The organism is Bacillus sp. FSL R5-0434, from assembly GCF_038004745.1.
Lineage (GTDB): Bacteria > Bacillota > Bacilli > Bacillales > Bacillaceae > Bacillus > Bacillus halotolerans.
In genome coordinates, this window is record NZ_JBBORV010000001.1 from 2,593,502 (window position 1) to 3,054,874 (window position 461,373).

Consider the following 461,373-nt stretch of genomic DNA (forward strand, 5'->3'; position numbering starts at 1 on the left):
CTCCCCTCCCGCTCCTGATCACTTTTTTTAAAAAAATAATATCTGCGCAAACTATTTTTCAAACTGCCCCGTCTATCCTAGGTAACATCCTACGATATACGTATATTCAAAAAGGAGCCCTTTATTGCAATGAAGAAAAAACAAACAATAAAAGCGTTGCTTGTCACGTGTATAACTGACCATAAGCAAGATTTCTACAGATTAGCCTTCAGTTATGTGAAAAATCAAGATGACGCATTAGATATTATTCAGGAATCTATAAAAAAAGCGCTCAGCTCAGTTGAAACGGTCAGAAACCCTGAGACGATAAAAAGCTGGTTTTATAAAATCTTAGTACGTACAGCTATTGATTTTTTGCGAAAACAAAAAAAGTTAAAGGTGATGGATGACGAAACGATTGAGTTTTTAAGCTCAGGAAAGGAAGATCACTATAAGGACACTGATCTTCATGAAGCGCTCGACGAATTGCCGTCCCACTATAAAACAATTATTATTTTGCGTTTTTTTGAAGACCTCAAACTAGAAGAAATTGCGGAAATTACAGGGGAAAATTTGAATACCGTCAAAACGCGCCTTTACAGAGCATTGAAGCTGATGCGCATTCAGTTGACGAAGGAGGATTCTTAATGGATAAGAGATTACAGCAATTAAAAGAAGAATATAAAAATGTCCAGATTCCTAAAGAACTGGATATCATTGTCGAAAAAGCCCTTCAGCAAAAACCAAAAAAGAAAAGAATCGTCATGTGGCCGACATCAGCAGCTGTCGCGGCAGCTATTTTATTCACTGCACTTGTCAACATCAACCCAGATGCAGCTCAAGCTATGTCAAAAATCCCTGTCATCGGCAAGATCGTCAAAGCCATCACTTTTATTGAGATCAAAGAAGAGAAAGATGAATCAAGCATTGATGTCAAAACGCCTGCTCTGTCGGGACTTTCTAATAAAGAGCTTGAAAACAGCATCAACCAGAAATATTTGAAAGAAAGCAAGCAGATGTATAAAGAATTTATACAGTCCACATCCAAAAATAAAAAAGGACATCTCAGCATCTACAGTGATTACGAGACAGTAACAGACACGCCAGATTTAATTTCTATTCGGCGTGATATTGAAAAAACACAAGCATCATCTTACACACAAAGCCGTTATATCACAATTGACAAAAAGAATGATATCTTACTTACATTAAAAAGCTTATTTAAAGATGACCGCTATATCAAAGTCATCAGCCAAAACATCAAAGAACAAATGAAACAGCAAATGAAGGAAGATCCAAATAAAATCTATTGGGTCACTGACGAGGATGCAGAACCATTCAAACACATTCAGCCTGATCAAACGTTTTATATTACAGAAGACCATAAACTTGTGATTTCATTTGATGAATATGAAGTTGCCCCCGGCTATATGGGCGTTACAGAGTTTAAAATTCCAACCAGCGTCATCTCAAATCTGCTCATGGGAGAACGTTATGTTCGATAACAGAAAAACATCCATGTCATCATCTGTCATGGGTGTTTTCCCTTTCGCAAAGGGACCTGACAAATATCAAAAAGGCGTAACCTTGCAGCCAAAACAACGAGAATATCTGCACATTATTGGAGGAATACCATGTATCACAAAACACAGCATCACCGCTACATCACTGGACTCGATGGCCTTCGGGCTTTTGCCGTCCTGGCAGTTATCGCCTATCACCTAAACTTCAATTGGGCTAACGGTGGTTTCATTGGAGTTGATATCTTTTTTGTATTATCAGGCTATTTAATTACATCTATTATACTGCCGGCACATGGAAATGATATCAGCCTTGATTTTCGGGACTTTTGGGTGCGCCGAATTCGGCGGCTTCTGCCAGCGGCTTACCTTATGATCATTTCCGCTGTTATTTGGGTCGTCGTATGCAACCGGGAACTTTTGCACACTGTGCGCGGAGATGCCATCTCTTCTCTCTTTTACATGAGTAATTGGTGGTTTATTTTTCATAAACTCTCGTATTTTGATAGCTTCGGATCCCCGTCACCGCTTAAAAACCTTTGGTCATTGGCAATTGAAGAGCAATTTTATATTGTATGGCCGATGTTCTTGGTTGCTGGAATGTACATATTTAAAAACCGTGCGAAACTGGCGGCAGCGGTGTCGTTGCTTGCGCTCTGTTCAGCCGTGATGATGAGCGTACTGTATGAACCCGGCGGAGATCCGAGTCGCGTGTACTACGGCACAGATACTCGTTCGTTTGAACTTCTCATAGGATGTGCTCTGGCTCTGATATGGCCGATGAAAAGGCTGTCTTCCAACAGGCTGCCATGCAAACTGAAGCGCCTTTTGCATGGCACAGAACTATCGGCGTTTTGTATTTTAGTTTTGTGTGTCTATTTTACAGATGAATACGAACCTTTTCTTTACAGAGGCGGAATGTTTTTAATAAGCATTACCGCAGCGGTCCTTATTGCATGTGTATCCCATCCGAGCAGCTTTTTGGGCATTCTGCTTTCATGGAGGCCTCTTCGTTGGCTTGGAACGAGGTCTTACGGTATTTATCTTTGGCACTACCCTGTTATTGTGTTAAGCACGCCGGTTCAAGAAATCGGAAACCCTGTTTTTTGGCATATCGCGCTAAAGATCATCGTTACATTTATACTCGCCGAGCTTTCCTATCATTTCATTGAAAAGCCGATACGGACAGAGGGGTTTAAGTCATTTTTCCGCCGGGCTTTTATTCATAGAATTCGAGAATGGAAAACGACATCTGTCATCAGCAAAATGTCAATTGGCTTCGTCATTCTCGCTATACTTATTTTTGCAGGGGGACTGTCAGGGGTAGCCGGAGAGAAAAAACATCCGCAATGGACGTATAGCTCACAAGAAACAAGCGCTGACACAAACCAGACGTCAGAGCATAGAAAGATGGCAGCATCCGATAAAGACGGAGAAAACAAATCCAAACAAAAAACAACAGCCTCAACTAAAGATCAAGAGGAAACGAGCGCAAAAGGACAGGAGACTAAGAAAAAAAAGGACGAAAAATCTCAGAAAGAACCGGCAGCTGCTGATAAAGAAGTATTAGCTATAGGGGATTCCGTTATGCTTGATAGCGCCTCCAGCCTCCGTCAGTCTCTTTCACATGTCACAATTGATGGGAAGGTGGGAAGACAAATGTCTCAAGCTTTAGAACTGACACAGGAATACAAGTCTTTTAATCAGCCGAATAAAGCTGTCATCATTGAGCTGGGAACCAATGGCTACTTTACAAACAGCCAAATCGATCAATTGCTTACATCTTTCTCAAAAGCTCATATCTATCTTGTCAATACGCGGGTTCCCCGGCAATGGGAAAGCAAGGTGAATGAATCTTTGCGGCAGCAGGCTAACACGCATAACAATATTACGTTGGTTGACTGGCATACAGAAGCTCTCCAGCATCCGGAGTATTTCACCCCTGACGGCGTACACTTGGTTCCCCAAGGGGCTGAAGCTTTAACCGCTCTTATCGTTCGGGCAATAAAATAGATTAGCAAAAAAGAGGTCCTGCTTAGACCTCTTTTTTTTGCGATGGATCAATTCCAGCTGCGTGCAGCAAATTGCTTTTAAAAAAGAATTGCCGTTCACATTGATGACATGGACCAGGCATAAAACCTAATCTATTGGAAATTTATATTCTGCATTCTAAAATTATTCCTTCCGCTTCGTTCTCAAATTCACCTAATACGATAATAACCTTCGATTCTTTATTCATATTGCCACCCCCTTCGTTTATGATCCATTTATATTACAACATTTTTAAATTTATGTTAATAAATAGGTATAAGAAAACTCACAAACTACCGCCCTTCCTAACTTGAGAAATGGCTGACCTATATATGGTCCTCATCATTTTTATATCTAGCTGTGAAGCTCTTATGTTTACCTATCGTTTACGTGAGGGTAAGCAAATATAGAATGGAGGGATCATCGTGGAAGCTAATGCAGAAAAAGAGATGAAAAAGCAAATAAATCGATACGAGCTTTTTTTCAAAAAACGATATAAAGTTCTCTATACAGTAAACGATTTTATCATTGGCTTTTTATTTTTCATCGGCAGCTTTTTCTTCTTTTACGATGAATTAATGTCTGCAGGGATATGGCTGTTTGCGGTTGGCAGCTTCCTGCTTTTAATCAGACCGACGATTCGTTTGGTTCATGATTTTCATTACAGAAAACATCTTGAGCGTCTATATCATCATGGAACATCCTCTGACTAGCATGAAGTGTGAGGAAGCGAACAGACTGAAACCTGCGGGGCATTCAAATGCATAGTCTCAAATCGGACAGTCTAACTCAAACGGCATGATGAGATGCAAGAATAAAAAGGAAAAAACGCTTGATTAAGTTTCTAGAAAATTAAACTCCAAGATACAAATATATAACTTTATAACTATTTATTTATAAAAAACCAGAAAAAAACCTAAAGTTTTATATCTTTCGGACGATAATAATAACAAGGCCGGCGCGATACTCCCTATAACATCCTTTTCAGTAGATTTCAATATCGTGCCGGTTTTTCACATGCTAAAGCAATCCCGCCATCTCTGGCGGGATTTATTTTTACTTACATTCCAGTCCATACATCTTTTACATAACGTTTTTGATCTTGCAGCTTCTTCAGCCATTCTGCTGACGCTTCCTGACTTGCTCCTTTGTCAGCTTCATAAGCCGCACGCAGTGTGTTCTCTACTTCAGGAGCCATTTGTGCACCATCGCCGCATATATAAACGTGCGCACCTTTTTCGATCAGTGAAATTAATTTCTGTGCATCTTGTTTTAGTAAGTGCTGAACATATACTTTTGGTTCGTCTTCCATTCGTGAATAGCATCGATGGACTGTTACCAAACCGGCTTTTTCCGCCTGGTCAAGCTCTTCTTTATAAAGATCGTCATGATCAGGACGCCGGCATCCGAAGTATAAATGAGCTTCGCCAAGCGCACTTCCTTCCTTCTTCAGAACGGATCTGGCCTGGATGAAACCTCTGAATGGCGCAATTCCTGTACCCGGTCCCACCATAATCAGCGGAGTTTGGAGATCATCAGGCAGCTGGAATCCAGATTGCGGTGTCCGAATGAAACAGGCAACCGTATCACCTTGACGGAGTCCGGCTAAGTAATTGGATGCAACGCCCTTATATTCCCCGCGTCCGCTCCAAGCTGAGGCCTTTACAACTCCCACCGTCATACTGACCCTATTTGCTTTGACCTTCGGTGAGCTTGAAATTGAATAATATCTTGGCTTTAGTGATGGCAAAAGCTCTAAAAACCGTTCAAACGGCATTTCACAGGCCGGATAGTCCTCTAACAGATCCAGCATTGTCACACGTTTTCTCAGAACATGTTCCTTGTACATTTCATCACTCGATATAAGTAATTCCAGCTCTTTTTTATGAGGCGGGCATACTGTATATGAAGCCAGCTCACGAAGCTGAAGCCTTGAAGCAGAATCCTGCAGCTCTACGTAAGATGATAATAACTCCATCACTCTGATCGGCCGATCCAGCGGAAGGTGAGCCATATGCGGGCTGCCGTTCATTTTTATCACATCTTGCGGCTGCAAATCGAATCGGTTGAGAACCCGTTGAACCAGCTCTTGGCTGTTTTTCGGCAATATTCCGATGTGGTCGCCTTCTTTATACGTTTTTGAGTCAGGGAGCTCCAATTCTATATGACGCGTCGAACGCAAACTGCTTGCTGTCTGAAGCTCATGATTTTCAAGAACGATACCTTCAAACGCGCCATACGCTTTAGCAAGCGGTGTCTCAGTTGCTTCACTGAGGAATGTAATGGATAGTGACGGCTTCGTTTCTTTCTCGGTTATTTCATTCACGTGAAAGGCTTCCATTGTTTCCTTCCAAAAGCGGTTCTCCCAAGACTCGCGATGGCTTTCAAAGTCATCGGCCGCATCGCCTTCCCCAATGGATGTCAATCGTGATGCTCCTTTTGATGCCATCATGTCATCGATAAGGCGAGGAATTCGCTGATACGTGCTGGCCCAGCTCCGGTTTCCGCAGCCGAATACCGCATAGGAAACACCCTTTAATTGACCTTCCTCCAACTCTCCCAGCCACTCGACAAAGCCAGCAGCATTATCAGGCGGCGCCCCGTTATATGAGGCAGTCACAATGACAACAGCGCCTTGGTCGGGGAGTTTTCCAATGTAATCATCAAGAGGTGCAGTTTCCGCTGTAAAGCCGAGCCGGCGCCCGTAAGCTGCCAATTCACCTGCCATGCCTTCTGCGGTGCCGAGGTTTGAACCGTAAAGAACGAGTAAAGGTGTGCCGTGTTTAGGTTTTGTCTCGTTTTCCTTCGTTTCGTGCACGGTGCCAGTCTGTTCTTTTTTCTGAACATTCATTTGGACCGTTTTCCTTGGTTTCACTGTAATTTTAAAATCATCCGGTTTAATTGTTAATGCCTCTTTGATTTTGAGCTCGTAACCAGTGTGATTCATCAATTCAAAGTGCTTTAATACAAGTCCGAGAACCATTGTCGCTTCTTGAAGCGCAAACTGCATCCCGATACATGCCCGCTGGCCGTTTCCAAACGGTTTATACGCATGGTGAGGAATACTCTCAGGGTTCTCAAACCGTTCCGGACGAAAATCTTCTGCATCTTCACCCCAAGCGTTTTGATCTCTGTGAAGTTTTGGGATCAAGACGGAGACGGGCTGTCCTTTACTGATAGGGTATTCGCCGCCTAAAACTGTATCCTCCTTGGCATAAAGAGAAAAAGCGGGCGCTGTCGGATACAGCCTAAGCGTTTCATTGAGAACCATCCGAACATATTTCAGCTGCTGAATGTGTTTATATTCAGGCGTGTCTTCCGTTAACACGCGATCGGCTTCCACTTGAGCTTTTTTAAGTTTTTCCGGATGTTTAAGCAGACAGTAAATCGCAAAGGAAAGCAAGCCGCTCGTTGTTTCATGGCCTGCGATTAAAAACGTGATGATTTGATATCTGATGTTTTCATCATCCAGTGTCTCACCCGTTACAGGATCTTTCGCATAAAGCATGAGCGATAACAGATCCTTAATGTTTTGGTCCGGGTTTGCTTTTCGTTCTGCTATAATTCTGTCAACCAGCGAATTCATCACTTCGATATCCTTTTGGAACTGCTGTCTCGTTTTGACCATCATCTTATCCTGCAGGCCCAGCCTTTTTGTTTGGTTCATTCCCTCTTTTAAAGCCCGGAGCATGCTGGTGATAAACGGATGCTGCGTATCACGGTAAAAGCTGTTAAACCGATAGTTAAATCCGCATAACCCGATGGTATCAAGCGTCAGGCGGGTCATATCGTCCGCCACGTCAATTTCTTCATTCGGATTCAGCCGGCTCCATTTTTGAATCAGCTGTGTCGCGATATCCAGCATCATAGAATGATAGCCTTTCATTGCTTTTTGACTGAAGCTCGGCAGCAGAATACGATGGGCTTTCTGCCAATTCGGCTCGTGCGTCCAGCTTGTAAACAATCCGTCTCCTCCGAACTCACGCACTTTCAGCAAGCCTTTTCCAAGGTTTTTGTCAAATCGGCTCTCGTCACACACTTCAGCAACGAGTTCATGGCCTGATACGAAAACGCCGGATACACCAGGAAAATCGAAACGGAAAATCGGCCCTAACTCATCAGCAATCCGCCATAAGGATTGGGAAAGCTGTTCCTTTTCCAAATGCGGGAGGTTTTTTAAAGGTCCGTATGTTTTCGGCTGAGGTATTGCACTTGCCTGTTTCATAAACATCTTCCTTTCTTTATTCTTCTGAAGTCAATGAATGAAGTTTAATCGCGTCCCAGCAGCACTGCTCCAATTCAGAAATCAAATCAGCATTCATCTCTATATCACCTTGTTGCACAAGCTGATACAACTTGAGAAATGCGCCTAATACAATCGCAATTAATACATTGGAGGGCAAGGAGCGGATCACTCCTTCTGTTTTTCCCTTGTTAAAGAAATCGTCAAGCATTTGAGTCAGGTTTTCTATCATTTTTTTGCTTGTTTCATTTAAATAGTGAGCATCCTTTTTCGTTTCAAGAAAAAACAGCGCGTAGTCGCTCTCCTTCGTAAATTGAACGAGACAGCAAAATATGTGGCGAAAGCCCTCTCTGACAGGCATTTCAGAATAATTTCGCTTTACCTTTTCTGAAAAACGCTGAATGCTTTCTTGAAACAAAACATTGACGAGTGTTTCTTTGCTGTCAAAGTAGCGATAAATCGTGCCTGTACCAACTTCAGCTCTTTTTGCTATCATTGGGATGGTGGTGGCATCAAATCCTCTTTCCGTAAAAAGCGAGAGCGATGCCTTCATGATCAAATCGTATTTACTGATAAGTGCGGATGCCATGTAAACTTAAAACCTCCGATTCATTTAGGAATGAACATTCATTCCGTTTGTTCATAAATGATATCCACTCTGTCTCGAATCACCTCTTACCCATTCTTATGTTTATAGTTTATATGAAAAAAACTTTTTTTAATATAAATGCTATGCAAAAAATATAAAATTAAGAAAATATACCCAAATCCCTGAATGTCAGAAGTCTGGATATATTTCCCGAGAAATTTTTTATTTAACAGCGACAATACAAAGGCACGAATCGCGTCTGATGACAGAAATGTCTCTAAAATGCTGATCTTGCAGCAATTGAATATATTTTTTCTCGTTTTTTTCTGCATTATTATCAATACTGATGTAAAATCGGCCGTCAATTTGAAGCACTCGATAAATCTCTCTTAATGCGAGCCTGACATCAGTACAAGCCTGAACCGTATGTAAAGAAAATACTTTATTGAAGGTACGGTCTTCAAAGGGGATCCTTTCCGGATGACCATGGAAAATTCCCCCTTGATCTGTTTTCTTTTGCTTTTGGATTGCACGAGATACCTGTCTTACTTTTCGCTTAGAAGAGTCGATGCTTTTTATGCTTCCCTTTTCTAGTTTTTCCGTTATTGTCTTAAAGACAGAGCCGTTTCCGGTTCCAATTTCTAAAATTCTGTCATTTTCTTGTATGTCTATAGAATCAATCATCATATGCTCAATTATTTTAGTTTTCTTATATTTCCCAGAAAATAATTTCAATAGGTTCGCTCGTTTATAAAGTTTGTTTTCTAGCATTTTAAACACCTGCTTTTGGTTTCCTGTGCTTATTTATTATATTGAAAAAATAAACATCGCTTCATTTCTTATACAGAATGAAGATATCAACTAGACGGCAATGTGTTTAGAAATGTTTCAACAGAACTGAACATTTTCATTTTTTCCCGCAAAAAAAGGCAGAAAACAAAATGTTTTCCGCCCGCTTTTTAATGCCAATGATATGGGAACATATACATCCTTTGCTGCTGCATCGCCGCCAGTCTCTGCTGACGGAATGGATTGCCATAGCCGTGTTTGAAGGAATGCGGCATGGATGCATAACCATGACCTATCGACGGCAGCCTTTTTTGTTGAAAGTTCATCATGCCATCACCTGCCCTTACATAAAGTGCTGCTTTTTTTATGATATGCAGGACGGCATTTCCTTGACAGCTTCATTCGCTAAACTTGGTCCTTCTCCATCGTATAATGCATCAATAGTTCCATTTTAAGCATTTGTCATCTCTCCCTTCTGTATTTTGTTTCCTTTTATTAGCGCCAGTTTGTCAAATAAAGATGTTTCAGCTGAGATTCTTTCATTTCATCATAAATCTGCTCGATCTGCTGTTCTTGTTCGAACTCTTCCGGGCTTTTAAACCGCTTGTTAATCGTTAAAGTCAAAAAGAATAGGTTAATCGTCATATCGCTCACCCCCTTTCAAAGTCCGCCCCAAGCGAAATAACCCGCGGCATCTCCCTGCTGCGGGCACATAAAAACCGCAGACAAAAGAAGACACCCATGTCTCTACTGCCTGCGGGGAGTTGCGTATGTCCGACGATTCCGAATTTAATGCGTGCGATAAGCATCGGTTAAGGAAGGACACGGACTCTTCCACAGGCTGAATAAACCATTACAAATTCTTTGTACATTGCGTGAGCCATTAACTGGTCTGCGTCGTTGTCGCATTGTCATTTTGATTCAGCCTCCTTTGCTTTTTTTCTTACTTTGTAAGTATATCCACAAAATTCCATTTTGTAAACATCTTTTTCTAAAAATGGACGTAAATTGTGTGATTCATCGAGGTCTTTGTCCCTTGTTTATGATACCTGTTTCATTTCTTTTCTGGAGCAGTCTTTCTTATGATATGCGATAAAATAGATGAATCCGACAAACACTGCTCCTCCAATAACATTGCCGATAAAAGCCGGAATGAGGTTTCCGATAAACTGCCCCCACGTAAACGAGCCTGCAAAAATGGCAGCCGGAATCACAAACATGTTGGCGACAACGTGCTGAAATCCGATTGCCACAAAGGCCATGACAGGGAACCAGATGCCAAAAATTTTCCCTGCGCCATCTTGAGCACCGAAGGAAAGCCAAACTGCAAGACACACCAGCCAGTTACAGCCGATGCCGGAAACGAGAACCTTGCCAAAGCTCATATCAAGCTTGCCTTGTGCAACAGCGATCGTCTTATCCAAATATGGCCCCGTTTCGGTTAAGCCGACAAGATGGCCGAAAAAGTAAGCAACAAACAAAGCGCCGATCAGATTCATAATGGTGACGATCACCCAATTAACCGCCAATTCCTTTAGTGATATTTTTCTCGAAAATAACGCCATTGCCACTGACATCATATTTCCTGTAATCAGCTCAGCCCCTGCAAGAACCACAAGTATCAGTCCTACAGGAAATACCGCAGCCCCGATAAAACTGGACATGCTTCCCCATTCTTTCGGAAGATCGCCGATCACCCTGATATCAAGCAAATAACCGAGTGCGATAAAGGCACCGCCTAAAAACCCCAGCACCAAGAGAGACAGCAGCGGAAGCTTTACCTTTTTCATCCCTGCTTCAATTGCTGCTTCTGCTATTTCATCCGGTTTCCGAAAACCCATACTAAATACGCCCCCATTGTTTCTCCATTTTTACAGTTATAAAAGAAAAGCATCAAAAAAGGCAGCACTCAAATAACCTGTATCAATCAGGTGTTTGAATGCTGCCTAACTTGTGTGCATACCCATACAACAACATCAAGCAGAATTAAGATATTGATAGAGAATATATACAGTTCGTGCATACATTCCATTGCTTTTGTCCTTCTATAACTGCAGTAAAAACATCATATCAAATGTGACAATTTTGTGTCAATGGCAAATATGCTAGTTAAAAAGGACTTCTTTTTGGTCGTCAATTTTTCGGTCAAAGACAAAAACAGATACGGCGATATTTTCTTCAATTTTGATATCAGAAAACAAATGAACAAGCTTAGCCCCGATCAGCTCCTCCATTCCTTCCGGCGTTTTTTTAGAGTAAAGGTCTTGAATCAGGCTTGTCCGGGCCGCATGTACCATTTCTCTTCCCTCAGGCGTGCGGGCGATAAACTGCTCGCTCGCGCTCAGGTTGCCGTAGAGCGTCGACACAGCCATATTATCTACAAATACCGTGTGAATCCGTTCAGGTCCTTTGCCGAACAATTCCTTGCGAAGTTTTCGAATAATATCATTGAACTCATGAATTTTCTTTGACATGCTGATTACCCCTTCCGATTTTGCCTTAAAAAAGGCCGTTCCCGGTTCCCCTCAGGACATTTCACTTGGTTAAAATTTTCCTGTCATATTGTATTATAATAAATATCACTTTATAATAAAAGCAGTGTTGATGGATTTGTAATAGGATCTTGTTATGAGTCTATCGGTTTATAAAAATCCAGGATTGGTCTGTTAGTAAGACTTGCTAGTGAACTATTCCGCCATGTGTGTTTACACCTTCTGTGAATGAAAGACAGGTGTATCTATACATGGCTTTTTTGACTTCTTGAAAGAAAGATGGAGGGGAATATGAATATGATGGACGATAAGTCGATCAGTGTCCGCGTTGACGGAACAGAAATTCAAGCACGAGCAGGGGCCACAATTTTAGATATTTTAAATGAAAATGGGATTGAGTATCCGCAAATCTGCCACGTCCCAGAGGTTGATCCGATTCAAACATGCGATACATGCATTGTAGAGGCAGACGGCAAGCTGGTTCGTTCATGCTCTACGGTCGCTGAAAACGGAATGTCAATTGATCTTTCGGGAAATCGGGTGAAAGAGGCACAAACCGAAGCAATGGACCGCCTTCTTGAAAATCATTTGCTGTATTGTACAGTTTGCGATAATAACAATGGGAACTGTACACTGCATAATACAGCGGAAATGATGGGGATCGAGCATCAAAAATACCCTTATACGCCAAAAGAAGATCCTTCTTGTGCGGTTGATATGTCTCACCCGTTTTACCGATATGATCCAAACCAATGCATCGCCTGCGGCCAGTGTGTTGAGGTGTGTCAGAACCTTCAAGTCAATGAAACACTCTCTATCGACTGGGAACGCGAACGTCCGCGGGTTATTTGGGATGAAGGAGTTTCAATCAATGAATCTTCTTGTGTCAGCTGCGGCCAATGTGTCACGGTTTGTCCGTGTAATGCACTGATGGAAAAATCAATGCTTGGCCAGGCTGGCTTTATGACGGGCATCAAGCAGGATGTCATGGAACCAATGATTGACCTTGTCAAAAATGTTGAACCGGGGTACAGCAGCATTTTTGCCATTTCTGAAGTTGAAGCGGCAATGCGTGAAACAAGAACGAAAAAAACAAAAACGGTATGTACGTTCTGCGGTGTCGGCTGTTCCTTTGAAGTATGGACAAAAGGACGGGATATTTTAAAAATCCAGCCTGTTTCCGACGCTCCTGTTAACGCGATTTCTACATGTGTCAAAGGGAAATTCGGCTGGGATTTCGTCAATTCTGAAGAGCGGATCACAAAGCCTTTAATCCGTAAAAACGGGGCTTTTGTTGAATCATCTTGGGAAGAAGCCCTCGATTTAGTCGCAAGCAGATTAGGTGCAATTAAAGAAACATACGGCAAAGGCTCTGTCGGATTCATTTCTTCTTCTAAAATTACGAATGAAGAAAACTATGTCATCCAAAAATTAGCGCGTCAGGTATTTGAAACAAATAACGTCGATAACTGCTCTCGCTACTGTCAGTCTCCTGCTACAGACGGGTTGTTCCGTACGGTCGGCATGGGCGGTGACGCCGGCACGATTAAAGATATTGCCAAGGCCGGACTCGTCATCATCGTCGGCGCCAATCCGGCTGAAGGACATCCGGTGCTTGCAACACGGGTCAAACGTGCACACAAGCTCCATGGACAAAAATTAATCGTTGCCGACCTGCGGAAAAATGAGATGGCTGAGCGGTCTGATCTGTTCATCAGTCCTAAACAAGGTACAGACCAAGTATGGCTGATGGCCGTTACGAAATATATGATCGACCAAGGCTGGCATGATCAAGCGTTTATTGATGAGAACGTGAATTACTTTGAAGATTATAAAGAAACGCTTAAAACCTATACGCTTGATTATGCGGAACGCATCACAGGCCTTTCTAAAGAAAACATCATTCGAATTGCCGAAATGATTCGTGACGCTGACGGCACTTGTGTTCTTTGGGGAATGGGTGTTACTCAAAATACGGGCGGCTCTGATACGTCAGCAGCGATTTCGAACCTGCTTCTGGCAACAGGCAACTACCGCCGTCCGGGTGCCGGCGCTTATCCACTGCGCGGCCACAATAACGTTCAAGGCGCTTGCGATATGGGGACATTGCCAGGCTGGCTTCCGGGATATCAGCATATTACAGATGACGAAGCACGCGCCAAATTTGAAAAGGCTTATGGTGTGGAGATTGAAGGAAAACCAGGTTTAGACAATATTCAAATGCTTCATTCCATTGAAGAAGGCAAGATGAAGGCCATGTACCTTGTTGGTGAAGATATGGCACTGGTCGATTCGAATGCGAACCATGTGCATGATATTTTATCAAGCCTTGATTTCTTCGTGGTTCAGGACATTTTCCTGTCGAGAACGGCTCAATATGCCGATGTCGTCTTGCCTGCCACTCCATCTCTTGAGAAAGATGGAACGTTTACCAATACAGAGCGCCGTGTGCAGCGATTGTATCAAGCGCTTCCGACACTTGGAGACGCGAAACCGGATTGGTGGATTATTCAAGAGGTGGCAAACCGCTTAGGAGCCGGATGGAGCTACAGCCATCCAAGCGACATTTTCTCTGAAATGGCGAGTCTTTCTCCTCTATTTGGAAAAGCCAGCTATGAGGTGCTTGAAGGCTGGAACACCTTCCTATGGGGCAGCTTCACAGGTGAAAGCACGCCGCTTCTGTATGAAGACGGATTTAATTTCCCAGACAAGAAAGCCCGTTTTGCACTGTCTGATTGGACTGAACCTGCCGCTTTCCCTGAGGAATATGATCTTCACATCAATAACGGCCGGATGCTTGAGCATTTCCATGAAGGAAATATGACAAATAAATCGAAAGGCATTCAATCCAAAGTGCCGAATGTATTCGTCGAAGTATCACCGGAGCTTGCACAGGAGCGCGGCATTTGTGACGGTTCACTGGTTCGCCTCGTTTCTCCGTTCGGAGCTGTTAAATTAAATGCGCTCATTACTGACCGTGTGCGAAAAAATGAACTCTACCTGCCGATGAACTCGACAGACAAGGATTCAGCGATTAACTTCCTGACAGGGCCTGCGGCTGATAAACGCACGAACACGCCTGCTTACAAACAGACGAAGGTTCGCATGGAGGTGCTTGGAGGCTGCGAAAGCGCACCGCTTCCTAAAACAAATCCGCGTAACAAGAAACGGAATCCGCAAAACGGCGTCGAGGCAGAAAGAAAATGGAAACGCCCGGGTTATGTCCATTTGACTGATTAAATGAAAGGGGGAAACGAAAATGGCCACTCCGATTACAACGATCAAAAAAGAAACAAAAACAGCGGAGCAAATCAAGCTTGAGAAAATCGAGGAGCTGAAGGAGCTGCTGACGGAAAATGAGGATGCCGTCTCGAAAACCATGACGTTAATGAGTGAACTTAATGAGCTTGGCATCTTTGATGCAGCAGCAAGCATGCTGAGGGCGAAAGAAGACATCGCCAATATCGCGCTTGGCCAGGTATCTCGCGAGCCTGTCACAAACCTCATCAACACGATGATGGCGGCTGGAGGCGCTTTGACAAAGGCTGATCCTGCGTTTACAGGCAAGCTTTTAGAAAGCGTAATGGCGGGAACCGAACAGGCGCAAAGCTTTTTAAAAGAAGACAAGAAAGTCGGCATTCTCGATCTTTTAAAAGCGATGAACGACCCTGATATTAACAGAGCAGTCGGCTTCGGCCTTCAGTTTTTAAAAGGCATGGGAAAAGAGCTGCGGGAAGAATAACAAAAAACAGCCATCAGTTGATGGCTGTTTTTTTATTCGTCGGCTTCTTCCAAGCGCTTCTTATATACAAGTGAACGGTCGGCGCAAAAGAAAGCGCCAGCTAAAAACACGCAATCCGTCATAAACATAACTGATTTCTGGCCTAACGTTAAGCCCTGATCAGGAAGAACCGCGCCTATATATAAAAAAGTGCTGACTGCAAGCAAGGTAAAAGCGAAATGCTTGTAGTCTTCTTTTAATGATTTCATTCTATTCTTCTTCATAAAAGAATCACCTGCCAGATTCATAGTATACGACTATTATAATATACTCTGGCAGCTTACAGAGAAAGTAAATCTATCCATTTGTTATAAAATGTTAAGAGCCTGCTCGATATCTTCCAGCAAATCCTCCCCATCCTCTATTCCCACAGAGATTCTGATCAAGCCGTCCGTAATGCCGAGTTCAAGCCGGCGCTCTCTCGGAATAGAAGCATGTGTCATTCTAGCCGGAACAGAAATTAAGCTTTCTACAGCGCCCAGGCTTTCTGCAATTGTAAACAGCTTAAGTTTGCCTAAAAAGGCATCCACTCGCTCTTCACTGCCAATATCAAAGGAGATCATGCCTCCAAAGCCTGATCCTTGAGATTTCGCAAGCTCATGTCCCGGATGGTTTGGAGAACCAGGGTAATATAACGTTTGAACAGCAGGATGCTGCTCAAGAAAGCTTGCGATTTTCCGCGCGTTTTGATCGATTGCTTCCATTCTGAGCCCCAGTGTTTTGATCCCTCTCATTAACAGCCATGAATCCTGAGGGCCGAGCACGCCGCCTGTTGAATTTTGCACAAAATGCAGCTCTTCTCCAAGCTCTTTCGAAGCTGTAATAACTAAACCGCCGACAACATCACTGTGCCCGCCGAGATATTTAGTCGCACTGTGAAGTACGATATCAGCGCCTAAAGTAAGCGGCTGCTGAAAATATGGTGTATTAAAGGTGTTGTCTACGATTAGAAGAACCCCCGCTTTTTTCGCAATATCTGCCATCAGTGATAAATCGGTGATTTTGAGAAGCGGATTTGTCGGTGTCTCAATATAAATTGCCTTTGTATTGGGACGAATCGCTTTTTCGACTTCTTCTCTGCTGCTTGTATCCACAAAAGTTGATTCAATGCCGAGACGGTTAAGCACCTTTGTCATCACTCGATATGTCCCGCCGTACACGTCATCAGTCAAAACCACATGGTCTCCGCTGTTAAACAGCATCATAACAGCTGTAATTGCAGCCATTCCTGAGCTGAACGCATAACCTGCTTCCCCGGCTTCGAGCTCTGTCACAAGCGTTTCCAGTGCAGTTCTTGTCGGGTTGGCCGTTCTTGAATATTCATAGCCGGTATGCTGGCCTGCTTTTGGCTGCTTGTACGTGCTCACTTGATATATCGGAACGGAAACAGCTCCTGTTTTCTCATCACCTGTGATCCCGCCATGTACCATCAATGTTTTTTTCTTCATATCAGATGCCTCCTTCGTATATATGTTTGCTGATATACCGATCACTGCTGTCTGGGAATACTGTGACAATATTTGTTCCGGCAGACGATTTTTTCGCTTCCTCCAATGCCGCATAAAGCGCTGCACCTGAAGAGCTTCCGATCAGCAGGCCCTCTTTTTCAGCCGCTTCTTTAACAAGTCTAAAAGCATTCTCATCTGTTACCGTATATATTGCATCAAAATGGCTTTCATCCATATAGTCAGGGATAAACTCCATGCCGATCCCTTCTGTTTTATGAGCATGAGGCTCTCCGCCGTTTAATATGGAGCCTTCCGGTTCGACAATCACTGTTTTGACTGCGGGATGTTTTTCTTTTAAGAAGGATGCTGTTCCCGCGAATGTGCCTCCTGATCCTGCCCCCGCGACAAACGTATGAATATTCCCGTCAAGCGCTTTCCATATTTCAGGCCCAAGAGTCTTATAGTAAGTCGATGGATTTACTCGGTTTTTAAATTGCAAAACACAATAGGAATTATCAATTTCCCTCTCCAGCTGTATCGCTTTTCGAATGGCTCCCTGCATTCCGTCTTTACGCGGCGTATGCACGATTGACGCTCCTAGCGCCTGCATAATTTGCTGCTTTTCTTTGCTGAAATGTTCCGGAACACAGAAAATGGCTTTTAAACCATGTTTTCTGGCGTTAAGGGCAAGCCCGATACCTGTATTTCCGGCCGTTGCCTCTATAATGACTCCCCCGGGCTTCACTTTGCCTGAATCCAGGGCGTCACGAATCAGCATATCTCCCAGTCTGTCTTTTATGCTTCCGCCAGGGTTCATCATTTCCAGCTTGGCATATACAGCCACTCCTTCAGGAATATCAAAATTCTTCAAGCGGAGAAGCGGTGTATTCCCAATCAGCTCCGTAATGTCCGTAATAACTGTCATATATGTCCTCCTCCTTGATAGAGGTTGTTTTAGGGAAAACGGAGGAGAACACTCCCCCGTTTTAATGAATTCGTTTGATCACTTTTAACACAAGCTCTGTTGAGTGAACAGCGGCCTGCTCTAAAAATTGGTCAAATGATACATGTGATTCTTTTCCTGCGATATCAGATAATGCTCTGATCACAACAAACGGCGTTTTAAACTGGTGGCACACTTGAGCGACTGCCGCTGCCTCCATTTCAACCGCATACAGATCAGAAAATCTCGCACGCACCTCTTCGACCCGCTTCGGATCATTCATAAAAGAATCACCTGTTGCGATCGTTCCTTTTGCAACTTGAATGCCGTCAAGCTCAGAAATCGCTTCTTCAGTAATGCTGATCAGCTTTTCATCTGCGGCGTAAGCAGCCGGAAGGCCTGGCACCTGTCCGTATTCATAATCAAAGGCCGTTACATCTACATCATGATGGCGAACGTCAGTAGAAATGACGACGTCTCCCACATTCAGTGTATGATGAAATCCGCCCGCTGAGCCTGTGTTAATCACATAATCAGGCTTGTAGCGATCAAGCAGAAGTGTCGTGCTGATCGCAGCATTCACTTTTCCGATTCCTGATTTTAAAAGAATGACTTCAGTTCCTTCATATTGGCCTGTTGTAAATTCACAGTGCGCGATCGTTTCTGTTTTTGCATTTTCCAGTTTGTTTCTTAGGATGGTTACTTCCTCTTCCATTGCTCCGATGACTGCTAGTTTCATCTATACACATTCCCTTCACTTTACCGTTTGATCGCCTCCATTATCCACACGAAGTCGTTTTGCTGAATGAATTGGACTGCAAAACCTTCAGCTGTAAACATCTCTTTCATCGTTTCCAATGTGGGATAATGCTCTGTCTTTAAATCATTCGCCAGCTGATAGAAGCCCTGAGAACGTGCTTTATCAATGGCTTGATTATACGCTTCCTCGTGTTCAAAGACAGTATCGGCAAACACTATTTTATCATGCATGTGAAGGTATTTGCCATATTGCTTTATTGCGGCTCGTTTTTCTTCGTCAGTCAAATGATGAAAAGCATATGAACTGACAATCGTGTCAGCCTGAAATGGCGGTTCAGGGAATGTCAGGAAGTCTCCGTCAACAATTTCCGCCCTGCCGCGAAGCTTGTCAGATGCTAACTTGCGCATCGCCGGAGACGGCTCGACTCCAAATACAGATTTCCCCGCTTCAAGCAGTTTCGCTGTCAAGTTGCCGGTCCCTGGCCCAAATTCTAATACACGAATCCCTGACCGGCTGACAATGGCATTCAAAATATCATCATAGCCTCTGAACGCCTCTTTATACTGAATATCAAAACCTTGAACTGTTTGATCGTAAGTTGCGGCCCAATCCTCAAAAAGAGGGATAAATTCACGTCCCATAGTTGTCACACTCCATATTTTATAATTCCTATAAGCATACTATGAATTAATGATGGAACAGTTCCTATCTTACCATATCTTCTTGAAAGTAGGTACTAAAACACTTTGTGTTTTTTATCCAGTCATATATTGCGCGTACAGCGTAAAAAGGCTTATACTTCATATGACTTGTAAAGGCGGAGGGGTCGAAAGATGAATTTTCAATTGGATCTGATTAAAGACAAAGTAGAATTTTTCGAAGCGGCATCATTGCAGGAGCTTGAAAAGAAAATCAACACACAAATTGAAAACAATAAAGCAATCATGCTGCGTGTGAAATCTGTCTCGCATCAAACTGCTGTGGCAGACGGAAAATTTTTTTACAGCGCCGTTGTTCATTTTGCGGCTGAGGTGTAAAACAAAAGCAGCCGAAAGATTCGGCTGCTTTTGTTTATTTTAATTTTTCTACTTTTGTCGGCTTCCAGCCTTTTTCATCAACCCATGTAATCGTTACTTGATATTTCTCTCCGCTCGTTTTATCTAAAATCTTACCTTTGGCATCCTGAGGGCTGCCGTTATTTCCGAGCCAGAGCACGGTCATGTTATCTGTTGAAACACCGGTTGCATATGATATGGCTTTCAGCATCTCAGCCCAGTCTTGTGAGCTTGAGTCATAAGTGGCAGCATGCTCGCCCTTCTGCTCAGTTCCGACTGCTTTCCAGTCAGGATTTTCATACGTTTTTTCCACATCACTTGATGAGCCGCCTTCTGTGACTTTTGCGTCTTTAAGCGGGTCATCTGAATTTGAGTCTGAATCAGAATCAGAGTCATCACTTTTAGAAGAATCATCTTTTTTGGAATCTGAATCTGAGTCAGAAGATTTCTCAGAATCCTTTTCGCTGTCAGATGTATCTTTCTTACTGTCTTTTATATCCTCATCCGATTTCTTTTCCGTCTTTCCTGAAGCCGGAGATTCCTGTTTTTGCGCCGTTTCAGAATCCTTGCTGACATCTTTGCTAGAAGGACTGTTAATGAAGAGATTGGCTGCTACTACAACAATTAGAATAGATACGATTGCGATTAAGATGTTAAGCACTAAATTAGCTTTCCTGCGCTTATCACGGTTTTCATAACGAGATTGATTATTGCTCAATAATTCTGCACTCCTTTATCCCTCTTGGCTCAGCATATATTTTACCATGTGCTGAGAAGTTGTTCTATTTCTGATTGATTTCAATTTCGTGTACTTTTTTAACAATATCATAAAACACCGAATTTGTCAGAGCCTTATCCCCCGGCGTATCCATGTGCAATACGACAAGCGCGTATTTCGGCTTATCCGCGGGAAAATACCCGGCAAACCATTTTTCATAAAGCGTTTCTTTATCTTTTGAAAGCTTGCCTGTCTGGGCGGTGCCTGACTTCCCTGCTACAGTATACGAGAGATCCTGAAACCTTCTGCCCGTTCCGGAAGGAGATTCCACCACCCGCCGCAGCATTTTTTGAAGCTGCTGTGCCGTATATTTGTCTATTGTTTCTCCTTTAAGCTTCTGATCTTTAAACTTGACGAGCGTTGTGCCGTTTTTGTATTCAATCTGCTCTGCGATTTTCACCTGCCGCTTTTCACCGCCGCGGGCGATTGTCGCCATCATATTAGCTACCTCAAGCGGCGTTACCTTTACATTTTTCTGCCCGATCGCTGTTTGCGCAATTGCTTTTTTGACTGATTTGTCTTTTTCATCCCCCCAAATCACACCGCTTTTTTCATTATAGAATTGGCGGAAATCTGACTCGTGGTACAGTTTTCCTTCCCAGCCTGCCCGATCTGTAAGGGACAGCTTTTCTGACATGTCTTCAATGACGGAATGGTCTTTCTTCATTAATTGTTCGGCAAGACTTGTAAACGTGTAATTGCAGCTTTGTGCGAAACTTTCTTCAAAGGACAGGGTTCCTTTGTCGTCTCCCGGTTCGCCGTACAGGTTTAAATTACAATTAAAGGTTTGACTCGGCTTTACCGCGTTATGCTCAATCGCAGCTGCCGCTATCACAGTTTTAAAAACGGAGCCGGGATAGATTGGCGTCAGCATATAATTTTGAAGCGTGTTTTGTCTGGACACATCGGCATCCGGTTTGCTTACGATGCCCAACACACTGCTCTTTTCGATGTCCAGCAGCACCGCTCCTCCTTTTTTCAGCCCCTGATCATCTAGTATGCCTTCTATCGCTTTTTGAATGCTTTGATCAATCGTTGTTTTGACTTGGAGCGGATAAAATGAGTTGGCCTCAGCTGTATATTTGACGTCCATGCCGAACAAAGGGTTTCCTTTTCCGTCCACATGATACAAAAGCTTCGTGTCCTGTTCCGGGAGCAAAAACTCATCAAATGTCCGTTCTAAACCAGTTGTGCCGATTTTCGTTTTAATCGGCAGGTTTTCCTTTTCTGGATACTTATTGCGGAGAAGCGCCGGATCTTGATTGGTTGTGCCTATCGTATGCGAGGCAAGACTGGGCTTGTCTTCATTCTCCATATATACGCCGTAAATGCCAGGATATTTCAAAGAATTGATTTTTGTGATAGATTCCTTCGAAAGTGTTTTGATTTTCTTTTGATGTAAAATAACTGGTTTTTTCGATTTTGCAAGAGTCTGATGCAAATCATCTTCAGACATGCCGAGAATCTCTGCGACTTTTTTAATCGGCCAGTCCTGCGTTAACAGAAAAGGGAACAAGACAACCGCAGGCTCGCTTGTACCCGTCAGCGCTTGGCCGTTTCGATCTAAAAACGATCCTCTGCCGTCAGAAATGAGCACTTCCTCCGTCCGCTGATTAACACTTTCCTGTATTAAATTAATTTTCTTTTTCGAAAATGATTCTGTGAAAAACAGCTGGATTTCCGCGAGCCTCAGCAAAAGCAGAAAAAACACGATTAAAAAAGCCAGGACAGCCAGCTTCATTCGTTTCGATAACTTCATAAAAAAACACCTCACCCACATTGTGGACGAGGTGTTTCTTTGCTAAACGGATATTATGAAATTTTCACAATTTTCACGAGCATTTCTCCGCCCGGCGTCTGAACTGTGACTTCATCATCTACTTTTTTGCCAAGCAGGCTTTTAGCGATCGGCGAGTCGTTTGAAATTTTCCCTTCAAACGGATCAGCTTCAGCGCTTCCGACGATTGTATAAGATTCTTCATCACCATCAGGCAGTTCGACGAAAGTGACGGTTTTACCTAAACCGACAACGTTAGAGCCGCCGTCATCTTCAATGATTTTCGCATTGCGGATCATATTCTCAAGAGTCGTTACACGGCCCTCTACGAATGCCTGCTCTTCTTTCGCTGAGTCGTATTCAGAGTTTTCGGAAAGATCCCCGAAACTTCTCGCGATTTTGATGCGCTCTACTACTTCTTTTCGTTTAACCGTTTTCAAATATTCTAATTCTTGTTCAAGTTTTTGTTTTCCTTCTACAGTCATAGGAAAAACTTTCTCTTGTGCCATGTCCCTTCACTCCTTCTGGTTGTCCCTCAACATCTTCGATTATGTATGAGAGCATAAACTAAAATACAAGAATGAGAACACAGGGCAGTCCTCGTTCTTCTCTCCCATATTGGTACTGTTTATCTTAAACTGAATCTTGTGGTTCTGCAAATATTTCGCGTTTATAAACAGGGAAAGAAGGGAATTTACACATCCCCTTCCTGCCTATACATAATATGGTCAGAGTTATTTATGTCTATGCTATGGTATTACAAAATCGCGTTTTGTTCAAGAATGGTTTGAATTTTTGTGACCATCAGATCAATTGCAACGTGATTTTGTCCGCCTTCCGGGATAATAATATCAGCGTATCGCTTTGTCGGCTCAACGAATTGATTGTGCATCGGGCGGACAACAGACACATATTGTTCAATGACAGAATCAATAGAGCGTCCGCGCTCATTAATATCTCTCATAATCCGTCTGATGATGCGCAAGTCAGCGTCTGTGTCAACGTAAAGCTTGATATCCATCAGGTCGCGCAGCCTTTTATCTTCAAGAACAAGAATGCCTTCAAGAATAATCACGTCTTTCGGCTCTACGTGAACCGTTTCTTCTGACCGTGTGTGAAGCTTATAATCGTAAATCGGCTTTTCAATCGGACGGTAATTCAATAGGTCTTGAATATGCTCGATTAAATAGTCATTATCAAACGCAAGCGGATGATCATAGTTTGTATTCAGCCTTTCTTCAAATGGAAGATGGCTTTGGTCTTTATAATAGAGGTCTTGCTGGATCATTAAAATCGAGTGCCCTTTGAATTGTTCATAAATTGAACGTGTTACACTCGTTTTTCCTGAACCGGAACCTCCTGCGATTCCAATGACTACTGGACTCTTACCCATGGGTGATTACTTCCCCTTTCTCATCATGTTGCTCGGATAAATCTTTTTGTCTAATTTGAATTTGACAATTTGCAGGGGATGGCGGGCAGCGTCTAGCTCATTTCCGTCTTCGTCCCAAATGGTTTCAATCGTATGTGTAAAGTTTTCGATTTCCGGACCGAAAAATTCTACTTCGTCGCCTTTTTTGAAGAAATTGCGCTGCTGAAGAGTGACCATTTGTGTATCCTCATCATAATTCAGCACTAAGCCGACAAAATCAAATGTTGTTTTTTTGCCGTGTTCGCCAAACATTTGCTCTTCATAGCCTGGTGTTCCTTCGAAGAAAGCTGTCGCAGTGTCACGGTTGGCGCATTTATCAAGCTCTTCCAGCCATTCTTTTTGAATCACAAAGTTATCGGGATCAGCGCAATAAGCGTCAATCACTTTACGATATACGCTGACAACTGTCGCTACGTAGTGAATGGATTTCATCCGTCCTTCAATCTTTAAGCTGTCGATGCCCATTTCAATCATTTTCGGAATCGACTCAATCAGCTTCAAGTCTTTCGGACTCATTGCAAACGGAGCGTCTTCTTCACTGTATAAAGCAACGGCATTGGCACCGTCGGTTTGATATAAATCATAATCCCAGCGGCATGACTGGCAGCAGCCTCCACGGTTGGAATCGCGGGCTGTCATGTGATTGCTCAAGACACAGCGGCCGGAGTATGCAATACACATCGCACCGTGAATAAAGGATTCAATTTCGATATCTACTTTTTCTTTCATTTCTCTGATTTCGAGCGCGCTTGTCTCACGGGCTAACACCACACGGTCAAGCCCTTCTTCCTTCCAGAACTGAACAGCCTTCCAGTTGGAGAGAGATTGCTGCGTGCTCAAGTGAACCTCAACATGAGGAGCTACTCTGCGGCAGGTTTCGATAATAAGCGGATCTGCCACAATGATGCCGGCAACATTGGCGTCACCGAGAGCTTTTAAATAATCTTCAAGCCCGTCAATATTCTCATTGTGGGCAAAAATATTTGTCGTGACGTAAATTTTCGCGCCGTATTTTTTCGCAAATTCCACGCCCTCTGCGATTTCTTCAATCGTAAAGTTATCCGCATTCGAACGAAGCCCGTATTCCTGCCCTCCGATAAAGACGGCATCCGCTCCGTAATGCACAGCAATTTTCAGCTTTTCAAGATTCCCCGCAGGCGCGAGAAGCTCTGGCTTTTTCGTAATCACACGCTTACCATCAACTATTTTAGAAATCTTATCATTTACGGCAGTCATAACGTAACCTCCTTTTCATTAATAAACCGTTTCTTTAAAGAAGAAGCCGGTATCTATTTTTCTGTTTACTGGCTGAATGTTTTCAATACGTTCGATCCAGTCTTCTTTTTTCGCTTCGTAATCGTCACGGTTTTCCGCACACAGATCAATCGCTTCTCTGTACATGCTGGTGACTTCCACTAAGTATTCAGATGATTTCAGAACACCGTCGATTTTGAACGAATCGACTCCCGCATCTATTAGATCTTCAAGTTCATCAATGATACACACATCGTTCGGGCTCATGATATGTGTGCCGTTCTCATCTTCGAAAATCGGATATTTATTATGGCGTTCCTTATCATGCAGGAACATGCCGGATTCTTTTTTCTTTCTTTCAATGTCCATGACTTTGCCTTGGTATTCGAAATAGTTTCCGATCAAGGAACGTTTCGACTGGAACATGCAGGTCATTCCATGCACCTGAACTTCAATTTCAACTTCTGCGTTTTCTTTGATCTCAACAATGCTGTCCATATTTAATTCTCTGGCAAGCACAGATCGAGCTGCGCCTTTACGTCCCCAGTAGTTGCATGTATAATAGTTGGTTCCTGTCGTTTCTGTGCTCCAATGAAGCTTCAGCTCCGGCGCTGATTCACGTGCAGCCATAAGAACCGCAGGATCGCCGAATACAGCCGCATCAACGCCCGTTTCCGCTAAGAAAGCGAGATAATCGCCAAGTTCTCCCACTTTATCGTTATGAAAAATTCCATTTACGGCAACGTATACTTTTGCACCTTCGTTATGGGCAATGTCTACCGCTTTCGTTACATCCTCACGGGAAAATTCCCCCGCTAATCTCAGACCGTATCTCTGTTCCCCAACTAAAAACGCAGTTGCCCCCGCCTGAATCAGCGGCAAAATGTCTGCCGTACTTGTCGGTGTGACTAAGAGCTCTGGCTTTTTCATGACGTTCACCTCTTCTTTTTACTGATCGCAAGCCCGTCCCCAACAGGGATAATCGCAGTTTGATAATCCGGATGATTCATCAGCCAATGATTATACTCATCGATTTTTGATACCAGCCTGCGCCTTCTTTTTGGTTCTATTTTGCTGTAATCCTCTGCCACCAGACCTTTAAACAGCACGTTGTCTGTTAAAATCACCCCGTCTGGCGAAAGCATCGGTTCATATAAGTGAAAAAAGTTTTGATATTGACCTTTAGCAGCATCAATGAAAATCACATCATATGGCGCTGTGACATGAACGGCTTCTGCTAATTCGAGCGCGTCCCCGTAAAACACATGGATTCGGTCATCAAGCTGAAAATCCTTTATGTTGTTAACAGCTTCCTCATGGCGTGTCTCATTGCGTTCAATCGTATATATTTCTGCAGACGGCAGTGCCAGCGCCATTCGAATGGCCGAGTAACCGATAGCCGTTCCGATCTCCAGTATTTTCTTCGCCTGTTTGACAGACAAAATTTGGAGCAACACTTCTATGCCCGCTTTTTCCATAATCGGAACATGATGTTCTTCCGCATATGCTTCCAGTTTCCTCACGTTATCCGGCTGAGGCTTCAATAATGCTTCTATATAGTCATTTATTTGTTCATAGCGGTCTGTCACAATAAACAGCCTCCCGTTCTAAAAAGGAGTGCCCCAGTCTTTGACACAGGACACTCTCTGAGCACAACTTGTATACGTTAGTAAACAACCCGATATATTTTATCATAAAACCTTGCGGAATGCGAATAAAAGGAGAGCTTTTGCTCTCCTTTTATTTCTGATTTTTTGCCGAAATATATTTTTCTTTTGCTTTATTATGTTCTTTTAATGTTTTCGTAAATACGACCTCACCGTTTGATTTTGCTAAAAAGTACAGATAGTCCGTTTTATCCGGATGAAGCGCCGCTTCCCATGACGACATTCCGGCATTGGCAATCGGTCCTGGCGGCAGACCGGTGTTTTTATACGTATTGTACGGCGAATCGATTTCAAGGTCTTTATAAAGCACCCGGTCTTTATGTTTGCCAGCCGCGTACAAGACGGTCGGATCGGTCTGAAGCGGCATCTTCTTTTTCAGCCTGTTATAAAAGACGCTGGAAATTTTATGGCGATCCGCTTTTTCAGTCGCTTCCTCTTCGATCAAAGAAGCCATCGTCAGCAGCTTATGCACAGAAAGCTTTTCTTTCTTCATTTCTGTTTTGTATGTTTTCACATAAGAATCTGTCTGTTTCATCATCTCAGTTATGATGTTCTCAAGCGACGTATCCGGATCGTGGAATGGATATGTAGCCGGGAATAGGTATCCTTCCAGCGGATGCTTTATATTTTTCTGAAAAACATCGTTTGTAACGGTGTCCGGAAATTCCTTTTTCAGCTGATTGATAAACGTTTTATCGTCCAGCTTTGCCATGACCTGTTTTGTTGAGTATTTCGTTTCCTCCGCAATGGCGTCGGCGATCTGTGTCAGCTGTTTCCCCTCAGGGACCGTGATTTGAAAGGCGTAGTTTGTTGCTCCGCTTGTCAGCTTCTTGATAATGGCATCCAGATCCATTCCTTTGTTCAGATGGTAGTACCCGGCTTGGAATCCGGAAGCTTTTTTATATTTCACATAGTACTGAAATGCCTTTTCACTTTTTATGACATTGTTTTCCTTCAAAATCGATGCGATCGCAGATACAGACGATCCGCTCGGAATGTTAATATTAACTGTCGTTTTATTGTTTTTTTCAACAGGTTCCAGCAGTGATTTCCCATATAAAAATGCTCCGCCTATGATGAGAAGCAGCACAATAATGGAAGACAGTACAATTCTTTTTTTATTTAAAAATGATTTTTTTTGCTGATTAATATACATAAGGTCTCCTCCCATCAGCTTTTATACTACATGATTCATGCTGTTTCGGCAATTTATTACAAAAAAAGTCTCTTTATAAGCAGAAAAAAAGCCGGAGCAGTATAGGCTCCGGCTTTTGGCGCGGTTTTTACTCTTCGTCTTCTTCCGCTAAAAACGTGTTTAATGTCTCTTCGATCATATCCCATTCTTCATCGGTTTCGATCGGGAATAGTTCGCCGTCTTCACCATCTTCGTTTGGCGTAAAGCTGGAAGCAAGAATTTCTACTTCTTCGTCATTCTTTGTTTCAATTGGGTAGTACAACACATAAGATTTGCCAAACTCTTCGTTTTCAAATGTAAACAGCACTTCGCAAAGCTGTTCATTTCCTTGATCGTCAACAATTGTAATATTTTTTTCGCCGTGTTCCATTATATTCACCTCTGGCTTTAATTTAAGCTGTCAAGATATCCTTGCAGAATCATAACAGCCGCCATTTTATCAATGACTTTTTTTCGTTTCTGCCTGCTGACATCAGCGGCAATCAGCATTTTTTCAGCCGCCATTGTGGTAAGACGCTCGTCCCACAGCACAACAGGAACATTGTACGTGGTTTCAAGCACTTTCGCAAATGTTTGGCTGGCTTCACCTCTCGGGCCGACTGTTCCATTCATGTTTTTAGGAAAGCCGAGCACGATCTTATCTATAGTATAGTCTTTTGTCAGTTCAGATAAACGGGGTAATCCGTAATCGCCCTCTGCTTCATTTATCTTTATGGTCTCAATGCCTTGAGCAGTCCAGCCCATTTCATCGCTCAGAGCAACACCGAGTGTTTTGGTTCCTAAATCGAGCCCTAATATTCTCATTGTTTATTTACGCCTCTTTATGCTGTTCTAAATAAGACTTCACCAATTCCTCGATTAATTCGTCTCTTTCAAGTTTGCGAATTAAATTGCGAGCGTCACGATGCCTAGGAATATAAGCGGGATCACCTGACAGCAAGTATCCGACAATCTGATTGATTGGATTGTAGCCCTTTTCCTGAAGCGCGTCATACACAGTAATCAGCACCTCATTTACGTTAGTCTCGGCAGAATCATCGGAGAAATTAAATTTCATCGTTTTATCAAACGAGCTCACCGTTTTGCACCTCTTTCCCAAATTCGCAGGCAAAGTTCAGCCTGGGGTCCTAATCTTACCATCATTCTACACTACATGGGCAAATTATAAAACGGATTTCACCCAATCTTCTACAGAAGCCAATGCTTCTTCTAATTTTTCCGGCTGTTTGCCGCCCGCCTGTGCCATGTCAGGACGGCCTCCGCCGCCGCCGCCGCAAACTTCCGCGGCTTGTTTGACAAGCTTGCCGGCATGAAGGCCTTTCTCAATCAGATCCTTTGTAACACCGGCAGAAATATTGACTTTATCATTTTGCACAGCGCCAAGCACGATGACCGCAGAGCCGATTTTTGCTTTCAGTTCATCAACCATTGTGCGGAGATGGTTCATGTCTTTGGCGTTTACCTTTTCCGCAAGCACGCTGACACCATCAACTTCTTTTACTTTTGATAGAATCGCGCCTGCTTCAACGTTGCCAAGTTTCGCCAGAAGAGATTCATTTTCTCTTTGTGCTTCCTTCAGCTCAGCCTGCAGCGCAGCAACGCGCTTCGGCACTTCTTTGATATTTGTTTTCAGTTCGTCGGCAGTCTGCTTCAAAACTGAGATCTGGCTGTTCATTTCCACGTAAGCGCCTTGTCCTGTTACAGCTTCAATCCGTCTAGTGCCCGCTCCGATTCCAGACTCAGATACGATTTTAAATAAGCCGATTTCCGCTGTGTTGCTGACATGGCATCCGCCGCAAAGCTCAAGGCTGTAATCTCCGACTTGAACAACCCTTACAATATCACCGTATTTTTCTCCGAACAGAGCCATAGCTCCCATTTCTTTTGCTTCAGCGATCGGTTTCAGATCAATGCTGACCGGGATGCTTGCCCAAATCTTTTCGTTTACAATGACTTCAATTCGTTCGAGTTCTTCTTTTGTCACTTGCCCGAAGTGTGAGAAGTCAAAACGAAGGCGGTTTTCATTCACAAGGGAGCCCGCCTGATTGACGTGCGTTCCAAGAACATCCTTCAAGGCCTGGTGCAATAAGTGCGTTGCCGTATGGTTTTTAATCACGCCGCTTCTCATATGATCTTCAACCTCAGCTGTTACATGCATGCCTTTTTGAACGGTTCCGCTCTCGACAACGCCTTCATGCACATGCTGGCCGTTCGGCGCTTTTTGCACATCTTTCACTTTTACCACTGCCTGCTCGCTGCGCAAAAAGCCTTTGTCGCCGATTTGACCGCCGCTTTCCGCATAGAAAGGTGTTTCGTCAAGAATGATCTGTACAGTTTCGCCTTCATGTGCTTCTTCAATTAACTGGCCGTCCTGCAGAAGCACAATCACATTGGCATCAGCCTTTGTTTGGGAGTAGCCGACAAATGTGCTTTCTTCTGTTACGTCGCGTAATGCGCCGCCCTGCACCTGCATGCTGCCGACATCCTGACGTGCATTTCTGGCCCGCTCGCGCTGCTGGTTCATTTCTTCTTCGAAGCCTTTATGGTCAACTGTCATGTTCTCGTCTTCTGCATATTCTTCAGTCAGTTCAACCGGGAATCCGTACGTGTCGTAAAGTTTAAAGACATCCGCACCTGAAATGACGCTGCTGCCCTTATCTTTTTCCTTTTTGATCATTTCTGATAAGATGGCAAGTCCTTCATTCAGTGTTTCGTGGAAGCGTTCTTCCTCCGTTTTTATGACCTTTGAGATGAATTCTTCCTTCTCTTTTACTTCAGGGTAGAAAGCAGCCATGATCTCAGCAACAACCGGCACAAGATCGTACATGAACGGACGGTTGATATTAATCGTTTTGGCATAACGCACAGCGCGTCGCAATAAACGTCTTAATACATAGCCGCGTCCTTCATTTGACGGAAGCGCCCCGTCACTGACAGCAAAAGCAACCGTTCTGATGTGGTCGGCGATGACTTTAAATGCAGTGTCTTTTACATGATCTTGGCCGTATGCTTCACCGGAAATCGTTTCTGTCGCTTTGATGATTGGGACAAACAAATCAGTATCAAAGTTTGTCGGGACATTTTGAATGACAGATACCATTCTTTCAAGCCCCATCCCTGTATCGATGTTTTTCTTCGGAAGCGGCGTATACGTGCCGTCCGGATTATGGTTGAACTCAGAGAATACAAGGTTCCATACTTCAAGATAGCGGTCATTTTCTCCCCCAGGATAAAGCTCCGGATCGTCAGGATCGTTCCCGTACGCTTCACCGCGGTCGTAGAAAATTTCTGTGTTCGGTCCGCTCGGCCCTTCGCCGATGTCCCAGAAGTTCCCTTCCAGGCGAATAATTCTTTCTTCCGGAACACCGATTTTTTTCGCCCAAAACTCATACGCTTCTTCATCTTCCGGATGAACTGTAACAGAAAGAAGCTCTTCGTCAAAACCAATCCACTTGTCACTCGTTAAAAATTCCCAAGCCCATGTGATCGCTTCTTCTTTAAAATAATCACCGATGGAAAAGTTTCCGAGCATTTCAAAGAATGTGTGATGGCGCGCGGTTTTACCCACATTTTCAATATCGTTTGTTCTGATTGCTTTTTGAGCGTTTACGATTCTTGGATTTTCCGGCACAACGCGGCCGTCAAAATATTTTTTCAGCGTCGCAACACCGCTGTTGATCCAAAGCAGTGAAGGATCTTCATGAGGTACTAATGACGCGCTCGGCTCTACAGCATGTCCTTTTTCTTTAAAGAAATCCAAAAACATTTGACGCACTTCAGCAGAAGTTAAGTGTTTCATTGTATTTCCTCCTCTATAAAAATCGAAATTCTCTTCAGTGACAGCAAAAAAGCCCTCCCCCTATGCAAACACACGTTTACACAGGGACGAGAGCTGTCTCGCGGTACCACCCTGATTACAGGCCTTATAATTCGCCCGTCACCTTTCATCCAATAACGCAGGATGTGCGGCAGCGATTAACTGCACTCAGGATTAGCTTCCTCCGATCTTCTGATAAAGCTCCTTTCAGCTTACGGAGCTTCTCTCTTTAACAGGGCTTCGGCGTACTCAGATCCGTCACTCGAGATTCGTATGTATTCTACGAGAAATTATAGACAAGCGGCACGCCAATGTCAATGCTCCGTCCGCATCCGCAGAAAATGGATCATCATTACTTTTAAAACAGCCGCAGCAGGCACTGCCAGTATCATGCCGACAATCCCCGCCAGCTCACCTCCAGCAAGAAGCGCAAGCATGATCACTACCGGGTGCATCTTGAGACTTCTGCCGACAATAAACGGACTGAGGACATTTCCTTCCAAAAATTGAAGTACAAACACCGTAATGACAACGACAAGAACGGCCTTCACAGAAATCGTCATTGCAATCAAAAGCGCAGGAACAGCGCCGATAAAGGGACCGAAGTACGGGATGACATTCGTAATACCCGAGATAAGACCCAGTATCAGCGGATACGGAAGGCCAAATATCCAAAATGTAATACCGGCTACGGCTCCGAGAATCAAGCAGACGAGCAGCTGGCCGCGAATGTAATCACCGAGAGAATCATCTACATCAAGCAAAAAAGCGCTGCCCCGCTTCCTCCACGACTTCGGCGTCAAATACCACACCGTTTTTTTCATCAATTCGATGTCCTTGACCATATAAAATACGAGAAAAGGAATCGTTGCCGCAATTAAGAAATAGTCGAGCACTTTACGGATTCCGCTAATTGCCCCTTCGATTGTGCCGGCGAAAAACGCCTCTGTCTGCCTAATCATTTTGTCTATGCGCTGATGCATGCCGTCCGGCCAGTCATCTGTATGGTTATGCACATGGAGAAGGAGCCCATTGTACGTCTCGGCAAACATAGGTATATTTTCTGACAGATCCGTCAGCTGCACGATTAGAACAGGCACACCTTTATATAATGCCCAGCCCAGTCCGCCAAAAAAAAGGACGTAAATCACCAAAATGCTTAAAGTCCTTGGCAGACCTTTGTCATGAAGCCACTCAGTGACCGGAAGTAATAAATAAGAAATAAAAATAGAAATGATCAAGGGAATAAAGATCGATTTTATGACGAGCCACAGGGGAGACCATAACATATCTAGCATACAAAAGACATAGACTGTTAACAGGACCAATAAACAAATGGCCACCCATAACAAAAGCTGCACCGGTTTCTGGAGCATCTGCTTTCACCTCTTCTATATCTTTTGAGGATTATAGGGAATTATTCTCTTATGTTTTCTTTACACCTACAAATGGATTGGATATTTTCCCACGCTGAATTTTCAGAAAAGTTTGACCCTTTCTCACTAAGGTATGCATCATATCGTGTTGTTACTATCCTCAACCTTGTAAGTTAGTTACATTTACACATAATTATTGAAGTTTCTGTTAGGAGGATTGCGATGATCTCATTTCAAAATGTAAACAAGCATTACGGAGATTTTCATGTGCTAAAGCAGATTAACCTGCAAATCGAAAAAGGTGAAGTCGTCGTCATTATCGGCCCATCAGGTTCCGGAAAAAGCACTTTGCTCAGATGCATCAACAGGCTGGAGACGATTAACGAAGGAACACTTACCGTAAACGGCACAGTTATTAATGACAGAAAAACTGACATTAATAACGTACGGCGAAATATCGGAATGGTGTTTCAGCACTTTCATTTATATCCTCATAAAACCGTGCTGCAAAATATTATGCTGGCGCCCGTAAAAGTACTCGGACAATCCGCTGAACAAGCGAAGGAAACTGCGCTGTATTACCTTGAAAAAGTCGGAATCCCTGAGAAAGCAAACGCCTACCCTTCCCAGCTTTCCGGCGGGCAGCAGCAGCGTGTGGCTATTGCCCGGGGACTGGCGATGAAGCCGGAGGTCATGCTGTTTGACGAGCCGACATCGGCGCTCGATCCGGAAATGATCGGTGAAGTGCTTGATGTGATGAAGAACCTCGCCAAAGAAGGCATGACAATGGTTGTCGTGACGCATGAAATGGGGTTTGCGAGAGAAGTGGCGGATCGTATTGTCTTTATTGATGAAGGAAATATTCTGGAGGAAGCAGCACCGGCTGAGTTTTACGCAAACCCGAAGGAAGAACGGGCACGCCTATTCTTGAGCCGTATTTTAAATCATTAAAAAGAGAAATGGGGGAGTTTGTATGAAAAAGATTTTATCGTTAGCATTGATTTCTTTAATCGCTGTTGTCATGCTTGCTGCATGCGGAAGCAAGGGGTCAAACGGAGAAAGCGCAAAGGATAGCAAAAAAGATACATTAGCTGCCATTAAAGATCAAGACAAAATTGTTTTCGGTGTTAAAACCGACACCAGGCTGTTCGGCCTGAAAAACCCAAGCTCAGGTGATATCGAGGGATTTGACATCGACATTGCCAAACAAATCGCTAAAGATATTTTAGGCGACGAAAACAAAGCTGAATTTAAAGAAGTCACATCAAAAACAAGGATCCCGATGCTTCAAAACGGAGATATCGACGCCATTGTCGCAACGATGACGATCACTGATGAACGAAAAAAGGAAGTTGACTTTTCCGATGTCTATTTTGAAGCAGGCCAATCACTTCTCGTGAAAAAAGGCAGCAAGATCAAAAGTATTGAGGACCTTGGCAAAGGCTCGAAAGTTCTCGCTGTAAAAGGCTCCACTTCCTCTCAAAACATACGCGAAAAGGCGCCTGATGCGAGTGTATTAGAGTTCGAAAACTACACCGAAGCCTTTACAGCGCTGAAATCCGGTCAAGGCGATGCTCTCACAACGGATAATGCCATTTTATACGGAATGGCTGACGAGAATAAAAATTATCAATTAACAGGAGAACCATTCACGGATGAGCCATATGGAATTGCCGTAAAAAAAGGACAATCGGCTCTCGCAAAAGAAATTAACGCTTCTCTCGAAAAGATGAAATCGGACGGTAGATATGACGAGATTTATAAAAAATGGATTAAAGAAGAACCAGCTGAATAACGAACATCCCGGGGTGAGCAGGCGATGCTCATCCCGATTTTATAAGGAGAGTGAATAAAGCATATGAATGTGTCTATTCTATTCGATAACTTCGACATGTATATGGACGGTTTTTACCACACGCTGCTCGCAAGCCTGATCGCGCTGGCCGGCAGCTTTGCGCTTGGCGTTCTTGTCGCGGTGATGAGAATAACAGTATTTAAGCCCTTGCAATGGCTCGGGACGGCTTATGTCGAATTTATCCGCAATATCCCCTTGCTTTTGATTACATTTGTCTTTTACTTTGGACTTCCAAATGCGGGTCTGAGGCTGGATGGATTCCAAGCGGGTACCGTTGCGCTCACAATTTATACGTCTGCTTTTATCGCAGAAGCCATCAGAGCCGGCATCCAGTCTGTTTCAAAAGGGCAAATGGAAGCAGCAAGATCGTCAGGCTTTACCTACAGCCAGGCAATGATATATATCATTTTGCCCCAGGCGATCAAAATTGTGATCCCCCCCTTGGGCAATCAATTTTTAAACTTGGTCAAAAACTCGTCTATTCTCGGGGTTGTTGCCGGATTGGATCTCATGTATCAGGCGGATTTGGTGTCATCAAGCACGCTCGTCGTTTTTGATGTCTATATCTTTGTGGCACTCTTTTACTTAGTGCTGACGATACCGCTTAGTATCGGTGTTAACTATTTGGAAAAACGGCTGGAAAGAAGCTATTGATAAGGAGTGAAAAACATTGGATTTCATCGGAGCTTATTCATCTGAACATTTAGCTTTTTTATGGGACGGCTTTCTCGTCACACTGTACGTTGCATTTATTTCTATCATTCTGAGCTTTATTTTTGGGTTGATCGCAGGTACTCTCCGCTATGCGAAAATCCCAATTCTTTCTCAACTGATTGCCGTTCTCGTTGAAACGATCAGAAATCTCCCCTTATTATTAATTATTTTCTTTACGTTTTTCGCCCTGCCGGAAATCGGGATCAAACTTGAAATTACAGCTGCCGCTATTACAGCCTTAACAATCTTTGAATCCGCCATGCTTTCTGAAATCATACGGAGCGGCCTGAATTCAGTTGACAAAGGGCAGATTGAAGCGGCGCGTTCCTCCGGTCTTAGCTATACACAGACACTTTTCTCTATTGTGATGCCTCAGGCGCTTCGCCGGATGGTTCCGCCGATCGTAAGCCAGTTTATTTCTTTATTAAAGGATACATCGCTAGCTGTTGTGATTGCCCTGCCTGAGCTTATTCATAACGCGCAGATTTTAAACGGGCAAAGCGCTGACGGCAGTTATTTTTTCCCGATTTTTCTGCTGGCGGCATTGATGTATTTTGCAGTCAATTACAGTCTTTCACTTGCAGCCAGACGCCTAGAGGCACGGCAGACATAAAAAGGATACTCTAAAGAGAGTATCCTTCATTCCTTAAAACATCTTCATCATTCTTTTTCTCATCCGCTTCATGCTTCGATTATTCAGCATGTCAGATTGAGTTGCCATTCGGTACACGAGAGCCCCGGCTCCCAGCGCCAAAAGAGAAGTCATTGTCCGATTCATCCTGCGCATCTCCTTTCGTTATTAAAAATTGATGCTGCGTTCATCCTCAGAAAACAAATCATCCAGGCTGCTTAGCGTTCCGTCTTCTTCCACTTGATGAGTTTCAATCTTCCCTTTGACCACTGTCAGCTCAATGAAACAGCCCCAGCAATAATATTGGTTCACGCCGATTTTCCCGATATCCTTACTTTTGCAGTTCGGGCATATAAGCATATCTCACACCTCTATCCGTTCAGAACGATCTCGTCTTTCCGCACCTCTACAAGCGAATCCGCTCTTTGGATCTGGCGTTTGCACCCCGCCAAGTCAGAAAAGAAACCGTCCGAGAGTTCATATGCTACGATTATGCCCTTGTCCAAACAAAAGTATACATCTTCCAGCATCCCCAAAATATCACCCTCTTGCGATTTCACGAGCTTCATTTTCATCTGCTCATATGTGAAGCATGATTTCGGAAGAGGCAAAAGCTGTTCTGAATTGACTGCGGCCAATATCCGGTCATGAAGAATGCAACTGATATCACATGCTCGTAAAAGCGCATGATGGTTATGAAAAAGACGTTTTTGTTCAAGAATAAATCCGAGACAATTTCCTTCAAGAGAAAAACAAATATCAGAAATCGTCCCAAGATAAAAAGAAGTTTGTTCTGAATATACAGGAAATCCTTCTACCTCATGGCATGTTCTCAAAGTGTGATCAACCACCTTTTGTTGAACAGGCTTAGGTTTTGCTTTTCGCCTTTGACACATACGATGAAATCACTTCCACCCCCAATGAAAAAAGCTCCCGCAAACACGGGAGCCCTTTTTACAGCTGTTCTTCTTTCATAAAATCGAATGGCGTAATGCCTTCCATTCCGATATTTGCGTCGTGCACGCTGAACGGGAGCTCTTTTTGCAAAGCCGCAAGCTCAGCATCCATTTCAGCCGCCTGCGCTGACAGCCTGTTTTTTAATGAGGTCTGTCTGACAGTCGCGTCATTATTTTTCACGCCCCACTCCAGCGCTTCCTCTTCCCCGCATAAAATGAGAAATTTCTTCGCCCTCGTGATGGCGGTATATAGAAGGTTTCTTCTGAGCATTCTATAGTAGCCCTTCACTACTGGAAGAACCACGATCGGAAATTCACTGCCCTGCGATTTATGAATAGAGCAGCAATACGCATGAGTAAACTGACTGAAGTCTTTTTTCGTAAACGTCATTTCATTGCCGTCAAAAGAGACAACAGCCATGTCTTCTTTTTCTGTATTTTCCTTCGCGTAGAAAATGGAAGTGATTTCTCCAATATCGCCGTTAAACACATTGTTTTCCGGCTGATTGACAAGCTGCAAAATTTTATCCCCGGTTCTATAGACAACGTCACCGAACTTAATTTCTCTCCGCTTTTCTTTTGGAGGGTTTAAAATATCCTGCAGCATCACATTCAGCTCATTGATTCCGGCTTTCCCTCTGTACATTGGGGCGAGGACCTGTATATCTTTTGCCGTATATCCTTTTTTCAATGCATTCGCGACAACCTTCTCAACCACTTCTTTAATTTGCGAACCACCGCAGCGAATAAAGGAACGATCCTTTGTCGGGGCCGTCAGGTTGTTCGGAAGCAGCCCGTTTTTCATCTCGTGGGCAAGCTCGACAATCGACGATCCTTCCGCTTGCCGGTAGATGTCGGTCAGTCTTACGGTCGGAATCACCTGGGATGCCAAAAGGTCTCTGAGCACTTGACCGGGTCCGACGGAAGGCAGCTGGTCTTCGTCTCCGACAATGATGATTTGAATATGGTCAGGGATCGCTTTGAATAAATGATTCGCAAGCCATATATCAAGCATACTCGCTTCATCGATAATCAAAAGCTTCCCTTCAATCGGCTGGTCCTCTGTATGAGTAAATCCTTCCGCGCCGTTCCAGCCGAGCAGCCGGTGTATCGTAACCGCCGGAAGCCCCGTTGACTCACTCATTCGTTTCGCCGCTCTACCTGTAGGCGCGGCCAGCACAATCGGAAAGGCTTCATCTTTTTTATAATCCGACGGATCAAGCGAAGCACCGTGGAGTTCTCCATACAATTCCACAATGCCTCTGATGACCGTTGTTTTACCGGTACCCGGTCCTCCCGTTAAAAGAAGCATCGGTGACGACAGCGCTTTTTGTATCGCTTCCTTCTGACTCGGCGCGTACTGAACATTCATACGCTCTTCCAATTCCCCTAAAGCCAGAAGGAATTCTGATTCAGGAAACTGGTCGTCATATTCGGTTTGGCTTGCGATCTGTTTCACACGCTTTGCAACATTTTGTTCAGCGAAAAACAGCGACGGAAAGTAACATCGTTCATCTTCAATGACAATATCCTTATTCTCTCCAAGCGCAATCATTGCATTAGCGGCATCCATTTCTGTAATGCGCTGTCCATCTGCCGCTGACTGATTTAACAGCGTTTGGGTTTCGATAATCAGCTGCTTCGTTTCTATGTACGTATGCCCTTCTGAAAGGCATGTCGTTTCAAGCGTGTACAAAATAGCCGCTTTTATCCGCTCAGGATGATTCCCTGAGAGCCCCATTCTTCCGCCAAGCTCATCTGCTTTTCCAAAGCCGATGCCTTCCACGTCTCTCACAAGCTGATAAGGGTTTTCCTGAATTTTCTCCAGCGTCTCGGATTCATAGGCCTGATAGATTTTCATAGACAGCTGAGGGCCGAACCCAAATTGATTCAGCGAAATCATAATTTGCTCCAGTCCCTGATGCCGCTGCAAAGCACCGGCAAGGGTGTCAGCTTTCTTTTTTGACAGTCTCGGAACATCATAAAGGACTGAAGAATCAGCCAAAATTTTATTAATCGCACTGTCACCCAGTTTTTTCACAATCTCTTCAGCGGTTTTTTTACCGATTCCTTCAAACAGATCGCTCGACAAATACTGAATGACGCCTTCTTTTGTTGTCGGGATCTCCTTTTTGAAATGCTCAGCTTGAAATTGCAGTCCGAACTTTGGGTGAGTAACGGTTTTTCCGTAAAACGTGTAGGTCTCTTCTTCTTGAAGCGCAGGGAAGTAGCCCGTCACGGATACGACTTTATCTTCAATAGCTTCGGAGGTCTCTGTGACTTTCACTTTCAGAACCGTATATAAATTGGCGTCATTGTGATAAATGACGGTGTTTACTGTCCCTTTTAAAAAGGGCTCCTCCTCCATTTTCAGCTGATCCGGGTGCTGCTGCACGAGCCGTCCCTCCTCCTGAGCTTTTTATGATGGGTCGATCAGTTTTTTTGCATGAAGCGCCAGCATATGATCGGGCTGGATTTCGATAGCCTTGTCCAGCATTTCAAGCGCTTTTTCACGATTTTCTTTATAAGCATAAGCGACACCGGAGTTATAAAACGCATCCGCGTGCCCCGGGTCTTGCTCTGTTACAGCTTCGAATTGGCTGAGTGCTTCGTCCAGCATGCCTTCGTTCGCTAAGCACATCCCGAATTGGAAACGCGCTTCTGCATCGTTTTCATTCAGCTCGACGGCTCTTTGTAAATATGGCAGAGCGAGCTTAGGCTGCTCAAGCTTTACGAGAACGGTTCCAAGCATGTAGAAAAGATCACCGTTCTCCATTCCGGCACGCAGCGCTTTTTCAAACATGTCTTTCGCTTCTTTGTACATTTCTTTTACAACATAGACATTTCCTGCTCCATAATAAGCAGTGGCTGCCCCACTGTCTAAGTCAAGCGCTTTTTCATAAAACGCAAGCGCCCGTTCCAGTTCATTTACTGATGAAAGCAGGTTAGCAAAGTTAATATACGGAATTGCGTCTTCTTTGTTCTCTTCAATCGCTTTTGTAAAAGCCTCTGCCGCTTTTTCGTAATCGCCTTCCTGCATTGCCTCTATACCGGCTTGATTGTAGTCCACAGACATCTTCCTTTCATTAAAAAACCCCAACTCGCTGTTGAGGTTTTTTTCATTTTATACATACCACAATTTTGTTCCGTCTTTATATACGTCATCGATGGTTCCGCCGCCAAGGCATTCTTCGCCATCATAGAAGACAACGGCTTGTCCCGGTGTGACAGCACGGACCCGTTCGTCGAAGATAACCTCCGCTTCGCCTTCCCCAGTCATTCGAACCGTGACTTTATGGTCTTCTTGACGGTAACGGAATTTAGCCGTGCAGGAAATCTCTTCGCCCTTCATGATATCCGAACGAACCCAGCTGATATTGGTTGCTGTGATTTTATCGGAGTAAAGGAGCGGGTTGTGGAACCCTTGATCCACGTAAAGGATGTTCTTTTCAAGATCTTTACCGACCGCAAACCACGGCTCGCCGCTTCCGCCGATGCCAAGGCCGTGACGCTGTCCGATCGTGTAGTACATTAACCCGTCATGGCGTCCTTTTACTTCGCCGTCCATCGTCATCATATCGCCCGGCTGTGCAGGGAGATATTGGCTAAGAAACGTTTTGAAGTTGCGTTCGCCGATAAAACAGATGCCTGTGCTGTCTTTTTTCGTTGCCGTTGCAAGTTCTGATTCTTTGGCAATTTCACGCACACGGCTTTTTTGAAGCTCGCCGATCGGGAACATGACTTTGCTTAGCGTATCTTCTGTCAGCTGATTCAAGAAGTACGTTTGATCTTTGTTTTCATCAATGCCGCGCAGCATTCTTACTTTGCCGCCGCTTCTGTCGACCCTTGCATAGTGGCCAGTCGCTAAATAGTCGGCGCCAAGTGACAGTGCATGCTCCAAAAATGCCTTGAATTTAATTTCTTTGTTGCACAGCACATCCGGGTTTGGTGTTCTGCCTGCTTTATATTCATCGAGGAAGTATTGAAATACCTTCTCGTAATATTGCTTTTCAAAATTAACGGCATAGTACGGAATTCCGATTTGATTGCAGACGCGGATCACATCTTCATAATCCTCTGTCGCCGTGCAAAAACCGTTTTCGTCCGTATCATCCCAGTTTTTCATAAAGATTCCGATCACGTCATAGCCCTGTTCTTTTAACAGCAGAGCCGCCACAGATGAGTCTACTCCGCCGGACATGCCGACAACGACTCTTGTATCCTCCGGCCGTTTTTCCATTTCATTCACTCCAATAATTAAGTCCGCCTTATTGTGTCAGCCGCTTTACAACAGCAGCCACATGTTCGGCAGCGGTTTTCACTTGCTCAGCCGTATTGCCGAGACCGAAGCTGATTCGAATTGAGGACGTCAGCCGGTCGCTCTCTTCACCGAACATGGCAGTCAGAACGTGTGACGGCAGGACTGAACCAGCGGTGCACGCTGATCCGCTGGAGACCGCAACTCCCGCCATATCAAGATTTACCAGCAGTGCCTCCACAGATGCACCGGGAAAATAAAGGTTCATGACATGCGGAAGGCTATGCTCTTGATCTCCATTGATCTCGAATGCCACATCGGCATCCTTAAGCGTACCGGCAATGATTGTTTTAAACGATTGATACTTCTCGTTTTTTTCGTCCCGTTCTTCGCCCGACAGCTTGACCGCTTCTTTCAGCCCGACAATTCCCGGAACATTTTCTGTTCCGGCACGGCGTTTTCTTTCTTGCTCTCCTCCGAATAACAGCGGAGAAAGCTTTACATCCTTACTTGCATATAAAAAGCCTGTCCCTTTTGGCCCGTTGAGCTTGTGCCCAGAAACAGACAGAAGGTCAATATGGCTGCTTTTCACATCAATTGGAAAAAACCCGAATGCCTGAACAGCATCGGTATGAAAATAAGCCGTGTGTTCCTTCAGCAGCTGGCCGATTTCATCGATCGGCTGCACAGTTCCGACTTCGTTATTTCCATACATCACTGTCACAAGGATTGTATCATCACGTAGTGCTTCTTTCACCTGATTTGCACTGACTCTGCCGTTTTCATCAACATCCAGATACGTCACTTCAAATCCGTCTTCCTCCAGTTTTTCGCAAGTGTGAAGCACGGCGTGATGCTCAATTTTTGTCGTGATGATATGTTTTCCCTGATCTTTTCTGGCAAGCGCAGTTCCCATTATCGCTAAGTTATCGGCTTCCGTTCCCCCGCTAGTGAAAATAATTTCCTGTTCTGCCGCACCAATTTCAGCTGCAATCTGCGCTCTTGCTTCGTCCACCCATTTGCGTGATTCTCTTCCAAATGAATGAATGCTGGATGGATTGCCGAAATTTCCGGAGAAATGCGGTATCATTTTCTCCAGCACGCGATCATCCATCGGAGACGTTGCGGCGTGATCCAAATAAATCCGTTCCATTTTGTTTTACACCTCTGATTTAAATATAGAACATATAAGCTTCTTGCTCCCCATCTGTATAGCTGGCAAGGTCCTCTAATGTTGTGCTGTCTAACACTTCTTTAACGGCATCCCGTATGCGGATCCACAGCTCCCGCTTGGCAGGCTCCTCGTCTTCGAGCACTTCCACAGGGCTGATCGGACCTTCAAGCACGCGGATGATGTCTCCAGCTGTAATGGCATCCGGCTCACTGCCTAATACGTATCCGCCGTATGCGCCTCTGATGCTTTTGACTAAGCCGGCATTTCTGAGCGGTGAGACCAGCTGCTCTAAATAATGCTCTGACAAATTATTTGTCTGTGCGATGCTTTTTAATGAAGTCGGGCCTTCACCATGCTTTTTCGCGAGCTCGATCATAATGGTGAGACCGTATCTTCCTTTAGTTGATATTTTCAACATGAACACCTCTGTTATTTCATGATTTTCCACATATATAATGGTAATTTCTATATAATTCGTCCGTTTATTAAATAATAGACCAACTGCTATTATAGCATACCTTCTGCGAATTTTCATGGAAGCTGGCGGAAACGGGGCTTCCCCCTTTTCTAATTTCCGGTTTTCCGTTACCCTGTAATTAAGTAAGGAGAGATGATGATGAAGCCATTGGCATATCGGATGCGTCCGACGAAAATAGAGGATATTATCGGCCAGCAGCATCTGGTGGCTGAAGATAAAATTATCGGCAGAATGGTTCAGGCAAAACATTTGTCATCCATGATTTTGTACGGGCCGCCCGGAATTGGAAAAACCTCAATCGCAACAGCAATCGCCGGTTCAACAAGTATTGCTTTCCGCAAGCTGAATGCCGTTATTAACAATAAAAAGGATATGGAGATCGTAGCCCAAGAAGCCAAAATGTCCGGCCAGGTCATTTTGATTTTGGATGAAGTCCACAGACTCGATAAAGGAAAACAGGATTTTCTTTTGCCTTATTTAGAAAATGGCATGATTATTTTAATCGGCGCCACTACAGCTAACCCATATCACGCCATAAATCCGGCCATCAGAAGCCGAACGCAGATTTTTGAGCTAGAGCCATTAACACCTGAATTGATTAAACAGGCATTAGAGCGAGCTCTTCATGATGAGCATCGGGGGCTTGGCACATATTCCGTTTCAATTGATGACCAGGCGATGGAGCATTTTGCCCACGGATGCGGAGGAGATGTCCGTTCCGCTTTAAATGCGCTTGAGCTTGCCGTATTGTCAACGAAGGAGTCTGCGGACGGCGTGATTCACATCACGTTAGAGTCTGCGGAAGAATGCCTGCAGAAAAAGAGTTTTTCTCACGATAAAGACGGTGATGCGCATTATGACGTCTTGTCCGCTTTTCAAAAATCGATCCGCGGCTCTGATGCCAACGCCGCTCTTCACTATTTGGCCAGATTAATTGAAGCGGGTGACTTGGAAAGCATCGCGAGAAGACTGTTGGTTATCGCCTATGAGGATATCGGCTTAGCCAGCCCGCAGGCCGGGCCGAGAGTGCTGCATGCAGTTCAGACCGCCGAACGTATCGGCTTCCCTGAAGCGCGCATACCGCTGGCCAATGCGGTCATTGAGCTCTGTCTCTCGCCGAAATCCAATTCAGCTATTTTAGCAATCGATGAAGCGCTCGCGGACATCAGAGCAGGAAAAATCGGCGATGTCCCAAAACATTTAAAAGACGCGCATTATAAAGGAGCACAGGAACTTGGAAGAGGAATCGACTATAAATACCCTCATAATTACGAAAATGGATGGGTTGAACAGCAGTACCTCCCTGATCCTTTAAAGAACAAGCAATATTACAAACCGAAGCAAACTGGTAAATTTGAATCTGCGTTAAAGCAAGTGTACGATAAATTAATAAAAAGAAAATAAAAAAACAGCCTTGAATATGCTTCAAGGCTGTTTTTTATTCATTATTTATCCTTCACGCGTTTGATTTCAATATCTTTCAAAAGATCCATGACAACATGACCGCCCATAATCAATCCCGCAACTGACGGCACAAAAGCATTAGAGGACGGCGGCATTTTGGCTTTGCGGATTTTCGCATCGTCATTTCCGACTTCTTTTCTGACGTCTTCCCGGATTACAATCGGGCTTTCATCGGAGAAAATCACTTGAACGCCCTTTTTGATGCCTTCTTTACGGAGTCTCGTACGAACTACCTTTGCAATTGGGTCAGTATGTGTTTTAGAAATATCTGCAATTTGGAAACGTGCCGGGTCTGTCTTATTCGCCGCACCCATGCTGGAGATCAGCGGAATATCCCGTTTCAGACATTCTTTCATTAAATGGATTTTATAATGAATGGTGTCTGACGCATCAATCACATAGTCAAGGTTATACTCAAAGAATTGCTCATACGTTTCTTCCGTATAAAACATTTTTAACGAAATCACTTCACACTCGGGGTTAATGTCTGCAATACGCGCTTTCATTAAATCCACTTTCGGCTGACCGACAGTTGAAAGAAGAGCGTGAAGCTGACGGTTTACGTTTGTGATGTCCACATCATCCTTATCAACAAGCAGGATGCGTCCAACGCCTGAACGTGCAAGCGCCTCCGCTGCGAACGATCCGACGCCTCCAACTCCAAGCACAGCAACCGTGCTGTTTTTCAGCGTTTCAAGGCCTTCTTTTCCGATAGCTAATTCATTGCGTGAAAACTGGTGTAACAAGAACCTCACTCCACATTCGTAATCTGGTTTTCCTATGATAAATGGCTGTTACAGAAACAGCCGTTTTTTCTGCGCATAAAAAATAAAGTCCCAATTGTGCCGTTGCAGCTTTCCTTTGTTTTGAACCCGCTCTCAGCAGGTGGGTGCCCTCTTTTAAATCTTGTAAGTCCTCTTTACCGAATGAAAAGAGGCATGTACGCCATTTAAAAATGCGGGCTCCCAAATCAAAAAAATGTTCGGTCAAAACTAGGTGTACAACTAACACATCAGGACTTTATTTAACTTGTCAAAATCATATCACAGACGATTTTGATTTTCAAGAATCGAACTGCACATTCAGTTCTTTACTTTTGATTTAATAGAAAGGTGAAGTTCATCAAGCTGCGCGTCGCTTACTTCTCCCGGCGCATCTGTCATCAGACAGCTTGCACTTGCCGTTTTCGGGAAAGCGATCGTATCTCTCAGATTCGTACGGCCGGCAAGAAGCATCACGAGACGGTCTAAGCCAAGCGCGATTCCGCCGTGCGGAGGAGCGCCGTATTCAAATGCCTCAAGAAGGAATCCAAACTGTTCTGCTGCTTCTTCTTTTGTGAAACCAAGCAGTGCAAACATTTTTTCCTGAATATCCTTTTCGAAAATACGGATCGAACCGCCGCCAAGCTCATAGCCGTTTAAGACGAGGTCATAGGCTTGTGCTTTCATGTCCTCAGGCGCTGTTTCAATCAGCTCAAGGTCTTCACGGACAGGCATTGTAAACGGATGGTGCGCTGCGTAAAAACGGCCTTCCTCCGAATCATGCTCTAAGAGCGGCCAGTCAATAACCCATAAGAAGTTGAAGAGGTTTTCATCAATGAGTCCCCGTTCTTTCCCAAGCTTTAAGCGCAGGGCTCCGAGTGATGCGGCAACAACTTCGAATTTATCCGCTCCGAACAGCAGCAAGTCACCCTCAGCGGCATTAAGTGCTTCAATCAGCTTAGACTGCTTTTCATCATCAAAGAATTTGGCGATCGGGCCTTTCACTCCGTCCGCTTCGACCTTCACCCAAGCAAGTCCTTTCGCTCCGTAATTTGCGGCAAACGCGCCTAGAGCATCGATGTCTTTTCTTGAGTAATCGCCTGCCCCGCCTTTTACGTTGATGGCTTTGACTACACCGCCGTTTGCCACAGCTGATGAGAACACCTTAAATTCAGTATCTTTTACAATGTCAGATACATCTGTCAAAAGCATGTCAAAGCGAGTATCCGGTTTATCAGAACCGTATTTGTTCATCGCCTCGTCATACGTCATTCGAGGCAGAGGAAGCTTGAGTTCCACACCTTTCGTTTCACGCATAATCTTTGCCATCATATCCTCAGCCAATGACATAATGTCTTCCTGGCTCATAAAGGACATTTCAATATCGATTTGCGTAAACTCAGGCTGGCGGTCCGCACGCAAGTCCTCATCACGGAAACAGCGGGCAATCTGATAATAGCGTTCAACGCCTGAGACCATCAGAAGCTGTTTAAATAGCTGCGGAGATTGAGGCAGCGCATAGAATTCACCTTCGTGCACACGGCTCGGCACCAAGTAGTCACGTGCCCCCTCAGGTGTGCTTCCTGTTAAAATCGGCGTTTCAATATCAAGAAACCCTTTTTCATCTAAAAAGCCCCGAGCAGCTCTCGTCACGTTATGGCGCAGCTGGATCGTTTGAAACATAGCCGGTCTGCGCAAATCTAAGTAACGGTATTTTAAACGCACGTCCTCTGATACATCATCCGCTTGATCAGAAATGGCAAACGGAGGCGTCTTCGCAGCACTCAATACAGTCACTGCATCAGCGTGAATTTCAATCGCGCCTGTTTTCAAATTCTTATTCACTGTACCTTCTTCGCGCGCAACCACTTTTCCTTGAATATCAAGTACATATTCGTTTCTGATGCCTTCCGCAATAGCAAGCGCTTCTTTTGATACATCAGGGTTAAAAACGACTTGAACAATTCCCGTACGGTCACGCAAGTCAATAAAAATCAATCCGCCGAGGTCCCGTCTTTTTTGGACCCAGCCTTTCAGCGTTACAGATTCGCCAATTGCTTTTTCAGTCATTTCGCCGCAATAATATGTTCTTCCAAACAATGCGTTCCACTCCTTATCCCTTTTGGTTTGCTTTCATCACATGTATCAATTCATCAAGAGCCACTTCAATCTGTTCGCCTGTTTTTGCATCCTTTACATTGATTTTGTTTTGAGCAAGCTCATCCTCTCCCAAAATCGCAATAAATCTGGCGTTGAGGCGGTCAGCTGTTTTAAACTGCCCTTTCATTTTCTTATTTTCGTAATCAATTTCACTGGAAATGCCGGCTTCTCTCAGTTTGTACACCAACGAAACGGAATAATCCTTCGCTTTTTCGCCAAGCGTCACGATATAGCAGTCAATCCCCTGATCAACAGGCAGTTCTCTTTTTTCAGCATCAATTGCGGCAAGCAGGCGTTCAATGCTCATCGCAAATCCGATGCCGGGCGCTTCTGGTCCGCCGATTTGCTCGACCAATCCGTCATAGCGGCCGCCGCCGGCAAGCGTTGTAATCGCGCCAAAGCCTTCCGCATTGCTCATGATTTCGAATGCGGTATGATTATAATAATCCAGCCCTCTCACAAGGTTAGGATCAATTTCATAAGAAATGCCGAGATCGTTTAAATATTGCTTCACTTTTTCAAAATAAGCGGCTGATTCTTCATTTAAGTAAGTAAGAATAGAAGGTGCCGATTTCATCAGCTCATGATCCCGGTCCTTTTTGCAATCCAAAATTCTGAGCGGATTGGTGTGCAGACGTGACTGACAGTCTGAACAAAATTCCTCGATGCGCGGCTCAAAGTGTTTCACGAGCGCTTCTCTGTAGCTTTTGCGGCTGTCCCGATCGCCAAGACTGTTTATCACAAGCTTGACGTTTTTCAATCCGGCCTTCTGATAAATACCCATCGCCAGCGCCATTACTTCAGCATCTATTGCAGGGTCTTTCGATCCAATCGCTTCGATTCCAAACTGATAAAACTGGCGGTAACGGCCTGTCTGCGGACGTTCGTAACGGAACATCGGCCCGACATAATACAGCTTTGTCGGCTGAACAGGATTCGCAAATAATTTATTTTCATTAAAAGCGCGAACTGCTGCAGCAGTTCCCTCGGGGCGAAGCGTCAGGCTTCTGCCTTTGCGGTCCTGGAAGGTGTACATTTCTTTTTGTACAATATCCGTAGACTCCCCGACGCCTCTGGCGAACAATTCTGTATGCTCAAAAATCGGCGTGCGGATTTCTTTATATTGATAAGTTCGGCAAGTGTCTCTCATGATTTGTTCAACATACTGCCAGCGCTCTGATTCTCCGGGCAGAATATCTTGTGTTCCTCTTGGAATGTTATATCCCATGTGTAGACCTCCTTATGTATCCCTTATAAAATATACATTTATCGTCAATGATGAAAAATAAAAAAACTCCCGCCCCTACTATACACATATAGTAGGGACGAGAGTTATACCCGTGGTGCCACCCTAGTTGGAATATTTTCGTATTCCCGCTCGATCCTTTAACGCAGGTTCACGTTCACTGCCTAATGACGGTATCACGCGTTCAGCAGGAAACCTCCGGAGTGTTGTTTCGAGAAAGACGCAATGGGAGCCGCTTTCAGCCTGGGGCGGTTCCTCTCTAGCCATGCAATCTGACCTACTCTTCTCCATTATTGGTTCAGTTTAATTATTATTTATTATGTACTCGATTTCTATTATAATAATGGCATTGCTGTACTCTGTCAAGCTTTATTCCGGTTGTTTTTCTGCTGTGATGCTTCTTTGGACATAAGACCAAATTCCGTTGCCGTTTCAGTGAGATAACCGATTGTATCAGGATCGGCATGATCACTGAAATGCAGGTTTCCTTCGCCGTCGTGAAATGCACGGCCCATTTTTGGATGATATTTCATGATTTGCACACCTTTTTCATTGGATTTATGCCTAGTATAAACAAATCATTTTATTTTTATTTAAAAATCAGAAAGGACTTTACGATATTAAGAAAGAATGCTTTTTTTTATGATCATTAGAAAGGAGGACACAATGAGCAAGAAACACTTTGTCCTTATTGTATGTATTATCGTCGCCGGGGCGCTTTTCCCGCCTTTTTCTGCCGTTACAGCCGCTCAGGGAGAAGCGGTCATCGCAACAGATGAAATGAACGTCAGAAGCGGCCCGGGGCTTAGCTACGGCATCATGGCGGAGGTGAAAAAAGGAGAACGCTACCCCATCTTGAAAGAAGACGGAGACTGGGTGCAAATACAGCTTGGTTCCGGAGATAAAGGGTGGGTTGTCTCCTGGCTTATTACTAAGGAAAAACAGTCAGGCACAAGCTCTACAGACAGCAGTGAAACTGTAACATCAACAGATCCCGATTTACGGATGAGAACAGGCCCTGGTACTTCATACGAAGTCATCGGCAAATTCCCGCAGGGCAGCCAAGCCGCAGTGATTGACAAGGATTCCGGCTGGATCAAAATATCATATCGAAATTCCACCGGATGGGTATCTTCCGAATACGTCACTTCAGGCAGCGGCAGTTCAGCGTCTGAGGAAAGTGATCAGACAGAATCATCTGGTTCAACAACGGGCACGGTTGGCGTTTCTTCACTGAATGTCAGAGGGTCCGCCTCACATGATGCAGCGATTATAACAAAACTCTCGCGAGGAACGAAACTTACAATCCTCGAAGAGAAAAACGGCTGGCTCCATATTGAAGTGAATGGGCTAAAAGGCTGGGTCGCAAGCCATTACATTGTGACCAGTTCTGACCCAGCTGAAGATTCAGCTGATGTCAGAAGTTCAGACAGTACAAAAAAAGCCTATATCGTATACGGAGGAACGAATTTAAGAAGCGATGCTTCAACATCAGCTTCTATCGTTAAACGCGCAGCCAAAGGCGATGCGTACTCCATTACCGGATCAAAGGGCAGCTGGTATGAAGTAAAACTTGACAATGGGCAGACCGCTTATGTCGCCAACTGGGTGGTACAGACGTCTAAAAGCGCTGAAGAATCCGGAGAGCCGCCTGTCGCTGATTCCGCTTCCGGAAGCGGGTCGCTGAAAAACAAAGCGATTGTTGTCGATCCGGGGCATGGAGGAAAAGACAGCGGAACAATCGGCTATTCAGGCCAATTCGAGAAAAAACTGACGATCAAAACGGCGAAACTGCTGGCCAGCAAACTTAGATCAGCAGGAGCAGACGTGTATGTGACACGGCAGGATGATACATTTGTCAGCTTACAGTCACGAGTCTCGACGTCTCACTACCGCAATGCAGACGCCTTCATCAGCATTCATTACGACAGCTTTGCGGATACTTCTACAAGGGGAAGCACAGCTTATTACTACAGTCCTGCAAAGGATCAGGAACTGGCATCAGATGTACACTCTGAAGTGGTTAAGCGATCTTCAATTCCTGACCGCGGCGTACTGTTCGGAGATTATTATGTGCTCCGTGAAAACAAACAGCCCGCTATGCTGTACGAGCTAGGATATGTAAGCCATCCGCAGGAAGAAGCCATTGTACATAGCAATTCATATCAAGAAAAAGTAACAGACGGAATTGAGAGCGGATTGGAGAAATATTTTCAATAAAAAAAGCTGCCTTTTGGCAGCTTTTTTATTTTGAATCCATAATCAAAGTAACCGGTCCGGAGTTAGTGAGCTTTACATCCATCATGGCGCCGAATTTACCGGTTTCTACTTTGATTCCTTTTTCACGAAGCAGATCATTCCATTTTTCATAAAGGCCCAAAGCCTTATCAGGTTTTGCGGCGTTCATGTAGTTCGGGCGCCGTCCTTTTCTTGTATCTCCGTAAAGCGTAAACTGTGAAACAGACAAAACCTCTCCGCCTGTATCCAGAAGCGACAAATTCATTTTTCCATCACTGTCATCGAAAATGCGAAGATTCACCACTTTATCCGCTAAGTAAGCGGCGTCCTCTTCTGTATCATCGTGAGTGATGCCGACCAGGACCATAATGCCTTGTCCAATTTGGCCGATCACATCTCCATCAACGGTTACGCTTGCTTCTGTTACTCGCTGAACGACTAATTTCATTTTCTGACTCCTTTAATTCATGACGCGGCGCACAGAATATATATCCCTTATTTGCTTAATGCGCTCGACGACTTTATGCAGATGATTGATGTTCTGGATAAAAATAGCCATATGAATGGTTGCCACTTTGTTGCGATCCGATTTGCCAGAGACAGAAGAAATATTTGTTTTCGTTTCATTCACTGCCTGAAGCACCTCGTTAAGCAATCCGCGGCGGTCATACCCAAGAATCTCGATCTCAACATTGTATTCCTTGCGTTTTTGCACCTGTGACTCATGTTCCCACTCTACGGGGATCAGCCGCTCCTGCGCTTCATTCGTTTTGACATTCGGGCAGTCGTCACGATGGACGGAAACCCCTCTGCCTTTTGTAATGAAACCGACAATATGGTCACCAGGCACAGGATTACAGCATTTCGATAAACGCACAAGGAGATTGTCGATCCCCTTGACGCGAACGCCAGCTTCCCGCTTTCTTCCTTGCGGATACGGTTTAGGCTCCGCAGCGACATCCTGAACAATTTTTTCTTGTTCTTCCTGATCGCGCTGTTTTCTTTCTTTTTCCGTCAGCCGGTTCGCCACCTGCAGGGCTGTGATGCCATTGTAGCCGACCGCTGCGTACATGTCTTCTTCATTTGAGAAATTAAATTTATCTGCAACTTTTTGGATGTTCTCCGGTGTCAGGACGTCCTTCACTTCAAAGTCCAGATTTTTAATTTCTTTTTCAACCAATTCACGGCCTTTTTCGACATTTTCTTCGCGCCGCTGTTTCTTAAAGAATTGACGGATCTTATGCTTCGCCTGTGAGGTTTGAGCAAGCTTCACCCAATCCTGACTCGGACCATAGGAATGCTTGGAGGTGAGAATTTCAACGATATCACCTGTCCGAAGCTTATGGTCAAGGGTCACCATTTTTCCGTTGACCTTCGCACCGATTGTTTTATTGCCGATTTCAGAGTGAATCCGGTAAGAGAAATCAATCGGGACAGAACCGGACGGAAGCTCGATGACATCTCCTTTTGGCGTAAAGACGTACACCATATCCGAGAACAAATCGATTTTGAGCGATTCCATAAATTCTTCGGCATCTGTTGATTCATTTTGGAATTCCAAAATTTCGCGAAACCATGAAAGCTTTTTCTCAAATGTTGCGCTTTCACTCGCTGCTTTTCCTTCTTTATAAGCCCAGTGAGCCGCAACCCCATATTCCGCGATTTCATGCATTTCAAAGGTGCGGATCTGCACTTCCAGCGGGTCGCCTTTAGGCCCTATAACTGTTGTATGAAGCGATTGATACATGTTCGGCTTCGGCATTGCGATATAATCTTTGAACCTGCCGGGCATCGGCTTCCAGCATGTATGAATAATGCCGAGCACCGCGTAGCAGTCCTTTATACTGTTCACGAGAATCCGGACAGCAAGCAGATCATATATTTCATTGAATTGCTTATTTTGCAGCACCATTTTTCTATAGATACTGTAAATATGTTTCGGCCGGCCTGAGAAGTCAGCCTTGATGTTGACTTCTTCGACACGTTTTTTCACCTCATTGACAACCTCGTCGACATAAAGCTCGCGTTCTGCGCGTTTTTTCTTCATGAGGTTGACAATTCTGTAATATTGCTGAGGATTCAAATAACGGAGCGCCGTATCTTCCAGTTCCCATTTAATTTTTGAAATCCCGAGGCGATGAGCCAAAGGAGCAAAAATTTCCAGCGTTTCATTAGAAATTCTACGCTGTTTTTCTTGGGGAAGATGTTTCAGCGTCCGCATATTGTGAAGACGATCCGCCAGCTTGATCAGTATGACCCGGATATCTTGAGCCATAGCGACAAACATTTTGCGATGATTTTCCGCCTGCTGTTCCTCTTGAGATTTATATTTAATTTTACCGAGCTTCGTTACACCGTCCACAAGCATTGCCACTTCCTCGGAGAATGCTTCCTTCAGGTCATCAAGCGTCACATCAGTATCCTCCACTACATCATGCAGAAATCCGCCCGCGATTGTGGATGGATCCATTTCAAGATCAACGAGAATTCCCGCAACCTGAATCGGATGAATGATGTAAGGCTCACCTGATTTGCGGTATTGCTCGCGATGAGCATCTTCAGCGTACAGGTATGCTTTTTCGACAAATGCGATATGCTCATCGGATAGATAACTGCGCGCTTTATCAATAACTTGCTCGGCAGTCAATACTTGTTCGTTCGCCATGGAATCACCTTTTTTAAAATGTAAACTGTATTGTAGTTTATTATCAAGAAAAAAACGATAGATGTAAAGAGCAGAAGTTCAAATCACCAAATAATATATCAAATAAATGCAAAACAATAGGAAAAAAGCACCCTGTATCGAGTGCTTTTTCCTTTATGAGGTTATCTTTAGTATTTCATTAATGTTAAGATGTCATAATTATCAAGTTTATTTCTGCCATCAAGGTAAGAAAGCTCGATTAAGAAAGCGATACCAGCTACAATGCCGCCAAGCTCCTCAACTAGTTTGATTGTTGCTTCAATTGTGCCGCCTGTTGCAAGCAGGTCATCTGTAATAAGCACACGCTGGCCTGGTAAAATCGCATCTTTGTGGATCGTTAATACGTCTTTGCCATACTCCAAACCGTAATCCACTTTGATGACCTCACGCGGCAATTTGCCTTCTTTGCGCACCGGTGCAAAACCGACGCCAAGCGCGTAGGCAACCGGACAGCCGATAATAAAGCCGCGTGCCTCTGGACCGACAACCAAATCAATTTGTTTTTCTTTCGCATATTCCACAATTTGATCTGTTGCATAGCGATAGACATCGCCTTTATCCATCAGTGTCGTAATATCTTTAAATTGCACGCCCTCTTTCGGGTAATCCGGTACAATTGTTACGTATTGTTTTAAATCCATCTGTTTTATGTCCTCCTCGTACTTTCATAAGCCTCTGAATCTTGTTTCATCAGCTTATTCAGCCATTCCTTCAGCTCTTCAGCCGCAGAATAATTCAGCTTTTGATCCAGCTCCATCAGCTGCTGTTTTGCTTGATATGTTTGCGAGTCTGTTAAATCGCGTTTTTTCGCTCCGCTTATTACAGACAGCACACCATTCTCTATTTTAACAAAACCGAGATCAAAAAACACCTTTGTCATGAAATTGATTGTTTCAACGGACCAGCCTTTATGCCTCGCAAGCTCTGAGCCGTGTTTATTCAAGTCAAAAGTGCCTCTTTTCAGCAAGAATGCATAATACCATTTAAAGTGGTCTCTTGCCGGAAAAGATGATAAAAAGTGTTCCTCATGGTTGAGAAAGATGAAGTAAATCCGCTCAGGCGCTTTGCCTTCCAGCAAACGTGCGAGCATGTCCAGCGAAGGCGGAGAATCCAGTAATACAATATATGCATTGTCAAATTCATATGCCTTCGCTTGGTCCTCAGAACTGATAACGTGCACGTCATGGCGAAAATCTTCAGACTGAAGAAGCACTTTGGTTTCTTCTTTGAAGGAGACAATGACTCGTTTATCAGACGGAAGGGCGGAAACCGTATCTTTCCACGTGCGTTTTCCTCTTAAGTCAAACAGCTGCCATTCAGCAACAGCCGCATCCTTGATCATCAGCTGCGGTTTTTTTCTGTTATTCCATTCGTTGATCGACATTTCACCAACAATCGAAATTTTTGAACCGGGCACAATATTTTCCTCAAGCTCGCCTTTATTGAAACCGACGCAGTCAAGCTGGGAGGAATCGTTTCTAATCGTCATTTTGACATGATTTTTATTCGCCCCGATTTTGCGGACATCTTCCAGCACTGCGTTTTCTACCATCACATGCGGTTTCGGATTCAGCATGCCGAAGGGGGAAAGCAGATTCATCTCTGTGATGCTTTCAACCGTAATGTCCTCCACGCTGCATACGAGGTCTACTTCCTGTACAGGAATAAAATCTTCTTCTGTAAGCGTATTGTCAGCTATCTCATTCAGCCTGTTCCGCAATTCCGGCACATCTTCGGCATTCAGCGTCATGCCAGCCGCCATTGGATGGCCTCCAAAGTGCGGAAGAATATCTCTGCATTCAGAAAGGCTTTCAAACAAATTAAATCCCCTGATGCTTCGTGCCGAACCTTTGGCGATCCCTTTTTCTTCATCAATTCCAAGGACAATGGCCGGGCGGTAAAAACGGTCTACAAGCTTTGAAGCTACAATTCCGACGACTCCGGGATTCCACCCTGCTTTTGCCACGACAATCGCAGTTTGATTAAGCCCTTCTTGTTCAACCATTTCAATCGCTTCATCCGTCATTTTGCTAACCATCTTTTGCCGTTCTTTATTAAGCTGATCGATTTCAGCGGCAAGCTCTTCCGCTTCAAACGGGTCCTCTGACATCAGCAAATGAACAGCAGGATCGGCCTGTTCAATTCTTCCGACTGCATTCAGTCTCGGTGCGAGCTGAAATCCGACGGTTTCTTCGTTCGCTTCTCCGATTTCTCCGCCTGAGAGCTTAATCAGTTCTTTTAAGCCAAGCCGGTTCGTCCGCCGGAGCTTTTCGAGACCTAATGTTGCAATTAATCTGTTTTCATCATGCAACGGAACTAGATCGGCAATGGTGCCGATTGCCGCCAGGTCAAGAAGTTCATCTGGCAATTCGCCCAATAATGCGTGGGCAAGCTTAAACGCCACGCCCACTCCTGCAAGCTCCTTAAAAGGATAGGTGCAGCCAGGCTGCTTCGGGTGAACGATCGCATGGACATCCGGAAGCTCCGGTCCAGGCTCATGGTGGTCGGTAATGATGACATCTAAGCCAAGTTCCTTTGCTACCTTCGCTTCATGGACAGCGGCAATCCCCGTATCAACCGTAATAATGAGTGAGAAGCCTCGTTCTTTAATCGAGCGAAATGCCTGTTCATTAGGGCCGTAGCCTTCTTTAAACCGGTCAGGTATATAAAAATCAACTTGCGCCGACAGCTTTTGCAAAGTGTGCAGCATCACTGACGTACTGGTAACTCCATCGGCGTCATAATCGCCATATATCATAATCTGTTCTTGTTGTGAAATCGCCTGTTTTATTCGTTCTACCGCTTCTTTCATCCCCTTCATCTCATAGGGATCATAGAATTCGGCATCCTTTGTATGTAAAAACAGCCTCGCGTTTTCTGCCGTATCAAAGCCTCTTTTTACAAGCAGCGACGCAACAAGAGGTGTTATGTCCAATTGTTCTGTGAGTGATTTGACCTTTTCCTGATCTGGTCGCTGGATTTCCCATCGCATTTTTGACGCTAACATAAATTCACCCCTCAACCACCCTATTATACTAGAGCATGCTGAGGGGTTTCAAATATAATTCGAAAACTAGTCTTTTTTCTCAATAATGGCGGATGCATCCTGTGTGTCGGCTTGAACATCATTCAAATGAGCATCCTCTTGGTTATGTATCACATCCTGTGCGGTTTTGGTTTCTTTCCGCAACGCTTTTATTTCTCTCTTTAATTTCATGACTTGAAAAATTCCGGCAGAAAAAACGATCAGCGCCCCCATCAGTACTGAACCTAAAATGACTAGAATAAGCGGCCACTCTGATCTGCCAAACAGGTAATCAACTTCTACGGATCTTACATTAATGACTGCGAAAACAGCGACAAGCAACGTAAAAATAAGTGCAAATATAATCGTCCATTGTTTGTTCATTCGATTACCCCCAAACTTCACTTATTGAGGTTAGTTTCCCTATTCACATTGGTTTTAAACATGGCTTGACGCGAGTCAAGCCCCCAGTGCGGTTAATTTTTCACGGATCAGCCTCTTCAGTCCGTCTCTCTCTCCAGAGATGACGAGTGTATCTCCTTCTTCTATCACTGTTTCAGACCCTGGATTCAATTGCTTTTTCTGATTCTTCTTTAATATAGCGATGACTGTCGCTTGATATTCCTGCCGCACGTCCAAATCCCCGATTGTCTTGTGAACGGCTGGTGCTCCTGCTTCTGCTTTAAACCATTCTATGATCAAATCGTCAAGAGCCACTTCCACGGTTTCTAACGCTTTCGGTTTATATGCCATCCCGCCCAGAATCGCAGAAATCTGCCTCGCTTCCGCATCATCAAACTGTACGGATGTCACACATTCTTCATGATCATTTTCGTCAAAATAATACAGCTCTCTTCTGCCGTCGTCATGAATGATAATTGATATTTTATCTTGGTTTCTGGTGACAATCTCAACTTTTTGCCCGATACCCGGCAGCTCCGACTCGCGAACCTTCATACCCAAACCCTCCCACATAAATGAAAACCTGTCACAAATCCTCTTCACACCATTTATATGTTTAATTGTAAGCGTATGTCATTATAGCAAATGTCTATTTTAAGATCAATCAAACGCCAAAAAATCAGGCTGCCCATAATGGACAGCCTGACAGTTACTCTATAGTTCCGTACCTTTTTTTAATTCTTTCCCTTTCCAAACAAGCCAAATTTGCGCGGCAATGTAGAGAGATGAATAAACACCTGTTAACAGCCCAACCAATAGAGCGATTGAGAAGTTTGTAATAGAAGATGCCCCAAAGATCAGCAGTGTTATGACAACAATCACTACAGTTAATACAGTATTAATGGATCTTGTAAAGGTTTGCTGCAAGCTTAGGTTTACGATATGGCTCAAATCGGCAAACGTTTTCGGCTTGCGCTTTTTCATATGCTCGCGAACCCTGTCAAATGTAACGATTGTATCGTTAATCGAATAACCGACAATCGTCAGGACGGCCGCAATAAAGGTAACATCTACCTCCAGCCTTGTAATGCTGAAAAATGTGACGATAAAGAAAGCATCATAAAGCAGTGAAACAATCGCAGCAATCGCCATTTTGTACTCGAATCGGATGGAAACGTAAATAATGATTCCGATTGAAGCAATGGCTACTGCGTACAATGCATTTCTCGCCAGTTCTTTACCAACAGTAGGTGACACCGTGCTGACATTCGGCTCGGATCCGTACTTGTCTTTAAAGTAATCTTTCACTTTTGCAATGGTTTCTTTATCAGGCACTCCTACAAAGCGGGCAACACCAATATTGCTCTTTTCGCCTGACAAGACAACCGTGTCAGGTTCCATGCCAAGTGATGCAAAGTCCTTCTCCACCTGCTCTGTCGTGAGCTTATGGTCACTTTGCACTTCAATCCGTGCGCCGCTCGCAAAGTCAATGCCCAGATTCAGTTTAAATACAAGCAGAATAATAATCCCGGCAACGGTAACTGCACTTGAGAAAATAAAGAAAAAGTTTCGCTTGCTCGTAAAATCCCATTTTTGGAACGGCGTATACGGTTCTGTATTTTCATCTGTGTCCTGGATGTCCACAATATGTTTCTTTTTGACGCCAAACCAGCCTTTTTTCCGGTCTAACCATCTGCTTTCCACAAGAAGCGAGAGCAGAAATCTTGATAAGAAGACTGCGGTAATAAAGCTTGTCAGAATCGACAGAATCAGCATTGTCGCAAACCCTTTAACAGAGCTTGTCCCAAAGACAAAGAGCACAACCGCTGCAATAATGGTTGTAATATTCGCGTCAAAAATCGTCGCAAATGACCGTCTGTTTCCTGAGCGGAAGGCAGAACGGACGGATTTTCCTAGCTTAAGCTCTTCCTTAATCCGCTCATAGGTGATGATGTTGGCATCTACAGCCATCCCGACCCCTAAAATGAGTGCGGCTATTCCCGGAAGAGTGAGAACAGCGTTCATCCAGTCAAAAATCTGGAGCGTAATGTATACATAAACTGATAGCGTAATCACCGCAATCAATCCTGGCAGGCGGTAATAGAAAAGCATGAATAGGAAAATAATAGCTATTCCGACAATACCTGCAAACACCGTATCGTGCAGCGCCTGCTGTCCAAATTGTGCGCCTACTGATGTTGAGTATTTTTCAGTCAGTTTAACAGGCAGCGCCCCGGCATTTAAAATGCTGGCTAAATCTTTCGCTTCCTGGACTTTAAAATGCCCTTCAATTGTAACGTCTTTTGTGTTTAATTCCTGGCTTACATTCGGAGCGGAAACATACTTAGGGTGCTCTTTTTGAACTTCTTTCTTAAAAGAGTCTCCTTTTTCGTAATCCATCCAAATGACAAGCTGGTTGTTTGGCGCCATTTTCATGACCTTTTTTGTCACTTCACCGAATTTATCAGCATCTTTCAGTTTAATACTGACAATCGGTTCATTTGTTTTGGCGTCGTATGTTTGTTTTGCCCCGTTTTCAACGAGATCAGAACCGTTCAGCAATTCTTTGTCATTTGTATCTCTGAAAGAAAGCTGAGCCTCAGTCGCTAAAATTTCCCGCGCTCTGTTTTGGTTTGTCACACCAGCGAGCTGAACACGAATCCGGTTATTTCCTTCAATTTGGATGTTCGGTTCACTGACACCGAGGACATTCGCCCTGCGGTTCAAAGCCTCTACTGTGCTGACCAGAACGTCTTTTGTGATTTTGTCACCTTTTTTTACGGGCTGTACGTCATACAGCACCTCAAATCCGCCTTGCAAATCCAATCCTAACGTAATATTGTTTGCAGCAGGCTTTGTAAAGTAGCCCAGCCCCGTGCCAATCAATAGAACGAAAAGGAAAAACGCAATCAAGCGTCCTTTTTTCATTATGTATATCCTCCCTTAAACCTATGCAGATCAACTGCTACCTCAGTAGTTCTTCCAATGCTTCCTGACCTTCTTCACTGCCCAGCCAATTAGACGTTTTAAATGACTCAACAGTTGCATAGTTCATAAATTCTCCAATTTTCACTGATAAAATATCCCTTGTCAGTTCATAGATGTGCAGCTCCGATTTCTTTTTCCACTTCTTGTTTTTTAAGTATGACCACAAGCTTTCGAGTTCAACATCATCATATCCCAGAATCTTAAACTCTTCCAGTTTGCTGTAAAGAAACGGCCTTACGTGGTCTTTATACAGATCGGCTGGATGCTTATCCACGAATTCCACGCTCCTTTTTTATTGTTTTTCAAGAAGACTTGTCATGCTTGGACGATATATACGCATATCTTTATTGTATATGATTCCAGGTAGTTTGAGAAGGCAGGGGGTAAAAATGGCGAAACAGACGTTTTTAAAGGGCACTCTTATCCTTATCGCAGCAGGGATGGTCACAAGAATGCTCGGCTTTGTCAACCGGGTGGTCATCGCCCGATTTATCGGTGAAGAAGGGGTCGGGCTCTATATGATGGCGGCTCCTACCTTTTTCTTAGCCACTACATTAACTCAATTCGGTCTTCCCGTCGCGATCAGTAAGCTTGTCGCTGAAGCCAGCGCACGCGGAGATCATCAAAAAACGAAAAATATTTTAGTCATGTCTCTTACCATCACTGGGATTCTCAGCCTGATTTTCACACCGCTGTTTTTATTTTTCGCCCCGGTAATGGCGGAAACCATGCTGACAGATCAGAGGACGCTGTACCCCCTCTTGGCCATTACTCCGGTCGTGCCGATTATCGCCATATCCAGTGTGCTGAGAGGGTATTTTCAAGGAAAACAAAACATGAACCCGCTTGCCGTTTCACAAGTCCTGGAACAGGTCGTCCGCATTTCTCTCGTGGCTGTATGTACGACGATTTTTCTCCCTTACGGAATTGAATATGCCGCAGCGGGAGCCATGCTTTCTTCAGTTGCAGGAGAGCTGGCATCACTTGTTTATTTATTCATTTGTTTCAAATTCAAAAAGACAATGAAAATCAGAAAACATTTTTTTCAATCGATTAAAAATGGAAAAGAAACTTTTTCTCAATTAATGAGCGTCTCACTTCCTACAACCGGCAGCCGTTTTATCGGCAACCTGTCTTGGTTTTTTGAACCCATTGTTGTCGCGCAAAGCCTTGCAATTGCCGGAGTGGCGACAGTTGCGGCTACAAAGCAATACGGGGAACTGACCGGCTTTGCCATGACGCTGCTGACTCTGCCCAGCTTTATTACATATTCTTTGTCGACCGCGCTTGTTCCTGCGATAAGTGAAGGAATGGAACAGAAAAAACTTCAGGTGGTTGAATACCGATTGGAGCAGGCCATGCGGCTGTGCCTGCTTAGCGGGGGCATTTCAGTAGTGATTTTATATGTGTTTGCGGATGAGCTGATGAGCGTGATGTATGGGTCCTCAGGTGCAGCCGTGTTTATAAAAGTCATGGCTCCGTTTTTTCTGCTTTATTATTTCCAGGGTCCGCTTCAGGCTGTGCTGCAGGCGCTCAATTTAGCAGGAGCTGCAATGATGAACAGCTTGATCGGAGCCCTTGTAAAAACAGGCCTTATTTTCGTCCTTGCCACGAGACCGTCTCTCGGCATCATGGGTGCTGCATTAGCGATTGTAACGGGCATGGTGCTCGTCACCCTTTTGCATGCAGCGACAGTGAGCAAAGTGCTGCCGATCAGCATCAAAATAAAAGAGTACGTGCTCTGCTTTGCGGTTATTTTTATATGCGGGTTCCTCAGCTCTGCTGTCAAACAATATGTGCGGTTCGGAGAGTCGGAGGCTGTGAATGTTGCCGGATGGATTGCGATAAGCGCTGTTTTCTATATCATCTTGCTGCTCGTTTTCCGTTTAATCAAAAAAGATGAGCTTCGCCGCATCCCTATTATCGGACGCCTGATCGTCCGATGAAAATCAAGTGCGGTGCCCATCTTTTTCATCAATAAAAAATTCGCCGTCAGTAAACGAACAAAATGATATAGCTGAAGGATTCGTATATCCCTGTTTCAATAAATTCTCCTCAAGCCACTGGTTATCTTTGCCGATCCGAGCCAGGTTCTCAGTTTGAATGTCACCGTCAATGATAAGCGGCATCTCCAGCTGTCTATGTTCATCATTGTTTTGTTTTTTTACGACAGTCAGTTTGCCTGACGGCTCTAATATAGCAAATGATACATCAGCCACTCTGTCGATATTATTTTCTCTTAGCTGAACCATCAAATCATCAAAATTATAACGCTGTGATTTCATGGCGTTTTCGTCAATTTTTCCGTATTTAATGATAATGGTGGGCTTGCCGTCAAGAAGCTGACGTACGTTCCGATTTTTTAAGGATATGTATGCAAACGTCACTTGGATCATCATTAGCACAAGCATTGGCAAAATGGTATGAAACAGATGGTCCTCTACGTTTTCTATGGCCAGGACAGCAATTTCTGCCATCATGATAAAGACAACGAGATCTAATATACTAAGCTCTCCGATCTCCCGCTTGCCCATGAAACGAAAAATAATCAGGATCACAAAATATAATACGACTGTGCGAAACGTTATAGTAAGAAGCTCTTCCATCATGCACCTCCAACTCATCATAGCATGCAACAAAACAAACGATTTATGTAAGAAAAAGTGATCGTATTTCATAAAGCTTTTACGTCTAATTCACGGAACGAGGGAATACATTTTTACAAAGACGAGCCATCAGCATGTCTGAGGCTTTGTTTAAAAAGAACAGAAGCCTTTATAGATAGGCAGGGAGGAGAAATTCATGGAGGAAACGAAACAAGTTGGAAAAGGCATACTCTACGGCTTAATCGCTATTTTTTCAGCCATGCTCCTAACGAGTTTAGCCGTTTCACTTTTACTGACAGCAACCTCGCTTGAAGAATCATCATTTAACTGGCTGATCACCGCCGTATCATTTCTTTCTTTATTTATCGGCGGATTCATATCTGGCGGGAAAGGGAAGGAAAGAGGATGGCTGATTGGGGCATTGACTGCTTTAAGCTTTTCCTTGATTATTTTACTGTTTCAATATCTGGGATTCGGAAAAACATTTACAGCAGAACAGCTGCTCTTCCATCTTGGCTTTTTAGGCGTATGTATGCTTGGCGGCATTTTCGGAGTGAATTTGAGAGGAAGCAGATCTTCCTAATAAAAAAAGAGCGGGGGTTACCCGCTCTTTTTTGTTTGCTATGTATGAACTCCTGCTGTTATTCAGCAGCAGAAGTTTCTCTGATCGCGCGGCGGTCGAAAGTAAGACGTGTGTTATCACCAGTCTTAATGACGACTTTGCTTTCGTCGATAGAGTCAACTGTACCGTGCAATCCACCGATTGTCACGACTGAATCGCCTTTTTTCAGTTCCTCCTGCATTCGACGCACAGCTTTTTGCTGCTTCTGCTGCGGACGGATCAGCAAGAAATAAAGAACCGCAAACATTAAAATAATAGGAACTAATGTACCTAAAGTACCTGTCATCTTTTTCCCCCCTTTCTGAAACAAACTTGCCATTATGGCTTTTTATATTAGAAGCTTTTCGCATTTGGCTTGTTATAGCCGTAACGCTCAAAGAACTCTTCTCTGAAATCACCCAGACGATCCTCGCGAATAGCCTGTCTTACCTGCTCCATTAAGTGTAACAGAAAATGAAGGTTATGGTAAGTTGTTAATCGGAGTCCAAACGTTTCATTGCAGCGAATCAAGTGTCTGATATACGCCCGTGTGTAATTTTTACATGTGTAGCAATCACACTCTTCATCAATCGGACGGAAGTCTCTCTCAAATTTTGCGTTTTTCATATTGAGCCGTCCTTCAGCAGTAAACACCGTGCCGTTCCGTGCAATACGGGTAGGCAGCACACAGTCAAACATGTCTACTCCGCGGATCGCTCCGTCAATCAGAGCATCCGGAGAACCGACTCCCATCAGATACCTCGGCTTATCCTTCGGTAAAAGCGGTGTCGTAAATTCAAGCACCCGGTTCATAACGTCTTTCGGTTCACCAACGGACAATCCACCTATAGCATATCCCGGAAAATCAAGGGAAATCAAGTCTTTCGCGCTTTGTGTACGCAAATCTTCGTATTCTCCCCCCTGAACAATACCAAACAGGCCTTGCTCGTCCTGCCGGGCATGGGCATTCAGACATCGTTCAGCCCAGCGGCTTGTCCGCTCAACTGACCGTTTCATGTAATCGTATTCTGCCGGATATGGCGGGCATTCGTCAAATGCCATCATAATATCAGAGCCGAGTGCGTTTTGGATCTCCATCGCTTTTTCCGGAGATAAAAACAGCTTATCTCCATTTAAGTGATTGCGGAAGTGAACGCCCTCTTCCTCTATATTACGAAACTTGCTTAATGAAAAGACCTGAAAACCGCCGGAATCTGTTAAAATTGCGCGGTCCCAGTTCATAAATTTATGGAGTCCGCCCGCTTCTTTTACAATATCCTGTCCCGGGCGAAGCCATAGGTGATATGTGTTGCTTAATATGATGCCCGCGTCCATTGCCTTCAGCTCTTCAGGCGCCATTGTTTTAACTGTCGCCAGTGTGCCGACCGGCATAAAAACAGGCGTTTCAAAGGAGCCGTGGGGAGTATGCACTCTGCCCAGGCGCGCCCCTGTTTGTTTGCATTCTTTTATAAATTCATAGCGTATTGGTTGTTCAGCCACTTTTTATGAGGCCTCCTGTTCTCAATTTATATAATCAGCATTGCGTCGCCGAAGCTGAAGAAACGGTATTCTTCTTCAACCGCATGGTTATACGCACGCAGAACGTTTTCTCTGCCTGCAAGCGCACTGACCAGCATAATCAATGATGATTTCGGCAAGTGAAAGTTTGTAATCATTCCGTCAATGGCTTTGAATTCATAGCCCGGATAAATAAAAATAGATGTCCATCCGCTTGATGCTTTAAATCGCCCATCATGTTCACCGGCAATCGTTTCAAGCGTGCGGGTTGAGGTCGTGCCGACAGAAATAATCCGTCCGCCCTTTTCCCTTACGCTGTTTAAAGCCGCGGCCGTTTCTTCTGACATTTGATAGAACTCTGCATGCATATTATGCTCTTCCACTTCATCGGCACTGACCGGACGAAACGTTCCGAGACCGACATGCAGTGTGATGAACTCAATCTGAACACCTTTGTCCTTCAGCTGCTGTAAAATGTCTTCCGTGAAATGAAGTCCGGCTGTAGGCGCAGCGGCAGATCCGATTTCTTTTGAAAACACAGTTTGGTAGCGCTCTCTGTCATCAAGCTGTTCCTTAATATATGGCGGAAGCGGCATTTCTCCGAGTGATTCCAGCACCTCGTAAAAAATACCGTCGTATTGGAACTCAACTTTTCTGCCGCCATGCTCCAGCTCTTCCGTGCAGACAGCTTTTAATCTGCCGTCCCCAAATGTTACAACGGTTCCTTTTTTTACCCGTTTTGCCGGTTTGACGAGCGTTTCCCACCTGTCACCGGCTTCCTGTTTCAGCAAAAGCAGTTCTACTTTTGCCCCCGTATCCTCTTTTGTTCCAAATAACCGGGCAGGCAAAACGCGGGTATTGTTCAGCACGAGACAATCCCCTTCTTTAAAGAAACTGATGATCTGTTTAAACGAGCTGTCTGTCAGCTCTCCTGTATGTTTATCAAGCACCATCAGCCTTGAAGCGTCACGCTGTTCCAATGGCACCTGTGCAATTAAACGTTCCGGAAGTTCAAAATCAAATAAATCAACTTTCATAATTTCACCTTTATTCTAGTCTTTTGTTATTTCATTCTGCCGAAAAGATTAAGCAAGATTGATAATACCACACTTATGATAATACAAGTGACAGCCGGGAAGAAAAACGTCACATTTCCTTTTTTCACAAAAATATCTCCCGGCATCTTGCCGACAAAATGCAAAACCGCTCCGATAATAAGCAAAACAGCACCAAGAATCATAATGATCTTCGGAAATTCAGTCATATCGGGGAGCCTCCATTTGAAAATGATGATAAACGGCCGGTGTGACGATCCTTCCCCGCGGCGTTCTCTGGATAAAACCGATTTGCAGAAGATACGGTTCGTATACATCTTCAATCGTATGCGCTTCTTCGCCGATTGTGGCTGAAATCGTATCAAGCCCCACCGGACCGCCGTTAAATTTTTCGATCATTCCCATCAGCAGCTTGTGATCAATGTGATCCAAGCCGAGACGGTCGACTTGAAGCCGCTCCAAAGCGTCCTGAGAAACCTCTTCTGTAATCCGGCTGTCGCCTAACACCTGTGCAAAATCCCGGACCCTTCTCAGCAGGCGGTTGGCCACCCGCGGCGTTCCTCTTGATCTTCTGGCAATCTCAAGCGCTGACGGCTGATCAATTTCAACCTCAAACACATCAGCCGTTCTCGTAACAATATCAGCAAGCTCTTCTTGTGTATAATACTCAAGCCGCGACATGACGCCGAATCGATCTCTTAACGGCGCCGTCAAAAGCCCTACTCTTGTCGTGGCGCCGACCAGTGTAAAAGGCGGAAGATCAAGACGGACTGAACGGGCAGAAGGCCCTTTTCCAATGACAATATCAAGACAAAAATCTTCCATTGCCGGATAAAGCACCTCTTCAATCGATCTGTGCAGCCTATGTATCTCATCGATAAATAATACATCCCCCGGCTCGAGCGCCGTTAAGATCGCAGCCAAATCACCCGGCCTTTCAATCGCAGGTCCCGAAGTCGTCCGCAACTCCACTCCCATTTCGTTGGCAACGATGGAAGCAAGCGTCGTTTTTCCAAGCCCTGGCGGACCGTATAAAAGAACATGATCAAGCGTTTCCTGTCTCATTTTTGCGGCATCTATAAAAACACGCAAATTCTCTTTTACCTTATGCTGCCCGATGTATTGAACCAGGCGCTGAGGCCTCAGGCTTTGCTCTATCACTGATTCATGGTTGTCTGCTTCACTTGAGACGAGCCGTTCATCCATGAACATCACCTTACTTCAATAGTTTTTGTAATGCTTTTTTTACGTACTGGTCTGTTGTCAGACCAATATCCTCTTTTAAGTGAGGAAGTACCTTTTTGATTTCTTTTTCGGCATAACCAAGTACCCTGAGGGCCTCGAGTGCTTCTTCAAGCGCCGTTTCTGCCGTTTGTTTTTCAAGTCTTTCTTCATGATTGAACAGATTTTCAATCATTTCAGGCACGACGTCAGCCAGCTTTCCTTTTAAATCAAGGATAATCTGGCGGGCAGTTTTTTTGCCGACACCCGGAAACTTGACTAAAAAGGCTTCATCTTCATTTTCAATTGCTTGAATGACCGCTCCCGGGTCACCTGATCCCAAAATGGCGAGTGCCCCTTTTGGACCGATTCCGGTCACATTTAACAGCTTTGTAAAGAGCGCTTTTTCCTCCCTTGTTGAAAAGCCGTATAGTAAAAACGCATCTTCTCTTACATGATGGTACGTAAAAATGGTTTCTTGACTTCTCTCCTTATATATAAACGGATTTGGCGTAAAAATCTGATAGCCGATGCCGCCGTTTTCTATCACAATATATTGGGGAGATACATAATCAATCGTCCCTTTAACAAATTCGATCACGAAAATTCACCTCTTTGACTGTTCTTCATTGTACCATAAAAACAGCCAAAGGCTTAAAGAAAAGTTAACATATGTTCGCTTCTCATTCATTGTTCCACGAAAAAAAAGACATGAGCACATGTCTTCAATCAGCAGTGGTCACCCGCTGTACGTCTTGATATGTTCTATGACATCTTCAAACTCCGCTTTCGTCCGAAACGGAATGCCTTTTTCGAGATTTTTTTGCATATGGCTCTCCAGTCTTTCTAAGTCAATTTGAAAAAAAGATTGAATCGGTTCAGAATCCGACTCCGGCCGTCCATGAAAGGTGGAAATTACTCCGCTGTCAGAAACGCCGATATACCCATTCACCTTGCTGAGCGGAGAAATATCGTCCACCTGCTTCCGAAATAGAACGTACCCATTTTTATGTTCGACAAGCGTCCATCCCGCATAATCCGCCCAAAAGTCATCCATGGAAAGCACCTTTTCACGCTTATGCTCGATGCTGACCTCTCCATCCAAATACACTTTTTCAAGCTGCACATGCACTTGCAGCGGTTCATAGTGTTCCACTTCCGCCCCTGACGCGCGGGGAGCACCCATTAGAAAAGCTGCGGCTGAGCATAAAATCCCCAGCAACAGATACGCAGTGCTAAATCGTTTCACCCTTTACACCTCTTTGCACACGTTTATGACTAGTCTGACCAAAGAGGCTACTGCTTAACCGTTTCCTCAAAATTTGTTTGCACATTTTTCCTGACAAACCGTTCCTCTGGATACATATCGGCGTGCCGTTCTGAAATCGTCAGAAATTGTGTCAGGAAAGCACTGAGAAAATATAATGCTGCAAAAATCCATATCACGCCGCCTGCGCCGAGCGGGCCGATAAAAAGGCTCACGATGCCGGGAGCAATAAAAGCGCACAGACCCGACCCCAGATTTAACACAGACATGGCAGCACCTTTGTTATCAGGCGCAAGCGTCGGCAAAAGCGCGCTTAATGGAACATATCCGGCCAGTGCCGCACCGTAGCAGCAGGCAATGATCATCAGCACCCAGTACTGATGCCCGATCAATTGCGGCGTGTAATAGAGCGCCAGTGTAAAAATGCCGCAGCCGACTCCGCCAAACCACATGACAGTATTGCGCCAGCCCAGTTTATCTCCGACCGCGCCGAAAATGATGTTAAATACAATGTTGACAAAAAACAGCGTCCCCCAAATTTGCAGCCATTCTGAAACAGAATAGCCGTAACGCGCCAAATAGGTCGGAAGAAATATCGCAAATCCGAATTGTCCGATAGCATTTATTGTCTTGACTACGCCGCCGATGCCGACTTTAGGATTTTCAAACATAATTGTAAACGCCTTCGACAGCTCTTTCCATTTCGGCTGATCTTGTTTTTGTACAGGCATAAATTTATCTTTATTAAAAAACAGTGCGAGAACTCCGCCTGCTGCCACAAATAGTAAAGCGCTCCAAAGCGTATTGATTTCTCCAATCGCCGGAACCGCATAGCTCGAATAAAACGGTCCAAGCACGTTCAGGCCGCACGTAAACATAAACCAAAACCAGCCGACGGCTTTACCAAGGATTTGCTGAGAGGTGCTGTATGATACCCATACAAGAAACGAGTATGCAAACAGCGGGTATCCCAAGCCCCTGAGCGCGTAGCTGCCCAAGAGAGCCGGATAGTACATATGAGGAATCGCCCAGCCGATAAAAGCAACCGAACCGAGGATAAAAGCAAGTAAACCGACCGTCATCGTCTTTCTTGGCCCCCAAGTCTGGACAAAGGTTCCTGATAGCCAAGCCGAAATCGTGACAGCAATGCCATACACCGTAAACAGCGAAGCAGATTGCTGCATACTGAGACCGTGATCAACAAGAAAAGGAGACAGCCATCCTTGCTCAAGTCCGTCTCCAACCATAAAGATGACCACACCAATATAACCCCAAATCATGTGAGAAGGAATACCGATTTTGTTTAAAGCATTTCCTTTAGCATGTGCTGTATTCATGATTTCCACCGCCTACTTTTTATAAAGTATCAATGGAATGTATATACCCAAGCTTGCTGTATTGTAATCCCTTTATCTGAATATTAAAAAACAATTTTTTCAGTATGTTCAATGCTGACAGGCATGCCTAAAGCGAGCGACTGCTGAGCCGCCCTTGCTATTCGTTCCGCCTGAAAGCCGTCCTCGCCGGTGGAGGCAGTCTCCCGATTGGTTTTGATCGCATCTGCAAACTGAAGAATCTCTTCTGTGTAGGCTTCCTTATAGCGTTCAAGAAAAAAGAAATGCGGTTTATCCTTCATGACAAAGTCAGCCGTTGACACTTCTACCGTCGTCGGCCTGCTGTTATCCGCTGCTGCCGAGCCTTTCGTGCCGAAAACCTCGACCCGCTGGTCATATCCGTACACAGCTTGACGGCTGTTGTCTATCACACCCATGGCACCGTTTGCAAATGTCAAGGTAATGACAGCCGTATCAATGTCCCCCAGCTCTGCAAAGGACGGATTCACCAAAGCCGCTCCTTTTGCATACACTTCCGTCACTTCACTTCCCATGATGTATCTCGCCATATCAAAATCGTGAATCGACATATCGATAAATAAGCCGCCTGATGTGCGGACATAATCAACATTCGGGGGTTCAGGGTCCCGTGACGTAATTTTTAATAAATGAGGCGGGCCGATTTCACCATTTGAGACAATGGTTTTGATTTTCTTAAAATGAGGGTCGAAACGGCGGTTAAATCCGACTTGCAGCTTAACCCCATGTTTCCGCACGGCCGCAAGTGCCTCCTTCGTTTCATCAGGAGAAAAACTGATTGGTTTTTCACAAAAAATATGTTTTTTCGCCTCGGCTGCTTCTCTGATGATTTGCGCATGTGTGTTTGTTGGCGAACAGATAAAAACAGCGTCAATATCAGGATCAAGCAATAAATCTCTATAGTCAGCGGTTATGTATTCAATGTGGTGACTGGCGGCCCAATCCTGTAAACAGCTTGCAGAAATATCAGAAACCGCTTTTATTTTCATATGAGGAATCCGATGTATATTTTGAACATGAAGTTTGCCGATGCGCCCTGCACCGATAATTCCTGTCACCATCTGTTTCGTCATAGCGTGTTCCCCCTTGATAGTTTACGAAAGCGCTTTATTTCAAATTAATAGTATCCCATTTGTAAGCGCTTTTCAAGGAGTGGAATAAACGTTTTCATGTCTCTTTTATCACAATCAAAGCTTATAGGTAGCCTTCTTTCCCAAGACCAGATACACTATATTTAGGCTCTTTTTCCTGAACAGTTTTGGATTTTCCTATAAACAACTGCATAAAATAGAGCAAAGAAGGTGAATGAAATGCTGACAAAAGCAGAGGCACTGGCCCATTCAGTCATATACCGCCAAAACAGCAGATTTGATAAAGTCAAAGAGAAACCCGAGGAATTAACATTGATCGGCAAGGGACGAAGCGCCTATGTGTTTGCCATAACAGAAGGTGACCGGAAAATGGCGCTGAAGGTATTTTTTCCGGAGTATCAAGCGACAGCCGTCAAAGAAGCAGCGATTTATGAAAAATTAGCCGGATCCGCATTCTACCCTGACATTTATGAAACTGGTGATTCATTTATTTTAATGGAATATATTAAAGGCGATACCTTTTACAACTGCCTGAAAAAAGGCATCGCAATCAGCGACGATATGATTCAGCAGGTAGAGGACGCACTTTCTGACGCCCGTGCAGCTGGCCTCAACCCGTCAGACATTCATTTGCGCAATCTGATTCTGACAGAATCCGGAGCAGTGCGGGTCATTGATGTTGCGAGATTTGAACAGACGAAAACGTGCACGCAGTGGGACGATTTAAAAACGGCGTATCATACGCTTTATAAAAAGCCGATTTTCCCGAAAAAAATCCCGGGCTTTTGGCTTGAGGTTATTGCTTTTTTATATAAAAAAGATTGGTTTCAGAAGCACTTTGCACAACGGAAAAGAAAATATTCTTCATAGAAAAGGCAGCCGCATAAGCGGCTGCCTTTATCATTTTATTTTTACTTTCTGACAGCAGAAATCAATTTCATTTGTTCAGGCGACAGCTTGATGCGATATCCTCTCACACTCAAATAAACCGCGTCTGAGTTCTTTTCGCTGGAATGACAATATGTGTTTTCCATTTCTGTCTCCCCCACCCTTTATCTATTTTCCTTTATCATACCTTCACTTTATTGAGGAAATTTTAAAGAAATGTAAAGATCGTATAAAATCCGCGATATGATAAAATGAGAGAAAAAAAGGGAGAGAGTCACATCAAAACACGCAGTAAAGTCCCTCTTATTATATTCTCATGTCTTCTGTTCTTCGGCGGTGCCGTTTATTGGATGTTTTTTTCACTCAAAAACGTTCCGAAAGGCAGCCTCGTACAATCAGTGGAATCACCGGACGGAAGCTATACGCTAAACACTTATGTATCCAAAAATACCTTAGGCTCAGATGCCGCCAGAGGCGAACTCGTGAATGAAAAAACACTTGTCAAAAAAACAATCTACTGGAATTATCCTGACAGCAGACCAGCTGTTAAATGGTTGAACAACAATACAGTAAAAATCGGCGGCCAGACTTTACATCTTGATATCGATGAAACTTATGATTGGCGAAAGGATGATCATTGGATTCGTGAGGAACCGCCGCAAGCATCAGTGAGATGAGATAATGAAATATCCTTCTCGTTTTGCTTTTTATATACGCAATCAGCTTGGCTATTTATTTCTCAAAGACTGTTTCACAATTGGTGTCCACATGCCTTTATAAACAGAAGCGCGGCGTACTTCATACGCTGCGCTTTTTTTCACCCCATTCTCCCCTCTCATGATCATTACACGTTATATAATGTGACAGAATAATTGTAAAAATAGTTCAATTAACCCAAAATCCTCTTTATAAAGCAATCGAAACAACGTGAGGAGGAAGCTTGATGGCAGATTTTGTTGCTAGTTTAAACGCGGTCTTATGGAGTACACCCGTCATTTATATTTTATTAGGAATTGGATTGATCTTTTCTATTGTGACCCGTTTTTTACAAGTCAGACACATCAAGGAAATGATTGTGCTGATGTTTCAAGGCAAGAGCTCAGAGGCAGGGGTATCTTCGTTTCAAGCATTATCAATCGCTCTGTCCGGCAGGGTGGGGACCGGAAACATTGCAGGTGTGGCAACAGCAATTGCGTTCGGCGGACCCGGGGCGGTGTTCTGGATGTGGGCCATTGCTTTTATCGGTGCTTCGAGCGCCTTTGTTGAATCTACTCTTGCCCAAATTTATAAAGTGAAACAAGGCGGCCAATATCGAGGCGGACCCGCTTATTATATAGAAAAAGGATTAGGCATTAAGTGGTTTGCTGTTTTATTTGCGGCTGCGGCCCTTATTGCAATGGCTCTCCTTATGCCAGGGGTCCAGTCCAACTCCATTGCAGCGGGCGTCCAAAATGCATTCGGCATCTCTCCTGCCATTACTGGCTGTTTTCTTGTTCTCTTATTAGGTTTTATCATTTTCGGAGGTGTAAAACGTATCGCCAGTGCCGCACAAATGATTGTCCCGTTTATGGCAGTCGGATACATTCTGCTCTCTCTGATCATCATTGTGATGAATATTTCTGAACTGCCTGCTGTCATTTCTTTGATTTTCAGAAGCGCTTTTGCATTAGATTCCGCATTCGGCGGTCTCATCGGCATGGCCATTTCATGGGGCGTCAAACGAGGCATTTATTCAAACGAAGCCGGACAAGGAACAGGCCCTCATCCTGCTGCCGCCGCAGAGGTATCTCATCCGGTAAAGCAAGGATTGGTTCAGGCATTTTCTGTTTATATCGACACTTTATTTGTATGTTCCGCTACAGCATTCATGATTTTATTTACCGGTATGTACAATACACAGGCTGCCGACGGTTCATTTATTGTCAATCACCTGAAAGGTGTAGAAGCTGGACCGGGCTTCACTCAGGCCGCCATTGACAGTGTGCTGCCCGGCTTTGGTGCAGGCTTTGTCGCTATCGCTTTGTTCTTCTTCGCTTTTACAACCATTATGGCTTATTACTACATCGCTGAAACAAATATCGCATATTTAGCGAGAGGCAGAGAAAGCAAGTGGGCAATGCTGGGCTTAAAACTGATCATTTTAGCCGCGACATTCTACGGTGCTGTCAAAACCGCTACACTTGCTTGGGCATTAGGTGACGCGGGACTTGGCATTATGGTTTGGCTGAACGTCATTGCCATTGTTTTGCTCGCCAAGCCGGCGCTTATTGCGTTAAAGGATTATGAGCAACAGAAGAAACAAGGCTTAGACCCAGTCTTTGATCCTAAAGCTCTCGGCATCAAAAACGCTGATTTCTGGGAGAAAGAATACACACACGAAAATGAGCGCGTCTCTTAAGATGAAAAAAGACCGGCCTGAGATCACTTCGCGCCGGTCATTTTTATCTTACTGGTAATTTGTATACACTGCCTGAACATCATCATCGTCTTCAAGCGCATCGATCAATTTTTCCAGTTTTTCAACAGCCTCATCATCAGCCTCTGCATATGTTTTCGGAATCATGGTTACTTCAGCTGAATCAACTGGATAATTTGCTTCAAGTGCTGTTTTTACCTCTTCAAAACGTTCAGGCGCGTTAATACCTCAAAGAATTCATCCTCTGTCTGCAGCTCTTCGCCGCCCGCTTCTATGACATCAAGCATCAAGTCATCCTCTTCTATTTGCCGATGTGTGCGGTCAATTGCAATGTACCCCTTCCGTTCAAACAAAAATGCTACACATCCGCTTTCTCCGAGACTTCCGCCGTTTTTATTGAAAGCTGTCCGCACATTTGTCGCCGTACGGTTTTTATTATCAGTTAAGCACTCCACCATGACGGCAACCCCTGAGGGACCGTAGCCTTCATAGGTGATTTCCTCGTAGCTGCTGCCGTCCTGGCTTCCTGCGGCTTTTTTTAGGGCACGGTCTATATTATCATTTGGCATATTGGCGCCTTTTGCTTTTTCAATCACAAGCCGCAATGCTGAATTTGCTTCAGGATCGGCTCCGCCTTGCTTTGCTGCCACATAGATTTCTTTAGCAAGCTTCATAAATACTTTTTCGCGCTTTGCGTCTTGCGCATTTTTTCTTTTTTGGATGTTTTTCCACTTAGAATGGCCAGCCATGCTTTCACCTTCCTTGATATTTCTATGTACACTTTAATGGGTATTGCAAGCCGTTGTAAAGAAAAAGACCGCCGGGAATCACTCTCCGGCAGCCTTCTTAGTCCTAGCGTCTGTTCATTTTATGAAGTCTTGTGAACAGTCCTTTATCTGTAGATACTTGAACGTCACGGCCATCCGCATAGTTTCGTGCGGCTTTTTTGACATTTTGCCTGTCAGACTGTGTAAAATCAGCGTGGCTTCTGACTGCGATGACTACTTTGTCATCCGTTACCATCACTTGTGTGTCGTTGACGTTTTTGACTTGTTTCACACGATTGGCGATTTTTGCGGCAAGTCTTCTGTTCTCTTGGTTGTCATACCCGTTGTTGTTCGTCCCATTTCGGTTCATGTTTCTGTTATTTGTGTTGTTATATGTTCCGTCAGTTGCCAATGGGACGCGATCATCTGCAGTAACACGGTCGTTTACATTGGTTGTGTTTCGGTCACGGCCGTTCTGGCCGTTCTGGTCCTCCATCAATTCAGAGACCGGACCGTCGTGATCCATCCCGTCTCCCTGTCTGTCAGCATCATTCTCATTTGTATAATATCCGATTGGACGGGTATTGCCGTTATTACCGTTATTACGCGTATCATTAAGGGCATCATTATTTGCGCCGCATGCTGTTAATCCGGCTGTCATCAAAATGAGGCCTGCAATTGTTAACTTTCTACCCAATGGAAAAACCCCCCGAGGACTGATTGAGCATGTTGTGCTCGTTTTTATCATGTGCATCAGGGAGATATGTTAAGCGTGTCAGTTATGACCATTCGACGATTGTAAGACAATATAAAAAAAGGAACGATTTACATCGTCCCGAACAATCATTCACTTTCTTCTTCCGGGCGTCCAAACATCTGGTTTGTTGAAGGCTGATTTGGCATGGAAGTTCCGGCTGCATACGGATTCGGATTTGCTCCTCCGTAAGGCATATAAGGAGTTCCATATGCTCCTCCCTGATATCCAGGTGCTGAGAAGTATGGCTGCTGATCATCGTCACACCCGCAATCATCATGATCCTTAAATGGCGGCATATAACCATGCGCCATATTTGGCTGATAAGCACCCATCACTTGAGGAGCGCCATAATAAGGACCATATGGCATATGCCCATAAGGAGATCCATAAGCCGGCGATGCATATTGAGGCGCGCCGTGCGAAGGCTGATATCCGTAATGCCCGTGATGGCTGTTTTCATGATGCTGGTTATCATATTCACCCGGATCATATTGCGAAGGTGATACAAAACCTGGCTGGTAGCCATAAGGCTGATGCATCGGAAATGCATGTGCAGGATAGTATGGGTAGCACAGGCCGGATCCAGGGAGAATCGGTGAGATAGGAACCGGACATGGCACAAAATGGGCTGGATACGGATAGTATGGCTGAACTGCCGGCATATTCGGAACAGTGTGGTGGATGTTTTCTTCTTCCATACCGCCTACATCTGGCGCTTTAGGCGTATTAGGCATATTCGGATAATTTGCATTCTCCATATTACTCATTGCCTCCTGTTGTGGAAATTGATCTTGCATGTCATACATATGATCTATATTTCCGTCATGATGCTTTTTAGGCTCCTCCGGTTTAGGAGGCGACCAAGGCTGAAAAAGCTGATTCATATCATAATAATCGTTCACATCAGCTTCAGGATACACATTATCATGCAAATTCGGCATCGGCGGGACAAAAGGAACAGACTGCTTTTCTTTCGGTTTTGTGTCTTCTACGTCGACAACGGATTTAGGCTTCTCCTTAGAAAATGGGTGTTCTTGCTTCTCATCCCCGACTGCCGCCGGACTTTTGCCCGCTTTTATCTCTTTTCTGACTGGAACACCTCCAGACGGCACTTTTATTTTCATCCCAGGCATGATTAAATCTGGATTGCTGAGCTGCGTATTGAGTTTTTTTACTTCCTCAACATCAACTCCGTATTTTTCAGCTATTTTCCAGAGTGAATCGCCTTTTTGAACGATATGGATTTTCAACGTTTTCCCCTCCTATGCAAAACGTGAACAGTTCAGTTGTGATTACAATATGTTTCTTCACAACATATGCCTGATCGAAAGAAATTATGAGTACAGGAGGGGAAATATTTCTGGTTTACGTGATGGAAAGCATTCGATTCAGCGCAAGAAGGGCATCGTCCTGAATGACTTTCGGCACTTTGATCACGCCTGCTGGTTCTCCTTTTTCTATTTGTTCTAAAGACCAGAGCAAGTGCGGGAGGTCAATTCGATTCATCGTCAGACATGGACACATATCCGGATTGAGTGATTCGATCTGTTTGTCGGAATGCTCTTGAATCAGTCGCTGAACAAGATTCATTTCTGTACCGATTGCCCATTTGCTTCCCGGCTGAGCGTGGCTGATTGTATCAATAATATATTTCGTTGATCCGCTGTCGTCGCTTTGCATTACGACTTCATGGGAGCATTCAGGATGAACAATGATCCGGATGTCAGAATCTCGTTCTCTCAAATCATTTATGTTTTTGACGGTGAATTTTTCATGTACAGAGCAGTGGCCTTTCCAAAGAATAACCTTGATATCGTTTTGTTCTGCCTCGTTCTCTAATTGCTCTTGAATCGGGTCCCAGACAGCCATGTCCTCAAGCGGTATACCCAGTTCATAAGCGGTGTTCCTTCCTAAATGCTGATCAGGCAGAAATAAAATGCGTTTTTTCTGTGTAAACGCCCATTCAAGCACTTTTTTGGCATTGGATGAGGTTACAGTCGCTCCGCCGTGCTTTCCGACAAATGCCTTGATCTCCGCTGTAGAATTCACATAGGTTAATGGTATGATCGTGTCGCCGAATATATGCTGAAGTTTCTCCCACGCCCTGTTCGTCTGCTGCATGTCAGCCATATCAGCCATAGAACAGCCCGCTCTCATATCTGGCAGGATGACCGTTTGGTCCGTACCTGTCAGCATATCAGCGGTCTCTGCCATAAAATGTACGCCGCAAAATACAATATATTCCGCATCCTTATTTTTTTCCGCCATTTGGGCAAGCTGGAGTGAATCGCCCGTTTGGTCAGCAAATTGAATTACTTCATCCTTTTGGTAATGATGGCCTGGAATAAACAACCTGCTCCCGAACTTTTCCTTAATCGCTGCAACACGTCTCTCCATCTCTTTCATTGACAGCCCTTTATAATGATCAGGCATCATTTCAAATTGTTTGATTGCATCAAGAATTGACATAACCGCATTCCTCCACTGACTGATTTGTTAACGCTACATCCATGCTGATATCTAAGCTTCTGACCGAATGAGTCAGAAATCCTAAGGAAATATAATTCACACCCGTCCCTCTAAAAGCGGGCAGAGATTCTAATGTAATTCCTCCGGAAGCTTCGGTTTTAATGTGATCCGGTGTGATATTTGCAAAATGGCGGACAGTGTCAGGCGGGCAATTGTCAAACATAATGACATCAGCTTCAGCAAGAATGGCTTCTCTGAGCTGCTCCTCAGATTCAATTTCCACTTCAATATTCACCATGTGCCCTGCTGCCTGCCGCGCTTTTTCACACGCCTTTACAATGGAACCGCAAGCTGCAATATGATTATCTTTGATCATGATTCCGTCGTACAGGCCGAATCGATGGTTATATCCTCCTCCGACCCTGACCGCATATTTTTCGAGCATTCTTAACCCCGGCGTCGTTTTCCTTGTGTCACAAACCTTAATCTGTTCATCATCAAGCCGTTCAACAGCCTGCCTTGTCATCGTCGCAATACCCGACAGCCTTTGAATAAGATTTAATACTACCCTCTCTCCAGAAAGAAGAGCAGCGGCCGGCCCGCGTAAGACGGCAATCACATCACCCTTTCGCAAATGATCTCCATCTTTTTTGTGTAAAAACGTCTGAACCTTTTCATCTAATAAAGCAAAGCCTTCCTTAATCACCGCAGCTCCGGCGAAAATGCCGTCTGACTTTGCAACAATTGAGGCCTCACAGTTCTGTCCTTCAAAGATGGACTGTGATGTAAGATCTCCCGTTCCTATATCCTCATGAAAAAAGTGATTCAGCAATTTTTTCAGCTGCAAATGATTCATTTTTCCAAATCCCTTCGTTTTTTCTCATTTTGGTTCCCTTTTTTGTATGGACAATTTGTCTGCCTTGCCAGCCTGCATCAGCCTGAGGAACATCAACTCGAAAATGCGCCCCCCTGCTTTCTTCCCGCAATAGAGCAGACGAAGTCATCAGCTTTGCGACCTGCCACAAGTGAGAAAGCTCCAGCTGCGGAATTGTGATATCCTTCACATTTATCTTCTGAGATGGGAGCCCATAAAGCCAATTGCTCATCTCAATCAGTCTGTCTTTTTCTCTTACTATGGACATGTCGCTTGTCATTCTGTTTTGCAGTTCAGAAAGCTTAATATTCGGCACCTCATAAACACCGCTGGTTTCACCGTTGAATTGACTATACCTGTTATCAACCGGTTTTCTCATGATATGTTCTGCTGCTCTTTTACCAAATACAAGTGCCTCCAGCAAGGAATTGCTCGCAAGACGATTGGCTCCGTGTAAGCCGGTGCATGCAGTTTCCCCTATCGCGTAAAGCCCGGGCACAGTTGTTTCTCCCCACCGATTGACTGAAACGCCTCCCATTAAGAAATGCATTCCCGGCGCAACAGGTATTTTTCTTTTACGAATATCAACCCCTGCCTTTTCGCAAATAGAGGTGATTGTGGGAAAACGCACTTCGAAGTCAGAAATAGCGCTGCAATCAATATACACACGTTTTCCTTTTGCTATTTCTTCATGAATCACCCGCGAGACGACGTCCCGTGGTGCTAAATCCTCCAGCGGATGCCGTCCGGCCATAATACGGCGGCCGTTTTGGTCTGTTATAAAACCGCCCTCACCTCTGACTGCCTCTGAAACAAGCCCACACGAGACGCCATTTTTGACGAGAAGTGTAGGATGAAACTGGGTAAACTCTAAATCAGTTAATTCCGCTCCGGCCCGGTAAGCAAGTGAAAGACCATCACCCGTGACAGATGGATCGTTCGTATGGTGCTGAAACAAGCTTCCGCATCCGCCAGCTGCCAGCACAACCTCATCCGCATGCCGCAAATTGATCCGGCCGCGGCCGTCTTTCGTCACTACACCGGCACAGCGCCCATTCTTCATCAGCAATTCAACCGCTGTTTCATTCTCGATGACTTCGATTTGGCTATTGATTTGTTTCAGCAAGTAATCAATGAGCATGCTGCCTGTAGCGTCTCCGCCCGCATGAAAAATGCGGTTGCGCGTATGGGCTCCTTCCCTGCCGAGGCTGACTTTGCCTTGTTTATCCCGGTCAAATGGAAAGTCATTCTCCAGAAAGTTCTCAATGATGGTTTTTCCATCAAGTAAAACGTCTGATACGATGTTTTGATCGTTATGTCCGCAGCCTGCATATAACGTATCCTCCATATGAGACGCAATCGAGTCATCTTTTGCATAAGCCGCCGCAATTCCGCCCTGTGCATGTCTTGAATTGCTGTTTTTTGTGCTTTTTTTCGTGATGACAGTCACCTGGTATGATGGCGGAAGTGCAGAAGCCAGGGCAAGTGCCGCCGCTCCTGAACCAATAACCGCAATCGCCTTTATAGACATATGCCACCTCCTGTTGTTTACACCTGTCTTGACACCTATATTTACACAACGATAAAATAAACTCAAGAGTTTTTTATGAAGAACATATGGAGGAAAGACCGGATGATTTATTTAGATTATGCAGCAACCACACCAATTTGCGAGGAAGCACTGGACGTATTTCAGAAGCTCAGCATTGATATGTACGGGAATGCCAGCAGCTTGCATGACGCTGGGGGAAAAGCAAAGCATATACTGGAGTACTGCCGGGGGAAAATAGCTGACATAATCGGCGGAGAAACAGGCGGTATATATTTTACAAGCGGCGGCACTGAATCCAATTTTCTTGCCATTCAATCATTGTTAAACGGCCTGCCAAAAACAAAAAGACATTTTATTACGACTGCCATGGAACATCAATCAATCCATAACTGTGCTGCTTTACTGCAGAATCTTGGCTTTGACGTGACAATCATTAAGCCTAATGAGTACGGACTTATTACCGAGGAAATATTGGCAGCTCATATTCGCCCGGACACAGGCCTGGTTTCTATTCAGCATGCCAATTCAGAAACAGGAATTATTCAGCCCATTAAACACCTGTCATCGTATCTTCACAACAGGCAAATTCTTCTTCATTGTGATGCGGTACAAACATTCGGCAAACTGCCCATCCATACTGAAGAAATGGGGGTGGATGCTCTCTCTATTTCCAGTCATAAAATTCACGGCCCTAAAGGAGTCGGAGCTGTCTATATTCGGCCGGACGTCAATTGGAAACCGGTGTACCCTGACACCGTTCATGAGAATGGGTTTCGAGCAGGCACGATAAACGTACCGGGTATCGGAGCCTTTACAGCGGCAGCGGAGCTGATCGTAAGTGAAATGGAAAGTCAGATATCCCATAATCAAATGTTAAGACAATACTTTTTAGAACAAATCCGTATTCGGTCTCTCCCTGTAACCCTTGCGGCAGATGGTGCAAACACAGAATGTCTGCCCCATATTATCGGGTGTTTTTTTGGCTCATTTGAAGGACAATATGTTATGTTAGAATGTAATCGGAATAATATTTGCATTTCAACGGGCAGCGCTTGTTCTGCAGGTTATCACGGGCCGTCTGAAACGATGAAAGCGTTAAGAAAAACAGAACAGGAAGCCCTGCAATTTATCCGCATCTCTTTCGGAAAAAACACAACAACTGAACAGCTGGATATGTTATTACATACGTTTACAGCGCTTTTGGAACAAAGGAAAGGAGAATATCATATTGACCGAAGAATTAAAGCTCTTGGGCGCCAATAGGCGTGAGCAGCTTCTTTTGTGGCTGAAGGAATCCACATCGCCGCTGACAGGAGGAGAGCTCGCAAAAAAAGCAAATGTTTCGAGACAGGTGATCGTTCAGGATATCTCGCTTTTAAAAGCGAGAAACGAGCCGATTATCGCCACAAGCCAAGGCTATGTCTATCTGGACGCCGCCGCTCAGAAGCATCAGCAGGCAGAAAGAATCATAGCGTGTCTGCACGGGCCTGAACGGACAGAAGAAGAATTGCAGCTCATCGTGGATGAAGGGGTAACTGTAAAAGACGTAAAAATTGAGCACCCTGTATACGGAGATTTAACTGCAGCGATCCAAGTCGGCACGCGAAAAGAAGTCGAACATTTCATCAAAAAGATCAATTCCACAAATGCCGCCTATTTATCACAGCTGACAGATGGTGTGCATCTTCATACACTGACAGCACCCGATGAACATCGCATCGATCAAGCCTGTCAAGCACTCGAAGAAGCCGGTATTTTGATTGAAGACTAAAAAAAGCCCTAATAGGGCTTTTTATAATTGATAAGATTGATATGTACCAAGCAGCTTTACTTTGCATCCGAGCGCTTCAAGCTCCTGCATAGCCCCAGGGATTAATACTTCATCAAACGCCTGTTCAATATCAATAATAAAGAAATAATTCCCTAACCCGGTTTTGGTCGGACGGGATTCGATTTTTGACAGGTTTAAGTTTCTCCAAGAAAAAGCAGACAGCACTCTATGCAGCGCTCCGGACTGATCATCCTGCGGAAGCATCACCATCAGTGTTGTTTTTGGTCTTGAATTCAATTTTGAATTCACTTCAAAGGTTATATTTTCATCAGGAGACAGAATGACAAATCGCGTATGATTGTCTCTATAATCCTGTATATCCCGTTTTACGATTTTTAATTCGTATGTAGAAGCCGCCATTTCATTGGCAATCACCCCGATATTCAGCTCGGGATGGTCACTGACAAACTTTGCCGCCGCTCCGGTTGAATTGGCATATTCATACGGCACGGAAGAAAAATGCCGATGGAGAAATTTATGGCACTGCGCAATCGCATGTGAGTGAGAATAAATTTTGTCTAGATCTTTCCACGCATTTTCTCTGGAAGGATGAACGAGTAAGTGCTGATGAATCGGTAATGTCATTTCACCTACGATGGGCAGAGGCTGTTCATGTATTAAATAGTCTATTGTTAAATTTACTGATCCTTCTAATGCGTTCTCTAAAGGAACAAAAGCAAAATCAACCTCACCTGCGACTGCCGCATCTATACATTCCGGTATCGTGCGGTAAGCAACATGCTCGGCGCCATTTTGGAAACAAGAACTGACTGCTAGATGTGTGAATGTAGCTGCTGGACCTAAATAACCGACTTTCATGACAATATTCTCTCCCCTTACGCTCCTGAACCTAATATTTCAACCTTTTCTACAAAGTCAAACTTTCTCATCTTGTTCATTAATGTATGAATATCCTCTTCCATTGCAGATGTACTGATAGACAGCGTTACGTTTGCTCTCCCTTGAAGCGGGATGGTCTGGTGAATGGAAAGAACGTTGCTTCCAGAGTCAGCCACCGCCTGAAGGAGCTGAGATAACGCCCCGGAGCGATCCTCTAAATGAAAGAAAAGTGTGATAATTTGCTCTTTAACCATTGTATAAAAAGGAAAAACGGCATCTCTGTATTTATAAAATGCACTTCTGCTTAAATCCACCTTTTGAACGGCATCTGCCACTGATTCTGCTTTTTTTCGATCCAGCAGTTTTTTGACTTCCAATGTTTTTCTCATCGCATCAGGCAACACATCTTCACGGACAAGATAAAACGTCTCCTCTTTCACTTGCATCCCCCCTTTTGAAAATAGAGAGCCTGATATCCAGGCTCTCACCCATCATTAATCAATAAATTCAAATTCGAATTCAAGAAGTCTGATAATGTCTCCGTCTTTGGCCCCGCGTTCTCTGAGTGCTTCATCAACACCCATTCCCCGCATCTGTCTTGCAAATCGTTTAACAGATTCATCACGTGAGAAATCAGTCATCTTGAATAACCGCTCAAGACTGTCTCCTGAAAGCACAAAGACTCCGTCAGGATCTCGCGTAATGCTGAATGGCACTTCTTCATTCTCCATCGTGTACATAACACGGTTTTGCGTAAGCTCTTCCTCGTCATACAGCGGGAATTCCGGAGTGTTTTCCAGCTGATTGGCAACTTCATACAGAAGCTCGCGAAGACCTTCTCTTGTCACTGCACTGACCGGGAACACCGGATAATCATCCGTCAGCTTTTCTTTAAACCCTTCAAGATTTTCCGCCGCCTGCGGCATGTCCATTTTATTTGCGACAATAATTTGCGGGCGCTCAGTGAGACGCAAATTGTACTCGCTCAATTCCTGATTAATTGTCACATAATCCTCATACGGATCGCGGCCTTCCAAGCCGGACATATCAATGACATGAACGATAACACGGGTCCGCTCAATATGGCGCAAAAATTGGTGGCCAAGCCCGACGCCTTGATGAGCCCCTTCAATCAGTCCAGGCAAATCGGCTATAACGAAGCTCCGTCCATCATCTGTTTCGACCATGCCAAGATTCGGAACAAGTGTCGTAAAATGATAATCCGCAATTTTCGGTTTTGCAGATGAAACGACGGACAACAAAGTCGATTTCCCTACACTTGGGAACCCGACAAGCCCGACGTCTGCAAGCACTTTTAATTCAAGAACAACATAGCGTTCTTTTCCCGGTTCACCGTTTTCTGAGAGCTGAGGTGCGGGGTTCGCCGGTGTGGCAAAGCGTGAGTTCCCTCTTCCGCCTCTTCCGCCCCTTGCGATGACAGCCTGCTGTCCATGTTCGGTTAAATCGGCAATGACCTGTTTTGTATCATCGTCTGTCACAACAGTGCCAGGCGGAACTTTAATGACCATATCATCAGCATTTCGTCCGTGCTGGTTTTTTGACATGCCATGCTCGCCGCGAATCGCTTTAAAGTGTTTTTTATATCTAAAATCCATAAGAGTACGGAGACCTTCGTCCACTTCAAAAACGACGTCTCCTCCTTTTCCGCCGTCGCCGCCGGCAGGGCCGCCTTTCGGCACATATTTTTCACGGCGAAACGCAACCATCCCGTTGCCTCCGTCGCCGCCTTTTACATACACTTTCACCTGATCTACAAACATAATGTCCTCCGTTCTAAACCGTTAAAAAACTCCGCTAGTTCAACCCAATTTCAATCAGACATTCGTGACTTGTGATCTCAAAACGCATGATATCAAAGTCCTCATATCCATTTTGCCGAAAATCGTCAAAGGCAGATATATTGGCAAAAGTGCCGTGAAAATCAAGGTACAGAATCAGCTGTCTGTCAGGATGATCGGTTTGAAGCGAAACGGTTAAATGATTTTCACTGCCTCTAGTGACTGCTTGTTCAAACAGATCAAACAGCTTTCTCATCAGTTTCGCCAATTTTTGATCATAAGCTGACAAATCCTTAATTTCCCCGAGAACTTCATATTCAAGTGTCATACATTGGGCTTTCCAATTAAACGTAAGAAAATCAAACGCTAAATGCGGTGTTTTCAGGTTTGAGAGCTTTGATTCGTGCTTAGCGTCTATCACCATTTCTTCAATGATTTCAAAGACGCGGTCATACTTCTGCAAGCTTAAGTTTCCTTTAATTAGCTGCAGCTTATTCATCCAATCATGCCGGGAATGGCCAAGAAGATGAATCAGTTCATTTGTTAAAGCCGTATCGCTTATATTTTCTTCTTGATTTTTTGAAACATCCTTCATTTTCGCACTCCCAATCATTTGATTTCTTATTTAGGAGTCTGTATAAGTGTGTATTATGAATTATAACAGAGAAGGCTTTGATAGAAAAACAATTGTTTTTCCCAGAAATATCATGTTCCTTTTTTCTGGCTTCGGTTGATTTTCAGCCAGGCAGAACATTTTATGTATTACTGCTTGGGGAACATATCCAGTGGGTTTGAGACATTCGTTCTCATTCTTGGCGGGGTCTGCTCGCACATACTCTGCATAACATTCTTGATGCTTACTCCGCATATTGCAAAAAAAACTCCAGTCATCATCGACCGGAGTTTTTGAATCATTATTGAGCTACAGGATATACGCTCACTTTTTTGCGGTCACGGCCGAAACGTTCGAATTTAACAGTTCCGTCGATTTTCGCAAAAAGAGTGTCATCTCCGCCGCGGCCCACGTTTTCACCTGGGTAAATTTTTGTTCCGCGTTGACGGTAAAGGATAGAACCGCCTGTTACGAATTGACCGTCAGCACGTTTAGCACCTAAACGTTTAGCCTCAGAGTCACGTCCGTTCTTTGTAGAACCTACTCCTTTTTTAGAAGCGAAAAACTGAAGATCTAATCTAAGCATGTAGCTCACCTCCTATATTATGTTTGTGGTCACACGCAAGTGATCTTTATAATCCCGCTCAATTGTCTCTAACGAAACAATCATGCCTTCGATCAGCAACTGAGCTTTTTGGCGCGCCTCCGGATCAAGAGATTCAGGGAATTCAAAGTAGAAATAACCCCCGTCTTCTCCTATATCAAGAAGCGGCTCGAAGCCCGCCAGCGCGATGACCGCGTTAACGGATCCAAACACAACGGCTGTTACTCCGGCACAAACGAGATCTTGTCCATGTTCAGCAAAGTCGGCGTGGCCCGTCATTTCAAAAGACAATAAGCTTTTGTCAGTACGGGACCGTCTGATTGTTGCCTGAATCATGCTTACGCGTTGATTTTTTCGATCGTCACTTTAGTGTAAGGCTGACGATGACCTTGTTTTTTATGAACGTTTTTCTTTGCTTTGTATCTGAAAACAGTGATTTTTTTCGCGCGGCCTTGTTTTTCAACTTTAGCCGTTACTGTTGCGCCTTCAACTGTAGGGTTGCCGACTTTCACATTGTCTCCGCCAACAAACAAAACGTCTTCAAAAGTAACTGTTTCACCTGCTTCAGCAGCAAGTTTCTCGATGTAAACAGTTTGGCCTTCTTCAACTTTAATTTGTTTACCGCCTGTTTTAATGATTGCGTACATTCTCTGCACCTCCTATTAGACTAAGACTCGCCAGATACCAGGGGGCTGTAAAACAACTCTTAACACCTGTACTGAGCGGTTGTAGCATTGGTGCTACATCCATAACATTAAAAAATATATCAGAATACAAGGCGTTTGTCAATCGATTTTAATAAGGGAGCAGCAGCTCTTCCATGGAGGAATTTGTCCGTTTATCAGCAAAGTAGGCATGCAGCACTTCATTCTCATCCAGCTGGCTTAGCTTCTCGCCGGATTTTTCTATAATAATGGGATGCTTGCAGCCTCGTTTGAATTCCGCCATGACATGATAGACTTTGTCCTCAGCATTAACGGTAAGCGGTAGCAATTTTTCAAGCTCACGGTTTTTCCCATAATATCTTTCCAGGAGAAACCTCACATGGATGTAGTGTCTTTGCCTGTACTCCTCAAACAGAGAAACAGCCAGAAAGACAAACAAAACCCATGCGCTGATTTGCAGAGGAACCGCAAATAAAACCCAGCATGCGAGAAGCAGGCAGCACACAAGTGAAGTCTTCAGATTCAGCCGGTGCGCTTTTTGAAAAGACAGATGCTTTGAAAAAATTAAAAATAACAGCTTGCCGCCATCAAGCGGCCAAATCGGCAGCAGATTCACAAATAAAATAGATAGATTATAAAATGTAAACAGTTCAAAGGTCTGCTGATCAATTATTGAGAGGCCTGCAATCATCCAAGCCGCAAGCTGAAGCCAAATGTGCTGAAGAGGTCCGGCAATAATAACCGCAAACTCTTCCTTTAACGGCCGATTTCCGTGCTCTTCCACTTCAACTGTTCCTCCAAATGGCAGCAAAAAAACACGCTTGATTCTCCAAGAAAAAAACACGGCCAGAGCGGCATGCCCCAGCTCATGGATCAGAACAATCACAAGCAAACACAGCAATGCTTTCATATGCCCTGTAATCAGCCCCAGCGCCACGATAATCCAAAGAAAAGGATGAACATGAATTTTCAAGATGAGGTCAAGCCATTTATTCAAATGAGATCACCTGAATCGGATCAATAAATTTGTCGCCGTCTTTCATGGCAAAATAATAGAGCCCTTTGTTATGATCATCGAGTTTAATCGAACCGAGCTTTTTTCCTTTATCTACAAAATCATATAAAGCGACATCCACGTCTTTCAGTTCGCCATAAATGCTGTAGGTATTGTCAGCATGCTGCACTTTCACTGTCAGCCCCGTCTCACCGTCTTTACTGACTTCAACAACATAGCCTTCTTTTATACAATCGATTGTATCACTGCTTGTTTCGACTTTAATGCCTTCCCCGTTGTCCTGAAAATCCTGCTGAACTTTACCAGATGCGGGTGCGACGAGATCCTGACCCACTTCAACCTGCTGTTCCTTATTTTTCTTTTCAGGAGCGAGAAATGCAAGCGGGCTGCCAAATTTCGTTTCAAACCAATGGCTTGCTGAAGCAAATTGAAATTCTGTTTCGAAGGTTTGTGCAACGACCGGCTTGATCTGGCTGACGGGTCCAATATTTGTTTTATAGGCTATGGCAGAAACAAGAACAAGGCAGGCCGATAGAAGACATTTCAGAATAATTGAGTCTGTTTTCACCAAAGGGTGTCTTCCGCTGAAATTCGAATTGCCATCCTCATACACCGGGAGGGTTCCATGTTTTTCCTGATCAGACATCATGACCCAGGACGGCGTTTTTTGCTTTTCGGAACCTGTCTGAGTAGGGAAACGTTTTGAGCCGGAAACCTGTTTCCTTCTTTTCTCTAATCGTTTTCTGATTTCATCTGCTCTGTGACTCATTGCCATCATCCTTTGCATTCGTTGGGTTTGTACATCATATGTCTTGTCCACGGCAATTATTCGATTTACCTTCAGCACAGAGCAGTCAGAAACAAAAAAACCTGACACAGCATTTGCTTTGTCAGATTCTTCTCTTTTATTCTATGAAATTATGATCTTACTCCGAAAAATGACTTAATCTTAGCCATCATTCCCTTGTTTTGCTCTTCAAGCACCTGCAAAGGAACAGATTCGCCTAAAATGCGGCGGGCAATATTGCGATATGCGATGGAGGCGCGATTTTTAGGGTCCATTGCAATCGGTTCGCCATGGTTAGATGCCTTAATCACTTCATCATCATCGGCAACGATACCGAGCAAATCAATCGACAAATGCTGAACGATTTCATCGATATCCATCGTGTCACCGTTTTTCATCAGGTGATTTCTGATTCTGTTTACGATGAGCCGCGGCGGTTCAATATTTTCTTCTTGTTCCAAAAGCCCTATAATGCGATCAGCATCTCGCACAGCTGAAATTTCAGGCGTTGTGACCACTACCGCCTTGTCAGCCCCGGAAACGGCGTTTTTGTATCCTTGCTCAATTCCTGCGGGGCAGTCTATGATGACATAATCAAATTCCTGCTTGAGCTCTTGGACCATAGTTTTAATTTGTTCAGGAGCAACAGCCGTTTTATCGCTCGTTTGAGCAGCGGGCATTAAATAGAGCAAATCATCAAAACGTTTATCCTTTACGAGCGCCTGATGCATTTTACATCTGCCCTCTACAACGTCTACGAGATCATAAATAATTCTATTTTCAAGACCCATTACTACATCCAGGTTGCGCAGTCCTATATCAGTATCTACTAAACATACACGCTTCCCTAAAATGGCTAAGGCGGTACCGAGGTTAGCAGATGTTGTTGTTTTACCTACTCCGCCTTTTCCCGAAGTTATTACGATAGCCTCACCCAATTCACATTCCTCCCTCAAGCCTTGTTAGATCAGGTCTTAAATGAGCCAAATGTTGAAGGCGTTCAATGACCATATTTCCGTCTGTATCTAAATAAGCACATTCCATTTCGTTCCCTTTTTGAATGTGGTCTGGGGAGCGATTTAACACGTGATTGATTCTTAACTGTGTCGGCAGCATTTCAGAGGCAGCAATGACCGCATGATTATTTCCGTTAAATCCGGCGTGGGCAATCCCTTTCAGCGAACCCAGAACAAAAATGTTTCCGCCGGCTCTGACTGTCCCGCCCGGGTTCACATCTCCGATTAGAAGCAAATCGCCCTTCACCTCGAGCACTTGGCCTGAACGGACAATTTTTGAAACAGAAATAATTTCAGCTTCCTCTTTCATACGCTGTGCTTCTTTTTTAGTAATGACTTCACTCTCAATAGAATGAACAAACAAATCTTTCTTTGACGCAATTAATTCGGTCAGCTGTTCCTCTTGCTCCTGATATAAGCAGCGATTACCCAGCTTAATGTGAACGCTGATTTTCTGGCCTTTTCCATCTGTATATTGTTCAATTGACAGCATATTCTGAAGACCATCGAGAAGCTCATCAAAAGAACATGCATCATCAAGATGCAATGTCAAACCATTCTTTGTTCCTTTTATCGTTACATATTGCTGCTTTTTGGTCTTCACAATATTCACCTCAACAACATACTCATTTCGTCAAAAAAAGATAAAATCCTTTTTACTCATCTCTCAATTCTTTCTTTAGACTCATAAAAAATAATCTAAATGGGAGAACCAGGATGAGTGCGCTTATCATATTTAATAAAACTGTCGGTATAAACCGGTCTAGCACAAAGCCATTAAACGTCATAATGTCTTTGTGAATCAGCGACTGAATGCCGAATACATAAAATTCAAGCAGGCAAACTGCGAGAACAGCAATCAGGATGACGACAAAAGCGTTTGTGTGCAGCACTTTAAACGCTTTTGACGCCAAATAGCTTAGCCCCGCAAAGCCAAACATATAAACACCTAATAGACTTGTATAATTCATATCATATAGAAAGCCGAAAATAAAACCGTAGATCACCGCGTGTTTTTGATTGATAAAAGCCGACATAAAAATCAGCACAAGCATCAGAAAACGCGGGACGAGCACCTGGTCATCCGTGACGAACGGGAAATGCACCAGATCAGTAAAGATGCTTTCCGCCGAAAAAACCAACATCATAACGAAAGGGAGAAGGAAACGTTTCACGATCCTTCCTCCTCTGTATCGACAGTCGGCACATCACGATTAACAACGATCACATTATTTAAATCAGAAAGATCAGCCGCAGGTTTTACATAGGCAACTTTCGTTAATCCATAAGAATCAGACTCGATCTCAGTCACTTCACCGATTGTCAGCCCTTCTGGAAATACGCCTCCTGTGCCCGACGTTTCGATCAGATCGCCTTTTTTCACATCTTGTTTATCCTTGCGTTCGATTATGGTCATCTTAAGCCGTTTTTTGTCTTTATCATAGCCTTCGATTAAACCGTAGCCTTTGCTGCCTTTTTTCCCGGAAATGGTTGTTGCGACTCTGTTATTCCGGTCAGTATCGCTTAAAAGCTGGACCGTAGACGTAAAGTTATTAAGGCCGGAGCTTTTAATCTTCCCGATTAATGCGCCTTTTTCGTTCGTTACAGCCATATCTTTCGCTACGTTTTGCTGAGTCCCTTTGTTAAGGGTCACTTGCTTCGCCCAGTTATCAGGACTTCTGGCAATGACTGTCGCCAAAATCGGCTTGTAATCTTTTATTGATTTCACATGGCCGAGTTCGTCACGCAAGGATTTGTTTTCGTCTTCAAGTTCTTGGAGCTTGGCTTCATATTTTGTCTGTCCGTCAAGCTTTTCTCTCAGACGCTCGTTTTCTTCGTATGTGTTTTTTAAATCACTAATGTTCTCAAATATCCCTGCAAAAAATTCGGCAGGCGTATGAAAAATGTTTTGAAATACTCCCGTCGTATCACCGATCAGTTTCTCAGGCCAGGTGGTATTACGGCCGTCCTTCAGCGAAAATCCAATCATAGCCACCAATATGATAATACACAGAAGTAATAGCATTAACCGTTTATTCGGCATCGTGTTACACCTCTTCTATTGAACTCCCGATTATCTTGTTTTTCCTTTGAAAAGATGGATGTGCTCCAGTGCTTTTCCTGTACCGATCGCTACACAATCAAGCGGGTCTTCAGCGATAAGGACCGGCATTTTTGTTTCTTCGCTGATGACTTTGTCCAAATTACGAAGAAGCGCTCCGCCGCCGGTTAACACAATACCTCTGTCCATGATATCTGCGGCAAGCTCAGGCGGTGTTTTTTCAAGTGTGCTTTTCACTGCCTCTACAATAGTTGACACAGTGTCACGCAAAGCATTAGAAATTTCTTTTCCAGTAATTTCGATCGTTTTCGGCAGACCTGTCAGCAAGTCACGGCCGCGGATTTCCATTTTATCGGATTCTTCTGCGGATTCAGCAGAGCCGATATCCATTTTAATCGCTTCAGCAGTGCGGTCCCCGATCATCAGGTTGTATGTTTTTCTGATGTAGTTGATAATCGCATCGTCCATTTCATCACCGGCAACGCGGATGGATTGAGATGTTACAATACCTCCGAGGGAAATAATCGCAACTTCTGTCGTTCCGCCACCGATATCAACAACCATGCTTCCAGTCGGTTCCCAAACCGGCAGATTGGCGCCGATAGCCGCAGCAAACGGTTCTTCGATCGGATACGCGTCACGCGCTCCGGCTTGTCTTGTCGCATCGATAACAGCACGCTCTTCAACCGCAGTAATGCCGGATGGCACACAAACCATCACATAAGGTTTTCTGGCAAACATGCCTTTATTTTTAATGGCCTGATTGATGTAATATTTCATCATGGTAGCCGTCGTTTCATAATCAGCGATAACGCCGTCTTTCATCGGGCGAAGAGCTACTACGTTTCCAGGAGTCCGTCCGATCATATTTTTCGCATCATTTCCGACAGCAACAATCGATTTCGTATCCGTTTGCAGAGCAACGACTGACGGCTCTCTCACAACAATTCCTTTACCTTTCACAAAAACAAGCGTATTCGCAGTTCCAAGATCTATACCAAGGTCTCTTGTACCAATTCCAAACATATGTATGTATCTTCCTTTCTTAAAGCAAAAATACCCTAAAGGGAAAAACTCATAAACTCTATTATAGCTTAATTCGACGAAAAAAAAAGTGTTACAAATATCCTTTTTCCTTTAAACTCACAAATTTTTTGTCGCCAATCACCAAATGGTCAAGCAGCTCGATGCCAATCAGGTTTCCGCATTCAAACAGCCGTCTTGTCACTTCAATATCTTCCCTGCTCGGCGTCGGATCCCCCGATGGATGATTGTGGATACAAATAAAGGAAGCGGCAGATCGTTTAAACGCTTCTTTAAATACCTCCCGGGGGTGGACAATAGATGAATTCAGACTTCCGATAAAAACAGTGCGTTTATGGATGACTTGGTTTTTTGTATTTAAATATAAACAGACAAAATGCTCCTGGGTTAAAAAGCGCATATCCTCCATGACCAGGTTTGCGCCGTCTTCCGGGGAGCGGATTACAAAATGTTCTTCATTGGCTAGTTTATGAATACGGCTTCCCAGTTCAACTGCTGCCAGTATTTGCACAGCCTTCACCAGACCGATTCCCGGGATGCTGGACAGCTCCTCAACGGAAGCTTCTTTCAGCAGACGCAGCCCGTCAAACGAGCGCAGAAGCCTGTTTGAAAGGTTCATAACAGATTCGTTCTTTGTGCCTGTCCGCAATAAAATAGCCAAAAGTTCGTTGTTTGCTAAGTTCTCGGCTCCGACTTTCAGCAGCCGTTCTCTAGGTTTTTCTTTCTTTGGGAAATCTCTGAGTTTTAATGGCAGATCGTGTATGATCAAGCCCTCCTTTTCTTTCCCTTCCCGTTTATAAAAATCGTCAGGCTTCTACATCAAAATCCTTCAGAACTCTCATTGTTTTTGATATAGGGAGCCCTACGACTGAATAATAATCTCCGTCTATTTTTTTTACAAAAAGTGCGCCTTTTCCTTGGATGCCGTAAGCACCTGCTTTATCCATCGGTTCTTTCGTTTCAATATAAGTCCAAATATCTTCTTCACTGAGGGGCCAAAACACAACCTCAGTCTTATCATAGAACGTTTCGCTGTGATTTGCAGCTTGAATACTGACAGCGGTTATCACTGAATGACTACGGCCGGAAAGCCTGCGGAGCATAGCAGCGGCTTCTTCTTGATCTTGCGGTTTGCCTAGGCACTCACCGTCAAGACATACCATTGTATCAGCACCGATTACGATTGCGCCCGGATTGAGATCGGCCACAGCCTTAGCTTTTTGTTTTGCCAACCATTGGACGTTTTCTTCAGGTGAAAAGTTTCGATTTAATTTTTCCTCTACTTCACTGACAGTAATGGTGTAGGGGATCTGAAGCAGATCGAGGAGTTCTTTTCTTCGCGGAGATTGTGATGCAAGTATAAGCGGCTTAGCCATGTTCGTCATCCTTTCAGGGTTTGCTTAAGAAAAAAAGATACTCATTTATCCTACCAAATCATGAGGCTCGCCACAATTTCAGAAAAATAACTTTTTCATGACAAAATAAAAAAAGCCTGTCACTAAGGACGAAGGCTCAGGCACTTTCTATTATTTAATTACGGCTAAAAGCTGCTGCTGAGCCTTCCATCCGGCTTCAGCACTTGGGTCCTCTAATTCCTTTAACGCCTGCAAAACTGCTTTTTTCTCTCCCGTTTCAGCCGCTTCTGATTCACCGAGCGACTTTTCTATTTTTTTAACACTTGCTTTTGTGATATCTTCTCCGAGAATCGCCTTCGCAGAGAGCTCTGCTGTTTTCTTGAAAGAATCTGTCATATCCGACTCTATTGATAAGGATAATTCCTTGCCTCCCCAAGCTTCAAAATCGCTGTCGATCAAAAGCTGCCCTAACTGCTGTGATACAGCCTTATCATTTGCCAGACCCGCGATGACATACGTGTACCCGTCATCCTTTGACAGGGAGACGGCGGAATATCCTTTTTCAGTCAGCTGTTCAGTTAACGTCTCAGCACCCTTTTCATTTGAAAACTTTCCTGCTTGAACTGCATATGTTTTATATGTACCTTCCGTTTGTGCCGCTTGTTTTTCACCGCCGGTGCTTTGTTTCTCCGCAGATGTATCTCCTGCTTTTGCCGTCTGGCTGCCTAAAGAATCGTCTAAGGAGGCTGGCGCCGACGCTTCTTTATTGCCTGATATATTCAATGCGAATAGCCCTAAGCCTGTGCCTAAAACCGCAGCAAAGGCAATTGTCGCCGCCACTCTTTTTACCGGCTTGGCCGACCCTGACTTTCCTTTTGAATAGAGCTTCGATTTCTTCTTTTGATAAGGCGGAACAACTTTGGGGTCATCTTTAAACACCTTATCCTCGTCTGAATCCCAGTTGAATTCATCTTCATCAGGATGTTCATGGGACGCCGCAACCTCCTGCTCCGCCTTTCTCTTTTCCTCCCAATTTGAAAACGTCATGTTTTTTTCTTGCTCTGTCTCCGGTGTCTCTTGTTCATAAACTGTTTCTTCTTTTCCATTAATCGTCACCTTAAGGGCTTTTTCTTCCGCTTTACTGATTTTTTTTTGCTTCCTTTTTTTCAATTCTGCTTCCTCCCTTCATTTGTGTGACCGTTCTTGTGGCTTTTCATGCTACACACTTTAGCACAGGCGAAAAAAAAAAGAACAAGACTTTTGTCGTCTTGTCCAAAAAACGTTCGTCAAATTTTTCATCAGTCAGCCTAACGCCGTTTTGACATAAAAGGAAATGATAGAGTCACCGTATAAATAAGCGAAAATGCTTCCTGCCGCAATTGCCGGGGCAAAGGGAATCGGCTGTTTTCTGGCCAGCCTTCCGAACAGTACAGCGGCAGCTCCGTACAATGCGCCTATAAAAACTGAAAAGAAAAAGGCGGCAGCAAGCATTTTTACACCAAGCACAAGGCCAATAACGGCAAATAATTTAACATCCCCTCCCCCTATTCCTCCATGAGTGATGACGGCAATAAAGGCCAGTAAAAGAAAACCGGCAGCCGCGCCTATAAAGCCTTCATACCAAGAAAGAAGCGGAGAAATGATTCTGCCAGCCGCCAGAAAGGGAAGAAAGAATAGCAATATGCGATTTGGAATCAGCATAAAGTGAATATCTGTCACAGAAACAATAATTAGAAGAGATAGAAACACCAACGCAACAATCAGTTCCCAAGACAAACCGAAACGAAATCCCGCGGCTGCAAATAAACTCGCTGTCGAGAGCTCTGCCGCCGGGTACATAAGAGAGAGCTTTTGGCCGCAGCTTTTGCAATTGCCTTTTTGCAGAATAAAAGATAAAACAGGGATTAATTCCGTCGGGGTTAGGGTTCGACGGCAAAAGGAACATGCCGAACGCGGACTTATGATGGATATGTGCAAGGGGATACGGCATCCAACCGTATAATAAAATGAACCGAGGATAAGGCCGAGGACAAAAAGAATCGGAATCATAGACAACACACCTTTACTCTCTTTAGATTATGCTATGGATTGTAGCACAGCAAGCATATTGATCTATAATAAGCAATTTTAGATTTTGACAGAAAAAATCCCGGCAGAATATCATTATTGATTCTGCCGGGCCAAAGTCATTACAGCATTCTTTTTCGAATGTCAGAAATAAAATAAAGTGATCCCGTAATGAGCACGATATCATTTGAGCCTTTTTTGCTTTCTATTAATTTGATCACATGCTCCGGATCTTCATTCCAGCTTTTGCTGCTGATTTCACTAGCATCATACAGATCTTTCGCAAGAGAAGCACGCGGAAAATCAAAAGAAGCAAAATGAATCGAGTGCGCGATCGTTTCCAGTTTCTTAATCATGTCATGATACGGCTTATCCTTTAACGCACTGAACACCACACAAATATCGGAATCCGGAAAACGCTGCTTCATCGTTTCAGTCAGCTTATCGATCCCTTCTTCATTATGGGCGCCGTCTAAATATACCGGCGGATGTTCCTGAACCAACTCTAATCTGCCCGGCCAAGCAGCCTTTACGAGCCCGCTTCTTAACGCAGCACCACTAATTTCAGCAATGTTTTCCCTGTTAAGCCATTCGGCAGCCAAAATGGACAATGCCGCATTTTGTCTTTGATGCGTACCGATGAGAGATGTTCGAATATCTTCATAACACGTTTCTCCGGTTTTTAAAGAAAACTGTTCTCCTGCAGAGAGAGCCTTTTCATTATAAATCCTGCTTGTATCATGCAATGACTGAAAAGGAGCAGATTTTCGTTCAGCTTCATGCCGGATTACCTGTAAGGCTTCCGGCTGGGTAACGGCTGTCACGATCGGAATGCCTTCTTTTATAATCCCGGCTTTTTCGCCTGCGATTTCTTCAATGGTGTTTCCTAAAATGTTCATATGGTCGTGTCCGATACTTGTGATGACAGTTAAAAGCGGCTCGACAACATTAGTAGAATCGTACCTTCCGCCCAGACCTGTTTCAAAAATAACAAAATCGACCTGATGATACGCAGCAAAATATAAAAATGCACAAGCCGTCATAATTTCAAATTCTGTCGGCTGACCGTGTTCAGTTTGATCAAGCGCTTCAACGATCGGTTTCACCTGATTAACGAGTGTGACCCACTCCTCATCTGTAATAGGTGTGCCGTTTACGCTGATGCGCTCATTAAATGTGATGATATAAGGCGATGTAAACGTACCGACAGTGTATCCCGCTTCTTGCAGCATAGAACGGATAAAAGCGACAGTTGATCCTTTGCCGTTTGTTCCCGCCACGTGGAGCGCGCGGATTTTCTTTTCAGGATGGTCCAATCGCGCCATCAGCTGCTTCATTCGATCAAGACCGGGCTTCACTCCGAATTTTAGACGGCTGTGAATCCAGCTGCGCGCTTCTTCATATGCAGTAAACAATGATAATCCCCTCTTTTATAAGACAAGGCGGTTTCTCAAGAAACCGCCTCGGCTTTTCATTAGCCCTTCAGCTCAGCCATTCGTTTTTGAACAGCGTCACGCTTTGCCACATAATCTTTCTCTTTCTCACGTTCTTCATCAATTACGTGTGCAGGCGCTTTTTTTATAAATCCTTCGTTTCCAAGTTTCTTTTGGACTCGCTCGACTTCTTTCGTCAGCTTATCGAATTCTTTTTGCAGACGGGCGATTTCTTCATCGATATTAATTAAACCTTCAAGCGGAAGTATGACCTCTGCTCCTGTGACAACTGCCGTCATTGCTTTATCAACAGCTTCGATATCTGTACCGATTTTCAGCGCGCTCGGATTTGTAAAGCGTTCCACATAAGAACGGTTTGCTTCGAGACGGGCTGCGACCTCGTCCGTGCTCGCTTTAATGTACAATTCAACTTGCTTGCTCATCGGTGTGTTTACTTCGCTGCGGATATTACGCACAGAACGGATCAGTTCAACGAGAAGCTTCATGTCAGCAGCAGCTTCAGTGTCTGTATGCTCAGGCACAACAGCAGGCCATGTGCTTACAGTAATGGATTCTCCTTGGTGAGGCAGGTGCTGCCAAATTTCCTCCGTTAAGAATGGCATAAACGGATGGAGCAGGCGCATCGTTTGATCCAGAACATAAGCAAGGATGGAACGGGTTGTTTTCTTAGCCGCTTCGTCTTCTCCGTATAGAGGAAGCTTCGCCATTTCAATATACCAATCACAGAAATCGTCCCAAATAAAGTTATATAAATGGCGGCCGACTTCACCAAATTCATATTTATCAGCTAGCTGTGTCACACTTTCGATCGTTTCGTTTAAACGCGTTAAAATCCACTTGTCAGCTACTGATTTCTCACCTGAAAGATCAAGCTCATCATATGTCATGCCATCCATGTTCATTAATGCGAAACGAGAAGCGTTCCAAATTTTATTGGCAAAATTCCAAGTCGATTCCACTTTTTCATAGCTGAAGCGAAGATCTTGGCCAGGAGAGCTTCCAGTCGCCAGGAAATAGCGAAGGGAATCGGCTCCGTACTTGTCAATCACTTCCATCGGATCGACACCGTTGCCAAGAGATTTACTCATTTTTCTGCCTTGCTCATCACGGATTAAGCCATGGATTAAAACATCTTTAAACGGACGTTCGCCAGTAAATTCAATCCCTTGGAAAATCATGCGTGACACCCAGAAGAAAATGATGTCGTAGCCTGTAACGAGAACGTCAGTCGGATAATAGCGTTTAAAGTCTTCAGCTGTCAAATCAGGCCAGCCCATAGTGGAGAAAGGCCAGAGCGCAGAACTGAACCATGTATCCAGCACGTCTGTATCCTGCTCCCAATTTTCGCTGTCCTCCGGCGCTTCAAGACCGACATATAACTCGCCTGTTTCTTTATGATACCAGGCAGGAATGCGGTGGCCCCACCATAATTGACGGGAAATACACCAGTCGCGAATATTTTCCATCCAATGCAAATACGTTTTTTCGAAGCGGTCAGGAACAAAGTTGACTTTTTCTTCTTTCTCCTGCAATTCAATTGCTGCATCAGCAAGCGGCTGCATACGCACAAACCATTGGGTAGAAAGATATGGTTCAACAACCGCTCCGCTCCGTTCACTATGTCCGACAGAGTGCAGATGGTCCTCGATTTTGAAGAGAACGCCTGCCTCCTGTAAATCTTTAACGAGCTTTTTACGGCATTCAAAGCGATCCATGCCTTGATATTGCAGCGCATTTTCATTCATCGTGCCGTCTTCATTCATGACCAGAATACGCTCTAAGTTATGACGGTTGCCAAGTTCGAAGTCGTTCGGATCGTGGGCAGGCGTAATTTTCACCGCACCTGAACCAAATTCCATATCAACATAGTCATCGCCGACAATCGGTATTTCACGATTTGTGATAGGCAGAATAACCGTTTTTCCGATAAGGTGCTTGTAGCGCTCATCTTCAGGGTGAACCGCAACGGCCGAATCACCAAGCATCGTTTCTGGACGTGTCGTCGCGATTTCAATTGAACCTGATCCGTCAGCAAGCGGATAGCTCATGTGATAAAACGCGCCTTGAACATCCTTGTAAATGACCTCAATGTCTGATAAAGCTGTTTTTGTTGCAGGGTCCCAATTTATGATGTATTCGCCTCTGTAGATCAAGCCTTTTTCATAAAGTTTGACGAACACTTCGCGAACCGCTCTGTTTAAGCCTTCATCAAGCGTAAAGCGTTCACGGGAATAATCAAGGCCAAGCCCTAATTTCGCCCACTGACTGCGGATGAAATCAGCATACTCTTCCTTCCACTTCCACGTTTCTTCAAGGAATTTCTCACGGCCTAAATCGTAACGGCTTGTGCCTTCTTCACGAAGTTTCGCTTCAACTTTAGCCTGTGTCGCGATACCGGCGTGGTCCATACCCGGAAGCCACAGTACATCATACCCCTGCATGCGTTTCATTCTTGTTACAATGTCTTGCAGCGTGGTATCCCAAGCGTGGCCAAGGTGAAGCCTTCCTGTTACGTTTGGCGGCGGAATAACGACAGAGTACGGCTCTTTTGTCTGATCGCTGCCTGCTTCAAAAAACTTACCTTTTAGCCAAAAATCATATCGGTCTTTTTCAACCGCAGCCGGATCGTATTTCGTCGGCATTGTTTGTTCATTCGTTTCCATCATAACCCTCCAGCATGTTTAAAATGGCTGAGAACGAAAAAAGAGCCCTTCATCCTTGGGAAAAGGACGAAAAAGCTCTTTCGCGGTACCACCTTTTTTCATGAACTTTGTCAGTTCATGCGCTTCAACGGATAACGGGGGTTTCCCGAATTTCTCTACTCTTCTTTCAAGAAATTATGCTCCCGGGCGACCTTCCAATCAGACAACATAAGAAGCCTTTCAGCAAGCGGCTTCTCTCTCTGCATGCGTCTTTCTTGTACTCTTCCCGTTCTAAGCAGGTGTATCTATCAGCTCATTATATACTTTATTTATGTTCTTTATTATAGTAAAAGTGTTTTTGATTCGTCAATCATCTTTTCCAAAAATACTGCGTCCTATACAAGATGGGCAGGCACCTATTGACCAAGTATACATATGATGCTTGTAAATGCGTTGAGGAGGATGCACCGTGAAGAAACGTTTCAGCTCTTATTCCCTGCCGCCGTGGGTCAGGCAAATTCGGCTTGTATCCGCGCAAGTGATTATCCCGATTACGATTTTTCAAGGTATCAGAACCATTTTCTTTCCGACAACCTTTGATGTCTTGCTGCTCGCAATATTGATTCTGTTAGCCTGTGCGCTTCATTTGGAATGGATATAAACAAACAAGTCCGCGCCAATTAAGACGTGGACTCGTTTTCCGCCTGAAATTTTTTCTCTTGTTCAATTTGATGGATTTTCATCACAAACGGCTCAATATTTTTCATTTGCCAGTATGCCTTTAATAAGTGTGTACATTCATCTTTTTCACGCCGTCTTTTCCCGGTCTGATAGCGGTTCAGCACTTTGTACACCGTTGCCGGATAAGCCATGTAACTGAGAAAAAGACTGATTTCAGCCTCATGCAGAGGAAATGCTTTCGTATATGCATAAAACCAATCGACACACTCCGGACAAGCTTTTGGAAAACCGCTGAACATTCGTGTGTAAAAGCCGAGCAAGTCGTTATGCGGCGGCCCCACAGACGCTCTCTCAAAATTCGTAAAGTATCCGGTCCCTGCATCATTATACAGAAAATGGTGAATAGACAGGCTGCCGTGGGTAATGACAACCCTTGAGGAGCCTTTTTCTTTTGCCGCTTCATACCAGTCCTTAATCCGCTCAAGCGCAAAGTTTACGGCGGAAATGGTTTCTGAATAATAGGTTACAGCCTGCAATTCAAAGGGGGAAAGGTACCATTCTTTCTCAGCTCTGTCTACAAACTGTTCATAAATGACCTTTTCATTTTCCCACTTTTTTCTCGTTTGTTCATAGTGGCGTTCAATGTCTTCACGCCTGACCTTGATTTCCTGCGCAGTTCTCTCGTGAAGGCGGGCTGTTTCTCTAAATAGATAGGCATGTTTCTGATCCCGCTCTTCCTCTTGGTCAAATTGGAGCCAAGGCATTAAGTAATAGGAGTCTCCAGTTTGTACGCCCCCGGAGAAAAACTCTCCCCCATTTGTTCTGTAAATGGGAACAAAGGAATGAAAGCCTTTTTCCTCAATTGCCACCATTTGATCTGTAAAATGTTTGCCGCGAACCGATTTCATTTTTTTCAGCGCAAATACCCCATAATCTGAATACACTTTCCACACACGAGAACTGACTGGCTCAATAAATTGAGCCGTCAGTCCGTATTCCTGAAGAACCGATTGGACATCTTCCATTCCATTCACCACATTTTCCGATCGCTTACGGCTTACGCATGGCTGCTGTTGTATTGAGGGATATAAAGAATCTGCCCTGCTTTCAATTCATCATCCAGCGCCAAAGAATTCATCCTGATCAGCTGCTGGGAGGTAATGTCGTACCGTTCGCATAAACGTTCAATGGTATCTTCCTGCTGAACAATACAGATTTTCATTCTAGAAAACTCATCTTCTTCTCTCGTAAAGAGTTTTGTTAAATAAAGAGAATTATGATTTTCCTTTGTTTCAGTTCCCTTTGTTTGAGCAGCAGGAACAGCCCCAGCAATAGCATCTGTTTCCTTCCTTTCAGGTTCGGAAGTGTCTGGCAGCTGGTAAGAATGAAAAGACGCCTCTTCCTCAGATTCTTCAGGTGTAGGTGTTTTTCTCACTTCAATTTCAAAGCTTTCTTTCTTCTGCTCTTCTTCCTCCAGCAGCTTAGGCGCTGAATAAAAGGAATGCTCTTCTGAATCTTGTTCCGGCAGGAAGGTACGGTAGGCCGGCGTAAGCTCTTCTTCCTGAGATTCCCCTTCAGCACTTATCTTTTGATTAAAATGCAGGGTTGGAGCTGCTGCTTCTTCCTTTAAAAGTGCAGCTGGCGCTTCTTCCTGCTCTCTGCTTCCTTCTAAAGAAACAACGTCTTCATGTATAGTTTCCTGGACTTCCTTCAGTTGTTCTGCATCCTGTCGAGGTGCAGGCTCTATGTGATCCGATAGCTCCGATTCTGTTTTTTGGGATTCTTGACGCAGAGCATGCTCAAGAATAGAAGAATCTGGTTTTTCTGTTTTTTCTTCACCACGCTCAGCCTCTTGCTGAAGCTCAGCTTCTACAGCAGGTGATATTTCCGCCGCCGAAACAAGCGGTTCTGACAGTTCCGCATGCTCTTCTTCCGTCTCTGCTTTTTCGCGGATCTCTATTCCTGAAGCAGCCTTTGGGGAATCTGCTTCTACTGTTTCCGCTTCCTCACGAAGCCCTGCCTCTGAAAGAATGAGCTCCGGCGGCTTCGCTTCTTCTGCATTTATATCTTTGCTGCCCTCTGCTTTTAAAGCAGCTGATTCTGATCGCTCAGCTTCTTTCTTTTCATTTTCCTGTTCTTCACGAAGCCTCGCTTCCGAGACAACAAGCTCTGGCGGATCAACTGACGCTTCTTCTGCTTTTATACCGCCGCTGTCCTCTGCTTTTAAAGCCAATGGCTCTGACCGCTCAGCTTCTTCCTCTTCATTTTCCTGCTCTTCACGAAGCCCCGCTTCCGAGACAACAAGCTCCGGCGGCTCAGCTGACGCTTCTTCTTCCGCTTTTATATCTTCGCTGTCCTCTGCTTTTAAAGCCAATGGCTCTGACCGCTCAGCTTCTTCCTCTTCATTTTCCTGTTCTTCACGAAACCCCGCTTCCGAGACAACAAGCTCCGGCGGCTCAGCTGGCGCTTCTTCCGCCTTTATACCTTCGCTGTCCTCTGCTTTTAAAGTCAATGGCTCTGACCGCTCAGCTTCTTCCTCTTCATTTTCCTGCTCTTCACGAAGCCCCGCTTCCGAGACAACAAGCTCCGGCGGCTCAGCTGGCGCTTCTTCCGCCTTTATATCTTCGCTGTCCTCTGATTTCAAAGCCAATGGCTCTGACCGCTCAGCTTCTTCCTCTTCATTTTCCTGCTCTTCACGAAGCCTCGCTTCCGAGACAACAAGCTCTGGCGGCTCAGCTGGCGCTTCTTCCGCCTTTATACCTTCGCTGTCCTCTGATTTCAAAGCCAATGGCTCTGACCGCTCAGCTTCTTCCTCTTCATTTTCCTGCTCTTCACGAAGCCCTGCTTCCGAGACTAGAAGCTCCGGCGGCTCGGCTGGCGCTTCTTCTTCGCTGTCCTCTGCTTCTAAAGCAAATAGCTCTGGCGGCTCAGAAAAACCTTCATCAGGAGCTTCATAGAGAGGAATGTCTTGCTCTCTGTCTGCTGTGTCATCAAGAAGGCCTTCTATTGCTAAATCAGCCTGGATCGTCAGGATGCGCGAGTCTGTTAGTTGATAGTCAAATGCATCAATAAACACAAAAACTTCATGTAAATGACTGACTTTATTTTTCGGGATGGTTATATCGACAGGGAAACAATGAGTCAGTTCCGCAGTTCCATCCTCTCTCGTTCTGACCTCTTCGACAAACCGCTTATCGGTATCAAACTCTTCAGTATTTTTGCTCTGATCTATGTTGTACTCACCTGTAAGTTCAAGCGATCCTCTGATTGAAACGTAATCATTTACTTCCTGAACCCTAATATCAGGATCTAATGAAATGGAAAGCAGTTCAGAAACTTCCTGTCCTTTTTGGAAACAGATCGATTCTTCTACAGAAAATTGCAATCGATGATTTTGCGGCAAGTTCATATCCTCCTTTCATCTAATCCTTAAAATTAGATGTCACTAAAGGTGTATGTATGAAATGGAGAAAATATGAATGGGGAAGCATAGAAAAACCGGTACAAGGATGTCCTTGATACCGGTTTTTATCGTACTTATCCGCGGCTGATCTCAGCGAATACGTTCTCAGCTGCCTGAATTGTTTTTTCAATATCTTCATCAGTATGAGCCGTCGAGAGGAAAAGCCCTTCAAATTGAGACGGCGGAAGGAACACACCTTCGTTTGCCATTCCTTTATAATACTTGGCAAACAGCTTCAAATCCGATGCTTTGGCTGTTTCATAATTGATGACAGGTTCATTTGTAAAGAAGAAACCGATCATTGAACCTGCGCGGTTAAAGGTATGCGGAATACCGTGCGCCTCTGCCGCTTTTGAAATGCCTTCTTCCAGCCTGTCACCTTTTTTCATAAAGATCTTGTATGATTCAGGCGTGAGCTGCATTAATGTTTCGAGTCCAGCCGTCATCGCAAGCGGGTTGCCTGACAGCGTACCTGCCTGATAAATCGGACCGCTCGGAGCAATCCGCTCCATAATTTCGGCTTTACCGCCATAAGCGCCGACAGGCAGTCCGCCCCCGATCACTTTTCCTAAGCAAGTCAGATCAGGCGTTACGCCGAAATAGCCTTGAGCGCATTTGTAATCGACCCGGAAGCCAGTCATGACTTCATCAAAAATCAGCAGCGTGCCGTACTGTTCAGTAATATCACGCAATCCTTGCAGGAAGCCTTCTTGCGGCGGAACTACTCCCATGTTTCCGGCAACCGGTTCTACGATGACGCCTGCAATATCTTCACCGAACTGTTGGAATGCAAGCTTTACACTTTCTAAATCATTGTACGGAACGGTGATGGTGTTTTTCGCTATTCCTTCAGGTACGCCCGGGCTGTCAGGCAGACCGAGTGTTGCCACTCCTGAACCCGCTTTAATCAGCAGAGAATCTCCGTGTCCATGGTAGCAGCCCTCAAATTTTAAAATCTTATTGCGGCCTGTATATCCTCTTGCCAAACGAAGCGCGCTCATGGTCGCCTCGGTTCCTGAGCTGACCATCCGTACAATTTCTACTGACGGCACTCGGTCAATGACGAGCTTCGCCAATTCATTTTCCACCTCAGTCGGAGCCCCGAAGCTTGTCCCGTATTCAGCCACTTTTTTGAGGCTCTCTACAACGCGGTCATTTGTGTGTCCTAAAATTAAAGGCCCCCATGACAATACGTAATCAATATACTCATTTCCATCAATATCATAGATTTTAGAGCCATTTCCGCGCTCCATAAAAATCGGGTCCATGTCTACCGATTTAAAGGCGCGAACGGGGCTGTTTACACCGCCCGGCATGAGTTTTTGCGCTTCTTTAAAAGCCGCTTTTGATTTTTCATAGCTTCTCATCTGCCTCAACTCCTGTCAACTGAATAAAATTACTCCGCAAGCCATTTTGCTGCGTCTTTTGCATGATACGTAATAATCAGGTCGGCACCCGCACGCTTCATGCTTGTCAAAATTTCTAAGACAATCTCTTTTTCCTTGATCCAGCCGTTCTGAGCTGCAGCCTTCACCATAGAATACTCTCCGCTTACATTATAAGCCACAAGCGGCAATGTAAACTCATTTTTTACATCCCGCATGATATCCATATAAGAAAGTGAAGGTTTCACAATCAGGAAGTCCGCGCCTTCCTCAACATCTGATTGGGCTTCACGGAGTGCTTCCAGACGGTTGGCAGGGTCCATTTGATACGTTTTGCGGTCGCCAAATTGAGGCGTGCTGTTTGCTGCATCACGGAACGGACCGTAAAACTCACTTGAATATTTCACGGCGTAAGACATGATCGGAATATTGATGAAGCCTTCTTTATCTAATGCTTCTCTGATAACCGTCACAAATCCGTCCATCATGTTAGAAGGCGCAATGATATCCGCTCCGGCTTTTGCTTGGCTGACAGCTGTCTGTGCCAATAGCTCCAAGGATTCATCATTCAGGATCTGTCCGTCTTTGACGAGACCGCAATGTCCGTGATCTGTATATTCACATAGGCATGTATCAGCAACGACAACCATCTCAGGGAAGTGCTTTTTAATTTCGGCAATTGCTTCTTGCACAATCCCGTGGTCATGGTAAGCTTGCGTTCCGCAATCATCTTTTTCTTCAGGTATGCCGAAAACAATGACGGATTGAATTCCGAGACTGACCAGCTCAGCCACTTCATCCTTTAATAGATCTAAAGATACATGATAAACATCAGGCATTGAAGGAACAGCTTTTTTTCCTTCTAAACCTTCAACGACAAAGATCGGATAAATAAAATCAGATGGATGCAGACGAGTTTCTTTCACCATCTCTCTCATTGCTTTTGATGACCGCAAACGGCGGTGTCTGTTAAATGATTGACTCATATTCTATCTTCCTTTCTAGACATGCGGCACATTAAATCAAGCATGCCGTCAATTGTAAATGTATCAGGCATATACGACGTGATTCCGTACGACAGCAGAGCGTCCCTCGTTAGCGGTCCGATGCTGATGCAGTCCGTCTGGTGCGCCGGCCATTTTTTTACTCCTTCTCCCAGAACATGCATAAATGTATGTACGGTTGATGAGCTTGTAAATGTCACATAATCAAATGAATACTGATTCGCGGCATTTTTTAATTCCTCGATGCCATCTTCATCAGGAACAGTTTCATATACGACCCATTCCTTCACCTCAAAGCCAAGAGGCGTAAGCTCTTTTTTTATCACATCGCGAGATAAATTGCCTTTTATGACTGAAATCCGTTCTGACGGTTCGGCATGCTGCTTAAGAGCGTCCGCCAATTGTTCTGCAATATAGTCATGAGGCATTACATCAACCGATACGTTGTACGATTCTAAACGGCGTGCGGTTTTTTCACCAACAGCCGCAATTTTTTTATGACCGGGAACAATAAGCTGATTTTCTTTCAGATAAGAAAAAAAGAAATCCGCTCCATTTACACTCGTAAACACAAGCCAGCCGGGTATGGTTAGATCTAGTCGCACCTGTTCCGCCAGATCATTCGGCAGAGTTCGGCGAAACGTGATCAATGAGGCCAATACCGCTTTTCCGCCAAGCTGCTCCACTTTCTGCCGAAACGATTTTGCCTGCGTCTTATTTCGGGTGACAAGCACTGTTTTTCCTTTCAAAGGAAAATCATTTACCATCCTCATCAAGCTCCCGTTTTACGCGATCGATTAAATCTTTAGCGCCTTTATCAGTCATGAGAGCCGCACAGCGCTTACCGACTTCCTCCGGATTGTTTCCGGTGACGGTTTCTTTGAAAATGATTTTTCCATCAGGCGAAGCCACAAGCCCTGTCAGTTCAATTTCATCCTGGCCGTTTATCACCGAGTAGCCGGCGATCGGCACCTGACAGCCGCCCTCCATCGCGTTTAAGTAGGCACGTTCTGCCAGTACAGTCCGTTTTGTATACTCATCCGTAAACTGAGAAAATAACGTTAAAAGCTCTCGATCGGATTCGCGGCACTCAATTGCAAGAGCGCCTTGGCCAACAGCCGGAAGACAGCGCTCAGGCTCAAGAAATTCAGTTACGACATCCTGCTTCCAGCCCATTCTGGAAAGCCCTGCCGCAGCTAAAATAATTGCATCGTAATCTTCGTTTTCCAGCTTTTGAAGTCTCGTATCTATATTACCTCTAATCCATTTAATTGTAATGTCAGGGCGCTCAATCAAAAGCTGTGCGCTTCTTCTTAAACTGCTTGTGCCGATGACAGCACCTTCCTTCAATTCAGAAAGCTTTACACGATTCTTTGAAATAAGAGCGTCACGAGGATCTTCCCGTTCAGGAATACAGCCGATCACAAGGCCTTCAGGCAAAACGGCAGGCATATCCTTCATGCTGTGAACCGCCATATCAATGTCTTCGTTTAAAAGCGCTTGTTCGATTTCTTTGACAAACAGCCCTTTCCCTCCCACTTTTGACAGGGTAACATCAACGATCCGGTCACCCTTTGTGACGATTTCTTTTATGTCAAAAGCAAAAGAAGGATTGATTTCCTTCAGTTTGCGAATCACCCATTTTGTTTGGGTCATAGCGAGTTTGCTCCGTCTGGAACCTACTTTTATCGTTCTCATTTTTTCTTTCCTCCCGAATCTGCTTGGGCACATTATTTAACTGAACCAATGGAATTGAGACAGGCTTCCGAGCAGGAAATAATTGATCATCAGCACGAGAAAACAAGCCGTATTCCACAGTGCGGCGACCTTCCCCTGAAGCTCTTTAATCAGCCTGATATAAAGATAATAGCTGTACAGAAGCAGGACGACAAACGAACCAAGCACTTTGGCGTCGAACCAATACAGCGTTTCTAGAGACACATACGCCCAAATGACGCCAAGAATTAAACTCAGCAAAAGCATCGGAACTCCGATGACATTCAGAACATACGCCATATAATCAAGCTTAGACAAATCTTCTATTCTCAACAGCCACTTTCCCCATTTTTTCTTTTTTAACAGATGATATTGAAACAAATAGAGCACAGAAAATACAAAAGAAAGGGAAAAAGCACCGTAAGAAAGAATCGCCATTGTAATATGAATCACTAACAGCTCCGATACGAGCTGACCCGAAAAAGCCGCTGACTGCTGCTCCGTCGGTGAAAATGTATGAATGGCGATCATAGCAAACCCTATTACATTTGTAAAAAACACAATAAAATCAACACGCAGCAGCTTTGTCAGTACAAGTGACAGTGTGACAAGCACCCAAGCATAAAAATAAAGGGCCTCCGTCACATTTAATACCGGAAACCGCCCCGTCACCCACATAAAGTAGGCTAAATACACGGTTTGCAGAGTCCAGACAATAGAAAGCAACCAGAAGGCCATTTTCCCAGCCTTCCGGTTGTGTTGAAGAAAATCTATAAAATAAAAGAGTACACTTAATGCGTAAATGACGATTGTCCCTTCATTAAGTCTTGCCATTGCAGTATCAATCATTCAGCTTTCACTCACTTACAAGTGGGGCAAACCCCGCTCTTGATTCAGCCTTGTTATAAGAATGGACCTTTTGGCTGCCTTCAACGCTTTTGATCATTTGCCGGCCCGCAGCTTCTTCTATATCAAAAATCTGCTTAAACAAAGCCAGCTTTTCTTCAGAATCAGCCTCTGCCGCAAGTTCTTTCACCTTTAATATCGGGTCGCGGAGCATTTGATTAATGATACTTTTCGTATGTTTATTCAAAAGTTTTTTCTCTCTTGTCGTCAAATGAGGCAGCTTCCGTTCAATGCTGTCCATCGTTTCAGACTGGATTGCCAGCGCTTTTTCACGCAATGCGGAAATGACGGGCACTACACCGAGTGTATTCAGCCATTGTTTAAACTCCACAATGGTTTCTTCGATTAACAGTTCAACCTTCTCAGCGGTTTCTCTCCGCTCTTTCAGGTTCGCTTCTACGATCCCTTCAAGATCGTCTATATCATAAAGGAAGACGCCTTCTAGATCGTTTAAAGCGGGATCCAAGTCTCTTGGCACGGCGATGTCCACCATAAATAAAGGACGGCCCTTGCGAAGCTTATTCGCGTTTTCCATCATTTCTTTAGACACAACAAAATCACTCGCACCGGTAGAGCTGATTAAAATATCGGCTTCTGCAAGCGCGCTTTCAAGCTGATTTAAGCTTCGCGCTTCACCGGAGAAACGGTCTGCAAGTTCTTTCGCTTTCAAGTATGTTCTGTTAATGACTGTCACTTTTCCGATTCCCTGTCCATGCAGATTTTCGGCTGCAAGCTCGCCCATCTTTCCTGCACCAAGGATCAATATATGCTTGCTTGAAAGGTTTCCGAAGATTTTTTTCGCAAGCTCAACGGCCGCATAGCTAACAGACACTGCATTAGAGCCAATGTCTGTTTCGGCATGAGTCCGTTTACCCACTGTAACCGCCTGCTTAAACAACTCATTAAAAATCGTGCCGATCGTTTTTTCTTGCTGAGCTGTTTTGAAGCTGTCGCGCACCTGACCGAGAATTTGCGTTTCACCGATCACCATAGAATCCAATCCGCAGGCTACACGGAACAAATGCTCAACAGCCGCATCGCTTTCATAAAATCTTAAAAACGGCGACAGGTCTTCTTTGCTTAAGTGAAACCAGTCAGCTAAAAATTTTTTTATATAATAACGGCCGGTATGGAGCTGGTCGACTACCGCATAAATTTCAGTGCGGTTGCAGGTAGATACGATGATATTTTCGAGAATGCTTTTCTCTGCTTTTAGCTGCACCATCGCTTCTGCAAGCTCATTCGGCTGAAAACTTACTTTTTCACGTATCTCAATAGGGGCGGATTTATAATCTACTCCCACAACAAGTATATGCATAGCTTTCCTTACACCCCCAACACCCAAACTTTAATTTATAATCATTCTAACATAGAATTCATTATTTATAATAATTATAACATAGTTTCTTTCGCAAATTGTGAACAGATTTCAAAAATCTTGTGCTATATTAGAAAAAGCTTCACGAACAAAATATGTTCCTATTGACAATACCAAAAACAGCAGAAAATTACTCAAAATCAGCTCTAGAAAACAAGAAGGTGATATGCATGAAACAAAAATCAATTTTATTTCCTTGTCTGCTGCTCGCCGCATCCGTTTACGCATGGCTTGAAAGCGGCCAAGCCGAACTGTTTTCAGGACAGGATCAATGGCCTGTTCTTCTTATGCTGTTAGGCGCATCCTTTATATACCAAGGAAAAAAAGAAGCTGTCTCCCCCCATTTCTTTATCGGCTTGCTTCTCTTCGGAATCGGTTTGCACTTTTTCGCTAAGCCAAAGTGGACATGGTGGCCGGATGATTTTGAAATGCTACTCTTCATGGTCGGCTTCTCACTGCTCGTTTCAACCGTTCAGAAAAAAGAATATGTATATGAAGCTGTTTCGATGATTTGTTTTTCCCTGTTTCTTTACTTTTTCAAACAGATTATGGCATGGCTCGAGTCTGCGCATGTTCCCACGGCCCTGCTGAAAAAGTATTGGCCATTTGTATTTATCGGAATCAGTTTATTGTTATTATTGATAAAACGAAAAAAATCTATACGATAAATAAAACCGGCAGAGAGTATTCTCTACCGGTTTATCATTTTTTTGATCACTCCCCAAGCTTCATCTTTCCCCTTTTTCGTTTCTGAGGAGAAGAGAATCAGCTCGTCTTCCGGATCAATATTTAATGTCTGTCTTACAACCTTCGCGTGTTTGTCCCATTTTCCTTTCGGGATCTTATCGGCTTTTGTAGCGATAATAATAACAGGAATGCCGTAATACTTTAAGAATTCATACATCTGCACATCATCATTAGACGGTGCATGCCGCAAATCAACGATCTGCACCACTGCTTTCAATTCCTCGCGTGTCGTGATGTAGGTTTCAATCATTCTGCCCCAAGCTTCACGCTCGGATTTTGACACTTTGGCAAAACCGTAACCCGGTACATCAACAAAATGCAATTCGTCATTAATAATGTAGAAATTTAATGTTTGTGTTTTTCCCGGTTTTGATGATGTTCTCGCAAGATTTTTACGATTAATCAATGAATTGATAAAAGATGACTTTCCAACGTTCGATCTTCCGGCCAGTGCAATCTCCGGAAGCCCCCCTTCAGGGTACTGTTCAGGTTTAACTGCACTGATTACGATTTCTGACTTTGTGACTTTCATTTCTTCTCTCCTACTAAGGCATGTTCCAAAACTTCGTCTAAGTGGGATGCCAATATAAAGGTGAGCCCCTCTCTGACGCTTTCTGGAATATCCTCTATATCTTTTTCATTATCTTTAGGCGCAATAATGGTCGTCAATCCCGCTCTATGTGCCCCGAGTGCTTTTTCTTTCAGTCCGCCGATCGGAAGCACGCGTCCGCGAAGCGTAATTTCGCCAGTCATTCCGACTTTACGCGATACAGCCCGTCCTGTTAAAGCAGAAACAAGCGCAGTCGCCATTGTGATACCGGCAGACGGACCATCTTTAGGCACCGCACCCTCAGGAACATGTATATGAATATCATACTTCTCATGAAAGTCAGGTTCAATGCCAAGTTCTTCTGTTTTTGAACGCACGTAGCTGAAAGCCGCCTGAGCAGACTCTCTCATGACATCGCCAAGCTTACCCGTCAGGATCAATTTTCCTTTCCCTGGAGAAAGCGATACTTCGATCGACAGCGTATCTCCGCCGACAGTTGTATAAGCCAGCCCCGTGACGACGCCCACCTGATCTTCCGTTTCTGCTTGTCCATATCTGAAAATTCGTTTTCCGATAAAGTCATGAAGATTTTTCTCCGTAACTGTAATCCGTTTTCTATCTTCAGAAACAATGGCTTTTGCGGCCTTGCGGCAGATGGCAGCAAGCTGGCGTTCGAGGTTTCTCACACCTGCTTCTCTCGTATAATAGCGAATAATATCAAGAATGGCCTGATCACGCAGCTGCAGGTTGCTCTTTTTGAGCCCATGCTCCTTGATCTGCTTCGGAAGAAGGTGATCTTTCACAATTTCAAGTTTTTCCACTTCCGTGTAGCCCGCAATATTAATGATTTCCATTCTGTCTCTAAGCGGTCCCGGGATTGTCGCTAAATTGTTAGCCGTAGCGATAAAGAGCACTTTTGACAGATCAAAAGTCTCCTCAATGTAGTGGTCGCTGAAGGTACTGTTTTGCTCCGGATCAAGCACTTCAAGCATTGCGGATGACGGATCGCCTCTGAAATCAGAAGACATTTTGTCAATTTCGTCTAGTAAGAAGACCGGATTCAGCTTGCCGGCTTTTTTCATGCCTTGAATAATACGTCCCGGCATTGCCCCGACATATGTCCGTCTGTGCCCGCGAATTTCTGATTCGTCGCGCACCCCGCCAAGTGAAATTCTGACAAATTTCCGATCCATACTTTTAGCAATCGATTTGGCCAAGGACGTTTTTCCGACCCCTGGAGGTCCAGCCAAACAGAGAATCGGACCTTTTAAGGATTTTGTCAGCTTCTGAACAGCCAAATACTCTAAAATACGCTCTTTCACTTTTTCAAGTCCGTGATGTTCTTTGTCCAAAAGATGTTCAGCCTCTTTTAAATCAAGCTTATCTTCTGTCTCATCCGTCCATGGGAGAGCGACCAGCCAGTCAATATAATTGCGGATAACAGAACTTTCGGCAGAACTGGACGGAATTTTTTCATATCTGTTTAATTCCTTAAGAGCCGTTTCCTTCACATGGTCAGGCATGCCCGCTTCTTCGATTTTTTCGGTCAGCGTTTGAACTTCACCTGTTTTGCCTTCTTTATCGCCAAGCTCTTTTTGGATCGCCTTCATCTGTTCGCGCAAATAGTATTCCTTTTGCGTACGCTCCATTGAACGTTTGACGCGCTGGCCGATTTTTTTCTCGATCTCAAGCACTTCTTTTTCATTGTTGATAAAATCAATGACCTTGTTCAGTCTGTCTTTGACATCAGCCGTTTCTAATATATCCTGCTTATCCTTTAGTTTAAGAGGCAGGTGAGAAGCAACAATGTCTGCCATTCTGCCCGGCTCTTCGATATCAGTAACCGCGGCGTACGTTTCGGCTGAGATTTTTTTAGAAATTTTTATGTACTGATCAAAGTGGTCCAACAAAGTCCGCATCAGCGCTTCGTCTTCTGTATCTTTTGAATCATCTTCATGGATCAGCTGAATGTCTACTGATGTATAATCTTCATGCTCATTGTATTCAATGATCTGGGCGCGCTGTATACCCTCCACCAGCACACGAATCGTACCGTTCGGAAGCTTCAGCATTTGTTTAATTTTCGTATAGGTGCCGACAGTAAAAATTTCGTCTTCACCCGGTTCGTCTATCGAAATATCCTGCTGAGTAGCTAAAAATATCATATGATCATGCATCATTGCCTGTTCAAGGGCCTGAACCGACTTGTCACGTCCTACATCTAAGTGCAAAACCATTGTCGGGTACACTAATAAACCTCTTAAAGGGAGGAGCGGGATGCTGCGTTTTAATTCTTCTGCCATGTGACTGACACCTCCGTGACTTTAGTATGAACCATTATAATACAACTTTTTCATCCTTGTACAATAAACGGCATGGTTTCATTTTCTATAACACAGTCTCCTCGTAGTATACCCTTTCTTTCTGATCTGAAAAAGGAAAAGATGTCCTTCATGAAAAAAACCCTATTTTTAAAATAGGGTCAGACCGATTCTTTATTCATTTGCATGTTAAACGGTTTTTGTTCAGTAGGCGGGTTCACTAAAATTTCATCAAGCACTTCCTGGAACGTTTTCACCGCCACAATTTTGATCCCTTCAATCTGTTTTAAGATCGATTGCTGATTTTCATGCGGGATAATAACTTTTTTGGCACCGGACTGTTTTGCCGCTTTAATTTTCGGGATCACGCCTCCAATCGGTTTTACAAGTCCGTTTAGGCTGATCTCGCCTGTCATGGCAACCGTGTTATCGATGGGAATTTTATGAACGGCTGAAAAAATTCCCGCCGCCATGGCAATACCAGCCGACGGCCCATCAATCGGAATGCCGCCGGGAAAATTAATGTGGATATCATAGTCTGAAGGCTTCATTCCCATTGTACGCAGTACGGTTAGCACATTCTCAACCGAGCCCTTTGCCATGCTTTTCCGGCGAATTGATTTTGATTGGCTGCCGATGCTTTCTTCTTCTGCTATTCCGGTAATGTTAATTGAACCTTTATCCTGAGCCGGTGTTACGTTCACTTCGATTTCCAGCAGCGAACCGCTGTTAGGGCCATACACTGCGAGTCCGTTTACAATGCCGATTTGCGGTGCAGTGCCGATTTTCTGCTCGTGCTTAGGGGTAAGCTGGCTGGAATGAATCACCCATTCTATATCCTCAATGGTGATGTCCTTCCGATCTTCGGTCACCGCCATTCCCGCCGCGATTTGAATCATATTGACGGCTTCCCGGCCGTTCCGCGTATAGCTGGTCAGCAAATCAAGCCCCTCTTCAGAAATATTCTTTTCAATCTTATCCACTGCTGTTTTGGCAACTGATTTCAGCTCATCTTTCTCAAGCTCGCGGAAAAATACCTCTAAACAGCGGGATCGGATTGCCGGAGGGATTTCATTAGGCATTCTCGTTGTCGCACCGATCAAACGAAAATCAGCTGGAAGCCCATTTTGAAAAATGTCGTGAATATGGTTCGGTATTTGTGTATTTTCTTCGCTGTAATAAGCGCTGTCTAAAAAGACTTTCCGGTCCTCAAGCACCTTCAGCATTTTATTCATTTGAATAGGGTGTAGCTCCCCAATTTCATCAATAAACAATACACCGCCGTGGGCATGCGTGACAGCCCCCTGCTTCGGCTGCGGAATACCCGCCTGTCCCATCGCTCCGGCCCCTTGGTATATCGGATCATGTACAGAACCAATGAGCGGATCGGCAATTCCTCTTTCATCAAATCGAGCCGTTGTCGCATCGAGTTCCACAAAAACAGCCTGCTCTTTAAAAGGTGATTGCTTATGTTTTTTGGCTTCCTCTAACACAAGCCTTGCAGCAGCTGTTTTTCCGACTCCCGGCGGTCCATAGACAATGACGTGCTGGGGATTCGGTCCGCACAACGCAGCTTTTAACGCTTTAATCCCGTCTTCCTGACCGACGATATCTTGAAAGCTTTTAGGGCGCACCTTTTCAGATAACGGTTCGGACAGGCTGATAGCCCGCATTTTGCGAAGCTGCTCCATTTCCTTCTTTGATTCCTTATCTATCGTGACTTTTTGTGTCCTTTGATTTTTAAGCAAATTCCAAAAATACAAACCAATGATAATCCCAAAAAACAGCTGAATAAATAATGCGATCCCTGTCCAACTCATGGTGGTCCCTCCTGAAAAACAATTTATGTATCCAATTCATTCCTCTGATTGCTAGTATCTCCCACAAAAGAGGGGAATAAACGTTTTCCGGAAGAGTTTACACAACAAAAAAACCTCCTGAATGTTACCACTCAGGAGGTTCATTTTCATTTTTAAGCAGACGTTTTATCTTGGCTAACCTCAGTACCGTCCTTTAACAAAAGGCGAGGCGGTTCTCCATGCGTTACAGTCGCCCCAGTAATCACACATTTTTCAATGTCATCACGGGAAGGCAGGTCAAACATCACATCAAGCATAATGCCTTCAATGATGGAACGGAGTCCGCGTGCTCCTGTCTTACGCTCAATTGCTTTTTTAGCAATTTCAGACAGCGCTTCTTCTTCAAACTCAAGCTCAACATTATCAAGCTCAAGCATTTTCTTGAATTGCTTCACAAGAGCGTTTTTCGGTTTCGTTAAGATCGCAACCAACGCTTCTTCGTCAAGCTTTTCAAGGCTTGCAATAACCGGAAGACGTCCGATGAATTCCGGAATTAATCCGAAACGGAGCAAGTCTTCTGGAAGCACTTTTGAAAGAAGGTCTTCTTTCTCCAGATCTGCAGCCTTATTATCTGAACCGAAGCCAATCACTTTTTGTCCTAAACGGCGTTTGATGATTTGTTCGATACCATCGAAGGCACCGCCGCAAATGAACAAAATGTTTGTTGTATCAATTTGAATAAACTCTTGATGAGGGTGCTTACGTCCACCTTGAGGCGGCACGCTCGCCACAGTTCCTTCAAGAATTTTTAGCAATGCCTGCTGCACGCCTTCACCTGACACATCACGTGTAATAGACGGGTTTTCAGACTTTCTTGCCACTTTATCGATTTCATCAATATAAATAATGCCTTTTTCCGCTTTTTCCACGTCGTAGTCAGCAGCTTGGATGAGTTTCAAGAGAATATTCTCTACATCTTCACCTACATATCCAGCTTCTGTCAGGGACGTAGCGTCAGCAATCGCAAACGGCACATTTAAAATACGGGCTAAAGTTTGCGCAAGAAGGGTTTTACCGCTTCCTGTCGGGCCGATTAATGAAATGTTACTTTTCGAAAGCTCGACATCGTCCACTTTGCTGTTGGAGTTGATGCGTTTGTAGTGGTTATACACCGCAACAGCTAGTGATTTCTTCGCCTGATCCTGACCGATTACATATTCATTCAGAATTTCACGAATTTCCTGCGGCTTCGGCACATCTTTAAATTCTACTTCTTCTTCTGTTCCGAGTTCTTCCTCCACAATTTCAGTGCAGAGTTCGATACATTCGTCACATATATATACACCAGGTCCAGCTACAAGCTTACGAACCTGATCTTGTGTTTTTCCACAGAACGAGCATTTTAATTGTCCTTTTTCCTCGTTGAATTTAAACATTCTTTCACCCCTTAATCTTGTCTCACTTTTTCTTTTACCGGCAGAGCAAAAGAAAATGATTCTTGAAACGAAACGAGTATGTATTGCATTTTACCATACTTTCCAAAAAGACGGTAACATTGTGTTTCTGACTTGCACATTCTATATGTATGACAAAAAACAGCCTGCATTAACTATATTGCCCCAAGAAAAAGAGATATATCATAATTGTACAAAACAAGGCACGAATCATTCGCGCCCTGTTTTATTATTACTATTATTATGCACCATATTAACGGTTTTCTACAAGAAAATCAATTGCTTTGCGAACTTTTAAATCTTCTTTCATCGCGTCAGTAGAACCGATGGCTTGTTTGATATTTTCAACAGGCATGTTGTATGCTTCAGCCATTTTAGAAAGCTCAGCATCAACTTCCTCATCTGTTACTTCAAGGTTTTCCGCTTTCGCAATCGCCTCAAGAGTCAGGTTAGATTTTACGCGTTTTGCAGCATCTTCTTTCATTTGCTCTTTTAACGCAGCTTCGTCTTGGCCTGAGAATTGAGTGTAAAGCTCAAGGTTCATGCCTTGCATTTGAAGACGCTGTTCGAATTCTTTCAGCATGCGGTCAAGCTCAGTGTCGATCATCGCTTGAGGAACATCGATTTCAGCGTTTTCAGAAGCTTTCAGAACAAGCTCTTCACGCAATTTAGCGTCAGCTTCGTTTTCTTTTGCTTCTTCTAAACGTTTCTTCGTTTTTTCAGTCAATTCAGCAAGTGTTTCCACTTCTTCATCGATATCTTTTGCGAATTCATCATCAAGCTCAGGAAGCTCTTTCGCTTTGATTTCGTGAATTTTCACTTTGAAGACAGCTGGTTTGCCGGCAAGATCTTCAGCGTGGTACTCTTCAGGGAATGTTACTTCAACATCCTTCTCAGCACCTGCTTCAAGGCCAACTAACTGATCTTCGAAGCCAGGGATGAATGAACCTGAACCCACTTCAAGTGAATAGTTTTCAGCTTTTCCGCCTTCGAATGCTTCGCCGTCAACGAATCCTTCGAAGTCAAGAACAACTGTGTTTCCTTCTTCAACAGCGCCTTCTTCTTTTACAACAAGCTCAGCTTGACGCTCTTGAAGCCCTTTTAGTTCGTTTTGAACATCTTCGTCAGTTACAGCTGTGTCGTCTTTTTCGACGCCTAAGCCTTTGTATTCGCCAAGCTTCACTTCAGGTTTCACTGTTACTTTTGCAGTGAAGATTAAGCTTTCGCCTTTTTCGATTTTTTCAACATCGATTTCAGGACGGTCTACAGGCTCGATTCCAGCTTCTTCAACCGCTTTAGGGTATTCTACAGGAAGAAGAATATCCAAAGCATCTTGGTAAAGAGCTTCTACGCCAAAGCGCTGTTCGAATAAACCGCGAGGAATTTTCCCTTTACGGAATCCAGGAATTGAAACTTGCTTAACTACTTTTTTAAATGCATCATCAAGTGCCGTTTTAAATGTTTCAGCATCAACTTCAACCGTTAAAACGCCTTCGTTGCCTTCTTGTTTTTCCCATTTTACAGACATGTGTTTCCCTCCAAAAATCTATTCAGGTTGTGTCGGTCTTCCATTCTAAAGCAATCATTCGGCTTCGTCCATCAAAAACGAAGCTGCCAAAGATCAGAATCATTATGTATACATTTTAATAATGAACTGCAAAGCCTGTCCAACCGTATTTCTTATAACCCGTTATACACAAATACAACCATTATATTATAACATAACACATACCGCTTTCAACTATATGGCGTGATTTACAAATAAGAAATTTCTTCAATATCTTTAATCATTGTGCACGCTTCATCAAGTTCTCTGTCGGTAAACTCATACATCATATGCAGCTCTTCTCTTTCAATCTCAATCCCATGCATTTCATAGCCGACTTTATGCAGGGCCGCCGCCCAAAGATCGGCAGACAGCAATTTAGGCTGAAAAGGATATAAAACATACAAATGTCTTCTCCACAGTTCTTCTACCGCTGCATACAGGGTTGGATTTTCATTCCCAAGCGTTTCATCCAGCACACGGAGAACGCGGTGCAAAATCGGGGAGGCGTCAGGCGGGACAGTCTCGCTCGGCTCGATTGTCATGGAGTCGCCGAATTTTGTAATGTGGACCGGTTTGCTGTAATCGTGTTCCGCCATTAACATCACGATCATCGTCTTGATAATCGGGTGAGCAGCGGGATCTTCAAGAATTGTTTTTAACAGCCCCGTATACTTCGCTACATTGCGGTCTTTCAATGAATGGATCAAATTCATTTGTTCCTCTGGGCTGGCTAACACTTTCTCCGTGTCGATCACATCTTCATACTCTTCGGCCCAAGCCTCGTCTTCTCGCTCAGGATCGGTCATTTTGCGGCTGAAATCAAGCAGTTTATAAAATTGCTCGGCGCTTTCCGCAGGCAGCTGATTTTCCTCCAGGACGGCCTCAATCGTGCTTTTGACTTCTTCGTATTTCTTAAGCTGAATTAAGATCGTCATGTATACTTGTAAAACTGTAAAATACTGGCCGTATCCTTCTTTCAGCATCTTTTCGCATACACGTTTTGCCTCTTCCAATTCGCCCAGCTCCAAAAAGCAAATGGCCATGCCCAAGTGAAGATCTGATTCAGTATCATCATATTTCATTGCTTCTGAAAACAGTTCCAGCGCCTCTTGATACTTTTTCTCCTTCAGCGAGGACATTCCTTTTTCCACCAGACGGTCTTTCAAATGAGGAAAAGGAATAATTTTTGCGTTTTTCTTGTCATGCGTCATACCTATATTCCTTTCAGGCATTTATTTTGTTCAAGTGTATCAACACCCGTACACAAAAACAAGAAAGGAAAGGTTCTGCCAGGCAAAAAAAGCTGCCGGACAAATTGCCGGGCAGCTTTTTTAAGCTTGAAGCCAAGAGCTTCTCTGCAACTCAAATTGCTTAATTTCATCTTCAAGTAAAAGCGTTAATGAAATTTCATCATAGCCGTTGATCAGCATTTCTTTCCAATGCGGATCGACTTCGAATGAGATCTGATTGCTTTCGCTGTCGTGAATAAGCTGATTTTCAAGATCGACTGTCATTTGCAGTGACTGATTTTCGTATTGTCCGACAAGCTTTTTCCAATTGTCATACGGCATGCGAATCGGCAGCATACCGTTTTTAAAGCAGTTTTGGTGGAAAATATCGGCAAATGACGGTGCGATAATGATTTTAAAGCCGTAGTCATCAAGCGCCCACGGAGCGTGTTCACGCGATGACCCGCAGCCGAAGTTTTCTCCCGCTATTAAAATGGACGCCCCTTCATAAGCCGGCTGGTTCAGTTCAAATTCCGGGTTCGGTTCACCATTCGCATCGTATCTCCAGTCAAAGAATGCAAAACGGCCGTAGCCCGTTCTTTCAATTCTCTTCAGAAATTGTTTCGGAATGATCTGGTCTGTATCGACATTAATACGATTTAATACGGCCGCTTTCCCCGTATGTGTTTTCAAAGGTTCCATCTCGTGCACTCCTTACACAACTGTTTTTTCCTGATAAAACTTTCTGACATCCACGAAATGGCCGTGAATGGCGGCCATCGCAGCCATCGCAGGGCTGACGAGATGTGTTTTCGCGCCTTTTCCTTGTCTGCCCTCAAAGTTGCGGTTAGAGGTTGACGCACAGCGCTCTCCTTCAGGAACAACGTCATTATTCATGCTCAAACACATGCTGCAGCCTGATTCTCTCCACTCAAATCCAGCGTCTAAGAAGATCTGATGAAGCCCTTCCTTTTCAGCCTGAAGTTTTACGCTCTGAGATCCAGGCACGACGATTGCTCTAACACTTTCAGCCACCTTTTTTCCTTTGATCATATCGGCAGCCTGGCGGAGGTCAGTCATGCGTGAATTTGTACAGGAACCGATAAATACGTGCTCCACTTTGATGTCTTCAATTTTCTGATGAGGAGTCAGCCCCATATATTCATAAGCGCGAATCGCTTCTTTTTTGTCATCTTCCGCTGAAAAGCTTTCCGGCGCCGGAACTTCAGAATCGACAGGAAGAACCATTCCCGGGTTGATCCCCCATGTCACCATAGGAGAAATGTCATTGCCGTCAAGCACAATTGATTTATCGTAAACAGCGCCTGGATCAGTGCGAAGTGCTTTCCATTCTGCTACGGCTTTATCAAATTCTTCTCCTTTTGGCGTATACTTGCGGTTTTTGCAATATTCAAATGTCACTTCGTCAGGCGCAATCAAACCTGCTCTTGCTCCGGCTTCAATTGACATGTTGCAAACGGTCATCCGCTCATCCATCGTCATGTTTCTGAATACTTCCCCAGTGTATTCAATAACGTAACCGGTGCCGAATTTCACGCCGTATTTACCGATAACAGCAAGAATGACATCCTTTGCCGTTACCCCTTTTTGCAGTGTCCCGTCTACACGCACCTCAAGCGTTTTCGGACGCTGCTGCCAGAGTGTCTGTGTAGAAAGAACATGCTCAACCTCACTCGTTCCGATTCCAAATGCCAGGGCGCCGAATGCACCGTGAGTGGAAGTATGGCTGTCGCCGCATACGATCGTTTTTCCCGGAAGCGTTAAGCCAAGCTCGGGCCCGACTACATGGACAATCCCCTGATCTACGCTGTGAAGATCGGCAAGGCGTACGCCAAACTCTTCGCAGTTCCGCTCAAGCGCTGTCACTTGGCGTTTCGCAACTTCATCCGTTATCTCAAAGCGATTGACGGTTGGAATGTTGTGATCCATCGTTGCGAATGTATTTTGCGGTCTTCTGACCTTTCTTCCCTTTTGTCTCAACCCTTCAAATGCCTGAGGGGATGTCACTTCATGGATGAGATGCAAATCAATATAGAGAAGATCCGGTTTTCCCTCACCATGTTTTACAATATGCTGATCCCAAATCTTTTCGATGATCGTTCGAGGCATCATCTTTATTTCCTCCCTCTACCTATGAACTAAGACCGCTTACACCATAAGCTGTCACACGTTAGAAATTGTATTTTCACTCATCAATGCCGTCTTTACTTCCTCTGTAATGGCCTGAGTGCTGCTGTATTCTTCGCCTCTTGCCAAGTCTCTTGTTCTTTTTCCGGAAGTAAGAACCTGATTGACTGCATCTTCTACAGCTTTCGCTTCTTCTTCAAGCCCGAAAGATGTTCTCAAAAGCATTGCCGCTGATAATATAGCCGCGAATGGATTTGCCATCCCTTTCCCTGCTATGTCAGGTGCTGAGCCGTGTACAGGCTCGAACAGATGGAGTCCTGAGCTTGATAAGCTGGCTGACGGAAGCATTCCGAGAGAACCTGTTAGCATGGACGCTTCGTCACTTAAAATGTCACCAAACATATTTTCAGTCACCACGACATCAAATTGATTCGGTGCATAAATCAGCTGCATAGCCGCGTTATCAACGAGCATATGCTCAAGTTTCACATCAGGATAGTCTTTTGCGACGTCTTCAGCCACTTCCCGCCACAGCCTGCTTGATTCAAGAACGTTCGCTTTATCAACAGAGGTAACCTTGCCTTTTCTGGCAGCCGCCATTTTAAAGCCCTCTCTGATCACGCGTTCAATTTCTTCCCTCTTATAAAACAGTGTGTCTACCGCTTCTTGCTCACCTTCACTGTTTACATAGCGTTTGCTCGGCTGGCCGAAATACAAACCGCCTGTCAGTTCACGAACGATAACGAAATCAACGTTATCAATATATTCTTTTTTCAAAGGCGAAGCGTCAGAAAGGCTTTCAAACACTTTCACAGGCCGTAAATTCGCAAACAGGTCAAGCTGTTTTCTAATGCTGAGCAGACCTTTTTCGGGTCTCAGCTCCGAAGGGTTTTGATCCCATTTCGGGCCGCCGACAGCACCAAGCAAAATAGCATCAGCCTTTTTACAAATCGCAATGGTTTCCTCTGGGAGAGGGTCGTTGTGTTCGTCAATTGCCGCTCCTCCAATAAGGCCGTATTCAAATTCAAATTCATGGCTGAAGCGTTCGGCAACACTTTTCAGCACGTCTGTCGCTGATTCTAATACTTCGGGGCCGATCCCGTCTCCGGGCAATAGAGCAATCCGTTTCTTCAAATTAACCGTTCTCCTTTCTTTTATGATCCGACAGCTGTATGGTTTTGCAGTCCGTTCATATTAGACTGGAAAACCAATTGACGGTTGACAGCGTTCAGATAGGCTTTCGCCGAAGCTTCTAATACGTCTTGCGCTATGCCCCGCCCTGCTGATTCTTTTCCGTTTACTACTACTCTTACATAAACCTGGGCAAATGCGTCTTCGCCTTTTCTATTGGACTGAATGCGGTAGTCTAAGAGCTCCACATCTTTATCAATACAGCGTTCAAGGGTATTGTATATCGCTTCCACGCTTCCGGCTCCTGTTGCCGCTTCCTGAATAAGCTGGGCGTTTTCTTGATTTTTCAAAGAAACCGTAGCCGTAGGGACCTGAGATGTTCCATAATGGACTTGCAGAGAAAGAAATTCATACCCAATCTTGCGGTCTGTTACTTTTTCTTCTAAAATAAGAGAGACAAGATCCTCATCAGTGATTTCTTTTTTCTTCTCAGTTAACTCTTTAAACATCGTAAAGAACTTATTAATCTCTTCACTATCAAATTGGAATCCCAATGCAGTCAGCCGGTCTTTAAATGCATGGCGTCCTGAATGCTTGCCTAGGACAAGCGCATCTGCCGTTACACCGACAAGCTCTGGTGAAATAATTTCGTATGTTGATTTTTCTTTTAAGAAGCCGTCCTGGTGGATGCCTGATTCATGAGCAAATGCATTGTCGCCCACTACCGCTTTATTTCGCGGAACAGCCATACCTGTGAACTTGCTTACTAAATCACTAGTGCGTTTTATTTCATTTAGCGTAATGCCTGTTTCGACTTGATAGAAATCTTTTCTGATATGAAGGGCAACTGCAATTTCCTCTAATGCAGCATTTCCGGCTCTTTCACCAATTCCGTTAATCGCACATTCAATTTGATCGGCGCCATTTTCGATCGCTGAGAGAGAATTGGCGACTGCCATTCCCAAATCATCGTGGCAGTGAGCTGACAGCTTTGCTTGATGAATGTTTGGAACGTTCTCTTTCATATATTTAAAGATATTCCCGTATTCTGCCGGAGCCAAATAGCCGACTGTATCCGGAAGGTTGATGACACTAGCCCCTGCGTCAATCACTTTTTCTACGATTTCCGCTAAAAACGGCAGTTCAGTTCGGCAGGCATCTTCAGCAGACCATTGAACAATCGGGAATCGCTCTTTTGCGTATTTCACCATTTCAACCGCTCTTTCGATGACCTGTTCACGCGTCATTTTCAGCTTGTGTTTTAAATGAATGTCCGATGTGGCAATGAATACGTGAATTCTTGGCTGAGCACCGTCTTTTAACGCTTCCCATGCAGCATCAATATCACCTTTTACACAGCGGGCAAGACCTGTCACAGAACAATTTTTTATGGTTCTTGCGATTTCCTGCACAGCTAAAAAGTCACCTCGGGACGAAGCGGGAAATCCCGCTTCAATGATATCTGCCCCGAGTCTTTCGAGCTGCTTTGCTATGGCAAGTTTCTCCTGTGTATTTAAGTTTACTCCAGGGGATTGTTCACCATCACGAAGCGTCGTATCGAAAAAATTAATTTTGCGCAACGGAGACCACCGCTTCCTTCTTCTTGCCTTGTTTGACAAACGGCATCATTTCACGAAGCTTTCTTCCCACCACTTCGATTTGATGTTCGTTTTCGCTCGTATTGATTGCGTTGAAACGAGGACGGTTTACTTGGTTTTCTACGATCCATTCTTTTGCAAATGCTCCGTCTTGGATGTCTTTTAAGACTTCTTTCATTGATTCTTTTACTTTTGCGTCTACAACACGCGGCCCGGATACGAAATCTCCCCATTGAGCAGTATCAGAAATAGAGTATCTCATGCCTTCCAAGCCTTCTTCATACATAAGGTCAACGATCAATTTCAGCTCATGAAGACATTCAAAGTATGCAAGTTCCGGCTGATAACCAGCTTCAGTTAATGTTTCAAATCCAGCTTTTACAAGGGAAGTTAATCCTCCGCAAAGTACAGCTTGCTCACCGAACAGATCCGTTTCTGTTTCTTCTTTAAATGTCGTTTCCAAAACGCCTGCTCTTGCTCCGCCGATTCCTTTTGCGTATGCCAAAGCTTTATCTTTCGCTTCACCTGTCACATCTTGATAGATCGCGAACAACGCCGGTACGCCTGCTCCTTGCTCATATGTTCTTCTAACCAAATGTCCAGGACCTTTAGGCGCTACCAAAAATACGTCAACATCTGCCGGTGGAACAATTTGGTGGAAATGAACGTTAAATCCGTGAGCGAAGACCAATGATTTGCCTGCAGTCAGCTCATCTTTGATTTCAGCTTCATATACTTTTTGCTGCTGTTCATCCGGAAGAAGAACCATAATGATCTCAGCTTGAGCCGCAGCTTCTTTTACTGAAAATACTCGATGTCCGTCTTCTTGCGCCTGAGTGAAAGATTTTCCTTGTCTGACACCGACAATCACGTCAATTCCGCTTTCTTTCAGGTTCAGCGCGTGTGCATGCCCTTGTGAGCCATAACCGATAATCGCTACTGTTTTTCCAGCCAATACGTTCTCTTTGATATCACCGTTATAATATACTTTTACCATTTCAATCTCTCCCTTGTTTTGTTTTATACAATAGATATTGTTTTATTGGATGACGACTTTTGCTGAGTGCCCCTCGCAAAAGCCGTTGTACCTGTTCTCGCAATTTCTTTGATTCCATACGGTTTTAGTAATTCAATCAGCGCTTCAATTTTGTTAGATTCGCCAGTCACCTGTACAACGATGCTGTCTCTGCTGACATCAACGACAGAAGCTCTGAACGGCTCTATCATTCCGTGAATCTCTGTCCTCGTTGACGGTGCGGAAACGACCTTGATTAAGGCCAGCTCCCTTTGGACAATTGATTGATTTGTGATGTCAGTGACTTTCAGTACATCAATTTGTTTGTTAAGCTGTTTTGTCAGCTGTTCAACATCATTTTCTCCTTCAACGTGAACGACAAAGGTAATTCTGGAAACACCGCTTGTTTCTGTGTGTCCAACTGTAATGCTTTCAATGTTGTAGTGTCTTTTTGTAAATAGACCGGTGATCCGATTTAACACGCCGGAGCGGTTCACCACAGTCAATGTGATAATTCTTTTCAAGGTTTCACCCCCACCATTTCATGCAGCCCTTTCCCCGGAGCCACCATCGGGAATACTTTTTCTTCGCTGGCGACCCGAACGTCAATGACAACCGGTTCTTTTGATGTCAATGCCTCTTCCAGCTTTTCCTTCGCTTCTGCATCAGAGGAGATTCTGATGCCTTTAATGCCGTATGCTTCTGACAATTTGACAAAGTCCGGCTGTGAAGCGAATTTAGACTCTGAATAACGCTCTTCATAGAAAATCTCCTGCCACTGTCTTACCATTCCGAGACAAGCGTTATTTAAGATCACAACTTTAACCGGCAGATTCAATTCGCGAATAACATCAAGTTCCTGTAGCGTCATTTGAAAACCGCCGTCTCCAAGCACCGCCACCACGGTTGCATCTTTATCGGCCAGCTGTGCGCCGATCGCTGCCGGAAGGCCGAAACCCATTGTTCCAAGACCGCCTGATGTCACCCATTTATCTGCCTTTTGGAACGGATAAAATTGCGCTGACCACATTTGATGCTGGCCGACATCCGTTGCGACAATGGCTTCCCCTTTTGTAAATTGATGAATGTATTCAATCAGTTTTTGAGGTTTAAAGCCTTCTTCTTCATTGTCTACATACCAGAGCGGATACTCTTCTTTCCACTCGGCAAGCTGTTTTTTCCATTCGCTTGAATCGCCTTGTTTGCCGTTTTGTTTGATCAGCTCTTGCAGGACAACTTTGCTGTCGCCGACAACCGGAATCTGTGTTTTCATGATTTTTCCGATTTCAGCCGGATCAATATCAATGTGGGCAATCTTTGCGTTTCTCGCAAAATGTTTCAGGTTTCCTGTGACGCGGTCATCAAAACGGGCGCCGATACTGATTAAAAGATCACAGTCATGAAGGGCCATGTTCGCTGTATAAGTGCCGTGCATACCCGCCATCCCCAAGAAAAGCGGATGGTCTGCCGGGAAACCCCCAAGTCCTAAAAGCGTGTGCACAACTGGAATTTGCTGCTGCTCGGCATAATTTTTTAATTCTTCTGACGCTTTTCCGTGCAATACGCCCGCACCCGCTAGGATAACCGGTTTCTTTGCGCTGCTTACGGCTTCCACAAGCTTGCGGATCTGCAAATAATTCGGCTCCGTTGTCGGCTGATATCCCGGGAGATTCATCTCGTGATCATAACTGAATTCTCCTTCAATTGTTGCAACATCTTTCGGAATATCGATTAGTACAGGTCCCGGTCTTCCCGTTGTCGCAATATGGAATGCTTCTTTAATGATGCGCGGCAGATCTTCCGGCTGGCGGACCTGATAGCTGTGTTTTGTAACCGGCATTGTAATTCCCAAAATGTCCGCTTCCTGAAAAGCATCGCTGCCGATAACGGAGGTTGCCACCTGCCCTGTAAAGACGACTAAAGGCAGTGAATCAATCATGGCATCCGCAAGTCCAGTAACAAGGTTTGTCGCTCCCGGGCCTGATGTCGCAATAACGACCCCTGGTTTTCCAGAAACTCTCGCGTATCCTTCTGCTGCATGAATGGCGCCTTGCTCGTGCCGGGGAAGGATATGTACCATTCCCGAATTGTACAGCTTATCGTAGATCGGAAGTACAGCTCCGCCCGGATAGCCGAATATCATTTCTACTTTTTCTTTCTTTAATGATTCAATCAGCATTAACGCTCCGCTCATCGTCTGTGTACATTTGGCAGATGCTGAATCCACCTGTACATTAGTCCCCATTTTTAGTTCCTCCTTTTGGATTTTCATCCTCTAAAGATCATCATTTATTAGCTTTATAGCTGATTATTCAATAAAAAAAGCCCTTCCGCCCACAATCAGCCGCGCATTGAATGCGATAGCCAAAAGGGGCGAAAAGGCTCTTCTTTCCGCGGTACCACCCTTGTTTACGGCCTTTCATGCGGCCGTCTCATGGATATTCCTATCCGTTTTAATAACGAGTAAACATCATCGTTCACCCGGCCAAGTCCTACTGTGATTTCAGACTGGCACTCTGAGGCGAGTTCACCTTGTAAAGCTTCGCCGGTTCTCAGCTAATCCGGTTCTCTGTGGAAAGCTTTTTCAAGGCTACTTATCCTCATCTGCGCTTTTCATATTCAGTCTCTTGAACATCTATTCTGCCGTCCAAGAAGATCGTTTGTTTTTTATTTTTCAGAATCATATTGCAATCATTTGTGCTTGTGAAACTTGCGTTTATCTTTTGTTGAACTCATATTACGCCGCTTTGGACGCAGTGTCAACAGCATTTTTTAAAATTATTAGACAATTTAGATTAATCAAACTATACTGTATACGCTTTCATTATTGGTATATAAGGAATTTCAAAAGATAAAAGTTTTTGTAATTTTTTTATTAATCTATCAAGTTTACACTCGAATTTTTCAATTTCATATAAATATGTCACATAATATGACGTGTTATTGTTTCGATGAAACGTCTATATGAAAGATCTTCTCGCAAAAAAACGATTTCAGTTCGGATAGGCTCTTTCATTATTTTTCGTCATACACTGGTGTTATCTTGCAAAGAAAAGGTGATACGATGAATAAATCATTTGCAGACATCCAAGGATTTCCCGGGGGTTTTCCAAACTTTCCCCAGCCATTTTATCCGGCAGCTCCCAGCTTTTATCAGCAAGGCCATCAGCCATTTGGAGGCTTTGGATACGGACAGCCGTACAGCCAGGCATACAGCCCGCTAAGCACCCCCTCTGCTATGTACTCCTCATTTCCATATGCTTCAGGATTTTACGGGCAGCAATTTTCAGGTGCCGGCTATAGCGGCCATGGCGGCGGTTTCAGTATTCCCGCAACGCACGCCGGAGGATTCGGCGGAGCATCTGGAGTACACGGAGGATTTCGATATTAAAATATCATGAGGTGCCGAACATCTATGTTCGGCACTTGTTAATTTATTCATCTTTAATAAAGTTAATAGACTGTGAGGTTTCCTATCTTACTATTTGGAAGCAAAAAGGATATATTTTAAGATAAATGATAAGTCTGTTCAGAGTGACGGTTTTTGAGGAGGAATTCATTTTGCATATTAAAGTAGATGATTTGACCGAACATCAAGTGATCGAATTAGTGAGTGAGCATTTACATAGCATGACTCTCATGTCTCCGGCTGAAAGTATTCATGCCCTGGACATAGAAAGGCTGAAAAAACCTGAGATTACATTTTGGAGCGCTTGGGACGGCAATGAATTAGCCGGCTGCGGAGCACTTAAGGAACTGGACAGCCGGCATGGAGAAATTAAGTCGATGCGAACCTCTTCTTCCCATTTAAGAAAGGGCGTTGCCAGCAAGGTTCTTCAGCACCTTATAGTAGAAGCCAAGCGGCGCGGCTATCAGCGATTGAGTTTGGAAACGGGGTCAATGACTTCTTTCGAGCCGGCAAGAAAACTTTATGAAAGCTTCGGTTTTCGGTATTGCCAGCCGTTTGCAGACTATATAGAAGATCCGAACAGCGTGTTTATGACAAAGGAATTGTGAAATATAAAGGATAGATAAGTGCGGGATTATGTTTCTGTCTTATCTATCTTTTTTTGTGGTTACAATTCACCTTCTGCTATCTAGGCAGCATTTTACATTAGCAATCTGCTACGTTTTTTCCTTCTGCAGACAACTTTCTCGATTGCTTATCACACAAAAAAACCATCCAGCATTGTACTGGATGATTGAATTATTATTTATATTTATTCACTTCATACATCAAAATATTTTTAAACACAACATAATCCTTTTTACTTTCAAAAGGCCCTTTGTTGTTGTCATGCTCATCAATTTCATAAAAGCCCGGTCCCTCTCCAGCATCACGCTGCTTATACCATTTGAGGAAACCGTTCACTTCTTTCATGGACAGCTGGTACTCTTTTTGCAAACCGTTTACCATTGTAATAACAAGAAGGGCGTCTCCGTCTTCTGCTGAATTATCCTCAGAAGGGGTTGTTGATCCATTATCCTTATCTCCTGGATTCTCAGCCCCATCGGTTGGTATGTTTAAATCCTTTAATGAAATTGACATAACTGATTTAAATTTAGAGAATGCACTTCCAGTAAAACTGGATGTTTCCTCTCTTCCACCGATTACGTAGAGAGTATCATCAATAATGGCAGAAGAATGAGCCATTCTGTAGGGGACTTTAGGGTTTGTCACAGCTGTAACTGATTGACTTTTGGGATCGTACACCTTTATTCGGTTTACACCTCCAGTCATCAGAATTTTTCCTTTATAAGGAAGAGCAGAATAATATCCTGCTGTGAATCCTTTACCATTTTCTGCCCATGTGTCTTTTTCTGGATCATAAACATAAACGATTTGGGGTATATAATGAGTTCCGCCAAGAATATATAGTTTATTATCAATTACTGCTGTAGAAGCTCCGGTTACTGCTCCGGTTACTTCATAATTTAATTTTTGTTTTTCCTCCCATTTCTTCGTTTCTAGATCATAACTGTAAGTCGTTGCATACGAGTTACTTGCAGAACCTACAACATAAATTTTCTTTCCAATAGCTTCTGCATAAATCTTATAGGCTGGAACCATTTTTTCAAAGGGTAAGTCAACCAATTTTTCCCACGTGTCTTTTTTTGGATCATATACTTCTACTGTCTTGACAACTCCATCGTTTGACCTTCCACCCATGACATAAATTTTACCGTCAACTGTAACAGTCGCAGCTCCTCCCCTCTCCGTGGGCATGTCCGCTTTTTTTGTCCATTCATTTGTTTTAGGATCGTAGACAAACGTTTGATTCCCATAAGTACCTGATTTTACTGTCCCGCCACCTATCACATATATCTTTCCATCTACTACACCGCTGCTTGCGCCGACACGCGGCTCAGGCAAATCTGCTCTTTCTTTCCATTCAACTGTTTCCGCGCTAACTGTTTGGAGCGATTGAAACAGCGTAATCACGAATAAGAAAAAAACAATGAACCATTTTTTCAAAAGATAACACTCCTTTATTTGTTTTTCCACATAACAAATATCGGCATGACTATAAATTTTTCCATATCTGTATCCAAATATTTATTTTTCAGGAAATTCATATAATAAAAAGCTTATTCTTTTAAAAAGAAATAATATAAATTAATCTTTATGCGATTGTCGAAAACTGTGAGTGTTTTCTATTTTGTTTATTTTAAAACGTAACGGGAATTAAAGACGACAAGAACGATAAAATTTTATTTTTACAGAGGAGGAGATTAATATGACAAAAAGTGTAGTTGGTGTATACGAAACTCCGCAAGAGACCATTGCAGTGATTGAAGGCTTACTAACAAAGGGGTATGATTCTGACGATATTTCTGTTGTCACAAATCGCCGGGATACCGATTATCTCGAATCTCGTACAGGGACAGAAGTAAATCAAGCCCTTGAAGCAAATGATAGTGATTCTGAATCCTTTTTCGATAAACTGAAAGATTATTTCACAATGGATGATACAGGCGCACACAGCAAAGCATTATCAGATCTGGATATCTCAAATGACGAAATAGACAAGTACCAAGAGGACCTGGATGACGGAAAGCTTCTCGTAGCCGTTGATACAGACGCAGACTTAGATACGCCTATTGATAACGGCAATGCCCTTTCAGGCGGCTTTGCAAATGCAAATGAGACAGTGGATTATACAACAAAAGAAGAAAAGACCCTGCCGCTTCGAGAAGAACAGCTGAAAGTGGATAAAGAAGATATCCAAACCGGTGAAGTGGAAATCGGAAAAGAAGTCAAAACAGAACAAAGAGATATAGACATTCCGGTAAGACATGATGAAATTTACGTTGAACGCCGTCCGGTGGATGAAAACACGGCAGACGCTTCTCCCGTAAATGACTCAGAAACGGTCAGAGTTCCTATCGTTGAGGAAAAGCTCGAAGTGACAAAAAAACCCGTTGTTACGGATGAAGTGGTTGTCGGAAAACGGACTGTCGAAGAAAACGAACATATTTCCGAAACTGTGAAAAAAGAAAAACCGCGTCTGAATAAAGAAGGAAATGTCCGCGATCTGGATGATGATACGTTAAATAACAAATAAAAATCATCATAAACAAAAACCTCAAATCCTTTAAGATTTGAGGTTTTTTCTTGGTACGTCCCAGGAGAGATTCGAACTCCCGACCGACGGCTTAGAAGGCCGTTGCTCTATCCAGCTGAGCTACTGGGACACGTTTTGTTTTTTTGTTTTCGCTTTAACTATCAGCGACAAGATTTATTATATATGGGTTGCAATGATAAGTCAACGGTTTTTTAGAATTTTTTTCATGAGGAAGAAAATTTTCTTCCTCATGTGATATTTCATAGGGTTACCCGGTGTTGCAAATCAATGATTTCATCGCCTGCTTGGTTATAAAAACGCACTGTTGCTGTATCATTTTCTAAAGACAGTATAGCATAGCTTTCTGTGCTGCGCACTCTTGGAAGGCGGATGCTGCCGGGATTAATCAGCAGTTTTCCGCGCAGCATTTCGCTTCCTGCGATGTGTGAATGCCCGAAGCAAATGATATCCGCTCCGAGCTCCTCTGCACGATAGTATACGTTTAATAAGGTCTGTTTAATACCATGAAGGTGTCCGTGCGTTACCAATATTTTTTTGGAACCGGCCGTCAGCAGGAGCTCGTCCTTAAAATCGCCGATAAAATCACAATTGCCTTTTACAACGGAATAAGGCTCTAACGCCGGATGGCCGGTTTCAAGCTCAGAGTCTCCGCAATGAATCATGAGATCAACATCCGCTTCATGACGTTTCGCTATGGTTTGAAGCTCCTCTTCAAGCCCATGGCTGTCACTGATAATCAGCACGTTCATATATAAGTTCCCCCTTATGCCTCCAACAGCTTCGACAGCTTTTTAAGTGCGTCAGCCCTGTGGCTGATTTTATTTTTTTCATCACTTGTCAGCTCGGCCATAGTTTTATCTTTATCTTTGACGATAAAGATCGGGTCATAGCCAAATCCGTATTCTCCTCTCGGCTCTTCGGCAATATACCCTTCAACATGACCTTCGACTGTTTTTGTTTCCTCTCCCGGAATACTTACGGCAAGCGCGCAGCGAAAACGTGCCGTACGCTGTTCCTTTTCGATGCCTCTCAGCTCGCTCAGCACTTTATCGATATTCGCCTGGTCATCTTTCTGTTCCCCTGCATAACGTGCTGAATAGACGCCGGGACGGCCTCCTAAATTATCAACGGACAAGCCGGAGTCGTCTGCAATCACCATTTTGTTCACTGCTTTCGCCACCGCTTCCGCTTTTAGAATCGCATTTTCTTCAAACGTATGGCCTGTCTCTTCAATTTCATCTGTAAACCCGATTTCAGCTAATGATTTTACCTCGTACCCTTTCGGCTCAAGGATTTCTTTAAATTCCTTCACTTTTCCCGGATTGTGAGTTGCAATAATTGCTTCTTTCATGATGATCAAGCCTTTCTGTCATTATTTCAGTTCTGGAAGAGAATCGCCCAGTACTTCTTTTTGCTTGTCAATCAGTTCCTGAATGCCTTTTTCTGCAAGACCGAGAAGCCCATTCAGATCCTCACGTGAAAAGGTTGCCTCTTCCCCTGTTCCCTGAAGCTCCACAAAGCGGCCGCTGCCTGTCATGATGACATTCATATCAACTTCAGCAGCAGAATCTTCTTCATAATTTAAATCTAACAAAATTCCCCGCTCTTTATCAATTCCGACAGAGATCGCTGCCAGGTAATCAGTGAGCGGGTTTGTTTTAATCGTTCCTGCTTTGAGAAGCTTGCCAACCGCAATCGCCATGGCAAGAAATGCTCCGGTAATGGAAGCCGTTCTCGTTCCTCCGTCCGCCTGAATGACATCACAGTCAATCCAAATCGTACGTTCGCCCAGTTTCTCTAAATCAACGACTGCCCGAAGCGCGCGGCCGATCAAACGCTGAATTTCCATCGTTCTGCCGGAAATTTTTCCTTTGGAAGATTCTCTGATCGTTCTTTGATTTGTAGCCCGCGGCAGCATGCTGTATTCAGCTGTAATCCAGCCTTTGCCTCCGCCCCGCAAAAACGGCGGTACGCGATCCTCTACAGATGCGTTGCAGATTACTTTTGTATTCCCCGCTGTTATTAGAACAGACCCTTCCGGATGGCTGATAAAGTCCAAATCAAATGTAATTGGACGCAGCTCATCATGTTGTCTTCCATCATGTCTCATGTTTTACCTCCGATTGTATGTACATAAACCATTTTTGTCCCGGAATTGAATAAAGAAAGAGGCAGCCGGAACGCTAACCTCTTTCTTTCTAGTATATCAAAAATCCCAATTTAAAAACTACCTGTATTCACTTGAGACGGTCTGGATACCGCTTCTGAAAGTTTTTCGCCTTTTTCGTTCACGAGCTCGGCTTTCCCGTTCACTTTAACAGATACGCTTTTTACATCCGGCTGCTCTGTTAAAGTCAGCACAATGCTGTTGAGCACTTCTGAAGAAATCATTTTCGTTTTTTCATCGGCGCTTCCGAAAATCGATTGATTAAAATCTAACGTTACACGTCCATCTTTGATTTTCGGCTTACTGACCAGCTTCACATCTTCGCTGAAATCCGTCAACAGGCCGCTCGCCTTGCTCGGGCCCTCAGCCAGTTCATTAATAGCCGCTGTAATGTCGTCTGTTTTGGAATTGTCAATTCGTTTCGTTACCGGCACGTAATACTCACTGTCATCGGTTTCCGCCAAATAGTAGACTGTCAGCGGATGTGTAGCAGTGAGATCATTGACGCCTGCTGTTTCCAAATTAATCCCGTCCTTACGGCTTAAATCGTCTGAGATCGGCGTGCCGCCTACAGGCATCTCCTTCAGTTCATGGCCGTTGATTCTCAGCTTTACTTTATCAATTGAACTGAATTGAGTCAGCGTCCACGTCACCGATTGAACGATTTTCTGTTCATCTTCCTTCTTATAGTTTTTAAATTCTTTCGAGAAGTCCGCTATAGCAGTGCCATCTTTTTTGATGTCTACGTTAACAGTTGTGTCAGCCGGCAAAACGGCTCTGAAGCCATTCGGCAGAATCTCTGACACAGGCCCGCCCTGCACAAGGTATTCAAGCGCCTGCTTAGCCGTTCCTTCACTTTTCGGAAGAGGCATCGTTTGCGCAACGACATAACCGCTTTTATCAATGAGATAAAGCTCCCTCATCACTGTAGAAGAGTCCTGATTCGCTTTTTCGGTATCACTTTTTTCATTTTTTGTTTTTTCGGCTGCTGTTGTATTTGAATCGGTCCCCGCTTCATCATTTACGTATGTAACGTCTTGAGGCGGATCGATTTCCTCAGCTGTCTTATCGGATTGAAATAAACCGCACCCGGATAAAAGCAAGGCAGAGGTGAGACAAGTGGCACCAATGACTGCAGGTCCTTTTTTCAGCATACTTTTCCCTCCTAAGGCTGTTTGTACTACTATGTATACGAGCCTCTGCGGGAAATAGACCGATGAATTCCATTAAAAACAGAAAAAACCCGCAACACGCCGTTGCGGGGCAAAACTATCTTCTAATTGGTTCTCGCAAAGAGATGCATTCTACGTGACCTACTTCATGGCCAAACCAGTCATCTGCTATTTTCGCAAACTGATCCCGTTCTCCTGTAGTCAGGAATTGATGATCTGGGGTAAACGGAGATTGATTCAGCAGTCCTTTATACGATAGAATCGTACTCACTTCCCGGGCTGTTTCATCGCCTGACGAAATAATATTCACATGCTCTCCCATATATCTTTGAATTGCGTCTTTTAAAATAGGATAATGGGTGCAGCCTAAAATCAGCGAGTCAATCGATGTATCTTTTAATGGAGATAATGATGTTTTGACAATCTCGTCTGCTGTTTTGTCCAGAAACTTTCCGCTTTCCACAAACGGCACAAGCAGCGGACAGGCAAGATTTTCGACCTTCAGTTCGGCATTTAATGCCAGAAGGGCTTCTTCATAAGCATTGCTCTTAATGGTGTTTTCTGTGCCGATTACACCGATATGCTGATTTTCTGTCACTTTTATCGCTGCCCGCGCACCAGGCTGGATCACCCCGACCACCGGAATATCAACGTCGCGCTGGATGTCTTCCAGTGCAATTGCTGTCGCGGTGTTGCAGGCGATCACCAGCATCTTAATGTGGTGGTTTTTCAACAAATAATTTGTCAGCTCCCGCGTGTATTGAAGCACTTCTTCTTCAGGACGCGGCCCGTACGGACACCGTTTTGTATCTCCTACGTAGATTATATTTTCTTTTGGTAGCTGTCTCATGATTTCCTTTGCAACGGTTAACCCGCCAACCCCGGAATCAATGACTCCTATTGGTTGTTCCAACAAAATCGCCTCATTTTCTCTTCATTTCATGCTGCAGTTTCATCAATGATTTTTCGAAGATGGCTATTTCTTCATCTGTAAACGTTTCGAACATATCACGCAGGTATTCCTGCCTTTTTGTAATGACCTCTTGGATAATGCGTTCTCCTTCAGGCAGAAGGTGTATCCTGACGACACGTCTGTCCGCCGGATCCTTTACCCGCTCGACAAGCTCATTTTTTTGCATACGGTCGATGAGATCCGTCGTCGTGCTGCATGCCAGATACATTTTCCCCGATAGTTCGCCGATTGTCATGTCTCCTAATTCATAAAGCCATTGCAGACCGACAAATTGCGGCGGCGTGATCGCGTATTGGTTTAGGATTTCTCTTCCTTTTTGTTTAATGATCGCGGCGATGTGGCGGAGCGACTTTTCAATGTCCGCAACATGCTCCAAAGGTTTTGATGTCATTTGTCCATCCCTCACTCAAGGATCTCTTACGCACAAAAGCGTTCCGTGTCTATTTTCCTTCTTTTTTAGAGAAAATGCAAGACTCGCGGGACGAGAAATAGAGGGACATTAGGCAAATGAAAGCAAATTGAAAATCTCGTTTTATATCGTATCATCCAAGTTTAATATAGGAATTTGGAACTTTTCAAACAAACAGCAATAACCGGCTCCCTCCTGAAAAGAAGGAATACCGGCAAGGATTAAAGCTCTAGCTCACCCATTCTAAGAAGCTCAACAACGGCTTGCGAACGCCCTTTCACACCTAATTTCTGCATGGCATTTGATATGCATATCTATCGCAAACTAAAACAATAACAATCACTTGAATTTATAATGGAAATCGACTGTTCCATCCTCATATACTACAAGCTTATCAATAAGCGCTGAAAATGCTTCGAATAAATCCTGATCAGTTCTTTCCAGCTGTGCGAATGCATTCTTTATATTTGATATGTCGATTGTTTCTTCTTCCTCACGCTCAAGCATGAACAGCTTATCATTCAGTTTTTCAATTTGTTCTTCAAGCTCTTTTCGCTTCACCTGGAATTCCGCCTTAGTGATCAGCTGATCTTCCAAGTACAATTCGATTAGACGTTTTTTCTTGTTTTCTGCGTTTTCAATTTCTATTTTCGTTCGCTTGATCCGGTTTTTCTTTTGCTCTTCAAAATCAGATTTAACATCCAGTTTTAACTTTTTGCCCTTTTGTTTCAGTGTTTTTATAACAAAAGCCCGCAAGTCCTTATATTGCATCGGAGCATGGTTCACACAAAGAGCTGTTCCGCCTCGTCTATAGGCGCTGCACTTCAAATAATTAAACTCTTTCTTCTCACGTTTCTGATTGTATTTGTACGACGGCAGCACAACCATATTGCAACCGCACACACCGCATTTCATCATTCCTCGCAGCTCATTCCGAGGGTTAAAACGCTTTTTACGCATCTTGTGTTCTTTGTTATTAGCTTTCTCATACTCTTCTTCTGATATGATCTTAGGGCACCAGTCTTTGTAAACAGTCCATTTTTCTTTTGGGTTGCGGATGAATTTTTTCCGTCCGCCTATTTTGACTTGAGTATGTCTATTGGCAATAAACACGCCACAATAAATAGGATTTTTTAAAATTGTTTGTACTGTGGACAGCTGCCAAAACTCGGTCTTTTTAGGCTTTACAATATTTCCGAGTGCCAATTCTTCGTTAAGTTTGAGAACAATCCTTTTATGTCCATATCCATGATTATTATGAAGATCGAAAATAAAACGAACAACTTTTGCTTCTTCTTCATTGATAGCTAGGAATTTACCTTCTTTCTTAAATCCAAAAGGTACACGGCCAGAATGTTCACCGCGGCGGGCTTTGGCTGCTAGTGCCCCGCTGGCTGCCACAGAAATTGTTTGAGGGTATTGGGCTGCAAACATTGAAAACATTTCAAATTTCATTGAGTTTTTGCCTTCATATAGGCTATCGTAGCCCTCTTCGAGCGTCACAACCCTTACACCGTGGGCCAATAAAACCTCACGAATTTCAAGGGCATCTTTAAGATCACGTGCAAGCCGGCTGATTGATTTAAAAACAACCATCTTCAGCTTTCTTTTTTGCGCCTTATCTAAAATGAGTTGCATCGCTTTACGATCAAGCAGCACTGTTCCGCTTATACCATCATCTAATTGTATAGCTTCGTCTTTCCATTCATAATTATTTTTTTCTATCCAGTGATGGCAAATATCAATTTGGTTGGCTATTGATGTCACCTGTTCATCTTTCTCTGACGAAACCCTTGCGTAAACTGCATAAGGGTATTCCTCATAGCTGATGATCTCCTGTGTTTCATTTTCTTGGAAGAACACTAAACCACCTCATTTGCATTTGGTACATTTTAGCATGATTATAGCATAATGATTACGAACCTCCTATACTTTTCCGGTTGATTTTCGAACATTTGTTCCTATATAATTTATTCAAGGAGTTGATCAGAATGAATGAAGGTATTTACGATAAAAGATGGGAACAAAAATTTATTTTGCCGGAGCAAAGGACTGCCCTATTAAATAGGAAAGAACAAGTCCGAAAAATTGAAAAACCCATTCTTGATGAATACCAACTGGAAGATATGGCCCGTGTTATTTGCGAGGCGATGGAATTCAACTCGGTTCTGGTCATTAGTGTATACAGAGACGGTTTTATTGAAGAAGTCACAGGACATGTTCATTACATAGATGAAGTTAAACAAAGGCTGCATGTGAAGGATTTAAAAGGTGATACATGTTTTATTGCATTTGATTCTCTTTTAACTGTTCGGGTAGCTTAAGCAAGGAGTTGATCCAAAAAGGCGAACTTTATTGGGATAAAGAAAATATGGATTATTTAAAGTCCTACTCAGACAGTAGGGCTTTTTATATACACTAGCAATTTCTTCTTAGTCAATATGTCAATTTTGAGTTCATAAGAACACAACTTAAGAAGTCCTTTCACTTTATGTTCATGATACCTTACTACCAACTTTATTATAACTATGGAAAATTATGTTATGAAATGTTAGACTCTAATTGCTTCAAATTTAAAGGGAAGGAGAACCAAAAATGAATAGTGTAATCAGTTGTTTTAAAGCTAAGTTTGCGATTGTTTTGGGGTTGGTTTTAGCTTTGGGTTTTGCATCTATCTTTGGCACTCCACAAGCTCAAGCTGCACAGGCAAATAATGATTATCAAGATAAAAAAGCAGCTGAACAGTTGGCATTAGCTTTTTATGAAGCGTCTACATTTGAAAAAGAGACAAGTAAGTACAGTTTCGATGTTGAAAAAGCTATTGCATCCGGAATCAAATTGGCTGATGCTGTCCAAATGAAAAATTATTTAGAATCGTTGTCACCTGATCAAGCTAAAGAAACATATGATCAACAAGTAAGCGCAATAAAAGAAATAAAAAATAACCCAACAATTGCTCCTATTATTTGGTGGGCTGTGAAAGTTCTTGCTGGTGCTGGCTTAGCTTGGTTAGGCAAAAAACTATTAGATATGGGTGGATATGAGTTCTGTAAAAGATATGAGGATTATAACGACGTTACAAAGTATGTATGTAAATTTATCGGATAACATCTAGGAGTGATCAATATTGAAAGCATGGTTTGTATATGTCTTCATTGCGACGTTAGTGTCAATGCTGATTCAATCAGGATTAGATAAGGCTGGTATGTTAAACTTGAACAACATATGGGCTGATTTTATCAGTTGGATTATCATTTTCTTTGTCGTTTATATTCTGATTGACTTGGCAGGAAGATTCCTCTTACGCTCGAAAAGCAATAGTTAAAAAATCCCCTCCTAGAAGGAAGGGATTTTCTTTTTCACTTCAATTTCTCTTCAATTTTCGCTTTCGTTTTCGGTCCATAAATGCCGTCAGCAGTCAGACCGCTTACTGACTGAAAACGTTTGACTGCATTTGCTGTTTTTGGACCATACACGCCGTCAATGCCGTTATTATTCGCCCCTTTGTCCGGGTAGAAATAAAGAGACGCCAGAGCATTTTGAATCCGCCTTACGTCATCCCCTTTTCGCATAGGGCTTGTTACTCTAATGACACCAGAGGGCAGCGCATATGACGTTTTTTTGCTGCTTGGTTTAGGGCTCGAAGTGCTTGAGCCTGTGAGCTTTAATACTTGGCCGACCTTGATCAAGTTCGGGTTTTTGATACCGTTCAAACTTTGCAGGGTTGCCACACTCACCCCGTGCTCTTTTGCAATTGCAGAAAGAGTATCGTCTTTTTTGACTGTGTAAGTGCCCCCAGAAGCTTTAGGCGCAGATGATGACGGTTTAGAAGTTGTCTTTCCTCCCAGCGCCTTCAATTCTGCTTCAATGGAAGATTTAACCTCGTCCCACCTTCCCTCTGACAAAATACGGTGCGGGCAATACTTTCCGCTCCAATCTTGATGCTTCCTCACTCGATCAATACCCCAGGCGCGTTCTTTAAGCAGTTGCGCCACAAACTTGATTGCCAACTTTTCAGCAGCGTAGTATTTAGCGCCTCCCGACTTACTGTAGCAGATTTCAACGCCGATAGACTTACGGTTACCGGGGCCGTTTGTGCCGTCTCCTGTATGCCATGCATTGCGATTTAACGGCAGTCCTTGAATAACCTCTTTGTCATCAACAGCAAAATGAAAACTCGTTGAACTGGTGTTTCCGGTCATGTAGCTGACCTCGTTAGCAGCAGATGCATCATTGTAAGTATTATGAATGGTGATGTATTCAGCATCCAAGTAATTCGGGCACTTTAAAGCGTATTTTGCTTCTGATACAAGGTTCTTTTTCACTGCAATTGTCATGAAAATCTCTCCTATTCTGTTTTTGAAATAGAAAGAGCCGCCAGCTGGCAGCTCATTTGGTTAGATCGTGATTTTTCAGGACGGCTTTTTGCTTGTGTCCTTTTGCCGTCACGTAGTTGTTTTTAAACCATGCAGCAAGTGTTGTTCCGATAGTGAAGATCAGAGAGCCGGCAGTGTATAGCGCATCCGCCAGTTGGTTCACTTGTGCATCAGAAATATCCAAGGGTGATTTACCGAACATCAGCATTGTTTGGTTGATAAGCGCAATTAAAAGAAGCGCAGTCCGAACAACTGTGCCTTTGTCAAAGTTTTTCATATGTCATTTTCCTCCTTAATGTTGCAACACGTTATAAAAAATAGCGATCAATCCCCCTATAACTCCGGTGGAAATCGCTGTGATAATTGCACCCGTTATGGTGCGCTTGATCCAAGTTGTGTTCTCTTCAATTTTGTTGAGCTTTTCATTAAGTGACATGATTTGCTGGTCTTGCCTATCCGAGGATCGTTCAAGAGAGCTTACCCGTCTTTCTAGCGATTTTTGTTCTAGTTTGAACTCTGCCATCTCTTTTTGTATTACATTCACATCCGGTACCTCCGTCAATTGTGACATTAGTACGCCCCCCTTTTATCTATTTCATGCGATTTCACCTCCTTTGAGGCAAAATAAAAACACCTATGCGTTTACAGGTGTACTTTCTGGTTCGCTTACATTGTCTTGGTCTGATTGCACTTCATTTAGTTGCTGTGCCAACTCATCTCGTTTCTTTGCTGTAAAGGTATACAGAGCTTTATATTCAGCAAGCTCTCTATTCTTTTGATCCAATTCTTGTTGTAAAGAGACAGATTTATAGGTTTCAATCTGCAATTGTTCCTGAAGTTGCTCTTTCGTCATTTCTTGCATTCTAATCACACTCCTTTATACTTGATCAGGATACGCGTCGCCGCGTTCCATCGCAGTAATTTGATCGTATTCTGATTGAGTTATTCTTTTATCTATGACAGCTTGTTTCATTTCGATAGTTAAGACAGTCCCGTTTCTCCAACAATCCTCAAAAAACCCGTAAAGTGTACTTCGACTTTCCATAGGGCTCCCCTCCGATTATTGCGATTGATTCGCCATTAAGACATTACATACTCTTTGAAGATCCAATATTTGCTCTTTTAGTTGCTCTACTGTTGTCTTTTCATCGTTTTGAATTGGTTTAGGATTCTGGACGATTGGTTCAAGCTTCATTTTCATTCTCCTTTTTTTCACAAATCAACATACTCCCACTTCTTTCACCTGTAGGAGAAACTGTAATGGACATAACAGTGTGAATTAATCGTTCATCTCCCTCATAGTTGCAAAATGATTCCCCATCTAAATATGCTTTGTGTAGTTGATAGGATGCTGTATTCAATTCGGAGTTTAACAATAAATATAGATCGTATTGAACGTTATAGTTAGTGTCGGGTGTTAAGTCAAACGAGATAGCTTCTAATGGGTATACATCTTCCCCGTGTCTCAATACTCCCTCTGAAATTTCAATTCCCGTTTCCGTTTGAGTAATGGTAACTGCATGAAACCATGAATAATCGCCAGTTGTTATTTCTATCATTTTACTCTCCTTTTAAACTCGTTCATGTATGATTAAAACTCGAGCCGAAATAGTTCGCCCTCCTATTCCTGATGATGTACCTTTCCCCCTTAAGTATAGATTAAAGCCACTAGATGATTGGTTTGTAACCCCTAATGTCACATGATCTGAATGACTACCATATGGCTGACCAATAACAGCGAATACATTTTCATAATAACTTGGAAGCGTTACAGTTCTTGATACTACCGCTGTACTTGAAGCCCCTTCCGGAAAAGTAAAGTCATAGTTAACCACTATTCCCAAAGCATTTGTTTGTAACGCTCCGTGTATGTCAGAAATAGTGTAATCAATAACACAAGCCATTAATTTTTCTTCTCCGCCAGAGTCTCCCATTCGCATTTTCGTACTTTTGGGTAAGCTAACTGGACCACCTACAAAGGTTGTACCTTGAGAGCTTTCAATTCGAGTAGAATTATCAGTAAAAATATTCAGAGATTTTGATTGTATTTGAGTGAAGTCAGCGCCTTTTGTATATAGATCAAAATATTTCCCTGAGGTTCTCGGAAATATAGACATTCTCGCAACGTCAGTGCCATTCATTTTCATTCTCAAGTATGCGGAGGCATCAGTATTTCCAATGTTATCTAAATCATTACAGTACATTTCTATACCCGCGTATGTTGATTGTGTCTGATCACCAGTTAAAATCACTTTACCATCACTTAATTTTAAATAACGGAGTATTCCCACGTCATTATCACTAGTATCCATTTCACCCGTTACCATTTCTATAGATCCGCTTTTTATATTCAATTGGTCATATCTTCTTGTAGGGTAACTCGATGTTTTATAGTTATAACGTTGAAAAATTTCATCAGCTTCTATATAAGATTTGTAGGCAGCTGATTGACTTACAGGTTCAAAGCGACCTCCTCGTATAAGAGAACCGACAATATCAATGGCGTTTATTGTTCCGGATGTGATTTTGTCTGCTGACAAACTCCCAACCTTTGCATTGGTGATTGCCCCATCAATAATATGCGCAGAGTCAATAATCGCTGTCTTTAAATGTGCTTTTGTTATCGCTGCATTTTGAATTGCCGCTGTACCTACAGCCGCCTCAGCGATTTTAGCTGATGTAATTGCAGCATCAGCGATATTTGCTGAATTGATGGCAGCATTTTGTATATGAACCGATCCGATAGCAGCACTAGCAATAAAATCGGATGTAACTGAACCATCGGTCAACAGCACATCAAAAGGGCTGAAGGTGTATTCTCTCTTTACAATACCTCTTCTGATTTGAAGTTTCCGTATAGAAAAAGATCCTGATGCAGTTACGTCTTTAACGCTCCCACCTAACAGCAAATGAATAGTGTCGCTTGATAATGGTGATTCAAAGGACAAATCAACACGAACAAATTGATCCGGAGGATGATTTGTCAGATCCGAAATGCTCGATGTATTAATCGGATTATTTTCAGAGCTTGTATTGGTGGATCTTAAATTCAAATAAGATATGCCAGGTATATCACCCCGTTTTAACTCAAATGAGATGGTATAAGTCTGGCCCTTTACTAAAGAAAGTGTTTTTCTTGGTGATGTACTTATTCCGAATAAGGCGTTATCTGTTTTCGTTTTTGTTGCTGTCAGTTCATTGTATTCACCGTTTTTCACAACAGATATACTGGCACTATTAAGACCGTTAATGTCGCTTGCTCTCAGCAATGAACCGGGCAGAATATTAGCCTCTGAAAAATCACGCGAAAGCTTATCAGCTGTTACCGCCAAGTCCGCCAATCGGTCTGCTGTAACTGCACCAAATAAAATATCATCAGTCAGTATTCTTTGAGTAGTGGCCGAGAACTCATCTGTAAAATCACTTGCTGTGCCTCTTGTATTGATTGCTCGAAGACGGTAATACCAAACTTCATTAACGCCTGTAAAATGCTCATATCCGCTTGTTTTCCCTCGAAAAATCCTGTTTTCTGTTAGAGGTGTGAACCCCTTGATCTGAGAAGCATAAATTTCATAGGCAGCAATATAACTAGATGGATCATAGTCCCATGTTAAAGCGATATTCTGAAACAAAGACTTTACTTCAACGTTTGACGGAACCGGTGGTTTTTTATCCGGGAAACTGCCGTCAGTGACTTCACCAGCGTCTGGTTTCCTTTCCCATGTACCACGATTCTTGTCGAGTATATTTTCTATCTGATCAATCCGATCATCACCTTGGAGCACTGATAAAAACTGCCCTATTTCCACTACGCAGGTATTGTCCGGGTCTGTGATGTCATATTCCATGGAAATGATGCGCTGCGACGTTTCTATCGGAATAGCAAAATTTCGGTCTATGGCAATTGTCGTATCGCCCAGCTCAACATGCTCATGCTCATAACCTGGTACATTCTGAAGCAATTGAACTGACAGCTCATAATTCACCTCAGTTTTTGATGCAGTCGTAATGAGATGGTTGTATGTTTCTTTTAAAAGCTCCGCTGGATCAGTTATATCTTCATTGTTGTATTGCCCTTCTCTATGGATCAATTCACCGTTTTTAAGGCGTCCCAGCCTTTTTAATAGGTCCGGATCGCCAACCCATTCCTGACCCAGTGGTTTATCAACAGGATCACCTTTTGATTTCTTCCACTCTATTTCTGAGAAGTCAATAAACCGCGAATAACCGCCCGTCTCCTCCCCGTCTTCGTCTGTTGAGGCAATAGAAGCACCATATCCCCAAAGAGCTGTCAATGGGTAGCTGATGACTGTCCTTTTGATATTCTCTGTATCTTTATCTATCTCAAAGCGTTTCCCGCTGTCTTTTCCTCGTCGTGGCAATATCTTGATAATTCTCTTTGTAATCTTGTTTCCATCAAACTCGATAGAGTCTTGAAGCTCGCCGCCCCAGATGTTTATCACTTCAGCAATACATTCCAAAGCTGTTTTCTTATAAAAAGTTGTGGAGTTTGTACCGAGTTCAGCGCTTACCTCTGCCACCCACCGAGAACGAGCGAGTACATTGTCCAGAACATATTGTGCTGTTTTGTCAGTTGGCCGGAAGTCTTTCACAAAGGTTTCTGCCAGCTCCATCATGGCAGCTTCACATGTTACGAGTGTATTAACCTCTGAGTTTTCGTCCGTATCGTCAAGCTCCTTGATCACAAACAATCGGAGAATGCCGTCTTTATCTCTAAAAACAACCTGATTCTCTTCAAACAAATAGCGTGCATCAGGATGGGAAGCATCAGCTACAAAAGAAAAAGAAGAACCTTTATTCAGCTCTTCTTTGTATTTGGCATCCCAAAATCTGCACGCTTCTTGTCCGTCGCTGGACAGCACTGTCAGCACTTGATCATCTGGTGAAAGAATATACATGTCAGCCATTAACGGACCTCCTTACAAATAAGCCTCATCGAATTTGATGCGGCTAGCGTGGCTTAACTTCAATTTAGTTGGAACTTTTGGTGGCAGCGTGAACCACTCAGACTGTATTTGCAGAGCAGTCATGATCAATTTACCGCTGCATGTCACTTTTCTCTTTGATGAATCAATAATGAGAGTGTCACCGGCGATGAAGTTATACACGACTTTTATTGTCTTTAAAACAGATCCATCACCATTTAAAATAGCCACCTCATATGAAGTGGCTGCCTCTTTAAAAACACATTCGATTTTTGGTTCAATCTCCGCATAACCCGGATTTGTGAAAACCTGCACCCCGGCATTCAGTTCTGATTCTTCAGCTGCTCCATACTTTTTAGGATCAGGACAGACAAAAGTCAATGTAGCCTGCTGAAAGCCACCCTGCTCTTCGCCATCAGATACACTCTCAAATATTGCATAATAGGTTCTGTCTGGCTCATCATGGAAAACGAGTGGTTTCGGCTCGTCTGTATGCAGAATATAAGTCAGTTCTTCTTGTTTCTTCTTCAATTCTTCTTCACTGCTGAATGCAAAAAGAACATCTATCGTTATCGTTCTAATTGGTAGTCTAGTGCCACGATAGAAACCGCCTGGACGGTTCCCGATCGTGGCTGTATTTACCTCTCGGCTCATTACTCCCCGCCCAGTGGTTGATTTCACATAAAAGAAGGGTGAAATATCGATCCCATTGAATGTGATTTTCCATTGGTTAGGCAAAATCTCCTGATAGTTGATCAATTAATTCTCACCCTCCTTGCGTTTGATCTTCTTTGTGCGTCAGTCACAGACTTTTCTACGCCCTGACCGACTTTCTTGCTGTCCATCTCGATAATGATAGTTCTTTCAGGCAACTCAAGGTTTTTGACATCTGCACTCAGTTCTTTTCTGACAGTGCCCAGGTCGCTTCTAGATATGGATGTATCGTAAGCAAGATTCATATCTTTCTGCTCGATATACATGGCATCGCTGACAGCAGTCATCGCCCGCTGAACCGTTCCAATACCATTCTGGATACCAACTGCGATTCCCGCTGGCACCATCACACCGACTTGATCCCTCATTAATCGTGAAGGAGAATGGATCTTCAGCTTTTTCTTGATTGTCTTCTCGATTGTGGAGGCAATAGTGTTGGCTTCCTTCGCAAGCTCGCCCTTCATATTTCTCATTCCGGAAATTATGCCGGCCATCGTGTTATAGCCGATTGCCTTCCCGCTGTTTTTCAGGGAGCCTAACTGCTTCACATTGACAGTAAGCTCGCCAATTTTTCTCATGTAGTCGCTCTTCAGGAGACTCAGTTCTTTATTGGCAGCTGATCGAAGCTCATTAATTTTCTTGGCAGTCTCATTCTTCAGGCCAGTCAATTCCTGAGCCGCCTGTGTGCTTGCGAGTTTATGCTTTTCTGTCCAGAGTCTTACGTACTCATCTAATTCAGACGAAGTCATGCGGGCAATTGCATTGATCTGATCTGCTGAACCGACTCCCATTTCTTTCAGTTCATCAGCGAATGCCTTTGGTGCCCTGCCTGCGATGCTTGCGATATCGCTGTCAAATTGCTTTAATTTTGCCAGCTGATTTTTAAGGTTTGATGTCAGCTTTGAGCCGTTAACCTTCTCGCTTGAAACATCGTCAAATAGACCGATTGCGTTGTAAATCGCATTTGTTCGGTCTTGGAGCTCCTTCTTATAGGCATCGTTTGCCGCTTTTATATCTGAGGTTAGTTTGTCATTGATGCTTTTGAATTTGGACAGATATGTGTTATTGGCTGAGAGAATACCTTTGTTGATTTTATCTGCCGCTTTTCTCTCATTCTCTTTTTGCTTCCTTGCCTTATCAGCCATTGCTTTTTGAGTCTGATAAATCTCACGCTGTACCTTGATTTGCTGATCAGAAGTCAGTTTGTTTTTCTTACTGATCTTCTGGAGAGTCTTAACGTATGTGTTACCGCTGATTTTCCCTGTATCGTACTTGGCCTCAGCTCGTTTAATCTGATCAGACACCTTTTTGGTGTACGCAAGCTTTGCTTTTGCTTCCTTGCGTTGCTGCTCTTTCAAAAGCTTTTTCTGTTTGTCAGAAGCATTTTTAGCAGCTTGATAGATTTCACGTTGGATTTTTCGGCTTTGCTCGCTAGTCAGCTTGTTTTGCTTCTGGATTTTCTGCAACGTCTTAATATAAGTGTCAGCGCCCATTTTCTTGGTGTCATATTTTACTTCAGCGTTTTTAATTTTGTTGGTCACTTTCACTTCAGCCGCTTTCTGAGCAGCTTTAGCAGCTCTCTGCGCAGCCGCTTTTACTTTGGCCTGTGACTTATCAATACCGGCTGCCATACCGGTGCCGACGTGATAACCAACCTGATCGCGCATAACCCTTGATGGAGAATGAATTCCAAGAAGTTTTTTCATGCCGTTAGGGATTGCATTTGCCATTGATTTAATTTTGCTGGCTAATGCCCCCGCCATGCCGCTGATACCATTTATCAGACCTTGAATAATGTTACGGCCAATGGTTTTCAGATTGATTCCTTTGAAAAACTTCATCACACTATTCCAGATACTCACTATCTTTTCTCTGGTCGCAATGATGCGATTTGCGATCTGATTTTTCATATAGAGGAACGCATTAGAGGCAGCACTTTTTATTCCGTTCCATATGGATTGAACCTTACTTTTGATTGCATTCCATGTACTGAGAATTTTTTCACGAGTCGCCAAAATCCGGTTTGCTATTTGATTTTTCATGTACAAAAAGGCTGCGGATGCGGCTGACTTCAACCCATTCCATATCGCAGACACTTTGCTCTTTATAGCATTCCATACACTGAGTATCTTTTCTCTAGTTGCTAGGATTCTGTTTGCAATCTGGTTTTTCATATAGAGAAACGCTGCAGATGCGGCGCTTTTCAAACCGTTCCAAACTTTAGTAACTGAGTTTTTAATCCCATTCCAGACTTTTGAGGCGAATGATTTAACGGCATTCCAAACCGTCATAATTACCTTTTTTTGCAGCTCAAAATTTGCCTTTAAAAGTGTGACGAGAGCCGACCATACTTTAGACGCTGCATTCTTAATCCCTGTCCAAGCAGATGAAAGCCACTTAGAAACAGCGCCCCAGACTTTGACTGTATAAGCCTTGATCTTATCCCAGTTCGCAATGATGAGGACAACCAAACCCACTACAGCCGCTGTGATCCATCCAATAGGACCCATAGCAATGACCCAAGATGCCGCCATTCTCGCCGCGTTTGCCGCCGCTTGAGCCGCTAATACAACCAAACGCGCTCCGAAAGCAATCATCTGTTTGATTCCAGCTGCCAACATAGATGCAAATGAGCTTATTTGAGCCGCTGTCCACGCTGCGGCCATTCTCGCTGCCTGCGCAACAGATTGAGCAGCCATGACAACCATCTGTTTGATCCAAAGGCCCATCTGAACTATTCCAGCTTTAAGCGAAGAGACAAAAGAACTTATCTTCATAATTGTCCATGCCGTTGCCGTTCGGGTTGCCTGTGCAATGGATTGTGCCGCCATCACAGTCATATTCTTGATCCACAGACCCATTTGAACTATGCCGCTCCTTAAGGAAGATACAAGAGCAGATATTTTCATCGCTGTCCAAGAAGCAGCCATTTTTACACCATTTGCCGTAGCTTGAGCTGCCATGACTGTGTATTTTGCAATGAAGCGACCAATAGCTGCAGTGGCTCCTTTTAATTGAGTTATCAGCCCGGCCAACTTAATTCCGGCAGCTGTATCTTTGAACCCACGCAAGTATTGAGCAGCATCTTTAAAATCTTTAAATCCATTTGTTACTGCACTGACAGCAGCCATCGCAGGAACCAGCGCCCTTAATGCACCCAGCAATGAAATGCCTACTGCAATGAATTGCCCGATAGCAGGGTTAGCTTGCATTGCTGCATTTGTGAATTTTAAAAATCCGTTTACCGTTTGTAAGATGGATTGCCCTAACGGCGCCATACCAACGAGCAAATTGATAATTGTTTTGGCGATTTCTCCGATCGTACTCCAAACAGTTGGACCGTTCGTTTTGATGTAGTCAATAAACGACTGGAATTCTTTTGTTTTCGTGACGCTGCCGGCCCATTCATTAAACTTCTGAGTCATGTTGACAAGGGATGTCATCATGTCCTGAGACATCGGGGCAAAACCGGTAAACAACTTTGTTAGACCGCCTGATAAGTTCCCGATGATCTGCAGCAACTTAGGACCGTTTGTTTTGACATATTCTATAAACGTTTGGAACTTTTTAGATGAACCTAAATTAGCTGACCACTTCACCCATGAAGCCGTGGCCTTTTCCAAACTGGCCGACATGTCGTTCCCAAGAGGGCCAAAAGCAACAATCAGATTCATAACTGTTCTGAGGACGTTTCCGGCTATTTTCCCAAACGTCACAAAAGCCTGGCCTGCATTTTTATTCATGAAACCAATAAAACGTTTCATGTCTGCATCTTTAAATGCTGCATTCATACTTTTAGCCAGTGTAACGCCGCCATTCGCCACGCTTTTGAACATAGGTCTTAAACTATTCAGAACACCTTTGAACGTTGTCAGCGAGCTTGTGAACGTTTTTAGGATAGGCTTCTGAACAGATTCGGAAATGCTCTTCCAGTTCGCTTTGAAATCTTCTAATGTGGCAAGCGCCTTTTTCTCTTCTTTTCCAAGAGACTGCTGAATGCCCTTGATCTTCTCCATGATTTTAGCGCGCTCTTTGGCGTCAGTGGTTTCATCCAGTTTTTCCTGAAGCTTTTTCAAGTCTTCAGAAGCTTTGAAAACACCACCTAGTGAAGATACCGCCAGTGCCCCAAATGCAGCAGCTCCTGTCCCTGCTGTCGCAAACGCACTACCAAGCCCCATAACGCCACCAGCTGCCACACCAAGCATCGGGCCCAGTGATCCTATTGCTCCAGTAATACTGGCAAGAACCGGAGAAATTGCTGGCAATGCGGATGTGAAGGCTCCCGCAAGCGAATGACCTATGACGGTTGAAACAGAGTTAGTGATTTTCGCCAGACGATTCATAGAGTTTTCGAAGCGATCAGTACGGGCTTCTATGAAGATCCATACTCTGTTTGGTAAGGATCTCGTCTCAGTTTGAGCTGCAGCCACTGACCTCGTTAAATCTGATGAATCGCCGTTGATATTGGTTGTAACCCGGTTGGGCAACGAGGCAATCTCAGCCCTTGCCGCTGAAACGGCCCTTTGTACGGGGTCAGCGTCTGCGTCTAAATCGACTCGGGTTCTTTCGTGTCGATGAATAAAGTTGTCGATCTGCTGTTCTGCCTGTCTAACTCTTGCTTGAAAGCTTGCGATTTCCGCTTCAACTTCAACAGTATGGGTATCAGCCATTCGCCGCATCATGTCATTAACTCGATCCATACTTCTGTTGAATCTCTGCGTCTGAGCTTCTACAACAGCAGTAAGCCTCTCGATCATGCCCTCACCCCTTTTCTTTGTATTGTTTTCCGAAATAAGACCGCACAGCGTCATTTAACATCTGCACGTCTTTAGCTCTCGAACCAAGCTTGTTTATGTCTGATTCACGCCATTTGTTTTCCTCGCTTGTCAGAGAACGCTCAAGCTCTCTGCGCGCTTTTCTGGCGTCAAACATCTTTGACTCTTTTGGTCTCTTTTCGTTTAGAGCATAGCGATGAAACATAGCATTTCTCGCCAGCTTTTCCATCTCGTCAATTTCACGGAGTTTTGCTGCTTTTAGCTTTCGTTTATACTCGTTTGGAGTCCATGACATAATGACATCGTTGTCATAGACTCCCATCCAACGAGCCGCATTTTCAATTACTTGGAGATAGTCGATCCCGTCTTCTCTTTGTACGCTTCCTCCATCGTCTCCAGCATGTCCTTGTTCATTTCGTCTTCCTCTAGACGCTTCGCTTCCATTTCCGGTGTCTCGTTCGGGCTGACCTTTTTCGGTTTCGCCAGCTTGCTCATCATCTTCCATTGCTGACGGATCTTTCCTTTGAAAAAACCCGCTGAATCCAGTGTGTTAAAAGCTTCTTTCACCATCTCATCAACGGCGTTGCCAGTTTCATCTTCTTCAATGATCTTGGCAATTGCATCTTCAATCTGTTCAACAGATGGTTTGCCTTTTTTCAAGTGAGCCAGCGCGCAATCCCAAAATGCAGAAAGATAAACAGCATCATCGTTCAGTAAGCTGTTGTAAATCGTTAATGTACCGCCTGATTTATCACCGTTTTTATCTTCTTTCGCATATTTCTCGTTTGCTGTTCTATCAAATGCAAAATCACAACGTGCAGCATAATCTTTTCCGTCAATTGTTAAGTGAGCCATATATAAAACCTCCAAAATTTTGTATTAAAAAGAGCCCTGGCAACAGCCGGGCTCCTATGCTTCTTCTTTATTTGTGCGAATCGTAAATTTCTCTGACCACACCGACTCCCCTGCGGCGTTTACTGCGGACACATTGAAAATATATGAAGTATCGGGTTTAAGAGTCGGATTGGACAGATATGAGTTTGTTGTGACAGTTGCTATCTTTGCATAGTATCTGTAAATGTTGTACGAGGTCGCCCCTTTCACCGCGTCCCACTTAAATCCCACTTGATTAGAAGTGACACTTGTTGTGGTTATATTACGGGGTATATCAGGGCGCAGTCGCTTGAGTTCTCGTGATGATCTCGGTCATCGGTGATTCCCCAGCGTCATTAACTGCTGAGACGTTGACCGTCAGCTGGGTATCTGCCGCAATGCCTGTCAGTGTGTGGGATGTGCCTGTGACAGTAGCATCAAGTTGCTTGTTGGCTCCTCTATACACTTTGTATGACGTTGCCCCATCTACCTCATCCCAATTCACGGTCACGCTGTCAGTAGTAGCCGTGAACGATAGATTTTGGGGCGCATTAGGGTGTAGTCGTTGTTTTGGCATTCTCGCCAAACTGCATGAACTTTTTAGCACCCGCAGATGATCTGATCAAATCAATTAATTCTTGAGGCAGTGGGTCAAGTTCTCCTTTACGAGTCTTACCGAGAACAGGCATAGTTGTTGATACCTCAATAAATCCATCTTGTGGTGCACTTTTCTCTAAGCTTTCAATGATTGCATGGCCATATTCTGAATCATGCTTTTGGTTTGCGTTCTTATTCAGGTTTACTTTCCATACCTGGAGTGTCTCTTCATTATCGTAGGCATCTTCAATTGCAGATTGCCCAGGATCATTGGTAGCAGCATAATAAGTCAGTTCAAAATTCTCTGATTTAGGACCGTAACCAACGATTCGGCCAGACTTTGTTGATTCATCTTTTGTATCTTGCTCTTTTGTATGACTGCCTTCTGTTTGGAAAGCAATAAACAGGCCTTCATTTGAAGTAGCATTCATCGGTTGAACAAAGTAAACCTCATCAATACCATTCAATAAATCTGACATTTTGTTCATCCTCTCAATTGTTTATTGTGTATCGCATCCTGAGAATGCCGTGTCTGGTGTATCCGTCAATGTCGGTGATTACCTGCATGCCACGCATCTCAGAACGACATAAAGAAAAGCCCTCTAAATTTAGGGGCTCTCTCGTTATTGCTTGCAGCATCAAATCAAGGATCTGCATCGCTTCTTTTTTGCCGTTGTAATCGCTCCAGCAATGGAGAACAACATTGATGATTTCACCTTTAGACGTTTTTGTTTCAAAAGGCGAAACGTCATCATCGCCTGTTGTCACATATGGCTTTTTCTGATCTTTTGAGACTGCATCAAGCACACCAGTGACTCGTGCATTCAGCTCTTCATCAGTTGATAGCCTTTGAAATATAGCCATTTGCAACGGCCACATGGCTGACCGCATAAAGACAGCCCCTTTCTATTACATTTGACTGGCGAAGTACCGCATACCTTCCTCAATAGACGGATTCCAAAACGGCTGGGCTCGCATCCCCCGCGTCATAACCCATTGGTTAAGCTTGGTGTCATAATAGACCCAAGGAGTCTGCCGGCCGCCTCCGTCCTCCGCATAAATTCCGGTACCGTATTCGACATATATTGCATAATCAGCACCAACAGAAATAACGGCCGTTAAGCCGCCGTCACGATAATCGATTTCTATTGAATTTTTCAAGTTCCCGCCGTCGATCATGGCTGTTGGAGCATTTAAAACGGCGTTACTATAAATCAGCTCGGCCGTGTCAGTTACAATCCGTTTGGCTTCTTCAATCACATTGTTCCTGAACTCTTCAGTGGCTCTGCGCATTTGCCTGACCCATCTGCCGCTAACTCTTGCCATCAGACTCCAGCACCCCCGTCACTTGGCATTTCAAATTCAAGACCTCATGCATACCGCCTTGGTCAATGGGCTCTGATTTGAGAATGAGAATTTTGTTTTCGTAAATGATCCTCATTGTCTTCTCAATATCAGTCCGATAAGGGAAATACACGTTGCATTCAACCGGGTTTTGCAGCTGCTGAGCCTGATAAAACTCCCGGGAACTGACGCCACTGACTAAAGCTTCTGTTGTGATGTAGTCAACGTAACCTTCTTCATAACCACCGCCGCCGTCTGGCACCTTGCCCATCCGCTGAAACGTGATTTCGTGGGGGAATTCTTCATAGATCATTTAACTCTCAGCCTTCGATATGGCGTAAGGTGTTTTGTGATGTACCGAGGAAATTCTGTATTGTACGAATACGACACATCCCCCATGCTTCTTCCCGAGAGTCCAGAAGGAGTCATGTTATATTCTGCAGCCTTCGCAACAAAAAGCTTCACGCCAGCTGGCAAAGCCTCCGGATCGAAACTGTTATTACAAAAGTCACTCGCATACTCGATCAAATTAGGGACTATTTCAGACAAATATTCGTCATGCCTATCTGTCTTAATCCCTGTCATTCGCTTTACTTGTGCGATGTCCACTGAATCACCTACTCTTCACCTAAGACAATCTTGATCAGTTCGTCTTTAGGCGCTTTAGGGTCAAAATCATATTCATTCTCTTTCAAGAAAGCAATAATCTCATCTTTGTTTACTTTCTGCAGTTGAGCCTCAGTCATATCAAAAAGATCAGCAGTTGGCTTCTTGCCCTCATCCACTCTCTTAAACCCAATATGTGAGTAAACCACCTCAAAAGCCTTTTCAGTGCATTCAATTGTTTTGGAACCGTTAGATGCTTTCATATTACGCGCTTCCTCCTTCCAGTGCTTTCAGGCGGTTTTCAATATCAGTGAGTTTGGCAGTTACATCATCACCAAGCTTGGCTAACGTAACAGCCTTCGCACCGATATTGGCATTTTGTACACTGCCAGTTCCGATATTTCGACTTTGAACAGAACCATCACCAATATTGATGTTTTTCACTTCTCCGTCGCCAATCATTTCAGAAGTGATGCTTTTAGCAACAGGGGTTGAACCGGGCAAGCCGGTCACTTTTGCGCCTGATTTAATTTCTAATTCGCCGCCGATCACCAATTTGTCGCCGTTATTAGTTTTATAGTTTTTAGATGTGTATCCCATCAACTTACGCCCCCGTTGCTGGTGTAATAGCTGCAAACGCATCATCAGTCAATGTCATGAAACCGACTTGCTGAGTCACACGAAGAGCAACCATGTCACGCTCATATAAGTTGATAGGATCGCCATTTTCGTCGACAACAGTAGTTAACGTTGCATCCTCAGAGATTTTATACTCCATTCCTTGCGGGATACCGTACCGAGTATAATTCCAATCTGCCGCAAGCAATGCCGCTTTATCGTAATCCCATGACTTGGAATTAACGTAGCCGATCGGAAGTCCAAGAGCCTGCGATGTTGCGCCGCCTGTCGCATCGTTAAAGATTGGAAGCCCGTTACCGTCCTTAGTGCCGCGGAGTTTTTGACGGAATCGGCGTGTAGTAGTAAAGCCATTTACATCCTTATCAGCATCCTCAACTAACGCCATTACTCCATTAAGCTCGTCATATAGGTTGCCAAGTGAGTTTAAAGCAACAGTGTTACCAGATGCCTTAATTTTTTCAAATACCGAAACGCCTTCACCGAATGGCGAATTGATACCAAATAAAGCTGCTTGGTCAAATTGAATTGCAAAGGCTTCAGCAACTGAATCACGCATTTGTGTAAAGAAATCAGTGACAGAGTAGCGCAAGAATTCTTTAGAAACAGGGATGATAACACCCAATTTCTTAGAAACCATTTTTGCAGTTAACCATTGTGCCTTAGAAGTTTGGATTCTCTCGCCTTCTCCAACCCAGTAAGCCCCTGGTCCAGAAGCCAAATACGTGAATTCTTTCACCGGTTTATTCATTTCTTCAAATTTTGCTAGTTGTGTAACCGCCGATTGCGTCATAAACTTCCTTAAAACTAGGGTTCCTTGTTCAGTTGGGACCTTCCCGTTTACTGCGTCTTGCATCAATACATTGTTTGGATCGAATGTTGGCATAAAGATAGCCCTCCTTATTTTCTAATACTTGCTTCAGCTGCAAGCGAGCTAATATCTAAACTTTGATTTGTCGTTTCATTGCTGCCGGACTGAACATCACGGCCGTTCTCTTGAAACTTGGATTCAATCGCCTTTTGAAGTGCAGTATTGTACTTCTCTTCGAATGCTCCGAGGTTCTTCATCGTTGATTCTTCATCCTCACCGATAAAGAATTCCACTACATCTGTTGGCAGTTGCTTTTCAGAAGCATAAGAGACAGCTTTGTTTAAAAGCTTTTCACGTTGTGCTGCTGTCTTTTGATCTTTCAGCTCCTTTTCCAGCTTCCTGATGCGCTTTTGTTCCTCTGTTTCCTCCGGATAAAGCTCTTTTACCTTTGCATCAACCAGAGCATCGAGGTTGTTCGACTTCCATGTATCAAGGCCTTTCGTAAAATGGGAATCCAATCGAGGCTGAATGAGACGCTTACCTTCTTCTGTATCTAAAAACCCATTCACCTTGTCAGCTGACACGGCAGAAAGTTCATTCAGATACGACTTTACTTCTTCATTCTCTTTATTTTCTTCGAGAAATTTTTTCACTTCGTCTAATGTTGGCATTACAGTTCTTCCTCCTTTGCCCTCTACAGTGCGCGCCTGTTATGAGTGCATGAAAAATAAGCCTTTTAACGTCATGCTCAGGACGGGGATAATTGATTTACTCTTTAACTTCTTTGAAATCAGCATCAAATTCGTGTTTATTCCAATTCTTGATTTTCACATATTCATTTTGCTTTAACTCCCACTGCCATATATCTATTTCAGCAGGTGGATACTCTCCATTTGACAACTCAGTTGCTTTCTCCATAGCTTTTTCGAACGTAGGGTAAATCCCTACCTGATGAGGATAACAGTCATAATAATCGTCACTTGTGTACTCAACTTCAAAGAACATCACTGCTGTTCAAACCTCGTTTGTTTTTCTTCACTTTGACTATTTTCTTTATGAATCATTTGCAACGATGCGAGAGTTTCAGCATCTATGTCGATATGTTCTGTCGTAAATCTAATAGTGCATTCATTAAATGTTTCCGTTGACATATGCAGCGATAAATCAGTTATTAAGCTAGGTTCTTGGCCATCAATCAATATGTCATAATCACTAAACCTTAATGGATGCATGTGAGGTGATTCAAGCTTTTTTCTCCCCTCTTCATTTAGCTTGATTTCTAGTTTAGCCATCATCATTTCCCCTTTTCCTCAATGGATTTGTACCATTCTTCGTAGGTTTGGTATGGAATAGTCTCTCCAGCGCCATTGCCGCGCTTACGGGCTCTTCTAGTATCCGGCAGCACCCCGTTTACTTTGAAAGCAATCGTACAACGGCAGTTAATATCATCCTTGGCATTATTCATGTGCCCCGGAGCCGGTCCGACGCCGCCATATATTGATTTGAATAGCCCATTTCGTTCTATTGTCTTCCCGTCCAGCTTCCTGTGCCCGCCTCGTGTTTTAAGATCAAGGGTAGCATTCCACATCTTTTCGAGTTTGCTCTTTTTAGAAGCCTGCTCAGCGCTTTTCATCCTCGCCGAGACTTGTACCCTATGAGTCTCTGTTCTCGCCACGTCACGAGCCTTTCTGCGGGCAAATTCGGTCGTTTGCTCAATGCGCCGGGCAATTTTGGAGTAATCTTCACCAGCTTGAATCCCTTGAGCAATTGAAATCTGTATTTGCCGGACGTAGTCATCTCTGTGGCGCTTATATAAGGCTGAGAGAGTTAATTCGGCTATCGGGTTTAATATGGCCTGCTTGATTACTTCGACTGTAGGGATGCTGAAGCCTAAATCAACTGCAGCTTCCATCTCGTACAAATAGGCAGAGCGCATGTAACTCTCAAGGAATTGCTTAGCAGCCAAAGCCTCAACGATTGTGAGGATAGTTTTGAATGCCTTACTGGATTCCTCAGTCATGCGCTCCATTTCTTTTTTGAACCTGTTGTATTTATTCATATCAGCCATGGATAGTTGACCGTCTCTGCTGTATTTTGCATAAAGAGCCGCGATTTGTTGATTAATCTCTTTCAGCCGTTGAGCAAAAACGACATCAATCTTTTTCGCGTCCTCTGTGATCATGTCATCCAGGTACTTATCAATATCATTCTGGTTCATCTTCATCACCGCCCGTATCCGTTGGGATTTCTCTCAACGGCGGCATACTTTTCCTGTACTCCTCTTCTTCATCTTTCATCTTCTGAAGCTCATACTGAACATCATCGACAAACGACAGGAGAGATAGACGGGTTTCTTCGCTGATGTTTCCTTTAAGCTGAGCTGTGGTCTGTGCCTCTTCAAGTACGTTGGCTGGCAGATTGCGTTTGAATCCGAACCATACTTTCAAATAATCTTCTGCTTTTGCTTTATTTTTCGTTGCCCAAGCTGAAAAGATCAACTTGTACTGATAACGGAGAGCAGCAGTCATTTTCCGTTCCATCGTGATGCACTTATTCTCAAGGGCCATCAATTTATATTTCATTGCAACGCCAGTGATATTTCCCCCAAATGATTCATCAGAGAAATTTACCGACTTTGCAAAACGGAGAATGTTTTCTTCCAGACGGTTCAAATGGTTTTCAATGATCGCGTCGTTTATATCCTTTGTCAGGTAGCTGACATCGTCTTTTTCATCGTATAGCTCAAGAATTCCAGTCTTTTTAAGTTGCTGGAGTGTGTCCTCATCGGCTCCCAATCCCTTTAGGATCAAGTACGCCAGTCTGTACTGTTCAATTTCGTTTGAGGCGTCTGACAGTGTCCGATCATAGGCATCAATAAGAGACAATACCTTTTCGGCATCGCCTTTGAGCTCTTTATTGTTTGCCAGCCCGAATAAAGGGCAGCCATCAAACATATGGGGCTTTTTGTCGTCCAAGGTAAAAGCTGAACTATCCTTCGTACTGAAATAATAAATCGTTTTGCTATCATAAAATTCCGCTTTTTGCTGCCCGTTATATGTCTCGTAATAACGCAAAGCATATTCCGGTTCATGAATATTCCCATCACTGAGGAAAACCGCTTCCCATGGTTCAATGTTTTTGACTCTTTCATTACCGTTCCGGTCGATATATGCAAGCCGCGCTCCGTAGCCGCAAATGGTAGCCATCTTTCCCCATTCACTATCTTCGTCAGCAATATTATTCAGAGTGTTGAAATCATCAATCATTTGCTTTCTGGTTGAAGTAGTGCCAGTCTCTCGCTTATCGTCAAACTCGTAAGTAATCGGATGCCCGAAGAGATAGCCCACCTTCGTATCAACAATGTCTGAATCAAATGAGTTATTAAGCTTGTTATTAACCTTATGATCTATCCGCTTAACATGGCCGGTCTCGAAATCCTCATACTCAATGGCTTCTCTGGTTAAGATCGGTACACCCTGAACCTCTGCCTTGTATCGATCATATAAGTTTTTCATTCTATCATGATCGTTTTTATGCGCTTCGATGATGTCTGCAATCAATTCAGGTGTAATGCCTGAAGCTCTGATCTTATCTATCAAATGATTCACATGATCACCCCTTCCCTTTTCGTCTCATTGGTTTGTTGTTTGTGTAAAGGGCATAACGTATGGAGTCCAGAACATCGTCCCATTCCTTAACCGGTTCGCCTGTCTTCTGATTCCAGACATACATAAAGATTTCTTTTTTAAACCGGTCAACTTTGTCTTCAACGACCAAAAGCTGTTCTTGTTTGAACAGCCGCGCCACTTCTTCTATGCCGGATACGACAGCTTTATCAGCATTGATAGCCCGAAGTTTTTCACGTCGGAAACGAACAACGTGTTCTGGCCGTGCAGTATCACAATAGAAATTAATGTTGCCGTATCGCTCTTTGATGTCCTTTGCTACCTTCACCCAGTAGTCAATCTCTTCATGCTGCTTGGAATGTTCCTCAAGCAAATAAAAACACCCTTGGTCATCTTGTCCGATTACGACAATAGAACCCGGGTGTTCATATCCCCAATCAACGCCAGCGAAGTATTTTGTAAACCTGCCCTGTTTCTCTTGTAACTGGTCTGAACTGATATAGTGCTTGTCTTTGTTGAAGTCCTTGTATATTACGCCTTCCGGAGCAACCCAATAGCCGTAAATGTCCCTGTCCGTAAACATGCCGCTCGGTGTTGAAGCAACAATACTTTCGACATACTCAGGATCAAGAAAGTTGTTATCGAATAACGAGAAGTGAAAAGACCGGATATTCAGCCGGCCATTTTTCAGCCGCTGCCCGTCTTTGTCGATATAATCCGTTTTGACGGTGTGCATCGGATTTTCAGGGTTTGTATCCATCATGACCATTGCGCCTTTATAGGAGCAACGAGAAATGACTTCCTTCACGAATGAGTCATGCAGGGCAGTCGCTTCGTTTAAGAATGCGCCAGCTGATGTGAAACCCCGTGCCTTTTTCCATGAGTCTGCATTTGCGCCGTCAAAGCAATAAACACGGTTGCCGAATATCTCAACGGCATTCGCTTTATCAAGGCGCAATTCTTTCCCCAGGATCAGCTCTAAATCATTTAGGATATTCCGCTTTATAGAAGCCTGAGTTGCCCCGCCAATGATAAAGGAAAGCCCCATGTTTTGATATTTGCTGATATGCCCGAGGAACGTCAAAAGGAGCACGAATGTTTTTCCTGCCCTTTTCGCCCCGCTGCATATTAAGATTTTCGGCTGCTCTTCAATAAAGCTATTCCATACTTCTTGTTGCTTGGAGTTAAGTTCCATGAGGCTTCACCATCTTCCGCAGCATGGCAGCAACTTCATTTTCTTTAGAGTTTCCGTTATCGCCGTTAATGTCTTTCTTGGTTTTTTCGATGTCCATTCTGATTTTCTCTTCTTGCAATCGTTTTTTATCGTTTTCAGAGAGTAAATCATAATATTTAGTGAGCATTTCAAGAGCTTTCATCTTATCAGCAAGCTTTATGGATACCCCGTCTTTTCCTTTCTTAACTTCAGTGACAAGAGTTCCATCAACTTCCTCCGACTCTTTGAAATCAACATAATTAACTTCAATCATCACTGGGTTACCATCATCATCTTCTATTGGGCCAAATGCACCTGTAGCCTGTATTTCCTTTTTGCCGAAAACTGCATAATCGGTTATATCAGCAAAGGCGATATCAATGTACTTCTGAAGAATATCTTTTGCATCCAAAAAGATGCCTTGCTGTTGTTCAGCCTTCAATCTCTCAACCTCTGTAGCAATCTTAGGATTTCTTAGATGTCGGTGTCCTTCAACCATTGCAGTAGAATAAGCGCACCCATAAGCCTTCTGATAAGCCTTCGTGGCATTGAAATACTTGATATAGTAAAGACAGAATAACTCTTGCTTATCGGTTAAATTACTTGATTCTATAACGGGTTCTAGGGTTGCAACCTTTTTGTTTTTGGTTGCATCCTTTTTCGCTAGATCCCTCGACCAACCTTCTCGGCTCTTCCTGCTCTTTAAAGTGCCAATTTTAATATCATACTTTTCGGCAAGTGCCTTTAATGTAATATTGGATGTTTCAAATTCATTTCTGATGTCCTTCCAATTTGCCATCTACATTCACCGCCGCCCCCTTTTGAATTGAGTTGTTTTGGAGATTATTTTCTCGGGATGAACTCGTCATCGTGTGCAAGCTGATGAATCGAATCCTTCCCAATGTCCACAAGTCCAACAGCCTGAACGTATGATTCTGCGTCGTATACAGTCATCGTGGTGCCATCTTTCATATTGAAAGTAGCAACATAGCCATCTATCTCATGAAAGTTCTGTTCCATCCAATTAATCAGTCCGTTTGTGGGACCAGGAAAGACTCTTTCCACTTGGCTCATCGAATCATCTCCTTCATATTCTCTCTAAACTACCACCGCGCTCAAGCCGTTAACCGCCAATTGTCTATCCTGAGACTTACCGGAAGCAGTTTACAGAGAATATAAAAAACGCCTTCTAAACGAAAGCGTCTACCATTTCTTTTCCCCATATTTTTTTATAATTGTTTTAAGTGCGTCCTGAGAATAATCACCTATTTCATATAAATCGAATTCATCACCATTTTCCCTAGACTTATGAAAATACTGTCTTGCTTCTTCATAATAGTCTACGTGTAATCTTCTTATAATTTCGTCAAATTTAACTAGATCTAAATTATATCTATGTTTTATTGTTAATAATTCAGAAAGTCCCCCAGGACCAGTATACCAGTGTAAATGCCCATCTGATAAGTTAGCATCATTGTTTCTTGGCTGACATTGTTTGACGGCCCTATTATGAACTATTCTAAAGTTTTCAGCATTTAATGCAGTATCATCTCGCTCTAAAAAAGAATCCCATTCAAGCATTCCATCTCTATCACTTTCAATTATCTCCCCACAAAAATCACAGTACCATTGTTCTTTTTTCTTTAACTTTAAACTTAAAAGTCTTTCTTCTATTTCTTGATCCATTTTAAATCCCTCCCACCTTATTATCGGGTAAGGAATGTAACAATGGAACCATTTGCAAAATTTGTCGAACGAAAGCACCCTTCATAAATAGGTGGCAGTCGTAAGACAAAAAAAGCACCCTTTAGCTGCGGGTGCAATCAACGTTTCTTTTTATAGCCTTCAATGTCTTTTCTCAAGAATAGACGATCCCTATTTGTTGTTTTAATCGGAATCAATGTTTTGTAATCCACCAGCTGCTTGAGGTTCTGCCGGCTGCATCCAATAATCTCAATGGCTTCAGATGTCGTTATGACTTCTTTGTCCATGAACTCTCTCAACTCATCAATACTTTCAAAAACAAACCTAGTCATTCCGCGTGTTCCTCCATCTAAGGATAATATTAATAATAGTGATTACCAACCAGCCAAGAGCCAAAACCATTGTAATGATATCCAAAGTACCAAGATGATCATAGTCAAAGTTTGCAAACACTGTCACGAACAGAACAAAGAATATTACCGTTGACCCGTCTACTAATTTTTTCATTTGTTTGAGCATGGAACTCAAAGTGTTATAATATGGTGAGGGGGAAGTGATTCCCCCCATTGGGTTATTTGCGACGTTTCTTCTTGGCGGGAGAACGTCGTTTTTTGTTTTTATTACCCTTCATTTCCTTGATGTTCTTGACCATCGTTGTAATTCCAGTAAGGATTGCAACCAGCCAAGCCAAGTCCCGAAGGATAATTTCAACCATTTCCATGCTCTTTCAACACCTCCTTTCGATACTTTAATTATATCAGTTATATTTACCACCGTCAATATAAATACAGAGAAAATTTAGGTTTTTTACCAAAAAATATTGTTTTTAGACAAAAAAAACAACCTATTCATGCTAAACAGAATAGGCTGTGTTCTGCTCTATTTTTCATTTTCAATCGGGAACGCTCAATGTTTTTCTGCACTGTTCCTTTTTTAATGTTCAGCAGCTGGGCGATTTCTTCGAAAGACATGTTTTGCACAGTGTGCATGATGAAAATGTCCTTTTCTCTTTCAGTAAGGACCGAAAGGGCATCAGCAATTCTTTCTTTGTCCCAATCACTTACCTCTCCTTCTGGCTCCTGATTGATCTCATACTCTTCTGGCATTGCATCAATGATACGAGGATCAGCAAGAATCGTTCTTTGATAAACGTCTCTTCTGTCAGCTCCCCGGCGTGCTCCCGGTTGTCTCCCGTTCTGCAGCCATTCGAGAGTAAATTCAATATCACTGATCATACTGCCAATGATCTTCTTGTCGTTCTTTTGTTCGGCTGTCATTTCATTTTCTGGCGTTTCCGAGAATGCCCGGTACATCTTTCTCGCTTCTTTTAACGCTCTTTTGTATTCAATGATTAAATCCTGCATGTTTATCCCCCTCTTACTTACGCTTAAAAGCGCCGCCTTTGCCTCTTTTCAATGTTTGCCTATCTTGACCCATCATTTGCCGCCAAAACCGCTCAGAACGCTCCTGTGCGTTTTTATTGGGCTTTTTCTTTTCCTGTTTCATGTCATCCCTCCGCTCAAATAAAAAACGGACACCAAACAAACAGCGCTAATGCTGTAAGTTCAGTGTCCGCAGGCTTTCCGTCTTGGACTTATTTAGTTAAAGCAGCACGTATGTAGCAATAGTGCCGATAATTGATGTGATACATATTGCTGTTAAGTGATTCCGCAGCTGTGAATCCTTATCCTCTCCTATAACTCCCATAAGAGAGATAACCAGAACCAACAAGAGAACTATTTTCAAGGCTATTATCACTTGTCTTCCCTCTTCTCTATATACTTATCAATATCTTTAAAGTAAGCCGCAGCCGTGAATGAAATGATTGCCCCGATCAAAGCGAGGTTCGCTTTCATGTCCGGCCTGTAATCATGTTGGAAATATATCCAGAATCCACACCCCATCAGCAGAAACAGTATCCTGAGAATCATAGGTTGCTCTCCATCACTCCGCACCCTCCTTCACAGGCATAAACAGATCAACGATAAACAAGTTAGGGTTATAGGCTCCGCCTGATGCCGAAAATTGATACACCTCTATCATGAATCCCAGATTATACGCCTCTTGTATCCTTTCACACACTTCTTTTACACTTGCGGCTCTGACTGATTTCACAGGTTTTTTATTCATCATTCCGCGTCCTCCAATAACTTAGGAGTTTCATAAGCGTTGCCGATAACCTTCAAGTTTTTTATAAAGCCTTCAGGGACATTGTGCCGCCCCTTTGCTATGAAAATAATGCGCTTCTTCCTAATGAAATCAGGTCCATCACAGCCAGCAAAAGCCTGTGCTAAGTTCCTTTCTTCAAATTCAACTCCATCACCTGGATAGATCATTTTTCCATTTTCATCTTTCTGACCTGTTCCCCACATGAGAGCCGTTCCTTCTTCGTGACTTTCTGCGATACTAACCCTGCAACCGTCACCAAAATCCCGCCATAAAACCCATTCGTTACCCATTAGTTCAAGGCTCAACCCTTCATCATCCCAATAATGCATCTGCTCGCCGTCCCAAACTCTGTATGCTGTGTTCATAGTAGGGAACCGTCCATAATAAGGGTCTCGCTTTCCGGTTTGTTGAACGTTTCCATGATAAATTTTGTGGATTCAAGATTTCCCTCTCCGTCCCCCGCTTTCGTAAATTCGATAAGAGCATAATCACGGCTTACCACGTTGATTTCCTCTTCTTGAAAATTTTCGTATTCGTCTGTGTCAGCGACGGTTTCATTGAAGATTTTCTCGGCTTCCGCCTTGTCTTCCGCTTTGATCAGTGCGTAATATGGTTCAGTGATTTCATAGAAATTCATTGTTCTTCCTCCTTCAATTGTTTGTAAGGCTGAAATGATCGGGTTGTCAGTGTGGTTCATCAATACCCCTCCTGCTGCCGCTGATGATTGACGGCGTTTTTTAATGAAAATCAACTGCTCCGTTTTCAGATGCCATTTCAAAAGCTTTTTTCCAATCATCATACAAGTAGAGCCAGACTTCCCCTGCATCGTCTAATGTTTTGGCGAATTCACGGGCTGCATCGGCATGTGCGTTGAAGTCTTTTGCCAACTTTTTAGAGACAATCGGGCCTATCGTACCCTCGTTATCTGCGAAATGGATCAGCTCCTGAAATGCGGTGTCTCCCTTGAATTCTTCTAATTTCCGACGCCACCAGCCGTATCCGCTGTAACTCCCTGCACGGAAGCTGAAGCTCTCTTCCCATGTATAAAATTTGTCAGGATCAACACCTTCGCCACGACCGGGAAAGTGCTCTTCCGACCATTTCATACTTTCCCCCGGTGTCCACTCTGTTCTCCAATTTTTAATGTCGCCGTATTCGTCCAACTCAGGATTTTCAACAACCTTCAAATTTTTATACGCCGTAATATCTAATCCCATTTATATCTCTCCCTTTTCCGCCCACTGACGGTATTTTTTAAATACACGAGCATGACACATCAGCAGATTGCCGCAGTTTCACGCTATTTCCTCCTCAACGCCCATGCTGCAACCGCATTTCGGGCAGCAGGCTTCTGGGCGGATTTTTATATCTAATTTGCTGTAATCACATTCAGGGCATCTGTATTCGATCATGATGCCGCCTCCTGATCCATAATCGCTTTGAATATCGGGTAAATCTGCTGAGGCACAACCGCGTTGCCTAATCCTTTAATTCTGTCCACCCGGTTGGGAACCCCATGAGCCACTCGACCCACGTCGGGTTCAGCTGGCCAGCGTTGCCTGCTGTCATCTGTTTCCGTTCCTGTTCTGTAATAACTCCCTTTTCCTGTAGATCCATCATTGTCTGAAATGATCCGGTGCCGCCGCACATCCCTTTTGTTCTCGGAGTCGGCCAGAGAACTGCATCGGGTAACGTCTGATGATTCCAGTTCGGGCCGGTTCGCCCTTTCCAATCCCTTGCTGTCGGTGTGGGAAATAGCTTCACTTTTTCCGGCAGACCCTGCTGTTTGCTGTTTGGTCCCCGTCCTTTGTAATCGCTCGCTGTCGGTGTCGGCCATAACACCGAATCGACTAATGAACGCCCCCCCTGACGATTTTTCGCATCCCCCGGTCTGCTGTCTCTTGTGGTCGGAGTAGGCAACAACGAAAGTTCGATCTCTTCGATGTTTGGCGTCGACGGCGCAAGCCGGTATAATAAACGATTGCCCTTTGTAACCTGCGCTTTCCAAGTCAAATAGCGTGCGGTCGAGCTCCGTGTTTGCGAAGTTAGCAACGTTTTCACCAACAACCCAAGTGGGTCTAAGTTCTTTGATGATCCTAAACATTTCCGGCCAGAGGTCGCGGTCATCTTCCGTGCCTCTTCGCTTCCCGGCAATACTGTAAGGCTGGCAAGGGAATCCTCCTGAAATAATGTCAATTGTTCCACCTGGCTCAATCACTCCTTTTTCCTCTAAAAGCTGTCTATTCAAGGTGCGTACATCATCGAAGATGGGAACGCCCGGGAAGTTCTTATTCAATACTTTCTGGCAGAAGGGTTCACGCTCACAGAATGCGACTGTTTCAATCCCAGCCCATTCAGCAGCAAGAGCAATCCCTCCTATTCCTGCGAATAACTCGATACTTTTCATGGTCGTGTTCTCCTAATCAAATAAACTAAGCTGAGTGATTTTATAATTGAAGAGCAACATTTCTTCGGCCCCTCGGTCTTTTCCGGATCCGCCAACTACCTGCTTGTACGCTGAAAAGGTTTCTGTCGCCCAATTTGGGTAGATCTCGAGTATTAACGGATCATCGTAGTAAGAGAGGATCACTTTACCTTTGACCTGATTTAACAGCCGGGCCAGTTCCCGGTGATCATCTTCCGTGAAGCCGCCAGCGTAAAACTTCTCACGACCAACATATGGAGGATCAACATAAAACAAAGTATCAGGGCTATCGTATTTCTCAATGATGTTGCGAAAATCCTTACATTCGATCATGACGCCCTTCATTCGGTTAGCAAAGGACTGGAAGGCAGTACAGGCGCTTATGTATCCGCCCGCTGGGTTCTGGCCGCTTTGCGTGCTGTGTCTCCATCCAGTCTGTGGTACATTCTCCGCGTTCCCCTTACTTATGCCGGAACGATTCATGTAAAACCACCTGACAGCACGATCAAAGTCATTTGACGGGTAGTCCTCAGTTTTCCATTTCTCATAGAGCGCCCGACTGTATGGAATAGATTCGCATGCCTTTTGCATCGCTTTTGGATCCTTCCTGACTTGCATCAAGAAATTAACTACATGACCGTCGATATCGTTATATACCTCATGTCCCATTTTCGGTTTATTAGCAATTACATGGGCTGCCCCGCCAAAAGGCTCAACGTACACCTTATGGGCAGGCATTTTATTTATGATGTGTTCGGCATATTTGGCTTTTCCACCGAACCAGATTAAAGGTGATCTCGCCATGCCTTAACCCCCTATCCCCGGCAGAACCGCGATTGCAAAGAATAAAACCAAAACCATCGCCCCAATGAGCCAGCCATTTGTCTTATCACGCTTCACAATGATTGTTTCATCACCGATCATTTTCAGATCGTCTGACTTTGCCACAAGCACCGGTATGTAATCTGGATGCACTTTCAAATATTCCGCCGCCTGCTCAACTGTCATTGCTTCGTCTTTCGTGGCTTTGACTGCCCGCTGCAGCTCAACTTGTAAAGGGATCATTCTTCTTCCCCCTCGCAAAAGCATTCGCTTTCTTCATGTCCGCACTCTTCGCAAATTCTTTCAACTTGCCACCCCTCAAAATGATAGTGAGGCAATGAAAAGTATTCCTTATGGCAACTCGTGCATGTTACAATTCCGTCACTGTCTGAATCCCAATTAGAGTAGGAATCTTCTTCTGTGTAATCGCAGTACGGGCAAGTTTGTTTATCTGATAACTCATTCATTCCGCATCACCCTCCAATTCATTTTGGGCAACTGTTATCGCGAAATTGAGATTGGTAATGATCTTCTCCAATGCCTGTTTGTATCGGCTACTTTGCCCGCTTAGATGCTGAATGTCCTTTTGAGCCTGCCGGAATTGATGTACCGTTACTTCCTGCTGACGTTTGTTTTCCTCGATGATTTCCTGCTGCTTAACAGACAGTTCAGCTTGCTCAATAAGCCAAGCAATTTCATTCTGCGGAATGTATGTCAGTTTTTTAAGACGTTCAATTCTCTCTTTCATGTCCGTTCCTCCCCCGCAGGGGAAAGCCCCTGCTATTTGAATTTGTGGCCGATCTTATAATCTAAACGAGACAGACCACCCTTAATTGTTTGAATGATTGTTTCTCCATGTTCTGGGGCATCAAGGACATGTGCAGTGCCCTCGTTCCCATCTAAAATAAGAATCTGTATTTTGCCCGGCTTAATTGCCTGTTCAATTGTTATATCTTTGCTTAAATTAATTTCTTGTGGTTTGTTCACCTAGCGCGCCCCCTGTGCATGTGCTATGATAGAAGTACCAGTTCATATCAGAGCATCGGGGCTAACGCTTCGGTGCTTTTTTTGTGTTTAATAGTGATCCGGTTTCCATCCGGCCATTGTGAATGTTGGCGATGGTTTCAATTCCTCCCGGTAAACGATCGGATGTTTTTTCACGTATTCCGCCAGCTGTTCCGGCGTCATATTCCATTCTTCAACCGGTCCTGGCTTGTAAGGATTGATGCTTTGCTGTTCCATGGTATCTGCCTCCTGAATTGATTTTGGGAATTTCCGTGCCGCCGAGCTTCTTGCAATCAGAACCCATTCGGCTGGCGCATGCCTTAAACTGAGAGCAACGTGTCATACAGGCCATGAGCTTATCTTCTTCCTGCACCCACAACGGCCGATCGTCTGCGATTACCACGTTTAACAGTGGACTTTCCCGCCTTTCTTTTGAGTTTTTTCAGCTCGTCCAGCTCGATGAAGCCGAGTGACTTATCCAGAGCCAGCACCTTGAGTGGTGTATCGTAAAGCCGCTCATACAACTTGCGCTTGATGGCAAATTCCTTTGTTTCCACGCCCTTGATGTCAATGATCTCGATGCTGCCGTCCAAATTATGAACCTCAAAGTCTGCAATATATTCAATCTTCCGAAAAGTTTTGCTGTTCTTTTTGAATGCCTCTTGTAGCAGGAACCGTGGCTGCAGCTTAAAATCTTTGATCTGCTTGCTCACCTTGAGCCATTTCAGGTGCTCATAGTATTTGGCTTCAGCCCGGCTGTCGAACGTGATGCCGTCCATCTGTGTTTTTCTGGCACCGTACTTATTTGCTGGCATGTGATGTCTCCGTCCATTCATCAAAACTGTAGGCGTAATCAATGCTTTCAATGAAACCGATCTCCTTCGCTTTCTGACGGATTTTCATACATCCTTCATAGCTGTAAGCCCATATTTCTTTATAATCCCTCAGTTCGCCGCATTTCCCTGTTATGATGAACTTTCTAAAGCTGTTGACCAGTTGCCACATATTGCCCCCATGCGAAAAGCCGTTTGGACTCCCGTATCCCATTTCATACGGATAAACGTCATCACCCGTGTAATCATCAACGAAGAACAGTTTTTTCTTAAACCTGAAATACGCTATACGATCCTTTGACTTGCGGTAGAATGTACGATGATCAATGCTTGCAATAAGCTTTATCAGATCATTAATATTGTTCATGCGTTTTATTTGCTCTGCACTTGGCATTATTCTCCTTACCTCCCGTCATTCTCTTCCCATTGCTGAATTTGCTTTTCTTTCGCTGGCGCCGTCAGTATGATGGCTGGCAGCAGGATCACCGCTTTAAGCACTGCGCATCAGCTCCATTTGTCTGATCTTTTCCTCAAGCACCCGGATAGCCGGTGTGAGGTCCTTGCCGCCCTTTTGTTCAGCAGGCCCGAACAAATACATTCCCTTGGATCCATTAACGTTCGTTTTCTCATTCAATCCCAATCACCCAATCTATGATTTAATTCCATCCGATCTCCCTGAATGATCACCGTGTAGTATTTGCACATCTGGTGAATCCGAGAGCCCAGCGCCTCGTCAACGTCAAGTAGTTCGTCCGTTGTGAGCTCAGAAGAGATCAGCAGAGGCTTATGGTTCAGGTAGCGATAATTCACAACTGACTGGATCTGTTCGACTTGCCATTCAGTTGCCCGGGGCTTCCCGCTTACTGGCTTGAATAAGTCATCAATGAACAACACATCCACTTTCCGCATGGCGTCAAGCTTTGTTTCCAGCTGGTCAAAGTCATTTTTCAGATCACTCATGCCCTCAACGTAAGGGAAGTACATGCAATGAATCGATTTCTTCTTAATGAGGTTGTTCATGATGGCCGTTAACAGATGCGTTTTGCCGCTGCCCGGTTGTCCCAGCAGAGCAATGCTGTTGGCACGCTCTCCCTTGATCTTTTCAAAGTCTTTGAAGTATTCGACCGCGCATTCATAGGCATCTTTGATCATTTGAGGCTTGCCGTCTAATTTGAAGTTGCCGAATAGCAGCTTTTCAAATTCCTCAGTAATGCCGCTGGCTGCCATGAGCCGCGCTATTTTCTTTCGTTTCACACACTCACATTGCTTGGAATACGTTGTTTTCCATTCCCTGGCCTTATCCGGCGTGCAAACCTTGCCAGAAAGAAAGTCATCTTCCGGTACCATGCTCTCAGGCACTAATAGATCAAGCTGTTTGTCTAAATTCCATTTTGTATCCTTGTGAACCCGGTAAATCACAACGCCGCGATCCTTACACTCGGAGCATTCATACTCAACCTTTTCTTCTGATCCGGCCTGTTGCGTTTCCCAAGAACGCGATTTTGCTTGAAGACCCTTCATCATTGCTTGGAACGCTGTGTCTATGCTGACTGCTTTGTTTATAGCCATTCTGTTGTTTCTCCTTTCTCTTTTGGCTGAACGGGTTGGACAGGATCGCCTCAATGTAGTTCAGGCCAACGTTGCTGCCTTTATTTCTGAAAGCTAGTTTCATTGCTTCCATGACCTTCTCTTCGCCGTAATCATCCACCATGTAGCCGATTCTTTGTGCCTCAATGGAGCCGATAGAACGAGCGACCTTATTTTCAAATAGCTCAAAAGCGTTTTTCATTTTGGGATCAACCTCCTGCGTTTCTTTTGATGCTGGTGCAGGTTCCGGAACAGGCTTTTCAGATGGTTCCTGCTCCGATACAGGCGTTTCAAAAGAGATCATCCTGTATTGCCCTGCCTTCCTACCCTGCGGCTTATATTCAATTCTTTTAAGATCAATCAGCATTTTTCGGTGTTTGATCAACGTGTTTTCGGAAATCTCAATCTTTGCTTGCAAAGTGGTATTTGAAGTGGTGAACCACTCCCGCCACCCCGCTTTATTGTTGATGTGCAAAAGATGAAACCATAATGCTTGAGTTGTAGCAGACAACGGATTCGTTTCTAGCCAATTCATGAAGCCATTCATTTCTTTCAGGTAGTTCATGGCTCACCTACTTCCTTTCGCACAGTGCTGTCAAAGCTTTGAAGTCTATTTCAACTAATCTCAAAGTCGGTTCATTTCTCTTGAGATAGTCAGTAACATATCGGGTGTACAAGTCTTTTCGCATATCTCGTCGGACCGTCTTCACAAGCCAGAAATAACAATGAGGGATAGGGACTTTGATCACTGCCCTTTCCATCAACTAACCAACTCCGAAAAATGTATAATGCTGTTCAGTTGATTAGTGGCACGGCAATACTTGCACTTTTCGCACCGTTCTGGCTTCTCCCCGCCGTATTTAACCTGAATAATGCGTTCCATTCTCTTTTCAATTTCTTCGAGCTCTACTTCCATTCGGCCCTCGTCTATATTGATAACCGCTTTGTCCGGTGGGTCTTCTTTCGACACTCCAACGATCAGGGGTTCAAGCCATTCGCTACGTCCGGTCATCCGTTTTTCAATTTCTGCGTAAAGCGCCATCTGAGCGATGTATCCGTATGCCTCAACAAAAGAGCAATATCCTATTTCCGGGTCCCAAACCCTTTCACGTAATGACCGTGCTGTTTTCAAATCGGAGAAACGTCCGCCAGCTGGGTTGTATACGTCCAGCTTTCCTTTCCACGGAACACCGAACAATTCAGCAGTTACGATGACTTCCTTGTCACCTTGTAGAACGAACATACAGAGATCGTCTTGTTGAATTGCCTCAATCATCAGATCAGCTAACTGATACTGCTTGTACAGCTGGCCTTTTTGAGTAAATAGCGAAGGTGTATTCCTCTTGAATTCATCAAAGGCCTGTTCTCCCTCAAGCCAGGCATGAACGTATTGGCCGAAGAGAAGGGCCTCCGACGTGGGGGGCGTCCACTCTCCGTTAATCTTTGCCATCGTTGCTGCCTCACATTGCAGAAAGCTTTTATATTGAGAGTTTGACATGTAGTGTCTATCAATCTCGTTAGAGTAATAGTTCTCCTTGTTCAGCGCCGGTATCCGCATTAGCAGGATCACCCGCCTTTTCTTTGCTATCAGCAAGCTTGTCAGCTTGTTCTTTTTGCTTTTTGAATTCTTCCTCAGCCTTTGATTTAGTTGGGCCTGTCGTCTTGATATTGAAGTAATCTTCTTTCTTCGCCATACCATCACGTAAAGATGTATAAATGCGGCCAATCTTTAAAAAGTCTTGTTCTGTAAAGGCATCGACGTTACTGCCGATGTATTCTTCAATCATTTCTTTGGTGATCCCGAATTCTTTTTTGAATGTTGATAAAGCATTTCTGAGCCGATCTTCCAATGGTTCTTTATGGCCGTTTATTAACGTTTTCTGGCACATATCAACTGCAGCGTCAACGATATCGCCAGGAATCACTCCAAGTATGCAGGAACGTAGTCGACGGGCTCCTTGATTGGCAACCATTTCGTAAATATCCCTAGCGTCATTAAGCTTTGTAACTGTACCTTTTGCCTTTTTCTCATGCTTCACAGTGAATATTTTGGTTTGCCGTGTATTCGTTTCGAGGTCCCAAGCATACGCCATGACAGAGGATTCTCCGGCTTTTTGCTCGAGCTCCATAATTCCGTAATCAATGTTGCCCCAATTCTGCGCCAATGCCTCAGCCAATCGGATTGACGGACCAGATACCTTTGTCCCGCCGCGGGGATATTCATACACCGCATTCTCAGCTAACAATCTTCGTTCGCATGCTTTTTTTATCCGATCAAACGCCGCATATACGTCCCGCGGGAATTTCTTTGCAATAACCATAGCCGCCTGTACTTCTTGCGCTTGACGGCTTACCATTGCTTCTGTAGTCACACTGGATGCCTGCTGAGGGGCCGGCATGTAATCTGAGTAATCTACCTGTGATAATCCATTCATTGTGCTTCTGCCACCTTTCTTTTGTATGCTTCCGCGCCAAGACGTTGCCATTCCTGATAGTGGTCCATAGAAGGGAAACTAAACTGCGCTTTACCGTTTTTAGCGAATACAATTGAACCGCCAACCTGTCTTAAACGTTGCTGATCCTCCGCACGCTCACTGAATGCCACTTTAACTGCTTTAGGCATCGACAGAACCCCCTTTTATTTCCCGGATCTCAAAATTGACTACCTCTGATGATCTGAACCACCAAATACCGCCCTTGTGACCTAAAAATGTATTATTTGATAAATCAGTTTGAACTAATGCTGCAACCTCTTCAGTTGAAGATCCTTTATATTCCCTTTGATAAGCATCAGCTTCTTCTCCTAATACAACTGATGTATAAAATGTCACCAAGTATTTTTTATCCATGTCTAATACCTCCATTGATTTTTATGGGGCGTTTTGGTATAATTAAGTAATCAATAAATTGCAAAACGCCTTACTGAGTCCACTTGCCAGAGTGGGCTTTTTTATTGCTCATTTTTAAATTTGAAGCCAAGCTGCTGCTTTAAGTAACGATCAAGATTCTCTCTCAAAATCAAAGTGCCGCAGTCAATCACATAGTCATCAACTGGTGTTACTTCATCCCCGAAAAAATCCTTTTTTGTTTCTGGCTCAGTCAGTCTGTCGTGCCAGTTGTTTAGAATCATTGGGTTCTCGACTTCCATTTTCCTCAGCTCCTTCTTTTGCTTTAGCAAGTTCAGCAAGACTGTCGATTGCATTTTCTAAAGAGTAAAATTCCTTATGCAGAATGCTCACAGCTCCTTTGATATCTTCCTCTGAATATGCCGCCTTTTGGGCATGTCGCAAGAAGCTTGCCGCGAGCTCAAATTTTCTGAGATTCATCCCAAACACCTACTTATCACTGCCAAATTGATGCCCCGCTGTTGCATTTTCATAGCTGTTTCATACAACCGCCCTTTATTAGCCAGTCGGCTGATATCCTCAGTAAGAACTTTGATACTCCCGGCGAGACTGATTGCCTCTTCATAATCACCATCACGTAATGCCTCTGAAAGCATAATAGAGAGCTCTTCCGCTGATTCGATTTTTCTTTTAGCTGAATCTACATCTGTCTTTAAAAATTGATTGGTTTTCATACTAATACCGCCTTCCTTTCTTCTTGTTTTGCCATTGCAACCCGATCCATTAATGCTTTGCGAGTCCACCTGTCAGCCAGTTCTTGCATATTCAGTCCATGACTCCGCACTAACGAATAAATCAGCGTTTTATTTGCTGGAATCAGATCAAATATTTGTTTGATGTCCCCCATAGGTATGTCATCTGACCTTCCGGGCCGATCATTTGCCAGCCAACGCGCCAGATGTTTTGTGGCTTGCAATGCTTCTTCGAGCTGATGAATCATATTAATAACCGCGCTGCTTGCGCTCTCATTTAATGCCGGATCAATAGGCGCCGCTGCTGTCGGATGAAGCTTAAACAAGAAATGTACGAGATCAATATGTTCATAGGCCCCGCAAGCTTCAAACCACTTGATACACAGATCAGGCGTTAGAGGAAAAATACCGTTTTCGACATTGGAGACATACGATTGATCTCTATTACCGATCACCTTGCCAATTTGATACTGCGACAATCCCGCCCTTTTGCGTTCTCGCCTGAGAATGCTTGGTAAATTGTCCATATTGTATGGATTGTTCGACATATGTTTGCCCCCTGATATATTTAGTTTTAACTGGTAAAATTTAAGTAATGAAGGAACTAGCTGGCTTGCTGTTTTTTCAGCTTATTGATGATGAAGGCTTGTCCCTTCGGAGTGATGCGCATTGTCAGCCAGGATTTCGGCGTCCCGTTTACTTGGCGCACCCCCTGTGCGATCTCAAAGAAACCTCGCTCGATGTATTCCTGGTATGGCTCATTCTTGTTGGCCATGATCATCTTCCATTCGCGCAGCTTCTGGAACAATCGCTTTTCACCAATCATGATGCCGTTTTTCGAAGCAAGCTTTGCCAGTTCTCTCACAAGCAATGATTTTTCAGCTGCCATGCAACTCTGTGCAAAGTTGACCAATGGTTCTTGAATTTTCAATGTTTGTTCAAGTCTCTGCCGTTCTTCCTGTTCGCTAATCCATCGCTTTGCCCGGCTGACTGGATCTTCGATCATGTAGGACGGTTCATTTAATTGTTGAATGTAATCTTTCATTCTCTTGAACTCGTTAATAAATCGTATTTTCATTTTCATGGCTTCTGGCGTTACATAAGCCATGACAACCAATGTGAATGCATCTTCCGTCAAATTGTATTTGCGATATTCTCGGCCGCGTCCATTCTCATAAGTTGACTCCGCAAAGTTGTGGAGTGAGAATTCCTTTTCGCCGGCTTGTTGAATTTTTTCAATTTGAACTTCGATGTCTCGCAGAACTGTGTCGTGACGTTTTCCGAATACCTCAGCCACTGTCAGGCTGTCTGTTACGGCTTGGTTGCCTTCAATAAAAACAATTTGTTTCATGCTGTTACCTCCTTGCTTGTCCACCAAAAAAGGTGAAGCAGAATATTAAGCGTGAAGCCTTAATTCTTTTTTAGAAGTGAAGTACGGCTCAAGAGCTTTACGGAAGCATTCTTCTCTGTCCATCGTTCCGTAATATTCTTTGCCCATCTTGATGTTTGTTGTTTTTTTCTTAGTTTGTTTCGCCATGTGATCACCTCACGTCAGTGTATTCGTGTTGGACGGTTGGACTAACCAAGAAATTAAGCAGAATGTGCACTTTGTCGCTTTTCGCTACATTCACTATCAAAAAAAAGAGCCCAATCAAACTCCAAAACTTCGGAGATTTTTTTTGCCACTTGAACGCTAGGTCTCCTCACCCCAGATTCAATTTGGCTGTAGTAAGGTCTTTTTATATCTGCCCGATTAGCAACCTCTTCTTGGGTCATTTCTGCTTTGGTTCGAATATGGAGCAACCAAGTACGTTGTTTCACTTCCGCACCTCCTTTGTAGCGTTTCGCTACGTGTTGGTTTCATTATACTGTAGCTTTACGCTACAAATCAACACCTTTTTGTACTTTTTTGCAACATTTTTTCATTGTAGCATTTTGCTACGTTATAATACTCAATGTACCTGAATGTCCCTAAATGTCCCTGAGTGGGCCTTTATGCGCCTGAGTGTGCCTGAATAGGAATAAAGCGCACTCTGTAGGAAGATAAGGAATCATTTAAAATCTTTTACATAGAAAGTGGGAGGGAAAATGCTAGGCGATCGCTTAAAAGAGCTTAGAGAATCCAGGAAACTCACTCAAGATAAATTGGCTGAAATTCTAGGGATTTCACGAGGCACTTACGCTCATTACGAGATAAATAAAAGAAAACCTGATTATGACATGCTAATAAAGCTTGCTGACTATTATGGAGTAACAACTGATTTTCTCTTAAGGGGAGAAAGTCAGGAGGCTCAAGATAAAATCTTCAACGAAGAAGCAAGAAGGATTCTTGAAGATCCTGATACTCTGGTAGCTGCTGCTGATGGAAAGATAACAGCTTCAATTTTAGAAGCAGCTCAAAGAATAATCGCTGAGCAATTAAAATCAGGTAGACAACCCGGAGATATAAAAAACGGGAACAAAAAATAATTACATAACGATCTCTTTATCTTTATTTATTATTATTGTTTAGTTTAGTTTAATTAATGCTGAACACTTCGCCTCAAAATTTGAGGTAAACTATTCAGTTAAAACCATTTCAACCTCAATTTTTGAGGTGATCCTTGAGGTCACTTTTGCATTCAACCGCAAATTTTGAGGTGATCTGTTAAGTGAATTCACCATCTTATCCCCGTTAATTTTATGAATGTATTAACATATTTGGCAAAATCCTCTTGAATTTTTGACAGTTTTAGCCGATTATTAATAGGTATTCTAATTTATGAACTGGGGGAATTAGGTTGAAAAAGTGGTTCGTTTTATTCATGTCTTTGGGACTGGCACTTGCGTTAGCAGCATGTAGCTCGACAGATGATGTCTCTACAGGGAGTAGTGATTCAAAAGACAAAAAAACTGAAGAGACTAAAGATGACGGTTCTAAAAAAGTCGATGCGAGCAAACAATCTGCTGAAGCTCTGGGAATGAAAGTTAACCTGGGCGATGTAAAGATCATGAAAGACAAGATAAATGTTGGTATAAATATTGAAAACACTACTGACAAGGTTCTGACTTTCTATCCAGACCAAGGAAATGCAGTAATTGGTAGCATGCAATTATCAGCAAACATGTTCTTGACTGATGGAGAAGTTGGCGGTGAAGTTCAAGGTGGCGTTAAACAAGAAGGAGTTCTTGAGTTTACAGCTCCTGATGGAAAAGAAATTGGTGTAGATAGCGTTAAAGAAATCAAATTGAACTTCGGTGATGTTACAACTGATGACTTCATGAATACTAAAGCAGTAACAATCAAAGTACCAGTTAAGTAAGGAGAATTGAAATGAAAAGAACAACTGAATTTGTTTTAGGTCTGATTGGTGGAATTTTTGGATTTATTGGAGCCTTTTTGGCGTTAATCGTTGGTGGACTTGATGCCTCTTTTAACTCATCTGGCACAAGCGATATTATCGGTTTAGGTTGGGGCGCTATCTTCCTCTCCATTCTTGGTATTATTGCTTCTGTAATTGTTAGAAAGAAAGGAAAACTAGGTGGAATTTTACTCATCATTTCCGGTGTCGGTGGCATAATTTGTATTTCTTTATTCTACTTACTGCCTGCTGTACTTCTTATTATCCCTGGTATCATGGGACTCGTTAGAAAAGACAAATCTCAGACAACAGCAGCGTAACGAAGAGCCCTTTGAAGGGCTTTTCTTTCACACTAAAACAGAACATACGTTTGTTTACCTTCAATAAAATAGCTGGTAAGATACAATAAAGCCCATGATAAAAGTCACATCTTTGGTTATTTAAGGGAGGTTTCATCTTTGAGATATACTAACAGCCATTTAGAAGATTGGATTGAACAGCTTTACAGGGAGATCAATATTACAAAGCCACATGAGATTAATTTCGATAGGATTGCTCAGGCCTTGGACATCTTAATTGTTTACAATCCAGATACGAGCTTTGCTTTGCGATTCAATGGTATGTATACAATTATTTTAGATTCACGAAAGACACGACAGGAACAGTGGCTGGATTTTGCTCATGAAGTTTGCCATGATTTTAGACACATGAACGATGATAAGATCATGCCCCCTTCGTGGAAACGTTATTTAGAGTACCAGGCCAATTATTTTGCTTATCACTTTTGTATACCTACTTTCATGCTCCGAGCAATGGGCATCCCCCATAATCAATACGACGCAGCTCAAGTCATTGCCGATGCCTTCAAGGTTCCAGCAACATTTGCAATGACCCGCATCAATATGTACTTCAATAAAAAACGACTCATCATATAAAAAAAGAGCCTATAAAGGGCTCTTAGTTTGCGACCGATATGCATACCATTTGAAATATGGTTTCGAACGGTTTTCTCACTGATAAATAGCTCGCTTGCAATCTCCTTTGTTGTCTTATCTTGAACGAGCAATTCGAACACTTCTCTTTCTCTTTTCGTTAGCAGCGGCTTCGATTGAAATTCTTTCTCCTTCAAGTATTGTAACCCTCCTTGCTAAGGTGAGAGCGAATCTGAAACGAATGGGTTTTGATATAGTCAAGATATCATATGTCAGGAGGGCGCAGGAGGTGACGTTTACAGAAGAATTAGTTTATGGTGTATGGAGAAGCTTTTCTTTCTCCTCATTCGTCCAGCTGACAGCCTTTCCGCTTTCCTTTGACACTTGAACCATGACAACGGCTCCGGTGAAGCAAGGCTCCCCTACGCTGTTTTCTCCGAGGTAATGCAAGGTGAGGGATGAACTGCCGACAGCGCTTGTTTTTACATAAATACGCAAGTCTTCATAAGGCATAACTTGGCGCAGATAATCACATTGCTGACTGGCGACGACTGTCATGGTTTGCTTATGTTGTTTCATCATATTCAGATTTTTAAAATAAGATATCCTCGCTTCTTCAAAATAGATGAAAGGGATTACATTATTCATATGCCCAAACATATCTGTTTCAGAAAATCGTACAGATACTTCATTAAAAAAAGAAAAGGATTCTTTCCATTTTTGAAACGGCATGTCAATGTAAGCAGGAAGCTTCATTTCACTCATCTCCTTATTGTTAAAAAAACCTCTCCCATGCGGAAGAGGTTTTTTCATCCTTATACTCTGTCGCTTCCGAAGAAATTGCGGAATGCTTGTAAGTTTGTATCCCTGTTTAGAGCAGCGATAGAAGTGGTAAGCGGAATGCCTTTCGGACAGGATTGAACGCAGTTTTGCGAGTTGCCGCAATCTGCAAGGCCTCCTTCATCCATCAGCGCTTCCAGCCGATCGGATTTGTTCATGGCTCCTGTCGGATGGGCGTTAAACAGACGGACCTGAGACATCGGAGCAGGCCCCATGAATTTCGATTTGCTGTTTACATTCGGGCAGGCTTCCAGGCAGACACCGCACGTCATGCATTTTGATAATTCATATGCCCACTGGCGGCGTTTTTCCGGCATTCTCGGTCCCGGTCCTAAATCGTACGTGCCGTCGATCGGTATCCACGCTTTTACTTTTTTCAGAGAATTAAACATTCTGCTGCGGTCAACCTGCAGATCACGCACGACCGGGAATGTTTTCATCGGTTTTAAGCGGATCGGCTGTTCAAGCTGGTCAACAAGCGCCGTACAAGACTGGCGGGGCTTTCCGTTTATAACCATTGAACATGCGCCGCATACTTCTTCAAGACAGTTCATATCCCATGTGACAGGAGTTGTCTTTTCACCTTTCACGTTAACCGGATTCCGGCGGATTTCCATTAAAGCCGAAATGACGTTCAGGTTCGGGCGGTATGGTATTTCAAATTCTTCATCGTAAGGCGTGCTGTCGGGTGTATCTTGACGTGTGATAATAAATCGTATGGTCTTTTTCTCACTCATGATTATTTCGCCACCTTCTTCTTCGAGTAATCCCGTTTCCGAGGCGTTATCAGTGATACATCGACATCCTGATACTCAAACTCAGGCGCTTCATACGGGCTTACATGTTTAGCCATTGTTGTTTTGAGCCATTCATCATCATTACGCTCAGGGAAATCCGGTTTATAATGGGCGCCCCTGCTTTCATTACGGTTGTAAGCACCCAGTGTAATCACCCTGGCAAGCTGAAGCATGTTTGAAAGCTGGCGTGTAAACATAGCTCCCTGGTTGCTCCATTTTGTCGTGTCATTGATGTTAATCTTTTTATACCGCTCCATTAACTCCTGAATTTTGTCATCTGTTTTCAACAGCTTGTCGTTATGGCGGACAACCGTCACATTCGCCGTCATCCATTCCCCGAGCTCTCTATGGAGGACGTATGCATTTTCGTTTCCGTCCATATTCATGATCTCAGCCCATTTTTCTTCTTCTTTTTTCACGTGGGCATCGAATATCGATGAAGACATATCCTCTGCGGAAGATTCTAAGCCGTTTACATATTTAACCGCATTCGGTCCGGCTACCATTCCTCCGTAAATCGCGGAGAGCAGGGAGTTTGCTCCCAAGCGGTTGCCGCCGTGCATGGAGTAATCACATTCTCCAGCGGCAAACAGTCCCGGAATATTTGTCATTTGATCGTAGTCCACCCATAAGCCGCCCATTGAATAATGAACCGCAGGGAAGATTTTCATCGGAAGTTTGCGCGGGTCGTCTCCCATAAACTTCTCATAAATTTCAATGATGCCGCCGAGCTTAATATCAAGCTCTTTTGGATCTTTATGAGACAGATCGAGATACACCATGTTCTCGCCGTTGATGCCGAGTTTCTGATTCACACACACATCAAATATTTCGCGTGTCGCAATATCACGCGGCACCAAGTTTCCATATGCAGGATATTTCTCCTCAAGGAAATACCACGGTTTACCGTCTTTGTATGTCCACACACGTCCGCCTTCACCGCGCGCCGATTCACTCATCAGCCTTAATTTATCATCCCCCGGTATGGCTGTCGGGTGGATCTGAATGAATTCTCCATTTGCATAATACGCTCCCTGCTGATAAACGATCGATGCAGCAGACCCTGTATTAATCATGGAGTTTGTGGATTTACCGAAAATGATTCCCGGTCCGCCTGTCGCCATAATGACAGCGTCAGAACGGAAGGATTCAATTTGCATGTTTGTCAGGTTTTGCGCGACAATACCGCGGCAGGTTCTGTCATCATCTAATATAGCGCCAAGGAATTCCCAGCCTTCGTATTTTGTGACCAGACCGGCAACCTCGTATCTGCGCACTTGCTCGTCCAAAGCGTAAAGCAGCTGCTGGCCAGTCGTCGCACCTGCATAAGCTGTTCTGTGGTGCTGTGTACCCCCAAATCGGCGGAAATCAAGCAGCCCCTCAGGCGTCCGGTTAAACATGACGCCCATCCGGTCTAATAAGTGGATGATTGATGGCGCCGCTTCACACATCGCCTTAACCGGCGGCTGATTGGCAAGAAAGTCTCCCCCGTATACAGTATCGTCAAAATGTTCCCACGGAGAGTCGCCTTCCCCTTTTGTATTGACTGCTCCGTTGATGCCGCCTTGGGCACAAACCGAATGAGAACGTTTCACAGGAACGATGGAAAACAGCTTAACCGCCATTCCTGATTCCGCTGCTTTGATTGTCGCCATGAGGCCGGCAAGACCCCCGCCGACTACAATAATGCTTGTTTGACTCATGATAGCCCCTCTCCCTCTAGTAATCTAGTACTCTTATACAAATGCAAAAATCGCTTTTAAGCCTACGTATGACAGTGCAACAAAGATAATCAGCGTAACGTACGTCGAAATTCTTTGAGAACGTGGCGTTACAGTGATGCCCCACGTGACAGCAAAAGACCATAAACCGTTCGAGAAGTGGAAAATTGTCGATAAAACACCTACAATGTAAAAGCCCAGCATAGCCGGCGAGCTCAAGATATTCGCCATCATGTCGAAATTGACCTCAGCGCCCATCTGTGCAGCAATGCGGGTTTCCCACACATGCCAGCTCACAAAAATGAGAGTGATGATACCGGTTACACGCTGCAGGACGAAGAGCCAGTTTCGCATATAGCTATATTGTCCTGCGTTATTTTTCGCAGTAAACGCTATGTACACACCATAAACTGCATGATAAATTAAAGGTAAGAAGATAATAAAGATTTCCAGAGCATACCTGAAAGGCAGACTATCCATAAAATGAGCAGCATTATTGAATGCTTCCGCGCCCCTTGCGGCAAACTGGTTGACGACCAAATGCTGAATCAAAAAGATGCCGACCGGTATGACGCCAAGCAAGGAATGCAATCTTCGAAAATAAAACTCTCTGTTCCCAGACATTACTTTACCCCCTGTTTGATAAGTGCGAAATGTGCTAAATCTCTTCCCCCACTTCTTTCAATTGTAAGCACTTTATTAAGATTTATTGACAATTTCATTTTACTCCTACCACAAAAGGGCGTCAAGAAAACGCGTACATAAATTCTAATTTTCCGAATTGATTAGTTGATTCAAAAATTTTATTTTATCAATATATAATTCTTTCTTAATTTTTCATGAGAATTACAGGATCATTCTGTAATCCTCCCCCCTGTTTGGGCTATAATATACGAAGGAGAGAGGGGAGACAGATATGAAGTCTAAATATGAAGCATCAATACATAATCTAAAAGAAATTGAAATGAACGCCTATGCCTATGAACTGATACGAGAGATTGTTCTCCCAGACATGCTTGGCCAAGATTACTCTTCCATGATGTATTGGGCAGGGAAACATCTCGCCCGAAAGTTTCCTCTTGAATCATGGGAAGAATTTCCGGCTTTCTTTGAAGAAGCAGGCTGGGGAACCCTCACAAACGTTAGCGCAAAGAAACAGGAGCTAGAATTCGAGCTTGAAGGACAGATCATTTCCAATCGGCTAAAATATCAGAAAGAACCTTGCTTTCAGCTGGAAGCTGGCTTCATCGCCGAGCAAATTCAATTGATGAATGATCAGATTGCCGAATCATACGAACAAGTAAAAAAGAGAGCCGATAAAGTGGTTCTGACTGTTAAATGGGATATGAAAGACCCTGTTTAATGAAAAAGGCGGTGACTGCATGAGTCCCGCCTTTTTGGTTGTCATGACACAGCTGAAGGATGTTTCGAGAGCTCGAATGCATCGTGCAGTGCTTCCACCGCTTTTACCATGTCATTTTCGCTCACTACTGTTGAAACTTTGATTTCAGATGTGCTGACCATTTTGATTAATATGTTTTTTTCCGCCAGTACAGCAAACATTTCAGCCGCTACACCAGGGTTTGATACCATGCCTGATCCGACAATGGATACTTTGGCCAATTTGCTTTCTGTCTCGATTTTTTCGAATTCCAGCGCGTCTTTGTACTCTTCAAGTACGGCAACAGCCTGATCCGCGTCTTCGGATTTAACAGAGAAGGAAATTCCGGTCTCATGGTCTCCCGCCTGCGTTTGAATAATGATATCCACGTTAATGTTTCTTTTTGCAAGAGTTGTAAAAATAGTAGACAAAGTGGTCAGGCCGCTTGTCAGCCCGTAGATGGTTACCCTTGTGATTTGATCTTCGAACGCGATGCCTCTGACGATAAGATTCTGCTCCATGGACGATTCCTCCTCAATTAATGTTCCCGCTTCTGTTTCTGTACTTGAACGCACTTCTAACGGCACTTGGTGATTTTTCGCGAATTCAACCGCTCTCGGATGTAGAACACCGGCGCCTAAATTGGCAAGCTCCAGCATTTCATCGTAAGAGATGCCGGCAAGCTTTCTCGCTGATTTCACGTAGCGCGGATCGGTTGTAAACACGCCGGGCACGTCCGTATAAATATCACATTTATCCGCTTTTAATGCGGCAGCCAAAGCCACTGCTGTTGTGTCTGAACCGCCTCTGCCCAATGTCGTGATTTCACTGTCGTCTGTCATGCCTTGAAACCCTGCCACAACAACGACTTTTCCTTCCTGAAGCTGGCCTTCTAACACGGATGTGTTCATCTCCGTAATTCTGGCGTTGCCATGGACGGCCTCCGTGCGGATCCCCGCCTGCCATCCTGTATAGGAAACGGCGTCATAGCCTTTTTCCTGCAGCGCCATGGAAAGCAAGGAAATGGTGACCTGCTCGCCTGTTGCCAGCAGCATATCCATTTCACGTTTGCTCGGCTGATCAGTGATGTCTTTTGCAAGGCTGACCAATGCGTCAGTGGATTTCCCCATAGCTGATACGACAACAACGACTTGATGGCCTTTCTGTTTTTCCGCAATGACACGGTTTGCTGCATTTTGAATTTTTTCGACTGAGCCGACGGAAGTACCACCGAATTTTTGTACAATGAGACCCATGTATAACCACCCTTTACATTTTGGTTCGTGCGGGTGAGGAGAAAGAGCGCTTTGTCCACAATAAAAAAAGCAATGAGAGGAATTGCTCTCATTGCTTATCAATTAATCATCAAGATGATTATGAACAACGAGATAGCCCTCCAAGAAAATGATTTCTTGACAGCCTTACATTTATTCAATGCACGGCCAGCAAATAATACCGATGGGGTTTTATTTGCTTCGGCGACGCTCCCCTTTCAGCCTTTTTCTCAGAATCCATCTTTCTCCAAAGGCTTACTCTTGAAGTTCGCACCTCTATCTTCACCATATTACACGATCTAATTATGAAATTAGTTCACATTTTATCAGAACTTTTTCAAAAGGACAACATTATTTTTGCAATTTATCATAAAGCAGCTGTGCCGCCGCTGCGGGTACACCCGCTTTTTTGATGTCCTCGAGGCTTGCTTCCTTCATTTTTTTGACGGAACCGAAATGCTTTAACAGCATTTTCTTTCTTTTTTCTCCGATTCCGGGTATATCGTCTAGCACAGACTGGAACGCGCTTTTCCCGCGGATTTGCCTGTGGAAGCTGATCGCAAACCGGTGCACCTCATCCTGAATGCGCTGAAGCAGGTAAAATTCCTGGCTGTTTCGTTCAAGATAAACCGTCTCCAGCGGATCGCCGATTAATAAATTGGAGGTTCTGTGTTTATCATCCTTCGCCAAGCCTGCAATCGGGATATCCAAGCCCAGTTCGTTTTCTATGACGTCACGGGCCGCGTTGATCTGGCCTTTCCCTCCGTCTATAATGATCAGGTCAGGGAGCGGCAGGTTTTCGCGAAGCACTCTTGTATATCTTCGTCTGACAACCTCTCTCATTGAGCCGTAATCATCAGGCCCTGTGACAGTTTTGATTTTGTATTTGCGGTATTCCTTTTTGTATGGTTTGCCGTCGATGAACACAATCATCGCCGAAACCGGGTTTGTCCCTTGTATATTCGAGTTATCGAACGCTTCGATTCTGTGCGGGGTATAAATATTTAAGGCGTCTCCGAGTTTCTGCACAGCACCGATTGAACGCTCCTCGTCACGTTCGATTAAAGAGAATTTTTCTTTAAGCGCGATTTTTGCGTTTTTATGTGCCAGCATAAGCAATTCTTTCTTCGACCCTTTTTTCGGCTGATGGACGTTTGTTTCCAACAGCTGCTCAATCATCGATTGATCGACGCTGTCCGGCACTAAAATCTCCTTCGGCAGAAAATGGTTGTTTTTTGAATAAAACTGCCCGATGAAGGTAAGGAACTCTTCATCTGCTTCCTGATAAAGCGGAAACATGCTGACGTCACGTTCGATGAGCTTTCCTTGCCGTACAAAAAAGACCTGTACGCACATCCAGCCTTTATCATAAGCGTAAGCGAATACGTCACGGTCGACTAAGTCGTTCATCGTCATTTTTTGTTTTTCCATCGTTGATTCGATATGGGCAATTTGGTCACGAAGCTCCTTTGCCCGTTCAAATTCAAGGTTCTCAGCCGCCTCAAGCATTTTCTCTTCAAGCTCTTTTTTAACGTCGTTATAGCCGCCCTTTAAGAAACGGGTAATATTCTCAACCAGCTCTCTGTTTGTCTCTTCAGAAATGTCCTTTACACACGGAGCAAGACATTGTCCGAGGTGATAATAAAGACACACTCTGTCGGGGAGCTTTGAGCATTTTCTGAGAGGATAGAGACGGTCGAGCAGCTTTTTCGTCTCCCTTGCGGCCTGCACATTCGGATACGGTCCGAAATAGCGCCCTTTGTCTTTTTTGACATTGCGGGTGACAATCAGCCTTGGGTGGCGTTCATGGGTGAGTTTTATAAAAGGATAGGTTTTATCATCTTTCAGCATGACGTTATATTTCGGATCATGCTTTTTGATCAAGTTCATTTCTAAAATAAGCGCTTCAAGATTGGAGGACGTCACGATATATTCAAAATCCTCGATTTCCGTCACAAGCCTCTGTGTTTTTGCGTCATGAGACCCGGTAAAGTAGGAGCGCACTCTGTTTTTCAGCACTTTTGCTTTTCCTACGTAGATCACTGTCTGCTGACGGTCCTTCATTAAATAACACCCGGGCTGATCGGGAAGGAGGGCGAGTTTTTCTTTCAGTTGTTTGTTCATATGCTACCCTTCCTTATAGTTAGTCCTTTGTTTCCAGTTTAACACGAACAGGTGTTTTTCTCCATGGTTCACGATTGGCGAATAAAAAAAGCGATCCCTCAATTGGAATCGCTCTGGCATGTAAGCAGCCGAACATTAAAGATGTTTGTTTACAAGCTCTTGAAGCGCTTCTTTCGGTTTGAAGCCTACAGATGTTTCAACAACTTCTCCATCTTTTAAGACAAGAAGTGTCGGGATGCTCATAACGCCGTATTTGCCTGCTGTTTCTTGGTTCTCATCTACATCGATTTTTACGATTTTCAGTTTGTCGCCCATTTCTTGATCCAATTCTTCAAGAACAGGTGCAATCATTTTACAAGGTCCGCACCAAGGGGCCCAGAAATCAGCCAGTACGACGCCTTCGCTTGTTTCAGCTGAGAAAGATTGATCAGTTGCTTTTACGATAGCCATTATTGAATTCCTCCAATTGTGAAATGATGATTTTTAGTATAGCATCTCCCATTCGTTCACGCTATTTAAATGCTTATAAATTATTTTTTCCTGATCACAATCGGTTTACTCATAGAATGGGGCATTAAAACACGAATCTGATAATCGCTCCGATCACCACGATTGCGCCGATGATCATTAAAATTGTACGAAGCATAGGACAACATCCCTTCTATAACCGTCATATACTTTACCATGCCCTTTTGGAGCTGTTTCAAAACAAAAAAGAGCGCTGTCCTCTAGTGGATCGGCGCTCCTATTTTTGGTTAAGAATCAGTCCGTAATGTGAGTAAGACAACTGCCATTGGCGGCAGCTTTGCTTTCAATTTGTTTTTATTTACAGAATAACGGCTGAACGATTCAGGTTTTACGTGCTCCGGATCATCAAACGTGTTATGGGCGTTCATCTTTTCAGCAGTCAGGATAACGCCGGAATGATCCACAGTCTTGTCAAGACCTCTCAGCTCGATCTCCACCTCTGCTTTATTTTGATGATCAATGTTACAGATGCTGACGTTTATATCGCCCTCAGCATTTCTTGATGCTGACACACTGATTTGAGGCAGCGTTTCTCCCTTCCATTCATAGTCAGCGGACGTTGTTTCAGTATCTAAAAGAGAGGCATCCTGATGTACCTTAAACATATCAAACACATGGTATGTCGGCGTTAATAGCATCCGTTCTCCATCAGTCAGAATCATAGCTTGAAGCACGTTTACCGTCTGTGCGATGTTGGTCATTTGCACCCGGCGGCAATGCTGATGGAAAATGTGAAAGTGAGAAGCTGCGACCAGCGCGTCACGAATCGTGTTTTGCTGATATAAAAAGCCTGGGTTTGTTCCTGGCTCAGGGTCAAACCATGTGCCCCATTCGTCAATAATCAGTCCGACCCGCTGTTCCGGATCATACCGGTCCATAATTGTGCCGTGTTTTTCAATCAATTCATCAATGTATTTGGCCTTTTTCATCGTGATGAACCATTCGTCCTCTGTAAATTCTGTGGCCGATCCTTTGCCCTTCCAGAAATCTCCCGGAATCGTGTAGTAATGAAGGCTTAGCCCATCCATCAGGCCAGCGGCTTTTTTCATGAGCACGTCCGTCCAATTAAAATCATCGACGTTTGCACCGCCGGCAATTTTATAAATTTCATTGCCGCTGTAATTGCGGACATACGTTTGAAAACGGCGGTATAGATCGGCATAGTACTCAGGGTGCATGTTGCCGCCGCAGCCCCAATTTTCATTGCCCACCCCAAAGTATTTCAGCTTCCAAGGCTCTTCTTTTCCGTTTTGTTTTCTCCAATCCGACATTGGCGTGCCTTCTTTAAAGGTCATATATTCGATCCATTCCGCCATTTCCTGAACTGTTCCGCTTCCTACATTGCCGCAAATGTAAGGTTCGCACTCAAGCAGCTCGCACAGCATCATAAATTCATGTGTACCGAATTCATTCGATTCAACTGTACCGCCCCAGTGAGTATTGAGCATCGTCTTGCGGTCACCCACACCATTAGCCCAATGATATTCATCCGCAAAGCAGCCTCCCGGCCATCGGAGGACAGGAATACGCAGCTGTTTCAGCGCTTCTAACACATCTTTTCTTATACCGTTTATATGAGGAATGCTTGATTCCGTTCCGACCCAAATCCCTTCATAAATCCCTCTTCCTAAATGCTCAGCAAAATGACCGTATATATTTTTGTTGATCGTTCCTTTTACAATATCCGTTTGAATCACTGCTGTATGTTCAGACATGCTTGATCATTCCTTTCATAAATATGAAAAGCACCACAGTCAAATATAGGATCTGTGTTTTGTCTGAGGAGCCAGCATGAATGTAAGCGCTTTTAAAGTAACCTTATTATATATGTCCGTACATGTCAACGACTTTTTTTATTGCTAAATATTTGTACGTATGTATTCAAAAACCCCGAACTTTTGCAGTCCGGGGCTTCCCTTTATGAGTGAATATTCAGCTGTTTGAATTCTTCAGTCAGTAATGGGACGACTTCAAATAAATCTCCTACAATACCGTAATCAGCTATTTTAAAAATATCGGCTTCAGGATCTTTATTGATGGCGACAATTACCTTGCTGTTGGACATCCCCGCCAAATGCTGAATGGCACCGGAAATTCCGCAGGCGATATACAAATCAGGAGTCACAACTTTTCCGGTCTGTCCGATTTGAAGAGCATAGTCACAATAATCAGCGTCACACGCCCCGCGTGAAGCGCCGACTGCTGCGCCCAGCACCTCGGCAAGCTCCTGCAGCGGCTGAAAGCCTTCCTTGCTTTTTACACCGCGGCCGCCCGCAACAATGATTTTCGCTTCAGAGAGATCAACGCCGTCCGCTGTTTTTTTGACGATCTCTTGTATGACGGTACGGAGATCCGTAAGGGAAACTTCGATGCTTTCAATGCTGCCTGCCCGGCTGGCGTCTTTTTCTAACGCTTGAATGTTGTTTGGACGAATCGTCACAAGCGTCATCGGATCCGTTGAAATGACACGTTCAAATGCCTTCCCTGAGTAAATCGGTCTTGTGAAAACAACGTTCTCTCCGGTAACGCTTACATCTGTAGCGTCAGAAATCAATCCCGTTTGGAGCCGGGCTGCAAGCTTCGGCGACAGATCCTTCCCCATTGCAGTGTGTCCGCATACGACCGCATCAGGTTTCTCCTTTTCAATAATGGTTCGCATCACTTGGCTGTATCCGTCTGCCGTATATGCCTTGAGCTTTGGGTCCTCAGCTGTGAGAACTTTGTCTGCACCGTAGTGGATAAGCTCCTCTGCATGCTGTGATACGTTTTCTCCTATAAGAACACCGATCACTTCTCCATCACCTGAAATGGTTCTTCCAGCGGAGATCGCTTCAAAGGTGACATTTCGCAGTTCTCCGTCACGAATTTCTCCGAGTACGATCACTTTTTTTCCCATCCTAACATCCCCCTGTTTCTTTGAATGTGCAAGCGCTAAATGACTTTCGCCTCGCTGCGGAGCAATGATACGAGCTCTTTTGCCTGTTCGGCAGGCTCACCTTGCAGAAGCTTTCCGGCTTCTTTTTTCGGAGGCAGAAAACGTTCAATTGTTTTCATTTTTGGTTCAGCATCTTCTTCATCCAAGTCCAGATCATCCAGCTCAAGCTCTTCAAGCGGTTTTTTCTTGGCTTTCATGATCCCCGGAAGCGATGGGTAGCGCGGTTCATTTAAGCCTTGCTGAGCTGTGACCAGCAAAGGAAGAGTCGTTTTGATTTTTTCAACATCCCCTTCAACGTCCCTTTCCGCTTCTGCGTCACTTCCATTGATGTCAAGTTTGGTGATCGTCGTGATGCACGGAATGTCCAAAAGCTCTGCCAGGCGAGGCGCCACTTGTCCTGAGCCTCCATCGATCGCGACATTTCCTCCGAGAATAAGGTCAAACTCCTGATCCTTCATATAGTGGTATAAAACTTGAGAAATGGAATACTGGTCGGGTTCTTCGAGATCATCTTCTATGTTGATTAAAACGGCTTGGTCACATCCCATGGCAAGCGCTGTACGCAGCTCCTTTTCCGCTTCTTCGCCGCCGACAGTAACAACGGTGATGGTGCCGCCGTGTTTTTCCTTCAGCTGAATAGCTTCTTCAATCGCGTATTCATCGTACGGATTGATAATCCATTCAGCCCCGTCATCCTGAATCTTCCCTGCGTCAATGACGATTTTTTCTTCTGTGTCAAACGTCCGTTTCATCAGTACAAATAGATTCATGATCATATCCCCTTTTATTCGCCTTTGAACTGAGGCTTTCTTTTTTCGAGAAATGCCTGAATGCCTTCCTTGGCGTCCTCCGACTCAAACGCTTCTCCAAACCGCTTTGCTTCAAGCTTTAAGCTGCCTTCATAGGAATACACCTTGTTTGTATAGAGAAGCTCAAGCAGAGACGCCATCGTTTGCGGGCTTTTTTCTGCAAATTTACCAGCAAGCGTTTTCGCTTTTTCAAGCACTTCTGCTTCATCTTTTGCTCCGATTGTCACAAGTCCGAGGTCAAGCGCTTCTTTCCCCGATATCGGTTCTCCTGATCCAATGAGCTCCAATGCTTTTGCTGTACCAACGTATCGCGGGAGCCGCTGTGTACCTGCAAAACCGGGAATAATACCGAGGTTAAGCTCAGGAAGCCCCAGTTTGGCATCTTCTGCCGCAATTCTGATATGGCAGGCCATTGCAAGCTCCAGCCCGCCGCCGAGGGCAGCTCCGTAAATCGCTGCGATAATCGGTTTTGGAAAGCTCTCCATTCTCTCCATCAGCTGCTGGCCGCGTTCAGCCAGCATTGAGGAATCCTCACTGTTTCTCAGTGATGTAAATTCTTTGATATCAGCGCCTGCGGAGAAGAACCTTCCTTCCCCGTGTATAATAATGCACCGCACGCCGGCATCTGTCTCACACTGATCAAGACAGGAGGACAGCTCTTCTAATATCCGGCTGGAAAGCGCGTTTGCCGGCGGATTGTGAATCGTCATAACTGCAACAAATTGATCAACTGCGAGTGATATTGCATTCATAGGACAGAACTCCTTTACTTATTGTGAATTCCGGATACCAGTAATTCTAAAACACTGTCTGACAAAGCAGCCAGATCATACTTTTGATCATTCATCACCCAGGTCGTCACGGTTTCGTCAATCGTTCCAAAAATCATTTGCCGGGCGAGGCGGACATCGAGGCCTTCTTTTAACTCGCCTGATTGTATTCCTTCCGTCAGAATGCCGTCTAAAATATTTAAGTAGCCCTTTAATATTTCATTAATTTTCTGCCGCAGCTCCAAATTGGATTGGCGGAGCTCAAGCTGAGTGACAATGGCGAGGTTATGGTCGCCCGCCAAAAGTGAGAAATGCTTTGAAATCACGAGCGCCAATTTTTCTTTTGCTGTTGCCTTTTCTTTTATGTCCTCTTCCATCCGCTCAATGAATTGGCCCATTTTTTCTTTAAACAGAGAAATTAAAATGTCTTCTTTATTTTTAAAATAAAGATAGATGGTGCCGTCCGCTACTCCGGCTTGTTTGGCGATTTTAGATACCTGTGACTGGTGGTAGCCGTTTTCCGCAATTACTTCAACTGCTGCATCAATAATCTGCATATACTTTGGCCGTTTTTGCTTCAATTTTCATCGTTCCTTCCTATAGAAATGAATGACTATTCATTCATAATTTTATGATAAGAAGGATTTTCCGGTTTGTCAAGTTTATTCATAAATGTTCTCTTTTTCTGGCTCTATTTGTTACTTGATATGATGATTTTCGGTTTCTTCTTCAAGTAAACGCCTTCTTAAAATTTTCCCAACCGCTGTTTTCGGAAGCTCTTTTCTGAATTCATAGGCTTTCGGCACTTTATAGGGTGCGAGACGGGCTCTGGCGAAAGCGTCCAGTTCTGCTGCGTCGGCTTGTGCGCCTTTCTTTAACACGACAAACGCTTTTACCGTTTCCCCTCTGTACGAATCAGGCACGCCTGCAACGACAATTTCCTGAATCGCTTCATGTTCGTACAGCGCTTCTTCAACTTCCCGCGGGTAAATATTATAGCCGCCTGCGATAATGATGTCCTTCTTCCGGTCGGCAATATAGAAAAATCCATCTTCATCCATATAGCCCATGTCTCCGGTAAAAAGCCACCCGTCCCTTAAGACAGCAGCCGTTTCCTCCGGCTTGTTCCAGTACCCCTTCATGACCTGCGGGCCTTTTACGACGATCTCACCATGCTCATACGGAGCGGCAAAATGGCCAGTCTCTTCAGAGTAAATGGCTGCGTCTGTATTAGGCCAGGGACAGCCGATACTGCCGGGTTTGTTTTTTCCCCAAATAAAATTAGCGTGTGTCACCGGAGATGCCTCGGATAAACCATATCCCTCCACAAGCTTTCCGCCAGTCAGCTTTTCAAATTGCTGCTTCACCTCGACAGGAAGAGCGGCTGAGCCGCTGAGGCAGCTTTTAATGGATGACAGATCGTATTGCTGTAATTGGGGATGATGCAAGAGGCCAATGTAAATCGTCGGCGCGCCGGGAAACAGTGTCGGTTTTTGTTTATCGATGATTTTGAGCGTTTGCAGCGGATCGAACTTGGGAAGCAGGATCATTTCAAATCCTAGTTTAATCGTATAATTCATCACTGCCGTCAGCCCATAGACGTGAAAAAATGGGACAATGCCAAGCACTTTTTCATCGCCTTCCTTTACGTTGTACATCCAAGCCGCACACATTTCGGTATTGGCTAAAATATTTCTGTGCGTGAGCATGACTCCTTTGGGCGCTCCCGTCGTACCCCCAGTGTATTGCAGAACGGCAATATCATGTTCAGGGTCAATGTCCGGAATTGTGATCAGTTCTGTTTTTTCCCGCTTCATGCTTGAAACAAAGGTATGAATATTGTCGTTTTCATCATAATCAATGTGCACTTTTTGTTTTTGCGTAAGCGGATAGAGAATATTTTTTGGAAATGGCAAATAGTCTTTTATACTCGTTACCAATATCTGATCCACGATTGATAACGTTTTCATTTTTATTGCCTTCGGGAAAAGCAAATCCAAGGTGATGATCACACTGGCCTCTGCGTCTCTCAGCTGATATTCGAGCTCATGCTCGGTGTAGAGCGGGTTTGTCTGCACCACGATACCGCCGGCAAACAGCACCCCATAATAGGAAATGATGGATTGCGGACAGTTGGGCAGCATGACAGCCACTCTGTCTCCTTTTTGCAGGCCATGTTGCTGCAGAAAAGCTGCGAGTTTAAGAGCATCTGTCAAAATGTCATGAAAGGTGAGTTTCTTTCCGAAAAAAGATACGGCTGTATTGTCAGGGAATCTTGCGGCGGAGTCTGTCAGGATGGATTGCAGGGTTTGGTTCGGCAACGGAAGCTCATGCGGGATTTCGTCGGGATACTCAGCAAGCCACGGCTTTTGAGACTGCATAAAACCTCCCCTTTCGATTTTAGAGTTCACCCTATTATTATAGCAGATGGACGGCAAAAAAAAGAAAAAGAAAGGAAAATCTTTCTTTTTCTCATCTTACGAACAGATAAATAAGACCAATCAACAAAAAGATTCCCGCCGCGGCGAGCAGTATTTTTGCAAGCTTTTCCATCTATTCTCCGTCCCCTTATATTCCGGCTGCCACAACAAATGAGAGCCCGACAGAAATGACAAATGAAATAAAGCCGACAGCCCGGTTATCATTTTCAATTTCTTGATCAATTTTAAACCGCGGTGTCAAAAACTCAAAAATGAAGTAGCTGATCAAAAGCATAACAAATCCGTACACACCCCAGCCGATCATTTGCAGCAGAGAATTGTGCTGAGAGATGGAGTGCTGGAACACATTTGCTATCCCTAAAATTTTCCCGCCTGTTGCCATTGCCACAGCGAGATTTCCATTTTGAATCTCTTCCCAGTTTTTATAAGCTGTCACCAGCTCAAACACAGTCAAAAAGAGGACGAGGCAGAGAACCGCGACACTGTAATACGCCGCGATTTCCACAAGCTCGTTTTCCCAAAAATCACTCATGGCCATACTCCCTTTTATTTTAGTTCAACAATTGTAACGCCTGATCCTCCCTCACCAGCTTCACCGAAACGGGAGTTTTTAACGCTGCGGTGATTTTTCAGGAGATCCTGCACGCCTTTTCTTAAAGCGCCGGTACCTTTGCCGTGAATAATGGACACTCTTGGATATCCCGCTAACACCGCGTCATCCAAGTATTTTTCAACACGGCTGAGGGCATTTTCATAGCGCTCGCCGCGAAGATCAAGTTCAAGCGATACGTGGTAATCTTTGCCCTTAACCGCCGTAATGAGTTTTTCTTTTTTTGGTTCCGGAGCCGATTTGATAAATTCAAGGTCTTTTTCTTTCACTTTCATTTTTAAAATGCCGATTTGAACATTCCATTCATTGCCGCCGGTTTTTTCAAGCAATGTTCCTTTCTGCCCGAAAGTAAGGACTTTTACTTCATCCCCCGGCTTCAAGACGCGTTTTTGCGTTTTCGGTTTTTCCGGTTTTTTGGACTTTTCAAAGGTCGGCATAGCGCCTTCTAACCGTTTCTTCGCGTTAATCAGCTCGTGATCCTTGAAGGACTTGTGTTCTTTTTTAATCGAGCGTAATTCGTGAATGATGTCTTCAGCTTCTTTTGTGGCCGCTTTAACTTTTTCAGCCGCCTGCTGTTCGGCCTCTTCCATCAATTTGTCTTTTTTGCTGTTGAGTTCGATGATTTGCTGCTGCAGCTCTTTATGCAGCTTTTCGGCTTCTTTTCTGAACGCCTCTGTTTCAGAAAGCTCTTCTTCCGCCCGTTTTTTGCTTCGTTCAAGAGACGCAATCATCGTATCGACCTCATTATGCTCGGCCGTCATTTCTGATTTCGCCTGCCCGATAATATGGTCCGGAAGCCCGAGCCGTTTAGAAATTTCAAAGGCGTTGCTTCGTCCCGGCACACCGATTAAGAGCTTATAGGTTGGTGAAAGGGTCTCAATGTCAAATTCGACACTGGCGTTCATGACGCCTTCTCTGTTATAGCCATACGCCTTTAACTCAGGATAATGCGTCGTCGCTAATACTCTGGCATTGGTGCGGTGGACTTCATCCAAGATGCTCATGGCGAGTGCCGCGCCTTCTTGCGGGTCTGTACCCGCGCCCAGTTCATCAAAGAGCACAAGGCTGTTTTCGTTGACTTGTTTTAAAATGCCGACAATGTTCACCATATGGGAAGAAAATGTACTTAAGCTTTGCTCGATCGACTGTTCATCGCCGATATCAGCGAACACATGCTCAAATACAGCGGCTTCCGATCCTTCATCTGCCGGAATATGAAGACCCGATTGCGCCATTAAGGTCAACAGCCCCAGTGTTTTTAAAGTAACTGTTTTCCCCCCGGTATTCGGTCCTGTAATCACGATGGTTGAAAAATCGCCGCCCAGCTCGATGTCATTGGCGACCACCTGATCAGGCGGAAGCAATGGATGGCGCGCTTTTTTCAGACGGACAAATCCGCTGTCATTCATGGTCGGTTTTGTAGCTTTGACCGCTTTTGCGTATTTCGCTTTTGCAAAAATGAAGTCAAGCGTCTGCAGGACTTGCAAATCTTGAAAAAGCTCCTCTGTGTGCTCCGCCGTATGCTCTGTCAGCACGCGTAAAATCCGTTCAATTTCTTGCTTTTCTTTCACTTTCGCCTGCTGAAGCGAGTTGTTCATATCTACAATCGCCTGCGGTTCAATGAACAGAGTCGCGCCAGAAGAAGAGGTGTCATGCACAATGCCTCCGTAGCTTGATCTGTACTCTTGTTTGACCGGGATAACAAAGCGGTCATTTCGGATTGTAACAATCGTATCAGACAGCATTTTCGAAGCAGAGGAGGAACGCAGAATGGACTCTAACCGGTCTCTGATTCTCGATTCGAGCGTTCTGAGCTGCGTGCGGATTCCTCTTAACGTTTCTGACGCGTGATCAAGCACTTCGCCGTGATCATCTATGCAGGAATTAATTTCTCGTTCTAAATCGGGCAGTGTAATGAGCTGTTCAGTATATTGCTGCATCAGCGGAATGTCGACTCCGTCTTCAGCCATTTGTCCGAGAAAGTGTTTCATTTGTTTGACTGCGTAAAGCAGTCCTGATATTTCAGTGAATTCCGAGGGACTGAGAACGCTGCCGATTTCCGCCCGTCTTAATGCCCCTCTGATATCGGTAAGGCCGCCAAACGGTGCCTGGCCTCGCAGCCGGATGATCGCAGAGGCTTCATCTACCTCATCCAGCTGTTTTTTGATGTCATCAATCGAAGCAGAAGGCTTTAGCTGGAGAAGCATTTCTTTTCCGAGCGATGAAGCGGCGTGCTCGATTACCTGTTCTTTCACTTTATGGAATTCAAGAGATGATAATACTTTTTGCTGCACGGTTGTGTGAGCCTCCTTACTTAATCGTTGCGCTTCAGGAATGCCTGTACGTCTTCAAGCGACCGGGCATTCAGGACGTTTTTCGTTTCCGTCCAGCCTTTGCGCGCGGCAGTGACGCCGGTTTTCATATCGTTTAACATCTCGATGTTATGGGCATCGGTATTAATGACCAATGTAACCCCTTGTTCATTTGCTTTGATTAAATGCTCTGTCCGCAGGTCGAGACGCGCAGGGTTAGAGTTGAGTTCAAGCGCCGTATTTGTTTTCTTCGCGAGCTCAATCAGTTTGTCGATATCGATTTCGTAACCGGCACGTCTGCCGATGAGGCGTCCGGTCGGATGGGCGATAATGTCAACATGCTTGTTGGTCAGTGCCGTCTCAAGCCGCTTCATAATGACGTGCTCCGGCTGATTAAAGCTTGAATGGATGGATGCAATGACCAGATCCATTTCCGCCAGCACATCGTCATCATAATCAAGTGTGCCGTCAGGAAGAATATCCATCTCAACGCCTTTAAAAATACGGAAGCTCTCAAACTCAGCATTCAGCGCGTCAATTTCTTTCGCCTGCTGCTTGAGCCTTTCAGCAGTCAGCCCGTTGGCGACCTTTAAATATTGCGAGTGATCAGTGATGGCCATGTACTGATAGCCTTTTTTCATGCATGCTTCAGCCATTTCCCTGATCGAAAAGGCGCCATCGCTCCATGTGGAGTGCATGTGAAGGTCGCCTTTGATTTGATCGTGCTCTATGAGTTCAATTCTGTCGTTGTAGGTTTCCACCTCTTGCCCGCTTTCACGGAGTTCCGGCGGGATCAGCGGCAAGCCGAAGTGTGCGTAAAATTCCCGTTCGCTCGGGAAGGTTTTGATTTCTCCTGTTTCAACCGTCTCGACGCCGTACTCACTGATCCGTTCGCCGCGTTCTTTTGCAATTTGCCGCATTTTGATATTGTGGTCCTTCGATCCCGTAAAATGATGAAGAGTTGTCGGGAATTGTTCTTCCGTCACGAGACGGAAATCGACACTTGTTTCATATTCAAAGGAAAGAATGACCGATACCTTCGTGTCCCCGCTGGCAATGACGCTTTTGATGTTTGGCAGCGCAAGCAGCTGCTCTCTTACTTCAGCGGGATGATCCGTCGCAATAATATAATCCAGATCTTTGACGGTTTCGCGTGCTCTGCGGAGACTTCCGGCACGGGAATATTTGATGATGTCTGTCAATTGAGAAAGATGCTCTTCAATTTCCCGCGCGACCCGGAGCGCATAGCCGATCGGAAAACGTTCAGGCTGTTTTCCGGCTTCTCCGAGCGCCTGTAATATTTTTTCTTCGGATTTCTTGCCGAATCCCGCAAGCCCTTGGACTTTCTGCTGTTCGCAAGCTTCCTTCAATGATTCTGCATCATGTACGCCAAGCTCTTTATACAGCTTTGCGATTTTTTTGCCGCCGAGCCCCGGGAGCTTCAATAAAGGCACCAGCCCTTCCGGCACCTCCTGCTGCAGTGATTCGAGCGTACTTGACTTTCCTTCATCTATATATTCTTTTATGACGCTGTACGTGCCTTTTCCGATACCGGACAGTGACATCATGTCGTCCATTTCTGATAAACTGCGGTCATCCTGTTCCAGGGCTGCCGCTGCTTTTCGGAATGCGGAAACTTTAAACGGGTTGTCCCCTTTCAGTTCCATGTAGACTGCAATGGTTTCCAGCAGCCGGATAATATCTTTTTTATGCATAGAATAACCCCCAGACGTTCACATATGTTTCCATCATACTTGAAAAAAACTTCTCCGGACAAGAGAAGTTTTTTATCCTCCGTATTGCGTCCAAAGCTCCTGTAAAAGCCCTGACAAATACGGTGTATGGTTGATCATGACATTTGCGAGAGACGATTGCCCCATCATTTGCTGTAAGCCGTCTATCGGAAGTACGGAAGCAACATACAGCAGCACAAATGTAAATAAATAGACTTCCATAAAACCGAGAACGGCACCGAGCATTTGGTTGATTTGTTTAATCACAGGAATGCCCGCTACAATACTTAGGAATGAGCCGATGATTCTCAGTAAGATTTTAGCGATAATAAATAGAACGACAAACGCAATCGCATTATAGTAGGCTGCTTCCAGATTTCCCGAGAAAAAAGAAAACGCCGGCTGTCCCGCTGAAAAATCGGGCGCGGGAATCCACTTCAAATGCGGTGCGACATTTTTATAGAATAAAGACGCAAACGCGATCGAAAGAATAAAGCTCGTCAAGCGGATAAACTGGAGGATAAAACCGCGTTTTAATCCCAGTAAAGTCCCCATCAGGAGCAAGATTAAGATGATGATATCTAGCATAGTTGTTCAATCCTTTTCTTTAAGCTGACGCTCCAGTTTTTCATATTGCTCTTTTAATTTCACATAGTCATGCACCACATTTACCGCTGTCAGCACTGCAAGTTTATTTATATCAAGATATGGATTTTTTTGATTAATTTCTCTCATTTTATCATCAACAATTCCAGCCACATATCTCATATGGGCTCTGCTTTCTTCACCGATCATAGTGAAGTGCTGGCCGTAAATGTCAACGGTTGTTTTCGTTTTTTTGCCGTCAGACAACGTTTCTCCTCCATTCCGTGAGAATCCTAGTTCCTATCATAACACGTTTATTAAATGAATGGAAAGACGAGCCTCCCGCTGTTATGATACACTGGTAGATACAGTGAATCGTGTAAAAAAAGGAGATTATTACGTGTCCCATTCTGTGATAAAAGTACCAATGTCTGCTATTGACCAAATGAAAACAGCGTATAACAGTTCACTTACTGCATCTGTGCCGCAGGGTGCCATTTTCCAGGCAAAACCGGCAGGCTGTACCATTACAGCTTATAAGTCAGGGAAGGTATTGTTTCAGGGCAAAAACGCAGAGGCAGAATCTGCCCGCTGGGGAACTGCTGAGCCGCAGGAAAAGAAAAAAACGGCAAAAAAGCCGGCTGATTCACGCTACGCCCCTCCAACAGACATCGCAGGCATGTCTGTCATCGGCTCTGATGAGGTTGGAACCGGAGATTACTTTGGCCCAATGACGGTTGTCTGCGCATACGTTGACAAAACAAAGCTTTCTTTAATGAAGGAACTCGGTGTGAAGGATTCTAAACACCTAAAGGACCCGCAAATCATTGAGATCGCCCGAAGCCTGATCAAAACCATTCCGTACAGCCTGCTCGTTTTAAAAAACGAAAAGTACAACAGCATGCAGGAACGAGGCATGAGTCAGGGAAAAATGAAAGCTCTCTTGCATAATCAGGCCATAACCCATCTTTTGCGAAAAATGGACGGAGTAAAACCTGAGGCGATTCTGATCGACCAATTCGCCGAGCCCGGCGTCTACTACAACCATTTAAAGGGAAGAGACATTGTACAGGAGCGCACCTATTTCAGCACAAAAGCCGAAGGCATTCACCTGTCAGTGGCTGCTGCATCGATTATTGCGAGATATTCCTTTTTAATGGAAATGGATAAGCTTTCGCGCGAGGCGGGAATGACACTGCCGAAAGGGGCCGGCCCTCATGTAGATGAAGCGGCCGCCAAACTGATTCTCAAAAAAGGGTTATCCGCTCTCCGAACCTTTACAAAACTCCATTTTGCCAATACGCAGAAAGCGCAGCGCCTGGCGGATAAAAAACGTTCATAGAAAAAAGCTTGCAGAGAATATCTGCAAGCTTTTTTATTAGCCTCTCAATACGGCCTGATAAGTGTTTTCCAACGCTTTCAGCACTTTGTCGTGCGCTTTTGCCACTTCTTCTTCAGTCAGCGTTTGCTCCGGGTTTACATATTGGAGTGAGAAAGCGACTGACTTTTTGCCTTCCTCCATATGCTCTCCTTCGTAGACGTCAAAGACGGTTACTTCTTTCAGAAACTTGCCGCCCGCCTCTTTGATGACGCTCTCGAGCTGGCCGCTTGTCACTGATTTATCCGTCACCAGCGCGATATCACGTGTCACAGACGGATATTTCGGAATCGCCGTGTACACGAGCGGCGCCGTGTCTGCTGTAAGCAGCGTGTGAAGATCAAGTTCGAACACGTACGTTTCTTTAATATCCAGTTCTTTTTCCAGTGAAGGATGGACTTGGCCAATAAAGCCGATAAGAGAACCGTTTAAAAGAATGTTCGCAGTTCTGCCCGGGTGCAGCTGTTTTCTTTCTGATTGCACAAATTCAATGCTACCCAGGACGTTCAGTTTATCTAACAGCCCTTCAACAATTCCTTTTGCGACAAAGAAATCGACCGGTTTTTTCTCGCCCTGCCACAGATGCTTGCGCCATAAACCGGTTACCGCTCCTGCCACGCGCTCCGTTTCAACAGGTTTTGTATCCTCTTCCTTCGTCAGGAAAACGGAACCGACTTCGTACAATGCAACCGAATCAGTTTGTCTTGCCAGGTTGTAAGAAACGGATTCAAGCAGATTCGGAACAAGGCTGTGTCTGAGAATGCTTTTTTCTTCACTCATCGGAAGCGCAAGGACAGTGTTAAATGATTTTTCAATCGCAAATGCCGCCGCTTTTTTCTCGTTTGTTAATGAGTAGGTAATCGCTTGTGACAAGCCGGCTCCTTCAAGGAAACGTCTGACTTTACGGCGTTTTGCCTGGTAAGGCGTCAATCCGCCTGTTGTTCCCGCTGTTTCAGGAAGTGTGGACGGAATGTTGTCGTAGCCGTACAATCTTGCCGCTTCTTCAATCAAATCCTCTTCGATGCGAATGTCACCGCGGCGTGACGGAACAGTCACAACGAGCAAGTCATTTGCTTCTCCGACAGTAAAGCCAAGACGCTTATAAATGCTGATCAGTTCTTCTTTGCTGATCGTCATGCCGAGAACGCTGTTCACCTTTTCAGCCGATACATGAACGTTGTTCGCTTCGATTGTGAGATGGTCTTCTTCAACAGTTCCGGCAAGCACTTCACCGCCGGCATACAGGTGGATCAGCTGTGCGGCTCGTTCTGCCGCAAGACGAACACGCGCAGGATCAATGCCTTTTTCGAATCTTGCACTCGATTCACTTCTCAAACCAAGATCTTTTGAAGCCTTGCGAACCGTCTGCCCGTTGAAGAACGCAGCTTCAAGCAAAATCGTTGTTGTGTCTTCCCGAACTTCTGATTCTGCTCCTCCCATAACACCAGCAACGGCTTGTGCTTTCGACCCGTTTGTAATGACAAGGTGATCAGCAGACAGTTTTCGTTCCTGATCGTCGAGTGTTAAGATTGTTTCATTTTCAACAGCTTTTCTGACTACGACTTCCTTAGAGCCAAATCTGTCATAATCAAACGCGTGAAGCGGCTGTCCGTACTCCAATAAAACAAAGTTTGTGATATCCACGACGTTGTTATGCGGTCGAATGCCTGCATTCATCAGTTTCGTCTGCATCCAAAGCGGTGACGGAGCAATTTTTACGTTTTTAATGATTTTTGCTGCATACAGCGGATTTGCTTCCTGGTCTTCAACTTTGACAGAAATGTAGTCTGACGCTTGTTCTGAAGCGACTGGGTAATCCGCTTGCGGAAGCTTTACCTCTGTGTCTAAAATCGCTGCAACCTCATAAGCAACACCAAGCATGTTCATCGCATCGGCGCGGTTCGGTGTTAAACCGAGCTCTAAGACAGCATCGTCAAGCTGTAAAGCAGCTAACGCATCACTTCCTGCTTCAACATCATTTGGGAAAACGAAAATGCCTTCCGCATATTCCTTCGCCACAAGCTTGCTCTCAATACCGAGCTCTTGTAAAGAACAAATCATGCCGTTTGATTCTTCACCGCGAAGCTTAGCTTTTTTGATTTTGAAATTGCCCGGCAGCACCGCTCCGACTGTAGCGACTGCAACTTTTTGCCCTTTATCCACGTTTGGCGCGCCGCAAATGATTTGGACGGGTGCCTCAGCTCCGATATCTACAAGGCACTTATTCAGCTTATCGGCGTTTGGATGCTGTTCGCGCTCCAGCACATGGCCGATGACAACGCCTTTAATGCCTTCTCCTTTATACTCAATTCCTTCAACTTCAATACCGGCTCTTGTTATTTTCTCAGCAAGAACAGCCGGATCCATGCCTTTTAAATCAACATAATCCTCTAACCATTTATAAGAAACAAACATTCTAGCATCCTCCTCTTACGCCTGTTTAAACTGCGAAATAAATCTGACATCGTTTGTATAGAAGTGGCGGATATCATCGATGCCGTATTTCAGCATCGCGATGCGCTCAACACCCATTCCGAACGCAAAGCCCTGATATTCCTTCGGATCAAAACCGGCCATTTCCAGCACATTCGGGTGAACCATGCCGGCGCCGAGGATTTCAATCCAGCCTGTTCCTTTACATACAGAGCAGCCGTTTCCTCCGCACTTAAAGCACGTTACGTCTACTTCTACTGAAGGCTCGGTAAACGGGAAGAAGCTTGGGCGAAGTCTGATTTCGCGGTCTTGCCCGAACATTTTTTTCGCAACCAGTTCAAGAGTTCCTTTTAAATCACTCATGCTGATGTTTTTATCAACAACAAGCCCTTCAATCTGCATAAATTGGTGAGAGTGCGTCGCGTCATCATTATCGCGGCGGTATACTTTTCCAGGACAAATGATTTTAACAGGCCCTTTGCCTTTGTGCTTTTCCATCGTTCGCGTCTGAACAGGAGAGGTTTGCGTTCTCATCAGCATTTCCTCTGTGATGTAAAAGCTGTCCTGCATATCGCGGGCAGGGTGTTCTTTCGGCAGGTTGAGCGCTTCGAAGTTGTAGTAGTCCGTCTCGACCTCAGGGCCTTCTTCAACGGTATAGCCCATGCCGATAAATAGATCTTCAATTTCTTCAATGACAACAGTGAGCGGATGGCGTCCGCCGATTGCGACAGGATTACCCGGGAGTGTAACGTCAATTGTCTGTCCCGCAAGCTTCTGTTTCATTTCTTCTTCCTCAAGCTTTTCGTTTTTAGCTGCAATCGCATTGGCGATTCGTTCTCTTACCTCATTGGCAAGAGCGCCCATTTTCGGACGCTCCTCCGCAGAAAGCTTGCCCATTCCGCGCAGCACTTCTGTGATCGGCCCTTTTTTTCCGAGATATTGAACCCGAATATCATTGACAACCTTCAATGAGCTTGCCGCTTCTACTTGATCTAAAGCTTCTTGTTCCAGCTGTTTTAGCTTTTCTTCCATTTTGCATCCTCCTTTTATGTAAACAAACCGTTATATGTCTTTAAAAAACAAAAAAACCCGCCCCTTATAGGACAAGGGACGAGTTGTGGCCGCGGTACCACCCTTATTTCAGACAGACTGATGCTGTCGTCAGCTTCATTGACATAACGGAATCAGATTCCGGTTCACCTTTACGCGCAAGGTGCGCGGTCCCGGTGACAACTCGAGAGGTGAAACCAATTTCTGGCTGCTTTAAAAATGCTCTCAGTCTGCGGCATTTTCTCCCTGGAAGGCAGTTGATCAGAAATCGAGATCCTCTGTCACGGTTTTTCAAATATTATGTTCTATTATAGTGAAATACTCCGCTCGGCGCAACACTATCCTCGCAAGTGGTACATCAGGATAGCCGCCGCAATTGCAACGTTCAGTGATTCAGCCTGCCCGTACAGCGGGACGTACAGGTTTAAATCTGTTTTTTCCAGCAATCCGGTATCCACCCCTGCCCCTTCATTTCCGACGATTAAAGCAAATGAACCGGATGGTGAGATATCCTGGTAAGGCGCCCCGTTTTGCAGTGCTGTGCCGTACACTTTTACGCCCTCTGCTTTTAATTCATCCACGTATGATTGTAAATTTCTTCTCACAACAGGAATGTGAAAATGGGAGCCTTGCGCGGATCGCAGCGTTTTTCCGTTAAACGCATCCACCGTGCCGTCACCGAGCACAACCGCATCCAAACCGGCTGCGTCCGCCGTGCGAATCATCGTGCCGAGATTCCCCGGATCTTGAACAGCGTCAATCAGCAGCACACGTTTAGGCGGCGCGAGATGTTCTTCCGGCATATTGCAAACAGCGGCGATCCGCTGCGGTGTTTCCGTTTCTGTAACAGCTGAAAACGCGTCTTCGCTCAGCACGTAGCACTGGATGCCCATATCAAGATTCGGCGGGATGTCCGCTTCATCCTTGACAAGAATTTCTTTCACCGCGCCCGGGCTCTTTAAGGCTTCTTCAACAAGATGTTCTCCTTCAATCAAATAGGTATTCGTTTTTGTTCGTTCTTTTTTTGTGTGAAGTTTTTTCCAATCCTTCACTTTTTGGTTTTTTGCCGATTCTATTTGTTTCACTGTCTGTGTGGCTCTCCTTTTTTTAACATGATGTTATTATATCGCAAGAACAGCACATAATAAACCGGGTGCAGGGTTAGAATATACGTATTACATTTTTAGAAAAAAGGAGCGCTTCATATGGATCTTAATTTACGTCATGCCGTCATTGCCAATGTAACCGGCAATGATCAGGAGCAGCTTGAACACACAATTGTGGACGCGATTCAAAGCGGTGAAGAAAAAATGCTTCCGGGACTCGGCGTTTTGTTTGAAGTCATTTGGCAGCACGCATCTGAGAGTGAGAAACAAGAAATGTTAAAGACGCTGGAAGGCGGATTAAAACCTGCCCAATAGCACATCAAAACCGGGTGACAGCGCCCGGTTTTTTTCTTATATAATAAAAACATGAGGGGGATCGCCGCCATGTTTTTACAACCGCTGTTAGCGAAAAAAATCATTGCCGAAGTGAAAAAAATGTACGAACGTGAAGTCATTATTGTCAGCACAGACGGCCTCATTATCGCAAGCACAAATGATGAGCGAGTCGGGCTATTTCATGAAGGAGCGCTCATCTGCGCGAAAGAGAAACGCAATGTGATCATTACAAAAGAAGATGAAAAGAGACTCGAAGGGGTAAAGGCGGGGTTAAACCTCCCCGTATTTTCTGAGCGTGATGTCATCGCCGTGTTCGGACTGACGGGAGAACCTGCTGAGATTCAGCCGTACGGGGAGCTGCTCAGGAAAATGACAGAGCTGTTCATTAAAGAATCGTGGCATCTGGAGCAGACCCAGTGGCGCGAGAGAATGCTGGAATCCTTTATGATCGACTGGCTGCAATTAAAAGAATGGTCTCCGGGTTTTCTCGAAAAGGCGCAGATTCTTGGCGTTGACCTTACCTCCCTCCGCCAGATGATCCTCATTCAAGGGCACGAATGGTCTCCCGGCGATATTGATCAAATGGCACGCGCCTGGAAATCAGTGTTTCCATCCGATCTATTCATCAGATGGGGAAATGAACGTATTCTGATTAATCACGAAGTGCCGAACCATGAACAAAAGGAGCAGCTTTTGCGGCAAATTCAGCTTATTTGTTCATTGGCTGAACGCCTCGGAAACAGCCGCGCAGCTGCCGGCGTTGGGAGGGCTGTCAGCGGCTCCGGCCTGCCGCAGTCATATGAACAGGCTGAAAAAGCGCTGGCCGTCAGCCTTAAACGCAAAACCGCAGTATGTGAGGAAGATCTTAAGCTTGACATGTGCCTGACTGAGATCAGCCCGGGCACACGACATGAATTTCCGCAAAGAGTGCTCCAGGAAGCGCTCCGAAACGAAGAGCTTATGAATACGATACGAACTCTCTTCCATCACGATTTGTCCCTGAAAAAAACGGCTGAAGAGATGCATATACATATCAACACGCTCCGCTATCGCCTGTCAAAGGCTGAACAGCTGACGGGTTTAAGTTTTCAGCGTACAGAGGACATCGTCACGATGTATGTCGCGCTTTACTTTTTAGGTCAAGATACAAAATAGAGAGAGTTTCAGTTTCATTTTTTGTATGTCCCTACATGGAAAGCTTTGCTTTTTTTCTTTTACAATAGATTGAAAGCGTTTTTTGATAGGGGGATGGGTGAACATGATCACCAAAGATGTAAAAGAACAGCTGATCCAAATCGTCGGACCGGAAAACTATGATGACTCGAAAGCCGGCCGTCTCGTGTATTCATATGACGCGACACCGCAATTTCAGTCTATGCCGGATGCAGTGATTGCGCCGAGAGATACACATGAAGTATCACGTATTTTAAACATTTGCAGTGAGCACCGTGTACCGATTGTTCCGAGAGGATCGGGGACAAACCTGTGCGGGGGCACGTGCCCTACTGAAGGCGGGCTTGTTCTTCTCTTTAAGCATATGAATCAGATTCTTGAGATTGATGAAGAAAATTTGACGGCCACAGTCCAGCCTGGCGTTATTACCTTAGATATAATCCGTGCGGTTGAAAGCAAGGGATTGTTCTATCCGCCTGATCCGAGTTCTATGAAAATATCAACCATCGGAGGAAACATCAATGAAAATTCCGGCGGTCTCCGCGGCTTAAAATACGGCGTCACCCGTGACTACGTCATCGGGCTGGAGGTTGTTTTGGCAAACGGAGATATGATCCGCACTGGTGGAAAACTTGCAAAGGATGTAGCCGGGTATGATCTCACGCGCCTTTTTGTCGGCTCAGAAGGGACACTCGGCATTGTGACAGAAGCGATTCTGAAACTCGTGCCGAAGCCAGAAACAAAGAAGACGCTGCTCGCCCTTTATGAAAATATTGATGCCGCTGCTCAAACAGTGTCAGCCATTATTGCCGAAAAAATTATACCGGCTACACTTGAATTTCTCGATCAGCCTACCCTTTTGGTGATTGAGGATTATGCCAAGATCGGCCTTCCGACAAATGCGAAAGCGGTTCTTTTGATCGAACAGGACGGGACAGCTGAGACCGTGGCTCGTGACATGGAGAACATTGAGGCAATTTGCAAAAAAGGCGCTGCCGTCTCCGTTCAAACTGCACAAACAGATGAGGAAGCATTCGCCCTCACTGAAGCCCGGCGTTCAGCGCTTTCTGCACTTGCCCGTTTAAAGCCGACCACCATTTTGGAGGATGCGACTGTACCGCGGTCAGAAATCGCAAATATGGTAAAAGCCATTAATGACATTGCCGCGAAATACGATATTTCGATCTGCACCTTTGGCCATGCCGGGGATGGAAACCTTCATCCGACATGCACGACAGACATAAGAAATAAAGATGAAATGGAGCGAGTCGAACAGGCTTTTGCCGAGATTTTTGAAAAAGCGATTGAGCTTGGCGGCACGATTACCGGGGAGCACGGAGTCGGTGCCATGAAAGCGCCTTACTTGGAAATGAAGCTGAAAAAAGAAGGCATCGCCGCAATGAAAGCAATGAAAGCGGCATTTGATCCAAAAAATATCTTAAACCCGGGCAAAGTGTTTGCGAAAGATGCCAGAAAACGTGTGGTGACGGAAAGATGACAACAGAAAAAGAAATGAAACAGATCCAACATGAGTTTAAAGAGCGTATGGATGAAAGCGAACTTTTGAATTGTATGCGCTGCGGTTTCTGTCTGCCTTCTTGCCCAACCTATATCGAATCCGGTTTTCAGGAATCTCACTCGCCGCGCGGGCGAATCGCCTTAATGAAAGCAGTCGCCGACGGTGTGATTGAACCGGATGAAGATGTCGAGCGTTCACTGTCTCTTTGCCTCGGCTGCCGCGCGTGTGAACCGGTATGCCCATCAGGCGTTAAATACGGACAGCTGCTGGAGGAAGCAAGAGATATTATCCACCAAAATAAAAAGCACTCGCTCAGCGCGCGTGTTATGAGAAAAGCGGCTTTTCAGGAGCTCTTTCCGCATCAAAACCGCATGCGTTCGGCTGTGAGTCTCATTGGGTTGTACCAGCGGTCAGGGCTGCAGACGGCTGTGCGAAAAACCGGCATGCTCCGCATTCTGCCTGAGCATTTGCGCACGATGGAAGCCGTTCTTCCGGATGTGCCTAAACGTGAAGAAATGAAGCATCGGCCGCGTTTACTGCCGGCGGTCGGCCCAGCTAAAAAAAGGGTTGCCTTTTTTTCAGGCTGTTTAATGGATACGATGTTTTTGCCGACAAACAATGCCACGCTGAAACTGCTGCAGCTGGCAGGCTGTGAAATTGTCATTCCGCCTGAGCAGGCATGCTGCGGCGCACTGCATGGACACAGCGGCGAAAAAAATGCGGGAAAAGAGCTTGCGAAACAAAACATCGCCGCGTTTGAAGCGCTAGACGCAGATGTTGTCATTACAAACGCGGGCGGATGCGGAGCCTTTCTCACTGAATACGGCCATTTGCTGAAGGATGATCCCGAGTGGTCGGAGCGGGCTGTTTCATTTGTGCAGAAGCTAAAAGATTTTTCATCGGTTTTGATTGAGCTTGATTTTCACCAAAAAGACTTGGAGCTTGAAACACCTAAACTGATTACCTATCAAGATTCATGCCACTTGAGAAATGTAATGCATACATCTTCGGAGCCCAGAAAGCTTCTTCAAAGCATCAAGGGAGCTGAATTCAGAGAAATGGATAAAGCGGACAGCTGCTGCGGATCAGCGGGAATTTACAATATTGTTGAAGCAGACATGTCAATGAAAATACTGGACAGTAAAATGGCTGCTGTCAAAGCAACTGAAGCAGCGGTCATTGTAACCGCCAATCCAGGATGTCTTTTGCAGATGAAGCTCGGCATTGAACGAGAGGGATTAAACGACAGGGTCCGAGCTGTTCACCTTGCTGATTTGCTATTAGAAGCCGCCGGATCGCTAACATCATAAGAAAGCCCAAAACAATTTCTGTTTTGGGCTTTGTGCTTTATTCCATCGGACTGCAAATTTCAATATAATGTCCATCAGGATCGGCGATATAAGCGACCGTCTGTCCCCATGGCTTCACTTTAGGCTCCCCGATAATGGTTATGCCGTGTTCTCTTACTTTTTTGATGACCGCTTCTACACTTTCAGTGACAAACCCGATTTCAAATGTTTGTGAAGAAACGGGTGTTTCCGGTATATCTAACGGCGTCATTTCCTTGACACTTTCTCGTGTATTGAGCGCCAAAATGGTGGAGCCGGTATCAAACTCTACATATGTGCCGTGTTCCGCGCGGATCGGCAGCCCCAAAATATGCTGATAAAAATGAATCGAGCGCTGGCTGTCCGATACATACAGGATGATATACTTCATTGATAAATTCATTTCTTTTCCTCCTTAAGGTTTCCATTTTTCCTTTTATCCCGGTATAGAGGCTTCCATTCTTAAGCTGGGATCTCTCCACATCTGCGCCCATTTTTTCACTGCCGCCACGATAATGATGAATCCTAACAGCAGCATGATGATAGACAAAACGCCATTCAGGACACTGTAACCCGCAGCGTCTGGATTGAGATACACATAGCGCACCATCCAATAGCCCGCGTAATTCACAGTCACATATAAATAGGCGAGCGGAATGAGGCAGGTGAGGATGTAACGGCGTTTGTCGGCGATTTTCAGCACAATGGTTGCTCCGATAATCAGACCCACTGAAGCCATCAGCTGATTGGAAACGCCAAACAGCGCCCAAATGGATCCGATATCACCTGAGTAAAGCAAATAGCCCCACATAAAGCAGGCAAGCGCACTGGCAAATACAGATCCGGGAATCCAGTCCGTTTTCTTCAGCGGCTTATACGCCTCTCCGAAGAAGTCCTGAATCAAATAGCGTGCCACACGCGTGCCGGCGTCGATCGCCGTTAAAATAAACACCGCTTCAAACATAATGACAAATTGGAAAAAGTATGAGGCCAGATGGCTGAAAAACGGAATTCCGGTAAAAATATAAGTCATTCCTACCGCAAGCGTGACGGCTCCCCCTGTTCTGCCTTCTAAGTCCAAACCGATTTCCCTGCTCAGTTCAAGCAAATGCACAACATCCATGCCGAGCGTACGGAAAACCTCAGGCGTGCTGTTGATCGCAAAGTAATCTGCAGGCTGCAAAGCAGTCGCCGCAATCAGCGCCATAATGCCGACAAGGCACTCAACAAGCATTGCACCGAAAGCAACCGGCTTCATATCACTCCATTTATTAAGCATTTTCGGCGTGGTGCCGGAACCGACAAAGGCATGGAACCCCGAGATCGCGCCGCAGGCTATCGTAATCGAGATGAATGGCCAGACAGGACCCGCAAGCACAGGCCCGCCGCCTTTTATAAACTCCGTAAAAGCCGGAAATGGAATGGACGGATTAACGACAAACACACCCGCAATTAAAGCGATAAACACACCGATTTTCATAAAACTGCTTAAATAATCGCGCGGTGCGAGCAGCAGCCAGACCGGCAGTGCCGCTGCAAAAAAAGCGTAAATCGGCAACGCGATTGCAAGCGTTTTCGTATCAAGGGTTAACAGATCACCAAATGCGGTAGTCTGCACCCAAGGGCCGATAAACACTCCAGCCATTAAAAATAGAAAACCGATAGAAGACGCCAGCTTTAAATTCCCTGTTTTCTTATAAAACAAGCCGACACCCATCGCAATCGGAATCGTAATCCCTACAGCAAATGTCCCCCACGGATTCCGTTCAAGCGCGTGCAGCACAACCATCGACAGGCCTGCCATCGTAATGGTAATAATAAACAGCATGGACAGTCCCGTACAAAAGCCGGCAACAGGACCAAGCTCATCCTTCGCCACTTCCGACAGCGACTTTCCGTTTTGACGCATTGACGCGAACAGCACAACAATATCATGGACGGCTCCCCCTATCACCGCCCCGATTAACAGCCATAATAATCCCGGCAAATAACCGAACTGCGCCGCGAGAATCGGTCCGACCAGCGGCCCGGCCGCCGCAATGGCCGCGAAATGATGACCGAATGAGACCCATTTATTTGTAGGCACATAGTCTTTTCCATCCTCAAGCGCATGTGCAGGCGTTGGCTTATCATCATTCACTTTGAGAACCTTCACCATCATAAATGTTCCGTATAAACGATAGGCGATAGCCAATATACACATTGACGCTATCACAATTGTAACCGCATTCATTTCTCCCCAACCCCTTTGCTGTTTTTCATAAATATATCATAATTTCAGAGCAAAAAGCGGTCATTTTTTCCTATTCAAAAAAGCCGGCTGGAATGGGCCGGCTTGAGGCAGTTAGTTTAGTTCAATGTCTCCAGAGGTTGTACGAACTTTTAAACGGTTAGAGGGGCGATCACCTACATAACCTACAACACGGTGCTCTGTCTTTTCTTTATACAGGATGTGGTCGAGATTGACCGCAGTATCACCTGAGTCAGCCTGAAAATCCACTGCCAAAGATGCAGGTTCTTTCTGATACCCTACTGACACACTTCCGCTCGTAGTGACGATGTCGACCTCTTCGTTCTGATGATCCTGAAGAAGATCAATATCCCCGGAAGTTGTCTTATAGTTCACCTTTTCAGCTGTTGTGCGGCTGCTTTTTATTGATCCGCTTGTTGTCTTTACCTCACCTTGGCCGAATGAATTTTGATCAGCTTGAACATCTCCGCTCGTTGTTTTTAGCGTCAGCTCGTTTTCGATGCGTGTATGCTTCAGCTCAATATTTCCTGATGTAGAGTCAGCAGCTGATTGATCCGTTTGCGCATTTTCTATCAGAATATCGCCAGAGGTTGTCGTTACGGTTATCTCATCATACTTCTTTTTCGGAATCGTGATTGTGATTTTCATATCCTTTTCGCTGCCCCACGGTATAAAAGAGATGATATTCTCGCGTGCTATTTGATTGATTGTTAATGATTTTCCATCTTGGGTCACATCGAACAGCTTTTTGCTTTTATCACTGACTTGTCCTTCAGCAGCTACCTGAATATCATCCGTTTGCCCGCTTTTGACCTCTGCATTCATCGAGCTCGTTGCTACCTCAATTTTTTTAATATCTGCAGGATCATAAGTTTCGGCAGCTTTCACCTCTTCTTTTGTAAAATCCGAGGCAGCTGCAGAGATGACAGCTCCGATTACCCCGACTGCAAGTACTGCGATCAATCCTATTATGATTTTTTTCATGTCTGCGCCCCCGTCACCAGCTTTAAATTATATCTGATATATCGTAAACTCACGCTATACAGCAGCTTTCCTATATGCCACAGCCCTATACAAGATAGCAGTCCCAGACTGCCAAACATGAGTGATAAAAAGAACTCCAGCATCATGTGCGTATTCATTTGAAACATCACCATGCCGACAAACATAATTGGTGATACAGAGAGTGCAAGCGCTGCCCCGCAGAAACCTACGTACACTCCAAAAATGCCAATAGCTGGTCCCAGCACAAAAATCAAATTCAAGATGCTTATCGCTGCTGCTGAACATGCCATCTGGAAGAGGTTCTTCTTAGGGCGCTGCACTGCTGGAGCAGTTTCCGTCACATCTGGCACCAATTCCTTTGCAATTTGTTTTGGGGAGCCGAGTTCCCTGATAATGTTCGCTTCCGGCCTGCCTTCTTTCATCCCTTCGGTAATATGTTCCTCAAAATCAAATAAGATCTCATTCCGCTCTTCTTCAGAAAGCGGCTGTAACGCTTTGCTTAACTCCTGTAAAAACTGTTCTTGATTCATCGTTCTCCTCCCCTTGCCGCATCAATGATTTGGTTGACGGATGCTGTGAACTGATCCCATTCTGCCAGCAGCAATTTCATTCGCATGACACCAAGCTTTGACAACGTGTAATATTTTCTGGCAGGCCCTTCAGAAGACGGAGCCATATATGTTTCTAAATACTCCTCTTTCGTCAGTCTTCTTAGAAGAGGATATAAGGTGCCTTCAGCAATAGCCATATACCGGGAAATGTTTTGAGACAGCTCATATCCGTATTGGTCTTTTTCAGCAATACATACAAGCACACATAACTCTAATGCTCCCTTTTTAAATTGAGCATTCATGATCAAATCCTCCCTGCGGCCCGTAATTTTGTTTATATTTTCCACCATCCCTCACATGGTAACATCCGCTACTGAACATTACAAGGTACTGAATCATATTTACTAAGAAAAAATAAAAAACCGGAGACAGATCTCCGGCTCATGTTGCTATTATGATTGTTTTTGCAGACGGATCACATTCCATGAAAGCGGCGTGAAATGTGCGGTTAAGCCGTTTTCACTGACAGACGATGTTCCGTTGGAATGCGGGACGACATTTTTTCTGTTATGCTGGTTTGTCGCTTTAATATCCGGATGCTCAAGTACGATATGCTCTGCGATTTGATACGATTCAAAGCCTCTGAGCGAAATTTCAGTTTCCATTTGATCTTCAGCTTTGTTCACCGCAAAAATCGTCAGTGTTTCTTCCTCTTCAGAATATACGACTGCGGCGTCAACATACGGCACATCAGTAAAATCAGAGCAGTCATACTTCGGTGAAGTAATAAGCGGTTGCAGCGACTCTCCTCTGCCGTAGACAGAAGCATGCATGTACGGATAAAAAATCGGCTGTCTCCATGCTTCTCCGCCTTTTTCCGTCATGATTGGCGCGATGACATTTACAAGCTGTGCAAGACACGCGATTTTCACACGGTCTGCGTGCTGCAGCATCGTAATGAGCAATGAGCCCACCAATAAGGCATCTTCAAAATTATAAATATCTTCTAAAATAGGCCGCGCAGTAATCCACGGTTCTACTTTTTTATCAGCTTCATTTGAGTGATACCATACATTCCATTCGTCCAGAGAGAGATTGATCGTTTTCTTGCTGCGTGTTTTTGCTTTTACATAGTCACAGGTTGCAGCAACAGATTTAATAAAATGATCGAGATCCATTGAACGAGCCAGATAGTTTGGCAGATTGTTATCCCGGTTTCCGTAATACGTATGGAGAGAAATATAGTCGACATGCTCGTACGTATGCTCCAGCACCTTTGCTTCCCAATCGATAAAGGTCGGCATGCCGCTGTTTGAGCTGCCGCAGGCAACAAGTTCAATTGATGGGTCAACCCATTTCATGACCTTTGCCGTCTCCGCGGCAAGCCGTCCGTATTCGTCAGCTGTTTTGTGGCCGATCTGCCACGGGCCATCCATTTCGTTACCCAGGCACCACGTTTTGATACCGTACGGCTGTTCATAGCCATGCGATCTTCTCAAATCACTCCAGTAAGAGCCTTTCGGATGATTGCAGTATTCTACGAGATTGCGGGCAGCATCTATCCCTCTCGTGCCAAGGTTAACAGCCATATTGACTTCTGTGTTCACCTTTTTTGCCCAAGTTAAAAATTCATTCGTTCCCACTTCATTGGTTTCTGTCGTTTGCCATGCCAAGTCAAGGCGTCTCGGGCGGTTCTCGACAGGTCCGACGCCGTCCTCCCAATTATACCCTGATAAAAAGTTTCCGCCCGGATAGCGGATGATCGGAACCTGCAATTCCTTGATTAACGCCTGAACATCCTTGCGAAACCCGTTTTCATCAGCCTGAGGATGATCAGGTTCATATATGCCTTCGTATACAGCACGCCCCATGTGCTCGATGAACGACCCGTAAATCCGTTTGTCGACTTCACCAATTTTATATTCTTTGTCCACAATCACTCTCGCTTTTTTCATTACACGTTTCCTCCTTCATTATCCTTTGACTCCGCCTACTGTCAGGCCGGAGATAAAGTATTTTTGGAAAAACAAGAAAATGATAATCACCGGCAAAATGGCAAATACTGAGCCGGATATGAGCATGTCATAGTTGTTTCCGTAAGGGCTAAGCAAGCTGGACAGCCCGATTGGAAGCGTAAACATTTCTTTCGACCGAAGCACAATCAAGGGCCATAAGAAGTTGTTCCAGCTGTTTAAAGACTGGAGAATAATCATCGCTCCGAATGCCGGTTTCATCAGAGGCGCCATAATCCTGAAAAAAATGCCGAATTCCGTACATCCGTCCATCCTTGCTGAATCCAGCAGGTCTTTCGGAAGGCCAAGTGCATATTGCCGGAAAAAGAAAACAGCTACCGGCGAAACGATAAACGGCAAAATGACACCCGTATACGAATCGATCAAATGCAGTCCGACTGTAAGCTTAAACAACGGGAGCATCATCACTTCCAGCGGAACCATCATAATAATCAGCACAAGAACAAAAATGATATTTCTGCCTTTAAATTCATAAACCGCTAGCCCGTATCCGATCATCGACGAGAAAAACAGAGTAAGCACTGTCGTTAATAGACCGAGCACAAGGCTGTTAAAAAACCATTTAAAATAAATGCTGCCGCCGTTAAACAAAAATGTATAGTTATCAAGACTCATCACTTTTGGATCAATGTCAACATTCAGCCCCACCCGCAAAAGCTCAGATGACGGCTTTAATGATCCTAAAAGCAGACAGAAAATCGGGAAAATATACAACAGGCTCAGCATGATAAAAAATAGAGTAAGCGCGATTCTGTACACCCGAAACTGAGGACTGTGCTGCAACATTTACCCCTCCCCCTTAAACGAGCCTGACAGTTTTAATGAAATCAGGCTGACAACAAGTATGACAATCAAAAGGACAATGCCGATGGCCGCCCCGTATCCCATTTCATTGTAAGCAAGGCCCTGCTGATATAAATATCCGACAAGCGTCAGGCCGATATTACCCGGGGAATTATTTTGCCAAAGGACGTAGCTTTCCTCAAACATCCTGAACCCGCCAATGATGCTGATGGTTAAAACGTAGACGGATACAGGCTTCAGAAACGGCAGCGTAATGTGCATAAATTTTTTCAACGTATTTGCTCCGTCAATATCAGCGGCTTCGTACAGCTCTTTCGGCACATTTTGCAGTCCGGCCAAAAAGTAAAGGATGTTAATTCCCATCCATCTCCACGAAGCAAGCAGCACCATCAAAAACATGCCGGTATGTTCATTGTTCATCCAGTTCTGCGGTGAAAAGCCGAGTTTCAATAAAATCGAATTGGCTAAAGATGTTTCCATCTCTCCAAAGATCAGCCTGAAAATGATACCAGCCACAATGGTAGAAGTCAGTGCAGGTATAAATAACGCTGATTTGAAAATGTTTCTGAATTTGACCAGTTTCGAATTCAAGAATATGGCCAACAGCAATGGAACTGGAATCAGCACAATCAGCGTCCAAAACGTATATTCCAGCGTATTAAAAAGGGCGGTATAAAACGTCGGGTTGTTAAGAGCGGTGTAATTGGATAACCCGACAAACGTCACCTCTCCAGGCAATATTCTTTGAAAGCTCATGATGAAGACACTAATGATGGGATATAGAAAAAAAACAAGAAAGGATAAAACAAATGGCGCTGTAAACAGATAAGGCGCCGCTTTTTTCGAATAAAAAATACCTCGCCAGCCTGATTCTTTCGCAGCCGAAGGAACGGGATGAGCCGTTCCCGTTTTCACAGGTTTCATGAGAACCTCCCCGCTTTCACTTTTTGAATGGGATTCTATTTCTGTTTCAGTTCACCTGCCGCTCTGTCCAAGGCTTGTTTTGGCGTCTTTTGCTGAGATTTGAGCGCGTCGAATAATACGCTTCTGTTGACAAGGTCTGAAGCCTTGGCAAAATCCTCATGTAAATAAATCGGATTGATTTCATCCTTGATATCGAGCAGCACAGAAAAAATGCCTGTTCCGTTTTGGAAGTAATCCGTGTATTGGTTTTTCTCTTTCAATTCCTTGGAGCTCCAGACATCCCAGCGAAGCGGATCGAACCCGAGCACACTCCAAAGCTTTTTGTTTCCTTCTTCAGAACCCTTCGCAAAGGCGAGAAACTCTTTCGCTAATTCGACATGTTTGGCCTGCTTTGGCACAACGGTGGCTGTGCCGCCCAAACCCGCTGAACGGTCGCCTCCTTCTTTCCATGCCGGAAGCGGCCGAATGGCAATCTTCCCTTTCAGATCAGGCATATAATCTATGAATCTTCCCATATACCAAATCGGCATCAGAACAGAAGCCGCTCCGCCTTGGTTCATAAAACCGTAATATTCTTCACTGTGATGCCCGCCGCCTGGTGCAGCGATCATTGTTTTATCATTAATCATGTCTTTTAAATACTGAAGCGTTTTTACGTTGGTGTCATTATTCAGGATCAGCTTTCCATTTTTATCAAAATACCCTGAGTTTTGCTGTGAAATCATTGATAAAAATGTTGCTGAATCATTTGTTTCCACCGTTCCCATTGGCTTTCCGGTCGCTTTGCGCACTTTCTGTCCGGCTTTGCGGTAATCATCCCATGTTTTAATATCATCCGGGTTGATGCCGGCTTTTTTCATAATATCCATGTTATAGAACATAACTGTCGTTCCTACATGAGTATCCAGCCCGTATAGCTTGCCGTTTTTGCTGTACAACGTAAGACGCGCCTCTACGAATTTATCCCGGTCCTTTTCAATAAGCGGGGACAAATCGGCAAGCGGCACATCGGTGCCCTTCAGAAAGTTTGAAAACCGGGCCAATTCTACATCTGCAATGTCAGGCACGCCTTCCCCGGCGATTAAGGAAATCGACAGATTATCGTGCATTTGGCCATACGGATAGACGACCGTATTCAGTTTAATTTGACGGTCAGGATATTTCTTGTTCCACTCTTTCACCATTTCCACATAAAACTGCTCATGAAGTCCGTTAAATGTCCAAAAAGTCAGCTCCGTTTCACCCGGTTTACCGGATGACCGTTCCGCTGAACACCCAGCGATAAATAATGTCAAAACCATCATGAGCGCAAGAAAACAGACAGTCATCTTTTTCATCTATGTTACCCCTTCCATTCGAGGTGCGGGCTATTCATAAAGACCATGATTGACAAGCGTTTTGTTTTCATTGATGAGCCTTAATCCGGTGCAGCGGTCTCTTAAGGTGTGTGCGTGTCTGAAGGCATTTTTGACGGAATCATGCCCGACACCGATTTCGTCAAAATACGCAGGGCCTCCGGCAGATTTCAGCCAGCCGGCCAGCTTTTTTCCTTCCGGCAGCGTTTCATAAGCCGATTGAATGACTTCCCGCTGACGCGGAGAAAATTCGTTCAGCCCTTCGGCTTGGATCAGCTTTCTGTACGTGTCAGTCAATAAAACGGCCGCACAGCCCACTTTTGCCCCATGGAGAATCTGAGGCCGTTTTTTCTCCATTAATTCCATCTCAATCCAATGGGAAATATGATGCTCCCCTCCTGAAGCAGGACGGGAATGATCCAAAGCCAGCATGACAAGTCCTGATACAATCAAGGACTCCATCAGGACCCGGATGCCCGTTTCCGTTTTCATCGCAATGTCTTCAGCGTTTTCGATACAGGCATCAAGTGCTTCTTGTACGAGCTTTGCGCCTGTTGATGAATATGGCTCACCAGCGAGCTGATGAGAAATGTTCCAATCAGCCAGAGACGTCATTTTGCCTAGCATATCCCCAAATCCAGCCGCCACCATAGGCTGCGGCGCCGATTTTAAGATGTCAAGATCAGCAAACAGCGCGGACGGGGCCTTCGTTTGGATGGTGGTTTTCGTACCGTATAAAATAATGGGCGCACCGGCTGATGTAAATCCGTCAACGGATGGGGCGGTCGGATAAGAAATAAACGGCAGCCCCCTCTGGAAGGCGGCAAAACGCACAATATCATGGATAGTCCCCGAACCGACTGCGATCATGATATCTGTTGATTTTTTCGTATGGACCAGCACATGAATGAGTGACCGTTCATCTGCCGCCACATCTCCCGCTTCATTTTCCGGAATGATCAGACACTCCGCCTGAAGCCCTTCCTTTATCAAGCGATCTTCTAACTCGATCCCCGCTATACGGTGCGTATTCCGATCACAGACAAGGACGATACGCTGATCATTCTTTCTTTTTACATAATCCAACAACCGATCGGCTGCTTGTTTTTCTAGAACAATTTCTTCTACTTCTACAGGAAATGTCATCTCCCCCGCGTGTTCAAAAGCACGCTGAACGTCAGCTGCGATATGATTCATAGCAGAATCCCCTCCTCAGCCAGTTTGGTTACATCCTTAATCGACTCCAGTACATAATCCGGCGTATACAAACGCTGTTCACCCGGTTTCGCTGAACCAGTCAGCACTAAAGCGCTCTTCATGCCATACAGCTTTCCCGTTGCGATATCAGATTCAATGCTGTCCCCTATAATCATACATTCATGTGCAGAAAGCCCCAGCGCAGTACAGGCAGCCTCCGCCATCAGCCACGACGGCTTTCCGACGACAAGCTCCGTCTTCGCCTGAGCAGAAGCTTCTATCGCCCCAATCATTCCAGCGACGTCGATGGCATTCCCGTCCTCATTAGGAAAATAGCGGTCTTTGTTCGTGGCAATTATACGAGCGCCTGCGGCGGCCGCTTTAAAGGCTTGATTCAAGTCTTCGTAGGTGAGTGTTTCATGAAGCGAGATGACAAGCCAATCCGCCTCCTTCGGTTCATCTGCTGTCTGGACGCCTGCCAGCCTCAGTTCGTCAATCAAGCCCTGTTCTCCAAGCACCCATACCTTTGAAAAACGATAGTTCCTTTTTAAAAAGGCTGCTGTCACACTTGATGACAGGACAATTTCGTTTACATCTGCATCTATTCCGGCACCAAGCAGTTTTTTTCTGCACATGGCACGGGAGATATTTCCCCGGTTGCTCAAAAAGACGATTTTCTTTCCCATATTTCGAAGTGTACTGATGGCTTCTCTTGCTCCATCGATCAGTTCGTTTCCTCTGAATACGGTACCGTCCAAGTCAATCAGAAAACCGGCCGGTGATACTGCGGGATTATGACTGGCCATAATACGCATTTGCTCCGTGTTTTCGATAAAAGTGCTTTTCGTGGAGAACAGTATTGATCGGGTTGACATTCTTGTTCAGCATCATAGAGTGATACGCCATTTCCGCAACCGTTTCTAACACCACCGCGTTATGAATGGCGTTTAAGGCATCTGTGCCCCAGCAGAACGGGCCGTGGTTATTAACGAGCACGCCCGGCACCTGCTCGTATTTATGATGCTGAAAGGTCTCCGCGATCACTTTGCCTGTATTCAGTTCGTAGTCATGAATGATTTCTTCATCGTACATTTCACGTGTACACGGAATCGCACTGTCGAAATAATCGGCATGTGTCGTGCCTAAAGGGGGTATGTCCCTTCCGGCTTGCGCCCAGCTTGTCGCCCATTGAGAATGGGTATGGACAATCCCGCCGATATTTGGAAACGCGTTATACAAATAAACATGAGTGGGTGTATCAGAAGAAGGTTTGAGCGAGCCTTCTACGACCTCACCTTCCAAATTCAAAACAACCAAGTCATCGGCTGTCAGCTCGCTGTATTCGACTCCGCTCGGTTTAATGACGATTAACTCTTTTTCACGGTCAATACCGCTCACATTTCCCCACGTAAAGGTCACCAGCTGATGCTCTTGAAGCTTCAGGTTGGCAGCCAGCACCTCTTTTTTTAACGTTTCAAGCATGCTCATCACCCTTTATGAATTCTTTTGTGCGGCAGATGAAAATTGAAGATTTTTTATCGTTTTCAGACGCTTCATGACATGATTCTCTTTTCCGAAATATTGAACCAGCTCTTTATATTCAGCGTATAGCTTTTCATATACGGAGGCATGCTCAGCATTTGGCGTATATGAAATATCTTTCAGTTTCCCCATGTGCGCCGCTGCCTCTGTGACGTCATCATAGCCGCCGTTTTCTTTACCGGCCGCAAGCGCGCCGAAAATGGCAGATCCTAAGGCAGGGGCTTGCGGTGAACCTGAGATTTTAATATCCATGTTTGTGACATCCGCATAAATCTGCATGACAAACGGGTTTTTCTCAGCAATACCGCCAGCTGCGTAAAGTTCTTCAATTGGCACTCCGCTTTCTCTAAATGTTTCAATAATCATCCTTGTGCCGTATGCTGTTGCTTCAACTAACGCACGGTAAAGCTCTTCGGGTTTCGTCAGCAGCGTCATGCCAAGCAGCATCCCCGTTAGATCAGCATCAACAAGAGTTGAACGGTTTCCATTCCACCAATCCAGGGCAAGGAGGCCGCTCTCACCCGGTGCCTGCATGTTTGCCTTCTCGCTCAGTAGCTCGTGAATGCTGACATTTTTTTTCTCCGCTTCGTCTTTATAGGCTTGCGGGACACACGTTTTCACGAACCATTCAAAATGATCGCCCACACAGGACTGTCCGGCTTCATACCCCGCAAATCCCGGAAGGATGCCGTTGTCCACAACCCCGCACATGCCGGGCACAATGTTTACCTCGTCTCCTAAGAGTACGTGGCATGTTGAGGTTCCCATAATCATCAGCATTTTTCCTGGTTCTGTGATACCGACAGCCGGAACAGAAACATGAGCGTCAACATTCGCAACAGCAACTGCTGTGCCCGGAAGGAGACCGGTCAGCTGTGCCATTTTTTCCGTCAGCCCGCCTGCTTTTTCCCCTACTGAGTGAATCGATCCCGCTAACTTATCTTTTGTAATCGTTTTCATTGCAGGGTGAAGTTTTTCAAAGAAATTCTCTGAAGGATATCCCGCTTTTTCACTCCAAATCGCTTTATAACCAGCTGTGCAGTTGCTTCGCTTCAGCGAGCCGCACAGCTGATACACGATCCAGTCAGCTGCTTCGATCATCCGATCAGCTGCTTCATAAATGTGCGGCGCTTCTTCGGCAATCTGCATCACCTTCGGAATCATCCATTCTGATGAAATCTTTCCTCCGTAGCGCTGTAAAAAAGCTTCTCCTTCTTCTTCGGCGATTTGATTGAGCCGATCAGCATGCTTTTGGGCGGCATGATGCTTCCAAAGCTTCACATAGCTGTGCGGCTCCTCTTCAAATTCCGGCAGCATACATAATGGCTGTCCTTCACTGTCGACAGGCAAGATCGTACATGCCGTAAAATCAATTCCGATCCCGATGATCTCTTTTGGATCAACACCAGTCTGTTCAAGTAATGATGGAATCGTTGTTTCCAAGACTTCCAGATAATCTGCCGGATGCTGAAGCGCCCAGTCCCGCGGCAGCTTTTGACCCGTTTTGGGAAGGACGGTATCAATGACGGCGTGTGGATATTCTTTGACAGCCGCCGCCAGCTCTTCTCCAGTTTTGACGTGAACGAGCACCGCTCTTCCTGATAATGTTCCGAAATCAACACCTATTGTGTAAGCCAAGTGACATCCTCCTCTCTACTTTTGAAGCCTGTAAAGCGCCTCGTTCCATTTCAATTCATGTTTCAGCTTGTGAATCGATGTATCGCGAGAAATCAAGATACTTTCAACCCCCGCCATTTCCGCCCAATCCATCAATTGCTCCGCTGTCAATTCGTAAGACAAGCAGGTATGGTGTGCGCCGCCGGCTAAAATCCATGCCTCTGCCGCTGTTTTTAATGAAGGCTCAGGCTTCCAGAGAACGCGGGCGACAGGCAGATTCGGCATATCTTTCTCGATTTCCTGTCCGTTTACCTCATTGAGCACGAGACGGAAACGCCCTCCGATATCAACCAGACTCGCTTGAATGGCTGATCCGCTGATGCCATTGAATACAAACCGCGCCGGGTCATCCTTGCCTCCGATAGACAGCGGATGTACTTCAATTTTCGGCTGATCCAAAGCAACTGTCGGGCACACCTCAAGCATGTGTGAGCCAAGAATCATTTCATTTCCAGGTTCAAAATGGTACGTATAGTCTTCCATGAAGGACGTTCTTTTACCTTCAGCCATGATTTTCATCATCCGGACGAGAGCAGCCGTCTTCCAATCACCTTCTCCGGCGAACCCGTAGCCTTTTTCCATCAGCCTCTGAACGGCCAGCCCAGGCAGCTGTTTCATTCCGTGCAGCACTTCAAATGAAGTCGTAAAAGCCGTGTATCCGCCTTGTTCAAGAAAAGCGGTTAGACCAAGTTCAATTTTCGCCTGTTCTTTAATGGACGCTATCTTTGCTACGTCTCGTTTCGTTTCCTCGCTGATGACATAAAGCTTGTCATACTCTGCATAAAGTGTTTCGACCTCATCGTCAGAAATTCCATTCATCACTTCGACAAGATCCCCGATGCCATAGCCGTCAACCTGCCAGCCGAACTGGATATGCGCTCCCACCTTGTCTCCGTCCGTTACTGCAACATGGCGCATGTTATCTCCGAATCTGGCAACCTTGATATGTCTGCTTTCATTTAACGCAGCCGCCGTATTCATCCACTGAGAAATTTCTTTCTTTACCTCTTCATCATCCCAATAGCCCGCGACAACTTTACGGCTCAGCCCCATACGAGAATTGATGTACCCGTACTCGCGGTCGCCATGTGCGGATTGGTTGCTGTTCATAAAATCCATGTCAATCGTACCCCATGGAATATCGCGATTATATTGAGTATGCAGATGCATAAGCGGTTTTTGATAAGAGGAAAGGCCTTCTATCCACATTTTTGCAGGAGAAAATGTGTGCATCCATGTAATAATACCGGCGCATGTCTCACTGTACTCCGCTTCTCTTAACAGCTGTCTGATGGTTTCCGAGGAAGTTACAACAGGTTTATGCTTAATTTTATATCTGGAAGAAATGCCGCTAAGCCCCTCACAAATGCTTTTTGCATGCTGGTCTACCAGCTGCAGCGTTTCTTCTCCGTATAGATGCTGGCTTCCTGTTACAAACCAGAATTCATAATCTCTTGTCTGAAGCATGTTAACTGCCCCTTTCTTATAAAATAAAACGCTTCCAATTCTAAATTGATAGATACGTACTAATAAACAAAAACTAGTGAATTATCATTAATTTGTACGAACAACTTCATTATAGTAATTCAGTAGGATACTGTCAATCTTTTCTTTTAAAAAAAGCCAGGTGTTCACCCGGCTTATCAGTTTAATAGGACGGCCAGCCCGAACTCCAATTCAAATCATTGATTAGTAGCTTGGGAATGCCGTTATCTTTCGCGTCATAGGCATGGCGCACAAGTATGTTTCCATTTACAATATCCTGACCTCCAGGCCCTTTCCATTGATCATTGCCGGAATCTAAGATGGTGCCCCCTCCTTCCAGCATGCTTTTTCCGCTTTTATCAAGATAAGGCCCTGTTATGCTTTTAGATCTCCCATAAGCAATTTTGTACGTACTATTTACCCCGTCACAGCATTTATCAAATGAAACCATTAAATAGTAGTAACCATTTTGATACGTGAGGGTAGGAGCCTCCAGCGCTCCGCTATTACTCGGTCTCGACGCAATGGAATAAAGCGATCCGGTAGGCTTCATCGTATTCTTATCCAGCTTGGTCAGCTTGATTCCGCTCCAAAATGAGCCGAACGCAAGCCACGGATTGCCATCCTTGTCAAAGGTGAGTTCCGGGTCGATGGCGTTATAATTATCGGAGCTCGTCGACCGGATCACCAGGCCTTCGTCTTTCCAGCTTCCCGAGCTGATGCTTGTTGAAGAAGCAAGGCCTATGGCAGAGACATTTTTTCCGAAAGAAGAAACTGAATAATACAGCCAGTACTTTCCGTTATAATATTGAATGTCCGGTGCCCACTGGTTTTGGCCGTAATTCGGCACATAAGTGGACCACCATGATAAAGGTGTGCTGAAAATCGATTTTTGCACGGTCCAATTTTTAGCATCCGACGATTTGAGAACCCGCAGCCCCCTTTCTTCCGTAAGGCCTGTTCCAAACGCGTACCACGAGCTTCCCTCTTTGATCATCGTTGGATCATGAAGCAGTTCATTAGATGCTCCCCAAAATGCAGCGGATGCCGGAGAAGCGGAAGTCAATAACAAACCCGCCGTCAGAGCAGCACTCGAAAAGTGAAAGAACCGTTTCCATGCTTTTTTCTTTTTCAATTTTTTCAAACCTCCCTTATTTTAGAAAGCGCTTACAAATTGTGAAATTGAATCCTCCTTTCCTTACAAATGAGCTGCATCTCGTACGTGATCAGGTTCAGGAATTTTTCGGTATCTCCTTTATTGTAGTCACTCCACCAAAATTTGTACAGACAAAAAAATAGAATCCGCCTCACAAGGCGGATTCTTCCGTATCTTTATTGGTACGTAATATCGTCAACCGTTTGCCGATCTAACTTCTTAATGACTTCGGTGATTAATTTTACCGCATTTTCATAATCGTCACGATGCAGCATGGCAGCGTGCGTATGAATGTATCGTGTTGCAATGGTAATGGACAGCGCCGGAACACCGTTTGCCGTCAAATGAATGGACCCGGAATCAGTTCCTCCGCCGGCGATCGCATCAAATTGATATGGAATGCCTGCTTCTTCTGCTGTATTGACAACTAAGTCACGAAGTCCTTTGTGGGAGACCATAGATGCATCGTACAGAATAATCTGCGGCCCTTCTCCCATTTTGCTTTGCGCTTCCTTCTCAGAAATCCCTGGCGTATCTCCGGCTATTCCTACATCAACACCGAAAGCAATATCAGGCTGTATCGTGTGCGCAGAGGTCTTCGCTCCTCTTAGGCCAACTTCTTCTTGGACAGTTCCAACGCCATACACAACGTTTGGATGATCTGTGTCTTTTAAATTCCTCAAAACATCAATGGCGATCGCACAGCCTATACGGTTGTCCCACGCCTTTGCTAAAAGAAATTTTTCATTGTTCATGACCGTGAATTCAAAATGCGGAACGATCATATCACCTGGGAGTACGCCCCATTCCAATGCTTCCTCACGGCTTGAAGCCCCAATATCAACGAACATCTCTTTGATATCGACCGGTTTTTTTCTCGCTTCAGCAGATAAAATGTGCGGTGGCTTAGATCCGATAACACCTGTGACCTCTCCCTTTTTCGTCACGATGGTGACACGCTGAGCCAGCATGACTTGAGACCACCAGCCGCCGACAGTTTGAAAACGGATAAAGCCTTTATCGGTGATTTGTGTCACCATAAAGCCGACTTCGTCCAAATGCCCGGCAATCATAATTTTCGGACCGTTTTCTGCACCTGTTTTTTTCGCAATTAAACTGCCAAGCCGGTCAGTTGTCACTTCATCAGCAAATGGTTCTATGTATGATTTCATCACTTGCCTGACTTCTCTTTCATTTCCCGGAATGCCTTTTGCATCAGTTAATTCCTTCAGCATGGTTAACGTTTCATCCAATTTTGCCATGATTCCAAAAACCTCCTTCATCTGTCCTGCATTATTATTATACAAAACCTGACGGCAACCATACGACTATTTCACTTAAAAAGCGGGTATATCTTTTTTAACAAACTTCTTTTAGAAAAAGTGAAACCTTTTTCTATGCTCTACGTATTACATCAGATCATCACAATGAGGGAGGTGCCTTCACACAATGTTTATCATGGTTCTCCGGATTTTATTGCTTGCTCTATTTGCTTACTGTATTTATGCCTTGGTCAAATATGTCGCAAATCCAAAGAGAAGACTGAAGCTGGCCCAATCAAAAGAACTTTTTTATATTATCGATGAACAGAACAATACCCGAAAGAACTTTCAATTGACGTATAAAGGCGTGCTTTTTGAAGGAGAAAAGCATATTCCTTCCAAGGATCATCCATTGTTCATCCACACCATCTTTGTATGGACGGAGTCTCCTGAGAAGCTAAAAAACTTTTCCGCAAAAGATTTTGAGAATATTGAAGAAAAAGTACTGGAACGATATCCGGATTGTAAAATTGACTGGGATCTGCCCATTAAACTTGCAAAAAAAGCAGAAGAGCGGTAAACGCTTTTCTGCTTTTTTATAAATCAAACGGACTGTAATAGATGCCGATCAACACCGCTTCAATCACCAAAAGAAACGGCACACCGTATTGAAATGATGCGTGCTTCGTTTTATGTCTGAAGGTCTGCATGCCGAGCCAGACACCAAGCGCTCCAAACACGATGGCGATCAGCCACAGCCGGTTTTCAGAAATTCTCCATTTGTGGCGCTGCGCTCTTCGTTTATCTGCGCCCATCACCCAAAAACCGCACAGATTGATCAGAACTAGATATACAGCAATTATCATGTTGCCTCATCCTTTATATAAAAAAGCCGCTCTCTAAGAGCGGCTCTATATCATTATTTGTTTAATTGAGCTTTAGCAGCATCAGCAAGCTGATTGAATGCAGTAAGATCGTTTACAGCAAGATCAGCAAGCATTTTACGGTTTACTTCGATACCAGAAAGCTTAAGACCGTGCATTAAACGGCTGTAAGAAAGACCGTTCATGCGAGCAGCTGCGTTGATACGAGTGATCCAAAGCTTACGGAAATCACGTTTTTTCTGACGACGGTCACGGAAAGCATAGTTTCCAGATTTCATGACCTGCTGGTTAGCTACTTTGTATAATGTATGTTTTGAACCGAAATAACCTTTTGCTAATTTAAGAACCTTTTTACGACGCTTACGTGTAACAGTTCCGCCTTTTACTCTTGGCATTAAATTTCCCTCCTAATTGTTCCTTGTCCGATTACTTGATGTTAGCAAGCATTTGTTTGATACGTTTGAAGTCTCCTGCACTTACAACAGCACTCTTGCGAAGCTTACGCTTTTGCTTTTGAGATTTGTTGGCGAATAAGTGACTTGTGTATGCATGAGAACGTTTTAACTTCCCAGAACCTGTCTTTTTAAAACGTTTAGCAGATCCGCGGTGAGTTTTCATTTTTGGCATGGGATTTCCTCCTTATTGCTTTTCGTTTTTCGGCGCGAGCATTAAGAACATGCTGCGGCCGTCCATTTTTGGTTTTGTTTCGACTGTCGCAACCTCAGCACATGCTTCAGAAAAACGGTCTAGTACACGCTGGCCGATTTCTTTATGAGTGATTGCGCGTCCTTTAAAGCGGATAGAAGCTTTCACTTTATCGCCTTTTTCAAGGAATTTAATCGCATTGCGCAACTTCGTGTTAAAGTCGTGCTCATCGATTGTCGGGCTTAATCTAACTTCTTTTAAGTTAATGATTTTTTGATTTTTGCGTGCTTCTTTGTCCTTTTTCTGCTGCTCGAATCTGAACTTTCCGTAGTCCATGATGCGGCAGACAGGCGGTTTTGCATTTGCTGCAACTAACACAAGGTCAAGATTTGCGCGGCCGGCTATTTCAAGTGCTTCCTGACGGGACTTGATTCCAAGCTGGTCGCCATTTTGTCCGATTAAGCGGACCTCACGTGCACGGATACCCTCATTAACCAATTGATCTTTGCTAATAATGAGCCACCTCCATAGTTTCTTCGAATTGATTCACAACTCTTTTGACTGCATTCTGCAGGCAAACAAAAAGTGCGGGCATTATAAAACACCCACACTACGAACATCTGTATCAATAAAAATGTACGGTCAACCTGCCAACTACATGAATGTGTCAATCAGGTGAGAAGCGGGTGCTTCTGCTTGTGATTTATATTCAATTCAATAACTATTCTACACAATGCCGGATGTTTAGTCAAGGATGACTTATCCGGAACAACTTTCTCATTGTAACATGGGTTATTTATGAGTGCAAGAGAGAAAAAGAAAATCTTTTATTCTTATCCAGAATGCAGTGTTCTGAACCCTCCTGCCAATCATGAAGAATTTTGTTAAACAGCATCGGCTGAGCCAGCGGCGCTCCATGGCAGTTCCCTGGAAACATAGCGTTCTCGAATTTTCATTCATCTTTGCGATTTCAGCTGCGATGCTTACATCACTTTTCTTTCTTTTTCCCCGACTGTCACCAGCAGGCTGGCACTGGTTTGTCTGAGCGAATCGGGTATCGTACATGTCATATTAGTATTTGATAAAGCGTACCTGCGCTCATTTGACTGCTTACTTTATAGTATGTTTCGAATCGGCTGGCATGAAGATAAAGCATTTTTGTCTGAGTCTGGAAAAGATCAAAACGGCGCCACAAATGTTGAAAATAGCTGATTTGATCTTCCCGCATCCAGCCGCTGACACCCCCGCCATAAATAAAAATCAGAAGTTGCGGATGCTCTGCACCAGATTCTGTTATATGAAGATCAATATACTACCCCATCCTTCTCCTTATTTCGCAGTTTATCAAAAACCACATATAGGAAAAAACGCTAAACAAAGTGAACCTCATACTAAAAAAGCCGATATAAGAACCAGAAGGGAGTCCGACACATGAACAAACCGATTCAGCTTACTCTATTTTTGACATTGATAGTAACCGGCTGCTCCAATAGCAACAGCATATCTTCAGAGCCAAAAGAAGAGACTGTTATCACAGCCGCAGCGTTTCATGAAAACAAGCTGGAGAAAGAGCTGAAAAACCTAAAACCCGTTTCATTGAAAATGGTGAATCCGCTCGCAACTGAATTAGGAAAGGTGAAGGCGAAGGAAGAAGCAGAGAAACAAAGGCAAATCGCTGCAGCGAAAAAACGTGAAAAAGAGCAGAGAGCGAAACGAAAGAAACAACAGGAGGAAGAAGCGGAACGGCAACGATTGGCACGGGCTGCAGCAGAGAGACAGCGAGCAGAAAGACAAGCTGAGCTTGAAAGGCAGCGTCAGGCAGCACTCCAAAAACAGCAGGAAGCGAACGCCGAAAAAAAACGGCAAGCCCAGGCACAGCGTCAGCAGAATGAGGCATCCTCATCTAACAGCCAAAATGCGCCATCTTCACCGAGCCAGACAGATGATGCCATTCAACAGCCGGCTTCAGAGCTTCCTGATGACGACGGCTATGGTTATGAAGAACGAAAAAAGTGGCATGACGATCAAGTGGAATGGGGCATTAAACAGGGATATATCGATCCGGAAGACGCACCATAAAATAGAAAAAGCCAAGGGTTCAACCTTGGCTTAACCTCCGATCAGCTGCACGAACACAGGAATGACCAGAACCGTTACGACCCCGACAACGACAACAGCGATACTTGCCATCGCGGCTTCGACTTCACCCATCTCGATCCCGACAGCTACACCGAGTGCGTGTCCGGACGTTCCGAGAGCCAACCCTTTCGAAATGGGATTCTTCACTTTAAATACTTTTAAGAACAAAGCGCCGAGCGCATACACAATGACGGCGTTAAAGATAACAGCAAAAGCTGTGATATCGCTGATGCCGCCAATATCTTTTGATAAAGGAAGCGCAATCGCCGTTGTTGCCGCCTGCGGAAGCATACTTTTCATAACAGCCTCATCAAGGTGAATCCCTTTTGCAAGCAAATAGACAATCGTGACAGAGCAGATAGAGCCTACGATAATGGAGGACATAATTTGCCACCAGTATTTTTTCAGTTTATCTCTTTGTTTGTACAATGGAATGGCAAAGGCAATCGTCGCGGGTTCCAAGAAAAACTTAATGATTTCTCCCCCGTTATTATAGTCAGCGTAAGAGAAACCGCCGATTTTCAAAAATGCAATCCCTAGCACCATCGCAACAAACAATGGAGTGAAAAGGAAGAACCCTTTTGTTTTTTTAAATAAAAAGGTGCCAATGCCGAAAGCGGCCAGTGATACGACAATTCCGAAATATGGACTCATTGTGCTTTCCATTTCATGAACCTCCTGCTTCTCTTAATGATGAACAAGTTCGTTTTTCTTCTGCGGGGACTGTACTGTTTTTGCTTTTATGTCATCAGCAGTCTTGCGTTTTCCGCTCAGTGTAAGAATAAGCTGAGAAAACAATCCTGTTGCCCCCAATAAAATAATCGTTGCGAGAAGAATGACAAGGACGATTTGCAGGCCGTATTGCTGCATCACACCAAGAGAATTCATAACAGATATACCTGATGGAACAAATAAAAATCCAATCAATGAGGTTAAAGACGCTCCGAGCGTTTCTACTTGTTCCAGTTTAATCACTTTCAAACATAATAGGAGAAATAATAAGACCAAACCTACAACCGACGCCGGTATAGGAATTGGGACAAAAGCGGCAATCATATTGGAAACCAGCATAATGACGGCAAAAATAAATGCTTGTGTTAAAAATCCGTACACTTTTTTAGCACTCATTTTCTTCACCTCTTTCTCTTTTGTACCCTCATTATAAATAAGAATCCCTCTCTATTAAGCGCTTACATGATAACTTGCCGAATATTAAAGATGAGTTGCAGCATAAAAAGGATGAAATACAAAAAGCCGCCCCATCAAATATGGAGCAGCTTTTTTAATTCCTTGGCATATGTCCGGCTGACCGGTATTTTCGATCCGTCTTTCATGATCAGATTATAGGTGGAATTAAACCATGGCTGTATCTCTTTGATGTACTCAGTATTAACGACAAAGCTTCGATGGACGCGGAGAAAATCAGTTTCCGGCAGCTTTTTTTCAATGACAACGAGCGTATCATTGACTGAATAAGATACATCAAAGGTTTTTACATGGACATGGCCGTCTTCGGTTCCCGCAAAGATTATATCCTTCGTATCCACAATCACAATCGATTCACCGACAGATAAGGCTAATTTATGCTGGCTGGCATGGCTGATCTGTTCTGGTTCATCAATCTCCCGCTTTACCTTTTTATACTTTTTCATTGTTTGCCGAACCCTTTCTTCATCGAAAGGTTTGGTTAAGTAATCAAGAGCGTCCACTTCAAAAGCTTTAAGTGCATACTGGTCATAGGCCGTCGCAAACACAATAGCCGGGGGGTTCTTCATATTCTTTAATCGTTTTGCGATATCAAAACCATTCTCTCCGGATAAGTCAACGTCTAAAAACAGCAAATCAGGCTTTTGATCCATCATTTGGTCAAACGCTGATTCAATATTTTCCGCTTCATTGATTTCTAATTCCTCATTTGTCCTTTTGAGTAAATAAGCCAGTTCATCTCTTGCCAGAATCTCATCATCAACTATTAACACCCTGAGCATGTTCTTCTCCCTCTTTCATTTGTTGCATAGGTACATGAAAGGAAACCTCTGTCCCTTTTTGTACCTCACTCTTGATATGTAATGCAGCCTGCTGCCCGAATAAACCGATCAGCCGCTGATTCAGATTATAAAGCGCAGTCCCTGTTCCTTCCTTAGAAGGCAGCGGTTTATTCCCCAATTCCGGCAAGACGTCCGGCGGAATTCCGCGCCCATTGTCCGTGACCTTCATATAGACGGATGACTCGTCAGATAAGACACAAACCGTTACCTTGCACATGTCTTGTTTTTTTGGAAATGCGTGCCGTAATGCGTTTTCAACAAGCACCTGCAAGACAAACGGAGGAATCTCAATTTGTTCCAGCCTGCTGTCAATATCAAGCTCAATCTTATATTTCCCGGGAAAACGCGCCTGTTCTAATGACAGATAGGCTTGAAGATGGTTCAGCTCCTTTGAAAGCGGGATCAGCAGCTGTCTTGCTCCCTGGAGATTAGAACGAAAGTACACGCTAAGCTGCAGCAAAAGCTTACGGGTTTTTTCAACATCTGTCCGGCATAAAGCAGAAATCGTATTGATGGCATTAAATAAAAAATGCGGGTTAACCTGTGCTTGAAGCGCTTTGATTTCCGCATCCTTCAGAAGCTTGCTTTGCAGTTCGGCTTCACCGAGCTCAAGCTGTGTCGAAAACAGCATGGCCAGCCCCTCGGCAAGCTCCTCCTCTACCTGACTGAGGCCGGCCGGGCTTTTAAAATACATTTTTAACGTTCCGATTGTGTTGCCGTTTGATGTCAAAGGCAGTACAATCGCCGCGTGCAAAGGGCATTCCGAATGGGTGCATTCAATCTCTTCCTGTGAAGTAGCCTTCATGATACGCCCTGTTTTAATTACCTTTTTAGACAGGCCTGTGATCAGGCTTTTAGATGGGATATGATGGTCCATTCCCGCGCCGACATGCGCAAGTATTTTCTCATTGTCCGTCAGAGATACCGCATCCGTTCCGGTCATCTTATGGATGATGGCCGCTACACTTTTACAAGAGCTTTCATTTAACCCTTGACGGAAAAAAGGAAGCGTCTGATCGGCAATGGTCAGCACCCTGTGCGTTTCAAGCGCCCTTGCCTGTTCTTCCTTGCGAATAATGGCTTGAATAATCGACAGGAAAATAAAGCTGCCTGTTCCGTTAATGAGGATCATCGGAATCCCGATCATGCTGACAAGCTCCCAAGCATCATTGAACGGCTTTGCCATCAGCAAAATAATGACCATTTGCAAGGTCTCCATACCGATCCCGACGAGGGCTGCGATACGCGGTGTCGGCATTCGATAGCGCTTCGTAAAATACCTGCCGATCCACCCCGCAAGAAACCCTGCTAAAACGGATGAGACCGCACAGCTTAAAGCCGTGCTGCCGCCGAGCGAAAAACGGTGAAGGCCTGCTAATAAACCGATTCCCGCTCCTACAAACGGCCCGCCCAAAAGCCCGCCTATTTCCACGCCCAAAATACGGGTATTTGCAATAGAGCCCGACGGATCTATTGTAAACACCCAATCATTATTCACAATCATATGTTTTTGAATTTCGATGCCGGTATAATTGCTGATGATGCTGAAAAGAGAAAAAATAGAAATCAATACAGCTTTTCCTTTGTAGCCCTCCGGATTTTGAAGTGCCTGTCTGAAAAGTTTAGTGTGGGCCAGAATAAATCCCAATATAACGATAATCCCTACCCTTTCCAGCATCATGATCATTAATTGAATCATCTGTGTCACCTGTTCTTTCCCATTTCATTTTATCATTTTTTCGGCAAACCGTTTCATGGCTGACTGTTTTTTTAAAATCGTCTGAAAACATATTTCACAAGACTTTTATCTATTGTAGAATAAACATGAGCCTTTTGGCAGAAAGAATTGAATCTGAAGCAGAGGAGAAGATCATGAAAGCCGTATTTTTTGATTTAGACGATACACTACTTTGGGATGAGAAAAGCGTCAGAACAACATTTGCAGAAACATGTTTACAGGCCGAGAAAAAATATGGTCTTGACCCTGAGGAATTCGAAGCAGCTGTTCGGGAAGCGGCGAGAGAATTGTACATGTCTTACGAGACATACCCTTATACGGTGATGATCGGCATTAACCCGTTTGAAGGGCTGTGGTCAAATTTCTCCGAGCCGATCAGTGAAGGATTTCAGAAGCTGAATAAGATTGTGCCGGAGTACAGACGAAACGCATGGACAAACGGCCTGAAAGCGCTTGGTGTCGACGATCCGGCATATGGTGAATATTTGGGAGAGTTTTTTGCAGCGGAACGCCGAAAACGCCCGTTTGTTTACGATGAAACATTTGATGTGCTTGATCAATTAAAAGGAAAGTACGAGTTGTTGCTTTTGACTAACGGCGATCCGAGTCTGCAAAAGGAGAAGCTCGCCGGCGTGCCTGAGCTCGCCCCTTATTTCAATGAAATTGTCATCTCAGGCGCTTTTGGCAAAGGGAAACCTGATGCTTCTATTTTCGAGCATTGCCTGCAGCTGATGAAGATCCAGAAAGAGGATGCCATCATGATCGGCGATAACCTGAATACAGACATTTTAGGCGCTTCCAGAGCCGGTATCAAAACCGTATGGATCAACCGGACGGATAAGAAAAATGAAACAGAAGTGACGCCTGATCACATCATCAGCAGCCTTCATGATTTGTTTCCTATTTTAGAACATAAATAAAAAAGCATGATCTCTTACATGAGATCATGCTTTTTTGTATTATTTCTTCGCTTCAGCTACAGCCTTTTTCACAAAATCATCAAGTGAAATGGTTTCAGACTTCTGCTCTCCGTATTTACGGACGTTTACCGCACCGTTTTCTGCTTCTTGGTCACCGACCACAAGCATGTACGGAATTTTTTGCATTTGCGCTTCGCGGATTTTGTAGCCGATTTTTTCATCACGGCTGTCGACTTCTACACGCAGGCCTTCACGCTGCAGGCGTTCTTGTACTTGCTTCGCATAATCCAAATGCACAGCCGGAGAAACCGGGATGACTTGGAACTGAACCGGTGCAAGCCATGTTGGAAGTGCGCCTTTATGCTCTTCGATTAGGAATGCAACAAAGCGTTCCATTGTTGATACCACACCTCTGTGAATAACAACCGGACGATGCTGCTTGCCGTCTTCACCGATATATGTCAGATCAAAGCGTTCAGGCAGCAAGAAGTCCAGCTGAACAGTAGACAATGTTTCTTCCTTGCCGATCGCTGTTTTCACCTGAACATCAAGTTTAGGGCCGTAGAATGCAGCTTCGCCTTCTGCTTCGTAATAGTCATGGCCAATTTCGTCCATTGCCGCTTTCAGCATAGATTGCGCTTTGTTCCACATTTCATCGTCATCAAAGTATTTCTCTGTGTCTTCCGGATCACGATAAGACAGACGGAATGTGTAATCGTGCAAGCCGAAATCTTCATATACGTCCTGAATCAAACGAACTGTCCGGATAAACTCATCCTTAATCTGATCCGGGCGGACAAAGATGTGGGCATCATTCAGTGTCATGCCGCGCACCCGCTGAAGACCTGACAGCGCACCTGACATTTCGTAGCGGTGCATTGTGCCGAGTTCAGCGATACGAATCGGAAGCTCACGGTAGCTGTGAATATCGTTTTTATAAATCATCATATGGTGCGGGCAGTTCATCGGACGGAGCACAAGTGTTTCATTATCCATTTCCATCGGAGGGAACATGCCTTCTTGATAATGATCCCAGTGTCCTGATGTTTCATACAGCTCTTTGCTTCCAAGCACTGGTGTATAGACGTGTTCATAGCCGAGGCTGATTTCTTTATCGACAATATAGCGCTCGATCGTGCGGCGGATTGTCGCGCCTTTTGGCAGCCAAAGCGGCAGACCTTGTCCGACTTTTTGAGAATTCGCAAACAGCTTTAATTCTTTGCCAAGTTTTCTGTGGTCACGCTCTTTTGCTTCTTCAAGCATGCGAAGATGCTCGTCAAGATCAGCTTTTTTGAAGAAAGCTGTTCCGTATACACGCTGAAGCATTTGATTATTGCTGTCACCGCGCCAATATGCACCTGCAAGGCTTAACAGCTTAAACTCTTTAATTTTTCCTGTTGATGGAACGTGTACGCCGCGGCACAGGTCAAAGAATTCGCCCTGCTCGTAAATCGATACGGTTTCTCCCTCAGGAATCGCATCCAGCAGTTCAAGCTTCAGGTCATCGCCGATTTCTGCAAAGCGGGCTTTCGCTTCTTCACGGCTGACTTCTTTTCGAACGATCGGAAGGTTCGCATTGACGATTTTTTTCATTTCTTTCTCGATTTTCGGCAGATCCTCCGGCGTAATCGCTTCTTTCATTTCTACATCATAGTAAAAACCGTTTTCGATAACCGGACCGACACCGAATTTCACGTCTTTGTAAATGCGTTTAATCGCTTGTGCCAGCAAGTGAGCCGTACTGTGGCGCATAATCTCAAGACCCTCTTCTGATCCTTCAGTAATGATTTCCACAGTGCCGTCTTCGTTGATCGGCGTTTTCAAATCGATTTCTTTTCCGTTCAGTTTTCCGGCTAATGATTTCTTTTTTAATCCCGGACTGATGGATGCCGCGATATCTTCTGTTGTTGTTCCTTTCGCAAACTCCTTGACTGCTCCATCAGGAAATGTGATTTTTACCATATCTGACATCATTGTCACTCCTTTTTTTGCATATAAAAACCCCGCCCCCTATGAAAGGGACGAGGTTGAATAAACGGAATCGTGGTTCCACCCTTTTTTCCGCAAGCCAATACACCGGCATCTGCGGCTCTAAACTCTGTAACGGGAGTTCCCGTCAGCTATTACTGTTCCTTATAAAGGGGGTTCACAGCTGAGGTTCAAAGGCGGTAAAGCGAATGGTCCTTAGCTGGGAAGCTTGCAGCCGTGACTTCCCTCTCTTTAAGCCGGTATCATTCCTTCATGTCCTTATCAGTACGTGTGTCAATCTTAATCTCCTATGTATTATAAATTGTTCGTTCCAAAAAATCAACACGATTGTATTTCCTTTTTTTCAAGCGGCAGCCTTAAGTTTACAGGCTGCCGGCACTTATCCCTCTGAGTGCTTGACCGGTGTTTCAGCGTTTGAAAACGCGTGAAGCGGAAGCATTTGCACACGCTCTTGAAATACGTTTTGAATCGTCCTTACCATCATATGCTCGGGCTGGTCTGTATAGAGAATCACCTCATCAGGCGCGATGGAGATCAGCGGTGCAAGCAAATGGGAGTCAATGTACATGGGATGATCCCGGACAAATCGCCTGTCTATGTATTTCATTTTTTCCCGTTCCGGCACATAGCGCATCTCCCACAGTGTAAATGAACCATCATGGACAATGTGCACCTTTTTAATTCGCGGCGGTTTAGCCATTACATAATCTCTGAGTGTCTGAATAAAGTTTTGGTACTCCTGCTCCATCTTATATTCGTCTATTGCCGCTTCCACAGTTTCTCTAAGCTGTTCGTAGTACTTTCCGAGGCGAAAGGTTTGAAAGGAACGAATTGAAAATACCCCGTTCTCTAAACAAATCGTTTGGAGCTCATCTAAAATACACTGCTTACGCGGCGGCTTCATCGGTTCAAACGGAAGAACATCAGCTTCTCCTTCTATAATACTGTGTGCGAGCTGAAGGATTTGCTGCTGCTCATCCTGGTCCGTGAAACAATACGTCTCTTCAATCAACGACAGCATATGCTCGTCTTCTTTGCAATCTAAAAAAAACTTGACCAGAATCGGCTCCATAAAACCCTGAATAGAGAAAGCCGGCTCAGCTTTTTCAATCCCGATTTTTCGTATGCCTTCACGGACAATGATGTTTTTCCGATCGTCCGAATGCTGAATGAGATGTAAAAAAGCGGCTGTATCATGGTCATCTTCAAAGATTATTTCAAGCATGTTTGTCCCCCCTTACGGCATCTGTTACAAGTATATGGGGGATGTTTTTAAAATAGACGTAAAGGTCACCGGCAAATCTTAATTTGATTCTTGAAACAAGCTTTGCATTTTCTTTCTGAAGATAAATGGCAGCGCCATAAAAATGATATAAAATCCGAGGACGAGAAAGAAGGCGGGCAAATTGCCCGTGAAAAAGCTTGCTCCCAGCACGTTCAGCGCAACGGTCCCAGGGATGATTCCCCCAGCCGTCGCCGCAAAATATGGGAGCGGCTTGACATTAGAAAGCCCTGCCGCATAGCTGACGAAGTCAAAATTAATCGGAAGGATCCGCAGAAGAAAGATATAGAAAAAACCGTTTTCCTCCATCTGTTTCTGGATGTTTTCCAGCCTTTCGTGATGGCTGTTGGTTTTTGCCGCAAACAGACCGGCTGCAAAAAATGAGACAGCCGAAGCGCACATCGACCCAAATAGTGTGTAGAGCGTGCCGAGAATCGGGCCAAAGGCCAGACCGCCCGCAATAGAAATAACTGATACCGGAAATAATACAAGCGGCCTGACGATCGATATCCCGATAAAGATAAGCGGCGCAAAGATGCCGAATGATAAAACCCATATCCGGATTTCTTTCGGAGATAGATTTAAATACCTTTTATTTGCCCAAAAAATCAAGCCTGCTCCCGCAAGCACTGCCAGCCATTTAACAGCCGTTTTAAGTTTCATACCCTCAGTTCCTTCCCCTTTGAACCGCAGCGGTTATTAATGGCGGCGGTTTTCTCCGTCAAGACGGATAGGAGCAGCCAGATATAAAATCCGCTCCATTAATCTTGCCGCTTTCACTTCTTCCTTTTCTCCCCTTTGCGAATACGTAAAATGATGTTTCAGCTCATCAGGCGAGAAATTAGAAGAGAAGAAAGTCGGCAGCTGCTGGGACATTCTGTGCTGAAGCACTGTCCCGATAACTTCATCCCTGACCCAGCTCGTCATCGATTCTGCTCCGATGTCGTCGAGCATCAATACAGGCGTGGTTTTTACCATGTTCAGCTTTTCTTCCAACGAATGATCTTGAAGCGAATTTTTCAGCTCTCTGACAAATTCGGGCACATAGACGATCATGGAGGAATACTCTTTTTCCGCCAGCTCATTGGCAATAGCGGCGAGCATAAAGGTTTTTCCTACACCGAACTTGCCGTACAAATATAATCCTTTCCCTTTTCCCGTCTCATTATAGCTTTTCAGAAAATCTGTGACATGCTGGAACATTGCAAGTCTGCTCGGATCATTAATATCAACCTGCTGGAACGTCGCTCCGAGAAGATCCTGCTGAATATACATGCTTTTCATGAGAGACTTCTGTTTTTTCTGCTGATCGAGCTTTCGTTTGACCGGACATTCGTAATACTCGATATCAATAGAGCGGCCGGTCATCACAAGCTTCGGATGGTAGCCCTCCAACAGATTATTGCTGTTTTCGTCTTCTGAACAATAAGAGCAGTGCTTGCTCTGTCCAATATATTCATAAAGCTTATTTAAGCTTCTTTCAATCATTTTTTGATCGATGACGTCTTCATTTTCCTTTAGAAATGCCTGAACGTCTTGATCCTTCATCACTTTTTCCTTCATTTGTTCAAGACGCTTTTGGAAATCCGGTCTGCCGGTTACGCCCTGCAGGGAACGGCTGATTGGTTCCATGTATTACTTCACCCCGCATCTCTGCTCTTAATAGGCAGAGTATTTTTTCAGTTTTTTCATTTCTTCCATCATCTTTTTCTTCTGTTCTTCCAAGTCCTGTTCATGCAGCATTTGCTGTCCGGTTTCAGAATCGGAAGCCGTTTTCTTTTCTTTCATCCAGTCAGGAAGTTTTTCTTCGCGAATCACTTTTTGATTTCGTTTAGAAGATTGGCTCGTTTTCCCTTCAGCCCATTCGAGATACTGGCGGTTTTCTTCTATGGCAAGCTTCATCGCTTCTCTGACCGTTTTGACTTTTTTGCGCGCCCAATGGGAGGCAATTTTTTGTATATAATTTTTCGACAGCTTCATGTCGGTTTTCAGCATGACGTAATAAATCAATACATTTGTGACGCCTGGCTCCAGCTTCTGTTCAAACATAATTTCTTCTATAATTTTCAGATCTGCTTTTGACGGTTCGGTTCCGTCCGCGATATCCTGAAGAAGCTTTTTCGGTGAGATGACCTCCAGCAATGCGATCAGCTCACTATCCAGCGAATCCTCTTCTGCCGCTTTTCCGCCTTCACGCAGATGTACCGGCTGTGTTTTCTCCACTAAGTCCGGCAGCTGTCCGTTCCTCTCGATTTGGTACCAGTCACTTGCTGCTTTTCTTAAAGCTTCGGTGGTAATCACTTCATGCTCATCGATCGCGCTCATGACGACATTTTGCATCTGCAAAGGATCAATGCCGTACAAATAAGAAAGCTTTTTAATCGTTTCCCGCACCTGCTGTGTCATTGCTTTTCTTGGAATCATCGTCTCCGAAAGCCCCGCTAAAAACAAATCAAAATCGAACACATCCTCTGTAACGGTATAGGACGGAGCCTGTCCGACAGTTGTATACTCCCTTCCCGTCGCAAGTCTCACCGTTTCCTCCATATCGGATGTGAGCTTCCATTCACTCGGCTGCAGTGATTCAAACGCATGATTAAACGGCCTTGTAATGTCTTTGGCGTCTTCTGAAATCGCCGGATGCGTAAAAAATTGTTTTAACTGCTGATATTTTGTTTTTCCGACTCTGTTATACAGGAAAACGTTCAGCATGCCGTCTTCGAAAAATTCATTCGGCCGCAGCGGCGGCAGCAGTTCATATATAAAGAGGCGCTCCTGCCGCTCGGATTCTTTCATATATACTTTTAGCAATCCGATGCCCTCGAGCTTCCCCTGTTCCTGATGGATCGTTTTCAAATTGGACTGGGTCATTCCCATCAGCTGTCTATGTGTGGATTCTCCGCCCCACAGACGGTTTTGTTCAAGTTCTCCCCACAATGTCATATAAAGAGAGAATGCAACAGGGCCGATTAAGGGCTGGTACAGTTGTGTAATAATTTGTCTGTCAATATCCTGCAGCATTGATTTGCTCTTCACCACATAAGGGTCTACAGGCAGTACATCTTTCCAATAGTCAGCCATACATTCTCAAACCTTCCGATTATGTTTCTACCTCTCATTTTACACCGTTTCGAATATCTATCAAATGCCAATTTTGCACATGAGAAAAGAGCTAGAAGAATCCTTTTAGCTCTTTAACGCTCTTTCTTTATTAAATCTTTTAATTCATCGATAAAGACATTAATATCTTTAAACTGCCTATAGACGGACGCGAACCGCACGTATGCGACTTCATCAACCTTAGCCAGGCGATCCATGACCATTTCTCCGACGAACTCGCTTTTCACTTCGGAACAGCCTTGATTGCGCAGTTCTTTTTCAATGTCAAAACACATATCTTCCAGCGTTTTGAGTGAAACAGGCCTTTTTTCACATGCTTTAATAAGGCCGCGCAGCATTTTTTCCCTGCTGAATTCCTCTCGCACGCCTTCTTTTTTGACAACGATGAGCGGGGTTTCCTCCACTTTCTCAAAGGTAGTAAAACGGTAATGGCAGGCTTCGCATTCCCGTCTTCTGCGAATGGATTTTCCGTCATCCACAGGCCGTGAATCGAGGACTCGCGTTCCGTTATGCTGGCATGAAGGACATTTCAATAAAATCAGCTCCCAACTATTTCGTTCCCTGCAATGTATATTCGGCAGCCTCCGGCTATAAGTGATGTGACAGGCATCTGTCGGGAGAGCCGTTGTTTAGGCTGTGTCTAACAGCATCAGGCGGTTTATGACATATCTCTTTCTTATTTTACAAAAAAAACGGAAAAAGAAAAAGCTAGCCGCCCCTGTTTGTTCATAAAAATAAAAGGAGCATAAGCTAAAAAGCGCGTAACGCTTTCTAGCTCCAGCTCCCTTTGTGTTCGTGTTTGCTCTATAGTACTTTCGCTTGCGCCTGTTTAATCTGCACAGGCCCCATTCCTCTTGGTATTTCAATGTTTTCTCTTGTATCAGCATGTAATGCCTCTGCAATGTAGTCAGCAGCGACATTAGGATCTAAGTCTCCACAAGTATAAACATCAATGCTTGCATATCCGTGCTCAGGAAAACTGTGAATCGTTAAATGTGATTCGGAAATAATAACGACTCCGCTTACGCCTTGCGGTGCAAATTTGTGAAATGCAACCTCGCGCACCTCAGCTCCTGATTTTAAAGCAGCATTTACAAACGTTTTTTCAATAAAATCCATGTCATTCAGCTTATCAAAATCGCATCCCCATAGCTCGGAGATAACGTGACGCCCCATTGTTTCCATAGTCATGGACCCCCCTTAACAAGAATTAAAAAGTGAAGTTCCAACAACTGGGTCGGCTATTTACCACGGGGGAAAGTTAGTCCGGAGAGGTCCTAACCCTTTAAGTAATCCCGAAACAGTCTCAAGCAAGAAGTTCACGAAAAATAGTATACTGTGTTTAAGTCTAATTTGCAAGAAGCGTTTTTTCAGAAATATGCTGTTAAGGGTTTTTTCTTAAATTGTGTCCATGACCTTATTCTATACAGCAGATGGATGTTTCATTCGTGCCGCCACATGGCGGATGAGATCAACTACTCTGCATGAGTAGCCCCATTCATTGTCATACCATGCGAGAACCTTTACTTTCCTGTCTTCCATCACCATTGTCGTAAGCCCGTCAATAACCGCTGAATTCGGATTCGTATTATAATCTGTCGACACGAGCGGTTCATCCGAATAATCAAGCACTCCGTACATTGACGTTTTGGCAGCCTGTTTGAATGCTTCGTTTACCTCTTCTGCCGTTACATCCGTTTTCAAGTCGACAACAAGATCAACTAATGAGACGTTCGGTACAGGCACACGCAATGCGAGACCGTGAAGCTTTCCTTTCAGGTGAGGCAGAACAAGCGAAAGCGCCTTTGCCGCTCCTGTTGTCGTCGGAATGATGGATTCACCGCATGCCCGGGCGCGGCGCAAATCTTTGTGCGGATTATCAATATTTTTTTGATCGTTCGTATAAGCGTGCACTGTCGTCATTAGACCGCTCTCAATGCCAAATTCATCATCAAGCACTTTCACAACCGGTGCAAGGCAATTTGTCGTGCATGACGCGTTTGAAATAATGACGTGGCGTTCAGCATCAAATTGGTCTTCATTAACACCCATCACAATGGTAACGTCTTCATTTTTCCCCGGAGCGGTCAGAATGACTTTTTTCGCGCCCGCTTCAATATGTCCCATCGCTTTTTCTTTTGAATTAAACTTCCCTGTTGCTTCAACGACAATGTCAATATCATATTCCCGCCAAGGCAGCTGTTGCGGATCACGGCTATTTAACAAGAGTACTTTTTTTCCATTCACAATCAGACTGTCTTCTCCAGCCTCAACCTCTTTGTCGTACCGTCCGTGATTTGTGTCATACTTTATTAAATGAGCCAGCGTTTCAGCCGAATAGCTGGCGTTAATAGCCACTACTTGAATTTGATCGTCTAACATTGCTTTTCTAAAGACCATTCTTCCGATTCTTCCAAACCCGTTTATCGCTACTTTTACCTTCACGTTGGTCACCCCTCATCAATTATGTCATTCTAAATTGTTGTCATCTGAAATTAGTATAACACATTAAAAAGAATTCGCCAGTACATATTGATAAAAATCAACGATTATAACGCTAATTTATGATGTATCATACGTTTTCTCGCACACAATATGAGGATAAAGAATCAAAAAAGCAGCCAGCGCTGCGCACTGCCTGCTTTATTTTCTTATGATTCCTGTTTCAATTTATCATTGAGCACACTTTCTTCTAATACAGAGAAAGTATCGCCGTATACCTTGTTGATATGATTTGCTCCCCAATCGCAGAGCATATCTAAAATGCCTTCTAAGCTGCGGCCGTATTCACTCAGTTCGTATTCCACTTTAGGAGGAACCTGATTGTACACGATACGGTTAATGACACCGTCAGCTTCCAGCTCACGCAGCTGCTGGGTCAGCATTTTTTGAGTGATATTCGGCATTAAACGCTTTAACTCACTTGTTCGTTTTTTTCCGTGTGTCAGGTGGCATAAAATCACGCATTTCCATTTCCCTCCTATTACTTCAAGAGTCGCTTCAACTGAAATGTTATATTTTTTCTTCTCCATGCGGTTCACTCTCCTTACAGGCACCAAAAAGTGACTATAGCACTTAAAAGTACGTACTTTTCTTTTTTGATGATATCTTTCATAATCACATTTGCCGGCTGAATTGAATCTGCTCTTTTATTTATATAGCTTGTTCGGCAGAATTTCAATCATACAACACATAACAGAAAAGGAGGAACTTGAATGACTTCAGCCAATAAAAGCAGCATTCCTGCACTTCTGGCTCTCGCCATTAGTGCATTCGCGATAGGGACAACCGAATTTATCAGCGTCGGCCTTTTGCCGTTAATATCTGATGATTTACACATTCCTGTAACAACAGCGGGATTGACCGTTTCGCTATACGCACTGGGTGTTACGTTCGGCGCGCCTATTTTAACGTCATTAACCTCAAGCATGTCACGAAAGACGCTATTGCTTTGGATCATGATCATTTTTATCGCCGGGAATACGATGGCCGCGTCGGCCTCAAGCATCGGGATTCTTTTAGCAGCACGTGTGATATCCGCTTTTTCACACGGTGTGTTTATGTCGATCGGCTCGACGATCGCAGCTGATCTTGTCCCTGAAAATAAAAGGGCGAGTGCGATTTCCATTATGTTTACAGGACTCACCGTCGCAACAGTAACCGGAGTTCCTTTCGGCACGTTTATCGGCCAGCAGCTCGGCTGGCGTTTTGCCTTTATGGTTATTATCGCCGTCGGCATTATCGCTGTCATTGCAAATGGCATTCTTGTCCCTTCCAATTTACGAAAAGGGACGAAAACAACGATGCGGGATCAATTGAAGCTTGTGACAAACGGCCGTTTACTGCTTTTATTTGTCATAACAGCTTTAGGATACGGAGGAACATTTGTTGTGTTCACTTACCTGTCTCCCCTGCTTCAGGAAGTGACGGGCTTTAAGGCCGGCACTGTAGCCATTATCCTGCTCGTATACGGAATTGCCATTGCTATCGGAAATATGATTGGCGGAAAACTGTCCAATCGAAATCCGATCGCCGCGCTGTTTTATATGTTTATCGTACAGGCGCTCGTCCTGTTTACGTTAACATTTACGGCTCCTTATAAAATTGCTGGCCTCATTACGATTCTCTTTATGGGCTTGCTGGCCTTTATGAATGTGCCCGGCCTGCAAGTATATGTCGTCATGCTGGCTGAACGTTTTGTACCGAGCGCAGTAGATGTAGCATCCGCGATTAATATTGCAGCATTTAACGCAGGAATTGCCCTAGGATCTTTTTTGGGAGGCGTGATTACCGATTCCATCGGACTGATTCATACCGCGTGGATTGGAGCTTTAATGGTAGCAGGAGCCGTCATCTTAACAGGCTGGAGCCGTCTTCTGGAAAAACAGGATCGGCAGGCAGCCTAACATTTCAATAAGGAGGAAACAAATATGACAACACATTTACAAGCAGCAGCAACACTTCATAACGGGGTGAAAATGCCGTGGTTCGGCCTCGGTGTATTCCAAGTGGAAGAAGGATCAGAACTCGTCAATGCGGTGAAAACCGCCATTGTTCAAGGTTACCGCAGTATTGATACTGCCGCAATCTACGGAAATGAAGCGGGAGTTGGGGAAGGCTTGCGGCAAGGAATTGAAGAAGCCGGCATCTCCAGAGAGGATCTATTTGTCACATCAAAAGTGTGGAATGCGGATTTAGGGTATGAGGAAACATTGGCGGCATTTGAAACAAGCCTGTCAAAACTCGGTTTGGAATATTTAGATCTATACCTCATTCACTGGCCTGTGGAAGGCAAATATAAAGAAGCTTGGAGAGCACTTGAAACACTGTATAAAGAAGGCCGTGTCAAAGCGATCGGAGTGAGCAATTTCCAAATCCACCACCTGGAGGATCTGCTGAAGGATGCTGAAATGAAGCCTATGATCAACCAAGTGGAATTCCACCCGCGCCTCACGCAAAAAGAGCTGATGGCTTATTGCGAGAAGCAAGGCATTCAAATGGAAGCATGGTCACCTTTAATGCAGGGACAATTGCTTGATCATCCCGAACTGACAGACATTGCAAAATCATATCACAAATCCGTCGCGCAAATCATTTTACGCTGGGATTTACAGCACGGTGTCATCACTATTCCTAAATCAACAAAGGAACATCGAATTAAAGCGAACGCGAACATATTTGATTTTGAATTATCACAGGATGACATGAACCGAATTGATGCGTTAAATGAAAATCTGCGCGTCGGTCCTGATCCGGACAATTTTGATTTTTAATCACAAAAACACCGTTCATAATGAACGGTGTTTTGTTATGCCCAGCAGCTGAGAATTTCCTCAAGCTGCTGTTTTGTCTCTTCGAGTGTGCCGCTATTGTCTATTACGTTATCCGCTCTTGACACTTTTTCCTCTAATGGAATTTGGGAGCGGATCCGGCTAAGCGCTTCTTCCTCCGTTAATTGGTTGCGCTTGGTCAGACGTTCAAGCTGAAGCTCTTTTGTCACACTGACCACAATAATTTTATCCACTAAAGACTCCAATTTGCTTTCGAACAAAAGCGGGATATCTAATACTACAAATGTCTCCTGATTTGCAATGGACTCATTACGCCGCTTGAGCATTTCCTCTCTGACCGCAGGATGAACAATTGAATTCAAAGCAAGACGCTTCTGTTCATTTGTAAAGACCAGCGCCCCAAGCTTTCTTCTGTCTATATCACCATTTTCGAGCAGAATGTCTTCACCAAATTCGTCAATGATCTGCCGGTAGGCCGGCATCCCTTTTTCTACCGCTTGTTTTGCAATGATATCCGCATCTATGACAGTGATTCCTTTATCTATCAGCATATTGGCAACCGTACTTTTGCCGCTTGCTATTCCTCCCGTTAAACCAATGACTAAGGTCAAGAGATCCACTCCTTTTTACAATTTCCAGAGCCCGATCGTGATTAGCAGAAGCCCCGGCAAAAACGCCATTTTATCGATCCATCTCCATTTAGACAGAATATGGCCGGCATTGATGCCGACTGACACAAACAGCGAACTCATAATCGCGACGGTTATGCTCATCGCAATGGGAGAAAAACCGAGAATGGCTGCTCCCATACCTGCTCCGAAGGCATCAATCGACAGGGCGAATCCCAATAACACCGCTTCAATCCCATTAATCACACCAGATTTGTCGATATCCGCACTCATTGGTTTTCTCAAAATATGGATCACAATGCCCAATGACCGAACCTCTAAATTAAGCAGCGTTTTTTCATGCAATAAGTAGTCTTTGTCTTTTGCCGGCCTGAAAAATTGATATAAAACCCATATGCCGATTCCAACCAATATTAGCCCGCCGAGCTTCTCAGTCACATACACGGGAAAAAACTTTGTGAGAAAGCTTCCGATCAGCATGGATATAAACATAACAGTGCCGGAACAGAAGGCAATGACAATAATGGCTTTTAGCGGTATCTTCATTTTTCGCAATCCATACGTAAATCCGACTGAAAAACTGTCCAAGCTGACAGCTAACGCCAGCAGCAGTATAGAAACCATTTGCATATCCGTTTCTTCCTTTCTGTTGGTGCTCTTGTATCAGATGTTAAATGCCCGGAGATTCATCACAATCATGTATATGGAAAAGTGAAAAATCCGTGTTTCCGAAAAACGGCACTTCCTCTATTACAGAGTTACTGATATATGCACCGACAGCTTGGACGATGAAGCATTCCTCTATTTTTTCTGGCACTTGGCGCAAAAATGTGTGCCTCTGCCTCCGACGACAATTTTGGTAATCATGGTGCCGCAATTTTTGCAGGGCTCATCTTTTTTCCCGTACACAAAATGCTGCAGCTGAAACATTCCGATTTCTCCTTGGGAATTGATATACGACCGGACAGTGCTTCCACCGGCATCAATCGCTTCCTGAAGGGTATTTTTAATTTCAGCATGAAGTTTTTTGATTTTTTTATCTGATAGCTGGTTTGCCTTTGTCTCGGGATGGACGCCCGCTCTGAACAGAGCCTCGTCCACATAAATGTTCCCAAGTCCGACGACCGTTTTCTGATCCAGAAGAGCGGTTTTGACAGCTCGGTTTGTTTTCGCGAGCCGTGCTTTCAAATACGCACTCGTAAATTCTTCTGCATCCGGTTCGGGTCCGAGCTGAGAAAGCGGCAGCTCTCCTGCTTCCTCTCCCGGTTTAAATAAATGCATGGTTCCGAATTTCCGAACGTCCCTGTAACGCAGCTGGGTTCCGTCCGTCATCGTAAATATGACATGCACGTGTTTATCGTCCGGCTCCTCCTCTTGGTGAAGCCCGTACTTTCCTTCCATACGAAGGTGGGAGACCATGACATAATGATCCAAGTTAAACAGTAAAAACTTTCCCCGTCTTCCGATGGACTGGATGGTTTCTCCTGCTAAGTTTCGCGCAAATTCCTCCGGTTCGGCAGGCCGTTTGATGATATTCGGCCATCTGATCTCTACCGATTTGATTGTTTTTCCTCTTACAAGCCCGGTCAGAGTGCGCCGGACGGTTTCAACCTCTGGTAATTCCGGCACATCCATCACTTCCTTTTTCTCTGTTTATTTCGCATCGTACCAGGATGGGCCTGAAGCAAAGTCCACTTTTAACGGCACATCTAATGCAAGCGCATGCTCCATCACTTCTGGAACAAGCTTTTCAAGTATTTCAATTTCTTCCTTCGGTGCTTCAAAAATCAATTCATCGTGTACTTGCAGCAGCAATCTTGTCTTCAGCTGCTTTTCTTTCAGCTTGGCTGCCATTTCAATCATGGCTTTTTTAATAATATCCGCGGCACTTCCTTGAATCGGCGTATTCATTGCCGTCCGCTCCGCAAAGCTGCGGATATTAAAGTTTCGGCTCGTCAATTCAGGGATGTAGCGGCGGCGATGCAGCAGCGTGGTTACGTAGCCTTTTTGCTTCGCGTCCTGCACCGAGTCCTCCATATACGCTTTGACGCCCTGGAAGCTTTCCAAATATCGGTCGATGAATGCCCCGGCTTCTTTCCGCGTAATGCCGAGATTCTGTGAAAGCCCGTAATCACTGATGCCGTATACGATTCCGAAGTTGACCGCTTTCGCCTGGCGTCTCATCGCCGATGTCACTTCATCCTCAGCGACATGGAACACATCCATTGCTGTTTTTGTATGAATATCCATGTCGTTTGTAAAGGCTTCGATCAAATTTTCATCCTTTGAAATGTGAGCAAGCACCCGCAGCTCGATTTGCGAGTAATCAGCCGCAAAAATGAGCCAGTCTTTTTCAGACGGAACAAAGGCCTGGCGGATCTTGCGCCCTTCCTCAAGCCTGATCGGTATGTTTTGCAGGTTCGGATCGGTCGAGCTGAGGCGCCCTGTTTGCGTTAAGGCTTGGTTAAAGCGCGTATGCACCTTGTGTGTATCTTTTCTTGTCACCTTTAAAAGCCCTTCGATGTATGTCGATTGCAGCTTGCCGATTTGTCTGTACTGCAAAATATAGTCAACAATATCATGTTTGTCAGCCAGCTTTTCAAGCACATCAGCAGACGTTGAATAGCCTGTTTTCGTTTTCTTCACAACTGGCAGGCCGATCTTTTCAAACAGGATGACGCCGAGCTGTTTAGGAGAATTGATATTAAACGACTCTCCCGCAATATCATGAATTTTTTCTTCATATTCCTTCAGCTTGGCGCTCAGTTCTTCTCCCATTCGTTTTAAGCGGTCAACATCAACCTTTACGCCTGTTGACTCCATTTCTCCGAGAATAAGCGCCAGCGGCATTTCCAGCTCCTCAAACAATTCAAGCTGATCGTTGTTCTCCAGCTCCTGAACGAGCTTTTCCCGGAGGCTTTGAATGGCTAAAGCCTTTCTGACGAGATGCTCAGACAGTTCGCCTTCTGCCGGCACTGCGCGTTTTGCTCCCTTGCCGTAAACTGATTCATCGCTTGAAACGATATGCAAGCCGTAATCCTTAGCCACACTGGCAACGTCGTCATACGAATTGCCCGGATTAATGATATAAGCGGCAAGAAGCGTATCAAACTCCGCACCTTTCAGCTCAATGCCCTGCCAGCGCAAAGCCACGACAGCCCGCTTGCTGTCAAAGACCCATTTTTTCTGATCGTCATTTTCCACCCATTCTTTAAACACAGCAGACTCGACAGCAGCGTCTTTTGGAATAAAGTAGGCTCCCGTTTCGTTTACTATCGAAAAACCGAGAATCGGCACTTCATGATAATTATCACCAATCTGTTCAACGACAAATGCAGATGGAGAAACCAATATATCGCTAGTCACGTCGGTGACTGTTTTGACATCAATTTCTTCTAACGACTGATCCTGCTCCGCCTCTACACCGTCTTCCCCGAGCCGTTCAAGAAGCGTATTGAACCCAAGGTCCTTAAAGATGGCAATGACCTGTTCACGATTAAAGCCTTGATATTCCAGACCCGAAACGGACACATCAATCGGCGCATCGGTCATAATCGTCGCCAATTCCTTGCTCATCAAGGCCTGATCCTTAAATTCTTCCAGCTTTTCCTTGAGTTTTTTTCCGCTTACCTCATCAATTGATTCGAGCAGCTTTTCAACAGAATGGAATTGTTTTAACAGCTTAATCGCGGTTTTTTCCCCGACACCAGGCACACCCGGGATGTTGTCAGAAGAATCCCCCATTAAACCCTTCATATCAATAATTTGGTCGGGCGTGAGTCCGTATTTCTCCTGGACGTGCTCTGGTGTGTAAAACTCAACATCGGTAATTCCTTTTCTCGTAATGGCAACCGTCGTCTGATCTGTTGCAAGCTGTGTTAAATCCTTATCGCCCGAGAAAACCTTTACCTCAAAGCCGTCTTTTTCAGCCGATTTGGCGAGTGTGCCGATAATGTCGTCAGCTTCGTATTGTTCCAGTTCGTAACGGCTGATTTGATAGGCATCAAGCAGCTCGCGGATAAACGGCATTTGTTCTGAAAGCTCAGGCGGGGTTTTCTGTCTTCCGCCTTTATACTCTTTAAATGTGCCGTGACGAAACGTCGTTTTCCCGGCATCAAACGCAACCAGCATATGCGTCGGCTTTTCATCCTCAAGCATTTTCATCAAAATCATCGCAAAACCGTAAACCGCATTTGTATGAATTCCTTTATCATTGCTTAACAGCGGCAATGCGAAAAACGCCCGGTAAGCCAGACTGTTTCCGTCTACAAGCACTAATTTTTTTCGTTCCGTCATTCAATATCCTCCTAAGAAGCAGCAGCTTCCATTCATCTCATAATAATAGTCTTTAGCTTCTCTTATTTTAACAAAGTTCAATTTGAAAGGAAAATACGCGAACCGATGAGAACACACAAAAAAGGACGGGAACACAAAAAGGTTCCCGCCGTCAAAATTGGCTCCTTGGATGAAGGGGTTCTACTACATCCTACCAGCATAGGTTTAACAGTGCATGAAGATATTGTTAAAGCTTTGTAAACATTAAACAGGCTTTTCAGCAGCCCGCTTCAGCGTCACTGTAAACACAGTGCCTCTGCCCGGCTCGCTTGTCACATCGATTTTGCCTTCATGAGCCTCTATTAAATGCTTTACAATCGCAAGACCGAGACCGGTCCCGCCTGAGTTTCTGCTTCTGTCTTTATCAACGCGGTAAAACCGTTCAAAGATGCGGGGAATTTCTTCTTTCTGGATGCCAATCCCGGTATCGGAAACTTCGATTTGAATCTCTGTTTCTCCCGGTTTGACATTGATAGCTACCGAACCCTTCTCCGGTGTATAGGTTAATGCATTGTTTACGAGATTCAAAAACACCTGTTTCAGCCGGTGCGGGTCGCCCGCTACATAGAGAGGGTCTTTCGGAACGTTCAGCTGTAAAGAGATACCTCTCTCCGTCGCTTTATGCTTAAGTAGCGTTTCAATATCAGCCAGCATTTTCGCTGCATCGAACGTTTCGATGCTGAGCGTAAAGTTTTGCTGCTCAATCTTAGAAAGATCAAGCAAATCCTGCACCAATGACTGAAGCCTTTTGCTTTCCTTTAAAATAATCGAGAGAAATTCTGAAAGCGCCTCTTTATCCTCCATTGCCCCGTCTAATAGCGTTTCCGTAAACCCTTTGATCGATGTAATCGGCGTTTTCAGCTCGTGGGAAACATTGGCCACAAAATCTTTTCTCATCTGCTCTAATTTTTTCGTTTCTGTCATGTCATGAAAAACGAGCACAATCCCTTTCCATTCATCATCCGGCCCCATAATAGGAACGCCGTCCACTTCAAAATAACGCCTTTCAATTTTGATCGGAAGTCTTAATAGCTTGCATTTCTTCGTCTCAGTCATAAAAATCTCTTCGACAAGCTGGATCACTTCTTCATGTTCAAATGCATCATGATAAAGACGGCGCAGCATCTGATTCGGATTGACATGAAACTGCTTCGCGTAAGACCTGTTGACGAGATTGATAAAACCTCTTCCATCAATCATAATCAGCCCGGAGCCGATGTTTTCAATGACAGTCAGCAGGCGGTCGCGCTGCATTTCCTGCGTCCTCGTCATTTCCATCAGATCAACGGCAAGGCTGTTCATGGCCCGGCCAAGCTTGTCAGAACGTCTGATATAACCGCCGTATGTACGGGCATCGTAATTCCCCTTGGACAGCTCTGTTGCCATGTTTGTGGCTGCTTCAATAGATCTTTTGTAGCGAGAGGTCATATTAGAATAAAAGAAAACAATAATAATAAAAGCGGTACAAAGACTGGCTGTCAGCATGCCCCACATCTCGCCATTCAGACCCGAGCTTTCTTCACGGGAAGTAAGCAGCACATACCCTGTTTTTTCGCCTTTGCTCCTAAGCGAAAGCCCATAGTAAAGCATGTTCTCCTCTTTCGCGAGAACTCCCTCATGACCGGAGACAAGCGCCTGAATCTGTGAAGAATCCGCCGCGCTGCCGTCAGACCCGTACAGCACCTTTCCTTCTGTATCGATCACGGACGCTTCTACATCAAGCGCACTTCCTGCATCTTTAATGACTTTCTCATTTGCCTGGTCATTCAGATTGCCGGCATCAAGCAGCGAAGCCATGTATTTGGCTTCCTTTTCAATGTGTTCCTCCGATTTTTTTTGATCAGAAGATTCAAAGAGCTGCTGTAAAAACAGCCCGAGTACACTAAACACCACAATCATACAGACAACAAGCACAGAAAAAAGGCGCACACGATATTTAATCATTCATTTTTGGCTCCTCCAATTTATACCCCAATCCCCTAATGGTTTTAATATAGATCGGTTTTTTTGTATTCGTTTCAATTTTGTCTCGAAGATGACTGATATGCACATCAACAATTCTCGTATCTCCGGCAAAATCGTAGTTCCAGACAGCACTTAAAAGCAAATCTCTCGTCAGCACTCTGCCTTTATGTCTGCCTAAATACAAAAGCAGCTCAAATTCTTTCGGTGTCAGCTCAAGCTGATTTTCTTTAAAATAAGCTTCATAATGATCGGGCAGAATCTTCAAATCGCCGATAACAATTTGTCCTTCTGTTTCCTCGTTTTTCATATCATTAGAGGGCGCAGCCATTTCAGAACGCCTTAAAATAGCTTTTACTCTTGCATTGACTTCTCGAGGGCTGAACGGCTTGGTCATATAATCATCAGCACCAAGCTCAAGCCCTAATACTTTGTCAAATTCTTCATCCTTCGCTGTCAGCATCAAAATAGGAAACATGAGTTTTTGCTGTCTCAGCTGCTTGCATACTTCAATTCCATCCAGCTTTGGAAGCATCACATCAAGCACAATTAAATCAGGATTTTCTGTTTCCGCCCTTTTGAGTGCTTCTTCTCCATCCGAAGCAGTAATAACCTCATAGCCTGATCGCTCCAAATTGTACTGCAAAAGTGTAACGATAGATTCTTCATCATCCACAACTAAAATTTTCTTGTTCATGCTGTGCCTCCAGTATCTTAATTCCCCGACATCCTATTTCTCTATTTTATGTCATCTTACCATGTTTCATGATTTTATTTTAACGAAAGCCGGACATTCCGACAATTCGCCTTTTACATCATTTTAAAAGAAAAATACAAGAGGCAGCTGAGGAATATGAGGAAGCGCTTTCATTTTGTAACAAAAAGAGAAAGGCTTCGATTAAACCAGCCTTTCTCTTTTTATTTTAGGATAATACTTTCATCACATTTTTGACAGATTCAACTGATTTATTCAGCTGTTCTTTCTCGTATTCTGTCAATTCAAGCTCAATGATTTGTTCAAGCCCGTTTCCGCCGACAATTGTAGGAACACCAAGGTAGACGCCTTCATAGCCGTATTCTCCTTCAAGATAAGCAATTGTAGGAAGGACGCGGCGCTGATCTTTTAAGATTGCTTCGATCATTTCTGTCAGTGAAGCCGCAGGCGCATAATACGCGCTTCCGTTTCCTAAGAGATTCACGATCTCGCCGCCGCCTTTTCTTGTGCGCTCCACAATCGCGTCAATCCGGTCTTTTGGAATGAGGGTTTCAAGCGGGATACCGCCAGCATAAGAATAACGTACAAGCGGCACCATATCGTCACCGTGTCCGCCGAGAACAAAACCAGTCACATCTTTCACTGACAAGTTTAATTCCTCCGCCACAAACGTTCTGAATCTTGCCGTATCAAGCACACCTGATTGGCCGATCACGCGCTCTTTCGGGAAGCCAGATTCTTTATATACTGCGTATGTCATTGCATCAACAGGGTTTGTCAAAACCACAATGATAGAGTCAGGAGAATATTTCACGATTTCTCGTGTGACGCTTCTCATAATTTTTTCGTTTGTAGAGACTAGATCATCCCTGCTCATACCAGGTTTTCTTGCAATACCGGCTGTAATGACAACAATGTCAGAACCAGCCGTATCCTCATAATTAGATGTACCCGTAATTTTCGCGTCAAAGCCTTGAACCGGGCTGGCTTCCAGCATATCAAGGGCTTTTCCTTTCGTAGGGTTCTCCAATTGCGGGATATCAACGAGAACAACGTCCGCCAGCTCTTTTTGAGCGGTTAAGAAAGCTGTTGTCGCTCCGGTAAAACCTGCTCCGATAACAGAAACTTTTTTACGAGTATTTCCCATGTCTCTCTTCTCCTTTATGGCTAATTTTAGGCTGTTTCCTTGCTTAGTCCATGTTTTTAATCAGTTCTTCTCCGAACTCTGAACATTTAACTTCAGTCGCGCCGTCCATTAATCTGGCAAAATCGTAAGTTACAACTTTTGAAGCGATTGTTTTTTCCATAGATTTAATGATTAAATCAGCCGCTTCATTCCATCCTAAATGCTCAAGCAGCAGCACACCTGAAAGAATAACTGAAGATGGGTTTACTTTATCAAGTCCGGCGTATTTAGGAGCCGTTCCGTGTGTCGCCTCGAAAATCGCATGTCCTGTTTCGTAGTTGATGTTCGCCCCAGGAGCAATACCGATTCCGCCTACTTGCGCCGCAAGAGCGTCAGAAATATAGTCTCCGTTAAGGTTCATTGTTGCAACAACATCAAATTCGCTTGGACGTGTCAGAATCTGCTGAAGGAAAATATCAGCAATGCTGTCTTTGATAATGATTTTGCCTGCTGCTTCTGCTTCGCTTTGCGCTTTATTAGCGGCGTCTTTTCCGTCTTTTTCAGCAATGCGGTCATATTCAGCCCATGTGAAGACTTTTTCGCCGTATTCTCTCTCTGCAAGCTCATAGCCCCAGTTTTTGAAGGCGCCTTCCGTGAACTTCATGATGTTTCCTTTGTGTACAAGCGTTACAGACTTGCGGCCGTGCTCAATCGCATATTCAATTGCCGCTCTGACCAGACGGCTTGTTCCTTCTTCAGAAACAGGCTTAATGCCGATACCTGATGTTTCAGGGAAACGGATTTTGTTGACATTCAATTCATTTTGCAGGAAGCTGATAAGCTTTTGCACTTCTTCAGAGCCTTTTGCGTACTCGATGCCTGCGTAAATATCTTCTGTATTTTCACGGAAGATGACCATGTCAGTATCCTCAGGGCGTTTTACCGGTGACGGCACTCCAGTAAAATATCTTACCGGTCTCAAGCAAACGAATAGGTCAAGCTCTTGTCTGAGCGCTACGTTCAAAGAACGAATACCGCCGCCGACAGGTGTCGTTAACGGGCCTTTAATCGCGATGAAATATTCGCGGATGACATCTAATGTTTCAGCAGGAAGCCACTCACCTGTTTTATTATAAGCCTTTTCTCCGGCATAAACTTCTTTCCACGTAATTTTCTTTTCACCTTTATATGCTTTTTCTACTGCGGCTTCCAAAACTTTTGAAGCCGCATTCCAAATATCAGGACCGGTTCCGTCTCCTTCAATAAAAGGGATAATCGGGTTGTTTGGTACGTTTAATACTCCGTTAGAGACTGTAATTTTTTCACCTTGTGCCACAATAAAAACCTCCCAGTATGTAATTCATATTTAGAAAACATTTTATTTTTCTTATATAGAAAACAAAATGATTTTTCTTAACATTCTAAAGTGTAAACCATCTTTGATGTTCTGAACAAGAGGCTAACTTCATTAACATAAGCCAGCCTCCCATGGTTCTTTAGGCTCTTTCTTCAATCGGAACAAAAGTTTGTTTGTCAGGGCCTGTGTAATCTGCACGCGGGCGGATCAGGCGGTTATTGTCATACTGCTCAAGGATATGAGCGAGCCAGCCGGACATTCTGCTTACAGCAAAAATCGGTGTGAACAGGTCATGGTCTATTCCGAGGCTGTGATAAACAGAAGCGGAATAGAAATCAACGTTAGGCGGAAGCTTTTTTTCTGATGTCACGATTTCTTCGATGCGAATCGACATGTCATACCATTTGCTTTCGCCGGTCAGGTTGGTCAGACGTTTGCTCATTTCTTTTAAATGTTTAGCGCGCGGATCGCCATGCTTATAAACGCGATGGCCGAATCCCATTATTTTTTCTTTCTTTTCCATCTTGGCGCGAACGAAAGGCTCGACATTCTCCACTTCGCCGATCTCTGTCAGCATTTTCATGACGCCTTCGTTTGCACCGCCGTGAAGCGGGCCCTTCAGTGCGCCGATCGCTGCAGTGATTCCTGAGTAGATATCCGAAAGTGTTGCCACACAGACCCTTGCTGTAAACGTTGACGCGTTCAGCTCGTGATCGGCATGTAAAATCAGTGCTTTATTGAAGGCTTCAACCTCAATCGGCGAAGGCTCTTCTCCATTTAATGTGTAGAGAAAATTCTCGGCAATGCCGTAGTCTTCTCTTGGCTCAACGGGTTCAAGACCCTTGCGGATTCTGGAAAACGCTGCAACCAGACCAGGCACCTTTGCCTGAAGGCGGATCGCCTTTCTGTAGTTGGCTTCCGGGTTCATGGTATCAGCCTCGCTGTCAAGCAGGCCTAGTAAAGAAATCGCTGTCCGAAGAGCAGCCATGGGATGAACATTTTCGAGGGAATAAGATTTGAAGTGCTCAATAATTTCTTGCGGAACGGCAGCTTCTTTTGCTAACTGCTGTTTTAACTCATCAAGCTCTTTTTTGTTTGGCAGCCTTAAGTGCCAAAGCAAGTAAATGATTTCTTCAAAGCTCGCATTCTCTGTCAAATCATCGATATCATACCCCACATATGTAAGGGTATCATCAATAATCGAACTAACAGATGATGTTGTTGCTACAACCCCTTCAAGACCGCGTGTCGCTGTCATATATAACATCTCCTTTTCAATAAATTTCCCCTTTAAGAGTGTTGTAAAAACATGAGGCTAACTTAAAAAGCATGTTGTAAGTATTTCTCCCCCCAAAAGAAAATGCTTACATTTTACTGCCTGCTGGTGCTGAAACCCTTTGCTTATGAAAGAACATAACAAATTCTTATAAGCTTTTTTAAGTTTGTGCCTATTCCTATTATAAACAATAATCAGACATTTGTTAAATGTTTACCTATAATTTTTTTTTTCATTCTATGATTTTCCCGAAAAAACGCCTTTATTTGCGGTTTTTTGGCATTAAAAAAAAGCGGCAGCAAGCCGCTTTTTTCATGAAGTGAACAGTTTTACGAGCTGCATCGCAATATAAGCAATCCCCGCTCCGATCAGCGGACCCACTGCGACTCCGCCGAAAAGCGCGACAGCGAGAATGGTACCGATGACAAGAGCAGTGGTGATGTGAGGATCGTTTTCCAACAGGGTCAGGCCATTTTTGGCAATCAGCGCAACGGCAATTCCCGCCCCCAATGCAATCCATGCGTAAGAAGAACGCATTGCCTCACCAAGCTGTTTAAATCCAATCTCTCCTGTGGCGATTGGAACAAGAACAGCAATTGTGATGACGGTCACGCCCCAGTTGATGCCTTTTGACTGGATAGTCGGGAAAAATTTTTGGTCAAGTCCCACGATTTTAATGATCAAAAGGACGGATACAGCAAAAAGCAGCGATTGATTTTTTGCGATAAGTGCAATAGCCAAGAGTAATATTAAAAATAAATTCGCTTGTGTAAACACGCGTCATCCCTCCTTTAAGATGAATGTATTCATATACAGCCGTACCGTGAATAAACATAACAATAGGACATGCTGACGAGAGGAGGAGCGTTTTTGTGAATCAATCCTATATCACTATTTTTTTCCGAACCCTCTTTGTCGTGTCGCTTACAGCCGGATCAGCAGCCGCTGTTTATTATTCGTTTCCGTTAACATATCCGTTCCTCATTGCCCTTATTCTTTCAACAGCGATTCACCCTGTTGTAGACTACTTGGACAAGGTGACCGGATTCCCGCGAACTTTAAATGTCATCGGCGTGCTTGCCTTTTTTCTGCTCGCGGCGTTCGGTGTGCTGACCATTGTGATAGCAGAAATCGTAACAGGGACTGCATATCTTGCAAAAACCCTTCCCCCGCATATCAGCACATTTATCTCTTATTGTGAAAAACTGTTTACCACTCATATCCAGCCGCTCTATCACGAACTGACCGTTTTATTTCATGAATTGGAGACCAACCAGCAGGCTTCCATCGTCACTCACATTCAGACACTTGGAGATTCCGCTGCCAAAAACGCAGGACTGCTGCTGTCTCACATTCTTGAAATGATCCCGAAGTTTTTCGCGCTGCTTCCGAATACCGCGGCTGTTTTGATATTTTCACTTCTTGCTACATTTTTCATGACAAAGGATTGGCACAAGCTGAAAGCGATGCTCGTTTCAGTGCTGCCGGATCGAATAACAGCAAACGGAAAGGCGATCAGCAGCGAGTTAAAAAAAGCAATGACCGGTTTCATTAAAGCGCAGGCTGTTCTTGTATTCCTTACGATGGTCATTGTATTCATCGGTCTTTCTCTCTTAAAGGTTGAGCATGCAGCAACGATTGCTTTTTTAATCGGGCTAGTCGACCTTCTCCCTTATTTAGGAGCAGGATCCGTCTTCGTGCCGTGGATTTTGTATTTATCGATTACAGGCCAGCTTCCTCAAGCAATTGGAATTGGTGTGCTGTACCTTGTCGTACTCGTTCAGCGGCAGCTGACAGAGCCGAAAATATTAAGTAAATCAATCGGAATCGATCCGCTGGCAACACTCATTGCCCTCTTTGCCGGCTTTAAATTGTTCGGCTTTTTAGGACTGATTGCCGGTCCTGCCGTTCTCGTCGTCATCCAGGCTTTTATTACAACAGGTGCCTTAAAGGAAATATGGTCCTACATCACTGTCCAGCAAAAATAAAACAGCAGCCCATAATGCAGGCTGCCGTTTTTATTTTATAATGATCCGCTTGTTCTTCGACATACCTCTCAGCCATTTGAACAGGATCGGCTTACACCAGCTGCGGGTGAACGGGATAAGCAGGCATGCGCCGGCCAGGTCTGATAAAAAGCCTGGCAGCATCAGCAAAAGGCCGCCAATAAAGATGCACAGGCCGTCAGCAATCGCTTCACCAGGCATCTTTCCGTATTGAAGGTCACGCTGAACCTTGAAGTAAACTTCAGTTCCTTGTTTTTTGGCAGCTGCTGCCCCAATGATTCCGGTCAGAATCATCAAAAGGACCGTCGGAAGAATGCCGATCAGCTTGCCCGAAAATAGAAATATGCCGATTTCAATTGCCGGAAACACAATAAAAAGCAAAAATAAAAACCTCATCTCCAGCCCCCCACATGTGTAAAACGCCTTCGTTCAAAAATAGTGACAAATAGAGAAAAGGAAGGGAATACGCTCCCTTCCCATTTTCAGATGTGATTAAAGTACACTTGCACGGCCTTGGTAGACTGCCCCTCTAGAAGCGTCAACCGTAATATCCTGGCCTTCTGTCAAAATGGATGTCGCATTTTCCAAACCAACAATAACCGGAATGCCGAGGCTTAATCCGACTACTGCAGCATGGCTTGTCAAGCCGCCCTCTTCTGTAATAAGAGCAGACGCTTTTTCAAGAGACGCGATCATGTCACGGTCAGTGCTAGTAGTAACCAAAACCGCGCCGTCAGTCATTTTTTGTTCGGCTTCTTTCGCGTTTTGCGCAATGACAACCGGACCGTAAGCTGATTTGCGGCCGATACCTTGGCCTTTAGCAATGATATTGCCGACAGTATGAACTTTCATCAAATTCGTTGTTCCTGACTCACCGACAGTGCCTGCTGTAATGACGATCAGGTCACCATTTTTTACAATTCCGCTGTGTAATGATTTTTGCACAGCGTCTTCCAGCATCTCATCAGTTGAGCTTGCATTTTGACCGCTTTCTGCGAAAACGCCGGATACAAGAGCGAGTTTTCTGGAAACAGAATCATTTACAGTCACAGCGACAATCGGTGCCTGCGGGCGGTATTTTGCAATCATACGCGCTGTATGGCCGCTTTCAGTCGGCGTCACAATCGCAGTAGCATTCAAGTTAATGGCTGTATGTGCAACAGATTGGCCGATTGCATCAGTAATCGTCATGCCTACCTGGTCTCTGCGCTTTGAAAGAATCTCTTTGTAATTCAGCGCCTCTTCAGAACGGGATGCGATGTTGTGCATCGTTTGAACCGCTTCAACCGGGTAGTTTCCGGCAGCTGTTTCACCAGAAAGCATGATCGCATCTGTGCCGTCGAAAATTGCGTTTGCGACGTCACTCGCTTCCGCACGAGTCGGACGCGGGTTGCGCTGCATGCTGTCAAGCATTTGTGTCGCTGTAATAACCGGTTTGCCCAGTGCGTTGCATTTTTTAATCAGGTCTTTTTGCACGAGCGGCACTTCTTCAGCCGGGATTTCCACACCTAAGTCTCCGCGCGCAACCATTAAGCCGTCAGACACTTCGAGAATAGAATCAATGTTGTCTACGCCTTCTTGGTTTTCAATTTTAGGGATAATTTGAATATCCTGAGCATTATGCTCCTCAAGAAGTTCACGGATTTCAAGCACGTCAGTTGAACGGCGTACAAAAGACGCAGCGATGAAATCTACCCCTTGCTCAATACCGAAAACGATATCTCTCGCGTCTTTCTCAGTAATACCAGGAAGGTTGACGCTGACACCCGGCACGTTAACGCCTTTTTTGTTTTTCAGTGTTCCGTTGTTTAGTACTTTTGTTTTGATTTCGCGTTTAGCGGCATTCACTTCAAGGACTTCAAGACCGATAAGCCCGTCATCTAAAAGAATCGTTGAGCCTTTTTCAACGTCCTCTACTAAACCTTCATATGTTACTGAAATCTTATCAGTTGTTCCAACTACCTCGTCCATTGAAACGATAAGCTCTTTGCCTGTTTCAAGCTCAATAGCACCGTTTTCCATAGTATGTGTACGGATTTCAGGGCCTTTTGTATCAAGCAGGATTCCGACGTTTTTGCCGAGCTTTTTGCTCGCTTCGCGGATATTTTTAATACGTGCTCCGTGCTCCTCAAAATCTCCGTGAGAAAAATTTAAACGAGCCACATTCATTCCTGACTCCATTAATTTCGTAAGCATTTCAATACTTTCACTTGCCGGACCGATGGTACAAACAATTTTTGTTTTTCTCAATTCGTTCACTTCCTTCTGAAATCTTCAGCCTTCTGCTGCATTCTTAAATAGACAGTTCTTTTGAAAGCTGATACATGTTTTGCTCAACTGTGTGTTTTTGATCCAGTATTTCTATAATATCATGGTCTACAAGCTTATTGTTTTGTATACCTACACAGCGTCCGCCTTTTCCTTCAAGCAGCAGTTCAACCGCATACGCGCCAAGTCGGCTTGCCAGAACACGGTCAGCAGCACTTGGGGAACCGCCGCGCTGGATATGGCCTAATACAGATACCCTAGTTTCAAGATTTGTTTCTTCTTCAATGCGTTTCCCGAATTCAACACCGCTGCCTACTCCTTCGGCAACGATAATAATACTGTGTTTCTTCCCGCGCTCATGACCGCGTTTTAGCCGGGCAATGATTTCGTGCATGTCGTAATCAGCCTCAGGGATCAAGATTGATTCCGCACCGCCTGCAAGTCCGGCCCATAATGCAATATCGCCGGCGTGGCGGCCCATCACTTCGATCACATATGTACGTTCATGAGAAGTCGCTGTATCACGAATCTTATCAATTGCGTCAATTACTGTATTTAAAGCTGTGTCGAAACCGATTGTAAAATCAGTACCCGGAATGTCATTATCAATTGTACCCGGTACACCTACACATGGAAACCCGTGCTCCGTTAATTTCTTCGCACCCATGTATGAGCCGTCTCCGCCGATAACGACAAGCCCTTCGATACCCAGCTTCTTCAAGTTTTCGATCCCTTTTTCACGGCCTTCAACCGTTTTGAATTCAGGACATCTTGCTGTATAAAGCTTTGTTCCACCGCGATGAATAATATCACCTACAGAACCGAGCTCTAGCTTTTCAATCTTTCCGCTGATCAATCCTGAGTATCCGTTATAAATGCCGTAAACTTCAACGTCATGATAAATCGCTTTTCTGACAACTGCGCGAACTGCTGCATTCATTCCCGGGGAATCCCCGCCGCTCGTCAATACCCCTATACGTTTCATTCTCCATTCACCTCAGCAAACATATATGATTAAAACATAACATGATCATTGCCCTAAAAACAATGAAAAGGGATCTCCATCCTCCCTATGAAACCTTACCTATTATACAATTAAATAAATTGTTTTTAAATAAAATTTAAGGAATGTCACAAAAAATAAACGTGAGCCAAAGGCTTCACGTTTATTTAGTTTACCCCGATATATTGATCTTCAATCGATACTTTCCCAATTGCTTTGTATTTTTCATAGCGCTGCTGAATTAATTCTTCTTCATTCAGCTTCAGCAAAGTCTTTAACGATTGTTTAAGGGTTTCATCCATGTAGCTTGCCTGCAGCTTAATATCGTGGTGCGCTCCGCCTTTTACTTCTTTTATCATATGATCTATAATACCTAATTCTTTTAAGTCAGGCGCAGTGATTTTCATTGTTTCCGCCGCTTTTTTGGCAAGACTGGAGTCCTTCCATAAGAGTGCCGCAGCACCTTCCGGAGAAATAACAGAATAAGTAGAGTTTTCCAGCATATGCAAGTGGTTGCCCACACCTAAACCTAGAGCTCCGCCGCTTCCGCCTTCGCCGATGACGATACAAACAACAGGCACTCTAAGGCCGGCCATTTCAAACAGGTTTTTGGCGATTGCTTCGCTTTGTCCTCTTTCTTCAGCTGCTCGTCCAGGGTATGCCCCCTTCGTGTCAATAAAACAGATAATCGGTCTGTTAAATTTATCAGCCTGTTTCATCAGACGAAGCGCTTTACGATAGCCCTCAGGATGAGGCATTCCAAAGTTGCGGACCAGGTTTTCCTTCGTGTCTTTTCCGCGCTGATGTCCGATAACTGTCACAGGCAGGCCGTGGAACTTGGCAATACCGCCGACAATGGCTTCATCGTCTCCGTACGCTCTGTCTCCGTGACATTCAAAAAAGTCTGTAAACAGGTAATGAATATAATCAAGTGTTGTCGGACGGTCCGGCAGACGTGCGATTTGAACACGGTCCCAAGGCTTCAGATTTTTATAAATATCATCCTGAAGCTTAGCTAGACGGTCTTCAAGCCGTTCGATTTCTGCACTCAGATCCATTTCCGAATCCTGGGTGAATTTTTTCAATTCGGCGATTTTGGTTTGCAGTTCAATCACCGGTTTTTCAAATTCTAATCTTGCAGCCACTCAATGTCACCTCCTGTTTGATGCATATCCAGCAGATTCTCTAACGTTTTTTTCATGTCGTCGCGGTGAATAACCGCATCAAGCTGTCCATGTTTTAATAAGAATTCCGCCGTTTGGAAATCCTCCGGCAGTTTTTCGCCTATTGTCTGTTCGATAATCCTTCTTCCGGCAAAACCGATCAGCGCGCCAGGCTCCGCAAAATTATAATCGCCAAGAGAAGCAAAGCTTGCCGATACCCCGCCGGTAGTCGGATGCGTCATGACTGAGATAATGAGACCCTGTTCCTCACTGAATAATTTTAAGGCAGAGCTTGTCTTTGCCATTTGCATAAGGCTTAATATGCCTTCCTGCATCCTTGCACCGCCGGAAGCAGTAAAAATAATAAACGGAACTTTATCCGCTTTTGCTTTTTCAATCGCAAGCGTGATTTTCTCGCCGACGACAGAGCCCATGCTGCCCATACGGAATGAAGAATCCATTACCGCGACAACAGCAGGAAATCCCCCGATGGTGCCCTTGCCTGTGACAACAGCCTCGTTTAAGGATGTTTTCTCGCGATCTTTTTCAAGCTTTTCCAGATATCCCGGGAAACCGAGCGGGTTTTCCGATAACATCCCCTGATTGAATTCCTCAAAGGACTGTTCATCCATCAAGCTTTCGATACGCTGTTTTGCATTCATTGGGAAATGATAATCGCAGTTCATGCATACCCGCATATTTTTATCCAACTCTTTAGTGAGCATGATTTTTTTACACTTAGGACATTTTGTCATAATGCCTTCCGGAACATCGTGCTTCGCTTGATCTGACGGTACGGAAGCATACTTTTTCTTTTTAGTGAATATATCCTTTAACAAATGATTACCTCCCTTTTGTGAAGGGTTCTCTTCACCGCATGCCATCCAGACAGATAGACTTGCTAATAACTTTACCGAAACTATTGTACTTTTTTTGTCAAACGCTGTCATCCTCAATTCGACAACTTTTTATCCGCAGACGCGTGCGGACAGACTCATGATAAACCTAATAAATCGTTGACCCAGTAAGGTTGGTAACGCATTCAAAAATCATGTTAAACTCGGCTGAAATTTTTTTAAGTCCTGACCCCAAAAAAATTTCAGCCGCAAGTTTAACTTGAGAACAGCGCGCCGGTCTCCGCCAACGCGCTGCCATTTTTGGAATGAATTAAAATTATTCGCCAATAATCGTAAGTTTTCTGGTTTTTTCTGCAACTTCTTCAGGATCTACAGTAATTCTTGCCACACCTGTTTCCATCGCCGCTTTCGCCACAGCCTTAGCCACAGCAGGCGCAACACGTTTATCAAACGGTGCAGGGATGACGTACTCTGGGCTAAGCTCATCGTCTGATACTAGTGAAGCAATGGCTTCAACCGCTGCAATCTTCATTTCTTCGTTAATGTGAGTAGCGCGCACGTCAAGCGCTCCACGGAAAATTCCCGGGAAGGCAAGCACATTGTTTACTTGGTTCGGGAAATCTGAACGGCCTGTTCCGATAACGCTTGCTCCAGCTTCACGCGCATCTTCCGGCATAATTTCCGGATTCGGGTTTGCCATTGCGAAAATGATCGGATCTTTCGCCATGCTTTGTACCATTTCTTTTGTTAGCGCACCTTCGACAGACACACCGATAAATACGTCAGCACCAGCGATCACATCTTCCAAAGAGCCGTCTTTACGGTCTTGGTTTGTGAATTTCGCCACTTCGTTTTTAACATCGTTCATACCGTTCGGACGCCCTTCATAAATGGCTCCTTTTGAATCGCACATCACGATGTCGCGCACGCCGAAATGGTAAAGAAGCTTAATGATCGCAATACCTGCAGCACCGGCGCCGTTAGCCACAACTTTAATGGAAGACATGGATTTCCCAGACAATTTCAGCGCGTTTACAAGACCAGCTACTGTGACAATCGCTGTGCCGTGCTGATCGTCATGGAAAACCGGGATGTTCGTTTCTTTTTTCAGACGCTCTTCAATGATGAAGCAGTTTGGCGCCGCGATATCTTCAAGGTTGACACCGCCAAATGTCGGTTCAAGCAATTTAACGGTTTCAATGATTTTATCAACATCATTTGTGCCCAAAGCAATTGGGAACGCGTCTACGCCGGCAAAGCTTTTGAAAAGAACGGCTTTACCTTCCATAACAGGAAGTGCGGCTTCAGGGCCGATATTTCCAAGGCCGAGCACAGCTGTACCGTCTGTCACAACTGCTACCATGTTCCCCTTCATTGTATAATCATATACTTTATTAATGTCTTCATGAATATCCTTACATGGTTCTGCTACACCCGGGGAATAAGCAAGGCTTAAATCTTTCGCATTTTTAACCTCTACTTTAGATTTGGATTCGAGCTTCCCCTGGTTCACTTTATGCAGATGTAATGCTTCTTCTCTTAATGACATTCTCCTAAACACTCCTTAATGGAATTTTTTGATTCGTATGCTGCTGCATTGATTGCTGCATTCTGCGGAGTAGATCTATCAGAATATTTAAACAGAGTAACATAATTGCTCCAATTGTATAACAAAAAGCGAATGGTTACCACTGTTTTAAAACGACGTTTTTTTGACCTAACAGCTCTTTTAAGCGGTATAACACCTGGTGATCCGCATCGATATGGAACGCCTCAGGAAGCTTTATCGTCTGTTTTTGCCTTTCATAATAGAGATAAACGCCGGTTTCCCCCTTATGCTCCAGCAAAATGCGCTTGATCTTTGTCAGGATCTCCTGACTGTGCTGACTGCTTTCTATCTTCATATAAACCGATGGCGCTTTTTCAGCATTCATATTTTCCAGCAATTCCGCTCTGGACATAATAAACTGGACTTTTTCCTGCCTGATTTCACATTTCCCTGCTGTGAACAATAGAGCGCCCTCTCTTAAAACCGGAGAAAGCTGTCTGAATTGTTCAGGGAACACAACGGCTTCCATTTCGCCGGTCTCATCACTTAACGTTAAAAACGCCATGTTTTGACCTGTTTTTGTCCGAATCGTTTTGATTTTCGACAGCAGGACACCGAGTGAAACCTGCTTTTTAACAGCCTGCTGAGCTTGCTGAATGGGTACCGCTCCTCGCGCTGTCAGCTGGTTTCGAAAGGCAGAGAGCGGATGATTTGAAAAATAAATACCGAGCGTTTCTTTTTCAAATGCAAGAATATCCACAAGCGGAAGCTCCTCGGTTTCCACGTACTTCGGTTTAATGGAAAACGATTCTTCTAAAAACAATCCCATTTGGTCATCGTCCGCGGCGAATAGCTCGGCATGCTCTAACGCAACGTCAATCGATGCGAGCAGCGTAGCCCGGTTTTGATCGAATTCGTCCATTGCGCCAGAAAATATGAGTGCTTCAAGCGTTTTGCGATTTACGCTTTTTGACGGCACGCGAAAGCAGAAATCGAAAAGATCTTCAAATGGTTTCTCTTTTCTTGCTTTATATATATCTTTGACTGCTGAGACGCCTACACTTTTTATCGCACGGAGGCTGTACCTGACAGCTCCGTCTTCAACTGTAAACGGATAGCTGCTTTTGTTCACTGACGGAGGAAGGATACGAATCCCGCTCCCCTTCGCTTCGTAAAGATATTGAGCTATTTTATCCTCATTGCCAATGACGCTTGTAAGCAATCCGCACATAAAATATAAAGGATAATGAGCCTTCAAATACGCAAGCTGGCAGCCGATCATGCTGTATGCCACCGCATGGCTTCTGTTGAAGCCATAGTTTGCGAATTTGACGATTAAATCGTAGACTTCATTTGCAGTGTCTACAGAATACTCCTTTTTTAAGCACCCTTCAACAAAATGGCTTCGCTCTCGGTCAAGAATGTCTTTCTTTTTTTTGCTGACTGCACGTCTGAGCAGGTCCGCCTCGCCTAAAGAAAATCCTGCCATACGCGAAGCAATCACCATAATTTGCTCCTGATAAACGATGACGCCATACGTATCTTCCAATATCCCTCTTAAATCTTCATGAGGATAATGAACCGGCACGCGCCCGTGTTTACGGTCGATAAATAACGGAATATTTTCCATCGGGCCGGGCCGGTACAGTGCGTTTACCGCGACAATATCTTCTAATCCTGAAGGCTTAAGCCTTTTCAAAACGCTTCTCATTCCTGAGGATTCAAGCTGGAAAATCCCTGTCGTATCCCCTTTTGACAGCAGGGAGAATGTTTTTTCGTCTTGATAAGAAATACTCGAAAGATCTATTTTCATATTTTTTTCTTTTTCAATCATTGAAGTGATGGACTCGATGAGTGTCAGGTTGCGCAAGCCTAAGAAATCCATTTTCAAAAGGCCCAGATCTTCGAGGTGATCCATCGCGTATTGCGTTAAATAGATCCCTTCATGTCCTTCCTGAAGCGGGACAACATCAGTTAACGGTTCCTCACTTAAGACAACGCCGGCCGCGTGGGTTGACGTATGTCTCGGAAGACCTTCTATTTTTCTGGCAATCGTAAACACTTGCTGAAGCAGACTTGACTCACTGAGTCGCTTATTCAGCTCCGGCGATTGCTTTCTCGCATCATCCAAGGTCATGCCCGGCCTTGAAGGAATGAGCTTCGCAAGCTGATCCGCTTCCTTCGGGCTTACACCGAATACCCTTCCGACGTCCCGAAGCGCCGCTTTTGCCGCCAGCGTCCCGAAGGTAATAATCTGGGCGACGTGCATTGCGCCGTATTTCTGCTGAACGTATTGAATGACCTCGTCCCTTCTCGTATCCGGAAAGTCGATATCAATATCCGGCATACTGATTCGTTCCGGGTTTAAAAACCTTTCAAACAGCAGGTGATGCTTGATCGGATCAACGTCCGTGATATAGAGGACATAAGCCACGAGCGATCCCGCCGCAGAACCCCTTCCCGGTCCTGTCACAATCCCTTTTTCATGGGCGTGCTTCATAAAATCCCATACGATCAGAAAATAATCGCTGAACTTCATCCGCTTGATGACATCAAGTTCATATTGAAGACGTCGAATATACTGTTCATCTGGTGTATCGAAGCGGCTGCGAAGCCCTGTCATACAAACATCCGTCAAATAATCATCCGCGGATGTACCGTCTGGAGTCGGAAATGACGGCAGGCGGGTCTGACCGAGGCTGACGTCAACCCGGCATTGTTCTGCAATCTCAACAGATGCTTGCAATGCCTCAGGATGCTCTTGGTAGATAACACGCATTTCATCAATGGATTTCAAGTCGAGATCCGGCATCTCTTCGTTTGATGCCTCAGTGAGTTTTTCACCTGACTTTATCGCTTTCAAACAGCGATAGGCAGCCTGATCTTCTTTCCTTATATAATGAACATCGCCTGTCGCCGTGACCGGAATTCCCGTTTCTTCAGACAGCCGGAGGATTTGCTCAGATAAGAATTTATTTTCTTTAAACGGCTGAAAGGATAAATAAAAAGCGCCTTTTCCGAATATAGACTGAAAATGAAGTGCGGCTTGAGCGGCCTGGTCAAACAGCCCTCCTTCAAGCAGCATTTCAATATAGCCCTTCTCGCCGGGGGTGATCGCAATAATGCCTTCGCGATAGCTGTTAAGCCATTTTGGCTTCAGGCCGTTTTTTGATTTCGATTGCAGGACGCTGCTGATTTTCAGCAGGTTTTGATAGCCTGTATTTGATTTTGCCAGCAGGACGAGAGGGTAGGCTTCGAGCTCGTCATCATCTGTGAAAACAGAAGCCGTCAAGCCGATAATCGGGTTGATCCCCCTCGCCTTGCATGCTTTATAAAATTGTATAGCTCCGTACATGACATGATCATCTGTCAGCGCCAAAGACGCATATCCGAGCCTGTCAGCTTCACTGACGAGCTCTTCCACAGCCGCGGCGCTGTTTAGCAGGCTGTACCCGCTATGCACTTGCAGGTGAACAAAAGACATGCTATCACCTCTTTCTCCATTACGATCCATTTCTTTCTTCATTATAAGTCGGGTTTTCAAAAGAAACAAACGTTCTTTTTCGAGTCGTCATCATACTTGTCCCGAATGCTCAATATGATATAAAAGGTGAGGTGATCAAGATGGATCAGGAAGCTGGTTTTATGGTAAATTTTATCAACAGTTATTTTATAGCATTAGGGGTGCTGATCGGAGGCGCACTCATCGGAGGCCTTGGAGCATATTTGGCAGGCGAAGCCCCGCTTACGGTTATTACAAAGCTTGCGAACAGATTAAAAATATGGGCGCTGGTCGCCGCTATCGGCGGTACATTCGATGCGGTATACAGCTTTGAACGGGGTATTCTTGAAGGCAATACGAGAGATTTATTCAAGCAGATTCTTCTCATTATCTCGGCCATGGGCGGGGCGCAAAGCGGCTGGCTTATTATTTCATGGCTGACGCAGGAGCATATTTCTTCATGAGAGTGCCGCAGCATTACAAGAAACCGGGATGGCAGCGTTTTTTTGCAGGTATGATGTGCGGAGCCGTGATCAGCTGGTTTTTTTTCCTGTTTACATACGGAACATTCCAGGAGGAGCAGGTTTCCCTCATCGAAAAACAAAAAGAGCACGTCAAAGACTTGAACGACCAAATTTCCATCTATCAGGAAGACCTCCACAAACTAAATGAAGACAATAAAAGAAAACTGCTTATTCAAAGCGTCGATGTCAAATTGCTGAATGGAGAAAAATATAAAATCTCGCAGCCTGATAAAACAAAATTTGAGGAGCATGTAAAGGATGATATTTCAGAGGTCATTACAAAGGATATAGAAAGCGTCTATAAAACGAAGGAGCTTTTAAAACGGACAATTGAAAATAAAGTCTATACGATCAATGAAAAAAAATATGAGGCAGCCGTCAAGGAATTAATTATTTACACAAGGCTTTCGGTAGAAATCGAAATATCATTCGCGACGTAAATATGGAATTTTTTTAAATTTTTCAAACTCCTGTCGCTTTTTCCCATTCTTTTTTATAAACTATAAATGAGGCTTAATAGCGAAAGGAGGAGGAAGGGAAATGGAGGTTTACAGTGACCGTCAGTTAGCAAAAGATCAAGCAGCCCGACTCAGACAAGGTTTTTCTGCATATGCCGAAACAAACTCACTCGCTTCCCTCATCAAAAAAGAACTTCAATCTCACAATCTCCAAGTCTACGAGGACCTTACTGAGTTCGGCTGCTGGTTCATCCCCGTCACAGATGAACACTAAGAGAGAGGGTCTCCCCTCTACTTGTGTTCTTTACATAACGTCTCCAGATCAGCTAAAATCTGTTCCGCTTTATCCCAGCTGTAAATGGAGGCGCCTGAAGCCAGAGGATGCCCTCCGCCGTTATATTTCCGGGCGAGTCCGTTAATAACAGGCCCCTTTGAACGGAATCTGACTCTGATTTGATCGTCTTCTTCTATGAAAAACACCCATGCGCGAATACCTGAGATATTTCCAAGCGTCCCGACAAGCTGCGACGCTTCAGAAGCCGTTGTGCCGAACCTTTCAAGAGTATCCTTTTTGATGAAAACAGAAGCAGCGCCATTTTCAGACAAAGACACATTTTGAAAGATATAGCCGTTAAGCTTCACCACATTCAGTTTTGTTTCATACAATTGATTAAACAGCTCTGAAGAAGAGAACGGATACTTAATAAGCTCGCCTGCATATTTTAATGTTTTTTCCGTTGTATTGGGAAATAAGAAGCGTCCGGTATCACTGACAATGCCGGCATAGATCAGCTTTGCGGCTTTTGTATTCAGCTTCCAGCCGTGCTCTTTTCCTTCTAAATACAGCTCGTAAATCATTTCACTTACTGAGCTTGCATTCGTATCGACCCACAGAAGATCGCCGTAAGGATCTTCGTTCGGATGGTGGTCGATTTTCATTAGTTTGGCGCCTGATAAATAACGCTGATCGTCGATTCTTTCCTGATTTGCCGTATCGCAGACGATCACAAGGGCGCCTTTATATGTTTCATCGTCCACCTCATCGAGGGTATATAAGAAAGAGAGGGACGGTTCTGGCGTGCCGACCGCAAAAATATTTTTTTCAGGATACGTTTCACGCAGGATTTCCGTAAGTCCGCACTGAGATCCGTAGGCATCCGGGTCAGGGCGCACATGTCTATGTAAGATAATCGTGTCATATAATGATATGGTTCTGATCAATTCAGTTTTCATTTGATACTCCTTTATTGTTTTTTTTTCATTAAATCACATTCTCTGCCGACGGAAAAGAAAAATAACGTCAAAACCAAGCCCGTTTTTGTATAGAATGGGTTTGTAAACTTTTACGATGGAGGATTTCATTTATGCTGGTTCTTGTTTTTTTGATTGGGCTTTCAGCCTGCTTTTATGTGTACTATAAAGTAAAAGGCGTACGGGCAAAGCAATCTTTGGAAAAAGAAATCTTTTCAGCAAAATCTAGCATGGCATTAGGATCGCTGGTGCTGTTTTACGGACTCAATCAAATGATATTATTCCATTCAGTATTAACGTTAGTAATCGGCGGCATCTTTATCGTCATCGGAGCCGGAAGCGCATGGGCAGGTTATAAAGCCTACAGCCATTACAATCCCCTTCACGCCAAAGAAGCTGAAAGAGATCACGCGTAAGGGGCGCCTGAGACGTCCCTTAGCTTCTTTCCATCAGCTGAACCATCAGCATTGCTTTAGACACGATATGGCCTTGGCTGTGCACTTCAACTTCCATTTTTCCGAACTTTCTTCCAGCCTCTAAAATGCGCGGCTTGACTTCGATGACCGACTCCATCTGCACAGGCTTCAAAAAGAAAATGGTGATGCTTTCTATCACTAGTTCGCCGCGTTTTTTCGAGCGCAAAAACCGATTGGCTGCTTGCGTCAAAATGGTCGTAAACACGCCATAAGAAATCGTCCCCAGCTGATTTGTCATTTGCGGTGTTACTTCATACTGATAAACCGTCTGATCCTGTTTATCCTCATCCTCATCTTTAAATCCTCTTGAGACGATATCATCAAGCTTTTCCCCGACTTGAGGCTGCTTTTGAATCATTTGAAGAGCTTTCAGCACGTCTTGGCGGCTGATCATGCCAATCAGTTTTTGGTGTCCGTCAGTGACGGGAAGCACTTCGATCCCTTCCCATACCATCATTTGCGCCGCTGAGGCGACAGACGTTTTTCCAATAACCGTAACCGGATTTTTTGTCATGACTTTTTCAATGGGTGCATTCCGGTCGTGACCTGCGATATCTTTCGAAGTCAAGATCCCGTGGATTTTCATTTGTTCGTCGACAACCGGGAAACGCCCATGGCCCGTTTCAAAATTTTTCTCGTACCATTTTTCAAGTTTATCCTTGGGTGAAAGATATATCGTACGGTCAGCGGGCGTTAAAATGTCCTCCACCAGAACGATTTCTTTTTTGATCAGCTGGTCATAAATCGCCCGGTTAATCATAGCGGCGACTGTAAAGGTGTCATAGCTCGTGGATAAAATCGGCAGCTCAAGCTCGTCTGCCAGCTGCACGATGCTGTCATCTGTGTTAAATCCGCCCGTTACAAGTACAGCGGCGCCTGCCTCAAGCGCCTGTCTGTGTGCATTGATTCGATTTCCGACAATCAAAAGATTTCCGGCTGCCGTGTACCGCATCATCGCATCCAGCTCCATTGCGCCTATGACAAATTTATTTAATGTCTTATGGAGTCCGGCCCGGCCTCCGAGCACTTGTCCGTCTATGACGTTTACAACCTCTGCATATGTAAGCTTTTCGATATTTTCTTTTTTCTTTTGTTCAATTCTGATTGTTCCGACACGTTCAATCGTACTGACAAAGCCTTTATTCTCTGCTTCCTTGATCGCTCTGTACGCCGTGCCTTCACTTACTTTCATTTCCTTTGCGATTCTCCGCACAGAAATTTTTTCACCGACAGGCAGCGAATCAATATATGTTAAAATTTGTTCATGCTTAGTTGCCAAACCTTTCACCTCTAAGGGACAGTCTTCTGCTTTTATTATAAGGGCTCGGATGATTGATTCGCAATGAGGCAGGAAAATAAAAAGGAAGCCTGCCCGGCTTCTTACAGCGCAGTGTTCTGTTGGGTGCTGAAGAACGAATCCATCATTCAGACTTCCCGCAAGCGCCTGGCCTTCGTGATTCCTTTCACATCTATAAAAACAATGTCTTTATTTTTCTTTTATATTGATGTCAACTGCTGCTTTTACAATCTTTTTATTCCCTATTTTAGATAAAACAAATAAAACAGCAAACAGCCATATTGCTCCTATCGCCGTATAGATAAATGGATAAACAGCTGTGTTTTCAATCCATTCATTTATCAATGTTCTCGCATTTACTAATATAATAAATCCTCCTACAAGCACACCCATCAATTGCGGGTGAAATTTCTGTACGAGCCATGCTGCGATAGGGGCCGCGATAATTCCGCCAGCCATTAACGAACACACCCATAACCAATTGACATCCTCCCATCCCAATGAAACAAGAAAACCGACAGTTGCAGATACTGCGATGGCAAACTCACTAGTATCTACAGTTCCTACTACTTTCCTCGGACTCAGGCCTTTTCGGGATAATAAAATCGGCGTGGTGACGGGGCCCCAGCCACCTCCTCCTGTGGCATCTGCAAAACCGGCGATCACCCCTAAGGGAATGGATTGTTTTCTGCTTAACGGCACATGTTTTTTCTCAAGTGCAGGCTTGTATTGAAATAAAAATCTTATCAATACATATCCGCCCAGCAGGAGCAGAAACAAAGAAATATAGGGTTTCGCCACATCTCCGGGTAAATGGCTGAGAAATGCAGCGCCTAAAAAAGCCCCTATTGAACCGGGAATGACAAGCTGATAAACAGTTTGTTTGTCAACATTTCCAAATTTAATATGTGACACTCCTGATGCGGCAGTCGTGACGACTTCCGCTAAATGGACAGAAGCCGAAGCAACAGCAGGCGTTATGCTGAAAGCTAATAACAGCGAAGTTGAGGTAACACCATAAGCCATACCTAACGAACCGTCTATTAACTGCGATAACAAGCCTATAAATGCAAAAACAATTAATTTCTTCATCAGCACACCTCGTCTGTATCAATCAAATATTTTCTCAAAGCAAACCATCTCTGACTCTTCATTCCTGCGTTCATTATCCTAATAATCTTCTAGCGCTTTCATATAAAAAATAAGAGGCTTTTATAATGGCAGTTTCATCAATTGTAAATGCCGGGTGATGCCAATCATGATCACCGCCTGTTCCAAAAAAAGCAAAGGATCCGGGAATATGCTCCAAATAGTAAGCAAAATCCTCCCCGGCAGTGGATGGGTCGGGTGAAATGACCTGAAGCTGTGCTTTATGAGCAGCAGCTTTTGCGATTTCAGTTATTGCTGTATCATTACAAAGCGGCGGCGGTCCGGAAATCCACTTCACATTCGCCTTCAAAGAAAAAGCAGAAGAAATCTGCTCTGCAACAGACAGAAAACGCTGCTTCACTTGTTCCCGAACCTCTGAATCAAATGTTCGAACAGTACCTTCGATCACCGCTGTATCGGGGATGACGTTCCATGTGCTGCCGCCTTCGATTTTCGCTACAGTTACAATCGCGCTTTTTAGCGGATTTACATTTCTAATTACAATCGTTTGCAGGGCGACGATAATCTGAGAGGCGCCGACAATAGGATCAAAACCATTATGCGGCAATGCTGCATGAGCGCCTTTTCCTTGTATCGCTACTTTAAATCGGTCAACAGCAGCCATAAGAGGGCCTGTTTTTAACCCTACAGCGCCAACCGGTATATCGGGTTTGTTGTGAAGACCGATAACTGCTTCAATGCCATCCAATTGGCCATCCGCTATCACTTTTGCAGCGCCTGCGCCTGATTCCTCAGCCGGCTGGAATAACAAACGAACCTTTCCTTTCAGGCTATCTTGATTTTCCTTTAGCAAAAAGGCCGCACCAAGAAGCGCTGCCGTGTGAAAATCATGGCCGCACGCGTGCATGATTCCTTTCTTTTTAGATGCATAGGGCAACCCTGTTTTTTCTTCGATTGGCAGCGCGTCAATATCAGCCCTCAAAGCAATGGCCGGACCTTCTGACTCCCCTGCTATATCTGCGAATACACCTGTTTTTAATGATGTAGGACGAATTGGTATGCCCTTTTCTCCAAGGCATTTTGCAATAAAATCGGTTGTTTCAAATTCTTCTTTTGACAGCTCGGGGTATTGGTGCAGATGCCGGCGTATTGCGATGAGCTCTTTTTCAAGCGATAAGAGATTCAATGGATTATGCTCGCTATCATCTTCAATTGTTTTTGCTGTCTGATATGGGTATGCCCCTTCTATATTGCTCCAATAATCTAAAGGCATGTTTTCTCCTCCTTTCAGCTCTTTACCTATCTGCCTTTAACATCACAAGATCTCCAGTCTCTTCAATATAAGCAGTAATAAAACGGCTCAATTTAAATGCAAGACCGCCCGGCCCAAATTTTACACACTTACTGGGAGGGTTCTCATTCTCTGCCTGCAAAAAGCTTAAAAAAGATAAAATATATATACGCCGATATGCAACTTGTGTAATACCATACTCAAAAAACCAATTGTCAATCACATTGTATACACCGCGGTTGATCCCGTATAAACTGTTACACTTCTTGTAAAAGCTGAGGTCCGGAAGATTTAACTCAGGGTGTGAGAGCAGGCTTTCTTTATTTTGAGATGCAATTCCCATACGTTCAAAGCGTTTGGAAGCGTATGAAATATCCTTTTTGATTTGCTCTTTTAGTGACTCCAAAGAATAAAACCTTCTTTCATCTCTTATTTTAAAGAGAATGCTGCATTCCGTATGTTCTCCGTAGATCTCCCTATCAAAGTGAATCAAAAAAATCTCAATGGTTTTTTTCAGATTAGGACCAATCGTTGGTTTCACTCCGATATTCATAACCCCTAAATAAAATTGCTGGTTGATCGCCGCCAGAACCCCGTAAACGCCGTTAGGAAGCCCGTTTATTTCGGTTTCTATATTTGCTGTGGGAAATCCTAATTTTCTGCCCAACTGTTTTCCTTTCACAACCGTACCTGCAATGATTGCCAAAAAAGTCATCCTCCTCCCGCTTCTCCTATTAATGATTTGATGAATGTACAAAAGGATGATGAACCGAAGTATCAAGCCCAAGATTTCCCCGCAATGTCCCGCCGTTATAGTCTCTGCGGTACAGCTCTCTTTCTTGAAGAATCGGAATCACTTTTTCTACAAAGGCATCAAGTGTTCCCGGGATATCCGACCCGATGATAAAACCGTCAGCAGCTTCGGCTTTGAACCAAGTCTCAAGCAAGGAGGCGACCTGCTCTGGTGTACCGATGAATGGAGTCCTTGGAAAAGCCATTTCCCGCGCCACTTCCCGTAGTGTCATGTTTCTGGCTTTCGCTTCTCTCTTAATTCGATCTGTTGTGCTTTGAAAAGCATTCTTTCCAACTTCGCCAATATCGGGAAACGGTTCATCAAGCGGGAACACACTCAGATCGTAATCATCAAAAAATCTCCCCAAATAAGTAACTGCATTCTCAATCGGAATCAATTCTGCAAATTCCCGGTATTTCTTCTCTGCTTCTTCTTCCGTATCTGCCACAATCGGGCTGATTCCCGGAAAAATCAGCACGCTGGAAGGGTCGCGCCCTTGAGCGGCAGCCCGCTTTTTAATATCCGCATAAAATGCGATTGTCTCGCCTAATGAATTGGAATGGGTAAAAATCGCATCTGCATTTTTGGCCGCAAATTGACGGCCTGTTTCTGAAGAACCCGCTTGAAACACGACAGGCTCTCCCTGATTTGAGCGCCCGATATTTAAAGGCCCCTCTACTTGAAAATATTCTCCTTTGTGATTCAGACGATGAAGCTTTGCCGGATCAAAAAACTGCCCTGTTTCTTTATTGTGTATAAATGCGTCCTTCTCCCAGGAATTCCACAAACCACGCACAACATCCAAATGCTCTTGTGCAATAACGTAACGCTCGGTGTGTTCTGGCAGTCTGGTTCTGCTATGATTGCGTGCAGCTCCTTCCTGCGGAGAAGTAACCAGATTCCAGCCAGCCCTCCCCCCGCTGATGTGGTCCAGCGACATTAACTGCCTTGAAATCGTAAATGGCTCAGTAAAAGAAGTAGAGAACGTACCTACTAAACCAATGTTTTTTGTGACGGACGCAAGCGCCGATAATATGGTGATGGGTTCAAATCGATTTAAAAAATGGGGAATTGATTTTTCAGAAATAAATAAGCCGTCTGCAATGAAAATGAAACTGAACAAGCCTTTTTCAGCTGTTTGAGCCTTTTGCTTGTAAAATTCCACGTTTGTACTTGCGGAAGGATCGACTTCAGGGTGACGCCAGCCGTCAGTTGTTCCCCCAACCCCATGAATAATGGCTCCAAACTGAATATCATTTCTTCGCGTCACCTTTTTTCCTCCTTTATCTGAGCGTAATTGGCAAGTGCAAGCTCAAGATTTTTAATACCAATTTCAGTAATCCCTTCATAACGATTACCGCCGCCAACTTCTACCACAGGAACGTGGCGTACTCCGTATTTCACCTGTAAAATGTCTCTCATCTCTTCCTTCTCCGAAACATCGATATTTTGAAATGCTATTGCTTTTTCATGTAAATAATTTTTGACTTCTTCGCAATATGCACAGCCTTTCTTACTCCAAACCACAACGTTGACAAAATCGCTCATGTTTTATCCCCCTTATTGTTTTGCGGCTAGAACTGCATCACTCAGCAGCTGATAAGACAGCCGTTTTTCGTCTGCATTTTTGATCGGTGAAAAAATGACAAAATCGTTAATTCTGTATGTGTCTGATAAACGTTTTAATTCGTCCGCCGCTTCTTCCTTCGTTCCGGCAATCACCCCGGTTTTTTGGACGATGATGTCATAGGGCTGGCTGACGTTCTCAAGATAGGCTTCGGCTTGTTCGCGGGTACCGACATTCACTCTCCTCCCATCTTGCAACATCACTTTTATCGATTCACGCGACTCAATATGTTTTTGTGCCTCTTCCTTTGTACGCGCCGCAAAAACAGCGGGAGCAAGGTGAAATTCCGCTTCAGAGCCTGCTGGCAGATGCGTGTCAAAGGCTCGGCGGGCTTCTTTTAGCACTTTCTCTTCACCGTTAATAAAGTAAGCAAAGACAAAAGATATTCCCAGTTTTGCAGCTGAAATTGCGCTCTCTGTGCTTCCCCCCAGCAGAAAAAGTCCCGGCCTGTGTTCAGCCTGCGGTGCCGGCCGCAGTTGCGCAAAACAGTGGGCATCTGGAAAATCATCCCGAATGAAATGAGTGAGATCCTCCAGCTTTTCTTCAAACTTGCGCGCCGGTTTTACATATTCATATTGCAGAGCGTCTGTCGACAGCTGAAAACCGCCGGGCGCTTTGCCTACTCCAAGGTCAATGCGTCCGGGAGCTAATGCAGACAATAGATGAAACTGCTCCGCCACTTTGTATGGGCTATAATGCTGCAGCATCACGCCGCCGGATGCTAAACGTATGGTCTTTGTGCTTGCGGCAAGATACCCTAAAAGAACTTCAGGAGCGGAGCCGGCAATATCACTATTGTTGTGATGTTCAGCGACCCAAAAACGGTAATATCCATACTCTTCAGCCATCTGCGCCAACTTCACCGTATGCTGTAATGTATCGGCTGCGGTTTCTCCTTCACCTGCCAGACTTTGGTCTAATATACTTAAGCGGATCATATCACCGGCTCCTTTATGTGTTCTTTTATTTCATATAAATACTCCGGCGAAACACGGCGGAGAAACCGCTTTGTTCTTTCTTTTTTCGTATGGCGGAAGACTTCATCCGGAGTTCCTTGTTCAACAATGACGCCCTCATCCATAAAAACAACTTGATCTGAAACCCTTTTCGCAAACTCCATTTCATGTGTAACAATGATCATAGTGGCTCCGGTCCTCACAATATCGAGCATGACCTCAAGAACTTCGCCGACCAGCTCTGGGTCAAGCGCAGCTGTCGGCTCATCGAACAGCAGCACATCAGGATTAATGGCAAGCGCCCTCGCTATTCCAACCCTTTGTTTTTGCCCTCCCGATAATTGACTCGGATAAGCGTTCAATTTGTCTTGAAGCCCAACCTTTATCAGCTCGTTCTCTGCTATGGCATACGCGTCTTGTTTTCTCATTTTCCGGGCTACCGTCAAACCCTCCATGACATTTTCAATCACCGTTTTGTGAGTAAACAAATGATATTGCTGAAATACCATTGCTGTCTGTTTTCTGAGCCAGCGAGTGTCTTTTTTTGTCGGAAAACTGCAATTAATCACTTTGTCATGTAAAGAGATGATCCCTTCGTCCGGCCTTTCTAATAAATTAAGGCAGCGTAAAAAGGTGGTTTTCCCTGACCCGCTTGGACCGATAATTGTCACAACTTCTCCTTTGTGCACAGTCAGATTTATTCCTCTTAATACCTGGTGCATGCCAAAACGCTTATGAATATTTTTAATCTCAATCATAAAGTGCCTCCTTGAAATCTGGATGCCTTCCTCTCAAATATTCCATTTACGGTTTCCATCATAAGAGTCAGCACCCAATAGATAATCGCCGCTCCGATAAAGGCTTCCAAAAATGCATAATTATCAGAAGCAACGATAGTCGCTGTCCCTGTTATTTCAGGAACAGCCACTATAGCTGCAATAGAGGTCGTATGCAAAAAACCGATGCCTAAATTTGTGAAGTTAGGGATTGAAACCATCAGTGCCTGCGGCAATATCACTCGACGAAAGGTTTGACCGTGCGTCAGGCCGATTGAATAGGCCGCTTCGACCTGTCCGGTATCCATTGCCAAGATGCCCGACCGGATAATTTCTGTTAAATAAGCACCAGCAGTTAAAGACAAAGCCATGACCACAAACACGGCGACCGGAATCTCATTGGCGGACCAGCCGAGATGAAAAAAGCTGCTGACACGATCCACAATCGGCGGCACGCCTAAATAAATCAGCATAATATGGAGAATGGCAGGTGTACTCCGAAAAAATGACACATAAAGCCTTGAACAAGCCGCCAATCCCTTTATTCTAAAAATTCTGACTATTATATTTCCAAGTGCCGCAAGAAATCCGAGAATGATCGGCAAAACAGCCATCATCAATGTCAGCGGAATGGTTTTTATCATTTCTTTCATGGCGGAAGCAATAAATGGAAAGTCAAATTGCAATCTTCTCCCCTCCTAGTCCCCGTACATATTTCAATGTATGTTCATGTCAAAAACGGTAACAAGTCGTTTTTGATCCTTCTTGATTCGTTTTTCGGCCAATGTAAAGAACCTTTCGAATAAAACTGCTACGGCATAATAAACAACGGATAGCGCAATGTACACTTCAAGAGAATGATTGCTTGAGGTAATCAGTGTTTGGCCCCTTCCCGACATATCCATCACACCTATTGAAAAAGCAAGAGACGTATCTTTTAAAGAACTGATCACCATGTTTCCCATATTCGGAAAAGCCTGCACAAAGGCCTGGGGCAGAACGATGCGCCTGAAAGCCTGCCTTCCGCTGAGACCAATACTGTACGCCGCTTCCGTTTGGCCTTTATCAACACTGCCCGCCCCTGCTCGAATGATTTCAGCTGCTGCTGCGGCATTGCTTAACGCGTATGTTGCAACAGCGGCATAAAACGGATCCATTTTTGATGTATCAATCCCTATCACCCCCGTCAGCGCCGGTATGCCATAAAACACGATAAAAAGCTGCACCATAACAGGTGTACCTCTGAAAAACGAGATATACACTCTTGCAAATTGATTTACAATAGGAAAGTTATAGATGCGGGGCAGCGCTAAAAAGAGCCCCAATACAAACCCGAATAGCAATGACAGCGTTAAAATGTATAATGTAACCGGCAGATAGCCGATTAAGGTCGGTACAAAATCTGCAATCATGCTGATATCAAACGCTTTTTCCATCACGGCTCCCTCTCTTTATACTCAATACTGTTCCTTGGAATAATCGTCGCTCAGCCATTTTAAACTGAGCTCTTTCAGTGTTCCGTCATCAATGATTTCCTGTAATGCTTTGTCAATGTTTTTACGTAACGTTTGTTCATTTTTGTTAAACATAAAATACACTTTGGCATTGGAGAGCGCATCACCGACCGTTTTTTCTTTTATCGCGCTCGTTTTGTTTTGAAAATCCACTGCAAAAGGCGTTGAGATTGTCGCGTCGGCACGGCCTGACTGCAGCTGGTTCGCGGCATCGTTTGAACCTTGGCCCGCATAGGCAATCTCGAATGGGTCGCCATGTTTCTCATTCCATTTTTTCAACACAAGCGCGCCGTTTGAGGTTGCGCTTGTAATGACCCGTTTCCCTTTTAAATCTTCAATCCCGTGAATGGTATCGTTATCTTGAAGGACGGTTATTTTTAAAGGGAAATGATTGTAGGCGACCTCGTTAAAGAGAAACTTTTTTTCACGCTCTTCGCTTTTCTCCATTTGATGTGCCACGATATCGACTTTATGCTGGCCGAGACTGACAAGCAGGTTGGAAAATTCCATCGTTTTGAAAGTGAATTTATAATTCGGCAGACGCTTATCAATCTCTTTGACCAGCTCGACATCATAACCGGTCAAATCGCCATCATCATTAATAAAGCAAATATTCGGAAATTGGGTCCCGGTTCCGACCGTAATCGTCTGCACCTTCTTTTCTCCAGCCCCCGTTGTTTGGCTGCCGCCGCAAGCCGAAAGGACTGTTGTAACGGCAAACAATATTGTCATGACAGCTGCTTTTGTCCTCATCTTATCGCCTCATTTTCAGCTTCATTTATTTTTAAAACTTGATTTTGAGTAATCTGCGCCGAGCCATTTTTGACTCAGCCTTTTTAACGTTCCGTCTTTCTCCAGCTTTTTAATGGCTTGATCCGTATCATCAGCTAAGGTTTGACTGCCTTTATTGAACATGAAATATACCTCAGTATCCAATAACACATCACCGACTGTCCTTTGACGGAAAGCGTGCGTTTTATTTTGAAAGTCGACCGCAAACGGTGTGGATATGGTTGCGTCGGCACGGCCGGTTTCAATTTGATTGGCCGTGTCATTGCTTCCCTGCCCGGCGTATTTCAGATGAATCGGATTGCCGTGAGCTTTGTTGTACGTCGTGATATAATCCGCTGCATTCGACGTGGCACCGACAATGACTGTTTTTCCGTGTAAATCTTTTAATGTATGAATCTTGTTATTATCCTCTCTCACGGTGATATACATCGGCGAATAGTTATACGGCACTTTATGATACAAAAAACGTTTTTCGCGCTCTTTGTTTTTGGCCATATTGTGGGCGATCACATCAATTTTTTTATTTCCAAGACTCGTCAGAAGATTTGAGAAATCCATCGTCTTAAATTCGAAGGTATATTGAGGCAATTGTTTATCGATGGCTTTCATCACTTCAATATCGTACCCGGTCAAATCGCCTTTTTCATTTAAAAATGCAATATTCGGAAAATCTGTTCCAGTGCCGACAATGATCGTTTGAGCCTGACTATCCGTTTTCCCGTTTGTTTCCTGTCCGCACCCAGCCAGTAATCCAAATACTGACAGCAGAAAAGCTATTCTCATTCGCTTATTCATAGGCTGCCTCTCATTATGCCCAGCTGGGAGTGCCTAAAAGCGACGGCTCAAATCGTTCCGGAATCAGAACCTTATGCATCATGACACCTATATCCCCATCTTTCTCCTGCTCAAAATACACTTCATACCCTCTCCTTCTGTACATATCGACGAGCCACGGATGCTTGCGCGCCGAGGTGCCGAGCGTCAGCGCCGGTGCCTTCAGCATATCCCGCAGCACTTTTTCCTCAACATACGTCAGCAGCTTACTGCCGACGCCTTTCCCTTTATATTCCGGCAGCGTTGCAAACCACCATACAAATGGATATTTTGAAGGGGGCGCTTCATTCTCCCATGGAAACCGGATGGTAATCGTTGAGATGAGCTTGCCGTCCCGCTCCAGCACAACTGCTGAATGATTTTTGATATTTTCTGACACCATATGTATGTCAGCTCTTGTGGAAGGCCAATCAATATCCAGCTGCCGAATTGGCTGAAAGGCGCTGTTAACCAGTTTTAAAAACTCCGGTGCATCTTCAACAGTTGCCAATCGAAAAATATCCTCACTCATTTTGAGCACTCTCCTCCACAAAATATACAATTCCTATTTGTTTACTAAGCTTTTATTGTTTATACTATAAAGCATACTTTCATGTTTGACTAATCAAAAAAAATAATCCTTGAGTTCAGAAAATGTAATGATGAAAAGACAGGGGGAGAAGCACATTGGAGTTTCGCTCAATTAAAACGTTTCATACGATTGTTACATTCGGAAGCTTCTATAAGGCTGCGGAAATATTAAACTATTCACAGCCGACAATATCGATGCGCATGAAGCAATTAGAGCAGGATTTAGGCGTGCAATTGTTTGAACGGGGAAAACACCTGCAGCTGACAAAAGCCGGAAGACTCTTTTTCGAAAAAACAGGGGATCTTTTAACTCAATACGAGGCGCTTACGCACACTCTTTCCGACTTAAAGGAAGGGGATGCCGGCATTATCAATGTAGGCATTTCAGAGCCGACTGCAAGCTTCATATTTCCTGATATTCTGAGGGATTTCTTAAATGATTATCCAAAGATAACGGTTAATGTAAACGTAGATGACGCCAATACCTGCAGCCAAAAGCTCTTAGACGGCACTATTGACTTTGCAGTCTGCGGCGAACCGGAACTGATTCTTGAAAATTATTACCACCCGTTTTTTTATGACACTTTAAATTTAATTGTATCTGATCGTCATCGGCTCGCTGAGAAAAAAGCTGTTCATTTATCTGATTTAGAAGGCGAATGTTTTATATTTACGCCTGCCAATTGCCCCATTCGTATTCAAATTGAACAGCACTTGCATAAGGCATTTAGTAATCATTACAAGAAAATGGAGCTCACAAGCAGCATGGCACATGAATATTACGTGCGAGAAAATATTGGTATTTCAATCTTCACCAGTACGGCACATTCTAAACCGCTGAAAGGCACAAAAGTCATCCCCATTATCAATCTAGACATATCACCGCCTATAGGGCTTTTGACAAACAGAAAAGAAAAACATTTTGACAGCGCGACAAAGGACTTAATTGATCGAATTAACAACTGCTTCCATCAGCGCAGCCAAGAGCTGAAAACTGCGGTCAGTTCCGAATTATAAATGGCAGAAATGACAACGGTCATTCCGCACGAAAAATAAAAAGCATCTCCTGATTTTCAGGAGATGCTTTCAGCGTTTAAAGCTCAATCGATTCACCGACGGCCATGACTTTTCCGACTCCGCCCGGCAGGCTGTCTGCAAATGCTTCCGGGTCTTGCTCGATGACCGGGAATGTATTGTAATGAACCGGTACAACTTGTTTTGCCCGCAGCCATTCTGCAGCTAGTTTGGCGTCTTCAGGCCCCATCGTAAAGTTGTCGCCGATCGGCAGGAAGGCAAGATCAATATGGTTCAGCTCCCCGATCAGCTTCATGTCAGAGAAAAGAGCCGTATCGCCGGCGTGGAAGATCGTTTTGCCTTCAACAGTCAGCAGAATACCGGATGGCATGCCTGTGTAGGTGATCGTTTTATTTTCTTCGTCAGTGATGGCAGATCCATGAAAGGCCTGTGTAAGCTTCACTTTCCCAAAATCAAACTGATGGGAGCCGCCGATGTGCATAGGGTGAACATTTAACCCTTTCCATCCCAAATATACAGCCAGCTCATTGGGTGCCACAACCAGCGCGTTATTTTCCTTTGCGATTTGCTCAGTGTCGCCCACGTGGTCATTGTGGCCGTGAGTCAATAAGATAGCGTCCGCTTTTGCATCCTCCGGCTTTAAATCGGTTAACGAATTTCCTGTCAAAAACGGGTCAAATAAAATATGGTGGTCATTCGTTTCTACTGCAACTACAGAATGTCCGTGATACGTTACTTTCATTTCCTTCACCTCGTCACTTTGTTTTTGATGTTTTCATTTTCCCTTTTTAAGATGCTGAAAAACTTATGTGGATTGATTCTTATTAATCACATTGAGGCCCCCGGTTGCTTCAATTACAGTTCCTGTCACCAGGTCTGAGTTCTCTTCACACAAAAAGGCAATGATTCTGGCGATATCTTCACCGGTGCCGGATCTTCCTATCGGCGTTTTTTCTTTGCCGATACGCTGTCTGGCTTCCTCAATTGACGCTTCCTTCATGTCGCCGACAATGTCGCCCGGGCAAACCATATTAGCGGTTATGCCCGATTCAGCTTCTTCTATCGCGATTGTTTTTGTTAAAGAAGCCAATCCCACTTTTGCGGCGCCGAAAGCGGAGCGGTGAAGCCAGCCGGGTGCGTGTGCCGCGCCTTGAAATCCGTACGTGATGATACGCCCGAATTGCTGTTTTCTCATGACCGGAATAACTGCTTTGAATAAGTGAAAGACGGCGCTTAAATTCCCTTCCAGCATACCGTACCATTCGTCATCGGTATAATCAGCTAACTTTTTTCGTTCAAATATGTATGGCCCCGCGTTGTTAATCAAAAAGTCGATTCTTCCGAAGCGGTCCAAGGCAGCGTCTGCGATGCGCAGCAAATCTTCTTTTTTGGTGACATCACCTTTTACAAATTGCAGCCGGTCAAGGTAATCAGGACAGGCTTCCTTCAGGCGGTTTACTGCCTCTTCATCCTGCCTGTAATTCACTGTTACTGAATACCCCTTTGCAAGCAATGTTTCAGTCACTTTGCGGCCTAATCCCTTCGAACCGGCAGTAATTAAAGCATGTCGCACATGAATACCTCCCAAAGCAACGTCGCCGCTTTTCAATAAAGTGTTTCTTCTTCTACTTTACTATAAAAGGCCGGCAATATCACTTTTTACACTTTGCCATACAAAAAAAGCTGCCTATAATAGACAGCTTATTCCGCAGAAGATGAAGGCTCTTGATCCGGGATATCCACATAACCGCTTTGATATGCTTCGGAAATGAGCCTTGTTGTCTCCTGGCTTTCTTGTTCATCATAAATATAGCGTTCCGGTTCTTTTTTCATCCTTCTGCCTCCCATCATTATAGAGGTAGGTTGGCTATAATGGCGGGATTTTATGAAGGAAATTTTAACAAACTCCGGCAGCCACGCAAGCTTTCGCCTTTACGAGCGCCTCCTCTACCTGTTTGAAGCCCGTGCCTCCTGCGCTCATTCTTTTTTCGACCGCATGATAAGGATCCAAAACAGTGTAAATATCCTCTTCGAAGAGATCGCTCGCCTTCTGAAAATCGTCAAACGGCATGTCGCTTAAATAGATTCCTTTTTCGATGCATGTGTACACAAGCTTTCCGACCACTTCGTGCGCTTCTCTGAATGGCATTCCCTTCTTCGCTAAATAATCAGCCAGTTCCGTCGCATTTGAAAAGTCTTGTTTTGTCGCTTGCTTCATGACGTCTTTGTTAACAGTCATTGTTTGAATCATGCCTGTGAAGATTTGCAGGCTGCCTTCGACCGTTTTCACCGTGTCAAACATGCCTTCTTTGTCTTCCTGCAGGTCTTTGTTATAAGCGAGCGGAAGGCCTTTCATGATCGTAAACAGCCCCATCATGTCACCGTACACGCGCCCTGTTTTGCCGCGGATCAGCTCTGCCATATCCGGGTTTTTCTTCTGCGGCATCATGCTGCTTCCCGTTGCATACGTATCATCTAGCTCAATGAATTTAAACTCCTGCGAGCACCACAGAATGATTTCTTCAGAGAAACGGGAAAGGTGCATCATCAGCATGCTGCTATTGCTTAAAAATTCCAAAATGAAATCTCTGTCGCTGACGCCGTCGAGGCTGTTTTCATAAATGGAATCAAAGCCGAGCAGCTCTGCTGAATACTCACGATCGATCGGGAAGGTGGTACCCGCGAGCGCTCCGCAGCCGAGCGGAGATTTGTTGATCCGCTTCATTGAATCCTGAAAACGTTCCTTGTCGCGCTCCAGCATCCAGAAATACGCAAGCAGATGGTGAGCGAATGAAATCGGCTGGGCGCGCTGAAGATGAGTGTAGCCCGGCAGAATGGTTTCAATATTTGCTTCTGCCTTATCAATAAGCGCGCCTTGGAATGCCTCTAGCAGCTCGATAATGTGAGCGACATGGTTTTTCAGGTATAAATGCATGTCAGTTGCCACCTGGTCATTCCGGCTTCTTCCGGTATGCAGCTTGCCGCCGACAGGGCCGATTTCGTCAATCAGCATTTTCTCAATGTTCAAATGAATATCTTCATAATCAACTGAGAACTCTAATGCCCCGTCTTCTGCTTTTTGCAAAAGGGCATTCAGTCCCTCACGGATTTTCAGCTCTTCTTCTTCTGTCAGGATACCGCATTTTTTCAGCATGGCAGCATGTGCGAGAGACCCTGTAATGTCTTCGGTCACTAAATGTTGGTCAAATGATATGGACGCGCCGAATTCGTCGACCCATTTTTCCGGTGTTTTTTGGAATCGGCCTCCCCAAAGCTTCTTCATGCTTTAATCTGCTCCTTCTTTTTCACGATGCTGTTCACTTTTGTCGGAAGTCCCCAAAGCTCGATAAATCCGATTGCCGCATGGTGATCAAACGCATCGTCTTTTGTATATGTTGCAAGTTTTTCATCATATAGAGAGTATTCTGATTTACGCCCCTCTACAATCGCATGGCCTTTAAACAGCTTCACGCGAACGATGCCTGTAACGTGTTTTTGCGTTTCTTTTAAGAAAGCGTGCAGCGCGTCTTTTAAAGGTGAGAACCATAAGCCGTTGTAAATGATTTCTGACAGCTTTTGTTCGATGGCCGGTTTAAAGTGCGCGACCTCTTTCACTAATGTCAAATCTTCCAGTTCTTTGTGTGCTTTGATAAGCGTCATCGCACCCGGACATTCGTATACTTCACGGGATTTAATGCCGACAAGGCGGTTTTCCACGTGGTCGATACGTCCGACACCATGCGCGCCTGCAATTTCGTTCAGTTTTAAAATTAATTCAGAAAGTGAGTAAGAGACGCCGTCGATGGATACAGGCACGCCTTGTTCAAATGCGATTTCTATCACTTCCGGTGTATCCGGTGTTTTTTCCAGCGGCGCTGTAAGGTCGTATGCTCCTTCTGGCGGAGCAGCCCACGGATCTTCTAAAATGCCGCACTCATTTGCGCGTCCCCAAAGGTTTTGATCAATGGAATATGGGCTGTCAAGATTAATCGGAATCGGAATGCCGCGGCTTGCCGCATATTCAATTTCTTCTTCACGAGACCATTGCCATTCCCGAACCGGAGCGATGACTTCAAGGTCAGGATTCAATGATTTAATTGATACCTCAAAACGCACCTGGTCATTTCCTTTCCCTGTGCATCCGTGCGCAATTGCCTGCGCCTCTTCTTTTTCTGCGATCTCGACTAATTTTTTTGCAATAAGCGGTCGAGACAATGCGGACACGAGCGGATATTTCCCTTCATACATCGTGTGAGCCTGCAAAGATAACAGCGCGTAATCCTGGGCGAATTCTTCTTTTGCATCGATCACGTAAGAATTTGTTGCGCCGACTTCAAGCGCTTTTTGCTGAACAAACGCCAAGTCCTTGCCTTCGCCGACATCCAGACAGCAGGCGATGACATTATACCCTTGCTCTTGAAGCCATTTTATCGCGACGGAAGTATCGAGACCCCCTGAGTATGCTAATACGACTTTTTTCTGTTCTGCCATGATAAAAATCTCCTCTCAACCCTGTTTCTTTTGTATAAAAATAAATTATATTTAATAAAAATACATTTTGTATGTATACACTTTAACAAGTAAGTTCCTTTTTTTCAAGCCTTTTATTAAAAAAACTTCACCCATTTTTCCAGGTGAAGTTTCGTAGTATTTATTCATTTACTTGTCTTTTCTGATTTCTCTGACCACATGGGCGATTTCCGGAATAATCAGCTTATTCATCGCCAGCTTTACCGCACCGCTGGAGCCTGGCGTTGAAAAAACGGCTGTATGTTGGATAACGCCGGCTGTGGCTCTCGACATGATCGCACTGGAGCCGATGTCTTCTGTATAACTGAGCATCCTGAATATTTCTCCAAAGCCGGGCAGCTCTTTAGAAAACAACGGTGAAATGGCTTCAATGGTGACGTCCCTCTTTGCAATACCCGTCCCGCCGTTTAAGAGGACCGCGTCCGTCTGATCATCCATGCATCCCGCTAAGACAGACCGCTGCAGGGCATCCTTTTCGTCTTTTACAATTTCATATGCAACGATCTGATGGCCTGCTTCTTCTAAAAATGAGATCATCAGCCTGCCGCTTTTATCCGTTTCTTCCGTTCTCGTATCACTGACAGTAATCACTTTGCACCGGACAATATCGGGTGCTTCTTGTTTATGCTCTTGAACGCTCATTGGCTCACCTCTTTGTATTTTTGTCTACCTTTATGATGCTTCAACAAAAAAGCACATTCAAGTGAATGTGCTTTTTGCATTATTTAGCTAAACGAACAACGTCTCGTGCAATCATGACTTCCTCATCAGTCGGAATGATCATAACTTTTACTGGAGAATGAGGGTAGCTGATGAACGCTTCCTCACCGCGTACGTTATTAAGCGCAGGATCCCAGTATACACCCATAAACTCCAGACCGCGAAGAACGCGTTCTCTGACTTCTACGCTGTTTTCACCGATACCGGCAGTAAAGATAATCGCATCCACACCGCTCATTCTGGCAGCGTAAGAACCGATGTATTTGTGGATGCGGCTCGCAAAGACTTCAAGCGCAGTTTCCGCGCGCTCATTTCCTTGTTTCGTTGCTTCAACGATGTCACGAAGATCGCTTGAGAAACCGGAGATGCCAAGCAGTCCGCTTTTTTTGTTTAATGTATTCAGTACTTCGTCAGCTGTCTGGCCTGTTTTCTCCATAATGTATGGGATAAGGGCAGGGTCGATGTTTCCAGAGCGTGTACCCATTGCAACACCGGCAAGCGGCGTGAAGCCCATAGATGTATCAATTGATTTTCCGCCTTCAACAGCTGCAATACTCGCGCCGTTGCCAAGGTGGCAGGAAATCAGGCGTAAATCTTTTAACGGACGGCCGAGAAGCTCTGCCGCACGCTCAGTCACATATTTATGAGAAGTGCCGTGGAAGCCGTATTTACGGATACCGAATTTTTCATAGTATTCGTATGGCAGGCTGTACAGGTAAGACTGCTCAGGCATTGTCTGATGGAATGCCGTATCAAAAACAGCAACCGCAGGAACATTTGGAAGCACTTCTTTGAAGGCTTTAATTCCGACGATATTTGCCGGGTTGTGCAGCGGCGCTAATTCAGAAATATCTTCGATCTCCTGAATTGTTTCGTCCGTTAATAAAACGGAATCGCTGAATTTTTCTCCGCCGTGTACCACACGGTGTCCAATTCCGTCAATTTCATTTAAATCTTTGATAATGCCGAATTCTGTCAGCTTATTAAGCAGCATTTTAACCGCTACCGCATGATCAGGTATATCAGTTACTTCTGTATTTTTTTCGCCGTTTACAGAAATCGTGAACACACTGTCGGCGATACCGATTCGTTCAACTAAGCCCTTCGTTAAAACGGTTTCTGAAGGCATTTCGAAAAGCTGAAATTTCAAAGACGAGCTTCCTGCGTTAATTGCAATAATTTTGGACATGATTGACGCTCCTTTTTACTCTGTATCAACATCTTCGTTTTTCGTACTTTTTTCCCGGGTGAATCATCATTTTCTCCCGAAAAATATCTGACTTTTCCATTTAAACATTGTCATGTCGGCTTTTCAAGTCAACTTGTGTATTGATAACGCTTACAATAAGAAGTCGTTATTTTCAGACACATTACCTATGCGCTTAACATTGATTAACGCTTACATTCTGCAGTTTCTCCTTTCGTATTTTGTGTTTTGAAACCCTATTCAATTCGTTTATCTGCCCCCAGATATTCATCAAAAAAACAGCTTAAGCTTCCTCATATGACGGACGCTCAAACTGTTTTTGCATTTCTATTTTTCCTTAGTAAACCACGCATCTATTTGCGCCATCATGTCGAGCATCGCCTTCTGGTTGGAGAAAGACGGCAGATTCGCAAGCAGAATTTGGTTCGGCGCTTTCGTCTCTTCATCTGTTTTCTGAAGCACAAGGATGCTTTTGGCATGGGCTTCGTCTTTAAAAATTGATTTCGGCAGCTGCAATAGTGCATTGATATGAACCTTGTCCTTGAAAAACTGCTTCAGCTTGTCGCTTTGAGAGCTTTCAAACAAATGATTAGGGATCATAAAGAACAGGTAGCCGCCCGGTTTCGTATGCTTGACGCTTTGCTCAATAAACAAATGATGGGCGAAGGAATGGCCTTCATCCGCTTTCAGTTGAAAGGCTTTTGCCCCTTCGTCATTCGGATAATAGCCAACCGGCAGATCGCATATCACTGTGTCAACCGGATCGATAAACAGCGGCTCGAGGCTGTCCTGGTGGAACAGTTCCAGCTCTTTTTTCAGAAGGTTCGCCTGGTCATAGGCGATTTTCAAGAGCACGTCATCTATCTCTATGCCATAGCTTTTCGCCGTATTTTCAGACAGCTGGTTTAACACGGTGAACAGAAGATTTCCCGTTCCGACAGCCGGATCAAGAAGCGTTAACTCCTTTTTTCCTGCCATAAACTTATTTACCAGATAACTGATAAAAAGCCCGATTGTGTCTGGTGTCATTTGTCTGTTTGGATGGGATATATCCTTTAATCCCTTTAGGACGGCAAGCTGGAATGCTTTGCGCACCCATTCGTGCTCATATGTGTCAAATTCGGCTTTTTCAAGCAGTGCTTGAAGCTTTTCAGCCTTCTCATTCGGCAGCTTCAGCTGATCCGTTTTTTCAAGAAAATACATTTCTCCCGCTTCGGCAAGCGCTTCTATATATGAAATCTGCAATTCATTTTTTATGATGATCGCGGCATCATCCAGCAGCCCGTATACCGCACCTACATGATCGTTTTGCATAATGTGTTCCTCCTTGCCATGAAAAAAGCTCCGGCGGCAGCCTGGAGCTTTTTTCACCTGCTTACTTCAATAATGCCTTGGCAGCCTCAATCGGCTCTTCATAATTCGGGTGGTTCGTTGCTTCGCTTACATATTCAGCGTAAACGACTTTTCCGTTCTCATCAAGCACAAATACGGAACGCGCAAGCAGACGAAGTTCTTTTATGTATACACCGAACGCTTCGCCAAATGACATGTCTTTGTGGTCTGACAGAGTTTCTACTTTGTCAATTCCGTTTGCTCCGCACCAGCGCGCCTGTGCAAATGGAAGGTCCGCACTGATTGTGTAAATGTTGACATCTCCAAGCTTTGCAGCCTCTTCATTAAAGCGGCGGGTTTGTGCATCGCAAACGCCTGTGTCAATTGAAGGGATAACAGAAATAATCGTTACTTTTCCTTTCATGTCAGCTAACGATTTTTCTTCAAGGCTGTTTGTCAGCACTGTGAAATCAGGAGCTTGATCCCCTACTTTCACTTCTTGTCCGACAAGCGTAACAGGACCGCCTTTGAATGTAATTTCAGCCATTATAATTCCTCCCTTTCGTATGTATGTCTCTATCATAGTAAAGTTTCTTGCAAACTGCAAAGTTTATGCCAAAAAAAAGTTAACTGCGGCCGCCGCAGTTAACCCTTCTTTAATAATTCATATTGTTCATTTGGTTTTGATTTTGGCCTTGGTTTTGATTCTTGTTATTTTTCTTAAACATTTGCTGTATGCGTTCCAGTGTTTGAGGGGCTGCGTCTAGAATTTTCTCAATCAAATGTGTATTTTCATCTAAATGAAGCATTCTGATGCCAGTCGAACCGACAATTAAAAACGCGATCGGCGTAATGGACACACCGCCTCCGCTTCCGCCTCCGAAGGGCAGTTTTTGTTCTCTTGTTTCATCGTCTTCCGATTTTTTCTCAGCCGGCTTGCCGCCAAACTCGCTGCCGCCTGCGGCGAATCCGAATCCGACTTTAGAAACGGTTAAAATCACGCTTCCATCCGGTGTTTCAACCGGATCCCCGATGATTGTGTTAACATCAATCATTTCCTTCAAGTTTTCCATTGCGGTTTTCATTAAACCTTGGATGGGATGGTCTGCCATATACGCTTCCTCCTTAAACTGATGAATCATTCTTTGAAGTCATTCGAGCCGACGGATTTTTCTTTAATACAGAAAGCTCCCGTCCGTATTTGACGAATTTGAAAGCTGCAAGCATAGCATGTCCAAAGCGAAAAAAGAATATACACTGAAAATGGGTCTTGGAAACAGGGACTTGAAACGATGGAATCACTTCATAAACAGGCTTGTTCACAAAGTCTAAATGGTCATGAAGCATAGCTGCGATACCGCCTTTGACTCCCCATACGGCACCCGTTAACACACCTGTCACTGCTGCGTCATGAACCCCGACAACTGTGATCCATTCGAGTTTTGTGATATGCAAATGCGCTATAAAAGAGGCGCTGATTTTCCTTAACTTAGTGACATGATGCAGAAGCATTTCAATTTTATTGATGCTTTGCTGCACATCATCAAACGTAATTTTTTTCTTGCTGCTGCTTTTTTTCACTTTCGATTTTGTGTTCTGTCTGATATCGACTGTTCCGTCATCTTTGTTCACCTTAATCGCCGGAATTGTTTTTTTAATCCGAACCAGGCCAAACAGCGTTGTAATTTTCAAGGTTATTTTGTCATTATCCTCAGCATGAAGATACTCCGCGGCAACATGAATTTTCATTCTGAGAAGCAGCACGATACCTATAAGAATAAGAATGGCTGACAGCACATATACCATATTCTTTCACTTCCTCTAGGAAGCATTATCGCCCATTCAGCAAAAAATAAACCCGGACGGGGTCCGGGTTTAGCTGTTATTTACGATATAATTTTTCGTGCACCACAGTTGTATCAGCAATGTAATCGTGAATCCCCTGTTTTTTAGGAGAAAAAGCGACGATGATATATAAAATCCAAATTTTATCAATATACCGCCCGACCACTTCACGGAAAATCACAGTGCTCCATGTCAGCTTATGGCCCTGCTTGACAGAAATTACTTTAAGGCCGAACACCATTTTTCCGAGCGTTTGTCTGAAGTATTTGGTCATCAGCGCAAAGTATGCCAGATAAACGAAAAGCGTTGTGATGCTGTACGCTGAGATGGTGAACATGCCGGATGTTTTCGGCAGATCCAGTAAAGTAAAGATGGGAGAAACGATTAAATGGTTTACCCCCCACACAACGAGCCAATCAAGCAGGAAAGCCCAAAAACGGACCCAAAAGCCCGCATATGCGTGTGTGAGCTGTTCCGCTTGATCCGGGCCTGCGATGTCGCTGCGCTCTAACTCTTCATATGTCGCATCCATTATTGATCCCTCCTACTTCGCATAGAGATACATCATTCTCGGCGAACCGGATTGTGAAAGAACTTCTCTCATATTCAGAAAATCAATTTCACTTTTAAACATCTTGTTCGCTCCCATGGAAAACAGAGAGCCTAATCCGAAGCTTTCCTCGTAAGAGATGACAGAAGCGTTTTTCAAGTTTTTATGGTCCTTTTTCATGGCCGCAATTGTATCATCATAAAATCCGAGTTCATCCACAAGGTTCAGTTTTTTCGCCTGCCGCCCGTCATACACGCGCCCGTCCGCGATTTTCTTTACTTCCGCTTTCGATATGCCGCGGCCTTCCGAAATGACATCAATAAAGCCTTCATAGGAGTTATCAACCATAGATTGCATGATATTTTTTTCTTCTTTTGTCATCTCACGGGAAGGAGACATAATGTCCTTGTGAGCCCCGCTTTTAATGGTCTCAAAAGAGATGCCGAGCTTATCAGCCAGCTTTGAGTAATTCACGCTCTCCATGATAACCCCAAGAGATCCTGTCAGGGTTTCCGGTGTGGCAAAAATTTTATCGGCAGCTGTTGAGATATAATAACCTCCGGAAGCTGCCATCGATCCCATTGACACATAGATTGGTTTTTTTGTTTCTTTTTTTACTTCTTCCAGTTTTTTATGTATTTCGGCACTTTCATACACTCCGCCTCCCGGAGAGTTTACCTTGAGTACGATCCCTTTAACCGCATCATCCTCTTTTGCCTGCTCAAGATTTTTTAAGAATGTTCGGTGGTTATACCCGTCTGAACCGAGCAGACTGCTTGAATCACCATTATCCTGAATGGTGCCGCTGACCTCCAAAACGGCGATTTTGCTGGAAAGGCTTCCGTTTTCAAGCGTCACTTCCTGGGATTCATCTGTCAGTGACGTAAGGTCTGTTTGAGCACCCTTGACACTTTCAAAGAAACTCATTGAGATACTGACGATGATGGACACGCCAAAAATTCCAAGGGCGATCACTAATGCGATCCATCTTTTTGCATTCATTTTTTCTCCTCCTTTTTCCCAAACTCTCTCATTATACGATTCAAATGAAAAAATGTTTCATTGATGAGAAAGCTCCGGCTTAACGGGCTGCCGGCAAACGTGGTACACTTATGACCAAAGGTATTTTATCACAAATACTGGATGGCAGAAAAACTTAAATATGACAGCAAAGGGGAAATGGGATATGACCGATCATCGCCGTAATGTTTATTTTTTTCACAAACAGGACCAGGAAACAAACAAACAAGTCAGCTCCTTAACACAATTGGCTGAAGAGAACGGATTTACTGTTGTCAATCAGCCTTCTGACGCCAATATTATTGCCAGTGTAGGCGGAGACGGTACATTTTTGCAGGCGGTCAGAAAGACGAATTTCCGTGACGACTGCTTATACGTCGGCATCACCAAAAAGGGGAAAGCTCATTTATACTGTGATTTTAATGGTGATGAGCATGAAAAAATGGTGGATGCGATGACGTTTGAACAAATTGAGGTCAGAAAATATCCGCTGATTGAAGTGACAGTGGATCAGACCAGTCCTTTTCATTGTTTAAACGAAGTTTCCATTCGTTCGAGCATTATTAAAACCTTTGTGATGGATGTGCTGATTGACGATCTGCACTTCGAAACGTTCAGAGGAGACGGGATGATTATTTCCACGCCTACAGGCAGCACAGCTTATAATAAGTCTGTGGCCGGAGCCGTCGTTGATCCGCTGCTTCCCTGCATGCAGGTGACGGAGCTTGCTTCGCTTAACAATAATACCTACCGCACTCTAGGCTCTCCGTTTGTCCTCAGCTCTGAACGAAAGCTGACGCTTCGTGTGGTGCAAGCCGGAAATGAACACCCGATTATCGGTTTGGACAATGAAGCACTCAGCACAAGAAACGTGAAAACGATTGAAATCAAGCTGTCTGATAAAAAAATAAAAACCGTGAAACTAAAGGACAATTCATTTTGGGAGAAAGTAAAACGGACATTTTTATAGAAAAAAGAAAAGGACAGGCTATTCGCCTGTCCTTTTTACTGTTGATTCTCATATACAATCTGACCGTTGATAACGGTTTTTTCTATCTTTAAAAGATGAAGCTGTTTCGGGTCAATTGTAAACGGATCTTCACTGAGAACGGTAAAATCCGCGTCATACCCTTCGGCTATTTTCCCCCGTGTCTGCTCTTTGTAAATGATCTCAGCACTTCCTGCTGTATAAAGCCTGATAGCTTCATATACTGTTAAACACTCGCTTTCGTTATAGCTCGGACCGTTCTGTTCGCGGATGCTTGTCCGGAGCACCGCAGACTGGATGCCGAGAAGCGGCTCAACAGGCTCAATCGGAGCATCAGAACCCCCTGCACATAAAATGCCTTTAGAGATCAGTGTTTTCCAAGCAAAAGCTGTTTTCATACGGTCTTCTCCAAGACGGTCAATCACCCATGGAAAATCACTGGCGACAAAATGAGGCTGAAGATCAAGAGCAATCGGCATGCGTGCTGCTTTTTCAATCAGCTCATCATTCAGCACCTGCGCATGGATCAAGCGATCATGCCGGCCGCTTTTTGGCGGATGCTGCTCGACAGCCTGCAGCACTTTTTCAAAGGCAAGGTCGCCAATGGCATGAACGGCAACCTCCATTCCTTTCTCTCTCGCTTTTTGAACGAGGCGGCTGAGTGTTTCATCATCATGGACTTGAACACCGTTTGTGGAAGGATCGTCATGATACGGTTCTTTTAACAAAGCTGTTCTCCCGCCAAGCGCTCCATCAGAAAATAGTTTCATCGCACCGAATTCAACGTACGGGCCAGACGGCTTCTTCATTTGCTCCCACCGATCAACCGCTTCATGATGAACGAGCAAATGACAGCGAAACGGATACTTTCCGCTTGCCGCAGCCGTCTCATAAGCATTCATCGGAACGGACACATCGCCATAATAAGACAAATCTTCCGAATGGCCGCCTGTCAGGCCTTTTGTCCAGCAATCCTGAATGGCCGCTGTAAGCGCCTGATCAACATAGTGCTGAGATACAGGCGGAACGGCTTGCAGGACCAGATCCTGCGCCTTATCAAACAGAAGCCCAGTCGGCTCGCCATCTGCATCTCTGCCAATCACTCCGCCATCGGGATCAGGAGTGGCTTTTGAAATTCCCGCGGCTTGCAGCGCCGCAGAATTGACCGCTATTGCATGCCTGCATACCCGCTTGAGCAGGACGGGCCTGTCCGGGAATAAAGGATCAAGGTCATGCTTCGTCAAATAAGCCGGCTTCTGGAATTGATTTTCATTCCAGCCCTCTCCAATGAGCCAATCGTCTTCAGACAGGCTCTCTTCTCTTGCCTTCGCAGCCTGCAGCACAGCTTCTTTAGATGTAAACGAAGACAGATCAAGCTGGAGCTGTTTTTCTCCGTGCCCGATCAGATGCAAATGGCTGTCCACAAATCCTGGAAACATGACTGCTCCGTTCAAACTGATGTCTTTTGTTTCCGGTGAACTGTATTTCTTCTTCAGACTCTCATAGCTGCCGGTGCCTTTTATGACACCATCCTCAACATAAACAGCCTCCGTTTGGTGGCCTTCTTCGAGCATCGTATAAATGAAACCGCCGTGCCATATCGCCTTCATTCACGTTCACTCTCTTTCTTTACGCCTTTTTATTGGCTTTGAGCTGTTCTTCACGTTTTCTTAATTCCACTCGTCTGATTTTTGCAGAAGCCGTTTTCGGCAGGCTTTCGACAAATTCAATCTCTCTTGGATATTTGTATGGAGCCGTAATGGTCTTCACATGATTTTGCAGAACTTTGACAAGCTCATCACTGCGTTTTTTGTGATCTTGCAGGACAACGTATGCTTTAACGATGGAGCCTCTTATTTCATCAGGGCTTGCGACGACAGCACATTCTTTGACTTCAGGGTGCTTCACGAGCGCATCTTCCACTTCGAATGGCCCGATCGTGTAGCCGGAGCTGATAATGATATCGTCATTCCGGCTTTCAAACCAGAAGTAACCATCCTCATCTTTTCTTGCTCTGTCTCCTGTCAGGAAATAATCGCCGCGAATTTGTGTTTTCATTCTGTCCGGATCTTTAAAATATTCTTTAAAGAGCGCCGGGGTGCTGAGGTGAACAGCGATATCGCCAACCTCACCAGTTTTGCAGATTTCACCGTTTTCATTGATGATCTCCACCTGATTTCCCGGTGTCGGTTTTCCCATGCTTCCCGGTTTAATGTCCATATCCTTTAAGACACCGACTAAAAGCGTGCTTTCTGTTTGGCCGTATCCGTCTCTGACCTTGACGCCGAAATGCTTTTGGAACACGTCAATCACTTCGCGGTTGAGCGGCTCACCGGCTGAAACAGCGCTGTGCAGGGCTGAAAGATCGTAGCTATCTAAGCCTTCGACCTTTGCCATTAAACGGTATTCCGTCGGCGTACAGCAGAAAACATTGATTTTGTAGCGGTTTAAAAGCTCTAAATATTTTTCAGCTTTGAATCTGCCTTGATACACAAAACCTGTTGCTCCGCTTCCGAGTACCGCCAATAGCGGACTCCATACCCATTTTTGCCAGCCTGGCGCAGCAGTCGCCCATACGGTATCCTGTTCAGAAATATCAAGCCATGCACCGGCAGATGTTTTTAAATGAGCAAATGCCCATCCATGTGTATGTACAACACCTTTCGGCTGTCCCGTTGTTCCGGAAGTATAAGACAAGAACGCCATGTCTTCTCTTGTTGTATCAGCAGTTTGAAAACGGCTTCCATCCGCATCAATCGTTAATAGATTTTTCCATCCGGCATCATTTTCACCAATAGAAAGTTTAATCAGGCGGTCTGCAGTACTGACATCACGGAAAGCGCCAATAAAAGCAGAATAAACAATGGCGCCTTTCACTTCGGCATGTTCAATCCGGTATTCAAGATCTTTCGCACGAAGCATTTCAGAACAAGGAATAACGACCATTCCCGATTTCAGGATAGCCAGATAAACGGCATAGGCTTCGAGCACACGCGGCACCATTACAATCAGTTTATCTCCCTTTTTAAATCCAAGATCAGCCAGAGCCGCACCGATTTTATTTGTTTCTTCCATAAGCTTTTCATACGACCATGATTTTTGTTTGCCCGATTCATCCTCCCATAATAGGGCGGTTTTTTGTCCAGTTGCACTGAACTTTTCGATTTCATTAACTAAATTGTATTCCATTGGGGCAATTAAATCTTCTCGTTTCAACACGAACAACTCCTCACTTTCTCCACCCATTATACATAAATACATGCCGTTTCCGTAAGGATATGCCTAAAAACAAGCTCCATAAACATCGGTTTTTATAGGCCGCTGGTCCTTTTTTATAAAAAAACGAAAAAGAGTGGGGAAAAACCCCACTCCTAAGCCATTATGTGAAATTGTAAATTAGAATTGTCCTCCGCCCATGTTTTGTTGAGCAAAAGATACAAGACGTTTTGTGATCTCTCCTCCAACAGAACCGTTAGCGCGAGAAGTTGTTTCTGCTCCAAGGTTTACACCGAATTCAGAAGCGATTTCCAATTTCATTTGGTCGATAGCTTGAGCAGCTCCTGGTACTAAAAGGTTGTTGCTGTTACCTGAGTTATTGTTAGCCATGTGTCTCACCTCCTTGTGAGTATAGAATGTGTTAAAACACATGGCTTCATACAGAAAATCTTTGGTAATTGTATACAGGAGCCGGCTCTTAGTTAAAAGAGTTCTGCGAATTTGTCGTTTGCTTCTTGTTCGCTATATAATGTCATTGTTTCAATGTGATCAACCGCCTCTTGAATCAGCGGTTCAAAATCCACAAAGCTCTCAAAGTGTTCGATTTTTTCTTTTTTCGGGCGTGTTTTCGGGCTTGGCGGCGTAAAGATCGTGCAGCAATCTTCAAATGGCTGGATGCTTGTTTCGTATGTGCCGATTTCCCGTGATATTTCGATGATTTCTGTTTTATCCATAGCGATTAACGGACGCAGAATCGGTGTAGACGTAACCGCATTAATCGCGTACATGCTTTCAAGCGTCTGGCTCGCTACCTGTCCGAGGCTTTCCCCCGTAATAATCGCGAGCCCGTTTCTTTTTTCTCTGATTCTGTCGGCAATTTGAAGCATTAAGCGGCGGGTTGCCGTCATCGTATAGTTTTCAGGAATTTGTTTTTGGATCAGCTCTTGCGTCTTTGTAAACGGGACGATATGAAGCGTCATGCTTCCTCCGAAGCGAGACAGACACTTCGCTAAGTCCATCACTTTTTGTTTCGCACGTTCGCTTGTGTATGGCGGGCTGAAGAAATGGACAGCTTCTACTGAGAGTCCTCTTTTCATTGCGTAAAAACCGGCTACCGGGCTGTCAAAACCGCCGGAAAGCATCAGCATCGCTTTCCCTGCTGAACCGACAGGAAGTCCGCCGGCTCCTTTTTCATTGCGAATCGTCAAAAAGGTTGCTTCCTCCCTGATTTCAATTCTGAGCGGAATGTCTGGATTGCGGACATCAACTGTCAGCCCTTCTGTATTTCGCAAAATATGGCCGCCGATTTCAGCGTTCATTTCATTTGTATCTAATTCAAACTGTTTATGCGCTCTCTTTGTCGCGACTTTAAATGTATCTCCAGGCTGATATTGATCCTTGATCGCCTGCAGGGCAGTTGTCTTAATATCATCAAGACGGCTCTCACACTTAATAGCCAGGCTGAAGCTTTGAATGCCAAATACTTGTTTCAAGTGAGGAAAAATAGCCTCAGGGTCCACTCCATTTAATGTAATTGTCATACGATCCCGATTAGAAAAGTATTTTAATGTTGGATAGTCTTTCAGGACAAGCCTGACGTTTTGCTTTAAGCGTTCAATAAAGCTTTTTCTGTTTTTTCCTTTGGTTGATATCTCCCCAAAACGAATTAATATATGATCGTAATTCATGTTCTACCTCATCATTTTTTTTAGTTTTTTGATGCCAGGCACAAGCGCGTTCATAAATGGCTCTGTCACATCGCTTGTCTGGCTGTAGTTTAAGCTGATTCTGATGCTGCTTCCGGCAATCTGCTCTCCCTTGCCCATCTGTAACAGGACTTTGCTCGGTTTATGTTCCTTTGCCGAGCAGGCTGATGTCGTTGAAACGAATATATCCTTTTCCTCCAGCATGTGCAAAAGCACCTCCGCTTTTATGCCCGGCACAGAGAAATTAATGATATGCGGGGCGCTATTGCTTTGAGGAGTATTTAAGACAACACCGTCTGAATCACTCAGCTTTTTCATAAACAATTCCTTTGCGGCCGCCATTCTTTCAAGGTGATGATGATAATCATCAGCCGCGAGATTGATGGCTTTGGCCAGTGAAACCGCACCTGCTGTATGCTCAGTTCCTGCACGTATGCCTTTTTGCTGAGAGCCGCCTGTTATCAGCGGGATAAGACGCGTTCCTTCCTTTACTAAAAGTGCACCTGTCCCCTTCAGTCCGTGGAATTTATGGCCGGATATGGAACAAAGATCAATGCCGGCATTCTCGATCGCCAAGGGAACTTTAAAGATGCCTTGCACATAATCGACGTGAAACAGAATGTTCGGATACTGCTTCAGCACTTCTCCAGCCTCTTCAATCGGCTGCACGGAGCCAACTTCATTGTTCACATGCATCATGCTGACAAGCACGGTATCCGGCCGAATCGCATCTTTCAGTTCCTTAATGGACACAAATCCATCTTCATTTACTGAAAGATAAGTTACTTCAAACCCGAATAGCTCTGTCAGCTGCTCCAAAGATTCAGTAACGGACGGATGTTCGATAGAAGTGGCAATGATATGTTTGCCTGTTTTTATCTTTGACAAAGCGGCTCCTTTTAAAGCCACATTATTAGCTTCTGTAGCACCTGACGTAAATACAATATCATAATTCTTTAGGCCCAAGGCTCTTTTTATTTGATTTTTGGCTGCCTGAAGCAGCTGTTCCGTTTCGGCTCCATATCGGTGCAAAGATGAAGGATTGCCAAAATATCGGCTGCTAGTCTGTTCATAAACGTTCAAGACTTCATGATAAGGTTTGGTCGTTGAACTATTATCTAAATATATCATCTTTTTTTACTCCTTTATGAAAGCGGTACAAGGTATGATATTTATGTTACCATAACAAAATTTAATAGAAAATTACAAAAAGCTAGTATTGACTTCTAAATTTTTTACCATATAATAAGATTTGTTCGTTTCGTCATATTATCTGACAATTAATTGACAGAATATTTTAACATAATTATTAGGAGGATTTTCATGAAACACTCACTGCCTGTCAAAGATACCATTATTATTGGTTTCATGCTATTTGCGCTATTCTTTGGAGCAGGAAATATGATTTATCCGCCGGAACTTGGACAAGCAGCCGGACACAATGTCTGGAAAGCCATCGGCGGATTTTTACTGACCGGGGTAGGTCTGCCTCTTCTCGGAATTATCGCTATCGCATTAACCGGCAAGGATGCTAAAGGACTTGCTGATAAAGCTCACCCTGCATTCGGTACAGTATTTACTGTTGTGCTTTATTTATCAATCGGACCATTATTCGCCATCCCGAGAACAGGAACCGTTTCTTATGAAATTGGTGCAGTTCCGTTTCTGGCTGGCGTTCCTGAAAGACTGTCTTTATTAATTTTTACACTCATCTTTTTCGGCATTACTTACTATTTAGCACTAAACCCAACCAAAGTCGTGGATCGAATCGGAAAAATTCTTACTCCAATTAAATTCACAATTATTTTAGTGATTGTTCTCAAAGCGATTATCACGCCAATGGGCGGTTTAGGTGCAGTAACGGAAGCATATAAAGGAACACCGGTATTTAAAGGATTTTTGGAAGGCTACAAAACAATGGACGCGCTTGCTTCAATCGTATTTGGTGTTGTCGTTGTAAATGCTGTGAAAAGCAGAGGCGTTACACAATCAAAAGCTCTTGCGGCAGCTTGTATTAAAGCCGGAATAATTGCTGCATTAGGGCTGACATTCATTTATGTTTCTCTGGCCTACCTAGGTGCAACAAGCACAAACGCAATCGGGCCTGTTGGTGAAGGAGCTAAAATTTTATCAGCATCGTCCCATTATTTATTCGGTTCATTAGGAAATATCGTACTTGGATCAGCTATCACAGTCGCGTGTTTAACCACAAGCGTTGGGCTTGTCACTTCTTGCGGCACATATTTTTCAAAGCTTATCCCTGCGTTATCATATAAAGTTGTCGTTACCATCGTCACTTTATTCAGCCTGATGATTTCTAATTTCGGGCTTGCTCAAATTATCGCTTTTTCAGTTCCTATTTTATCAGCTATTTATCCGCTTGCCATTGTCATTATCGTTCTTTCATTTATTGATAAGCTCTTTAAAGAAAGACGTGAAGTTTACATTGCATGCTTAATCGGTACAGGATTATTCAGTATTTTAGACGGAATAAAAGCAGCCGGCTTTTCGCTCGGAGCTCTAAATACGTTTTTAAATGACAATCTGCCGCTATACAGCCTTGGCATCGGCTGGGTGATTCCTGGAATCATCGCCGCCATTATCGGCTATATTCTTACCTTTTTCATCGGTACATCCAAACAGCAGCTTAAAGAAATAAGTTAATGTTATGGTCGCCTGCGTTACTGCGCAGGCGTTTTTTTAATAAAAAAGAGCCCGCTCATAAACTGCGGGCTCTTTTTTACGATCTGAATTTAAGCGGATAAATCAGCTTTTATTTTTTTCACAGCACCTGGCGCAGCTTTCTCTACAGCTGCAGCCGCAATTTCATAGGATTCTTCATAATCATAAGCGTAAAACCGTCTTTCCGCTTCTTTCAGCTGTTCAGATAAAATATGGTTCTGGCTTCTGAATCGGTTTCCGAACTGAATGATTTTTTCAATCAGCATAACCTGCTCTACCAGTTCCTCTGATTCCCGGCTTGCCCTGTTCACGATATCTTCCGCTTGTTTCAGATGGGCTCCGGCCTCTTCCATATTTAAAGGAATTTCGTTTAATTGATTGACCGTTTCTTGAATGTGATGATGCGCGTTTTCCAGCATCTCTTGAATATGACTCGGGATGCCCGGGATGTTGCTTGTCTTCAGCAGTCTTGCTGTTTCAGAAATTGTTTTTTTCAGATTGCCAAGCGTCTCTCTCGCCTGCAGTTCTTCTTTTCTAAGAGCCTGCAGCTTTTCACGGTAATCCGTATGGTCTTTTTTCACTTCTTCAATCTGCTTCTCAATTGATGCGACCTCTTCAACTAAAAGAGAGTAGGCGACATGCTCTGCATCCAGCTTATCTTTTACTGACGCAAGCAGCTTGCCGACTTCATCAATGCGCTTTTCAAAGGCCTGCTGTTTGCCTAGCTCACCAGCTGTCAGTCTGTAGCTTTCCTTCACCAGTTCAGTTTCCGCCTTTGTCTGCTCCTTCTCTTCTTTCAGCTTATCGTAAGCAATGATCAGCTCAGGCATTTTGCTTAACACAGATTGGCCTGCTTCAACTTCACCCTCGAGCTGCTGGTAAACAGATTGAATATTTTCGTCTATGAGCTGCAGTATGGCAGATGCTTCATCAATATCCAGCTCAGTCATCAAAACATGTTCTGCCCGTTTCAGCTGATTTGACAGATTTTCCAGTTCCTTATCAATCTGGATATGCTCAAGCTTATACCCTTTCTCTTTCATTTCGCGATATCCGTCTTTGAGCTTTGCAATCTGGCCCGGCAGCGTCTGCTTGCAGTCGGCTAACAGTTTCGGCACATCATCTATGTACGACTGAAGCCGTTCTAGATTGCGGTCCTGCTCAAGGAGAACTTTTCTTGCAGTAATATAGTTCCCGCCCTCTGTCTCTTCTTCAAACTGTTTGATCCCGCTCCAAATCTCGTCAAGATCTGCTTCAAGGCTGTCATAAAGCTCTCCGTAAAGGTGGCTGTATGCCAGCAGGTTTTTTCGGGACTTTGAGTAGCGTTCTCTTACCTGTTCAATCTCTTCGCGGCTCTTTTCTTCACTTGTGACGAGATTGCTGATTTCCCGGAGTATCTTTTCAATGTTCGATTCCGCCGCTGTCAGGAGATCGTCGATATGAACGAGCACTTGATTGGCTTTTTTAAACCGGTATTTGTCCGCGCATTCTTCGGCATCATAAAGGAGCTCTTCAACTTTCGGCATATGGGCAGTGACAATCTCATCCCATTCTTCACGCCATTTCTCAAAGAACTCTTCTGTCTGCCCCGTCATTTTCAGATGTTTAATTTTGGACATTTCTTCCACTATCGATCGATTGAGAATTTCAATCTTCCAAGATTCCAAACGATCAATTTCCGTGTAGATTTTTTTCCTGAAAAAGTAGCCCGCCGCAAACAGCGCGAGCAGTACAATTAATAATCCAATGACAAACTCCATAATGAGCCCCCTTGCTGTTAACCTTAATCTGTCAGGGTGTTTTATTTATTCAGAAAGATTTCAGGATATGTATTGAGAAAAACTGTCGTTTTCATTGTTATTATGATACCATGTAACCAACATTTTTTGAGCAGAAATCAAAAACTTTTTGTGCAAAATCGGCAGGATTTGACTATTTTTTCACGGGGTGACACCAATGCTAAAGCGAGACGGACATATTCACACACCATTTTGCCCTCACGGCACAACAGACACACTCAGACAATATGCGGAGGAAGCGATAAAAAAAGGCTTTCAATCAATTACGTTTACAGAGCACGCTCCTTTGCCTCCCTCTTTTACCGATCCGACACCGCAAAAAGACAGCGCGATGGCGCAAGCCTCTTTGGAACGCTACATTAATGAAATTTCCGGATTAAAAAAAGAATATCGCGGACAGCTTAACATACGGACCGGGCTTGAGGTCGATTATATTGCTGAATACGAAGATGAAATCAAATCGTTTCTGAATACATACGGCCCATTTTTAGATGAAAGCATCTTATCCGTTCATTTTTTGCGCACAAGCTCGTCTTATCTGTGCCTCGACTATGATGAGCATACATTTAAAAAGCTGATCTCAGAGTGCGGAAGCATCGAAGCTGTATATGAACTGTATTACCGCAGCATTTATTCTTCTATTGTAGCATCTCTCGGCGCGTATAAGCCAAAAAGAGTCGGTCACATCACACTCGTTAAAAAATTCATCAGGCTGTTTCCTTATAAAATGTCCGATCATATTCACAGACTTGCTTCTGAGTGCCTGAACGCTGTCAAGGAAAACGGAATGGAGCTCGACTTTAATACATCAGGTCTGAGAAAAACATACGCGGGGGATATTTATCTGGAGGATTGGATGATTGAGGCGGCGAAGAAAAAAAACATCCCGCTTGTATTCGGGTCTGATGCCCATCAAGCGGGTGATGTCGGATACGCGTATGAGAAATTTACTGAACTGCGCTAATTTGTGACCGCATGTCTCCTGTCCGGAATACGCTTCTGATCCAAATCTTGATTTCTTCAAAATACATTTTATAAAAGTACGGCTCGTGCGGCTGCATATAGAGCACTTCTGAAATATATTGAGGCTGGAGATAGGGCATCATCAAGAGAGATTTTAATTGAAGAATAAAATGAGGCAGCGGCAGCGTTAAATGTTCTCGCTGTTTTTCTCCTTCCTCAATAATCAGCTGGAAGATATACTTTTCCTTCATCAGGTACGTCGACATTATTTCCCTTATTAAAGTCGAATCAATGGTGACTTCCCGGTAGACAAACCGAGTTAATTGACGATTGTTATGCTGATAGGATAAAATATCGAAAACCAATTGGAGAAGCTGTTCCTGCGTGCTTTGAAAAGAGATGTTGCCTGCCGCTGTTTCAAGTGTTTTATTGTAGCCTTCGTAAAACTCTGAAACTAAGTGTTCCATCAAACCTCCTTTGCCTTTAAAATAGTAGGAGATGTGCGCAACATTTACATCAGCTGACTTTGCAATTTCACGGACAGATGTGCCAGAAAATCCTTTTTGGTTAAAGAGCATGACAGCAGATTCAATAATTTTGTCTTTGGTGCTTACTTTCATACCGGCTCACTCCTTCCTCTTGTTACAAATTCAAGGCGGAGACCGGCTGTTCCTGTAAGAACTTATCGACAAATGCCGGCAGAAAAGCCGGGATTTTGTTTTATATTATAGAAAAAGTGAGGGTTTTCCATGTTTCATGTCGAACAACAATCTGGAGATAAAGAAAAAGACTATCAGCTTCTGCTCAAACAGCTCGAAGCCATAACAGAAGACGAAACAGACCAAATTGCAAACTACGCAAATGCGTCAGCACTGCTTTATCATTCATTGCCTGAGGTCAACTGGGCCGGTTTCTATTTTGCTAAAGAAGGGGAAGGACAGCTTGTGTTAGGGCCATTTCAAGGTCTGCCGGCATGTGTCCGTATTCCTTTCGGCAAAGGCGTTTGCGGAACAGCATATGCAAACGGAAAAGCAGAGCGAGTTGCGGATGTAAACGCATTTCCGGGACATATCGCCTGTGATGCAGCATCTCAATCAGAAATTGTGCTTCCGATTCATGTAGACGGAAACCTAGTCGGCGTTTTGGACATTGACAGCCCTGTCAAAAACCGATTTGATGAGATCGATGAAAAGTATCTTACACAATTTGCAGAAATCCTTGAAAAAGCTTTAGTGTAGAGCATACAGCAAAAGCCCAAAACATGTAGCGTTTTGGGCTTTTTTCATTTTATCGACTCGTGAATCATCAAACGGTTTTTCCCGCTGCGTTTCGCGGTGTAAAGCGCTTCGTCGGCCTCGTGAACAAGCTCCTTCAAGGATTTTTTCGATTCTGAGTCCCAGCAGGAGATTCCGCATGAAATCGTCACCTCAGGCTTCGTGCTTTTTCTCACCGCACAAACAAGCCTTTCGGTAATCCGTTTCCCGACAGCTACCGTCACATTCGGAAGGTAAACCGCCAGCTCCTCGCCCCCCCAGCGGGCACCGACATCATGCTTTCGGATATTGCTTTTGATAACGGAAGCGACTTGTATTAAAATCTCGTCCCCTGTCTGATGTCCGTACGTATCATTTACATTTTTAAAATTATCAATATCAACAAGAATAAAAACGCCTTTTTGATGAATTTTCATGCTGTATTGGATTTTTTCATCTAAATAGACTCTTGAATACAGCTCTGTCAGCTGATCCGTTTTCACCAGATGCTCAAGGCGGTCGCGAAGCATCGAATTGGTCACAGCCAGCGTTGCGTGATGAATCAGCGCTTGGAACAGCTTGTACATTTCAAATGTAAAAGCGTACATTTCCTTTTTCAGCAAAACGGCGAATCCCAGGAGCTGGTCATTCTCCATCATCGGAACAGCCATAAGTGAACCGTATCCGGCTTTTCCAAACACAGACTGTCCATTTCCGATAAAAACGCCATTCTCTCCTTCGTACAGTTTTTCTTTTATTTCATTATATATATCAGACGACTTCGTTTCTTTAAAAAATGCTGTGCTCCCGGGAAGCAGTGTCTGCTGTTCAAAATGGTCAATATGGAAAAAGCCCACTTCTTCAGCATGAAATGATTCAGCCATTCTCACAGCAAGATCGTTCATCGTATCCGTCAGCGTCAGCCGCTGGTTGAGACGGCGCGATGTTTCATTAATTAATTCCAAGTTTGCAATACTTGTTTTGGATTGTTCATAGAGCTGGGCATTTTCAAACGCCTTTCCCGCGGCATTTGCTATCAGTGACATTTCATCAAGGTACACGTCGGTAAGAGGACTGTCTCCCGCCCCACTTGCCATCAGAACGCCGTACGTTCCCTGCTGCCCTTTAATTGGAATGTAAGCGACCGTTTCATTTTTCCGCAAAATGTCCCCGGATAGATAGACTTTAAGCGCAAAGGAATCGGCATCTTCCTCTTCCATATACAGTTCCTTTGCAGGAACACCTATACATTGGTCCTGATCATGAGAAATAAACAGAGAAAATTGAAACAGGGGAAACGTGGTGTGTAAGCTTTCAAGAAGCTTCTTTAACACTTCCGTCTGATCGAGCAGCGAATGGAACAGTTCTGTCATCTTGTATATCTTTTTTTGATAGATTGTTTTGATATAAAGTCTTTCCTGTTTCATTGACTGATTCAAAAAAGAAGAAATCAAATCCGGAAGCTCTTCCGGAAACACTCCGTCCTGCCTGCATGTTAAATGAAAGCTCCTGCCGGAGACATGATCCTCGATAACATAAAATGAGGCATTTATTTTCGATGCAGAAAAATGCACTTCATCCTCTGTCATTTGTGCCATGCGATCAGATGGAGACGGTATAAGGGATACGCAAAGTGATGGAAAATATGTTTGAATAGCCGATGTCAGCCATATAAGAGAGTCGGTGAATGAGACCTTTACAGATTTGTTTAATAAAAAATCGAGCATATGATAACGAAAGGCGGGTAATTGATCTTTTGTTTGTTCTATCATGTTTTATCACCTAAAAAGTTTACCACTAATTTTTGTTTATTATATCATAAACAGCAAAGCGATAATGGATGAATGGTTGACTTCAAAACAAATAAATTATATAATGACCTTTGTGTGAAATATTGCAGCCTTTTTGTTCAGCTTCTATGTTTTCATTTTGTTCCTTATCAATAAGGTGTATCGTGTAACTCTCTGCTGCTGGAGCGAGGATACATGAAAACAAAATGTTCATGGTCGAATAGAACAGACGGTTTTTATTTTCCACAAAAATAAAACCAAAGGAGGAGTCACATTATGGCTCGCTATACAGGTCCATCTTGGAAACTGTCCCGCCGTCTAGGAATCTCTCTTAGCGGAACAGGAAAAGAATTAGAAAAACGCCCTTACGCTCCAGGTCCACACGGCCCAGGACAACGTAAAAAATTATCAGAATACGGTTTGCAATTGCAAGAAAAGCAAAAGCTTCGTCACATGTACGGTGTAAACGAACGTCAATTCCGTACATTGTTTGACAAAGCTGCAAAAATGACTGGTAAACACGGCGAAAACTTCATGATTCTTTTAGATTCTCGTCTTGATAACGTTGTGTACAAGCTAGGTTTAGCGCGTACTCGCCGTCAAGCTCGCCAATTGGTTAACCACGGCCACATTACTGTAGACGGAAGCCGCGTTGACATCCCGTCTTACCAAGTAAAAGCTGGTCAAACAATCGGTGTTCGCGAAAAATCAAGAAACCTTTCTATCATCAAAGAATCTGTTGAAGTAAACAACTTCGTTCCTGAATACCTTACTTTCGACGCTGAAAAGCTTGAAGGTACATTCACTCGTCTTCCAGAGCGTTCTGAACTTGCTCCGGAAATTAACGAAGCGCTTATCGTTGAGTTCTACTCTCGTTAATCGTTTAAAAAACCCCCTGCCGCTATGCGGTCGGGGGTTTTTTTTCGTCTGATTCTTCTACCGTTTCCTGCTGGACAACACTTTCTCTGGTCTGCTGCTCCCAATAATCCCGCTGTAATCTTTCTTTGGCGATCGTACACATGAGATTCACGGTGAGCTCTCCCTCCTATTGAAAAGGTGGTGAATGGTCGTGTTTGCCCTATCTAATATACTCTTTCCCTCAAATTCCTATGCGCTAAACCAAAACATCCTTTGCCAATTAAGCAAAGGATGTTTTTTCTTATTTATATGTGACAAGGAAGTATTTTTTCTTCCCTCGGCGCAGAACAGTAAATTGATCTTCAATGCGGTCTTCAGCAGATAAGATATAGTCAATTTCTGTCTGGCGTTCACCGTTAATGTAAACGGCTCCGTTTTTAATATCTTCACGGGCTTGGCGTTTAGACGGTGACAGTTTCGATTCAACCAGCACATCTACGAGTGACAGTTCTTCAGCGCTGTCTTTTTCTAGAGAAGGCACATCTTTAAAACCGATTTTTACGTCTTGGGCAGAAAGCTCTTTAATATTGCCGCTGAACAATGCTTGGGAAATATTAATCGCTTGCTCCAGTGCCTCGCGTCCGTGAACGAGCGCTGTCACTTCTTCTGCCAGGCGTTTTTGCGCTTCACGCTTTTCAGGTGCTGTTTCAGTTTTTTCAGCATATTCTTCGATTTCTTCCTTTGAAAGGAACGTGAAGTATTTTAAATATTTCACTACATCACGGTCGTCTGTATTGATCCAGAATTGATAGAACTCATATGGGGACGTTTTTTCTTTATCAAGCCAAATTGCGCCGCCTTCGGTTTTTCCGAATTTTGTGCCGTCCGCTTTCGTTACAAGCGGAATGGTAAGACCGAATGCTTTTGCTCCTTCTTCTTCAGATTTTCTGATCAGCTCAAGGCCAGCTGTAATGTTGCCCCATTGATCGCTTCCGCCGATTTGCAGCTTACAGTTTTTCTCTCTGTACAGGTTTAAGAAATCATAAGATTGAAGAATCATGTAGCTGAATTCCGTGTAAGAGATGCCGGATTCGATTCTGGAGCTGACTGTATCTTTTGCCAGCATGTAATTGATGCCGAAGTTTTTGCCGACGTCACGAAGGAAGTCGATCACATTCATGTTTCCGATCCAGTCGTAGTTATTTGCCATAACAGCCGGGTTTTCCGCTGATTCAAAATCAAGAAATCTTGAAAGCTGATGTTTGATTTTTTGCGACCATTCGACAACGATATCAGCCGTGTTTAATGTACGCTCAGCTTTTTTTCCGCTCGGATCGCCGATTAAACCCGTCGCGCCGCCCACAAGCGCAATCGGATGGTGCCCCGCAAGCTGAAAACGGCGGAGTGTTAAAATGGGCAGCAGGTGCCCGATATGCAAGCTGTCTGCTGTCGGATCAAAGCCTGAGTACAGGCGGATTTTTTCTTCGTTCAGCTGTTTATTCAGTCCTTCTTCATCCGTCATTTGCTGAATCAATCCGCGGAAGGATAAGTCTTCAAGTAAGTTTGTCATGAGATAAAGCTCCTTTTTTAATAAAATAAAAACGCCCCTTCGTGTAAACGAAGGGACGATTGATTATCGCGGTACCACCCTACTAATAAGAGCATACATACAGCTTTTCGCTCTTATCACTTTGCCTGATAACGGATCAGGTCCGTTCTTTCACTACTGAAAGCCTGAGCGACTTTGTTTGCAAAAGCGGTTCATGAGTGTATTCGATATATCCGTCTGTGCTGATTTTCACCGGCCATCAGCTCTCTGGAACGTAAGGATATTCTACTTGTCTCAATCTTTACCTTTTCATATGAAGCTATATCATTTTTAACATAAATAAAATCCCGTGTCAACGGCGCCTTTTAATCCTCCATCGTTGACAGGTCTCCGGCCGGAAGATTCAGTTCCCACGCCTTCAGCACACGTCTCATGATTTTACCGCTCCGTGTTTTTGGCAGCTTATCCTTAAATTCAATTTCACGCGGAGCCGCATGGGCTGCAAGACCTTGTTTGACAAATTGGCGGATTTCTTCCTTCAGTTTATCAGACGGCTCAAACCCTTCTCTGAGAGCGATAAAGGCTTTGATGATTTCGCCGCGCACCGGATCAGGTTTTCCAATCACCCCCGCCTCCGCAATTGCCGGATGTTCGACAAGCTTGCTTTCCACTTCAAAAGGTCCGACACGCTCACCGGAGGTCATGATGACATCGTCCACTCTGCCTTGGAACCAAAAATACCCTTCATCATCCATGTAGGCAGAATCACCCGACACATACCATCCGCCAGGCATAAAATAAGATTCGTATTTTTCAGGGTTGTTCCAAATCGTGTGCATCATAGATGGCCAGCCCTTTTTAATGGCGAGGTTCCCCATTCGATACGGCGGAAGCTCGTTCCCCTGATTGTCAACGATTGCTGCTTCTACACCGGGAATCGGTTTTCCCATCGAGCCTGGTTTAATATCCATGCAAGGATAGTTGCAGATCAGCTGTCCGCCCGTCTCTGTCATCCACCATGTATCATGAATCCGTTTATTAAAAACTTTATGCCCCCATCTGATCACTTCCGGGTTTAAAGGTTCACCGACACTCAGCACATGGCGGAGTGAAGTCAGATCATATTTGGCAGCCATCTCATCTCCGGCTCCCATCAGCATTCGAAAGGCAGTCGGCGCGCTGTACCAGACGTTTACGCCAAGCTGCTCAATCGTTCCATACCAGCTTTCCGGGCTGAATCGTCCGCCGACAATAACATTTGTCGCTCCGTTCAGCCACGGCGCAAAAATCCCGTACACCGTTCCAGTCACCCAGCCTGGGTCGGCCGTGCACCAATAAATGTCCTCTTCCTTTAAATCAAGGACCCATTTTCCTGTCTGATACTGCTGAACCATCGCCTCATGGACATGAAGCACACCCTTTGGCGTACCCGTAGATCCTGATGTATAGTGAAGCAAATAGCCGTCTTTCCTGTCCATCCATTCAATGTCCAGTCTTGTGCTCTCATGCTTAGCCACTTCATCATAATGAATGATGTTTGTTCCTCTCTTTTCAGCCTGGCCGCCGACTATGAATATATGCTGTAAATCAGGCAGCTTTTCAACCGGAATCCTTTCCAAAAGCTCAGGCGTCGTGACGACAACCTTTGCCTCGCTGTTTTGCAGCCGGTCCTTAACAGCCCCCTCCATAAACGCTTCAAATAACGGCCCGGCGATTGCGCCGATTTTGATAGCGCCTAGCATAATAAAATAAAGCTCGGGTGATCTCGGCATAAAAATAAAAACGCGGTCCCCTTTTTCCACATTTCCATACCGTCTCAGTACATTCCCGGCTCTGTTTGTTTCTTCTTTCATTTCTTTAAATGTGTATTTTTCATCCCGTTTTGCGTCCTTATAATAAAGCGCTACTTTGTTTTTCCGAAAAGATTCGGCGTGGCGGTCTATCGTTTCATAAGCCGCGTTCAATTTCCCTGTCTTATGCCAAGAGAAATGTTTCTCCGCTTCGGACCAATCAAATTGCCGATACGTTTCATCGTAGTTTTCTAGGTTATGATCCCCCTCTATCGCTGGTAACGCTTTCAAATTCATGTCCAAACATCCCCCTTTGCTGAAGTTGTCACATTTATTATAGTATATATTCATATTCTTCTCAATTTTTAAAATATAAAGCATGTTGAAAACGCTTTATAATTTGTTATTCTTAAAGGAGGCATGTATTTTTTATAGAAATTGATGGGACGGTGAATCAGTGGAACATCATAAAACATATCACTCTGCAAACATCAAAACAGCAACCGGCTCCTTACTGATAGAAGGGCCTGTCTCTCCAGAAGACTTGGCAGGTTATGAGTTTCATAAGGATTTGACCGCATTTCGGCCGCCCCGGGAACAGCATGAAGCATTAGTCGATATCGCCGGCCTTCCTGAGGGACGCATTATCATTGCCAGAGACGGCCAGGCCATTGTCGGCTATGTGACGTATCTATACCCTGACCCGCTCGAAAGATGGTCAGAAGGAAATATGGAGGATTTGCTTGAGCTCGGAGCCATTGAGGTGGCACCGGAATACCGGGGATGTTCTGTCGGAAAAACACTTCTGACCGTCAGCATGATGGACGAACAAATGGAGAACTACATTGTGATGACGACAGAATATTACTGGCATTGGGATTTAAAAGGGATGAAAAAGGATGTGTGGGAGTACAGAAAGATCATGGAGAAAATGATGAACGCAGGCGGATTGGTCTGGTTTGCCACCGATGAGCCAGAGATCAGCTCCCATCCTGCGAACTGCCTGATGGCGCGCATCGGAAAAAACGTCAGCCAGGAATCAATTGAACGATTTGACAGGCTCCGTTTTTATCATCGTTATATGTATTAACTGACACTGACAAAGGGGAAAAGATAATGATTGTTGAGCAAATCATGAAAAAGGATGTCATCACATTAACGAAAACGGATACGCTTGAAACGGCAATACACAAGCTGAAGGAATTTCATATCAGGCATTTGCCTGTTATTAATGAAGACCGCCATGTGATTGGGATGATTACAGACAGAGATATGAAACAGGCCAGCCCCAGTATTTTTGAAGAAAGCAAACGCAGCCGTTTTCTCACACGAAGCGTTGAATCCATTATGAAAAAAGACGTCGTGTGCGCCCATCCGCTTGATTTTGTTGAAGAAATATCAGCAGTTTTCTACGAGCATGGCATCGGCTGCCTTCCAGTCGTGCAGCATCACAAGTTAATCGGCATTCTGACAAAAACCGATTTGCTGCGGACTTTTGTGAAGCTGACAGGCGCTGACCAGCCCGGATCGCAGGTTGAGATAAAAGTAAATGACATCACAAAAAGCCTCGCCGATATCAGTGGCCTCTGCCAAAGACTTCAGGTCAAAATACTGAGCGTTCTTGTCTATCCCCATGACGATTCCGGCGCAAAGGTGCTTGTATTCCGTGTCAAGACGATGAATCCGCTGCCGTTTTTGCAGGAATTGCAAAAAAACGGGCATCTCATCGTATGGCCGTCAGAGCACAGGGATCAGCTATGAGGGACAGTGTGTTTATTTATTCTCCCTCTTATCAGACTTATATGTTTCATCAGGAGCACCCCTTTAATCAGCAGCGTGTTCTGCTGACATATGATTTGCTCAAATCGATGGATGCCTTTGACGAGGGAGATATCGTCAGTCCCCGGCTTGCGGCGGAAGATGAGCTGGCTCTTGTGCATACGGACGATTATATTCAGGCAGTACAGCTTGCCGGCGCCGGAAAACTTCCACCCGAAGAAGGGGAAAGCTACGGGCTCGGCACTGAAGATACACCCGTCTTTGCAGGCATGCATGAAGCTGCCTCACTATTAGTCGGCGGAACCTTAACAGCTGCGGATTATGTCATGTCTGGACAAGCACTGCATGCTGCCAACCTTGGGGGAGGCCTGCACCACGGGTTTCGCGGAAGGGCTTCTGGATTTTGCATATACAACGACAGCGCTGTAGCGATTCAGTATATTCAGAAAAAATATCAAGCCAAGGTGCTGTATATTGATACGGACGCCCATCACGGAGACGGTGTGCAATTTGCGTTTTATGATAATCCCAACGTATGCACCCTGTCCATTCATGAAACGGGACGATATTTATTCCCCGGAACCGGTCAGATTCAGGAAAAAGGCAGCGGAAAAGGCTACGGATATTCCTTTAATATCCCGCTTGATGCTTTTACGGAGGATGATTCATTTATTGAGGCTTACCAGACAGCAGCTTCAGAAATCGCCGCTTATTTTCAGCCAGATGTGATTATCAGCCAAAATGGAGCTGATGCCCATTACTACGATCCACTGACGCATTTGTCAGCAACGATTGCCATTTACGAACAGATTCCGCGGCTTGCTCACGCTTTAGCGCATCAATATTGCGGCGGAAGATGGATCGCCGTCGGAGGAGGCGGATATGATATTTGGCGTGTGGTGCCCCGTGCCTGGGCCCGAGTATGGCTTGAAATGAAAGGGATCGATCCGGGACATGACATTCCATCTGAATGGATCGCAAAATGGCAAAAGCAATGCCCAGTCACCCTTCCGTCCAGTTGGAGCGATCCCGCCGATTTATATCCGCCGATTCCACGCAAGGCAGAAATTACAGAAAAAAATGCCCAAACCGTCAGTAAAGCGTTATATGCGATACGATCAGAGCGTCAGGAAAAAACAAAATAAAAAAACGACCTTCACGAAGAGGTCGTTTTTGATTTTTTGATGACGATTTCTACACGTCTGTTTTCCTTCATGTGTTCATTTGTTTTGTTATCCTTTACAGGCTTTGTATCCGCATAGCCAACAGCGATAAATCGCTTCGACGGGAGTTTCTCTTTTGATGTGAAATATTGAATCACTCCGCTTGCCCGTGCTGCGGATAGCTCCCAGTTGGACGGATACCTGTACGTTGAAATATTTCGGCTGTCTGTATGGCCCTCCACCTGAATATCATTTGGAATAGTCTGAAGAAGAACTGCAATTTGGTGAAGAAGCGTTTCAGCATTTTCCAACACTTTAGCCTCGCCTGAATCAAACAGCACCGCTTCCTGAAGAACGAGCACGACACCGCGTTCATCCCGCTTTGCTGTCATTTTCGCCTTCAGCTGGTGCTCTTGAATGTATGTATTCACTTTTTGCAGCAGTTGATCCTGCTGATTCTCTTGCTTCTTTGCATCGGCTGACGGCGTGTCTTTTTGATCGATGGCTGTTTGGTCTGGCTGAAGCCCGCTGCCTTCCTTTTGAATCGAGTTCACCGCTGCTTTAAATTTCTGCAGATCAATCTGCGACATCGAAAAAAGTAAAATAAAGAACACAAGGATCAGCGTAACCAGATCTGTAAAGGTGACCATCCAGCCCGAGGATGATTGATTGTTTTTCCCGTTTCCATTCCTTCGTTCAAAGCGCTCTCTTCTAAGCTTCATGTACAGATCCCTTTTTTGTCTTTACTTGATTATGCTGCTTCCGCCATTCTTCCCGAGAACTGAAAACGACGAGCTGGCTTTCCAGATTCCGCGGATTTTTTCCGGATTGTATCCCGATGATACCTTCCACCATTACCTGTTTGATGAAGATTTCACTTTCTGTTTTTTCTTCGAGCTTAGCCGCAATCGGGTTAAATACCATGTTTGCCAGCAATGATCCGTATAAAGTCGTCAAAAGTGCAACAGCCATATTCGGGCCGAGCATATCAGGGTCATTTAAGTTTTTGAGCATCAGCACCAGCCCGACCAGTGTCCCGATCATGCCCCACGCCGGAGCGAATTCCCCCGCCTTCTCCAAAACACGCCGGCCTTTGCGGTGCCGTTCCTCCATTGCTGCAATTTCTGAATCCATGACAAGCCGAATCGTTTCTTCATCCCAGCCGTCAACCGCCAGAAGCAGCCCCTTTTTCAAGAATGGATCTCTGATTTCTCTGGCCTGGTCATCAAGTGATAAAAGCCCATGTTTGCGCGCATGATCGGAAAGGGAAACGAAGGTTTTCACAAGATCTTTTACATTGTCTTCCTGGCGGATAAATGCCTGCTTTAACACAGTGGGCGTTTTTTTCAGCTCTCTCGGCGGAAAACTGATAAAAACAGCGGCGCAAAGCCCTCCTGTTACGATAAAGAAAGAAGTCAGATCTAGAAAAGAGCGGAAACCGCTTACTCCCGATCCGGAAATAATTCCAATCACAATAATAATCGTTCCTAACACAAAACCAACAGGTGTAAGATAATCAAAACGTTTCATCATTTCTCCTCACTCATACGAAAAAAGCAAGAATCCACCTAAGAGGTGAAGCTTGCTTTCTTGTTTTTCTTATGACTTGGTTGACTGTCTTAACTCTATACGATGCGGCAATTCGACAATATGCTCTTCCACCGGCTCTTTATTCATGAGCTTTGTCAGCAGTCTCATGGCAACCGCGCCAATATCATACGTCGGCTGAACTACTGTTGAAAGCTGCGGCCTAACCATCAAGCTTAATCTCGTATTATCAAAGCCGATAATGTCGAGATCTTCAGGAATGGAAAGGCCTTGATCCTGTGCGGCATGAATAATGCCGAGCGCCATTTCATCAGTTGCGGAAAGAATCGCTGTCGGTTTTTTGTCCAGGCTCATGAGATGCTGAAGCGCCTCAAGTCCGGAATCATACGTGTAATCACCTTCAGCGACAAATTGTTCATTAAACGGAAGATTCGCCTCTTCAAGCGCCCGTTTGTAGCCTTGCAGTTTCTTTGAGCGGTTGATCGGTTCTGTCATCGGGCCGGAAACAAACGCGATATCAGTGTGCCCCTTATCAACCAAAAGCTTCACCGCGTCATAAATCGCCTGCTCGTAATCAATTGCGACTGATGGTGTTTCACCCTGCTCTTCAACAGAAGCGGCAAGCACGATCGGCACTGGCGAACGCTTAAATTCCGCTACATGCTCGTCCGTAATGTTTCCGCCCATAAATACGATGCCATCGACCTGTTTGCCGAGCATTGTGTTTAATAAGTGCAGCTCTTTCTCCAAGTTTTGGTCAGAGTTGCTCAAAATGATGTTATATTTATACATTGTCGCGATATCTTCAATTCCGCGCGCAAGCTCTGAATAGAAAATGCTTGAGATATCAGGAATGATGACACCTACAGTTGTTGTTTTTTTGCTTGCAAGCCCTCTTGCCACCGCGTTTGGACGGTAGCCGAGACGGTCAATGGCTTCCAAGACTTTTTTTCTCGTTGTCGGTTTTACATTCGGGTTTCCATTCACGACACGGGAAACGGTTGCCATGCTTACATTAGCTTCTCTCGCTACGTCGTAGATCGTAATATTGCTCATCCTAAAACCACTCCTTTTACTGGATACACTTATCCTTATCTATAGCATAAACACTTTATGTAGAGAAATGTCATAATGTCCGAATTTATGTCGTTTATGATTTGTAAGCGTAAGTCAGTAGTCTACATTATTTTTCATTATTCATCAAATTTAAATACTTCTCATGAAATTATACACGTTTTTATAGATGATGAAAACGTATACTTGAGTTTTATAATTAAATAAACGAGAAAGCGCAAAAAAAGGCCGCATATGCGGCCTTTTGTATTGATCTCATTCCATTAGGCGTTGACTTTCACCATTGGTTTCAGTTCATTCAGCCATTTTTCGAATTCAGGGATCGCCATTTGCTGAGCAGAGTCAGAAAGTGCGACTGATGGATCAGGATGAACCTCTGCCATTACGCCGTCAGCACCGATCGCTAAAGCGGCTTTAGCTGTCGGAAGAAGGAGGTCGCGGCGGCCTGTTGAATGCGTCACATCAACAAAGACCGGCAAATGCGTTTCCTGTTTCAGAATTGGCACAGCTGAAATATCGAGCGTGTTTCTCGTTGCTGTTTCGTATGTTCTGATACCGCGCTCACAAAGGATAATTTGATCATTGCCTTGTGCCATAATGTATTCAGCTGCATTGATGAATTCCGAGATCGTTGCAGCAAGTCCGCGTTTCAGAAGCACAGGCTTTTTCACGGAACCTGCAGCTTTCAGCAATTCAAAGTTCTGCATATTACGCGCACCGATCTGAATTACATCAATGTAGTCAAGCGCTTCTTCAATATGAGCCGGAGTTACGATTTCGCTGATAACAGCCAGATCAAATTCATCCGCTACACGTTTTAAGATTTGGAGTCCTTCTACACCGAGGCCTTGGAAATCGTATGGGCTCGTACGAGGCTTAAAGGCTCCTCCGCGAAGAATTTTAATCCCTTGTTTTTTAGCAGCCGCAGCCACTTCCGCCACCTGCTCATAGCTCTCAACCGCACATGGTCCGACGATAAATCTTTGCTGGCCATCTCCGACTTTTTCACCTTTGATATCAACGATTGTATCTTCAGGTTTTTTCTTACGGGAAACAAGCAGCGCTTTGCTGTGATCTTCCTCCTGAAGCTCTAAACCTGCTTTAAAGATTTCTTTAAAAATGTGCTGGATAGTAGAATTTTCGAATGGTCCGTCATTGTTTTCAATGATTTTATTTAACATTGTGCGTTCTCTGACAGGATCAAAGCGATTGACACCTTGCGCTTCTTTCGCTTTACCGATCTCTTTCACAACATTTCCGCGCTGATTGATTAATTTTAAAATTTGCAAGTTTAATTCGTCTGCCTGCTGCCTTAGAAGCTCTAATTCTGTGTTGCTCATTTTTTTCATCCTTTCCCTGCACATTCATTTTTTATTTTGTAGTTAACATGCATCTTACTATAAGTAAAACCAAATGGAAATACTGAAATACAAAATTTTTAAAAAAGTCTACTTTATTACCCAAACGCTTTTAAGTGATAAAGTAATGTATGATGCTATCGTACATGATGTGAAGAAAATGATCAATAGTTTTTTTCAAAAAAAAAGCGCCAGATCATATCTGGACGCTTTTTTCTAGGACAGATGCTGCTCAATCGCCGCTTCTGTAATTTGTGAATGTGAGGTATGCCACTTTACTTCACCGTTTTGGATCACGAAAACTTGAGGGCTTTCGTGCTTGACTCCGTATGTTTCTGCGATGAAATTTGACAGGGGCCGTGCCTCTTGTACTTGCAGATAGTAAGCCGGCACTTCTTCATGCTGATTTGCAAAGGCATTAAATTCTTGAAATGCGGCTTGGCTGATCGGGCATGTTAAGCTGTGCTTAAAAAACAAGAAAGTGCCTTCCTTTTCTGCAATACGCTTAAACTCTTCCTCAGATTGAATTAGCTGTTTTGCCATTAGTCAAGTCTGCTCCTTCCGGGCTCAGCGGTTGATGTGCTCGGCCTGTTTTTGTGCATCTTTCAGCTCGTCTTTTACGTCTTCTTTCGTTTGGAGGACTTGATCTTTTGCTTCGTCAGCCGCCTGCATTGCTTCATTTTTCATATCTTGCGTAGCAGATGATGACTCGGTATTTGCAGATTTTGAACGGTCTCTTAAATCTTTGACCTTGTTCATGATCTGTCCTGACTGATCGGCGACAAGCTGTGTGATGTTAGATGTTTTGTCTTTTGCAATGCTGACATATTGTGTGCCTTTTTCTTTTGCATCTGCCGTCATTTTATCTGTTTTATCCCGCAGAGCAACAGCTTGATTTCCGAGATCGTCGCGTAGTTCTTTCCCAGATTTAGGTGCTAGGAAAAGCGCAGTGGTGGCTCCGATGATTCCTCCGATTAAAGTACCGATTAAAAAATCTTTACTATTAATTCCATCTTTGCTCATCATTATTCCTCCTCAAAGTGTTTTTCTCTCTTAAAGAGCTGATTTCTTTCGCTTCCACTTCTCCCAAATTTCCATTGCTGCTTGGCTCCAGGTGACAACCTGATTGATTTTATCTTGGTTTTCTCTCACTGATGCCGATACAGACCCTGCCGCCTGCTTCATTGATGTATTGAACTGCTGCACAGAGGTTCCCACCCCTTGAACAGCATGAACGACCGTGTTCAGCTTTTCTGATTTTTCCTGAATATCTTCAGCCAAGCGGTTGGTCTTATGTAAAAGCTCGGCAGTTTCAGTGGTAATGCCTTTCATTTGTCCCTCCAGCCCTTCGAGCGTGGATGCAACATGTTTTAATGTCAGCTGCAGTGACTTTAGTGTTTTAGACAAATAGATCACTAAGACGAGAAATGCTACTGCGATTAGTGCAACGCTTAAATAAAGAATGATAATCATCTTAAACCTCCTTGCTGCAGGATATACTGCTGTTTACCCGATTTGTAAAATCATAAACATATCTGTTGGGCTGTATACATATTATTCTCCATTACATTTGAAAAATCCTTTAAGAGGATTTCTCTTCAGATAAATAAAAAGCAGTGAAATCACTGCTTTTTATTATGCCATGACGTTTTCGTAGGCTCTCATATATTTTTGGATATCTCCTGCTCCCATAAAGATGAGAACGGCTTTATCATGAGCTTTTAAAACAGATGTATCATCTTCTGCAATCAGCTTGGCATTATTAATTTTTCCCTGCAGGTCGCCGATCGTCAGCTTTCCTGCGTTTTCCCGGGCTGACCCGAAGATGTCGCATAAATACACACAGTCTGCCCCGCTCAGGCTTTCAGCAAATTCATCAAGGAATTGCTGTGTCCGCGTAAATGTATGAGGCTGGAATACCGCAACGATTTCACGATCAGGATATTTCTGTCTTGCCGCCTCAATCGTCACTTTTATTTCTGTCGGATGATGAGCGTAATCATCAATTAACACTTGGTTTCCGAGCTGTTTCTCATTGAATCTGCGTTTGACGCCGCCAAATGATTTGAGGCCATGTTTAATAACGCTGGCGTCAATTTCTTCATAATGGCACAACGCGATGACCGCCAATGAGTTCAATACATTATGATGGCCATACGCAGGAATATAAAATGTGTCATAGAATGTATTGCGGACAAAGACATCGAAAGTTGTCCCTTCTGTGCTTTTTACGATGTTTCTCGCTTGAAAATCATTTTCTTCTCCTGTGCCGTAATAAACGACAGGCACGTTCGCATGGATTTTCGGCAGATACTCATCATCACCGCAGGCAATAATGCCTTTGTTAACTTGAAGAGCCATTTCCTGAAAAGCGTCAAACACATCGTCAATATTTGAGAAGTAATCAGGGTGATCAAAATCAATATTCGTCATAATCGCGTAGTCAGGCTGATAGCTTAAGAAATGGCGGCGGTATTCGCACGCTTCAAATACGAAGTATTCGCTGTTTTCATTTCCTTGGCCTGTTCCGTCCCCGATTAAGAAAGACGTCGGTTTTGCGTTTTGGATAACGTGAGCCAGCAGCCCCGTAGTCGACGTTTTACCGTGCGCACCAGTAACCGCGACACTGGTGAATTTTTTCATGTAGTCACCTAAAAACTTATGATAACGAATCACCGGAATTCCGTCAGACATCGCTTTTTCAATCTCAGGGTGCGTGTCTGGGAATGCGTTTCCAGCGATAACTGTCATGCCGGGTTTGATGTTATCCGCGCTAAAAGGAAGAACAGTGATGTTTCTTTTTTCAAGCGCCGTTTGTGTAAAAATGAATTTTTCGATATCCGATCCTTGGACAGTATATCCATTATCATGAAGTATTTGGGCAAGCGGACTCATACCCGTCCCTTTTATTCCAACAAAATGATAAACAGTCATAATTGTACCTCCAACAAACGTCTATCTGTTCCCCAGTATATGACGTTCATTTCAATTTGCGACCGCGGCGGCTGAAAAGCCGCCTGACGGCGTATCCTTATATTTTTTGTTATGTTCAGTATCCGGTTATTTCTTTCCGATTAAACCTGAATATCACGATTTCTATGCCCATTTGCTGTAAAGCGGCATAGCTGTTAAATGCTCTATCCATTATCATACCATGTTTGCTGTGAAAATGAACCTATATTATTCGTTTATTAAATCACTTGCAGTGATCAGCACCTCTCGAGGCTTGCTTCCTTTCGCCTCAGAGATCATACCTTCCGCTTCCATCATATCAATCAGCCTTGCAGCCCGATTATATCCGATTCTGAATCTTCTTTGCAGGCTTGACGTGCTTGCACTGTTTTGCTCAACAACAAATTCGCACGCCTCATAAAACAGCTCATCCTCTTCCTTTAAGGCAGAGCCTTGTCTGACCAATTCTTCCTGTTCGAATAAATAAGCTGGCGGCAGCTGGTTTCTGACATGAGAAACAACACGGTCAATCTCTCGGTCCGATACAAAGTTGCCTTGGAGACGGACCGGTTTTCCAGAACCGTTCTCCAAAAAGAGCATGTCTCCTTTGCCGAGAAGTTTTTCCGCACCTGCCATGTCAATGATTGTTCGGGAATCAACCTGGCTGGAGACAGAAAACGCAATTCTCGTCGGGATATTCGCTTTAATCAGACCGGTAATGACATCGACTGACGGACGCTGAGTCGCGACAAGCAAATGGATTCCGCAGGCTCTTGCTTTTTGAGCAATCCGGGCAATGCTTTCTTCTACATCATTTGGAGCTACCATCATCAAATCCGCAAGCTCGTCAATGACCACAACTAAATACGGCAATTTTTCGCCCGTTTGATGATCAGAGGTTAATTGATTAAAACGGTCAATATCGCGAACACCGGAATGGGCAAACAGTTCATAGCGGCGCTCCATTTCCTCAACGACCCATTTTAAAGCAGCAGTGGCCGCTTTGGCGTCGGTAATGACAGGGCTGACGAGATGAGGAATTTTGTTGTAAGGCGCAAGCTCTACCATTTTCGGATCAATCAGCAGCACCTTCACTTCACTCGGATCAGCTTTATAAAGCAGACTCACTAAAATCGTATTGATGCACACGCTTTTTCCCGATCCTGTAGCTCCGGCAATAAGACCGTGCGGCATTTTCTTCAGATCAATGACAACAGGATTCCCCGAAATATCCAATCCAAGTGCTGCCGTAAGCGGTGACGTGCTCGTCCTGAAAGCAGAGCTGCGAATCATTTGGCGCAAATCAACCACCTTGCTCGTGCGGTTCGGCACTTCAATTCCGATCGTGTTTTTCCCCGGAATCGGCGCTTCTATTCGAATATCTCTGGCGGACAGGCTGAGTTTAATGTCATCAGACAGGTTGGTGATTTTATTCACCTTTACACCCGGTTCAGGGTGTACTTCAAATCTTGTGACTGACGGCCCTTGCGTTACATGAACCACATTGGCCCGAACGTTAAAGTTTTTCAAAGTTAAATCAAGCAGCTGACGCTGGTTTTCTATCCACGCAGTATCGTCCTGAACTTGTGCTGGCGGCACATCAAGCAGTGAGACATTTGGGAACACATAGCTTCCACGGCGCTCCCCTGCTTTTTGCTGTTTATGCGTATCGCTTTTCAGCATCATAACATTAAAAGGAACAGACGGTCCCTTCTGAAGTGCTGGACTTCGTTCAGGATTGTTACTCGACTTCTCGGTTCTGTTCTGCTGTTCTGCTGGGGCCGTGCGTCTTTCACCCGCAGGACCTTCTTCCTCCCGGTTTTCATCCGCCGCAGAATAGGATGGAGTATCCTCTTCTGTGCTACGTTCGGGTTCTGGATAGTCATTTCTCTGGGCCGCGGATGCTTCAGGCTGGCTGATTTCCTCTATCACTTGAGCTGAGGCAGCTTCCAGAATGATTTCTTCGTGAGCAGCTGTATGGCTGTCTGACAGTTCCTCTGCTTCTTGCCCGGCATCTGCCACAGTCTCTTCCTCGTATCGTTCATTATGCAAGAAAGGCTTTTCATGCTCATGGAATTCCATTTCTTCTGCTGGGGCTGAGGTGTCAGCAGTTTCTGGAACAGCTTTTTCACGAACGTTTCCTTCGTTGGCTGACGGCTCTTCTGCCTCAGTTTCAGCACCTGTCACAGCCTCTTCCCCATATCGCTCATCGGGTAAGAAATGCTCTTCCTTTTCAGGCTCTTGGTTTTCCGTTTGTTCTGCTTGAGTTGAGACGGTGTCAGCAGTTTCCGGAACAGCTTCTTCGCGGGCATATCCTTCGTTACCTGACAGCTTTTCTGCTTCCATTCCGGCACCTGTCACAGTCTCTTCCCAAGATTTTTCTTCGCGCAAGAAAGATTCTTCCTGCTGCTTCATTTGTTCTGTTTCTTCTGACCGCATCTCAGCAGCTTTTGGAGCCATTTCGTCTCCAGCGTTTACTTTTTTGTCTGACAGCTCCTCTGCTGAGTGCTTTGCCATTGTTTCATTCGTACTTTTTAGGACGCCAGAAGGCTGTTCTTCGAATCGGTCATATGAAAAGAGAGGCTCCTTCTTCTGTTGCTGCGGCGGCCGGTCCGGCATTGGATAGCTGCGTTCGCGTTCGATTTCTTCTGAAAGCAGCGTTACCTTCTCTTCTACAGGTTCCGGCTTTTTTTGCACACCTTTTTTTTCCGCAGATTGTTTCGGCACGTCCTTTTTCACAGATGGTTTTTGATTAAATCCATATACAGGCGAAGGTATATTTGTCGGTTTAAAAGGTTTCTTGGCCGGCTCTGATTTTTCATATGTATAATGCTCTTTTTCATTATTTGTGCGGTCTCTGTGCTGAGCAGCGCTCGAATGAGGCTCGGCTTGCGGTTCCTCCGATGGCGGGCGGCGCCTTCTCAAATCATTTTTTTGATATCCGTCAGGCACAACCGGAAAACGGAACTTGCCTTTAGGATATTCGTAATATATTTTAGGATCTTCCAATCGTTTTAATTGTCCTTCGGAGTGATGCGATTCTGGCTGTTTCGGAATTTGAGCAGGTTTTGTCTCCCGTTCAGCGTCCTCTTCACTCTCTCCTAAAAACAAATCAAAAAATTTATGAAGCCAACTCATAATTCATCTCTAACTCCCTTATAGTTTTCTGGGACGATTTTTAGTATACCACTGCTTGTCGGCCCAGAAAAGATTAAGCTTTCAGCAAAACAAAGCCGCTAAACAAGGGCTTAGCGGCTTTTTTTACATGATTCGATTTTTTCGGCGTATTTATGGGAGTCTAAAACTGAAATGCGTCTCCAGCCTCATGGTCTCCTTCTAATACAAGGATTCCTTTTTCAGCCGGAGCGTCAGGCAATGCAAGCTCTTTTGCGGAGCAGATCATTCCGCTCGACGGTACGCCCCGAAGCTCAGCATCCTTAATGACGAGTCCGCTCGGCATCACAGCGCCGACTTTGGCAACGACAACTTTTTGACCTTGATCAACATTAGGCGCGCCGCAAACGATCTGAAGCGTTTCATCTCCTACGTTGACTTTACATACGCTTAATTTATCCGCATTTGGATGTTTTTCTTTTGATTCAACATATCCGACAACAAACTTTGGCGATAAATCAACGACTAATGTTTCTTCAATGCCGTTTCTGTTTAGCATTTCATTCACATCTTGAACGAATGTTTCTGAAAGGGCAACAGGGCCGTTTTCATTAATGGTTAAGTATGAAGACGCGTTAAAGATGTTAAAACCCGTCGTTTCATTTGTTTCGCCATTGAAAATTTTGACGACGTCGCCGTGTTTTTCATAGCCTATTTGCTCGCGCGTTACGTCTTTTAGAGAGATCAGAAGTGTATCTCCCACACCTTCTTTATTATAAAAAGCGTTCATAAGTAAAAAATCCTTTCTAATCCTTTTTCGGACGGCTTTTTGCCAAGATAAACACCGGCTCCAGCTTTCCTTCATTGTACAGGAAAGAAAGCGCCGTAATCGGAACGGTGCCGCCTGCAAAGAAGCTCATCGACATTTGCCCTAAAATATCATACCCTGATTCATTCCGAATGTCAGCAAGTATCAGAACGTCCTGATGCGGAACAGAGATCGCGAGCTCACCTTTAGCATTTTGTTTATACTCATTTAAAATCGCTTCGTTCAGAATCCGGCTGGCGTCGTAACCGTCATTTGCTCTGAAGAAGTAAAAGAGATTGCCGGCAACTGTATCCTCTTTGACAACCGTAGGCAGAGAGCGGAGGTTAAACGCAGCCGTTTCTCTGATCCGCTCCCTTGTCCAGTTTTCTTTCTCCAGCATGCGCTGATCAATTAAACGATAGGTTTTGCCCAGATCAAGCGCATAGTAAATTCTTGTTTCTGCGGTATGATCGTCATAAATAAGCGGAATCTCTTCGCTGGACTTGTCCGGAAAAGAGGTTGAGCGGATGACCGGATAAATGCGGCTTTCCTTCCCGGTTATTTCCTGCGACTTCCCTTCCATAGCTGTCATGGCTTCTGATACATAGTAAACGATCTCGTCAATGGCTTCGTCTTTTTTCAGTTCCCATTTTGCAATAATCGGCGGCAGGTCGAGCGTAATTCCTTTTTTAGTTGTTTCATCCTCAACACGGAGGGTGTCTTTTTCTCTGTCAAATAAAAAGGAGCGATTCTCGTGCTGAAGGCGCTGTTTCAATATGTCTGACAGCTTCCTTGAGGTCATTTTCAAACCGGATATCCTCCTTTACGCTTTTGCGAGAGAGTCAGTTAAAAACTGTTCAATTTCTTCTTTTGTTTTGCGGTCTTTGCTCACAAAACGATTCACTTCTTTTCCTTCATTAAACACAACAAAGCTTGGAATGCCGTAAATCTCCCACTCTGCGCATGTATCAATAAATTTGTCGCGGTCTACATAGTAGTAAGTGAATTCAGGAAAGTCTGCTTCCAATTCCGGAAGAAAAGGCTCTACAAAACGGCAGTCCGGGCACCAGTCGGCAGAAAACATAAATACTGCCCAATCATCCTTTACCGCTTTTTCCAATTCTTGCGTTGTCTCGATTTTTTTCATCGGATATCCCTCCAGTTGTTTATGTTCTTACATGTTAGTTTATCGATACTCGTCCATTTGGATCATACCAAACTGCTTGCGGCAAAACCACTTATATGCAACGAATGAATATGTAAGATAAGCTTTCCCATTATCATTATCATATTTTATTTGCATTATCAAGCACGTTTCGTTTAACATCTTTTACATGAGGGTAAAATTGACAAATGGTCATACATAAGGAGGGATCCAGTTTGGAGTTTATCGTCTATTTAGCCGGAGAAATCCACAGCAATTGGCGGGAGGAAATAAAGGAGAAAACGAAGTCACTGAAGCTGCCGATTACGTTTGTCGGCCCGATGGAGCATCACGACCGTTCAGACAATATCGGAGAAGAAATCATGGGCGCTCAGCCAAACGCAGTCTATAAGGACGACAAGGCTTCTGATATCAATAACTTCAGAACTGCCGTCTTGATGAATAAAGCCGACTTTGTAATCGCCTTGTTTGGCGAAAAGTATAAACAATGGAACACAGCAATGGATGCTTCCTATGCCATCGCAAAAGGCAAACCCCTGATCATCATTCGTCCTGAATCGCTCCACCACCCATTAAAAGAGCTTTCAAACAAAGCGAATATGACTGTTGAAACGGTGAACCAAGCCATTAAAGCACTTTCCTATGTATTTGAAACAAAATAAGAAAAAAGCTTGTCGGCATGGCTTACAGCCTTGCTCAACAAGCTTTTTCTCCAGGTTTTACATATTTTCTTTAATTGCTTCAACTGTCTGCTTGTCACAGGCAGTTACGAGCTTTATCAGCATTTCTTTAGCCGCAGCGTAATCATCAATATGGATAATAGACGCATTTGTATGAATGTAGCGGGAGCAGATCCCGATAACTGCTGACGGAACGCCGCTGTTTGAAATATGCACTCTGCCTGCATCTGTTCCGCCGCCCGAAACAAAGTATTGATATGGAATCTGATGCGTTTCAGCAATATCCAGAACAAATTCTCTCATTCCGCGGTGCATGACTGTTGTTCTGTCAAGAATGCGGAGCAAAAAGCCCTTTCCAAGCTGCCCAAACTGCTGTTTATCGCCGCTCATGTCGTTTGCCGGACTGGCGTCAAGCGCGAAGAACAAATCCGGTTTGATCATATGAGACGCTGTCTGTGCGCCTCTTAAGCCGACTTCTTCCTGAACGGTTGCGCCAGCGTAAAGCGTATTCGGCAGTTCTTTACCTTGCAATTCCTTCAGCAATTCAATGCTCAATCCGCAGCCGTACCGGTTATCCCACGCTTTTGATAATATTTTCTTTTCATTCGCCATAATGGTAAACGGGCATACAGGGACAATTTGCTGGCCAGGTTTAATGCCGATTTTGATAGCGTCTTCCTTATCATCCGCTCCGATATCAATCATCATGTTTTTGATATCCATCGGACGGTTTCGCTGAGCATCTGTTAACAGATGCGGCGGTATGCTTGAAATAACTCCCGGAACCGGGCCGTTATCTGTTTGAATTTCCACTCTTTGTGCCAGCAGCACCTGACTCCACCAGCCGCCGAGCGTTTGGAACCTCAGTAATCCGTTATCTGTAATGGATGTCACCATAAATCCGACTTCATCCATATGTCCAGCCACCATGATTTTCGGCGCGTCCTCTCCGCCTTTTCTGACTCCGAAAACACTTCCCAGTCTGTCCTGAACGATATCATCGGCATATTTGGCAAGCTCCTGCTTCATAAACGCACGGACCTGATGCTCATTGCCCGGCGCTCCGGGAAGCTGCGTCAGTGTTTGGAAAAGCGCTTTCGTTTCTTGATTCATGTTTTCCCCTCATTTCTATGTAGTTCTTTTATTTTATTAGAAAAAATTCTGTTTTCCAAGCACTCTGATTGAATCTGCTCAATGAGCCGCGTATCGCTTAACAGGATTTGGCGGTTTCTGTATAATGGAAGTATGATCAATCAGGAGGTGCTTTATTTTGAAATTGCGTCATCTTCTTTTAGGAGCAGGACTTGGAATTTGTACGGCTGTTGTTGTGAAGCAATATGTGATGAAGCCTTATATTTCTTCAGAAAGAGCGCTTCGTATCGTAAAATCCGCTTTTAAACAGCGGGGGCCGATTGATGGATCATGGATCTACACCCAGCCGGAGCCCTACAATGTGAATGGAGAAACCGTGCAGGTGTACAAGACCGGTGTTACACGATCAGCTTTCGGAGAACTAGAGCAATATGAAGTGATGGTGGATGCGAAAACAGGGAGAATTGTAGATGTCATCGATACAATCGCGTCTTAACACCGGACAAGCGTAAAATAGGAGCCGCTGCCCATGCAGCGGCTCTTTTTATATTATATCGCGCGAATTGGTTTGTATACCGGATACCACATCGCGTCCTGCACAGCCTGAATGATATCCTCAGGCTCTTCAGTGGCCACGCCTTCCTTAATGGCGGTTTTAGCGACTTCAACTGCAACCGTTGCCGATACAGTCCGTAAATCCTCCACCTTCGGAAGCATCGGCGCGCCAGGCATGCCGACATTGACCATACTTGCGATCGCGCGGGCACATGCTTCAAACATGCCATCGGTGATTAATTTTGATTTGGTGACAATCGTTCCAAGCCCAAGCCCTGGGAAGACTAGTGCGTTGTTTGCCTGTCCGATATGATATGTCACGCCGTTATATTCCACTGGCGGGAACGGGCTTCCTGTCGTGATCAGCGCACGGCCTTCTGTCCATTGGATTAAATCTTGCGGTTTTGCTTCAGAAAGAGTTGTTGGATTCGACATCGGCAAAATTGCCGGACGTTTTACGTGTGACGCCATTTCTTTTACAATTTCTTCAGTAAAGGCACCGGAAACCGTAGATGTTCCGATCAGGATCGTCGGTTTCGCCTGCCGGACCACTTCAAGGAGATCAATGCCCCCTCCTTCTCCGTTACGCTGATAATCCTTCACTTCATCAGCCGAACGGGCATAAGGCTTTTGGAAATCGAGAAGCTGATCCATATCATCTGTTAACAGCCCGTTTCGGTCTATGCACCAGAATCGCTGGTATGATTCTTCCTCACTCAGCCCTTCGCGCACCAATGCTTCCCGCAGCTGTTCAGCAATTCCGATTCCGGCTGTCCCCGCTCCGAATATGACGACTCTGTGATCCCTCAGCGGCACTTTAGACGCTTTTGCACAGGATAAAACTGCCGCAAGAGATACAGCGCCTGTACCTTGGATATCATCATTAAACGTACATACTTTATCTTTATAGCGTTTCAAGATGCTGCGCGCATTTTTCGCTCCGAAGTCCTCCCAGTGGAGCAATGCATTCGGGAATGTCTCTCTCGCAAGTGAGACATATTCATCAATAAATTGGTCATAGCGTTCACCGCGCACTCTGGAATGCTGGTTGCCGACATAAAGCGGGTCGTTCAAGAGGCTCTCTTGATTTGTGCCCGCATCCAAAACGACAGCCAGCACTCTGCTCGGATCAATTCCCGCAGCGGCCGTGTATACCGCAAGCTTGCCAATTGATATCGCGATACCGCCGACTCCCCAGTCTCCGATTCCTAAAATCCCTTCAGCATCGGTTGCGACAATTAAATCGATGGCATCACTTTTGTCTTTAAACTGTTTAAAGGCCTCTCTCATGCCTTCCGGGTCATCGATGGACAGATAGAGCCCTCTCGGCTTCCTGTATTCATGGCTGTATCTCTGAATGGCCGTACCTACTGTCGGCGTGTATACAATCGGGAGCATTTCCCCTAAGTGGTCATTTAACAAACGGTAAAACAGCGTTTCATTTCGATCGTGCAGCGCTGTCAAATAAACGTTTTTACTTAAATCATCAGGCTGTGAGGAAAACTGTTCGTACGCTCTTTTTGCCTGTTCATCAATGGTCAATACCTTCGGCGGCAAAAAGCCATTCAATCCGAGCGCTTTTCTTTCCTCTGTTGTAAAAGCTACTCCTTTGTTCAAAAAAGGAACAGAGAGTACTTCAAGGCCTCTTAATGTTGTCTGAATTTCTCCTTCGTTCGTTACTTCAAATTGTTTCACCCTGCCTCTTCCTTTCTGAGCATAATTAGTACTAGGTTTGCTTTATTAGCCGGAAATCATGCAGGGTAAACATGAAAATATGCTATTGTTTCTTTCGTTTGAGTGATTCTGTCATTCTTTCGTCCCCGTCCCATTTTAGTGCGCGATATTCGGCATCATGATAAAAAATAAACCATGCGTCTTTTTCCGCTGCATACGCCTGCCACTTTTGCTTTTGCGGTATAGAGGTCATCGGATAATCATCATAAGCCAGCACCCATAATGGATTGCGGTGGGCGTGTGTCGGCATCAAATCCGCCATATGTACCGCGGTTTCACCCGCATCCTCACATACAAGAACACAGTGGCCGTTACTGTGGCCCCCGGTATGATGCAGTGTAACCCCCTCTGTTATCTTGCAAGTGTCTTCAAAGGTCTTCACTTGGCCGGCAACCGCCTCCCAGTTTTCTTTCCAGTAGGTATTTTTCGATCTGATATTCGGATGGCGCATTTCATTCCATTCAACAGATGAAGTATAAATAACGGCATTTGGAAAAACTGGCACCAGTTTATCTCCTTCGTATTCCGTCAATCCGCACGCATGGTCAAAATGAAGGTGTGTCATGGCGATCACGTGGATATCTTCAACCGTTAACCCAAGCGCTGCTAATGATGTTTTCACATTGGATTCTTGGGTCACACCGTAGTTTCTTTTTTGTTTTTCAGTCAGCTTGCCGGACCCGATACCGGCATCAACAATCACGTTTTGCCCGTCCTTTTGAATAAGAATTGGATCTGTCCTTAGTTCAATCTGGTTTTTTTCATTTACTGGGTATTTTTTTGACCATAACGGCTTTGGAACAACGCCGAACATGGCTCCTCCGTCCATGTGAGTCACCCCTCCGTCAAGCCAAGTTAACGTCGTGTTTCCAATTTTCATCGTTTCCATTTTCATCCCCCCTGTCATCATCGTAGCAAACAGCGCATAAAAAAAACAGACTCCTGTGTCAGAGTCTGTTTTACGCTCTCCATTCAACTTCAGCCCGATAGATCGGCTGGCCGAGTGCTGAGAATTTTTCTTCATATTCTGTCATGATGTTATCTTCCATATCACTGTTATGCAGATCAAGACTGACATATGTCAGCAGCAGACCGTATTCCGAGAAGCTTTTCAGCGAGTACTCAAACAGGCCGCGGTTGTCTGTTTTAAAATGAATTGCTCCGCCTTTCCCCATCACTTCTTCATATTTCTTGAGAAAATGGGAATACGTCAGACGGCGTTTTTCGTGGCGGTTTTTCGGCCAAGGATCTGAAAAGTTCAAGTACACCCGTTTAACTTCACCCGGCTCAAACACGTCTGTCAGCGTGTCCGCGTCTATATTCAAAAGCTTTACATTCGGCACTTCGCTATCCTTTACTTTCTGGACAGCTGTCACAATTACGCTTTTAAATAACTCAATACCAATATAATTAATGTCAGGATTTTGTTTGGCCATGCCGGAAATAAATTGCCCTTTTCCTGTACCGACCTCGATATGGATCGGATTGCTGTTGCCAAACACTGTATTCCATTTTCCTTTATAATCAGCAGGATTGCTGATGGCAATATCTGCGTTTTCAGCCAAAAAGTCATCAGCCCAAGGCTTGTGGCGCATTCTCATATGATTGACACCTCTATCTATTATTTCGACTAACAACATACCATGAATTAAAAAGACCCGCAAGCTTGTTTTTGAAGGTGTGCCTTTTTAGAGCAGATCACATAAAAAAAGAGGTTCCCATCTGTCGGAACACTCGTGTCTCATGCATAAAACCATACTGTTTTGAACAATTTAACCCGTAAGATACTGAAGGGATGTGTACCGTTTTATGGGTTTAAATTACGAGAATCAAGTTGATCTATTGAAGGACATTTTGACTGACCATCAATTAGACTGCTGCGGAACCGTCGCAGAGTACGAACAGCTTGAACGTGTGATTAAATCGCTGATGGCAAACACCGAGCTCGATTCACACTTAAAAAACGTGCTGGAAGATGTGTACCGATACAGCCAATCAGGAATATCATCCAAATCTATCGACTCACACATACAAGAGCATCAGAGCAGCTTGTCTCAATGGGTAGAGGAAATGGATTCGTATTCCTGATTATTAAACAATTCGCTTCATCAGCATATGCAGTTCTTCCATTGCATCATGGAATTCTTTATCGTTTCCTTTGGATTTATGCCAGGCAATGAAAGTGATTGTTTCAGATAGCACATACCATGCCATTCTTAACCGAAGGCCGTCCGTTAACTCAATACCGTACATGCCCAGCCAGCTCTCCCAAGCTGGCTTTTCGACGTAGTGGTACAGCAATGGCCCCAGATCCATCGCCGGATCAGCAATCATGGCGCCGTCCCAGTCAATTAAATACAGCTGGTTGTCTTCAGACAATAACCAGTTATTATGATTGACATCACAATGGCAAACGACTTTCTCACCGAAATGCACTTCATGCAGATGATCTTCTAAATACTTAATCCCTTCTTGAATCAGCGGCGAAGATTGCTGCACAGCAAATACAGCCTGTTTAAGCTGAGACAGCAGAGTCCCTGGATTCAGCGGTTCCTTTCCAAGTCTCTTCAGCATGTCCAGCAAGGCTTTTGATGTGTGTATTTTACGAAGCAATTCAGCAACGGACCGTCCGTTCATGTCTTTCGGCTTCAGCTCTCTGCCGGTCATCCAGTGCTGGGCCGTTATGACGTCCCCATTCTCCATCCGTTTTGTCCAAACCAGCTTAGGAACAATGCCTTCGGCGGATAAAACAGCTAAAAAAGGTGAGCTATTACGTTTTAAAAAAAGCTGCTGCCCGTTATGTTTCGCATAATATGCATCTCCTGTAGCTCCTCCGGCGGGGAAGATCTCCCAATCGCTACCTAGTAATTGTCCCAACCAGTTCATATCAATGTTCAACCCATCATTTCTTAAAATATTTTAGAATAAAGGCCTATTCGTCTTCAGTCTATCCAGCGAATGCCTTTTTCGTACGAATCGTATGAAAAATAAAAAAGACAGCTATTGAGAGTCTCATATGCTAATCAATAGCCGTCTTTTAAATTTTAGCGCTATAGCACAAACTTCGTCAAGCAAAACTCGTAAGATCTCGTGCTAAATATAAGATAACCGTTCCGATGCCGTTTACAGCAACCGCTTTCTTGATTTCTCCATGATCAGCACGAAACCCGTCAGTATCACATAGAAGGCGGTAAGCCTTATCTTTCGGCAGCTGCCATGTAACAGAATCGGGGCTGGCATGATGGATGACAATGATTTCTTCCCATTCGTCGATTGCGCCGAGGTTAAACAGCCGGTATACAATAAGGTGCTCTTTGAGAGCCAGACATTCAAGGCAGCGCTGAATATCGGCTGATGACGTAAGCCGGAATGCCGGATGCGCTTTTCTGAGCGAAATCAGCCTGCGGACATAGTCAACATCCTGCTTGAATGTTTCACGCCGCGACCAGTCCAGCTGGTTGATGCTGTCACTGGATTGATAGCTGTTTTCCACCCCCTGTTTCGTCCGGAAAAATTCCTGTCCGCTGTGAATAAACGGCACTCCCTGGGCCAGCAGAATGATTGCAGACGCCAGCTTTTGCCTGCTTCTTTTTCGGCTCTCACTTTCTTGAGGAAGCGCGAGGCTCATTTTATCCCAAAAAGTGTGGTTGTCATGCGACTCGACATAATTGATGGACTGGCTCGGCGCAGACACAAGCGGGTCTGTCTCTTCCCACCCGGAAGATCCGGCGATCCCGCGCATGACTGTTTCCGTTTTTTCGCCGTTCCCAAGGGCAAAACCCGCCGCCGCGATATGAAAGGTATTCCCTTTAACAGCGTCACGAAACGAATCATTAAAAAAACCGACGCCCGGCATTTTCGATGCATTCGCCAATGTCGCTTTCTGTTCAGGCGGCAGCGGTGTTGCCAAATCCCAGCCTTCCCCAAAGAGAAGGATTCCGGACTTTACCTCAGATGCTTTTTCTTTCATATGAAGAACCGTTTCAATATCTAAAATGCCGAGCAGATCAAAGCGGAAGCCGTCGACATCGTATTCCTTCAGCCAATACATGACGCAATCCGTAATGAATTTCCTTGCCATCCGCCTTTCTGAGGCGATGTCATTCCCTACGCCGGTGCCATTCGAAGGCATTCCGAATTGATCATGCCGGAAAAAATAACCGGGCACCGTTTTTTCAAAGGGCGAGTGCTCTCTTTGGTATACATGGTTATAAACAACATCCAGAATGACACGCAGGCCATGCTGATGCAGGGTGTGAATCATTTGTTTTACTTCTGTGTTTCTTGTCTGAGGGTCGTGAGGATTGGAGGCATAGCTTCCCTCCGGGGCGAAAAAATGAAGTGGATTATAGCCCCAATTGTAGGCGGCAAGCGGGTTTTCTTCATCAACTCCGGCATAATCGTTTAGCGGCAAAAGCTCTATATGCGTAACGCCAAGCTCTTTTAAATAAGAAAGTCCTGTAGAACTGCCATTTTTCGTTTTGGTGTCCGTTTCAGCAAGCGCCGCATATTTCCCCTTGTTCTTCATACCGCTGTTTTCATGAATGGAGAAGTCTCGGATGTGCATCTCATAAATAATGGCTTCAACGGGGTCTGAAAATGGTGTAAGCGAAGGAGCCGAATTTGCTTGATCAGGGCGCAGCACGACACCCTTCTCTCCGTTGACCGTCACAGCTTTTGCATACGGATCAACCGTTTCTGTCCATTCTAAATTGTTGCAAATCCGGTACACATACTCATAACCGTGCAGATCTCCAGCCACTGTAACGGCGTATACTCCATTTTCCATTCGTGTCATTTGAAGCGTGTGCCCGCTTTTCTCGGGATGTGACAGCTTGACGGCAGCTGACGTCGCAGCAGGCGCCCATACCTTAAATTCAGTATAATCCGAAGCGTAAACAGCTCCGAGCTCTCCGTCATAATAAAATGCAGCATCAAACGCATCCGTCCTGACAACCGCCCCGATTTGGAGATCCGTTTTTCCGCCGCCAGATGCTTTGACATGATGCGTTTTTCCGAAAGCCACCGGCTGTTCAGCTACACATACATACTTGTATTTCCCTTCTATTTGCCATTCCTGACTGACTGTCAGAGGAATTTCCGCTGTATCTGTCTCAAGCTGAAAAGGCGGCGTAAAGGTATCTTTTTGATCAGCAGGAATCAGAACCGTAATGATATTCATTTCATCGGCATACGCTTCAAAGCTGCGTTGGATACTGACCATCAGAATCTCTCTCCTCCAAAAACGTTTATGTTTTGATCCGTAAGGGTGAGGGACTCGATGCCAGACGGAATGGGGTTGTACCCATGATTTCTCCGTCAGCATGGAACGGAATTTTGTCCTTCGTGTAAAACGTAAGGTCTTTCGCTTTAAACATCGTCACGCCGTCCATTTTGGTGTGTTTTCCAAATGTCATCAAGCATAAAAACCAATACTTTTTCAAAAACGGCAGATTCTCAACAATGATGATATCAAATGCCTGTTCGCGCGGATTCGCAAGCGGGGCCGCCTTCATGCCGCCTCCGTAAAACGGATGATTGGAGACGACCGCAAACCAGACATGATGAAATTCCTGTGTCTCTCCTTCAATTGTACAAGCCAACGAAAACGGCTTAAAGGTAGCCGACGCGTACAAATGGGAAAGCGGATAGACAACAAAGCGGAGGCGCAGAAACTGGACCGCCCGTTTTAATGGAAATTCCATCGCCTTCTTATTGACGTATGCGTCAAAGCCGATTCCGATATGATTCAAAAAATAAAGAACCTGCGATTTATCCTGAAGCAAATTAATGCTTCCTAAATGAAACGTTCGCGTTAACGGACGCTTCAGCTTTCTGATTTCCTGAATCAGATCTATTTTCTTAATGGAGAATCCTCTGGAAAAATCATTGTACGCGCCAGCCGGCACAAAACTCAGTTCGATATCGTCAACATCTTTCAGCCCGTTGACGACTTCGTGCATCGTTCCGTCTCCGCCGATAACGATCAGGCGTTTCAGCTTATGTTCCTGAATCGTTGAAATCTGCCGGGCGAGAACCTCGGCGTGTCCCGGATGTTCAGTTAAAAATGAGCGGTGCTCAATCTTTCGTTTCAGTAATTCCTTTTGTATCGACTTCCAAACACGCAGGCCTTTTCGATGCCCTGCTGCCGGATTAATAATAAAAAACCATTGGCTCATCTTTCTCACCTGCTTATGTTATGAGAAAACCGCTCAAATCGTTCTGCTTTACTCCAGCCACTCTTGTCTGCGATAGGAGTCTGACAGGCAATAAGACAACAAAGCTTTTGCAGCCTTTAATTGATGATGTTTTATCGGAGCAGTGTTTTTCTTCTGCCTCTCCATCCAGTCCGCCAAGCCCCGTTTGTCCACTATTTCCAGACCGTACGGCGGTTCGGGGTAATCAATGTATGACGTTCTGCTCAGGAGTAATTTCGAGACTGGAATATCAGCGCCTTTTTCCTTTACGATCTTCGACACAACAGATCCCGTCCGAAACAGACTCAACGCCGGATTTAATACCGATTCAGTCTGAGAGCCTGTTTTCTTCTCCCAAAAACGATGTTTAGATCCTATGTACACACTGTCTTCCTCTGCATCTATAAAAGAAACGCAAAAAATGTCAAGAGGTGAAATGATCACTATGCTTAATTCTACTGCCGCCTGCTGAATTTTGAGCACAGGCTTATACATAATAAAATAAGAATCAGGAAGCTGCTGGGCCAGAAAATGCAAAATGCGGTCCTGCTTCACCTGGTTTGACAGATTTGACATCTCGGAAAGAGTAGAGCTTGCCCATTTGAGCTGAAATTCATATAAATGTCTTTTATAAAAGGAAGCAAGCGCCATCCTGCTCTTCGGCAGCCTTACGTTCAGATCGTCTTCTTCCTCAAACCATTGGTGTCTCTCTTCTTGTATATCGGCTTCTATCTCTTCTTTTCTTCTTTTCAATGAAAATTTTTTTCGTTTCTGCACCGGTTCCGGCTGTTCAGCACTGGCTTGTCTTTCTTCATGCTGGCGCTCCGCTGCTTCTAATAATGAAATCCAGCGCTCTTTTTTCAGCCGTATAAACTGATTCATATAATGGTACGGATCAAGTTCATATCTCGATATATAATCATGTATTTTGATGATTTGTGCCATTTTGTTTCTCCACTCCGCATGAATTAAGTTAAATAAAATTTGTATTTTTCCTCATATTTTGGTGATTGATTTAAGTATGTCTGAAAAAGTGAAAATCGTTCAATAGCCGTTGAAACCTCACCGCTTTTAAACGGGACCTGCGCCGGAAATCCCTTTTGGCCTGTCCATTTTCTTGCCAGCGTCATATGGGGATGATACGCTCTCTTTTCCACTTTAAAGCCTGCTTGAAGAACAGCTTGTTTTGTATGCTCCCGCAGTGTTTCGAGCGCCGTATTCTTCTTCGGCTCCAAATGTAACACGCGCGGCTGCCTGCGGTCTCCGAACACATCTATTTTGTCAAACTCAATTGTAAACGGATTGGCATCAACAGCTATCTCGGCAAGCGAGCCTTCAAGCTGCTTGATTTGCGCTTCGTCCGCCGCACCGAGAAAAATTAACGTGATATGGTAGTCAAGCGGGTGCACCCATTTTTGAAACGTGAGCGCCGGCTCGCTTTTCGCAGCCTGGTAAATCGGATTTGCAATTTCTGGCGGAATGGGCACGCCGATGAAATAATGAGGCCGGATATCTGACATCCGTCTGACACTCCCTTCTTTGACTGCTATTATTTTATCAATAAAGAGGCTGCGCGAATAGAGGAACCGCATATGAAAACACTCTCGCGCAACCGTTTATTATGTTAGGATATTATATGACACTTGTTTTATTCAGAAAGGAATGACAATGTTGAAAATCGTTGAAAACACTTCTGATCTTATAGGAGATACACCGCTTGTGAGATTGAATCGGCTTCAGCCGGAAAACGCAGCACAAGTCTATTTAAAACTTGAATTTTTCAATCCAAGCGGCAGTGTGAAAGACAGAGCCGCTTACAATATGATTATAGAAGCAGAACAAAACGGCTTACTCAAGCCTGGCTCAGTTATCATTGAGCCGACCAGCGGAAATACCGGAATCGGACTCGCCATGAATGCGGCGGCCCGCGGCTATAAAGCGATTTTAGTAATGCCGGATACAATGACGAAGGAGCGGATCAACCTTCTCAAAGCCTATGGTGCAGAGGTTGTGTTAACTCCCGGATCGGAAAGAATGCCGGGCAGCATTAAAAAAGCAAAAGAGCTCGCCGAACAAATTCCGAACAGCTTCATTCCGATGCAGTTTGATAATACCGCAAATCCTGACGCGCATCGAAAAACAACTGCTCTTGAAATTGCCCGGGCAATAAAAGAAATCGGAAAACCGCTAGGCGCTTTTGTAGCTTCTTCCGGTACTGGCGGGACCATTACAGGCACCGGTGAAGCGCTAAAAGAACTTTTCCCGGATATTTTGGTTCATGTTGTCGAGCCTGCGGGGTCTCCGGTATTATCAGGCGGAAAACCGGGTGCGCATAAGCTGGTTGGGACAAGCCCAGGCTTCATTCCTCCAGTTTTAAATCAAGATGTATATGATGAAATTATCAAAATCACTGATGAGGATGCTTATACGACAACCAGACGCCTTGCTGCGGAGGAAGGAATTCTCGTCGGGCCTTCTTCAGGCGCTGCCTGCTTCGCGGCGATTGAAGCCGCCAAACGTCTCTCTCCTGATCAAGTCGTTGTCTGTATGACAGCTGATACCGGGGAACGTTATTTATCAACTGATTTATGGTCATTTGTGTAAAAAAAGGACTGGCTTCAGAAGAAGCCGGTCCTTTTATTTTGCAAGTTCGTAGATGGCCTGCGCATATAAAGCAGTCGCTCTGAGGAGATCATCAATTTCAATATATTCATCCTTTTGGTGCGCACTATCGGGACGTCCGGGGAACAGCGGTCCGAATGCGACGCCGGCTTTCAAAGATCTTGCATACGTTCCCCCGCCGATTGAAATTAAATCAGCTTTTTTGCCTAATTGGCCTTCATATACCTTTTGCAGTGTTTTGACTAGCGGATGGTCCGCTGATACGTGATGCGGCTTGCTGTCTTTAAATTCTTCAAGCTCAAATTCAGCGGCGCTTTCAAACGCATCGCGAATCATTTTGCTTTCCGCCGTTACCGGATAGCGGATATTGATTCCGAGCTCGCCTCCTTGCCCTTCTGTATAGCGCAGTGTTCCGGCATTTAATGTCAGCTCTCCGCTAATCTCATCCTCACAGTCAATATTCAGTTTCTTTCCTCTCGTATCATCTGAGAATTTGTCTGTCACGACTTGAACAAAACGCTGTCCGGCTTCATCCAGCTTAGTCTGGCGCAAAAATTCTGCCAGTTTGATGCCGGCATTCACTCCATTGTTCGGTTCCATCGCATGGCAGGAAAGTCCGTGCATGCGCAAGATCAGCTGCCCATTCTCAATCTCAGCTTCACCTTTTTGATCTGTCGCGCGGAGCATGTCTTTAAATGAGGCAAGAACCTCTTCTATATTTGATCCTTTGATAACGGCTTCCGCAGCGTCTGGCACCATGTTTAAGCGGAGGCCTGATGTAAACGAGGCAAGAACTGTTTCTGAAGCGGCTTCGTTTGCGCGGTGCGGTATGAGCAGTGAAGCATCAATAATTCCTTTTTCCGCGTTAATAATCGGGAAATCAGCATCTGGCGCAAAACCGAGAGTCGGCATTTCTTCGTGCTTGAAATAATGCTCCACACATCTCCAATCACTTTCTTCATCTGTTCCGATAATGATTCTGACACGTTTAGAAAGCGGCAGATTCATGTCTTTGACGATTTTCAGCGCGTAGAACGCCGCCATCGTCGGACCTTTGTCGTCAATGGCGCCCCTTGCATAAATCCGCCCGTTTCGGATGTCCGCTGAAAACGGATCACTTGTCCAGCCGTCTCCGGGCGGTACAACATCAACATGGCAAAGAACGCCGACAATGTCTTCACCCTCGCCCCATTCGATATGACCGGCGAACCCGTCAAGATTTTTCACGGAAAATCCTTCTTTTTCTCCAAGCTCAAGCAAAGAGGTCAAGCTGGCATTTACCCCTTCTCCGAATGGTTTGCCGGGCCCGGCTGTTGTTTCGTCCATTACACTGTTGATTCTCAAGAATTCCTGCGTATCGCGAATCAAATCATCTTTTTTTCTGATCACTTCGACTTCCCAGTTCATAATGATCCCCTTTCTGCAATAAATCACTTGCAAAAACTAAATAAAACGAATAATATTAATGGTGTTTTGTTAAAACGTTCGTAATTGGAGGTTACTATGTTTCATCTAAAAGAGCAGCAAACATCGATTAAACAAGAAATCATAGCTGGATTGACGACCTTTTTCACAATGGTCTATATTGTAGTGGTGAATCCGGTCATTTTAGCGAATGCCGGAGTTCCTTTTGACCAGGTCTTTACCGCAACGATTATCGCCTCCATTGTCGGAACGCTGTGGATGGCCCTGGCTGCAAATTATCCGATTGCCATTGCGCCCGGCATGGGCTTAAACGCTTACTTAGCCTATCACGTTGTAGGCGCAAGCGGCGGCGGCATCACCTACGCAACAGCTTTCAGCGCAGTATTCACAGCAGGGGTTCTCTTCATTATTCTATCGTTTACGCCTTTAAGAAAACAACTGATAGAAGCGATTCCAAACAATTTAAAATACGGCATCACAACAGGGATCGGACTTTTTATTGCGTTTATCGGTTTACGGCAGGCGGGAATTATTACGGCTGATAAATCAAATCTGGTCACACTCGGCAACCTTCATTCGCCAGCGGTTATCTTGACGCTGATCGGCTTATTGATCAGTGTGATCCTGATGGTGCTGAATGTAGGCGGAGCGTTATTTATCGGAATGGCAGCTACCGCTTTGATCGCTTTTTTTACCGGCCAGCTGCATTTTCCTAAAGGCTTTATGTCTTTTCCGCATTTGCCTGAGGGATTGATTATTTCAAATCCGTTCTCCGCTTTTGGCGATGTGATCCATCACGGCCTGTACGCTGTCGTCTTTTCATTTCTGCTTGTAACGATTTTTGATACGACCGGTACGATGATCGGTGTGGCCGAGCAAGCCGGATTGATGAAAAACAACAAGCTCCCGAACGCGCGAAAAGCGCTGCTTGCTGATTCAACGGCGACCACAGTCGGTGCTGTTTTCGGAACAAGTCCGACAACCGCGTTTGTCGAGTCTTCAGCTGGCGTCGCAGCCGGGGGAAGAACAGGTCTTACGTCTTTAACTGTCGCGGTATTATTTGCAGCTTCGATGTTTTTCAGTCCGCTTGTCAGCGCCTTATCCGGCATATCCGCCATCACCTCACCGGCTTTGATTATTGTCGGCAGCCTGATGATGGGCTCGGTGTCGAATATTAACTGGAAGGAGATGGACGAGGCATTTCCGGCATTTCTCGTTGTTCTGACCATGCCTCTTACATCAAGCATTTCCACAGGAATTGCGCTTGGCTTTATTTCGTATCCGATTGTGAAAGCAGCACGGGGAAAATGGAGAGACATTCATCCGCTCGTCCTCGCATTTGCCGTTCTGTTTTTCATCCAGCTATTTATTCTATAACATACAGAAAACCCAAACGGCATCCGTTTGGGTTTTTATTTCACCAAAAAAGAGATAGCAGCCGCCAAAAAGCAGCAGGCAACACAAGCATAGTGCAGCGTGTTCACACAGCTTTTTCTGGCCCGGTAATATTCATCACTTTCCTTATCAGCCCCAATTAAGATCGGCGCATCCATCACTTTGTCAAAAATAAGCGAAAGCACATAACGGCAAACACCTGTATAAACCAGCAGCGCAATCACCTTAAGAAAGATAGGGGAAACGACTGTTAAAACCGTAAAAGCCGACAAAAGCATATACAGATGCCTCGCATACTCCCCATTCCTCAGCATGACTTTAAAAAACAATTCTTTATAAATTGTATACATTGTCCGTTTCTTAAATATCCTTTTTGAATTCCGGAATAATAGTGGTTTTCTCCTCATCCTGTCCTTTACTCTCGGCATTCTCACATCTTGGCTCGTCATCATTACAAGACCTGCAAGAGTGAGCCTGATTTTTTTCTCCTCAAGCACCTCTGCCTCAAAAGCCGAAAATGAAGCCGTCTTTTTCAAACTGCGTATGAAAGCAAAAATAAAAAACAAAACACCGGCAAGCGAGAGCAAGTGCCACTCAGTAAAGGTAATCATGAGAAAAGAACACGCCAAAAGCACAGCCTTGAGAAAAAAGTCTGCAATCTGTCTCCAAATAGATCTTGGTTTTCTGACCCTGTCCTGCTTCAAGGATAAAAAGAGCGTATGAAGACCGAAAGCATAGATCAACAGAGCAGCGCTTTCTGGAATAGTGACGCGAACAGAATCAATGATAAAGGGAAGAAAAAGAAAAAAGAGCAACAGCCATTTGGCGAACGTGAACAATAAAGAATACACCAATGCGTATTGTTTCATCTGGCGAATGATCGCTTTCTTTTGCAGCAAAAACACCTGGTCCGCTTCCAGTAAAAAAGTATGGATGGAGCCTGTACAAACAATCAGTATACCGACAGCGTATAACCATCTCCATTCGACTCTCTCAGACCACTCGTAAAGAAGGCCGTTTCCATTCGTCCACTCCACATACTGATAAATCACAAAAGCAAGCGCCGGCAGGACAATGTAGAGCGCAACCGTCCAATCAATGACAGCATGCAGCACCTTAAACTGATATCGGTAAAAATCCAGCCACCTTCGAAAAAAGAGAGAGCGCCCGTTCATGCCTTTCCTCCTTGAATCGCCGTATAAAAACAGTCAAGCAATGACTGCCCGTCTAACCCTGTCTGCTCTTGAATATCTTTTAACGTTCCCTGAAGAAACAAAGAACCTTTATCAATCATGTAAAACCGGTCGCAGATTTTTTCCGCGGTATCAAGTACGTGTGTGCACATGAGAATGCCGGCTCCTCTATCTTTCTCAGCCTTCAGCATGTCCACAAAGCGTTTTGTCGATATCGGGTCAAGGCCGATAAACGGTTCATCAATCACATACATATCAGGCTTAGAAAGAAAGGCCTGAATCAGCATCAGCTTTTGCTGCATGCCCTTCGAAAACGTCACCGGCAGCTCATGCATGACATGATCAAGCGAAAATGTTTCAAGAAGACTTTGGGCCCGGTATTCGAATTCACTCTGACCAATGCCGTGCAAAGTGCTGATCAGGTCGAGATGCTCCCACAGCGTTAATTCCTCATAAAAGGACGGGTGCTCCGGAATATAAGCAAACGAGCAATCATTCCAAGCGATAGTCCCTTTAAAGTCTTGCGAGAGGCCGAGTATCGCCTTGATGGCAGTACTTTTTCCAGCGCCGTTCGCTCCAATCAACCCGACAAGCTCCCCTTCTCTGACTTCCAATAAAACATCGGTGAGCACTTTTTTTCGGTTTGTATACCCTGCTTGCTCTATCGATGCTTCCAACAACATTCTCAATCTCACTCACCCCCTTAATCACATACGAAACAGAATAAAAAAAGTTTCTTTATCCATAATAATATTGTGCTGAAATACATAGTAATCCAACAAGGATGGCGGCCAAACTCAAATTGGAAAAAATTTATCATACTTATTCCTAGATTCACCGCTGCGAAATCGTGTATAATGAAGGCGAATTATTTAAATATTACAGATGTCTGCCTTAGTTGCTATTTCGTACGCAGTTGATAGTCGTGAGTTGTGGTTAGTCAAGTCCATCCGATCTTATGATAGGGAGTGGTTTTTTGAAACCTTCAACAAACCGTATGCTAACTCGAATCAAATCAGTTTACATGTTTATTCAAGAGAAAGGCCTTGTGACAACACAGGAACTGGTTGACGAATTCGGCATTACACCTAGAACGATTCAAAGAGACTTAAATGTGTTAGCATATAATGATCTTGTTCATAGTCCAAGCCGTGGCAAATGGGAGACAACGAGAAAGAAAGTAAAGATTACCTCATAACATTAAAAATTACATAGGGCCGCCCTGTGAGCGGCCTGATAGATACAGGGCGAGAAACGTTCTTAGCCTTGTTTTTGTGTGCTTATATATAATAAAAAATCCCGCATGTGTGATGCGGGATTTTTTCATGCTTGCGGCTCGTTCAGCCTTTCAAGTTCTTCTTCTGTAAGCTCACGGTATTCTCCCGGCTCCAGAGCAGGATCCAAGGATACGCGTCCCATTGAGAGCCGCTTCAGATAAATGACTTCATTGCCGACAGCATTTGCCATCTGTTTGACTTGATGATATTTCCCTTCTGTTATCGTCAGGTATATCACGGTATGCCCTTTATCGTTTACCTTTATTTCTGCTTGTGCCGGCTTTGTTTTGTAGCCGCCTTCAATAAATACCCCAGTCTCTAAGCTGTTGATGTCTTCTGGCGAAATTTGCGACTTTAAGTGGACCTCATACGTTTTCGGAACATGCTTTTTCGGCGATAGCAGCCGGTGAGCGAGCTGACCGTCATTTGTCAGCAGCAGAAATCCTTCTGTATCCTTATCAAGCCGGCCGGCAGGAAACGGCTCGAATCTAAGTTCAGCCGGCGTCAGCAAATCGACCACTGTCTTTTGCCGGCTGTCCTCAGTCGCTGACAGCACGCCCTGCGGTTTATTCATCATGATATAAATAAACTCGCGGTAATCAATCGGCTCGCCATAAACGGTCACCTCCTGCGCATCAGGGTCCACGTGCGCCTTGACATCTTTTGCCGGCTTTCCGTCGACCATGACGGCTCCCGCTTTCACAATCGATTTGACCTCTTTTCTCGAACCATACCCGCTGTTGGCAAGCAGCTTATCTAGTCTCATGCCAATCTCTCCTTCCTATAAAAGAAAGCCCGCATCAAGCGAGCCCTCTGTTTCAACATATTCTGTTAATCAGCGGCATGTCTGCCTTTCTTTAAGAACCCCGGTAAACGGCGGCCGAATATTTTCTGTAAAAACCCTAAACGATAAGCACAATACAGGTAGACAGCTCCGCCGACCACAGCAGCAATCAGCACGACGATCGCAGCATGCAGCTGGCCATCCTCGTAGGAGATGAAAAAGCTTAACACCCACTGGACGATTTTAACGGCTATCGCCATCACTGCTGACAAGAGCAGCATCAGAACGCCCCGTTTCACTAATATTTTATACGAATAGCCGGCATGCCGTTTGATCATGATAAATCCGTATATAAGTGAAGCAGTATACCCGAGTGCCGTAGCTAAAATAGCGCCGTCAGCCTGCATCAGCTTAATCAGCGGGACATTCAGCACAAGTTTGATCACGACACCGATCACAAGACTGGCAACCGCAAATTTTTGCTTATTGATGCCCTGCAATATGGCGGCGTTGACAGTAAACAAAGAGAACAAGATCGCAACTGGCGAATACCAAAACAGGATATCTTTCCCCAATTCAGGATGAAGGCTCTCTGATCCGTAAAAGAACGTGTACACAGGGCCTGCTAATACCGATATACCGACAACAGCCGGAATAATTAAAAACAGGATCGTCTGCATCGACTGGTTGATCTGCTGATTTAACAGCTTGTAGTTTCTGCTTGTAAACGATTCTGTGATCGTCGGAATTAAGGTCAGTCCGAATGCCGTCGCAAGAGAAACCGGGATCATCACGAGCTTCTGCACGTAAAGTGTCAGAATGGCCATCATGTCCTGACTGATAGCTTGATGCCCCGCTTCAATCATGGCTTTGTTAAACGTATTTGTATCAATATAGTTATACAAAGGGATGGCTAGTCCAACAAACACGTAGGGAGCGGCATAGCTGAAGAGCTCGAAAAACATTTTCTTGTAGCTTAAATCTGCTGTCGGCCCCGTATTAGGCATCATCGCCAGCAGATTGCCTTTTCGTTTGTTCCAATAAATATACAATACGATCAGCCCGCCGAAGGCACCGATCAGAGCTGCAAAGGTTGCATAACCGACAGCGATCACAAGGCCGCCGTTTAAGACTTTCAAAATCAAGAAGGTCGCACTCAATAAAAAGATGATGCGGACAATCTGCTCAACAACTTGAGAGACAGCCGTCGGCCCCATCATTTGGTGACCTTGGAAAAATCCGCGCACAAGACTCATAATCGGCACGACTAAAAGCGCTAAGCTGACCATGCGGATGACATATACGACATGATCAATCGTCAAACCGTTATTATCTTTGCCCCCAAGCGATATTTCCGCAAAAAACGGAGCAGATAAATATAGTATAAAAAAGGCAATCATTCCCGTTACAAGCATAACCGACATGCCCGCCTTCAGCATTTTTCTGCTTGTTTCATAATCCCCTTTGGAATTATATTTGGAAACAAATTTAGAAACGGCGGCTGGAAAGCCCATTGTGGCAATGTTCAAAAATAAAGTGTATTGATTGTATCCGTATTGAAATAACGCACCGCCTGTCGCTCCGACCATGATGCTGAAAGGAATTAAATAAACCATTCCCAGTATCCGTGAAATATATGTACCGAGCGTTAACACAAACGTGCCTCTTAACAGTTTGCTTGACATGTTTCTTCATCACCATTTTCTACGAAGATTCAACTTTTCTATTTTAACACAACTGGGCATATAGACGGTAATAAATACAAAAGCAATCTCAGGAACAATGCAAGTTTGCGGCAAAATACGTTTAAGCAGAACCTGTCTTTCGCTATAATAGTACTGCGGACAGCGTTCCGCACACGAAATGTAAAAAGAAAGTTGATGATAAAGATGAAGCAGTATGACGTAATTGTAATCGGCGGAGGCCCTTCAGGTCTGATGGCTGCCATTGCAGCCGGAGAACAGGGTGCTGATGTTTTGTTAATAGATAAAGGAAATAAGTTAGGCCGTAAACTTGCCATATCCGGAGGCGGCCGCTGCAATGTGACAAACCGCCTTCCTGTCGAAGAAATTATTAAGCACATCCCCGGCAACGGCCGTTTTTTATACAGTGCGTTTTCTGAATTTAATAATGAAGATATTATCAAGTTTTTTGAAAATCTCGGGATCAAATTGAAGGAAGAGGATCACGGCCGGATGTTTCCAGTGACAGACAAAGCGCAAAGTGTTGTCGACGCCCTGTTAAACAGGCTGAAACAGCTGCGTGTGACGATCAGAACGAACGAAAAAATCAAATCTGTTACATATGAAGATGGACATACGGCAGGCATTGTGACGAATAATGGCGAAGTGATTCATAGTCAGGCAGTCATTATCGCGGTTGGCGGAAAAAGCGTTCCCCATACCGGCAGCACGGGTGATGGCTATGAATGGGCCGAAGCCGCAGGCCACACAATAACAGAGCTGTTCCCGACAGAGGTGCCCGTCACATCTGCCGAGCCGTTTATTAAGAAAAAAACACTGCAGGGTTTATCGCTCAGAGGTGTCGCCGTCAGTGTATTAAACAAAAAAGGCAAAGCCATTATCACACATAAGATGGACATGCTGTTTACTCATTTCGGCCTCTCAGGCCCCGCCATACTCAGGTGCAGCCAGTTTATCGTGAAAGAGCTGAAAAAACAGCCGGAAGTGCCCGTCAGAATTGATTTGTTTCCGGATATCAATGAAGAAACGCTATTCCAAAAGATGCACAAGGAGCTGAAAGACGCGCCGAAAAAAGCGTTAAAAAATGTGCTGAAGCCTTGGATGCAGGAGCGCTACCTTCTTTTCCTGCTTGAAAAAAACGGCATTTCACCGAACATATCATTTTCTGAGCTGCCGAAGGAGCCTTTCAGACAATTTGTCAAAGACTGCAAGCAATTTACCGTTCTCGCAAACGGCACGCTGTCTCTAGACAAAGCGTTTGTCACAGGAGGCGGTGTATCGGTGAAGGAGATTGACCCGAAAAAGATGGCGTCTAAAAAAATGGACGGCCTGTATTTTTGCGGCGAAATCTTAGATATCCACGGTTATACAGGCGGATACAATATCACATCTGCGCTCGTCACAGGCAGACTCGCCGGACTGAATGCCGGACGCTTTTCCCGTACGTAAACATTAGACTTTTCAAACTCTTACAGCATGCCGGGCATTTGAAAATTTCCCGCAAAAATGTTAGGGTGAGATTTGTTTTGTTTCACCTGATTGCGGGGTAATTTACAGGAAGGAATGATCTGCCATCGTACGACCATACTAAGCCTGCGAGGAAGATATAGGCGTACACAAAAAAGTCAGAGGGTGAGAATGTTTGAAGAATATATCTAGTGTATTTTGGATTGTGATTGTCATCACAGCCGCAGCCGTTTTGTGGGGCGTTATTTCTCCTGACAGCCTGCAAAACGTGTCTCAATCGGCACAATCGTTTATAACAGATTCATTTGGTTGGTATTATCTATTAGTTGTCTCTTTGTTTGTCGGGTTCTGTCTCTTTTTAATTGTCAGCCCGATTGGAAAAATTAAACTGGGGAAACCGGATGAAAAACCGGAATTCGGGTTATTATCTTGGTTTGCCATGCTGTTCAGTGCAGGCATGGGAATCGGCTTAGTATTCTATGGTGCGGCTGAACCGATCAGCCATTACGCAATTAGCTCTCCATCAGGTGAAACAGAAACCCCCCAAGCCTTCAGAGATGCGCTCCGGTACACGTTTTTCCACTGGGGACTGCACGCTTGGGCCATTTATGCCGTCGTGGCATTATGTATCGCATATTTTCAATTCCGCAAAGACGCGCCTGGATTAATCAGCAGCACACTGACTCCGATTCTCGGCGATAAAGTAAACGGCCCGATCGGTAAACTGATTGACTGTATCGCTGTTTTCGCTACAGTTGTCGGCGTTGCAACGAGTCTGGGGATCGGCGCAACTCAAATTAACGGCGGATTGAATTACCTATTCGGAATTCCGAATCATTTTATCGTTCAATTGATTTTGATTGTTATTGTAACAGTGCTCTTTTTACTATCGGCTTGGAGCGGACTCGGAAAAGGCATTAAGTATTTAAGCAACACAAATATGGTGCTAGCCGGATTGCTGATGCTGTTTATGCTGGTTGTCGGACCTACCGTTTTGATCATGAACTCACTTACAGATTCAATTGGGCAGTATATTCAAAACATTGTTCAAATGAGCTTCAGACTGGCGCCGAACGATCCAGGCAAACGTGAATGGATCAACGGCTGGACGATTTTCTATTGGGCATGGTGGATTTCCTGGTCTCCATTTGTCGGCATTTTCATCGCTCGTGTATCCCGAGGCCGGACAATCCGTGAATTTTTGATCGGCGTCCTGGTGGCACCATGTATTTTGGCTTTCCTATGGTTCTCCATTTTCGGTGTTTCCGCGATGGACCTTCAGCAAAAAGGTATCTTTAATGTGGCGAAGCAGTCTTCCGAAACGATGCTGTTCGGAACACTGGATCACTATCCGCTGACAATGATCACGTCTATCCTGGCATTGATCCTGATCGCCGTGTTCTTTATTACATCAGCTGATTCAGCGACATTTGTCCTTGGTATGCAGACGACATACGGTTCATTAAACCCGGCTAACTCAGTCAAACTCAGCTGGGGCATCATTCAGTCTGCTATGGCAGCTGCGCTCTTGTATTCCGGCGGACTTGCCGCTTTGCAAAACACAGCGATTCTGGCGGCACTGCCATTTTCAATTGTTATCCTGCTCATGATTGCTGCCCTTTATAAAGCATTGGCAAGAGAACGAAAAGAAATCAGAGCAGCAGAGAAATTCCAGAAACCAAGAAGCCCAAGAGTGAAAAAGGCTTAACCATAAAAAAGATCTTTCCGCAGTCCGCGGAAAGATCTTTTTTTATTTTCGATATAAAATGAGTGCGGAAAAACAGTAGAGCTGCTCGCCTTCAGGGTCACATGCCGCTGAAACCGTATATTTGATATCAACCAGCTGCTCTTCCGATATTCCTTTTAAAAATGAATTGATCTCCGTTTGCAAATCTTTTTCATGCTCTTCATCAAACACTGCCACCTTCAGCATTTATCCGCTCTCCTTTCTCTATCAATCTATTCCGTTTGGAATCAATATATGATAGAGAAAATGTTTACCTCGTCTCCGGATAAAAAGCTTCTGGTGCAGGATGTTTCTTTGCCGGTTCATGGTCCTGCTGCTCCAGCTTCACCAAGACGGCATAAGCGATCCTCATGTGGCAGTAGCTGATGAGACTGACGCTGAAAAAAGGGACAATTCCCGGCAGATAAGCCAGCAGGAAAAAGAGCGCGACCGTCAGCGCAAGCATGACGAGGGTATATTGTAAGTACGCCACACTCAGCAAGAGGGAAAACTTAAAATACAGGCGCTTTTTCCAATCAAAGTGGACGATCAGCGGAAACACATAAAAAAGCATTGATACAAACAGAAAGCCAAATATCATAATAGCAAAGCGCAGGATATGCAATAAAAAGTGGCTTGGGTAAATAAAGGCCAAATCGATATAAATGATCAAACCGATTAACACCAGTACAGCACCGATCAGATTGGAACGGAGAAATTCAGCTTTGTATTCCCGCCAAAAAGTCGGCAGCACCGGAACGTGATCCTGACCCTGAATCCATTTTCGCATAACAGCGAATAAAGCGGCAGTCGCAGGCATGACACCGAACACTCCGAGACCGATGATCGTAAAAAGCAGCCAAAGCAAATTGGTATACGCAAACCTCATGATCCACTCGCAAAAACGCAGCACCCGTGCCATTGATCCGTCATGTTCCACGAAAGCCCCTCCTCTTCGCTTTTATACATTTTGCATATGAAAAAGCTGTTTAATATCAATTGGTTTTTTTTCAACAACGGAGCGCCATATTCCCTCACCGAGCGCGATAGAATAGGCTCCGGCTTCGGCCCCGGCCAAAATGTCATACTGGCGCAGCGGATCTTTGCCTATAAATAGATCAGCAAGCAAAAGCGGATCACCTCCGCCGTGTCCTCCCTCGTTTTTGACGACTTGAATGGTTTGCTTCGATTCAAAAAGCGGATAATACTCAATCGTCTGCTCGGGAAAAGCAAACGGAATTCTGGAAGGCTCATGGAATTCATTTGATTCAATGCGTCCTTTTGTGCCGTTTATCGTAAGGCGGTAGCCTTCGTACGGAGCGGAAAATGTGATCGAGTAGCTTAAAAGCGCACCGCCGTCATATTTGACAGCCGCCACATACGTATCCTCAATGTCGATCTCCTCGTCAAAAATGCACGCGTCAGGGCGATATGCGGTATATAAGCTTGACTGGTCTGCATCCGCCTTGAGATGATCATCCTTTACAGAAGCTTTAGAGGCACGGGGGTGCCATCTCGCATAGTAATGGCATTTCTCTTTGACCCGGCATGTGCCGCAAAAACGCCCGTCTTCTTCCGACAGCGGATTCCACTCACTGTCCGGCCCGTAGTAATTCAACTCGCCGTAAGCAAATACCTCCGCCGGGTTTTGGCCGAGCCACCAATTCACCAGATCGAAATGATGTGTGGATTTATGGACAGAAAGGCCGCCGGAAAATTGCCTGGATCGGTTCCAGCGTTTAAAATAGCTGGCGCCGTGATAGGTATCAATATACCAATTCAAATCAACAGACGTGACCCTTCCTATTTTTCCTTCTAAAATCATTTCTTTGATTTTCCGATGATACGGGCTGTAGCGGTAATTAAACGCGACAGTAACCTTCCCTTTGCTTTTCGCTTCTGCCTCAAGCACCCGCTTTGCATCCTGCACCGTCGTCACCATCGGTTTTTCCGTTATGACATCCGTATCCCACTGAAGGCTTCTCAATATATAGGTAACATGGGTGTCATCCCTTCCCGTCACAATCACAATGTCTGGCTTCGAAACGCTCATCATATTGTCAAAATCTTCCTCTTTATACTCCGGTACTTGCGCAAGCTCCGGAAATGCCTCTTTGCAGACGGCGAATCGTTTCGGATCGGCATCCAGCAATCCCGTAATTTCATAAGTGGATGAAAACAGTTTGAGCAGCGGTTTGATAAACATGCTGAGGGCTCTGCTGCTTAATCCGCAAATGACGATGCTTTTCAATGGTCCCCACCCCTATCGGACTTCTGTTAATTGGGAAATCAGCTGCAGCGCTTCCTCTGTTTTTTCGGAGTATACAGGGATAAACGCCGCCATATTTCGATTCAGCCGAAAAGAATAGCCGTTCAGCTGTTTTTCCCCTTTCTCAATCAGAACGGCATAGACTGTTTTTTCTCCCGTTTTTTGATTTACGGCTGTATAGGGCGATGAATGTTTCAGTGACAATCCGTCTAACGGCTGAAAATTTTCCGGATCATCGTAAGCTGCAAACAAGTCTTCAGGCACGATAAAGACGTCACCCTCGCGAGCCGTAATTTCAGTCAGCAGCTTTTCCGGCAAAGCGGGAAAAATTTCTGCCCTGCCTGCCTTCTTTTCAGCGGCCTCTTTTATGTTATCCTGTACGCCTGCCTGCATATCTGAAAACAGGATGACATGAATGCCGTCCGGTCTGCTTGAGCACGAAGCCAAAAACAGCAACGAGACGATCACACATACAGCCGCACATAGAGATCTTTTCATTTTTCGTCTGACCCGAGAAGCGCTTCCAATTCTGTCATCGCCAAAATAAACGCTCCCGCCCCGTGAAGGTCGTTTGTGCTCCGTTCCCGGCTGACATAATAATCATAAAATCCTGCCGACGTTCCGACACATATGTCTTTGACGAGAAACGCGCCGTCTTTTGTTGTTTCAGTTTTATGCTGAATCAGCCCTTGATACGCTTTTAACAAAGGCGTTTTATAGGATCTGGCGAGATATCCTTTATTGATTCCTTTAGCGATGGCATACATATACAGGCTCGATCCCGAGCTTTCCAGCCAGTTGTCAGATCTGTCGCCCTTGTCAACGATCTGATACCATAATCCTGTTTCCTTGTCTTGGCAGCGGCAGATGCTTTCGAGCATGTCCTGCAGTGTTTTTTTCCAGACATGACGGGTTGGGTGCTTCTCAGGCAGCTCTTCAATCATGTCTGCGAGTGACATGACGTACCAGCCGATTGAACGCGCCCAAAACTCCGGAGAGCAGCCTGTCTCTTGACTGGCCCAAGGCATTTTTTTCGCTTCATCCCACGCATGATAGAAGAGCCCGGTCTTTGGATCCTTCGTATGATTTCTCATCAGGCCTTCCTGAAGCACAACCATGTCAAACAGCTCCGGCTCTTGCTTCAAATTGGCATATTTCAGTGCAAACGGCCCGCCCATATATAAACCGTCAAGCCACATTTGATATGGATAGCCGTCCTTATGCCAGAACCCCTGCTCTGACGTTCGGTTCAGCGTTCCGTATAAGCCCCGCAGCCTTGTTGCCGCTTTTACATAGCGTTCATCCTTCGTCTTTTCGTATAAAGTAAAAAGAATAAGGCCCGCCTGAATCGCGTCGAGTTCGTCTCTTTTAAATAATAGATTGCCGTAATCATCAATTAGGAGATCCGCATAAGATTTCGCATAATCAAAGTACCGTTTCTGTCCGGTTGCTTCCCAAAGACGCAAAACCCCGCATAAGAAAACGCCCTGATGATAGTGCCAGCGGTTTGCAGGCGGCAGCTCTTCAACTGTATACGTGTTCATAATCGTTTCTGCCAATGCCTCCGCATACGTAAGAGGCGACTTTACAGCGATTGATTGATCCATTGATACCATCCCTTTCTTAATAGATTCCTTCCTCGCCAAATTTCTTCGCCAAACGATTCGCAAGCATGACCAAAATCAGCCCGACCGCCGCTTTAAATACGCCGACCGCTGTACTGTAGCTGAATTGGCCCTGTTTCAGCCCCGCAGTATAAACGTACGTATCAAAAATTTCCGCGACTTCCCTGTTTGTGGCGTTTAACAGCAAATATACATGCTCAAAGCCAAGCTCCAGCGTGTCCCCAATTTTTAAAATCAGCAAAACGACGATGACGCTTTTGATAGCCGGCAGCGTAATATGCCACATTTGCCGCAGCCGTCCCGCTCCGTCCATTTTCGCCGCTTCATAAAGCTGAGGATCAACCGCCGTCATTGCGGCCAGGTAGATGATCGTTGACCAGCCCGCTTCTCTCCAGATGACCTGCAGAATATACAGCGGACGGAACCATTCTTCATTCAGCAGAAAATTGATTTTTTCACCGCCAAAAAACGTAATCAGTTCATTAATCAGGCCCCCGTCTACTGTCAAAAGCACAAATGACAGCGATACAACAATGACCCAGGACATAAAATGCGGAATATAAATCAGCGTCTGAACGAATTTTTTAAAGAGTGCGATCCGCACTTCGTTTAGAAGAAGCGCTAATAAAATCGGCACCGGAAAAAAAATGGCCAGATTCAAGGCAAAGAGCACGAGCGTATTTTTTAACAGGACAAAAAATGTAGGCTCTGTAAACAGCCTGATAAAATGCTTCAGCCCGACCCACTCGCTGCCCCAAATGCCGAGAAACGGCTGATAATCCTGAAACGCAATCACGATTCCCCACATTGGAACATATTTAAAAAGCAAAAAATAAATACATCCCGGCAAAATCATAAAGTACAAAAACTTTTGCTGCAGCAGCTTATTTAGTAAGCGCTTTCTTTTTTCTTTTTTAAACATGACTGCGTCTACAGCCGGCGCTTGCGCTTCTGCTGTTTTCATCTTTTTCAAAGCCTCCTTTCACGGGTTCTTGTTTTCACTGTAGCGCAGCGTGCAAAAGTCCGTCTACAATCATATGATCACATTCTGCCTGAGCCCTTTGTCATCAAGGGTTTTGCCTCTCTATCTGAAAAAAAGACACCGATATTAGAAAATGATTATTGACAATATCTATCAATCTTTGGATTAATTGTATTAAGGTGTTATGAAATGGGGGGTTTTATGAAAAGAAGCCAATACAAGTTTTATTACAAACTCATCACGTTTTTTTGTTTACTCAGCACCATTCCCGTCATTTTGGTCGGTTTGTTTTCGTACGAGCACTCTCAGAAAACGGCCATCTCCAACGTTTCGGAGGAAAAACTCGACACACTCCAGCAGACCCAGCTAAGCATCGAGCACATCCTAAAAACCGTCGATCATTCTTTAACCCACTATGTGAGTTCGCCGCCTCTCCTCCGCACACTGTCCGAGCCTTTGCACTCTGACCAATTTCAAATCTATGACCAAGTGAACCAAGAGCTCAACTATTTGCAAAGCTTTGATACCGATTTGTCCAACATGACGCTTGTCAGCTATATGAAAAACTGGTACATGAACAATTCCGGTTTGTACCGCATGAATACGGACTCCCTTCATGAAGCAGCCGAGGCGTATTCGAAAAACAAAGCGAGCCGGTCCTATTGGACGCTGGAAAAAAACAACCGTTTGATCTCCACAAAGGAAGGCGCTTCAGAAAGCTGCCGGTATAATATCAATTTGATTAAGCAGCTCCCGCTGAACAGCACAAACACGAAGGGACTGGCAGCCGCAAGCATCCCAAGCTGTTCACTCGTTAAAAATATGCCTGATTATTCAAACGCAAACAGCGTGTTTATCATTGATGAAAAAGGCCGTATCATCCTTCACAACAACCTGTCTGATATAGGCGATTCTCTTCAGAACGACGATTTTGTCAAAAAAATGCTGGCGCAAAGCTCCAAAAGCGGCCAGTTTGAAACAGTCATTGACCGCATTCATTATAAAGTGACCTATCAAAAATCAGACTATAACACGTGGACTTATTTTTCTCTCGTTTCCCTGCCCGAACTAAAAAAAGAAGCCAAGTCGATCGGCTGGATCACCTTTACGGTATGTTTCATTTTGTTAGCGCTTTCATTGTTATTCTCTTGGCTGGGCTCCCGTCATTTTTATAAGCCGATCCGGCTGCTTTATGAATCGTTTGCGCGGCACGGAGCCTTTCCAGAAAAACAGCCTCATCAAAACGAGTTTGAATTAATTGAGCAAAGCTTCAAGCAGCTCAAAAACAGAAATGACGATCTTGAAGAAACAATGAGGCAGCAGGCCACTCATCTTCAGCAATATTTTATGGTCAGGCTTATGCTTGGAAAACTGACGGATGAGGAGGTCAATAACCGCTTTGAAAGCCTCGGCTTAAAACAAAATTGGCGTCACCTCGCCCTGCTGGTGCTCCAAATTGACACGCTGAATCAGACACCGTATGAGAAAAAAGATATGGATCTGCTGTTGTTTGCCGTCAACAGCCTGATTGAGCGGAACATCCCCGCGGAAAAACGCCTCGCACCAGCGGTAGTCGATAAACAGCAGGCAACCATATTGATGAATGAGAGCGGAACAAAAGAGGCATTTATGGCCGAGCTGAATGATATCGCCCGGATGATTCAGGATACAGTTGAAGCTGAGCTGCACCTGTCTGTCAGCATCGGCGTCAGCCAGCCGTTTGATGCATTAGCAATGGCGAAAAACGCTTATGCGGAAGGCTCAGAAGCGTTAAAATACCGGCTGAAAGCAGAAAACAAATCGATAATCTTTTATGAAGACCTGGATCAGAAAAAAACGTTCAAAACCCATTTTCCGAAGCAGCTTCAGCATGAGCTGTTCGATGCTGTAAAAGCCGGTGACAAGGAGAAAGCAGACAAATGCCTGCACGCGATTTTACAGTCGATTTTTACACACAACACCAACCCGTACCAATTTCAGATCGCAATCGCCCGTTTTCTGAATCATGTCATTGAACTGATGCATGTACTCGGAATTGAACTATTTGAGCTTGAAGAAAACAAAATGCTGTATGACCAAATTTTTGAGCTGAAGACATTCGAGGATACTGAAAACTGGCTGAAGCAAGAATTCATTGATCCGATGACAGACAAAGTAAATGCCCGGGCCGATGCACAGTACAAGAATATTTCCGACAACATAATCCATATCATCCACCATGAGTTTGAATCCGATTTAACGCTGGACGAAATTGCCCGCAGGCTGCATTACAACCCAAACTACTTAAGCAGTATTTTCAAAAAAGAAATGGGCATTTCATTCAGCGAGTATGTCTCGAATTACCGCCACCATATGGCAAAAAGCTGGCTGGCTGAATCCGACATGGCGGTGAAAGACATAGCTGAAAAGCTCAAATACAAAAACTCGCAAAACTTTATCAGATCCTTTAAAAAGCTGGAAGGCATCACACCGGGCAACTACCGCCAGCAAAAAAGAAGTGTATAAAAACCCAAAACCGCTAGTGCGTTTTGGGTTTTTTCAGTATCACTTTGTTTTTTTAAACGCTTCCTCGTATTCCTGAATAATCTGCTTTCCTCCGCTTGTTTCCCATTTTTCAACTTCTTTATCAAACTGGCTTTCTGTAATTTCTCCGATCATATATTTATAGGTGGCATCGTCTATCATTTTTTTCAGTTCATCTCCGCGCTCAGACTCCGCGGCGGAATACAAGCTCTCTGCCGGATTGGAGACGATGATGTTTTCATTGTCTTCCGTCAGCTCCTCGTACGCTGTCCGCAGCGGATCACCGGTGTTTTTTAAGTAGGCTTTATCAATGGCGATTAAGGCGGACAGCGGCTGAATATCAGTCTGCCAATCTTTTACCTGGCTTTCTTTTCTGGTGAATGTTTTGCCTTTTCCTTTATTGTAATGAACCCCGTCAATGCCGTATGTCATCAGGCTGTAGACGTCCTCTTCGGCTATTCGGTCAAAGAACGCCAAGATCCGTTTCAGCTCGGCTTCTGATTTCACACTCGTTTTCGGAAAAGCAAATACACCATTATGCCCTCCTGACGCCCATACACGCTCTTTTCCGTCAGGGCCTTTTATGCGGTTGATGATCTCCAGCTCCATTGATTTATCGGAGGCATTGTCACGCAAATTGACAGCGTCCACCATATTCCCGATATAGATGCCGGCTTTTCCTTGAGAAAACAGCTCCTGCTGCTGGGTTTTGCTTGTGACCGGAAAGTCTTTATTCATGTAGCCGTTATCACGCAGTTTTTTCATGTAATCCATCGTGTCTTTGTATTCTTTCGTCATGAAATCAGGCGTAAATGTGCCGTTTGATTCCTTCCAGTCTGTCGGCATGCCTTCATATGAGCCAAGCGTCTTAAAAGCGCCGTAAATCAGATCATTTCGGTCAGTCAATCCGAATGTATCATCTTTTCCATCCTTGTCCGGGTCGTTCTCTGTAAACGCTTTGGCAACTTCATAAAGATCATCCAGCGTTTCCGGCGTTTTCAAATTCAAATTGTCCAGCCAGTCCTTCCGAATGACGATGCCTTGTCTCGAGAGGGGACGCTCTCTGTATATCCCGTAAAGCTTGCCATCGATTGTGACATTTTTATTAATGAGTTTATTCATCTTGTTTAAATTCGGATAATCTTTGATATAATCGCCGATTTCCCAGAACATTCCCGATCTGAAGGCATTCATGACTGACGAATTTTTAATGTCTTGAATCGTCACGATTTGCGGGAGATTGCCGGCTGCAAGCGCCGCATTCAGTCTGTCTTCTTTCACCGCATCAGGAACCCACGTGATGTCCAATTCTGTATTTGTGAGCTTCTCTATTTCTTTGATCGCCCTGTCTTTCGGCGGCTGCTGGTGATACAAAATCGCCATCATAGACAGCTTTACCTTTGAATCCGAGTCCGCCTTGCCTGATGATTGATCAGCTCCTTTACAGCCCGCCAGCACTCCTCCGAGAGCAAATACAAGCACAATCAGAAGCACCCTCCATTTGTTTCCCATCATATCCCTCCGTTTCATATTCTTTATCCTTTGACAGACCCCAGCAAAGCCCCTTTTGCAAAATGCTTTTGAATAAATGGATAGACCAGCAGAACCGGAATGGTCGCTACGACTATTACTGCCATTTTGATCGTTTGCTCAGGCGGCGGGCTGCCCGAGCCCATTTCCGACATATCCCCTTGTACCCCGCTTGATACAATAACGATTTGGCGCAAAAGCACCTGAATCGGCCACTTAGCTGAATCATTTAAGTACAAGATCGCCGTCATATACGTATTCCAGTACGTCACCGCATAAAACAGTGAAATCGTTGCGATCGCTGGAAGAGACAGCGGCAGCACAATTTTGAAGAAAATCCCCAAGTCATTGCAGCCGTCAATTTTTGCGGACTCTTCCAGGCTCGCCGGGATGTTTTGAAAGAAGTTTTTCAGAATGATCAAGTTAAAGGCATTAATCGCTGTCGGCAAAATAAGGGCCCAGTAAGAATCGAGCAATCCAAGCGATTTGACCACCAGGAAAGTCGGAATCATTCCGCCACTGAAGAGCATCGTAAATACGACGAGAAACATGAGCGGCTGCCGCCCAATTAAGTCGCGGCGGGATAAACCGTAAGCCATCAATGAAGAAAGAAACATGCTGACCGCCGTGCCTACAACTGTCACAAACACAGAAACGAGCAGGCTTTTATAAATGATATCTGTCGAAAAAATGTAACGATAGGCATCGAGCGAAAAAGTGGTCGGTATTAAAATGAATTTTTTCGAAACCACTTCCTCTACTGTGGCAAAGGATGCCGCAATGACATGAATAAACGGAAGTACGCATATTAAAGCGAACATCAGCAAAAATCCGTAAATCAAAATATCAAACAGGCGATTTTTCAGTGAATGTGCGATCGTTCCCACCTCCCTTTGTAAGCGTTATCATTTTTAATAAACGAGCTGCAGCTTGTGACGATATCGTGTCTAAAATGTAGCAAATGTGCGATTGCCATGTCTATAATCATTTGAACACTGTCCCTTGCCCGGCGGCATCGGAACTGGCTTGAAACCGATCATAAAAGAAAAAGAGCATAATCTTAGAAAATGATTATGCTCTGTTATTGCCGTTCTCTTCCTCTTTCAGAAGCTCAGCGGTATTAATTTGAGGCGCAAACCCAAGCTCCTGAACCGCGGATTCTATCGACCACGGCTTGCCGGGATTGTCAGAGACGGCGTAATAAGTGCCGTAACGGATATTCGTTTCAATGGCTGCTTTAAAAATCGACAGCAAGTCCGGGTGGGAAAGAAGCGTTTTTTTCGTCCGGTCGTTCTCATGCAGTGTATCCATTTCATCTGTGACGACCGTTCCGATTCGAAGGTTGATGACAGAGAGCTTATTTTCCAGATAAAACAGGTGGCCGATATGTTCCGAGGTCAGCTTTAGGACGCCATATAGATTTTTTGACAGCGGATAATCGTCGGTTGTGATTTCCCGCCCTAAGAGCGAACGCCCGTCTTTTTCGTACACATCTGTCACATGATTGCTGCTGGCGAAAACAACCTTTGGGATGCCGAGCTCTGCTGCCGCGCGGCACAAATAGTAGCTTGCTCTATAAAAAATATCCGTCATTTTTTCAAATTCAGCTGTGTCCATGACATCGTATTTGATTTTGACAGCGAGTAAGTTCACGATCACGTCTGTATCTCTCGGAATCTTTTTCAATAGATCATCATAGTTTGACGCGTCTGCCTGAATAGCGTGTACTAAGCCCTCGTAACGGTCTTTATCCAGCACCGTCACCTCGTACTCAGACATAAGCCCTTTAGCCAATATCCTCCCAATCACACCATTTCCGCCGGCGATCAGCACTTTTCTCATATGTTCACTCCCCTTTTTTTATAGATTGCCCATTTTCGCCGGGGATGACACGTTTTCAGCATTCACATGGCTTCCTTTAGCCTTCATTAAAAAATAACCGGCAGCTCCATAAGCGCTCTAAAACCAATTAGCTTCCGGTATCGCACTTCAGAAATAGCGAGCTGCAGGCCGGGCATGCGCTGCAGAAGAGTGTTAATTGCAATTTGTGCTTCTAGCCGTGCCAGTGAGGAACCTATACAAATATGGTGGCCCTGTCCGAATGAAAGATGGGGATTAGGGCTTCTGGTGATATCGAACTCATTGGCATGCGCGAATACTTTTGGGTCTCGATTGGCAGCCCCCAGCAGAATATAGACATGCTCCCCTTGTCGAATCGTTACGCCATTCATTTCAATATCTTCTGACGCAACACGGGCTGTCATTTGTGTGGGGCTTTCATAACGTAAACATTCCTCAACTGCGGTATGAATCAGAGCTGGGTTTTCTTTGAGCTGCAAAAGCTGTTCTTGATGCTGCAGCAGACAAAGAATTGAGTTGCTGATGAGATTCACTGTTGTTTCATGTCCGGCGATCGCCAGCAATATACACGTTGATGCCACTTCCTCCTCCGTCAGCTTACCAGCCTGTCCTTCCTTCAGCAGCATGCTGACCACGTCATGCTGCGGTTTTTGTTTTCGTTTTTGAATGAGCTCTCTAAAATACTCCCTCATCACTACAGTGATCTGATCGCCGTCTGTTAACACCTTTCTTGATCGGGTAAAATCAATCGTTTGAACAAGGCTTGACGACCACTCTTTAAATTGATCCCTTCCTTCCGCCGGCACACCTATGATCTTAGCTATAATGCTGCTTGCCAAAGGAAAAGCAAGGTCAGAAATCAGCTCCATCTTTTTTTCCCCTTGCACTTGATCAAGCAACTGATGGACAGTTTCATTTATAAATGGGCGATAGCCCTCTGTCATTCTCGGAGTAAATACGCCGCTGACCGGTAGACGCAGACGCCTATGATCAGGCTGATTCTGAAACAGCATCATCTGCTTCTGGACATGATTTAGATCCTTATATTTCATAGACGTCTCGGGCAGCGGGACACGTGTTTTGAATCTGGTATCTTTCAGAATTGCTGCCGCTTCCTCATATCCCGTGACATACCAGCCTGGATACTTCAAAACATTCCCTTTATATAAAGGGTGTGCAGAACGTAATGTATCGTAATAAGGATAAGGGTTTTTAAAAAACGCAGAAGGTGTAAGTGAAATTGGAATTGTCATATGCTCCCTCTCATGATTCTGACATCATCATTTTGACTCTATAAAAATAAAAGCAATCGACATGACACCGATTGCTTCTATTCTTGCTTTCAGCTATTTGCACTTAAACTGGCTTTCATTTCTTCGACCGATTCTACTTCAAATCCTAAATCACTCAGCATTTTATGATCCTCCGTCTCCTCCTGTCCGGAAGTCGTTAAATAATCTCCGACAAAGATGGAGTTGGCGGCATACAGCCCCAATGGCTGCAATGAGCGGAGATTGACCTCTCTTCCACCAGAAATGCGGATTTCTTTTGACGGATTGATATAACGGAACAGCGCCAGCACTTTTAAACAATACAGCGGGTTTAATTCATTTACGCCTTCTAATGGTGTGCCGTCAATCGCATGCAAAAAATTCACCGGAATGGAATCAGCGTCAAGGGCTTTCAAGCTTTGTGCGATATCGATGACATCCTGCTTCGTTTCCTTCATCCCGATAATGGCGCCTGAACATGGAGACATGCCGGAGGTTTTTGCAATCTCAACCGTATTGACCCTGTCCTCGTACGTATGTGACGTGGTAATGTTTGAATGATTTCTCTGAGATGTATTGACATTATGATTATAGCGGTCTACTCCGGCTGCTTTCAGCCGCTTCGCCTGCTCCGGCTTTAGCAGTCCGAGACACGCACAAATTTTCAGCCCATACGTCTCTTTTATTTCCTGTACTGCTTCTACGACCTGATCGACCTCTCTGTTGGACGGCCCCCTGCCGCTTGCCACGATACAGTATGTACCTATGTTCAAATCATGCGCCCGCTTTGCGCCTTCCAGAAGGGTTTCCTTTTTCACCATCCGGTAAGTCTCAATCGGCGCTTTCGAAATCGCAGACTGGGAACAATAGCCGCAATTCTCCGGACAGAGCCCTGATTTTGCATTCATAATCATATTGAGCTTTACTTTTTTTCCATAAAATCGTTTTCTGATGTGAAAAGCTCCATGCATCAAAAGCAAGATGTCTTCATCTGGACAGTTTAAAATCGAAAGCGCCTCTTCGTTGGTCACCTCTGCTCCGTCCAGCACCCGGTCTGCAAGTTCCATCCATTGATTCATTTTCATGCCCCCACTCGATTGATCAGTAATGATAAATCTATATGGTCCTTCACCATATCCTGAATCGTTTCTTTTGTTGTGTTTATCAGCTTTGGCGTCACTCCTAATAGCGGCACACCGCATAGGCTCTCAATCATTTCAGGATTGGTTTTTTCATCATGATCAGGAGAATCACTGATTCCATTGATGACGATTCCGGCGATTGGAAGACCCATGCTTTTGGCATATTGAACAGTTAAAAAGGTGTGATTAATCGTTCCAAGATGAGGGCGGGCCACAATAATCACTGGAAGCTGTAACGCTTTTATGACATGACTGACTAAAAAATCCTCTCCTAATGGCACAGAAATCCCGCCCGCACCTTCTACGATGAAGCATCCATGTTTTTCTCTTATCCGCTCCCAATGGCGTACGACTTCTTGCATTTTGACAGCCTTGCCCTCCAGCTTTCCTGCAACGTATGGAGCTAGCGGCTCTTTGAATGCAAAAGGCGTAATCTCTTCATGCGAAAGACTCGTTTGCGACATCTCTTTCAGCAGGCTTGTATCGCTCTCTGGATGATGAGGGGAGATCCCGCTTAAAAATGGTTTAAATACTCCGACATCCATCTTATTTTCCCGCAATAAGGCTGCAAGACCGCAGGATATCACCGTTTTCCCCACTTCTGTATCTGTTCCGGTTACAAAAAAACCTCTCATGGAATGATGTTCAGCTCCTTTCCGATTGAACGAAATGCTTCCAGCAAATGATCAATATCCCTCATACTGTGCCCAGCAGTGATGGTTAATCGGATACGGCTTTCTCCTGGCGCAACGGTCGGCGGACGAATGGCAGGGGCATAGATTCCTTTGTCCTGCAGTTTTTCAGCAAACGTGACCGTTTTTCGGGTATCGCCGATGACCACCGGAATAATCGGTGTATGATGCCCCTTCACCACATAGCCCATGTGCTTCAGATTCGTTTTGATCATCTGGATATAAGAATATAAAAGCTGTCGTTTTTCCTTGCTGGCCTCCATGATGTCTAACGCCTCATGGGCAGCTGCACAGCTTGCCGGCGGAATAGCGGTTTGAAAGATAAACGTTCTGGCATGGTTCAGCAGAAAGTCGATGAATACCGCTGAACCTGCAGCGAATCCCCCTTCCGCTCCGGCAGCTTTGCTTAACGTGCCGATGACAATGTCAGGACAAACACCGAAATGTTCACTCGTCCCTCTTCCTGATTCTCCCAAAACACCTGTTGCATGCGCATCATCAACGATCACGTAAGCATTGCAGCTTTTAGCAAGAGAGATGATCTGATCAAGAGGGGCAATCGTGCCATCCATGCTGAATACCCCGTCTGTTACGATAAAACGGCGCTGGTACCGCTGTGTTTCTTTCAGTTTTTCTTCAAGATCAGCCATTTCGATATGGCGATAAATGACCGTATCAGCCTTAGACAGGCGGCAGCCATCGATGATACTTGCATGATTTAATTGATCACTTAAAATGACGTCCCCTTTTTCAGGTAACGAAGAAAGGACACCGACATTGGCTAAATAGCCGCTTGAAAACAGTAAAGCCGCTTCTGTCCGTTTAAAGCCGGCAATCTTTTTTTCGAGTTTTTCATGCCAGATCGAATTGCCCGTCGTTAAACGCGAGCCGGTGCTTCCTGCTCCAAATTGCTGCAGTGCTTCTTGAGCTGCAGAGATCAAGCGGTTATGGTTTGCGAGACCTAAATAATTGTTTGACGACCAGACCGTTTGATTTTTGCCATCAATCGTCATCTCCGGAATTGGAGGCCCATTCATTGTTCGCAGTGTACGGTATACGCCGGCTCCCTTCGCTTTGTCTAACCGGCGGCTTAACCAGCTGTCAATGCTCAAGGCTGGTTACCTCTTGGATCGCTTCTTTCATAATAGACACCATTGCTTCGAGCTCTTCAGCTGTGCTGGCAAGCGGAGGCAGAAATGCAATTACATCGCCGAGCGGTCTCGTCAGCATCCCGAGCTCTCTCATTTTCAAAGAAACTTTGTACCCCACTCGCCGATCAGCAGGATAAGGCCGTTTGGTTTCCTTTGACTGAACAAGCTCTGCGCCGCACATAAAGCCGAGCTGCCGAATATCCCCAACGTGAGGATGTGCATGCAGGTCTTGAAGAAGTAAATGGAGCTTTTTACTTTTTTGCGCGACTTGTTCAACGATGTTTTCAGATTCAAATAATCTCAGGTTTTCAAGAGCAACCGCACAGCCAAGCTGATTTCCTGTATAGGAGTGACCGTGGAAAAAGGTTTTTTGTTCTTTGTAATCATCGTAGAATGCATGGTAGATGTCTTCGGTGGCAAAAGTGACAGCTATCGGCAAATAGCCTCCTGTAATGCCTTTGCCGGCAGCCATTAGATCAGGCTGAACATTTTCGTGCTCACATGCAAACATTTTCCCCGTACGCCCAAAACCAGTGGCAACTTCATCAACAATCATTAAGACATCGTAAGCTGTACAAAGCTCGCGCACACCTGCCAAGTATCCTTCCGGCATCACAATCATGCCGGATGCTCCTTGAACCATTGATTCAATCGAAAGTGCTGCAATTTCGTGATGGTGTTCCTTCAGCAGCTGTTCAAGCGCATAGAGACACTCATCACGGCTCTGCACAGAATCGCCGCTTTCAGAGCGGTATACATAAGGGATCGGAGCTTTATAACTATCAAACATTAACGGGCCATAGACGTGGTGGAACAGTTCAATTGAACCGACACTGACGGCACCGATCGTATCGCCGTGATACCCATTTTTCATTGCAATAAATTTTTGTTTCTCAGGCTTCCCGATGTTCTTCCAATATTGAAACGCCATTTTAAGAGCAATTTCCATCGCTTCTGCACCGCTGTCCGAATAAAAAACACGCGTCAGCTTCTCCGGACTGATCTCGATTAAGGTCTCGGCAAGTTCAGTCGCCGGAACGTTGGTCATGCCCAATAATGTGGAGTGAGCAATTTTGCCAAGCTGTTTTATGATGGCCTCATCTAATTCCTTTTTGCGGTGCCCGTGCACATTAAGCCAAACGGAAGAAAAGCCGTCATAATATTCCTTGCCGTTAATGTCTTTTACTTTGATTCCGTTGCCGCTTTCGATGATCAAGGGATGTTCATCATAGTCTTTCATTTGAGTAAAAGGCAGCCAAAGATGTTTTTTACTTTTTTCTATCAAATCTTGAGTCATCATCTTCCTCCCACTCTATCAAAATAGGCTGCTTCTCGAGATCATTTATGTATGTGTTTACATTTACAGAGCCGTCAGCAAAAAAGATTCGGCAGCCCTCTTCAGTCCCGTATTCTTTCATTGCTGTAATACGCTGATAGCCCAATTTTTTACCCGCGACGTAGCCTGTTATGTAATCAGGGTCATCTGACCAGCATAATTCTGCAACAGTTGCCGGATGCTCACTCACTTTTGAAGCAAGTGCAAGGGCCTCTTTTATTCTTGAATTGGACGGCATGTTATTGCGGAACGCCCAATTTTCAAAATTGGCGTCCGGCCAATCCATTCTGGACACCCGTACACCTTTATCGTGTGTTTGATCAATTCGTTCGCCAGTGTGAATATCAAACACCACTGCTCCCCTGATACCTGACCATTCAGAAATTTGTTGATATGCTTTTTCAATCACTTTTCTTGGAACACCCGCTTTCCCCAATAAGAATCGGGCAAGACTTTGTCCCTCTTCCGGGGATTCTACTTCATTTGTCTTCATTGGTAATGGATGAATCTTCTTAACCGGCTCATGAACCTCTTCAAATTGAATTTGCATAAAATCCGGTTTTCCTCTAGAGTGAGATAACCCTTTTTCTAATAAAGCATTCACCGTACGTTTCATATTATCGAACGTGATGAGTCGTTCTCCGCCGGATATATGCTTTCCTCCATCTTCGTGAGACCCATTCATAGAAGCTCTCATTCTGACACTGTAAAATGTTTCTTCTTGCATACCTTCTCGCCCTTTCAGCTTTGATTACAGAAGAAAGCATTCTATTTGTTAACCATTTATAAATTAAGGTTAACAATTAGAATACTATTATGTATACACAATTCTGTCAATATCAGAACGCCATTTCCTCATAAACAAAATCTATTTATCATGTATATTCCTGATAACTGTATTGATCCACTAAAAAAAGAAGAGACGGGCAGATGCTCGCCTCCTTACCTGTTTAGAACCATTTCAGAAAAACACGTAAAGCCTGCCCTTTTTCATGTCACAGCCACTTTTTCAAAAACTGCAGAGCTTCATGCCTCATCATAGCTGTTTCAAAATGCCCTGAAGCGGAGCGCACCATACGGTAACAATCAGAAGCCCCTTTTTCAGCATACAAAGCTGTTAATTCTTTTTCGATTTTGTTCACTCCCTCAGCGGGTGTTAGCCGATCATGTATGCCGGCAAGACTAAGATGCGGTCGCGGTGCGATCAGGCTTTGGATATCTGATGCAGAAAAGTGCTTGGCAAGAGACGGAACGTAATAATAAAAGCCATGCCGGTCAAGATTCTGTGTTTCAATCAGTACATGATGGTCAACCTGACTGCATAAATCCACACATGCCTTAATCCGTTCATCAAGCGCCGCTGTCCACCAAGCCATCAAGCCCCCCATAGACATGCCGATCGTTCCGATTCTGTCAGGCTGAATATCAGGGCGGCCCTGCACATAATCAATGGCTCTTATACTGTCGTACATCATCATGCCCCACATCACCCTGCCCGTCAGAAGCATCTCTTTAAAAATCTCGCTTTCTGATTTGCCCCGTCTGTCTCCAAATCCCCAATGGTCGATTGCCAATACGCCATATCCGAGAGAAGTCAGCTCCCGAGCAAAAGAAGGCGCTTTCAAATAATCCGCTCCCTCAAGCAGTTCACTTTTTCCCCGCTCATACTGCCCGCCATGCGAATGCTGAAATAATATAACCGGGCACCGTCCTTTTGCGGCTTTCGGCTTCACAAAATATGCAGGCACCTTTTCAAGCCCATTTATATCAAGCAGCAGCGTTTCAATTATATATCCCTCTTTTTCCTCAATACGCAGCGTTTCCGCCCCCGTATGCTTCCGATCAGGCAAATCACCAAGCAATCGAAACAGCAGCTCTCTTTTTTCGTTACTCATCCCATCACCCTTCCTTTTTCGCTTATCTTCAATGTACGAGACGGATTTGTTATTCCCTTTATTTTTCACACAGCATACAGAAACAAAAATCGTGGTTTACTAAACTTTCACTAAATATAACGAAATATTCTGAAATTCATTATTGTAACCGCTTACTTTCATATGATAGTATCAATTTATCAAAAACGTATGAGTAAAATATTTCTTTTGTTTTAGTAAATCTCATTCAAATGAAAGGGAGTAACCATGGTTCGTATAAAAGATATCGCCTTAAAAGCGAACGTTTCAAATGCTACTGTTTCGAGAATTTTAAATGAAGATCATTCGCTTTCTGTGGCTGGTGAAACGAGACAAAGAGTGATCAGTATCGCTGAAGAGCTAGGCTATCAAACTGTCGCTAAACGCCGAAAAGCCCGCGGACAAAAACAGCGCGCCCAGCCGCTTATCGGGGTGCTGAGCTGCTTATCTCCCGATGAAGAACGGCAGGATCCTTATTTTTCTTCTATTCGCAAAGGAATTGAAAAAGAATGCTTTGAACAGGAAATTTTCATTACAAACTCCATCCATCTCGGTTCCTTCCAGGAGCATATTTTTCGGGAATTAGACGGTATTATTGTTATCGGCCGTGTCCATGACGAAGCCGTTCAGCATATCAGCGGCCGATTGGAGCATGCCGTATTTATCAATCATTCTCCCGATCCGCAGATATACGACTCGATTGGGATTGATTTTGAAGCCGCCGCACGCCAGGCAATTGATCACCTTTTCGATTTAGGTTACCAACGATTAGGCTATATCGGCGGGCAGGAGAAGGAGCATACACTGAGGGACGGCCAAAGCATTCGCAGAACAATTGAGGACAAACGCCAGACTGCCTTTTTGCAGTCCGCCCATCCTCAGCCTGAACACGTCCTGGTCGGCGATTACAGCATGCGCGAGGGCTATCGTCTGATGAAAAAAGCCATCACTCAAGGCAAGCTGCCGGAAGCCTTTTTTATCGCAAGTGATTCTATGGCCATCGGCGCATTGAAAGCACTTCGGGAAGCCGATCTGCATGTGCCGCGAGATACAGCCATTGTCAGCTTTAACGGCATTGAAGAGGCCGAGTTTGCCAGCATACCTTTAACCACGGTGAAAGTGCATACAGAGGAAATGGGCCGCACAGGCGTAAAACAGCTTCTCGACCGCTTTAACGGCCGAACAATTCCTCATCAAGTCACCCTGCCGACAACACTGATCATCAGGCAAAGCTGCGGATACACAGCTAAGGAGGTGACGCAAGATAAACGTTCATCAAGATCATAAGGAGGAAAAGATGAAACACATATTTGTTTTATTTCTCTCTCTTATTCTGCTGATTCTGCCGGGCTGCTCATCTGAAGAAAGCGCTGCAGATACGGGCAAAAAGACGTTAACCATTTATTCTACGATGTCAACAGACAGTGAAAGAAACACATTCAGAAAACTAGCCGCAGCGTTCGAAAAGGAAAGCGGCATTCGCGTCAGCATTCATTTCCCAGGCAATGACTATGAAAATATGATGCGTGTCAGAATGGCCGCCAATGATCTGCCTGATCTCTTTGATACTCATGGCTGGGGGAAAATCAGGTACGGGGAGTATACAGCCGATCTCCGGGATATGAACTGGACTCAGAATCTTGATCCAAATTTAAACAGCATCCTTAAAAACAAAAGCGGAAAGGTATACGCATATCCGATCAACCAGGCAAAGGACGGCCTGGCGTACAACCGCAATATGTTAGACCGTTTCGGCATTGACCCGCCGGAAACGATGGATGACTTTATAAAAGCACTGAGAACGATTAAAGAAAAAAGCAATGGAGAAATCGTTCCTTTCTGGTTCGCCGGATATGACAAAAGCTCTTTCGCCCAATATTATGACCAATTCGCAACACCTCTTCTCATCACAGATCCTGCCCATAATGAAAAGAAACAGCTCATTGACGGCACCTTCAATTGGAGCAAATTTACTTATCTTTCAGATACCCTCAAACAAATGCAGAAAGAAAAACTCATCAATATCGATGCCGTAACAGCAAAAAAATCACAGCTCATTGAGTTAATGGCTCAAAACAAAATTGCTTTTACCATGCAGGGCGGCACCCTCGGCCAAGACGTCGCCCAAATTAACCCGAATGTAAAGGTTGGGATTATCCCGACACCAGCTATTCACTCCGGTGATGACCCGATATGGATTGGAGGCGAGCGCTATACCCTGGCAGCATGGAAAGACTCGCCTCATTTAAAGGAAGCAAAGCAATTTATCGCATTTATGGCTCGTCCCGCCCATGCGAAAGAAATGGCTGAAGCCACATCGCTTCCTTCAGGGCTGACCAATGTAAAAGCTGATATTTTCTATGCCAAAGACTATCAGCATTATCAGAACATGAAAGTTGAGCCCTATTTCGACCGATTGTACCTGCCGAACGGGATGTGGGATGTAATGGGAACGGTCGGCCAGGAGCTTGCGGCAGACATTTTGACACCCAACGAGATTTCTAAAAAGCTGGGAAGAGAATATAAACGACTCCGGGAGCAATCTGGAACACAGGGAGCTGAAAACAATGAGTGAGATCGCAAGAGATGTTCATGTGAAACAGGTCAAGCCGAAAAAACAATCCTCACTTTGGTGGATGTATATTCCGGCTCTGCTCTCCGTTTTGATCTTCATGATTTATCCGTTTGTAAAAGGCGCTTTTATCACCTTCACAAATTGGAACGGATTTTCTCAGGTTTATCAGTGGGTCGGTTTCGCTCAGTATGAAAGGCTGTTTGCGGATCCCGACACATGGCATATCTTAAAAAACACGCTGCTATACGGACTCGGCAGCACCTTTTTTCAAAACGGCATTGGGCTTCTGTACGCCCTGCTATTAAATCAAAGCATAAAAATGAAAGCGATAACAAGGACCATTGTGTATTTGCCGGTTATGATCAGTCCGCTCATTATGGGCTACATTTGGTACTTTTTCTTTTCTTATGACGGAGGCGCGCTTAATGACCTGCTTGGCGTTTTCGGCATCACCCCGATCAACGCGCTCGCCAGTCCGTCTTCGAACCCATGGATCATCGTCATGATTAACACGTACCAATATGTCGGCATCGCCATGATTGTCTATTTGGCAGGCTTGCAAAGCATTCCGAAAGATTACTATGAAGCAGCGGAAATGGATGGCGCGACACGGGGCCAGCAGTTTTTTGGCATCACCCTGCCGCTGTTAATGCCTTCGATCACGATCAATATGGTCATCAACATTATCGGAGGCTTAAAGCTGTTTGACGTGATAATTGCGCTCACTGCAGGCGGACCCGGAAACGCGTCGCAATCGATGTCAACGTTTATGTATGACCTGTATTTTAAACGGCAGGATGCCGGATATGCTGCGACACAAGGCATATTTATGGCATTTGTCATTTTGATCATCAGCTTTTGCGCGCTTGCGTACTTTAAAAGAAAGGAGACGGAAATGTCATGAGAGCCGCCCGCTCAAACAAACTGCGGTTTATTACACTCCTCGCTGCCATTGTAGCCTGTGCGCATTTCATTCCTTTTTACATTCTGCTGACCACTTCATTGAAAGAAAAAGGAGATTACAGTTCCAAATGGCTGTTTCCATCTGACATTTCCTTTCAAAATTTTTCTGAGGCATGGGAGCGCGCTTCACTTGGCAACTCGTTTATCAACACAATCATCATCACAGGTGTTTCGGCATTGTTATTAATCATATTCGGCTCACTGGCCGCCTATCCTCTTGCCCGGCGGGAAACCAAGCTGAATAAAGCCGTTTTCGCGCTGCTGATTTCAATTATGATCATTCCTCCGTTAACGTCCATGGTGCCTTTGTACAGAATGGTCGTGGACGCCGGCATGGTCAACACACACGCAGTCGCCATTTTGATCAATACAGCGGCGTATATGCCGTTAACCGTGTTTTTGTATTCCGGCTTTATCCGTTCAACCATTCCAAAAGAGCTTGAAGAAGCGGCAAGAATGGATGGAGCGGGAATGCTGAAAATCTTTTTTACGATCGTATTTCCTTTGCTGAAGCCGATCACTGCCACCATCTGTATTATTTCCTGTGTCTTTATATGGAATGACTATCAATTTGCGATTTTCTTTTTACAGGATCAGAAGGTGCAGACACTTACTGTCGCACTGGCCGGGTTTTTCGGAGAAAACGCCAACAATCTGCATTTGGTCGCCGCGGCTGCCATCATGGCAATGCTGCCGATGGTCATTCTGTTTCTGGCGCTGCAAAAATACTTTATTGCCGGGCTATCATCAGGCGCGGTAAAAGGATAATGAAATAAAGGAGGAACCGACATGAAAAAAATCACATTTATCGGTGCAGGGAGCACAATTTTCGCAAAAAATGTTTTAGGAGACTGCTTGTTAACGGAGGCGTTAAATGGATTTGAATTTGCGCTTTACGACATTGACCCAAAACGCTTGCAGGAATCTCAGCTTATGCTCGAAAATTTGAGAGACCGCTATAATCTGAGCGTGGTTATCAACAGCTATGACGACAGAAAACTGGCTTTGCAGCAAGCGGGCTATGTGATTAATGCCATTCAGGTCGGAGGCTATAAACCAAGCACAGTCATCGATTTTGAGATTCCTAAACGATACGGATTGCGGCAGACGATTGCCGACACAGTGGGCATCGGCGGGATATTCAGATCACTCAGGACAATCCCTGTGTTATTTGATATCGCAAGAGATATTGAGGAAATGTGTCCCGACGCTTGGTTTTTAAACTATACAAACCCAATGGCCTCCCTGACTGGCGCTATGCTTCGCTATACGGATGTGAAAACGATCGGGCTCTGCCACAGCGTCCAAGTGTGCACAAGAGATTTATTTAGATCTCTCGGTATGGAGCACGACGGGATTGAAGAACGAATCGCAGGCATCAATCATATGGCATGGCTGTTGGAAGTGAAAAAGGACGGCGCTGATTTATATCCCGAAATCAAAAAGAGAGCGAGAGAAAAGCAAAAAACAAAGCATCATGACATGGTGCGATTTGAATTGATGGATAAGTTCGGTTATTACGTCACGGAATCTTCAGAGCACAACGCAGAATACCATCCTTATTTTATTAAGCGGAATTATCCTGAATTGATCAACGAGCTGCAGATCCCGCTGGACGAATATCCAAGAAGATGCGTGAAACAGATAGAAGATTGGGAGAAAATGAGGGATGACATTGTTAACAATAAAAACCTCACCCATAAACGCTCAAAGGAATATGGCTCAAGAATAATAGAAGCAATGGAAACGAATCAGCCGTTCACCTTCGGAGGAAACGTCTTAAATACCGGACTCATCACAAACCTTCCTTCCAAAGCGGTAGTTGAAGTGACATGCGTCGCCGACAGAAAAAAAATAACCCCGTGCTTTGCCGGAGAACTTCCTGAGCAGCTCGCAGCGTTAAACAGAACGAATATCAACACACAGCTGATGACCATTGAAGCTGCTGTTACACGAAAAAAAGAAGCTGTCTACCAGGCAGCCATGCTTGACCCGCATACAAGTGCGGAGCTGTCCATCAATGACATTATTTCTATGTGTGATGATTTATTTGAAGCGCACGGCGATTGGCTTCCAGCATACAAATAAAAAAAACTAGGGGTGATCTCTCCCCTAGTTTTTCGGTTTCGTTTCGCCTTCCCAGGCCATCATGCCGCCTTCTACGTTGACTGTTTTAAAGCCTTGCTCATCCAAATACCTGCAGACATTCATGCTGCGCATCCCTGATCGGCAGATAAAAGTGTACTCTTTGTCTTTATCGAGGGTGTCCATTTTTTCAGGAATATCCCCCATGCGAATATGAACCGCTTGCGGGATCATGCCTTCCGCAACCTCTTCATCTTCTCTGACATCAATCAAATACAATTCTTCATCCGCCTCGATTTTTTCTTGCAAAGCAGCTGTGCTGATTTCTTTTATTTCCAAAGAAAACACTCCTATTCACCAATAATCATGTTCAGTATATCAAAGTCAGCTGGACGATTGCTATTTTGAGACTGATGAAAAAAATCCCCTTTTTGACAAAGGGGATTTTTTCAGGATTAGTTTGCCACAATATTGACAAGCTTGCCCGGCACCGCGATGATTTTACGAATGGTTTTGCCTTCAAGCTGCTCTTTGACCTTTTCATCTGCTTGAGCAAGCTGTTCGAGCTGTTCCTTCGTCGCATCTGCAGGAACCTGTAGTTTCGCTTTCACTTTTCCGTTCAGCTGAACAACGATTTCAACTTCGTCGTCAACAAGTTTTGCTTCATCATATACAGGCCAAGCCTCATATGCAATCGTACCGCTATGGCCTAATTTTTCCCACAGCTCTTCCGCGAGGTGAGGCGCGATAGGAGAAAGAAGCTTCACAAAACCTTCCATATATTCCTTCGGCAGCTCTGACGCTTTGTAGGCTTCATTGATAAAGACCATCAGCTGAGAAATACCTGTGTTAAAACGCAGGCCCTCATAGTGGTCTGTCACTTTCATGACTGTTTCATGATAGACGCGCTCCAATGTTTCACCGGCGCCTTCAACGATTTTGCCATTAAGCTCACCGCTGTCTTCAACAAACAAGCGCCATACGCGGTCAAGGAAGCGGCGTGCGCCGTCTAAGCCTGATTCAGACCAGGCAATTGAAGCATCAAGCGGTCCCATGAACATTTCGTACAATCTCAGCGTATCAGCGCCGTGAGAGGCAACGATTTCATCAGGGTTGACAACGTTCCCTTTTGACTTACTCATTTTCTCGTTGTTTTCACCGAGAATCATTCCTTGGTTATACAGCTTTTGGAACGGTTCTTTCGTCGGCACTACCCCGATATCATAAAGGAACTTGTGCCAGAAACGGGCATACAGAAGGTGAAGCACAGCATGCTCCGCGCCGCCGATATACATATCAACCGGAAGCCATTTTTCCATTTTCTCAGGTGATGCCAGCTGATCCGGATTGTGCGGATCAATGTAGCGCAAGAAATACCAGCAGCTTCCCGCCCATTGCGGCATTGTATTCGTTTCTCTTCTTCCTTTTTTCCCTGTTTCAGGGTCTGTGACTTCAACCCACTCTTTAATGTTCGCAAGCGGTGATTCGCCGGTGCCGCTCGGTTTGATTTCGTTTGTTTTCGGCAGAATCAACGGCAGTTCTTCCTCCGGCACAGCTGTTGACGTTCCGTCCTCCCAATGAATGATCGGAATCGGCTCGCCCCAGTAGCGCTGGCGGCTGAAGAGCCAGTCGCGCAGACGGTAAGTGACTTTCTTTTCGCCGTTTTTCGTTTCTTCCAGCCAAGCGATCATTTTTTCAATCGCTTCCTGTTTATTAAGCCCGTTCAGGAAGTCAGAGTTTACGTGCTCTCCGTCGCCTGTGTACGCTTCTTCTTCCACGTTTCCGCCTTTCACGACTTCCTTGACTGGAAGGCCGAATGTGTTGGCGAATTCAAAATCACGCTCATCGTGACCGGGAACAGCCATGACTGCACCTGTTCCGTATGAAGCAAGAACGTAATCTGCGATCCAGATCGGCAGTTTTTCACCGTTTACAGGATTGATCGCATAAGCTCCCGTGAAGACGCCTGTCTTTGTTTTCGCGAGATCCGTGCGCTCAAGGTCACTCTTTGATTGAATTTCTTTGATATAAGCTTCGACAGCTTCTTTTTGCTCAGCAGCTGTGATTTTTTCTACCAATGCATGCTCCGGAGCAAGTACAGTGTATGTAGCGCCAAACAATGTATCAGGTCTTGTTGTAAACACCGTAAATGATTCATCATGTCCGTCTATGCCAAAATGAACGTGCGCACCTTCAGAACGGCCGATCCAGTTGCGCTGCATGTCTTTAATGCTTTCCGGCCAATCAAGCTCTTCCAAGTCATCAAGAAGCCTGTCCGCATAAGCTGTGATTTTCAGCATCCACTGCTTCATCGGGCGTCTTTCGACCGGATGGCCGCCGCGTTCACTCTTTCCGTCGATGACTTCTTCGTTGGCAAGAACCGTACCGAGTGCAGGGCACCAGTTTACCGGCACCTCATCAACGTAAGCAAGGCCCTTTTCATAAAGCTTTAAGAAAATCCATTGTGTCCATTTATAGTATTCAGGATCTGTCGTGTTGATTTCGCGATCCCAATCATATGAAAAACCGAGCGCCTGAATTTGGCGGCGGAAATTATCAATATTCTGCTTCGTAAACACTGCCGGGTCATTCCCGGTGTCGAGAGCGTATTGCTCAGCCGGCAGACCGAATGCGTCCCAGCCCATCGGATGAAGAACGTCATACCCCTGCATGCGCTTCATGCGGGAGAGGATATCCGTTGCTGTATAGCCTTCAGGGTGTCCGACGTGCAGACCCGCTCCAGACGGATAAGGAAACATGTCCAGCGCGTAAAATTTTTGTTTCTCATTATGATCAAGAGTGGCAAATGTTTTGTTTTCCAGCCAATAATTTTGCCATTTCTTTTCTATCTCTTTGTGCTGAAAACTCAAAGTAAAAACCTCCTTCTGATTGAATACGGCGTTTTATGGTTCAAGTATTGACGGGAAAGGGACAATTATATTCAGAATATTCCCAAACTAAAAAAAACTCCCTCATCCCTAAAAGGGACGAGAGACTTTCGTTTTCCCGCGGTACCACCCTCGTTAGCGCGGCAGACGCCGCACTCACTTGATACTTTTAACGCAGTTATGCGTCAGCGGCTTTTCACCGCTGCAACTCTGAGGTGAGTTCGGAAACAAACTTGATTGACTTTCACCAGCCGTCAACTCTCTGAAACAATATCTGCTTCTTACTGCTCCTCTTCATTGTTCTTTTCGCAACCGTAATCTTAACTGTATTTTATAGAATTCTGTTCATAAGTGCAAGCAGGTTTGTATACAATGGGAATGTACCCTGAACGGGCGAAGATTGAGGACAATTATTCTGGTGGAGTTTTGGTTTGACGTTTCGACTCGGCCGGTTCGCCGCCGCTGTTCATTTCTCTTACAAAATCAAAGCTTCTGAGAACAGCTTCACCGCCGTAGCCTGAGATTATGGATAAGATGACAAGTTGAATTCCTGAATCGGGGTCAGCGGATAGTACAAGTAAAATGGAAGCCGTCATGCCGATAAACCAATCTTCCAAAAATCCAAGATAGATAAACCGCTTTGTCATCCTAGGTTTCTCCAGTCTGCCTCTCTTTTTCACATGACCGAGAATCCCCATGATTCCTCCAATTACACAAGCAATTAATACCTGATGCAGCATCTTCATCATCACCTTCCTAAAGCCCTTATTTCGTAAAGCGACTTCAGGCCATCCAGCCCCCTTAAACGATTCCGATGATTTTCGATATCTACATACTGGCAAATCTGAAAAAAGCTTGTTTCTTCCATTATATGTGAACACATGATCGGTAAGCTTGATGCATTAGATTCATTTTTCACCCAGTGACATTTACCTAGTCACTTATTTAGCATGTAGAAACCTTTCCGTTCATATGTTCAAACTCTGTTCTTATTTTTAGTGTATACGAGGACAAGCCCGAATGACAAACAACAAACTGCGCTTGCTTGAATCAGAACATGTGTTGTGCTACGGTTACTGTAGAATTCATTAAAAAAAGGGGAATATCAGGCTTTCGCACAGCAAGCTGGCGGCCTAAGGGGGAATTATATGGGTAGTTTTCAATCATTCGGAATAAAAGGACAGCTGGACGTTATCAAAAAAGCGCTTGATCACGCGCGAGTCGGTGTAGTGATTACAGATCCTGCACTTGAAGATAATCCGATTGTCTACGTAAACCAAGGCTTTGTTCAAATGACCGGCTATGAGGCCGAGGAAATTTTAGGAAAGAACTGCCGCTTCTTACAGGGGAAAGATACAGACGCTGGTGAAGTGGACAACATCAGAGCCGGTTTACAAAATAAAGAGCCGGTTACAGTTCAGATTCAAAACTACAAAAAAGACGGAACGATGTTCTGGAATGAGTTATATATTGATCCGCTGGAAATAGAAGACAAAACCTATTTTGTCGGCATTCAAAATGACATTACCAAGCAAAAAGAGTATGAACAGCTTCTCGAGGATTCCCTCACAGAAATTACTGCACTTTCAACTCCTATTGTGCCGATTCGCAACGGCATTTCGGCTCTTCCGCTAGTCGGCAACCTGACAGAGGAGCGATTTAATTCCATCGTCAGCACATTGACGAATATTTTATCAACATCCAAAGATGATTATTTGATTATTGATCTATCAGGTTTGGCCCAAGTAAATGAACAAACCGCCGACCAGATTTTCAAGCTGAGCCATTTGCTGAAATTGACCGGAACAGAATTAATTATTACCGGCATTAAGCCCGAATTGGCCATGAAGATGAATAAACTGGATGCTAATTTCTCATCGCTGAAAACATATTCTAATGTAAAGGATGCCGTTAACGTACTTCCGATTATGTAAAAAGATCCCGCTCATCCGGCGGGATCTTTCTTATGAAGAAACTGAAGCCTGCTTATTCGCTTTATCAGCTGATTTTAACCGTTTGTCGTATAAAATCGTCGTGGCTATGCTGATCATAAGCAAAACCAAAAGTGATAAAACAAGAGCGTGAATGCCGGAATGATCGACGAGCACTCCTCCGAACAAAGGCCCTATCATTCTGCCACCTGTCGCAGCGCTGTTCACAAACCCTTGATAAAATCCTTCTTTTCCTTTAGGCGCAAGCTGGTTGGCAATCGTCGGCACGGCAGGCCAAACAAGCATTTCCCCGATGGTCAAGATCACCATGGCAGCCAGAAACATTGGAAATTGCTTCGCAGTCAGCAGCATGCTGTAAGACACAATAAAAATGACAAAACCAATGATCATTTGCGCTTTCAGCGACTCAGCCCATTTTTTCACAAAAAAGCTGACAAGCGGCTGTCCAACCACAATTAAAATTCCGTTAATCGTCCACAGCACACTATATAAAGAAAGAGACATTCCGATGCTTTGCGTGTACGATGCAATGGTGGTAGACCATTGAGAATATGCCAGCCATCCGAGCACATACCCGCTGCTCAATATGACCAGAGCCGTAAATTTTGCTTTGCTGCTTACAGCGTCATAATCAAGCACAGACGTTTGAGACACATCCTTCGTCTGAATATTTCGAAATCCGAAATATACGATAAAGAAAAAGACCACATACAGCGCGGCATTCGCCAAAAATACGTATGAAAACGAGAAAGACGCCACCACGCCGCCAAGCGCAGAACCGACGGCAACACCTGCGTTTTGTGCGACATAAATCGCATTAAATGCCCTTCTTCCCCCTTCAGGCCACACTGATCCAGCCATTGCGTAACTGGCCGGAAAAACAACACCCGAACCAAACCCGACAATCGTAAGCAGCACGATATAAAACGGCCAATCATGAAAAAAGACGAGACCCACCAGACTTGCTAACGTAATCGCAATTCCGAGCATGATGGATTTGAACCCGCCGATTTTATCAAACAAAAACCCGCCGCATAAATTCCCTGCCACACTGGCGCCGGAATTCAGCATAAGGACAATCCCCGCGACCGTTAACGACTTTCCTAAATGATTATGAATATAGATCGTGTTAAGCGGCCATAAAAAGGATGCCCCTGTCACATTAATAAACATCCCTATCACTAAAATTTTCAATGCGCGCGGCATACTGATCCCCCTTTCTTATCTATAAAAGCTCATGAAAAAACGGAAACCTCAACAGGCTCCGTACGAATCCAGTTATCATAGCACATTCATTCTATCTGTCTATCTCATATTTTTCAACAGATGAGTGTGAAAACATCTAACAAATATTGCTCAAAAATTGTAAAATAAATAGAAAAAGGGGTAAATTTCATGGAAATGGCATTCGCATTCCTCGGTTTTTTTGCATTTCTCTTTTCGCTTGGCTATGGAGTGTACCATCTCGTCAGATATGTGCTGAAAAAAGAAAAACGATTCTCTAAAAAACTCTTTTGGCCGCTTTTCATTGGAGGCCTCATTCTGCTCTTCACCGGAGCAGCTTTGACAGAACCTGACGCTGCCGCAGCAAATGCTGATAAAAAATATTCAGCACTAAACACTGAATATAAAAGTCTTAAACAAGAGCATGAAGCACTTGAGAAAGAGTATGAAGCCATCAGCTCTGAAGCAAAGAAACTGAAAGACGACACAAAAGATCAAGACAAGCTCAAGCAGCTGGAGAAAGAAAATAGTGAACTAAAAAAGACTCAGAAATCATTAAAAGCAGAAAATAAAGAACTTCAAGAAAAACAAAAACAGCTCAAAGATGATACCAAAACAGCAAAGGCTGAAAATGAAGCCCTTCAACAAGATAAAACAAAACTTAAAAAGCAATTAAAAGAGGCACAAAACCGAACAGCCAGCACAAAAGAAAACAGCGAACATTCTTCAACCAGCACAAATAAAAGCAACGAAACCAGCTCAGCTGATACAGCAGAAGGCTGTCTTATCAAAGGCAGCAAAAACGGCATTTATCATACGCCAGGCAGTACATACTATGACCGGACGACAGACCCTGCTGAAATGTTTTGTTCAGTTGAAGAGGCTGAGGCAGCCGGGTATCGGGCGCCGAAACGATAAACAAAAAAGCTCCAGTTCTCTGGAGCTTTTACTGTTTTACAATGCCGACTTAATCACCTTTTTATAATAAAGAACCGACAGAATACCGAAAATAGAATAGAGTGCAGTATATAACACCATCACCATAATCATCGGCGACCATACCTCTGATCCGAATAAGAACCAGCCGGATTGTACGGCAAAGTAACTGTGAAAGAGGCCGATCACCAATGGAATGCCGAAGTTATACATTTGTTTGATGCGTATCCCCTTCAACAGGTCGCCCTGTGTAAAACCGAGTTTTCTTAGGATGGTATAATTCGGTTTTTCTTCTTCACTTTCACCCATTTGTTTAAAGTAAAGGATACACCCCGATGTGATGAGAAATGTTAATCCTAAGAAACCAACGATGAACATGACCATACCAAAAAGAGATTTTTGCGCAATACTTGTATCCAGCCTTGATAAATGTAGATCTTTCTTGTTGACCTTTTGAAAGAGCTCATTTGCTTTTTCAAGCTGATCTCCATGTTTCATATTGATGCCGATAAATTCAGATTGCGCCAGCTGAATGCGAGGGTCTTTATCTTTATTCAGCTGTTTAAACAGGTTGTCATCCACTATGACTGCGGGCATTCCCCCGCTTGTAAACGTGTAGGATACAAGAAACTCTTCTCTTAATCCTTTATAGTGTAATGATTTTGTCTCATTCTTGCTTTTGACTTTAATGCTGCCGGAGTCTTTTAAAACCATTATCTTTTGCAGCAAGTCAGTATATCCTGAGAAAACCGCTTCCCCAGCCGCCACATCGACTCCTTTTACATCTTTATCGCTAACAACAGCGAGCTGTGTGTTGCTGGGATCGCTCTGCATCTCTTTCGAAGTTCCATCCATGATATTTGTGAGATCAAATGACGATTGCAGGACAGGCATTTCTTTTTTGACGTACGACATGTCATTTTCACTCAAACTGCTTTCAAATCGTTTGGCATCTTTCTCATTCATGAATGAAAAATCCGCCGCTACATTTTGTTCAGCAGTCTTTTCTGCCGAGTAATACGAAATATAAGCAAGGGATAACAGCCCGATGGCGAGCGCTGAAACGGTTGTGATAATTGTCAGAAGCAAAGCGTTCGATTTCATTCTGAACATAATCGCTGACAGTGACAGAACCTCTGAGATATTCAAGTAGCCGCCCTTGCTTTTCCGAATGATGTTCGAGATAAACGTAACCGATCCTTTATAAAAGAGAAACGTCCCGATAATGACGGAACCTAAGATAAGACTCATTGCGAAAAACAGTTCGTTTATGGTCTTGAATTTTCCGCTAAATAGCTCGGAAGACACGTAGTATCCCGTTAAAATCAACACGATGCCCAGCGCCCCGATCAGCATCTGGAAAAAAGAGATTCTCTTCACTTTATCCTCAGTGGAAGACGTTACTTTAAACAAAGATAAAATGCTTTGTTTTTTGATAAACGTATAATTCATGATCATAATCAAAAGGTAAATGCCGCAGAACACAATGATTGTTTGAACCAAGGCTTGCTCAGAAAAATGCAGTTTCGCATCAGCTTTGACATCGACGATTTTGAACAAGATCATGAGCACAAGCTTTGAGATTGAAAATCCGGCAAAAACCCCGATGGCTAACGAGCCGAAATACAGCATGATGTTTTCCGCACTTAAGATTCGAAAGATTTTGTGCTTTGTCATTCCGATTAATTGAAACAGCCCGATCTCTTTACTCCGCCTTTTAATAAAAATGGTATTGGCGTACAAAATAAAGATTGATACAACAGCCACAAGCAAAATTGAAGCGGTTTTAATAGCCGCGGCGCCTTTAATGGAAGCTTTTACTTCATTAATGGCCGGGTCATATTGGAGTGTGACAAATGCGAAATAAAGCGCCACACTAAAGATCAAAGCAAACACATAGAGGTAATAATTCCTGATATTCTTTTTCAGATTTCGCAGTATGAGCTGATTAATGTTCATGCTGCACCCCGCCTAACACGCCTTGTGTTTTCATGATATCCTGGAAAAACGTCTGCCTGTCTTGGCCTCCTTTATTCAGCTGCGTATACATCAGGCCATCCTTAATAAAAATGACTCTGCCGCAGTAGCTCGCTGCAACGGGATCATGGGTAACCATAATAATTGTGGCGCTGCGTTTTTGATTGAGCTGGCTCAGCTTGTTTAATAGATCAGAGGCTGATTTTGAATCGAGCGCGCCGGTCGGCTCATCAGCGAAAATAATGCTCGGGTCATGAATAAACGCTCTCCCGGCGGATGTTCTCTGCTTCTGGCCGCCGGAAATTTCATTCGGGTACTTATCCCGCAATTCATAAATACCCAATTCCTTCGCCACTTCCTCAAACTTGCGGTTTGCTTCCTTTTTTGATATTTTCGTGATCGATAACGGCAGAAGGATATTTTCTTTCACTGTTAATGTGTCTAACAAATTGTAATCTTGAAAGATAAAGCCTAAGTGCTGTTTTCTAAATTCAGCCAGCTGCTTTTCCTTCAAGGACGTCATTTCGTTTCCGTTAATGTTGATCGTTCCGTGGCTTACCTTATCAATCGAGGACAGAACGTTAAGCAAAGTCGTTTTGCCCGACCCTGAAGCACCCATAATACTGACGAATTCGCCCTTTTCAATGTGAATATCGATGCCCTTCAGCACTTCCTGTTTATTTAGCTTGTTACCATAGCTTTTTCGAATTTTATTCGCTTCTAAAATCATCATATCCGTAGTCTCCTTTATATTGGATACTGTTATTATAAAAAGGATTGACGGGTTTTTCCTTCGATTAGGCGAACAAAAAAGAAAAGCATGTGACATTTTCGTCACACGCTAATGACACGTTCGAATTGATTTCGTTTCGGAAAGGTTAAAGTAAAGATTGTTCCATCCCCAAGCTCTGAATGCACATTGATATCGATCAGCAACGGTCCTGCGGCTCTCTTCGCCAGATATAGCCCCATGCCCGTAGAAGACTGATTATGATGATCGGTTGTGGATGTAAACCCTTTATCAAAAATTCGTGAGACATCTTTCCTGTCAATGCCCCGTCCAAAATCTTTCACCTCAAGAACCTTCCGTTCGTCTTTTTCATAGCTGTTGATCACAATATCAGCGGCTTCACTGTATTTTACGGCGTTGGTCAGCAGCTGCCTGATGATAAAGGCCAGCCATTTCGCATCGCTCAAGACTTCCTCTGCCTCCAGCTGAATGTCAAAACCGATTCCTTTCTGTATACACCACGATTGCAAGTCTCTGATCTCTTTGATAATCAATGGCTTAAGCTTGATCATCTCTAAAGACAGATCATTTTCAATAAAGGACATGCGCTTTTGATGAAGCTGCTGATCAAGAAGCAGATGGATGCGCAGCCACTCATACGATAGCTGGGATTTTAATGATGGGTCTTCCATCCGATCGATGATTAAATGCAGCGCTGTTAATGGCGTTTTGACCTCATGTATCCACGCCATCAGTTCATCTTTTTCATTTTCTAATGCCAAGCGATTCTGCAATGCAGATTGCTTCAATTGTTCCGTTTGTCCGGTGATGCTTTTTTCAATCATCTCTTCAAACGGCGTCTCCGGTTCACTTATGGCTGTGACATCAAGATTATTTTCCCATTCTTCGAGGCTTTTATAGAATGCGATTTCTTTCCGAAAACGGATGATAACAAACACAACAAAGATCAGGACACACAAATAAACAATATAAAGAACATTTTTAAATGGAATAGACGGATCAACAAAGGCTATCAGCAAAATCAGAATTTGCTGCAGCAAAAATGCGGCAATCCAGCTTCGTCTTTCGATGAGGAATGCTTTAATCATAGAAATGATCCTCTTCCTTCGCCATGTAGCCTTGGCCGACCTTCGTCTCGATATATGTTCCAAGCTGCAGTTCATCCAATTTTTTCCGCAGGCGGTTGACATTGACGGTCAGTGTATTATCGCTGACAAAACGCTCATCATTCCACAAGCTTCTGATCAGCTCTTCCCGGCTGACGATCTTGTTTTTTTGTTCTATTAGCTGTTTTAGAATGAACATTTCATTTTTAGTCAGTTCAACAGAGCCTTCGTTATTGCTGACGAGGTTCTGCTCTGCGTCTATGGCAGCCCCGCACCATGTTTTGATCGTGCTCGGCTCCGTATTATAATGATGCACGCGCCGGAAAATCGCTTGGATTTTCGCAATCAGCACATCAAAATGAAACGGCTTTTGAATAAAGTCATCCGCTCCCAGCTGCATCGACATGACCATATCAGCAGGGTGGTCACGAGAGGATAAAAAGAGAATCGGAACATTTGACCGGGAACGGATCAGCCGGCACCAATGAAACCCGTCAAATTTAGGGAGCTGAACATCGATAATGACGCAATCAGGTTTGATTGACGCAAATTCCTGCATTACTTGGCTGAAATCCTGTATGCCGTATACATCATAGGACCATCCCGTTAAGCGCTCCTTGATTTCATGAAACAGCGATTTATCATCTTCTATCAGCAAAAGTTTAAACAATGGACTCACCGCACTTTTTCCTTTTTTATGTCAAGTGTATAGCAAATCTTGTTGATGCGCTATACAGAAAAGCCGGCTGGTTCAGCCGGCTTTTTCTGATTACAATTCTCTTCTTAATGCTGTCAGCACGTTGGTTTTTGTTGCTTTTCGGGCCGGGTTCATACCCGAGATCACAGCGACACCGCCGCAAATCACAACCGCAATGATGACAAGGCTGAGCGGAATATAAGAAAACGTATAATTCAGATCGCCCGCTTCGCCTCCGCCTGTCGCCGCGAGAATCATCGGAACGGCAAGGTTGACAAGGTAGCTCACGCCGTAAGAAATGATAATCCCAATCACACAGCCTAAAATTCCGATATACGCGCTTTCCATCAAGAACATTCGGCGAATGATTGACGGACTCGCCCCAATCGCTTTCATAATGCCGATCTCCTGCGTTCTTTCTGTAACCGCCATCGTCATCGTGTTAAATATCCCAATGGCTGAAATGATAACCGCGATACATCCGACAAAGATCAGGCCGATTTTGAAGACCATGAAGAAGGTGTTGGCTCCTTCAAGCTCGGTAGTAACTGATGTGACATAGTATCCGTCATCTGTCAGATCATTTGTCAGCTGTTCCACATTCTCAAATTTATCAGCAAAAACGCCAATATTTTTTTCAACATTCCCGCCCTTGAAGTCCAAAAATTCCGAAAAGTCCTTCTTGAACTGATCACTAATGAAGATGTTTGAATCCTCCATCCAATCTTGAGATGGTTTTTTTGTAATACCGACAATTTTAAAGTCATATGTTTTTGTTTTCGTAACATCCCCTGTTTTAGGATCTGTTTTTGATACACTTAATTCGATCGTTTTGTTCAGGATGTCTTTCGTGTAGCCCTTTGGTTCTTCTATATCTTCGGGGTTTCCTTTTGCTTCCTCGATTTTTTTGTTATATGCTTCAGATTCTTTTTTCGTCAATAATCTCTTTGCAAAGTCGTATCCTACTACGATTTCATTTTCCGACTTTGCGACTCTTCCTTTTTCTAATTCCATATTGGCCTTTAATTCATCGTTCATATTGGTAAAGATAAGATTAGAGCTTTCATTTGTGCGATTGCCTAAAGTTGCTTTGTTTGGCTCATACACTTGCGTTCTTTCTACAACTGACCTTACATGATCATACTTCTCTAAATCAGCTTTTTTAATAGGCTTATCCCCTTCCTTGCCCATTACACTGACTTTAGTCACAATTTGCTGGCTCATCGTCATATCTGTGATTGTCTTTTGAATCCCGAATCCAACCGACGACAGCACAACCAAAAACGCACACGCCATTGTTGTCGCAAGAATTGTCATAAAGACGCGGAGCCTGTTTTTCTTCATATTTCTTCTGATAAAATGAACCTGATCCTTAAATCTCAACGGTAATACCCCCTTTTAACACACCGTCATGCAGCTGGAATTTTGAGTGTCCGATTGAAGCCACTTCATCGTCATGGGTAATAATCACAAATGTAATGCCCCGCTCACGGTTCAGCTGCTGAATCAATTCCAGCACTTCCTGCTCCGTTTCTGAATCAAGGCTTCCCGTCGGCTCATCCGCTAAAATAATTGATGGATTTAAAATCAGCGCTCTCGCAATGCTGACACGCTGCTGCTGTCCGCCTGACAGTTCATTTGGATAGTGAGCAGCATGGTTTTCAAGACCGACGCGTTTCAGCATATCCTGTACCTTTTTCTTGCGCTCAGACGGTTTGATCCCTTTTAGCGCCAGCGGCATTTCGACATTTTCATACGTCGTTAAGCCCGGGATGAGCTGAAAGCTTTGAAAAATAAACCCAAAGTGTTCAAGGCGGAACTGCGCCCATTCCTTTTCATTAAAGCCCGTGACATCAGTTCCGTTAATAACAATACGCCCTTTTGTCGGTGAGATGTAGCCTGAAATCAAATTCAGAAGCGTTGACTTCCCCGACCCGCTTCGTCCGACGATACAGGCGATTTCTCCTTTCGCAACAGTCAACGAGACATCTTTTAAGACAGGCACTTCATTCTCACGGCCCTTTTTTCCGATCGTGAAAGAATGGTTAATATGCTGAACATCAATCATCTTTTCTCTCTCCCTTATAAATGTTTTGTTTTTTTATAAATCGCAAAATAGCTGATGAAGAAACCAATCACGGCGCCTGCAGCCATGCCAAATATGTAGCCGGCGAAGCTTTCCGTTGCGGCAAATCCAAAATACCCGAAGCCCATGATTCCAATGATAATGACAATGACCTGTACCGGGCGGTCAAGCGTTTTCCACAAAAAGAAATATCCGTTCCGTTCATTAGACAGTTTGACAAAACTGATGTGGCCGATGATGTAAAAGATGATCGTCATGATGGCCGGAATCACTAAATAATACGGAGAATCCTCAACCCAGTTCGGCACAACGTAAGTAACCGGGAATAGATACTTCACCCATTCGGGCACAGGACCATGTATAAATTCTACTGTTCCGCCAAGAAGGATTTCCAGGTTGATAGCAGGAAGAGTCATGAGCAAAAAAGGCAAAATCGTAACAGTAGCTGAAACCAAAAGCTGTGCAAAAATATGGCCCGTCAAAGCTCCCCCCGCCATGACCAGAGAATAAGCCAGCAAACTGACGATGATCATTCCCAGGCTGTAGTGATGAAAATAAACGGCTTGTTCGGGTTTCAAAAGCACTAGAAGCAAAACGGATAATATATATCCAAAAATTTGCGGTGCCACAATCACCATCCCGCCGGTAAGGAACTTCATATTAAATATCTGGCCTCTCGTATAAGGAAGGCTTAATGTAAAATCAAAAAGGCCCTTGCTTCGTTCTATTCCAAGCTGGCTGACAGCCAAAACGACACCCCAAATCCAAAACAGCGAGATAAATGTGCCATTTAAATAGTTAATCGTAAATACGCAGGTTCCGACCCACTCGTTCTGATTAGCCACGCAGCCTTGGTATGAGGTGTACGTATTTAATACAGTAAAAGGATTGCTAAGCATAAATACCAAAAAAATCATGGTTAACAGAGCTTTATTTTGCTTCCACTCTTTATAAAACAGCCCGGAATCCGGCACATCACTTCCCTCCCAACTGAAAGCACTTCTTTAATGTTTTGTTTTCTTATAAATTGCAAAGTAGCTTACAAAAAAGCCGACAACCGCACCAATGATCATTCCAAAAATATAACCAATCATGGAATGTCCGGCAGAATATCCAAACAAGCCAAACCCAAGAATGCCAAAAGCAATAACCAAAATTTGTACCGGACGATCTAAGCTGTTCCAAAGGAAAAAGTATCCGTTTCGTTCACTTGGATGCTTTTTAAAGCTTATATAGCCAATCAAGTAAAACAGAATGCTCATGACAGCCGGAATGAGTAGAATATATTTACTGTCGGTTAGCCAGTCATTTGCAACATATCCCATAGGCACAAGATAGTATAACTTACGAACCAATGCAAAATAATCCTCAACAGAAGGAAAATAATCCCATATATTTACATCAAAAATATATTCTATGTTTAGAATCGGCAAAACAACAATTAAATACGGCAGTACCGTAGCAGCAAATGCCGTTAATAGCTGGGCAAAAGCATTTCCAGTTAACGCTCCGGCGGCCATCACAAGTGAGTAAGCCATAAAGCTAATCACGATTACTCCAACACTGCTGTGCTCAAAATAGTAGACATGCTCAGGTTGATAAACAAGAATCAGCAGCCATGCAAGTAAAAAACCAATCAGTTGTGACAGTACAATCACAAAACCGCCTAACCAAAATTTCGTCTGGAAAATTTGGCTTCTGTTATATGGGAGGCTTAATATAAAATCCATCGTGCCTTTCGAACGTTCCATTCCCAGGAAGCAGACCGCCAAAATGACACCCGGCACCCAGTTGATATCTATCAAGTTGCTCGTGTAATTCACTATAAAATCACAATATTGCGGGTCTTGATGAGCAAGACATCCTTGATAAGACAAATACCAATTCACAATAGAGAGCGGATTTGCCAGCACCAAAAACACAATACTTAACAAAATCACCACTTGATTCTGCTTCCACTCTCGATAGAGGAGACCTCGGTCTACCATCTCCGCTTCCCTCCAAACTTCGCAATGAATACTTCTTCCAAGTTGACAGGAAGCTCATTCCACACTTTTGGCTTCAGCTCTCTCAAAAAGCTCTTGTTCTTCTCATCGCTTTTCGGGATCAGCACCGTGTAAAACACACCGGCCTGATCGAGCATCGGGATGTTTTGCTCTCTGATCGCCAGATTGACATCTTCATCAAACGCCATTTGAATTTTGATGTATTCTTCTTTTAATTCATCAAGATCCATTACATTTGTCAGTCTGTTATCTTCGAGAAAACCAATTCGGTTGCACATCCGTTCAATGTCCTCAAGGCGATGGGAGGTGATCAGGATGCTCGTATCACGCTCAGCCACTTCATCAACCATCAGCTGCAGCACATCATGTCTTGTTACCGCGTCAATACCGTCCGTCGGTTCATCAAGGAGAATCAGTGCCGGTCTCGCTGCAAACGACAGAACGAGCGACAGCTGTTTTTTCAAACCTGTCGACAGCTCGCGGTATTTTTTCGTTTCCGGAATTTCATATCTGTTCATCAGCTCATTCGCGTACGTGACATCAAATTTCGGATAAATTCTTCTTAGGATATCGACTAGCTGCTTGTATGTATACTTGTCGTAAAAAGGATTTTGAACAGGCATGTAGATGATATTCTGTTTGACCTTCGGATGCTTTTTGATTTCTACGCCATCAAATAAAACCGTCCCGCTGTCGGCGAAAATGATTTGCTGGATTAAGCGAAGCATTGTCGTTTTGCCTGACCCATTGCGGCCGAGCAGCCCGAAGATTTCTCCTTTTTCAATTGTTAATGAAACATCTTTTAATACTTGATTTCCGTCAATCGTTTTTGACAGCTGTCTTAATTCAATCATCGCTCTTGCCCCCTTTCACATCAGCGCTGATTTCCTTTATCCATTCTTGCAGTTTATCCAGCTCAACCCCCGCATAATGTGCATCGATGATGAGCTGTTTGAGTTGCTCTTTAATCATCGTCATCTTCCCTTCAACCAGTGTCGTTTTTGCATTTTCCGATATATAGGTCCCTCTGCCACGCAGCGTTTCAATAATACCCTCTCGCTCAAGCTCTTTGTACGCTTTGCTGACAGTATTCGGATTCGCAATAATGATCGTCGCCAATTCTCTGACAGAAGGAAGCTTATCACCAGGCTTCATGATCCCTTTCAAACAAAGCTCTTTCATTTGCTGAATAATTTGTTCATAAATGGGCGTTGAGCTTCTTGGATCGATTTGAATCATTTACTTCCCTACTTTCTATACGATCTGAACCTTTCATAAATAAAACGGATCAATTATACTTTTTTGCCATTCAAAACCGATCATAACGAGTACGAGAAAAAAAGAACAAGCGATCACAGATGCCGCGATCAGCATTGGCACGTTACGTTTGTTTTGTTTTTTATGTTTCATAACTGCCTCCCTTAATTTCAATATATAAATGACTTTTCATCAGTGTCTATAGTGTATTACTTCAATTAGTACACTCAATACAATAAATACTTTACTGTGCAAAGTCAATCCTTTTTTTACAAAAAAACAGACCCTTATCAAAAGGGTCCGTTTCTTACACATCAAGAGGGTGCTGCAAGATCATATTATTTTGCAAAGCTTGAAGCTGAAGTCTCATTCTGTACAGCTGTTCTCTCTGCTGATCATTTGATGACAGCCATAGTTTATTCAAGGCATTTACCGCATTTTCAATCTGCATTTGCGCATCACTGTATTCTTGGTCGTTATAATGCTCTTGTTTAGAAGCGATTTTCAGCTGTTCTTCAGCATAATCATACGCCTGCATACATTGTTGGAGATGTTCATCTACTGATTGTCTTGTTGCCACAGTAACCCCTCCTCTTGGTAATGGAAACAATCCATCATCCATAGTGTAGCCTCATCAGACATGATTCAATAAAGAAATTTATGGTCGATATTCATTTGTTCTCATATGAAATGCGTGCTACAATTTTAGGATGCAATTGTACGCAAGGAGGCACATTAATCGTGATTCAGAACAATCCTTTTCCTTATTCAAATACGGAAAAACGCTATCATACATTAAATTATCATCTCAGAGATCATTTCGGGCATAAGGTATTTAAAGTAGCGCTTGACGGCGGCTTCGACTGCCCGAACCGGGACGGCACTGTCGCTCACGGCGGCTGTACCTTTTGCAGCGCTGCGGGATCCGGTGATTTTGCAGGAAACCGGGCCGATGATTTAATGACGCAATTCCACGACATTAAAAACCGCATGCACGAAAAATGGAAGGACGGGAAATATATCGCTTATTTCCAGGCTTTCACCAATACGCATGCTCCGGTCGAAGTGCTGCGAGAGAAATTCGAGTCTGTTCTCGCGCTCGATGATGTGGTCGGCCTTTCAATCGCCACACGTCCGGACTGCCTGCCGGACGACGTTGTTGAGTATTTGGCAGAACTGAATGAACGCACATATCTTTGGGTAGAGCTCGGGCTTCAGACAGTTCACGAACGCACAGCTCTTCTGATCAACCGGGCACATGACTTTGACTGCTACGTTGAAGGTGTGAATAAGCTAAGAAAACACGGCATACGCGTCTGCTCACATATTATCAATGGACTTCCTCTTGAAGACCGGGACATGATGATGGAGACGGCTAAAGCAGTGGCAGATTTGGACGTACAGGGTATTAAAATCCATTTGCTGCACCTGCTAAAAGGCACGCCGATGGTGAAACAATACGAAAAAGGAAAGCTGGAATTTCTCTCTCAAGACGAATATGGGCAGCTCGTCTGTGACCAGCTTGAAATCATCCCGCCAGAAATGATCGTACACCGTATCACTGGTGACGGGCCGATTGAATTGATGATTGGGCCGATGTGGAGTGTGAACAAATGGGAAGTGCTTGGCGCTATCAATAAAGAACTTGAAAACCGCGGCAGCTACCAAGGTAAGTTCTTTCAGCGTCTTCAGGAGGAATCAGCCTTATGATCCTGAAAAAAATTCTTCCCTACAGTAAAGAGCTGCTGAAAATGGCCGCAGGGGACGGAGACATCGTTGTTGACGCCACAATGGGGAACGGGCACGACACCCTGTTTTTAGCTGAGCTTGTCGGTGAAAACGGCCATGTATACGCATTTGATATACAACAATCAGCAGTGGCCAGTACGAAGGAGCGGCTCGGTGACACCTATCAAAACCGGACAACTTTATTTCATAAAAGCCATGACAAAATTGCTGAATCACTTCCGCAGGAAACACACGGGAAAGTGGCGGCCGCTGTGTTTAACCTCGGCTATCTGCCAGGCGGGGACAAATCGATTACGACAAACGGCAATTCAACGATTCAAGCAATTGAACAGCTTCTCAGCATCATGAAAGATGAAGGCCTGATTGTTTTGGTCGTCTATCACGGCCATCCGGAAGGTAAAGCTGAAAAAAACGACGTGCTCGACTTTTGCCGGGACTTGGATCAGCAAACAGCCCGTGTCTTGACATACGGATTTATCAATCAGCAAAATGACCCGCCGTTTATTATTGCTATCGAAAAAAAAGCTCAAATCAGCAAATGATTTGAGCTTTTTTCTTTGAGTTTTTCATCCAGGCCATTTTTTGAAACTTTCTGTAGGCTCTGCCGTTGATATAAAAGAAAAAGGAGGTTTTTCCGCTTGCTTTGATCAGCTTTTTCGCGAGCCGGCCCATTTCCTTTTGGCCCGCCACTTTATCATCAGACAAATAGACACCCAGCAAGCCGCGGTTGATTAAGCGGTGGAAGTTTTCGTGCGGAATGCCGTGCAGATGTTCATCGGCTTTCTGAATAAAGTGCTGCAGCCGATTCATCATTTCTTCATGTGACTGATAATACGAGCAGAAATTCAAGTCCCCTTCAAGCAAGTCCTCCTCCTGGTCAATCAAATAATCAAGCAGAATATGAAGACCTTGTATGTAAGGAAAATAACTGTTGCGGATTTTTTTTGCGGTGCTTTCAGTAAAATCGGGCTGAAACGAATATGCGACAAGACAGAAAATGCCTAGCGTGGAGCCTGCACAAGCTGAGAATTCATACCATTCCATCTCGGGAAGCTCTGATTCATATTGGGTAAACCACTTTTCAAGGCGCGGGACACGCTCATGCTCAACAACGTGCTTATGCACCTGCAAATCGCAATAATAGCCGCAAAGCTCAAGCAGATAAGGTTTAATCATTTCGTAGTGTTCAATAGAACCGAGGACTCGCTGGCACGTTTTCACCAATTCCTGCAAATATCCGCTGTCATCCTGCTCGTCCCTGAATTGATAATAATTTTGCGGTTCAGCTCCCACTGTCAATGCGTCCTGCATAGAGGTATGAAGCATTCGAAAATCTTCCGGGTCAAGGGATGTGCTGCGGTCGCACAAATTGTCCAGGTAATCGCTGATCGTTTGGTATGCGATGATGAACTCAACACATTTCTGCTTATGATTTCCTGACAATAAGGCCAATATGCCGCCGCCTTCGCAGTGAAACGTTTTATCTCGAATACTTGCGGTTGCCTGTGCTTTTAATTCACTGTTTTTAATTGCTTCTGATTTTTGCTTCCATATGTTCAGCTCTTGATGAACGAGCGGAAAAATATCACGATATACTTTTGCCATCAGTCCAAAAGGATGTTCCGGTACTGTCAACACATGCACCCCCTAGTTCATATATATTGATCAGTAAATGCTCTTGCGGCTTTAAAAACGTCTTCTCTTTCCGGTTCATTAAATATTTCATGATAAAGCCCTTCCCATTCCCTGTATGACTTATTGTGGGAAGCAACCCCTGAAAACCACTTGATGACCTTCGTTTTATCGACCAGCTTGTCATCTCCGGCCTGCATGACCAAAAGCGGCACCCTCAGAAAAGCCTCTGTCGGCACCATGGCAGACTCGAGAGTTTTTAACAGCTCTCTGTACCATCTGACAGAAACCTTCGTCACAAAGAGGGGATCATTCTGGCCTGCTTCGATGACATCTTCATTGCGTGTCGCCATATCAATTGATAATCCTGAATCAACTTTAAGCGACGGGGCAATGACATTCAGCCCCTTTGATGCAAGATCAAGCACTTTATTGACTTTAATTTGCAGCCCGAGACACGGTGATGATAAAATAATTCCCGTAATGCGGGGGTTTCTCTGCTGTTTAAACCATTCAATCGCAATCAGGCCGCCCATGCTGTGGCCGAGAAGAAAAACAGGCAGCTCAAAGGTTCGCGCTTTATCTATCCAAGTATCTACTTCATCAATGTATTCTTGAAATGAGCGAATATGACCTCTGGCCCGGGTGGTTGTCCCTTGTCCCGGCAGATCACCCATTACAACGTGATAACCCGAAGATCTCCACATTTCACTCAGCCATTTATAACGTCCATGATGTTCACTTGCCCCGTGGATCATAACAATCACTGCCACAGGTCTGTCTGCTTTCCAGGTCCACATGCGGTTCACCTCATACAAAAATTAAATAGAGAAAGAAGGATGAAAGATATATGATTTACCCTTATAAGGAATACACGCCGGAAATCCACCCAACGGCTTTTGTAGCCGATAATGCAACAATTACCGGTGATGTGGTCATCGGGGAACAATCCAGCATTTGGTTCTCGGTTGTCATAAGAGGCGATGTAGCCCCGACCAGAATCGGTAACAGAGTCAATATCCAGGATTTAAGCTGCCTCCATCAAAGCCCGAATCGGACGCTTCTCATTGAAGATGACGCCACGATAGGCCACCAGGTTACACTCCATAGCGCCGTGATCCGCAAGAACGCCTTAATCGGCATGGGTTCAATCATTTTAGACGGAGCCGAAATCGGTGAAGGCGCATTTATCGGTGCCGGCAGCCTTGTTCCGCCGGGAAAAATCATTCCGCCAGGCCATCTAGCCTTCGGCCGCCCGGCAAAAGTCATCCGTCCTTTGACGGATGAAGACCGAAAAGACATGCAGAGAATACGGTCTGAATATGTAGCAAAGGGTCAATATTATAAATCACTTCAGCAAATGTAAGACCAGCTTCGTTTTACTTTACCATTTTTCAAAATATTATTTAAGCGATAACCATCGCTGACCCGAACCAAATGCAGTTCGGGTTTTTAATTTTCCATAAAACGTTCACATGTAAAAATGAACATGTGACTTTTATCTTATCATAAAAAACAAGACGCCACTGTAAGCAGTCTCTGCAAAAAACATATTCCTATTCTCTGCTCTCTACGAGCAGCTTTACTTAAACAAAAAAGAGCCCTCCGGGAGCTCTTTTTGTCAGCTGATCTGTTGTTCAGTTGACACAGCTGCGTTTTTCTTATGAAAGCCTTTGCCATAATAAACGGATATCAAAATCAGAAACCAAATCGGACCGACAATTACGGCGACTCTTGTTTCCGGGCTATAAGCCATCAGGATAATGACAAATGCTAAAAAGGCCAAAGATAAATATGACGTGAACGGGTAAAAAGGCATTTTGTATTTTAATTGCTTTTGATCCTTTGGCTGCATGCCTTTACGATATTTGATCTGAGAAAGCAAGATGATCGCCCACGTCCAAATCGCTCCGAACGTCGCAATGCTTGTGACCCAAGTAAATACCTTCGCAGGCACGACATAGTTTAACAGCACACCTACTAATAACGCACCCGCAGAAGCCAGTACGGCTTTACCCGGAATGCCGCCTTTGGTCAGCTTACCGTATGCTTTTGGCGCCTCGTTCTGCTCCGCTAAGTTAAAGAGCATACGTCCGGTGCTGAATATGCCGCTGTTGCAAGAAGACAGCGCTGCCGTCAGAACGACAAAGTTAATGATGCCTGCCGCATATGGAATCCCCACTTTTTCAAACGTGAGTACAAAAGGGCTTCCTTGCGATCCGATTTCCTGCCACGGATAAATGGACATGATAACAAATAAAGCACCGACGTAAAAAATCAGGATACGCCAAAATACCGTATCAATCGCTTTCGCTAATGATTTTTGCGGATTTTTGACTTCGCCGGCCGTCACCCCTATCATCTCAATGCCTAAATACGCGAACATCACCATTTGAAGTGACAATAAAACCCCTTTTATTCCATGAGGAAAAAATCCGCCGTTGCTCCACAAGTTGCTGATGCCAGTCGCAATGCCTCCATTGCCGACTCCTGCAATGATCATTAATAAACCGACAGCAATCATAGAAAGGATCGCGACAATTTTAATCAATGCGAACCAAAACTCCAGCTCTCCATACGCCTTCACGGCCAGGAAATTGACACCAGTCATAATCACCAGCGCCGACAATGCCCAAATCCAATTGGGCACATCCGGAAACCAGTATCCCATATAAATTCCGACAGCGGTGATTTCCGCCATACAGGTTACAACCCATAAGAACCAGTAATTCCACCCGGTTAAGTAGCCTGCAAGCGGACCTAAGTAGTCACGCGCATACCTGCTGAAGGAGCCCGCGACCGGCTTTTGAATCGCCATTTCCCCAAGCGCCCTCATAATAAAAAACATAACCAGGCCGCTGCAGGCATATGCCACCAAAATACCCGGCCCTGCTAATTGAATAGCTGATGCAGAGCCAAGGAAAAGTCCCACTCCTATGGCAGCCCCTAAAGACATCAAAGAAATATGCCTTTCTTCCAGACCGCGATGCAATTCTTGTTTTTGTTTTTGCATGTTCCCTTCTCCCCTAGAAAAAAATATCATTACATCATTTTTCTGAATATTTCACACGAATGTGCAGGGTAATCAATGATGATGGAGAAATACTGGTATAATAACAAGGCTTTCGACGAATCGAAAGCCTTATCTGTTAGACAAAGATGACTTCTTTAGGCTGATGGCTCAGCTCTTCAGGCATATACCGTTTTTCGATATTGATGCTGTGCCAGATCATAAAGATGAGCACTGTCCAAATTTTACGGCTGTTATCAGCCTTGTCGGCACAATGGTCTTCAAGAAGCTGAAGAACGTAATCCTTATGGATATAAGCGTCCGTTTGGCTTTCCTGAATAATGCTGCGCACCCATTCGTTCATTTCGTTTTTCAGCCAATGACGGATCGGTACAGGGAAACCGAGCTTTTTGCGGTTTAATACATGATCCGGCACAATGCCTTCAGCAGCTTTGCGAAGGAGATACTTAGTCGTACCGTTCTTTGTTTTCAATTCATCAGGAATTTTAGAAGCAACGTCAAATACGACTTTATCAAGGAACGGCACACGCAATTCCAAAGAATTCGCCATCGTCATTTTATCCGCTTTTAGCAAAATGTCGCCTCGCATCCAAGTGTGGATATCGACATACTGCATTTTGTTAATATCGCTGTATGAGCTGCTTTCTGTAAAGTAAGGCTTCGTCACATCGCGATACGAAAGGCTCGAATCATAGTGCTTCAGCAGCTGTTTCTTCACGGATTCTTCAAAGATCTTCGCGTTGCCGATATAACGCTCCGGAAGCGGAGTGCAGCCGCGCTCAAGCAAGCTCTTTCCTCTCATTCCCTCAGGCATAACGGCCGCTACGTGCAGAAGCATCTTTTTCAAGCCGGACGGAATGCGTTCAAACGGTTTAAGAGAAAGCGGTTCACGGTAGATGTTGTATCCGCCGAACAGCTCGTCCGCACCTTCGCCAGATAACGCAACCGTTACGTGTTTTTTCGCTTCTTTCGCCACGAAATACAATGGAATCGCAGCCGGATCTGCAAGCGGATCATCAAAGTGCCATACGATTTTAGGAAGCTCGTTCATGTATTCTTCAGGTGAAATGACTTTGCTGATATTTTCAATGCCCAGTGCAGCGGCAGTTTCTTTCGCTACATCAACTTCACTGAAGCCCTGCTGTTCAAATCCGACAGAAAATGTTTTCAGGTTTGGATGAAATTCTTTCGCAACGGATACAATAAACGAAGAATCGATTCCGCCTGATAGGAATGAACCGACAGGCACATCACTTCTCATATGAACGTTTACAGAGTCATAGATAGCGTCTCTGACTTCTTTGACAAGTTTATCTTCTTCCGTCTGAACAGGCTGGAAGCGCGCCTTGAAATACGTTTTGAATGTGATATCACCGTCAGGACGGATTGTAAACTGAGAACCCGGCTCTACTTTTTTCACATCAATATCAAGCGTACTTGGCTCAGGAACGAATTGGAAAGACATATACTGCTGTAATGCTTCTTTATCTATTTCAATATCATTTTGGGCTGCCATTAAACTTTTTCTCTCTGAGGCAAAATAAACCTGATCATTGATCGTTGTGTAATACAACGGCTTAATGCCGAATGGATCTCTTGCTCCATAAAGAACATGATCGTTTTTATTCCAAATCAGAAAGGCAAACATGCCGCGCAGCTTGGAAGCCGCTTCTTCTTTATAGTGACGGTAAGTCGCAAGAAGAACCTCTGTGTCAGAATCTGTGTTGAAAGTATATCCCTTTGCTTCAAGCTCTTCTCTCAGTTCGATATAGTTATAGATTTCCCCGTTAAAAATAATCCAATATTTTTCATCTTCATATGATAAAGGCTGTCCGCCATTTTCCACATCAATAATGCTGAGCCGTCTGAATCCGAATCCAACGTGCTCATCATGGTAATATCCATCACTGTCAGGACCGCGGTGAACGATCATTTGGTTCATTTGTTTGATTAGTTCTTCTTGATCAGCGGTTTGAGTTAACGGATGCTTGTTAAAAACCCCGACAAATCCACACATAGTATTGCCTCCATATTTAAAATTGTCATCATTGAACCCCTATTTATAGACGCTGTGAACAGTGTTTGGTTTCACAGTTATGTAAAAAAATAAACATGGATACATCGATAAAAAAGGGAAAGCCGCTTAACCAGTAAGCGGCTATAAAATTATTCTCCTAACGCTTCTTTACGCAGCTGTTCCGCTTTGTCTGTACGCTCCCACGGAAGGTCAACATCGTGGCGTCCAAAGTGGCCGTACGCAGCAGTCTGTTTGTAGATCGGACGGCGTAAATCAAGCATTTTGATAATGCCGGCAGGTCGTAAATCAAAGTTATTGCGCACAACTTCAATCAGTTTTTCCTCCGAAGCTTTTCCGGAACCGAATGTGTTGATTGAGATAGACACAGGCTGTGCAACACCGATCGCGTAAGCAAGCTGCACTTCGCAAGAATCTGCAAGCTCAGCCGCAACGATGTTTTTCGCAACGTATCTTGCAGCATAAGCAGCTGAACGGTCTACTTTCGTCGCATCTTTACCAGAGAACGCGCCGCCGCCGTGACGTGCGTAGCCGCCGTACGTATCAACGATGATTTTACGTCCTGTGAGCCCCGCATCCCCTTGAGGTCCTCCGATGACGAAACGACCTGTAGGGTTAATGAAGTATTTTGTTTCTTCATCAATTAATTCTTCAGGAACAACCGGATTGATGACATGTTCTTTAATGTTGCGCTGAATTTGCTCAAGCGTAATTTCAGGGTGGTGCTGAGTTGAAATAACAATCGCGTCAATGCGGACAGGTTTGTTATTTTCATCATACTCAACCGTTACCTGTGTTTTGCCGTCAGGGCGAAGGTAAGGAAGAACATCTTCTTTACGCACTTCACTCAAGCGGCGGGCTAATTTATGAGCAAGTGAAATCGGAAGAGGCATGAGCTCTTTCGTTTCGTTGCACGCATAACCGAACATTAAACCTTGGTCACCCGCTCCGATTGCTTCAATTTCTTCGTCGCTCATTGTGCCTTCACGGGCTTCAAGCGCTTGGTCTACACCCATCGCAATATCAGCAGACTGCTCGTCAATTGATGTTAAAACTGCACAAGTTTCCGCATCAAATCCGTATTTTGCACGTGTGTATCCGATTTCTTTAATCGTTTCACGAACCGTTTTTGGAATGTCAACATACGTAGAAGTTGTGATTTCTCCGCTGACAAGAACCAAACCAGTTGTCACAGACGTTTCACAAGCAACACGCGCGTTAGGGTCTTTCTTTAAAATTTCATCTAAAATGCTGTCAGAAATCTGGTCACAGATTTTATCCGGATGCCCCTCCGTAACAGATTCTGATGTAAATAAACGACGATTTTTACTCATGATTTGCTTCCTCCTGCACAAGGCCTCCCGAAAGACCTTATATATATGATACGGAACTCGCTCCCTCTTATACAATGTTACGTTTATATTAGAGATGTTAATTGGCATATTTATGAAATAAAAAAACCTTTTCCGTTCGAGGAAAGGGTTTGGTCTTTGTGCCTTTCACTCTTATCGCTCAAGGAATCATTCAACCTTGCATCAGGTTAGCACCTTGGTTGTCTCACACAATTTGAACATAATGAATAATAGAGAAACCGGTTGCTGGGCTTCATAGGGCCTGTCCCTCCGCCAGCTCGGGATAAGAGTATCCGCTCAATGAAATATCTTATCGTAAAAGGGTTTGCAATGTCAATATGAATCAGGAGAAATAGACGCCTTTATTGCGGAAAACAATGGAAATGCACACACAAAAAACGATAAATAGTATAGACTATTTGAAAATATATGTTATACTAATTCACAATTAGCAAAACACAAATAAAATGATAAAGGAAGGTTTCTTATGAACTCAGTTGATTTAACCGCTGATTTGCAAGCCTTATTAACAAGTCCTAATGTGCAGCATAATTTATCTGCAGCTCAGCTTACAGAAAAAGTACTTTCCCGCAACGAAGGCATTTTAACATCCACGGGTGCCGTCCGGGCGACCACAGGCGCTTACACGGGACGTTCACCGAAGGATAAATTTATTGTAGAAGAAGCAAGCACAAAGAGTAAGATTGATTGGGGTCCGGTGAATCAGCCTATTTCCGAGGAAGCATTTGACCGGCTGTACACGAAAGTTGTCAGCTATCTGAAACAGCGAGATGAGCTGTTTGTTTTCGAAGGATTTGCCGGTGCCGATGAAAAATACAGACTGCCGATCACCGTCGTTAATGAATTTGCATGGCACAATTTATTTGCCAGACAGCTGTTTATCCGTCCTGAAGACAATGATAAAAAAACAGTCGAACAGCCGTTTACCATTCTTTCCGCTCCGCATTTCAAAGCGGACCCAAAAACAGACGGCACACATTCAGAAACCTTTATTATTGTTTCTTTCGAAAAGCGCACGATTTTAATCGGCGGAACGGAGTATGCCGGAGAAATGAAAAAATCGATTTTCTCCATCATGAATTTCCTGCTGCCTGAGCGAGATATTTTATCCATGCATTGCTCCGCCAATGTCGGTGAAAAAGGCGATGTCGCGCTTTTCTTCGGCCTGTCGGGAACAGGAAAGACCACCCTTTCGGCGGATGCTGACCGGAAACTGATCGGTGATGATGAACACGGCTGGTCGGATACTGGTGTCTTCAATATCGAAGGCGGATGCTATGCCAAGTGCATTCATTTAAGCGAAGAAAAGGAACCGCAGATTTTTAAAGCGATTCGGTTTGGATCCGTTCTCGAAAATGTTGTTGTAGATGAAAATACGCGTGAAGCCAATTACGATGATTCCTTCTATACAGAAAACACACGTGCCGCTTACCCGATTCATATGATCGACAACATTGTGTCTCCAAGCATTGCGGGCCACCCGTCAGCAATTGTATTTTTGACGGCTGATGCATTCGGTGTTCTGCCGCCAATCAGCAAGCTGACGAAGGAGCAGGCTATGTACCACTTCTTAAGCGGTTATACGAGTAAACTAGCCGGCACCGAACGCGGTGTCACGTCTCCTGAGACGACATTCTCCACATGCTTCGGTTCACCGTTCCTTCCGCTCCCGGCTCATGTATATGCGGAAATGCTCGGCAAGAAAATCGACGAACACGGCGCAGACGTTTACTTGGTCAACACCGGCTGGACCGGCGGCGGCTACGGCACAGGCGAACGCATGAAGCTTTCATACACACGGGCGATGGTAAAAGCAGCGATTGAAGGCAAATTAGAAAATGTGCAAATGACCACTGACGATATTTTCGGCCTGCACATCCCGGTTCATGTTCCGGGTGTTCCCGATCATATCCTTCAGCCGGAAAACACGTGGAATAACAAAGAGGAATACAGAGAAAAGGCTGTGTATCTGGCAAACGAATTCAAAGAAAACTTCAAAAAGTTCACAAATACAGATGCCATCGCACAAGCGGGCGGGCCTCTCGTTTAAAAAAGCAAAAGCCAAGAGCAATTAAGCTCTTGGCTTGTTTTAATTGACTGTATGCAAAGAAGTCAGCTTGTACGTAATGATTGTCCGCCCGTCTGTCCATTCAAGCTTCTGCACTTCGGCTGTGCCTGACTTTTCACCAAACTTTGTTTTGCTGACATCCATCGGAATCTCCATTGGATAAATGCGATACCCGTCTTTCTCTAATCTGAATATATTTTCATCTATGCGAACTTCTTTTCCTTTTGTCACAATCAATGTATTAAATTCAACAGGCATTCCCAAATTGAAATCCCCTTTCGTTCTCTTTTTTCTATATCATAACATATTTCACCGTCAGCGGTTTTTCATCCACTGCGTGAGCTGCCGCACAATACGCCGGTTTTCCTTCGGCGGAAAATAATGTGTGAATGTACTGTAGTACCACGTCTCTACAGGCTTGTGCAGCTGTTTTAATTTCTCCTCAAATAAATACGAATGCTGAATGGAAACGTTTTGATCTTTTTCTCCGTGAATTAATAAAACGGGTGCCTCAATTTTGTTCACTTCGTCAAAAGGCGTTCGCCATTTGTATTCGTCAGGCACCTTTTTCGGCGTTCCCCCAATCACTCTTTTCATCATTCTTCGTAAATCCTGCCGCTCTTCATATGTAAGAATCATATCACTGACGCCTCCCCACGAAACGAATGAAGCCGCATGTCGTCCCATTTCAATCGCAGTAAGCATTCCCATTATGCCGCCTCTGGAGAAACCGAAAATATGAATTCTGTTCTTTTTCACTTGCGGATGCTGCTGGAGCAGGCGAAAAGCGGAAAAAGCATCCTCTCTGTCTTCTCCTGCAAAATCCTCGTTGCCCTCCCCTCCCTGATTCCCTCTGTAAAAGGGGGCAAATACAACAAATCCTTGAGACGCAAACTGGATAATTCGGCCCGGTCTGACCATTCCAACACTCTTAATACCGCCGCGCAAATATAAAAATCCGTCATATTGCCCAGGTGCCGCCGGCTCCGCCAGCAGCCCTTTCACTTTTAAGCCATTTGAAAGGTAGCAGATGGTAAACAAACGCACATGCCGGCTCGGCGACGGAAATCTTCTTTTCTCAACAATCAATGCTCCCGCCTCCTTTTTTCTTTATTCTTTCCTGCCTTTAAAAATAAATCCTGTAACCCGGATTAGGCATTCACACATTTTTATACCCATCATACGATATGTAAAGCAAAAAAGGATATTAACTTGATGCTAAATAAGGAGGTTGTCATGTGAACAAATGGTTAAGGCTGGGCTGTTTCTGCGTTTGCAGTGTGTTTCTTATCATTGCCCTGAGCGCTTGCAAGCAGGAAGCAACACTCACGAAAGTAAAAGTAGCCGAAGTGACCCATTCCATTTTTTATGCACCTTTATATGTTGCAGAATCTAAAGGCTTTTTCAAGGATGAAGGCCTTGATGTCGACGTCAATACGACCTGGGGCGGCGATAAAACGATGACTTCGCTTCTTTCAAACGGCTCGGACATTGCTCTTGTCGGTTCAGAAACATCCATTTATGTCGAATCGCAAGGGGCTAAAGACCCTGTCATTAACTTCGCACAGCTGACTCAGACAGACGGAACGTTCCTTGTCGCAAGAGAAGATGCCGAAAATTTCAGCTGGGATCAGCTGAAAGGAAAGACTTTTCTCGGCCAGAGAAAAGGCGGTATGCCGCAAATGGTCGGCGAGTATGTGCTGAACCAACATCACATTGATCCGCATAAGGATATTGAACTCATCCAAAACATAGACTTCGCCAATATATCCAATGCCTTTGCTTCTGGAACCGGTGAGTATGTCCAGCTTTTTGAACCGACTGCTTCACTCTTTGAGAAAGAAGGCATCGGCCACATCGTTGCTTCGTTCGGAGAAGAATCAGGCCAGGTTCCTTATACAACATTTATGGCAAAACAAAGCTATTTAAAGAAAAACGAGGATACAGCCGTCAAATTCACGAGAGCTATTTATAAAGCGCAGCAGTGGGTGGAAAACCACTCAGCGAAGGACATCACAGAAGCGATTAAAAATGAATTTGACGATACAGATCCCGATGTCATCGAAACGTCCATTGAACGCTACAAAAAACAAAATTCGTATTCTCCAGACCCGCTCCTCAACGAAAAAGAATGGGAACTGCTCCAAACGATTATGGATCAGTCGGGTGAACTGCCAAAGCATATACCATACAGTCAGCTTGTGAACAAACACATCGCCGAAAAAGTCACCTCGGAAAAATAGGAGGCGCCATCTATGTCTTTTTTACATGTCGACCATGTAACTCATACTTATTTTTCTATTAAAGAAAAAACAACCGCCGTACAGGACATTCATTTCGATGCCGAAAAAGGCGATTTCATCTCATTTCTCGGTCCGAGCGGCTGCGGAAAAACAACACTGCTTTCCATAATTGCAGGCTTAATTGAACCTTCGGAAGGCAGAGTTCTGATTGAAGGCCGCGAGCCGAATCAAAAAGAACATAACATTGGCTACATGCTTCAGCAGGATTACTTATTTCCCTGGAAATCCATTGAGGAAAATGTGCTCCTCGGTTTAAAAATTGCCGACACGCTTACTGAAGAAAACAAGGCCGCAGCACTTGGTCTTTTGCCGGATCTGGGTCTCGTTGATGTTGAAAAGAAATATCCTAAGGAGCTGTCAGGCGGGATGAGGCAGCGGGCCGCGCTTGCAAGAACTCTTGCCCCAAACCCAAGTCTGCTTTTGCTGGATGAGCCATTTTCCGCGCTTGATTTTCAAACGAAGCTGTCTTTGGAAAACCTCGTTTTCCGCACATTAAAGGAGTATCAAAAAACAGCGGTGCTTGTCACTCATGATATAGGGGAAGCGATTGCGATGAGTGATACCATCTTTTTATTTTCTAATCAGCCGGGCACCATTCATCAAATTTTTACCATCCCTAGAGAATTGGCTGCGATGATGCCTTTTGACGCCCGTCAGGAGCCATCCTTCCAGACGCTGTTTCAAACGATATGGAAGGAGCTGAATTCTCTTGAGAAACAGCAAAGAAACAATTGATCTGCTTCATGAGCAATTTCAATTCAAACAGAAAAAAGAGAAATGGAATGTGCATTCTTTTCAGCTTGCGATATTTATCCTCTTTTTCTCCGGATGGGAAATCGCAAGCAGACAGAGCTGGATTGATCCTCTGATCTTCAGCTCGCCGTCAGCCGTATGGCGTTTACTGATTGAAAAGGTTGCTGACGGCTCATTGCTGTCGCATATCGGGGTTACTTTATTTGAGACGGTGCTTGGCTTTTTGCTGGGGACTTTCCTTGGCACGTGTCTTGCCGCGTTGTTATGGTGGTCCAATCGGCTTGCCAGGATATTAGATCCGTATCTGGTCATTTTAAATGCGATGCCGAAAGTGGCGCTCGGACCTATTCTGATTGTTGCGCTCGGTCCCGGCTTTGTCAGCATCATCGCGATGGGAGCGGTCATCAGTGTCATCATCACAACCATCGTTGTTTATACTGCCTTTCAAGAGGTGGATGAAAACTATATTAAAGTAATGAAAACATTCGGCGCAAACAAGTGGGTTATTTTTAAAGAAGCGATTCTTCCCGCATCTTCGCCCGCTATTATTTCAACACTGAAGGTAAACGTCGGTTTATCGTGGGTCGGTGTCATCGTAGGCGAATTTCTTGTTTCAAAGGTCGGATTAGGATACATGATTATTTACGGATTCCAAGTCTTCAATTTTACACTCGTCTTCTTAAGCCTGTTGATCATTGCTGTATTTGCCACCCTGATGTATCAGGGCGTAGAACTGTTAGAAAAGAAATGGACGAAGGGCAGAACATAAAAACCCGGCGGATAGCCGGGTTTTTAGTTGATCCATCCCGCTTCTTTCAGTTTTTTCAAACTGATGGGAAGCACAGAATCCTTCATAATAAAGCTGAATTTTTTATTACGGGGCAAGTTTTCCGGAAGTTCATGAAACAGAACCGGCCCTTTCGTTTCAAAGTAATCGCTTTGCTTTTCAAGTTTCTCTATATCTGCAAAATATATATTCTTCACAATAACCTTTTCTTTTCCGAGAACTTTATACTGTCCGAGATACTTGAGGCTTTTCACTCTCGCCCCTGTTTCTTCCTTTACTTCTCGAAGCGCCGCCTCTTCCGCGCACTCCATCGGTTCCACTTTCCCGCCCGGAAACTCAAAGCCTCTGTCCTCATGTTCTGTCAAAAGCCATTTGTCACCAAAACGGCAGATGACCCAGACATGCTTCGGGCTGTCCGAAAAGGGCTGATTGTCAAAGGAGAGCTGAACAGTATTCTGATAATAATCTTTAAACTCGTACATGTTTATCCCTCAAATCCGTTCCTAGCTATCTTCCATACATCATACCACAGTTACGTTTCTTCGGAAGCTTTTTATCAAAAAATAAGGGAAACCCAGCACGCCATCCGGATCTGAAACGATAGACCAGCTCGTACAGCTTTTGGCCGCAGCTCTTGTCAAAATGTAAATGACTGACGCTCTGGGCTTTATTATGACCCGCGAACAGATAAAAGTTACGGTTTGCGCCTGAATTTATTTTTTAACGTTTCTAATAGATCCACAAGCATTTCCGGAACAGGTATACCGAGAGAGCTGGCTGTCACGACAATTTGCACAGATTCATAAAGAATATAAAACATAATGGCCAAGTCACGTATTGATCCCTGTGTATTCAGCAGCTGGTCAAAAAAGTGGCAGACAGAGATCAGAGCCAACGTAACTAATTTTTTGACGAAACGGGCAAAAACCTTCTTGAACGCCAGTTTGTGAATAATCGTTTCCTTCAAGGTCGTACTGATAAATTCAATTGCCATAAGAGACAGCAGAATGAGGAGTGAGTACTGAAAACCTCCGAAGAAAAACCCCGCTGCTGAAACGCTGACTGCAAAAAACGAAAAGATGCCAAAGTCTCTATCCATTTATCCCAACATCCTTTCACAGAAACGGCCTTACCATATTCTATGGAAAGCACGCCGAACGGATTGGATTTTTCAGAAAAATGGACTAGTTGTCGCCTATTTTTGCGAGGCAAAATAAAAACCGGACATCTTCAAAGATATCCGGTCTTTCTTTTCTATTATCCAAGGTAAGCTTTCAGCATCCAGTTATGTTTTTCAATATTTTGGTGAATGGCAAGAAGCATGTCCCCTGTTGTTTCGTCTCCGACTTCATCAGCTAAGTCCATGCCGCTTTTCAGTTCTTCCGCGATGACTGTAAAATCATCATACACACTCTGAACCATTTGTTCTGCTGTTTCGTTTCCGTTCGCTTCTTTTACAGAAGCTGTTTCCAGAGATTCTTTCATTGTCGCGATCGGTTTTCCGTTCAAAGCCAAAAGACGCTCTGCCAAATCATCAATATAAGTTGCTGTCTCGTTATAAAGCTCTTCAAATTTTTCATGCAGTGTAAAGAAATCTTTCCCTTTTACATACCAGTGATAATTATGTAGTTTCACATACATGACTGTCCAGTTGGCTACTTGTTTGTTCACGGCTTGAATCAATTGTTCTGACATATTATCTTCCTCCTTGTTTATATTAGGTGTATACCCTTCATATCGTACGCTAAAACCTTTATTTTACCCGTCTGTCACAATGTCTTCCACTATGTTACAATTATTGAAAACGGGAGGTGGAATCATGACGCTTCTCATCACGATAAGTATTTTGATTGTGCTGGCTGTTTTGCTCGTAAGTGTTTGGACGACTGTAAAAGCCTATAATGTAAAACACACGATTGATCCTCCTCAAGAAGGAAATGCTCCCGGTTCAGACCCAAAAGGTCAATGATGGTGTGATTGCTCTTCTTCAGGTTGCTTGGTGGCAGCATCGGCATCTCCGACTTGGACTTTTAAGGTCGGCATGCTATGCTGTTTTTTTGCAGTTACATGAGATTGGACAGTGTATACGCCATCTTCCTTAAACTCTGTCTCAAATCGATATACGCCATCTTCCTGTTTGGCTTTAAACATCTTGCTGTCGTTTTTTTCTCCGTCTTTCCATACCTCAAACTCCACTTCATCAGCGTCTGTCACCGCTTCATCTCCGTAAGAAACCGCCGCTTCATAAGCAGCATTCTCTCCCGGCTTCACTTTTTCCGGTCCGGTGAGTTTTACATCTAATACCTCAGGCGTCTCAGCTGCTGTATGTGCTTTATTCGCCTCAGATCCGCACCCGTTTAGTAAAAAAACAGCAGAAAAAAGTACTGCAGCGACCATCTTTTTCATTCCATCACCCTTTTCGTCGTTTACCTCAATAGTAGCAAACGCTTACAGCAAATGGTATACAAAATCTGTAACGTCACAAAAAAGACCTTTTTGCCCGAAAGCAAAAAGGTCTTTTTTCTATTTAGCCAAATACTTTTAGCAATTCTTCTTTATCCTGTGACAGCCAGAAACGCATCAAACGTTTTGCGCCTTCCAGGTCATGAAGCTTCGCCTGGCCGCACTGCTTTTCATTGGCAGCCGGAATTTCAGTAATTTCTACAGCTTCCTTCATTGTGTCTTCAAGCAAGTCAACGATTTCCGCAGGAGTCGGCTCTCCGCTGACAACAAGATAGTAGCCGGTTTGGCAGCCCATTGGCGAAATATCAATAATATCAAAATGATCATATTTCTCAGCATGAGTGCGAATCGTAAATGCGAGCAAATGCTCAAGTGTATGGATCGTATCAGGCTTCATCGCCTGTTTATTCGGCTGGCAAAAACGAATATCAAATTTATTTACAACACCGTCTGTTCCTACTTTATGCACACCGCAATGTCTTACGTATGGGGCAACAACCGCATTATGGTCAAGTTCAAAACTTTCTACTGAAGGCATAATGGCACTCTCCCTTTTTTAAAAATGTATTTTTATTATAACATACCTTTCCGATAAGAATTATCGAATAACTTTTCAAACCGCGTTATTTTTTTTATACTTGGATCAGAAAGGTTGCTGAAGACCCATGAAAACCATATTTATTGCTCTGATCAGAGGGTACCAAAAATTCATCTCGCCGCTGACGCCGCCAACATGCCGCTTTTATCCGACTTGTTCACAATATGGAATCGAAGCCATTAAAACGCACGGCGCCCTTAAAGGCGGATGGCTGACTCTCATACGGATTTTGAAATGCCATCCATTTCATCCGGGCGGAGTCGACCCCGTCCCTGAAAAAAAGCGCAAAGATTAAGCGTTATAGCCGTTTACGACAACATCCAGTTTTCCTGTCTCAGGATCAATGACTAAACCATGGACAGGCACAGTTTCCGGGAACAGCGGATGATGTTTAATGACGTCCACGCTGTCTTTTACGCTCGCTTCCACTGAATCGAAGCTTTTAAACCATTGGTCAAAGTCAACTCCGGAGTACTTCAATGTTTCGATGCGTTCTTCCGGAATTCCTCTTTCCTTTATTCTATTAAGCATGCTTTCACTGCTGATTTTGCTCATACCGCAATCGTGGTGTCCGATTACACAGACTTCATCTGCGTTCAGCTCGTACACTGCAACCAGTAAACTTCTCATAATGCTTCCGAACGGGTGTGTAACAAGCGCACCGGCACTCTTTATAATTTTGATGTCACCGTTTCGCATATTCATCGCATGCGGCAGCAATTCAACCAAACGAGTGTCCATGCAAGAAAGAATCGCCATTTTTTTATCCGGGAATTTTGATGTCTGATATTTTTCATAATCTTTTTGTTCAATAAAAGTTTTATTAAAGTCAAGAATATCATTTAGAAGACTCATAGCGGTATTCCTTTCCGGTCTTTTTTCTTCAATATATCACAGCCTCTGCCTTTCGTCATCCTATCGGCAAGATGTTGAGGCCAGAAAAAAAGGCAAGCCCCGCGGCTGCCTCATTTCCCCATGTTATATCTTTTGTTGAACTGCTCGACTCTTCCGCCTTTTTCATTGAATTTCTGGCGGCCTGTATAAAACGGATGAGTATCTGAGCTTACCTCTACTTTAATAACCGGATATGTGTTTCCATCTTCCCACTCCGCTGTTTCTTCCGATGTTTTGGTAGACCTGCTCAAAAAGCGGTATCCGCTGTTTACATCCTGAAATATTACTTTGTGATTCTTCGGATGAATTCCTTCCTTCATGTCTATCTCTCCTTACTAAATCGTAATAATTACGTTTTATTTTATATCCTAACAAACATTTTGTCAATCTCCTTACAGGTTTCCCGATCTTTCGCTTCATAAACCTCATGCTTTTAAGAACAGGAAGAATAATCTAACCGAGGAAGCAAATAATAAACCCATATTACATACAGATCGTTTTGAGAAAGGTGGTTTATTATTGTGGATGATTTAGTTTTGGCTAGGAGTCTTTTTGGTACGACAATGGGCTTTCATATCATTTTCGCAACCTTGGGAGTCGGTCTGCCGCTCATGATTTTAATAGCTGAATTGATCTATCAAAAAACGAAGGATGACCATTATGCCATCATGGCGAAGAGATGGACAAAAGCACAGGCTGTTTTGCTGGGGGTCGCCATTCCGACCGGAACCATTGCCGGTACTCAGCTCGCGCTTTTATGGCCGGGTTTTATGGAAGTCATCGGCCGGGTCATGTCCCTGCCATTCCAAATTGAAATCTACGCTTTTTTTATCGAAGCCCTGTTTATGTCGATTTATGTATATGCCGCAGACCGCTTATCGCCGGTCATGAGGATTATCGCTGTTGTCTTTGTGCTGATCGGGGCCGCGGCGTCTGCCATTCTGATCACGAATGTCCATGCCTTTGAAGGAACCCCGGCCGGATTTAAAATTATAAACGGAAAGATAACTGATGTTGATCCGTGGGCCGCGTTTTTTAACCCAAGCTTTTTTGTAACCGCCGGCCATGTCGTTCTGTCTGCGTTCATGACAGGAGCCTTTATCGTTGCTTCTGTTGCCGCATACAAAATGATCCGGTCGAGAAAAAAAGAAAACGTCTATCGCTTTCACCGGAAGGCCCTGCTGCTCGCGCTGACGATCGGCGGTATCTTTTCATTGATAACAGCCTTAAACGGCCACGAATCAGCACAGATGCTGCATGAATATCAGCCGGAAAAACTCGCCGGAGCAGAGGGCCTGTTTGAAACAAGATCCCATGCCCCGCTTGCAATCGGCGGATTTACCGATCCGGAAGAGGAAAAAGTGAAATGGGCAATCGAGATTCCGTGGGCATTAAGCTTTTTGGCAGCCAACAGTTTTGACACTGTTGTAAAAGGATTAAATGCGTTTCCGAGAGACGAATGGCCGCCGCTTTTTATCCACACGTTATTTAATGCGATGGTCGGTGTCGGAATGCTGCTCATTCTTTATTCCATTATCGGTGTCGTCTGGAGAAAAGTATTAAAGAAAGATCGCTTTCCAACCTGGCTGCTGTTGATTTTCATGACGGCCGGTCCTCTCAGCATTATCGGAATTGAATTCGGCTGGATTTTTGCTTGTACGGGGAGACAGCCGTGGGTCATCTATCATCTGCTGAAAACATCAGATGTCGTCACGACGACAGGCTCGATCGGTGCGCTCTTTCTGTTTTTCACATTTGTTTACGCCGTGTTGGGCGCAGCTGTCGTTTATGTGCTGCTTTACTATTTCAAAAAGCACCCTGTGGATGAGGATTTAAATACGGCGGAGTCTTAATAGCTTCGCAAGCAGGAAACTAAATGGAAGGAAGATCGACAAATGGACATTTCAACTGACGCTCTGATCGCCATCTCAATTATTTGGGGTTTTGTGTTTATTTACGCTGTCATGGCCACAATGGATTTCGGAGCGGGATTTTGGTCTATGATCTATTTAAACAAAGAGCATATGAAGGCGACTGATATCGCAAACCGCTTTCTGTCGCCGACTTGGGAGGTCACTAACGTCTTTATCGTGGCCATCGTCGTTGCGCTTTTCAGCTTTTTTCCAGGTGCGACGTTTGTGCTCGGAACTGTTTTATTAATTCCCGGCAGCATTATTTTATTGCTTTTAGCAATCCGAAGCGGATTTCTCGTTTTTTCAAACACAGCGAAGGAAAGGAAATTGCTCAGATATATTTCCGGCATCTCCGGTTTTATTATTCCCGCTGTTCTGATTTTGGTTCTCCCGGTGACACACGGTGGATTTATCGAAAACACAGACGGCGTATACAGCTTGAATATGTCTACCATTTTGACAAGCCCAAACGCCTATTCATTTATAGGGTTTGCGATTTTAAGCACTTTATTTTTATCCTCCCTGCTGCTGGCGGATGTTTCGAATGTGGCTGAGGAACAGGACGCCTACACGGCGTACAGAAAAAGCGCCTTAATCACCGGCCCGATTTCGCTCCTATTTGCCGTATGCATTATGCTGACGATGCGGAATGAAGCAAACTGGCTTTATACTGGAATGATGAATGATTTTTCCTGGATTATTGCGTCGTTTATTACATTCATCATCGCAGGCATAGCTCTTTTTCTGCCTAACAAAAGCTTCGGCAAAAAGATTGGGAAACCCAGACTGGCGCTTGTCGCGATTGCGATACAGTATTTCCTGGCAAGCTACGCGTACGGCCGCGCCCACCTCCCTTATATGATTTATCCTGACGTGACGATCATGTCCGGTTTCACCGAGCCCGCCACGTTCAGAGCGCTGTTTATGACATATATCGTTGCATTCATTATCCTGTTCCCAGGCTTCTACTTCTTCTGGAAGCTGTTTATGAAGGATAAACGGTATATCCGCCAGCAGGAAGAATAGGGCCCAAGCCCTCCGGCTATACTAAGCTTGAACCTTTATAAGGAGGGGATGGCATGGACCAGAAAATCCTATGCGAGGTCAACAACTGTTCTTATTGGGACAAAGGCAACAGATGCACAGCCGATGCCATTTATGTTGTCAGCCATACTGGCGAGACTGCCGAAAACAGCCGGGAAACAGACTGCAAAACGTTTAAACCGCAAGATTTGTAAAAATCAAAAGAAAGAGCTGGCATCAGACAGCTCTTTCTTTTTCTGTTTTGAGCATTCTTATCTTTTTCGTCATCACTCCGTTTGACGGCGAAAATAAAAAGGCACCTGCATAAAAAACTCCTGTCATTGCCGCCATCGCTCCGGAGATGGAAACATTGAGCCATGTTGCGCAGATATAGCCCAATAGAGCTGACAGCCCTCCGATCACCGCGCTGATAATCAGCATATAAAGCAGCCGGTCCGTTAATAGATGGGCGGCAGCAGGCGGAACAATCAGCATCGCCACAACCAATATGGCGCCGACCGAATCAAAGGAGGCAACGGTCGTAAGCGACAGCATCCCCATCTGGAGGTAATGAATCAGCATGACCGGTATTCCGAGGGCCAAAGCCATTTGCGGATCAAACGAAGAAATTTTGAACTCCTTATAACACACACTGACCATCGTTATATTGAAAAGCAGCACAACAACCAGCATCCAAAACGCTTTTGGCCCGATGTCCACTCCGAATACCGTGATCGTATTCCATGGCACAAAAGCGATTTCTCCCATTAATGAATGTTCAATATCGAGATGGACATTCGCTCCATATACTGATAACAAAATGACACCAACTGCAAATAAGGAGGTAAAAACAACGCCTATGGCGGCATCTGATTGAACCCCTTTGCTGTGAAGAAGCTGTACCAAAAATGCCGTTAACAGTCCCGACACGGCTGCACCGATGAACATAGGAATCCCGTCAAGGCTTTTTGTCACAAGAAAAGCACCCACAATTCCAAGCAAAACAGTATGGCTGATGGCATCGGCCAGCATTGCCATTCTCCTTAATACAAGAAATGTTCCGATCAACGCACAGCTGACACCGACTAGTATGCCCGTCACTATAATCCACGCTTCAAAGCTCATTGGCAATCTTCCCCTTCTTGCATTCAGGGTATGGCTGGCGGAGCTCAGGCATCCTGCCATGCAGCTTCAAAAGTGAAAGAAGCCTATCTCTTGTAGCCTCCGGCAATCGGTCCGGCACAAAATCATCCTGATCCGCACCTGCTTTTTCTATATCCATTTCATGCATGAGGTACATTTCATACATCCGATATTTTAAAGCCGTAAGATAACCTTTTTCTATCCCAGCCTGTGTCACTTTCCAAACTCCGTTTTCAATCCGCACAACGCACCTCTCTTTTTCCAAATCATTCAAAACTTTATGACATGATGAAGGTGAAAGCCGCCTTTTCTTTCGTATACTTTCCTCCGTTACATATATTTCCTTATGTTCATACTGCTCAAAAATCGTCAGAAGCACCTGCTCCCGGTTTGTTTTTCTGCGCAGCCTTATTAATCTTATCCCTTTAGCAGCCAGTCCCCGCTTAGGTGCACAAATCATCGAAAAAAGAAAAATGATCGTTGCCGATAAAATCATCAAAGGCCCCGTCGCCATGCCCTCCATTGTTGTACTCAGCAATGTTCCGGACACGCCGCTGATCCCGCCTGTCATCCCGGCAATCACGATCATGCCCGTTAAACGCTCGGTCCAATATCTTGCGGCAATCGCGGGTGTAATGAGCATAGCTGCCATTAAGATGACACCTACAGTTTGAAGCCCTATCACAACAGCGCAGACAATAAGACAGGCCATAAGTCCGTTTAAAAAACGTACCGGCAATCCCAATCCCTTTGCAAATGCGATATCAAAGGTGATGATTTTAAATTCCTTAAAAAAGACAGTACAAAGCAGCAATAAAACGGCGGATACTCCCGCAATCAAAATGATATCCTGTCTGACTAATGAAGCAGCCTGGCCGAACAGAAAGGAATCAAGTCCGCTTTGGCTTCCCGACCCCAGCTGCTGAATATATGTCAGCAGTATAATACCGACGCCAAAGAACACAGAGAGAACGATCCCAATTGCCGAGTCCTCTTTTGTTTTTGACAGCCGCGGTATCAGCTGAATCATCCACGTTCCGAGAAGCCCTGCAAGCGCTGCGCCGAGCAAAAAGAAAGGGAGCGATTTTTCTCCGGTGAACAGAAAAGCGAGACACACACCCGGCAGGGCAGAATGGGCCATCGCATCTCCGATTAAACTTTGTTTTCTAAGCAGCACAAAGCTCCCCAACACGCCGCTTGCTGCGCCGAGCAAAAGCGTCCCGGCCAACACCCACTGTGTATTCGGATGCTGGAGCTGCAGCCACAAACTTTCTATCAATGCGCTCACCCCTTATTACCTTCTGCCAGCACTTTATCTTTTAGAAATGTCAGCCTTCCTCCATACGTTTTTTGAAGGTTTTCAATCGTAAACACTTCCTCCGCCGGTCCGAAGGCGATTTTCCTTAAATGAAGCAGCAATATCCAATCGAAATAGTCTTCGGCGGTTTGCAGGTCATGGTGGACGACAAGTACGGTTTTGCCCTTATCCTTAAGCTCCGCCAAAAGAGTCATGATTGCCCGCTCTGTCGCTGCATCCACGCCGGCAAACGGTTCATCCATAAAGTAAATGTCGGCGTCCTGGCAGAGTGCCCGGGCAAGGAATACCCGTTGCTGCTGGCCCCCTGACAGCTGGCTGATCTGCCTGTTCGCATAATCGAGCATGCCGACTTTTTCCAAAGCCGCTTCAGCCATTTCCGCGTCTGCCTTTTTCGGTCTTTTCAGCAAGCCGATTCGGCCATACCTTCCCATCAGCACGACATCGAGAGCGCTGGTAGGAAAATCCCAATCAACCGAACCTCGCTGCGGCACATATCCGATTCTTGTCCGCTGTTGTTTATAAGTTTCGCCGTAAATGGAGATGTCTCCTGAGGCACGGGGCACAAGACCGAGAATCGTTTTAATCAAAGTGGACTTTCCAGCGCCGTTCGGGCCGATAATACCGATTAATTTCCCCTCCGGCACCTGCAGCGAAATCTCTTGCAGAACGGGCTTTTTATCATAAGCGACTGTTACATTTTCCAGCTCAACAGGAAACATTTCTTTCACCTCTATTCCTTATTTAAGCGCTTCGGTAATCGTGTTGATATTATGGCGGAACATGCCTTCGTATGTGCCTTCTTTTGTCCCCTTTTCACCCATTGCATCTGAATAGAGCTGACCGCCGATTGACACCGAATGGCCTTTTTCTTTAGCCCCTTCCACCACGGCATTAATTGATTTTTCAGACACGCTGCTTTCTACAAAAACAGCCTTAATTTGTTTTTCTGCCAAAAGCTCAACCAGGTCCTGTACATCCTTTAAGCCATAATCTGAATCTGTGCTGAGCCCCTGCAGGCCTTCCACTTTAAATCCATACTCTTTCCCAAAATACGCAAACGCATCATGAGCGGTTACAAGCACACGGCTTTTCTCCGGAATGTTCGCAACCTCCTGACGAGCCCATTTATCTAAATATTGCAAATTATCTTTGTGCTCTTTTGCGTTTTTCTTAAAGTCATCCGCATACTCAGGCATCGCTTTGCTGAATTGCTCTTCGATTTCATCAATTGCGTAAATCCATAATGGGATGCTGAACCAGACGTGAGGGTCATACATCTTCCCTTTCCCCGCAGAAATAAGCTTGCTTTTCGGAATCGCTTCGGCGACCGCCGCCGCTTGTTTTTGTTCACCGATTTTACGGAGAATGTCTTCCATCTTCCCTTCGAGATGCAAGCCGCTGTACAGCACAACGTCTGCTGATGTCAATTTTCTCGTATCACCTTGTGACGCTTTGTAAAGGTGCGGGTCTACTCCCGGTCCCATTAAAGAAGTGACCTTTACATGCTTTCCGCCGATTTTTTCAGCTGCGTCCGCAATTTGGGATGTCGTTGCCGTCACTTGCAGCCGCTGATCAGAGCTTTTACCGGAAGACTCTGATCCACAGCCCGTTAAAGCAAGGCATGCAAGGATCAATGCCGCTATCAGTCCTCGTTTTTTCATTTGTTCCCTCCTCTTTGTCATCGATGTCCTGTTGTTTTATCTTATGTTGTGTTTTCTTAGACATGTGACATTTAATTAGACAAAAGCATGTTTTGTTTATATAGGACAAAAAGTTTCCTTAGTGCAAAAATATCGCGTTTGTCCATTTCTGTCAAGATATTTTCACATAAAAAAACCGGCTGGTTCAGCAGCCGGTCAAACGAGAAGGGATGTATTCAACGCTTTTACTCTAACAGCACACTCACATTCTCTCAAATTGATAAAATGCCTTTTTCTCATCCATGCTGTGTGAAAACATCCATTTTGGTCACATATTTTCGCATTATTTCCTGATTTACTTCAACCCCTAAACCAGGCTGTTTCGACACAGAAATAAATCCGTTATCGATACGGATATCAGGGGTCACAATATCCTCATCCCAATACCTTGAAGATGACGAAATATCGCCCGGTATTGTAAATTGGGGCAAGGAAGCCAGCGCCACGTTTTGCGCTCTTGAAATGCCAGTCTCCAGCATTCCTCCGCACCAAACCGGCATATTGTGCTCCTTGCACAGATCATGGATTTTCAGAGCTTCCGTCAATCCGCCGACACGAGAAGGCTTGATATTAATTACTTTGCAGCTTCCCAGCTCAATCGCCCGTCTCGCGTCATCAGCTGAGCAAATGCTTTCGTCAAGGCAAATCGCCGTTTTCATATGCTTCTGCAAGTGGCGGTGATCAACAATATCATCAGCTTGGAGCGGCTGTTCAATCATCATTAAATGATATTCGTCAAGCTCCTTTAAGCGGCTGATATCCTTGAGTTCATAAGAGGAATTCGCATCAGCCATAAGCGGGATGCCAGGGAATCGGCTGCGGATGGCTTTTACCAGTTCCACATCTTGTCCTGGCTGAATTTTAATTTTTATTCTTTGATAGCCTTCTTTTTGATAAGCTTCAATTTCTTTCAGCATATCCTCAAGAGGCGCTAAGCTGACAACGACTCCGGCAGGGACTTTGTCTCTTGTCCCTCCTAATGCCTCCGCAAGAGAAATCCCCATCTTTTTTGCATAAATATCCCAAACAGCCGATTCAAGCCCCGCTTTTGCCATCCTGTTACCTTTATAGCGCGCCAAGCTGTCCGGCACTTCAGAAGGGTGGCTGAATTCACGTCCGACGACATTAGGAATAAAAAAATCCTTCAGCATATGCAGACAAGTACCAATCGTTTCCTCGGTGTACCATGGTGAGGAGAATGCAGACACTTCTCCCCATCCTGTAACTCCGGATATATCGATGGCTTCTACAATCAAAAATTTGCGCTCCTGAAGCGTCTCAATACTGTTTTTGAACGGTTTTTTTAGATTCATGCTCAAATGATAAAGCGTAATTTTTTCTATTTCGATCATAACAGTTCTCCTTTACGCGCATCCTTCAGCTGATTTCGCAATAGCTTATTCGACGCATTGCGCGGCAGGCGGTCTAATACAAAGAATTTTGCCGGAACTTTATATTTCGCCAAACGTTCTTTGCAAAAAACGGTCAGTTCTTCAGCGCTGACAGGCTGATGGAGCACAAGATAAGCATGAGGCACTTTTCCCCATTTTGTGTCCTCCGCGCCTGAAACGCCGGCTTCTGCAACAGCCGGATGAGAAAGCAGCACAGACTCCACTTCAGCGGGATAAATATTTTCTCCGCCTGAAATGATAAGATCTGATCGCCTGTCTAATACATATAAAAACCCTTCACTGTCCAAATAACCGAGATCGCCTGTTTTCAGCCAGCCATTTTGAAAGGATGCTTTATTTGCGCTTTCCCGGTTGAAATAGCTTTTCATGACATTCGGGCCTTTCACCATAATTTCACCGTGTTCAAACGGCTCACACGCTTTTCCGTCCCGCTCAATTTTGATTTCGCATGAAAACAGCGGTTTTCCTGCTGATCCGAGCTTTTCCATACTGAATTCCGGCGAGAGAGTAACGATTTGTGAGCACGTCTCCGTCATTCCGTATGATTGAAAGACGGGGAAGCCTTTCTCTCGGCATTCTTCCAGCAAAGGAAGCGGCGCAGGACCTCCGCCGAGCAGGATGCATCTGAGGGATGACGGGCAGTAGCTTATTTCTGCTAAAAGACTTGCCAGCATTGTCTGCACCGCAGAAATAATCGTAACTTGATGCCTGTCGATAGAATCCAATACATCACTTACGGAAAAACGCTGGTGAAGCACGACCGTCATTCCGTAAATCACAGATTTAAATAATGCGGACAGTCCGCTGATATGAAAGAGCGGCAGCGTGATAAGCCAGCGGTCTTGTTCTGTTATACCCAAATTAAGAGCAGAAGACACCGCACTGAAATAATGATTTCCAAACGTTTGCTGAACTCCCTTGGGCTTGCCGGTTGTCCCGGAGGTATACATGAGAGTCGCCGTTTCGTCCATTTGCATGTATGGCTCAACTTCAATATCCTGTGCATCTTCTTTTACCAGTTCATCCACATTAATGGTTTCAACCATATGCTCATAATCCTGCATGTCAAAACTTTCATCCGTCAGTAAAAAGCGGGCTCCGGAATCCTCCAGCTGGAACAGCCTTTCATGTTTAGACAGCTTTGTATTCAGCAGCACCGCTTTTACGCCGAGTAAAAAGCACGCGTGTACGGCATATACCATCTCCGCCCGGTTTCCGAGCAGAAGAGCCGCGGTGTCCCCTTTTCGAAAAGAATGAGCGGAAAGCTGGGACGCCATTCGTTTGGATGCGGCAAATAATGCAGCAAATGTCACGGTTTGATCTCCATAAATGAGAGCGATTCTCTCAGGTGTTAGCTGTGCCCGTTGCAGGAGCCAGTTGGGCTGTTCTGTCAGCATGTCATCATCTCCGAGGTAAAATTACTTTATTGAAAAGAAAACAGCTTGGACCGCAATGGCTCAAGCTGTTCGTTTCATACGTATCTGCTGATCACGGAAAACGCGGGAATTGACCGAAATCCGGTTTGCGTTTTTCCTTAAAGGAATCACGGCCTTCTTTTGCTTCATCAGTTGTGTAGTAAAGAAGGGTTGCATCCCCTGCAAACTGCTGAATTCCAGCAAGTCCGTCTGTGTCCGCGTTAAACGCAGCTTTAAGAAAACGAAGTGCGGTCGGGCTTTTCTCAAGCATTTCTTCACACCATTTAATCGTTTCTTCTTCAAGCTGTTCCAAAGGAACAACTGTGTTGACAAGTCCCATATCCAGCGCTTCCTGCGCGTTGTACTGACGGCACAGGTACCAGATTTCACGGGCTTTTTTATGTCCTACGATTCGAGCCAGGTAGCCTGAACCGTAACCTGCGTCAAAGCTTCCCACTTTAGGGCCGGTTTGTCCAAAAATCGCATTGTCGGCAGCGATTGTCAAATCACATACGATATGAAGCACGTGTCCTCCGCCGATCGCATATCCGGATACCATCGCAACAACAGGTTTCGGGATGACGCGGATTAAACGCTGAAGATCCAATACGTTTAAACGCGGAATTTGGTCGTCGCCTACATAACCGCCGTGTCCGCGCACTTTTTGGTCTCCGCCAGAACAAAACGCTTTGTCTCCGGCACCGGCAAGCACGATAACGCCGATGTTTTGATCATCTCTCGCGCGAGCAAATGCATCAATCATTTCAGCAACCGTCTTAGGGGTAAACGCATTATGTACCTCAGGGCGGTTGATAGTTATTTTTGCAATACCATTATACGATTCATACAGTATTTCATCGTATGTACGTTCAGTTTTCCATTCTACAGCCATGATATGACCTCCTCTATTTTTCCATATGAACGAGTTATAAGTTTGTTAAAAACCCACTCACTATTTTACCAAAAAAACGCGGCTGTTCCACATGCACTGTATGGCCTGCTTCAGGAACAATCTCTATTCTACTAGATGGAAGCTTCTTATGCACCTCTTGATTAATGGCGCAAAACTTTTCGTCCCATTCTCCGCAGATGAGAAGCACAGGCGCCGCAATATCTTTTAACCGGCTCCACCAGGAAGGCTGTGAACCGGTGCCCATACCGATTAAACTGTTGGCCAGTCCAATGTTATTGTTTCTCAGACGGCCCGACCGTATCCTTTGCCGAACGTCTTCAGCAAGCCGCTGCTGCGTCGAAAACAAAGGGATGCCTTCCCAATAGTCCACAAAGGCTTTGATCCCGTCACGCAAAATAAAATCGGCAAGCTTCCGATCCCGCAAGATTCGTTCTTTCCGTTCCCCGAGGGTTTTAAGGCCGGGTGTCGTGCTTTCGAGCACAAGCGCTGATATCCGTTCGGGGTATGTCATGGCAAAGGAATATGCAAGCCTTCCCCCCATAGAATAACCAATAAGTTTCACTTTGTGAAGTTTTAAATGATCAAATATTTCGGCAAGGTCTGAAACCTGCCGGCTCGTACTATATCTTTTTCCATTCAGCGGGGCATCACTTTCTCCGTGCCCTAAGCAATCAATTTTGATGACACGGGAATCAGGCAGCAACTGGTCCAGAAAGGCCCAGGATTGTTTGCTGCCGGTAAACCCGTGCAGACAGACTATGGCATCAGAAGCATTCGGCCGATCATCTGTCACAGCATAGCGGACGCCGTCTGCAACAGTTATGCTTACAGTTCCCATTGTTTTTTCACTTCCCGCACAGCCTCATTCAGCATATCACGATGAAGCTGAACTCTTGATTGGCGATCAGTTTTGATTTCTATAATGTGAAGGCCGGGCTTGTCAGCCTGCGGTGCGTATGATGCTTTAAACTCATCCCACGAAGCCGGGCATGAATACGTGCCCCCGTAAAGCTCAGCCGCATGCTTGAAATCGAGCCCGGTCGGCGTGCCGAACAAATCTTCAAAGTGTGTCTTTTCAGATGCCTGCGGCAAAAATGAAAAAATCCCTCCGCCGTCATTGTTCACGAGGATCACAGTAAGCGGAATGCCCAGTTTTTTAGCCGCCAGCAGCCCGTTTAAATCATGATAAAAAGACAAATCCCCGATCACGAGTGTCACAGGTGCTTTTGTTCCTTCACAAACGCCCATGGCAGAAGAGACAACACCATCAATCCCATTTGCGCCACGGTTTGAATAGATACGGAAATTGCGGTCCTGATTTTCGAAAAACGTATCGACATCCCTGATTGGCATGCTGTTTCCGACAAACAGCGAGCTATTTTCAGGCACAAGATGCTGGAGGATTCGATAGAGGTTGCCCTCAAATGAAACCTCTTCACTGCTGACCGTTTGCAGATATTCACGGAAACGCTGATTCACGATCTGCCATTTTTCCAGCCATTCCGATGTTCGATCCATTCCCGTATGTTCAGCCATGATCGCATCGGCAAAACTAGACGGGCTGCAGTGAATCATATGTGCGCTTGCCTGTGTCGGGTCTCTCCAGCCGCCATCCTCATCAATCACAATCTGCTGAATGGCCGGGTCATCCTTCAGCCACAAAAAAACCGGCTTTGAAACAGGCATCGGTCCGAAACGGATCACGACATCAGGCCGCAGTGCTGACTTCAGCTCATCAGCTTTCAAAAATGAGTCATACGCATCTATAACGGTGCTTTTATCATGGACGCCGTTCCGCAGGTTAGACAGCGGGTCAGCTAAAATTGGATAATGCAGCGCTTTTGACAGCTCCACAATTTTTTGCTGATCAGCATCACTGTGGAGTTCCCCGCAGACAATCATGCCTTTTTCGGCCTCTTTCAATATCATAGCCACGTCAGACAGAGAGTCCCGGTCCACGGATTGCGTACCCGTTTTCACTGACACGTGACGCCCAGTTCTCATTCTTTCAAACGGCTGATCAGAAAGGTCAGGCATCAGCGGCTCACGAAGAGGTACATTCACGTGCACAGGCCCCATTGGACGCTTTTGCGCTTCCCCGGCGGCACGGCCTGCCAGCGTTCGGATATATCTCAGCATATGCGGCGACTCTTCGGGCAGAGCAGAGTCTGTGAAAAACTTAACAAAGTTACCGAATAAGAAGTGCTGATTAATGGCCTGCGGTGCGCCTACTTCACGCAGCTCGTGCGGCCGATCAGCAGTTAACACTATAATCGGTACTCTTGAATAATGGGCTTCAATCACAGCCGGATAAAAGTTGGCCGCGGCTGTTCCTGATGTGCAAATCAGAAGCACGGGACGCTGCTGTGCTTTTGCCAGCCCTAATGCAAAAAATCCGGCAGATCTTTCATCAATTTGGATATGGACGTTGATATCCGGATGCGCGGCAGCAAGAATGGCCAGCGGTGTAGATCTTGAGCCCGGACAAACGACAGCGTCCGTAATTCCGGAAAGGGCGAATTCATCAATAAAGCTTCCGATGTAATGAGTAATCGGGTTCACTGTCAACGTCTCTCACCTCCCAGTGCAGAGATCATCGGCTTTAACTTAATCTGTGTTTCTTCGTATTCCGATTGCGGTTCAGAGTCTTCCACAATGCCGCACCCGGCAAACAGGCGTGCTGTGCTGCCTTCAATCAGCCCTGAACGGATGGCAACAGCAAATTCTCCGTTATCCTGACTGTCAATCCAGCCGACAGGAGCCGCATACCAGCCGCGGGACATCGGTTCGATCTCTCTGATCACTTCTACAGCTTTTTTCTGAGGTGCTCCCCCAAGCGCCGGTGTGGGATGCAGTTTCTCAATTAAGTCAAAAAGCGAAGCAGACGCGTGAAGCTGTCCGACAATCGGCGTAAATAAGTGCTGGACGCTTTTCGTTTTGTACAATACAGGTTCGTCAGGCTTTTCAACGTCAGAACAGCTTGATACAAAAGCGTTATGAATCATGCCTACAACAATGTCATGCTCCAGCAGATTTTTCTCATCGTTTAATAATTCAAGGCCGATGCGGCGGTCTTCTTCTTCATCGGAGCCGCGCTTTATGGAACCTGCCAGACAAGTAGACATGACAGTGTTGCCGTCTCTTTTGATCAGTCTTTCCGGGGATGCGCCGACAAAGGTTTTGCCTTCTTGTTCGATTGCAAAAACATAGCTTGTCTGCTGATCGGTCAAAAGCGTTTTAAGCACCGGTTCCATTTTGACCGGACCGTCAAACGTGAGCAGCAGCTCTCTGGCAAGAACCACTTTATCATATTGATTCTCTTTAATTTGGCTTGTTGCCGTTTCGATTGCTTTCAGCCAATCAGACTTATCCAGCTCCTGAGATGCTGTCATCACAACCTGATCTTCTTGATTTAAATCAGGGACCATAAATTCCGCTGCAAAAGCTTTTAAGCCTTCCAAAACAGCTTCTGCATCATCTTCTCCGCTGACCCATCTGTTGACTGTTAAAAACGAACTGTCATTAGACATTGTCAGCATAAGCGAAGGCACAAAGAAATCCCCTTCCGAGAAATGGTCCCATTGAGTACCTCTTTCTTCGTAAGGGTCAAAGGAAAAGCCTCCGAATAAGACAGGTCCCACTGCAGAATGCTGCAGCTTTTCTTCTTCATAAATATGAAAAGCCGTCTTTTTAAAGCGCTCCCATTGTTCAAAAACCTCGCGATACCGCTCGTCGTTTTTTTGATTCGTCTGGAAAACAGCTTCTTTGCCAAGACCGACTATTGTCAATTCACTTTCAGGTTCTGACCAAAAAAATCGATTGCCTGTATATTTTTTTGCTCCGTAATTGAAAAATGATAGAGGGTCAAGAGACTCAATTTGTCTCGAATAGCTTATTAAGACAGCATGGTTGACTTCTTTGGCTTTATGTAATGCATGTAGAACTTCCTTTCGGAACGTACGCTGCACCGTTGTCACCATGAGACATTCCTCCATAATTCTTAAAATGCTTTTAATACCATACACCTGTGTCTACATTGTGTCAAATACACAGATCATGCAGTCCAAATGGCCTGCCTTACCTATTATAAACCTAATTGCAGAAATGAAAAAGAAACAAACCTTAAATTTCTTTCTCCACTGATAGCAAAGCTTGTATCCGCTTACCATATAAGGAAAATCTCCTATATTCCTCCACAAGGGATTTATGAAAGTTCTCAGGCGATCTGTCCATACTAAAGGTATGCATTACAGAGAAACGAGGCGATCATATTGCTTACAAACGAACAGCTTCAGCATTTAAAAAAGGAACTTGAACAAACGAAAGAAGATATATTGAACCGCTTCAAAGACAATGACCATTTTCAGCTCAATTCCGCTTTTCCATATGATTCGTGGGGTGAGCTTTCTGCTTATGACAACCATCCAGGCGATCAGGCGACAGAGCTTTATGAGCGAGAAAAAGACATTGCTCTTGATTTGCATGAACGGGAGCATCTCCGGGACATTGAGCATTCATTGAAGGCGATAGAAAACGGCACGTACGGGATTTGTGAGGTCAGCGGAAAGGAAATTCCTTATGAACGCCTAGAAGCGCTTCCGACTGCTACAACGCTCGCGGAATATTCATCACAGGATGTTGTTTCCAAAGACCGTCCGATCGAAGAAGAAACACCCTTCGGGCAATTTGAATTTGACGATGATGAAGAAATCAGAGCGCCTTACGACAGTGAAGATTCCTACCAGGACGTTGAAAAATACGGAAACTCAGAAACACCGCAAGACATGGAAAATCCGCCGCTCAGCTATGATGATATGACGATGAATGCCGAAGAAAATATCGGCAATACAGAATCATATGAGAATTTCATTGCCACAGATATTACAGGCAAAGAAATTACAGTGTATCCAAGCAGGGCACATGAACGTTATGAGGAAGAGCTGGATGAAGAAGGCATCATGACGACGTTTGGCGATCTCCATGCAGATTGAACCCCCAGGCAAAGGGGGTTCTCTTTTTTGTTTTCATAAATGACCGCATTAGAGCAGCTCTCTACATCATCTCCCCCGCATATCAGGGGTTTGATCTATCCAAGATAAAGGGTAAACCTACATGTAAAACAAATACATACCGGAGGGAAATATATGAAAAAGATGTTCGGCGCAATCGTAGTTTTTATCATTACATACGCACTGTTTTCAGCCGCAGACTTTCTATTTCCGATCGACCAAAGTTGGTATCATTCACTGAAAAAGCCAGACTGGACGCCAAGCGGGTCAACGATCGGCATCATCTGGGCCGTCCTGTTTGCACTGATTTCTCTTTCAGCTGCCATTGTTTTTGCCAAATGTTCATTTAAAAAAGCCAAAAGCTTTTGGCTGGCGTTTTTGATCAATTATGTGCTTAATCAGGCATTCAGTTATTTTCAGTTTACGCAAAAGAATCTCCTTGCCGCATCCATTGACTGCATGCTTGTCGCCATAACAGCGCTGGTTGTAATCATCATTGCAAAAGTATACAGCAGGGCCGCAAGCTGGCTTCTAGTGCCTTATTTTTTATGGAGTGCCTTTGCAACTGTCTTATCCTTTACGATCTATTCAATGAATCTTTGAACAAAAAAAGCCGCTCAAATAGCGGCTTTTTTACACCATCGGCTTAATTCTCCAAATGTGTTTCGCATATTCGTGAATCGTCCGGTCGCTTGAAAAATAACCTGAATGGGCAATGTTTAAAATCGAACGCTCTGACCACTTTCGCCGATCTTGATAATCGGCTTGAATACGCTCCTGGGCATCCGCGTATGAACTGAAATCCTTCAATACAAAATACTCGTCATTATGCGGCAGCAGCGAATCATAGATGGATTCAAATTCATCGGCTTCACCTTCAAAAAAACCGTTGATCAGCTGATCTGCTACCTGCCTGATTCTGCGGTCATGCTGATAATACTCCCTTGATCTGTAGCCTCCGTTTTCCTGGTAGGAAAGAACGTCATCCGCTTTCAAACCAAAAGTGTAAACACAATCAGCTCCGACCCGTTGCAGCATTTCAATATTCGCCCCGTCATGCGTGCCGATTGTCAGCGCACCATTCATCATAAACTTCATATTTCCTGTACCGGACGCTTCCTTGCTTGCAGTCGAAATTTGTTCACTTACATCTGATGCCGGAAAAATCTGCTCTGCCATAGAGACCCTGTAATTTTCTAAAAAAACCACCTTGAGCAGCTGCCTCACCGCCGGGTCATAATTTACTTTCTCCGCAACGGAATGAATCAGTTTAATGATTTTCTTCGCGTAATGATAGCTTGGTGAAGCCTTTGCTCCGAAAATAAAGGTTTGCGGATAAATAGAAAATCCCGAATCCTCCTTCAGGCGGTTATACAAATACATAATATGAAGAACATTCAGCAGCTGCCGTTTATACGCATGAAGCCGTTTCACCTGTACGTCAAATATGCTGTCCGGATTTACAGCCACTCCGGCCGTGCAAAAAATCAGATCAGCAAGCTCTTGCTTTTTTCTGCTTTTGTTGTTTTGGAACTGCTCAATAAAAGCGGGATCAGTAGCGTATGGTTCCAGCCGAATCAAGGATTCAGGCTGTTTTATCCATTCATCGCCTATCGCATCCGTTATCATCGCAGACAAGCCGGGATTGGCTTTTAACAGCCAGCGCCTATGGGCAATTCCATTTGTTTTATTGTTAAACCGATTCGGAAACATCAAATGAAAATGACGCATCTCTCGTTCCTTTAGAATGTCGGAATGAATTTTGGCAACTCCGTTTACACTGTAGCTTCCCACTATTGCGAGATGAGCCATTTTGACAACTCCGTGCGCCGTAATCGCCATATCCTCTATCCTTTTCCAGTCACCGGGATACTTCTCCCAAACCGCTCTGCAAAACCTCTCATTAATCTCTTCAATAATCATATACATTCGCGGGAGCAACGGCTTAAATAAATGAATCGGCCATTTTTCAAGCGCTTCTGACAGTGTCGTATGATTCGTGTAAGAAATCGTATGTACCGTGATATGCCAGGCATCATCCCAGCTCATGTTTTCTTCATCAAGCAAAATCCGCATCAGTTCAGGCACAGCAAGTGCAGGATGGGTGTCATTAATATGAATGCTTACTTTTTTATGCAGGCCATATAATGATTGATTCGTTTTGCGGTAATTGTTCACAATGCTTTTTAAACTTGCACAAACTAAAAAATACTGCTGCTTCAGCCGTAATATCTTACCCTCGTCATGCGTGTCATCAGGGTATAAAAATTCAGATACAGCTTCTGTTTCCCGTTTATAAGACAAAATATTGCCGCCGTGATAATGCGCATAAGGCTCGGCGTTCCAAAGCCTTAATGTGTTGACTGTGCACGTATCATATCCGATGATCGGGATATCATAAGGAACGGCGGTAATGATTGTTGCTTGCTCATGACGAAAATGCAGACGGCCGTTTTTTTCAGTCATATGCACCTCGCCCCAAAACGGCACGTCAACCGCTTGATCAGCATTTCTTACTTCCCACACATTTCCGTTTTTCAGCCATTGCTCAGGCAGCTCAACCTGATGCCCGTCAACAATTTTTTGTTCAAATAAGCCATGCTTATAGCGAATCCCCATCCCATGCCCAGGCAAGTTTAACGAAGCCAGAGAATCTAAGAAACAAGCTGCCAATCGCCCCAGACCGCCATTCCCAAGCCCTGCATCACTCTCCATATAAAGGATCTCGTCTAAACTGATGCCGATCTCTTTCAGACCCGCTTCCACTACATCCCGAATACCGAGATTCATTAAATTTTGTTCAAGGAGCTGTCCGAGAAGAAATTCAATCGACAAATAATATGTCTGCTTTCCGGAATTGGACCTGCTTCTTTCATTTGTCTGGATCCAATCAGCGCTGATGTACTCTCTGATCATATTGCCTAAGGTTTTATATTGATCAAGCCTGGAAGAGTCCTTAAAGCTTTTCCCGCACGTCATTTCCAGACGCTTTAAAAATAAGGCTGCAAAGCGTTCTTTACTCGAGAACATCCCGTCCACTCCTTGTCACATGCTCGAAAATGCGCTGAAACTGTTTGGCTGATTGTTTCCAGCTGTAATCTGCATTCATTGCGGTCTTCATAATGCTCTTCCATACATCCTTTTGGCGATAAAACGACAGCGCCCTCTCGATCGTAAATTTCAGATCGTGAGCATTAAAGGCTGAGAACGTAAAACCGTTGCCTGTGCCCTCTTCCTCCCGGTAGGAACGGACAGTGTCATAAAGCCCGCCTGTTTCTCTGACAATCGGAATAGCGCCATATTGAAGCGCGATCATCTGCCCCAGACCGCACGGCTCAAATTTCGACGGCATCAGAAACAAATCCGAGCCCGCATAAATCTGATGGGCAAGCGGCTCATCAAACCCAATATACGCCCTGCATTTATCGTGAAATGCAAATTCAATGTACCGGAAGTAGTCCTCAAATTCCCGCTCTCCCGTACCGAGCACAATCAGCTGTATGTCTCTCTCCCCCAGCAGCTCGTGCATCATTCTCTTAACAAGATCAAGCCCCTTCTGTTTGGTCAGCCTTGTTACCATACTAATCAGCGGAATATCTTTTCGTTCCGGAAGGCCCATCCGCCGCTGGAGCTTCGTTTTATTTTCTTCCTTTAAATCAAGACGTTCAGGATCGTAATGCATCTCAATATACGGATCGCTCTCTGTCTGATAGAAAGAGTCATCAATACCGTTTAAGATCCCTGTTAAATCTTTTTCCCTATGCTGCAAAACTGGCTCAAGCTGCTCGCCGTAATACGGCGTTAAGATTTCATTTCTATAAGTCGGGCTCACCGTTGTTACATGATCAGCAGCGAGAATCCCTGCTTTCATAAAATTAACAAATCCATTGCATTCTAATCTCTCATAATGAAAATGACTCATGTCCAGACCGAGCAAGTCATGTGTCACCTCAGGCGGGAATATACCTTGAAACTGCAAGTTATGGATCGTGAGCACACTTTTCATCTGCTTATAAAAAGGGCGCTTGCTGTATTCCTCTTTCAACAAGTAATTGACCATCGCTGTATGCCAGTCATGAGTATGAATGATATCGGCTTGAAAACTCACTGCTTCTGCCGCTTCCAGCACAGCTCTTGAAAAATAAGCAAACCGCTCCCCATCGTCAAAATGCCCGTACAGGGAATCCCTTGAGAAATAATATTTATTGTCGATAAAATAATAATTCACACCATCTTCAGCCAAATGTTCAATCCCGCAATATTGCTGACGCCAGCCAACAGCAACCGTACATTCAGCTGTTTTCTTCATACGCTTTTTCCAAGGATCAGGAATTTGACTGTATTTCGGCATGATCACCGCTACGTCGTTCCCAAGACGAGAAAGCACTTTGGGCAGCGCGCCGGCCACATCGGCCAGGCCTCCTGATTTTACAAACGGGATACATTCTGAGACAGCAAATAACACCTTCAAGAATTCATCAGCTCTCCTTGCACCAAACCTTTTTTTAATACGAGCGGCTGCTCCTCCGTTCCCGCAGCTTCAGTTGTATTGCCGATTTTGACATCTTTATCAGCAATCACCTGCTCCAGCAAACAATCCTCACCAATCTGCGTTTTTTGCATAATAATGCAGTTTTTCAGCTTTGTGCCTTTCCCGACATGCACCGCCCTGAACAAAATGCAGTTTTCGACCTCCCCCTCAAGCACACAGCCGTTTGCCACTAAAGAATTTCTAACAGTGCTGTTCTTCCCGTATTTCGTTGGGGGCTCATCCTTCACTTTTGTATAAATCGGCTGCTGAGGCAAAAACACCTGCTGCCAAAAACGCGGCTGAATAAGCTCCATACTGTGGGTATAATACTTTTCTACAGAATCAATAACAGCTGCATACCCCGAATATTCATATGGGCAAATGGTCAATGCGGGGGCTTCTTTTTCAACAACCTCCTGAATGGTTCTGTATCCTTTTTCAATATGTCCATAAATCAGATCTTTCAAGAGTTCAGAAGACATGATATAGATTTGCAGCGACTGACCGTCCTGAAAGACCTCGGTAATGTCACAGCCCGCCTCCTGATGTCTTTTCAGCACGTATTGAAATTGAATGTTGCATACAGTATGGCTGTTGGTGATGACGGCATATTGCTGTGTGCTTCTATGAAAGTAATCAAGATGATCAGAAAACTGGCGAAATGAACCGAATTCATTATACTCATCATGCAAATGCGGTGACGGAAAAAAAAAGAGGCCGTCCTTTTTTCGGTGCAAATCCCATTCCTTCCCTGCTCCAAGGTGATCCATAAGAGACCGGTAGCGATATTTCGGAAAAATCGCCACACTCCTAATGTCCGCATTCACCATATTGGACAGCATAAAATCTATCAAACGGTATCTGCCAGCAAAAGGAATCGCACCAAGCGACCGCTGGGCGGTTAAATCCTGAAGAGAATGCTTATATGTGGTTTCATCTATAACACCTAACATTTGATTATTGATCAACTGATTCTGCCTCCTCTTCAGTCATTAAATCAATTCTTTCTCTACAAATTCCTCCGAAACAAGCAGTACCTCCTGAATGTCTTTTTCAGATTTAATCACTGCGCCATCCGGAAGCACTAAGCCCTTGGGCACGATAGCATTCTCAATCACGACATGCTCACCGATTGTCACATCCGGCATAATCACTGAACGCTTGACCGTTGCGTGCTTACCGACGGTGACACCTTGAAATAGAACGGAGTGAGACACATTCCCATAAACAACACACCCCTCATTCACAAGTGAGTCATGAACCTGCGCCTCAGGCGAAATAAATTGCGGAGGCTGATTCGGATTGACAGAGTAAATCTTCCAATTGCGTTCAAACAGCCTTAGCTCAGACTGGTCTTTCAGCAAATCCATATTGGCTTCCCATAAGCTCTGCACCGTGCCGACATCCTTCCAATATCCTTTAAACGGATAAGCGGAAAGCTTCTTTTTCTCCTCCAAAAGCAAAGGAATGATGTCTTTGCCGAAGTCATGGCTTGAATACGGATTCCGGTCATCCATCTCAAGGTATTGCTTCAAGAGCGGCCAATTGAAAATATAAATACCCATGGATGCCAAATTGCTCTTTGGAAATTTAGGCTTTTCATCAAAATGTGTGATTATCCCGTCTACATTTGTCTTCATGATGCCGAATCGGCTCGCTTCTTCCCATCCTACTTCAATCACGGAGATGGTCACATCCGCTTTCTTTTCAATATGAAAATCAAGCATTTTGCCGTAGTCCATTTTATAAATGTGATCGCCTGATAAGATCAGCACATACTCAGGATCGTACTGGTTCAGGTAATTGAGATTTTCATAAATTGCGCTTGCCGTCCCTTTATACCATTTCACTTCGGATGACTCAGCATAAGGAGGCAATACCGTAACGCCGCCATTGTGCCTGTCAAGATCCCATGCACTGCCAATGCCAATATAGGAATTCAGCTCCAGCGGCTGATATTGCGTTAAGATGCCTACTGTGTCTATGCCTGAATTCGAACAGTTGCTGAGCGTAAAATCAATAATCCTGTATTTTCCCCCAAAAGATACGGCCGGTTTTGCCATGTTTTTTGTTAATCCGCTGAGACGGCTGCCCTTCCCGCCGGCAAGGAGCATAGCCACACATTGTTTTTTCATTCATTTATCTCTCCTCTTTTTTTCACCGCCCGCATAATCGAAATGCCATAAGGGGGGATTGTCATTGTGATATAGCACGGTTTGTGATGAACAGCTCCAGCTTTGGCTGCCAACGGCTTTTTATTCAATTGACCTGAGCCCCCATATTTTTCATTATCACTGTTCAACACTTCGATATATTGGGTAAGAAAGGGAACGCCAACATCGTATTGATGATAGACCGAGGGTGTAAAATTACATAAGATGATAAGCGCCTCACCGTGCCGTCTGCCATACCGAATAAAAGAAAAGATTGATTGCTCCTCATTGTGGACATCAATCCATTCAAATGATTGAGCACGATGGTCATTTTCATAAAGGATTTTGCTTTTTTGATAAAGGCGGAGAAGATCTTGAGTAAAAACACTTGCTTTTTGATGCATGGGGAAGGAGTTCAAAAACCAATCAAGCTGCTCTGTATCTTTCCATTCATCGAATTGGGCAAATTCTGATCCCATAAAAATGAGTTTTTTTCCGGGATGAGCCGTCATATAACCGAGTAAAAGCCGATATTGGGCAAATTTCTGCCAATAGTCGCCAGACATTTTATGAAGAAGTGATTTTTTTCCATAGACGACTTCGTCATGAGAAAATGGCAATACAAAATGTTCACTAAACGCATAAAGCAAGGAAAAAGACACAAGCTGATGGCAGTGCCGCCTTTGTTCAGCAGGCGTCTCCATATATTTCAGCACATCATTCATCCAGCCCATATTCCATTTAAAATGAAAGCCGAGTCCCCCTTCCTCAACAGAACCTGTTACTTGAGGCCATTCGGTGGAATCTTCCGCTATCATCATGACATGCGGATATGCCTCCCGCATTGTTTGATTTAGCTTTTTTAAAAATTCAACTGCATAGAGATTCGTATGGCGTTCATCCTGATTTGGCCAATACAGCATATTAGCCACGGCATCGACCCTAAAACCATCTATATGATAGAATTCCGCCCAGTACAACGCATTAGAAATTAAAAAACTATGAACTTCCGGTTTTCCTAAATCAAAGTTAGCGGTGCCCCACAGCCAGTTCTCCCTGTCACGCTCTTTTTGATATTCGTAAAGCGGCGCTCCATCAAACATATAAAGCCCATGCGAATCTTTACAAAAATGTCCGGGGACCCAATCAAGTATGACGCCGATGTTTGCCTGATGGCATTCATCAACAAACCTCATCAAATCATGAGGCGTGCCAAATCGGCTTGTCGGGCTGTAATACCCCGTTGCTTGATAACCCCAAGAGCGATCATAAGGATGTTCATAAACGGGCAGCAGCTCGATATGGGTAAATCCCTGCTCTTTGATATAAGGAATAAGAAACTGGCCTAATTCTTCATAGGAGTAAAGCGTGCCATCGGGATGCTTCTTCCATGAACCAAGATGAAGCTCATAAATAAAAACCGGCTTTTCATATATCGTTTTAGCTTTTTGCTTCTTCTGCCACTTTTGATCATTCCAGCTGTACCCTGCAAGATCGTAAGTAAGAGACGCCGTATTCGGTCTTACTTCTGAATAAAAAGCATACGGGTCTGCCTTCAGCATGGTCTCTCCGCTATTTGTCACGATTTCATACTTATATCGTTCCTTTTCTTTCAAACCTGGAACAAATAACGTCCAAATGCCATGATCATTAACTTTCTGCATAACATGAAGCTCACCTGACCAGCTGTTAAAATCTCCAGCCACTCGAACTTCTGACGCATGAGGCGCCCACACACAAAATTCATACCCGCTTTGGCCATTCAGCTCGCGATAATGCGAGCCAAACAGCTGATAGCTTTTAAACAGACTGCCTTCGTGAAAAAGATAAACATCATGTGCTGTTGGGCTGGCAGCGGCCATGTAATCATCCTTTCTGACATCATAGTTTTCATTTATATTATTTATTCGTAGAAATAAAAAAAAGCCCTTTCTAGAAAGCGCTTATATTTATTGACATAAAACTTCATTTTCTGAAGAAAAACAAAAGATATGGAGTTTTTTGTTGTAAATTTGATATAGAATAAAAAACAAAATCAGACGCATATCATATAGTTTTAGAAAACAAAAAAACCTTGCAGGATATGCAAGGTTTCAGGATGACCCGTACGGGATTCGAACCCGTGTTACCGCCGTGAAAGGGCGGTGTCTTAACCGCTTGACCAACGGGCCGTCATGGCGGAGAAGGAGGGATTTGAACCCTCGCGCCGCTTACACGACCTACACCCTTAGCAGGGGCGCCTCTTCAGCCACTTGAGTACTTCTCCATATGGCTCCACAGGCAGGATTCGAACCTGCGACCGATCGGTTAACAGCCGATAGCTCTACCACTGAGCTACTGTGGAACGTAAAAGTCATGGTATGGTGGGCCTGAATGGACTCGAACCATCGACCTCACGCTTATCAGGCGTGCGCTCTAACCAGCTGAGCTACAGGCCCATGACGATATAGAAATGGAGCGGGTGATGGGAATCGAACCCACGACATCAGCTTGGAAGGCTGAGGTTTTACCACTAAACTACACCCGCAATTTTTTGGGGCGATTGATGGGAATCGAACCCACGAATGCCAGAGCCACAATCTGGTGCGTTAACCACTTCGCCACAACCGCCAAAATATATATATTTGTAAATGGTGGCTCGGGACGGAATCGAACCGCCGACACACGGATTTTCAGTCCGTTGCTCTACCAACTGAGCTACCGAGCCTTATTATTTAAATGGCGGTCCGGACGGGACTCGAACCCGCGACCTCCTGCGTGACAGGCAGGCATTCTAACCAACTGAACTACCGGACCATTTTAATTAGTTGCACCCATCGGGCGCTCCTTATTTAAAAGGATATATTTGTTTGGTTGCGGGGGCAGGATTTGAACCTGCGACCTTCGGGTTATGAGCCCGACGAGCTACCGAACTGCTCCACCCCGCGATGATAAAATGCAAGAATATATATGGCGGAGGAAGAGGGATTCGAACCCCCGCGGGCTTTGACACCCCTGTCGGTTTTCAAGACCGATCCCTTCAGCCAGACTTGGGTATTCCTCCGTATTGTGGTGGACCTTGTAGGACTCGAACCTACGACCGGACGGTTATGAGCCGTCTGCTCTAACCAACTGAGCTAAAGGTCCTTTGGTAGCGGCGGAGGGGATCGAACCCCCGACCTCACGGGTATGAACCGTACGCTCTAGCCAGCTGAGCTACACCGCCAAATCATATATTGAAATCAAGTGGAGCCTAGCGGGATCGAACCGCTGACCTCCTGCGTGCAAAGCAGGCGCTCTCCCAGCTGAGCTAAGGCCCCAAGAATGGTCGGGAAGACAGGATTCGAACCTGCGACCCCATGGTCCCAAACCATGTGCTCTACCAAGCTGAGCTACTTCCCGATTTCATGTAGATTATGGCGCGCCCGAGAGGAGTCGAACCCCTAACCTTTTGATCCGTAGTCAAACGCTCTATCCAATTGAGCTACGGGCGCAAATTATAATGCCGAGGGCCGGACTTGAACCGGCACGGTAGTCACCTACCGCAGGATTTTAAGTCCTGTGTGTCTGCCAATTCCACCACCCCGGCGTGGATGGTATAGTTGGAGCGGAAGACGGGATTCGAACCCGCGACCCCCACCTTGGCAAGGTGGTGTTCTACCACTGAACTACTTCCGCAGAAATGGTGCGGATGAAGGGACTTGAACCCCCACGTCTGTAAAGACACTAGAGCCTGATTCTAGCGCGTCTGCCAATTCCGCCACATCCGCAACATATAAATGGTGAGCCATGAAGGACTCGAACCTTCGACCCTCTGATTAAAAGTCAGATGCTCTACCAACTGAGCTAATGGCTCTTCTTACAAGAGACTTGAGTATTATATCATATAATAGTGGTGCCGGCAAGAGGACTTGAACCCCCAACCTACTGATTACAAGTCAGTTGCTCTACCAATTGAGCTACACCGGCTCATATGTAAACATATTATGTATAGTAAGAATGGTGGAGGATGACGGGCTCGAACCGCCGACCCTCTGCTTGTAAGGCAGATGCTCTCCCAGCTGAGCTAATCCTCCATAATTGCACTAACGTGCAATTGCTTGGCAGCGTCCTACTCTCACAGGGGGAAACCCCCGACTACCATCGGCGCTGAAGAGCTTAACTTCCGTGTTCGGCATGGGAACGGGTGTGACCTCTTCGCTATCGCCACCAAACAATTGAGAGTGTTCTCTCAAAACTAGATAACAGGTGTGACATCATTAGAAATTAGGTTAAGTCCTCGATCGATTAGTATCTGTCAGCTCCATGTGTCGCCACACTTCCACCTCAGACCTATCAACCTGATCATCTTTCAGGGATCTTACTTCCTTGCGGAATGGGAAATCTCATCTTGAGGGGGGCTTCATGCTTAGATGCTTTCAGCACTTATCCCGTCCGCACATAGCTACCCAGCGATGCCCTTGGCAGAACAACTGGTACACCAGCGGTGCGTCCATCCCGGTCCTCTCGTACTAAGGACAGCTCCTCTCAAATTTCCTGCGCCCGCGACGGATAGGGACCGAACTGTCTCACGACGTTCTGAACCCAGCTCGCGTACCGCTTTAATGGGCGAACAGCCCAACCCTTGGGACCGACTACAGCCCCAGGATGCGATGAGCCGACATCGAGGTGCCAAACCTCCCCGTCGATGTGGACTCTTGGGGGAGATAAGCCTGTTATCCCCGGGGTAGCTTTTATCCGTTGAGCGATGGCCCTTCCATGCGGAACCACCGGATCACTAAGCCCGACTTTCGTCCCTGCTCGACTTGTAGGTCTCGCAGTCAAGCTCCCTTGTGCCTTTACACTCTGCGAATGATTTCCAACCATTCTGAGGGAACCTTTGGGCGCCTCCGTTACCTTTTAGGAGGCGACCGCCCCAGTCAAACTGCCCACCTGACACTGTCTCCCCGCCCGATAAGGGCGGCGGGTTAGAAGGTCAATACAGCCAGGGTAGTATCCCACCGATGCCTCCACCGAAGCTGGCGCTCCGGTTTCCAAGGCTCCTACCTATCCTGTACAAGCTGTACCAACATTCAATATCAGGCTGCAGTAAAGCTCCACGGGGTCTTTCCGTCCTGTCGCGGGTAACCTGCATCTTCACAGGTACTATAATTTCACCGAGTCTCTCGTTGAGACAGTGCCCAGATCGTTGCGCCTTTCGTGCGGGTCGGAACTTACCCGACAAGGAATTTCGCTACCTTAGGACCGTTATAGTTACGGCCGCCGTTTACTGGGGCTTCAATTCGCACCTTCGCTTACGCTAAGCGCTCCTCTTAACCTTCCAGCACCGGGCAGGCGTCAGCCCCTATACTTCGCCTTACGGCTTCGCAGAGACCTGTGTTTTTGCTAAACAGTCGCCTGGGCCTATTCACTGCGGCTCTCTCGGGCTTGCACCCTAACAGAGCACCCCTTCTCCCGAAGTTACGGGGTCATTTTGCCGAGTTCCTTAACGAGAGTTCTCTCGATCACCTTAGGATTCTCTCCTCGCCTACCTGTGTCGGTTTGCGGTACGGGCACCTCTCACCTCGCTAGAGGCTTTTCTTGGCAGTGTGGAATCAGGAACTTCGCTACTATATTTCGCTCGCCATCACAGCTCAGCCTTATGGGAAACGGATTTGCCTATTTCCCAGCCTAACTGCTTGGACGCGGATATCCAATACCGCGCTTACCCTATCCTCCTGCGTCCCCCCATTACTCAAATGGTGAGGAGGTGGTACAGGAATATCAACCTGTTGTCCATCGCCTACGCCTTTCGGCCTCGGCTTAGGTCCCGACTAACCCTGAGCGGACGAGCCTTCCTCAGGAAACCTTAGGCATTCGGTGGAGGGGATTCTCACCCCTCTTTCGCTACTCATACCGGCATTCTCACTTCTAAGCGCTCCACCAGTCCTTCCGGTCTGGCTTCACAGCCCTTAGAACGCTCTCCTACCACTGTTCGAAGAACAGTCCGCAGCTTCGGTGATACGTTTAGCCCCGGTACATTTTCGGCGCAGAGTCACTCGACCAGTGAGCTATTACGCACTCTTTAAATGGTGGCTGCTTCTAAGCCAACATCCTGGTTGTCTAAGCAACTCCACATCCTTTTCCACTTAACGTATACTTTGGGACCTTAGCTGGCGGTCTGGGCTGTTTCCCTTTCGACTACGGATCTTATCACTCGCAGTCTGACTCCCAAGGATAAGTCATTGGCATTCGGAGTTTGACTGAATTCGGTAACCCGGTAGGGGCCCCTAGTCCAATCAGTGCTCTACCTCCAAGACTCTTACCTTGAGGCTAGCCCTAAAGCTATTTCGGAGAGAACCAGCTATCTCCAGGTTCGATTGGCATTTCACCCCTACCCACACCTCATCCCCGCACTTTTCAACGTGCGTGGGTTCGGGCCTCCATTCAGTGTTACCTGAACTTCACCCTGGACATGGGTAGATCACCTGGTTTCGGGTCTACGACCACGTACTCATGCGCCCTATTCAGACTCGCTTTCGCTGCGGCTCCGCATCTTCTGCTTAACCTTGCACGGGATCGTAACTCGCCGGTTCATTCTACAAAAGGCACGCCATCACCCGTTAACGGGCTCTGACTACTTGTAGGCACACGGTTTCAGGATCTCTTTCACTCCCCTTCCGGGGTGCTTTTCACCTTTCCCTCACGGTACTGGTTCACTATCGGTCACTAGGGAGTATTTAGCCTTGGGAGATGGTCCTCCCGGATTCCGACGGAATTTCACGTGTTCCGCCGTACTCAGGATCCACTCTGGAGAGAACGAAGTTTTGACTACAGGGCTGTTACCTCCTATGGCGGGCCTTTCCAGACCTCTTCATCTACCTCGTTCCTTTGTAACTCCGTATAGAGTGTCCTACAACCCCAAGAGGCAAGCCTCTTGGTTTGGGCTAATCCCGTTTCGCTCGCCGCTACTCAGGGAATCGCATTTGCTTTCTCTTCCTCCGGGTACTTAGATGTTTCAGTTCCCCGGGTCTGCCTTCTCATATCCTATGAATTCAGATATGGATACCACTCCATTACGAGTGGTGGGTTTCCCCATTCGGAAATCTCCGGATCAAAGCTTGCTTACAGCTCCCCGAAGCATATCGGTGTTCGTCCCGTCCTTCATCGGCTCCTAGTGCCAAGGCATCCACCGTGCGCCCTTTCTAACTTAACCGTTAAAAAGAATCACTATGTGATATCTTGTGTTACTAATTGAATGTGATGTCTACTGTTATCTAGTTTTCAAAGAACACGTTTCGAAGGAATGATCCTTCAAAACTAAACAAGACAGGGAACGTTCTGTTTATAAGACCCAAGGTCTTATATTCCGTAAATATCCTTAGAAAGGAGGTGATCCAGCCGCACCTTCCGATACGGCTACCTTGTTACGACTTCACCCCAATCATCTGTCCCACCTTCGGCGGCTGGCTCCATAAAGGTTACCTCACCGACTTCGGGTGTTACAAACTCTCGTGGTGTGACGGGCGGTGTGTACAAGGCCCGGGAACGTATTCACCGCGGCATGCTGATCCGCGATTACTAGCGATTCCAGCTTCACGCAGTCGAGTTGCAGACTGCGATCCGAACTGAGAACAGATTTGTGGGATTGGCTTAACCTCGCGGTTTCGCTGCCCTTTGTTCTGTCCATTGTAGCACGTGTGTAGCCCAGGTCATAAGGGGCATGATGATTTGACGTCATCCCCACCTTCCTCCGGTTTGTCACCGGCAGTCACCTTAGAGTGCCCAACTGAATGCTGGCAACTAAGATCAAGGGTTGCGCTCGTTGCGGGACTTAACCCAACATCTCACGACACGAGCTGACGACAACCATGCACCACCTGTCACTCTGCCCCCGAAGGGGACGTCCTATCTCTAGGATTGTCAGAGGATGTCAAGACCTGGTAAGGTTCTTCGCGTTGCTTCGAATTAAACCACATGCTCCACCGCTTGTGCGGGCCCCCGTCAATTCCTTTGAGTTTCAGTCTTGCGACCGTACTCCCCAGGCGGAGTGCTTAATGCGTTAGCTGCAGCACTAAGGGGCGGAAACCCCCTAACACTTAGCACTCATCGTTTACGGCGTGGACTACCAGGGTATCTAATCCTGTTCGCTCCCCACGCTTTCGCTCCTCAGCGTCAGTTACAGACCAGAGAGTCGCCTTCGCCACTGGTGTTCCTCCACATCTCTACGCATTTCACCGCTACACGTGGAATTCCACTCTCCTCTTCTGCACTCAAGTTCCCCAGTTTCCAATGACCCTCCCCGGTTGAGCCGGGGGCTTTCACATCAGACTTAAGGAACCGCCTGCGAGCCCTTTACGCCCAATAATTCCGGACAACGCTTGCCACCTACGTATTACCGCGGCTGCTGGCACGTAGTTAGCCGTGGCTTTCTGGTTAGGTACCGTCAAGGTACCGCCCTATTCGAACGGTACTTGTTCTTCCCTAACAACAGAGCTTTACGATCCGAAAACCTTCATCACTCACGCGGCGTTGCTCCGTCAGACTTTCGTCCATTGCGGAAGATTCCCTACTGCTGCCTCCCGTAGGAGTCTGGGCCGTGTCTCAGTCCCAGTGTGGCCGATCACCCTCTCAGGTCGGCTACGCATCGTTGCCTTGGTGAGCCGTTACCTCACCAACTAGCTAATGCGCCGCGGGTCCATCTGTAAGTGGTAGCCGAAGCCACCTTTTATGTTTGAACCATGCGGTTCAAACAAGCATCCGGTATTAGCCCCGGTTTCCCGGAGTTATCCCAGTCTTACAGGCAGGTTACCCACGTGTTACTCACCCGTCCGCCGCTAACATCAGGGAGCAAGCTCCCATCTGTCCGCTCGACTTGCATGTATTAGGCACGCCGCCAGCGTTCGTCCTGAGCCAGGATCAAACTCTCCGATAAATGGATCGCAGATTAAGTTCACCACATCCTGTGGCAACATCTGCGTGATCTACATCGTGCAGACCTCAGTTTGACTGACTACGCACATCGCTGTGCGATTTATAATAAAACTTGAATTAACAGGTACGTTTTGTCTTGTTTAGTTTTCAAAGATCATCACCGCTCTCAATGAAGCAGCTTTACTAATATAACACTCAGCTTCTTAATTGTCAACAACTTTTTTAAAAGTTGTTTAAAGCTTCTTGTTTTGTCTGCTGTTCATCAGCGACGTTTAATAATATAACACCTATAATTATTTATTGCAATAGTTTTTTAAAAAAATCTATAAAACAATAAAACTGTAATCATCTTTATTCTATCTAACTTGTAATGCTTTATAAAACATTTATCTATTAAAGAACATTTACTACAGGCAATGTCATCTTGTTGTTTTAACCTTTTTCTTGTATAGTAGAAACGAACTAAATATCCGATGACCACAAGGGGAGCATAAAAGCTGAGAGTGAGCGGTTTCGTTCTGACCCTTTGAACCTGTTAGTTAACGCTGGCGTAGGGATGTGGCAAAGTCAAATGAATTGCAGATTGTAAGCAGTGCGTGGAACTTTCCTCATCCTTCCGCGTGCTGCTTTTTTGTTGTCCTTTTGGATTGTCTATCGATGGAAGGGGATTTTTATGGCTCAATCAAGACAACTGGTACGTCTTATTGAAATTGCAATCATGACTGCTGCTGCTGTCATTTTAGACATCGTTTCCGGAATGTTCCTCCGTATGCCTCAAGGAGGGTCGGTATCCATCATGATGATTCCGATTTTTTTGATTTCTTTTCGCTGGGGAGTTAAAGCGGGGCTTACCACCGGTCTATTGACAGGTCTCGTTCAAATTGCGATCGGAAATCTATTTCTTCAGCACCCTGTTCAGCTGTTGCTTGATTACATTGCAGCGTTCGCCGCTGTCGGCATAAGCGGCTTTTTCGCTTCCGCTATCCGCAAATCCGCCTTATCAAGAGCAAAAGGGAAATTGATCGTATCAATTATTTGCGCAGTTTTTATCGGCAGTTTTCTGCGTTATGCTGCACACGTGATTTCAGGGGCTGTATTTTTCGGCAGCTTTGCACCAAAAGGAACGCCGGTATGGATCTACTCATTAACTTATAATGCTACTTATATGGTTCCGTCATTCATTATCTGTGCGATTGTCCTTTGTTTATTGTTCATGACAGCTCCGCGCTTGCTGAAAACTGAAAAAGCTTAATCTAACAACCCCCAGCGGCCGTTCCGCTGGGGGTTGTTTTTTATCTTCCGTTAAGTAGATTTTTTAATGAAGCAAGATCCGGCCAGCCGAACCCTACTTCTTTCATGCTTTCTCCTGCGATTTCAAAACTATCCTCGGCTGCTCTTTCAGGTGAAAACGACTGATAAAATTTAATCGAAGGATTCTCCTCTACGACCCAAACAAACATGCTCGTAAAGCCCTGATCAAGCAAAAAATCTGTTCCCTTTGTCAAAAGCGCTCTGCCTGCACCTTGCCGCTGTTTTTCTTCTAAAAGGTAAATGGCATACAACTCTCCGTCATAGCCGCTCTGCTCTGAACGAATTGGACCAAAAGATGCAAAGCCGAATACTGAACCTTCTTCATCTTCTGCTACAAAGACCCCCTTTAATGAACGGCTTTTCCATTTGGATTCAAAATCCTTGTAGTTCAAACCATTTAAGTATTCAGCGGAGACAATGCCGCTGTATGTTGTCACCCAGCTGTCAACATGCACTTTTGCGATTGCCTTTATATCATCTAGTCGTGCTTCTCTTATAGTCACCATTCATTCTCTAATCCTTTCCGCAATGGTTATTCAGATTTTTGAACAGGTTTTGTTTCTTTTAATTCATTTGTCAGTTCGTTGATGCTCTGTTTGATGTTGCCTTTTCCTGAAAAGTTCTCAATCATTTCTTTTACGTCGATTCCCGAAGACGCTTTTAAGCTTTCTTGCAGACTGGACATTAAATTTGTCGCATAGCTTGTGACTTTGTTGGCGCCGCTTGAATCACCGTTTCCTCCTGTATCAACAACGGTGATCTTATCAATATTTGAAAGCGGTGCTGATACCTGTTTCGCGTATTCCGGAAGCATTTTGACAATCATATCGAAAATCGCAGCCTGACCGTACTGCTCAAAGGCAGCGGCAATTTTTTCTTTCGCTTCCGCTTCAGCAAGACCTTTTAAGCGAATAACCTCGGCCTCTGTCTCACCTTTTGCTTTTTCAGCTTCTGCTTTTGCAAGGCCGTCAATTCTGACCCTTTCAGCTTCAGCCTTCGCCATCGCTTCTATGCTGTATTTCTTGGCATCGGCTTGGGCTAGCTGTTTGGCTTTTTCAGCAGCGGCAGATTGCTCAACTGAATAGCGGTCTGCATCGGCTTTTTTCTTCACTTCAGAATCATACTGGCGTTCACGGCGGAGAATTTCTTTTTCTTCTAATTCAATTTGTTTTTGGCGTTCTATAATCTTGACCTGCATTTCCTGCTCAGTCACCTGCTGGCGTGCTTTGGCTGTTTCCAAATCGTATGCCTGGTCAGCGTTGGCTTTTGCTGTATCTTGATCTCGCCGGTATTCAGCCATTTTAAGCTGATTGATTTTTTCAGCTTCGGCAATTTCCGTCGCTCGTTCAAGCTCTGATTTTTTGGCTTCTTTATCGGCTTCCGCCCTCTTAATTCTTGTTTCTTTATCGGCCTCTGCGGTTGCAATGTCAGCATCACGTTTTACCTGCGCAATTCTCGGTTTACCTAGTGATTCAAGATAGCCGTTTTTATCACGGACATCTTTAATGGTAAAGGAGACAATCACAAGACCCATCTTCGCAAGATCCTGCGAAGCGACACGCTGCACTTCTTGAGAGAATTTTTCGCGGTTTTTATAAATTTCTTCTACTGTCATAGACCCGAGAATGGAACGGAGGTGGCCTTCCAGTACCTCACGGGCCTCCTGCTCACGGTCTTCTTTTGACTTTCCTAAAAATTGTTCGGCTGCTGTGGCGATTTCTCCAATAGAGCCGCCGATTTTAATAATTGCAGTTCCGTCTGCCATTACAGGCACACCTTGCTCGGTATACACTTCAGGTGTCGATACATCGAGTTTGCTTGATAACAGACTTAGCGGCTCAGCCTGCTGAAAAACCGGAAGAACAAAGGTTCCTCCTCCGCGAACAATCTTCAGGCGGTTGCCTCCCTCATCAACGTGAACATTTTTATTTCCAAGATAACTTCCTGTAACAATTAACGCTTCATCAGGCCCTGCCGTACGATATTTTGTAATAAATACCGCTATAAGTGCGATGAGTAAAAAAAATACAACTGCGATGACGATGATAATCGGCATTGTCATATGACATTCCTCCTTGTTTTATAAAGGTTCATGCGGAGTAACTGAAAGAACTCCGTTTTTGACATCCACAACTAAAACGACTGTTCCGTAACTGATCTGTTCATTTTCAAAGCTGATCGCTGATTTTGAAATCGTACCGCCTATCCCTTCAATCAGTACTTCTCCAAATCCATCAACCGGAACAGCGGTTATGACTTTTCCGAGTCTGCCTCTAAGATCATCTTCCCGATAAGTCAATGATTCTTCTGCCGATGATAAAGGGACAAGCACAAATAAATGGAGCAATATCACCAGCAGCACCGAAAGAAGACAGGATATTAGAGCAATAATCAGGCTGGAGAGGGGGAAAACTGTTTCGCCTATATATCCAGATGCGGAGAAAAATGTGAAAAATGAGAGCACCAATGTCGGGTGTAAAAACGGAATAGCTTCGGACAGCCCTTCAAACACATCTCCGAAAAATAAAAATAGCAGCGTGAGGCTTCCGGCTATGATAAGGGTGTAAAGGTAAATCGTTTGAACAGGAATACCGTATAACTCCAATTTTCTCATCCTTTCTAAGCTGCTACTTTAACCGACGGCCGTCGTTACCTTTTATACGAGATACAGAGGAAAAGGTTTCAAAATGTTTCGATAAATGTTCCCGACACAGTGCTTTATACATGATAAATGCCCTTATATATGGTAATGTTTTTTCAGGAGGAGATATGATGAGTATCTTTAATGAAGCCAGATTAGAAACATGGAATGAAGTCAAAGGACTTTCCGATGAAAAGCTGAATCAAAAGCCTTCTTCTGATGAATGGAGTATACGGGAAGTTCTTGATCATTTGAAGAAAATTGATATGACCGCCCAAAACATGCTGAAAGAACGAGTAAAGGAAGCGCCTGTTAAGGAGATTGAGGAAAAACCGCTTACGGCCGCACAGGATAGAAGCAATAAACGGAAAGCGCCGGCCCATCTTGAACCGGATCATGATTTTATTTCAGGCAGCCAAATGAAACGGGAGCTTGATGTTGTAAGGGAGCAGCTGACAGCTGTTATTGCCTCTCTTAAAGAAGAAGATTTTGAGAGAGTATTGCCGCATCCCTTGTTTCAAGAGCTGACCGTCAGACAATGGATCGAATTTATCGGCCATCACGAAAAACGCCACCTCAGCCAGATCAAAGAAATTAAAGAGAAAATAGAAAGAGTCTGATTTATTCAGACTCTTTCTGCTTTTTGTTTGATGTTCCGCTGGTATGAATAAACGATTATTTCGTCACCCGCATACACGGCACCGGGTCTCTCGACAATACATACAATGCCCCTTATCCCCAACGCATGGCGGACAAAAGCCGGTGCAAGCTTTGGCTTGTCCGGATAATAAGACTGGATGACTTCACCCGGCTGGATACACGGATCATTTTCTCCCTCACACAGTAAAGCGGCGCCGCTCGGAAATATAATCCGGCTTCCTTCTTTTAATGTTGTGAAATCAGGTATACCGCTAATTGCAACATTTGCACCGAGCCATTCGGGAAAAATACTCGGGACTCCCATTTTCAAAGCAATTTCGTCACATTCTTCTGTTGAAACAATTGAAATTTGTCTGCGGTTAAAAATTTCTGTTCCTCTTGAAAACATTGGCTCTCGGGCCCCAGCTTTTTTTGTCAGGCCGAAATGTAAGTCGCCGGGAATGCCGCCATAATCAAAATCGAGCTTGTCCATTTGTTTTGTTACAAAGCTTTCTGTATCTGCAACATATAAGCCTTCCGTTTTTGCGGTCATGCGTTTCCACATAAGCTTGCACCGTCCTTCATCTCTAGGATTGTCACTTATGTTCAATTATCCAAAAAAATCCCGCTCTGTAAAGGAGCGGGATCATCGCATTATACAGTTTTTGGCGTAAGATTAAAGCAGCGTTTGTAGATCCAGTTATATGCTTTCTCATTTAAATCTCTAGGATTTCCGAAGGTTTGCGGATCTTTCATTGCTTCTTTTGACAAGCGCTCGATCATGTCCGGCGATACCCCTTGTTCTTCTAAAGTCGGTACTTCTAACTCTTTCACAAGATCGTACATCCAGTTGACAGATGCTTTTGCAGCTTCTTCTGTTGTCATATTGCTTGTATCAATGCCGAACGCTTTTGCGATACGGGCAAATTTCTCCGGATAGCCCTTCCAGTTGTATTCCATAACAGGGCCCATCATTGCCGCTACACATTGACCGTGAGCAACCGGGATGATACCGCCGAGTGTTTGGCTCATGGCGTGAGCAGCACCCGCTGATTCACTGCCGTAAGAAAGACCGGCAAGCATAGCAGCTTGCGCCATTCCGTATCTGGCTTCGAGATCTTCTCCGTCAGCAAATGCTCTCTTAATGTAGTGAGCGGCATATTCAATCGCCATCAACGCCACTGCGTCTGTAATCGGCTGCGCAAATTTCATTGTGTAGCACTCAATGGCGTGAGCAAGAGCATCAATCCCCGTCATTGCTGTTACGTGCGGCGGCATTGAGACGTGAAGCTCTGGGTCAATCACAGTCAAATGCGCAGCAATCAGCGGACCGCCTGTGTTAAATTTGAATTCTCTTTCTTCATCTGTAATAACCGCCCATTGCGTCACCTCTGAGCCTGTTCCAGCCGTTGTCGGAATTGTCGTAAGCGGAGGAATGCGGTTCTCCAGCGGTTTCTTTCCTTCGGCTGCTTCATAATCAAGTACGCTTCCCTCGTGAGTCGCTTCTACCCCGATGGCCTTCGCTGTATCCATGGAGCTTCCGCCTCCGACTGCCACCAAGCCGTTGCAGTTCTCTTTTTTGTAAAGCTCAGAACCTTCATTTACAAGCCGTACAGGAGGGTTTGGCTCAACTTTATTAAAGAGCACCACTTCAATGCCTGCCCCTTTTAATGACTCGATGACAGGATCTGCGACGCCGGCTTTATAAATTCCAGGGTCTGTAACAAGCAATGCTTTTGAAACACCCAGTCCAGCTACTTCTTTTCCTACATGGTTGACGGCGCCAATTCCGTGCTTAATCACAGTCGGAATTTCAAATGTGTGAAATTTATGCATGCTTTCTACTTTCATATTTAATGTCATAATCAATCTCCCCTTCTTATGAATTGAACCAATTAACCGCTGTCGGTTTTGTGTTGCGATAGACATGTTTGACTTCTGTGTACTCTTCAAGCCCTATTTTTCCAAGTTCCCGTCCGAACCCGGATTGCTTATAGCCGCCCCATGGCGCCTGCGCAAAGTACGGATGGAAATCGTTAATCCAAACCGTTCCCATTCTCAAACGGGCTGCTACACGTTCACACTTTTCAATATCTTTCGACCATACAGCTCCGGCCAATCCGTAAATCGTATCATTCGCCAGTGAGATTACTTCTTCCTCAGAACTGAATGTTTCGACTGTTAATACTGGCCCAAATACTTCTTCCTGAACAATTCTCATGTCAGATTTACAGTTTGAGAAAATGGTAGGTTCATAGAAAAAACCGTTTTGAAGTGCTGGATCTTCCGGACGTTTGCCGCCAGTCTCCAGTTTTGCACCTTCTTCCAGTCCGATCTCTACATATTTTTCAACCTTTGCTCTATGCTCCGCGGAGATAAGCGGACCGCTTTCTGTCTCTTCGTGAAAACCGTTTCCGAGTTTAATGCGTTTCGCCCGCTTGACAAGCTCTGCTAAAAATCGGTCATGAATATCTTCTTCTACAAGCAATCGGGACCCGGCGGAGCATACTTGGCCGGCGTGGAAAAATACGGCGTTTAGCGCCTGATCAACCGCGACTTCCAGGTCTGCGTCTTTGAAGACGATATTTGGATTTTTCCCTCCAAGCTCAAGCGCAATTTTTTTAACGTTGCCGCTTGCCGCCCGCATGATTTTTTTGCCTGTTTCAATTCCGCCTGTAAACGAAATCAAGTCAACGTCTTTGTTTACAGCAAGCTCGTCACCCACTGTGGCGCCCGGTCCCAACACAAGGTTTGCGACACCTTTTGGAACCCCGGCTTCCTCCATCAGCTTAAAGACTTTCATTGTCGTCAGCGGTGTGATTTCACTCGGCTTCATGACAATTGTATTGCCTGCCGCTAAAGCCGGGGCGATTTTCCAGCTTGCTTGCAGAAGCGGATAATTCCACGGCGTGATTTGTCCGCATACGCCAATTGGCTCTCTGATGATTTTGCTTTCTGAGTCAGGGATTGGAGATGAGATGATCTCTCCTCCATCTTTATCTGCCAGACCAGCATAATACTGAAAAACATTGGCGATATCGTCCATATCGGCTTTGCTTTCCTCAAGTGTTTTTCCCGTATCAAGGGATTCGAGCTCGGCCAGCTCGTCTAGATCGCGTCTGATTAATTCCGCAATTTTCAGAACTATTTTTCCGCGTTCAAGCCCTGAAAGAGAAGGCCACTCTCCTGCATCAAAAGCTCTTCGTGCAGCAGCGATTGCTTTAACGGCATCCTCACGTCCGCCCTCGCTAACTGTTGCAATTTCTTCTTGATTAAATGGATTAATAATACTGCGGACCTGCCCTTTTTCGGCACTGATCCATTCACCGTCAATGTATAATGTTTGACTCATCTAAGTCCTCCTTGACGAAAATAAAGTTTGTTAAATAAAAATTTAATGTTTTTAACAACCTTAATCTAACATATGGTTTTTAAACTGTCAAAGCCCTAATTGTGATTTTCATTTTGACTTTTCTCTAGGTTTCGTTAAGATAAAGAACATAAAGAAATGACTTAACAAATTTAATTTTCTAAAGGAAAAGAGGGTCAGTATGGATGAAAATCCAGAATTTGCAGCTATAGAACAGGCACGGGATCTTGTTATTGACTCCATTGCTGAAACAATGGATCTTTACGGAATTACCCGAAGTGTCGGGATATTATATGGAACGATGTACATGCGGGACGAGATGACGCTTGACGAAATGCGGGAGGAGCTGCAAATGAGCAAGCCCAGCATGAGCACGGGTGTCAAAAAGCTTCAGGATTTAAATGTCGTGAAAAAGACATTTCACCGAGGCATCCGTAAGCACACATTTGTAGCCGAAAAAGATTTCTTTAAATTTTTCACAAATTTCTTTCCGCCAAAATGGGAACGTGAAGTTCAGGTGAATGTATCAGCAATTGAGGAGGCTCAGGCTGATTTACAAGAGATATTGCATAAGGAAGAACTCAATGAGGAAACGAAGAATGAAGCGCAGCGTTTATACGAGCAGCTGGAAAGTTCTAAAGCCTACTACGATTGGCTGAAACGTCTCGCTGAATCGGTGCAGAGCGGAGAGATTTTTAAATTTATACCAATTGAAACAAAATAATCAAAAAACGTCTGGAAAACCGGACGTTTTTTTGTTTTTTCACTATATTTACTACAAATTTGAAAAATACGGGAAAAACACCCCATTTACTTCCATTTTATTTGATGGTAATTTTATGTAGGTAAAATTTGTATTTGGCCTTTAAGAGGAGGTGGAAAGCAGAGGCAGGCCTTTAATCTTTATCACTTATTAGGGGGAATTTTTGTTATGAAACGCAAGTTATTATCTTCTTTGGCCATCAGTGTATTAAGTCTCGGTTTACTCGTTTCTGCACCTTCAGCTTCTTTTGCAGCTGAATCTAAGTCATCTTCTGCTCATACTGAGTCTACGATGAGAGCCCAATCAACAGCTTCATTGTTTGCAACAATTACAGGAGCGAGCAAAACAGAATGGTCTTTCTCTGATATCGAATTGACATACCGTCCAAACACGCTTCTCAGCCTTGGCGTGATGGAATTTACATTGCCAAGCGGATTTACAGCAAATACAAAAGATACGATGAACGGAAATGCATTGCGCGAAACACAGATCCTCAATAACGGTAAAACAGTAAGGGTACCTCTGGCTCTTGATTTATTAGGCGCTGGTGAATTCAAGTTAAAACTGAATAACAAAACGCTTCCTGCCGCTGGTACATATACTTTCCGTGCAGAGAACAAATCACTGAGCATCGGAAATAAATTTTACGCGGAAGCCAGCATCGAAGTGGCTAAGCGCAGCACACCTCCGACTCAGCCATGCGGCTGTAAATAATCACAGAGGGCCGGCTTAACGCCGGTCTTTTTTACGTTTTTTGACTCCTTTTCCTCTCCCTTTTCCCTCTATTTCCAGTTACCTTTTCACTTGTATTAAATTTAAATTGACAAACACTAGAAACAGGAGTAAATTCTTGAGTGTTCAATTTCATAAAGTCTCTTTTACCGCTTAATCAAACACGAACGGGGAAACCAATGATTGGCTGTTTCACAAAACGGCCTTGGGGTGAATCTTACTTAGTAAGAAGGGGTACTCTGAATCCCTAATCCGACAGCTAACCTCGTAGGCGTATACAGAGAGGAGGTCTATTTTGACCATTCTTTGTAATGGTCTTTTTTACTTCAAAACGCTAATTTTATTAAGGGAGTCTTGAACATTGGGAAGAATAAAAAACAAGCAATTTGCAGTCATCGGGCTTGGACGGTTCGGCGGAAGCATTTGCAAAGAGCTGCACAGAATGGGCCATGAGGTCCTTGCCATTGATATTAACGAAGAAAAGGTCAATGCCTTCGCTTCCTACGCAACCCATGCGGTCATTGCCAATGCCACTGAAGAAAACGAATTGCTTTCACTGGGAATTCGTAATTTTGAATATGTCGTCGTGGCTATAGGGGCGAATATTCAAGCGAGCACACTGACCACTTTGCTATTGAAAGAGCTTCACATTCCAAATATTTGGGTGAAAGCTCAAAATTATTATCACCATAAGGTTCTGGAAAAAATCGGCGCCGACCGCATTATTCATCCGGAAAAGGATATGGGCGTCAAAATCGCACAAAGTCTCTCTGATGAAAATGTCTTGAATTATATCGACTTATCTGATGATTACAGCATTGTTGAGCTGCTGGCAACACGAAAACTGAATTCCAAATCCATTCATGATCTGAATGTTAGAGCAAAGTACGGATGTACCATCCTGGCAATTAAACATAATGGAGATGTTCGCCTTTCTCCTGCACCGGAAGAGGTGATTTACGAACAAGACTGCCTGGTGATGATGGGTCACAAAAAGGATATTAAACGCTTCGAAAACGAAGGGATGTAGACAAAGGTGGGACTTCATAAGGAAACTGTAATCAAGTGGGTTCGTTTTTCTCCCCCGCAAGTGCTCGCGATTGGTTTTTTTCTTACTATTATTATTGGCTCTCTTTTGTTAAAGCTCCCGATTTCTACTGCGAAGCCGTTGTCATGGATAGATGCCCTTTTTACAGCGGCTTCTGCTACAACTGTTACCGGGCTTGCAGTTGTTGACACTGGGACAGAATTTACGGTGTTCGGGCAAACTGTCATCATGGGTCTGATTCAAGTCGGCGGGCTTGGCTTTATGACATTTGCTGTTTTGATCGTCATGATTTTAGGAAAAAAAATCGGATTGAAAGAACGAATGCTGGTCCGGGAAGCCTTAAACCAGCCGACAATCGGGGGCGTGATAGGCCTTGTCAAAGTCCTGTTTCTATTTTCAATCAGTATCGAATTGATCGCCGCCCTGATCTTATCCATCCGGCTTGTGCCCCAGTATGGCTGGGCATCCGGATTGTTTGCCAGCGTGTTTCATGCAATATCGGCTTTTAACAATGCCGGTTTTTCTTTATGGCCGGATAATTTAATGAGATACGTTGGTGATCCTGCAGTCAATCTTGTCATTACTATCTTATTTATCACAGGGGGCATCGGGTTTACGGTGCTTTTTGACATCCTGAAAAATCGGCGTTTCAAAGCCTTTTCATTACATACAAAACTGATGCTAGCGGGAACGTTCGTTTTGAATATTGCTGCCACACTGATTATCTTTATTTTAGAGTACAGCAACCCCGGCACGCTAGGTTCCTTGCATTTTCCAGATAAACTGTGGGCTTCGTATTTTCAGGCAGCGACGCCGAGAACCGCGGGCTTCAACTCTGTGGATTTTGGCAGCATGAGAGAAGGCACCATTGTATTTGTCCTGCTGTTGATGTTTATCGGAGCGGGCAGCGCTTCAACGGCGAGCGGTATTAAGCTGACTACTTTTCTTGTGATTTTGATGTCTGTCATCGCTTATTTAAGAGGGCATAAAGAAACTGTTATTTTCCGCCGGACCATAAAATATCCGATCATTATTAAGGCCTTAGCAGTCAGTGTTATCAGTTTGTTCATCGTCTTTATAGGAATTTTCGCCTTAACCATTACAGAACAAGCGCCGTTTATACAGGTTGTTTTTGAAACTTTTTCAGCTTTCGGAACGGTCGGACTGACAATGGGGCTGACACCCGAACTGACAACAGCGGGGAAATGTATCATTATTGCGATTATGTTCATCGGAAGAATCGGACCGTTGACGTTTGTTTTTTCATTTGCTAAAACAGAAAAATCAAATATTCGTTACCCTGACGGTGAGGTGTTTACTGGGTAATGTAAAAAATCCGGCATATTACATGCCGGATTTTTTATGATTCAATATGAGATTGACTTTGTCTTTTTTCCTGCTCCGCGATGATATCATTATCTTCTGCGTTATCACGCGTCACTTTTTGTGTAAGGATCGCGCCGACCGCTACAAGGATCATCACTGCAATGTAGTAGCCTTTTTCATTGAGTTCGAGATTATCAGCGTTATAGAGTCCGATACAAAACAAAAATACTCCCGCAAAAAAAGTGAAATAAGCTAATACAGTAAAGGCAACCGTGTTTCTCCGTCTATATTTCTGCACCTTTGTTCCCTCCTGAAGCATAGTTATTAAGTGATAACTTCCGTGGAATATTATACCTCAAATTCCCCTGAATGGAACAAAAAAATAAAAATACCAGGAAAAACGGCTCAGGTTGCTTCCTTTATTTCAACAGCTGAGTCATCAATCCAGCCGACCAGTTTATTATTGACTTGGAATTGGTACCATACGGACTGGCCTTTCTGTTTTTTAGATACAACCTTTATATCCTTGCCAACGTAAGATTGCGCAGAGGTCAGCTTAATGGATTGATCATCAGTAGAAGGCTTAGACCATACATCTTGAACGGCGCTGTCTTTGATGGAGCCTTTTAAATCCACAGCTTTCAGAGATGGATTCACCTCATCGTATTCATCTAAATCGTACTTTTCCACAATGGCGCTGATTTTGTCAGCATATTCCGGGTCTGTGGCATAGCCTGATGTTTGAAGAGCGCCTGCTGCTTCTTTATAATCCTCAGCTTCAAGCACCGGCTTATACTTCTTTTTATTCCACGATGTGCCTTGGACAAATAATTTGGCGTGATCATCCATTGATTCAAAAAACGTGCTGTATTTGCGGAATTTCGCGCGAATCGTTTTTCTTTTTCCTTTTTCAAATTCATCTGTATCCATGGTGACGTGATGTCCTTTATAA

Annotated in this window: 469 protein-coding genes, 22 tRNA genes, 3 rRNA genes, 1 other RNA gene, 5 pseudogenes, 4 riboswitches and 7 other annotated features (1 of these 511 running past the window's edge); of the genes and pseudogenes, 94 read left to right on the forward strand and 406 right to left on the reverse strand. The window is 44.5% G+C overall.

Annotated elements, in window-relative coordinates:
• The first annotated feature begins 129 nt into the window (after positions 1-129).
• The 4 genes from sigV to NYE43_RS13435 all read left to right on the forward strand — a co-directional run bounded on the left by sigV (position 130) and on the right by NYE43_RS13435 (position 4,243).
• Positions 130-627 carry an RNA polymerase sigma factor SigV gene (sigV, locus tag NYE43_RS13420; RefSeq protein WP_095713414.1) on the forward strand — a complete coding sequence of 166 codons (498 nt, stop codon included), beginning with the start codon at positions 130-132 and terminating at the stop codon, positions 625-627.
• Positions 627-1,484 (forward strand): anti-sigma-V factor RsiV, encoded by an 858-nt coding sequence (gene rsiV / locus NYE43_RS13425; RefSeq protein WP_095713415.1) that lies wholly within the window; start codon positions 627-629, stop codon positions 1,482-1,484. Before sigV ends, rsiV begins: the two co-directional genes overlap by 1 nt.
• Positions 1,485-1,613: 129 nt before the next feature.
• Complete coding sequence (locus NYE43_RS13430) at positions 1,614-3,512, forward strand: acyltransferase family protein (RefSeq protein WP_341062116.1); 1,899 nt, start codon at positions 1,614-1,616, stop codon at positions 3,510-3,512.
• A 467-nt stretch (positions 3,513-3,979) separates the two neighbouring features.
• Entirely contained in the window at positions 3,980-4,243 is a 264-nt protein-coding gene (locus tag NYE43_RS13435; protein WP_373271173.1) for a YrhK family protein, read from the forward strand.
• A gap of 347 nt (positions 4,244-4,590) precedes the next feature.
• On the opposite strand, the gene cypB is transcribed toward NYE43_RS13435, so the two are convergent.
• The 7 genes from cypB to NYE43_RS13470 all read right to left on the reverse strand — a co-directional run bounded on the left by cypB (position 4,591) and on the right by NYE43_RS13470 (position 11,625).
• Positions 4,591-7,755: a bifunctional cytochrome P450/NADPH--P450 reductase CypB gene (cypB, locus tag NYE43_RS13440; protein ID WP_185848771.1), complete on the reverse strand. Its 3,165-nt coding sequence runs from the start codon at positions 7,753-7,755 to the stop codon at positions 4,591-4,593.
• A 16-nt stretch (positions 7,756-7,771) separates the two neighbouring features.
• Positions 7,772-8,362 carry a TetR/AcrR family transcriptional regulator gene (locus tag NYE43_RS13445; protein ID WP_024122281.1) on the reverse strand — a complete coding sequence of 197 codons (591 nt, stop codon included), beginning with the start codon at positions 8,360-8,362 and terminating at the stop codon, positions 7,772-7,774.
• 222 nt (positions 8,363-8,584) lie between these two features.
• Positions 8,585-9,142: a class I SAM-dependent methyltransferase gene (locus NYE43_RS13450; RefSeq protein ID WP_341062117.1), complete on the reverse strand. Its 558-nt coding sequence runs from the start codon at positions 9,140-9,142 to the stop codon at positions 8,585-8,587.
• 179 nt (positions 9,143-9,321) lie between these two features.
• Positions 9,322-9,480 (reverse strand): hypothetical protein, encoded by a 159-nt coding sequence (locus NYE43_RS13455; RefSeq protein WP_162859479.1) that lies wholly within the window; start codon positions 9,478-9,480, stop codon positions 9,322-9,324.
• A gap of 166 nt (positions 9,481-9,646) precedes the next feature.
• Positions 9,647-9,796, reverse strand: coding sequence for a YrzI family small protein (locus NYE43_RS13460; RefSeq protein ID WP_024122284.1), 150 nt, complete (start codon positions 9,794-9,796; stop codon positions 9,647-9,649).
• 395 nt (positions 9,797-10,191) lie between these two features.
• Positions 10,192-10,992: a formate/nitrite transporter family protein gene (locus tag NYE43_RS13465; protein WP_341062118.1), complete on the reverse strand. Its 801-nt coding sequence runs from the start codon at positions 10,990-10,992 to the stop codon at positions 10,192-10,194.
• A 264-nt stretch (positions 10,993-11,256) separates the two neighbouring features.
• Entirely contained in the window at positions 11,257-11,625 is a 369-nt protein-coding gene (locus NYE43_RS13470; RefSeq protein WP_024122287.1) for a DUF2294 domain-containing protein, read from the reverse strand.
• A 315-nt stretch (positions 11,626-11,940) separates the two neighbouring features.
• Between NYE43_RS13470 and fdhF the strand changes: the two genes are divergently transcribed.
• Positions 11,941-14,883 (forward strand): formate dehydrogenase subunit alpha, encoded by a 2,943-nt coding sequence (gene fdhF, locus NYE43_RS13475; protein ID WP_101861182.1) that lies wholly within the window; start codon positions 11,941-11,943, stop codon positions 14,881-14,883.
• A 19-nt stretch (positions 14,884-14,902) separates the two neighbouring features.
• Positions 14,903-15,385, forward strand: a complete 483-nt coding sequence (locus tag NYE43_RS13480) for a DUF1641 domain-containing protein (RefSeq protein WP_326323342.1) — start codon at positions 14,903-14,905, stop codon at positions 15,383-15,385.
• 32 nt (positions 15,386-15,417) lie between these two features.
• On the opposite strand, the gene NYE43_RS13485 is transcribed toward NYE43_RS13480, so the two are convergent.
• The 5 genes from NYE43_RS13485 to NYE43_RS13505 all read right to left on the reverse strand — a co-directional run bounded on the left by NYE43_RS13485 (position 15,418) and on the right by NYE43_RS13505 (position 19,216).
• A complete protein-coding gene (locus NYE43_RS13485; protein WP_010335091.1) occupies positions 15,418-15,648 on the reverse strand; it encodes a YrhC family protein in 231 nt (76 codons plus the stop codon).
• Between the two features lie 84 nt (positions 15,649-15,732).
• On the reverse strand, positions 15,733-16,872 hold the full coding sequence (locus tag NYE43_RS13490) for a bifunctional cystathionine gamma-lyase/homocysteine desulfhydrase (RefSeq protein ID WP_024122290.1): 1,140 nt from the start codon (positions 16,870-16,872) through the stop codon (positions 15,733-15,735).
• A 1-nt stretch (position 16,873) separates the two neighbouring features.
• Positions 16,874-17,797, reverse strand: coding sequence for an O-acetylserine dependent cystathionine beta-synthase (locus NYE43_RS13495; protein ID WP_213417775.1), 924 nt, complete (start codon positions 17,795-17,797; stop codon positions 16,874-16,876).
• 61 nt (positions 17,798-17,858) lie between these two features.
• Entirely contained in the window at positions 17,859-18,554 is a 696-nt protein-coding gene (gene mtnN, locus NYE43_RS13500) for a 5'-methylthioadenosine/S-adenosylhomocysteine nucleosidase (protein WP_024122292.1), read from the reverse strand.
• Positions 18,555-18,574: 20 nt separating this feature from the next.
• Entirely contained in the window at positions 18,575-19,216 is a 642-nt protein-coding gene (locus NYE43_RS13505; RefSeq protein WP_024122293.1) for a class I SAM-dependent methyltransferase, read from the reverse strand.
• Positions 19,217-19,408: 192 nt separating this feature from the next.
• Between NYE43_RS13505 and NYE43_RS13510 the strand changes: the two genes are divergently transcribed.
• Positions 19,409-19,612: a YrzA family protein gene (locus NYE43_RS13510; protein ID WP_024122294.1), complete on the forward strand. Its 204-nt coding sequence runs from the start codon at positions 19,409-19,411 to the stop codon at positions 19,610-19,612.
• A 34-nt stretch (positions 19,613-19,646) separates the two neighbouring features.
• Here NYE43_RS13510 and NYE43_RS13515 read toward each other — a convergent pair whose 3' ends face one another.
• The 13 genes from NYE43_RS13515 to NYE43_RS13575 form a co-directional block, all read right to left on the reverse strand.
• Positions 19,647-20,348, reverse strand: coding sequence for a YrrS family protein (locus NYE43_RS13515; RefSeq protein WP_024122295.1), 702 nt, complete (start codon positions 20,346-20,348; stop codon positions 19,647-19,649).
• Positions 20,349-20,412: 64 nt separating this feature from the next.
• Complete coding sequence (locus NYE43_RS13520) at positions 20,413-22,167, reverse strand: peptidoglycan D,D-transpeptidase FtsI family protein (RefSeq protein ID WP_024122296.1); 1,755 nt, start codon at positions 22,165-22,167, stop codon at positions 20,413-20,415.
• A gap of 53 nt (positions 22,168-22,220) precedes the next feature.
• On the reverse strand, positions 22,221-22,694 hold the full coding sequence (gene greA / locus NYE43_RS13525) for a transcription elongation factor GreA (protein WP_010335099.1): 474 nt from the start codon (positions 22,692-22,694) through the stop codon (positions 22,221-22,223).
• A 248-nt stretch (positions 22,695-22,942) separates the two neighbouring features.
• Entirely contained in the window at positions 22,943-23,578 is a 636-nt protein-coding gene (udk, locus tag NYE43_RS13530) for a uridine kinase (protein WP_010335100.1), read from the reverse strand.
• A gap of 6 nt (positions 23,579-23,584) precedes the next feature.
• Complete coding sequence (locus NYE43_RS13535; protein ID WP_044154332.1) at positions 23,585-24,853, reverse strand: peptidase U32 family protein; 1,269 nt, start codon at positions 24,851-24,853, stop codon at positions 23,585-23,587.
• An 18-nt stretch (positions 24,854-24,871) separates the two neighbouring features.
• Positions 24,872-25,801, reverse strand: a complete 930-nt coding sequence (locus tag NYE43_RS13540) for a peptidase U32 family protein (protein ID WP_101864613.1) — start codon at positions 25,799-25,801, stop codon at positions 24,872-24,874.
• Between the two features lie 5 nt (positions 25,802-25,806).
• Positions 25,807-26,460 carry an O-methyltransferase gene (locus tag NYE43_RS13545; protein ID WP_024122299.1) on the reverse strand — a complete coding sequence of 218 codons (654 nt, stop codon included), beginning with the start codon at positions 26,458-26,460 and terminating at the stop codon, positions 25,807-25,809.
• Positions 26,461-26,611: 151 nt separating this feature from the next.
• Positions 26,612-27,694 carry an endolytic transglycosylase MltG gene (gene mltG, locus NYE43_RS13550; RefSeq protein ID WP_216394341.1) on the reverse strand — a complete coding sequence of 361 codons (1,083 nt, stop codon included), beginning with the start codon at positions 27,692-27,694 and terminating at the stop codon, positions 26,612-26,614.
• A 127-nt stretch (positions 27,695-27,821) separates the two neighbouring features.
• Positions 27,822-28,103, reverse strand: a complete 282-nt coding sequence (locus tag NYE43_RS13555) for a DUF1292 domain-containing protein (protein WP_010335105.1) — start codon at positions 28,101-28,103, stop codon at positions 27,822-27,824.
• Between the two features lie 17 nt (positions 28,104-28,120).
• Positions 28,121-28,537, reverse strand: coding sequence for a Holliday junction resolvase RuvX (ruvX, locus tag NYE43_RS13560; protein WP_024122301.1), 417 nt, complete (start codon positions 28,535-28,537; stop codon positions 28,121-28,123).
• A gap of 7 nt (positions 28,538-28,544) precedes the next feature.
• On the reverse strand, positions 28,545-28,811 hold the full coding sequence (locus NYE43_RS13565; protein WP_003225903.1) for an IreB family regulatory phosphoprotein: 267 nt from the start codon (positions 28,809-28,811) through the stop codon (positions 28,545-28,547).
• Positions 28,812-28,895: 84 nt separating this feature from the next.
• Positions 28,896-31,532 (reverse strand): alanine--tRNA ligase, encoded by a 2,637-nt coding sequence (alaS, locus tag NYE43_RS13570; protein ID WP_095714639.1) that lies wholly within the window; start codon positions 31,530-31,532, stop codon positions 28,896-28,898.
• A gap of 332 nt (positions 31,533-31,864) precedes the next feature.
• Complete coding sequence (locus NYE43_RS13575) at positions 31,865-32,926, reverse strand: AI-2E family transporter (RefSeq protein WP_024122303.1); 1,062 nt, start codon at positions 32,924-32,926, stop codon at positions 31,865-31,867.
• A 222-nt stretch (positions 32,927-33,148) separates the two neighbouring features.
• Here NYE43_RS13575 and NYE43_RS13580 point away from each other — a divergent pair, with 222 nt between their 5' ends.
• The 4 genes from NYE43_RS13580 to NYE43_RS13595 all read left to right on the forward strand — a co-directional run bounded on the left by NYE43_RS13580 (position 33,149) and on the right by NYE43_RS13595 (position 36,108).
• Entirely contained in the window at positions 33,149-33,877 is a 729-nt protein-coding gene (locus NYE43_RS13580; protein ID WP_024122304.1) for an amino acid ABC transporter ATP-binding protein, read from the forward strand.
• 22 nt (positions 33,878-33,899) lie between these two features.
• Entirely contained in the window at positions 33,900-34,721 is an 822-nt protein-coding gene (locus NYE43_RS13585) for a transporter substrate-binding domain-containing protein (RefSeq protein ID WP_024122305.1), read from the forward strand.
• A gap of 63 nt (positions 34,722-34,784) precedes the next feature.
• Positions 34,785-35,435 (forward strand): amino acid ABC transporter permease, encoded by a 651-nt coding sequence (locus tag NYE43_RS13590; protein ID WP_024122306.1) that lies wholly within the window; start codon positions 34,785-34,787, stop codon positions 35,433-35,435.
• Positions 35,436-35,451: 16 nt separating this feature from the next.
• Positions 35,452-36,108: an amino acid ABC transporter permease gene (locus NYE43_RS13595; protein WP_095714638.1), complete on the forward strand. Its 657-nt coding sequence runs from the start codon at positions 35,452-35,454 to the stop codon at positions 36,106-36,108.
• A 33-nt stretch (positions 36,109-36,141) separates the two neighbouring features.
• Here the strand turns inward: NYE43_RS13595 and NYE43_RS13600 are convergent, their stop codons facing one another.
• The 8 genes from NYE43_RS13600 to cymR all read right to left on the reverse strand — a co-directional run bounded on the left by NYE43_RS13600 (position 36,142) and on the right by cymR (position 42,929).
• Positions 36,142-36,273 (reverse strand): YrzQ family protein, encoded by a 132-nt coding sequence (locus NYE43_RS13600; RefSeq protein ID WP_024122308.1) that lies wholly within the window; start codon positions 36,271-36,273, stop codon positions 36,142-36,144.
• Between the two features lie 21 nt (positions 36,274-36,294).
• Positions 36,295-36,486, reverse strand: a complete 192-nt coding sequence (locus tag NYE43_RS13605; RefSeq protein WP_010335110.1) for a hypothetical protein — start codon at positions 36,484-36,486, stop codon at positions 36,295-36,297.
• A gap of 11 nt (positions 36,487-36,497) precedes the next feature.
• Positions 36,498-37,022, reverse strand: a complete 525-nt coding sequence (locus NYE43_RS13610) for a PRC-barrel domain-containing protein (protein WP_151174396.1) — start codon at positions 37,020-37,022, stop codon at positions 36,498-36,500.
• A gap of 58 nt (positions 37,023-37,080) precedes the next feature.
• A complete protein-coding gene (recD2, locus tag NYE43_RS13615; protein WP_059293517.1) occupies positions 37,081-39,477 on the reverse strand; it encodes an SF1B family DNA helicase RecD2 in 2,397 nt (798 codons plus the stop codon).
• A 24-nt stretch (positions 39,478-39,501) separates the two neighbouring features.
• Positions 39,502-40,122 (reverse strand): tetratricopeptide repeat protein, encoded by a 621-nt coding sequence (locus NYE43_RS13620; RefSeq protein WP_081638347.1) that lies wholly within the window; start codon positions 40,120-40,122, stop codon positions 39,502-39,504.
• An 84-nt stretch (positions 40,123-40,206) separates the two neighbouring features.
• On the reverse strand, positions 40,207-41,322 hold the full coding sequence (gene mnmA / locus NYE43_RS13625) for a tRNA 2-thiouridine(34) synthase MnmA (RefSeq protein WP_213417782.1): 1,116 nt from the start codon (positions 41,320-41,322) through the stop codon (positions 40,207-40,209).
• 28 nt (positions 41,323-41,350) lie between these two features.
• Positions 41,351-42,493 (reverse strand): cysteine desulfurase family protein, encoded by a 1,143-nt coding sequence (locus NYE43_RS13630; protein WP_103672584.1) that lies wholly within the window; start codon positions 42,491-42,493, stop codon positions 41,351-41,353.
• Between the two features lie 19 nt (positions 42,494-42,512).
• The gene (cymR, locus tag NYE43_RS13635) at positions 42,513-42,929 is read right to left on the reverse strand and encodes a cysteine metabolism transcriptional regulator CymR (RefSeq protein WP_003225879.1); all 417 of its coding nucleotides are present in this window, start codon (positions 42,927-42,929) and stop codon (positions 42,513-42,515) included.
• A gap of 201 nt (positions 42,930-43,130) precedes the next feature.
• Between cymR and NYE43_RS13640 the strand changes: the two genes are divergently transcribed.
• Positions 43,131-44,396, forward strand: a complete 1,266-nt coding sequence (locus NYE43_RS13640) for a replication-associated recombination protein A (protein WP_127696705.1) — start codon at positions 43,131-43,133, stop codon at positions 44,394-44,396.
• A gap of 41 nt (positions 44,397-44,437) precedes the next feature.
• Here the strand turns inward: NYE43_RS13640 and NYE43_RS13645 are convergent, their stop codons facing one another.
• The 5 genes from NYE43_RS13645 to NYE43_RS13665 form a co-directional block, all read right to left on the reverse strand.
• Positions 44,438-45,202, reverse strand: a complete 765-nt coding sequence (locus NYE43_RS13645; protein ID WP_185848762.1) for a tRNA threonylcarbamoyladenosine dehydratase — start codon at positions 45,200-45,202, stop codon at positions 44,438-44,440.
• A gap of 83 nt (positions 45,203-45,285) precedes the next feature.
• Positions 45,286-45,478, reverse strand: a non-coding RNA gene (gene ssrS / locus NYE43_RS13650) — 6S RNA.
• A 60-nt stretch (positions 45,479-45,538) separates the two neighbouring features.
• On the reverse strand, positions 45,539-47,317 hold the full coding sequence (gene aspS / locus NYE43_RS13655; RefSeq protein WP_341062120.1) for an aspartate--tRNA ligase: 1,779 nt from the start codon (positions 47,315-47,317) through the stop codon (positions 45,539-45,541).
• A gap of 13 nt (positions 47,318-47,330) precedes the next feature.
• Entirely contained in the window at positions 47,331-48,605 is a 1,275-nt protein-coding gene (gene hisS / locus NYE43_RS13660) for a histidine--tRNA ligase (protein WP_024122316.1), read from the reverse strand.
• Between the two features lie 90 nt (positions 48,606-48,695).
• Positions 48,696-48,926 (reverse strand) — a binding site (T-box leader).
• Positions 48,927-48,985: 59 nt separating this feature from the next.
• On the reverse strand, positions 48,986-49,156 hold the full coding sequence (locus tag NYE43_RS13665) for a YrzK family protein (protein ID WP_010335119.1): 171 nt from the start codon (positions 49,154-49,156) through the stop codon (positions 48,986-48,988).
• Between the two features lie 133 nt (positions 49,157-49,289).
• Between NYE43_RS13665 and NYE43_RS13670 the strand changes: the two genes are divergently transcribed.
• Positions 49,290-50,843, forward strand: a complete 1,554-nt coding sequence (locus tag NYE43_RS13670; RefSeq protein WP_106020185.1) for an SH3 domain-containing protein — start codon at positions 49,290-49,292, stop codon at positions 50,841-50,843.
• Positions 50,844-50,868: 25 nt separating this feature from the next.
• On the opposite strand, the gene dtd is transcribed toward NYE43_RS13670, so the two are convergent.
• The 8 genes from dtd to NYE43_RS13710 form a co-directional block, all read right to left on the reverse strand.
• Entirely contained in the window at positions 50,869-51,309 is a 441-nt protein-coding gene (gene dtd / locus NYE43_RS13675; protein WP_010335121.1) for a D-aminoacyl-tRNA deacylase, read from the reverse strand.
• Positions 51,310-51,321: 12 nt separating this feature from the next.
• Positions 51,322-53,526, reverse strand: coding sequence for a GTP diphosphokinase (gene relA, locus NYE43_RS13680; protein WP_044154273.1), 2,205 nt, complete (start codon positions 53,524-53,526; stop codon positions 51,322-51,324).
• 167 nt (positions 53,527-53,693) lie between these two features.
• Positions 53,694-54,206 carry an adenine phosphoribosyltransferase gene (locus NYE43_RS13685; protein WP_010335123.1) on the reverse strand — a complete coding sequence of 171 codons (513 nt, stop codon included), beginning with the start codon at positions 54,204-54,206 and terminating at the stop codon, positions 53,694-53,696.
• 5 nt (positions 54,207-54,211) lie between these two features.
• Positions 54,212-56,572: a single-stranded-DNA-specific exonuclease RecJ gene (gene recJ / locus NYE43_RS13690; RefSeq protein ID WP_185848761.1), complete on the reverse strand. Its 2,361-nt coding sequence runs from the start codon at positions 56,570-56,572 to the stop codon at positions 54,212-54,214.
• A gap of 66 nt (positions 56,573-56,638) precedes the next feature.
• The gene (locus NYE43_RS13695; RefSeq protein ID WP_024122318.1) at positions 56,639-56,974 is read right to left on the reverse strand and encodes a LapA family protein; all 336 of its coding nucleotides are present in this window, start codon (positions 56,972-56,974) and stop codon (positions 56,639-56,641) included.
• 75 nt (positions 56,975-57,049) lie between these two features.
• Positions 57,050-57,547, reverse strand: a complete 498-nt coding sequence (locus tag NYE43_RS13700; RefSeq protein ID WP_024122319.1) for a cation:proton antiporter regulatory subunit — start codon at positions 57,545-57,547, stop codon at positions 57,050-57,052.
• Between the two features lie 159 nt (positions 57,548-57,706).
• Positions 57,707-59,920 carry a protein translocase subunit SecDF gene (secDF, locus tag NYE43_RS13705; protein WP_101861157.1) on the reverse strand — a complete coding sequence of 738 codons (2,214 nt, stop codon included), beginning with the start codon at positions 59,918-59,920 and terminating at the stop codon, positions 57,707-57,709.
• Positions 59,921-59,957: 37 nt separating this feature from the next.
• Entirely contained in the window at positions 59,958-60,254 is a 297-nt protein-coding gene (locus tag NYE43_RS13710; RefSeq protein ID WP_024122321.1) for a post-transcriptional regulator, read from the reverse strand.
• 115 nt (positions 60,255-60,369) lie between these two features.
• On the opposite strand from NYE43_RS13710, the gene spoVB reads away from it, so the two are divergent.
• The gene (gene spoVB / locus NYE43_RS13715; protein WP_024122322.1) at positions 60,370-61,926 is read left to right on the forward strand and encodes a stage V sporulation protein B; all 1,557 of its coding nucleotides are present in this window, start codon (positions 60,370-60,372) and stop codon (positions 61,924-61,926) included.
• Between the two features lie 3 nt (positions 61,927-61,929).
• On the opposite strand, the gene NYE43_RS13720 is transcribed toward spoVB, so the two are convergent.
• Positions 61,930-62,586, reverse strand: coding sequence for a DUF421 domain-containing protein (locus tag NYE43_RS13720; protein WP_024122323.1), 657 nt, complete (start codon positions 62,584-62,586; stop codon positions 61,930-61,932).
• 196 nt (positions 62,587-62,782) lie between these two features.
• On the opposite strand from NYE43_RS13720, the gene NYE43_RS13725 reads away from it, so the two are divergent.
• A complete protein-coding gene (locus NYE43_RS13725; RefSeq protein ID WP_024122324.1) occupies positions 62,783-63,169 on the forward strand; it encodes a TIGR04086 family membrane protein in 387 nt (128 codons plus the stop codon).
• Between the two features lie 58 nt (positions 63,170-63,227).
• Here the strand turns inward: NYE43_RS13725 and yajC are convergent, their stop codons facing one another.
• From yajC to iolG, 9 genes are all read right to left on the reverse strand, one after another.
• Positions 63,228-63,494, reverse strand: a complete 267-nt coding sequence (gene yajC / locus NYE43_RS13730; RefSeq protein WP_024122325.1) for a preprotein translocase subunit YajC — start codon at positions 63,492-63,494, stop codon at positions 63,228-63,230.
• Between the two features lie 47 nt (positions 63,495-63,541).
• Complete coding sequence (tgt, locus tag NYE43_RS13735) at positions 63,542-64,687, reverse strand: tRNA guanosine(34) transglycosylase Tgt (protein WP_024122326.1); 1,146 nt, start codon at positions 64,685-64,687, stop codon at positions 63,542-63,544.
• A gap of 26 nt (positions 64,688-64,713) precedes the next feature.
• The gene (gene queA / locus NYE43_RS13740) at positions 64,714-65,742 is read right to left on the reverse strand and encodes a tRNA preQ1(34) S-adenosylmethionine ribosyltransferase-isomerase QueA (protein WP_024122327.1); all 1,029 of its coding nucleotides are present in this window, start codon (positions 65,740-65,742) and stop codon (positions 64,714-64,716) included.
• Between the two features lie 26 nt (positions 65,743-65,768).
• Positions 65,769-65,969, reverse strand: a complete 201-nt coding sequence (locus tag NYE43_RS13745) for a DUF2905 domain-containing protein (RefSeq protein WP_101861158.1) — start codon at positions 65,967-65,969, stop codon at positions 65,769-65,771.
• Positions 65,962-66,966, reverse strand: a complete 1,005-nt coding sequence (ruvB, locus tag NYE43_RS13750; RefSeq protein ID WP_101861159.1) for a Holliday junction branch migration DNA helicase RuvB — start codon at positions 66,964-66,966, stop codon at positions 65,962-65,964. The genes NYE43_RS13745 and ruvB overlap by 8 nt, the downstream gene beginning before the upstream one ends.
• A gap of 10 nt (positions 66,967-66,976) precedes the next feature.
• Entirely contained in the window at positions 66,977-67,582 is a 606-nt protein-coding gene (gene ruvA, locus NYE43_RS13755) for a Holliday junction branch migration protein RuvA (RefSeq protein WP_024122330.1), read from the reverse strand.
• Positions 67,583-67,720: 138 nt separating this feature from the next.
• Entirely contained in the window at positions 67,721-68,230 is a 510-nt protein-coding gene (locus NYE43_RS13760; RefSeq protein WP_024122331.1) for an intercompartmental signaling factor BofC, read from the reverse strand.
• Between the two features lie 47 nt (positions 68,231-68,277).
• Complete coding sequence (locus NYE43_RS13765) at positions 68,278-69,585, reverse strand: MFS transporter (RefSeq protein ID WP_185848760.1); 1,308 nt, start codon at positions 69,583-69,585, stop codon at positions 68,278-68,280.
• Between the two features lie 83 nt (positions 69,586-69,668).
• A complete protein-coding gene (gene iolG, locus NYE43_RS13770; RefSeq protein ID WP_185848759.1) occupies positions 69,669-70,694 on the reverse strand; it encodes an inositol 2-dehydrogenase in 1,026 nt (341 codons plus the stop codon).
• A gap of 237 nt (positions 70,695-70,931) precedes the next feature.
• Here iolG and NYE43_RS13775 point away from each other — a divergent pair, with 237 nt between their 5' ends.
• Positions 70,932-71,582 (forward strand): phosphotransferase, encoded by a 651-nt coding sequence (locus tag NYE43_RS13775; protein ID WP_024122334.1) that lies wholly within the window; start codon positions 70,932-70,934, stop codon positions 71,580-71,582.
• A 41-nt stretch (positions 71,583-71,623) separates the two neighbouring features.
• On the opposite strand, the gene NYE43_RS13780 is transcribed toward NYE43_RS13775, so the two are convergent.
• Positions 71,624-71,746 carry a hypothetical protein gene (locus tag NYE43_RS13780; protein ID WP_024122335.1) on the reverse strand — a complete coding sequence of 41 codons (123 nt, stop codon included), beginning with the start codon at positions 71,744-71,746 and terminating at the stop codon, positions 71,624-71,626.
• Positions 71,747-71,950: 204 nt separating this feature from the next.
• Between NYE43_RS13780 and NYE43_RS13785 the strand changes: the two genes are divergently transcribed.
• Together NYE43_RS13785 and NYE43_RS13790 are read left to right on the forward strand one after the other, a co-directional pair.
• Entirely contained in the window at positions 71,951-72,277 is a 327-nt protein-coding gene (locus tag NYE43_RS13785; RefSeq protein ID WP_260627347.1) for a DUF5412 domain-containing protein, read from the forward strand.
• 266 nt (positions 72,278-72,543) lie between these two features.
• Positions 72,544-73,998, forward strand: coding sequence for an alanine/glycine:cation symporter family protein (locus NYE43_RS13790; RefSeq protein WP_185848757.1), 1,455 nt, complete (start codon positions 72,544-72,546; stop codon positions 73,996-73,998).
• A gap of 48 nt (positions 73,999-74,046) precedes the next feature.
• Here the strand turns inward: NYE43_RS13790 and NYE43_RS13795 are convergent.
• From NYE43_RS13795 to nadB, 6 genes and pseudogenes are all read right to left on the reverse strand, one after another.
• Positions 74,047-74,765 (reverse strand): annotated as a pseudogene (locus NYE43_RS13795) (YebC/PmpR family DNA-binding transcriptional regulator).
• Positions 74,766-74,868: 103 nt separating this feature from the next.
• Positions 74,869-75,480: a YhcN/YlaJ family sporulation lipoprotein gene (locus NYE43_RS13800; RefSeq protein WP_024122340.1), complete on the reverse strand. Its 612-nt coding sequence runs from the start codon at positions 75,478-75,480 to the stop codon at positions 74,869-74,871.
• A gap of 146 nt (positions 75,481-75,626) precedes the next feature.
• Complete coding sequence (safA, locus tag NYE43_RS13805) at positions 75,627-76,790, reverse strand: spore coat assembly protein SafA (RefSeq protein ID WP_185848756.1); 1,164 nt, start codon at positions 76,788-76,790, stop codon at positions 75,627-75,629.
• A 115-nt stretch (positions 76,791-76,905) separates the two neighbouring features.
• Entirely contained in the window at positions 76,906-78,009 is a 1,104-nt protein-coding gene (gene nadA / locus NYE43_RS13810; RefSeq protein WP_185848755.1) for a quinolinate synthase NadA, read from the reverse strand.
• Complete coding sequence (gene nadC, locus NYE43_RS13815; RefSeq protein ID WP_106020195.1) at positions 77,996-78,865, reverse strand: carboxylating nicotinate-nucleotide diphosphorylase; 870 nt, start codon at positions 78,863-78,865, stop codon at positions 77,996-77,998. Before nadC ends, nadA begins: the two co-directional genes overlap by 14 nt.
• Positions 78,819-80,414, reverse strand: a complete 1,596-nt coding sequence (nadB, locus tag NYE43_RS13820; protein ID WP_185848754.1) for an L-aspartate oxidase — start codon at positions 80,412-80,414, stop codon at positions 78,819-78,821. The genes nadC and nadB overlap by 47 nt, the downstream gene beginning before the upstream one ends.
• Before the next feature lie 102 nt (positions 80,415-80,516).
• Between nadB and NYE43_RS13825 the strand changes: the two genes are divergently transcribed.
• Together NYE43_RS13825 and NYE43_RS13830 are read left to right on the forward strand one after the other, a co-directional pair.
• Positions 80,517-81,698, forward strand: a complete 1,182-nt coding sequence (locus NYE43_RS13825) for an IscS subfamily cysteine desulfurase (protein WP_024122345.1) — start codon at positions 80,517-80,519, stop codon at positions 81,696-81,698.
• Entirely contained in the window at positions 81,664-82,206 is a 543-nt protein-coding gene (locus NYE43_RS13830; protein WP_095714293.1) for a transcription repressor NadR, read from the forward strand. Before NYE43_RS13825 ends, NYE43_RS13830 begins: the two co-directional genes overlap by 35 nt.
• A 21-nt stretch (positions 82,207-82,227) precedes the next feature.
• Here the strand turns inward: NYE43_RS13830 and pheA are convergent, their stop codons facing one another.
• The 4 genes from pheA to NYE43_RS13850 are packed head-to-tail and all read right to left on the reverse strand — an operon-like array spanning position 82,228 to position 85,500.
• Entirely contained in the window at positions 82,228-83,085 is an 858-nt protein-coding gene (gene pheA / locus NYE43_RS13835) for a prephenate dehydratase (RefSeq protein ID WP_024122347.1), read from the reverse strand.
• 17 nt (positions 83,086-83,102) lie between these two features.
• A complete protein-coding gene (gene thrR / locus NYE43_RS13840) occupies positions 83,103-83,546 on the reverse strand; it encodes a transcriptional regulator ThrR (RefSeq protein ID WP_010335153.1) in 444 nt (147 codons plus the stop codon).
• A gap of 54 nt (positions 83,547-83,600) precedes the next feature.
• Positions 83,601-84,887: a GTPase ObgE gene (obgE, locus tag NYE43_RS13845; RefSeq protein WP_024122348.1), complete on the reverse strand. Its 1,287-nt coding sequence runs from the start codon at positions 84,885-84,887 to the stop codon at positions 83,601-83,603.
• A gap of 34 nt (positions 84,888-84,921) precedes the next feature.
• Positions 84,922-85,500, reverse strand: a complete 579-nt coding sequence (locus NYE43_RS13850) for a sporulation initiation phosphotransferase B (RefSeq protein WP_095714292.1) — start codon at positions 85,498-85,500, stop codon at positions 84,922-84,924.
• Between the two features lie 77 nt (positions 85,501-85,577).
• Here NYE43_RS13850 and NYE43_RS13855 point away from each other — a divergent pair, with 77 nt between their 5' ends.
• Positions 85,578-85,700, forward strand: a complete 123-nt coding sequence (locus tag NYE43_RS13855) for a hypothetical protein (protein WP_125825434.1) — start codon at positions 85,578-85,580, stop codon at positions 85,698-85,700.
• A 119-nt stretch (positions 85,701-85,819) separates the two neighbouring features.
• On the opposite strand, the gene rpmA is transcribed toward NYE43_RS13855, so the two are convergent.
• The 16 genes from rpmA to valS form a co-directional block, all read right to left on the reverse strand.
• Positions 85,820-86,104, reverse strand: coding sequence for a 50S ribosomal protein L27 (gene rpmA / locus NYE43_RS13860; protein WP_003222623.1), 285 nt, complete (start codon positions 86,102-86,104; stop codon positions 85,820-85,822).
• Between the two features lie 12 nt (positions 86,105-86,116).
• Positions 86,117-86,458, reverse strand: coding sequence for a ribosomal-processing cysteine protease Prp (locus NYE43_RS13865; protein WP_024122350.1), 342 nt, complete (start codon positions 86,456-86,458; stop codon positions 86,117-86,119).
• Between the two features lie 2 nt (positions 86,459-86,460).
• Positions 86,461-86,769 carry a 50S ribosomal protein L21 gene (rplU, locus tag NYE43_RS13870; protein ID WP_003222620.1) on the reverse strand — a complete coding sequence of 103 codons (309 nt, stop codon included), beginning with the start codon at positions 86,767-86,769 and terminating at the stop codon, positions 86,461-86,463.
• A 13-nt stretch (positions 86,770-86,782) separates the two neighbouring features.
• Positions 86,783-86,860, reverse strand: a sequence feature (ribosomal protein L21 leader region).
• A 57-nt stretch (positions 86,861-86,917) separates the two neighbouring features.
• Positions 86,918-87,784, reverse strand: coding sequence for a M50 family metallopeptidase (locus NYE43_RS13875; RefSeq protein ID WP_095714291.1), 867 nt, complete (start codon positions 87,782-87,784; stop codon positions 86,918-86,920).
• The gene (locus NYE43_RS13880) at positions 87,777-88,571 is read right to left on the reverse strand and encodes a M23 family metallopeptidase (RefSeq protein WP_101861169.1); all 795 of its coding nucleotides are present in this window, start codon (positions 88,569-88,571) and stop codon (positions 87,777-87,779) included. Before NYE43_RS13880 ends, NYE43_RS13875 begins: the two co-directional genes overlap by 8 nt.
• Before the next feature lie 149 nt (positions 88,572-88,720).
• On the reverse strand, positions 88,721-89,527 hold the full coding sequence (gene minD / locus NYE43_RS13885) for a septum site-determining protein MinD (RefSeq protein WP_185848753.1): 807 nt from the start codon (positions 89,525-89,527) through the stop codon (positions 88,721-88,723).
• Between the two features lies 1 nt (position 89,528).
• Positions 89,529-90,209 carry a septum site-determining protein MinC gene (gene minC, locus NYE43_RS13890; RefSeq protein ID WP_024122354.1) on the reverse strand — a complete coding sequence of 227 codons (681 nt, stop codon included), beginning with the start codon at positions 90,207-90,209 and terminating at the stop codon, positions 89,529-89,531.
• Positions 90,210-90,261: 52 nt separating this feature from the next.
• Entirely contained in the window at positions 90,262-90,780 is a 519-nt protein-coding gene (mreD, locus tag NYE43_RS13895) for a rod shape-determining protein MreD (protein WP_010335162.1), read from the reverse strand.
• The gene (mreC, locus tag NYE43_RS13900) at positions 90,777-91,649 is read right to left on the reverse strand and encodes a rod shape-determining protein MreC (RefSeq protein WP_024122356.1); all 873 of its coding nucleotides are present in this window, start codon (positions 91,647-91,649) and stop codon (positions 90,777-90,779) included. The genes mreD and mreC overlap by 4 nt, the downstream gene beginning before the upstream one ends.
• A 30-nt stretch (positions 91,650-91,679) precedes the next feature.
• Complete coding sequence (mreB, locus tag NYE43_RS13905) at positions 91,680-92,693, reverse strand: cell shape-determining protein MreB (protein WP_010335164.1); 1,014 nt, start codon at positions 92,691-92,693, stop codon at positions 91,680-91,682.
• A 91-nt stretch (positions 92,694-92,784) separates the two neighbouring features.
• The gene (radC, locus tag NYE43_RS13910) at positions 92,785-93,480 is read right to left on the reverse strand and encodes a RadC family protein (protein ID WP_024122357.1); all 696 of its coding nucleotides are present in this window, start codon (positions 93,478-93,480) and stop codon (positions 92,785-92,787) included.
• A gap of 37 nt (positions 93,481-93,517) precedes the next feature.
• The gene (locus tag NYE43_RS13915) at positions 93,518-94,087 is read right to left on the reverse strand and encodes a Maf family nucleotide pyrophosphatase (RefSeq protein WP_185848752.1); all 570 of its coding nucleotides are present in this window, start codon (positions 94,085-94,087) and stop codon (positions 93,518-93,520) included.
• Positions 94,088-94,237: 150 nt separating this feature from the next.
• Positions 94,238-95,236, reverse strand: coding sequence for an SPOR domain-containing protein (locus tag NYE43_RS13920; RefSeq protein WP_024122359.1), 999 nt, complete (start codon positions 95,234-95,236; stop codon positions 94,238-94,240).
• Positions 95,237-95,368: 132 nt separating this feature from the next.
• Positions 95,369-96,115, reverse strand: coding sequence for a prepilin peptidase (locus NYE43_RS13925; protein WP_185848751.1), 747 nt, complete (start codon positions 96,113-96,115; stop codon positions 95,369-95,371).
• Positions 96,116-96,255: 140 nt separating this feature from the next.
• Positions 96,256-97,548, reverse strand: a complete 1,293-nt coding sequence (locus NYE43_RS13930; RefSeq protein WP_185848750.1) for a bifunctional folylpolyglutamate synthase/dihydrofolate synthase — start codon at positions 97,546-97,548, stop codon at positions 96,256-96,258.
• Between the two features lie 59 nt (positions 97,549-97,607).
• Complete coding sequence (gene valS / locus NYE43_RS13935; RefSeq protein ID WP_024122363.1) at positions 97,608-100,250, reverse strand: valine--tRNA ligase; 2,643 nt, start codon at positions 100,248-100,250, stop codon at positions 97,608-97,610.
• Between the two features lie 59 nt (positions 100,251-100,309).
• Positions 100,310-100,532, reverse strand: a binding site (T-box leader).
• Between the two features lie 166 nt (positions 100,533-100,698).
• Between valS and NYE43_RS13940 the strand changes: the two genes are divergently transcribed.
• Positions 100,699-100,890, forward strand: a complete 192-nt coding sequence (locus NYE43_RS13940; protein ID WP_024122364.1) for a hypothetical protein — start codon at positions 100,699-100,701, stop codon at positions 100,888-100,890.
• A gap of 19 nt (positions 100,891-100,909) precedes the next feature.
• On the opposite strand, the gene cotN is transcribed toward NYE43_RS13940, so the two are convergent.
• The 8 genes and pseudogenes from cotN to hemA form a co-directional block, all read right to left on the reverse strand.
• The gene (gene cotN / locus NYE43_RS13945) at positions 100,910-101,935 is read right to left on the reverse strand and encodes a spore coat protein CotN (RefSeq protein ID WP_095714285.1); all 1,026 of its coding nucleotides are present in this window, start codon (positions 101,933-101,935) and stop codon (positions 100,910-100,912) included.
• Between the two features lie 1,670 nt (positions 101,936-103,605).
• Positions 103,606-104,313, reverse strand: a pseudogene (locus tag NYE43_RS21750) (stage VI sporulation protein D); the annotation flags it as partial.
• A 134-nt stretch (positions 104,314-104,447) separates the two neighbouring features.
• On the reverse strand, positions 104,448-105,740 hold the full coding sequence (hemL, locus tag NYE43_RS13955; RefSeq protein ID WP_185848748.1) for a glutamate-1-semialdehyde 2,1-aminomutase: 1,293 nt from the start codon (positions 105,738-105,740) through the stop codon (positions 104,448-104,450).
• 29 nt (positions 105,741-105,769) lie between these two features.
• Complete coding sequence (gene hemB / locus NYE43_RS13960; protein WP_024122369.1) at positions 105,770-106,744, reverse strand: porphobilinogen synthase; 975 nt, start codon at positions 106,742-106,744, stop codon at positions 105,770-105,772.
• Complete coding sequence (gene hemD / locus NYE43_RS13965; protein WP_185848747.1) at positions 106,741-107,529, reverse strand: uroporphyrinogen-III synthase; 789 nt, start codon at positions 107,527-107,529, stop codon at positions 106,741-106,743. Before hemD ends, hemB begins: the two co-directional genes overlap by 4 nt.
• Entirely contained in the window at positions 107,519-108,460 is a 942-nt protein-coding gene (hemC, locus tag NYE43_RS13970) for a hydroxymethylbilane synthase (RefSeq protein WP_103671732.1), read from the reverse strand. The genes hemD and hemC overlap by 11 nt, the downstream gene beginning before the upstream one ends.
• A 36-nt stretch (positions 108,461-108,496) precedes the next feature.
• Positions 108,497-109,327 carry a cytochrome c biogenesis protein gene (locus NYE43_RS13975; protein ID WP_010335178.1) on the reverse strand — a complete coding sequence of 277 codons (831 nt, stop codon included), beginning with the start codon at positions 109,325-109,327 and terminating at the stop codon, positions 108,497-108,499.
• 7 nt (positions 109,328-109,334) lie between these two features.
• Positions 109,335-110,702, reverse strand: a complete 1,368-nt coding sequence (gene hemA, locus NYE43_RS13980; protein WP_024122372.1) for a glutamyl-tRNA reductase — start codon at positions 110,700-110,702, stop codon at positions 109,335-109,337.
• Positions 110,703-110,932: 230 nt separating this feature from the next.
• On the opposite strand from hemA, the gene NYE43_RS13985 reads away from it, so the two are divergent.
• On the forward strand, positions 110,933-111,430 hold the full coding sequence (locus NYE43_RS13985; protein ID WP_185848746.1) for a hypothetical protein: 498 nt from the start codon (positions 110,933-110,935) through the stop codon (positions 111,428-111,430).
• A 23-nt stretch (positions 111,431-111,453) separates the two neighbouring features.
• On the opposite strand, the gene yihA is transcribed toward NYE43_RS13985, so the two are convergent.
• The 13 genes from yihA to ilvB form a co-directional block, all read right to left on the reverse strand.
• The gene (yihA, locus tag NYE43_RS13990; RefSeq protein ID WP_024122374.1) at positions 111,454-112,041 is read right to left on the reverse strand and encodes a ribosome biogenesis GTP-binding protein YihA/YsxC; all 588 of its coding nucleotides are present in this window, start codon (positions 112,039-112,041) and stop codon (positions 111,454-111,456) included.
• Complete coding sequence (lon, locus tag NYE43_RS13995; RefSeq protein ID WP_024122375.1) at positions 112,038-114,362, reverse strand: endopeptidase La; 2,325 nt, start codon at positions 114,360-114,362, stop codon at positions 112,038-112,040. Before lon ends, yihA begins: the two co-directional genes overlap by 4 nt.
• A gap of 179 nt (positions 114,363-114,541) precedes the next feature.
• Positions 114,542-116,200, reverse strand: coding sequence for an ATP-dependent protease LonB (lonB, locus tag NYE43_RS14000; protein WP_024122376.1), 1,659 nt, complete (start codon positions 116,198-116,200; stop codon positions 114,542-114,544).
• A 152-nt stretch (positions 116,201-116,352) separates the two neighbouring features.
• Entirely contained in the window at positions 116,353-117,615 is a 1,263-nt protein-coding gene (gene clpX, locus NYE43_RS14005) for an ATP-dependent protease ATP-binding subunit ClpX (protein WP_024122377.1), read from the reverse strand.
• 271 nt (positions 117,616-117,886) lie between these two features.
• Entirely contained in the window at positions 117,887-119,161 is a 1,275-nt protein-coding gene (gene tig / locus NYE43_RS14010) for a trigger factor (protein ID WP_024122378.1), read from the reverse strand.
• A gap of 227 nt (positions 119,162-119,388) precedes the next feature.
• Complete coding sequence (ddcA, locus tag NYE43_RS14015) at positions 119,389-120,393, reverse strand: DNA damage checkpoint antagonist DdcA (RefSeq protein ID WP_024122379.1); 1,005 nt, start codon at positions 120,391-120,393, stop codon at positions 119,389-119,391.
• Between the two features lie 120 nt (positions 120,394-120,513).
• Complete coding sequence (leuD, locus tag NYE43_RS14020) at positions 120,514-121,113, reverse strand: 3-isopropylmalate dehydratase small subunit (protein WP_326365727.1); 600 nt, start codon at positions 121,111-121,113, stop codon at positions 120,514-120,516.
• 12 nt (positions 121,114-121,125) lie between these two features.
• Positions 121,126-122,544, reverse strand: a complete 1,419-nt coding sequence (gene leuC, locus NYE43_RS14025) for a 3-isopropylmalate dehydratase large subunit (RefSeq protein ID WP_106020211.1) — start codon at positions 122,542-122,544, stop codon at positions 121,126-121,128.
• Between the two features lie 51 nt (positions 122,545-122,595).
• Entirely contained in the window at positions 122,596-123,693 is a 1,098-nt protein-coding gene (leuB, locus tag NYE43_RS14030; RefSeq protein WP_024122382.1) for a 3-isopropylmalate dehydrogenase, read from the reverse strand.
• Between the two features lie 20 nt (positions 123,694-123,713).
• A complete protein-coding gene (locus tag NYE43_RS14035; RefSeq protein WP_024122383.1) occupies positions 123,714-125,270 on the reverse strand; it encodes a 2-isopropylmalate synthase in 1,557 nt (518 codons plus the stop codon).
• Complete coding sequence (ilvC, locus tag NYE43_RS14040; protein WP_341062122.1) at positions 125,257-126,285, reverse strand: ketol-acid reductoisomerase; 1,029 nt, start codon at positions 126,283-126,285, stop codon at positions 125,257-125,259. The genes NYE43_RS14035 and ilvC overlap by 14 nt, the downstream gene beginning before the upstream one ends.
• 23 nt (positions 126,286-126,308) lie before the next feature.
• Positions 126,309-126,827, reverse strand: a complete 519-nt coding sequence (gene ilvN / locus NYE43_RS14045) for an acetolactate synthase small subunit (protein WP_024122385.1) — start codon at positions 126,825-126,827, stop codon at positions 126,309-126,311.
• On the reverse strand, positions 126,824-128,548 hold the full coding sequence (gene ilvB / locus NYE43_RS14050; protein ID WP_101861318.1) for an acetolactate synthase large subunit: 1,725 nt from the start codon (positions 128,546-128,548) through the stop codon (positions 126,824-126,826). Before ilvB ends, ilvN begins: the two co-directional genes overlap by 4 nt.
• A gap of 121 nt (positions 128,549-128,669) precedes the next feature.
• Positions 128,670-128,919: a binding site (T-box leader), on the reverse strand.
• 448 nt (positions 128,920-129,367) lie between these two features.
• Between ilvB and cotQ the strand changes: the two genes are divergently transcribed.
• Positions 129,368-129,694, forward strand: coding sequence for an inner spore coat protein CotQ (gene cotQ, locus NYE43_RS14055; RefSeq protein ID WP_024122387.1), 327 nt, complete (start codon positions 129,368-129,370; stop codon positions 129,692-129,694).
• Positions 129,695-129,864: 170 nt separating this feature from the next.
• Positions 129,865-130,320 (forward strand): GNAT family N-acetyltransferase, encoded by a 456-nt coding sequence (locus NYE43_RS14060; RefSeq protein WP_341062123.1) that lies wholly within the window; start codon positions 129,865-129,867, stop codon positions 130,318-130,320.
• A 193-nt stretch (positions 130,321-130,513) separates the two neighbouring features.
• Here the strand turns inward: NYE43_RS14060 and NYE43_RS14065 are convergent, their stop codons facing one another.
• Complete coding sequence (locus tag NYE43_RS14065; protein ID WP_341062124.1) at positions 130,514-131,779, reverse strand: Kelch repeat-containing protein; 1,266 nt, start codon at positions 131,777-131,779, stop codon at positions 130,514-130,516.
• Between the two features lie 262 nt (positions 131,780-132,041).
• Here NYE43_RS14065 and NYE43_RS14070 point away from each other — a divergent pair, with 262 nt between their 5' ends.
• Positions 132,042-132,869 (forward strand): YsnF/AvaK domain-containing protein, encoded by an 828-nt coding sequence (locus NYE43_RS14070; protein WP_341062125.1) that lies wholly within the window; start codon positions 132,042-132,044, stop codon positions 132,867-132,869.
• Positions 132,870-132,925: 56 nt separating this feature from the next.
• On the opposite strand, the gene NYE43_RS14075 is transcribed toward NYE43_RS14070, so the two are convergent.
• The 9 genes and pseudogenes from NYE43_RS14075 to NYE43_RS14115 all read right to left on the reverse strand — a co-directional run bounded on the left by NYE43_RS14075 (position 132,926) and on the right by NYE43_RS14115 (position 139,474).
• Positions 132,926-132,999, reverse strand: a tRNA-Arg gene (locus tag NYE43_RS14075).
• Between the two features lie 130 nt (positions 133,000-133,129).
• Positions 133,130-133,639, reverse strand: coding sequence for a YfcE family phosphodiesterase (locus NYE43_RS14080; RefSeq protein WP_024122391.1), 510 nt, complete (start codon positions 133,637-133,639; stop codon positions 133,130-133,132).
• 14 nt (positions 133,640-133,653) lie between these two features.
• Positions 133,654-134,250 carry an XTP/dITP diphosphatase gene (locus NYE43_RS14085; protein ID WP_101863450.1) on the reverse strand — a complete coding sequence of 199 codons (597 nt, stop codon included), beginning with the start codon at positions 134,248-134,250 and terminating at the stop codon, positions 133,654-133,656.
• 12 nt (positions 134,251-134,262) lie between these two features.
• A complete protein-coding gene (gene rph / locus NYE43_RS14090) occupies positions 134,263-135,000 on the reverse strand; it encodes a ribonuclease PH (protein ID WP_106022190.1) in 738 nt (245 codons plus the stop codon).
• A 110-nt stretch (positions 135,001-135,110) separates the two neighbouring features.
• Positions 135,111-136,211: a GerMN domain-containing protein gene (locus NYE43_RS14095; RefSeq protein ID WP_341062126.1), complete on the reverse strand. Its 1,101-nt coding sequence runs from the start codon at positions 136,209-136,211 to the stop codon at positions 135,111-135,113.
• Positions 136,212-136,326: 115 nt separating this feature from the next.
• The gene (racE, locus tag NYE43_RS14100) at positions 136,327-137,145 is read right to left on the reverse strand and encodes a glutamate racemase (RefSeq protein WP_081638350.1); all 819 of its coding nucleotides are present in this window, start codon (positions 137,143-137,145) and stop codon (positions 136,327-136,329) included.
• A 7-nt stretch (positions 137,146-137,152) separates the two neighbouring features.
• Complete coding sequence (locus tag NYE43_RS14105) at positions 137,153-137,593, reverse strand: MarR family winged helix-turn-helix transcriptional regulator (protein WP_003222521.1); 441 nt, start codon at positions 137,591-137,593, stop codon at positions 137,153-137,155.
• Between the two features lie 239 nt (positions 137,594-137,832).
• Positions 137,833-137,919, reverse strand: a pseudogene (gerE, locus tag NYE43_RS14110) (spore germination transcription factor GerE); the annotation flags it as partial.
• Between the two features lie 31 nt (positions 137,920-137,950).
• A complete protein-coding gene (locus tag NYE43_RS14115) occupies positions 137,951-139,474 on the reverse strand; it encodes a recombinase family protein (protein WP_341062127.1) in 1,524 nt (507 codons plus the stop codon).
• A gap of 128 nt (positions 139,475-139,602) precedes the next feature.
• Here NYE43_RS14115 and NYE43_RS14120 point away from each other — a divergent pair, with 128 nt between their 5' ends.
• Positions 139,603-139,935: a YolD-like family protein gene (locus NYE43_RS14120; RefSeq protein WP_341062129.1), complete on the forward strand. Its 333-nt coding sequence runs from the start codon at positions 139,603-139,605 to the stop codon at positions 139,933-139,935.
• A gap of 271 nt (positions 139,936-140,206) precedes the next feature.
• The gene (locus NYE43_RS14125; RefSeq protein WP_341062130.1) at positions 140,207-140,719 is read left to right on the forward strand and encodes a hypothetical protein; all 513 of its coding nucleotides are present in this window, start codon (positions 140,207-140,209) and stop codon (positions 140,717-140,719) included.
• 251 nt (positions 140,720-140,970) lie between these two features.
• On the opposite strand, the gene NYE43_RS14130 is transcribed toward NYE43_RS14125, so the two are convergent.
• From NYE43_RS14130 to NYE43_RS14435, 62 genes are all read right to left on the reverse strand, one after another.
• Positions 140,971-141,948, reverse strand: a complete 978-nt coding sequence (locus tag NYE43_RS14130) for an N-acetylmuramoyl-L-alanine amidase (RefSeq protein WP_341062131.1) — start codon at positions 141,946-141,948, stop codon at positions 140,971-140,973.
• 52 nt (positions 141,949-142,000) lie between these two features.
• Positions 142,001-142,264 carry a phage holin gene (locus NYE43_RS14135; RefSeq protein ID WP_341062132.1) on the reverse strand — a complete coding sequence of 88 codons (264 nt, stop codon included), beginning with the start codon at positions 142,262-142,264 and terminating at the stop codon, positions 142,001-142,003.
• Positions 142,265-142,279: 15 nt separating this feature from the next.
• Complete coding sequence (locus tag NYE43_RS14140) at positions 142,280-142,558, reverse strand: hemolysin XhlA family protein (protein WP_326219115.1); 279 nt, start codon at positions 142,556-142,558, stop codon at positions 142,280-142,282.
• A 63-nt stretch (positions 142,559-142,621) separates the two neighbouring features.
• Positions 142,622-142,849 (reverse strand): hypothetical protein, encoded by a 228-nt coding sequence (locus NYE43_RS14145; RefSeq protein WP_341062133.1) that lies wholly within the window; start codon positions 142,847-142,849, stop codon positions 142,622-142,624.
• Positions 142,850-142,864: 15 nt separating this feature from the next.
• Positions 142,865-143,032 carry an XkdX family protein gene (locus NYE43_RS14150; RefSeq protein ID WP_268284761.1) on the reverse strand — a complete coding sequence of 56 codons (168 nt, stop codon included), beginning with the start codon at positions 143,030-143,032 and terminating at the stop codon, positions 142,865-142,867.
• Positions 143,033-143,047: 15 nt separating this feature from the next.
• Entirely contained in the window at positions 143,048-143,182 is a 135-nt protein-coding gene (locus tag NYE43_RS14155) for a hypothetical protein (RefSeq protein ID WP_318751921.1), read from the reverse strand.
• A complete protein-coding gene (locus NYE43_RS14160; protein WP_341062134.1) occupies positions 143,172-143,546 on the reverse strand; it encodes a hypothetical protein in 375 nt (124 codons plus the stop codon). The genes NYE43_RS14155 and NYE43_RS14160 overlap by 11 nt, the downstream gene beginning before the upstream one ends.
• A gap of 12 nt (positions 143,547-143,558) precedes the next feature.
• Positions 143,559-146,915, reverse strand: a complete 3,357-nt coding sequence (locus NYE43_RS14165; RefSeq protein ID WP_341062135.1) for a phage tail spike protein — start codon at positions 146,913-146,915, stop codon at positions 143,559-143,561.
• Between the two features lie 12 nt (positions 146,916-146,927).
• The gene (locus NYE43_RS14170) at positions 146,928-147,692 is read right to left on the reverse strand and encodes a distal tail protein Dit (protein WP_341062136.1); all 765 of its coding nucleotides are present in this window, start codon (positions 147,690-147,692) and stop codon (positions 146,928-146,930) included.
• Positions 147,689-152,404 (reverse strand): hypothetical protein, encoded by a 4,716-nt coding sequence (locus tag NYE43_RS14175; protein WP_341062137.1) that lies wholly within the window; start codon positions 152,402-152,404, stop codon positions 147,689-147,691. Before NYE43_RS14175 ends, NYE43_RS14170 begins: the two co-directional genes overlap by 4 nt.
• 4 nt (positions 152,405-152,408) lie before the next feature.
• Positions 152,409-152,744, reverse strand: a complete 336-nt coding sequence (locus NYE43_RS14180; protein ID WP_257962804.1) for a hypothetical protein — start codon at positions 152,742-152,744, stop codon at positions 152,409-152,411.
• Between the two features lie 20 nt (positions 152,745-152,764).
• Positions 152,765-153,277 carry a tail assembly chaperone gene (locus NYE43_RS14185; RefSeq protein WP_041055257.1) on the reverse strand — a complete coding sequence of 171 codons (513 nt, stop codon included), beginning with the start codon at positions 153,275-153,277 and terminating at the stop codon, positions 152,765-152,767.
• A 54-nt stretch (positions 153,278-153,331) separates the two neighbouring features.
• Positions 153,332-153,601, reverse strand: a complete 270-nt coding sequence (locus tag NYE43_RS14190; RefSeq protein WP_341062737.1) for a fibronectin type III domain-containing protein — start codon at positions 153,599-153,601, stop codon at positions 153,332-153,334.
• The gene (locus NYE43_RS14195; protein WP_341062139.1) at positions 153,591-153,872 is read right to left on the reverse strand and encodes a fibronectin type III domain-containing protein; all 282 of its coding nucleotides are present in this window, start codon (positions 153,870-153,872) and stop codon (positions 153,591-153,593) included. Before NYE43_RS14195 ends, NYE43_RS14190 begins: the two co-directional genes overlap by 11 nt.
• The gene (locus NYE43_RS14200) at positions 153,847-154,371 is read right to left on the reverse strand and encodes a phage major tail protein, TP901-1 family (RefSeq protein WP_063336246.1); all 525 of its coding nucleotides are present in this window, start codon (positions 154,369-154,371) and stop codon (positions 153,847-153,849) included. The genes NYE43_RS14195 and NYE43_RS14200 overlap by 26 nt, the downstream gene beginning before the upstream one ends.
• A gap of 13 nt (positions 154,372-154,384) precedes the next feature.
• Positions 154,385-154,783 (reverse strand): DUF3168 domain-containing protein, encoded by a 399-nt coding sequence (locus NYE43_RS14205; protein ID WP_341062140.1) that lies wholly within the window; start codon positions 154,781-154,783, stop codon positions 154,385-154,387.
• 18 nt (positions 154,784-154,801) lie between these two features.
• Entirely contained in the window at positions 154,802-155,218 is a 417-nt protein-coding gene (locus NYE43_RS14210) for an HK97 gp10 family phage protein (RefSeq protein WP_010329802.1), read from the reverse strand.
• On the reverse strand, positions 155,205-155,549 hold the full coding sequence (locus NYE43_RS14215; RefSeq protein ID WP_341062141.1) for a phage head closure protein: 345 nt from the start codon (positions 155,547-155,549) through the stop codon (positions 155,205-155,207). Before NYE43_RS14215 ends, NYE43_RS14210 begins: the two co-directional genes overlap by 14 nt.
• The gene (locus tag NYE43_RS14220; protein WP_114523741.1) at positions 155,546-155,845 is read right to left on the reverse strand and encodes a phage head-tail connector protein; all 300 of its coding nucleotides are present in this window, start codon (positions 155,843-155,845) and stop codon (positions 155,546-155,548) included. Before NYE43_RS14220 ends, NYE43_RS14215 begins: the two co-directional genes overlap by 4 nt.
• Positions 155,846-155,853: 8 nt before the next feature.
• On the reverse strand, positions 155,854-156,105 hold the full coding sequence (locus NYE43_RS14225; RefSeq protein WP_341062142.1) for a hypothetical protein: 252 nt from the start codon (positions 156,103-156,105) through the stop codon (positions 155,854-155,856).
• Position 156,106: 1 nt separating this feature from the next.
• The gene (locus NYE43_RS14230) at positions 156,107-156,442 is read right to left on the reverse strand and encodes a hypothetical protein (protein WP_041055280.1); all 336 of its coding nucleotides are present in this window, start codon (positions 156,440-156,442) and stop codon (positions 156,107-156,109) included.
• Positions 156,443-156,446: 4 nt separating this feature from the next.
• A complete protein-coding gene (locus NYE43_RS14235; protein ID WP_101864197.1) occupies positions 156,447-157,364 on the reverse strand; it encodes a phage major capsid protein in 918 nt (305 codons plus the stop codon).
• A gap of 14 nt (positions 157,365-157,378) precedes the next feature.
• Complete coding sequence (locus NYE43_RS14240) at positions 157,379-157,960, reverse strand: DUF4355 domain-containing protein (protein WP_101864196.1); 582 nt, start codon at positions 157,958-157,960, stop codon at positions 157,379-157,381.
• A gap of 97 nt (positions 157,961-158,057) precedes the next feature.
• Positions 158,058-158,297 carry a hypothetical protein gene (locus NYE43_RS14245; RefSeq protein WP_101864195.1) on the reverse strand — a complete coding sequence of 80 codons (240 nt, stop codon included), beginning with the start codon at positions 158,295-158,297 and terminating at the stop codon, positions 158,058-158,060.
• A complete protein-coding gene (locus tag NYE43_RS14250) occupies positions 158,294-158,581 on the reverse strand; it encodes a hypothetical protein (protein ID WP_101864194.1) in 288 nt (95 codons plus the stop codon). Before NYE43_RS14250 ends, NYE43_RS14245 begins: the two co-directional genes overlap by 4 nt.
• 2 nt (positions 158,582-158,583) lie before the next feature.
• The gene (locus NYE43_RS14255) at positions 158,584-159,507 is read right to left on the reverse strand and encodes a phage minor head protein (RefSeq protein WP_341062143.1); all 924 of its coding nucleotides are present in this window, start codon (positions 159,505-159,507) and stop codon (positions 158,584-158,586) included.
• Positions 159,494-160,897, reverse strand: a complete 1,404-nt coding sequence (locus tag NYE43_RS14260; protein WP_341062144.1) for a phage portal protein — start codon at positions 160,895-160,897, stop codon at positions 159,494-159,496. Before NYE43_RS14260 ends, NYE43_RS14255 begins: the two co-directional genes overlap by 14 nt.
• Before the next feature lie 4 nt (positions 160,898-160,901).
• Positions 160,902-162,110 (reverse strand): PBSX family phage terminase large subunit, encoded by a 1,209-nt coding sequence (locus NYE43_RS14265; RefSeq protein WP_341062145.1) that lies wholly within the window; start codon positions 162,108-162,110, stop codon positions 160,902-160,904.
• Positions 162,100-162,927, reverse strand: a complete 828-nt coding sequence (locus NYE43_RS14270; protein ID WP_341062146.1) for a terminase small subunit — start codon at positions 162,925-162,927, stop codon at positions 162,100-162,102. The genes NYE43_RS14265 and NYE43_RS14270 overlap by 11 nt, the downstream gene beginning before the upstream one ends.
• Before the next feature lie 44 nt (positions 162,928-162,971).
• Positions 162,972-163,202 (reverse strand): hypothetical protein, encoded by a 231-nt coding sequence (locus NYE43_RS14275; RefSeq protein WP_341062147.1) that lies wholly within the window; start codon positions 163,200-163,202, stop codon positions 162,972-162,974.
• 129 nt (positions 163,203-163,331) lie between these two features.
• Complete coding sequence (locus tag NYE43_RS14280; protein WP_268283861.1) at positions 163,332-163,814, reverse strand: hypothetical protein; 483 nt, start codon at positions 163,812-163,814, stop codon at positions 163,332-163,334.
• Between the two features lie 137 nt (positions 163,815-163,951).
• Positions 163,952-164,164 carry a transcriptional regulator gene (locus tag NYE43_RS14285; protein WP_015715379.1) on the reverse strand — a complete coding sequence of 71 codons (213 nt, stop codon included), beginning with the start codon at positions 164,162-164,164 and terminating at the stop codon, positions 163,952-163,954.
• A gap of 239 nt (positions 164,165-164,403) precedes the next feature.
• Positions 164,404-164,553, reverse strand: coding sequence for a hypothetical protein (locus tag NYE43_RS14290; protein ID WP_167562326.1), 150 nt, complete (start codon positions 164,551-164,553; stop codon positions 164,404-164,406).
• A gap of 127 nt (positions 164,554-164,680) precedes the next feature.
• On the reverse strand, positions 164,681-165,196 hold the full coding sequence (locus NYE43_RS14295) for a sigma-70 family RNA polymerase sigma factor (protein WP_341062148.1): 516 nt from the start codon (positions 165,194-165,196) through the stop codon (positions 164,681-164,683).
• A 13-nt stretch (positions 165,197-165,209) separates the two neighbouring features.
• A complete protein-coding gene (locus NYE43_RS14300; RefSeq protein WP_341062149.1) occupies positions 165,210-165,338 on the reverse strand; it encodes a hypothetical protein in 129 nt (42 codons plus the stop codon).
• A gap of 248 nt (positions 165,339-165,586) precedes the next feature.
• Positions 165,587-165,763: a hypothetical protein gene (locus NYE43_RS14305; protein ID WP_163226413.1), complete on the reverse strand. Its 177-nt coding sequence runs from the start codon at positions 165,761-165,763 to the stop codon at positions 165,587-165,589.
• Positions 165,764-165,776: 13 nt separating this feature from the next.
• Entirely contained in the window at positions 165,777-165,965 is a 189-nt protein-coding gene (locus NYE43_RS14310; protein WP_326209808.1) for a hypothetical protein, read from the reverse strand.
• The gene (locus NYE43_RS14315; RefSeq protein ID WP_341062150.1) at positions 165,962-166,366 is read right to left on the reverse strand and encodes a YopX family protein; all 405 of its coding nucleotides are present in this window, start codon (positions 166,364-166,366) and stop codon (positions 165,962-165,964) included. The genes NYE43_RS14310 and NYE43_RS14315 overlap by 4 nt, the downstream gene beginning before the upstream one ends.
• Positions 166,363-166,698: a hypothetical protein gene (locus NYE43_RS14320; RefSeq protein WP_101864184.1), complete on the reverse strand. Its 336-nt coding sequence runs from the start codon at positions 166,696-166,698 to the stop codon at positions 166,363-166,365. The genes NYE43_RS14315 and NYE43_RS14320 overlap by 4 nt, the downstream gene beginning before the upstream one ends.
• A 40-nt stretch (positions 166,699-166,738) precedes the next feature.
• Positions 166,739-167,218, reverse strand: coding sequence for a hypothetical protein (locus tag NYE43_RS14325; RefSeq protein WP_341062151.1), 480 nt, complete (start codon positions 167,216-167,218; stop codon positions 166,739-166,741).
• A gap of 191 nt (positions 167,219-167,409) precedes the next feature.
• Positions 167,410-168,408 carry a DNA cytosine methyltransferase gene (locus tag NYE43_RS14330; RefSeq protein ID WP_341062152.1) on the reverse strand — a complete coding sequence of 333 codons (999 nt, stop codon included), beginning with the start codon at positions 168,406-168,408 and terminating at the stop codon, positions 167,410-167,412.
• A gap of 12 nt (positions 168,409-168,420) precedes the next feature.
• Positions 168,421-169,230 carry a DNA adenine methylase gene (locus NYE43_RS14335; RefSeq protein WP_341062153.1) on the reverse strand — a complete coding sequence of 270 codons (810 nt, stop codon included), beginning with the start codon at positions 169,228-169,230 and terminating at the stop codon, positions 168,421-168,423.
• 3 nt (positions 169,231-169,233) lie between these two features.
• Positions 169,234-169,491: a hypothetical protein gene (locus NYE43_RS14340; protein ID WP_341062154.1), complete on the reverse strand. Its 258-nt coding sequence runs from the start codon at positions 169,489-169,491 to the stop codon at positions 169,234-169,236.
• Positions 169,488-169,715: a hypothetical protein gene (locus tag NYE43_RS14345; RefSeq protein WP_251233572.1), complete on the reverse strand. Its 228-nt coding sequence runs from the start codon at positions 169,713-169,715 to the stop codon at positions 169,488-169,490. The genes NYE43_RS14340 and NYE43_RS14345 overlap by 4 nt, the downstream gene beginning before the upstream one ends.
• Positions 169,712-169,996 (reverse strand): hypothetical protein, encoded by a 285-nt coding sequence (locus tag NYE43_RS14350; RefSeq protein ID WP_341062155.1) that lies wholly within the window; start codon positions 169,994-169,996, stop codon positions 169,712-169,714. Before NYE43_RS14350 ends, NYE43_RS14345 begins: the two co-directional genes overlap by 4 nt.
• Before the next feature lie 32 nt (positions 169,997-170,028).
• A complete protein-coding gene (locus NYE43_RS14355; protein WP_341062156.1) occupies positions 170,029-170,235 on the reverse strand; it encodes an XtrA/YqaO family protein in 207 nt (68 codons plus the stop codon).
• Between the two features lie 87 nt (positions 170,236-170,322).
• On the reverse strand, positions 170,323-170,490 hold the full coding sequence (locus NYE43_RS14360; RefSeq protein ID WP_341062157.1) for a hypothetical protein: 168 nt from the start codon (positions 170,488-170,490) through the stop codon (positions 170,323-170,325).
• A gap of 119 nt (positions 170,491-170,609) precedes the next feature.
• Positions 170,610-171,068 (reverse strand): DUF1064 domain-containing protein, encoded by a 459-nt coding sequence (locus NYE43_RS14365; RefSeq protein WP_341062158.1) that lies wholly within the window; start codon positions 171,066-171,068, stop codon positions 170,610-170,612.
• Entirely contained in the window at positions 171,055-171,480 is a 426-nt protein-coding gene (locus NYE43_RS14370; RefSeq protein ID WP_341062159.1) for a hypothetical protein, read from the reverse strand. The genes NYE43_RS14365 and NYE43_RS14370 overlap by 14 nt, the downstream gene beginning before the upstream one ends.
• 96 nt (positions 171,481-171,576) lie before the next feature.
• Positions 171,577-171,720: a hypothetical protein gene (locus tag NYE43_RS14375; RefSeq protein ID WP_164914259.1), complete on the reverse strand. Its 144-nt coding sequence runs from the start codon at positions 171,718-171,720 to the stop codon at positions 171,577-171,579.
• Entirely contained in the window at positions 171,717-172,655 is a 939-nt protein-coding gene (locus NYE43_RS14380) for an ATP-binding protein (RefSeq protein WP_341062160.1), read from the reverse strand. The genes NYE43_RS14375 and NYE43_RS14380 overlap by 4 nt, the downstream gene beginning before the upstream one ends.
• A complete protein-coding gene (locus tag NYE43_RS14385; RefSeq protein ID WP_341062161.1) occupies positions 172,540-173,238 on the reverse strand; it encodes a DnaD domain protein in 699 nt (232 codons plus the stop codon). Before NYE43_RS14385 ends, NYE43_RS14380 begins: the two co-directional genes overlap by 116 nt.
• A 195-nt stretch (positions 173,239-173,433) precedes the next feature.
• Complete coding sequence (locus tag NYE43_RS14390; protein ID WP_341062162.1) at positions 173,434-174,231, reverse strand: PD-(D/E)XK nuclease-like domain-containing protein; 798 nt, start codon at positions 174,229-174,231, stop codon at positions 173,434-173,436.
• Positions 174,191-175,108: a hypothetical protein gene (locus NYE43_RS14395; RefSeq protein ID WP_341062163.1), complete on the reverse strand. Its 918-nt coding sequence runs from the start codon at positions 175,106-175,108 to the stop codon at positions 174,191-174,193. Before NYE43_RS14395 ends, NYE43_RS14390 begins: the two co-directional genes overlap by 41 nt.
• On the reverse strand, positions 175,105-175,296 hold the full coding sequence (locus tag NYE43_RS14400) for a hypothetical protein (protein WP_341062164.1): 192 nt from the start codon (positions 175,294-175,296) through the stop codon (positions 175,105-175,107). The genes NYE43_RS14395 and NYE43_RS14400 overlap by 4 nt, the downstream gene beginning before the upstream one ends.
• The gene (locus tag NYE43_RS14405) at positions 175,289-175,522 is read right to left on the reverse strand and encodes a hypothetical protein (protein WP_268284792.1); all 234 of its coding nucleotides are present in this window, start codon (positions 175,520-175,522) and stop codon (positions 175,289-175,291) included. The genes NYE43_RS14400 and NYE43_RS14405 overlap by 8 nt, the downstream gene beginning before the upstream one ends.
• A 101-nt stretch (positions 175,523-175,623) precedes the next feature.
• On the reverse strand, positions 175,624-175,821 hold the full coding sequence (locus NYE43_RS14410; RefSeq protein ID WP_341062165.1) for a YqaI family protein: 198 nt from the start codon (positions 175,819-175,821) through the stop codon (positions 175,624-175,626).
• Positions 175,822-175,995: 174 nt separating this feature from the next.
• Complete coding sequence (locus NYE43_RS14415; protein WP_072565177.1) at positions 175,996-176,253, reverse strand: YqaH family protein; 258 nt, start codon at positions 176,251-176,253, stop codon at positions 175,996-175,998.
• A complete protein-coding gene (locus tag NYE43_RS14420; protein WP_341062166.1) occupies positions 176,250-176,819 on the reverse strand; it encodes a helix-turn-helix domain-containing protein in 570 nt (189 codons plus the stop codon). The genes NYE43_RS14415 and NYE43_RS14420 overlap by 4 nt, the downstream gene beginning before the upstream one ends.
• 56 nt (positions 176,820-176,875) lie before the next feature.
• Positions 176,876-177,622 (reverse strand): Rha family transcriptional regulator, encoded by a 747-nt coding sequence (locus NYE43_RS14425; protein ID WP_341062167.1) that lies wholly within the window; start codon positions 177,620-177,622, stop codon positions 176,876-176,878.
• A 45-nt stretch (positions 177,623-177,667) separates the two neighbouring features.
• Positions 177,668-177,808, reverse strand: a complete 141-nt coding sequence (locus NYE43_RS14430) for a hypothetical protein (RefSeq protein ID WP_017696669.1) — start codon at positions 177,806-177,808, stop codon at positions 177,668-177,670.
• 53 nt (positions 177,809-177,861) lie between these two features.
• On the reverse strand, positions 177,862-178,092 hold the full coding sequence (locus tag NYE43_RS14435; protein ID WP_326251662.1) for a helix-turn-helix transcriptional regulator: 231 nt from the start codon (positions 178,090-178,092) through the stop codon (positions 177,862-177,864).
• A gap of 267 nt (positions 178,093-178,359) precedes the next feature.
• Here NYE43_RS14435 and NYE43_RS14440 point away from each other — a divergent pair, with 267 nt between their 5' ends.
• The 4 genes from NYE43_RS14440 to NYE43_RS14455 all read left to right on the forward strand — a co-directional run bounded on the left by NYE43_RS14440 (position 178,360) and on the right by NYE43_RS14455 (position 180,547).
• Positions 178,360-178,740, forward strand: a complete 381-nt coding sequence (locus tag NYE43_RS14440; protein WP_268432935.1) for a helix-turn-helix domain-containing protein — start codon at positions 178,360-178,362, stop codon at positions 178,738-178,740.
• 311 nt (positions 178,741-179,051) lie between these two features.
• Complete coding sequence (locus NYE43_RS14445; protein WP_341062168.1) at positions 179,052-179,573, forward strand: hypothetical protein; 522 nt, start codon at positions 179,052-179,054, stop codon at positions 179,571-179,573.
• An 11-nt stretch (positions 179,574-179,584) separates the two neighbouring features.
• Entirely contained in the window at positions 179,585-179,932 is a 348-nt protein-coding gene (locus NYE43_RS14450; protein WP_341062169.1) for a DUF4064 domain-containing protein, read from the forward strand.
• A gap of 138 nt (positions 179,933-180,070) precedes the next feature.
• A complete protein-coding gene (locus NYE43_RS14455; RefSeq protein ID WP_341062170.1) occupies positions 180,071-180,547 on the forward strand; it encodes an ImmA/IrrE family metallo-endopeptidase in 477 nt (158 codons plus the stop codon).
• A gap of 41 nt (positions 180,548-180,588) precedes the next feature.
• On the opposite strand, the pseudogene gerE (NYE43_RS14460) reads toward NYE43_RS14455, so the two are convergent.
• The 5 genes and pseudogenes from gerE (NYE43_RS14460) to sdhC all read right to left on the reverse strand — a co-directional run.
• Positions 180,589-180,741 (reverse strand): annotated as a pseudogene (gene gerE / locus NYE43_RS14460) (spore germination transcription factor GerE); the annotation flags it as partial.
• Between the two features lie 115 nt (positions 180,742-180,856).
• Positions 180,857-181,300 carry an acyl-CoA thioesterase gene (locus tag NYE43_RS14465; protein WP_103671725.1) on the reverse strand — a complete coding sequence of 148 codons (444 nt, stop codon included), beginning with the start codon at positions 181,298-181,300 and terminating at the stop codon, positions 180,857-180,859.
• Positions 181,301-181,359: 59 nt separating this feature from the next.
• Positions 181,360-182,121 carry a succinate dehydrogenase iron-sulfur subunit gene (gene sdhB, locus NYE43_RS14470; protein WP_024122397.1) on the reverse strand — a complete coding sequence of 254 codons (762 nt, stop codon included), beginning with the start codon at positions 182,119-182,121 and terminating at the stop codon, positions 181,360-181,362.
• Between the two features lie 2 nt (positions 182,122-182,123).
• Positions 182,124-183,884: a succinate dehydrogenase flavoprotein subunit gene (gene sdhA, locus NYE43_RS14475; protein WP_024122398.1), complete on the reverse strand. Its 1,761-nt coding sequence runs from the start codon at positions 183,882-183,884 to the stop codon at positions 182,124-182,126.
• 33 nt (positions 183,885-183,917) lie between these two features.
• Positions 183,918-184,526: a succinate dehydrogenase cytochrome B558 gene (gene sdhC / locus NYE43_RS14480; protein WP_003237652.1), complete on the reverse strand. Its 609-nt coding sequence runs from the start codon at positions 184,524-184,526 to the stop codon at positions 183,918-183,920.
• Positions 184,527-184,818: 292 nt separating this feature from the next.
• Between sdhC and NYE43_RS14485 the strand changes: the two genes are divergently transcribed.
• Positions 184,819-185,265: a YslB family protein gene (locus tag NYE43_RS14485; protein ID WP_010335208.1), complete on the forward strand. Its 447-nt coding sequence runs from the start codon at positions 184,819-184,821 to the stop codon at positions 185,263-185,265.
• Positions 185,266-185,306: 41 nt separating this feature from the next.
• On the opposite strand, the gene NYE43_RS14490 is transcribed toward NYE43_RS14485, so the two are convergent.
• The 14 genes from NYE43_RS14490 to zapA form a co-directional block, all read right to left on the reverse strand.
• A complete protein-coding gene (locus NYE43_RS14490) occupies positions 185,307-186,539 on the reverse strand; it encodes an aspartate kinase (protein WP_341062171.1) in 1,233 nt (410 codons plus the stop codon).
• A 125-nt stretch (positions 186,540-186,664) separates the two neighbouring features.
• Positions 186,665-186,844: riboswitch (Lysine riboswitch) on the reverse strand.
• A 64-nt stretch (positions 186,845-186,908) separates the two neighbouring features.
• Positions 186,909-188,681, reverse strand: coding sequence for an excinuclease ABC subunit UvrC (gene uvrC / locus NYE43_RS14495; RefSeq protein WP_024122401.1), 1,773 nt, complete (start codon positions 188,679-188,681; stop codon positions 186,909-186,911).
• A 135-nt stretch (positions 188,682-188,816) separates the two neighbouring features.
• Entirely contained in the window at positions 188,817-189,131 is a 315-nt protein-coding gene (gene trxA, locus NYE43_RS14500; RefSeq protein WP_003222500.1) for a thioredoxin, read from the reverse strand.
• Between the two features lie 305 nt (positions 189,132-189,436).
• The gene (locus NYE43_RS14505; RefSeq protein WP_341062172.1) at positions 189,437-190,924 is read right to left on the reverse strand and encodes an alpha-N-arabinofuranosidase; all 1,488 of its coding nucleotides are present in this window, start codon (positions 190,922-190,924) and stop codon (positions 189,437-189,439) included.
• Between the two features lie 203 nt (positions 190,925-191,127).
• Positions 191,128-192,105, reverse strand: a complete 978-nt coding sequence (locus NYE43_RS14510) for an electron transfer flavoprotein subunit alpha/FixB family protein (protein ID WP_024122403.1) — start codon at positions 192,103-192,105, stop codon at positions 191,128-191,130.
• Between the two features lie 35 nt (positions 192,106-192,140).
• A complete protein-coding gene (gene etfB, locus NYE43_RS14515) occupies positions 192,141-192,914 on the reverse strand; it encodes an electron transfer flavoprotein subunit beta (protein WP_024122404.1) in 774 nt (257 codons plus the stop codon).
• A gap of 14 nt (positions 192,915-192,928) precedes the next feature.
• Positions 192,929-193,705, reverse strand: a complete 777-nt coding sequence (locus NYE43_RS14520; protein ID WP_341062173.1) for an enoyl-CoA hydratase — start codon at positions 193,703-193,705, stop codon at positions 192,929-192,931.
• Positions 193,706-193,719: 14 nt separating this feature from the next.
• Entirely contained in the window at positions 193,720-194,304 is a 585-nt protein-coding gene (fadR, locus tag NYE43_RS14525; RefSeq protein WP_014477593.1) for a fatty acid metabolism transcriptional regulator FadR, read from the reverse strand.
• A 117-nt stretch (positions 194,305-194,421) separates the two neighbouring features.
• The gene (locus tag NYE43_RS14530; RefSeq protein WP_127696673.1) at positions 194,422-196,104 is read right to left on the reverse strand and encodes an AMP-binding protein; all 1,683 of its coding nucleotides are present in this window, start codon (positions 196,102-196,104) and stop codon (positions 194,422-194,424) included.
• A gap of 187 nt (positions 196,105-196,291) precedes the next feature.
• Positions 196,292-196,696, reverse strand: a complete 405-nt coding sequence (locus NYE43_RS14535; protein WP_010335217.1) for a DUF350 domain-containing protein — start codon at positions 196,694-196,696, stop codon at positions 196,292-196,294.
• 14 nt (positions 196,697-196,710) lie between these two features.
• Positions 196,711-199,068, reverse strand: coding sequence for an endonuclease MutS2 (locus NYE43_RS14540; protein ID WP_341062174.1), 2,358 nt, complete (start codon positions 199,066-199,068; stop codon positions 196,711-196,713).
• A 20-nt stretch (positions 199,069-199,088) separates the two neighbouring features.
• Positions 199,089-200,801 carry a DNA polymerase/3'-5' exonuclease PolX gene (gene polX, locus NYE43_RS14545; RefSeq protein WP_024122408.1) on the reverse strand — a complete coding sequence of 571 codons (1,713 nt, stop codon included), beginning with the start codon at positions 200,799-200,801 and terminating at the stop codon, positions 199,089-199,091.
• 72 nt (positions 200,802-200,873) lie between these two features.
• A complete protein-coding gene (locus NYE43_RS14550) occupies positions 200,874-201,407 on the reverse strand; it encodes a CvpA family protein (RefSeq protein WP_095714260.1) in 534 nt (177 codons plus the stop codon).
• Positions 201,408-201,413: 6 nt separating this feature from the next.
• A complete protein-coding gene (gene zapA, locus NYE43_RS14555; protein WP_024122410.1) occupies positions 201,414-201,671 on the reverse strand; it encodes a cell division protein ZapA in 258 nt (85 codons plus the stop codon).
• Positions 201,672-201,804: 133 nt separating this feature from the next.
• Here zapA and rnhC point away from each other — a divergent pair, with 133 nt between their 5' ends.
• Complete coding sequence (gene rnhC / locus NYE43_RS14560; RefSeq protein WP_095714259.1) at positions 201,805-202,746, forward strand: ribonuclease HIII; 942 nt, start codon at positions 201,805-201,807, stop codon at positions 202,744-202,746.
• Positions 202,747-202,782: 36 nt separating this feature from the next.
• Here rnhC and pheT read toward each other — a convergent pair whose 3' ends face one another.
• Both pheT and pheS read right to left on the reverse strand, forming a co-directional pair.
• Positions 202,783-205,197, reverse strand: coding sequence for a phenylalanine--tRNA ligase subunit beta (gene pheT / locus NYE43_RS14565; RefSeq protein ID WP_341062175.1), 2,415 nt, complete (start codon positions 205,195-205,197; stop codon positions 202,783-202,785).
• Positions 205,198-205,212: 15 nt separating this feature from the next.
• On the reverse strand, positions 205,213-206,247 hold the full coding sequence (gene pheS / locus NYE43_RS14570) for a phenylalanine--tRNA ligase subunit alpha (RefSeq protein WP_059335559.1): 1,035 nt from the start codon (positions 206,245-206,247) through the stop codon (positions 205,213-205,215).
• Positions 206,248-206,330: 83 nt separating this feature from the next.
• On the opposite strand from pheS, the gene NYE43_RS14575 reads away from it, so the two are divergent.
• Positions 206,331-206,579: a hypothetical protein gene (locus NYE43_RS14575; RefSeq protein WP_081638352.1), complete on the forward strand. Its 249-nt coding sequence runs from the start codon at positions 206,331-206,333 to the stop codon at positions 206,577-206,579.
• 24 nt (positions 206,580-206,603) lie between these two features.
• Here NYE43_RS14575 and NYE43_RS14580 read toward each other — a convergent pair whose 3' ends face one another.
• Entirely contained in the window at positions 206,604-207,350 is a 747-nt protein-coding gene (locus tag NYE43_RS14580) for a TrmH family RNA methyltransferase (RefSeq protein ID WP_340926461.1), read from the reverse strand.
• Positions 207,351-207,470: 120 nt separating this feature from the next.
• Here NYE43_RS14580 and sspI point away from each other — a divergent pair, with 120 nt between their 5' ends.
• From sspI to NYE43_RS14600, 4 genes are all read left to right on the forward strand, one after another.
• Positions 207,471-207,686 carry a small acid-soluble spore protein SspI gene (gene sspI, locus NYE43_RS14585; RefSeq protein ID WP_010335228.1) on the forward strand — a complete coding sequence of 72 codons (216 nt, stop codon included), beginning with the start codon at positions 207,471-207,473 and terminating at the stop codon, positions 207,684-207,686.
• Between the two features lie 69 nt (positions 207,687-207,755).
• Positions 207,756-208,862 (forward strand): CdaR family transcriptional regulator, encoded by a 1,107-nt coding sequence (locus NYE43_RS14590; RefSeq protein WP_340926460.1) that lies wholly within the window; start codon positions 207,756-207,758, stop codon positions 208,860-208,862.
• Positions 208,863-208,965: 103 nt separating this feature from the next.
• A complete protein-coding gene (glcD, locus tag NYE43_RS14595) occupies positions 208,966-210,378 on the forward strand; it encodes a glycolate oxidase subunit GlcD (RefSeq protein ID WP_185848734.1) in 1,413 nt (470 codons plus the stop codon).
• The gene (locus NYE43_RS14600; RefSeq protein WP_185848733.1) at positions 210,375-211,709 is read left to right on the forward strand and encodes a (Fe-S)-binding protein; all 1,335 of its coding nucleotides are present in this window, start codon (positions 210,375-210,377) and stop codon (positions 211,707-211,709) included. Before glcD ends, NYE43_RS14600 begins: the two co-directional genes overlap by 4 nt.
• Before the next feature lie 37 nt (positions 211,710-211,746).
• Here the strand turns inward: NYE43_RS14600 and NYE43_RS14605 are convergent, their stop codons facing one another.
• The 16 genes from NYE43_RS14605 to NYE43_RS14680 all read right to left on the reverse strand — a co-directional run bounded on the left by NYE43_RS14605 (position 211,747) and on the right by NYE43_RS14680 (position 228,969).
• Positions 211,747-212,130 (reverse strand): VOC family protein, encoded by a 384-nt coding sequence (locus NYE43_RS14605; protein WP_044153993.1) that lies wholly within the window; start codon positions 212,128-212,130, stop codon positions 211,747-211,749.
• A 33-nt stretch (positions 212,131-212,163) separates the two neighbouring features.
• Positions 212,164-213,960, reverse strand: coding sequence for a carbon starvation protein CstA (cstA, locus tag NYE43_RS14610; RefSeq protein WP_341062176.1), 1,797 nt, complete (start codon positions 213,958-213,960; stop codon positions 212,164-212,166).
• A 111-nt stretch (positions 213,961-214,071) separates the two neighbouring features.
• Positions 214,072-214,962, reverse strand: a complete 891-nt coding sequence (locus NYE43_RS14615) for a DUF4097 family beta strand repeat-containing protein (RefSeq protein ID WP_185848731.1) — start codon at positions 214,960-214,962, stop codon at positions 214,072-214,074.
• A complete protein-coding gene (locus NYE43_RS14620; RefSeq protein ID WP_024122420.1) occupies positions 214,959-215,513 on the reverse strand; it encodes an HAAS signaling domain-containing protein in 555 nt (184 codons plus the stop codon). Before NYE43_RS14620 ends, NYE43_RS14615 begins: the two co-directional genes overlap by 4 nt.
• The gene (locus NYE43_RS14625) at positions 215,510-215,836 is read right to left on the reverse strand and encodes a PadR family transcriptional regulator (protein ID WP_024122421.1); all 327 of its coding nucleotides are present in this window, start codon (positions 215,834-215,836) and stop codon (positions 215,510-215,512) included. The genes NYE43_RS14620 and NYE43_RS14625 overlap by 4 nt, the downstream gene beginning before the upstream one ends.
• 150 nt (positions 215,837-215,986) lie before the next feature.
• Complete coding sequence (gene abfA, locus NYE43_RS14630) at positions 215,987-217,489, reverse strand: alpha-L-arabinofuranosidase AbfA (RefSeq protein WP_185848730.1); 1,503 nt, start codon at positions 217,487-217,489, stop codon at positions 215,987-215,989.
• Between the two features lie 18 nt (positions 217,490-217,507).
• Positions 217,508-218,353, reverse strand: a complete 846-nt coding sequence (araQ, locus tag NYE43_RS14635; RefSeq protein WP_044153972.1) for an arabinose ABC transporter permease AraQ — start codon at positions 218,351-218,353, stop codon at positions 217,508-217,510.
• Positions 218,354-219,295 (reverse strand): carbohydrate ABC transporter permease, encoded by a 942-nt coding sequence (locus NYE43_RS14640; protein ID WP_095714249.1) that lies wholly within the window; start codon positions 219,293-219,295, stop codon positions 218,354-218,356.
• Positions 219,296-219,330: 35 nt separating this feature from the next.
• The gene (locus tag NYE43_RS14645) at positions 219,331-220,632 is read right to left on the reverse strand and encodes an ABC transporter substrate-binding protein (protein WP_024122424.1); all 1,302 of its coding nucleotides are present in this window, start codon (positions 220,630-220,632) and stop codon (positions 219,331-219,333) included.
• A gap of 30 nt (positions 220,633-220,662) precedes the next feature.
• Positions 220,663-221,847 (reverse strand): sn-glycerol-1-phosphate dehydrogenase, encoded by a 1,185-nt coding sequence (gene egsA, locus NYE43_RS14650; protein WP_185848729.1) that lies wholly within the window; start codon positions 221,845-221,847, stop codon positions 220,663-220,665.
• The gene (locus NYE43_RS14655) at positions 221,844-222,662 is read right to left on the reverse strand and encodes an HAD-IIA family hydrolase (protein WP_101860150.1); all 819 of its coding nucleotides are present in this window, start codon (positions 222,660-222,662) and stop codon (positions 221,844-221,846) included. Before NYE43_RS14655 ends, egsA begins: the two co-directional genes overlap by 4 nt.
• Positions 222,640-223,329, reverse strand: coding sequence for an L-ribulose-5-phosphate 4-epimerase (araD, locus tag NYE43_RS14660; RefSeq protein ID WP_024122427.1), 690 nt, complete (start codon positions 223,327-223,329; stop codon positions 222,640-222,642). The genes NYE43_RS14655 and araD overlap by 23 nt, the downstream gene beginning before the upstream one ends.
• A gap of 12 nt (positions 223,330-223,341) precedes the next feature.
• Positions 223,342-225,027, reverse strand: a complete 1,686-nt coding sequence (araB, locus tag NYE43_RS14665; protein ID WP_101860149.1) for a ribulokinase — start codon at positions 225,025-225,027, stop codon at positions 223,342-223,344.
• A 15-nt stretch (positions 225,028-225,042) separates the two neighbouring features.
• Positions 225,043-226,533: an L-arabinose isomerase gene (gene araA, locus NYE43_RS14670; RefSeq protein WP_101860148.1), complete on the reverse strand. Its 1,491-nt coding sequence runs from the start codon at positions 226,531-226,533 to the stop codon at positions 225,043-225,045.
• Positions 226,534-226,714: 181 nt separating this feature from the next.
• Positions 226,715-227,686 (reverse strand): arabinan endo-1,5-alpha-L-arabinosidase AbnA, encoded by a 972-nt coding sequence (gene abnA, locus NYE43_RS14675; protein WP_101860147.1) that lies wholly within the window; start codon positions 227,684-227,686, stop codon positions 226,715-226,717.
• Between the two features lie 197 nt (positions 227,687-227,883).
• Positions 227,884-228,969, reverse strand: coding sequence for a M42 family metallopeptidase (locus NYE43_RS14680; protein WP_024122431.1), 1,086 nt, complete (start codon positions 228,967-228,969; stop codon positions 227,884-227,886).
• A gap of 187 nt (positions 228,970-229,156) precedes the next feature.
• Between NYE43_RS14680 and ysdB the strand changes: the two genes are divergently transcribed.
• Positions 229,157-229,549, forward strand: a complete 393-nt coding sequence (ysdB, locus tag NYE43_RS14685) for a sigma W pathway protein YsdB (RefSeq protein ID WP_024122432.1) — start codon at positions 229,157-229,159, stop codon at positions 229,547-229,549.
• Positions 229,550-229,565: 16 nt separating this feature from the next.
• Here ysdB and NYE43_RS14690 read toward each other — a convergent pair whose 3' ends face one another.
• The 4 genes from NYE43_RS14690 to infC are packed head-to-tail and all read right to left on the reverse strand — an operon-like array spanning position 229,566 to position 231,014.
• Complete coding sequence (locus NYE43_RS14690; RefSeq protein ID WP_024122433.1) at positions 229,566-229,835, reverse strand: DUF1294 domain-containing protein; 270 nt, start codon at positions 229,833-229,835, stop codon at positions 229,566-229,568.
• 53 nt (positions 229,836-229,888) lie between these two features.
• On the reverse strand, positions 229,889-230,248 hold the full coding sequence (gene rplT / locus NYE43_RS14695) for a 50S ribosomal protein L20 (protein WP_003222420.1): 360 nt from the start codon (positions 230,246-230,248) through the stop codon (positions 229,889-229,891).
• 31 nt (positions 230,249-230,279) lie between these two features.
• Positions 230,280-230,480, reverse strand: coding sequence for a 50S ribosomal protein L35 (gene rpmI / locus NYE43_RS14700; RefSeq protein WP_003222418.1), 201 nt, complete (start codon positions 230,478-230,480; stop codon positions 230,280-230,282).
• 12 nt (positions 230,481-230,492) lie between these two features.
• A complete protein-coding gene (infC, locus tag NYE43_RS14705; protein WP_071543361.1) occupies positions 230,493-231,014 on the reverse strand; it encodes a translation initiation factor IF-3 in 522 nt (173 codons plus the stop codon).
• Between the two features lie 57 nt (positions 231,015-231,071).
• Positions 231,072-231,202: a sequence feature (ribosomal protein L20 leader region), on the reverse strand.
• A 727-nt stretch (positions 231,203-231,929) separates the two neighbouring features.
• On the opposite strand from infC, the gene NYE43_RS14710 reads away from it, so the two are divergent.
• Complete coding sequence (locus tag NYE43_RS14710) at positions 231,930-232,577, forward strand: hypothetical protein (RefSeq protein WP_151174426.1); 648 nt, start codon at positions 231,930-231,932, stop codon at positions 232,575-232,577.
• 30 nt (positions 232,578-232,607) lie between these two features.
• Here NYE43_RS14710 and lrgB read toward each other — a convergent pair whose 3' ends face one another.
• The 4 genes from lrgB to lytS all read right to left on the reverse strand — a co-directional run bounded on the left by lrgB (position 232,608) and on the right by lytS (position 236,384).
• Positions 232,608-233,303 (reverse strand): antiholin-like protein LrgB, encoded by a 696-nt coding sequence (lrgB, locus tag NYE43_RS14715; RefSeq protein ID WP_038954251.1) that lies wholly within the window; start codon positions 233,301-233,303, stop codon positions 232,608-232,610.
• 21 nt (positions 233,304-233,324) lie between these two features.
• Complete coding sequence (gene lrgA / locus NYE43_RS14720; RefSeq protein ID WP_095714238.1) at positions 233,325-233,765, reverse strand: antiholin-like murein hydrolase modulator LrgA; 441 nt, start codon at positions 233,763-233,765, stop codon at positions 233,325-233,327.
• 134 nt (positions 233,766-233,899) lie between these two features.
• Entirely contained in the window at positions 233,900-234,625 is a 726-nt protein-coding gene (locus NYE43_RS14725) for a LytR/AlgR family response regulator transcription factor (protein WP_024122438.1), read from the reverse strand.
• Positions 234,603-236,384: a two-component system sensor histidine kinase LytS gene (lytS, locus tag NYE43_RS14730; protein WP_101860144.1), complete on the reverse strand. Its 1,782-nt coding sequence runs from the start codon at positions 236,382-236,384 to the stop codon at positions 234,603-234,605. The genes NYE43_RS14725 and lytS overlap by 23 nt, the downstream gene beginning before the upstream one ends.
• Positions 236,385-236,557: 173 nt before the next feature.
• On the opposite strand from lytS, the gene NYE43_RS14735 reads away from it, so the two are divergent.
• Positions 236,558-237,343 carry an HAD family hydrolase gene (locus tag NYE43_RS14735; RefSeq protein WP_038954252.1) on the forward strand — a complete coding sequence of 262 codons (786 nt, stop codon included), beginning with the start codon at positions 236,558-236,560 and terminating at the stop codon, positions 237,341-237,343.
• 39 nt (positions 237,344-237,382) lie between these two features.
• On the opposite strand, the gene thrS is transcribed toward NYE43_RS14735, so the two are convergent.
• The 9 genes from thrS to NYE43_RS14780 all read right to left on the reverse strand — a co-directional run bounded on the left by thrS (position 237,383) and on the right by NYE43_RS14780 (position 246,766).
• Complete coding sequence (gene thrS, locus NYE43_RS14740; RefSeq protein ID WP_101860143.1) at positions 237,383-239,314, reverse strand: threonine--tRNA ligase; 1,932 nt, start codon at positions 239,312-239,314, stop codon at positions 237,383-237,385.
• Between the two features lie 397 nt (positions 239,315-239,711).
• Positions 239,712-240,557 (reverse strand): putative sporulation protein YtxC, encoded by an 846-nt coding sequence (gene ytxC / locus NYE43_RS14745; RefSeq protein WP_024122441.1) that lies wholly within the window; start codon positions 240,555-240,557, stop codon positions 239,712-239,714.
• Positions 240,558-240,635: 78 nt separating this feature from the next.
• Positions 240,636-241,277, reverse strand: a complete 642-nt coding sequence (locus tag NYE43_RS14750) for a TVP38/TMEM64 family protein (RefSeq protein WP_101860142.1) — start codon at positions 241,275-241,277, stop codon at positions 240,636-240,638.
• A 36-nt stretch (positions 241,278-241,313) separates the two neighbouring features.
• Positions 241,314-242,246: a primosomal protein DnaI gene (gene dnaI, locus NYE43_RS14755; RefSeq protein WP_024122442.1), complete on the reverse strand. Its 933-nt coding sequence runs from the start codon at positions 242,244-242,246 to the stop codon at positions 241,314-241,316.
• A 27-nt stretch (positions 242,247-242,273) separates the two neighbouring features.
• Positions 242,274-243,695, reverse strand: coding sequence for a replication initiation membrane attachment protein DnaB (gene dnaB / locus NYE43_RS14760; RefSeq protein WP_101860141.1), 1,422 nt, complete (start codon positions 243,693-243,695; stop codon positions 242,274-242,276).
• Positions 243,696-243,808: 113 nt separating this feature from the next.
• Complete coding sequence (nrdR, locus tag NYE43_RS14765) at positions 243,809-244,267, reverse strand: transcriptional regulator NrdR (protein WP_010335260.1); 459 nt, start codon at positions 244,265-244,267, stop codon at positions 243,809-243,811.
• 271 nt (positions 244,268-244,538) lie between these two features.
• Positions 244,539-244,919, reverse strand: coding sequence for an adenosylmethionine decarboxylase (gene speD, locus NYE43_RS14770; protein ID WP_003223584.1), 381 nt, complete (start codon positions 244,917-244,919; stop codon positions 244,539-244,541).
• Between the two features lie 237 nt (positions 244,920-245,156).
• On the reverse strand, positions 245,157-246,179 hold the full coding sequence (locus NYE43_RS14775) for a glyceraldehyde-3-phosphate dehydrogenase (RefSeq protein ID WP_024122444.1): 1,023 nt from the start codon (positions 246,177-246,179) through the stop codon (positions 245,157-245,159).
• Between the two features lie 206 nt (positions 246,180-246,385).
• Positions 246,386-246,766, reverse strand: coding sequence for a winged helix-turn-helix transcriptional regulator (locus tag NYE43_RS14780; protein WP_024122445.1), 381 nt, complete (start codon positions 246,764-246,766; stop codon positions 246,386-246,388).
• A gap of 183 nt (positions 246,767-246,949) precedes the next feature.
• On the opposite strand from NYE43_RS14780, the gene NYE43_RS14785 reads away from it, so the two are divergent.
• Positions 246,950-248,140: an MFS transporter gene (locus NYE43_RS14785; protein WP_044153909.1), complete on the forward strand. Its 1,191-nt coding sequence runs from the start codon at positions 246,950-246,952 to the stop codon at positions 248,138-248,140.
• A gap of 24 nt (positions 248,141-248,164) precedes the next feature.
• Positions 248,165-249,007: an aldo/keto reductase gene (locus NYE43_RS14790; RefSeq protein WP_095714232.1), complete on the forward strand. Its 843-nt coding sequence runs from the start codon at positions 248,165-248,167 to the stop codon at positions 249,005-249,007.
• A gap of 35 nt (positions 249,008-249,042) precedes the next feature.
• Here NYE43_RS14790 and coaE read toward each other — a convergent pair whose 3' ends face one another.
• The 10 genes and pseudogenes from coaE to NYE43_RS14840 form a co-directional block, all read right to left on the reverse strand.
• On the reverse strand, positions 249,043-249,636 hold the full coding sequence (coaE, locus tag NYE43_RS14795) for a dephospho-CoA kinase (RefSeq protein ID WP_101860140.1): 594 nt from the start codon (positions 249,634-249,636) through the stop codon (positions 249,043-249,045).
• A gap of 15 nt (positions 249,637-249,651) precedes the next feature.
• Positions 249,652-250,302 (reverse strand): annotated as a pseudogene (gene ytaF / locus NYE43_RS14800) (sporulation membrane protein YtaF); the annotation flags it as partial.
• Between the two features lie 153 nt (positions 250,303-250,455).
• Positions 250,456-251,283, reverse strand: a complete 828-nt coding sequence (gene mutM, locus NYE43_RS14805) for a DNA-formamidopyrimidine glycosylase (RefSeq protein WP_024122451.1) — start codon at positions 251,281-251,283, stop codon at positions 250,456-250,458.
• Between the two features lie 24 nt (positions 251,284-251,307).
• Positions 251,308-253,950: a DNA polymerase I gene (gene polA / locus NYE43_RS14810; RefSeq protein ID WP_101860139.1), complete on the reverse strand. Its 2,643-nt coding sequence runs from the start codon at positions 253,948-253,950 to the stop codon at positions 251,308-251,310.
• A gap of 243 nt (positions 253,951-254,193) precedes the next feature.
• Positions 254,194-255,933: a two-component system histidine kinase PnpS gene (gene pnpS / locus NYE43_RS14815; RefSeq protein ID WP_103671701.1), complete on the reverse strand. Its 1,740-nt coding sequence runs from the start codon at positions 255,931-255,933 to the stop codon at positions 254,194-254,196.
• Positions 255,926-256,648 carry a two-component system response regulator PhoP gene (gene phoP / locus NYE43_RS14820; protein WP_010335269.1) on the reverse strand — a complete coding sequence of 241 codons (723 nt, stop codon included), beginning with the start codon at positions 256,646-256,648 and terminating at the stop codon, positions 255,926-255,928. The genes pnpS and phoP overlap by 8 nt, the downstream gene beginning before the upstream one ends.
• Positions 256,649-256,874: 226 nt before the next feature.
• Positions 256,875-257,813, reverse strand: coding sequence for a malate dehydrogenase (gene mdh / locus NYE43_RS14825; RefSeq protein ID WP_103671700.1), 939 nt, complete (start codon positions 257,811-257,813; stop codon positions 256,875-256,877).
• 43 nt (positions 257,814-257,856) lie between these two features.
• Entirely contained in the window at positions 257,857-259,128 is a 1,272-nt protein-coding gene (gene icd / locus NYE43_RS14830; RefSeq protein ID WP_024122455.1) for an NADP-dependent isocitrate dehydrogenase, read from the reverse strand.
• Between the two features lie 160 nt (positions 259,129-259,288).
• A complete protein-coding gene (citZ, locus tag NYE43_RS14835; protein WP_010335272.1) occupies positions 259,289-260,407 on the reverse strand; it encodes a citrate synthase in 1,119 nt (372 codons plus the stop codon).
• A gap of 330 nt (positions 260,408-260,737) precedes the next feature.
• On the reverse strand, positions 260,738-261,202 hold the full coding sequence (locus tag NYE43_RS14840) for a DUF441 domain-containing protein (protein WP_010335274.1): 465 nt from the start codon (positions 261,200-261,202) through the stop codon (positions 260,738-260,740).
• A gap of 95 nt (positions 261,203-261,297) precedes the next feature.
• Between NYE43_RS14840 and ytvI the strand changes: the two genes are divergently transcribed.
• Entirely contained in the window at positions 261,298-262,413 is a 1,116-nt protein-coding gene (ytvI, locus tag NYE43_RS14845; protein WP_024122456.1) for a sporulation integral membrane protein YtvI, read from the forward strand.
• A 30-nt stretch (positions 262,414-262,443) separates the two neighbouring features.
• On the opposite strand, the gene NYE43_RS14850 is transcribed toward ytvI, so the two are convergent.
• The 7 genes from NYE43_RS14850 to dnaE all read right to left on the reverse strand — a co-directional run bounded on the left by NYE43_RS14850 (position 262,444) and on the right by dnaE (position 272,755).
• Positions 262,444-262,827, reverse strand: coding sequence for an FxsA family protein (locus NYE43_RS14850; protein WP_024122457.1), 384 nt, complete (start codon positions 262,825-262,827; stop codon positions 262,444-262,446).
• Between the two features lie 96 nt (positions 262,828-262,923).
• Complete coding sequence (gene pyk, locus NYE43_RS14855; protein WP_024122458.1) at positions 262,924-264,681, reverse strand: pyruvate kinase; 1,758 nt, start codon at positions 264,679-264,681, stop codon at positions 262,924-262,926.
• Positions 264,682-264,724: 43 nt separating this feature from the next.
• Complete coding sequence (gene pfkA / locus NYE43_RS14860) at positions 264,725-265,684, reverse strand: 6-phosphofructokinase (RefSeq protein WP_024122459.1); 960 nt, start codon at positions 265,682-265,684, stop codon at positions 264,725-264,727.
• 185 nt (positions 265,685-265,869) lie between these two features.
• Positions 265,870-266,847 (reverse strand): acetyl-CoA carboxylase carboxyl transferase subunit alpha, encoded by a 978-nt coding sequence (gene accA, locus NYE43_RS14865; RefSeq protein ID WP_024122460.1) that lies wholly within the window; start codon positions 266,845-266,847, stop codon positions 265,870-265,872.
• Entirely contained in the window at positions 266,832-267,704 is an 873-nt protein-coding gene (gene accD / locus NYE43_RS14870) for an acetyl-CoA carboxylase, carboxyltransferase subunit beta (protein ID WP_044153863.1), read from the reverse strand. The genes accA and accD overlap by 16 nt, the downstream gene beginning before the upstream one ends.
• Before the next feature lie 334 nt (positions 267,705-268,038).
• Complete coding sequence (gene maeB, locus NYE43_RS14875) at positions 268,039-269,271, reverse strand: NADP-dependent malic enzyme (protein ID WP_095714225.1); 1,233 nt, start codon at positions 269,269-269,271, stop codon at positions 268,039-268,041.
• A 136-nt stretch (positions 269,272-269,407) separates the two neighbouring features.
• Positions 269,408-272,755, reverse strand: a complete 3,348-nt coding sequence (gene dnaE, locus NYE43_RS14880) for a DNA polymerase III subunit alpha (protein WP_341062177.1) — start codon at positions 272,753-272,755, stop codon at positions 269,408-269,410.
• A gap of 140 nt (positions 272,756-272,895) precedes the next feature.
• Here dnaE and ytrH point away from each other — a divergent pair, with 140 nt between their 5' ends.
• The 3 genes from ytrH (at position 272,896) to NYE43_RS14895 (ending at position 274,029) form a co-directional block, all read left to right on the forward strand.
• Positions 272,896-273,237 carry a sporulation membrane protein YtrH gene (gene ytrH, locus NYE43_RS14885; RefSeq protein ID WP_024122464.1) on the forward strand — a complete coding sequence of 114 codons (342 nt, stop codon included), beginning with the start codon at positions 272,896-272,898 and terminating at the stop codon, positions 273,235-273,237.
• On the forward strand, positions 273,234-273,737 hold the full coding sequence (gene ytrI, locus NYE43_RS14890) for a sporulation membrane protein YtrI (RefSeq protein ID WP_024122465.1): 504 nt from the start codon (positions 273,234-273,236) through the stop codon (positions 273,735-273,737). The genes ytrH and ytrI overlap by 4 nt, the downstream gene beginning before the upstream one ends.
• A gap of 100 nt (positions 273,738-273,837) precedes the next feature.
• The gene (locus NYE43_RS14895; RefSeq protein ID WP_010335284.1) at positions 273,838-274,029 is read left to right on the forward strand and encodes a hypothetical protein; all 192 of its coding nucleotides are present in this window, start codon (positions 273,838-273,840) and stop codon (positions 274,027-274,029) included.
• Between the two features lie 17 nt (positions 274,030-274,046).
• On the opposite strand, the gene nrnA is transcribed toward NYE43_RS14895, so the two are convergent.
• Complete coding sequence (gene nrnA, locus NYE43_RS14900) at positions 274,047-274,988, reverse strand: bifunctional oligoribonuclease/PAP phosphatase NrnA (RefSeq protein ID WP_024122466.1); 942 nt, start codon at positions 274,986-274,988, stop codon at positions 274,047-274,049.
• Positions 274,989-275,119: 131 nt separating this feature from the next.
• On the opposite strand from nrnA, the gene NYE43_RS14905 reads away from it, so the two are divergent.
• The gene (locus tag NYE43_RS14905) at positions 275,120-275,422 is read left to right on the forward strand and encodes a YtpI family protein (protein ID WP_024122467.1); all 303 of its coding nucleotides are present in this window, start codon (positions 275,120-275,122) and stop codon (positions 275,420-275,422) included.
• Positions 275,423-275,441: 19 nt separating this feature from the next.
• On the opposite strand, the gene NYE43_RS14910 is transcribed toward NYE43_RS14905, so the two are convergent.
• The 13 genes from NYE43_RS14910 to NYE43_RS14970 form a co-directional block, all read right to left on the reverse strand.
• Entirely contained in the window at positions 275,442-276,761 is a 1,320-nt protein-coding gene (locus NYE43_RS14910; protein WP_044153858.1) for a CBS domain-containing protein, read from the reverse strand.
• A 207-nt stretch (positions 276,762-276,968) separates the two neighbouring features.
• Entirely contained in the window at positions 276,969-277,871 is a 903-nt protein-coding gene (locus NYE43_RS14915) for a sulfite exporter TauE/SafE family protein (RefSeq protein ID WP_024122469.1), read from the reverse strand.
• A gap of 73 nt (positions 277,872-277,944) precedes the next feature.
• A complete protein-coding gene (locus NYE43_RS14920) occupies positions 277,945-279,162 on the reverse strand; it encodes an amidohydrolase (protein ID WP_341062178.1) in 1,218 nt (405 codons plus the stop codon).
• Between the two features lie 22 nt (positions 279,163-279,184).
• The gene (locus NYE43_RS14925) at positions 279,185-279,886 is read right to left on the reverse strand and encodes a riboflavin kinase (RefSeq protein ID WP_095714221.1); all 702 of its coding nucleotides are present in this window, start codon (positions 279,884-279,886) and stop codon (positions 279,185-279,187) included.
• Positions 279,887-279,914: 28 nt separating this feature from the next.
• Positions 279,915-281,243 (reverse strand): LLM class flavin-dependent oxidoreductase, encoded by a 1,329-nt coding sequence (locus NYE43_RS14930; RefSeq protein WP_341062179.1) that lies wholly within the window; start codon positions 281,241-281,243, stop codon positions 279,915-279,917.
• Positions 281,240-281,521, reverse strand: a complete 282-nt coding sequence (locus NYE43_RS14935) for a glutaredoxin family protein (protein WP_341062180.1) — start codon at positions 281,519-281,521, stop codon at positions 281,240-281,242. Before NYE43_RS14935 ends, NYE43_RS14930 begins: the two co-directional genes overlap by 4 nt.
• A 12-nt stretch (positions 281,522-281,533) precedes the next feature.
• A complete protein-coding gene (locus NYE43_RS14940) occupies positions 281,534-282,538 on the reverse strand; it encodes an LLM class flavin-dependent oxidoreductase (RefSeq protein WP_024122474.1) in 1,005 nt (334 codons plus the stop codon).
• Entirely contained in the window at positions 282,535-283,314 is a 780-nt protein-coding gene (locus NYE43_RS14945) for an amino acid ABC transporter ATP-binding protein (protein WP_024122475.1), read from the reverse strand. The genes NYE43_RS14940 and NYE43_RS14945 overlap by 4 nt, the downstream gene beginning before the upstream one ends.
• Complete coding sequence (locus NYE43_RS14950; RefSeq protein WP_024122476.1) at positions 283,311-284,018, reverse strand: amino acid ABC transporter permease; 708 nt, start codon at positions 284,016-284,018, stop codon at positions 283,311-283,313. Before NYE43_RS14950 ends, NYE43_RS14945 begins: the two co-directional genes overlap by 4 nt.
• Before the next feature lie 30 nt (positions 284,019-284,048).
• On the reverse strand, positions 284,049-284,768 hold the full coding sequence (locus tag NYE43_RS14955; RefSeq protein WP_024122477.1) for an amino acid ABC transporter permease: 720 nt from the start codon (positions 284,766-284,768) through the stop codon (positions 284,049-284,051).
• A 21-nt stretch (positions 284,769-284,789) separates the two neighbouring features.
• Positions 284,790-285,599 carry an amino acid ABC transporter substrate-binding protein gene (locus tag NYE43_RS14960; protein WP_268497915.1) on the reverse strand — a complete coding sequence of 270 codons (810 nt, stop codon included), beginning with the start codon at positions 285,597-285,599 and terminating at the stop codon, positions 284,790-284,792.
• 21 nt (positions 285,600-285,620) lie between these two features.
• The gene (locus NYE43_RS14965; RefSeq protein WP_341062181.1) at positions 285,621-286,433 is read right to left on the reverse strand and encodes an amino acid ABC transporter substrate-binding protein; all 813 of its coding nucleotides are present in this window, start codon (positions 286,431-286,433) and stop codon (positions 285,621-285,623) included.
• A gap of 13 nt (positions 286,434-286,446) precedes the next feature.
• Entirely contained in the window at positions 286,447-286,983 is a 537-nt protein-coding gene (locus NYE43_RS14970; protein ID WP_024122480.1) for a GNAT family N-acetyltransferase, read from the reverse strand.
• 155 nt (positions 286,984-287,138) lie between these two features.
• Between NYE43_RS14970 and NYE43_RS14975 the strand changes: the two genes are divergently transcribed.
• The gene (locus tag NYE43_RS14975) at positions 287,139-288,059 is read left to right on the forward strand and encodes a LysR family transcriptional regulator (protein WP_095714215.1); all 921 of its coding nucleotides are present in this window, start codon (positions 287,139-287,141) and stop codon (positions 288,057-288,059) included.
• A 76-nt stretch (positions 288,060-288,135) separates the two neighbouring features.
• Here the strand turns inward: NYE43_RS14975 and NYE43_RS14980 are convergent, their stop codons facing one another.
• The 13 genes from NYE43_RS14980 to sppA all read right to left on the reverse strand — a co-directional run bounded on the left by NYE43_RS14980 (position 288,136) and on the right by sppA (position 299,263).
• Complete coding sequence (locus NYE43_RS14980; RefSeq protein ID WP_127696648.1) at positions 288,136-288,819, reverse strand: metal-dependent hydrolase; 684 nt, start codon at positions 288,817-288,819, stop codon at positions 288,136-288,138.
• A gap of 63 nt (positions 288,820-288,882) precedes the next feature.
• Positions 288,883-289,650: an SDR family oxidoreductase gene (locus tag NYE43_RS14985; RefSeq protein WP_059335663.1), complete on the reverse strand. Its 768-nt coding sequence runs from the start codon at positions 289,648-289,650 to the stop codon at positions 288,883-288,885.
• Between the two features lie 128 nt (positions 289,651-289,778).
• Complete coding sequence (locus NYE43_RS14990) at positions 289,779-289,910, reverse strand: hypothetical protein (RefSeq protein ID WP_010335290.1); 132 nt, start codon at positions 289,908-289,910, stop codon at positions 289,779-289,781.
• A 64-nt stretch (positions 289,911-289,974) separates the two neighbouring features.
• Positions 289,975-291,360: an argininosuccinate lyase gene (gene argH / locus NYE43_RS14995; RefSeq protein ID WP_095714214.1), complete on the reverse strand. Its 1,386-nt coding sequence runs from the start codon at positions 291,358-291,360 to the stop codon at positions 289,975-289,977.
• Positions 291,357-292,568: an argininosuccinate synthase gene (locus tag NYE43_RS15000; protein ID WP_024122485.1), complete on the reverse strand. Its 1,212-nt coding sequence runs from the start codon at positions 292,566-292,568 to the stop codon at positions 291,357-291,359. Before NYE43_RS15000 ends, argH begins: the two co-directional genes overlap by 4 nt.
• A gap of 168 nt (positions 292,569-292,736) precedes the next feature.
• A complete protein-coding gene (locus NYE43_RS15005) occupies positions 292,737-293,249 on the reverse strand; it encodes a MogA/MoaB family molybdenum cofactor biosynthesis protein (protein ID WP_103671691.1) in 513 nt (170 codons plus the stop codon).
• Between the two features lie 79 nt (positions 293,250-293,328).
• Positions 293,329-294,516, reverse strand: coding sequence for an acetate kinase (locus NYE43_RS15010; protein WP_024122488.1), 1,188 nt, complete (start codon positions 294,514-294,516; stop codon positions 293,329-293,331).
• Between the two features lie 345 nt (positions 294,517-294,861).
• The gene (locus NYE43_RS15015; protein WP_198098538.1) at positions 294,862-295,848 is read right to left on the reverse strand and encodes a class I SAM-dependent methyltransferase; all 987 of its coding nucleotides are present in this window, start codon (positions 295,846-295,848) and stop codon (positions 294,862-294,864) included.
• 61 nt (positions 295,849-295,909) lie between these two features.
• Positions 295,910-296,413, reverse strand: a complete 504-nt coding sequence (gene tpx / locus NYE43_RS15020; RefSeq protein ID WP_024122490.1) for a thiol peroxidase — start codon at positions 296,411-296,413, stop codon at positions 295,910-295,912.
• 109 nt (positions 296,414-296,522) lie between these two features.
• Positions 296,523-296,978: a GerW family sporulation protein gene (ytfJ, locus tag NYE43_RS15025; protein WP_024122491.1), complete on the reverse strand. Its 456-nt coding sequence runs from the start codon at positions 296,976-296,978 to the stop codon at positions 296,523-296,525.
• A 13-nt stretch (positions 296,979-296,991) separates the two neighbouring features.
• The gene (locus NYE43_RS15030; protein WP_024122492.1) at positions 296,992-297,672 is read right to left on the reverse strand and encodes a DUF2953 domain-containing protein; all 681 of its coding nucleotides are present in this window, start codon (positions 297,670-297,672) and stop codon (positions 296,992-296,994) included.
• 76 nt (positions 297,673-297,748) lie between these two features.
• Positions 297,749-298,243 (reverse strand): RDD family protein, encoded by a 495-nt coding sequence (locus NYE43_RS15035; RefSeq protein ID WP_101860124.1) that lies wholly within the window; start codon positions 298,241-298,243, stop codon positions 297,749-297,751.
• Between the two features lie 12 nt (positions 298,244-298,255).
• Positions 298,256-299,263 (reverse strand): signal peptide peptidase SppA, encoded by a 1,008-nt coding sequence (gene sppA, locus NYE43_RS15040; protein ID WP_103671688.1) that lies wholly within the window; start codon positions 299,261-299,263, stop codon positions 298,256-298,258.
• A gap of 184 nt (positions 299,264-299,447) precedes the next feature.
• On the opposite strand from sppA, the gene NYE43_RS15045 reads away from it, so the two are divergent.
• Positions 299,448-300,251, forward strand: coding sequence for an NAD kinase (locus NYE43_RS15045; RefSeq protein WP_254517833.1), 804 nt, complete (start codon positions 299,448-299,450; stop codon positions 300,249-300,251).
• A 35-nt stretch (positions 300,252-300,286) separates the two neighbouring features.
• Here NYE43_RS15045 and NYE43_RS15050 read toward each other — a convergent pair whose 3' ends face one another.
• The 5 genes from NYE43_RS15050 to NYE43_RS15070 all read right to left on the reverse strand — a co-directional run bounded on the left by NYE43_RS15050 (position 300,287) and on the right by NYE43_RS15070 (position 306,322).
• Positions 300,287-301,879, reverse strand: a complete 1,593-nt coding sequence (locus NYE43_RS15050; RefSeq protein ID WP_339233813.1) for an amidohydrolase — start codon at positions 301,877-301,879, stop codon at positions 300,287-300,289.
• Between the two features lie 19 nt (positions 301,880-301,898).
• The gene (mbcS, locus tag NYE43_RS15055) at positions 301,899-303,488 is read right to left on the reverse strand and encodes an acyl-CoA synthetase MbcS (protein ID WP_341062182.1); all 1,590 of its coding nucleotides are present in this window, start codon (positions 303,486-303,488) and stop codon (positions 301,899-301,901) included.
• 177 nt (positions 303,489-303,665) lie between these two features.
• On the reverse strand, positions 303,666-303,875 hold the full coding sequence (gene sspA / locus NYE43_RS15060; RefSeq protein ID WP_014114778.1) for an alpha type acid-soluble spore protein SspA: 210 nt from the start codon (positions 303,873-303,875) through the stop codon (positions 303,666-303,668).
• 92 nt (positions 303,876-303,967) lie between these two features.
• Positions 303,968-305,173, reverse strand: a complete 1,206-nt coding sequence (gene thiI / locus NYE43_RS15065; RefSeq protein ID WP_101860121.1) for a tRNA uracil 4-sulfurtransferase ThiI — start codon at positions 305,171-305,173, stop codon at positions 303,968-303,970.
• Positions 305,174-305,176: 3 nt separating this feature from the next.
• Positions 305,177-306,322: a cysteine desulfurase family protein gene (locus NYE43_RS15070; RefSeq protein ID WP_101860120.1), complete on the reverse strand. Its 1,146-nt coding sequence runs from the start codon at positions 306,320-306,322 to the stop codon at positions 305,177-305,179.
• Between the two features lie 192 nt (positions 306,323-306,514).
• Between NYE43_RS15070 and brnQ the strand changes: the two genes are divergently transcribed.
• A complete protein-coding gene (brnQ, locus tag NYE43_RS15075) occupies positions 306,515-307,855 on the forward strand; it encodes a branched-chain amino acid transport system II carrier protein (protein ID WP_095714206.1) in 1,341 nt (446 codons plus the stop codon).
• An 89-nt stretch (positions 307,856-307,944) separates the two neighbouring features.
• On the opposite strand, the gene ezrA is transcribed toward brnQ, so the two are convergent.
• Positions 307,945-309,633: a septation ring formation regulator EzrA gene (gene ezrA, locus NYE43_RS15080; RefSeq protein WP_044153843.1), complete on the reverse strand. Its 1,689-nt coding sequence runs from the start codon at positions 309,631-309,633 to the stop codon at positions 307,945-307,947.
• Between the two features lie 196 nt (positions 309,634-309,829).
• Between ezrA and hisJ the strand changes: the two genes are divergently transcribed.
• A complete protein-coding gene (hisJ, locus tag NYE43_RS15085; protein ID WP_341062183.1) occupies positions 309,830-310,636 on the forward strand; it encodes a histidinol-phosphatase HisJ in 807 nt (268 codons plus the stop codon).
• On the opposite strand, the gene refZ is transcribed toward hisJ, so the two are convergent.
• The gene (gene refZ / locus NYE43_RS15090) at positions 310,620-311,255 is read right to left on the reverse strand and encodes a transcriptional regulator RefZ (RefSeq protein ID WP_010335311.1); all 636 of its coding nucleotides are present in this window, start codon (positions 311,253-311,255) and stop codon (positions 310,620-310,622) included. The two genes, hisJ and refZ, sit on opposite strands and share 17 nt — an antisense overlap.
• 129 nt (positions 311,256-311,384) lie before the next feature.
• On the opposite strand from refZ, the gene NYE43_RS15095 reads away from it, so the two are divergent.
• The gene (locus NYE43_RS15095; RefSeq protein WP_024122502.1) at positions 311,385-311,873 is read left to right on the forward strand and encodes a GAF domain-containing protein; all 489 of its coding nucleotides are present in this window, start codon (positions 311,385-311,387) and stop codon (positions 311,871-311,873) included.
• A 44-nt stretch (positions 311,874-311,917) separates the two neighbouring features.
• Here NYE43_RS15095 and NYE43_RS15100 read toward each other — a convergent pair whose 3' ends face one another.
• Positions 311,918-313,660, reverse strand: a complete 1,743-nt coding sequence (locus NYE43_RS15100) for a diguanylate cyclase domain-containing protein (protein ID WP_326366344.1) — start codon at positions 313,658-313,660, stop codon at positions 311,918-311,920.
• A 294-nt stretch (positions 313,661-313,954) separates the two neighbouring features.
• Between NYE43_RS15100 and rpsD the strand changes: the two genes are divergently transcribed.
• On the forward strand, positions 313,955-314,557 hold the full coding sequence (rpsD, locus tag NYE43_RS15105; protein WP_024122504.1) for a 30S ribosomal protein S4: 603 nt from the start codon (positions 313,955-313,957) through the stop codon (positions 314,555-314,557).
• Positions 314,558-314,579: 22 nt separating this feature from the next.
• Here the strand turns inward: rpsD and sr7p are convergent, their stop codons facing one another.
• From sr7p to acsA, 3 genes are all read right to left on the reverse strand, one after another.
• Positions 314,580-314,708 carry a small protein SR7P gene (gene sr7p / locus NYE43_RS15110; protein ID WP_024122505.1) on the reverse strand — a complete coding sequence of 43 codons (129 nt, stop codon included), beginning with the start codon at positions 314,706-314,708 and terminating at the stop codon, positions 314,580-314,582.
• A 129-nt stretch (positions 314,709-314,837) separates the two neighbouring features.
• A complete protein-coding gene (tyrS, locus tag NYE43_RS15115; RefSeq protein WP_095714526.1) occupies positions 314,838-316,106 on the reverse strand; it encodes a tyrosine--tRNA ligase in 1,269 nt (422 codons plus the stop codon).
• Positions 316,107-316,154: 48 nt separating this feature from the next.
• Positions 316,155-316,396: a binding site (T-box leader), on the reverse strand.
• A 54-nt stretch (positions 316,397-316,450) separates the two neighbouring features.
• Positions 316,451-318,172 (reverse strand): acetate--CoA ligase, encoded by a 1,722-nt coding sequence (gene acsA, locus NYE43_RS15120; RefSeq protein WP_024122507.1) that lies wholly within the window; start codon positions 318,170-318,172, stop codon positions 316,451-316,453.
• 160 nt (positions 318,173-318,332) lie between these two features.
• On the opposite strand from acsA, the gene acuA reads away from it, so the two are divergent.
• From acuA to NYE43_RS15135, 3 genes are read left to right on the forward strand one after another with little or no spacing between them, the layout of a single operon-like run.
• Positions 318,333-318,965, forward strand: coding sequence for an acetoin utilization protein acetyltransferase AcuA (gene acuA, locus NYE43_RS15125; protein WP_069487059.1), 633 nt, complete (start codon positions 318,333-318,335; stop codon positions 318,963-318,965).
• Between the two features lie 26 nt (positions 318,966-318,991).
• Positions 318,992-319,636 carry an acetoin utilization AcuB family protein gene (locus NYE43_RS15130; protein WP_095714527.1) on the forward strand — a complete coding sequence of 215 codons (645 nt, stop codon included), beginning with the start codon at positions 318,992-318,994 and terminating at the stop codon, positions 319,634-319,636.
• Positions 319,633-320,799, forward strand: coding sequence for an acetoin utilization protein AcuC (locus tag NYE43_RS15135; protein WP_024122510.1), 1,167 nt, complete (start codon positions 319,633-319,635; stop codon positions 320,797-320,799). The genes NYE43_RS15130 and NYE43_RS15135 overlap by 4 nt, the downstream gene beginning before the upstream one ends.
• Before the next feature lie 11 nt (positions 320,800-320,810).
• Here the strand turns inward: NYE43_RS15135 and motS are convergent, their stop codons facing one another.
• The 13 genes from motS to NYE43_RS15200 form a co-directional block, all read right to left on the reverse strand.
• A complete protein-coding gene (gene motS, locus NYE43_RS15140) occupies positions 320,811-321,539 on the reverse strand; it encodes a flagellar motor protein MotS (protein WP_024122511.1) in 729 nt (242 codons plus the stop codon).
• On the reverse strand, positions 321,529-322,347 hold the full coding sequence (gene motP / locus NYE43_RS15145) for a flagellar motor protein MotP (RefSeq protein ID WP_024122512.1): 819 nt from the start codon (positions 322,345-322,347) through the stop codon (positions 321,529-321,531). The genes motS and motP overlap by 11 nt, the downstream gene beginning before the upstream one ends.
• 69 nt (positions 322,348-322,416) lie before the next feature.
• Positions 322,417-323,421, reverse strand: coding sequence for a catabolite control protein A (ccpA, locus tag NYE43_RS15150; protein ID WP_024122513.1), 1,005 nt, complete (start codon positions 323,419-323,421; stop codon positions 322,417-322,419).
• Between the two features lie 281 nt (positions 323,422-323,702).
• Positions 323,703-324,779, reverse strand: a complete 1,077-nt coding sequence (locus tag NYE43_RS15155) for a bifunctional 3-deoxy-7-phosphoheptulonate synthase/chorismate mutase (RefSeq protein ID WP_024122514.1) — start codon at positions 324,777-324,779, stop codon at positions 323,703-323,705.
• A gap of 234 nt (positions 324,780-325,013) precedes the next feature.
• A complete protein-coding gene (gene ytxJ / locus NYE43_RS15160; protein ID WP_024122516.1) occupies positions 325,014-325,340 on the reverse strand; it encodes a bacillithiol system redox-active protein YtxJ in 327 nt (108 codons plus the stop codon).
• A 24-nt stretch (positions 325,341-325,364) separates the two neighbouring features.
• Positions 325,365-325,820 (reverse strand): YtxH domain-containing protein, encoded by a 456-nt coding sequence (locus tag NYE43_RS15165; protein WP_024122517.1) that lies wholly within the window; start codon positions 325,818-325,820, stop codon positions 325,365-325,367.
• A gap of 30 nt (positions 325,821-325,850) precedes the next feature.
• A complete protein-coding gene (locus NYE43_RS15170) occupies positions 325,851-326,270 on the reverse strand; it encodes a DUF948 domain-containing protein (protein WP_024122518.1) in 420 nt (139 codons plus the stop codon).
• A gap of 162 nt (positions 326,271-326,432) precedes the next feature.
• Positions 326,433-327,731, reverse strand: a complete 1,299-nt coding sequence (gene murC / locus NYE43_RS15175; RefSeq protein WP_024122519.1) for a UDP-N-acetylmuramate--L-alanine ligase — start codon at positions 327,729-327,731, stop codon at positions 326,433-326,435.
• Between the two features lie 246 nt (positions 327,732-327,977).
• Complete coding sequence (locus NYE43_RS15180; RefSeq protein ID WP_341062184.1) at positions 327,978-330,887, reverse strand: DNA translocase FtsK; 2,910 nt, start codon at positions 330,885-330,887, stop codon at positions 327,978-327,980.
• A gap of 160 nt (positions 330,888-331,047) precedes the next feature.
• The gene (gene ytpR / locus NYE43_RS15185; protein WP_340926391.1) at positions 331,048-331,653 is read right to left on the reverse strand and encodes a YtpR family tRNA-binding protein; all 606 of its coding nucleotides are present in this window, start codon (positions 331,651-331,653) and stop codon (positions 331,048-331,050) included.
• Positions 331,654-331,669: 16 nt separating this feature from the next.
• On the reverse strand, positions 331,670-332,479 hold the full coding sequence (locus NYE43_RS15190; RefSeq protein ID WP_024122522.1) for a DUF1444 domain-containing protein: 810 nt from the start codon (positions 332,477-332,479) through the stop codon (positions 331,670-331,672).
• 15 nt (positions 332,480-332,494) lie between these two features.
• Positions 332,495-332,818 carry a thioredoxin family protein gene (locus tag NYE43_RS15195; protein ID WP_010331513.1) on the reverse strand — a complete coding sequence of 108 codons (324 nt, stop codon included), beginning with the start codon at positions 332,816-332,818 and terminating at the stop codon, positions 332,495-332,497.
• Between the two features lie 39 nt (positions 332,819-332,857).
• Entirely contained in the window at positions 332,858-332,974 is a 117-nt protein-coding gene (locus NYE43_RS15200; RefSeq protein ID WP_125825412.1) for a hypothetical protein, read from the reverse strand.
• Between the two features lie 77 nt (positions 332,975-333,051).
• Between NYE43_RS15200 and NYE43_RS15205 the strand changes: the two genes are divergently transcribed.
• The gene (locus NYE43_RS15205) at positions 333,052-333,498 is read left to right on the forward strand and encodes a YtoQ family protein (RefSeq protein ID WP_024122523.1); all 447 of its coding nucleotides are present in this window, start codon (positions 333,052-333,054) and stop codon (positions 333,496-333,498) included.
• 57 nt (positions 333,499-333,555) lie between these two features.
• On the opposite strand, the gene NYE43_RS15210 is transcribed toward NYE43_RS15205, so the two are convergent.
• Positions 333,556-334,629 (reverse strand): M42 family metallopeptidase, encoded by a 1,074-nt coding sequence (locus tag NYE43_RS15210; protein WP_326366347.1) that lies wholly within the window; start codon positions 334,627-334,629, stop codon positions 333,556-333,558.
• A 157-nt stretch (positions 334,630-334,786) separates the two neighbouring features.
• On the opposite strand from NYE43_RS15210, the gene NYE43_RS15215 reads away from it, so the two are divergent.
• Positions 334,787-335,104 (forward strand): PepSY domain-containing protein, encoded by a 318-nt coding sequence (locus tag NYE43_RS15215; protein ID WP_010331516.1) that lies wholly within the window; start codon positions 334,787-334,789, stop codon positions 335,102-335,104.
• 53 nt (positions 335,105-335,157) lie between these two features.
• Here NYE43_RS15215 and NYE43_RS15220 read toward each other — a convergent pair whose 3' ends face one another.
• The 3 genes from NYE43_RS15220 to trmB form a co-directional block, all read right to left on the reverse strand.
• Positions 335,158-336,858: an NAD-dependent malic enzyme gene (locus NYE43_RS15220; RefSeq protein WP_341062185.1), complete on the reverse strand. Its 1,701-nt coding sequence runs from the start codon at positions 336,856-336,858 to the stop codon at positions 335,158-335,160.
• A gap of 82 nt (positions 336,859-336,940) precedes the next feature.
• Positions 336,941-337,786 (reverse strand): YtnP family quorum-quenching lactonase, encoded by an 846-nt coding sequence (locus NYE43_RS15225; protein WP_341062186.1) that lies wholly within the window; start codon positions 337,784-337,786, stop codon positions 336,941-336,943.
• Positions 337,787-337,856: 70 nt separating this feature from the next.
• Positions 337,857-338,498, reverse strand: a complete 642-nt coding sequence (gene trmB / locus NYE43_RS15230; RefSeq protein ID WP_038954257.1) for a tRNA (guanosine(46)-N7)-methyltransferase TrmB — start codon at positions 338,496-338,498, stop codon at positions 337,857-337,859.
• Between the two features lie 208 nt (positions 338,499-338,706).
• Between trmB and NYE43_RS15235 the strand changes: the two genes are divergently transcribed.
• Entirely contained in the window at positions 338,707-338,985 is a 279-nt protein-coding gene (locus NYE43_RS15235; protein ID WP_024122528.1) for a YtzH-like family protein, read from the forward strand.
• A 3-nt stretch (positions 338,986-338,988) separates the two neighbouring features.
• Here NYE43_RS15235 and NYE43_RS15240 read toward each other — a convergent pair whose 3' ends face one another.
• From NYE43_RS15240 to thpR, 5 genes are all read right to left on the reverse strand, one after another.
• Positions 338,989-339,783, reverse strand: a complete 795-nt coding sequence (locus NYE43_RS15240) for a phosphotransferase family protein (protein WP_095714595.1) — start codon at positions 339,781-339,783, stop codon at positions 338,989-338,991.
• Positions 339,784-339,964: 181 nt separating this feature from the next.
• Positions 339,965-342,121, reverse strand: coding sequence for a type I pullulanase (pulA, locus tag NYE43_RS15245; RefSeq protein WP_341062187.1), 2,157 nt, complete (start codon positions 342,119-342,121; stop codon positions 339,965-339,967).
• Between the two features lie 25 nt (positions 342,122-342,146).
• Positions 342,147-343,076, reverse strand: coding sequence for a YegS/Rv2252/BmrU family lipid kinase (locus NYE43_RS15250; RefSeq protein ID WP_024122531.1), 930 nt, complete (start codon positions 343,074-343,076; stop codon positions 342,147-342,149).
• A 48-nt stretch (positions 343,077-343,124) separates the two neighbouring features.
• Positions 343,125-344,039 (reverse strand): hypothetical protein, encoded by a 915-nt coding sequence (locus NYE43_RS15255; protein WP_268544589.1) that lies wholly within the window; start codon positions 344,037-344,039, stop codon positions 343,125-343,127.
• A 23-nt stretch (positions 344,040-344,062) separates the two neighbouring features.
• The gene (gene thpR / locus NYE43_RS15260) at positions 344,063-344,614 is read right to left on the reverse strand and encodes an RNA 2',3'-cyclic phosphodiesterase (protein ID WP_103671680.1); all 552 of its coding nucleotides are present in this window, start codon (positions 344,612-344,614) and stop codon (positions 344,063-344,065) included.
• Between the two features lie 148 nt (positions 344,615-344,762).
• On the opposite strand from thpR, the gene cysK reads away from it, so the two are divergent.
• Positions 344,763-345,698, forward strand: a complete 936-nt coding sequence (gene cysK / locus NYE43_RS15265) for a cysteine synthase A (protein ID WP_029441392.1) — start codon at positions 344,763-344,765, stop codon at positions 345,696-345,698.
• Between the two features lie 33 nt (positions 345,699-345,731).
• Here the strand turns inward: cysK and pepV are convergent, their stop codons facing one another.
• Complete coding sequence (gene pepV, locus NYE43_RS15270) at positions 345,732-347,123, reverse strand: dipeptidase PepV (RefSeq protein ID WP_268498592.1); 1,392 nt, start codon at positions 347,121-347,123, stop codon at positions 345,732-345,734.
• Between the two features lie 96 nt (positions 347,124-347,219).
• Here pepV and NYE43_RS15275 point away from each other — a divergent pair, with 96 nt between their 5' ends.
• Positions 347,220-348,518, forward strand: coding sequence for an NCS2 family permease (locus tag NYE43_RS15275; RefSeq protein ID WP_341062188.1), 1,299 nt, complete (start codon positions 347,220-347,222; stop codon positions 348,516-348,518).
• A gap of 35 nt (positions 348,519-348,553) precedes the next feature.
• Here the strand turns inward: NYE43_RS15275 and NYE43_RS15280 are convergent, their stop codons facing one another.
• Together NYE43_RS15280 and NYE43_RS15285 are read right to left on the reverse strand one after the other, a co-directional pair.
• Positions 348,554-349,711 carry an ABC transporter permease gene (locus tag NYE43_RS15280; RefSeq protein WP_024122537.1) on the reverse strand — a complete coding sequence of 386 codons (1,158 nt, stop codon included), beginning with the start codon at positions 349,709-349,711 and terminating at the stop codon, positions 348,554-348,556.
• Positions 349,708-350,418 carry an ABC transporter ATP-binding protein gene (locus tag NYE43_RS15285; RefSeq protein WP_341062189.1) on the reverse strand — a complete coding sequence of 237 codons (711 nt, stop codon included), beginning with the start codon at positions 350,416-350,418 and terminating at the stop codon, positions 349,708-349,710. Before NYE43_RS15285 ends, NYE43_RS15280 begins: the two co-directional genes overlap by 4 nt.
• 287 nt (positions 350,419-350,705) lie before the next feature.
• Here NYE43_RS15285 and NYE43_RS15290 point away from each other — a divergent pair, with 287 nt between their 5' ends.
• Complete coding sequence (locus NYE43_RS15290) at positions 350,706-350,927, forward strand: DeoR family transcriptional regulator (protein WP_003152337.1); 222 nt, start codon at positions 350,706-350,708, stop codon at positions 350,925-350,927.
• A 125-nt stretch (positions 350,928-351,052) separates the two neighbouring features.
• Here NYE43_RS15290 and NYE43_RS15295 read toward each other — a convergent pair whose 3' ends face one another.
• Both NYE43_RS15295 and murJ read right to left on the reverse strand, forming a co-directional pair.
• A complete protein-coding gene (locus NYE43_RS15295) occupies positions 351,053-351,772 on the reverse strand; it encodes a pseudouridine synthase (protein ID WP_341062190.1) in 720 nt (239 codons plus the stop codon).
• Positions 351,773-351,837: 65 nt separating this feature from the next.
• On the reverse strand, positions 351,838-353,475 hold the full coding sequence (gene murJ / locus NYE43_RS15300) for a lipid II flippase MurJ (RefSeq protein ID WP_024122540.1): 1,638 nt from the start codon (positions 353,473-353,475) through the stop codon (positions 351,838-351,840).
• A 204-nt stretch (positions 353,476-353,679) separates the two neighbouring features.
• On the opposite strand from murJ, the gene NYE43_RS15305 reads away from it, so the two are divergent.
• Complete coding sequence (locus tag NYE43_RS15305; RefSeq protein ID WP_095714596.1) at positions 353,680-354,942, forward strand: BaiN/RdsA family NAD(P)/FAD-dependent oxidoreductase; 1,263 nt, start codon at positions 353,680-353,682, stop codon at positions 354,940-354,942.
• Between the two features lie 193 nt (positions 354,943-355,135).
• The gene (opuD, locus tag NYE43_RS15310) at positions 355,136-356,668 is read left to right on the forward strand and encodes a glycine betaine transporter OpuD (protein WP_024122541.1); all 1,533 of its coding nucleotides are present in this window, start codon (positions 355,136-355,138) and stop codon (positions 356,666-356,668) included.
• A 42-nt stretch (positions 356,669-356,710) separates the two neighbouring features.
• Here the strand turns inward: opuD and NYE43_RS15315 are convergent, their stop codons facing one another.
• From NYE43_RS15315 to rmgP, 6 genes are all read right to left on the reverse strand, one after another.
• Positions 356,711-356,893, reverse strand: a complete 183-nt coding sequence (locus tag NYE43_RS15315; RefSeq protein WP_003325003.1) for a sporulation protein Cse60 — start codon at positions 356,891-356,893, stop codon at positions 356,711-356,713.
• A gap of 64 nt (positions 356,894-356,957) precedes the next feature.
• Positions 356,958-357,626 (reverse strand): YesL family protein, encoded by a 669-nt coding sequence (locus NYE43_RS15320; RefSeq protein WP_268498590.1) that lies wholly within the window; start codon positions 357,624-357,626, stop codon positions 356,958-356,960.
• Between the two features lie 21 nt (positions 357,627-357,647).
• Entirely contained in the window at positions 357,648-358,937 is a 1,290-nt protein-coding gene (locus tag NYE43_RS15325; RefSeq protein ID WP_268544596.1) for a Gfo/Idh/MocA family protein, read from the reverse strand.
• Positions 358,938-358,949: 12 nt separating this feature from the next.
• Entirely contained in the window at positions 358,950-359,453 is a 504-nt protein-coding gene (locus NYE43_RS15330) for a lipoprotein YteS (RefSeq protein WP_095714544.1), read from the reverse strand.
• Positions 359,450-360,571, reverse strand: a complete 1,122-nt coding sequence (locus tag NYE43_RS15335) for a glycoside hydrolase family 88/105 protein (protein ID WP_268544658.1) — start codon at positions 360,569-360,571, stop codon at positions 359,450-359,452. Before NYE43_RS15335 ends, NYE43_RS15330 begins: the two co-directional genes overlap by 4 nt.
• A gap of 7 nt (positions 360,572-360,578) precedes the next feature.
• Positions 360,579-361,544, reverse strand: a complete 966-nt coding sequence (gene rmgP / locus NYE43_RS15340; protein WP_024122546.1) for a polygalacturonan/rhamnogalacturonan ABC transporter permease — start codon at positions 361,542-361,544, stop codon at positions 360,579-360,581.
• Between the two features lie 207 nt (positions 361,545-361,751).
• On the opposite strand from rmgP, the gene NYE43_RS15345 reads away from it, so the two are divergent.
• Positions 361,752-364,067, forward strand: coding sequence for a helix-turn-helix domain-containing protein (locus NYE43_RS15345; RefSeq protein WP_341062191.1), 2,316 nt, complete (start codon positions 361,752-361,754; stop codon positions 364,065-364,067).
• Between the two features lie 39 nt (positions 364,068-364,106).
• Here NYE43_RS15345 and NYE43_RS15350 read toward each other — a convergent pair whose 3' ends face one another.
• From NYE43_RS15350 to NYE43_RS15395, 10 genes are all read right to left on the reverse strand, one after another.
• Positions 364,107-365,597, reverse strand: a complete 1,491-nt coding sequence (locus NYE43_RS15350; RefSeq protein WP_024122547.1) for an extracellular solute-binding protein — start codon at positions 365,595-365,597, stop codon at positions 364,107-364,109.
• Between the two features lie 23 nt (positions 365,598-365,620).
• The gene (locus NYE43_RS15355) at positions 365,621-366,481 is read right to left on the reverse strand and encodes a carbohydrate ABC transporter permease (RefSeq protein ID WP_081638357.1); all 861 of its coding nucleotides are present in this window, start codon (positions 366,479-366,481) and stop codon (positions 365,621-365,623) included.
• 205 nt (positions 366,482-366,686) lie between these two features.
• Positions 366,687-367,457 (reverse strand): NAD-dependent epimerase/dehydratase family protein, encoded by a 771-nt coding sequence (locus tag NYE43_RS15360; protein ID WP_268498586.1) that lies wholly within the window; start codon positions 367,455-367,457, stop codon positions 366,687-366,689.
• An 86-nt stretch (positions 367,458-367,543) separates the two neighbouring features.
• Positions 367,544-368,728, reverse strand: a complete 1,185-nt coding sequence (locus tag NYE43_RS15365; protein ID WP_341062192.1) for a cytochrome P450 — start codon at positions 368,726-368,728, stop codon at positions 367,544-367,546.
• Between the two features lie 89 nt (positions 368,729-368,817).
• Positions 368,818-369,825, reverse strand: coding sequence for a biotin synthase BioB (gene bioB / locus NYE43_RS15370; protein WP_216394416.1), 1,008 nt, complete (start codon positions 369,823-369,825; stop codon positions 368,818-368,820).
• 2 nt (positions 369,826-369,827) lie between these two features.
• Entirely contained in the window at positions 369,828-370,523 is a 696-nt protein-coding gene (gene bioD, locus NYE43_RS15375; protein ID WP_339233899.1) for a dethiobiotin synthase, read from the reverse strand.
• On the reverse strand, positions 370,520-371,692 hold the full coding sequence (bioF, locus tag NYE43_RS15380; protein ID WP_341062193.1) for an 8-amino-7-oxononanoate synthase: 1,173 nt from the start codon (positions 371,690-371,692) through the stop codon (positions 370,520-370,522). The genes bioD and bioF overlap by 4 nt, the downstream gene beginning before the upstream one ends.
• Positions 371,682-373,028, reverse strand: coding sequence for an adenosylmethionine--8-amino-7-oxononanoate transaminase (gene bioA / locus NYE43_RS15385; protein ID WP_339233905.1), 1,347 nt, complete (start codon positions 373,026-373,028; stop codon positions 371,682-371,684). Before bioA ends, bioF begins: the two co-directional genes overlap by 11 nt.
• Positions 373,000-373,794: a 6-carboxyhexanoate--CoA ligase gene (gene bioW, locus NYE43_RS15390; RefSeq protein ID WP_339233908.1), complete on the reverse strand. Its 795-nt coding sequence runs from the start codon at positions 373,792-373,794 to the stop codon at positions 373,000-373,002. The genes bioA and bioW overlap by 29 nt, the downstream gene beginning before the upstream one ends.
• A gap of 268 nt (positions 373,795-374,062) precedes the next feature.
• Positions 374,063-374,962 (reverse strand): dienelactone hydrolase family protein, encoded by a 900-nt coding sequence (locus tag NYE43_RS15395; RefSeq protein WP_341062194.1) that lies wholly within the window; start codon positions 374,960-374,962, stop codon positions 374,063-374,065.
• Between the two features lie 246 nt (positions 374,963-375,208).
• Between NYE43_RS15395 and NYE43_RS15400 the strand changes: the two genes are divergently transcribed.
• Genes NYE43_RS15400 through melA form a run of 5 tightly spaced genes read left to right on the forward strand, consistent with a single transcriptional unit; the run spans position 375,209 to position 380,606 of the window.
• Entirely contained in the window at positions 375,209-376,267 is a 1,059-nt protein-coding gene (locus tag NYE43_RS15400; protein WP_198097388.1) for a LacI family DNA-binding transcriptional regulator, read from the forward strand.
• A gap of 10 nt (positions 376,268-376,277) precedes the next feature.
• The gene (locus NYE43_RS15405) at positions 376,278-377,555 is read left to right on the forward strand and encodes an ABC transporter substrate-binding protein (RefSeq protein ID WP_101860089.1); all 1,278 of its coding nucleotides are present in this window, start codon (positions 376,278-376,280) and stop codon (positions 377,553-377,555) included.
• Positions 377,548-378,459, forward strand: coding sequence for a carbohydrate ABC transporter permease (locus NYE43_RS15410; RefSeq protein WP_095714556.1), 912 nt, complete (start codon positions 377,548-377,550; stop codon positions 378,457-378,459). The genes NYE43_RS15405 and NYE43_RS15410 overlap by 8 nt, the downstream gene beginning before the upstream one ends.
• Entirely contained in the window at positions 378,456-379,286 is an 831-nt protein-coding gene (locus NYE43_RS15415; protein WP_341062195.1) for a carbohydrate ABC transporter permease, read from the forward strand. Before NYE43_RS15410 ends, NYE43_RS15415 begins: the two co-directional genes overlap by 4 nt.
• Positions 379,287-379,307: 21 nt before the next feature.
• Positions 379,308-380,606: an alpha-galactosidase MelA gene (gene melA, locus NYE43_RS15420; RefSeq protein WP_341062196.1), complete on the forward strand. Its 1,299-nt coding sequence runs from the start codon at positions 379,308-379,310 to the stop codon at positions 380,604-380,606.
• Between the two features lie 24 nt (positions 380,607-380,630).
• Here the strand turns inward: melA and NYE43_RS15425 are convergent, their stop codons facing one another.
• From NYE43_RS15425 to NYE43_RS15435, 3 genes are all read right to left on the reverse strand, one after another.
• Entirely contained in the window at positions 380,631-380,942 is a 312-nt protein-coding gene (locus tag NYE43_RS15425; protein WP_024122561.1) for a rhodanese-like domain-containing protein, read from the reverse strand.
• Between the two features lie 116 nt (positions 380,943-381,058).
• On the reverse strand, positions 381,059-383,473 hold the full coding sequence (leuS, locus tag NYE43_RS15430) for a leucine--tRNA ligase (RefSeq protein ID WP_095714558.1): 2,415 nt from the start codon (positions 383,471-383,473) through the stop codon (positions 381,059-381,061).
• A 110-nt stretch (positions 383,474-383,583) separates the two neighbouring features.
• Positions 383,584-383,798: a binding site (T-box leader), on the reverse strand.
• A 103-nt stretch (positions 383,799-383,901) separates the two neighbouring features.
• Positions 383,902-384,237, reverse strand: a complete 336-nt coding sequence (locus tag NYE43_RS15435) for a DUF4257 domain-containing protein (protein WP_003223352.1) — start codon at positions 384,235-384,237, stop codon at positions 383,902-383,904.
• Between the two features lie 402 nt (positions 384,238-384,639).
• Between NYE43_RS15435 and NYE43_RS15440 the strand changes: the two genes are divergently transcribed.
• Positions 384,640-385,425, forward strand: a complete 786-nt coding sequence (locus NYE43_RS15440; protein WP_095714559.1) for a blue-light photoreceptor — start codon at positions 384,640-384,642, stop codon at positions 385,423-385,425.
• Between the two features lie 30 nt (positions 385,426-385,455).
• Here NYE43_RS15440 and NYE43_RS15445 read toward each other — a convergent pair whose 3' ends face one another.
• Positions 385,456-386,649, reverse strand: coding sequence for an MDR family MFS transporter (locus NYE43_RS15445; protein ID WP_044153739.1), 1,194 nt, complete (start codon positions 386,647-386,649; stop codon positions 385,456-385,458).
• 189 nt (positions 386,650-386,838) lie between these two features.
• Between NYE43_RS15445 and NYE43_RS15450 the strand changes: the two genes are divergently transcribed.
• Complete coding sequence (locus NYE43_RS15450; protein ID WP_341062198.1) at positions 386,839-387,585, forward strand: LMBR1 domain-containing protein; 747 nt, start codon at positions 386,839-386,841, stop codon at positions 387,583-387,585.
• Between the two features lie 36 nt (positions 387,586-387,621).
• Here the strand turns inward: NYE43_RS15450 and NYE43_RS15455 are convergent, their stop codons facing one another.
• The 12 genes from NYE43_RS15455 to NYE43_RS15510 form a co-directional block, all read right to left on the reverse strand.
• A complete protein-coding gene (locus tag NYE43_RS15455; protein ID WP_341062199.1) occupies positions 387,622-389,562 on the reverse strand; it encodes an FtsX-like permease family protein in 1,941 nt (646 codons plus the stop codon).
• On the reverse strand, positions 389,552-390,313 hold the full coding sequence (gene bceA / locus NYE43_RS15460) for a bacitracin ABC transporter ATP-binding protein BceA (RefSeq protein WP_024122567.1): 762 nt from the start codon (positions 390,311-390,313) through the stop codon (positions 389,552-389,554). Before bceA ends, NYE43_RS15455 begins: the two co-directional genes overlap by 11 nt.
• A gap of 101 nt (positions 390,314-390,414) precedes the next feature.
• Positions 390,415-391,419, reverse strand: a complete 1,005-nt coding sequence (locus tag NYE43_RS15465) for a sensor histidine kinase (RefSeq protein WP_198097391.1) — start codon at positions 391,417-391,419, stop codon at positions 390,415-390,417.
• Positions 391,412-392,107 carry a response regulator transcription factor gene (locus NYE43_RS15470; protein ID WP_024122569.1) on the reverse strand — a complete coding sequence of 232 codons (696 nt, stop codon included), beginning with the start codon at positions 392,105-392,107 and terminating at the stop codon, positions 391,412-391,414. Before NYE43_RS15470 ends, NYE43_RS15465 begins: the two co-directional genes overlap by 8 nt.
• A gap of 99 nt (positions 392,108-392,206) precedes the next feature.
• The gene (gene ytrF / locus NYE43_RS15475) at positions 392,207-393,517 is read right to left on the reverse strand and encodes an ABC transporter permease YtrF (protein ID WP_095714565.1); all 1,311 of its coding nucleotides are present in this window, start codon (positions 393,515-393,517) and stop codon (positions 392,207-392,209) included.
• Positions 393,507-394,202: an ABC transporter ATP-binding protein YtrE gene (ytrE, locus tag NYE43_RS15480; protein ID WP_095714566.1), complete on the reverse strand. Its 696-nt coding sequence runs from the start codon at positions 394,200-394,202 to the stop codon at positions 393,507-393,509. The genes ytrF and ytrE overlap by 11 nt, the downstream gene beginning before the upstream one ends.
• 14 nt (positions 394,203-394,216) lie before the next feature.
• Positions 394,217-395,194, reverse strand: coding sequence for an ABC transporter permease (locus NYE43_RS15485; protein ID WP_341062200.1), 978 nt, complete (start codon positions 395,192-395,194; stop codon positions 394,217-394,219).
• Between the two features lie 30 nt (positions 395,195-395,224).
• Positions 395,225-396,208: an ABC transporter permease YtrC gene (gene ytrC / locus NYE43_RS15490; RefSeq protein ID WP_216394992.1), complete on the reverse strand. Its 984-nt coding sequence runs from the start codon at positions 396,206-396,208 to the stop codon at positions 395,225-395,227.
• Entirely contained in the window at positions 396,202-397,080 is an 879-nt protein-coding gene (ytrB, locus tag NYE43_RS15495) for an ABC transporter ATP-binding protein YtrB (protein ID WP_341062201.1), read from the reverse strand. Before ytrB ends, ytrC begins: the two co-directional genes overlap by 7 nt.
• A complete protein-coding gene (gene ytrA / locus NYE43_RS15500; protein WP_024122575.1) occupies positions 397,073-397,465 on the reverse strand; it encodes a GntR family transcriptional regulator YtrA in 393 nt (130 codons plus the stop codon). Before ytrA ends, ytrB begins: the two co-directional genes overlap by 8 nt.
• Before the next feature lie 33 nt (positions 397,466-397,498).
• Positions 397,499-397,636 carry a hypothetical protein gene (locus tag NYE43_RS15505; RefSeq protein ID WP_141243802.1) on the reverse strand — a complete coding sequence of 46 codons (138 nt, stop codon included), beginning with the start codon at positions 397,634-397,636 and terminating at the stop codon, positions 397,499-397,501.
• A 154-nt stretch (positions 397,637-397,790) separates the two neighbouring features.
• Positions 397,791-398,063 (reverse strand): YtzC family protein, encoded by a 273-nt coding sequence (locus NYE43_RS15510; RefSeq protein ID WP_010331570.1) that lies wholly within the window; start codon positions 398,061-398,063, stop codon positions 397,791-397,793.
• 161 nt (positions 398,064-398,224) lie between these two features.
• Between NYE43_RS15510 and NYE43_RS15515 the strand changes: the two genes are divergently transcribed.
• Together NYE43_RS15515 and NYE43_RS15520 are read left to right on the forward strand one after the other, a co-directional pair.
• A complete protein-coding gene (locus NYE43_RS15515; RefSeq protein WP_341062202.1) occupies positions 398,225-399,193 on the forward strand; it encodes a TIGR01212 family radical SAM protein in 969 nt (322 codons plus the stop codon).
• Complete coding sequence (locus tag NYE43_RS15520; protein ID WP_095714570.1) at positions 399,190-399,774, forward strand: tRNA (mnm(5)s(2)U34)-methyltransferase; 585 nt, start codon at positions 399,190-399,192, stop codon at positions 399,772-399,774. The genes NYE43_RS15515 and NYE43_RS15520 overlap by 4 nt, the downstream gene beginning before the upstream one ends.
• On the opposite strand, the gene tbcS is transcribed toward NYE43_RS15520, so the two are convergent.
• Both tbcS and NYE43_RS15530 read right to left on the reverse strand, forming a co-directional pair.
• Positions 399,764-400,867 (reverse strand): tetraprenyl-beta-curcumene synthase, encoded by a 1,104-nt coding sequence (gene tbcS, locus NYE43_RS15525; protein WP_188323819.1) that lies wholly within the window; start codon positions 400,865-400,867, stop codon positions 399,764-399,766. The genes NYE43_RS15520 and tbcS overlap by 11 nt on opposite strands.
• A 17-nt stretch (positions 400,868-400,884) precedes the next feature.
• Positions 400,885-401,664: an alpha/beta hydrolase gene (locus NYE43_RS15530; protein ID WP_101860081.1), complete on the reverse strand. Its 780-nt coding sequence runs from the start codon at positions 401,662-401,664 to the stop codon at positions 400,885-400,887.
• A 50-nt stretch (positions 401,665-401,714) separates the two neighbouring features.
• Here NYE43_RS15530 and NYE43_RS15535 point away from each other — a divergent pair, with 50 nt between their 5' ends.
• Complete coding sequence (locus tag NYE43_RS15535; protein WP_095714573.1) at positions 401,715-402,230, forward strand: gamma carbonic anhydrase; 516 nt, start codon at positions 401,715-401,717, stop codon at positions 402,228-402,230.
• Between the two features lie 255 nt (positions 402,231-402,485).
• Here NYE43_RS15535 and alaP read toward each other — a convergent pair whose 3' ends face one another.
• The 3 genes from alaP to metK all read right to left on the reverse strand — a co-directional run bounded on the left by alaP (position 402,486) and on the right by metK (position 407,264).
• Positions 402,486-403,877 (reverse strand): alanine permease AlaP, encoded by a 1,392-nt coding sequence (gene alaP / locus NYE43_RS15540; protein ID WP_268544626.1) that lies wholly within the window; start codon positions 403,875-403,877, stop codon positions 402,486-402,488.
• Between the two features lie 136 nt (positions 403,878-404,013).
• Positions 404,014-405,912 (reverse strand): asparagine synthase (glutamine-hydrolyzing), encoded by a 1,899-nt coding sequence (gene asnB, locus NYE43_RS15545; protein ID WP_101860080.1) that lies wholly within the window; start codon positions 405,910-405,912, stop codon positions 404,014-404,016.
• A 149-nt stretch (positions 405,913-406,061) separates the two neighbouring features.
• Positions 406,062-407,264, reverse strand: a complete 1,203-nt coding sequence (metK, locus tag NYE43_RS15550) for a methionine adenosyltransferase (protein ID WP_010331578.1) — start codon at positions 407,262-407,264, stop codon at positions 406,062-406,064.
• Positions 407,265-407,432: 168 nt separating this feature from the next.
• Positions 407,433-407,572: riboswitch (SAM riboswitch) on the reverse strand.
• A gap of 197 nt (positions 407,573-407,769) precedes the next feature.
• Here metK and pckA point away from each other — a divergent pair.
• A complete protein-coding gene (pckA, locus tag NYE43_RS15555; protein ID WP_268544627.1) occupies positions 407,770-409,353 on the forward strand; it encodes a phosphoenolpyruvate carboxykinase (ATP) in 1,584 nt (527 codons plus the stop codon).
• Positions 409,354-409,392: 39 nt separating this feature from the next.
• Here the strand turns inward: pckA and NYE43_RS15560 are convergent, their stop codons facing one another.
• Both NYE43_RS15560 and NYE43_RS15565 read right to left on the reverse strand, forming a co-directional pair.
• A complete protein-coding gene (locus NYE43_RS15560; RefSeq protein WP_024122585.1) occupies positions 409,393-409,635 on the reverse strand; it encodes a DUF2584 domain-containing protein in 243 nt (80 codons plus the stop codon).
• 51 nt (positions 409,636-409,686) lie between these two features.
• On the reverse strand, positions 409,687-410,460 hold the full coding sequence (locus NYE43_RS15565) for an alpha/beta hydrolase family protein (protein ID WP_095714577.1): 774 nt from the start codon (positions 410,458-410,460) through the stop codon (positions 409,687-409,689).
• Positions 410,461-410,609: 149 nt separating this feature from the next.
• Here NYE43_RS15565 and NYE43_RS15570 point away from each other — a divergent pair, with 149 nt between their 5' ends.
• Genes NYE43_RS15570 through NYE43_RS15580 form a run of 3 tightly spaced genes read left to right on the forward strand, consistent with a single transcriptional unit; the run spans position 410,610 to position 413,196 of the window.
• A complete protein-coding gene (locus tag NYE43_RS15570) occupies positions 410,610-411,614 on the forward strand; it encodes an ABC transporter substrate-binding protein (protein ID WP_101860079.1) in 1,005 nt (334 codons plus the stop codon).
• Positions 411,615-411,626: 12 nt separating this feature from the next.
• A complete protein-coding gene (locus tag NYE43_RS15575) occupies positions 411,627-412,409 on the forward strand; it encodes an ABC transporter ATP-binding protein (protein WP_024122588.1) in 783 nt (260 codons plus the stop codon).
• On the forward strand, positions 412,384-413,196 hold the full coding sequence (locus NYE43_RS15580; RefSeq protein WP_024122589.1) for an ABC transporter permease: 813 nt from the start codon (positions 412,384-412,386) through the stop codon (positions 413,194-413,196). Before NYE43_RS15575 ends, NYE43_RS15580 begins: the two co-directional genes overlap by 26 nt.
• 23 nt (positions 413,197-413,219) lie before the next feature.
• Here NYE43_RS15580 and ytkD read toward each other — a convergent pair whose 3' ends face one another.
• The 3 genes from ytkD to NYE43_RS15595 form a co-directional block, all read right to left on the reverse strand.
• Positions 413,220-413,696, reverse strand: coding sequence for an RNA deprotection pyrophosphohydrolase (ytkD, locus tag NYE43_RS15585; protein ID WP_024122590.1), 477 nt, complete (start codon positions 413,694-413,696; stop codon positions 413,220-413,222).
• Between the two features lie 212 nt (positions 413,697-413,908).
• Positions 413,909-414,313, reverse strand: a complete 405-nt coding sequence (locus tag NYE43_RS15590; RefSeq protein WP_024122591.1) for a phage holin family protein — start codon at positions 414,311-414,313, stop codon at positions 413,909-413,911.
• A gap of 158 nt (positions 414,314-414,471) precedes the next feature.
• Positions 414,472-414,909 (reverse strand): Dps family protein, encoded by a 438-nt coding sequence (locus tag NYE43_RS15595; protein WP_010331587.1) that lies wholly within the window; start codon positions 414,907-414,909, stop codon positions 414,472-414,474.
• Positions 414,910-415,033: 124 nt separating this feature from the next.
• Between NYE43_RS15595 and ytzI the strand changes: the two genes are divergently transcribed.
• Positions 415,034-415,183, forward strand: a complete 150-nt coding sequence (gene ytzI / locus NYE43_RS15600) for a YtzI protein (protein ID WP_044153683.1) — start codon at positions 415,034-415,036, stop codon at positions 415,181-415,183.
• On the opposite strand, the gene NYE43_RS15605 is transcribed toward ytzI, so the two are convergent.
• Together NYE43_RS15605 and NYE43_RS15610 are read right to left on the reverse strand one after the other, a co-directional pair.
• Positions 415,177-415,620: a FixH family protein gene (locus tag NYE43_RS15605; protein WP_095714579.1), complete on the reverse strand. Its 444-nt coding sequence runs from the start codon at positions 415,618-415,620 to the stop codon at positions 415,177-415,179. The two genes, ytzI and NYE43_RS15605, sit on opposite strands and share 7 nt — an antisense overlap.
• 121 nt (positions 415,621-415,741) lie before the next feature.
• Entirely contained in the window at positions 415,742-416,215 is a 474-nt protein-coding gene (locus tag NYE43_RS15610; protein WP_010331590.1) for an S-ribosylhomocysteine lyase, read from the reverse strand.
• A 127-nt stretch (positions 416,216-416,342) separates the two neighbouring features.
• Here NYE43_RS15610 and yidD point away from each other — a divergent pair, with 127 nt between their 5' ends.
• Positions 416,343-416,570 (forward strand): membrane protein insertion efficiency factor YidD, encoded by a 228-nt coding sequence (gene yidD / locus NYE43_RS15615; RefSeq protein WP_010331591.1) that lies wholly within the window; start codon positions 416,343-416,345, stop codon positions 416,568-416,570.
• Here the strand turns inward: yidD and NYE43_RS15620 are convergent.
• Positions 416,567-417,130: a beta-class carbonic anhydrase gene (locus tag NYE43_RS15620; protein ID WP_024122594.1), complete on the reverse strand. Its 564-nt coding sequence runs from the start codon at positions 417,128-417,130 to the stop codon at positions 416,567-416,569. The two genes, yidD and NYE43_RS15620, sit on opposite strands and share 4 nt — an antisense overlap.
• A 110-nt stretch (positions 417,131-417,240) precedes the next feature.
• Positions 417,241-417,489 (reverse strand): type B 50S ribosomal protein L31, encoded by a 249-nt coding sequence (locus NYE43_RS15625; protein ID WP_010331593.1) that lies wholly within the window; start codon positions 417,487-417,489, stop codon positions 417,241-417,243.
• Between the two features lie 201 nt (positions 417,490-417,690).
• Between NYE43_RS15625 and NYE43_RS15630 the strand changes: the two genes are divergently transcribed.
• From NYE43_RS15630 to NYE43_RS15640, 3 genes are read left to right on the forward strand one after another with little or no spacing between them, the layout of a single operon-like run.
• Complete coding sequence (locus tag NYE43_RS15630; RefSeq protein ID WP_341062203.1) at positions 417,691-419,022, forward strand: cytochrome ubiquinol oxidase subunit I; 1,332 nt, start codon at positions 417,691-417,693, stop codon at positions 419,020-419,022.
• A gap of 42 nt (positions 419,023-419,064) precedes the next feature.
• The gene (locus tag NYE43_RS15635) at positions 419,065-420,108 is read left to right on the forward strand and encodes a cytochrome d ubiquinol oxidase subunit II (RefSeq protein ID WP_024122596.1); all 1,044 of its coding nucleotides are present in this window, start codon (positions 419,065-419,067) and stop codon (positions 420,106-420,108) included.
• Between the two features lie 53 nt (positions 420,109-420,161).
• Complete coding sequence (locus NYE43_RS15640) at positions 420,162-420,320, forward strand: DUF1540 domain-containing protein (protein WP_010331596.1); 159 nt, start codon at positions 420,162-420,164, stop codon at positions 420,318-420,320.
• Positions 420,321-420,342: 22 nt separating this feature from the next.
• On the opposite strand, the gene NYE43_RS15645 is transcribed toward NYE43_RS15640, so the two are convergent.
• The 10 genes from NYE43_RS15645 to NYE43_RS15690 form a co-directional block, all read right to left on the reverse strand.
• Positions 420,343-421,230 carry a metal ABC transporter permease gene (locus NYE43_RS15645; RefSeq protein ID WP_095714580.1) on the reverse strand — a complete coding sequence of 296 codons (888 nt, stop codon included), beginning with the start codon at positions 421,228-421,230 and terminating at the stop codon, positions 420,343-420,345.
• Positions 421,220-422,527 (reverse strand): metal ABC transporter permease, encoded by a 1,308-nt coding sequence (locus NYE43_RS15650; protein WP_341062204.1) that lies wholly within the window; start codon positions 422,525-422,527, stop codon positions 421,220-421,222. Before NYE43_RS15650 ends, NYE43_RS15645 begins: the two co-directional genes overlap by 11 nt.
• A gap of 5 nt (positions 422,528-422,532) precedes the next feature.
• Positions 422,533-423,285 carry a metal ABC transporter ATP-binding protein gene (locus NYE43_RS15655; protein WP_101863546.1) on the reverse strand — a complete coding sequence of 251 codons (753 nt, stop codon included), beginning with the start codon at positions 423,283-423,285 and terminating at the stop codon, positions 422,533-422,535.
• An 18-nt stretch (positions 423,286-423,303) separates the two neighbouring features.
• The gene (locus tag NYE43_RS15660) at positions 423,304-424,227 is read right to left on the reverse strand and encodes a metal ABC transporter solute-binding protein, Zn/Mn family (RefSeq protein WP_341062205.1); all 924 of its coding nucleotides are present in this window, start codon (positions 424,225-424,227) and stop codon (positions 423,304-423,306) included.
• A gap of 275 nt (positions 424,228-424,502) precedes the next feature.
• Complete coding sequence (menC, locus tag NYE43_RS15665; RefSeq protein WP_341062206.1) at positions 424,503-425,618, reverse strand: o-succinylbenzoate synthase; 1,116 nt, start codon at positions 425,616-425,618, stop codon at positions 424,503-424,505.
• Complete coding sequence (locus NYE43_RS15670; protein ID WP_341062207.1) at positions 425,615-427,075, reverse strand: o-succinylbenzoate--CoA ligase; 1,461 nt, start codon at positions 427,073-427,075, stop codon at positions 425,615-425,617. Before NYE43_RS15670 ends, menC begins: the two co-directional genes overlap by 4 nt.
• Before the next feature lie 91 nt (positions 427,076-427,166).
• Positions 427,167-427,985, reverse strand: a complete 819-nt coding sequence (menB, locus tag NYE43_RS15675) for a 1,4-dihydroxy-2-naphthoyl-CoA synthase (RefSeq protein WP_095714585.1) — start codon at positions 427,983-427,985, stop codon at positions 427,167-427,169.
• A 34-nt stretch (positions 427,986-428,019) separates the two neighbouring features.
• The gene (menH, locus tag NYE43_RS15680) at positions 428,020-428,844 is read right to left on the reverse strand and encodes a 2-succinyl-6-hydroxy-2,4-cyclohexadiene-1-carboxylate synthase (protein WP_095714586.1); all 825 of its coding nucleotides are present in this window, start codon (positions 428,842-428,844) and stop codon (positions 428,020-428,022) included.
• Positions 428,832-430,574: a 2-succinyl-5-enolpyruvyl-6-hydroxy-3-cyclohexene-1-carboxylic-acid synthase gene (menD, locus tag NYE43_RS15685; RefSeq protein ID WP_326323290.1), complete on the reverse strand. Its 1,743-nt coding sequence runs from the start codon at positions 430,572-430,574 to the stop codon at positions 428,832-428,834. Before menD ends, menH begins: the two co-directional genes overlap by 13 nt.
• Positions 430,571-431,986 (reverse strand): isochorismate synthase, encoded by a 1,416-nt coding sequence (locus NYE43_RS15690; RefSeq protein WP_341062208.1) that lies wholly within the window; start codon positions 431,984-431,986, stop codon positions 430,571-430,573. The genes menD and NYE43_RS15690 overlap by 4 nt, the downstream gene beginning before the upstream one ends.
• Before the next feature lie 291 nt (positions 431,987-432,277).
• On the opposite strand from NYE43_RS15690, the gene NYE43_RS15695 reads away from it, so the two are divergent.
• Both NYE43_RS15695 and NYE43_RS15700 read left to right on the forward strand, forming a co-directional pair.
• Entirely contained in the window at positions 432,278-432,997 is a 720-nt protein-coding gene (locus NYE43_RS15695) for a yteA family sporulation protein (protein WP_024122606.1), read from the forward strand.
• A 153-nt stretch (positions 432,998-433,150) separates the two neighbouring features.
• Entirely contained in the window at positions 433,151-433,618 is a 468-nt protein-coding gene (locus tag NYE43_RS15700) for a TspO/MBR family protein (protein WP_326323288.1), read from the forward strand.
• A gap of 30 nt (positions 433,619-433,648) precedes the next feature.
• Here NYE43_RS15700 and glgP read toward each other — a convergent pair whose 3' ends face one another.
• From glgP to NYE43_RS15845, 29 genes are all read right to left on the reverse strand, one after another.
• On the reverse strand, positions 433,649-436,045 hold the full coding sequence (gene glgP / locus NYE43_RS15705) for a glycogen phosphorylase GlgP (RefSeq protein WP_326323287.1): 2,397 nt from the start codon (positions 436,043-436,045) through the stop codon (positions 433,649-433,651).
• Positions 436,032-437,486, reverse strand: coding sequence for a glycogen synthase GlgA (gene glgA / locus NYE43_RS15710; protein ID WP_326323286.1), 1,455 nt, complete (start codon positions 437,484-437,486; stop codon positions 436,032-436,034). The genes glgP and glgA overlap by 14 nt, the downstream gene beginning before the upstream one ends.
• Positions 437,483-438,514, reverse strand: a complete 1,032-nt coding sequence (glgD, locus tag NYE43_RS15715; RefSeq protein WP_095714592.1) for a glucose-1-phosphate adenylyltransferase subunit GlgD — start codon at positions 438,512-438,514, stop codon at positions 437,483-437,485. The genes glgA and glgD overlap by 4 nt, the downstream gene beginning before the upstream one ends.
• A 24-nt stretch (positions 438,515-438,538) precedes the next feature.
• A complete protein-coding gene (locus tag NYE43_RS15720; RefSeq protein WP_326323285.1) occupies positions 438,539-439,681 on the reverse strand; it encodes a glucose-1-phosphate adenylyltransferase in 1,143 nt (380 codons plus the stop codon).
• Positions 439,678-441,561, reverse strand: a complete 1,884-nt coding sequence (glgB, locus tag NYE43_RS15725) for a 1,4-alpha-glucan branching enzyme (protein WP_151174468.1) — start codon at positions 441,559-441,561, stop codon at positions 439,678-439,680. The genes NYE43_RS15720 and glgB overlap by 4 nt, the downstream gene beginning before the upstream one ends.
• A 237-nt stretch (positions 441,562-441,798) precedes the next feature.
• Positions 441,799-441,870: transfer RNA gene (locus NYE43_RS15730), tRNA-Glu, on the reverse strand.
• Positions 441,871-441,874: 4 nt separating this feature from the next.
• Positions 441,875-441,965: transfer RNA gene (locus NYE43_RS15735), tRNA-Ser, on the reverse strand.
• Positions 441,966-441,968: 3 nt separating this feature from the next.
• Positions 441,969-442,043 (reverse strand) — tRNA-Asn (locus NYE43_RS15740).
• Positions 442,044-442,060: 17 nt separating this feature from the next.
• Positions 442,061-442,137, reverse strand: a tRNA-Ile gene (locus tag NYE43_RS15745).
• A 15-nt stretch (positions 442,138-442,152) separates the two neighbouring features.
• Positions 442,153-442,226: transfer RNA gene (locus tag NYE43_RS15750), tRNA-Gly, on the reverse strand.
• Between the two features lie 7 nt (positions 442,227-442,233).
• A tRNA-His gene (locus NYE43_RS15755) sits at positions 442,234-442,309 on the reverse strand.
• Positions 442,310-442,330: 21 nt separating this feature from the next.
• Positions 442,331-442,406: transfer RNA gene (locus tag NYE43_RS15760), tRNA-Phe, on the reverse strand.
• Between the two features lie 12 nt (positions 442,407-442,418).
• A tRNA-Asp gene (locus NYE43_RS15765) sits at positions 442,419-442,495 on the reverse strand.
• Between the two features lie 54 nt (positions 442,496-442,549).
• Positions 442,550-442,626: transfer RNA gene (locus tag NYE43_RS15770), tRNA-Met, on the reverse strand.
• 23 nt (positions 442,627-442,649) lie between these two features.
• Positions 442,650-442,742: transfer RNA gene (locus NYE43_RS15775), tRNA-Ser, on the reverse strand.
• A gap of 6 nt (positions 442,743-442,748) precedes the next feature.
• Positions 442,749-442,825 (reverse strand) — tRNA-Ile (locus tag NYE43_RS15780).
• Positions 442,826-442,827: 2 nt separating this feature from the next.
• A tRNA-Met gene (locus NYE43_RS15785) sits at positions 442,828-442,904 on the reverse strand.
• Between the two features lie 21 nt (positions 442,905-442,925).
• A tRNA-Ala gene (locus NYE43_RS15790) sits at positions 442,926-442,998 on the reverse strand.
• 5 nt (positions 442,999-443,003) lie between these two features.
• A tRNA-Pro gene (locus tag NYE43_RS15795) sits at positions 443,004-443,080 on the reverse strand.
• Between the two features lie 15 nt (positions 443,081-443,095).
• Positions 443,096-443,172 (reverse strand) — tRNA-Arg (locus NYE43_RS15800).
• 9 nt (positions 443,173-443,181) lie between these two features.
• Positions 443,182-443,267 (reverse strand) — tRNA-Leu (locus NYE43_RS15805).
• A 14-nt stretch (positions 443,268-443,281) separates the two neighbouring features.
• A tRNA-Gly gene (locus NYE43_RS15810) sits at positions 443,282-443,356 on the reverse strand.
• 5 nt (positions 443,357-443,361) lie between these two features.
• Positions 443,362-443,448, reverse strand: a tRNA-Leu gene (locus NYE43_RS15815).
• A 10-nt stretch (positions 443,449-443,458) separates the two neighbouring features.
• A tRNA-Lys gene (locus NYE43_RS15820) sits at positions 443,459-443,534 on the reverse strand.
• Between the two features lie 37 nt (positions 443,535-443,571).
• Positions 443,572-443,647: transfer RNA gene (locus NYE43_RS15825), tRNA-Thr, on the reverse strand.
• A 31-nt stretch (positions 443,648-443,678) separates the two neighbouring features.
• Positions 443,679-443,754: transfer RNA gene (locus tag NYE43_RS15830), tRNA-Val, on the reverse strand.
• A 22-nt stretch (positions 443,755-443,776) separates the two neighbouring features.
• Positions 443,777-443,892: ribosomal RNA gene (rrf, locus tag NYE43_RS15835) — 5S ribosomal RNA — on the reverse strand.
• A gap of 53 nt (positions 443,893-443,945) precedes the next feature.
• Positions 443,946-446,873 (reverse strand): 23S ribosomal RNA (locus tag NYE43_RS15840).
• Between the two features lie 169 nt (positions 446,874-447,042).
• Positions 447,043-448,592, reverse strand: a 16S ribosomal RNA gene (locus NYE43_RS15845).
• The 16S, 23S and 5S rRNA genes sit together here with 21 tRNA genes alongside, the layout of an rRNA operon.
• Before the next feature lie 471 nt (positions 448,593-449,063).
• Positions 449,064-449,165, forward strand: a riboswitch (TPP riboswitch).
• Between the two features lie 99 nt (positions 449,166-449,264).
• Here NYE43_RS15845 and thiT point away from each other — a divergent pair.
• Positions 449,265-449,843 carry an energy-coupled thiamine transporter ThiT gene (thiT, locus tag NYE43_RS15850; RefSeq protein WP_101860057.1) on the forward strand — a complete coding sequence of 193 codons (579 nt, stop codon included), beginning with the start codon at positions 449,265-449,267 and terminating at the stop codon, positions 449,841-449,843.
• Positions 449,844-449,883: 40 nt separating this feature from the next.
• Here the strand turns inward: thiT and NYE43_RS15855 are convergent, their stop codons facing one another.
• The 3 genes from NYE43_RS15855 to NYE43_RS15865 are packed head-to-tail and all read right to left on the reverse strand — an operon-like array spanning position 449,884 to position 452,507.
• On the reverse strand, positions 449,884-450,408 hold the full coding sequence (locus NYE43_RS15855) for a GNAT family N-acetyltransferase (RefSeq protein ID WP_326323607.1): 525 nt from the start codon (positions 450,406-450,408) through the stop codon (positions 449,884-449,886).
• 26 nt (positions 450,409-450,434) lie between these two features.
• Complete coding sequence (floT, locus tag NYE43_RS15860; RefSeq protein ID WP_059292679.1) at positions 450,435-451,964, reverse strand: flotillin lipid rafts scaffold protein FloT; 1,530 nt, start codon at positions 451,962-451,964, stop codon at positions 450,435-450,437.
• An 18-nt stretch (positions 451,965-451,982) separates the two neighbouring features.
• Positions 451,983-452,507, reverse strand: a complete 525-nt coding sequence (locus tag NYE43_RS15865; RefSeq protein WP_101860056.1) for an NfeD family protein — start codon at positions 452,505-452,507, stop codon at positions 451,983-451,985.
• 167 nt (positions 452,508-452,674) lie between these two features.
• Between NYE43_RS15865 and NYE43_RS15870 the strand changes: the two genes are divergently transcribed.
• Complete coding sequence (locus NYE43_RS15870) at positions 452,675-453,163, forward strand: DinB family protein (protein WP_101860055.1); 489 nt, start codon at positions 452,675-452,677, stop codon at positions 453,161-453,163.
• A 5-nt stretch (positions 453,164-453,168) separates the two neighbouring features.
• On the opposite strand, the gene NYE43_RS15875 is transcribed toward NYE43_RS15870, so the two are convergent.
• From NYE43_RS15875 to betB, 3 genes are all read right to left on the reverse strand, one after another.
• On the reverse strand, positions 453,169-453,747 hold the full coding sequence (locus NYE43_RS15875) for an MOSC domain-containing protein (RefSeq protein WP_341062209.1): 579 nt from the start codon (positions 453,745-453,747) through the stop codon (positions 453,169-453,171).
• A gap of 89 nt (positions 453,748-453,836) precedes the next feature.
• The gene (gene gbsB / locus NYE43_RS15880; RefSeq protein ID WP_095713945.1) at positions 453,837-455,045 is read right to left on the reverse strand and encodes a choline dehydrogenase; all 1,209 of its coding nucleotides are present in this window, start codon (positions 455,043-455,045) and stop codon (positions 453,837-453,839) included.
• Between the two features lie 16 nt (positions 455,046-455,061).
• Positions 455,062-456,534 (reverse strand): betaine-aldehyde dehydrogenase, encoded by a 1,473-nt coding sequence (gene betB / locus NYE43_RS15885; RefSeq protein ID WP_341062210.1) that lies wholly within the window; start codon positions 456,532-456,534, stop codon positions 455,062-455,064.
• A 199-nt stretch (positions 456,535-456,733) separates the two neighbouring features.
• Between betB and cudC the strand changes: the two genes are divergently transcribed.
• From cudC to NYE43_RS15905, 4 genes are all read left to right on the forward strand, one after another.
• Positions 456,734-457,276 carry a choline uptake/conversion transcriptional regulator CudC gene (gene cudC, locus NYE43_RS15890; RefSeq protein WP_106019451.1) on the forward strand — a complete coding sequence of 181 codons (543 nt, stop codon included), beginning with the start codon at positions 456,734-456,736 and terminating at the stop codon, positions 457,274-457,276.
• 207 nt (positions 457,277-457,483) lie between these two features.
• Complete coding sequence (bslA, locus tag NYE43_RS15895; RefSeq protein WP_103672559.1) at positions 457,484-458,029, forward strand: biofilm surface layer hydrophobin BslA; 546 nt, start codon at positions 457,484-457,486, stop codon at positions 458,027-458,029.
• 158 nt (positions 458,030-458,187) lie between these two features.
• Positions 458,188-458,337: riboswitch (cyclic di-AMP (ydaO/yuaA leader) on the forward strand.
• A 71-nt stretch (positions 458,338-458,408) separates the two neighbouring features.
• Complete coding sequence (locus NYE43_RS15900) at positions 458,409-459,077, forward strand: potassium channel family protein (RefSeq protein ID WP_024122619.1); 669 nt, start codon at positions 458,409-458,411, stop codon at positions 459,075-459,077.
• Positions 459,078-459,083: 6 nt separating this feature from the next.
• Entirely contained in the window at positions 459,084-460,421 is a 1,338-nt protein-coding gene (locus NYE43_RS15905; RefSeq protein ID WP_216393810.1) for a TrkH family potassium uptake protein, read from the forward strand.
• Positions 460,422-460,455: 34 nt separating this feature from the next.
• Here the strand turns inward: NYE43_RS15905 and NYE43_RS15910 are convergent, their stop codons facing one another.
• Entirely contained in the window at positions 460,456-460,719 is a 264-nt protein-coding gene (locus NYE43_RS15910; RefSeq protein ID WP_024122620.1) for a YiaA/YiaB family inner membrane protein, read from the reverse strand.
• 107 nt (positions 460,720-460,826) lie between these two features.
• Positions 460,827-461,373, reverse strand: partial view of a glucosaminidase domain-containing protein gene (locus tag NYE43_RS15915; protein ID WP_024122621.1) — the 3' portion only. 302 nt of this gene lie beyond the right edge of the window; 547 of the gene's 849 nt are visible here — the last part of the coding sequence; the start codon falls outside the window, past its right edge — the gene reads right to left on this strand; the stop codon is at positions 460,827-460,829.

Bases quoted from the DNA above. Each gene is read 5' to 3' on its own strand.
- sigV (WP_095713414.1), top strand. From the start codon at position 130: ATGAAGAAAAAACAAACAATAAAAGCGTTGCTTGTCACGTGTATAACT.
- rsiV (WP_095713415.1), top strand. From the start codon at position 627: ATGGATAAGAGATTACAGCAATTAAAAGAAGAATATAAAAATGTCCAG.
- NYE43_RS13430 (WP_341062116.1), top strand. From the start codon at position 1,614: ATGTATCACAAAACACAGCATCACCGCTACATCACTGGACTCGATGGC.
- NYE43_RS13435 (WP_373271173.1), top strand. From the start codon at position 3,980: ATGAAAAAGCAAATAAATCGATACGAGCTTTTTTTCAAAAAACGATAT.
- cypB (WP_185848771.1), bottom strand. From the start codon at position 7,755: ATGAAACAGGCAAGTGCAATACCTCAGCCGAAAACATACGGACCTTTA.
- NYE43_RS13445 (WP_024122281.1), bottom strand. From the start codon at position 8,362: ATGGCATCCGCACTTATCAGTAAATACGATTTGATCATGAAGGCATCG.
- NYE43_RS13455 (WP_162859479.1), bottom strand. From the start codon at position 9,480: ATGATGAACTTTCAACAAAAAAGGCTGCCGTCGATAGGTCATGGTTAT.
- NYE43_RS13460 (WP_024122284.1), bottom strand. From the start codon at position 9,796: ATGACGATTAACCTATTCTTTTTGACTTTAACGATTAACAAGCGGTTT.
- NYE43_RS13465 (WP_341062118.1), bottom strand. From the start codon at position 10,992: ATGGGTTTTCGGAAACCGGATGAAATAGCAGAAGCAGCAATTGAAGCA.
- NYE43_RS13470 (WP_024122287.1), bottom strand. From the start codon at position 11,625: ATGTCAAAGAAAATTCATGAGTTCAATGATATTATTCGAAAACTTCGC.
- fdhF (WP_101861182.1), top strand. From the start codon at position 11,941: ATGATGGACGATAAGTCGATCAGTGTCCGCGTTGACGGAACAGAAATT.
- NYE43_RS13480 (WP_326323342.1), top strand. From the start codon at position 14,903: ATGGCCACTCCGATTACAACGATCAAAAAAGAAACAAAAACAGCGGAG.
- NYE43_RS13485 (WP_010335091.1), bottom strand. From the start codon at position 15,648: ATGAAGAAGAATAGAATGAAATCATTAAAAGAAGACTACAAGCATTTC.
- NYE43_RS13490 (WP_024122290.1), bottom strand. From the start codon at position 16,872: ATGAAGAAAAAAACATTGATGGTACATGGCGGGATCACAGGTGATGAG.
- NYE43_RS13495 (WP_213417775.1), bottom strand. From the start codon at position 17,797: ATGACAGTTATTACGGACATTACGGAGCTGATTGGGAATACACCGCTT.
- mtnN (WP_024122292.1), bottom strand. From the start codon at position 18,554: ATGAAACTAGCAGTCATCGGAGCAATGGAAGAGGAAGTAACCATCCTA.
- NYE43_RS13505 (WP_024122293.1), bottom strand. From the start codon at position 19,216: ATGGGACGTGAATTTATCCCTCTTTTTGAGGATTGGGCCGCAACTTAC.
- NYE43_RS13510 (WP_024122294.1), top strand. From the start codon at position 19,409: ATGAATTTTCAATTGGATCTGATTAAAGACAAAGTAGAATTTTTCGAA.
- NYE43_RS13520 (WP_024122296.1), bottom strand. From the start codon at position 22,167: ATGAAGTTATCGAAACGAATGAAGCTGGCTGTCCTGGCTTTTTTAATC.
- greA (WP_010335099.1), bottom strand. From the start codon at position 22,694: ATGGCACAAGAGAAAGTTTTTCCTATGACTGTAGAAGGAAAACAAAAA.
- udk (WP_010335100.1), bottom strand. From the start codon at position 23,578: ATGGGTAAGAGTCCAGTAGTCATTGGAATCGCAGGAGGTTCCGGTTCA.
- NYE43_RS13535 (WP_044154332.1), bottom strand. From the start codon at position 24,853: ATGACTGCCGTAAATGATAAGATTTCTAAAATAGTTGATGGTAAGCGT.
- NYE43_RS13540 (WP_101864613.1), bottom strand. From the start codon at position 25,801: ATGAAAAAGCCAGAGCTCTTAGTCACACCGACAAGTACGGCAGACATT.
- mltG (WP_216394341.1), bottom strand. From the start codon at position 27,694: ATGTATATTAATCAGCAAAAAAAATCATTTTTAAATAAAAAAAGAATT.
- NYE43_RS13555 (WP_010335105.1), bottom strand. From the start codon at position 28,103: ATGGAACACGGCGAAAAAAATATTACAATTGTTGACGATCAAGGAAAT.
- ruvX (WP_024122301.1), bottom strand. From the start codon at position 28,537: ATGAGAATATTAGGGCTCGATTTAGGAACCAAAACACTCGGTGTTGCT.
- alaS (WP_095714639.1), bottom strand. From the start codon at position 31,532: ATGAAACACTTAACTTCTGCTGAAGTGCGTCAAATGTTTTTGGATTTC.
- NYE43_RS13575 (WP_024122303.1), bottom strand. From the start codon at position 32,926: ATGCTCCAGAAACCGGTGCAGCTTTTGTTATGGGTGGCCATTTGTTTA.
- NYE43_RS13580 (WP_024122304.1), top strand. From the start codon at position 33,149: ATGATCTCATTTCAAAATGTAAACAAGCATTACGGAGATTTTCATGTG.
- NYE43_RS13585 (WP_024122305.1), top strand. From the start codon at position 33,900: ATGAAAAAGATTTTATCGTTAGCATTGATTTCTTTAATCGCTGTTGTC.
- NYE43_RS13590 (WP_024122306.1), top strand. From the start codon at position 34,785: ATGAATGTGTCTATTCTATTCGATAACTTCGACATGTATATGGACGGT.
- NYE43_RS13600 (WP_024122308.1), bottom strand. From the start codon at position 36,273: ATGAATCGGACAATGACTTCTCTTTTGGCGCTGGGAGCCGGGGCTCTC.
- NYE43_RS13605 (WP_010335110.1), bottom strand. From the start codon at position 36,486: ATGCTTATATGCCCGAACTGCAAAAGTAAGGATATCGGGAAAATCGGC.
- NYE43_RS13610 (WP_151174396.1), bottom strand. From the start codon at position 37,022: ATGTGTCAAAGGCGAAAAGCAAAACCTAAGCCTGTTCAACAAAAGGTG.
- NYE43_RS13620 (WP_081638347.1), bottom strand. From the start codon at position 40,122: ATGCAGGAAGGCGATTACGAAAAAGCGGCAGAGGCTTTTACAAAAGCG.
- mnmA (WP_213417782.1), bottom strand. From the start codon at position 41,322: ATGGAAAAACGGCCGGAGGATACAAGAGTCGTTGTCGGCATGTCCGGC.
- NYE43_RS13630 (WP_103672584.1), bottom strand. From the start codon at position 42,493: ATGGAACGGATTTATTTGGATCACGCCGCAACGTCTCCGATGGATGAT.
- NYE43_RS13640 (WP_127696705.1), top strand. From the start codon at position 43,131: ATGAAGCCATTGGCATATCGGATGCGTCCGACGAAAATAGAGGATATT.
- hisS (WP_024122316.1), bottom strand. From the start codon at position 48,605: ATGGGATATAACATTCCAAGAGGAACACAAGATATTCTGCCCGGAGAA.
- NYE43_RS13665 (WP_010335119.1), bottom strand. From the start codon at position 49,156: ATGAAATATCATCCAAAAATGGGCCGTGCATTTCACGACGGCGAAGGA.
- NYE43_RS13670 (WP_106020185.1), top strand. From the start codon at position 49,290: ATGAGCAAGAAACACTTTGTCCTTATTGTATGTATTATCGTCGCCGGG.
- dtd (WP_010335121.1), bottom strand. From the start codon at position 51,309: ATGAAATTAGTCGTTCAGCGAGTAACAGAAGCAAGCGTAACCGTTGAT.
- relA (WP_044154273.1), bottom strand. From the start codon at position 53,526: ATGGCGAACGAACAAGTATTGACTGCCGAGCAAGTTATTGATAAAGCG.
- NYE43_RS13685 (WP_010335123.1), bottom strand. From the start codon at position 54,206: ATGGATTTAAAACAATACGTAACAATTGTACCGGATTACCCGAAAGAG.
- recJ (WP_185848761.1), bottom strand. From the start codon at position 56,572: ATGTTAGCGTCAAAAATGCGATGGGAAATCCAGCGACCAGATCAGGAA.
- NYE43_RS13695 (WP_024122318.1), bottom strand. From the start codon at position 56,974: ATGAACAAACAATGGACGATTATATTTGCACTTATTTTTACGTTGCTT.
- NYE43_RS13700 (WP_024122319.1), bottom strand. From the start codon at position 57,547: ATGAAGGTTCGCGAGTCGGAGCTGCCGGGTATCGGGCAAAAAGTTGAG.
- secDF (WP_101861157.1), bottom strand. From the start codon at position 59,920: ATGAAAAAAGGACGCTTGATTGCGTTTTTCCTTTTCGTTCTATTGATT.
- spoVB (WP_024122322.1), top strand. From the start codon at position 60,370: ATGGCGAAACAGACGTTTTTAAAGGGCACTCTTATCCTTATCGCAGCA.
- NYE43_RS13720 (WP_024122323.1), bottom strand. From the start codon at position 62,586: ATGGAAGAGCTTCTTACTATAACGTTTCGCACAGTCGTATTATATTTT.
- NYE43_RS13725 (WP_024122324.1), top strand. From the start codon at position 62,783: ATGGAGGAAACGAAACAAGTTGGAAAAGGCATACTCTACGGCTTAATC.
- yajC (WP_024122325.1), bottom strand. From the start codon at position 63,494: ATGACAGGTACTTTAGGTACATTAGTTCCTATTATTTTAATGTTTGCG.
- queA (WP_024122327.1), bottom strand. From the start codon at position 65,742: ATGAAAGTTGATTTATTTGATTTTGAACTTCCGGAACGTTTAATTGCA.
- NYE43_RS13745 (WP_101861158.1), bottom strand. From the start codon at position 65,969: ATGACTGAATTTCCGAAGATCATTATGATTCTTGGTGCTGTTTTGCTT.
- ruvB (WP_101861159.1), bottom strand. From the start codon at position 66,966: ATGGATGAACGGCTCGTCTCAAGTGAAGCAGACAACCATGAATCAGTG.
- NYE43_RS13765 (WP_185848760.1), bottom strand. From the start codon at position 69,585: ATGAATACAGCACATGCTAAAGGAAATGCTTTAAACAAAATCGGTATT.
- iolG (WP_185848759.1), bottom strand. From the start codon at position 70,694: ATGACGAAACAGATGGTGACAGGAATTATCGGTGCAGGGCGCATCGGC.
- NYE43_RS13775 (WP_024122334.1), top strand. From the start codon at position 70,932: ATGCTGACAAAAGCAGAGGCACTGGCCCATTCAGTCATATACCGCCAA.
- NYE43_RS13780 (WP_024122335.1), bottom strand. From the start codon at position 71,746: ATGGAAAACACATATTGTCATTCCAGCGAAAAGAACTCAGACGCGGTT.
- NYE43_RS13785 (WP_260627347.1), top strand. From the start codon at position 71,951: ATGTTTTTTTCACTCAAAAACGTTCCGAAAGGCAGCCTCGTACAATCA.
- NYE43_RS13790 (WP_185848757.1), top strand. From the start codon at position 72,544: ATGGCAGATTTTGTTGCTAGTTTAAACGCGGTCTTATGGAGTACACCC.
- nadA (WP_185848755.1), bottom strand. From the start codon at position 78,009: ATGTCAATTCTTGATGCAATCAAACAATTTGAAATGATGCCTGATCAT.
- nadC (WP_106020195.1), bottom strand. From the start codon at position 78,865: ATGAATCATTTGCAGCTGAAAAAATTGCTGAATCACTTTTTTCATGAG.
- nadB (WP_185848754.1), bottom strand. From the start codon at position 80,414: ATGTCTATAAAGGCGATTGCGGTTATTGGTTCAGGAGCGGCGGCACTT.
- NYE43_RS13825 (WP_024122345.1), top strand. From the start codon at position 80,517: ATGATTTATTTAGATTATGCAGCAACCACACCAATTTGCGAGGAAGCA.
- pheA (WP_024122347.1), bottom strand. From the start codon at position 83,085: ATGAAAGTCGGTTATTTAGGTCCAGCAGCTACATTCACACATCTAGCA.
- obgE (WP_024122348.1), bottom strand. From the start codon at position 84,887: ATGTTTGTAGATCAGGTGAAAGTGTATGTAAAAGGCGGCGACGGAGGC.
- NYE43_RS13850 (WP_095714292.1), bottom strand. From the start codon at position 85,500: ATGAAGGATGTTTCAAAAAATCAAGAAGAAAATATAAGCGATACGGCT.
- rpmA (WP_003222623.1), bottom strand. From the start codon at position 86,104: ATGCTTAGATTAGATCTTCAGTTTTTCGCTTCTAAAAAAGGAGTAGGT.
- NYE43_RS13865 (WP_024122350.1), bottom strand. From the start codon at position 86,458: ATGATTCAGGCAACAATCAGACGGTCCCGTACTGACAAAAGCTTATTG.
- rplU (WP_003222620.1), bottom strand. From the start codon at position 86,769: ATGTACGCAATCATTAAAACAGGCGGTAAACAAATTAAAGTTGAAGAA.
- NYE43_RS13880 (WP_101861169.1), bottom strand. From the start codon at position 88,571: ATGAGTCACAGAGCAGATGAAATCAGAAAACGATTAGAGAAAAGAAGG.
- mreC (WP_024122356.1), bottom strand. From the start codon at position 91,649: ATGCCGAATAAACGGTTAATGCTATTACTTCTGTGTATTATCATATTG.
- mreB (WP_010335164.1), bottom strand. From the start codon at position 92,693: ATGTTTGGAATTGGTACAAGAGACCTTGGTATAGATCTTGGAACTGCG.
- NYE43_RS13915 (WP_185848752.1), bottom strand. From the start codon at position 94,087: ATGGCTAAGCCGCTTATACTTGCATCACAATCTCCGCGAAGAAAAGAA.
- NYE43_RS13925 (WP_185848751.1), bottom strand. From the start codon at position 96,115: ATGATTCCGATTCTTTTTGTCCTCGGCCTTATCCTCGGTTCATTTTAT.
- valS (WP_024122363.1), bottom strand. From the start codon at position 100,250: ATGGAAACGAATGAACAAACAATGCCGACGAAATACGATCCGGCTGCG.
- cotN (WP_095714285.1), bottom strand. From the start codon at position 101,935: ATGGAAGATGTCCAATCGGTTCTTCAGGAATACGGACTGACGGCTCAA.
- hemL (WP_185848748.1), bottom strand. From the start codon at position 105,740: ATGAGAAGCTATGAAAAATCAAAAGCGGCTTTTAAAGAAGCGCAAAAA.
- hemB (WP_024122369.1), bottom strand. From the start codon at position 106,744: ATGAGTCAATCATTTAACAGACACCGCCGTTTGCGGTCATCAAAAGCA.
- hemD (WP_185848747.1), bottom strand. From the start codon at position 107,529: ATGGTAAATGATTTTCCTTTGAAAGGAAAAACAGTGCTTGTCACCCGA.
- hemC (WP_103671732.1), bottom strand. From the start codon at position 108,460: ATGAGAACGATAAAAGTAGGTTCCAGACGGAGCAAACTCGCTATGACC.
- NYE43_RS13975 (WP_010335178.1), bottom strand. From the start codon at position 109,327: ATGATTGATACTGCAATGGCAAGACTTAATGAAGGGACAATCGTCATT.
- hemA (WP_024122372.1), bottom strand. From the start codon at position 110,702: ATGCATATACTTGTTGTGGGAGTAGATTATAAATCCGCCCCTATTGAG.
- NYE43_RS13985 (WP_185848746.1), top strand. From the start codon at position 110,933: ATGAAACAAAAATCAATTTTATTTCCTTGTCTGCTGCTCGCCGCATCC.
- yihA (WP_024122374.1), bottom strand. From the start codon at position 112,041: ATGAAAGTCACAAAGTCAGAAATCGTAATCAGTGCAGTTAAACCTGAA.
- lon (WP_024122375.1), bottom strand. From the start codon at position 114,362: ATGGCAGAAGAATTAAAACGCAGCATCCCGCTCCTCCCTTTAAGAGGT.
- lonB (WP_024122376.1), bottom strand. From the start codon at position 116,200: ATGAGTTGGACAGGGATCGCATTATTTATTCAGCTGTTTTTTGGGATT.
- clpX (WP_024122377.1), bottom strand. From the start codon at position 117,615: ATGTTTAAATTCAACGAGGAAAAAGGACAATTAAAATGCTCGTTCTGT.
- tig (WP_024122378.1), bottom strand. From the start codon at position 119,161: ATGTCTGTAAAATGGGAAAAACAAGAAGGCAACGAAGGCGTTTTAACG.
- ddcA (WP_024122379.1), bottom strand. From the start codon at position 120,393: ATGACGCATGACAAGAAAAACGCAAAAATTATTCCTTTTCCTCATTTG.
- leuD (WP_326365727.1), bottom strand. From the start codon at position 121,113: ATGGAACCTTTGAAAACACATACGGGGAAAGCGGCCGTATTAAATCGT.
- leuC (WP_106020211.1), bottom strand. From the start codon at position 122,544: ATGATGCCTCGAACGATCATCGAAAAGATTTGGGATCAGCATATTGTA.
- ilvC (WP_341062122.1), bottom strand. From the start codon at position 126,285: ATGGTAAAAGTATATTATAACGGTGATATCAAAGAGAACGTATTGGCT.
- ilvB (WP_101861318.1), bottom strand. From the start codon at position 128,548: ATGGGGACTAATGTACAGGTGGATTCAGCATCTGCCAAATGTACACAG.
- cotQ (WP_024122387.1), top strand. From the start codon at position 129,368: ATGAATAAATCATTTGCAGACATCCAAGGATTTCCCGGGGGTTTTCCA.
- NYE43_RS14070 (WP_341062125.1), top strand. From the start codon at position 132,042: ATGACAAAAAGTGTAGTTGGTGTATACGAAACTCCGCAAGAGACCATT.
- NYE43_RS14080 (WP_024122391.1), bottom strand. From the start codon at position 133,639: ATGAACGTGCTGATTATCAGTGACAGCCATGGGCTTGAAGAGGAGCTT.
- rph (WP_106022190.1), bottom strand. From the start codon at position 135,000: ATGAGACATGATGGAAGACAACATGATGAGCTGCGTCCAATTACATTT.
- NYE43_RS14095 (WP_341062126.1), bottom strand. From the start codon at position 136,211: ATGCTGAAAAAAGGACCTGCAGTCATTGGTGCCACTTGTCTCACCTCT.
- NYE43_RS14105 (WP_003222521.1), bottom strand. From the start codon at position 137,593: ATGACATCAAAACCTTTGGAGCATGTTGCGGACATTGAAAAGTCGCTC.
- NYE43_RS14120 (WP_341062129.1), top strand. From the start codon at position 139,603: ATGAATGAAGGTATTTACGATAAAAGATGGGAACAAAAATTTATTTTG.
- NYE43_RS14125 (WP_341062130.1), top strand. From the start codon at position 140,207: ATGAATAGTGTAATCAGTTGTTTTAAAGCTAAGTTTGCGATTGTTTTG.
- NYE43_RS14130 (WP_341062131.1), bottom strand. From the start codon at position 141,948: ATGACAATTGCAGTGAAAAAGAACCTTGTATCAGAAGCAAAATACGCT.
- NYE43_RS14135 (WP_341062132.1), bottom strand. From the start codon at position 142,264: ATGAAAAACTTTGACAAAGGCACAGTTGTTCGGACTGCGCTTCTTTTA.
- NYE43_RS14140 (WP_326219115.1), bottom strand. From the start codon at position 142,558: ATGTCACAATTGACGGAGGTACCGGATGTGAATGTAATACAAAAAGAG.
- NYE43_RS14145 (WP_341062133.1), bottom strand. From the start codon at position 142,849: ATGCAAGAAATGACGAAAGAGCAACTTCAGGAACAATTGCAGATTGAA.
- NYE43_RS14150 (WP_268284761.1), bottom strand. From the start codon at position 143,032: ATGGAAAGTCGAAGTACACTTTACGGGTTTTTTGAGGATTGTTGGAGA.
- NYE43_RS14155 (WP_318751921.1), bottom strand. From the start codon at position 143,182: ATGAAGCTTGAACCAATCGTCCAGAATCCTAAACCAATTCAAAACGAT.
- NYE43_RS14160 (WP_341062134.1), bottom strand. From the start codon at position 143,546: ATGATAGAAATAACAACTGGCGATTATTCATGGTTTCATGCAGTTACC.
- NYE43_RS14165 (WP_341062135.1), bottom strand. From the start codon at position 146,915: ATGGCTGACATGTATATTCTTTCACCAGATGATCAAGTGCTGACAGTG.
- NYE43_RS14175 (WP_341062137.1), bottom strand. From the start codon at position 152,404: ATGATCGAGAGGCTTACTGCTGTTGTAGAAGCTCAGACGCAGAGATTC.
- NYE43_RS14180 (WP_257962804.1), bottom strand. From the start codon at position 152,744: ATGGGAGTCTATGACAACGATGTCATTATGTCATGGACTCCAAACGAG.
- NYE43_RS14185 (WP_041055257.1), bottom strand. From the start codon at position 153,277: ATGGCTCACTTAACAATTGACGGAAAAGATTATGCTGCACGTTGTGAT.
- NYE43_RS14195 (WP_341062139.1), bottom strand. From the start codon at position 153,872: ATGCCAAAACAACGACTACACCCTAATGCGCCCCAAAATCTATCGTTC.
- NYE43_RS14200 (WP_063336246.1), bottom strand. From the start codon at position 154,371: ATGTCAGATTTATTGAATGGTATTGATGAGGTTTACTTTGTTCAACCG.
- NYE43_RS14205 (WP_341062140.1), bottom strand. From the start codon at position 154,783: ATGCGGTCAGCCATGTGGCCGTTGCAAATGGCTATATTTCAAAGGCTA.
- NYE43_RS14210 (WP_010329802.1), bottom strand. From the start codon at position 155,218: ATGGCAAGAGTTAGCGGCAGATGGGTCAGGCAAATGCGCAGAGCCACT.
- NYE43_RS14215 (WP_341062141.1), bottom strand. From the start codon at position 155,549: ATGATCTATGAAGAATTCCCCCACGAAATCACGTTTCAGCGGATGGGC.
- NYE43_RS14225 (WP_341062142.1), bottom strand. From the start codon at position 156,105: ATGAAAGCATCTAACGGTTCCAAAACAATTGAATGCACTGAAAAGGCT.
- NYE43_RS14230 (WP_041055280.1), bottom strand. From the start codon at position 156,442: ATGGGATACACATCTAAAAACTATAAAACTAATAACGGCGACAAATTG.
- NYE43_RS14235 (WP_101864197.1), bottom strand. From the start codon at position 157,364: ATGCCAACATTCGATCCAAACAATGTATTGATGCAAGACGCAGTAAAC.
- NYE43_RS14240 (WP_101864196.1), bottom strand. From the start codon at position 157,960: ATGCCAACATTAGACGAAGTGAAAAAATTTCTCGAAGAAAATAAAGAG.
- NYE43_RS14250 (WP_101864194.1), bottom strand. From the start codon at position 158,581: ATGGCTAAACTAGAAATCAAGCTAAATGAAGAGGGGAGAAAAAAGCTT.
- NYE43_RS14255 (WP_341062143.1), bottom strand. From the start codon at position 159,507: ATGAACCAGAATGATATTGATAAGTACCTGGATGACATGATCACAGAG.
- NYE43_RS14265 (WP_341062145.1), bottom strand. From the start codon at position 162,110: ATGGAACTTAACTCCAAGCAACAAGAAGTATGGAATAGCTTTATTGAA.
- NYE43_RS14270 (WP_341062146.1), bottom strand. From the start codon at position 162,927: ATGGCAAATTGGAAGGACATCAGAAATGAATTTGAAACATCCAATATT.
- NYE43_RS14275 (WP_341062147.1), bottom strand. From the start codon at position 163,202: ATGAGCCAAGTGGAAAGAGTCTTTCCTGGTCCCACAAACGGACTGATT.
- NYE43_RS14280 (WP_268283861.1), bottom strand. From the start codon at position 163,814: ATGGATCAAGAAATAGAAGAAAGACTTTTAAGTTTAAAGTTAAAGAAA.
- NYE43_RS14285 (WP_015715379.1), bottom strand. From the start codon at position 164,164: ATGACTAGGTTTGTTTTTGAAAGTATTGATGAGTTGAGAGAGTTCATG.
- NYE43_RS14290 (WP_167562326.1), bottom strand. From the start codon at position 164,553: ATGGAAATGGTTGAAATTATCCTTCGGGACTTGGCTTGGCTGGTTGCA.
- NYE43_RS14295 (WP_341062148.1), bottom strand. From the start codon at position 165,196: ATGCAGGATTTAATCATTGAATACAAAAGAGCGTTAAAAGAAGCGAGA.
- NYE43_RS14300 (WP_341062149.1), bottom strand. From the start codon at position 165,338: ATGAAACAGGAAAAGAAAAAGCCCAATAAAAACGCACAGGAGCGTTCT.
- NYE43_RS14305 (WP_163226413.1), bottom strand. From the start codon at position 165,763: ATGATTCTCAGGATACTGTTTCTGCTGATGGGGTGTGGATTCTGGATA.
- NYE43_RS14310 (WP_326209808.1), bottom strand. From the start codon at position 165,965: ATGATGAATAAAAAACCTGTGAAATCAGTCAGAGCCGCAAGTGTAAAA.
- NYE43_RS14315 (WP_341062150.1), bottom strand. From the start codon at position 166,366: ATGAACACAGCATACAGAGTTTGGGACGGCGAGCAGATGCATTATTGG.
- NYE43_RS14320 (WP_101864184.1), bottom strand. From the start codon at position 166,698: ATGAACCACACTGACAACCCGATCATTTCAGCCTTACAAACAATTGAA.
- NYE43_RS14325 (WP_341062151.1), bottom strand. From the start codon at position 167,218: ATGGGATTAGATATTACGGCGTATAAAAATTTGAAGGTTGTTGAAAAT.
- NYE43_RS14330 (WP_341062152.1), bottom strand. From the start codon at position 168,408: ATGAAAAGTATCGAGTTATTCGCAGGAATAGGAGGGATTGCTCTTGCT.
- NYE43_RS14335 (WP_341062153.1), bottom strand. From the start codon at position 169,230: ATGGCGAGATCACCTTTAATCTGGTTCGGTGGAAAAGCCAAATATGCC.
- NYE43_RS14340 (WP_341062154.1), bottom strand. From the start codon at position 169,491: ATGATCCCTTTACAAGTTGAGCTGCAGCGGGCAGTCAAAGCCACGAAA.
- NYE43_RS14345 (WP_251233572.1), bottom strand. From the start codon at position 169,715: ATGAATGAGTTATCAGATAAACAAACTTGCCCGTACTGCGATTACACA.
- NYE43_RS14350 (WP_341062155.1), bottom strand. From the start codon at position 169,996: ATGAAAGAGAGAATTGAACGTCTTAAAAAACTGACATACATTCCGCAG.
- NYE43_RS14360 (WP_341062157.1), bottom strand. From the start codon at position 170,490: ATGGAACAGCAAAGCATCAATCCTTACAAGCCAGGACCGGTTGAAGAA.
- NYE43_RS14365 (WP_341062158.1), bottom strand. From the start codon at position 171,068: ATGCCAGCAAATAAGTACGGTGCCAGAAAAACACAGATGGACGGCATC.
- NYE43_RS14370 (WP_341062159.1), bottom strand. From the start codon at position 171,480: ATGCCAAGTGCAGAGCAAATAAAACGCATGAACAATATTAATGATCTG.
- NYE43_RS14380 (WP_341062160.1), bottom strand. From the start codon at position 172,655: ATGGCTATAAACAAAGCAGTCAGCATAGACACAGCGTTCCAAGCAATG.
- NYE43_RS14385 (WP_341062161.1), bottom strand. From the start codon at position 173,238: ATGAACTACCTGAAAGAAATGAATGGCTTCATGAATTGGCTAGAAACG.
- NYE43_RS14390 (WP_341062162.1), bottom strand. From the start codon at position 174,231: ATGCGGATACCGGCGCTGAACAAGGAGAACTATTACTCTAACGAGATT.
- NYE43_RS14395 (WP_341062163.1), bottom strand. From the start codon at position 175,108: ATGAATGGATTATCACAGGTAGATTACTCAGATTACATGCCGGCCCCT.
- NYE43_RS14400 (WP_341062164.1), bottom strand. From the start codon at position 175,296: ATGCCTAAAGCAGTTAAAGTGGCATTCAGTGAGCGTGCGGAGGATCAG.
- NYE43_RS14405 (WP_268284792.1), bottom strand. From the start codon at position 175,522: ATGGATAAAAAATACTTGGTGACATTTTATACATCAGTTGTATTAGGA.
- NYE43_RS14410 (WP_341062165.1), bottom strand. From the start codon at position 175,821: ATGGAAGTCGAGAACCCAATGATTCTAAACAACTGGCACGACAGACTG.
- NYE43_RS14415 (WP_072565177.1), bottom strand. From the start codon at position 176,253: ATGAAAACCAATCAATTTTTAAAGACAGATGTAGATTCAGCTAAAAGA.
- NYE43_RS14420 (WP_341062166.1), bottom strand. From the start codon at position 176,819: ATGTCGAACAATCCATACAATATGGACAATTTACCAAGCATTCTCAGG.
- NYE43_RS14425 (WP_341062167.1), bottom strand. From the start codon at position 177,622: ATGAAACAAATTGTTTTTATTGAAGGCAACCAAGCCGTAACAGACAGC.
- NYE43_RS14430 (WP_017696669.1), bottom strand. From the start codon at position 177,808: ATGGCGAAACAAACTAAGAAAAAAACAACAAACATCAAGATGGGCAAA.
- NYE43_RS14440 (WP_268432935.1), top strand. From the start codon at position 178,360: ATGCTAGGCGATCGCTTAAAAGAGCTTAGAGAATCCAGGAAACTCACT.
- NYE43_RS14450 (WP_341062169.1), top strand. From the start codon at position 179,585: ATGAAAAGAACAACTGAATTTGTTTTAGGTCTGATTGGTGGAATTTTT.
- NYE43_RS14465 (WP_103671725.1), bottom strand. From the start codon at position 181,300: ATGAAGCTTCCTGCTTACATTGACATGCCGTTTCAAAAATGGAAAGAA.
- sdhB (WP_024122397.1), bottom strand. From the start codon at position 182,121: ATGAGTGAGAAAAAGACCATACGATTTATTATCACACGTCAAGATACA.
- sdhA (WP_024122398.1), bottom strand. From the start codon at position 183,884: ATGAGTCAAACAAGCATTATTGTAGTCGGCGGGGGTCTTGCCGGCCTC.
- sdhC (WP_003237652.1), bottom strand. From the start codon at position 184,526: ATGTCTGGGAACAGAGAGTTTTATTTTCGAAGATTGCATTCCTTGCTT.
- NYE43_RS14485 (WP_010335208.1), top strand. From the start codon at position 184,819: ATGAAGTCTAAATATGAAGCATCAATACATAATCTAAAAGAAATTGAA.
- NYE43_RS14490 (WP_341062171.1), bottom strand. From the start codon at position 186,539: ATGGGTCTCATTGTACAAAAATTCGGTGGTACTTCCGTCGGCTCAGTC.
- uvrC (WP_024122401.1), bottom strand. From the start codon at position 188,681: ATGAACAAACAACTGAAAGAAAAACTCGCCCTCCTTCCCGATCAGCCC.
- trxA (WP_003222500.1), bottom strand. From the start codon at position 189,131: ATGGCTATCGTAAAAGCAACTGATCAATCTTTCTCAGCTGAAACAAGC.
- NYE43_RS14505 (WP_341062172.1), bottom strand. From the start codon at position 190,924: ATGTCTGAACATACAGCAGTGATTCAAACGGATATTGTAAAAGGAACG.
- NYE43_RS14510 (WP_024122403.1), bottom strand. From the start codon at position 192,105: ATGGGAAAAAAAGTGATCGTACTCGGAGAAATTCGTGACGGAGAACTG.
- etfB (WP_024122404.1), bottom strand. From the start codon at position 192,914: ATGAATCTATTTGTACTGATGAAACGGACGTTTGACACAGAAGAAAAA.
- NYE43_RS14520 (WP_341062173.1), bottom strand. From the start codon at position 193,705: ATGAATGCAATATCACTCGCAGTTGATCAATTTGTTGCAGTTATGACG.
- NYE43_RS14530 (WP_127696673.1), bottom strand. From the start codon at position 196,104: ATGCAGTCTCAAAAGCCGTGGCTTGCTGAGTATCCCGACGAAATCCCG.
- NYE43_RS14535 (WP_010335217.1), bottom strand. From the start codon at position 196,696: ATGAGTGATTTTTGGGAAAACGAGCTTGTGGAAATCGCGGCGTATTAC.
- polX (WP_024122408.1), bottom strand. From the start codon at position 200,801: ATGCATAAAAAAGATATTATCCGGCTGCTGGAAACCATTGCAGTCTAC.
- NYE43_RS14550 (WP_095714260.1), bottom strand. From the start codon at position 201,407: ATGCTAGATATCATCATCTTAATCTTGCTCCTGATGGGGACTTTACTG.
- pheT (WP_341062175.1), bottom strand. From the start codon at position 205,197: ATGTTTGTTTCTTATAAATGGTTAGAGGATTATGTTGATTTAAAAGGC.
- pheS (WP_059335559.1), bottom strand. From the start codon at position 206,247: ATGGAAGAAAAGCTAAAACAGCTGGAACAAGAAGCTTTAGATCAAGTA.
- sspI (WP_010335228.1), top strand. From the start codon at position 207,471: ATGGATCTTAATTTACGTCATGCCGTCATTGCCAATGTAACCGGCAAT.
- NYE43_RS14590 (WP_340926460.1), top strand. From the start codon at position 207,756: ATGTTTTTACAACCGCTGTTAGCGAAAAAAATCATTGCCGAAGTGAAA.
- glcD (WP_185848734.1), top strand. From the start codon at position 208,966: ATGATCACCAAAGATGTAAAAGAACAGCTGATCCAAATCGTCGGACCG.
- NYE43_RS14600 (WP_185848733.1), top strand. From the start codon at position 210,375: ATGACAACAGAAAAAGAAATGAAACAGATCCAACATGAGTTTAAAGAG.
- NYE43_RS14605 (WP_044153993.1), bottom strand. From the start codon at position 212,130: ATGAATTTATCAATGAAGTATATCATCCTGTATGTATCGGACAGCCAG.
- cstA (WP_341062176.1), bottom strand. From the start codon at position 213,960: ATGAATGCGGTTACAATTGTGATAGCGTCAATGTGTATATTGGCTATC.
- NYE43_RS14615 (WP_185848731.1), bottom strand. From the start codon at position 214,962: ATGAAAAAAATCATAATAGGATTGATCGCAGTACTTGCAGTCGGGGTA.
- NYE43_RS14620 (WP_024122420.1), bottom strand. From the start codon at position 215,513: ATGAATCAAGAACAGTTTTTACAGGAGTTAAGCAAAGCGTTACAGCCG.
- NYE43_RS14625 (WP_024122421.1), bottom strand. From the start codon at position 215,836: ATGAATGCTCAATTTAAAAAGGGAGCATTAGAGTTATGTGTGCTTGTA.
- abfA (WP_185848730.1), bottom strand. From the start codon at position 217,489: ATGAAAAAAGCGAGAGTGATTGTGGACAAAGAATATAAAATTGGTGAA.
- araQ (WP_044153972.1), bottom strand. From the start codon at position 218,353: ATGTTGCAGCACAGTCCTCAGTTTCGGGTGTACAGAATCGCGCTTACT.
- NYE43_RS14640 (WP_095714249.1), bottom strand. From the start codon at position 219,295: ATGAAACCTGTGAAAACGGGAACGGCTCATCCCGTTCCTTCGGCTGCG.
- NYE43_RS14645 (WP_024122424.1), bottom strand. From the start codon at position 220,632: ATGAAAAAGATGACTGTCTGTTTTCTTGCGCTCATGATGGTTTTGACA.
- egsA (WP_185848729.1), bottom strand. From the start codon at position 221,847: ATGAATCATATCGCAGCTGACGTTCAGCGTGCTTTTGAACACGCGGGG.
- NYE43_RS14655 (WP_101860150.1), bottom strand. From the start codon at position 222,662: ATGCGTATTATGGCCAGTCATAATCCCGCAGTATCACCGGCCGGTTTT.
- araD (WP_024122427.1), bottom strand. From the start codon at position 223,329: ATGCTTGAAACGTTAAAAAAAGAGGTGCTGGCTGCCAACCTGAAGCTT.
- araA (WP_101860148.1), bottom strand. From the start codon at position 226,533: ATGCTTCAGACAAGAGATTATGAATTCTGGTTTGTAACAGGAAGCCAG.
- NYE43_RS14680 (WP_024122431.1), bottom strand. From the start codon at position 228,969: ATGGCAAAATTGGATGAAACGTTAACCATGCTGAAGGAATTAACTGAT.
- ysdB (WP_024122432.1), top strand. From the start codon at position 229,157: ATGTTTATCATGGTTCTCCGGATTTTATTGCTTGCTCTATTTGCTTAC.
- NYE43_RS14690 (WP_024122433.1), bottom strand. From the start codon at position 229,835: ATGATAATTGCTGTATATCTAGTTCTGATCAATCTGTGCGGTTTTTGG.
- rplT (WP_003222420.1), bottom strand. From the start codon at position 230,248: ATGCCAAGAGTAAAAGGCGGAACTGTTACACGTAAGCGTCGTAAAAAG.
- rpmI (WP_003222418.1), bottom strand. From the start codon at position 230,480: ATGCCAAAAATGAAAACTCACCGCGGATCTGCTAAACGTTTTAAAAAG.
- NYE43_RS14710 (WP_151174426.1), top strand. From the start codon at position 231,930: ATGAACAAACCGATTCAGCTTACTCTATTTTTGACATTGATAGTAACC.
- lrgB (WP_038954251.1), bottom strand. From the start codon at position 233,303: ATGGAAAGCACAATGAGTCCATATTTCGGAATTGTCGTATCACTGGCC.
- lrgA (WP_095714238.1), bottom strand. From the start codon at position 233,765: ATGAGTGCTAAAAAAGTGTACGGATTTTTAACACAAGCATTTATTTTT.
- NYE43_RS14725 (WP_024122438.1), bottom strand. From the start codon at position 234,625: ATGCTCAGGGTGTTAATAGTTGATGATGAGATTCTGGCAAGAGATGAA.
- lytS (WP_101860144.1), bottom strand. From the start codon at position 236,384: ATGATTCAATTAATGATCATGATGCTGGAAAGGGTAGGGATTATCGTT.
- NYE43_RS14735 (WP_038954252.1), top strand. From the start codon at position 236,558: ATGAAAGCCGTATTTTTTGATTTAGACGATACACTACTTTGGGATGAG.
- thrS (WP_101860143.1), bottom strand. From the start codon at position 239,314: ATGTCAGATATGGTAAAAATCACATTTCCTGATGGAGCAGTCAAGGAG.
- ytxC (WP_024122441.1), bottom strand. From the start codon at position 240,557: ATGCTTGAAATAATCTTTGAAGATGACCATGATACAGCCGCTTTTTTA.
- NYE43_RS14750 (WP_101860142.1), bottom strand. From the start codon at position 241,277: ATGAAACTTAAAACGGCTGTTAAATGGCTGGCAGTGCTTGCGGGAGCA.
- dnaI (WP_024122442.1), bottom strand. From the start codon at position 242,246: ATGGAACCAATCAGCCGTTCCCTGCAGGGCGTAACCGGCAGACCGGAT.
- dnaB (WP_101860141.1), bottom strand. From the start codon at position 243,695: ATGGCTGACTATTGGAAAGATGTACTGCCTGTAGACCCTTATGTGGTG.
- speD (WP_003223584.1), bottom strand. From the start codon at position 244,919: ATGGAAACAATGGGGCGTCACGTTATCTCCGAGCTATGGGGATGCGAT.
- NYE43_RS14780 (WP_024122445.1), bottom strand. From the start codon at position 246,766: ATGGAGAAGAAAAAATATAACATTTCAGTTGAAGCGACTCTTGAAGTA.
- NYE43_RS14785 (WP_044153909.1), top strand. From the start codon at position 246,950: ATGACTTCAGCCAATAAAAGCAGCATTCCTGCACTTCTGGCTCTCGCC.
- NYE43_RS14790 (WP_095714232.1), top strand. From the start codon at position 248,165: ATGACAACACATTTACAAGCAGCAGCAACACTTCATAACGGGGTGAAA.
- polA (WP_101860139.1), bottom strand. From the start codon at position 253,950: ATGACGGAACGAAAAAAATTAGTGCTTGTAGACGGAAACAGTCTGGCT.
- pnpS (WP_103671701.1), bottom strand. From the start codon at position 255,933: ATGATTAAATATCGTGTGCGCCTTTTTTCTGTGCTTGTTGTCTGTATG.
- phoP (WP_010335269.1), bottom strand. From the start codon at position 256,648: ATGAACAAGAAAATTTTAGTTGTGGATGATGAAGAATCTATCGTTACA.
- mdh (WP_103671700.1), bottom strand. From the start codon at position 257,813: ATGGGAAATACTCGTAAAAAAGTTTCTGTTATCGGAGCAGGTTTTACC.
- citZ (WP_010335272.1), bottom strand. From the start codon at position 260,407: ATGACAGCGACACGCGGTCTTGAAGGGGTTGTAGCAACAACATCATCT.
- NYE43_RS14850 (WP_024122457.1), bottom strand. From the start codon at position 262,827: ATGAGGTTTTTATTTTTGCTTTTTATTGTGTTTCCGGCAATTGAAATC.
- pfkA (WP_024122459.1), bottom strand. From the start codon at position 265,684: ATGAAACGTATAGGGGTATTGACGAGCGGCGGGGATTCCCCGGGAATG.
- maeB (WP_095714225.1), bottom strand. From the start codon at position 269,271: ATGTCATTAAGAGAAGAAGCATTACATCTGCATAAAGTGAACCAGGGG.
- dnaE (WP_341062177.1), bottom strand. From the start codon at position 272,755: ATGTCTTTTGTTCACCTGCAAGTGCATAGCGGGTACAGCCTGCTAAAC.
- ytrH (WP_024122464.1), top strand. From the start codon at position 272,896: ATGGATCAGGAAGCTGGTTTTATGGTAAATTTTATCAACAGTTATTTT.
- ytrI (WP_024122465.1), top strand. From the start codon at position 273,234: ATGAGAGTGCCGCAGCATTACAAGAAACCGGGATGGCAGCGTTTTTTT.
- NYE43_RS14895 (WP_010335284.1), top strand. From the start codon at position 273,838: ATGGAGGTTTACAGTGACCGTCAGTTAGCAAAAGATCAAGCAGCCCGA.
- nrnA (WP_024122466.1), bottom strand. From the start codon at position 274,988: ATGAAAACTGAATTGATCAGAACCATATCATTATATGACACGATTATC.
- NYE43_RS14905 (WP_024122467.1), top strand. From the start codon at position 275,120: ATGCTGGTTCTTGTTTTTTTGATTGGGCTTTCAGCCTGCTTTTATGTG.
- NYE43_RS14915 (WP_024122469.1), bottom strand. From the start codon at position 277,871: ATGAAGAAATTAATTGTTTTTGCATTTATAGGCTTGTTATCGCAGTTA.
- NYE43_RS14920 (WP_341062178.1), bottom strand. From the start codon at position 279,162: ATGCCTTTAGATTATTGGAGCAATATAGAAGGGGCATACCCATATCAG.
- NYE43_RS14935 (WP_341062180.1), bottom strand. From the start codon at position 281,521: ATGAGCGATTTTGTCAACGTTGTGGTTTGGAGTAAGAAAGGCTGTGCA.
- NYE43_RS14940 (WP_024122474.1), bottom strand. From the start codon at position 282,538: ATGATCCGCTTAAGTATATTAGACCAAAGTCTGGCAGGTGAAGGAGAA.
- NYE43_RS14945 (WP_024122475.1), bottom strand. From the start codon at position 283,314: ATGATTGAGATTAAAAATATTCATAAGCGTTTTGGCATGCACCAGGTA.
- NYE43_RS14955 (WP_024122477.1), bottom strand. From the start codon at position 284,768: ATGGAAAAAGCGTTTGATATCAGCATGATTGCAGATTTTGTACCGACC.
- NYE43_RS14960 (WP_268497915.1), bottom strand. From the start codon at position 285,599: ATGAGGACAAAAGCAGCTGTCATGACAATATTGTTTGCCGTTACAACA.
- NYE43_RS14965 (WP_341062181.1), bottom strand. From the start codon at position 286,433: ATGAATAAGCGAATGAGAATAGCTTTTCTGCTGTCAGTATTTGGATTA.
- NYE43_RS14970 (WP_024122480.1), bottom strand. From the start codon at position 286,983: ATGAGTGAGGATATTTTTCGATTGGCAACTGTTGAAGATGCACCGGAG.
- NYE43_RS14980 (WP_127696648.1), bottom strand. From the start codon at position 288,819: ATGAAAGTAACGTATCACGGACATTCTGTAGTTGCAGTAGAAACGAAT.
- NYE43_RS14990 (WP_010335290.1), bottom strand. From the start codon at position 289,910: ATGAAAAAAGAACCGGAACGCTATATTTATGATGAACAAGAAAGCCAG.
- argH (WP_095714214.1), bottom strand. From the start codon at position 291,360: ATGAAGAAGCTTTGGGGAGGCCGATTCCAAAAAACACCGGAAAAATGG.
- NYE43_RS15000 (WP_024122485.1), bottom strand. From the start codon at position 292,568: ATGGCAGAACAGAAAAAAGTCGTATTAGCATACTCAGGGGGTCTCGAT.
- NYE43_RS15005 (WP_103671691.1), bottom strand. From the start codon at position 293,249: ATGAGCGTTCAAGAGCATAAACAAGAAGCACCCGATATTGTCCGGTGC.
- NYE43_RS15010 (WP_024122488.1), bottom strand. From the start codon at position 294,516: ATGTCCAAAATTATTGCAATTAACGCAGGAAGCTCGTCTTTGAAATTT.
- NYE43_RS15015 (WP_198098538.1), bottom strand. From the start codon at position 295,848: ATGCAAAACGATCATGTAGGTGCGGTATACGGGCTGCTGGATGATGCC.
- tpx (WP_024122490.1), bottom strand. From the start codon at position 296,413: ATGGCTGAAATTACATTCAAAGGCGGTCCTGTTACGCTTGTCGGACAA.
- ytfJ (WP_024122491.1), bottom strand. From the start codon at position 296,978: ATGGCAGACCATCCCATCCAAGGTTTAATGAAAACCGCAATGGAAAAC.
- NYE43_RS15030 (WP_024122492.1), bottom strand. From the start codon at position 297,672: ATGGTATATGTGCTGTCAGCCATTCTTATTCTTATAGGTATCGTGCTG.
- NYE43_RS15035 (WP_101860124.1), bottom strand. From the start codon at position 298,243: ATGGATGCGACATATGAAGAGTTAGAGCGCAGCGACATCGCAGGCCCG.
- sppA (WP_103671688.1), bottom strand. From the start codon at position 299,263: ATGAATGCAAAAAGATGGATCGCATTAGTGATCGCCCTTGGAATTTTT.
- NYE43_RS15045 (WP_254517833.1), top strand. From the start codon at position 299,448: ATGACCGATCATCGCCGTAATGTTTATTTTTTTCACAAACAGGACCAG.
- NYE43_RS15050 (WP_339233813.1), bottom strand. From the start codon at position 301,879: ATGAAGGCGATATGGCACGGCGGTTTCATTTATACGATGCTCGAAGAA.
- sspA (WP_014114778.1), bottom strand. From the start codon at position 303,875: ATGGCTAACAATAACTCAGGTAACAGCAACAACCTTTTAGTACCAGGA.
- thiI (WP_101860121.1), bottom strand. From the start codon at position 305,173: ATGAATTACGATCATATATTAATTCGTTTTGGGGAGATATCAACCAAA.
- NYE43_RS15070 (WP_101860120.1), bottom strand. From the start codon at position 306,322: ATGATATATTTAGATAATAGTTCAACGACCAAACCTTATCATGAAGTC.
- brnQ (WP_095714206.1), top strand. From the start codon at position 306,515: ATGAAACACTCACTGCCTGTCAAAGATACCATTATTATTGGTTTCATG.
- ezrA (WP_044153843.1), bottom strand. From the start codon at position 309,633: ATGGAGTTTGTCATTGGATTATTAATTGTACTGCTCGCGCTGTTTGCG.
- hisJ (WP_341062183.1), top strand. From the start codon at position 309,830: ATGCTAAAGCGAGACGGACATATTCACACACCATTTTGCCCTCACGGC.
- refZ (WP_010335311.1), bottom strand. From the start codon at position 311,255: ATGAAAGTAAGCACCAAAGACAAAATTATTGAATCTGCTGTCATGCTC.
- NYE43_RS15095 (WP_024122502.1), top strand. From the start codon at position 311,385: ATGTTTCATGTCGAACAACAATCTGGAGATAAAGAAAAAGACTATCAG.
- NYE43_RS15100 (WP_326366344.1), bottom strand. From the start codon at position 313,660: ATGATAGAACAAACAAAAGATCAATTACCCGCCTTTCGTTATCATATG.
- rpsD (WP_024122504.1), top strand. From the start codon at position 313,955: ATGGCTCGCTATACAGGTCCATCTTGGAAACTGTCCCGCCGTCTAGGA.
- tyrS (WP_095714526.1), bottom strand. From the start codon at position 316,106: ATGACAAACTTACTTGAAGACTTATCCTTCCGCGGATTGATTCAGCAA.
- acsA (WP_024122507.1), bottom strand. From the start codon at position 318,172: ATGAATTTGAAAGCGTTACCAGCGATAGAGGGGGATCATAACCTAGAA.
- NYE43_RS15130 (WP_095714527.1), top strand. From the start codon at position 318,992: ATGATTGTTGAGCAAATCATGAAAAAGGATGTCATCACATTAACGAAA.
- NYE43_RS15135 (WP_024122510.1), top strand. From the start codon at position 319,633: ATGAGGGACAGTGTGTTTATTTATTCTCCCTCTTATCAGACTTATATG.
- motS (WP_024122511.1), bottom strand. From the start codon at position 321,539: ATGAAGCTTAGAAGAGAGCGCTTTGAACGAAGGAATGGAAACGGGAAA.
- motP (WP_024122512.1), bottom strand. From the start codon at position 322,347: ATGAAACGTTTTGATTATCTTACACCTGTTGGTTTTGTGTTAGGAACG.
- ccpA (WP_024122513.1), bottom strand. From the start codon at position 323,421: ATGAGCAATATTACGATCTACGACGTAGCGAGAGAAGCTAATGTAAGC.
- NYE43_RS15155 (WP_024122514.1), bottom strand. From the start codon at position 324,779: ATGAGCAACACAGAATTAGAGCTTCTAAGGCAGCAGGCAGACGAATTA.
- ytxJ (WP_024122516.1), bottom strand. From the start codon at position 325,340: ATGGCAAAACAGCTAATTCAATCTGAGGAAGAGTTTAAGCGTATTGCA.
- NYE43_RS15165 (WP_024122517.1), bottom strand. From the start codon at position 325,820: ATGAGCAAAGATGGAATTAATAGTAAAGATTTTTTAATCGGTACTTTA.
- NYE43_RS15170 (WP_024122518.1), bottom strand. From the start codon at position 326,270: ATGATTATCATTCTTTATTTAAGCGTTGCACTAATCGCAGTAGCATTT.
- murC (WP_024122519.1), bottom strand. From the start codon at position 327,731: ATGACTGTTTATCATTTTGTTGGAATAAAAGGGACGGGTATGAGTCCG.
- NYE43_RS15180 (WP_341062184.1), bottom strand. From the start codon at position 330,887: ATGAGTTGGCTTCATAAATTTTTTGATTTGTTTTTAGGAGAGAGTGAA.
- ytpR (WP_340926391.1), bottom strand. From the start codon at position 331,653: ATGAACGCTTTTTATAATAAAGAAGGTGTGGGAGATACACTTCTGATC.
- NYE43_RS15195 (WP_010331513.1), bottom strand. From the start codon at position 332,818: ATGAAAAAAATCGAGACAACGCAAGAATTGGAAAAAGCGGTAAAGGAT.
- NYE43_RS15200 (WP_125825412.1), bottom strand. From the start codon at position 332,974: ATGCAAATAAAATATGATAATGATAATGGGAAAGCTTATCTTACATAT.
- NYE43_RS15210 (WP_326366347.1), bottom strand. From the start codon at position 334,629: ATGAATCAAGAAACGAAAGCGCTTTTCCAAACACTGACGCAGCTTCCC.
- NYE43_RS15225 (WP_341062186.1), bottom strand. From the start codon at position 337,786: ATGGAAACGATGAAAATTGGAAACACGACGTTAACTTGGCTTGACGGA.
- trmB (WP_038954257.1), bottom strand. From the start codon at position 338,498: ATGAGAATGCGCCACAAGCCTTGGGCTGATGACTTTTTGGCTGAAAAC.
- NYE43_RS15235 (WP_024122528.1), top strand. From the start codon at position 338,707: ATGGGTTTAAATTACGAGAATCAAGTTGATCTATTGAAGGACATTTTG.
- NYE43_RS15240 (WP_095714595.1), bottom strand. From the start codon at position 339,783: ATGAACTGGTTGGGACAATTACTAGGTAGCGATTGGGAGATCTTCCCC.
- pulA (WP_341062187.1), bottom strand. From the start codon at position 342,121: ATGGTCAGTATCCAACGCAGCTTTGAAGCGTATGCCGATGAAATGAAT.
- NYE43_RS15250 (WP_024122531.1), bottom strand. From the start codon at position 343,076: ATGAGCCAATGGTTTTTTATTATTAATCCGGCAGCAGGGCATCGAAAA.
- NYE43_RS15255 (WP_268544589.1), bottom strand. From the start codon at position 344,039: ATGGCACAAATCATCAAAATACATGATTATATATCGAGATATGAACTT.
- thpR (WP_103671680.1), bottom strand. From the start codon at position 344,614: ATGTCAGATATCCGGCCTCATTATTTCATCGGCGTGCCCATTCCGCCA.
- cysK (WP_029441392.1), top strand. From the start codon at position 344,763: ATGTTGAAAATCGTTGAAAACACTTCTGATCTTATAGGAGATACACCG.
- pepV (WP_268498592.1), bottom strand. From the start codon at position 347,123: ATGAACTGGGAAGTCGAAGTGATCAGAAAAAAAGATGATTTGATTCGC.
- NYE43_RS15275 (WP_341062188.1), top strand. From the start codon at position 347,220: ATGTTTCATCTAAAAGAGCAGCAAACATCGATTAAACAAGAAATCATA.
- NYE43_RS15280 (WP_024122537.1), bottom strand. From the start codon at position 349,711: ATGAACGGGCGCTCTCTCTTTTTTCGAAGGTGGCTGGATTTTTACCGA.
- NYE43_RS15295 (WP_341062190.1), bottom strand. From the start codon at position 351,772: ATGAGACTAGATAAGCTGCTTGCCAACAGCGGGTATGGTTCGAGAAAA.
- murJ (WP_024122540.1), bottom strand. From the start codon at position 353,475: ATGTCAAGCAAACTGTTAAGAGGCACGTTTGTGTTAACGCTCGGTACA.
- NYE43_RS15305 (WP_095714596.1), top strand. From the start codon at position 353,680: ATGAAGCAGTATGACGTAATTGTAATCGGCGGAGGCCCTTCAGGTCTG.
- NYE43_RS15315 (WP_003325003.1), bottom strand. From the start codon at position 356,893: ATGCTGAAGGTGGCAGTGTTTGATGAAGAGCATGAAAAAGATTTGCAA.
- NYE43_RS15330 (WP_095714544.1), bottom strand. From the start codon at position 359,453: ATGAAAAGATCTCTATGTGCGGCTGTATGTGTGATCGTCTCGTTGCTG.
- NYE43_RS15335 (WP_268544658.1), bottom strand. From the start codon at position 360,571: ATGGTATCAATGGATCAATCAATCGCTGTAAAGTCGCCTCTTACGTAT.
- rmgP (WP_024122546.1), bottom strand. From the start codon at position 361,544: ATGAAAACAGCAGAAGCGCAAGCGCCGGCTGTAGACGCAGTCATGTTT.
- NYE43_RS15345 (WP_341062191.1), top strand. From the start codon at position 361,752: ATGGGGGGTTTTATGAAAAGAAGCCAATACAAGTTTTATTACAAACTC.
- NYE43_RS15350 (WP_024122547.1), bottom strand. From the start codon at position 365,597: ATGGGAAACAAATGGAGGGTGCTTCTGATTGTGCTTGTATTTGCTCTC.
- NYE43_RS15360 (WP_268498586.1), bottom strand. From the start codon at position 367,457: ATGAGAAAAGTGCTGATCGCCGGCGGAAATGGTGTGATTGGGAGGATA.
- NYE43_RS15365 (WP_341062192.1), bottom strand. From the start codon at position 368,728: ATGACAATTCCAATTTCACTTACACCTTCTGCGTTTTTTAAAAACCCT.
- bioB (WP_216394416.1), bottom strand. From the start codon at position 369,825: ATGAATCAATGGATGGAACTTGCAGACCGGGTGCTGGACGGAGCAGAG.
- bioD (WP_339233899.1), bottom strand. From the start codon at position 370,523: ATGAGAGGTTTTTTTGTAACCGGAACAGATACAGAAGTGGGGAAAACG.
- bioA (WP_339233905.1), bottom strand. From the start codon at position 373,028: ATGACTCAAGATTTGATAGAAAAAAGTAAAAAACATCTTTGGCTGCCT.
- bioW (WP_339233908.1), bottom strand. From the start codon at position 373,794: ATGCAAGAAGAAACATTTTACAGTGTCAGAATGAGAGCTTCTATGAAT.
- NYE43_RS15395 (WP_341062194.1), bottom strand. From the start codon at position 374,962: ATGAGTAACGAAAAAAGAGAGCTGCTGTTTCGATTGCTTGGTGATTTG.
- NYE43_RS15400 (WP_198097388.1), top strand. From the start codon at position 375,209: ATGGTTCGTATAAAAGATATCGCCTTAAAAGCGAACGTTTCAAATGCT.
- NYE43_RS15405 (WP_101860089.1), top strand. From the start codon at position 376,278: ATGAAACACATATTTGTTTTATTTCTCTCTCTTATTCTGCTGATTCTG.
- NYE43_RS15410 (WP_095714556.1), top strand. From the start codon at position 377,548: ATGAGTGAGATCGCAAGAGATGTTCATGTGAAACAGGTCAAGCCGAAA.
- NYE43_RS15415 (WP_341062195.1), top strand. From the start codon at position 378,456: ATGAGAGCCGCCCGCTCAAACAAACTGCGGTTTATTACACTCCTCGCT.
- melA (WP_341062196.1), top strand. From the start codon at position 379,308: ATGAAAAAAATCACATTTATCGGTGCAGGGAGCACAATTTTCGCAAAA.
- NYE43_RS15435 (WP_003223352.1), bottom strand. From the start codon at position 384,237: ATGAAGATGCTGCATCAGGTATTAATTGCTTGTGTAATTGGAGGAATC.
- NYE43_RS15440 (WP_095714559.1), top strand. From the start codon at position 384,640: ATGGGTAGTTTTCAATCATTCGGAATAAAAGGACAGCTGGACGTTATC.
- NYE43_RS15445 (WP_044153739.1), bottom strand. From the start codon at position 386,649: ATGCCGCGCGCATTGAAAATTTTAGTGATAGGGATGTTTATTAATGTG.
- NYE43_RS15450 (WP_341062198.1), top strand. From the start codon at position 386,839: ATGGAAATGGCATTCGCATTCCTCGGTTTTTTTGCATTTCTCTTTTCG.
- NYE43_RS15455 (WP_341062199.1), bottom strand. From the start codon at position 389,562: ATGAACATTAATCAGCTCATACTGCGAAATCTGAAAAAGAATATCAGG.
- bceA (WP_024122567.1), bottom strand. From the start codon at position 390,313: ATGATGATTTTAGAAGCGAATAAAATTCGAAAAAGCTATGGTAACAAG.
- NYE43_RS15465 (WP_198097391.1), bottom strand. From the start codon at position 391,419: ATGATTAAAGCATTCCTCATCGAAAGACGAAGCTGGATTGCCGCATTT.
- ytrE (WP_095714566.1), bottom strand. From the start codon at position 394,202: ATGATTGATGTTCAGCATATTAACCATTCTTTCACGATCGGAAAAAAG.
- ytrC (WP_216394992.1), bottom strand. From the start codon at position 396,208: ATGGTAGACCGAGGTCTCCTCTATCGAGAGTGGAAGCAGAATCAAGTG.
- ytrB (WP_341062201.1), bottom strand. From the start codon at position 397,080: ATGATTGAATTAAGACAGCTGTCAAAAACGATTGACGGAAATCAAGTA.
- ytrA (WP_024122575.1), bottom strand. From the start codon at position 397,465: ATGATTCAAATCGATCCAAGAAGCTCAACGCCCATTTATGAACAAATT.
- NYE43_RS15505 (WP_141243802.1), bottom strand. From the start codon at position 397,636: ATGAAACATAAAAAACAAAACAAACGTAACGTGCCAATGCTGATCGCG.
- NYE43_RS15520 (WP_095714570.1), top strand. From the start codon at position 399,190: ATGATCCTGAAAAAAATTCTTCCCTACAGTAAAGAGCTGCTGAAAATG.
- NYE43_RS15530 (WP_101860081.1), bottom strand. From the start codon at position 401,664: ATGTGGACCTGGAAAGCAGACAGACCTGTGGCAGTGATTGTTATGATC.
- NYE43_RS15535 (WP_095714573.1), top strand. From the start codon at position 401,715: ATGATTTACCCTTATAAGGAATACACGCCGGAAATCCACCCAACGGCT.
- alaP (WP_268544626.1), bottom strand. From the start codon at position 403,877: ATGCAAAAACAAAAACAAGAATTGCATCGCGGTCTGGAAGAAAGGCAT.
- asnB (WP_101860080.1), bottom strand. From the start codon at position 405,912: ATGTGTGGATTTGTCGGGGTTTTTAACAAGCATCCGTTAACTCAAACC.
- metK (WP_010331578.1), bottom strand. From the start codon at position 407,264: ATGAGTAAAAATCGTCGTTTATTTACATCAGAATCTGTTACGGAGGGG.
- pckA (WP_268544627.1), top strand. From the start codon at position 407,770: ATGAACTCAGTTGATTTAACCGCTGATTTGCAAGCCTTATTAACAAGT.
- NYE43_RS15575 (WP_024122588.1), top strand. From the start codon at position 411,627: ATGTCTTTTTTACATGTCGACCATGTAACTCATACTTATTTTTCTATT.
- ytkD (WP_024122590.1), bottom strand. From the start codon at position 413,696: ATGTACGAGTTTAAAGATTATTATCAGAATACTGTTCAGCTCTCCTTT.
- NYE43_RS15590 (WP_024122591.1), bottom strand. From the start codon at position 414,313: ATGGATAGAGACTTTGGCATCTTTTCGTTTTTTGCAGTCAGCGTTTCA.
- NYE43_RS15595 (WP_010331587.1), bottom strand. From the start codon at position 414,909: ATGTCAGAACAATTGATTCAAGCCGTGAACAAACAAGTAGCCAACTGG.
- ytzI (WP_044153683.1), top strand. From the start codon at position 415,034: ATGACGCTTCTCATCACGATAAGTATTTTGATTGTGCTGGCTGTTTTG.
- NYE43_RS15605 (WP_095714579.1), bottom strand. From the start codon at position 415,620: ATGAAAAAGATGGTCGCTGCAGTACTTTTTTCTGCTGTTTTTTTACTA.
- NYE43_RS15610 (WP_010331590.1), bottom strand. From the start codon at position 416,215: ATGCCTTCAGTAGAAAGTTTTGAACTTGACCATAATGCGGTTGTTGCC.
- yidD (WP_010331591.1), top strand. From the start codon at position 416,343: ATGAAAACCATATTTATTGCTCTGATCAGAGGGTACCAAAAATTCATC.
- NYE43_RS15620 (WP_024122594.1), bottom strand. From the start codon at position 417,130: ATGAGTCTTCTAAATGATATTCTTGACTTTAATAAAACTTTTATTGAA.
- NYE43_RS15625 (WP_010331593.1), bottom strand. From the start codon at position 417,489: ATGAAGGAAGGAATTCATCCGAAGAATCACAAAGTAATATTTCAGGAT.
- NYE43_RS15635 (WP_024122596.1), top strand. From the start codon at position 419,065: ATGGACATTTCAACTGACGCTCTGATCGCCATCTCAATTATTTGGGGT.
- NYE43_RS15640 (WP_010331596.1), top strand. From the start codon at position 420,162: ATGGACCAGAAAATCCTATGCGAGGTCAACAACTGTTCTTATTGGGAC.
- NYE43_RS15645 (WP_095714580.1), bottom strand. From the start codon at position 421,230: ATGAGCTTTGAAGCGTGGATTATAGTGACGGGCATACTAGTCGGTGTC.
- NYE43_RS15655 (WP_101863546.1), bottom strand. From the start codon at position 423,285: ATGTTTCCTGTTGAGCTGGAAAATGTAACAGTCGCTTATGATAAAAAG.
- NYE43_RS15660 (WP_341062205.1), bottom strand. From the start codon at position 424,227: ATGAAAAAACGAGGACTGATAGCGGCATTGATCCTTGCATGCCTTGCT.
- menC (WP_341062206.1), bottom strand. From the start codon at position 425,618: ATGATCGAAATAGAAAAAATTACGCTTTATCATTTGAGCATGAATCTA.
- NYE43_RS15670 (WP_341062207.1), bottom strand. From the start codon at position 427,075: ATGCTGACAGAACAGCCCAACTGGCTCCTGCAACGGGCACAGCTAACA.
- menB (WP_095714585.1), bottom strand. From the start codon at position 427,985: ATGGCTGTAGAATGGAAAACTGAACGTACATACGATGAAATACTGTAT.
- menH (WP_095714586.1), bottom strand. From the start codon at position 428,844: ATGGGAACTGTAAGCATAACTGTTGCAGACGGCGTCCGCTATGCTGTG.
- NYE43_RS15690 (WP_341062208.1), bottom strand. From the start codon at position 431,986: ATGGTGACAACGGTGCAGCGTACGTTCCGAAAGGAAGTTCTACATGCA.
- NYE43_RS15700 (WP_326323288.1), top strand. From the start codon at position 433,151: ATGAAAAAGATGTTCGGCGCAATCGTAGTTTTTATCATTACATACGCA.
- glgP (WP_326323287.1), bottom strand. From the start codon at position 436,045: ATGTTCTCGAGTAAAGAACGCTTTGCAGCCTTATTTTTAAAGCGTCTG.
- NYE43_RS15720 (WP_326323285.1), bottom strand. From the start codon at position 439,681: ATGAAAAAACAATGTGTGGCTATGCTCCTTGCCGGCGGGAAGGGCAGC.
- glgB (WP_151174468.1), bottom strand. From the start codon at position 441,561: ATGGCCGCTGCCAGCCCAACAGCACATGATGTTTATCTTTTTCACGAA.
- thiT (WP_101860057.1), top strand. From the start codon at position 449,265: ATGGCTCAATCAAGACAACTGGTACGTCTTATTGAAATTGCAATCATG.
- NYE43_RS15855 (WP_326323607.1), bottom strand. From the start codon at position 450,408: ATGGTGACTATAAGAGAAGCACGACTAGATGATATAAAGGCAATCGCA.
- floT (WP_059292679.1), bottom strand. From the start codon at position 451,964: ATGACAATGCCGATTATCATCGTCATCGCAGTTGTATTTTTTTTACTC.
- NYE43_RS15870 (WP_101860055.1), top strand. From the start codon at position 452,675: ATGAGTATCTTTAATGAAGCCAGATTAGAAACATGGAATGAAGTCAAA.
- NYE43_RS15875 (WP_341062209.1), bottom strand. From the start codon at position 453,747: ATGTGGAAACGCATGACCGCAAAAACGGAAGGCTTATATGTTGCAGAT.
- gbsB (WP_095713945.1), bottom strand. From the start codon at position 455,045: ATGACATTAAATATGAAAGTAGAAAGCATGCATAAATTTCACACATTT.
- betB (WP_341062210.1), bottom strand. From the start codon at position 456,534: ATGAGTCAAACATTATACATTGACGGTGAATGGATCAGTGCCGAAAAA.
- cudC (WP_106019451.1), top strand. From the start codon at position 456,734: ATGGATGAAAATCCAGAATTTGCAGCTATAGAACAGGCACGGGATCTT.
- bslA (WP_103672559.1), top strand. From the start codon at position 457,484: ATGAAACGCAAGTTATTATCTTCTTTGGCCATCAGTGTATTAAGTCTC.